The 374,493-nt window shown below is 65.3% G+C and carries 335 protein-coding genes, 6 tRNA genes and 8 pseudogenes; 158 read left to right on the top strand and 191 right to left on the bottom strand.

The features are described 5' to 3' along the window. The 7 genes from ACZLZY_RS10835 to ACZLZY_RS10805 form a co-directional block, all read right to left on the bottom strand. The coding region (locus ACZLZY_RS10835; RefSeq protein ID WP_472933554.1) for a phage tail tape measure protein at positions 1-1,803 on the bottom strand (1,803 nt) is incomplete at its 3' end. A gap of 3 nt (positions 1,804-1,806) precedes the next feature. Continuing rightward, on the bottom strand, positions 1,807-2,340 hold the full coding sequence (locus ACZLZY_RS10830; protein ID WP_472933553.1) for a phage tail assembly protein: 534 nt from the start codon (positions 2,338-2,340) through the stop codon (positions 1,807-1,809). 26 nt (positions 2,341-2,366) lie between these two features. Beyond that, a complete protein-coding gene (locus ACZLZY_RS10825) occupies positions 2,367-2,897 on the bottom strand; it encodes a hypothetical protein (protein ID WP_472933552.1) in 531 nt (176 codons plus the stop codon). Between the two features lie 124 nt (positions 2,898-3,021). Further along, positions 3,022-3,354, bottom strand: coding sequence for a hypothetical protein (locus ACZLZY_RS10820; protein ID WP_472933551.1), 333 nt, complete (start codon positions 3,352-3,354; stop codon positions 3,022-3,024). A 208-nt stretch (positions 3,355-3,562) separates the two neighbouring features. Then, positions 3,563-4,702, bottom strand: coding sequence for a hypothetical protein (locus ACZLZY_RS10815; protein WP_472933550.1), 1,140 nt, complete (start codon positions 4,700-4,702; stop codon positions 3,563-3,565). Further along, positions 4,699-5,145, bottom strand: a complete 447-nt coding sequence (locus ACZLZY_RS10810; protein ID WP_472933549.1) for a hypothetical protein — start codon at positions 5,143-5,145, stop codon at positions 4,699-4,701. The genes ACZLZY_RS10815 and ACZLZY_RS10810 overlap by 4 nt, the downstream gene beginning before the upstream one ends. A gap of 355 nt (positions 5,146-5,500) precedes the next feature. Continuing rightward, entirely contained in the window at positions 5,501-6,379 is an 879-nt protein-coding gene (locus tag ACZLZY_RS10805) for a hypothetical protein (protein WP_472933548.1), read from the bottom strand. A gap of 452 nt (positions 6,380-6,831) precedes the next feature. On the opposite strand from ACZLZY_RS10805, the gene ACZLZY_RS10800 reads away from it, so the two are divergent. After that, complete coding sequence (locus ACZLZY_RS10800) at positions 6,832-7,329, top strand: Ros/MucR family transcriptional regulator (protein ID WP_472933547.1); 498 nt, start codon at positions 6,832-6,834, stop codon at positions 7,327-7,329. Positions 7,330-7,381: 52 nt separating this feature from the next. On the opposite strand, the gene ACZLZY_RS10795 is transcribed toward ACZLZY_RS10800, so the two are convergent. Together ACZLZY_RS10795 and ACZLZY_RS10790 are read right to left on the bottom strand one after the other, a co-directional pair. Next, complete coding sequence (locus ACZLZY_RS10795; RefSeq protein ID WP_472933546.1) at positions 7,382-7,552, bottom strand: hypothetical protein; 171 nt, start codon at positions 7,550-7,552, stop codon at positions 7,382-7,384. A gap of 281 nt (positions 7,553-7,833) precedes the next feature. Beyond that, positions 7,834-10,101: an AAA family ATPase gene (locus ACZLZY_RS10790; RefSeq protein WP_472933545.1), complete on the bottom strand. Its 2,268-nt coding sequence runs from the start codon at positions 10,099-10,101 to the stop codon at positions 7,834-7,836. A gap of 1,020 nt (positions 10,102-11,121) precedes the next feature. Here ACZLZY_RS10790 and ACZLZY_RS10785 point away from each other — a divergent pair. Both ACZLZY_RS10785 and ACZLZY_RS10780 read left to right on the top strand, forming a co-directional pair. Next, positions 11,122-11,655: a MarR family winged helix-turn-helix transcriptional regulator gene (locus ACZLZY_RS10785; RefSeq protein ID WP_472933544.1), complete on the top strand. Its 534-nt coding sequence runs from the start codon at positions 11,122-11,124 to the stop codon at positions 11,653-11,655. A 552-nt stretch (positions 11,656-12,207) separates the two neighbouring features. Further along, a complete protein-coding gene (locus tag ACZLZY_RS10780) occupies positions 12,208-13,761 on the top strand; it encodes a sensor domain-containing diguanylate cyclase (RefSeq protein WP_472933543.1) in 1,554 nt (517 codons plus the stop codon). A gap of 82 nt (positions 13,762-13,843) precedes the next feature. Here the strand turns inward: ACZLZY_RS10780 and ACZLZY_RS10775 are convergent, their stop codons facing one another. After that, entirely contained in the window at positions 13,844-14,179 is a 336-nt protein-coding gene (locus ACZLZY_RS10775; RefSeq protein WP_472933542.1) for a hypothetical protein, read from the bottom strand. Positions 14,180-14,673: 494 nt separating this feature from the next. On the opposite strand from ACZLZY_RS10775, the gene ACZLZY_RS10770 reads away from it, so the two are divergent. The 25 genes from ACZLZY_RS10770 (at position 14,674) to dnaE (ending at position 41,845) form a co-directional block, all read left to right on the top strand. Then, positions 14,674-15,039: an NADH-quinone oxidoreductase subunit A gene (locus ACZLZY_RS10770; protein WP_472933541.1), complete on the top strand. Its 366-nt coding sequence runs from the start codon at positions 14,674-14,676 to the stop codon at positions 15,037-15,039. Beyond that, a complete protein-coding gene (locus ACZLZY_RS10765) occupies positions 15,030-15,611 on the top strand; it encodes a NuoB/complex I 20 kDa subunit family protein (RefSeq protein ID WP_472933540.1) in 582 nt (193 codons plus the stop codon). The genes ACZLZY_RS10770 and ACZLZY_RS10765 overlap by 10 nt, the downstream gene beginning before the upstream one ends. A 48-nt stretch (positions 15,612-15,659) precedes the next feature. Then, positions 15,660-16,253 (top strand): NADH-quinone oxidoreductase subunit C, encoded by a 594-nt coding sequence (locus tag ACZLZY_RS10760; RefSeq protein WP_472933539.1) that lies wholly within the window; start codon positions 15,660-15,662, stop codon positions 16,251-16,253. 50 nt (positions 16,254-16,303) lie between these two features. After that, positions 16,304-17,494 carry an NADH-quinone oxidoreductase subunit D gene (locus ACZLZY_RS10755; protein ID WP_472933538.1) on the top strand — a complete coding sequence of 397 codons (1,191 nt, stop codon included), beginning with the start codon at positions 16,304-16,306 and terminating at the stop codon, positions 17,492-17,494. Between the two features lie 43 nt (positions 17,495-17,537). Beyond that, positions 17,538-18,104, top strand: a complete 567-nt coding sequence (locus tag ACZLZY_RS10750; RefSeq protein WP_472933537.1) for a Uma2 family endonuclease — start codon at positions 17,538-17,540, stop codon at positions 18,102-18,104. 127 nt (positions 18,105-18,231) lie between these two features. After that, complete coding sequence (gene nuoE, locus ACZLZY_RS10745) at positions 18,232-19,272, top strand: NADH-quinone oxidoreductase subunit NuoE (protein WP_472933536.1); 1,041 nt, start codon at positions 18,232-18,234, stop codon at positions 19,270-19,272. A gap of 27 nt (positions 19,273-19,299) precedes the next feature. Further along, complete coding sequence (gene nuoF / locus ACZLZY_RS10740; protein ID WP_472933535.1) at positions 19,300-20,613, top strand: NADH-quinone oxidoreductase subunit NuoF; 1,314 nt, start codon at positions 19,300-19,302, stop codon at positions 20,611-20,613. A gap of 2 nt (positions 20,614-20,615) precedes the next feature. Beyond that, positions 20,616-20,930 carry a pentapeptide repeat-containing protein gene (locus ACZLZY_RS10735; RefSeq protein ID WP_472933534.1) on the top strand — a complete coding sequence of 105 codons (315 nt, stop codon included), beginning with the start codon at positions 20,616-20,618 and terminating at the stop codon, positions 20,928-20,930. 1 nt (position 20,931) lies between these two features. Beyond that, a complete protein-coding gene (nuoG, locus tag ACZLZY_RS10730; RefSeq protein WP_472933533.1) occupies positions 20,932-23,007 on the top strand; it encodes an NADH-quinone oxidoreductase subunit NuoG in 2,076 nt (691 codons plus the stop codon). A gap of 11 nt (positions 23,008-23,018) precedes the next feature. Then, positions 23,019-24,068, top strand: a complete 1,050-nt coding sequence (gene nuoH / locus ACZLZY_RS10725; protein WP_472933532.1) for an NADH-quinone oxidoreductase subunit NuoH — start codon at positions 23,019-23,021, stop codon at positions 24,066-24,068. Next, positions 24,068-24,283 carry a hypothetical protein gene (locus ACZLZY_RS10720; protein ID WP_472933531.1) on the top strand — a complete coding sequence of 72 codons (216 nt, stop codon included), beginning with the start codon at positions 24,068-24,070 and terminating at the stop codon, positions 24,281-24,283. The genes nuoH and ACZLZY_RS10720 overlap by 1 nt, the downstream gene beginning before the upstream one ends. A 3-nt stretch (positions 24,284-24,286) precedes the next feature. Next, positions 24,287-24,778: an NADH-quinone oxidoreductase subunit NuoI gene (gene nuoI / locus ACZLZY_RS10715; protein ID WP_472933530.1), complete on the top strand. Its 492-nt coding sequence runs from the start codon at positions 24,287-24,289 to the stop codon at positions 24,776-24,778. A gap of 118 nt (positions 24,779-24,896) precedes the next feature. Then, complete coding sequence (locus ACZLZY_RS10710) at positions 24,897-25,511, top strand: NADH-quinone oxidoreductase subunit J (RefSeq protein WP_472933569.1); 615 nt, start codon at positions 24,897-24,899, stop codon at positions 25,509-25,511. 25 nt (positions 25,512-25,536) lie between these two features. Beyond that, positions 25,537-25,845: an NADH-quinone oxidoreductase subunit NuoK gene (nuoK, locus tag ACZLZY_RS10705; RefSeq protein ID WP_472933529.1), complete on the top strand. Its 309-nt coding sequence runs from the start codon at positions 25,537-25,539 to the stop codon at positions 25,843-25,845. 6 nt (positions 25,846-25,851) lie between these two features. Beyond that, on the top strand, positions 25,852-27,873 hold the full coding sequence (gene nuoL / locus ACZLZY_RS10700; RefSeq protein WP_472933528.1) for an NADH-quinone oxidoreductase subunit L: 2,022 nt from the start codon (positions 25,852-25,854) through the stop codon (positions 27,871-27,873). After that, positions 27,873-29,384 (top strand): NADH-quinone oxidoreductase subunit M, encoded by a 1,512-nt coding sequence (locus ACZLZY_RS10695; protein ID WP_472933527.1) that lies wholly within the window; start codon positions 27,873-27,875, stop codon positions 29,382-29,384. Before nuoL ends, ACZLZY_RS10695 begins: the two co-directional genes overlap by 1 nt. Positions 29,385-29,396: 12 nt before the next feature. Then, a complete protein-coding gene (nuoN, locus tag ACZLZY_RS10690) occupies positions 29,397-30,839 on the top strand; it encodes an NADH-quinone oxidoreductase subunit NuoN (RefSeq protein WP_472933526.1) in 1,443 nt (480 codons plus the stop codon). Further along, positions 30,836-31,588 (top strand): biotin--[acetyl-CoA-carboxylase] ligase, encoded by a 753-nt coding sequence (locus tag ACZLZY_RS10685; protein WP_472933568.1) that lies wholly within the window; start codon positions 30,836-30,838, stop codon positions 31,586-31,588. The genes nuoN and ACZLZY_RS10685 overlap by 4 nt, the downstream gene beginning before the upstream one ends. Before the next feature lie 116 nt (positions 31,589-31,704). After that, a complete protein-coding gene (locus ACZLZY_RS10680; RefSeq protein WP_472933525.1) occupies positions 31,705-33,363 on the top strand; it encodes a ribonuclease J in 1,659 nt (552 codons plus the stop codon). Positions 33,364-33,485: 122 nt separating this feature from the next. Further along, on the top strand, positions 33,486-33,884 hold the full coding sequence (gene mce / locus ACZLZY_RS10675; protein ID WP_472933524.1) for a methylmalonyl-CoA epimerase: 399 nt from the start codon (positions 33,486-33,488) through the stop codon (positions 33,882-33,884). A gap of 2 nt (positions 33,885-33,886) precedes the next feature. Further along, a complete protein-coding gene (locus tag ACZLZY_RS10670; protein ID WP_472933523.1) occupies positions 33,887-34,156 on the top strand; it encodes a DUF1467 family protein in 270 nt (89 codons plus the stop codon). Positions 34,157-34,672: 516 nt separating this feature from the next. Continuing rightward, complete coding sequence (gene proS / locus ACZLZY_RS10665) at positions 34,673-35,995, top strand: proline--tRNA ligase (protein ID WP_472933522.1); 1,323 nt, start codon at positions 34,673-34,675, stop codon at positions 35,993-35,995. Next, positions 35,992-37,299: a lipoprotein-releasing ABC transporter permease subunit gene (locus ACZLZY_RS10660; RefSeq protein ID WP_472933521.1), complete on the top strand. Its 1,308-nt coding sequence runs from the start codon at positions 35,992-35,994 to the stop codon at positions 37,297-37,299. Before proS ends, ACZLZY_RS10660 begins: the two co-directional genes overlap by 4 nt. Then, positions 37,296-38,006 carry an ABC transporter ATP-binding protein gene (locus ACZLZY_RS10655; RefSeq protein WP_472933520.1) on the top strand — a complete coding sequence of 237 codons (711 nt, stop codon included), beginning with the start codon at positions 37,296-37,298 and terminating at the stop codon, positions 38,004-38,006. The genes ACZLZY_RS10660 and ACZLZY_RS10655 overlap by 4 nt, the downstream gene beginning before the upstream one ends. A 353-nt stretch (positions 38,007-38,359) precedes the next feature. Then, positions 38,360-41,845, top strand: coding sequence for a DNA polymerase III subunit alpha (gene dnaE / locus ACZLZY_RS10650; RefSeq protein WP_472933519.1), 3,486 nt, complete (start codon positions 38,360-38,362; stop codon positions 41,843-41,845). 30 nt (positions 41,846-41,875) lie between these two features. Here the strand turns inward: dnaE and ACZLZY_RS10645 are convergent, their stop codons facing one another. The 4 genes from ACZLZY_RS10645 to ACZLZY_RS10630 all read right to left on the bottom strand — a co-directional run bounded on the left by ACZLZY_RS10645 (position 41,876) and on the right by ACZLZY_RS10630 (position 44,687). Further along, a complete protein-coding gene (locus tag ACZLZY_RS10645; protein ID WP_472933518.1) occupies positions 41,876-43,249 on the bottom strand; it encodes a DNA polymerase IV in 1,374 nt (457 codons plus the stop codon). Between the two features lie 75 nt (positions 43,250-43,324). Beyond that, positions 43,325-43,624, bottom strand: coding sequence for a DUF1330 domain-containing protein (locus ACZLZY_RS10640; RefSeq protein WP_472933517.1), 300 nt, complete (start codon positions 43,622-43,624; stop codon positions 43,325-43,327). An 89-nt stretch (positions 43,625-43,713) separates the two neighbouring features. Beyond that, entirely contained in the window at positions 43,714-44,379 is a 666-nt protein-coding gene (locus ACZLZY_RS10635) for a hypothetical protein (protein WP_472933516.1), read from the bottom strand. Then, positions 44,376-44,687: a DUF3572 family protein gene (locus tag ACZLZY_RS10630; protein ID WP_472933515.1), complete on the bottom strand. Its 312-nt coding sequence runs from the start codon at positions 44,685-44,687 to the stop codon at positions 44,376-44,378. The genes ACZLZY_RS10635 and ACZLZY_RS10630 overlap by 4 nt, the downstream gene beginning before the upstream one ends. A gap of 128 nt (positions 44,688-44,815) precedes the next feature. Here ACZLZY_RS10630 and ACZLZY_RS10625 point away from each other — a divergent pair, with 128 nt between their 5' ends. Next, positions 44,816-45,187, top strand: a complete 372-nt coding sequence (locus ACZLZY_RS10625; protein ID WP_472933514.1) for a response regulator — start codon at positions 44,816-44,818, stop codon at positions 45,185-45,187. 8 nt (positions 45,188-45,195) lie between these two features. After that, complete coding sequence (locus ACZLZY_RS10620; protein WP_472933513.1) at positions 45,196-46,593, top strand: PleD family two-component system response regulator; 1,398 nt, start codon at positions 45,196-45,198, stop codon at positions 46,591-46,593. Between the two features lie 461 nt (positions 46,594-47,054). On the opposite strand, the gene rpmG is transcribed toward ACZLZY_RS10620, so the two are convergent. The 6 genes from rpmG to topA all read right to left on the bottom strand — a co-directional run bounded on the left by rpmG (position 47,055) and on the right by topA (position 54,844). Then, positions 47,055-47,222, bottom strand: a complete 168-nt coding sequence (rpmG, locus tag ACZLZY_RS10615; RefSeq protein ID WP_472933512.1) for a 50S ribosomal protein L33 — start codon at positions 47,220-47,222, stop codon at positions 47,055-47,057. 214 nt (positions 47,223-47,436) lie between these two features. Then, complete coding sequence (locus tag ACZLZY_RS10610) at positions 47,437-48,636, bottom strand: MFS transporter (protein ID WP_472933511.1); 1,200 nt, start codon at positions 48,634-48,636, stop codon at positions 47,437-47,439. A gap of 5 nt (positions 48,637-48,641) precedes the next feature. Further along, a complete protein-coding gene (locus ACZLZY_RS10605) occupies positions 48,642-49,313 on the bottom strand; it encodes an NUDIX domain-containing protein (RefSeq protein WP_472933510.1) in 672 nt (223 codons plus the stop codon). Between the two features lie 31 nt (positions 49,314-49,344). After that, positions 49,345-49,767 carry a DUF983 domain-containing protein gene (locus ACZLZY_RS10600; RefSeq protein ID WP_472933509.1) on the bottom strand — a complete coding sequence of 141 codons (423 nt, stop codon included), beginning with the start codon at positions 49,765-49,767 and terminating at the stop codon, positions 49,345-49,347. After that, positions 49,764-52,034: a ribonuclease R gene (gene rnr, locus ACZLZY_RS10595; protein ID WP_472933508.1), complete on the bottom strand. Its 2,271-nt coding sequence runs from the start codon at positions 52,032-52,034 to the stop codon at positions 49,764-49,766. The genes ACZLZY_RS10600 and rnr overlap by 4 nt, the downstream gene beginning before the upstream one ends. Positions 52,035-52,039: 5 nt before the next feature. Continuing rightward, the gene (topA, locus tag ACZLZY_RS10590; RefSeq protein WP_472933507.1) at positions 52,040-54,844 is read right to left on the bottom strand and encodes a type I DNA topoisomerase; all 2,805 of its coding nucleotides are present in this window, start codon (positions 54,842-54,844) and stop codon (positions 52,040-52,042) included. Between the two features lie 238 nt (positions 54,845-55,082). Here topA and ACZLZY_RS10585 point away from each other — a divergent pair, with 238 nt between their 5' ends. Beyond that, positions 55,083-55,283, top strand: a complete 201-nt coding sequence (locus ACZLZY_RS10585; RefSeq protein ID WP_472933506.1) for a hypothetical protein — start codon at positions 55,083-55,085, stop codon at positions 55,281-55,283. Here ACZLZY_RS10585 and dprA read toward each other — a convergent pair. The 4 genes from dprA to ACZLZY_RS10565 are packed head-to-tail and all read right to left on the bottom strand — an operon-like array spanning position 55,250 to position 59,247. Further along, the gene (dprA, locus tag ACZLZY_RS10580) at positions 55,250-56,386 is read right to left on the bottom strand and encodes a DNA-processing protein DprA (RefSeq protein ID WP_472933505.1); all 1,137 of its coding nucleotides are present in this window, start codon (positions 56,384-56,386) and stop codon (positions 55,250-55,252) included. The two genes, ACZLZY_RS10585 and dprA, sit on opposite strands and share 34 nt — an antisense overlap. Beyond that, a complete protein-coding gene (gene plsY, locus ACZLZY_RS10575; RefSeq protein WP_472933504.1) occupies positions 56,383-56,988 on the bottom strand; it encodes a glycerol-3-phosphate 1-O-acyltransferase PlsY in 606 nt (201 codons plus the stop codon). Before plsY ends, dprA begins: the two co-directional genes overlap by 4 nt. Position 56,989: 1 nt before the next feature. Then, complete coding sequence (locus ACZLZY_RS10570) at positions 56,990-58,297, bottom strand: dihydroorotase (RefSeq protein ID WP_472933503.1); 1,308 nt, start codon at positions 58,295-58,297, stop codon at positions 56,990-56,992. Continuing rightward, entirely contained in the window at positions 58,294-59,247 is a 954-nt protein-coding gene (locus ACZLZY_RS10565) for an aspartate carbamoyltransferase catalytic subunit (RefSeq protein ID WP_472933502.1), read from the bottom strand. The genes ACZLZY_RS10570 and ACZLZY_RS10565 overlap by 4 nt, the downstream gene beginning before the upstream one ends. Before the next feature lie 195 nt (positions 59,248-59,442). Here ACZLZY_RS10565 and ACZLZY_RS10560 point away from each other — a divergent pair, with 195 nt between their 5' ends. Together ACZLZY_RS10560 and ACZLZY_RS10555 are read left to right on the top strand one after the other, a co-directional pair. Then, positions 59,443-59,955, top strand: a complete 513-nt coding sequence (locus tag ACZLZY_RS10560) for a hypothetical protein (RefSeq protein ID WP_472933501.1) — start codon at positions 59,443-59,445, stop codon at positions 59,953-59,955. Then, on the top strand, positions 59,952-60,278 hold the full coding sequence (locus tag ACZLZY_RS10555) for a DUF6105 family protein (protein WP_472933500.1): 327 nt from the start codon (positions 59,952-59,954) through the stop codon (positions 60,276-60,278). Before ACZLZY_RS10560 ends, ACZLZY_RS10555 begins: the two co-directional genes overlap by 4 nt. Here ACZLZY_RS10555 and ruvX read toward each other — a convergent pair. Continuing rightward, a complete protein-coding gene (gene ruvX / locus ACZLZY_RS10550) occupies positions 60,233-60,712 on the bottom strand; it encodes a Holliday junction resolvase RuvX (protein ID WP_472933499.1) in 480 nt (159 codons plus the stop codon). The genes ACZLZY_RS10555 and ruvX overlap by 46 nt on opposite strands. A gap of 142 nt (positions 60,713-60,854) precedes the next feature. Between ruvX and ACZLZY_RS10545 the strand changes: the two genes are divergently transcribed. The 6 genes from ACZLZY_RS10545 to ACZLZY_RS10520 all read left to right on the top strand — a co-directional run bounded on the left by ACZLZY_RS10545 (position 60,855) and on the right by ACZLZY_RS10520 (position 64,919). Beyond that, positions 60,855-61,556 (top strand): metal-dependent hydrolase, encoded by a 702-nt coding sequence (locus ACZLZY_RS10545; RefSeq protein WP_472933498.1) that lies wholly within the window; start codon positions 60,855-60,857, stop codon positions 61,554-61,556. Positions 61,557-61,672: 116 nt separating this feature from the next. Continuing rightward, entirely contained in the window at positions 61,673-61,960 is a 288-nt protein-coding gene (gene gatC, locus ACZLZY_RS10540; protein ID WP_472933497.1) for an Asp-tRNA(Asn)/Glu-tRNA(Gln) amidotransferase subunit GatC, read from the top strand. A gap of 9 nt (positions 61,961-61,969) precedes the next feature. Beyond that, complete coding sequence (locus tag ACZLZY_RS10535; RefSeq protein ID WP_472933496.1) at positions 61,970-62,452, top strand: GNAT family N-acetyltransferase; 483 nt, start codon at positions 61,970-61,972, stop codon at positions 62,450-62,452. Between the two features lie 75 nt (positions 62,453-62,527). Further along, positions 62,528-64,009, top strand: a complete 1,482-nt coding sequence (gene gatA, locus ACZLZY_RS10530; RefSeq protein WP_472933495.1) for an Asp-tRNA(Asn)/Glu-tRNA(Gln) amidotransferase subunit GatA — start codon at positions 62,528-62,530, stop codon at positions 64,007-64,009. A 71-nt stretch (positions 64,010-64,080) separates the two neighbouring features. Continuing rightward, positions 64,081-64,605, top strand: a complete 525-nt coding sequence (locus tag ACZLZY_RS10525) for a TIGR00645 family protein (RefSeq protein WP_472933567.1) — start codon at positions 64,081-64,083, stop codon at positions 64,603-64,605. 8 nt (positions 64,606-64,613) lie between these two features. After that, on the top strand, positions 64,614-64,919 hold the full coding sequence (locus ACZLZY_RS10520) for a chorismate mutase (protein ID WP_472933494.1): 306 nt from the start codon (positions 64,614-64,616) through the stop codon (positions 64,917-64,919). Positions 64,920-64,935: 16 nt separating this feature from the next. Here the strand turns inward: ACZLZY_RS10520 and ACZLZY_RS10515 are convergent, their stop codons facing one another. After that, positions 64,936-65,523, bottom strand: coding sequence for a Uma2 family endonuclease (locus ACZLZY_RS10515; protein ID WP_472933493.1), 588 nt, complete (start codon positions 65,521-65,523; stop codon positions 64,936-64,938). A gap of 153 nt (positions 65,524-65,676) precedes the next feature. On the opposite strand from ACZLZY_RS10515, the gene gatB reads away from it, so the two are divergent. The 3 genes from gatB (at position 65,677) to ACZLZY_RS10500 (ending at position 68,283) form a co-directional block, all read left to right on the top strand. Further along, the gene (gene gatB, locus ACZLZY_RS10510; protein WP_472933492.1) at positions 65,677-67,173 is read left to right on the top strand and encodes an Asp-tRNA(Asn)/Glu-tRNA(Gln) amidotransferase subunit GatB; all 1,497 of its coding nucleotides are present in this window, start codon (positions 65,677-65,679) and stop codon (positions 67,171-67,173) included. Between the two features lie 97 nt (positions 67,174-67,270). After that, positions 67,271-67,651, top strand: coding sequence for an NADH:ubiquinone oxidoreductase subunit NDUFA12 (locus ACZLZY_RS10505; protein ID WP_472933491.1), 381 nt, complete (start codon positions 67,271-67,273; stop codon positions 67,649-67,651). A gap of 104 nt (positions 67,652-67,755) precedes the next feature. Then, positions 67,756-68,283, top strand: a complete 528-nt coding sequence (locus ACZLZY_RS10500; RefSeq protein WP_472933490.1) for a DUF2155 domain-containing protein — start codon at positions 67,756-67,758, stop codon at positions 68,281-68,283. Here ACZLZY_RS10500 and aat read toward each other — a convergent pair. The 5 genes from aat to ACZLZY_RS10475 form a co-directional block, all read right to left on the bottom strand. Further along, positions 68,223-68,891 carry a leucyl/phenylalanyl-tRNA--protein transferase gene (gene aat / locus ACZLZY_RS10495; protein WP_472933489.1) on the bottom strand — a complete coding sequence of 223 codons (669 nt, stop codon included), beginning with the start codon at positions 68,889-68,891 and terminating at the stop codon, positions 68,223-68,225. The genes ACZLZY_RS10500 and aat overlap by 61 nt on opposite strands. Positions 68,892-68,899: 8 nt before the next feature. Beyond that, positions 68,900-70,249 (bottom strand): acetyl-CoA carboxylase biotin carboxylase subunit, encoded by a 1,350-nt coding sequence (gene accC / locus ACZLZY_RS10490; RefSeq protein ID WP_472933488.1) that lies wholly within the window; start codon positions 70,247-70,249, stop codon positions 68,900-68,902. Between the two features lie 16 nt (positions 70,250-70,265). Then, entirely contained in the window at positions 70,266-70,745 is a 480-nt protein-coding gene (accB, locus tag ACZLZY_RS10485; RefSeq protein ID WP_472933487.1) for an acetyl-CoA carboxylase biotin carboxyl carrier protein, read from the bottom strand. Positions 70,746-70,990: 245 nt separating this feature from the next. After that, positions 70,991-71,746: a DsbA family protein gene (locus ACZLZY_RS10480; protein ID WP_472933486.1), complete on the bottom strand. Its 756-nt coding sequence runs from the start codon at positions 71,744-71,746 to the stop codon at positions 70,991-70,993. Positions 71,747-71,786: 40 nt separating this feature from the next. Continuing rightward, the gene (locus ACZLZY_RS10475; RefSeq protein WP_472933485.1) at positions 71,787-73,154 is read right to left on the bottom strand and encodes a M48 family metalloprotease; all 1,368 of its coding nucleotides are present in this window, start codon (positions 73,152-73,154) and stop codon (positions 71,787-71,789) included. A 224-nt stretch (positions 73,155-73,378) separates the two neighbouring features. Here ACZLZY_RS10475 and ACZLZY_RS10470 point away from each other — a divergent pair, with 224 nt between their 5' ends. Then, positions 73,379-74,551, top strand: a complete 1,173-nt coding sequence (locus ACZLZY_RS10470) for a pyridoxal phosphate-dependent aminotransferase (RefSeq protein ID WP_472933484.1) — start codon at positions 73,379-73,381, stop codon at positions 74,549-74,551. A gap of 82 nt (positions 74,552-74,633) precedes the next feature. Here the strand turns inward: ACZLZY_RS10470 and ACZLZY_RS10465 are convergent, their stop codons facing one another. After that, positions 74,634-77,444 (bottom strand): Rne/Rng family ribonuclease, encoded by a 2,811-nt coding sequence (locus tag ACZLZY_RS10465; protein WP_472933483.1) that lies wholly within the window; start codon positions 77,442-77,444, stop codon positions 74,634-74,636. A gap of 627 nt (positions 77,445-78,071) precedes the next feature. Between ACZLZY_RS10465 and ACZLZY_RS10460 the strand changes: the two genes are divergently transcribed. From ACZLZY_RS10460 to prfB, 3 genes are all read left to right on the top strand, one after another. Then, on the top strand, positions 78,072-79,316 hold the full coding sequence (locus tag ACZLZY_RS10460) for an N-acetylmuramoyl-L-alanine amidase (protein ID WP_472933482.1): 1,245 nt from the start codon (positions 78,072-78,074) through the stop codon (positions 79,314-79,316). A 219-nt stretch (positions 79,317-79,535) separates the two neighbouring features. Beyond that, positions 79,536-81,977 carry a penicillin-binding protein 1A gene (locus ACZLZY_RS10455; protein ID WP_472933481.1) on the top strand — a complete coding sequence of 814 codons (2,442 nt, stop codon included), beginning with the start codon at positions 79,536-79,538 and terminating at the stop codon, positions 81,975-81,977. A gap of 114 nt (positions 81,978-82,091) precedes the next feature. Further along, positions 82,092-83,220, top strand: a protein-coding gene (gene prfB, locus ACZLZY_RS10450; protein WP_472933480.1) for a peptide chain release factor 2 whose coding sequence is annotated in 2 segments (ribosomal slippage) — positions 82,092-82,160 and positions 82,162-83,220 — 1,128 coding nt in all. Because the reading frame shifts where the segments join, the coding sequence is not laid out codon by codon here. A 63-nt stretch (positions 83,221-83,283) separates the two neighbouring features. Here prfB and ACZLZY_RS10445 read toward each other — a convergent pair. After that, the gene (locus ACZLZY_RS10445; RefSeq protein ID WP_472933479.1) at positions 83,284-84,603 is read right to left on the bottom strand and encodes a M23 family metallopeptidase; all 1,320 of its coding nucleotides are present in this window, start codon (positions 84,601-84,603) and stop codon (positions 83,284-83,286) included. A gap of 174 nt (positions 84,604-84,777) precedes the next feature. Then, a complete protein-coding gene (locus ACZLZY_RS10440) occupies positions 84,778-85,251 on the bottom strand; it encodes a peroxiredoxin (RefSeq protein ID WP_472933478.1) in 474 nt (157 codons plus the stop codon). A gap of 295 nt (positions 85,252-85,546) precedes the next feature. Here ACZLZY_RS10440 and ACZLZY_RS10435 point away from each other — a divergent pair, with 295 nt between their 5' ends. After that, entirely contained in the window at positions 85,547-88,894 is a 3,348-nt protein-coding gene (locus ACZLZY_RS10435; protein ID WP_472933477.1) for an AsmA family protein, read from the top strand. 46 nt (positions 88,895-88,940) lie between these two features. On the opposite strand, the gene tyrS is transcribed toward ACZLZY_RS10435, so the two are convergent. Beyond that, on the bottom strand, positions 88,941-90,197 hold the full coding sequence (tyrS, locus tag ACZLZY_RS10430; protein WP_472933476.1) for a tyrosine--tRNA ligase: 1,257 nt from the start codon (positions 90,195-90,197) through the stop codon (positions 88,941-88,943). Positions 90,198-90,289: 92 nt separating this feature from the next. Here tyrS and ACZLZY_RS10425 point away from each other — a divergent pair, with 92 nt between their 5' ends. Beyond that, entirely contained in the window at positions 90,290-91,429 is a 1,140-nt protein-coding gene (locus tag ACZLZY_RS10425) for an anhydro-N-acetylmuramic acid kinase (RefSeq protein WP_472933475.1), read from the top strand. 65 nt (positions 91,430-91,494) lie between these two features. Here ACZLZY_RS10425 and ACZLZY_RS10420 read toward each other — a convergent pair whose 3' ends face one another. Next, complete coding sequence (locus tag ACZLZY_RS10420) at positions 91,495-92,169, bottom strand: alpha/beta hydrolase (RefSeq protein WP_472933474.1); 675 nt, start codon at positions 92,167-92,169, stop codon at positions 91,495-91,497. A gap of 210 nt (positions 92,170-92,379) precedes the next feature. On the opposite strand from ACZLZY_RS10420, the gene ACZLZY_RS10415 reads away from it, so the two are divergent. From ACZLZY_RS10415 to ACZLZY_RS10375, 9 genes are all read left to right on the top strand, one after another. Next, entirely contained in the window at positions 92,380-93,567 is a 1,188-nt protein-coding gene (locus ACZLZY_RS10415; RefSeq protein ID WP_472933473.1) for a cysteine desulfurase family protein, read from the top strand. Positions 93,568-93,711: 144 nt separating this feature from the next. Then, positions 93,712-95,235, top strand: a complete 1,524-nt coding sequence (gene sufB / locus ACZLZY_RS10410; protein ID WP_472933472.1) for a Fe-S cluster assembly protein SufB — start codon at positions 93,712-93,714, stop codon at positions 95,233-95,235. Then, positions 95,235-95,456 (top strand): hypothetical protein, encoded by a 222-nt coding sequence (locus ACZLZY_RS10405; RefSeq protein WP_472933471.1) that lies wholly within the window; start codon positions 95,235-95,237, stop codon positions 95,454-95,456. Before sufB ends, ACZLZY_RS10405 begins: the two co-directional genes overlap by 1 nt. Before the next feature lie 115 nt (positions 95,457-95,571). Continuing rightward, positions 95,572-96,327 (top strand): Fe-S cluster assembly ATPase SufC, encoded by a 756-nt coding sequence (sufC, locus tag ACZLZY_RS10400; protein ID WP_472933470.1) that lies wholly within the window; start codon positions 95,572-95,574, stop codon positions 96,325-96,327. 1 nt (position 96,328) lies between these two features. After that, positions 96,329-97,600: a Fe-S cluster assembly protein SufD gene (gene sufD / locus ACZLZY_RS10395; protein WP_472933469.1), complete on the top strand. Its 1,272-nt coding sequence runs from the start codon at positions 96,329-96,331 to the stop codon at positions 97,598-97,600. A 33-nt stretch (positions 97,601-97,633) separates the two neighbouring features. Continuing rightward, positions 97,634-98,878: a cysteine desulfurase gene (locus ACZLZY_RS10390; protein WP_472933468.1), complete on the top strand. Its 1,245-nt coding sequence runs from the start codon at positions 97,634-97,636 to the stop codon at positions 98,876-98,878. A gap of 74 nt (positions 98,879-98,952) precedes the next feature. After that, positions 98,953-99,303: an SUF system Fe-S cluster assembly protein gene (locus tag ACZLZY_RS10385; RefSeq protein WP_472933566.1), complete on the top strand. Its 351-nt coding sequence runs from the start codon at positions 98,953-98,955 to the stop codon at positions 99,301-99,303. A gap of 117 nt (positions 99,304-99,420) precedes the next feature. Further along, the gene (sufA, locus tag ACZLZY_RS10380; RefSeq protein WP_472933467.1) at positions 99,421-99,792 is read left to right on the top strand and encodes a Fe-S cluster assembly scaffold SufA; all 372 of its coding nucleotides are present in this window, start codon (positions 99,421-99,423) and stop codon (positions 99,790-99,792) included. Between the two features lie 18 nt (positions 99,793-99,810). After that, positions 99,811-100,182 carry a TfoX/Sxy family protein gene (locus ACZLZY_RS10375; RefSeq protein WP_472933466.1) on the top strand — a complete coding sequence of 124 codons (372 nt, stop codon included), beginning with the start codon at positions 99,811-99,813 and terminating at the stop codon, positions 100,180-100,182. A gap of 44 nt (positions 100,183-100,226) precedes the next feature. On the opposite strand, the gene ACZLZY_RS10370 is transcribed toward ACZLZY_RS10375, so the two are convergent. The 3 genes from ACZLZY_RS10370 to parE all read right to left on the bottom strand — a co-directional run bounded on the left by ACZLZY_RS10370 (position 100,227) and on the right by parE (position 104,850). After that, positions 100,227-101,816 carry a DEAD/DEAH box helicase gene (locus tag ACZLZY_RS10370; RefSeq protein ID WP_472933465.1) on the bottom strand — a complete coding sequence of 530 codons (1,590 nt, stop codon included), beginning with the start codon at positions 101,814-101,816 and terminating at the stop codon, positions 100,227-100,229. A gap of 239 nt (positions 101,817-102,055) precedes the next feature. Continuing rightward, positions 102,056-102,667, bottom strand: a complete 612-nt coding sequence (locus tag ACZLZY_RS10365) for a hypothetical protein (protein ID WP_472933464.1) — start codon at positions 102,665-102,667, stop codon at positions 102,056-102,058. Between the two features lie 131 nt (positions 102,668-102,798). Then, positions 102,799-104,850 (bottom strand): DNA topoisomerase IV subunit B, encoded by a 2,052-nt coding sequence (parE, locus tag ACZLZY_RS10360; protein ID WP_472933463.1) that lies wholly within the window; start codon positions 104,848-104,850, stop codon positions 102,799-102,801. Positions 104,851-105,037: 187 nt separating this feature from the next. Between parE and ACZLZY_RS10355 the strand changes: the two genes are divergently transcribed. Beyond that, positions 105,038-105,934, top strand: a complete 897-nt coding sequence (locus ACZLZY_RS10355) for an alpha/beta hydrolase family protein (protein ID WP_472933462.1) — start codon at positions 105,038-105,040, stop codon at positions 105,932-105,934. A 361-nt stretch (positions 105,935-106,295) separates the two neighbouring features. On the opposite strand, the gene glnA is transcribed toward ACZLZY_RS10355, so the two are convergent. Then, positions 106,296-107,705: a type I glutamate--ammonia ligase gene (gene glnA, locus ACZLZY_RS10350; protein ID WP_472933461.1), complete on the bottom strand. Its 1,410-nt coding sequence runs from the start codon at positions 107,703-107,705 to the stop codon at positions 106,296-106,298. 39 nt (positions 107,706-107,744) lie between these two features. Next, positions 107,745-108,083 (bottom strand): P-II family nitrogen regulator, encoded by a 339-nt coding sequence (locus ACZLZY_RS10345; RefSeq protein ID WP_472933460.1) that lies wholly within the window; start codon positions 108,081-108,083, stop codon positions 107,745-107,747. A gap of 268 nt (positions 108,084-108,351) precedes the next feature. On the opposite strand from ACZLZY_RS10345, the gene ACZLZY_RS10340 reads away from it, so the two are divergent. Beyond that, on the top strand, positions 108,352-109,863 hold the full coding sequence (locus tag ACZLZY_RS10340; RefSeq protein ID WP_472933459.1) for an NAD(P)H-hydrate dehydratase: 1,512 nt from the start codon (positions 108,352-108,354) through the stop codon (positions 109,861-109,863). Between the two features lie 13 nt (positions 109,864-109,876). Here the strand turns inward: ACZLZY_RS10340 and ACZLZY_RS10335 are convergent, their stop codons facing one another. After that, the gene (locus ACZLZY_RS10335; protein ID WP_472933458.1) at positions 109,877-110,707 is read right to left on the bottom strand and encodes a DUF72 domain-containing protein; all 831 of its coding nucleotides are present in this window, start codon (positions 110,705-110,707) and stop codon (positions 109,877-109,879) included. Positions 110,708-110,749: 42 nt separating this feature from the next. Then, the gene (gene uvrA / locus ACZLZY_RS10330; protein ID WP_472933457.1) at positions 110,750-113,635 is read right to left on the bottom strand and encodes an excinuclease ABC subunit UvrA; all 2,886 of its coding nucleotides are present in this window, start codon (positions 113,633-113,635) and stop codon (positions 110,750-110,752) included. A 291-nt stretch (positions 113,636-113,926) separates the two neighbouring features. Between uvrA and ssb the strand changes: the two genes are divergently transcribed. Together ssb and ACZLZY_RS10320 are read left to right on the top strand one after the other, a co-directional pair. Beyond that, positions 113,927-114,484 (top strand): single-stranded DNA-binding protein, encoded by a 558-nt coding sequence (gene ssb / locus ACZLZY_RS10325; protein WP_472933456.1) that lies wholly within the window; start codon positions 113,927-113,929, stop codon positions 114,482-114,484. Between the two features lie 410 nt (positions 114,485-114,894). Next, complete coding sequence (locus tag ACZLZY_RS10320) at positions 114,895-116,001, top strand: alpha/beta hydrolase (protein ID WP_472933565.1); 1,107 nt, start codon at positions 114,895-114,897, stop codon at positions 115,999-116,001. A gap of 11 nt (positions 116,002-116,012) precedes the next feature. On the opposite strand, the gene ACZLZY_RS10315 is transcribed toward ACZLZY_RS10320, so the two are convergent. Next, positions 116,013-116,609, bottom strand: a complete 597-nt coding sequence (locus tag ACZLZY_RS10315) for a TetR/AcrR family transcriptional regulator (protein ID WP_472933455.1) — start codon at positions 116,607-116,609, stop codon at positions 116,013-116,015. Positions 116,610-116,824: 215 nt separating this feature from the next. On the opposite strand from ACZLZY_RS10315, the gene ACZLZY_RS10310 reads away from it, so the two are divergent. Together ACZLZY_RS10310 and ACZLZY_RS10305 are read left to right on the top strand one after the other, a co-directional pair. Then, positions 116,825-120,187, top strand: coding sequence for an acyl-[ACP]--phospholipid O-acyltransferase (locus ACZLZY_RS10310; RefSeq protein ID WP_472933564.1), 3,363 nt, complete (start codon positions 116,825-116,827; stop codon positions 120,185-120,187). Positions 120,188-120,513: 326 nt separating this feature from the next. Next, complete coding sequence (locus tag ACZLZY_RS10305; RefSeq protein WP_472933454.1) at positions 120,514-122,538, top strand: PhoX family protein; 2,025 nt, start codon at positions 120,514-120,516, stop codon at positions 122,536-122,538. A 123-nt stretch (positions 122,539-122,661) separates the two neighbouring features. Here ACZLZY_RS10305 and ACZLZY_RS10300 read toward each other — a convergent pair whose 3' ends face one another. Next, on the bottom strand, positions 122,662-123,528 hold the full coding sequence (locus ACZLZY_RS10300) for an SMP-30/gluconolactonase/LRE family protein (RefSeq protein WP_472933453.1): 867 nt from the start codon (positions 123,526-123,528) through the stop codon (positions 122,662-122,664). Between the two features lie 679 nt (positions 123,529-124,207). Here ACZLZY_RS10300 and gyrA point away from each other — a divergent pair. Next, the gene (gene gyrA / locus ACZLZY_RS10295; RefSeq protein WP_472933563.1) at positions 124,208-126,952 is read left to right on the top strand and encodes a DNA gyrase subunit A; all 2,745 of its coding nucleotides are present in this window, start codon (positions 124,208-124,210) and stop codon (positions 126,950-126,952) included. A 170-nt stretch (positions 126,953-127,122) separates the two neighbouring features. Here gyrA and ACZLZY_RS10290 read toward each other — a convergent pair whose 3' ends face one another. After that, complete coding sequence (locus ACZLZY_RS10290) at positions 127,123-127,251, bottom strand: hypothetical protein (protein ID WP_472933452.1); 129 nt, start codon at positions 127,249-127,251, stop codon at positions 127,123-127,125. 185 nt (positions 127,252-127,436) lie between these two features. Here ACZLZY_RS10290 and coaD point away from each other — a divergent pair, with 185 nt between their 5' ends. From coaD to tgt, 5 genes are all read left to right on the top strand, one after another. Further along, complete coding sequence (coaD, locus tag ACZLZY_RS10285; RefSeq protein WP_472933451.1) at positions 127,437-127,931, top strand: pantetheine-phosphate adenylyltransferase; 495 nt, start codon at positions 127,437-127,439, stop codon at positions 127,929-127,931. Positions 127,932-127,977: 46 nt separating this feature from the next. Further along, positions 127,978-128,523: a peptidylprolyl isomerase gene (locus tag ACZLZY_RS10280; protein WP_472933450.1), complete on the top strand. Its 546-nt coding sequence runs from the start codon at positions 127,978-127,980 to the stop codon at positions 128,521-128,523. A gap of 144 nt (positions 128,524-128,667) precedes the next feature. Further along, positions 128,668-129,138 carry a peptidylprolyl isomerase gene (locus ACZLZY_RS10275; RefSeq protein ID WP_472933449.1) on the top strand — a complete coding sequence of 157 codons (471 nt, stop codon included), beginning with the start codon at positions 128,668-128,670 and terminating at the stop codon, positions 129,136-129,138. A gap of 96 nt (positions 129,139-129,234) precedes the next feature. Continuing rightward, positions 129,235-130,299, top strand: a complete 1,065-nt coding sequence (queA, locus tag ACZLZY_RS10270; protein ID WP_472933448.1) for a tRNA preQ1(34) S-adenosylmethionine ribosyltransferase-isomerase QueA — start codon at positions 129,235-129,237, stop codon at positions 130,297-130,299. Then, positions 130,296-131,426, top strand: coding sequence for a tRNA guanosine(34) transglycosylase Tgt (gene tgt, locus ACZLZY_RS10265; RefSeq protein ID WP_472933447.1), 1,131 nt, complete (start codon positions 130,296-130,298; stop codon positions 131,424-131,426). The genes queA and tgt overlap by 4 nt, the downstream gene beginning before the upstream one ends. Before the next feature lie 8 nt (positions 131,427-131,434). Here the strand turns inward: tgt and ACZLZY_RS10260 are convergent, their stop codons facing one another. Further along, a complete protein-coding gene (locus ACZLZY_RS10260; protein WP_472933446.1) occupies positions 131,435-131,854 on the bottom strand; it encodes a DUF4864 domain-containing protein in 420 nt (139 codons plus the stop codon). A 219-nt stretch (positions 131,855-132,073) separates the two neighbouring features. Here ACZLZY_RS10260 and ACZLZY_RS10255 point away from each other — a divergent pair, with 219 nt between their 5' ends. Both ACZLZY_RS10255 and ACZLZY_RS10250 read left to right on the top strand, forming a co-directional pair. Then, positions 132,074-132,367, top strand: coding sequence for a hypothetical protein (locus tag ACZLZY_RS10255; RefSeq protein ID WP_472933445.1), 294 nt, complete (start codon positions 132,074-132,076; stop codon positions 132,365-132,367). A gap of 100 nt (positions 132,368-132,467) precedes the next feature. Beyond that, positions 132,468-133,112, top strand: coding sequence for a hypothetical protein (locus ACZLZY_RS10250; protein ID WP_472933444.1), 645 nt, complete (start codon positions 132,468-132,470; stop codon positions 133,110-133,112). A gap of 87 nt (positions 133,113-133,199) precedes the next feature. Here the strand turns inward: ACZLZY_RS10250 and ACZLZY_RS10245 are convergent, their stop codons facing one another. Continuing rightward, entirely contained in the window at positions 133,200-133,508 is a 309-nt protein-coding gene (locus ACZLZY_RS10245; RefSeq protein WP_472933443.1) for a hypothetical protein, read from the bottom strand. Positions 133,509-134,036: 528 nt separating this feature from the next. Here ACZLZY_RS10245 and ACZLZY_RS10240 point away from each other — a divergent pair. Then, positions 134,037-135,221, top strand: a complete 1,185-nt coding sequence (locus ACZLZY_RS10240; protein WP_472933442.1) for an OpgC family protein — start codon at positions 134,037-134,039, stop codon at positions 135,219-135,221. A gap of 37 nt (positions 135,222-135,258) precedes the next feature. Beyond that, positions 135,259-135,801, top strand: coding sequence for a DUF2062 domain-containing protein (locus ACZLZY_RS10235; protein ID WP_472933441.1), 543 nt, complete (start codon positions 135,259-135,261; stop codon positions 135,799-135,801). A gap of 136 nt (positions 135,802-135,937) precedes the next feature. On the opposite strand, the gene ACZLZY_RS10230 is transcribed toward ACZLZY_RS10235, so the two are convergent. Both ACZLZY_RS10230 and ACZLZY_RS10225 read right to left on the bottom strand, forming a co-directional pair. Continuing rightward, the gene (locus ACZLZY_RS10230; protein ID WP_472933440.1) at positions 135,938-136,447 is read right to left on the bottom strand and encodes a YciE/YciF ferroxidase family protein; all 510 of its coding nucleotides are present in this window, start codon (positions 136,445-136,447) and stop codon (positions 135,938-135,940) included. Between the two features lie 186 nt (positions 136,448-136,633). Beyond that, positions 136,634-136,709: transfer RNA gene (locus ACZLZY_RS10225), tRNA-Lys, on the bottom strand. A gap of 196 nt (positions 136,710-136,905) precedes the next feature. Here ACZLZY_RS10225 and ACZLZY_RS10220 point away from each other — a divergent pair. The 4 genes from ACZLZY_RS10220 (at position 136,906) to ACZLZY_RS10205 (ending at position 141,902) form a co-directional block, all read left to right on the top strand. Then, complete coding sequence (locus ACZLZY_RS10220) at positions 136,906-137,664, top strand: cytochrome c biogenesis CcdA family protein (protein WP_472933439.1); 759 nt, start codon at positions 136,906-136,908, stop codon at positions 137,662-137,664. Between the two features lie 101 nt (positions 137,665-137,765). Next, entirely contained in the window at positions 137,766-139,151 is a 1,386-nt protein-coding gene (glmU, locus tag ACZLZY_RS10215; RefSeq protein ID WP_472933438.1) for a bifunctional UDP-N-acetylglucosamine diphosphorylase/glucosamine-1-phosphate N-acetyltransferase GlmU, read from the top strand. A gap of 112 nt (positions 139,152-139,263) precedes the next feature. After that, positions 139,264-141,090 carry a glutamine--fructose-6-phosphate transaminase (isomerizing) gene (gene glmS, locus ACZLZY_RS10210; RefSeq protein ID WP_472933437.1) on the top strand — a complete coding sequence of 609 codons (1,827 nt, stop codon included), beginning with the start codon at positions 139,264-139,266 and terminating at the stop codon, positions 141,088-141,090. Positions 141,091-141,239: 149 nt separating this feature from the next. Then, the gene (locus ACZLZY_RS10205) at positions 141,240-141,902 is read left to right on the top strand and encodes a DUF502 domain-containing protein (protein WP_472933436.1); all 663 of its coding nucleotides are present in this window, start codon (positions 141,240-141,242) and stop codon (positions 141,900-141,902) included. Positions 141,903-142,136: 234 nt separating this feature from the next. On the opposite strand, the gene recG is transcribed toward ACZLZY_RS10205, so the two are convergent. Next, complete coding sequence (recG, locus tag ACZLZY_RS10200; protein ID WP_472933435.1) at positions 142,137-144,245, bottom strand: ATP-dependent DNA helicase RecG; 2,109 nt, start codon at positions 144,243-144,245, stop codon at positions 142,137-142,139. 87 nt (positions 144,246-144,332) lie between these two features. On the opposite strand from recG, the gene ACZLZY_RS10195 reads away from it, so the two are divergent. From ACZLZY_RS10195 to ACZLZY_RS10185, 3 genes are all read left to right on the top strand, one after another. Further along, the gene (locus tag ACZLZY_RS10195; RefSeq protein WP_472933434.1) at positions 144,333-144,659 is read left to right on the top strand and encodes an FAD assembly factor SdhE; all 327 of its coding nucleotides are present in this window, start codon (positions 144,333-144,335) and stop codon (positions 144,657-144,659) included. Between the two features lie 137 nt (positions 144,660-144,796). Beyond that, entirely contained in the window at positions 144,797-148,165 is a 3,369-nt protein-coding gene (gene mfd / locus ACZLZY_RS10190; RefSeq protein ID WP_472933562.1) for a transcription-repair coupling factor, read from the top strand. A gap of 81 nt (positions 148,166-148,246) precedes the next feature. Further along, positions 148,247-148,870, top strand: coding sequence for a hypothetical protein (locus ACZLZY_RS10185; RefSeq protein WP_472933433.1), 624 nt, complete (start codon positions 148,247-148,249; stop codon positions 148,868-148,870). A 15-nt stretch (positions 148,871-148,885) separates the two neighbouring features. On the opposite strand, the gene ACZLZY_RS10180 is transcribed toward ACZLZY_RS10185, so the two are convergent. After that, positions 148,886-150,727 (bottom strand): extracellular solute-binding protein, encoded by a 1,842-nt coding sequence (locus ACZLZY_RS10180; RefSeq protein WP_472933432.1) that lies wholly within the window; start codon positions 150,725-150,727, stop codon positions 148,886-148,888. Positions 150,728-150,990: 263 nt separating this feature from the next. Here ACZLZY_RS10180 and ACZLZY_RS10175 point away from each other — a divergent pair, with 263 nt between their 5' ends. Then, on the top strand, positions 150,991-151,587 hold the full coding sequence (locus ACZLZY_RS10175; RefSeq protein ID WP_472933561.1) for an invasion associated locus B family protein: 597 nt from the start codon (positions 150,991-150,993) through the stop codon (positions 151,585-151,587). 72 nt (positions 151,588-151,659) lie between these two features. Here ACZLZY_RS10175 and hspQ read toward each other — a convergent pair whose 3' ends face one another. Beyond that, positions 151,660-151,983 (bottom strand): heat shock protein HspQ, encoded by a 324-nt coding sequence (hspQ, locus tag ACZLZY_RS10170; RefSeq protein WP_472933431.1) that lies wholly within the window; start codon positions 151,981-151,983, stop codon positions 151,660-151,662. A gap of 169 nt (positions 151,984-152,152) precedes the next feature. Between hspQ and ACZLZY_RS10165 the strand changes: the two genes are divergently transcribed. Beyond that, entirely contained in the window at positions 152,153-153,118 is a 966-nt protein-coding gene (locus ACZLZY_RS10165) for an AEC family transporter (protein ID WP_472933430.1), read from the top strand. Here ACZLZY_RS10165 and ACZLZY_RS10160 read toward each other — a convergent pair. Next, complete coding sequence (locus ACZLZY_RS10160; protein ID WP_472933429.1) at positions 153,080-154,303, bottom strand: UbiH/UbiF family hydroxylase; 1,224 nt, start codon at positions 154,301-154,303, stop codon at positions 153,080-153,082. The genes ACZLZY_RS10165 and ACZLZY_RS10160 overlap by 39 nt on opposite strands. A 146-nt stretch (positions 154,304-154,449) precedes the next feature. Here ACZLZY_RS10160 and pcsA point away from each other — a divergent pair, with 146 nt between their 5' ends. After that, positions 154,450-155,172 (top strand): phosphatidylcholine synthase, encoded by a 723-nt coding sequence (gene pcsA / locus ACZLZY_RS10155; protein WP_472933428.1) that lies wholly within the window; start codon positions 154,450-154,452, stop codon positions 155,170-155,172. Between the two features lie 27 nt (positions 155,173-155,199). After that, complete coding sequence (locus tag ACZLZY_RS10150) at positions 155,200-156,174, top strand: quinone oxidoreductase family protein (protein WP_472933427.1); 975 nt, start codon at positions 155,200-155,202, stop codon at positions 156,172-156,174. A gap of 89 nt (positions 156,175-156,263) precedes the next feature. Here ACZLZY_RS10150 and ACZLZY_RS10145 read toward each other — a convergent pair whose 3' ends face one another. The 6 genes from ACZLZY_RS10145 to ACZLZY_RS10120 form a co-directional block, all read right to left on the bottom strand. After that, positions 156,264-156,419, bottom strand: coding sequence for a DUF1127 domain-containing protein (locus ACZLZY_RS10145; protein WP_472933426.1), 156 nt, complete (start codon positions 156,417-156,419; stop codon positions 156,264-156,266). Between the two features lie 141 nt (positions 156,420-156,560). Further along, entirely contained in the window at positions 156,561-158,231 is a 1,671-nt protein-coding gene (locus ACZLZY_RS10140; RefSeq protein ID WP_472933424.1) for a pilus assembly protein TadG-related protein, read from the bottom strand. Further along, complete coding sequence (locus ACZLZY_RS10135) at positions 158,228-158,701, bottom strand: TadE/TadG family type IV pilus assembly protein (protein ID WP_472933423.1); 474 nt, start codon at positions 158,699-158,701, stop codon at positions 158,228-158,230. Before ACZLZY_RS10135 ends, ACZLZY_RS10140 begins: the two co-directional genes overlap by 4 nt. 375 nt (positions 158,702-159,076) lie before the next feature. Continuing rightward, on the bottom strand, positions 159,077-159,313 hold the full coding sequence (locus tag ACZLZY_RS10130) for a hypothetical protein (protein WP_472933422.1): 237 nt from the start codon (positions 159,311-159,313) through the stop codon (positions 159,077-159,079). 109 nt (positions 159,314-159,422) lie between these two features. Beyond that, on the bottom strand, positions 159,423-159,722 hold the full coding sequence (locus tag ACZLZY_RS10125) for a YkgJ family cysteine cluster protein (RefSeq protein ID WP_472933421.1): 300 nt from the start codon (positions 159,720-159,722) through the stop codon (positions 159,423-159,425). Between the two features lie 89 nt (positions 159,723-159,811). Beyond that, entirely contained in the window at positions 159,812-160,003 is a 192-nt protein-coding gene (locus ACZLZY_RS10120; protein ID WP_472933420.1) for a hypothetical protein, read from the bottom strand. A gap of 368 nt (positions 160,004-160,371) precedes the next feature. On the opposite strand from ACZLZY_RS10120, the gene ACZLZY_RS10115 reads away from it, so the two are divergent. Together ACZLZY_RS10115 and ACZLZY_RS10110 are read left to right on the top strand one after the other, a co-directional pair. Next, entirely contained in the window at positions 160,372-161,874 is a 1,503-nt protein-coding gene (locus ACZLZY_RS10115; RefSeq protein ID WP_472933418.1) for an ATPase domain-containing protein, read from the top strand. Positions 161,875-161,944: 70 nt separating this feature from the next. Beyond that, a complete protein-coding gene (locus ACZLZY_RS10110; protein WP_472933417.1) occupies positions 161,945-163,954 on the top strand; it encodes an ATP-binding protein in 2,010 nt (669 codons plus the stop codon). Positions 163,955-164,097: 143 nt separating this feature from the next. Here the strand turns inward: ACZLZY_RS10110 and ACZLZY_RS10105 are convergent, their stop codons facing one another. Then, positions 164,098-166,272, bottom strand: coding sequence for a histidine kinase dimerization/phosphoacceptor domain -containing protein (locus ACZLZY_RS10105; protein WP_472933416.1), 2,175 nt, complete (start codon positions 166,270-166,272; stop codon positions 164,098-164,100). Between the two features lie 435 nt (positions 166,273-166,707). Here ACZLZY_RS10105 and ACZLZY_RS10100 point away from each other — a divergent pair. Beyond that, positions 166,708-166,783: transfer RNA gene (locus ACZLZY_RS10100), tRNA-Thr, on the top strand. Positions 166,784-167,730: 947 nt separating this feature from the next. Beyond that, positions 167,731-168,387, top strand: coding sequence for a response regulator (locus ACZLZY_RS10095; RefSeq protein WP_472933414.1), 657 nt, complete (start codon positions 167,731-167,733; stop codon positions 168,385-168,387). A gap of 60 nt (positions 168,388-168,447) precedes the next feature. On the opposite strand, the gene ACZLZY_RS10090 is transcribed toward ACZLZY_RS10095, so the two are convergent. Next, entirely contained in the window at positions 168,448-169,821 is a 1,374-nt protein-coding gene (locus ACZLZY_RS10090) for a sensor histidine kinase (protein ID WP_472933413.1), read from the bottom strand. 270 nt (positions 169,822-170,091) lie between these two features. On the opposite strand from ACZLZY_RS10090, the gene ACZLZY_RS10085 reads away from it, so the two are divergent. The 8 genes and pseudogenes from ACZLZY_RS10085 to ACZLZY_RS10050 all read left to right on the top strand — a co-directional run bounded on the left by ACZLZY_RS10085 (position 170,092) and on the right by ACZLZY_RS10050 (position 190,453). Next, positions 170,092-179,442 (top strand): peroxidase family protein, encoded by a 9,351-nt coding sequence (locus tag ACZLZY_RS10085; RefSeq protein ID WP_472933412.1) that lies wholly within the window; start codon positions 170,092-170,094, stop codon positions 179,440-179,442. Positions 179,443-179,548: 106 nt separating this feature from the next. Further along, the gene (locus tag ACZLZY_RS10080) at positions 179,549-181,324 is read left to right on the top strand and encodes a type I secretion system permease/ATPase (protein ID WP_472933411.1); all 1,776 of its coding nucleotides are present in this window, start codon (positions 179,549-179,551) and stop codon (positions 181,322-181,324) included. Positions 181,325-181,934: 610 nt separating this feature from the next. Next, positions 181,935-184,418 (top strand): calcium-binding protein, encoded by a 2,484-nt coding sequence (locus ACZLZY_RS10075; protein WP_472933410.1) that lies wholly within the window; start codon positions 181,935-181,937, stop codon positions 184,416-184,418. A 39-nt stretch (positions 184,419-184,457) separates the two neighbouring features. Continuing rightward, positions 184,458-185,783 (top strand): HlyD family type I secretion periplasmic adaptor subunit, encoded by a 1,326-nt coding sequence (locus tag ACZLZY_RS10070; RefSeq protein ID WP_472933409.1) that lies wholly within the window; start codon positions 184,458-184,460, stop codon positions 185,781-185,783. An 899-nt stretch (positions 185,784-186,682) separates the two neighbouring features. Continuing rightward, a complete protein-coding gene (locus ACZLZY_RS10065) occupies positions 186,683-186,889 on the top strand; it encodes a hypothetical protein (RefSeq protein ID WP_472933408.1) in 207 nt (68 codons plus the stop codon). A 372-nt stretch (positions 186,890-187,261) separates the two neighbouring features. Continuing rightward, positions 187,262-187,672: a thermonuclease family protein gene (locus tag ACZLZY_RS10060; RefSeq protein ID WP_472933407.1), complete on the top strand. Its 411-nt coding sequence runs from the start codon at positions 187,262-187,264 to the stop codon at positions 187,670-187,672. Positions 187,673-188,108: 436 nt separating this feature from the next. Next, positions 188,109-189,901 (top strand): annotated as a pseudogene (locus tag ACZLZY_RS10055) (methyl-accepting chemotaxis protein). 240 nt (positions 189,902-190,141) lie between these two features. Continuing rightward, the gene (locus ACZLZY_RS10050; protein WP_472933406.1) at positions 190,142-190,453 is read left to right on the top strand and encodes a hypothetical protein; all 312 of its coding nucleotides are present in this window, start codon (positions 190,142-190,144) and stop codon (positions 190,451-190,453) included. 448 nt (positions 190,454-190,901) lie between these two features. Here ACZLZY_RS10050 and ACZLZY_RS10045 read toward each other — a convergent pair whose 3' ends face one another. The 5 genes from ACZLZY_RS10045 to ACZLZY_RS10025 all read right to left on the bottom strand — a co-directional run bounded on the left by ACZLZY_RS10045 (position 190,902) and on the right by ACZLZY_RS10025 (position 194,625). Continuing rightward, complete coding sequence (locus ACZLZY_RS10045; protein ID WP_472933405.1) at positions 190,902-191,327, bottom strand: SRPBCC family protein; 426 nt, start codon at positions 191,325-191,327, stop codon at positions 190,902-190,904. Between the two features lie 204 nt (positions 191,328-191,531). Then, positions 191,532-192,203, bottom strand: a complete 672-nt coding sequence (locus ACZLZY_RS10040) for a class I SAM-dependent methyltransferase (RefSeq protein WP_472933403.1) — start codon at positions 192,201-192,203, stop codon at positions 191,532-191,534. Positions 192,204-192,408: 205 nt separating this feature from the next. Next, complete coding sequence (locus tag ACZLZY_RS10035) at positions 192,409-193,305, bottom strand: NAD(P)/FAD-dependent oxidoreductase (RefSeq protein ID WP_472933402.1); 897 nt, start codon at positions 193,303-193,305, stop codon at positions 192,409-192,411. Beyond that, positions 193,295-193,762, bottom strand: a complete 468-nt coding sequence (locus ACZLZY_RS10030; RefSeq protein WP_472933401.1) for an Rrf2 family transcriptional regulator — start codon at positions 193,760-193,762, stop codon at positions 193,295-193,297. Before ACZLZY_RS10030 ends, ACZLZY_RS10035 begins: the two co-directional genes overlap by 11 nt. Before the next feature lie 89 nt (positions 193,763-193,851). Next, the gene (locus ACZLZY_RS10025) at positions 193,852-194,625 is read right to left on the bottom strand and encodes a methyltransferase family protein (RefSeq protein ID WP_472933400.1); all 774 of its coding nucleotides are present in this window, start codon (positions 194,623-194,625) and stop codon (positions 193,852-193,854) included. 223 nt (positions 194,626-194,848) lie between these two features. On the opposite strand from ACZLZY_RS10025, the gene ACZLZY_RS10020 reads away from it, so the two are divergent. Next, positions 194,849-195,547 (top strand): pentapeptide repeat-containing protein, encoded by a 699-nt coding sequence (locus tag ACZLZY_RS10020; RefSeq protein ID WP_496253578.1) that lies wholly within the window; start codon positions 194,849-194,851, stop codon positions 195,545-195,547. A 237-nt stretch (positions 195,548-195,784) separates the two neighbouring features. On the opposite strand, the gene ACZLZY_RS10015 is transcribed toward ACZLZY_RS10020, so the two are convergent. Continuing rightward, positions 195,785-196,168 carry a rhodanese-like domain-containing protein gene (locus tag ACZLZY_RS10015; RefSeq protein ID WP_472933397.1) on the bottom strand — a complete coding sequence of 128 codons (384 nt, stop codon included), beginning with the start codon at positions 196,166-196,168 and terminating at the stop codon, positions 195,785-195,787. A gap of 25 nt (positions 196,169-196,193) precedes the next feature. After that, positions 196,194-196,727, bottom strand: a pseudogene (locus tag ACZLZY_RS10010) (MBL fold metallo-hydrolase); the annotation flags it as partial. Between the two features lie 62 nt (positions 196,728-196,789). Between ACZLZY_RS10010 and ACZLZY_RS10005 the strand changes: the two are divergent. Together ACZLZY_RS10005 and ACZLZY_RS10000 are read left to right on the top strand one after the other, a co-directional pair. After that, a pseudogene (locus tag ACZLZY_RS10005) lies at positions 196,790-197,361 on the top strand (efflux RND transporter permease subunit); the annotation flags it as partial. A gap of 22 nt (positions 197,362-197,383) precedes the next feature. Beyond that, on the top strand, positions 197,384-197,749 hold the full coding sequence (locus ACZLZY_RS10000; RefSeq protein ID WP_472933396.1) for a hypothetical protein: 366 nt from the start codon (positions 197,384-197,386) through the stop codon (positions 197,747-197,749). Positions 197,750-197,904: 155 nt separating this feature from the next. Here the strand turns inward: ACZLZY_RS10000 and cysG are convergent, their stop codons facing one another. The 11 genes and pseudogenes from cysG to ACZLZY_RS09945 all read right to left on the bottom strand — a co-directional run bounded on the left by cysG (position 197,905) and on the right by ACZLZY_RS09945 (position 211,561). Then, positions 197,905-199,413, bottom strand: coding sequence for a siroheme synthase CysG (cysG, locus tag ACZLZY_RS09995; protein WP_472933560.1), 1,509 nt, complete (start codon positions 199,411-199,413; stop codon positions 197,905-197,907). Then, positions 199,385-202,057: a molybdopterin-dependent oxidoreductase gene (locus tag ACZLZY_RS09990; RefSeq protein ID WP_472933395.1), complete on the bottom strand. Its 2,673-nt coding sequence runs from the start codon at positions 202,055-202,057 to the stop codon at positions 199,385-199,387. Before ACZLZY_RS09990 ends, cysG begins: the two co-directional genes overlap by 29 nt. Positions 202,058-202,061: 4 nt before the next feature. Beyond that, positions 202,062-202,412 (bottom strand): nitrite reductase small subunit NirD, encoded by a 351-nt coding sequence (gene nirD, locus ACZLZY_RS09985; protein WP_472933394.1) that lies wholly within the window; start codon positions 202,410-202,412, stop codon positions 202,062-202,064. Next, on the bottom strand, positions 202,409-204,865 hold the full coding sequence (gene nirB, locus ACZLZY_RS09980; RefSeq protein ID WP_472933393.1) for a nitrite reductase large subunit NirB: 2,457 nt from the start codon (positions 204,863-204,865) through the stop codon (positions 202,409-202,411). The genes nirD and nirB overlap by 4 nt, the downstream gene beginning before the upstream one ends. Positions 204,866-204,897: 32 nt before the next feature. Then, positions 204,898-205,698, bottom strand: a complete 801-nt coding sequence (locus tag ACZLZY_RS09975) for an ABC transporter ATP-binding protein (RefSeq protein WP_472933392.1) — start codon at positions 205,696-205,698, stop codon at positions 204,898-204,900. A gap of 32 nt (positions 205,699-205,730) precedes the next feature. Beyond that, complete coding sequence (gene ntrB, locus ACZLZY_RS09970) at positions 205,731-206,633, bottom strand: nitrate ABC transporter permease (protein WP_472933391.1); 903 nt, start codon at positions 206,631-206,633, stop codon at positions 205,731-205,733. 41 nt (positions 206,634-206,674) lie between these two features. Further along, positions 206,675-207,979: a CmpA/NrtA family ABC transporter substrate-binding protein gene (locus ACZLZY_RS09965; RefSeq protein ID WP_472933390.1), complete on the bottom strand. Its 1,305-nt coding sequence runs from the start codon at positions 207,977-207,979 to the stop codon at positions 206,675-206,677. A gap of 358 nt (positions 207,980-208,337) precedes the next feature. Then, positions 208,338-209,567 carry a CmpA/NrtA family ABC transporter substrate-binding protein gene (locus ACZLZY_RS09960; protein WP_472933389.1) on the bottom strand — a complete coding sequence of 410 codons (1,230 nt, stop codon included), beginning with the start codon at positions 209,565-209,567 and terminating at the stop codon, positions 208,338-208,340. A gap of 10 nt (positions 209,568-209,577) precedes the next feature. After that, complete coding sequence (locus ACZLZY_RS09955; protein ID WP_472933388.1) at positions 209,578-210,168, bottom strand: ANTAR domain-containing response regulator; 591 nt, start codon at positions 210,166-210,168, stop codon at positions 209,578-209,580. A gap of 121 nt (positions 210,169-210,289) precedes the next feature. Further along, positions 210,290-210,859: pseudogene (locus ACZLZY_RS09950) on the bottom strand (recombinase family protein). 612 nt (positions 210,860-211,471) lie between these two features. Next, positions 211,472-211,561 (bottom strand) — tRNA-Ser (locus tag ACZLZY_RS09945). A 236-nt stretch (positions 211,562-211,797) separates the two neighbouring features. Between ACZLZY_RS09945 and msrB the strand changes: the two genes are divergently transcribed. The 5 genes from msrB to ACZLZY_RS09920 all read left to right on the top strand — a co-directional run bounded on the left by msrB (position 211,798) and on the right by ACZLZY_RS09920 (position 216,237). Next, a complete protein-coding gene (msrB, locus tag ACZLZY_RS09940; protein WP_472933386.1) occupies positions 211,798-212,205 on the top strand; it encodes a peptide-methionine (R)-S-oxide reductase MsrB in 408 nt (135 codons plus the stop codon). Positions 212,206-212,596: 391 nt separating this feature from the next. Continuing rightward, positions 212,597-213,064, top strand: a complete 468-nt coding sequence (rirA, locus tag ACZLZY_RS09935; protein WP_472933385.1) for an iron-responsive transcriptional regulator RirA — start codon at positions 212,597-212,599, stop codon at positions 213,062-213,064. A 285-nt stretch (positions 213,065-213,349) separates the two neighbouring features. Beyond that, positions 213,350-214,594: an aromatic ring-hydroxylating oxygenase subunit alpha gene (locus ACZLZY_RS09930; protein ID WP_472933384.1), complete on the top strand. Its 1,245-nt coding sequence runs from the start codon at positions 213,350-213,352 to the stop codon at positions 214,592-214,594. A gap of 46 nt (positions 214,595-214,640) precedes the next feature. Beyond that, positions 214,641-215,690, top strand: coding sequence for a 2Fe-2S iron-sulfur cluster-binding protein (locus ACZLZY_RS09925; protein ID WP_496253577.1), 1,050 nt, complete (start codon positions 214,641-214,643; stop codon positions 215,688-215,690). 142 nt (positions 215,691-215,832) lie between these two features. Next, positions 215,833-216,237 carry a Fur family transcriptional regulator gene (locus ACZLZY_RS09920; RefSeq protein WP_472933382.1) on the top strand — a complete coding sequence of 135 codons (405 nt, stop codon included), beginning with the start codon at positions 215,833-215,835 and terminating at the stop codon, positions 216,235-216,237. A gap of 43 nt (positions 216,238-216,280) precedes the next feature. Here the strand turns inward: ACZLZY_RS09920 and ACZLZY_RS09915 are convergent, their stop codons facing one another. Next, positions 216,281-217,030 (bottom strand): DUF1007 family protein, encoded by a 750-nt coding sequence (locus tag ACZLZY_RS09915; RefSeq protein ID WP_472933381.1) that lies wholly within the window; start codon positions 217,028-217,030, stop codon positions 216,281-216,283. A gap of 126 nt (positions 217,031-217,156) precedes the next feature. Further along, positions 217,157-218,020: a 23S rRNA (guanosine(2251)-2'-O)-methyltransferase RlmB gene (rlmB, locus tag ACZLZY_RS09910; protein ID WP_472933380.1), complete on the bottom strand. Its 864-nt coding sequence runs from the start codon at positions 218,018-218,020 to the stop codon at positions 217,157-217,159. Between the two features lie 204 nt (positions 218,021-218,224). Between rlmB and ACZLZY_RS09905 the strand changes: the two genes are divergently transcribed. Next, positions 218,225-218,308, top strand: a tRNA-Tyr gene (locus ACZLZY_RS09905). A gap of 71 nt (positions 218,309-218,379) precedes the next feature. Beyond that, a tRNA-Gly gene (locus tag ACZLZY_RS09900) sits at positions 218,380-218,453 on the top strand. Here ACZLZY_RS09900 and ACZLZY_RS09895 read toward each other — a convergent pair. After that, positions 218,442-218,828, bottom strand: coding sequence for a hypothetical protein (locus ACZLZY_RS09895; protein ID WP_472933379.1), 387 nt, complete (start codon positions 218,826-218,828; stop codon positions 218,442-218,444). The genes ACZLZY_RS09900 and ACZLZY_RS09895 overlap by 12 nt on opposite strands. A 307-nt stretch (positions 218,829-219,135) precedes the next feature. Here ACZLZY_RS09895 and ACZLZY_RS09890 point away from each other — a divergent pair, with 307 nt between their 5' ends. The 9 genes from ACZLZY_RS09890 to ACZLZY_RS09850 all read left to right on the top strand — a co-directional run bounded on the left by ACZLZY_RS09890 (position 219,136) and on the right by ACZLZY_RS09850 (position 229,519). Continuing rightward, on the top strand, positions 219,136-220,335 hold the full coding sequence (locus ACZLZY_RS09890) for a septal ring lytic transglycosylase RlpA family protein (RefSeq protein ID WP_472933378.1): 1,200 nt from the start codon (positions 219,136-219,138) through the stop codon (positions 220,333-220,335). Between the two features lie 154 nt (positions 220,336-220,489). After that, a complete protein-coding gene (locus tag ACZLZY_RS09885) occupies positions 220,490-221,668 on the top strand; it encodes a D-alanyl-D-alanine carboxypeptidase family protein (protein WP_472933377.1) in 1,179 nt (392 codons plus the stop codon). Between the two features lie 22 nt (positions 221,669-221,690). Further along, complete coding sequence (tmk, locus tag ACZLZY_RS09880) at positions 221,691-222,395, top strand: dTMP kinase (RefSeq protein ID WP_472933376.1); 705 nt, start codon at positions 221,691-221,693, stop codon at positions 222,393-222,395. Further along, complete coding sequence (locus ACZLZY_RS09875) at positions 222,392-223,441, top strand: DNA polymerase III subunit delta' (protein WP_472933375.1); 1,050 nt, start codon at positions 222,392-222,394, stop codon at positions 223,439-223,441. The genes tmk and ACZLZY_RS09875 overlap by 4 nt, the downstream gene beginning before the upstream one ends. A gap of 89 nt (positions 223,442-223,530) precedes the next feature. Then, positions 223,531-225,069 carry a methionine--tRNA ligase gene (metG, locus tag ACZLZY_RS09870; protein WP_472933374.1) on the top strand — a complete coding sequence of 513 codons (1,539 nt, stop codon included), beginning with the start codon at positions 223,531-223,533 and terminating at the stop codon, positions 225,067-225,069. Beyond that, entirely contained in the window at positions 225,069-225,875 is an 807-nt protein-coding gene (locus ACZLZY_RS09865; RefSeq protein ID WP_472933373.1) for a TatD family hydrolase, read from the top strand. The genes metG and ACZLZY_RS09865 overlap by 1 nt, the downstream gene beginning before the upstream one ends. After that, the gene (locus tag ACZLZY_RS09860) at positions 225,872-226,684 is read left to right on the top strand and encodes an MBL fold metallo-hydrolase (protein ID WP_472933372.1); all 813 of its coding nucleotides are present in this window, start codon (positions 225,872-225,874) and stop codon (positions 226,682-226,684) included. The genes ACZLZY_RS09865 and ACZLZY_RS09860 overlap by 4 nt, the downstream gene beginning before the upstream one ends. 128 nt (positions 226,685-226,812) lie before the next feature. Further along, positions 226,813-228,417: a GMC family oxidoreductase gene (locus tag ACZLZY_RS09855; RefSeq protein WP_472933371.1), complete on the top strand. Its 1,605-nt coding sequence runs from the start codon at positions 226,813-226,815 to the stop codon at positions 228,415-228,417. Between the two features lie 13 nt (positions 228,418-228,430). Continuing rightward, positions 228,431-229,519, top strand: coding sequence for an enoyl-CoA hydratase/isomerase family protein (locus ACZLZY_RS09850; RefSeq protein WP_472933370.1), 1,089 nt, complete (start codon positions 228,431-228,433; stop codon positions 229,517-229,519). Positions 229,520-229,599: 80 nt separating this feature from the next. On the opposite strand, the gene ACZLZY_RS09845 is transcribed toward ACZLZY_RS09850, so the two are convergent. Both ACZLZY_RS09845 and ACZLZY_RS09840 read right to left on the bottom strand, forming a co-directional pair. Continuing rightward, positions 229,600-230,997 carry a PepSY-associated TM helix domain-containing protein gene (locus ACZLZY_RS09845; protein WP_472933369.1) on the bottom strand — a complete coding sequence of 466 codons (1,398 nt, stop codon included), beginning with the start codon at positions 230,995-230,997 and terminating at the stop codon, positions 229,600-229,602. Between the two features lie 108 nt (positions 230,998-231,105). After that, positions 231,106-231,432, bottom strand: a complete 327-nt coding sequence (locus tag ACZLZY_RS09840; protein ID WP_496253576.1) for a hypothetical protein — start codon at positions 231,430-231,432, stop codon at positions 231,106-231,108. Between the two features lie 315 nt (positions 231,433-231,747). Between ACZLZY_RS09840 and gnd the strand changes: the two genes are divergently transcribed. After that, positions 231,748-232,725, top strand: a complete 978-nt coding sequence (gene gnd / locus ACZLZY_RS09835) for a phosphogluconate dehydrogenase (NAD(+)-dependent, decarboxylating) (protein ID WP_472933367.1) — start codon at positions 231,748-231,750, stop codon at positions 232,723-232,725. 77 nt (positions 232,726-232,802) lie between these two features. Here gnd and cydX read toward each other — a convergent pair whose 3' ends face one another. Genes cydX through ACZLZY_RS09820 form a run of 3 tightly spaced genes read right to left on the bottom strand, consistent with a single transcriptional unit; the run spans position 232,803 to position 235,761 of the window. Then, entirely contained in the window at positions 232,803-232,946 is a 144-nt protein-coding gene (gene cydX / locus ACZLZY_RS09830; RefSeq protein ID WP_472933366.1) for a cytochrome bd-I oxidase subunit CydX, read from the bottom strand. Positions 232,947-232,982: 36 nt separating this feature from the next. Beyond that, positions 232,983-234,131, bottom strand: a complete 1,149-nt coding sequence (gene cydB / locus ACZLZY_RS09825; RefSeq protein WP_472933364.1) for a cytochrome d ubiquinol oxidase subunit II — start codon at positions 234,129-234,131, stop codon at positions 232,983-232,985. Positions 234,132-234,159: 28 nt separating this feature from the next. Then, the gene (locus ACZLZY_RS09820; protein ID WP_472933363.1) at positions 234,160-235,761 is read right to left on the bottom strand and encodes a cytochrome ubiquinol oxidase subunit I; all 1,602 of its coding nucleotides are present in this window, start codon (positions 235,759-235,761) and stop codon (positions 234,160-234,162) included. 120 nt (positions 235,762-235,881) lie between these two features. Here ACZLZY_RS09820 and cydD point away from each other — a divergent pair, with 120 nt between their 5' ends. Next, positions 235,882-237,660, top strand: a complete 1,779-nt coding sequence (gene cydD, locus ACZLZY_RS09815) for a thiol reductant ABC exporter subunit CydD (protein WP_472933362.1) — start codon at positions 235,882-235,884, stop codon at positions 237,658-237,660. Next, on the top strand, positions 237,657-239,312 hold the full coding sequence (gene cydC / locus ACZLZY_RS09810; protein ID WP_472933361.1) for a thiol reductant ABC exporter subunit CydC: 1,656 nt from the start codon (positions 237,657-237,659) through the stop codon (positions 239,310-239,312). Before cydD ends, cydC begins: the two co-directional genes overlap by 4 nt. Before the next feature lie 70 nt (positions 239,313-239,382). On the opposite strand, the gene ACZLZY_RS09805 is transcribed toward cydC, so the two are convergent. From ACZLZY_RS09805 to ACZLZY_RS09765, 9 genes are all read right to left on the bottom strand, one after another. Then, entirely contained in the window at positions 239,383-240,624 is a 1,242-nt protein-coding gene (locus ACZLZY_RS09805; protein WP_472933360.1) for a c-type cytochrome, read from the bottom strand. After that, a complete protein-coding gene (locus ACZLZY_RS09800; RefSeq protein WP_472933359.1) occupies positions 240,621-241,367 on the bottom strand; it encodes a cytochrome c oxidase assembly protein in 747 nt (248 codons plus the stop codon). The genes ACZLZY_RS09805 and ACZLZY_RS09800 overlap by 4 nt, the downstream gene beginning before the upstream one ends. Continuing rightward, positions 241,364-241,741, bottom strand: a complete 378-nt coding sequence (locus ACZLZY_RS09795) for a hypothetical protein (RefSeq protein ID WP_472933358.1) — start codon at positions 241,739-241,741, stop codon at positions 241,364-241,366. Before ACZLZY_RS09795 ends, ACZLZY_RS09800 begins: the two co-directional genes overlap by 4 nt. After that, complete coding sequence (gene ctaD / locus ACZLZY_RS09790) at positions 241,741-244,314, bottom strand: cytochrome c oxidase subunit I (protein ID WP_472933357.1); 2,574 nt, start codon at positions 244,312-244,314, stop codon at positions 241,741-241,743. Before ctaD ends, ACZLZY_RS09795 begins: the two co-directional genes overlap by 1 nt. Continuing rightward, on the bottom strand, positions 244,311-245,195 hold the full coding sequence (locus ACZLZY_RS09785) for a cytochrome c oxidase subunit II (RefSeq protein ID WP_472933356.1): 885 nt from the start codon (positions 245,193-245,195) through the stop codon (positions 244,311-244,313). The genes ctaD and ACZLZY_RS09785 overlap by 4 nt, the downstream gene beginning before the upstream one ends. 298 nt (positions 245,196-245,493) lie before the next feature. After that, positions 245,494-246,498, bottom strand: coding sequence for an alpha/beta fold hydrolase (locus tag ACZLZY_RS09780; protein ID WP_472933355.1), 1,005 nt, complete (start codon positions 246,496-246,498; stop codon positions 245,494-245,496). A 72-nt stretch (positions 246,499-246,570) separates the two neighbouring features. Then, positions 246,571-247,668, bottom strand: a complete 1,098-nt coding sequence (locus tag ACZLZY_RS09775; protein ID WP_472933354.1) for a serine hydrolase domain-containing protein — start codon at positions 247,666-247,668, stop codon at positions 246,571-246,573. A gap of 447 nt (positions 247,669-248,115) precedes the next feature. Beyond that, a complete protein-coding gene (locus tag ACZLZY_RS09770) occupies positions 248,116-249,009 on the bottom strand; it encodes an NAD-dependent epimerase/dehydratase family protein (protein ID WP_472933353.1) in 894 nt (297 codons plus the stop codon). A gap of 1 nt (position 249,010) precedes the next feature. After that, positions 249,011-249,157, bottom strand: coding sequence for a hypothetical protein (locus ACZLZY_RS09765; RefSeq protein WP_472933352.1), 147 nt, complete (start codon positions 249,155-249,157; stop codon positions 249,011-249,013). Between the two features lie 259 nt (positions 249,158-249,416). Between ACZLZY_RS09765 and mazG the strand changes: the two genes are divergently transcribed. After that, positions 249,417-250,283 carry a nucleoside triphosphate pyrophosphohydrolase gene (gene mazG / locus ACZLZY_RS09760; protein ID WP_472933351.1) on the top strand — a complete coding sequence of 289 codons (867 nt, stop codon included), beginning with the start codon at positions 249,417-249,419 and terminating at the stop codon, positions 250,281-250,283. Positions 250,284-250,626: 343 nt separating this feature from the next. Here the strand turns inward: mazG and hflX are convergent, their stop codons facing one another. The 7 genes from hflX to dusB form a co-directional block, all read right to left on the bottom strand. Next, the gene (gene hflX, locus ACZLZY_RS09755) at positions 250,627-252,015 is read right to left on the bottom strand and encodes a GTPase HflX (RefSeq protein WP_472933350.1); all 1,389 of its coding nucleotides are present in this window, start codon (positions 252,013-252,015) and stop codon (positions 250,627-250,629) included. Then, the gene (gene hfq / locus ACZLZY_RS09750; RefSeq protein WP_472933349.1) at positions 252,016-252,267 is read right to left on the bottom strand and encodes an RNA chaperone Hfq; all 252 of its coding nucleotides are present in this window, start codon (positions 252,265-252,267) and stop codon (positions 252,016-252,018) included. Positions 252,268-252,470: 203 nt separating this feature from the next. Continuing rightward, a complete protein-coding gene (ntrX, locus tag ACZLZY_RS09745) occupies positions 252,471-253,835 on the bottom strand; it encodes a nitrogen assimilation response regulator NtrX (protein ID WP_472933348.1) in 1,365 nt (454 codons plus the stop codon). Next, positions 253,835-256,078: a sensor histidine kinase NtrY-like gene (locus tag ACZLZY_RS09740; protein ID WP_472933347.1), complete on the bottom strand. Its 2,244-nt coding sequence runs from the start codon at positions 256,076-256,078 to the stop codon at positions 253,835-253,837. The genes ntrX and ACZLZY_RS09740 overlap by 1 nt, the downstream gene beginning before the upstream one ends. Positions 256,079-256,168: 90 nt before the next feature. Further along, positions 256,169-257,614, bottom strand: a complete 1,446-nt coding sequence (ntrC, locus tag ACZLZY_RS09735) for a nitrogen regulation protein NR(I) (RefSeq protein WP_472933346.1) — start codon at positions 257,612-257,614, stop codon at positions 256,169-256,171. A gap of 13 nt (positions 257,615-257,627) precedes the next feature. Further along, positions 257,628-258,755 carry a two-component system sensor histidine kinase NtrB gene (locus ACZLZY_RS09730; RefSeq protein ID WP_472933345.1) on the bottom strand — a complete coding sequence of 376 codons (1,128 nt, stop codon included), beginning with the start codon at positions 258,753-258,755 and terminating at the stop codon, positions 257,628-257,630. Between the two features lies 1 nt (position 258,756). Next, positions 258,757-259,758: a tRNA dihydrouridine synthase DusB gene (gene dusB, locus ACZLZY_RS09725; protein WP_472933344.1), complete on the bottom strand. Its 1,002-nt coding sequence runs from the start codon at positions 259,756-259,758 to the stop codon at positions 258,757-258,759. Positions 259,759-259,967: 209 nt separating this feature from the next. On the opposite strand from dusB, the gene ACZLZY_RS09720 reads away from it, so the two are divergent. Both ACZLZY_RS09720 and ACZLZY_RS09715 read left to right on the top strand, forming a co-directional pair. Next, a complete protein-coding gene (locus ACZLZY_RS09720; protein WP_472933343.1) occupies positions 259,968-261,155 on the top strand; it encodes a bifunctional 2-C-methyl-D-erythritol 4-phosphate cytidylyltransferase/2-C-methyl-D-erythritol 2,4-cyclodiphosphate synthase in 1,188 nt (395 codons plus the stop codon). Then, a complete protein-coding gene (locus ACZLZY_RS09715; protein WP_472933342.1) occupies positions 261,152-261,667 on the top strand; it encodes a CinA family protein in 516 nt (171 codons plus the stop codon). The genes ACZLZY_RS09720 and ACZLZY_RS09715 overlap by 4 nt, the downstream gene beginning before the upstream one ends. Here ACZLZY_RS09715 and ACZLZY_RS09710 read toward each other — a convergent pair. From ACZLZY_RS09710 to ACZLZY_RS09670, 9 genes are all read right to left on the bottom strand, one after another. Beyond that, a complete protein-coding gene (locus ACZLZY_RS09710) occupies positions 261,640-262,104 on the bottom strand; it encodes a type II toxin-antitoxin system RatA family toxin (protein WP_472933341.1) in 465 nt (154 codons plus the stop codon). The two genes, ACZLZY_RS09715 and ACZLZY_RS09710, sit on opposite strands and share 28 nt — an antisense overlap. Position 262,105: 1 nt before the next feature. Next, the gene (gene lipA, locus ACZLZY_RS09705) at positions 262,106-263,083 is read right to left on the bottom strand and encodes a lipoyl synthase (RefSeq protein ID WP_472933340.1); all 978 of its coding nucleotides are present in this window, start codon (positions 263,081-263,083) and stop codon (positions 262,106-262,108) included. A 40-nt stretch (positions 263,084-263,123) separates the two neighbouring features. After that, positions 263,124-263,387, bottom strand: coding sequence for a GlsB/YeaQ/YmgE family stress response membrane protein (locus ACZLZY_RS09700; RefSeq protein ID WP_472933339.1), 264 nt, complete (start codon positions 263,385-263,387; stop codon positions 263,124-263,126). Between the two features lie 441 nt (positions 263,388-263,828). Continuing rightward, a complete protein-coding gene (gene lpdA / locus ACZLZY_RS09695; RefSeq protein WP_472933338.1) occupies positions 263,829-265,283 on the bottom strand; it encodes a dihydrolipoyl dehydrogenase in 1,455 nt (484 codons plus the stop codon). An 83-nt stretch (positions 265,284-265,366) separates the two neighbouring features. Further along, positions 265,367-266,011: an SGNH/GDSL hydrolase family protein gene (locus ACZLZY_RS09690; protein ID WP_472933337.1), complete on the bottom strand. Its 645-nt coding sequence runs from the start codon at positions 266,009-266,011 to the stop codon at positions 265,367-265,369. Positions 266,012-266,021: 10 nt separating this feature from the next. Further along, positions 266,022-267,422: a pyruvate dehydrogenase complex dihydrolipoamide acetyltransferase gene (locus ACZLZY_RS09685; protein ID WP_472933336.1), complete on the bottom strand. Its 1,401-nt coding sequence runs from the start codon at positions 267,420-267,422 to the stop codon at positions 266,022-266,024. A 12-nt stretch (positions 267,423-267,434) separates the two neighbouring features. After that, complete coding sequence (locus ACZLZY_RS09680; RefSeq protein ID WP_472933335.1) at positions 267,435-268,871, bottom strand: pyruvate dehydrogenase complex E1 component subunit beta; 1,437 nt, start codon at positions 268,869-268,871, stop codon at positions 267,435-267,437. Positions 268,872-268,882: 11 nt separating this feature from the next. After that, complete coding sequence (gene pdhA / locus ACZLZY_RS09675; RefSeq protein ID WP_472933334.1) at positions 268,883-269,977, bottom strand: pyruvate dehydrogenase (acetyl-transferring) E1 component subunit alpha; 1,095 nt, start codon at positions 269,975-269,977, stop codon at positions 268,883-268,885. Positions 269,978-270,129: 152 nt separating this feature from the next. Further along, positions 270,130-270,438, bottom strand: coding sequence for an FtsB family cell division protein (locus ACZLZY_RS09670; RefSeq protein ID WP_472933333.1), 309 nt, complete (start codon positions 270,436-270,438; stop codon positions 270,130-270,132). A 155-nt stretch (positions 270,439-270,593) separates the two neighbouring features. Here ACZLZY_RS09670 and ACZLZY_RS09665 point away from each other — a divergent pair, with 155 nt between their 5' ends. The 3 genes from ACZLZY_RS09665 to ACZLZY_RS09655 all read left to right on the top strand — a co-directional run bounded on the left by ACZLZY_RS09665 (position 270,594) and on the right by ACZLZY_RS09655 (position 273,347). Then, positions 270,594-271,544, top strand: coding sequence for a formate/nitrite transporter family protein (locus ACZLZY_RS09665; protein WP_472933332.1), 951 nt, complete (start codon positions 270,594-270,596; stop codon positions 271,542-271,544). Positions 271,545-271,644: 100 nt separating this feature from the next. Next, on the top strand, positions 271,645-272,826 hold the full coding sequence (locus tag ACZLZY_RS09660) for a zinc-dependent alcohol dehydrogenase (protein ID WP_472933331.1): 1,182 nt from the start codon (positions 271,645-271,647) through the stop codon (positions 272,824-272,826). Between the two features lie 203 nt (positions 272,827-273,029). After that, entirely contained in the window at positions 273,030-273,347 is a 318-nt protein-coding gene (locus ACZLZY_RS09655; protein ID WP_472933330.1) for a hypothetical protein, read from the top strand. Positions 273,348-273,474: 127 nt separating this feature from the next. Here ACZLZY_RS09655 and eno read toward each other — a convergent pair whose 3' ends face one another. The 5 genes from eno to tpiA form a co-directional block, all read right to left on the bottom strand. After that, positions 273,475-274,752, bottom strand: a complete 1,278-nt coding sequence (eno, locus tag ACZLZY_RS09650; protein WP_472933329.1) for a phosphopyruvate hydratase — start codon at positions 274,750-274,752, stop codon at positions 273,475-273,477. A 119-nt stretch (positions 274,753-274,871) separates the two neighbouring features. After that, the gene (locus ACZLZY_RS09645) at positions 274,872-275,759 is read right to left on the bottom strand and encodes a VOC family protein (RefSeq protein ID WP_472933328.1); all 888 of its coding nucleotides are present in this window, start codon (positions 275,757-275,759) and stop codon (positions 274,872-274,874) included. Then, positions 275,759-277,387 carry a CTP synthase gene (gene pyrG, locus ACZLZY_RS09640; RefSeq protein WP_472933327.1) on the bottom strand — a complete coding sequence of 543 codons (1,629 nt, stop codon included), beginning with the start codon at positions 277,385-277,387 and terminating at the stop codon, positions 275,759-275,761. The genes ACZLZY_RS09645 and pyrG overlap by 1 nt, the downstream gene beginning before the upstream one ends. Positions 277,388-277,496: 109 nt before the next feature. Then, on the bottom strand, positions 277,497-278,183 hold the full coding sequence (gene secG / locus ACZLZY_RS09635; protein WP_472933326.1) for a preprotein translocase subunit SecG: 687 nt from the start codon (positions 278,181-278,183) through the stop codon (positions 277,497-277,499). Positions 278,184-278,274: 91 nt separating this feature from the next. Beyond that, positions 278,275-279,015 (bottom strand): triose-phosphate isomerase, encoded by a 741-nt coding sequence (tpiA, locus tag ACZLZY_RS09630; protein WP_472933324.1) that lies wholly within the window; start codon positions 279,013-279,015, stop codon positions 278,275-278,277. Positions 279,016-279,238: 223 nt separating this feature from the next. On the opposite strand from tpiA, the gene ACZLZY_RS09625 reads away from it, so the two are divergent. The 6 genes from ACZLZY_RS09625 to lexA all read left to right on the top strand — a co-directional run bounded on the left by ACZLZY_RS09625 (position 279,239) and on the right by lexA (position 285,431). Next, positions 279,239-281,131: a peptidylprolyl isomerase gene (locus ACZLZY_RS09625; RefSeq protein WP_472933323.1), complete on the top strand. Its 1,893-nt coding sequence runs from the start codon at positions 279,239-279,241 to the stop codon at positions 281,129-281,131. Further along, on the top strand, positions 281,128-282,156 hold the full coding sequence (gene trpD / locus ACZLZY_RS09620; protein WP_472933322.1) for an anthranilate phosphoribosyltransferase: 1,029 nt from the start codon (positions 281,128-281,130) through the stop codon (positions 282,154-282,156). The genes ACZLZY_RS09625 and trpD overlap by 4 nt, the downstream gene beginning before the upstream one ends. Continuing rightward, the gene (trpC, locus tag ACZLZY_RS09615) at positions 282,153-282,965 is read left to right on the top strand and encodes an indole-3-glycerol phosphate synthase TrpC (RefSeq protein ID WP_472933321.1); all 813 of its coding nucleotides are present in this window, start codon (positions 282,153-282,155) and stop codon (positions 282,963-282,965) included. Before trpD ends, trpC begins: the two co-directional genes overlap by 4 nt. Continuing rightward, the gene (moaC, locus tag ACZLZY_RS09610; RefSeq protein ID WP_472933320.1) at positions 282,962-283,435 is read left to right on the top strand and encodes a cyclic pyranopterin monophosphate synthase MoaC; all 474 of its coding nucleotides are present in this window, start codon (positions 282,962-282,964) and stop codon (positions 283,433-283,435) included. The genes trpC and moaC overlap by 4 nt, the downstream gene beginning before the upstream one ends. Beyond that, on the top strand, positions 283,423-284,637 hold the full coding sequence (locus ACZLZY_RS09605; RefSeq protein ID WP_472933559.1) for a molybdopterin molybdotransferase MoeA: 1,215 nt from the start codon (positions 283,423-283,425) through the stop codon (positions 284,635-284,637). The genes moaC and ACZLZY_RS09605 overlap by 13 nt, the downstream gene beginning before the upstream one ends. Before the next feature lie 74 nt (positions 284,638-284,711). Further along, positions 284,712-285,431 (top strand): transcriptional repressor LexA, encoded by a 720-nt coding sequence (lexA, locus tag ACZLZY_RS09600; protein ID WP_472933319.1) that lies wholly within the window; start codon positions 284,712-284,714, stop codon positions 285,429-285,431. A gap of 457 nt (positions 285,432-285,888) precedes the next feature. On the opposite strand, the gene ACZLZY_RS09595 is transcribed toward lexA, so the two are convergent. Then, positions 285,889-288,270 (bottom strand): ComEC/Rec2 family competence protein, encoded by a 2,382-nt coding sequence (locus ACZLZY_RS09595; protein ID WP_472933318.1) that lies wholly within the window; start codon positions 288,268-288,270, stop codon positions 285,889-285,891. A gap of 253 nt (positions 288,271-288,523) precedes the next feature. On the opposite strand from ACZLZY_RS09595, the gene gltX reads away from it, so the two are divergent. Then, positions 288,524-289,939 carry a glutamate--tRNA ligase gene (gene gltX / locus ACZLZY_RS09590; protein ID WP_472933317.1) on the top strand — a complete coding sequence of 472 codons (1,416 nt, stop codon included), beginning with the start codon at positions 288,524-288,526 and terminating at the stop codon, positions 289,937-289,939. A 157-nt stretch (positions 289,940-290,096) separates the two neighbouring features. Continuing rightward, complete coding sequence (gene gltA, locus ACZLZY_RS09585; protein ID WP_472933315.1) at positions 290,097-291,386, top strand: citrate synthase; 1,290 nt, start codon at positions 290,097-290,099, stop codon at positions 291,384-291,386. 229 nt (positions 291,387-291,615) lie between these two features. On the opposite strand, the gene lpxB is transcribed toward gltA, so the two are convergent. The 14 genes from lpxB to ACZLZY_RS09515 form a co-directional block, all read right to left on the bottom strand. Further along, on the bottom strand, positions 291,616-292,788 hold the full coding sequence (gene lpxB / locus ACZLZY_RS09580; RefSeq protein ID WP_472933314.1) for a lipid-A-disaccharide synthase: 1,173 nt from the start codon (positions 292,786-292,788) through the stop codon (positions 291,616-291,618). After that, the gene (locus ACZLZY_RS09575) at positions 292,785-293,681 is read right to left on the bottom strand and encodes an LpxI family protein (RefSeq protein ID WP_472933313.1); all 897 of its coding nucleotides are present in this window, start codon (positions 293,679-293,681) and stop codon (positions 292,785-292,787) included. The genes lpxB and ACZLZY_RS09575 overlap by 4 nt, the downstream gene beginning before the upstream one ends. Continuing rightward, positions 293,678-294,475 (bottom strand): acyl-ACP--UDP-N-acetylglucosamine O-acyltransferase, encoded by a 798-nt coding sequence (lpxA, locus tag ACZLZY_RS09570; protein ID WP_472933310.1) that lies wholly within the window; start codon positions 294,473-294,475, stop codon positions 293,678-293,680. The genes ACZLZY_RS09575 and lpxA overlap by 4 nt, the downstream gene beginning before the upstream one ends. 103 nt (positions 294,476-294,578) lie before the next feature. Then, positions 294,579-295,046, bottom strand: a complete 468-nt coding sequence (gene fabZ, locus ACZLZY_RS09565) for a 3-hydroxyacyl-ACP dehydratase FabZ (protein ID WP_472933309.1) — start codon at positions 295,044-295,046, stop codon at positions 294,579-294,581. Further along, positions 295,021-296,091: a UDP-3-O-(3-hydroxymyristoyl)glucosamine N-acyltransferase gene (gene lpxD, locus ACZLZY_RS09560; protein ID WP_472933308.1), complete on the bottom strand. Its 1,071-nt coding sequence runs from the start codon at positions 296,089-296,091 to the stop codon at positions 295,021-295,023. Before lpxD ends, fabZ begins: the two co-directional genes overlap by 26 nt. A 40-nt stretch (positions 296,092-296,131) precedes the next feature. Next, positions 296,132-298,681 (bottom strand): outer membrane protein assembly factor BamA, encoded by a 2,550-nt coding sequence (bamA, locus tag ACZLZY_RS09555; RefSeq protein WP_472933306.1) that lies wholly within the window; start codon positions 298,679-298,681, stop codon positions 296,132-296,134. 214 nt (positions 298,682-298,895) lie between these two features. After that, a complete protein-coding gene (gene rseP, locus ACZLZY_RS09550) occupies positions 298,896-300,035 on the bottom strand; it encodes an RIP metalloprotease RseP (protein ID WP_472933304.1) in 1,140 nt (379 codons plus the stop codon). Positions 300,036-300,144: 109 nt separating this feature from the next. Continuing rightward, positions 300,145-300,996, bottom strand: coding sequence for a phosphatidate cytidylyltransferase (locus tag ACZLZY_RS09545; RefSeq protein WP_472933303.1), 852 nt, complete (start codon positions 300,994-300,996; stop codon positions 300,145-300,147). A gap of 18 nt (positions 300,997-301,014) precedes the next feature. Further along, a complete protein-coding gene (locus ACZLZY_RS09540) occupies positions 301,015-301,701 on the bottom strand; it encodes an isoprenyl transferase (RefSeq protein WP_472933558.1) in 687 nt (228 codons plus the stop codon). 73 nt (positions 301,702-301,774) lie between these two features. Then, positions 301,775-302,332, bottom strand: coding sequence for a ribosome recycling factor (gene frr, locus ACZLZY_RS09535; RefSeq protein WP_472933301.1), 558 nt, complete (start codon positions 302,330-302,332; stop codon positions 301,775-301,777). 37 nt (positions 302,333-302,369) lie between these two features. Continuing rightward, positions 302,370-303,089, bottom strand: a complete 720-nt coding sequence (pyrH, locus tag ACZLZY_RS09530; RefSeq protein ID WP_472933300.1) for a UMP kinase — start codon at positions 303,087-303,089, stop codon at positions 302,370-302,372. A 112-nt stretch (positions 303,090-303,201) separates the two neighbouring features. Beyond that, positions 303,202-304,128: a translation elongation factor Ts gene (gene tsf, locus ACZLZY_RS09525; RefSeq protein ID WP_472933299.1), complete on the bottom strand. Its 927-nt coding sequence runs from the start codon at positions 304,126-304,128 to the stop codon at positions 303,202-303,204. Between the two features lie 123 nt (positions 304,129-304,251). Continuing rightward, positions 304,252-305,109, bottom strand: coding sequence for a 30S ribosomal protein S2 (gene rpsB, locus ACZLZY_RS09520; RefSeq protein ID WP_472933297.1), 858 nt, complete (start codon positions 305,107-305,109; stop codon positions 304,252-304,254). A 553-nt stretch (positions 305,110-305,662) separates the two neighbouring features. After that, positions 305,663-306,502, bottom strand: coding sequence for an EipB family protein (locus tag ACZLZY_RS09515; RefSeq protein WP_472933295.1), 840 nt, complete (start codon positions 306,500-306,502; stop codon positions 305,663-305,665). A 121-nt stretch (positions 306,503-306,623) separates the two neighbouring features. On the opposite strand from ACZLZY_RS09515, the gene ACZLZY_RS09510 reads away from it, so the two are divergent. The 4 genes from ACZLZY_RS09510 to ACZLZY_RS09495 are packed head-to-tail and all read left to right on the top strand — an operon-like array spanning position 306,624 to position 309,636. Then, positions 306,624-307,091: a RidA family protein gene (locus ACZLZY_RS09510; protein ID WP_472933294.1), complete on the top strand. Its 468-nt coding sequence runs from the start codon at positions 306,624-306,626 to the stop codon at positions 307,089-307,091. A gap of 9 nt (positions 307,092-307,100) precedes the next feature. Next, positions 307,101-307,826, top strand: a complete 726-nt coding sequence (locus ACZLZY_RS09505) for a glycerophosphodiester phosphodiesterase family protein (protein WP_472933293.1) — start codon at positions 307,101-307,103, stop codon at positions 307,824-307,826. 38 nt (positions 307,827-307,864) lie between these two features. After that, on the top strand, positions 307,865-309,154 hold the full coding sequence (locus ACZLZY_RS09500) for a GNAT family N-acetyltransferase (protein ID WP_472933292.1): 1,290 nt from the start codon (positions 307,865-307,867) through the stop codon (positions 309,152-309,154). Between the two features lie 56 nt (positions 309,155-309,210). Further along, positions 309,211-309,636, top strand: a complete 426-nt coding sequence (locus ACZLZY_RS09495; protein WP_472933290.1) for an HIT family protein — start codon at positions 309,211-309,213, stop codon at positions 309,634-309,636. Between the two features lie 198 nt (positions 309,637-309,834). Here the strand turns inward: ACZLZY_RS09495 and ACZLZY_RS09490 are convergent, their stop codons facing one another. The 4 genes from ACZLZY_RS09490 to clpS all read right to left on the bottom strand — a co-directional run bounded on the left by ACZLZY_RS09490 (position 309,835) and on the right by clpS (position 313,866). After that, the gene (locus ACZLZY_RS09490) at positions 309,835-310,194 is read right to left on the bottom strand and encodes an AzlD domain-containing protein (RefSeq protein WP_472933288.1); all 360 of its coding nucleotides are present in this window, start codon (positions 310,192-310,194) and stop codon (positions 309,835-309,837) included. Then, the gene (locus ACZLZY_RS09485) at positions 310,191-310,928 is read right to left on the bottom strand and encodes an AzlC family ABC transporter permease (RefSeq protein ID WP_472933287.1); all 738 of its coding nucleotides are present in this window, start codon (positions 310,926-310,928) and stop codon (positions 310,191-310,193) included. The genes ACZLZY_RS09490 and ACZLZY_RS09485 overlap by 4 nt, the downstream gene beginning before the upstream one ends. A gap of 80 nt (positions 310,929-311,008) precedes the next feature. Beyond that, a complete protein-coding gene (gene clpA / locus ACZLZY_RS09480) occupies positions 311,009-313,462 on the bottom strand; it encodes an ATP-dependent Clp protease ATP-binding subunit ClpA (protein ID WP_472933286.1) in 2,454 nt (817 codons plus the stop codon). An 8-nt stretch (positions 313,463-313,470) separates the two neighbouring features. Beyond that, on the bottom strand, positions 313,471-313,866 hold the full coding sequence (gene clpS, locus ACZLZY_RS09475) for an ATP-dependent Clp protease adapter ClpS (RefSeq protein ID WP_472933557.1): 396 nt from the start codon (positions 313,864-313,866) through the stop codon (positions 313,471-313,473). A 629-nt stretch (positions 313,867-314,495) separates the two neighbouring features. Between clpS and ACZLZY_RS09470 the strand changes: the two genes are divergently transcribed. Together ACZLZY_RS09470 and ACZLZY_RS09465 are read left to right on the top strand one after the other, a co-directional pair. Beyond that, positions 314,496-315,956: a serine hydrolase gene (locus tag ACZLZY_RS09470; RefSeq protein WP_472933284.1), complete on the top strand. Its 1,461-nt coding sequence runs from the start codon at positions 314,496-314,498 to the stop codon at positions 315,954-315,956. A 142-nt stretch (positions 315,957-316,098) separates the two neighbouring features. After that, positions 316,099-316,362: a hypothetical protein gene (locus tag ACZLZY_RS09465; protein WP_472933283.1), complete on the top strand. Its 264-nt coding sequence runs from the start codon at positions 316,099-316,101 to the stop codon at positions 316,360-316,362. Between the two features lie 130 nt (positions 316,363-316,492). On the opposite strand, the gene ACZLZY_RS09460 is transcribed toward ACZLZY_RS09465, so the two are convergent. Further along, complete coding sequence (locus ACZLZY_RS09460; RefSeq protein WP_472933282.1) at positions 316,493-316,927, bottom strand: DUF1489 family protein; 435 nt, start codon at positions 316,925-316,927, stop codon at positions 316,493-316,495. 807 nt (positions 316,928-317,734) lie between these two features. On the opposite strand from ACZLZY_RS09460, the gene ACZLZY_RS09455 reads away from it, so the two are divergent. Together ACZLZY_RS09455 and ACZLZY_RS09450 are read left to right on the top strand one after the other, a co-directional pair. Beyond that, complete coding sequence (locus tag ACZLZY_RS09455; RefSeq protein ID WP_472933281.1) at positions 317,735-318,436, top strand: DUF599 domain-containing protein; 702 nt, start codon at positions 317,735-317,737, stop codon at positions 318,434-318,436. 2 nt (positions 318,437-318,438) lie between these two features. After that, the gene (locus ACZLZY_RS09450; RefSeq protein WP_472933280.1) at positions 318,439-318,750 is read left to right on the top strand and encodes a DUF3253 domain-containing protein; all 312 of its coding nucleotides are present in this window, start codon (positions 318,439-318,441) and stop codon (positions 318,748-318,750) included. An 11-nt stretch (positions 318,751-318,761) separates the two neighbouring features. Here the strand turns inward: ACZLZY_RS09450 and ACZLZY_RS09445 are convergent, their stop codons facing one another. Together ACZLZY_RS09445 and ACZLZY_RS09440 are read right to left on the bottom strand one after the other, a co-directional pair. Then, a complete protein-coding gene (locus ACZLZY_RS09445; RefSeq protein WP_472933278.1) occupies positions 318,762-319,598 on the bottom strand; it encodes a YdcF family protein in 837 nt (278 codons plus the stop codon). Between the two features lie 116 nt (positions 319,599-319,714). Then, positions 319,715-320,545, bottom strand: a complete 831-nt coding sequence (locus tag ACZLZY_RS09440) for an aldo/keto reductase (protein WP_472933556.1) — start codon at positions 320,543-320,545, stop codon at positions 319,715-319,717. Positions 320,546-320,641: 96 nt separating this feature from the next. On the opposite strand from ACZLZY_RS09440, the gene ACZLZY_RS09435 reads away from it, so the two are divergent. Further along, positions 320,642-321,616, top strand: a complete 975-nt coding sequence (locus ACZLZY_RS09435; protein WP_472933277.1) for a heparan-alpha-glucosaminide N-acetyltransferase — start codon at positions 320,642-320,644, stop codon at positions 321,614-321,616. 46 nt (positions 321,617-321,662) lie between these two features. Here the strand turns inward: ACZLZY_RS09435 and ACZLZY_RS09430 are convergent, their stop codons facing one another. Next, entirely contained in the window at positions 321,663-322,055 is a 393-nt protein-coding gene (locus ACZLZY_RS09430) for a MerR family transcriptional regulator (protein ID WP_472933276.1), read from the bottom strand. 97 nt (positions 322,056-322,152) lie between these two features. After that, positions 322,153-324,288, bottom strand: a complete 2,136-nt coding sequence (locus ACZLZY_RS09425) for a putative bifunctional diguanylate cyclase/phosphodiesterase (RefSeq protein WP_472933275.1) — start codon at positions 324,286-324,288, stop codon at positions 322,153-322,155. Between the two features lie 399 nt (positions 324,289-324,687). Here ACZLZY_RS09425 and ACZLZY_RS09420 point away from each other — a divergent pair, with 399 nt between their 5' ends. The 9 genes and pseudogenes from ACZLZY_RS09420 to ACZLZY_RS09380 all read left to right on the top strand — a co-directional run bounded on the left by ACZLZY_RS09420 (position 324,688) and on the right by ACZLZY_RS09380 (position 332,789). Next, positions 324,688-325,284, top strand: coding sequence for an amino acid synthesis family protein (locus ACZLZY_RS09420; RefSeq protein ID WP_472933274.1), 597 nt, complete (start codon positions 324,688-324,690; stop codon positions 325,282-325,284). Further along, on the top strand, positions 325,259-326,044 hold the full coding sequence (locus ACZLZY_RS09415; RefSeq protein ID WP_472933272.1) for an alpha/beta fold hydrolase: 786 nt from the start codon (positions 325,259-325,261) through the stop codon (positions 326,042-326,044). The genes ACZLZY_RS09420 and ACZLZY_RS09415 overlap by 26 nt, the downstream gene beginning before the upstream one ends. A gap of 23 nt (positions 326,045-326,067) precedes the next feature. Further along, entirely contained in the window at positions 326,068-326,994 is a 927-nt protein-coding gene (locus ACZLZY_RS09410) for a flavin reductase (RefSeq protein ID WP_472933271.1), read from the top strand. Positions 326,995-326,997: 3 nt separating this feature from the next. After that, on the top strand, positions 326,998-328,038 hold the full coding sequence (locus ACZLZY_RS09405; protein WP_472933270.1) for an LLM class flavin-dependent oxidoreductase: 1,041 nt from the start codon (positions 326,998-327,000) through the stop codon (positions 328,036-328,038). Between the two features lie 5 nt (positions 328,039-328,043). Then, positions 328,044-329,507: an aldehyde dehydrogenase gene (locus ACZLZY_RS09400; RefSeq protein ID WP_472933269.1), complete on the top strand. Its 1,464-nt coding sequence runs from the start codon at positions 328,044-328,046 to the stop codon at positions 329,505-329,507. Between the two features lie 117 nt (positions 329,508-329,624). Next, positions 329,625-329,772 (top strand): annotated as a pseudogene (locus ACZLZY_RS09395) (ABC transporter substrate-binding protein); the annotation flags it as partial. A 144-nt stretch (positions 329,773-329,916) separates the two neighbouring features. Beyond that, positions 329,917-330,624, top strand: a complete 708-nt coding sequence (locus ACZLZY_RS09390) for a GntR family transcriptional regulator (protein WP_472933268.1) — start codon at positions 329,917-329,919, stop codon at positions 330,622-330,624. 281 nt (positions 330,625-330,905) lie between these two features. After that, positions 330,906-332,099 (top strand): MFS transporter, encoded by a 1,194-nt coding sequence (locus tag ACZLZY_RS09385; RefSeq protein ID WP_472933266.1) that lies wholly within the window; start codon positions 330,906-330,908, stop codon positions 332,097-332,099. 183 nt (positions 332,100-332,282) lie between these two features. Further along, on the top strand, positions 332,283-332,789 hold the full coding sequence (locus ACZLZY_RS09380) for a cupin domain-containing protein (RefSeq protein ID WP_472933265.1): 507 nt from the start codon (positions 332,283-332,285) through the stop codon (positions 332,787-332,789). Positions 332,790-332,799: 10 nt separating this feature from the next. Here the strand turns inward: ACZLZY_RS09380 and glnT are convergent, their stop codons facing one another. From glnT to ACZLZY_RS09360, 4 genes are all read right to left on the bottom strand, one after another. Further along, the gene (gene glnT / locus ACZLZY_RS09375; protein ID WP_472933264.1) at positions 332,800-334,107 is read right to left on the bottom strand and encodes a type III glutamate--ammonia ligase; all 1,308 of its coding nucleotides are present in this window, start codon (positions 334,105-334,107) and stop codon (positions 332,800-332,802) included. 85 nt (positions 334,108-334,192) lie between these two features. Next, positions 334,193-335,521, bottom strand: coding sequence for an FMN-binding glutamate synthase family protein (locus tag ACZLZY_RS09370; protein ID WP_472933262.1), 1,329 nt, complete (start codon positions 335,519-335,521; stop codon positions 334,193-334,195). 10 nt (positions 335,522-335,531) lie between these two features. After that, complete coding sequence (locus tag ACZLZY_RS09365; protein WP_472933260.1) at positions 335,532-336,218, bottom strand: GltB/FmdC/FwdC-like GXGXG domain-containing protein; 687 nt, start codon at positions 336,216-336,218, stop codon at positions 335,532-335,534. 35 nt (positions 336,219-336,253) lie between these two features. Further along, entirely contained in the window at positions 336,254-337,162 is a 909-nt protein-coding gene (locus ACZLZY_RS09360) for a class II glutamine amidotransferase (protein WP_472933258.1), read from the bottom strand. 311 nt (positions 337,163-337,473) lie between these two features. Here ACZLZY_RS09360 and ACZLZY_RS09355 point away from each other — a divergent pair, with 311 nt between their 5' ends. Next, the gene (locus ACZLZY_RS09355) at positions 337,474-338,157 is read left to right on the top strand and encodes a glutathione S-transferase family protein (protein WP_472933257.1); all 684 of its coding nucleotides are present in this window, start codon (positions 337,474-337,476) and stop codon (positions 338,155-338,157) included. A 16-nt stretch (positions 338,158-338,173) separates the two neighbouring features. On the opposite strand, the gene mgtE is transcribed toward ACZLZY_RS09355, so the two are convergent. From mgtE to ACZLZY_RS09340, 3 genes are all read right to left on the bottom strand, one after another. Further along, entirely contained in the window at positions 338,174-339,625 is a 1,452-nt protein-coding gene (gene mgtE / locus ACZLZY_RS09350; protein ID WP_472933256.1) for a magnesium transporter, read from the bottom strand. A gap of 156 nt (positions 339,626-339,781) precedes the next feature. Beyond that, entirely contained in the window at positions 339,782-340,462 is a 681-nt protein-coding gene (locus tag ACZLZY_RS09345; RefSeq protein ID WP_472933255.1) for an HAD-IA family hydrolase, read from the bottom strand. Positions 340,463-340,643: 181 nt separating this feature from the next. Beyond that, a tRNA-Leu gene (locus ACZLZY_RS09340) sits at positions 340,644-340,728 on the bottom strand. A 143-nt stretch (positions 340,729-340,871) separates the two neighbouring features. On the opposite strand from ACZLZY_RS09340, the gene lipB reads away from it, so the two are divergent. Then, positions 340,872-341,630, top strand: coding sequence for a lipoyl(octanoyl) transferase LipB (lipB, locus tag ACZLZY_RS09335; protein WP_472933254.1), 759 nt, complete (start codon positions 340,872-340,874; stop codon positions 341,628-341,630). A gap of 3 nt (positions 341,631-341,633) precedes the next feature. Here the strand turns inward: lipB and ACZLZY_RS09330 are convergent. The 4 genes and pseudogenes from ACZLZY_RS09330 to ACZLZY_RS09315 form a co-directional block, all read right to left on the bottom strand. After that, a pseudogene (locus ACZLZY_RS09330) lies at positions 341,634-341,903 on the bottom strand (acyl-CoA carboxylase biotin carboxyl carrier protein subunit); the annotation flags it as partial. An 18-nt stretch (positions 341,904-341,921) separates the two neighbouring features. Further along, a pseudogene (locus tag ACZLZY_RS09325) lies at positions 341,922-342,227 on the bottom strand (hypothetical protein); the annotation flags it as partial. A gap of 44 nt (positions 342,228-342,271) precedes the next feature. Then, positions 342,272-343,634, bottom strand: a pseudogene (locus ACZLZY_RS09320) (acetyl-CoA carboxylase biotin carboxylase subunit); the annotation flags it as partial. A 195-nt stretch (positions 343,635-343,829) separates the two neighbouring features. Next, positions 343,830-344,810, bottom strand: a complete 981-nt coding sequence (locus tag ACZLZY_RS09315) for a DMT family transporter (RefSeq protein ID WP_472933253.1) — start codon at positions 344,808-344,810, stop codon at positions 343,830-343,832. Positions 344,811-344,843: 33 nt separating this feature from the next. Between ACZLZY_RS09315 and ACZLZY_RS09310 the strand changes: the two genes are divergently transcribed. From ACZLZY_RS09310 to ACZLZY_RS09290, 5 genes are all read left to right on the top strand, one after another. Further along, the gene (locus tag ACZLZY_RS09310) at positions 344,844-345,329 is read left to right on the top strand and encodes a YaiI/YqxD family protein (protein ID WP_472933252.1); all 486 of its coding nucleotides are present in this window, start codon (positions 344,844-344,846) and stop codon (positions 345,327-345,329) included. A 172-nt stretch (positions 345,330-345,501) separates the two neighbouring features. Continuing rightward, positions 345,502-346,314, top strand: coding sequence for a cytochrome b/b6 domain-containing protein (locus ACZLZY_RS09305; protein ID WP_472933251.1), 813 nt, complete (start codon positions 345,502-345,504; stop codon positions 346,312-346,314). Next, complete coding sequence (locus ACZLZY_RS09300) at positions 346,314-347,093, top strand: molybdopterin-dependent oxidoreductase (RefSeq protein ID WP_472933250.1); 780 nt, start codon at positions 346,314-346,316, stop codon at positions 347,091-347,093. The genes ACZLZY_RS09305 and ACZLZY_RS09300 overlap by 1 nt, the downstream gene beginning before the upstream one ends. 79 nt (positions 347,094-347,172) lie before the next feature. Next, positions 347,173-347,406 (top strand): DUF433 domain-containing protein, encoded by a 234-nt coding sequence (locus ACZLZY_RS09295; protein WP_472933249.1) that lies wholly within the window; start codon positions 347,173-347,175, stop codon positions 347,404-347,406. Between the two features lie 5 nt (positions 347,407-347,411). Next, the gene (locus ACZLZY_RS09290) at positions 347,412-347,813 is read left to right on the top strand and encodes a hypothetical protein (protein WP_472933248.1); all 402 of its coding nucleotides are present in this window, start codon (positions 347,412-347,414) and stop codon (positions 347,811-347,813) included. A gap of 15 nt (positions 347,814-347,828) precedes the next feature. Here ACZLZY_RS09290 and ACZLZY_RS09285 read toward each other — a convergent pair whose 3' ends face one another. Beyond that, positions 347,829-349,361, bottom strand: a complete 1,533-nt coding sequence (locus ACZLZY_RS09285) for an acyl-CoA carboxylase subunit beta (protein ID WP_472933247.1) — start codon at positions 349,359-349,361, stop codon at positions 347,829-347,831. Between the two features lie 428 nt (positions 349,362-349,789). Here ACZLZY_RS09285 and ACZLZY_RS09280 point away from each other — a divergent pair, with 428 nt between their 5' ends. Continuing rightward, complete coding sequence (locus ACZLZY_RS09280; RefSeq protein WP_472933246.1) at positions 349,790-350,932, top strand: acyltransferase family protein; 1,143 nt, start codon at positions 349,790-349,792, stop codon at positions 350,930-350,932. A 3-nt stretch (positions 350,933-350,935) separates the two neighbouring features. Here the strand turns inward: ACZLZY_RS09280 and ACZLZY_RS09275 are convergent, their stop codons facing one another. The 37 genes from ACZLZY_RS09275 to rpsJ all read right to left on the bottom strand — a co-directional run bounded on the left by ACZLZY_RS09275 (position 350,936) and on the right by rpsJ (position 374,327). Next, positions 350,936-351,736, bottom strand: coding sequence for an ATP12 family chaperone protein (locus tag ACZLZY_RS09275; protein WP_472933245.1), 801 nt, complete (start codon positions 351,734-351,736; stop codon positions 350,936-350,938). A gap of 31 nt (positions 351,737-351,767) precedes the next feature. After that, positions 351,768-352,463, bottom strand: coding sequence for an HAD-IA family hydrolase (locus ACZLZY_RS09270; protein ID WP_472933243.1), 696 nt, complete (start codon positions 352,461-352,463; stop codon positions 351,768-351,770). A 1-nt stretch (position 352,464) separates the two neighbouring features. Continuing rightward, complete coding sequence (locus ACZLZY_RS09265; RefSeq protein WP_472933242.1) at positions 352,465-353,451, bottom strand: RluA family pseudouridine synthase; 987 nt, start codon at positions 353,449-353,451, stop codon at positions 352,465-352,467. 37 nt (positions 353,452-353,488) lie between these two features. Beyond that, a complete protein-coding gene (crcB, locus tag ACZLZY_RS09260) occupies positions 353,489-353,869 on the bottom strand; it encodes a fluoride efflux transporter CrcB (RefSeq protein WP_472933241.1) in 381 nt (126 codons plus the stop codon). Between the two features lie 563 nt (positions 353,870-354,432). Next, entirely contained in the window at positions 354,433-355,779 is a 1,347-nt protein-coding gene (locus ACZLZY_RS09255) for a replication-associated recombination protein A (RefSeq protein WP_472933240.1), read from the bottom strand. 21 nt (positions 355,780-355,800) lie between these two features. Then, positions 355,801-357,309 (bottom strand): DegQ family serine endoprotease, encoded by a 1,509-nt coding sequence (locus ACZLZY_RS09250; protein ID WP_472933238.1) that lies wholly within the window; start codon positions 357,307-357,309, stop codon positions 355,801-355,803. Positions 357,310-357,427: 118 nt separating this feature from the next. After that, positions 357,428-357,559, bottom strand: coding sequence for a hypothetical protein (locus ACZLZY_RS09245; RefSeq protein WP_472933237.1), 132 nt, complete (start codon positions 357,557-357,559; stop codon positions 357,428-357,430). Positions 357,560-357,840: 281 nt separating this feature from the next. Beyond that, positions 357,841-358,242: a Rossmann-fold NAD(P)-binding domain-containing protein gene (locus ACZLZY_RS09240; protein WP_472933236.1), complete on the bottom strand. Its 402-nt coding sequence runs from the start codon at positions 358,240-358,242 to the stop codon at positions 357,841-357,843. Between the two features lie 8 nt (positions 358,243-358,250). Further along, positions 358,251-358,859: an NAD-dependent epimerase/dehydratase family protein gene (locus ACZLZY_RS09235; protein ID WP_472933235.1), complete on the bottom strand. Its 609-nt coding sequence runs from the start codon at positions 358,857-358,859 to the stop codon at positions 358,251-358,253. Positions 358,860-358,881: 22 nt separating this feature from the next. Continuing rightward, positions 358,882-359,463, bottom strand: a complete 582-nt coding sequence (locus ACZLZY_RS09230; RefSeq protein WP_472933233.1) for a YqaA family protein — start codon at positions 359,461-359,463, stop codon at positions 358,882-358,884. Positions 359,464-359,605: 142 nt separating this feature from the next. Further along, positions 359,606-360,025, bottom strand: coding sequence for a 50S ribosomal protein L17 (gene rplQ / locus ACZLZY_RS09225; RefSeq protein WP_472933231.1), 420 nt, complete (start codon positions 360,023-360,025; stop codon positions 359,606-359,608). Between the two features lie 169 nt (positions 360,026-360,194). Continuing rightward, on the bottom strand, positions 360,195-361,214 hold the full coding sequence (locus ACZLZY_RS09220) for a DNA-directed RNA polymerase subunit alpha (protein ID WP_472933229.1): 1,020 nt from the start codon (positions 361,212-361,214) through the stop codon (positions 360,195-360,197). A gap of 244 nt (positions 361,215-361,458) precedes the next feature. Then, complete coding sequence (rpsK, locus tag ACZLZY_RS09215; RefSeq protein WP_472933228.1) at positions 361,459-361,845, bottom strand: 30S ribosomal protein S11; 387 nt, start codon at positions 361,843-361,845, stop codon at positions 361,459-361,461. A 91-nt stretch (positions 361,846-361,936) separates the two neighbouring features. After that, positions 361,937-362,305, bottom strand: coding sequence for a 30S ribosomal protein S13 (gene rpsM / locus ACZLZY_RS09210; protein ID WP_472933227.1), 369 nt, complete (start codon positions 362,303-362,305; stop codon positions 361,937-361,939). Positions 362,306-362,483: 178 nt separating this feature from the next. Then, on the bottom strand, positions 362,484-363,128 hold the full coding sequence (locus ACZLZY_RS09205) for an adenylate kinase (RefSeq protein ID WP_472933226.1): 645 nt from the start codon (positions 363,126-363,128) through the stop codon (positions 362,484-362,486). After that, a complete protein-coding gene (gene secY / locus ACZLZY_RS09200) occupies positions 363,125-364,468 on the bottom strand; it encodes a preprotein translocase subunit SecY (protein ID WP_472933225.1) in 1,344 nt (447 codons plus the stop codon). The genes ACZLZY_RS09205 and secY overlap by 4 nt, the downstream gene beginning before the upstream one ends. Before the next feature lie 160 nt (positions 364,469-364,628). After that, a complete protein-coding gene (gene rplO / locus ACZLZY_RS09195; protein ID WP_472933224.1) occupies positions 364,629-365,111 on the bottom strand; it encodes a 50S ribosomal protein L15 in 483 nt (160 codons plus the stop codon). 19 nt (positions 365,112-365,130) lie between these two features. Beyond that, entirely contained in the window at positions 365,131-365,334 is a 204-nt protein-coding gene (gene rpmD, locus ACZLZY_RS09190) for a 50S ribosomal protein L30 (RefSeq protein ID WP_472933222.1), read from the bottom strand. A gap of 51 nt (positions 365,335-365,385) precedes the next feature. Beyond that, complete coding sequence (gene rpsE / locus ACZLZY_RS09185) at positions 365,386-365,946, bottom strand: 30S ribosomal protein S5 (protein ID WP_472933221.1); 561 nt, start codon at positions 365,944-365,946, stop codon at positions 365,386-365,388. Positions 365,947-366,115: 169 nt separating this feature from the next. Continuing rightward, positions 366,116-366,478 (bottom strand): 50S ribosomal protein L18, encoded by a 363-nt coding sequence (gene rplR, locus ACZLZY_RS09180; protein WP_472933218.1) that lies wholly within the window; start codon positions 366,476-366,478, stop codon positions 366,116-366,118. 1 nt (position 366,479) lies between these two features. Next, positions 366,480-367,013, bottom strand: coding sequence for a 50S ribosomal protein L6 (rplF, locus tag ACZLZY_RS09175; protein WP_472933217.1), 534 nt, complete (start codon positions 367,011-367,013; stop codon positions 366,480-366,482). Between the two features lie 41 nt (positions 367,014-367,054). Continuing rightward, positions 367,055-367,453, bottom strand: a complete 399-nt coding sequence (rpsH, locus tag ACZLZY_RS09170) for a 30S ribosomal protein S8 (RefSeq protein ID WP_472933215.1) — start codon at positions 367,451-367,453, stop codon at positions 367,055-367,057. A 12-nt stretch (positions 367,454-367,465) separates the two neighbouring features. Continuing rightward, positions 367,466-367,771, bottom strand: coding sequence for a 30S ribosomal protein S14 (gene rpsN / locus ACZLZY_RS09165; protein ID WP_472933214.1), 306 nt, complete (start codon positions 367,769-367,771; stop codon positions 367,466-367,468). Between the two features lie 25 nt (positions 367,772-367,796). Beyond that, positions 367,797-368,354: a 50S ribosomal protein L5 gene (gene rplE, locus ACZLZY_RS09160; protein ID WP_472933212.1), complete on the bottom strand. Its 558-nt coding sequence runs from the start codon at positions 368,352-368,354 to the stop codon at positions 367,797-367,799. Then, complete coding sequence (gene rplX / locus ACZLZY_RS09155; protein ID WP_472933211.1) at positions 368,347-368,670, bottom strand: 50S ribosomal protein L24; 324 nt, start codon at positions 368,668-368,670, stop codon at positions 368,347-368,349. Before rplX ends, rplE begins: the two co-directional genes overlap by 8 nt. A 12-nt stretch (positions 368,671-368,682) precedes the next feature. Further along, a complete protein-coding gene (gene rplN, locus ACZLZY_RS09150; RefSeq protein WP_472933210.1) occupies positions 368,683-369,051 on the bottom strand; it encodes a 50S ribosomal protein L14 in 369 nt (122 codons plus the stop codon). 149 nt (positions 369,052-369,200) lie between these two features. After that, positions 369,201-369,446, bottom strand: coding sequence for a 30S ribosomal protein S17 (rpsQ, locus tag ACZLZY_RS09145; protein ID WP_472933208.1), 246 nt, complete (start codon positions 369,444-369,446; stop codon positions 369,201-369,203). An 11-nt stretch (positions 369,447-369,457) separates the two neighbouring features. Then, complete coding sequence (gene rpmC / locus ACZLZY_RS09140) at positions 369,458-369,658, bottom strand: 50S ribosomal protein L29 (protein WP_472933206.1); 201 nt, start codon at positions 369,656-369,658, stop codon at positions 369,458-369,460. 11 nt (positions 369,659-369,669) lie between these two features. Beyond that, on the bottom strand, positions 369,670-370,083 hold the full coding sequence (rplP, locus tag ACZLZY_RS09135; protein WP_472933204.1) for a 50S ribosomal protein L16: 414 nt from the start codon (positions 370,081-370,083) through the stop codon (positions 369,670-369,672). A gap of 25 nt (positions 370,084-370,108) precedes the next feature. Beyond that, positions 370,109-370,816, bottom strand: coding sequence for a 30S ribosomal protein S3 (gene rpsC, locus ACZLZY_RS09130; protein WP_472933203.1), 708 nt, complete (start codon positions 370,814-370,816; stop codon positions 370,109-370,111). Further along, positions 370,816-371,205 (bottom strand): 50S ribosomal protein L22, encoded by a 390-nt coding sequence (gene rplV, locus ACZLZY_RS09125; protein WP_472933202.1) that lies wholly within the window; start codon positions 371,203-371,205, stop codon positions 370,816-370,818. Before rplV ends, rpsC begins: the two co-directional genes overlap by 1 nt. A 2-nt stretch (positions 371,206-371,207) precedes the next feature. Continuing rightward, the gene (gene rpsS, locus ACZLZY_RS09120) at positions 371,208-371,486 is read right to left on the bottom strand and encodes a 30S ribosomal protein S19 (protein ID WP_472933201.1); all 279 of its coding nucleotides are present in this window, start codon (positions 371,484-371,486) and stop codon (positions 371,208-371,210) included. 15 nt (positions 371,487-371,501) lie between these two features. After that, positions 371,502-372,338 (bottom strand): 50S ribosomal protein L2, encoded by an 837-nt coding sequence (rplB, locus tag ACZLZY_RS09115; protein ID WP_472933199.1) that lies wholly within the window; start codon positions 372,336-372,338, stop codon positions 371,502-371,504. Between the two features lie 22 nt (positions 372,339-372,360). Next, a complete protein-coding gene (locus ACZLZY_RS09110; RefSeq protein WP_472933198.1) occupies positions 372,361-372,654 on the bottom strand; it encodes a 50S ribosomal protein L23 in 294 nt (97 codons plus the stop codon). After that, positions 372,651-373,271, bottom strand: a complete 621-nt coding sequence (gene rplD / locus ACZLZY_RS09105) for a 50S ribosomal protein L4 (RefSeq protein WP_472933197.1) — start codon at positions 373,269-373,271, stop codon at positions 372,651-372,653. The genes ACZLZY_RS09110 and rplD overlap by 4 nt, the downstream gene beginning before the upstream one ends. Then, the gene (rplC, locus tag ACZLZY_RS09100) at positions 373,271-373,993 is read right to left on the bottom strand and encodes a 50S ribosomal protein L3 (protein WP_472933195.1); all 723 of its coding nucleotides are present in this window, start codon (positions 373,991-373,993) and stop codon (positions 373,271-373,273) included. The genes rplD and rplC overlap by 1 nt, the downstream gene beginning before the upstream one ends. A gap of 25 nt (positions 373,994-374,018) precedes the next feature. Then, a complete protein-coding gene (gene rpsJ, locus ACZLZY_RS09095; protein WP_007066362.1) occupies positions 374,019-374,327 on the bottom strand; it encodes a 30S ribosomal protein S10 in 309 nt (102 codons plus the stop codon). Positions 374,328-374,493 lie beyond the last annotated feature (166 nt).

Below are 374,493 nucleotides of genomic sequence, written 5' to 3'. Positions count from 1 at the left end.
AACAGGCGTAGCTGCCGCCGGGTCGGGACGAGTGGACGGGAGCGGGACTGGACGAGGCGTCGGTAGCGCCATAACCCCAGTCTTGTGGCCGAGGTCGCCAAAGGGTTCGGAAGGCTTCTTGAACGGGGTGACCGGTGGGGACACGCGGCTGCCGTAGGTCTTGTTGAACTCTTCCCGTTTCGCTCTCAGGGCGGCAATCTCAGCGTCGAGGTTGGCTGCTGCGTTCGGCTCGCCGTTGGCTGCCCGGACAGCCGCAGCGGCAGCTCGGTTGCGCGCGAGAATATCGCCGGTTTCTTTTTTATCGGCGTACGTCTCGCCAGTGGCGCGACGTACGAAATTGCGGCCCTTCATCAAAAGAGCGGCGGAGTCGACGCCTTCAGTGTCGCGAGCTGCCATAAGCCCAACCGCCCCCGACTTGGGGCTCTTTTTGATGAGCTCCTTTTCACGCTGTTTAGCGAGAAGATCTGCTTCTTGAGCAGAGCGGCTGAACCGGCGCGGGAGGTATTTATCGACAAAATTAGGCTCATAAAAATCGCCCTCAGTCGCCCTTCCCGTTATCGCGCTCTGAAGGGTGTTGTACGTCGTCTTCGCGTCTCGAATGGCATCCGTGAACGAGCGGATGGACTCGGTAGCGTCGCCAAGGAAGCCCGCAGCTGGCGCCAGGATGAGCGTCCCGAGATCGATCGACAACGCCTCAAGATTGTTACGAAACAGCTGCCACTGGGACTGCATGTCGTCGAGCTTGAGTGCGTAGCTCTTGTCCAGAGAGCCGAACCACTTGGATTGGTCACCAGCATAAGCAAAATTGCGCTTTACCTCCTCAATGCCCTCCACCATTTGCAGAACGGTATCGAGATGTTCCTGGCCAAAAAGGTCCGCGGCAATGCCAGCACGCGCCTCTGCCTTTAATGCCTTCAACGATTCAAGCACACCTACGAACGCCTCAGCCGACTTGCCGGTGGCGAGTTGCTTCCCGAACTTCTTGTCGTCTTTGATCAGCGTATGGAAGGCTTCCTTCGCGTTCTTCGACAGTGAGTTTGGCGCGAGCAGCTTGGTGAAGATGGAGTTGGTAGCTGTCGCCGCCTTGCTTGCTGGGACTTTCAAGTTGGCAAGAGACGCGCCAATCGCTGCGATCTCATTCGGGACCAGACCAAAGGTCTTCGCCATTGAGCCAGCTTGGTCGATGTAGCCCACGATCCCGCTTTCATCAGCGATACCCGAGTCCGCAAGACCGTTGATGAGGTCGAAGTACCGCTGCATCTCGTTCATTGGGATTTTAAGAACGGTGCTGAAGCCTGCAGATGCGTTGCCGACGTCGGTTGCCGACATTTCGAACGCATCCGCAGCCTTCGCCGAGAGAAGCGCGAACTGTTTGAGGTCGTCCAAGGGGATACCGGCCGCCGCGCCACGCTCGTAGGCAGCGGCGATGTCCTCAATTGGTGATGCAAGAATGCCAGACGTAGCCAGTTCCTTGATGTCCTCGCCTAGCTGGCGGGTCTGATCGGCGGTCGTGCCCGCTTTCTTCTGGATGTTGGTCAGCGAGGACTCGAACTGAGCTGCTGACGTGACGATCTCGTTGGCACCCAACGCCGCAGCAAGGGGGGCGGCCGCCGTGGCTGCGCTTCTGGCGTACATGCCGAAAGCCGCGCCGGCTTTGGCAGTGGCTCCGGTAGATGTCATCATACCGCTTCCGAGCGCATTCTGGCGACGGCTTAGATTATCAAGCGATAGGTCTATTTGCTTGGCGGCACCAGACACTTTGTCATGTAGGGTAAGGACGAGGTCTGAGGTAAGCCAGGCCATTGGTTATTCTCCGGAAAGGTTCGGGGTCATGTCGCCGGCAAAGGCCAAGACGCGCTCGGCATCTGGCCACCGCATAGCGTTGATGACGGAGACCGGAACGCCCGCCATCTCTGCAATCATCTCGGCCCTCGGAATGCGGCCCGCTGCTTCAGCCTGGAAGAAGTCCAGTCGAGGTGGACGTAGCTCAATGGAGGCTGTCCGCGGCTGGCCTTCCACGGTAAAGGGAAAGGCAAGCGGGATGACCACGTTGGGCACAACGTCATAGCTGACGGGCGTCAGCTTGAATGGTTCACTCAACTCAATGTCGCGTTCAGCATTAGCCTCGTCCGGCTCTGCGGGAGCTTCCCCACAATTGGGGACACCCTCTCCAGGGGGCTGCTCAGAATTGGGCACACCCCCAGCAGCGTCAAATTCGCGAAGACGTTCGAATAGCGCACCACGTTCGTCCGCCGGGGAAGAGCGCTCGGCGCTCTCACGCGCCAGGCGTTCGAAGATAGACTCGTCGCGGTCTTCGCCGTTGGTGGCGGAATTGGACATCGGATTTCCTTTGAATGGGGGGGGTGTTAGGCAGGATCCAGCGTCGTCAGCACGGTCAGTCGCCGGTGGATCTCGTCGTCGATCAGGCTGTGAATTTGTTCTGGGTCGCGGCTAACTACGATCTGCCCGGCCACAGCTGCACCCAAGCCAACGAACGCGTCGCGCACGATCTTATACTCGGCGCGAACGTGTTCGATTACATCGTCAATTTCCACGACTTGAGCGCTCTGCTGGTCGAATTGAAGTTTTTTCAAACGCGCCGCGTAATTCTCTTTGACGCGCTCGGCTTCCACGATGGTCCAGAGTTTCCGTCCCTCGAAAAAATCGAGTGGTAGTGACGGCTGGCTGTCCGCATCGTGCGACGAACTGTCCGCAGCGCGGACACCTGGACGCTCGCCACGGCGCCAGTCGACTCGGAGATAGTTCGGATCCAGCTTTCCATTGGGGAGCCTTGTGATGTGGGCAGTCTGGACCTTTCGCCGCACGACTTTCTCATCGCATCCGGCACGCTTGGCGAACTCGCGTATAGAGATGCCCTGTCTGTCCGCGGACACCATTTTTTCGACTCCAATCAGTGAGGAATGAGGGCTGCGTCCCCGATGTAGTGGCGCTCAATCAGACGGTCCCTGACCCACGGGGGCACCCCTCCGCGTCCCGCCGTCTGCGACGCCGACCGCATCGCTACATCCCGTTCTGCCTGTTCATCTTTGCGATTGCCGACTGCCAGCCGGCGTTCGACCCAGTAGGCTGGTCGAAGCTCTTCGCTTCCGGCACTGTCTCGATGAAGGAGGCCTTAGCCGCGGCCCGCCAGGACGCCTTGATCGCCGCGGCCTCAGCCTTGGGATCCGGCTTCGGTGCCGGCGGAACCACAACGATTGGCTGTGGTGTAGGCTGAGGCGCGGCCTGCGCAACCGGTGGACCTCCAACCTCCGAGAACGTGCAGTCAAGGTTCACGACATACGTCTTATTTGGGTCGAGACGTCGGCGGGGCACGGGGCTGGGAGCTGCTGTCATCGGGTGATGTCCTTGGGGATTGAGGCGCATGGCTGGACCGCCATGCTGCCTGCGTTGGGAGTGAGGGGGATGATGTCGTTGCGCGGTCGATGAGGGATCGGCTGAGCGGGCCCCCTTGCCGTTGGCGGATCGCGGGGGAAGCGCCTTGCTCCCTCCGCACTTAAAGCGGCGTAGACTTTCCGACGTTGCCGGTTGCGGCCTTTAGCCATCACTCGCCTTCGTCGTCGGCGATGCGCCCGACACAGAATTCCTGGCAGTCATCGGGATGGAGATTGCCGCTTGAGCCGAGGATGCGTCCGGAAGCGCGGCCGGCACGCTGTATCTCAAAAGCCCTAGCGCCTTCGGGTGTGTCGGTGCGAAGGGCGAAGCCAGCTTTGACGGCCATGTTTGCTGCGTCCTGAGGCAACAAGTGGACCCAGGCATTACCGCACAGCGTGCGCCGCCCGCCCTCCGTCAGCCGATAGCTGAAGTTGCGCAATGCATAGACTTCGACCTCGGGAATCGCCTGCGTCTCAGGGACGCGTGCGACCGGAACCCAAGGCGTTCGGTCAGCGAGATCGGGCTGGGTCTCGCCGGCAGCGATGGCTGCTGCTCGGGCACGCAATCGGTCGGTGACGAGCAGCGCTGCCGCTTCGCGTGCCGACTGATACTGCAACTGACTGAGATCACCATGCTTGCGAAGGGGACGCACTCCCATGTCGGCAGCGCGGTCAAGCGACACTCTGTAGCCCTGGTTTTCAAATGTGTAGGGAAACGCAGATGGTACGGCCTTGGCTAGGCCTTCTGCCAGGACGAGGCGGGCGAGGTCGTGTGGTCGAGCTGGGGCGGAATAGCCGTCCTGCAACGCGTACATTTCCGGTACGCCGCGCCGTAACATCTGTTCCGTCGGGATTGCTACGCCATCGATATCCACGACGGAGAGCGTCTCGGGGATGGCCGCCACGAGCGCCGTGTGGGCTTTCGCAACAGCCTTCAGGGCGGTGTCTAGTGCAACAGCGGCATTGTCGAACTGGTCCGCGTAGGAGGTCAGATCCTTCGTGGCCTTCTCACGGGCCTCGGCTTCATTCGCAACAGCCAGGCGGGCTTCCGCGGCAGTGGTTTCCTCCGCGATGTCGGCTAGCACGGAGTTAATGGTTTCGAGGTTATCGGCAGCATCCCGCACAGCGGCGGTAACCTTCGAAAGGTCTGCATCGGCATCACCAGCGAGGGCGGCTTTCCGTGCTTCGCGAGCTGCCTCAAGGGCGGCAACCGATTTAAGCTTCCGAGCTTCCAGCGTTTCGCGTCTGGTTGCGAGGTTGGCGAGATCGCTGGCAGGTGAGGAGCCGATTAGGCGCTTGAGAGCATTCATGCGGAAATCCTTTTGGGTTTTTGTTGGTCGGGCGCGCGTTCGAAGAGCGCCGCACAGGCATCCTCGACCTCGGCAGCAAGCGCGCCGATTGGGATGGCGGCAGCACCGCGTTCAATGGAGAAGCGTGCCGCCGTATTGGCGTCGCTGACGAATGCTTTGCCCTGGTCGACAACTAAGAAGACGCCAGGGGGAGGTAGGTGGAGAAGATGCTGAATCGCCGTCGGAATAGCCTGCCGAAGAGGCGTATTGGCCTTTAGCGAGTTGGCCGCCCTAAGCACCGTGACGTCACAGGGAGAGAGCCACCGGCGGCCATTACGACGCTCCGATAGAATGTCTGGGCCAAACCGATATTGCCAGACATCTAGCGTCGCTCGGCTCATCAAGGCGACCTCGGCGGCCTCGGCAATCGTCAGGGCGCGTTCGCGCCAGCAGGGACCGGCCATCGGCGCGCATCCTTTCAATTGTCAGATTTTCGGACGGGCAAAAATAAAGGCCGCCGCCCAGCAAAGAGCGACGGCCTGTCTATTGGAGACAAAAGGGTGCGTGGCAGGCACTCGACCCCGAGCGCCGGCAAGCGCAGCAACGCAGGCCAGCAATGGTTGGGCGGCGACCTCCGCAGGAATGTCGCTCGCGCGGCCTCGGCAATGGCTAGCCGAAGACGCGATCTGGGATAGGCGCCGACACGTTCGGGAGACGCCTATCGTGCCCGCTATGCCATCGCCGAGGGCAGCGGCGACGGAATGGGTGTGAGCAACTGCTCTTACTATAAGACGTTCCCGCGAACGTCGAAGGGCACTACTACGCGGCTATTTTCATAAATTCACTGAGCGCCTCGTCAGTTTTGCGGACGCCAATCCTTTCGGCGGACTTGCCCCGTGCGCCGAAAGCCTCGCCAATCTCTTCCGCTGTGCTGTCCGACACGGCCAGATCAAGCGCCATCAGATCGGCCTTGCTCAATGCATTCCGCACCAGAGTGCGCGCCGACGTCCGCTCTTGTTCAAGTGAGGCAAGGTGCTCGCCTCGGCCTGACGCCGTGACGTTGCCACGCGAGCGAGTCATGCCGCCAACGAACAACGCGCCTTTCGCGATGGGCACGTTGTCGTTGGCTACCAGCCGCCGCACGTCGGCGGGATCGCGCGGCGTCTTCTTCTTGCCCTTCGGCGCCCGAAGCAGCTCAACCGGTTTCATCCATCGTGAAGTTGACGTCCGCCATTGCCGCAGGGCACCGACGCCATTGAAATGGAGGTCGCCGAGCCGCATGGTGGTGACGTGATTGAGTGTGTTGATGGAACGCCGGCCTTGCGCGTCATGACTGCGGATGGTGGTGCCGTCCGACATCACCGTGAAGCTGACGCGAGCCGCTGCTATCAGCATCTGCCGCTCGGAGGGTTTGATCTCTTGGAGGCAGTCGATGCCCATGTCGTCGGTGTCGGCTGGCTCGTCTTCGTCCTCGTCGCCGATATCAGATAGCTCAATTGACCTATGAGGCTCCATGAGCTTCGCAAAGTCGACCAGGGCGCGGGCCAGTTCGGGCTTGCCTCTTAGGCGGGACAGCGTTGGCCACGCCAGCACGGGCCGGGCGTCCTTGCCGCATGTCGCAACAATAGCGGCATGTTCGGCCGGGGTGCGAACTGTTACGCCCATCATCTGGTTATCATTGTCTGCAATGTATTTCATAGTTGTCTCCAGATCGCCCTGCCAGGCGCGTTACCTAATGAGATATAGTAGATTGGCGGGTGCCAATCGAATCCTTTGAGATCAATGTTTTCGGTGTGACCGGAATTTCGCTGCAAAGGAGGACATGTGTACTATTTCGCTAATGCCCGGTGCTGTTCAAAATCAAGTTGCGAAGTTGGCGACTTGATCGTAATTCGCCAACTTGGCGACTTTCGCTTCACCCGCACCGTCCCGCCAAAGCTTAACACCCCCACACGCCCACACAGCGGGCCGCTGACGCGATTGTCGAGGTAATTGGCTGTCAGTGTAGCCGGAAGGGGCTGGCGTCGTCTGGAGGGGTCTGAGCGGAGCTCATAATAAAATCTAAATAACTAAAAAATCATAATTGATCTATTGAAGCGTACAAAAGCACGGGTAAATATCGAAGGTGTTTCACTGGATTTGAGAGCAAAATGGAAAAATCGCATCAATCAAACAGCGAGGAATCGCTCCACCTTGTTGAGTTAACGGCCAGAATTGTCGCTGCCTATCTCGCAAACAATTTCGCTTTGGTCGCTGATGTGCCGGCGATTATTTCGAACGTACACGCGGCGTTGAGCTCGGTTGGCGTTGCGCCCGCGCCGATCCCATTGAAAGATAGCCCGCCAGAACCAGCGGTTCCGATCAAAAAGTCAGTCACGTCTGAATACATAATCTGCCTGGAAGACGGTAAGCACTTCAAATCAATGAAACGCCATCTTTCCGTCAAATTCGGCATGACGCCGGACCAGTACCGTCGCAGATGGGGCCTGCCGAGCGATTACCCTATGGTCGCAGCAGGCTACTCCGAGAGGCGTTCCGCAATGGCCCTGAGCTATGGGTTTGGGCGTAAACCCATGGCGGCTTCGGAGGAGTTAGAGGAAGTCCCCTTCAAGAAGGTAAGCGCGAAGAAGACGGCCAAGGCAGCATAGCACCTACGCCGAGATCATACTGCGCTTAAAGCGCAGTATGAAGGCCGAACCTTCACCCACCCCGCCACGACACAACGGCAGACTTCACCGCGACATTATCGTTCGCCGCCGTGAGCTTCCTGATGGCATGCACCAGCTCGGATTTCTCTTCATGGAACCGATGAGGGTTTCGGTGGCAGGGCGATAGCCGCTGAAGGCGGTCGGCGATCTCGTCGAGGGTCATTTTTGCTGTCCAATTGGATGGGGCCGTTTCCATTTCCGCCACCCCCGTAACGGGGAGAGGCATTTCCAGTGCCTCCCCTACGTAGTAGGGGTAATCTCTGGAAATCCGGAAACGTCAATGATATCAATAAGTTATAGCGTTTCCGGAAATGTTGGAAACGCCGGAAATGGAAACGGCTTATTGAACGATTTCAATAGCTTACCGTTTCCATTTCCATGGAAAGCACCCGTTTCCGGAAATGTTGGAAATGGGATTTCCGGCACTTGGTATCGGCAACGGTACTAGGTTCGTCCGACTTTGAACTCGCCGAGGCCATAGGCAAACATGCCCGTTGGGACGTCTAGCCACTTTCCCGCCTTCTCACCCTTAGCCGTCGCAGTGACGATCTGGCCGGCTTCCAACGCCTGCTGCGTTAGACCTTCCAGCCGATGGCGCGACAAAGTTCGAAGCTCTTCCGGCAGACGTTCCCTCATCGCGAACACACCTGACAGCCCCGTCTTGGTGAAGGGTGCCCGGTCGGCGGCCGCAGCCTCAATGGCGATGACGAGCGCAGTCATTAGGTCCGCCTGCGGCGGTGCTGACGAAGCGAGCCTGGCGGTGACGTCGACCAGCAGGCCGAACTCGTTACGGGCATAAGTGGACATGACGCGCGACGCTGCGCCATTGGCCTTCACCACACCGCCGTAGACGATACGATTCGATTGGTGAGGGACACCAATCTCCTTGCAGATCTTGATGGCCTTCTCCTGCGAGGGGTACCACATGCCGTAAGCGACGCGCACGCCGTCGACCAGGGCGGTGGTGCCGCGGATGGCGTCGCGCGCATCACCAAGAGTCTCAATCTTGTCCTTGCCGCCCGCTTTCTTCATGTGATGCGCAAACCAGAAGTTGGCCTTCGTCTGCGCCGCCAACGTGGCAATCGAGCCGCACACGAACTGCCCAGCGGCAGGATCGTCATTGACGGGGACGGCGGCGAACAGCTGCAGCGGGTCAATGGCAACCGAGCGCAAGTCTTTGATAGTTGCCAGCTGGTCGCGAAGTCGCTGGAACTCGTCAGTCTCGATGAAGTCGCCACGCTTGTCCTGGCGCCAGAACGGCTTGATGCCACCCTGTACCGACGGCATCGGGATGACGATCATCTTCTCACCTTTAGAGGTGAACCGCTCACCGTTCGGGTCGATGGCGTCCAGACGGCGGCGCATTGAGCGGTCGTCATCCTCCCCTGAAATGAAGACTGCCGTTCCCTCTTGTACAACCTTGCCGCCAAGGATTGGCGAGGCGAACTTCGATGAGCCGAACGCGATACGGCGATGGAGCTCTAAGATGGAGAAAGACTTTCCGACTTCGCCCATAGCGGCAAGCATGCCCGGAATTCCAGACTCGATGACACCGTCCACCAGATACTCCACCGGTTCCGGATCGCTTGCAAAGCGGTTGGATGTCCAGTCGAAGATGTTGAGCGGCTGGGGGGTGTTGTCGTTTGCCGCGGCTGGGCGGGATCCGGATGCGGGCGCCAAGTTGGCGCTTGCACAAGTTTTCGCCACCGACTTGGCAAGCAGCCGAAAGGCCTTCGATGCGTCGTAGGTCTTGGCATCCCCAATCCCGAGCTTGCCCCGCAGCCATTCGGCCGCCTCGACGTGCGTCAGCCCATGGCAGACCATCACCAAGTCAATCGGGCTGTACCCGCGGTTGTCGTCTGAATGGTCGCAGATGCCGGCGGGCGAGATTTCGAGGGCTCGGTTGCGCTTGGCATCGGGCAGGCCAGCACGATTGGACGGTCGAAAGCTGGCGACTGCGTGCCAACCGGACGTGCCGCGCTTCAGGCGCACGAGCTCTAGTGCCGGCACCCACGCGTCGAGGTTGGCGAAGGCGGCTTCCTTAATGTCAGCCCAGATGCCGTCGCCCGATGAGGTGGAGGGGGTGCCGGGCATTAGGGCCGGTGCCGACCCTAATGTTTTCTCCGGCACACCCCGCGATGCCAGCGCCGACGTGCAGTCGGCAACGAACGTGGCAAGCGTCTCGGCAGTGATAAGCGGCAGGTCAGCCAGCGGCACCTCAAGGGGGGAGCCGTTGGACCAGACGTACGGCTTGCCGGTCTCAGGGTGGATACCGTCGGCAATAAACTGCTGCCCGTCGCCGAGGACTTCGACTTCGCAACGCTCCCCATTGATCAGGTATCTGCCCGTGGATGCCTTGGGCAAGGGCTCGTCAGTCCGGAAGACGAAGAGGCACTTAGGAGCGCGACCAACGCGGCAAGGAGCATAGGCGCCGTTGGGAAGGTCGAGCACCATTCCCACTAACAGGTCGGCGGTCGCATCGTCCGGTGCGTCAATATCGATCGCCACCAGATGGCCCGTCAGGAGGCCGGTGTTGGTCTGGGTCGGGTAGTCGGTGATGTAGCGGTCGACCGTCTCGGTCGTCATTACGAGCTTCGACCAGCCAGAGACGACGGGGCGCTTCCCAATGGCAGGGATCGGAAGGTAGCCGTTCGCGATGAGGGCGGTGCGGATCTCGGCGACCGAGGTGTTGAATTCAGGCAGCGCGGTCATGATTTTCGCAATCGATTTGAGCCGAGGCAAGGGCGATGATTCGCGTGCGCAAGGCAGGCGATATGGCGGCTACGTGAACGCCGCCATGCTGGGGCGGGTAGACCTTCAGGGAGCCGTCCGGAGCTCGGACGACGAAAAGGTCGAATAAGATCAGGTCGTCGGAGATCGCGAGGTTGAACTCAGCGATATGCCGAAAACCGTTGGCGGTCGGCGCCCGGTTGGCGGAGCGCCATTTCCTTATTTCCATGATGTTTTCCTTGAGGTTGGAGTCGATTCGTAAGCGCGAACAAGTTTCAACTCGGGGGCCGTTAGGCCCCGTTCCGTGCTGAAAGGAGTTGAAACTATTGCTGATAAGCCGAGCTGACCTGCCGGCCTGTCACGCCGGAGGTCGCGGGTTCGAGCCCCGTCACTCGCGCCAGTTTTAACTCCTTGCTGAAAAGCATGGAATTAAAACTGAAACTCCAGATACTGAAACAGTAGTTCGACTCTACTGGTCAGTCCGAGGCAGAGCCTCTTTCGATCATCTCACATTCTTGCAGAGAGCCGCTCCTTACGGAACAGGTTCTTGTCGTGTGGACTGCGCGAAGCGGACCTTTCGGGTCATCCTCGATGCCCGAAACGAGTCGCGGTGAGCGGTTGGCGGCGCTTGTCGGGTGACCTCTATTTCCTTTTCAAGCACCGCCCGCTGCCGCCGGCCCCAACAAAACTGGTAGCCACCTAATATAGTAGCTGGCTATAAAACATGAGCTTGGTATTCGAGTTTCGTCACGGCATGATCTTCATGGTTCGGTCGGAGTCGTGATCATGACCCGGCTCCTTCTGCGTTTCCTGTCGATTGCCCGGGGTGCCACACCCTCCAAGAGCGGAAATGGCGATGTCTGACAAACTCCCCAGAGCCGGCACTTGGCCAGGGTTGGCTTCAAATCGTCCGCCAATCGGGGGAGGTTTGCAGGAGTTGGCCAACTGTGCCGAAGGCGGCCAGATACAGTCTCGCGGGTCCGTGCCTTCTACGTATTGCGAATGCTTGTTAGCAAGTGCACCAACCCTTCCAGTATTCGCACCGTAGAGGTAGGATTAGAGATGAGCTTGTTTTTACCAATCAACGCTGTCGACTATTCCGCGAACGATAACCGTGACGTCAATGTCGTCTCTGCGCTGATCGCCTTGTCGAAATCCACCAGCGCCTTGCTGGCGCTTCGGCTGTCGGCGATCGGGCTGAAAACCGGCCAGGATGAGGTGCTGATGGTGCTGAGCCCGGTCGAGCCGGTGGAGATCAGCACGGTCGCTGACCGGTTGTGCATCCGCGTGGCGACGGCGACGGCGGTCCTGCGCCACCTCGCGGAGAAGGGGCTTGTCCGTTACGGCGGCGGCTTGAAAGCGGGAGAACTGGTTTTTGTCACAGCCGCCGGCGCTGCGCTTCAGCACAAGATCCGGCAGGTTCACGCGCAGCTCGAGCAAGATCTGATGGCGCCGGAGGGAGTCCCCGGGCCGTTGCTGGCGGATCTCGCCAACCTGCAGAAGCGCCTCTCGAGCCTGCTCTATTCCGTCGGCTAGCCCGCTCGGCTCCCGCCTTTGACAGGCGCGGGCGCGGTCTCTGTCCATCTTCAGATGGTAGGGGCGTTAACATCCGGCTTGGGCGGTCCCATCACGGCATTCCTTTGGGCCTGGCAAAAGCCCGGCATCCATTTTGGAAAGGGATGGGTATCGATTGGGTCCTAACCTCGGCGGGGCACTGGATGGTCAGGATGCGACAGAAGCGAAGGGCGCACCCTGCTCTGTCGGCGGAAGAACATTCCTTTGTTTCCCAGTGCTCCCTCATCCGCGAACCCCAGGGTGGGTACACGTTCCAACCCCGCCGAACGAAGCTTGACCGTGGGTGACCACTCGCACGAAGTCGACAGCCGGCAGTTGCAGGCCACCGAATAGCATCTCTCAGTAGCTAGCTATATTTTTCGAGCCGATACGTAGCCGCGTAAGTGAATTTCTCGTGAGGCGAGAGATTTTCCCCGTCCATCTGTTGGCGCACGACAGTCTTCCTCATCCGACGCACGAGATGTTAAGATGAGTTCACTAGCCTCCCCGGCGGGTGAATGGATTGTTTCGACCATGGCGCATACTCTTTCCAGCCTGACGTCGCTGAAGCTTTCGCGCTGGATCAGAGTCTGCACCGGCGGACTGCTCATTCTATTAGCCGCCGGCGCGTTTCTGATGGAACGGAAAGGGGCTGAAGAAACGCTCCAGCATGCAGAAGATCAGTCCGAGACGATGGCGCGTTCGCTCGCGCAGCACGCCGGCGATACGTTCCAGATGGCGGACCTTGCGCTCGTCTCCTTGTCCCGCATCCTCGGGACCGAGCCGCCGACGCGGTCGAAGCTGCTGTCGGTGCAAGCGGATATGCGCGAACTGCTCTCGCGGGTGCCGCGTCTGCATGGTCTTGCCTATTATGAAGAATCGGGTTGGCGGCTTGCGGGCTCCGAGAAGAATGCGAATGAGGTCGTCAACGAGTCCCGCAGCGCCTTCTTCCAGTTCCACCGCCGCCAGACGCAGGCCGGATTGTTCGTCGGCCCGGCGATCCGGGAGGCCGACGGGACCTGGGTGATCACGATCAGCCGGCGCATCGCCAAGGAAGACGGCAGCTTTAACGGCGTGCTCGTTGCCACCATCGAGGCGCGTTACTTTGCCGAGTTCTACCAGAGCTTCGACACCGGGATCGATGTCCGCGTCGTCATGCTGGGGTCCGATGGCGCGGTGATGGCCCGCAACCCCTACGATACCCAGCTCATCGGGAAGTCACTCGCAAACACACCTGTCGTCTTGGCGGTTCAGGCGGGCGATCGTTCCGGCGTGTTCCGCATGCCGTCGCCGCTCGACGGCGTCGAGCGCCTTTCGGCGTTCCATGTCGTCGAGGGGCTCGGGGTGACCATCGTCTACAGCCTGTCTCGCAAGACCGCGCTCGCGCCTTGGCATCAGGGAATCTACGGTCGCGCGGCGGTGTTTATTCTCCTGGCGACGGCCCTCGTGCTTGGCGGCCTGCGTCTGGCGCAGCAAGCCGAGCGACGCCATGCTTCCGAAAAGAGCCTGCTGCAGCTCTCGCTCACCGATTCCCTGACAGGTCTTCTCAATCGCCGGGGATTCGATCAGGCGATGTCGATGGCGTGGCGGCAGAGTGGCGAGGCCGGCATGCCGTTGTCGCTGCTGATGATCGACGTCGACTGCTTCAAGTCGTTCAACGACACCTATGGCCATCCCGCCGGCGATACCTGCCTGCAGCTCGTTGCCCTGTCGATCTGCAGCAACGTGCCGTTTTCGGAGGAGCGCGTTGCCCGCTATGGCGGCGAGGAGATCGTGGTCATCCTTCCCGACACCTCCGCGGCGGCGGCGGTCGCGGTGGCGGAGGCGATCCGGTCCTCGATCTCGGCGCTGAACGTCCAGCACGCCAAGTCGGCGGCGGCGAGCCACATCACCGTCAGCATCGGCTGCGCGACCGAGCGTCCGGCCGCCGATTTCAGGACGGCGCCCGCCGAACTCCTCGCCGATGCCGACAGGGCTCTCTATGAGGCCAAGCTGTCCGGCCGCGACCGGGTCGTCGCCTTTGATAAGATTGAATTTGAACGGCAGCGGACAGGACCGCCGCTGCGCCTTGTCACGGCCAGCGGCTGAACGCGCTCGTCCGGGGAGTGGGCTGGCGAATAGCGTCCGCTCTCATGTGACAGACGCGCTCAACCTCTTGCGGATACCCGCGTCAGGCTGAAACGGCGTAGTAGGCCACTTCCTCCTGCCATTCTTCCTCGTACCATTCGTCGAAGCCCGTCACGAAGACGATCTCAACGCCCTGCGCGCGCAGGATATCGAGGGAGGTGACGTCGGCCGTATCGAGGAGGGGGGCGGCCATCATCGCGCAGTCGACACGAAGGCCGGTCGCGAGAAAAGCCACAGCAGCCGCGATGCCGGGAACCGCCCCGACCAGCGTACCGCCGCTGTTCTCGATGTCCCGCGCCATGTCGGCCGCAAGGTCGAAATCGGTCTCGATGGTGAGAACGCGGCGTCCGATCAGGGACGTGGTGGCCAGACGGAACATTCATTACCTCTATAGCGGGGACCGTCCGGACTTCCGGCGACGGAAAGTGGTGAGGAGAGCGAATAAGCCGACGGTTAACGCCGACGCCCTTAGCCCCCTATGCTCAACAATCTCGTTCCGCTAGCTTTCGTGACGCTTACTTGTGTAGCAGGCTGTCGTTATTTAAGTCTAAATAGCTAGCTAACTCAAATCGGACGATTTGCTGTGTCGGGTTGGAATGGAATAGTTACAAAAGGGACCAGCGCTTGCGCCGACCGGTGGGCGATGCCCGCGGTCGACAACCCGCTGTGGCAGGCCCCTACGCCTTGCTTCCGGGCGTGGAAGGGTTTAGGTCTCGCCGCATTGCGAAGAGGGCGATTTTACGAACCTGCGACGCATTGACCCTGACGACGGCACTGTTCGCCAACCGCCTGGTTCATATATGAGATACATGTGCAGTTTGAGTGGCTTAATCGGAAACCCTCAAACTCCTTTTGCACCAAGGGTCAGCCGCGATGCCTGAGCTTCTCGCTTCCTATCTTCCGATCATCATCTTCGTCGGCGTCGCGCTGTTCATCGGACTTGCGCTGCTGGTGTCGCCGTTCCTGGTCGCCTTCAAGGCGCCGGACGACGAGAAGCTGTCGGCGTACGAGTGCGGTTTTGACGCGTTCGATGATTCGCGCATGAAATTCGATGTGCGGTTCTACCTCGTCTCGATTCTGTTCATCATCTTCGACCTCGAAGTGGCCTTCCTGTTTCCGTGGGCAGCGTCCTTCGGTGCCGTGGGTTGGTTCGGGCTCTGGTCGATGATGGTTTTCCTCGGCGTCCTGACCGTCGGCTTCATCTATGAGTGGAAGAAAGGCGCCCTCGAATGGGATTGACCGATAGAGAGACCTTCATGCGGGCTGCTGCGGTGGAAGCGGGCAGCCGGTCGTCGGCGCTCCAGGTGCCGCCAGCGCAGGACCGCTTTCTGACAGACATCAATGACGAACTGGCCGACAAGGGCTTCCTCGTGACCTCGACGGACGATCTCATCCAGTGGGCACGCACGGGCTCGCTGATGTGGATGACGTTCGGCCTTGCCTGCTGCGCCGTCGAGATGATGCAGATGTCGATGCCGCGCTACGATGCCGAGCGCTTTGGTTTCGCGCCGCGCGCCTCACCCCGGCAGTCGGACGTGATGATCGTTGCGGGCACGCTGACCAACAAGATGGCCCCGGCGCTGCGCAAGGTCTACGACCAGATGCCGGAGCCACGCTACGTCATCTCGATGGGCTCTTGCGCCAATGGCGGCGGCTACTACCATTATTCCTATTCGGTTGTGCGCGGCTGCGACCGCGTCGTACCCGTCGATATCTACGTGCCGGGCTGCCCGCCGACGGCGGAAGCGCTGCTGTATGGCGTGCTGCTGCTGCAGAAGAAGATCCGCCGAACGGGGACGATCGAGCGCTAGGCGCTCTTTCCCGTCATGGCGTCCTGAAAGAAGAGGCCCGCGCGTCCGATGAACGAACTCGCCGAACACATCAACACTTCACTCGGCGCCAAGGTCGGCGGGTCGAGCATCCGCTTCGGCGAACTGACGCTGATGGTTGATCGCGCCGATATCGTTGCGGTCCTGACCTTCCTGCGCGACGACCGCAAGGCGCAGTTCCTGAACCTTACCGACATCTGCGGCGTCGATTATCCGGAGCGCGAGCAGCGCTTCGACGTGGTCTATCATCTTCTGTCGCCGCATCTGAACCAGCGCATCCGGGTCAAGGTTCGCACCAACGAAGACGACCCGGTTCCGTCGGTGACTGGCGTCTATTCTGGCGCCGACTGGTTCGAGCGCGAAGCATACGATCTGTACGGTATCCTGTTCACGGGCCACCCTGACCTGCGCCGGATCCTGACCGACTACGGTTTCGAGGGACATCCGCTGCGCAAGGACTTCCCGCTGACCGGCTTTGTCGAAGTTCACTATGATGAAGTGCTGAAGCAGGTGGTCTACGAGCCGGTCGCGCTGCGACAGGAGTTCCGGAATTTCGACTTCCTCTCGCCATGGGAAGGCACCGAATACGTGCTGCCGGGCGATGAGAAGTCCAAGGCGAACTAAAGCGTCCGACAGGGCAGGGCAGCGACAACTGCCGAACAGGATACACAGCCATGGCTGAAATCGACGTCCGCAACTTCAATATCAACTTCGGCCCGCAGCATCCGGCGGCGCATGGCGTTCTTCGGCTCGTGCTCGAGCTCGATGGCGAGATCGTCGAGCGCGTCGATCCGCATATCGGCCTCTTGCACCGCGGCACGGAAAAGCTGATCGAGGCGAAGACCTACCTGCAGGCGATCCCCTATTTCGACCGGCTCGACTACGTCGCGCCGATGAATCAGGAACATGCCTTCTGCCTCGCGGTCGAGAAGCTGACAGAGGTAACAGTTCCGATCCGCGCGCAGCTGATCCGGGTGCTCTACTCCGAGATCGGCCGCATCCTGTCGCATCTCCTCAACGTCACCACGCAGGCGATGGACGTCGGCGCGCTTACCCCGCCACTCTGGGGTTTCGAGCAGCGCGAGAAGCTGATGGTGTTCTACGAGCGTGCGTCCGGCTCGCGCATGCACGCCGCCTACTTCCGGCCGGGTGGCGTCCATCTCGATCTGCCGCCCGAACTGGTCGATGACATCGGCGCCTGGTGCGACCCGTTCCTCGCGACCCTCGACGACATCGACGAGCTTCTGACCGGCAACCGCATCTTCAAGCAGCGAAATGTCGACATTGGCGTCATCGGTATCGAGGATTGCTGGGCGCTCGGCTTCTCGGGCGTGATGGTGCGCGGCTCTGGCGCTGCGTGGGATCTGCGGAAGTCGCAGCCCTACGAGTGCTACGCCGACATGGATTTCGACATCCCGATCGGCAAGAACGGTGACTGCTACGATCGCTATCTCATCCGCATGGTCGAGATGCGTGAATCCGTGAAGATCATGAAGCAGTGCGTCGAGCGCCTGTCGGGCAAGGAGCGGCTCGGGCCGGTGTCCTCAACTGAGGGCAAGGTCGTACCGCCGAGCCGCGGACAGATGAAGCGTTCGATGGAAGCCCTGATCCATCACTTCAAGCTGTACACCGAGGGCTTCCACGTACCGGCGGGTGAGGTTTACTGTGCCGTCGAGGCGCCGAAAGGCGAGTTCGGCGTCTACCTTGTTGCGGACGGCACGAACAAGCCGCACCGCTGCAAGATCAAGGCGCCGGGTTTTGCCCATCTCCAGGCGATGGACTTCATGTGCCGCAAGCACATGTTGGCCGACGTCTCCGCCATTCTCGGCTCGCTCGACATCGTTTTTGGAGAAGTGGACCGTTAATTCGCCAGTCCTTGGCTGGCTCTGGATGTGATAAGGTGAAGGCATGAGCGCCGAAGCCGCCAGAACAGCCGCGATGAGCGCGGACGAATTCTTCACCTGGGCCGAAAGCTGGGGTGAGGGCGAACGCTATGAGCTGATCGAAGGGGACGCCGTCCGTCTGCAGTCGGAGCGGGTGAGCCACGCCGAACGCACGGCGACCATTTGGCTCGCCTTGCGGCAGGCGATCCAGGCAAACGGGCTTGACTGCCGCGCTTTCCCCGATGGGGTTGGCATTAAAGTCAGCGACCGGACGGTGCGCGAGCCCGATGCATTGGTGCAGTGCGGTCCCTACGACCGTGAGAAGACATACGCCCCAAACCCGGTCGTTGTGGTCGAGGTGATCTCGCCCTCCAGCGTTCGGACGGATGTCGACCGAAAACTGATTGATTACTTCTCGGTGCCGTCGATCCTGCACTACCTCATCGTCTACGACGACCGGCGGGTGATCCATCACCGGCGGGACTGTGCAGACGGCGAAATCACCACCCGATTGCTCGGGGCCGGTAGCACGATTGTGCTGACGCCACCGGGCATGGAACTGACCGTCGAGAGCCTGTTCGCAGACCCGTGACGATAAGTCCGACAATTGATTTCCGATAGCCCGATGCTGCGGCTTTCGGACACTGGCCTTTTGCGGCGCGTATGTTAGAACGCGCCGCAACATCACGTTTAGAAACAAACCAAAAAGCCGAGGTCCGATGTCAGTCAGACGTCTCGCGGAAGACAGTGTCCAGCCCGCCAGCTTCGCCTTTTCGGCCGATAATTCGACCTGGGCGGAAGACACGATCCGTAAGTATCCGGAAGGGCGCCAGCAGTCCGCCGTGATTCCGCTGTTGATGCGGGCTCAGGACCAGGATGGTTGGGTCTCCAAGCCCGCGATCGAGCACATCGCCGGCATGCTGCAGATGCCGCTGATTCGGGTGCTCGAGGTCGCGACCTTCTACACCCAGTTCCAGCTGAAGCCGGTGGGGACGAAGGCGCACATTCAGGTCTGCGGAACGACGCCGTGCATGCTGCGCGGCTCGGACGCGCTGAAGCGCGTCTGCCAGTCCAAGATCCACCACGACCAGTTCCATCTCAACGCTTCCGGCACGCTGTCCTGGGAAGAGGTCGAGTGCCTCGGCGCCTGCGTCAACGCGCCGATGGTCATGGTGTTCAAGGACACCTACGAAGACCTGACGCCGGAGCGGCTGGAGCAGATGATCGATGCTTTCGAGCGCGACGAGGCCGTCAAGGTCGGTCCGCAGATCGATCGGCATCTGTCGGCGCCCGAGGGCGGCCTGACGTCGTTGACGTCCGAGGAGAAGCCTAAGGGCGAAGCGGCGGCGCAGGATGGCGGATCCAGAGAGGGCGCGTCTAGCGAGACGGTGCCTTCAAACGCAGGTCGTCCGACGACGCATGCGCCTGAGACCGATCCGAGCATCGCAGCGCCAGGCAAGGCAAACCAGAACAACGTCCCGCAGTCGGTCGAGACGGCCGAGAGCATCGACCCGTCCAAGGGCGCGCACGTGCCGGGCGCCGGCCATACCGGAGGCTCCGAGGGCGGGCCGACGGGCGCGGGCGACAAGGAAGACGACGCCACCAAGGCGGCGACGACCGAGGCTTCGGATAAGGGTGGCCTGGAGCCGGGCCAGTCGGCAGCGGCGCCGTTTGCGAAGAAGCGCAACGACGCCGATGCGCCGACGGAAGGCGCACGCGTCAGCGATGATGCTTCGCCGGCGCCGGAAAAGGCCAAGTGATGCGGTCGACAGGACGGGGAGTCTGAGATGCTTCAGGACAAGGATCGCATCTTCACCAACATCTACGGCCTGAAGGACAAGAGCCTGCAGGGCGCAATGTCGCGCGGCCATTTCACCGATACCGCCGAGCTGATCGGCAAGGGCCGCGACTGGATCATCAACGAGATGAAGGCCTCCGGCCTTCGCGGCCGTGGCGGTGCCGGCTTCCCGACCGGACTCAAATGGTCGTTCATGCCGAAGGAGTCGGACGGCCGTCCGCACTACCTCGTCGTCAATGCGGACGAGTCCGAGCCGGGCACCTGCAAGGACCGCGACATCATGCGCAACGACCCTTTCACGCTGCTGGAAGGCTGCGTGATCGCCGGTTTCGCGATGGGCGCGCATGTCTGCTACATCTATGTCCGCGGCGAGTACGTGCGCGAGCGCGAGGCGCTGCAGCTGGCGATCGATGAGCTGTACCAGGCCGGCAAGCTCGGCAAGGACAACGGTTCCGGCTGGGACTACGATATCTACGTCCACCATGGCGCGGGTGCCTACATCTGCGGCGAGGAGACGGCGCTGCTCGAGAGCCTCGAGGGCAAGAAGGGCCAGCCGCGCCTGAAGCCGCCGTTCCCGGCGAACATGGGCCTCTACGGCTGCCCGACGACCGTCAACAACGTCGAGTCGATTGCCGTTGCGCCGACCATTCTGCGCCGCGGCGGCGCCTGGTTCGGCGCGCTCGGCCGCGCCAACAACACCGGCACCAAGCTCTTCTGCATCTCCGGTCACGTCAACAAGCCGTGCACCGTCGAGGAAGAGATGGGCATCACCTTCCGCGAGCTGATCGACACGCATTGTGGCGGCATTCGCGGCGGCTGGGACAATCTGCTCGCCGTCATCCCCGGCGGCTCCTCGGTGCCGCTCGTGCCGGCGGCCGACATCATCGACTGCAAGATGGACTTCGACGGCTTGAAGGACATCAAGACCTCGCTCGGCACCGCCGCGGTGATCGTCATGGACAAGTCGACCGACATCGTGCGTGCCATCGCGCGTCTCAGCTATTTCTACAAGCACGAGAGCTGCGGCCAGTGCACGCCGTGCCGCGAGGGCACCGGCTGGATGTGGCGGTTGATGGAGCGCATGGTCGTCGGCAATGCCGAGAAGCGCGAGATCGACATGCTGCTCGACATCACCAAGCAGGTCGAGGGTCACACCATCTGCGCGCTCGGCGATGCGGCGGCTTGGCCGATCCAGGGCCTGATGCGTCATTTCCGTGCCGAGGTGGAGCGCCGCATCGACGAGTTCTCCGCCAACAAGGCGCCGGGCGTAAACCGTCCGCTGATCCTCGAAGCGGCGGAGTAGAGATGACGGAGATCATCGGCCGCGCCGACGTTTTGACGGTCCAGAAGGCGGACATCTCGCATTCGGCGTTTTCCGACACGGACCTGTCGGAAGCCCGTTTCGAGAACGTCGACCTGTCGGGCGCCGAGATCACCAGTGCGGACCTGGCGGGCACCTTGTTCACCGACGTCGACATGACCGAGGCCCGGTTCAAGAACGCCAACTTCACGGACGCCGCCTTCGACAACGTCAATACGGATGGCATGACGATCAACGGTATCGCCGTCGCCGAACTGTTCGCTGCGTACACCGCGGCGAAAGACCCACGAGGCAACTGACATGGCCAAACTCAGAGTCGACGGCACCGAGATCGACGTTCCCGACCACTATACGCTGTTGCAGGCGGCCGAAGAGGCCGGTGTCGAAATCCCGCGCTTCTGCTTCCACGAGCGGCTGTCGATCGCCGGCAATTGCCGCATGTGCCTGATAGAGGTGAAGGGCGGACCGCCGAAGCCAGCGGCCTCCTGCGCCATGAACGTGCGCGACCTCAGACCCGGTCCGAACGGCGAGAGCCCGGAAATCTTCACCAACACCCCGATGGTGAAGAAGGCCCGCGAGGGCGTGATGGAATTCTTGCTGATCAACCATCCGCTGGATTGCCCGATCTGCGATCAGGCCGGCGAGTGCGACCTGCAGGATCAGGCCATGGCCTTCGGCGCTGACAACTCGCGCTACCGCGAGAACAAGCGCGCCGTTGAGGACAAGTATATCGGTCCGCTGGTCAAGACGATCATGACCCGCTGCATCCACTGCACGCGCTGCGTCCGCTTCACGACCGAGGTCGCCGGCATTTCCGAGCTGGGCCTGATCGGCCGCGGCGAGGACGCCGAAATCACGACCTATCTCGAGAACGCGATGACGTCGGAGTTGCAGGGCAACGTCATCGACCTCTGCCCGGTCGGCGCGCTGACCTCGCGCCCCTACGCCTTCCAGGCGCGCCCGTGGGAGCTGACCAAGACCGAGAGCATCGACGTGATGGATGCCGTCGGCTCGGCGATCCGCGTCGACACGCGCGGCCGCGAAGTCATGCGCATCCTGCCGCGCATCAACGAGTCCATCAACGAAGAGTGGATCTCCGACAAGACCCGCTTCGTCTGGGACGGCCTTCGCACCCAGCGCCTCGACAAGCCTTATGTCCGCAAGGACGGCCGCCTCGTCGCCGCCTCCTGGTCGGACGCGTTCGCGGCGATCAAGGCCAAGGTTTCCGCCACCACCAGCGCCAAGGTTGGTGCGATCGCCGGTGATCTCGCCTCGATCGAGGACATGTGGGCGATGAAGCGGCTGATGGGCGAACTCGGCTCGTCCAGCATCGACTGCCGCCAGGATGGCGCCGCACTCGATCCGTCAGACGGCCGGGCGTCCTACATTTTCAACACGTCGATCGCCGGCATCGAGGATGCCGACGCGCTGCTGATCATCGGCGCGAACCCGCGCTACGAGGCATCCGTGCTCAATGCGCGCATCCGCAAGCGCTGGCGGATGGGCGGCTTCCCGATCGGCATGATCGGCGAAAAGATCGACCTCCGCTACGACGCTGTTTATCTCGGCGCCGGGCCGGATACGTTGTCGAACATCGAGGGCGCCAACCGCGGCTTCTACGAGGCGCTGATGGCCGCGAAGAAGCCGATGATCATCGTTGGCCAAGGCGCGCTCACCGGCAGCAACGGCGCAGCCGTTTTGGCGGCGGTAGCTGCGCTCGCCCGCGAGATCGGGGCTGTCGGCGAGGGCTGGAACGGCTTCAACGTCCTCCACAATGCGGCGTCGCGCGTCGGCGGCCTCGACATCGGCTTCGTGCCGGGCGAGGGCGGCCAGACCGCGGCCGAGATGGCCCGCGGCGGTGTCGATGTGCTCTTCAACCTTGGCGCCGACGAGATCGACATCGCGGCTGGTCCCTTCGTCGTCTACATCGGCACGCATGGCGACAAGGGTGCCCACCGCGCCGATGTCATCCTGCCGGCTGCGGCCTACACCGAGAAGTCGGGGACCTGGGTCAATGTCGAGGGCAGGGCGCAGACCGGCAGCCGGGCGGCTTTCCCCCCAGGTGACGCGCGTGAAGATTGGGCGATCCTGCGGGCGCTGTCGGCGGTCCTCGGCAAGACCTTGCCGTTCGATTCGCTCTCGGCACTCCGCGCCGATCTCTACGGGAGCCACGCGCATCTCCGCTCGAACGCGGTGGTCGCTGCCGACGCATCGGTCATCACGACGCTCGCCGATCGCGCGGAGACCCTTTCCGGTCCGTCCTTCGTGTCGGGCACCGGCGATTTCTATCTGACCAACCCGATCGCCCGCGCCTCCAAGGTGATGGCGGAGTGCTCGCAGCTCGCGCATGCCGAACACCTGCAAGCCGCGGAATAGGGAGAGGGACCATGACTGACTTCTTCTCCGTCTACGCCTGGCCCGCGATCGTCATCATCGCCCAGTGCCTGCTCTTCCTCGTCGTCCTGCTGGTGCTCATCGCCTACATCCTGCTTGCCGATCGCAAGATCTGGGCGGCGGTGCAGATGCGCCGCGGACCGAACGTCGTTGGCCCCTGGGGACTGTTCCAGTCCTTCGCCGATCTCCTGAAGTTCGTCCTGAAGGAGCCGGTGATCCCGGCCTCTGCCGATAAGGCAGTGTTCCTTTTGGCACCGCTCGTGGCAGTGACGCTCGCACTCGCGACCTTCGCCGTGGTGCCAGTCGCCGACGGCTGGGTGATCGCCGACATCAATATCGGCATCCTCTACATTTTCGCCATCTCCTCGCTCGAGGTGTACGGCGTGATCATGGGCGGCTGGGCGTCGAACTCGAAGTACGCCTTTCTCGGCGCGCTTCGCTCGGCCGCGCAGATGGTGTCCTACGAGGTCTCGATCGGCTTCGTCATCGTCACGGTTCTGCTCTGCGTCGGCTCGCTGAACCTCACCGACATCGTCCTCGCCCAGCGCGACGGCGTCGGCACGATGATCGGCTTGCCGAACACGTTCCTCGACTGGCACTGGCTGTCGCTGTTCCCGATGTTCATCATCTTCTTCATCTCGGCGCTCGCCGAGACGAACCGGCCGCCTTTCGATCTGCCGGAAGCGGAGTCCGAGCTCGTCGCGGGCTTCATGGTGGAGTACGGCTCGACCCCGTACATGATGTTCATGCTCGGCGAGTATGCCGCTATCACCCTGATGTGCTGCCTGACGACGATCCTCTTCCTCGGAGGCTGGCTCCCGCCTTTCGCTTTCGCGCCGTTCACCTGGGTCCCGGGCATCATCTGGTTCCTTGCTAAGGTGGCGCTGGTGTTCTTCATGTTCGCGATGGTCAAGGCCTTCGTGCCGCGCTACCGCTACGACCAGCTGATGCGGCTGGGTTGGAAGGTCTTCCTGCCGATCTCGCTCGGGATGGTCGTCATCGTCGCCTTCGTGCTGAAGCTGACGGGCTGGGGTCCGGCGTGATGACCGCCGCCATCATCGGTGCGATCATCGGCCTTCTCGTCGGTATCGCAGACTTCGTGGTCCTCGGGGCAGCCGGCCGCGCCAATGCGCGCGCTGCCGCCTCGGGACCGCTGAAGCTGATCCGCATCATGTCGCTCTTCGTCTTCCCGATTGTCGGCTGGTTCGTCGGCCCGATCGTGGCGGAGAGCCTGTCCGCTTCAAGCCTTGGGGGCTGATCCATGACCGCCGTCACCCAGACCATCAAGTCGCTGTTCCTCGTCGAGTTCGCCAAGGCGTTCGTGATGTCGATGCGCTACTTCTTCGCGCCGAAGGCGACCATCAACTATCCCTTCGAGAAGAACCCTCAGAGCCCTCGCTTTCGTGGAGAGCACGCTCTGCGCCGTTATCCCAACGGCGAAGAGCGCTGCATTGCCTGCAAGCTCTGCGAGGCGATCTGCCCCGCGCAGGCGATCACCATCGAGGCCGGCCCGCGCCGGAATGACGGCACCCGCCGCACGGTGCGTTATGACATCGACATGGTGAAGTGCATCTACTGCGGCTTCTGCCAGGAAGCCTGCCCGGTCGACGCCATCGTCGAGGGCCCGAACTTCGAGTTCTCGACCGAGACGCGCGAAGAGCTCTACTACGACAAGGACAAGCTCCTCGCGAACGGCGATCGCTGGGAGCGGGAACTCGCGCGCAATATTGCACTCGACGCGCCGTACCGCTAATCCGGGGCGGTGACGGGAAGGGCGCTTCGAGCTCTCCCCGAATCCCCGACATCGACAGACACGCAAGACGGCCAGCGGCAAAAGCCTTTGGCGAACGACGACAAGGAGCCCGACGATGCTGGGCCTGCAGGCACTTTTCTTCTACGTCTTTGCCGCCGTGACCATCGGCGCCGCCATCATGGTGGTGCTGTCGCGCAATCCGGTGCACTCGGTCCTGTTTCTGATTCTGACCTTCGTCGCTGCAGCGGGGCTGTTCCTGCTGACCGGTGCAGAGTTTCTCGCGCTGATCCTGATCGTCGTCTATGTCGGCGCGGTGGCGGTGCTCTTCCTGTTCGTCGTCATGATGCTCGATGTCGACTTCGTCGCGCTGAAGCGCGGTGCCCTCGACTACGCGCCGATCGGCGCGATCATTGGCATCGTGTTGCTCGCGGAACTCGTCATCGCGGTGACCGGCAATGTCTACTCGCCGAACCTTGCCACCGCGACCGCCTACCCGACGCCGGCGCTTGCGACGACCTCGAACATCGAGGCGCTCGGCTTCATCCTCTACACACGCTACGTCTACTTCTTCCAGATCGCCGGCTTGATCCTGTTCGTTGCGATGATCGGGGCGATCGTCCTGACGCTGCGCCACAAGGTCGGCATCCGCCGCCAGTCGATCCCGGAGCAGGTGGCACGCACACCGGAAACCGCGATCGAGATCCGCAAGGTCAAGAGCGGGCAGGGCATCTGATGTCGTCGGGGCAAGGATAAAGAACATGGAAGTCAGTCTCGGCCATTACCTCACCGTCGGCGCCATCCTCTTCGTGACGGGCGTCTTCGGCATCTTTCTCAACCGGAAGAACGTCATCACCATCCTGATGTCGATCGAGCTCATCCTGCTCTCGGTAAACCTCAACCTTGTGGCGTTCTCGGCCTTCCTGAACGATCTCGTGGGTCAGGTCTTCGCGCTGTTCATTCTCACGGTCGCGGCTGCGGAAGCGGCCATCGGCCTTGCAATTCTCGTCGTCTTCTTCCGGAACCGCGGCTCGATCGCGGTCGAAGACGTCAACACGATGAAAGGCTGATCGTCGATGTATCAAGCGATCGTCCTCCTGCCGCTGGTCGGCTTCCTGATCGTCGGCCTGTTCGGCAATCAGATGGGCGCCAAGGCGTCCGAGTACACGACCTCCGGCCTTCTCATCGTTTCGGCCATCCTGTCCTGGATCGCCTTCATCTCCTTCGGCTTCGGCGAGGGCGAGACGCTGCGCGTGCCGCTGCTGCAGTTCATCCAGTCCGGCACGCTCGACGTGTCCTGGTCGCTGCGGATCGACCGGCTGACGCTGGTCATGCTGGTGGTCGTGAACACGGTCTCGTCGCTCGTGCATGTCTATTCCATCGGCTACATGCACCACGACCCGCACCGGCCGCGTTTCTTTGCGTATCTCTCACTCTTCACCTTCGCCATGCTGATGTTGGTGACGTCGAACAATCTCGTCCAGATGTTCTTCGGCTGGGAGGGCGTCGGTCTCGCCTCCTATCTGCTGATCGGTTTCTGGTACAAGAAGCCGTCCGCCTCGGCGGCGGCGATGAAGGCTTTCATCGTCAACCGCGTCGGTGATTTCGGCTTCGCGCTCGGCATCTTCGCGATCTTCGTGATGTTCGGCTCGGTCAACCTCGACACCATCTTCGCCGGCGCGGCCGATATGGCCGCACAGCTGGGTGCTGGCGCGGCGCATGGTGCGGAGGCTGCCGCCGCCACCGCCGAGCCTGCCGCCAACGCGATGTCGCATGCGATCTTCACCTTCGCCGGATACTCGCTGACCACCGGTGGTGCGATGACCGTCATCTGCCTCCTGCTGTTCATGGGCGCCATGGGCAAGTCGGCGCAGCTCGGCCTGCACACCTGGCTGCCGGACGCGATGGAAGGCCCGACCCCGGTCTCCGCGCTGATCCATGCGGCAACGATGGTCACCGCGGGCGTCTTCATGCTGGCGCGCATGTCGCCGCTGTTCGAGCTGTCGCATTCGGCGCTGACCTTCGTCACCTTCATCGGCGCGACGACGGCGTTCTTTGCGGCGACGATCGGCCTCGTGCAGAACGACATCAAGCGCGTCATCGCCTACTCCACCTGCTCGCAGCTCGGCTACATGTTCGTCGCGCTCGGCGTCGGTGCCTATGGCGCGGCGGTTTTCCACCTCTTCACGCACGCCTTCTTTAAGGCACTGCTGTTCCTCGGCGCCGGCTCGGTGATCCACGCGGTGGATGGCGAGCAGGACATGCGCCACATGGGCGGCCTTCGGAAATACATTCCGAAGACCTATTGGATGATGGTGATCGGCACGCTCGCGCTGACCGGCTTCCCGTTCACTGCCGGCTACTTCTCCAAGGACGCGATCATCGAGAGCGCCTTTGCCGGCCACAACGCCTTCGCGGGCTACGCCTTCGGCATGACGGTGATCGCCGCGCTGATGACCAGCTTCTACTCCTGGCGCCTGATTTTCCTTACCTTCCACGGCAAGCCGCGCGCCTCGCACGAGGTCATGCATCACGTGCACGAGTCGCCGATGGTCATGCTGGTGCCGCTGTTCATCCTGGCCGCCGGCGCGCTCCTGGCCGGTATCGTGTTCGAGCCGTATTTCCTTGGCGAGGGCTACAACGAGTTCTGGCGCACCGCGCTGTTTTCGGGACCGGAGAACCACATCCTGCACGACCGCCACGAGGTGCCGGGCTGGGTCATCGCGTCGCCGTTCGTCGCGATGGTCATCGGATTCGCTTTGGCCTGGCAGTTCTACATCCGCTCGCCGGGCACGCCGAAGAAGATCGCCGAGACGCACCGCGGCCTCTACGCCTTCCTCCTCAACAAGTGGTACTTCGACGAGTTCTACGACTTCCTGTTCGTCCGGACCGCCAAGCGCGTTGGCCGCTTCCTCTGGAAGACCGGTGACGTGAAGATCATCGACGGCTTCGGTCCCGATGCCATCTCTGCCCGCGTGCTCGATGTCACCGGTCGCGCGGTCAAGCTGCAGAGCGGCTACCTCTATCACTACGCCTTCGCCATGATGATCGGCGTCGCGGTCCTCGTCACCTGGATGATGGTCGGAGGAGCAAGCTGATGACCGGTTGGCCGATCCTCTCTGCCGTTACCTTCCTGCCGCTGGTCGGCGTCCTCCTGATCATGCTGGTCAAGGACGACAACGAACTCGCGCGCCGCAATGTGCGCAACATCGCGCTGATCACCAGCGTCTTCGTCTTCCTCCTGTCGCTCCTCATCTGGATCGACTTCGACAACAGCGTGACCGGCTTCCAGATGGTGGAGCAGGCGCAGTGGCTGGGCGAGGGCGGCATCAGCTATCACATGGGCATTGACGGCATCTCGATGCTGTTCGTGATCCTCACGACCTTCTTGATGCCGATCTGCATCCTTGCGAGCTGGGAGACCATCCAGACCCGCGTGAAGGAGTACATGATCGCGTTCCTCCTCCTGGAGACGCTGGTCGTCGGCGTGTTCTGCGCGATCGACATCGTCCTCTTCTACGTCTTCTTCGAAGGCTCGCTGATCCCGATGTTCCTGATCATCGGCGTCTGGGGCGGCAAGCGGCGCGTCTACGCCAGCTACAAGTTCTTTCTCTATACCTTCCTCGGTTCGGTCCTGATGCTCGTCGCCATCATGGCGATGTCCTTTACCGCCGGTACGACGCAGATCCCCGATCTTCTGGCCTACAACTTCCCTGCCTCGATGCAGACCTGGCTGTGGCTCGCCTTCTTCGCGTCCTTCGCGGTGAAGATGCCGATGTGGCCGGTTCACACATGGCTGCCGGATGCGCACGTCGAGGCGCCGACGGCAGGCTCTGTGATCCTCGCCGGCATTCTGCTGAAGCTCGGCGGCTACGGCTTCCTGCGCTTCTCGCTGCCAATGTTCCCGCTGGCCTCGGCCGACTTTGCGCCGCTGGTGTTCACGCTGTCGGTAGTGGCGATCATCTACACCTCGCTGGTCGCCCTGATGCAGGACGATATCAAGAAGGTCATCGCCTATTCCTCGGTGGCGCATATGGGCTTCGTGACCATGGGCATCTTCTCCGGCAATGATCAGGGCGTGCAGGGGGCAATCTTCCAAATGCTCTCGCACGGTCTCGTCTCCGGCGCGCTCTTCCTCTGCGTCGGCGTCGTCTACGACCGCATGCACACCCGCGAAATCTCCGCCTATGGCGGTCTCGTCAGCCGCATGCCGAAATACGCGACGGTGTTCCTGATCTTCACCATGGCAAATGTCGGCCTTCCCGGCACGTCGGGCTTCGTCGGTGAGTTCCTGACCATGATGGGCGCCTACCGCGCCAACACATGGGTCGCGATCTTCGCAACGACGGGCGTCATCTGGTCGGCCTGCTACGCGCTGTGGCTCTATCGCCGGGTGATCTTCGGCGAACTGGTCAAGGATAACCTCAAGGACATTCTTGATCTCTCGCGCCGCGAGAAGATCCTGCTCTATCCGCTGGTGGTGCTGACGATCTTCTACGGCGTCTACCCGATGCCGGTGTTCCATGCGACCGCAGCCTCGGTCGACGCGCTGGTGTCGAACTACACCGCTGCGATCGAGGCGGCCCATTCCCTCGCGCTGGCGCAGTAGCCGGAGACGATGATGACACCCGATTTCCTCTCCGCCAGCCTGCCGATGATCGGCCCCGAGATGATCCTCGCGGTGGGTGCGATGGCTCTCCTGATGCTCGGCGTCTTCATTGGCGAGAAGAGTGCCCGGCTGATCACCAAGCTGGCCGTGGTGCTTCTCCTCGTGTCTGCGCTCTGGCTGATGTTCGTGGCGCCCAATGGCGTCGCTTTCGGCGGATCCTTCGTGCTTGATCCGTTCGCGCGGTTCATGAAGGTTCTGGTGCTCATCGGCTCGGCTGCCGCCGTGGTGATGTCGGTGGGCTTTGCCGGCAGCGACCGTCTGGACCGCTTCGAGTTCCCCGTTCTCATCGTGCTGGCCACCGTCGGCATGATGCTGATGGTCTCGGCCGGTGACCTCATCGCGCTCTACATGGGCCTCGAGCTGCAGTCGCTCGCCCTCTACGTCATCGCCGCCTTCAACCGCGACAATGTCCGCTCCACCGAGGCGGGACTGAAGTACTTCATCCTCGGCGCGCTTTCCTCGGGCATGCTGCTCTACGGCGCGTCGATGGTCTACGGCTTCACCGGCCAGATCGGCTTCCAGCAGATTGCCGCGGCCCTGTCTGCCGAAGGCCGTTCTTTCGGTCTGGTCGTTGGCCTTGTCTTCGTGATCTCGGGCCTTGCCTTCAAGATTTCGGCTGTGCCGTTCCACATGTGGACGCCCGACGTCTACGAGGGCGCCCCGACACCGGTGACGGCGTTCTTCGCCGCGGCGCCGAAGGTTGCGGCGATGGCGCTGCTGACGCGCTTCACTGTCCAGGGCTTTGGTCCCTATACCGGCGACTGGCGCCAGGTCATCGTCTTCATCTCGATCGCCTCGATGGTGTTCGGCGCGTTCGCCGCGATCGGTCAGCGCAACATCAAGCGTCTGATGGCCTATTCCTCGATCGGCCACATGGGCTATGCGCTGGTCGGCCTTGCCGCCGGCGATGCGCTCGGCGTGCGCGGTGTCGTCATCTACATGGCGACTTACATGGCGATGACTCTCGGCACGTTTGCCGTCATCCTGGCGATGCGCCGGAAGAATGGCATGGTCGAGGAGATCCAGGAACTGGCTGGCCTGTCGCGGACCAATCCGATGATGGCGCTGGGTCTCACGGCGCTCATGCTGTCGCTGGCAGGCCTTCCGCCGCTCGTCGGTTTCGTTGGCAAGTACTACGTCTTCATGGCGGCTGTCGGCGCTGGTCTGGTTCCGCTCGCGGTCATCGGCGTCGTCGCGTCGACAGTGAGCCTGTTCTATTACCTGCGCATCGTGAAGGTGATGTGGTTCGACGAGCCGGCTGAAGGCTTCGTGCCGATGACGATCGAGCTGCGCGCCGTCCTCCTGATTTCGGCACTCTTCGTCTTCCCGCTCTACATCGTCATCGGACCCTCACTTCTGTCGGCGGCGACGGCGGCTGCGGGGACGTTCTTCTGACCTTGGCCCATCGGCCGCTTCGCCGGCGCCTCGCGCTCGACGAGGTTGGATCGACGAACGTCATCGCCCTCGAGGCGGCGCGGTCCGGGGATCCAGGTCTGCTGTGGGTTACTGCCGAACGCCAGTCTGCCGGAAAGGGCAGGCGGGCGCGCCCTTGGGTTTCCGAGCGGGGTAATCTATATACCAGCCTACTGCTGATCGACCCCGCTCCGATCGAGCATGTTTCGAACCTTCCGCTGGTCGCGGCGCTGGGTGTCCGGAACGGACTGGCATCGCTGGACAGCGGGGATCGCCGGAACATCCGGATCAAATGGCCGAATGATATTTTGATCGAAGGAAAGAAGACTGCCGGCATTCTTGTCGAGAGCGAACGCCTTTCGGATGGGCGCCTTGCGACGGTGATTGGCTGCGGTGTGAACGTCGCGAATGTTCCGGAAGGAACACCTTATCCCGTCACAGGACTGCGGCGCGAGGGGATGAGCGCCGAGGTGGCCGATGTGTTTGCCGCTGTGGCAACGGGCGTTGAGGACGCGATCGCCCTCTGGCGACGCGGATCGAATTTTGCGGCCGTCCGGCAAGCATGGATCTCCCATGCAGCCGGTATCGGCAGACCCTGCACCGTCAACCTGCCGGACCAGTCGGTTGCCGGGATCTTCGCCGATCTCGATCCGACCGGTCGGCTGGTGTTGGACGAGGCTGACGGCAACCGCCGTCTGGTATCGGCAGGCGATGTGTTTTTGCTGGGCTGAACGCGTGCGGGCACTGCGCACCTTCGGACCAAACGACGATTGGCGCATGGCGCCCTTGAGATGAACGACCCCACTGAAACGGCGGAATCGCCTTACGAAGATGAAGTGACAAGATATTGACAGAACTGGTATTTGTGCCGCTCGGCGGTATTGGCGAAATCGGTATGAATTTCGCCTGCTACGGCTACGGTCCCGAGCATGACCGCGAATGGATCATCGTCGATTGCGGCGTCTCCTTTGCCGGACCGGATCTTCCGGGCGTGGACCTGGTGTTCCCCGACATCCGCTTTATCCAGGAGCAGCGCGGCGCCCTGAAGGGCATCGTCATCACCCACGCGCACGAAGATCATTATGGCGCGCTGATGGACCTCTGGCCGATGCTGAAGGTGCCGGTCTATGCGACGCCGTTCACCGCGGCGCTGCTGTCGGCCAAGCGCGAAGGCGAGGCGGGTGCTGCCAAGATCCCCGTCACAATTTTTAATGCCGGCGATCGCTTCAAGGTAGGCCCGTTCGACATCGAGGCAGTGAACGTCACGCACTCGATCCCGGAGCCGGTGGCGCTCGCCATCCGCACGCCGCTCGGCACCGTCGTCCACACCGGCGACTGGAAGATCGACGCGACCCCGTCGCTCGGCAAGCCGACCGACGAGAAGCGGCTGCGCGAGATCGGCGAAGAGGGCGTTCTCGCCCTCATCTGCGACTCCACCAACGCCATGCGCGAAGGTGTCTCGCCGAGCGAGAAGGACGTGGTGAAATCGCTGCGCGAGGTGATTCAGGAAGCCAGCGGCCGTGTCGCCGTGACAACCTTCTCGTCAAACGTAGGCCGAATCCGGTCGATCTCGACCGCGGCTGAAGAGGCGGGCCGACAGGTCCTGCTGCTCGGCCGTTCGATGAAGCGGGTCGCCGATGTCGCGGGGGAGCTTGGCTACCTCGAGGGTCTGCCGGAGTTCCTGGGCGAGCAGGATTTTGGCTATATCCCGCGGGAAAAGGCAGTGATCATTCTGACGGGCAGCCAGGGCGAAGCCCGCGCGGCTTTGGCCCGCCTGTCGCGCGACGAGCATCCGTCGGTCGCCTTGTCTAAGGGGGATACGGTCGTGTTCTCGTCGCGGGCCATCCCCGGCAACGAGCGGGGCATCCTTGAGATCAAGAACGCACTGATCGACCGCGGCATCCTCATCGTCGAGGACAGCGACAAGCTGGTGCATGTTTCCGGCCACCCACGCCGCAACGAACTGCGCCAGATGTATGAATGGGTGAAGCCGAAGATCGCCGTTCCGGCGCATGGTGAAGCCGCCCATCTTTCAGCGCATGCCGAGCTCGCGCGCAGCCTTGGCGTTCCCGAGGTCGTGTCGATCCGCAACGGCAAGATGGTTCGGCTCGCGCCGGGCCGGGCCGAGGTGATCGACGAGGTGCCGGTCGGTCGCATCTACAAGGACGGCAACCTGATCGGTTCGATCGAGGAGATGGGCATCGGCGAGCGCCGCCGCGTCGCCCAGGTTGGCCACGTCACGGTGCTGATCGAGCTGACCAGCAAGCTGGAACTGCGCAACGATCCCGACGTCGTCTGCCTGGGCCTGCCGAAGTTCGACGTCGCCGGCGAGGAACTCGAGGAATTGCTGATCGATGCGGTCGCCGAGGCGATCGGCAGCATTCCGCGCGGTCGTCGCAAGGACCTGGAGTTGGTGCGCGAATCGGCGCGCCGGGCAACGCGTTCGGCGGCCTATTCGCACTGGGGCAAGAAGCCGATCGTCACGGTTTTCGTGACGCAGTCGTAAAAGCCGCTAATCTTTGAAATGATGGATGCCCGGGCGCAATGTCCGGGCATCTTGCTGTCGGCGGGGTGGTTCGATTGCCCTTGCGCTGCGGCGGGCGTGACTTGGGCGAGGGGAGAGACGCAATGCTGGGCAGGCTGAACCACGTGGCCTTGGCCGTGCCGGATCTTTCGGCCGCCATTGCGCGCTACCGCGATGCGCTTGGCGCCAGCGTCTCGGTGCCGCAGTCTCTGCCTGAGCATGGGGTGACCGTCGCCTTCGTTGACCTCGTCAACAGCCGGATCGAGCTGATGGAGCCGCTGGGCGACGCATCGCCGATCGCGGCTTTCCTCGCAAAGAATCCCCGCGGCGGGATGCACCATGTCTGCTATGAGGTGGACGATCTGGCGCGGGCGCGCGAAATGCTGCTGGCCGAGGGTGCCAGGGTGCTGGGTGAACCGAAGATCGGTGCCCATGGCCGACCGGTGATCTTCGTCCATCCCGCCGACATGCTGGGAACGCTGATCGAACTCGAGGAGATCTGAGAATGGGCTGGCCGACCGGATTGGCGATCTACTTCATCATCTGGTGGACGGTTCTGTTCGCCATACTGCCTATCGGTCTGCGCTCGCAGGGGGACGACAACCAGATCGTCGACGGCACGCCGGCGAGTGCGCCGACTCATTTCAGCTTTGCCCGGACGGCGCTGTGGACATCGGCGGTATCGCTGCTGGTGTTTGCGTTGTTCTACTGGGTGACCGAGGTTCTCGGCGTCGGACCCGCGAGCTTTCCAAACTTCCTGCCCGGGGCTGGTTGAAATCGCGCCCAGCTGGCGGCAGACGACCGCTATCTCAGCTTCGCTAAAATGCGCACAAAAAAAATGCAGAGCGCGAGCCCTGCATTTCCTGAAATGACGGTCCGGGTTTTCTACCAGCTACTCCGGCTGGGGCGCGAACCAAGGTTGCGCCGAAAACCACGTCCTCCCGAGACTAGACCGTGTTTAGAGCGTCTTTCCGACGTCCTTTTATGACCTGACGTTAGCGGCCTAAAAAGCGCTTGTCACGATAAATTTCAGTTTTATGACGGATGATATACACAGCTGGCGTCTGATTAAGCTTCTTCCGCCTCTTCCTCGTGCAAGGTTGCCGTGGCTTTTCAAGCGGGCAGTGGCGGGTTAAGAACCGTTTAAGAAACGGGTGGCCGGGGCGAAATGGGGACGCTGATTCCGGTTGGCACCGTCTGACATCCAGAAGTTTTCCCCTGTCGCCTTGTTCCAGCCCCATCACGGCAGCACGAGGCAGTCCTCGTTACATTCGGAAAGTGCGGTCCCAGCATGCGCATGTCGCGTTTCTTCCTGCCGATCCTCAAGGAAACCCCGAAAGAGGCTGAGATCGTCTCGCACCGGCTGATGTTGCGGGCCGGCATGATCCGCCAGCAGACCGCCGGGATCTACTCCTGGCTGCCGCTTGGCAAGCGCGTGCTCGACAAGATCTGCCAGATCGTGCGCGAGGAGCAGGATCGTTCGGGCGCCGTCGAGATGCTGATGCCGACGATCCAGTCGGCCGATCTCTGGCGCGAGAGCGGTCGCTATGACGACTACGGCAAGGAGATGCTGCGGATCGAGGATCGGCAGAAGAAGGATCTGCTCTACGGTCCGACGAACGAGGAGATGATCACCGACATCTTCCGCTCGTATGTGCGGTCCTACAGGGACTTGCCGCTCAACCTCTACCACATCCAGTGGAAGTTCCGCGACGAGGTGCGGCCGCGCTTCGGCGTGATGCGCGGGCGCGAGTTCCTGATGAAGGACGCCTATTCCTTCGACGTCGACTACGACAAGGCGAAGACCGCCTATGACCGGATGTTCGTCGCTTATCTCCGCACCTTCGAGCGGCTCGGCGTGAAGGCGATCCCGATGCGTGCCGATACCGGTCCGATTGGCGGCGAGCTGAGCCACGAGTTCCTCATCCTCGCCGCGACCGGCGAGAGCGGCGTATTCCTGCACCGCGACTATCTCGACCTTGCACCGCCGGGCGACGGGGTGGATTTTGACGATGCCGCCGGGCTTGCCGCGGTCGTCGAGGCCTGGACGACGCCCTATGCCGCGACCGAAGACATGCACGACGCGGCGGCCTTCGAGGTTGTGCCGGAGGCGGACCGGGTCGAGGCGCGCGGGATCGAAGTCGGCCACATCTTCCACTTCGGCACCAAGTATTCCGAGCCGATGAAGGCGCTGGTGACCGGCCCGGACGGCAAGGACACCCCGGTGTTCATGGGCTCCTACGGTATCGGCCCGAGCCGTCTGGTCGCGGCAATCATCGAGGCCAGCCATGACGACGCCGGCATCATCTGGCCGAAGGGCGTCGCGCCGTTCGATGTCGGCGTGATCAACATGAAGCCGGGCGACGCCGACTGCGACAAGGCCTGCGAGGATCTCTACCGCGACCTCGGCGCCGCCGGTTACGACGTCCTCCTCGACGACGAGGACACGCGGGCCGGCGCGAAGTTCGCGACGATGGACCTTATCGGTCTGCCGATCCAGGTGATCGTCGGCCCGCGCGGCGCCAAGGCCGGAGAGGCGGAGATCAAAATCCGCGCCACCGGGGAGCGCTTCGCCTTGCCGCTCGCCGACGTCCTCGCCCGTATCGCCGCGTGAGCGCCTTGGCGGAGACCGAGGTGAAGGGCCCGGCGCCGATAATCGGGGCGACGAAACCTTTCGCCCGGTTCGAATGGATGATCGCCGGGCGCTATCTCCGCTCGCGGCGCAAGGATGCCGGCGTCTCGGTCATCGCCGGCTTCTCCTTCATCGGCATCCTGCTCGGTGTCGCGGCGCTGATCATCGTGATGTCGGTGATGAACGGCTTTCGCACGGAGTTGCTGACACGCATTCTTGGCGTCAACGGCCACGTCATTATGCGGCCGATCGATACGCCACTCAACGACTTCGCGGAGGTCACCGACCGCATCGCGAAGGTGGCGGGCGTCACGAACGCCATGCCGCTGGTGCAAGGCCAGGCGCTGGTTAGCGGCAGCGGGGCCGCGCGGTCCTTTGCGCTGGTCAAGGGCGTGCGCGGCGATGACCTGATGAAGCTCGGGCCGGTGGCGAACAACGTCATTCTCGGCACCATCGGCAATTTCGACGCCAGCGGCGGCGTCGCCATCGGCAGCCGCCTGGCGCAGACGCTCGGCCTCAACCTTGGTGACAGCATCACCCTGATCTCGCCCGACGGCGACACGACACCGCTCGGCACCGTGCCGCGCGTCAAGGCCTATCCGGTGGTGGCAATCTTCGAGATCGGCCTCTCGGACTTCGATGCAGCCTATGTCTATATGCCGTTTCCGGAATCCCAGCTGTTCTTCAACGCCGAGGGGCAAGCGCAGTCGATCGAGATCTTCGCATCCGACCCGGATGACGTGCGCAATCTCCAAGGCCCTGTCGAGCAGGCGGCCGGGCGGCCGAACTACACGACCACCTGGCAGCAAGACAACCAGTCCTTCTTCTCGGCCCTGCAGGTCGAGCGCAACGTCATGTTCATCATCTTGACGCTGATCGTGCTGGTGGCAGCGCTCAACATCATCTCCGGCCTCTTCATGCTGGTGAAGGACAAGGGCCGCGACATCGCTATTCTCCGTACGATGGGGGCGACGCGGGGCTCGGTGATGCGGGTGTTCTTCATCACCGGTGCGTCGATCGGCGTGTCCGGAACGCTCGCCGGCCTGTTTCTCGGGGTCGTCTTCTGCCTCAACATCGAGAACATCCGGCAGTTCTTCTCCTGGGTTTCCGGCAAGAGCCTGTTCGACCCCGAGTTTTATTTCCTCAGCCGGCTTCCGGCGGAGATCGACGTCAGCGAGGTGGCGCTAGTAACCGCCATGGCGCTCGGCCTCTCCTTCCTCGCGACGATCTTCCCATCCTGGAAGGCGTCGACACTCGATCCCGTCGAGGCACTGCGCTACGAATGACCGACAAGCCCCAGTCCCTCCGCCTCGAGAACGTCAGCCGCCACTATGCCCAGGGCGAGGAGAAGCTCGTCATCCTGGATGCTGCTGATTTCGCGATTGAGCCTGGCGAGATGGTGGCGCTGGTCGCGCCGTCCGGTGCGGGCAAGTCGACGCTGCTGCACATTGCCGGCCTGCTCGAGCGTCCGACCGAGGGCGAGGTCTTCATCAACGGGGAGGCCTGCGGCAGCCTCGGCGACCAGCGCCGTACCCAGATGCGGCGCCAGTCGATCGGCTTCGTCTACCAGTTCCACCACCTTCTGCCGGAGTTCTCGGCGTTGGAGAACGTCATGCTGCCGCAGCTGATCTGCGGCCTCGGGCATAAGGAAGCGGCCGAGCGGGCGCAGCAGCTGCTCGACTACATGCGCGTCGGCGCACGGGCCAGCCACCGTCCGGCCGAGATGTCCGGCGGTGAGCAGCAACGCGTCGCCATCGCCCGTGCGGTCGCCAACAGCCCCTACGTGCTCCTGGCCGACGAGCCGACCGGCAATCTCGACCCGACCACCGCCGGCTACGTTTTCGACGCGCTGACGGCGCTCGTGCGCCAGTCGGGCGTCGCTGCCCTCATCGCCACGCACAACCATATGCTGGCCGCCCGAATGGACCGGGCGATCACTCTGGAGGGCGGCAAGATCGTGCCCTTCGTGCTCGACGACGCGCACCGCTTCTAGTCCGCCCCCATTTCAGCCGCGAGGAAGCGCCCACCGGACAGATCCGGCGGACGCGTCGTCGCGTCCTTAACCATGTCTCGCATGCCCAGGTCCGTCACCTGCCGGACGGACCGACACCGCTTGACTCAGCGGCCACAAAGGAACAAAAAGAGAACACAGAACAAGTAGGGAACACTCCGATGCTGCTTTTCGCCAAAGACCTCGCCTCGCTTGCCGCCATCGCCCTGTTCATCGCCAGCTTCTCCCTGATCCTCAATTCGATCTGATCCTTCGCCTGTTGATAGCCCCCGCACCGCCCTCGACAGGCCGGTGTGGGGAGACGAAGGTGCCGACCGACGGACCGGGAGAAGAACATGGGCGAGAACACCAGCGGACCATCGACCCTCAAATTCGTCCACCTGCGCAGCCATAGCGCCTTCTCCTTGCTCGAGGGCGCGCTGCGGATCGAGCAGATCGTCAAATACGCCAAGGCCGACGGCATGCCCGCCGTGGGCATCGCCGACACCAACAACCTCTTCGGGGCGCTCGAATTCTCCGAGAAGGCCGCGAAGGCGGGGATCCAGCCGATCGTCGGCTGTCAGCTTGAGGTCGACTTCGACGACGCGGACCCGGAAGCCGGAAACTCGCACCGCGAGCGGGCGACCCTTGCGGCCCACGCGGCGATGGTCTTCATCGCCGCCACCGAGCGCGGCTACGAGAACCTCGTCGAACTGGTTTCGCTCGCCTACCTCGAACACGATGGAAACGTCCGTCCGCACATTCGCCTCGACTGGCTGCAGGCGCGGTCGGAGGGGCTGATCGTCCTCACCGGCGGATCGCTCGGTCCGGTGGGGGCCGCGATCCAAGCCGGTCGGGGGCAAGTGGCGCGCGAGCGGCTGGAAAGCCTCTCCGCGATTTATCCAGGCAACCTCTACGTCGAACTTCAGCGTCATGCCGGCCGTGGCCGCCGCATCGAGAGCGAGATGGTGGCGCTCGCCTACGATCTCGAATTGCCGCTGGTGGCGACCAACGAACCGTATTTTGCCTCGCCCGAGGATTTTGACGCGCATGACGCGTTGATGGCGGTGGCAAGCAACCGGCTGGTCAGCCATGAGGATCGCCGCCGGATGACGCGCGACCACTGCCTGAAGAGCCAGGCGGAGATGGCGGTCCTGTTCGCCGACCTGCCGGAAGCGCTCGAGAACACCCTCGAGATCGCCCGCCGCTGCTCGTTCCGGCCACGAACCCGCAAGCCGATATTGCCGCGCTTCGCCGGTGCCGACGTCGACGCGGCGGAGGCCGAAGAGGCCGAAATTTTGGAACTCCGCCGTCAGGCGGAGGAGGGGCTTGAGGCCCGACTCGCGGCGCACGGTCCTTGTCCCGGGCAGACCGCCGAAGTCTACCGCGACCGGCTCGCCTTCGAGCTCGGCGTCATCGAGCGGATGAAGTTTCCCGGCTACTTCCTGATCGTTGCCGACTTCATCAAGTGGGCGAAGGCGCAAGGTATTCCGGTCGGCCCGGGCCGCGGCTCGGGCGCCGGCTCGCTCGTCGCCTACTCGCTGACCATCACCGATCTCGATCCGCTGCGGTTCTCGCTGCTCTTCGAGCGCTTCCTGAACCCCGACCGCGTCTCGATGCCCGACTTCGACATCGACTTCTGCCAAGACCGTCGCGGCGAGGTGATCCGCTACGTCCAGGACAAATACGGCCGCGAGCAGGTCGGGCAGATCATCACTTTCGGAACGCTGCAGGCCCGCGCTTGCCTGCGCGACGTCGGCCGCGTGCTCGAAATGTCGTACGGCCACGTCGACAAGCTCTGCAAGATGGTGCCGGCCAACCCGGCCAATCCGGTCACGCTGGCCCAGGCGCTGATCGAGGAGCCCCGGCTGCAGGAAGAGCGCGAGAAGGAGGAGATCGTTGACCGGCTGATCACCATCGCGCTGAAGCTTGAAGGCCTCTACCGCCATGCCTCGACGCATGCCGCCGGCATCGTGATCGGCGACCGTCCGCTGTCGAAGCTCGTCCCGATGTACCGCGATCCGCGATCCGACATGCCGGTGACGCAGTACAACATGAAATGGGTCGAGCAGGCCGGCTTGGTGAAGTTCGACTTCCTCGGCCTAAAGACGCTGACCACGCTGAAAACGGCAGTCGACCTCATCGCGCGGCGCGACGTCGCCATCGATCTCGGCAGCCTGCCGCTCGACGACAAGCTGACCTTCGACATGCTGACGCGGGGCGAGACCGTCGGCGTGTTCCAGGTGGAATCGGTCGGCATGCGCAAGGCGCTGATCGGCATGCGGCCCGACCAGTTCGAGGACATCATCGCGCTGGTCGCGCTGTATCGGCCGGGCCCGATGGAGAACATCCCGACCTACAACGCCCGTAAGCACGGCGAGGAGGAGGCCGACTATATCCACCCCATGATTGAGGTGGTGCTGAAGGAGACGCAGGGCGTCATCATCTACCAGGAACAGGTGATGCAGATCGCGCAGATCCTGTCCGGCTACTCGCTCGGCGAGGCCGATCTTCTGCGCCGCGCGATGGGCAAGAAGATTCGTGCCGAGATGGACCAGCAGCGGGTGCGCTTCGTGGAGGGCGCGGTCAAGAACGGGCTGACCAAGCCACAGTCGAACATGATCTTCGACCTTCTGGCGAAGTTCGCGGACTACGGCTTCAACAAGAGCCATGCTGCCGCCTATGCGCTGGTCGCCTACCAGACGGCCTACCTGAAGGCCAACTACGCGACCGAGTTCCTCGCGGCGTCGATGACGCTCGACATCGGCAATACCGAGAAGCTGAACGATTTCCGGCTGGACGCCATGCGCCTTGGCATCGAGGTCGTGCCGCCGTCGGTCCAGACCTCGCACAAGGCCTTCGAGGTCGAGGACGGCCGCATCTTCTACTCGCTCGCCGCCATCAAGGGCGTCGGCGAGCAGGCGGTCGAGCATATCGTCGAACGCCGCAAGCAAGGCGGGCCTTACAAGAGCCTCGAGGATTTCTGCGCGCGGATCGACCCGAAGGTCGTGAACAAGCGGACGCTGGAAAGTCTTGTTGCTGCCGGTGCGCTTGACCTCTTCGGGCACGACCGGGCGCGGCTGACTGCCAATCTCGAACTGCTCTCAGGTTATGCCCTTCGCCTGCACGAGGCGCGCATTTCGGGACAGAACGACATGTTCGGCGCGGCGGCGGGCGGTGATCCCGAGCGGCTGCGGCTGAACGATGCGGCGCTGTGGACGTCCACCGAGAAACTCATGCGCGAGTTCCAGGCGATCGGCTTCTATCTCTCCGCCCATCCGCTCGATGAGTACAAGGAAACGCTGAAGCGGCTGAGGGTGCAGACCCATGCGGAGGTCGTGGCGAGCGTGCGCCGCGGTGCCGCCGCCGGCAAGCTCGCGGGCACAGTCACCTCGCGACAGGAGCGCAAGACCAAGAGCGGCGGAAAGATCGGCATCGTCGCCTTGTCGGATCCGAGCGGCCAGTACGAGGTGGTGCTGTTTACCGAGGCGCTCGTGCAGTTTCGCGACTTCCTCGAGCCCGGTGCGTCGGTAATCCTGATGGTCGGTGCGGAAGAGAGGCCGGAAGGCATTTCGCTGCGGGCGCAAAGCGTCCAATCGCTGGAGGACGAGGCGGTCCGCATGCAGAAGTCGCTGCGGGTCTTCATGCGCGATGCCGGTCCAATGAAGGCGTTCCGAAGCCAGTTGCAGGCGGGGGGCGATTCGGAAGTCTCGGTGGTGCTGATTCGGGCAGGCGGCGAGCGGGAGATCGAGATCGCTCTGCCCGGCCGCTACCGGGTCTCGCCGCAGATGGCGAGCGCGATCAAAGCGGCGCCTGGGGTGCTCGACGTCGAACTCGCCTGATTCAGAATCTGAGGCGGTGGACTCAGTTTCTTAGCGCTTGGCCGGCGGCTTCTGTTCGGACTGGCCTTTTTCGTCCTCGAGAACCCGGAGCGACGTCTCCGGCGCGTCGACAGGCTTCGCCCTGAACGTATAGCCGGTCTCGATCGCCGCGAGGCCGAACTTCGCACGGAGGCGATCGAAAGCGCCTTCGGCCTTGGCGCGCTTTTCCGCCAGCGGATCGACGAGGTCGGCGGGATCGGCGAGGGCCGCCTCGGCAAAGTCGTTGCATCCGATGCCGATCAGACGGAAGCGCGTGCCGTCGAGTTCCCTTTCGATCAGCTGTCGTCCGGCCTCGAAAATCCGGTCTGCCAGACGCGTCGGGTCGGCGAGCTTGCGGCTGCGCGTGCGCGTCTTGAAGTCGGCCGTCTTCAGCTTCAGCACGATCGTCTGCGCCGCCATGTCGGTCGCCTTCAGACGCCGCGCGACCTTCTCGCTGAGGCTGCGCAGGATCGGGATCAGGTCCTCGCGGTGTGAGAGGTCCTCGTTGAACGTGGTTTCGGCGGAGATGCTCTTCATCTCGCCGACCGGATTGACGGCACGTGGGTCGATCCCTCGGGACAGGCGGGCGAGACGCTGGCCCATCACCCCATAGCGGCGCATCAGGACGCTTTCCTCCATCGCCTGCACCTGGCCGATGGTGCGCAGATTGTCGCGCGCCAGCGTCGCGTCGGTAGAGGCGCCGACGCCCCAGATCATCGAAATCGGCTTGTCATGCAGGAAGGAGAGCGTCTCAGCCTTCCCGATCACCGAAAAGCCCCGGGGCTTGTCGAGATCGGAGGCGATCTTGGCGAGGAACTTGTTGTGCGACAGGCCGATGGAGACGGTGATCCGCAGATCCCGCTGGATCTCCGCGGCGAGCCGCGCGAGCGTCAAGGCCGGTGGGCAGCCGTGCAGGCGGGCTGTTCCGTTGAGGTCCATGAAGGCTTCATCGATCGACAGGGGCTCGACCAGCGGGGTGATCGACCGCATGCGCTCGCGCACCTCGCGGCCGACCTCGGCATACTTCACCATGTCCGGCCTGATGATCACGGCTTCCGGGCAGAGCTTCAGCGCCTGGAACATCGGCATGGCGGAGCGCACGCCGGTGATGCGGGCGATGTAGCAGGCGGTCGTCACCACACCGCGTCGGCCGCCGCCGATGATCACCGGCTTATCGGCAAGATCCGGACGGTCTCGCTTCTCGACCGCGGCGTAGAAGGCGTCGCAGTCGAGATGGGCGATGGCGAGATTGAAGAGCTCGGCATGGCGGGCCACCCTTGGGCTGCCGCAAGCCTCACAGCGCCGTCCGCTTCCCCGCTGGATGGCCAGACAGTCGCGGCAAAAGGCCGGGATCGCGTCGGGGCTGGGGGACTCGCTGGTGGCCATGGCGGAGTTTATTCCCCGCGCATGGGCGTCCGCAAGCACCGACTTGACGGGCACCCGCGCCCGAACGGTGAAAGATTAGTCTTCGACATCAACGCCTTCGATGATGAAGACGCGGTAGTCAGCAGCTTTCAGCCGGTGCTGCATGGCCGCCTGATAGGCGGGGCTGCGGTACCACGCCTCTGCCGCCGCTCGATCGTGGAAGCTGAGGATGACGCTGCCCTCGATCGGATCACCCTCAAGGACCTCGAAAGATCCGTAGAAGGCGAGCGGCGTGATCGCGTGCCCCTCCATCGCGGCGCCCGCCATTTCCCCGTAGCGCTCGAACTCGGCGGTATCGTGCATGCGCTCGCGGGTCAGGACGATGTAGGCGGTCATGTGCTTACTCCTTCGGATCAAAGGCCGGTTTCCAGCCCGCGCCTTGATCTAGCGGCGGCAGGCAGCAAAGCGAGCACAGGCGCTCGTCTTCAGGGAGCCTTGCCCGCGAGCAAGCTCTCGATGAGGGCCTCGGCCTCGTTCCAGTCGGCGGCGCTCAGCGCGCCCTCGGGCAGCGGCGGGAGATGCGGGCGAAAGACCTCGTTGGCCATCAGGTGGATCAGCCGGGCGCGCGGCAAGCTGCGCCCGGCGGAGACGAGATTGGGCGGCAGATCGTCGGCGAAGACGATCGTCCCGGGCCAGCGCGCGGAGAGCTCCGCCAGGACGCCGCCCTTGGCACGCTCCGTGGCGATCATCGGAAAGCCGAGGCCAGCAGCATCCAGCAGCCGCCGGCGCTGCGGATAATAGGCCGGCGTCATCGCGGTCAGGAACACGATGTCGGCCTTCTCGGACAGGCGTGCGAGCGCTGCCTGGACGCCTTGCACAGGCAGCTGTCGAACTTCCTGTTCCTCGTAGAGCCGAACGGTGACCTTATCCAGTTCACTGCCGCTGATGGCCGCGCCGGTCGAGACGGAGCGCACATTGCCGGTCAGCCGGAAGCTGTCGACGTGAAGCCGGGCGCCGAACTCCTCCAAGAGGTCGCAGAAAGGAGAGATGAAGTGCAGCACCACCTCATCGATATCGAGCACGATCAGATCGGACCAGCTGACGCTGAGATCCGCGATGGCGGGTCCCGCCGTGACAAGCGCCCGGCTCATGGCGCGGCCGTACCGAAGGACTGGCTGAGCGTTTGCCGCGCGGCCATCACCGTAGCGGGAGACAGATCGGCGTCCGCTGCGAAGGCGAGAAGCGTCGGCTCGTGCGCCAGCAGGAAATCGAGGAGGCCGGCGAAGAACGCCGGCTGGGCCGCCGCCGCCCGCAGCTGGCCGACGTCGAGGCCGGAGAGATCGAGGAAGCGATGCAGGTGCACCGGATCGCCCGCGAGGAACTCAAGCGCCTGGACGCCGATCGCCAGTGCGGCTTCCGGGCCAGGCTGTGCTGCTTGCCCTCGATCAGTTTTCAACATTCACCCGGTCCTTCAGCCTGCCCATGATCCGATTCCCAATTCTTAAATCAAATTGCGATAGGTCTCGATGAACCTGGCGCCGAAACATCGGCGAACGGGCCGCATTTTTGCAAAGTGGAGTGTCGCGGATGCCAAAGACCGTGATGATCGTTGAAGACAACGAACTGAACATGAAGCTTTTCCGCGACCTGATCGAAGCCCATGGCTACCGGACCGTTCAGACCCGCAGTGGCCTGACGGCCGTCGATCTGGCACGCCAGCACCATCCGGATCTCATCCTGATGGACATCCAGCTACCGGAAATTTCCGGCCTCGACGTGACGAAGCTGTTGAAAGCCGATCCCGAGCTGCACAAAATCCCGGTGATCGCCGTGACGGCCTTTGCCATGAAAGGCGACGAAGAGCGGATCCGGCAAGGCGGCTGCGAGGCCTATATCTCCAAGCCGATTTCCGTCACCAAGTTCATCGAGACCATCAAATCCTTCCTTGGCGACGCCTGAGAGAAACCATGACCGCGCGAATCCTGGTCGTCGATGACATCGAGGTGAACCTTCGGCTGCTGGAGGCGCGGCTTCACGCCGAGTATTTCGAGGTGATCACCGCGTCCAGTGGTGCCGAGGCCCTGGCGATCTGCGCCCGCGAGACCATCGACCTGGTCCTCCTCGATGTTATGATGCCGGACATGGATGGCTATGCCGTCTGCCGCGCTCTGCGGCTGAATTTCCGCACGCAGCACCTGCCGATCGTGATGATCACCGCGCTCGACGAGGCGAGCGACCGTTTGAAGGGGCTCGAGGCCGGCGCGGACGACTTCCTGACCAAGCCAGTCCGCGATCTCCAGCTGTTCAGCCGCGTGCGCAGTCTCACCCGGCTGAAGCTCTTGACCGACGAGCTGCGGGCGCGAGCGGAGACCACGGTCGACCTGATGGCCGGAACGGACATCCTGGCGCGGATCGCCAATGGCGGATCCGGGGGGCGGGTGCTGGTGTTCGGCGAAAGCGACGGCACAGCGGGCCGCGTCCGGAAATACCTACGCAGCGACCACGAGGTGGTCGGGGTTGCCGATCCGTCGACGGTCCTCAAGGAAGAGGCGACCGGCAGCTACGACATCTTCATCATCAGCCTCTCGGCGGTCGGCTACGATCCCCTGCGGCTTTGTTCGCAGATCCGGTCGAGCGATCACCTTCGCCAGATCCCGATCCTGCTTCTCACCGATCCGGCCGACGAGGCAAGGACCGCCAAGGCGCTTGAGCTCGGCGCGAACGACTATCTGGTCCGGCCGATCGACCGGAACGAGCTTTCCGCCCGCGTCCGCACGCAGATCAAGCGGCGGCGCTACGACGAAGGTCTGCGGCAGACGCTGAAGGCGACGATCGAGATGGCGGCCATCGACCCGCTGACCGGCCTCAACAACCGTCGCTTCTTCGAGACCTATGTTCCGAGCGCCATTGCGCGGGCCCGCGCCGATGGCAAGCCGCTCGCGGTGCTGATCGCCGACATCGACCATTTCAAGCGCATCAATGATGGCTGGGGGCATGACGCCGGCGATGCCGTCCTGCGGCAGTTCGCTGCGCGCCTGAAGGAGAGCCTGCGCGCCAGCGATCTCGCCTGCCGTTTCGGCGGCGAGGAATTTGTCGTGGTGATGCCGGAAGCCGACGTGCGGGTGGCCTTCACCATCGCCGAGAGGCTGCGGGAACTGGTCGCCGGGCATTCTTTCGAGATCTCGCAGGAGAAGATCACGGTCACCGTCAGCATCGGGATCTCGGTTCTCGACCAGGCGAGCGACGATCGGCAGAGCCTCCTGCAACGGGCCGATCTCGGCCTCTACGCGGCCAAGCGCGACGGCCGCAACCGGGTGATCAGCCTTGGCACCGAAGAAGAGCGACGATTGTCAACCGGCTGTTGATCCGACCCTCGCCGACTGGTTGCTTTCCGCTCCGAATCGCGTGACCTTCCTAATCGGAAGAAACGTCGCCGGCCCTTGCCGGCACGGCTGATTCTCCCTTGGCCGGCTCAGCTTCGTCACAACCTCTGGGCTCCATCGGGGGGTCGGTCGGCTTGCACGGCCCATGGCGGTGTCCTCGCACCGCCGCCGGAAGCCGACCGATCCGCTTCCGTCTTCGGGCAACCCAGATCCGCCTTCCAGCATGCCCGCGCCGACATCCCAGGGAATAGCCGCGTCTTCCTTCGCCACTGCGGCGCAGTGACTTCAACCCTGACGTAAGCGCTAAAATCGGACTACCTTGCATCTGGCTCTGCGAACGGCCGATCCGGCGGCAGTTGCCAGCAACCGTTTCAGCCCCCCAACGCAAAACGCCGCCCCGAAAGGAGCGGCGTTTTCAGTGACCGATCAATAAAGCCAATGGCTTACTTGATCTTGGTCTCCTTGAACTCGACGTGCTTGCGCACGATCGGGTCGTACTTCGTCTTCGTCATCTTGTCAGTCATCGTGCGGCTGTTCTTCGTGGTCACGTAGAACGAGCCGGTGTCAGCGGTGCTGAGCAGCTTGATCTTGATGGTGGTCGCCTTCGCCATATCCGTATTCCATTGTCTTCAGAAGGAGGTCTAGCAGGTCCCGGCCGGTCGGGGACCGTGCATGAGGCTTGCGGCAATGTCGGGTTTGACCGGGAACCCGATCCGGAAGCAGACGTGCCTCCAAGAGCGCGGCAGCCTGTCTCCAAGGCCGATCAGACGAATGTCCGCACCGACCCACTATTTCGCGCGAACACTAGCCGAGCCGCGCGCGAAGTCAAGACTGCTTCCGGTGCAGCACCAGTCGTGCCAAGGTCAGGATGACATAGGCGGCGAAGAAGAACGCCAGCGCCCAGGCAAATCCGGACGGGCCGAAGAGATCGAGCGAGCTGCCGATCGTCTGCGGTCCGATCAGCATGCCGGCGGAATAGCAGAAGATGAAGGCGGCATTCGCCGAAGCGAGCTCCGAGCCTTTGAGCTCCGAGCCGAGATGCGCGAGGCCGACCGTGTATAGCCCCGCTACCACGCCGCCCCACAGGAACAGGACGCTCGCCATCATCCACCAGCTGTTGATCAGAAGGGGAAGGCAGAGCGAGCCGACAAGGCCCACGGTCGCGAAGAACAGGAGCAGCGAACGGCGGTCCTTCACCCGGTCGCTGAACAGGCCGATCGGGATCTGCAGGAGCACGTTGCCGAGACCGATCGCGGTCAGCAGCTGGGCAGCGCTCGCCTCGGTGAAGTTCATCATCTGCCCGTAGATCGGAAACAGCGCGAAGCCGCCGGCCTCGACGGCGCCGAAGATCAGCACCGCGCCCGTCGCCGTCGGCACGGCGTAGAGATAACGCCAGAAGGCGCCGGGACGGTGTCCGCCGATCTGCGGTTGGCGGTTCCAGGCGAGCGCCAGCGGCAGAAGCGCGGCGAGAATCACGCCGGCGGCGATCGCGAAGGGCAATATTCCGGTCGAGCCGATCTGCGAGAACAGCCAAGGACCGAAGGCAAAGCCAAGCGACAGGAAGGTCGCGTAGATGCCAAGCATCAGGCCGCGTTTCTCAGAGGGCGCGGCCGCGCTGATCCAGAACTCGGAGAGGATGAACAGAGCGGTGATGGCAAAGTGGAACACCAGCCGCAGCGGGAACCACATCCAGAAATCGGTCAGGAGGTAGAAGGCGAAAGCCGAGGCGGAGGCCGCGACGATCGACAGCGCCATGGTCATCCGAACGCCGAGGCGCCGGGCGATGGGCGTGATCAGCGGGGCGGCGGCGAGCGAGGCGATGCCCGCGACGGCGGTGTTGGCGCCGATCATCGTCGCCGAGATGCCGCGCTGCTGCAGGATTACGCTGAGCAGCGGCAGACCAAGTCCCAGCGCGATGCCGACCGCGCTGATCGAGGCGATGGCCGCACCGGCAGCCACCCAGTCGACGGCCTCGAGCTCGGTCTCGATGTCCTCCGAGAGGCTCGTTTTGTGTCCGTTGTCCATGGGAGTCAGATCATCTCTCGAACGGGACGGCCATGGCGCGTCCGATAGAAGGGCATCGCCCGGCTGGTATCACGCCAGCTGCCGTCGCGCAGCCTGATATCGATATCGGCGAGGACGTGCCGGGTTATGCCGGGAAGATCAAGCGTGTCGAGCCTGTCGAGGGGAAACCAGTCGACATGATCGAACTCGTCATCGGCGCGCATAACAAAGGATTGCGGCGCAACGACGCTGTCGGCCGACACGCAGAAGAAGCGCGTGTCGAAACGGCGGATGTGACCGGGCGGCGTTATAGCTCGGGCCACCGGCGCCAGACCGGAAACATCAGGCGCCACGTCGCCATCGACAGAGCTGCCGACGCGGACCCCGACTTCCTCGAACGTCTCGCGGACGGCGGCGCGCGCGATGGCGATAGCTCGCCGCTCGGTGAAGCCGGATGCGGTCGCGGCCATCAGACGTTCGCGTGTCGTTTCAGGGAGCGGCATGCGTCCGGACGAGCGGAAATCGCCGATCTCCACCCGGCCGCCTGGAAACACGTACTGGCCGGGCAGGAAGGCGAGCCGCGCGGCGCGACGGCCCATCAGGAGACGCGGCATGCCAAAGCTCTCGTCGATGATGAGAAGCGTGCCGGCATCGCGTGGCCGCAGCGGCAACCGCGAGCCGGGGTTCGCAGGCGTCAAACGATCCGTATACGAGGACACCGCAGCAGACCTAGTGGTCGGCGCCATCGGGCGATTCGCCGAAACCATGCATGCGCATCGCCCATTGCAGCCCGATCGTCGCCCCCTTGAACGGGCGAAGAAGGGCAAGGCAGAGGACCAGCGTGATCGGGATCCAGATCGCGAGGTGGGCAATGAGCGACAGATCAGCCATCTGCTCGGCCGCCATGAACAGCGCGATCACCAGATGTCCGACGACGAAAACCGTCAAGTAGGGCGGCAGGTCATCGGCGCGGTGATGGGTAAATTCCTCATGGCAAACAGCGCAATGGTCGACGCTTTTGAGGTAACCGTCGAACAGTTTTCCCGTCCCGCATTTCGGGCAGCGGCAGAGAAAACCGCGTCCGATCGAACGCCACAGCATGCGGTCGCTGATATCCGGCATGCCGGTGGCCGGTGAGGCGCCGTCGGTCATCGCTTGTTCCTTCGGCCCGCGACGTTTCTGTCCGACCGACCCGGGCGGCCAGAGGCCCGAGGCCGTCCCTTATGGAACGAGGCCGTAGAGCCCGGCAAGGGCCGCGGCTCGCTCAGCATCTCGAACCGCATCGAGCCCGCCAGCGGCACCGCTTCGGCCAGCCGGACCTCGACGGTGTCGCCGAGCCGATAGCCGGCGCCGGAGCGGCTGCCGACCAGCGAATGGCTGACCTCGTCATAGTTGAAATACTCGTTGCCGAGCGTCGAGATCGGCACGAAGCCATCGGCGCCGAAGGCAGGCAGCTGGACGAACAGGCCGGCCTTGGTCACCCCGGTGATGCGGCCGTCGAAACCTTCGCCGATCCGGTCCGCCAGATGATGGGCAATCAACCGGTCCACAGTATCGCGCTCGGCCGACATGGCGCGCCGCTCCGCGCGAGAGATTTCCTCCGCGACCTTGTCGAGCTCCAGCGATTCCTCGCGGCCGAGGCCGCCTTCGCCAAGGCCAAGCGCCGTGACCAGCGCACGGTGGACGATGAGGTCCGCATAGCGCCGGATCGGCGAGGTGAAATGCGCGTAGCGCATGAGGTTCAGCCCGAAATGGCCGATATTCTCAGGCGAATAAGCGGCTTGGCTCTGGGAGCGCAGCACCACCTCGTTGACGAGACTTTCGTGCTCGGTGCCCTTCACCTCGTGGAGGATGCCGTTGAAGTGGAAGGGCCGCAGCGTGCCGGACTTGGCGAGGCTGATGTCGAGCGTGCGCAGGAAGTCACGCAGCGATTCGAGCTTGGCGAGCGAGGGTGTGTCGTGCGCGCGGTAGATCAGCACCTGGCGCTTTGATTCCAGCGTCTCGGCCGCAGCGACATTGGCGAGGATCATGAACTCCTCGATCAGCCGGTGCGCGTCGAGGCGCTCGGGGATCATCACCGTCGCCACCCGGCCATCGGCGCCGAGGATGATCTTCTTTTCCGGCAGGTCGAGATCGAGCGGCTGGCGCTTCTCGCGCGCCGTCTTCAGCAGTGCATAGGCTTCCCAGAGCGGCCGGAGCACGGTGTCGAGGATGACGGGCTCGACCGTCGTCGTCTCGCCGTCCACCGCCTTCTGCGCGACGGCATAGGCGAGCTTGGCGTGGCTGCGCATCAGGATGCGGTGGAAGGAGTGGCGGATCTTTTCGCCCGAGGCGTCGATCGTCATCCGCACGGCGATGGCCGGGCGATCGACGTCCGGCTTCAGCGAGCAGAGATCGTTGGAGATGCGCTCCGGCAGCATCGGCACGACGCGGTCGGGGAAGTAGACAGAGTTGCCACGCAGCCGCGCCTCGGCGTCGAGCTTAGAGCCGGGCTGGACGTACCAGGAGACGTCGGCGATGGCGACGGTCAGCACCATGCCGCCGGGATTGGCCGGATCGTCATCAGGCCGCGCATGGACGGCATCGTCGTGGTCCTTGGCGTCGGCGGGGTCGATGGTCACCAGCGCCAGCTGCCGCCAATCCTCGCGGTCGGTCAGCGGCACCGTCGAGGGCGCTTCTTCAGCCTCGGCGATCACCGGCTTCGGAAAGACATGCGGGATGCCGTGGACGTGGAGCGCGATGGTCGAAATCGCCTTTTCGCTGGTCAGCGAGCCGATGATCTCGGTGACCCGGCCGACCGGCAGGCCGGCGCGCGACCGCTCGGACGGCTCGACCTCGACGAGGTCGCCGTCCTTGGCACCGTTCGTCTGGTCGGGGCCGATGATGTATTCGAGCTGCCGGCGCTCGACCGGCTCGATCCGGCCACCGCCGCCGGGGACCTCGCGGAAGACGCCGAGCGCGATGGTCTTTTTGCGCTCAAGCACGCGGATGACCGAGGCGGTCTGTTCTTCCGGGTCGCTGCGGTCGAGTTTCGACAGGATCTGGTCGCCGATGCCGGCGACGGGTCCCTCGCGCTTCTGCCGAACGACAAAGACGGGGCGAGGGCCGTTGGCCGTCACGTCCCAGCCGAGCGGCTCGGCGAGCAGTCCGCCCTCATCGTCGCGTCGGCGAATTTCGAGGACTGTGATGTCGGGGAGGGCGCCGGGCCTCGAGAACTGCTTGCGACCGCCCGCGAGCAGGCCATCGGCCTGCAGGTCGGCGATGATGTCCTTCAGGAGGATGCGGTCGTCGCCCTTCACCCCGAAGGCCTTGGCGAGCTCGCGCTTGCCGGCTTGATCCGGGTTCTCGGCGACGAAGCGCAGCACCGCCTCGCGCGTCAGCACCGTCCGGATGTCGAAGGGTTTGTCGCGCTTGGCCATTTCGTCTATTCCGCTGCCGGCTTAGCGGCCTTGGGCGCCTTGATCAGCGTCATCGTCGGCGCCGCCTTCACCGGCGGCGCGGCTGCGACCTCCGCCTTGGGCTTGGGCTTGGCACGCGCGCTGGTCTTGGCTGCGCCCTCGGCCGCAGGCTTCTTGGCGGCGGGCTTCTTTGCCGCCGCGGTTTTCGTCCCGGCCGCCTTGGTCGTGGCAGCCTTCGCCTTGGTGCCGTCAGCCTTCGCGCCGGCGGCCTTCTTGGCAGGGGCCTTCTTCTTCGGCGCCTTGCCGGTCTTTTCGGCCCGCTCGTTCAGAAGGACAATTGCCTCCTCCAGCGTCACGCTGGTGGGGTCCTTGCCTTTCGGCAGGGTCGCATTGACCTTGCCGGCATTGACGTAGGGGCCGAAGCGGCCTTCGCGCACGGTGATCTCACCGCCGAGGTCGGGATGCTCGCCGAGCGTCGCCAGGGCCGCAGGCTTCGCCCTTGCACTGAAGCGATCCTTCTTCTCCGCGATCACCGTCACCGCGCGGTTGATGCCGACGGTGAAGACGTCCTCGATGGTCTCGAGATTGGCGTAGGCACCATCATGCTGGAGGAACGGACCGTAGCGGCCGAGGCCGGCGAGGATCGGCTTGCCGCTTTCCGGGTGCAGGCCCACCTCACGCGGCAGGCTGAGCAGCTGCAGCGCCTTGTCGAAGTCCATCTCGGCGGGCATCCACCCCTTCGGCAAGGAGGAGCGCTTGGCTTCCTTGCCTTCGCCGCGCTGAACATAGGGGCCGAAACGGCCCGAGCGCAGGGTCACCGGCTCGCTGGTATCGGGGTCTACGCCGAGTTCGCGCGGCTCGTCCGAACCGCCATCCGCGGCTTCCGCCGACAGGTTGCTGCCGAGCTGCCGGGTGAAGCCGCAATCGGGATAGTTGGAGCAGCCGACGAAGGCGCCGAACTTGCCGAGCTTCAGGCTGAGCTGGCCGTTGCCGCAGCGCGGACAGGCGCGCGGATCGGTGCCGTCTTCCTTCGGCGGGAAAGCGAGCGGTGCGAGTTCAATGTTCAGCGCATCGAGGACGTCGGTGACCCGCAGTTCCTTGGTGCCGTCGACCTGCGCGGAAAAGTCCTTCCAGAATTCGCGCAGCACGTCCTTCCAGGCGAGCTCGCCGGAAGAGATCCGATCCAGCTGCTGCTCGAGGTCGGCGGTGAAGTCGTACTCGACGTACTTCTCGAAGAAGTTGTGCAGGAAGGCCGTGACCAGCCGCCCCTTGGAGTCCGGGATCAGCTTGCGGTTCTCGTTGATGATGTATTCGCGGTCCTGCAAGGTCTGCAGGGTCGCGGCATAGGTCGAAGGACGGCCGATGCCGAGCTCTTCCATCTTCTTGATCAGCGAGGCCTCGGAGTAGCGCGGCGGCGGCTCGGTGAAGTGCTGCGAGGACAGGATCTCGCGCTTGTCGGCCTTCTCGTTCGCCACGATGCGCGGCAGGCGCGCCGATTCATCCTCATCGTCGCTGCCGGCAGGCGCGCTGTCGTCGCTGTGCTCGACATAGGCGCCGAGGAAGCCGTCGAACCGCACAACGGAACCCGTCGCGCGAAGGGTCGCCGCTTCGGCGCCGCGGGTGGCGGCGATTTCGACGGTGGTGCGCTCGATCTCGGCGGAGGCCATCTGGCTGGCGATGGTGCGCTTCCAGATGAGGTCGTAGAGCCGCGCCTGGTCACGGTCGAGATACTGCTCGACATCCTTGGGCAGGCGGAAGAAGGAGGTCGGTCGGATCGCCTCGTGCGCCTCCTGGGCGTTCTTCGCCTTCGACGTGTAGATGCGCGGCTTCTCCGGCACGTATTTGGGGCCGAAGGTTTCCCCGACGGCCTTGCGGGCCTCGTCGATCGCCTCGGGGGCGATCTGCACGCCGTCGGTTCGCATATAGGTGATGAGACCGACCGTCTCGCCGCCGATCTCCATGCCCTCGTAGAGCTTCTGGGCGATCTGCATGGTGCGCGAGGCGGAGAAGCCGAGCTTGGCCGAGGCCGCCTGCTGCAAGGTCGAGGTGGTGAAGGGGGGACCCGGATTGCGCTTGGTAGGCTTGGCCTCGACCGAGCCGACCTTGAAGCTTGCGCCGTCCAGCATGTCGCGGATGCGACCGGCGCGCTCGCCATTGTTGACCGACAGGCGCTGCAGTCTGTCGCCCTCGAAGCCGGTCAGGCGGGCGGTGAACTCGTCGCCGCGCGGTGTCGCGAGCCGAGCACCGATGTTCCAGTATTCCTCCGGCTTGAAGCGTTCGATCTCGCTCTCGCGGTCGCTGACGAGGCGTAGCGCCACCGACTGCACGCGGCCAGCCGAACGGGCGCCGGGCAGCTTGCGCCACAGGACCGGCGAGAGCGTGAAGCCGACGAGATAGTCGAGGGCGCGGCGGGCGAGATAGGCGTCGACCAGCGGCACGTCGATCTCGCGCGGATTGGCCATCGCGTCGAGAACGGATTTCTTGGTGATGGCGTTGAAGACGACGCGGCTGACCGGCTTCGTGCCGATGACCTTCTTGGCCTTCAGGACTTCCAGCACATGCCAGGAGATCGCCTCGCCCTCGCGATCCGGATCGGTCGCGAGAATCAGGCGGTCGGCGGTCTTCATCGCCTGGGTGATCTCGGTGAGGCGCGGTCCCGACGACTTGCCGATCTCCCAGCTCATCGAGAAGTCGTCATCGGGGAGCACGGAGCCGTCCTTGGCGGGCAAGTCCCGGACATGGCCGTAGGAGGCCAGAACCTTGAAGTTCGAGCCGAGATACTTGTTGATCGTCTTCGCTTTTGCCGGCGACTCGACGATGACCAAATCCATGTGCTGCCGGTCCTAGATTCTCGATGTCAGTGGGGGGTGCTCGGAAGGGTTGTGCGTCGCTTCAGAGCCGAACCATCTCCGCACACATGGACAGCGAAGAACGAGCGGTCAAGCCCCGGTGAGGGGGTGGACGGGAACGCTATTGCAACCTAAGATGGTTTTATAGAAATCATGGCAACCGATAAGTGCTATATTGCTGCCATCTCGCCCTTAATGGCCTGTGAGTTTCGACAAGCCGATGGATGAACCACCGCAACAACGTCTACCCGGCGGAAACCTTCGCTACGTCAGCGATATGCTGTCTCAATTAAAAGTTGTGTCCGGGCGGGAAGGCGGCCCGTTTCTCGCCTACCTTCTCGAACTGGCCCGGGCCGAGGCGATCGATCGTCTGACGAAGGCCGGCACTCATCCCGCCAGCGACACCCTTCCGTCGGAGTGACGCTCCAGTCGGCCCGCAAGGTCGAGTTCCAGCAGGGTCAGTTGCACCACGCCCGGCGACGCGCCGGTATGGGCGATGATGTCGTCGATCGCGATCGGCGTCATTCCCAGGGACTCGACGATACGGGCCCGGTCGGTTTCGCTCGGCACGTCCGCTGCCATCTCGCTTATCTCCTCCTCGATGAGGTCCGCACCGCCCTTTCGTATCCGCTCGTCGAAGGGCCGCAAAGCGTCGATGATGTCGGATGCGGTCGTCACGAGCAGGCTGCCATCCTTCAGCAGCTGGTTGGTGCCGGCAGCCCGCGGGTCGAGCGGCGAGCCCGGAACGGCGAACACGATACGGCCCATCTCGGCGGCGAGCCTTGCGCTGATCAGCGAGCCGGAGCGCGTCGCGGCCTCCACGACGAGAAGGCCATGCGCGAGGCCCGCGACGATGCGGTTGCGACGGGGAAAGTCGGCCACGCGCGGCTCCCAGCCGAAAGGCATCTCCGACACGAGGCAGCCGCCGGAATCGACGATGCGCCGCATCAAGGGGCGGTTCTCCTTGGGATAGGGTCGGTCCAGCCCACCGGCGAAGACGCCGACCGTGCCGCTGTCGAGGCTCGCCTCGTGCGCTGCCGTATCGATGCCGCGGGCGACCCCGGAGACGACGACAAAGCCCGCACGGCCAAGTTCCGCGGCGATGTGCTGGGCAAACTTGATGCCGGCAAGGGACGCGTTGCGGGCCCCGACAATGGCGACGCTCGGGCGGTTCAGCGGCTCGGCCTTGCCCATGACGGCGATGACCGGCGGTGCGCCGTCCGCGGCGCGCAGCAGTGCGGGATAGTCGGGCTCGCCGAGGCAGACGAAGCGCGCACCGAGCCGGTCGGCCTGCGCCATTTCCGCCTCGACCTCGGCGATCCCTGCGATTCTGAGGGAACGCTCCGAGCCGCCGCGTCTGGCGAGATCCGGCAGCGCCTCAAGCGCAGCGTCGGCGCCGCCGAAGCGGTTGATCAGCGTCCTAAAGGTCACCGGACCGACGTTTTCGCTGCGGATCAGCCGCAGCCAGGCCAGCCGCTGGGCGGGAGTCAACCGGATGCCGGACGGGGCATCCGCGCCGCTCACCCCTTGCCGCCAATCCGGCCTTCCGTGCCAGCGATCAGCCGCTCGATATTCGGCCGGTGCTTGAGGTAGACGATCACGGTGAGGACAGCGGAGAGGATGGCGGCCGTCTTATTGCCAAGAAGGGCATAGCCGATCGGCACGACGAGCGTCGCGGCCAGAGCTGCGAGCGAGGAGAAGCGAAAGGCCGCAGCCGTCGCGATCCACACGGCGGCAAAGATCAGGACGCCCACCGGCGCGAAACCGAGGAGGACGCCGATATAGGTCGCGACGCCCTTGCCGCCCTTGAAGCGGAGCCAGACCGGAAAGAGGTGCCCGAGAAACGCCCCGACGCCTGCCGCGGCCGCCGCCAGTTCGCCGAAGTGCCAGCCGATGAGGACCGGGACCGTGCCTTTCAGGAGATCGCCGGCGAGGGTCAGAGCCGCCAGCAGCTTGTTGCCGGTGCGCAGGGCATTGGTCGCGCCGATATTGCCGGAGCCGATGGCCCTGAGGTCGCCGAGCCCGAAAAGACGCGTCAGGATCAGGCCGAACGGAATGGTGCCGCAGAAATAGCCGAGGATGAACAGCCCGGCGATCACGGTGGCGCTGGCGGAATCCTGCAGCATGCTAGCCCCTGTCGTCGCCGCGTTCGTACACCGTGCGGCCTGCGACGATGGTGCGCAAGACCTTGCCCTGGAAGCGGGCGTTCTCGAAGGCCGTGTTCTTCGATTTCGAGCGGATATCGGCCTTGGAATAGATGAAGGGCGCGTCGAGATCGACGATCGCGACATCGGCGACGCTGCCCGGTCGCAGCGAGCCGCGCTCAAGCTTCAGGAGCTGCGCGGGCGCCAGCGTCAGCGCCTCGACGATCCGCATCAGCGACACTTCGCCGGAGTGGACGAGGCGCATCGCCGCCGGCAGCAAGGTCTCCAGCCCGATCGCGCCGACGTCGGCCTCGGCGAAGGGATGGCGCTTGCCGTCTTCGTCATGCGGATCGTGTGAGGAGACGATGATATCGATCGTGCCGTCGGCGAGGGCCGCCACCATCGAGAGTCGGTCGTCCTCGGTCCGCAGCGGCGGCGAGAGGCGGAAATAGGTGCGGTATTCGCCGACATCGTTCTCGTTCAGCGAGAGATGGTTGATGGAGACGCCGGCGGTGGCGTGCGCGCCGCGCCGTCTTGCGGCGCGCATCACCTCGGCCGAGGTCGAGACCGAGAGCTTCGAGGCGTGGTAGCGGCATCCCGTCAGCTCGGCCAGACGAAGGTCGCGCTCCAGCGGGATGATTTCCGCCTCGCGCGGCGCGCCGGAGAGGCCGAGCCAGGAGGCGACGAGGCCCTCGGTCATCACGCCGGCGCCCGTCAGGTCGGCATCCTGCGTCTCGTGCATCACCAGCGCGTCGAAGTCGCGGGCATAGGTCATGATCCGACGCAGCAGAGCGGGATTGCGGATCGTCTTGCGGCCCTCGGTGAAGGCCCGCACGCCGGATTCGCCGAGCAGCCCGATCTCGGTCATCTCGGCGCCGGCCAGTCCACGGGTGAGGGCGGCGGCAGGAAAGACGTTGATGTCGGCAGTCTCGCGGGCGGTGCGCATGACGAATTCCGCCAGCGCCACATGATCCACCACCGGATCGGTGTCGGGCATGGTGAGGATCGAGGTGACGCCGCCGGCGGCGGCGGCCCGGCTCACGGAGCGGATCGTCTCCCGGTGCTCGCCGCCGGGCTCGCCGATGAAGACCTGCGCGTCGATCAGTCCGGGCAGCGCGACGAGGCGCGAGCCGTCGACCACCTCGGCGCCATCCGGCACGCCCTGGCCGAGCGAATCCGGTCCGGCGGCGCTGATGCGGCCGTTTTCGATGATCAACGTCCCGACGCTATCCAGCTGACGTGCGGGATCAACGATGCGGATGTTCTGATAGACGAGAGGCGAGGGGCTCATGTGTTGCTCCCGGCCATCGGCAGCAGCGCCTGGATGACTGCCATCCTCACCGCGACCCCCATCTCCACCTGCTCCTCGATCACGCTCTGGGGCCCGTCGGCAACCTCGGAGGCGATCTCGACGCCGCGGTTCATCGGGCCGGGATGCATGACCAGCGCGTCGGGCTTGGCGTAAGCGAGCTTCTCCGCGTCGAGGCCGAAATAGTGGAAGTATTCGCGGACCGACGGCACGAAGGATCCCGCCATCCGCTCGCGCTGCAGCCGCAGCATCATCACCACGTCGGCGTCCCGCAGACCCTCGCGCATGTCGTGGAAGATCTCGACGCCCATGTTGGCGATGCCCGCCGGCAGCAGCGTCGAGGGGGCGACCACACGCACGCGAGCGCCGAGCGCGTTGAGAAGGAGGATGTTGGAGCGGGCGACCCGGCTGTGCAACACATCGCCGCAGATCGCCACCGTCAGCCGGGCGATCTTGCCCTTGTGGCGGCGGATCGTCAGCGCGTCGAGGAGTGCCTGCGTCGGGTGCTCGTGGGCGCCGTCTCCGGCATTGACCACCGAGCAGCCGACCTTCTGTGCCAGAAGCGCCACGGCACCGGCGGCGTGGTGGCGCACCACCAGGATGTCGGGATGCATGGCGTTCAGCGTCATCGCGGTATCGACGAGCGTCTCGCCCTTCTTTACCGAAGAGTTCGACACCGACATGTTCATGACGTCGGCGCCGAGCCGCTTGCCGGCCAGCTCGAACGAGGCCTGGGTTCGGGTCGACGCCTCGAAGAACAGGTTGATCTGGGTGCGGCCCTTCAGCACCCCTTTCTTCTTGTCTTGTCGTCGCCCCACCTCGACTTCGGCTTCGGCGAGATCGAGCAATTGCTCGATCTCGTGCGGCAACAGATTCGCCATGCCGAGGAGATGGCGATGGGGAAAGACGGGAGGAGTGAAGGGCGCGCTCATGTCAGGTGCGGGCTATAGGGAAAAGCGGGGAAGGCGGCAAGCGATGCCGCCACCGGAACGCCGGAGTTCACCGATCTTGCCGGGCTTCGGCCCGGGCCAAGCCGGCCGGTTAAGCCTCTTCGGCGAATGCCGTTGCCCTCGACTGCGCGAAAGCGGAAGATCGCTTAACGATCCGCTAACCATAATGATGGCCTCATGCGACGTCTTCCCACAACCCTCGCCTTCGGCGCCTGGATCGGCTTCCTGGCGGTCGAGCTTTTCCAGCGCGCGTCCGGACTGGGCGACATCCTGCGGCCGTCCCGTCCCGTCGTCGAGGCGACGGCCGTCCTCACGCGCATTGAGCTGCCGACCTTTCTCATGCTGCTGGCCGGAGCGCTGCTCGCGTCGGGCCTCCATTTCCTCATCGAGGAAAGGATCGACCGACGGCTGACCGGGGAACGTCTCGGAATGGCCGGACTTGGCGTTCTGGCGCTGCTGGCGTCGGCCCCCGGCCTGGATGCCACGGCGCCACTCGGCGCATCTCTCGGCTTCTGGGTCGCGCTGGCGGCGACGGTCGCATTTCTGACATTTGACCATTTCATCACCGACGAGGCCCCGGACGACGAGGCGGAGTTTCGCGCCGGGATTGCCGTCATCGCCGCCGCCATGGCGCAGCAGACTCGTCTTTATGCTAAGCCGGCTGGGGAACACGAGGACCGCCGCCGTTGATCCGGAAGCTGGCCCTCGGCTGGGTCTGTCCGGTCGCCGGCTTCTGGATCTGGCACTACCTAGCCATGCTCGACATAGGGCCGGGCATCTTCTCCCGCGCCTTCCACCATTGGCTGCTGTCGGCCCTGTCTGATGTCGTCGGCGTCGAGCCCGAGCTGTTCTTGCCGATGCTGGCCAAGGGCATTCTCGTCGACGCGCTGATCGTTGGCGCGGTCCTCGCCGTGGCCCGGCGCCGTATGCTGGTGAGACGATATCGGCGCTGGCGGCAAGGCCGGGTTCAGCCGGTCATGTCGGGCCGGGAAAGCCTGTCCAACGCGCCCTGAAGAATGAAGGCGGCCGCCGCTGAGTCGATCCGCTCCGCCCGTTGTTTGCGCGAGACGTCGGCGTCGATCAGGCTCCGCTCGGCCGCGACCGTCGACAAGCGTTCGTCCCAGAAGGCGATCGGCCGCGTGTCCACGCGCAGGAGGTTGCGCACGAACGCCCGGGTCGACTGGGCACGCGGCCCTTCGGAACCATCCATGTTCAGCGGCAGCCCGATGACGATTCCGCCGCAGCGCTCCAGCTGCAGCATCTGCAGCAAAGCCTCCGCGTCGGCGGCGAACTTCTTGTTGCGGCGAATGACCTTTCGCGGGGTCGCAAACCGCAGCCCGAGATCGGAGATCGCCACGCCGATCGTCTTGGTGCCGAGATCCAGGCCGGCGACGACCGTGCCAGCCGGCAGCATCGCTTTCAGGGCGGTGATATCGACGATGCTCATACGACTTCTCCGATGACGGGCATGGCTTTGCGCCGAGCCTCCGACCGGTCTTGACGCCGCTCCAGAACCGGTCACTTACCGGCGAGATGGACCGGGTGATAGTCCCCGCCGCACCATAGCCGTCTGAGAAGCAAGGATTTCCATGAAGATCACCTATTTCGGCCATTCGGCCTTCCGGATCGAAACCGGGGCGTCGGTCATCCTCATCGACCCGTTCCTGACCGGAAACACGCACTTCAAGGGCGACATCGGCGAAGCGGCAAAAGGCGTGACGCACATCGTCCTCAGCCATGGTCATGCCGACCATGTCGGCGACACCGTCGGCCTCGCCCAGCAGAACAATGCCAAGGTCGCCGCGACCTATGAGCTGTGCCTGTGGCTGAACAAGAAGGGCGTCGCCAACATCGAGCCGTCCAACACCGGCGGAACGCTGAAGTTCGACGACTTTTCTGTCACCTTCACTCAGGCTTTCCACTCGTCCGGCCTTCTCGAGGACGACGGCACCGTGACCTACCTCGGCATGCCGAACGGCCTCGTCTTCCACTTCAACGACGGCCCGACGGTCTACCACATGGGCGACACCGACATCTTCGGCGACATGGCGCTGATCGAAGAGCTGCACCATCCGAAGATCGGCCTCGTTCCCATCGGCGATCGCTTCACCATGGGCGGCGCCGTCGCGGCACTCGCCTGTCGCCGCTACTTCGATTTCGATACCATCGTCCCCATCCACTACGGCACCTTCCCGCCGCTGGATCCCGATGCGAACAAGTTCGTCGAGGCGATGGAAGGCGACGGTCGCAGAATCCGCATGCCGAACGTCGGCGAAGCCTTCGAGGTCTAACCACGAACGGTCGGGCAGGCGGGTTTCTTGCCTCGCCCGACCAGCCTCGCTATAGCCAGTCACCACGCGGTCGCCTCGGGCGGCCGCTGTCGTTTCCAGCATTTTCGGGGAATCCCATGTCCGTCGACACCGCCACAGTCCGCCGAGTCGCGCGTCTCGCGCGCATCGCCGTCAGCGAGGAGGACGTCGTCGCGATGCAAGGCGAGCTCAACGCGATCCTGGGCTTCGTCGAGCAGCTCGGCGAAGTCGACGTGTCCGGGGTCGAGCCGATGACTTCCGTCATTCCGATGGAGATGCGCAAGCGCCAGGATGTGATCGACGATGGCGGCAAGGTCGCCGACATTATGCTGAATGCCCCGGCGCACGACGAGAACTTCTTCATGGTGCCGAAGGTCGTCGAGTAGGAGCAGAGCGTGGCCATCGAGATCGCCGTGGAATCACCGCTCCAGGATGATGTCCGCCGCCTCATCGCGGCGTTGAACGCGGCGCTGCTCGAGCTGTCGCCGCCCGAGCATTGCTACCACATGACGGTCGAGGAGATGGCGGATGCCGCGACCACCGTCTGGATCGCGCGGCGCGACGGTGAAGCCGTGGGCTGTGGCGCTCTCCGGCGGATCGCCGGCGTCGACGGCCCCCGGGCCGGGGATGGCGAAGTGAAGCGGATGTACGTGCGCCCCGACCTCCAGGGTCAAGGCATTGCCGGACGGATCATCGCGAAAATCGAGGCCATGGCCCGCGCCGAAGGGCTGTCGCGGCTGGTCCTCGAGACCGGCGACAGACATCCCGCGGCCTGGCGCGTCTACGAGCGGGCCGGCTTCAGCCGCCGCGGCCCGTTTGGCGATTATCCCGACAGCGGTTTTTCGGTATTCTACGAGAAGCCGCTCGCCGCCAACTGAAACAGACCAGAATTCGCTCTCGGAAATCGATCATCCGATCCCGACAGACCTCAGATCCGACGAAACGGACCCCTTATGACCGACCTTACAGCCCTCAGCATCGCCGAAGCCCGCGACGCGCTGCACCGCAAGGCCGCGAGCGCTGTCGAACTGACGGAGGCCTATCTCGGCGCGATCGAAGCTGCCAACGGTGCGATCAACGCCTATGTCGCGGTCACGGAGGAGCCGGCTCGCGCGATGGCCAAGGCGTCCGACGAGCGGATTGCGCGCGGCGAGGCCGGCGCGCTGGAGGGCATCCCGCTCGGCATCAAGGACCTTTTCGCCACGCAAGGCGTCCATACCCAGGCAGCAAGCCATATCCTCGACGGCTTCAAGCCGCCCTACGAATCGACGGTGACGGCCAATCTCTGGGCCGACGGGGCGGTGATGCTTGGCAAGCTGAACATGGACGAGTTCGCGATGGGCTCGTCGAACGAGACCAGCCATTACGGCGCTGTCGTCAACCCATGGCGCCGCAAGGGCTCGAACCTCGACCTCGTGCCCGGCGGCTCGTCCGGCGGTTCGGCGGCAGCGGTGGCAGCGCACCTTTGCGCGGGCGCGACGGCGACCGACACCGGCGGCTCCATCCGCCAGCCCGCCGCCTTCACCGGCACGGTCGGCATCAAGCCGACCTATGGCCGCTGCTCGCGCTGGGGCACCGTCGCCTTCGCCTCCTCGCTCGACCAGGCCGGTCCGATCGCCCGCGACGTCCGTGACGCGGCGATCCTGCTGCGGTCCATGGCCTCCGTCGACCCCAAGGACACGACCTCCGTCGACCGGCCGGTGCCGAACTACGAGGCCGCCGTCGGTCGCTCGGTCAAGGGGCTGAAGATCGGCATTCCCCGCGAATACCGCGTTGAAGGCATGCCGGAAGAGATCGAGGCGGTCTGGCAGAAGGGCATCGCCTTCCTGCGCAACGCCGGCGCCGAGATCGTCGACGTCTCGCTGCCGCACACCAAGTACGCGCTGCCGGCCTACTACATCGTCGCCCCGGCGGAAGCCTCGTCCAACCTCGCGCGCTATGACGGCGTGCGCTTCGGCCTGCGCGTTCCCGGCCGAGACATCACCGAGATGTACGAAAATACCCGCGCCGAAGGGTTTGGCCGCGAGGTCAAACGCCGCATCATGATCGGCACTTACGTGCTCTCAGCCGGCTATTACGACGCCTATTACCTGCAGGCGCAGAAGGTGAGGACGCTGATCAAGCGCGACTTCGAGACCGTCTATGCCGACGGCATCGATGCCATCCTCGCGCCCGCGACGCCCTCGGCCGCCTTTGGCATCGCCGACGAGGACATGGCTTCCGACCCGGTTAAGATGTACCTCAACGACGTGTTCACCGTCACCGTCAACATGGCGGGCCTGCCGGCCATCGCGGTTCCCGCCGGCCTCTCAAGCGAGGGCACGCCGCTCGGGCTGCAGCTGATCGGCCGGCCTTTCGACGAGGAGACGCTGTTTGCGACGGCCTCGGTCATCGAGCAGGCGGCGGGTCGTTTCACGCCGGCAAAGTGGTGGTGAAGGTGATCGGCGACAACGCGCTGGCGGAGGGCGCTGTCGCGCCCGACAGCGCGCCGGCGGCGGCGGCAGGCTTGCCCGAGGATCGCGGTCGCCGGCGCACCATCGAGAAGAAGATCGAGCACGGAATCTTCCTTAGTCGTTGGATTCTCGCGCCCTTCTACGTCGGCCTACTGATCGCCGCTTTCGTGCTGCTGCTGCATTTCGTCATAGAGCTCGTGCACTTCGTCACCCACAGCTTCTCGGCCACGGAGACCGAGATGATCATCGGGATCTTGACGCTGGTCGATCTGACGCTGATCTGCAGCCTGGTCCTTATCGTCGTCTTCTCCGGCTACGAGAACTTCGTTTCACGCATTGATCCGGCCGAGCATCCGGGCTGGCCGGAATGGATGTCGAAGATCGACTTCGTCGGTCTGAAGCAGAAGATGATCGGGTCGATTGTCGCGATCTCCGCGGTGCAGCTGCTGAAGGCCTTCATGACCCTCGGGGAAGCCACCAATTCGACCCAGATGTCCTGGCTCGTCGGAATCCATGTCGTCTTCGTCGTGTCGGCCGTGATGCTGGCCCTCAGCGATCGCATCTCCGGCGACCACTAGGAGGCCCTATGAGCCAGACGCCCCGAACCGCCCCTGCCCAGTGCCAGTCGATGGCCGAGCTTCGTGCAGAGATCGACTCCCTCGACGCCGAACTGTTCGAGCGCTTCGCCGAGCGGATGACCTACATCCACCGTGCCGCCGAGCTGAAGCGCAGCGCCGGCATTCCCGCCAACGTGCCGGAGCGGGTCGACGAGGTCGTCGCCAATGCCCGCCAGCGAGCAGTTTCGCACGGCCTCGATCCCGAACTCTACGGTGCCTTCTGGCAGCAACTCGTCGCCGCCGCTATTGCGGAAGAGGAGCGGCTGGGGGTGTGAACGTCAGATCCGGCGCTCATCGGACGTTTCGGTAAATGTCCTCGAAGCGCAGTTCGGCGCCGATTCCGGGGATCGCGACTGCCGCGTCCGGCTCATCGAACAGGTCCGGCGACCCTGGCCAATCGCCCTCGGCATCGCGGCTCCAGCGCCACGCATAGCGCCTCTCCCGATCGATGATCAGATAAGTCGTCAACAGAGGCAGGGCCATGTACTCCCGCGCTTTCGGACCGAAGTCGATATGCGCGGTGCTGGGCGAAAGGATCTCGATGAGGACGACTGCAGCATCGGCCAGTCGCCCATCCAGAGCGTCCGCCAGCGGCTCGACCAGCACATCGGCATACCGAATGATCTCCGGTCCCGTTGCGACTGCGAAATCACCCTGGTGAACAGCGTAAACGGCCCTATCCAGCTGCGTCTGCAACGCGAACGACACATTGCCAGCAATCAGCGAATGGCTCCTCTTGACCCATGGCTGCGAGCTCGGAACTCCGTTGACGAGCTCAAATTTTCTGTCACGCGTTTCCGCCCAGCGAAAAAATGCCTCGACCGACATCTTGGGTGGGGCGTCGCCTGTCGGATCGATCAACCTGGATTGGAAAGTCATCTCGTCTCCAATCGGCGATATGGGTGCAAAGGAGGCCTGTCTAAGCCAGAAGGATAGCCCTTTTCCCCGCCTGATGCAGCCCCTCCTTGAACCCCCGACGCCTTTGCTCTAGCGCTTTGCCAAGCCTTGCCGACCTCTTGAAAGCTCGCCCCCATGCTCGTCGACACCCGCATTCCTGATCCGAAGAAGTTCATCGCCGGCGCCACCGGCGATTGGGAGATCATCGTCGGCCTCGAAGTCCATGCGCAGGTGCTGTCCAACGCCAAGCTGTTCTCCGGCGCCTCGACGACCTTCGGCTCGGCCCCGAACGACAATGTCAGCCTCGTCGATGCGGCGATGCCCGGCATGCTGCCGGTGATCAATGAGGAATGCGTGCGCCAGGCGATCCGCACCGGTCTCGGCCTGAAGGCGAAGATCAACCATCGCTCGGTCTTCGACCGGAAGAACTACTTCTACCCCGACCTGCCGCAAGGCTATCAGATCTCGCAGTTCAAGGATCCGATCGTCGGCGAGGGCGTCGTCCAGGTCGCTGTCGGCCCGAACAACAAGGGCGAGTTCGACGACGTCGAGATCGGCGTTGAACGCCTGCACCTCGAGCAGGATGCCGGCAAGTCGATGCACGACCAGCATCCGTCGATGTCCTATGTCGACCTCAACCGCTCGGGCGTCGCGCTGATGGAGATCGTGTCGAAGCCCGACATGCGCTCGGCCGACGAGGCCAAGGCCTATCTCACCAAGCTGCGGACCATCGTGCGCTATCTCGGCACCTGCGACGGCAACATGGACGAAGGCTCGATGCGCGCCGACGTCAACGTTTCCGTTCGCCGTCCCGGTGGCGAGTTCGGAACGCGCTGCGAGATCAAGAACGTCAACTCCATCCGCTTCGTTGGCCAGGCCATCGAGGCCGAGGCGCGGCGCCAGATCGAGATCATCGAGGACGGCGGCACGATTGACCAGGAGACGCGTCTGTTCGACCCGGTGAAGGGCGAGACGCGGGCGATGCGCTCGAAGGAAGACGCGCACGACTACCGCTACTTCCCCGACCCGGACCTGCTGCCGCTGGAGTTCGACCAAGCCTATGTCGACGCGCTGGCGAAGGATCTGCCGGAACTGCCGGACGACAAGAAGGCGCGGCTCGTCGCCGATGCCGGGCTCTCCGTTTACGACGCCTCGATCCTCGTCTCGGAGAAGGCGATCGCCGACTATTTCGAGGCCGCCGCCAAGGGGCGTGACGCCAAGCAAGCGGCGAACTGGGTCATCAACGACCTCCTGGGTGCGTTGAACAAGTCCGGCAAGGACATTGAATCGACTCCCATTTCGGCCGACCAGCTCGGCGGCATCCTCGACCTGATCCGGGCCGAGACGATCTCCGGCAAGATCGCCAAGGACCTGTTCGAGATCGTCTGGAACGAGGGCGGCGACCCCGCCGAGATCGTCGAATCGCGCGGCATGCGGCAAGTGACCGACACCTCCGCCATCGAGAAGGCGGTCGACGAGATCGTCGCCGCAAACCCGGACAAGGTCGCGCAGGCGCAGGCCAAGCCGACGCTGGCGGGCTGGTTCGTCGGCCAGGTCATGCGCGCCATGGGCGGCAAGGCCAATCCGACGGCGGTCAACCAGATCGTCAAGGACAAGCTCGGACTGGAATAAGACGCTTTGCCGCGGTGTCCGAACCGAGGCCAGCCATATAGACTTTTCCCCTCCGCGGCAGCATAACGGCCGCACTGTCGGCAATGGACGCGATCCCATGAAGAGCACGCTGCTTCAAATCTTTACCTGGTGGCAGAGCCAGACGATCGGCACGCGCTTTCACACCTGGCGCTTCGGCAAAAAGGTGGGCGAGGACGAGGCCGGCAACGTCTACTACCAGTCTGCCGACGGCGTTCGCCGCTGGGTGATCTACAACGGTCCGGCGGAGGCGACAGCGATCGGGCCTGGCTGGCACGGCTGGATGCACCATCGCGTCGACGTTGCGCCCTCGCAGGAGAGCTACACGCCGCGCGCCTGGCAGAAGCCGCACCAGCCGAACCATACCGGCACCTCTGCTGCTTATCGGCCGAAGGGCTCGCTGCTGAACACCGCTGAGCGCCCGCGGGTCACCGGCGACTACGATGCCTGGCAGCCCTGAGCCGATCCGCCACAGCAAAGTCTCATCCTCGGCTTAGAGCCGTCCGCACGGCCAATCCGGGCAGGGGCCTTCGGGCATCGGCGAACGCCGCAGGAAAACATTCGATGAAGCGACTCCTCGTTCCCATGCTGGCGGCCATGCTGACCGCCGGCACCGTCATGGCGCAGGAGGATGTGCAGCAGTACGATTTGCCGCCGCTCGATGCCCCCGCCGAGGACCTGCCGCCCGCGGGCGAGCCGCTCACCGCGCCGCAGCCCGATGCGCCCGTCGAGGGTGTCCCGGCGCCGGCGCCCAAGGTCGACCGCATCAAGAACAAGGTCGCGGAGTTCTCCGGCATCGACAAGATCACCGGCCGCATCACCAGCTTCGACGTCTATATAGACGAGACCGTTCAGTTCGGCGCGCTGCAGGTGACCCCGCGGGTCTGCTACACCAGCCCGATCAGCGAGACGCAGAAAACGGACTCCTTCGTCGAAGTCGACGAGATCACCCTCGACCGCGAAATCCGCCGCATCTTCACCGGGTGGATGTTCTCCGACTCGCCCGGCCTCAACGCCGTCGAGCACCCGGTCTATGACGTCTGGCTGAAAGGCTGCAAGACCGACTCGACGGTGCCGGCGCCCGCCGGCTGAAACGTCGCGGTCCGCTGGATCGCCTGTTCGAGCAGCAGGTGATAGTCGTCCCGCGAAATCTCGATGGCGCCAAACTGCGCGAGGTGCCCTGTGATGAACTGCGTGTCGAGCAGGCGATAGCCACCGCGCCGCAGCCGGTCGACGAGGTAGGCGAGCGATACCTTCGAGGCATCGGTCTTGCGCGAGAACATGCTTTCCCCGAAGAACGCTGCCCCGAGGCTGACCCCGTAGAGACCGCCGACGAGATGGCCCTCGTACCAGGCCTCTACCGAATGGGCATGGCCCTCTCGGAACAGCGACAGATAGAGTTCGCGGATCTCGGCATTGATCCAGGTCTGCTTGCGGTCCGGCGCGGGTTCGGCGCACCCGTCGAGCACGGCCGCGAAAGCCGTGTTGACGCGCATTTCGAAAAGACCCTGGCGGATCGTCTTCCGGAGGCTTCGCGGGATGTGGAAGCCATCGAGCGGCAAGATGCCGCGCTCGGTCGGATCGACCCAGAACATCGCCGGGTCGTCCGCCGTCTCGGCCATCGGGAAGATCCCGCAGGCATAGGCCTTCAAAAGGATCGCCGGGGTGATCTCGAAGCGTTGGTTGCCCCGTCTGGCCATGTCCGCCGTCAGGCCGGCTTGTCGCCGGCCAGATACTTCTCCAGCCAATGGATGTCGTAGTCGCCGGCGGCGATGTCGGCATTGTCGACGAGGTCGCGGAACAGCGGCAGCGTCGTCTTGACGCCATCGACGACGATCTCGTCGAGCGCCCGGCGCAGCCGCATCATGCACTCCTGCCGGGTGCGGCCGGAGACGATCAGCTTGCCGATCAGGCTGTCGTAGAAGGGCGGGATCGAATAGCCCTGGTAGATGCCGCTGTCGACGCGCACGCCGAGGCCGCCGGGCGTGTGGTAATGGGTGATCGTGCCCGGCGAAGGCGCGAAGGTCTTCGGATCTTCGGCATTGATCCGGCACTCGATTGCGTGTCCGGAGAAGACGATCTCCGACTGCTTCAGCGACAGGCCGAGTCCGGCGGCGACGCGGATTTGCTCGTGCACGAGATCGAGGCCGGTGATCGCCTCGGTCACGGGGTGCTCGACCTGCAGGCGGGTGTTCATCTCGATGAAGTAGAACTCGCCGTTCTCGTACAGGAACTCGATCGTGCCGGCGCCGCGATAGGAGAGCTTGGCCATCGCCTCGGCGCAGATCATGCCGATGCGGTTGCGCTGCTCGTCGGTGAGGGCGGGCGAACGTGCCTCCTCCCAGACCTTCTGGTGGCGCCGCTGCAGCGAGCAGTCGCGCTCGCCGAGATGGATGGCATTGCCGGCGCCGTCGCCGAACACCTGCACTTCGATATGGCGCGGCTTCTCGAGATATTTTTCGATGTAGACGGCATCGTCGCCGAAAGCTGAACCCGCTTCGGTCCGCGCGGTGGCGAGCGCCAGCGAGAGATCCTCTGCAGTGCGGGCGACCTTCATGCCGCGGCCGCCGCCGCCGGCAGACGCCTTGACGATGACCGGGAAACCGATTTCCTTGGCGATCCGGGCCGCCTCGCCATCGTCGGTGACGGCACCGGGCGAGCCGGGGACGACCGGAATGCCGAGACGCTTGGCGGTGCGCTTGGCTTCGATCTTGTCGCCCATGATCCGGATGTGATCGGCGGTCGGTCCGATAAAGGTGATCTTGTGAGCGTCGAGAATGTCGGCGAAACGCGAGTTCTCGGACAGGAAGCCGTAGCCGGGATGAACGGCATCGGCGCCGGTGATCTCGCAAGCGGCGAGGATCTGGGGAATGTTCAAGTAGCTGTCGCGCGAGGGCGGCGGGCCGATGCAGACGCTTTCGTCGGCAAGGCGCACGTGCATGGCGGCATTGTCGGCGGTGGAATGAACGGCGACGGTCGGGATGCCGAGTTCCTTACAGGCGCGCAGCACCCGCAGGGCGATCTCGCCGCGATTGGCGATCAGGATTTTCTTGAACATGAAAAGTCTCTCCGTCTCAGCCGATGACGACGAGAGCTTCGCCGTATTCCACCGGCTGGGCGTTGTCGACGAGGATCTTCTTGATCTTGCCGGCGCGCGGGGCGGGGATCTGGTTCATCGTCTTCATTGCTTCGATGATGAGAAGCGTCTCGCCCTCGACCACCGTCTGCCCGACCTCGATGAAGGGTTTGGCGTCCGGGCCGGAGGCGAGATAGATGGTGCCGACCATCGGCGAGGGAACGCTGCCGGCCTCGGGTCCGCTCGACGCCATGCTGACCGGTGCCGACGGAACGCCGACCTCCTGCATCGGCATCTGCCCGGCATAGGGCTGCATCTGCATCTGCGGCATGTAGTTGCCGGAGAATTCCTTCTGACGCGAGACGCGGATGCGCAGCGTGCCCTGTTCGACCTCGATCTCGGTGAGATCGGTGTCCTTCAGGATGTCGGCGAGTTCGCGCACGAGGCCGCGGTCGACGATGTTGTCTTCATTCGACATGGTTTTCTTTCCGAACTTCATGCCGCAGTTTCATCAGCGGCTGCAGGTGGCCCATCGGCCGCATGGGGAATGATCTGGCCGGGGCCATGGTTGGGTGTCGTGCCGACCATTCCGGTCGAGAAGGTCTTGCGGCATTCTTCAGACGAGGTAGAGCACGGCGAGCCATACGTCACCTCTGGAGTCGGCAGGGTATAGACTGCGCGAGAGACTTCGAAAAGCCGAAACCGTGCAGGAGCAATGGCGGTTCAGCAGCTTGTCTTGCCGCACTCCCGGACGCTGGCGATCTTGGCGGCCAGCCCGTCCGCACCGATGGCACCCGGCACGACCTCGTTGCCGATGACATAGGAAGGCGTGCCGCTGATCTTCAGAAGACCAGCAAGCCGCTCGTTGTCGGCCAGCACCTCGGTCACCTCCGGTGACTTCATCGCCTCGCGCAGCGCCGGCTCCGCGACGCCGAAGTCGGCCGCGACGGCGATCGCGCGGTCGGCATCGGCAATGCCCTTGGAGGCCAGGAGCTTCTTGTGGAAGTCTCCGTACTTGGCGGGGGCTAGGTGACGGAAGGCGGTGCTGACATGGCTCGCCGCGACAGACTGCTCGCCGAGCACCGGGATTTCCTTCAGCACGAAGCGCAGCTTCGGATCGTTCTCGACCAGCGTCTCCATGTCGCCAAGCGCATGCTTGCAGTAGCCGCAATTGTAATCGAAGAACTCGACGACGGTGACGTCGCCGCTCGGATTGCCAAGGACAGTTCCTTCCGGCGAGGCGTAGAGGCTGGATCCGGCCCCGGCGATGGCGCCCTTCTGGGCCACCTGGTCCTCCGCGGCGCGCTTGGCCTGCAGCGCGTCCATCGCCTCCAGCAGCACCTCGGGATTGCGGATGAGGTAATCGCGGACAATCCCCTCGATGTCGGTCTTCTCGGCGTCGTTGAAGGCCAGCGCCGGCGGCGTGGCAGCCGCCGTCACGGCCAGAAGCGCGGCGCCGAAGAGGTATGTGCGGATCACGTGTCTTCCTTCCGGATGTCCCGCGCGAGGCGGGCAAGACTCACTTGCTGTCGATGATGTCCTGCGCCTGCAGCCAGGCGGGGGATTTCGGCTTCAGCTTCATCTGGGCACGCGCGGCGAAGATCCGCGCCTGCAATGTCGAACCGGCATGCCAGTAGCCTTCGGCCGTGGCAAGCTCGGCCAGCGGCTCTTCGCCGGTGCGGCCATAGGCCATGGCAAGAAAACGATAGGCATCCGAATTCGACGGATCGGCCTCGAGCCCGCGTTTGATGAGGCCGATCGCCTTCTTCATCTCGGCGGGGTCGCCGGTCGTCACCATGGCCTTGCCGACGGAGGCCTGCAGCATGCCGGAATTGGTGCCGTCGAGCTTGACCGCCTTGGAGAAGGCGGCGGCGGCTTCCTTGCCGCGCCCGGCCTCCAGAAGAATCTCGCCGCGCATCTCGTGAAACCAAGGGCTGTTCGGCTGCTTGGCGATCAGTTGATCGATCTTCTGCAAGGCCACCGCCGGCGCGTCGTCGAGGTGGGCGGCGATGGCGTCGCCGTAGGTTGCGGGCAGGCCGCGCGGGTCCTTGCGGAAGAGACGGCGCACCGAATTGGCGCCATCGGCATAGGCGGCAATCTTGGCCCGGGCGAGGTCGTGCCGCAGCTGCAGCGCGGGACTGTCGGCCTTCTCGTAGAAGGGGCTTTGCTTCGCCTCAGCCTCCAGCCGCGAGATGCGGTCGCGGGGGGCGGGGTGCGAGGTGATGTAGCGGTTCGGCGAGACGCCGGACAGAAGGTTGCTGCGCTCGAGGCCCTCGAAGCTCTCGATCAGCCCGCGGCCGGACTGGCCGGTCTTCTCGAGATAGACCAGCGCAGAACCGTCCGCGGTGATTTCCTCCGACCGCTGATAGGCCCGCAAACCGTTGACCGCCGCCGCGCCGCCGCCGGAGAGAATGCCGGTGCCGGCCCGCGCGACGTTGGAGTCGCCGGCGACCGCACCGGCCGCGGCAACGCCCATGCCGACGAGACTTGCGATCATCGCGATACGCTGCGCCTGTTCCATCTGCTGGCGCAGACGCTGCTGGTGACCGCCTGCGAGATGGCCGATCTCATGCGCGATTACGCCGATCAACTCGTTCGGGCGGTCCGAGCCAAGGATCGTGCCCGTGTTGACGAAGATCCGCCGCCCCGACACGAAGGCGTTGAACTGCATGTTGTTGACCAGGACGACCTCGATCCCCGCCCTCGACAGGCCGGCAGCCTTCAGCAAGGGTCTTGTGTAGTCCTCGATGAGGCCCTCGATCTCGGCGTCCCGGATGACCGGCACGTTGGGGCCGGGCGAGCGGGCGGCCATGGCCGGAAGCGGCAGGACGGCTACGGCGGCTGCCAGAAGCAGCGACATCAGGCGGCGGGGGAGGCGATCGGTCATCGGCGGTCCAGCTAACCCTATGTTCCCCAGCGGCATCAGGCCTCTGGACACATCCATTTCGGCGAATATGAGGCTCGCGCAGAGCCAGTTCGAAAAATCCGGTCGCGCCGCCCTAACATCGCTCGCTTGGCGTGGCGGCGCTGCCGTCGACGCGGCGCGCCAAACCGTCTAGGCCGCATCATCGCCGGGTGACCGGCCAAGGGACAAGTCCGAGGGACATCACAATGCAGGAAGATCGCCGCCTCCGCGGCTCCGCGCGTTCGGCGGTGGAGCCGTTCCATGCCATGGACATCCTCGCCGAGGCAAACCGGATGATCGCCCGCGGCCAGAGCGTCATCTCGCTCGCCGTCGGGCAACCGGCGGCGCCCGCGCCTCAGGCAGCGCTCGCCGCCGCCCGGGCGATGCTCGACCACGGCCGCATCGCCTATACCGACGCGCTCGGCCGTCAGGACCTTCGCCGCCGGATCGCGCGCTACTACACCGAGGCGCACGGCGTCGACGTTCCCATCGAGCGGATCATGATCACCACCGGCTCGTCGGCCGGTTTCAATCTCGCTTTCCTCGCCGCCTTCGACCTGGGCGAGCGCGTCGCGGTCGCCGCCCCCGGCTATCCCGCCTACCGCAATATCTTGAAGGCGCTCGGCCTGGTGCCTGTGGAGATCGAGGTCGATGCCGACGACGGCTATATCCTGACCGCCGATCGCCTGGCGGCCGAGCATGCCCGCGCGCCGCTGCATGGCGTCCTGATCGCCAGCCCGGCCAACCCCACCGGCACGGTAACCCCGAGAGACGAGCTGCGGCGCCTCGTCGAGTTCGCCGACCAGGCGCGGCTGCGCTTCATTTCGGACGAGATCTACCATGGACTGGTCTACGGTGCGGGCGAGGCGACGGCGCTGGAGTTTTCGACGAGCCCGATCGTCGTCAATTCCTTCTCGAAATTCTACTGCATGACCGGTTGGCGGATCGGCTGGCTGGTGCTGCCGGAGCCGCTGGTTCGTCCGAGTGAGCGGATCGGGCAGAGCCTCTACATCTCCGCGCCGGAGCTCTCGCAGGTGGCGGCGATGGCGGCGATGGACGCGACCGCCGAGCTCGTCGCCGTGCGCCACACCTACGAGCAGAACCGCGATCTCCTGATGACGGCACTGCCGGCCCTCGGCTTTCGCGACATCGCGCCGATCGACGGCGCCTTCTACGCCTATGCGGCGATCCCCGAGGGCTTTTCATCGTCGACCGCTTTTGCCCGCGAGATCCTCGAGCGCTGCCATGTGGCGATCACGCCAGGCATCGACTTCGATCCGCGCCGCGGTGAGCGTTTCGTCCGGCTGTCCTATGCCTGCGACACGCCTTCGCTGGTCACGGCGCTGGATCGACTGCGCCAGCACTTGCCGTCCGCCTGATCCCATACGCCGACAAGACGCAGTTCAAAGAAAAAGGGCGGGGAAATCCCCGCCCTTTTCGCATTCTGGATCGTGGTGGCTTCTAGAAGAAGCCGCGCGACCACCAGCCGGTGCGCTTCGGCTTCGCCTCGCCGGTCTCGTCTGCCGCAGGCTCGGACGGCTGGCTTGCCCCAACAGGTGCTTCGGCAGGCCGGCTCTCTTCAGCGACGACGGCCGTCGGCGCCGGGGGCGGCGTCTCGGTCGCGACCGGTGCGGCATCGGCCGCGGCGTGCGCGACTTCTGCTGCCGGCTCGAATGCCGCCGGCTCCGGCTGGACGTAGACCTCCGCCGGGCTCTCGGCGTGCGTTTCCGCGGCGAGCGCCTCGACGATGTAGGAACCCGCCGGGGCGGCATCCTCGTGCACAGCGGCTGCCGGCTCTTCGAAGGCCGAGACCGGGACGGCCGCGTCTGATGGCGCGTCCTCGGTGGCGTCGACGTCCTGGGACTCGCCCTCGGCCGTCACCGTCTCCTCGCCATCGCGATTCTTGCGGCCCCCCCGACGGCCGCGACGCCGACGCTTGCGCGCCCGTGCCGCCTCGTCGTCACCCTCGTCGGTGCCGATCTCGCCAGCGACGGCCTCATCGCCTTCGCTCTCTGGCTCGGCCGATGTCTCGCTTTCGGCGACGTCCGCGTCGGAGCCCGACACTTCGAAGCCGTCCCCGGCCTCTTGGCCGTCCTCGGACGTCTGGTCGTCCGAGCCGCCACGCCGGCGCCGGCGCCGGCGCTTGCGGCGCCGCTGATCGTCACCTTTGTCGCCGCCGGCGTCATCGCCCTTTTCGTCGAACGCCTCGACCTCCGATTCATCCGCGACAGCAAGCGCCTCGGCCTCGTCGGCGATCTCCGGCTCGACGTCGTCTTCGTCGTCATATTCCGGGAAGGCGACGGGGCTGAGAATCGGCGGCTGCGGCTCGCGGCGGACCGCTTCGGCGCCGTGCTCGATCGCGACGTGCTGGTGCCCGTGCGAATCGTCGGCCTCGATGGTGATACGGAGGCCGTGCATCGCCTCCAGTTCCTCGATCGTGCGGCGCTTCTCGTTGAGAACGTAGAGCGCCGTCGCGGTCGGCACCTTGACGATGATGTCGTGCGTCGACTGCTTCTGCACATGCTCCTCGATCGCGCGCACGACGTGCAGCGCCAGCGACGAGTTGGAGCGGATGTGGCCGACGCCGTCGCAGGTCGGGCAGACCCGCGTGGTCGACTCTAGAACGCTGGCGCGGATGCGCTGGCGGCTCATCTCCATCAGGCCGAAATGCGAGATGCGGCCGACCTGGATGCGGGCGCGGTCGTCCTTCAGGCAGTCCTTCATCTTCTTCTCGACGGCGCGGTTGTTGCGCTTCTCGTCCATGTCGATGAAGTCGATGACGATGAGGCCGGCGAGATCGCGCAGGCGCAGCTGGCGCGCCACTTCCTCGGCTGCCTCGAGATTGGTCTGGTAGGCGGTGTCCTCGACCGAATGCTCGCGCGTCGAGCGGCCGGAGTTGACGTCGATGGCGACCAGCGCCTCGGTCTGGTTGATGATGATGTAGCCGCCGGACTTCAGCGTGACATGCGGCTGCAGCATGCGGTCGAGCTGTGCCTCGATGCCGCCGCGGGCAAAGATCGGCATGGTGTCGCGGTAGGGCTGCACGACCTTGGACTGGCCGGGCATCAGCATGCGCATGAAGTCCTTGGCCTCGCGGTAGCCGGCTTCACCGGCGACGAGAACCTGGTCGATATCCTTGTTGTAGAGATCGCGGATCGACCGCTTGATCAGGCTGCCTTCCTCGTAGACGAGAGTCGGCGCTGCGGAGGCGAGGGTGAGGCTCCGCACGGTCTCCCACAGCCGCATCAGGTACTCGTAGTCGCGCTTGACCTCGGCCTTGGTGCGCATGGCGCCGGCGGTGCGCAGGATGATGCCCATGCCCTTCGGCACGTCCAGCTCGCGCGCCACTTCCTTCAGCCGCTTGCGGTCGGCCATGTTGGTGATCTTGCGCGAGATGCCGCCGCCCCGGGCGGTGTTCGGCATCAGCACGGAATAACGTCCGGCGAGCGACAGGTAGGTGGTGAGCGCCGCGCCCTTGTTGCCGCGCTCTTCCTTGACGACCTGCACGAGCAGGATCTGCCGGCGCTTGATGACTTCCTGGATCTTGTACTGCTTGCGCGGCACGCGCGGCTGACGGACGGGGACTTCCTCCATCGCATCTTCGGCGCCGATCTCGTCGACGATTTCCTCATCATCGTCGGAGGAGGGCGCCTCTTCGGCGTTCGACGAACCGCGGCGCGAGCGCGAACGGCGCTGGCGCTTCTGGCCGCTGGCGGAGACTTCCGTTTCACCCTCGGTGCCCTCATCCGAGGTGTCCTCGAAACCGTCCTGATCGTCACCAATCAGCTCGGGCGCCTCATGCTCGTCGTGGGAAAGCTCCTGCGCGTCATCGCCCTCGCTGGCCTCGTCGGACGACAGCGATTCGGAGACGGTGTCACGGTCGGAGGCTTCGGCAGACCGGATCGACTTGCCGCCGCCCGGGCGGCGCGGGTTGCGGCGGGGGGCGGCGAGTTTGCGTTCCTCGTCCTCTTCTTCCTCGCGAACGCGGGCGATCTCGTCTTCCATCAACGCCTGACGGTCGGCGACGGGGATTTGGTAGTAGTCGGGGTGGATCTCGCTGAAGGCGAGGAAGCCGTGGCGGTTGCCGCCGTATTCCACAAAAGCCGCCTGCAGGGACGGTTCGACGCGCGTTACCTTGGCGAGGTAGATGTTGCCCTTGATCTGCTTCTTGTGTTCGGATTCAAAATCGAATTCTTCGATCCGGCTACCCCGGACGACGACGACCCGCGTCTCTTCTGGATGAGACGCGTCGATCAGCATCTTGTTTGGCATGGCGAAGGTGCTCCCGGACATCCGCCCTGGCGCGCATGCCGGCGTCATGCGCCGAGTACGATGCGGGGGAAGGCGCGTCCGCTGAGGGCGCTCGATAGCGGCGGTGCTCTGCACGGGACAGCCGGAGCCGAGCCTGAGGGGGCTCAGTCGATGGCGTCAATATTCCGATGGAGGCTGGCGACACTACGAGGCGACCTGCAACAAATGACTGGCCACCAACGTGGCGACCGATGGATATGGCGTTCAGGCGAACCTAATTTCGGCCCGGATGAACGGTGAAAGACAGATGTCCGGGGAAAATCCGACGGACGAAAAACATCTTCGAGGTTGGGAAACCTTGGAATTCACCGTCTCACGATCGCCACGCTCTGATCTCGACCCATGGGGGCGACCTCGACCGGCTCGCGGGCCAGAACATTGTTCCGCGGCCCTTGCGTGTCGTGGACGGGAGCTTTCAAAGGTGTGTGAGTCTTCCCGGCCTCACTTCTGCTTTTATGATGCGCGAGGCGGAGAAACAAGTGTAAAGCCCTGCACCGGCTTGCTCCAGACCGTTTAACCCACCGCTTCTCCGGTTTCGCGCAAGGAGAATACGGGGTGTTGCGGCGAAATCGCCTTTCTCGGGATGCCATGCACCAGGCAAGTCTTCTCCACCATCGGCGCCTCCTTCTGATCTGCGGGGCGATGCTCCTCCTTGTCGCAGCCGTCTTCAGCGGCCGGGCGCACGCGCAATCGGCGGCGTCGGTGGGAGGGGAGGCGGGCGACAGCGTCCTTGTCGGCCTCCGCCAGGCCGTCTCGCCCAAAGGCTTCACCGCGACGCTCGATCTTCGCGGGACACCGCGCTCCAAGCTGATCCTGCTGCGCAACCCCAACCGGGTTGCGATCGACCTGTTCGACACGGTCTCGGCGCTCGAACCGGTCGAGGTCGAGAAGAATGCGCTGGTCTCGGAGATGCGACAGGGCCTCGTCGCGTCCGACCGTTTCCGTATTATCCTGACGCTGAAGCAGCCGGCCCTGCCAAAGGCGTCGTTCGAGATGAAGGACGGTCACACCATCCTCAGCCTCGCCTTGACGCAGAGCGATGCGAAGAGTTTTGCAAAGGCCGTGGCGACCCAGCCGGTCGGCCACGGCCCGGACCCCGTTCCCGTCGCGTCGAGTGCTCCAGACGACGATGTGACGGTGGTGATCGATCCCGGCCATGGCGGCATCGACACCGGCGCACGCGGCCGGAACGGAACCCTCGAAAAGGACATCAACCTCCTCTTCGCCCTCGCTTTGCGCGACCGCCTGAAGTCTGAAGGTCACCTCAAGGTCATCATGACCCGTGAGGACGACCGCTTCATCTCGCTCGGCGAGCGCTCGGCGATTGCCCGCCGCGCCAAGGCGAACCTCTTCATCTCGATGCACGCTGATTCGATCCGCTATGCCGACATTCGCGGCGCCACCGTCTACACGCTGTCGGGCCGCGCCTCGGACGCTTTGTCGAGCGAAGTCGCAGAGAGCGAGAACTCCTCCGACCGCTTCGTCAATCCGGAATGGCAGAAGAACGAGCCGGAGGTCTTCGACATCCTGATCGAGCTCATGCGGCGCGAGACCGACAGCTTTTCCGAGCATTTTGCCGCGGGGCTGGTGCAGGAACTCGGCCGCCACAAGATTCGGCTGATCCGCAATCCCAAGCGCTCGGCTGGCTTCAAGGTGCTGATGGCGCCGGACGTGCCTTCGGTGCTCGTCGAGATCGGCTACCTCTCCAACATCGACGACGAGAAGCTCCTGGTCGACGAGTCCTGGCGCAAGGATACCGCCGACGCCGTCGGCAGCGCCGTGGCGGACTTCTTCCGGCTGAAGCAGCCAAGCGACAAGGCGGCGCGCGACTGACGCGGAGCTGTGGGATCGCTGCCACACTGCCGCGTCAAGTCGGCGTCGGAACCCCTTATGGGTCATGCGCTTGCCGTATTTCGAGAGCATCCGCAGGACGACGGTCGCCATACCAGCTATAGCGGGTGAAACGGGGCCCGAGGGCTCGACGGGCCTTTGCCCGAAACGTAGGAGCCCAGCGGCAAGGCGGATCGGTCCGTGCGCGGGGACGGAGCTCAGATGATCAGACTGCTCGGCTATTTCTTCGGGATCGGCACGGTGATGTTCCTGATCGTGGCCGCGGGTGTCGCGCTCTACGTCCAGAACATGAGCGAGGACCTGCCAGACTATCAGGTGCTGGCCGCCTACGAGCCGAAGGTCACCACGCGCTTCCAGGCGTCCGATGGCTCGCTGATGGCCGAATACGCCAAGGAGCGCCGGCTGTTCCTGCCGATCCAGGCGATCCCCGACCGTCTGAAGAACGCCTATCTCGCCGCCGAGGACAAGAACTTCTACGAGCATCCCGGCATCGACATCCAGGGTCTCGGGCGCGCCGTGCTGATGTTCGCCAAGGGCGGCCCCCGCCAAGGCGGCTCGACCATCACCCAGCAGGTGGCGAAGAACTTCCTCCTCACCAACGAGCAGTCGATCGAGCGCAAGGTGAAGGAAGCCATCCTGTCGCTGCGCATCGAGCAGGCCTATTCCAAGGACCGCATTCTCGAGCTCTACCTCAACGAGATCTATCTCGGCCTCGGATCCTACGGCGTTGCCGCAGCTTCGCTCGCCTACTTCGACAAGTCGGTGAACGAACTGGAGATCCAGGAGGCGGCCTATCTCGCCGCTTTGCCAAAAGCTCCTAGCAATTACGACCCGTTCCGCCACCCCGACCGCGCGCTCGAGCGCCGCAACTGGGTAATCGACCAGATGGAAGCAAACGGCGTCATCACGCACGCCGAGGGCGCGGAAGCCCGCGGCAAGCCGCTCGGCATCAACCCCAAGCGTACCGGCACCTATCTCTTCGCCGGCGAATATTTCACCGAGGAAGTCCGCCGCGAGGTCATCCAGCGCTACGGCGTAAAGGCGCTCTACGAGGGCGGCCTTTCCGTCCGGTCGACGCTCGATCCCGTGCTCCAGGTCGAGGCCCGCGGCGCCCTGCAGCGCGCGCTGCTGCGCTATGACGAAGCCCGCGGCTACCGTGGTCCCGTCACCAGCATCGATATCGAAGGCGACTGGGTGAAGCCGCTCGGCGCCGTGCCGGCCTTCTCCGACGTGCCGGAATGGCGCCTGGCGGTCGTGCTGTCGGCCGAGCCCGACAGCGTCAGCCTCGGCCTGCAGTCGACCCGCGCTCTGTCCGGTGCACCCGGTCAGGACCGCGACCTCGGCACGCTGGCGCTCGCCGACATGAAGTGGGCGCTGCGAATGAACACTGCCGGCAAGACTTTGTCGGTCCGCTCGGCCGACCAGGTGCTGAAGCGCGGCGACGTGGTGTTCGTCGAGAAGAAGGCCGAAGGCGAGGGCTACCGGCTGCGCCAGCCGCCGAAGATCCAGGGCGGCCTCATCTCGATGGATCCGCACACGGGCCGCGTGCTCGCCATGGTCGGCGGCTTCTCCTACGCGCAGTCCGAGTTCAACCGCGCCACCCAGGCCTACCGCCAGCCCGGCTCGTCGTTCAAGCCGATCGTCTACTCGGCGGCGCTGGACAATTTCTACACGCCGGCCTCGGTGATCATGGACGGCCCGATCTCGATCCCCGACGGCAACGGCAACATCTGGACGCCCAAGAACTACGGCGGCGAATCAGCGGGTCCCTCGACATTGCGCTCGGGCATCGAGCACAGCCGAAACCTGATGACGGTGCGTCTCGCCAAGGACATGGGCATGAAGCTCGTGGCCGAGTATGCCGAGCGCTTCGGCGTCTACGACAAGATGGGCCAGTACCTGCCGATGGCGCTCGGCTCGGGCGAGACCACCGTGATGCGGATGGTCTCGGCCTATTCGGTCATGGCCAATGGCGGCCGCTCGATCGAGCCCTCGCTGATCGACCGCGTGCAGGACCGTTACGGCCGCACCATCTACAAGCATGACAACCGGGGCTGCGAGACCTGCAACGCGCAGACCTGGCAGGATCAGGCGGAGCCGGAGCTCGTCGACAACCGCGAGCAGGTGCTCGATCCGATGACCGCCTACCAGATCACCTCGATGATGGAAGGCGTCGTCCAGCGCGGCACCGCGACCAGCGTCAAGGCACTTGGCGTGCCGGTCGCCGGCAAGACCGGAACGACCAATGACGAGAAGGATGCCTGGTTTGTCGGATACACGCCGGACCTCGTGACGGGCGTCTACCTCGGCTACGACAACCCGCAGCCGCTCGGCAAGGGCCAGACCGGCAGCGGACTGGCCGCTCCCGTGTTCACCGATTTCATGAAGCAGGCGCTGGCGGGCAAGCCGGTCGCCAACTTCCGCGTGCCGGAAGGCATGACGCTGATCTCGATCAACCGGAAGACCGGCATGGCCGCCAAGGGCGAGGGGACGATCGTCGAGGCCTTCAAGCCGGGCACCGGCCCGTCCGACAGCTACCAGGTGATCGGCGACGACGAGATGGCCTATGGCTCGGCGCCGGCCCCGGTCTCGCAGCAGACGCAGGACGCCATCGTCCAGGGTGGGGCCGGCGGTCTTTTCTGACCGTCGGAACCACCGCGTTACGGCGGCAAGGCGAAGGGTCCGCTGCTTTACAGCTGCCGACCCGGGTCCTATACCCGCCGCCATCCTTTCCATCCCAAGCAGCGGGGTAGCGGCATGCGTGCCGAGTTCGAAACCATGACCTCCGACATCAAGCAGGCCATAAGCCTGCTGAGGAGGCATCTTTGACTGGGACGCTTCCCTTAAGCGCCTAGAAGTCCTCAACGCGCAGTCCGAGAACCCTAACTTCTGGAACGATGCCGCCGAGGCGCAGAAGCTAATGCGCGAGCGTCAGTACATCGAGTCCTCGATCGACGGCATCAACAAGATCGAGCAGGGCCTGCAGGACAACATCGACCTCATCGCCATGGGCGAGGAGGAGGACGACTCCGCGATCATCGACGAAGCCGAATCCTCCATTCGGGCCATCAAGGCCGATACCGACAAGCGGCAGATCGAGATGCTGCTGTCGGGCGAAGCCGACAAGTTCGACACCTATGTCGAAGTCCACTCCGGCGCCGGCGGCACCGAGAGCCAGGACTGGGCGTCGATGCTCCTGCGCATGTACATGCGCTGGGCCGAGCGCGCGGGCATGAAGGTCGAGCTGCTGGAGCAGCATTCCGGCGAAGAGGCGGGCATCAAGTCGGCGACGGTGATGTTCAAGGGGCACAACGCCTATGGCTGGATGAAGACAGAATCGGGCGTCCACCGTCTGGTCCGCATCTCGCCTTTTGACAGTCAGGCCAAGCGCCATACCTCGTTCGCGTCGGTCTGGGTCTATCCGGTCGTCGACGACACCATCGACGTCGAGATCAACGAGTCGGATTGCCGGATCGACACCTACCGCGCCTCAGGCTCGGGCGGGCAGCACGTGAACACGACCGATTCGGCCGTGCGTATCACCCATATGCCGAGCGGCATCGTGGTGCAGTGCCAGAACGAGCGCTCGCAGCACAAGAACCGCGCGACGGCCTGGGACATGCTGAGGGCGCGCCTCTACGAGGCCGAACTTCAGCGCCGTGAAGAGGTCGCGAACAAGGAGGCCGCGTCGAAGACCGACATCGGCTGGGGCCACCAGATCCGGTCCTACGTCCTGCAGCCCTATCAGATGGTCAAGGACCTCCGGACCGGCGTGCAGAGCACGGCCCCGCAGGACGTGCTCGACGGCGAAATCGACGAGTTCATGGAAGCGGCGCTCGCGCACCGCGTCCATGGTGGCAGCGTGGATGTCGCCGACGTCGACTGAGGTCGCGACGAAAACCTTTCGGCCATAGGCCGGCTGCAGATCACTGCAGCCGGCCTTTTTCGTTCAGGTGACCGCGTCGAGCTTGCGTCCGGCGCGCAGAAAGCGCGAGGGATCGATCGGGCTGCCGTCGCGCCGGACCTCGTAGTGGAGATGCGGCCCGGTGCTGCGGCCGGTCGAACCGACACGGCCGACGATGGTGCCGGCCAAGACCTTGTCGCCAACACCGACAGCAATGCTCGACAGGTGGCCGTAGCGCGTCACCATGCCGCCGCCATGGTCGATCTCGACCATGTTCCCGTAGCCGCCGTTGGAGCCGGCTTCCGTGACGGTTCCCGCCGCGGCCGCATCCACCGCCGAGCCGCTCTCGGCCACGAAGTCGATGCCGGTGTGCATGGCCGCTTCGCCGAGGAACGGGTCGCTGCGCACGCCGAAGGCCGAGCTGATCAGCTTCGACGCGACGGGCGAAGCGAGCGGCAATCTTGTCGTGCGCTGCTTCAGGAGCTGCAATTCGGTGAGCGCGCGGTCGAGTTCCTGGAAGCTTGCATCGAACAGCTGGTCGGTCGGGGCGGCAACGAAGGGACCGCCTTCGCCGCCAGCAAAGGTCGTCAGGTCCGGGACGGCGATGCCTTCCGAGCGCAGCACCGAGGCGATGTCGCCCGCCTTGCCGCGTGCCTTCTCGGCCAGCGTGGTGAGATCGGCGATCTGGGTATCCTGAACGCTGTCGATCGACTTGCCGATCTTGCGGATCAGGTCGTGCGCAATGCCGGGGGCAGGCTTGGGCGCCTGAACGGCTGCATCGCGCCGGAGCCACGGCCCTGCGCCGGCGGAGCCATCGACGAGATCGAAGCGGGCGAGGGCGGCGTTCGGCGTGGACCCGAGAAAGGCCAGCGGCTTCGTTTCGGCTGCCGGCGGAGGGGAGGCAGCCTCGGCAGTCGAAGGCTTCGGCTGGGGCACCGGCACTGGCGCGGGCAGTAACCCGCTGTCGCGGGCGCGGTCGAGCAATGGCTGCAGCTTGTCGTAGCGTGCGGAAAGCTCGACCTGCTGTCCGATCAGCGCATCGACCTTGCTCTCGACGATCTGCTGGTCGAGCATCTGGCGGCTGACAACGCGATCGAGCTGGGAGCGGAGGGATGCAATCCGCTCCTCGTAGGATTGCTGGAGCTTCAGTTGGGTATCGCTGGCCGACGAACGGAGGTCGTTTTCCAGCAGCAGGTAGCAAGCGGTCGAGGCACAGCCGATGAAGAGGGCCATGGCGAGGGCGCCGGACATGCCGACCAACCGTGCGGACACCGTGAAATGCCGGACCTTCTCGCCCCGCGCGATGATGACGGTGTGCGGTTGCTTCTGCTGGCCAAAGGTATTCTGCAGCTGAGCCGAAGTCATGATGGGTCCCGATCAGGAGCGGCTCACCAAGCCGCGTCCTGTCGGAGTAGACCTTGTTAGGGTTAACAAAGCCTGACCGGTCGCGCGCAGCCACTTCATCTCAGGCTGGAGAATTGAGACGTAACACGTTGAGAGCGAAGAGATGATCTCTCCGAAAGCCCGGCCGAAAATTGATCAGGCCGACAGGGCGCGGGCGGCCGACAGAACCTCCTGAGCGTGACCGGGCACTTTTACCTTCGGCCAGAGTCCGACGATGGTGCCGGACGCGTCGACCAGCGCCGTAGTGCGCTCGACGCCCAGGTAGGACTTTCCGTACATGCTCTTTGTCACCCAGACGCCGAAGGCCTCGAGCAGCACCTTTCCCTCGTCCGACAACAGTCGGACGCCGAGATCGTGCTTGTCACGGAACTTGGCATGCTTCTTCACCGGATCGGGGGACACGCCGATCACCTCGACACCCGCTGCCGCGAAATCATTCTGCAGGCTGGTGAAGTCGATGGCCTCCTGGGTGCAGCCGGAGGTGTCGTCCTTCGGATAGAAGAAGAGGACGAAGGGTTTGCCTTTCAGATCGGCCAGCGCGACCGGTGCACCGGCGTGATCGGGCAGCTGGAAGTCGGGGCAGGGCGTTCCGATGCTGAGCTTGGACAAGATGCCATCCTTTCGGCCAATTGGATTGTGATGGGTCGCGCGGCAATACCGCAGTCGCCGACCTCAGCCTAGAGCCGTGGCCGCCATTTGGCGACCGGCGGCGCGGGCGTCGATGCCGGTGTATTGTTTGCCGAGGTCATGTCGGAGTGAGCTTCGCGTGGCAAGGATGTGTGTGCTGCTGTGGGGTGGCGATTCGCGATGGCGGTAGCCTTGGGTGGTTCGAACGCATGACGAAGACACTGACACCGCTTGGCGCGATCAACGGCGATCGCCCTGATGTCAGCGGAACTCGCGTTTGAGACGCCTCGGTCGCATCTCCTGCGCGGTTCTCAGCACCGGCATGACGTTCGGTGTCCTGGTCGGCAGCTTCGTCTTCCTGGCGCTCGGGACCGATCGGGGACAGGACCTGATTCGGCGACAGACCGAGGCTGTGGTCGCCGATGTGCTGGGTGCCGACCTCTCCGCCCAGTTCGGCGACCAGCGTATCGGCTTTGCCGACGACGGCAATCTTGCCTTGGAATGGTCTGACATCCGTCTGATGCGCACCGGCCTGCCACGGGCGCGCGTCGATTCGGTCAAGGTCGGCCTGCGGATCCTGCCGCTCCTGACCGGTCGCGTCCTGTTCAAGACGATCGAGGTTCGCGGCAGCCGGATCGACCTGACCGGCTTCCGCTCGATGCTCGGGGCAACCCGCCCGGGCGTCGGCGCTCAGTTCGCCGCGACGGCGCCGGTGCCGACGCTGCCGAAACGCTCCGCGCGTGCTATGCAGGTGATCGAAAAGCAGCTCGGCACCCTGCAGCGGGTCGGCATCGAGCGCATCGTCCTCGGCGACATCGAGGTCATCGTGCCGCTGGGGACCGAGGGCGACACGATCACCGGGCGGCTCGAGCGCGGCAATTTCCAGCTTTCGAACAACCGGGCCCTGACCGCCACCGCCGATCTCCGGGTGCGCGGCATGTCGGTGCCGGTGACGGGGCGCGCCGACTACGACGCCAAGAGCGCCCGCTTGCAGTCGCTGCAGCTGTCGGCCGGCCCCGTGGCGCTCGGCGATCTGCTGCCGGCCGCACCGGAGAGCGACACGCTCGACATGCGCCCGATCGGCATCGAGGCACCTCTTACCGTCGCGCTGGATGTCAACACCCGCAACGAGGACGATGCGCGGGTCGCGACCCTCTCGCTCGATCTCGGTGCCGGCGATCTTCAGGCCGGTCGTGGCCACACCAAGATCGAGAAGGTGAAGGCCAAGCTCCGCTATGTCGAAGGCGAGGAATCGATCGAGGTCGCCGACACCCATGTCGCCTTCGACGGCATGTCGATGGGCCTCGAGGGGCGCGCGGTGGCGCTGTACGACCGTCCGATCACCAACGAGTTCAACGGTTTCGGCTTCTCCCTGCAGACGCGGGACATGACCTCGTCGGTCGGTGCGACCGCCGGCAAGACGCTGGACGGCAGCCTGCTAATCGAGGGGCGCAACAACATCGCGGCGAACGAGGCCGTGCTGTCGAAATTCGCGCTGGAGACCGGCGGCGGCACCCTCAGCGGAAACGCGGCGCTGCGCTTGGGCACGCCGGACGCGCGCACGGAACTGAAACTGGCGGCCACCGACCTCCCGGCCGCGAACATCAAGGCGTTCTGGCCCTTCAACCTCGCCGTCAACACCCGCCGCTGGGTGCTCAGCCATCTCGGCGACGAGGGCACCGTGCCGAGCGGCACCATCGCCCTCGACCTCCGCCGCGATCGTCTCGGTCCGGCCTTCAAGCCCGGCAGTCACCCGACGCCCGCGGAGATGGACCTCGCCTTTGCCGTGGAGGGGGCGAGTGCACTCACCGTCGGCGACTTGCCGCGCCTGACGGACGCCAAGGGCACGATCCACACCTCCGGCGGCGATACGCAGATTTCCGTCGCCGATGCCAAGGTCGACGGTCTGCCGAACGTCGTCATCGCGCCCAGCAGCATCGCGTTCCTGCGCGCCGCGGAGCCGGCGCTGCAGGACATCGACGGCCAGGTCGACCTCGCTGTCAGCGGCGACGTCCCGGATCTCCTCGAGATCGCCTCCCGCAAGCCGCTCGACGCGCTGCGCAGCCTGCCATTCAAGGCGACGGAAGCGACGGGCAAGGCGACCGCTACCGTCAGCCTGCCGTTCATCCTCGGCGACGACGTGCCGAAGGACCGGCAGTTCGGCGCCTGGAACGTTGCCGTTTCCCTCACCGATACCGGCCTTTCAGTCCCCTTCGAAGGTCGCAAGATTGGTGGCATGACGGGTTCGGTCGATATTCGGCCGGGTGCTGCCACCGGCGAGCTGGAAGGCAAGGTCGACGACATTCCGTCCCGGATCGCCTTCACCCAGCCTTTCGGTCCGACGTCGGAAGCGAAAAGGCTTCTCGAGGTCAGCGTTTCGCTGGGCGATGACGAGACGCGGAAACTGTCGCCGCAGCTGGCCGAGATCGTCGACGGCCCGATCGAGGGAAAGCTGCTGCGAGATGGCGATTCGCCGATGAGAGGCAGTTTTAACCTCAAGGCGACGACGCTGAAGCTGCCCTGGGTCGGCTGGCGCAAGGGCAAGGGGGTCGCGGCCGCGCTCGCCTTCGATATCGTGCCCGGCGACAACGGTGTCGATCTGCAGAACGTGTCCCTGACCGGCGACGGTTTCTCAGCCGCCGGCGACGTCGCCCTGGACAAGAATGGCATCCGCAAGGCGCAACTGAGCGAAGTCGCGCTCAACGAGGGCGATGACGTGGACGTCGGCTTCGAGCGGGTCGCCAACGGGTTCAGCATCCGCGTCGACGGCAAGCGCTTCGACGCGCGGCCTTTCCTCAACGACCTCAAGGCCAATCTCGGCGCCAAGGCCGCCAACCCCACGACCGCCAGCAAGCAGCAGGTCGACATCGGCATCTCGCTCGACAAGGTCCTGGGCTTCGGCAACCAGACCATCGGCGGCTTTTCGCTGAACTATGCCGGCAGCGGCGGCAAGGTTGCGGCCCTGTCGATTTCCGGTTCGACCCGAAGCGGCGGCTTTTCCGCCGATATGTCGCCGCGCGGCGACGACCGGTCGATCGCCTTGCGCGCGCCGGATGCCGGCCTGCTCGCCGCCTTCACCGGCATCTACGGCCGCATGCAAGGCGGACAGGTCGCGCTCGATCTTCTCGGCTCGACCGAAAGCGGCTACCGCGGCACGCTCAATGCCGAAAACTTCACGCTGGTGGACGAGCCGCGGCTCTCGAGCCTCGTCGGCACTTCGCCCGCGCCGAACGCCGCCAGCCTCTCGCAGGCCGTCGGCAAGAACCTCGGCACCGAGAGGGCCTATTTTGACCACGCCTCGGTCGGCATCGACTATGGCAAGAACGGGCTGCGCGTCTCGAACGGCATCATCCGCGGCCCGGTCTTCGGCTCGAGCTTCTCCGGCACGGTCTATGATTCCGCCAACCGCGTCGACGTCGTCGGCTCGTTCATGCCGGCCTACGGCGTCAACCGCATTTTTGGCGCGATCCCGCTGGTCGGCCAGATCCTCGGCAACGGCAATGAGGGCGGCCTGATCGGCATCACCTATCGCCTTGACGGGGCGTTCGCCTCGCCGAAGTTGACCGTGAACCCGATCTCGGCCATCGCCCCCGGCATCTTCCGCAGCATCTTCGCCTATCAGTAGGCGTCGTCCCCGATCATCCCTGGCCATCCGCCTGGATGCCGAGGGCTCAGCCGACGGGACGGATGAGCACGTGCTTCTTGCGGCCGAGCGAGATCTTCACGACGTCGCCGGCGACGAGGTCGGCAGGCCCGACGATCCGCTTCTCGTCGGCGACGGCGGTGTCGTTGATGCGCACGGCGCCGCCCTGGACATGGCGGCGAACCTCGCTGTTGCTGGCGGCAAGACCCGCGCGGACGTAAAGCGTCAGAAGTCCGATGCCGGCCTCGAACTCGGCCGCCGGAATCTCGACGGTCGGCAGGTTCTGGGCGAGCGCGCCTTCCTCGAAGGTCTTGCGGGCCGTCTCGGCGGCCTCGAGCGCGACAGCTTCGCCGTGCAGCAGCGACGTCACGGCATTCGCCAGGAGCTTCTTCGCCTCGTTGATCTCCGAGCCACCGAGGGCTTCCAGCCGGGCGATCTCGTCCATCGGCAGCGTCGTGTAAAGTTTCAGGAAGCGACCGACATCGGCATCCTCGGTGTTGCGCCAGTACTGCCAGAACTCATAGGGGTTCAGCATGTCGGCGTTGAGCCAGACCGCGCCATTGGCCGACTTGCCCATCTTGGCGCCGGACGACGTCGTCAGCAGCGGCGAGGTCAGCGCGAACAGCTGCGGCGTGCCCATGCGATGGCCGAGGTCGAGGCCGTTGATGATGTTGCCCCACTGATCGGAGCCGCCCATCTGCAGCCGCACGCCGTAGCGCTTGTTCAGCTCGACGAAGTCGTAGGCCTGCAGGATCATGTAGTTGAATTCGAGGAAGGAAAGCGACTGCTCGCGGTCGAGGCGCAGCTTCACCGAATCGAAGGCGAGCATGCGGTTGACCGAAAAGTGGCGGCCGACGTCGCGCAGGAACTCGACATAGTTCAGCCCGAGCAGCCAGTCGGCATTGTTGACCATGACCGCGTCGGTCGGGCCGTCGCCGAAAGCGAGGTAAGGTGCGAAGGCCTGGCGGATGCCGGCAAGATTGCTCTCGATGCCTTCCGGCGTCAGCAGCTTGCGAGCCTCGTCCTTGAACGAGGGATCGCCGATCATGCCGGTACCGCCGCCCATCAGCGCGATCGGCTTGTGGCCGGTCTTCTGCAGCCAGTGCAGCATCATGATCTGAATCAGCGAGCCAACATGCAGGCTGGTGGCGGTCGGGTCGAAGCCGATATAGGCGCTGACGGTCTCGGTCGAAAACAGCGCATCGAGCGCCTCGTCATGCGAGGTCTGCTGGATGAAGCCGCGCTCGGACAGCGTGCGCATAAACTCGGACTTAAAGCCGGACATGGAGAATGATCCTTGACGGGGCCGGACGCATCCGGCCGATGAAGGCTGCGGTTTACCAGCATTCCCGTGGATTTAAAGAGCGAGCGACCGGATTGACCGACAGAGCCTCCCTGCGCGCCATCGGCCTGATGAGCGGAACCTCGATGGACGGAATCGACGTCGCCTTGCTGGAGACCGACGGCGTCTCGGCGCCGAAGCGCGGCCCGGCGCGGACCTATGGTTTCGATGAAGGCTTTCGCCGTCGTCTCGCGGCAGGGCTGGAGACGGCGAAGACGATGACCCACCGCGACGAGCGGCCGGGCGCGCTGGCCGCACTTGAGCGAGAGATCACCGAGCGCCACGCGGAGGCCCTCCGTGCCTTCTCGGCGGAGACCGGCATCGACCTCGGCAGCGTCGACGTCTTCGGCTTCCACGGACAGACGGTGCTGCACCGGCCCGCCGAGGCCCTGACCGTGCAACTCGGTGACGGGCAGCTTCTGGCCGATGCCGTCGGCTGCCGCGTCGTCTGCGACATGCGCGCGGCCGACATGCGGGCGGGCGGGCAAGGGGCACCGCTGGTGCCGGCCTACCACGCCGCGCTCGCCGGCGCGCTGCCGGCAGCCATGCAGGCGATGCCGGTGGCCTTCGTCAACATCGGCGGCATTTCCAACATCACCTGGCTCGGCGATGCCGAGGCGCCCATTGCCTTTGATAGCGGTCCCGGCAATGCGCTGCTCGACCAATGGGTGGCGCGCGAGGCCGGCATCGCCTTCGATGCGGATGGCGCCATCGCCGCCCGTGGGGCGATCCTTCAGCCGCTGGCCGAGCGCTATCTCGGCGCTGCCTTCTTCGAGCGACTCGCCCCCAAATCGCTCGACCGTTTCGACTTCGAGGCGCCGACTTCCGAAGACGGCACCCTCGAAGACGTCGCGCGCACGCTCTGTTTCGTCGCGGCAGAGGCGATCCTGAAGGCTGCCGACCATCTCCCGGCAGCGCCAAAACTATGGATCATCTGCGGCGGCGGGCGGCGCCATCCCGTTATCATGCAGGATCTGACGGACGGCGCGGCGCGGACCGGCGCGCGGGTCGTCTCGGCGGAAGAGGCGGGCTTCGACGGCGACGCCATGGAAGCGGAGGCCTGGGCCTTCCTCGCCGTTCGGGCATTGCGCGGCCTGCCGCTGACCTGGCCGACGACGACCGGTTGCAGGGCTCCGACGACCGGTGGCGTCGTCTCGAAGCCGCAACAGAAGTAGCCTCAATAGAAAACGGCGCCCCTGGGGACGCCGTTTGTCATATCTGCAGATCCAGATGCGTTGATCTAACGCAGGCGCTTGGGGCGCACGTCGACCAGCTCGCCGGCGAGGCGGCGGTCGAGGTAGTCGGCGCATTCCGCCATCAGCTCTTCCGAATGCTCGCCGTAGAAGTGGTTGGCGCCAGCGAGGATTTTCTGAGTGATCAGGATGCCCTTCTGCGTCTTCAGCTTCTCGACCAGCACCTGGACGTCCTTCGGCGGTGCGACGCGGTCCTTGTCGCCGTGGATGATCAGGCCGGACGAGGGGCAAGGCGCGAGGAAGGAGAAGTCGTAGGAGTTCGGCTGCGGCGAGATCGAGATGAAGCCCTCGATCTCCGGACGGCGCATCAGGAGCTGCATGCCGATCCACGAGCCGAAGGAGTAGCCGGCGACCCAGCAGTGCTTTGAATCGGGGTGCAGCGACTGGACCCAGTCGAGCGCTGCCGCCGCATCCGACAGCTCGCCGGACCCATGATCGAACTCGCCCTGGCTGCGGCCGATGCCGCGAAAGTTGAAGCGCAGCGTCGTGAAGCCGCGCTCCACGAACATGTAGAACAGCTGGTAGACGATCTGGTTGTTCATGGTCCCGCCAAAACGGGGATGCGGGTGCAGGATGATCGCGATCGGCGCGCTCTTTTCCTTGCCGGCCTGGTACCGGCCTTCGAGACGACCTGCCGGACCGTTGAAGATCACTTCGGGCATATGCTTATCCTATCCAGCCTGACGCGCGATCGGAGCGCGCGCCTTGACGAAGAACACGCGGCCTTTTAGGTTCTACTTTAGAACAATTCAAAACTACACGCTTCCACTGAAGGCGCTACATAGGCCATTCAGGGGTCGGAATTCAAGATTTTTGCGCTTTGCGGCGGGCAGACATAGGTTGGCTCTGTCGGAGCCGCCAACACGGATGAGATGACCGTTCGAAACCCGCGCATCTATCTCGACTACAACGCCACGGCGCCGCTGCTGCCCGAGGCGCGCGACGCCCTGGTGTCGGCTCTTTCCATCACCGGAAATCCCTCTTCGGTCCACACAGAAGGACGGGCGTCTCGCGCCGTCGTCGAGGAAGCCCGCCGCAACGTCGCACGGATGCTGCACGCCCTGCCCGAAAACCTCGTCTTCACCAGTGGCGCGACGGAAGCGGCGAACACTTGTCTGACCGACCGCTGGCTGGTCGGCGGTGCGCCGCTGGAGCTGGCAGGCCTTGCCGTCGCCGACAGCGATCACCCTGCGACCCGCGAGGGCGGGCGGTTCGATGCGGGCAAGGTGCGGCGGCTGCCGGTCGATGCGGCTGGCGTGCTGAAACCTGCCGAGTTCGACGCCTGGGTCGGCGAGAGCGACGCCCCCCGAATGCTCAGCCTGACGCTTGCCAACAGCGAAAGCGGCGTCATCCAGCCCTTGCAGGACATTGCGCGCCGCCTCGATGGCACAGGCGTTCTTCTCGTCCTCGACGTCGTGCAGGCGGCGGGCCGCATCGATCTCTCGGAAGCGGCGGCCTTGGCGGATGCCTTGTTGGTGTCCGGCCACAAGCTTGGTGCCGCCAAGGGCATCGGCGCCTATGCGCTGCGCGACGGCAGCACGCGTCCGTTTGCGCTTTTGACGGGCGGCGGGCAGGAGCGCCGACACCGCGGTGGCACGGAGGCCGTTCCGCTCATCGCGAGTTTCGGCGCGGCGGCGGCGGTTGTCGAGGGACGTTGGCCTATGGGGTCCGCCAGAATGGCAGGGTTGCGCGACCGGCTTCTCGGCGCGCTTAACCGCAGCGGTCTGCGATTCGTCACTTTGGGCGCCGCTGCGACGTGTCTGCCGAACACCGTCGCCATCGCCGCTCCGGGGCTTCGCGCCGAGACGGCGCAGATCGCGCTCGATCTCGCCGGTTTCGCCGTTTCGTCCGGCTCGGCGTGCTCGTCCGGCAAGGTTGGCCCGAGCCATGTCCTCAGCGCAATGCAGGCCGGCGGGCTCGCCATCGATGCCGCCGCCGGTGCAATCCGCGTCAGTTTCGGCTACGAGACCAGTGAATTGGAGATTGATGCCGTTGCCGTCGCGCTCGTCGGCCTGCTGGAGAGGGCCGATGCTGCGTCATCGAGCCGCCACGCCGCCTGAATGAGACGAATTCACGGTCTTATTGCTTCGAAGGCTTCTAATTTGGGCCAGGAAAGACCATCTAACACCCAACGCCAGCGTTGATAATGACGCTGGCAGAACCAAACCACCGGACCTTGAATCCGGCGAGGGCGGAGACATCCCATGGCTGCAGTCCAGGAAACCATCGACCAGGTCCGATTGATCGACGTCGACCAGTATAAATACGGCTTCGAGACCATCATCGAGTCCGACACGGCGCCGAAGGGTCTCGACGAGAGCACCATCGCTTTCATCTCGGCGAAGAAGGACGAGCCGCAGTGGATGCTCGACTGGCGACTCGAGGCTTTCGAGCGGTGGAAGACGCTGGAGAGCCCGAGCTGGGCGAAGCTCGACTACCCGCCAATCGATTTTCAGGACCTGCACTACTATTCGGCGCCAAAGTCGATGTCCGGGCCTGCCTCGCTCGACGAAGTCGATCCCGAACTGCTGCGCACCTATGAGAAGCTTGGCATCCCGCTGCGCGAGCAAGAGATGCTGGCCGGCGTCGTCAAGCCGGTTGCGCCGATCGAGTATGACGAGAACGGCGACGCGATCGAAAGCGTCGAACGGCGCGTCGCGGTCGATGCCGTGTTCGATTCGGTCTCGGTCGCCACGACCTTCCAGAAGGAGCTGAAGAAGGCCGGCGTGATCTTCATGCCGATCTCCGAAGCCATCCGCGAGCATCCCGATCTCGTGAAGAAGTATCTGGGCTCCGTCGTCCCGGTGTCGGACAACTTCTTCGCCACGATGAACTCGGCCGTGTTTACCGACGGGTCCTTCGTCTACGTGCCGCCGGGCGTGCGCTGCCCGATGGAGCTGTCCACCTATTTCCGGATCAACGAGCGCAATACAGGCCAGTTCGAGCGCACGCTGATCATCGCCGACAAGGGCTCCTACGTCTCCTATCTCGAAGGCTGCACCGCGCCGCAGCGCGACGAGAACCAGCTGCATGCAGCGGTTGTCGAGCTGGTCGCGCTCGAGGATGCCGAGATCAAGTACTCGACCGTCCAGAACTGGTACCCTGGCGACAAGGACGGCAAGGGCGGCATCTACAACTTCGTCACCAAACGTGGCGACTGCCGCGGCGACAACGCCAAGATCTCCTGGACGCAGGTCGAGACCGGTTCGGCGATCACCTGGAAGTATCCGAGCTGCATCTTGCGCGGCGACAATTCTCGCGGCGAGTTCTACTCGATCGCCGTGTCGAACGGCCGCCAGCAGATCGACTCGGGCACCAAGATGATCCACCTCGGCAAGAACACGTCGAGCCGCATCATCTCAAAGGGGATCGCCGCCGGTCAGTCGAACAACACCTATCGCGGCCAGGTGACGACGAACCGCAAGGCGTCGAACGCCCGCAACTTCACCCAGTGCGACTCGCTGCTGATCGGCGAAGAGTGCGGCGCGCACACCGTGCCTTACATCGAGGCGAAGAACGCGACGGCGCAGTTCGAGCACGAGGCGACGACGTCGAAGATCTCCGAGGACCAGCTGTTCTACTGCATGCAGCGCGGCATCCCGCAGGAGGAGGCAGTCGCGCTGATCGTCAACGGCTTCGTCCGGGACGTTATCCAGCAGCTGCCGATGGAGTTCGCCGTCGAGGCGCAGAAGCTCATTGGCATCAGCCTAGAGGGTAGCGTGGGGTAATGTCGGACGACGCCGCCGACCAGATCCTGAAGCTTGTGCAGCTGATGCGCGCCGATGTGTCGGCGCTCAAGGATCAGGTTTCGACGGTGCTGTCCGATGTACTGCAGATCGGTCCGCAGTTGGCCATGGTTGCCGAGACTTCCGCTCGACATGCCATCGAAATAGCCTCGATAGCGGTTCGCCTCGATCGCATCGAAAAACGTTTGGAACTGTGGGACTGAGGCTGGCGGACCATGTGTCCAAGCAGCCTGTACCGTCTCTGCATGCCGACCAGACCGTAAACATTGACGATGACCCGCACTACAGACGTGCGCCGTTCAAAGAGCAGAATTGACCATGCTGGAAATCAAGAACCTTCATGCCCGCGTGGCGGGCACAGATACCGAGATCCTCAAAGGGCTCGACCTCACCGTTCGGGACGGCGAAGTCGCCGCGATCATGGGGCCGAACGGCTCGGGCAAGTCGACGCTGTCCTACATCCTCGCCGGTCGCTCGGACTACGAGGTGACCGAGGGCGACATCCTTTACAACGGCGAGTCGATCCTCGAACTGGACCCGGCGGAGCGCGCGGCCGCCGGCGTGTTCCTTGCTTTCCAGTATCCGCTGGAGATCCCAGGCGTCGCAACCATGACCTTCCTCAAGACCGCCGTGAACGCCCAGCGCAAGGCGCGCGGCGAGGGCGAGTTGACGACACCCGACTTCATGCGCCGGGTGAAGGGCGCGGCGGAAGATCTGAAGATCGACTGGGCGATGCTGAAGCGGCCGCTGAACGTCGGCTTTTCCGGCGGCGAGAAGAAGCGCGCCGAAATCCTGCAGATGGCGCTGCTGGAGCCGAAGCTCTGCGTCATGGACGAGACCGATTCCGGCCTCGACATCGACGCGCTGAAGATCGTCTCCGACGGCGTCAACGCGCTGCGCTCGGCCGATCGCTCGTTCCTTGTCATCACGCACTACCAGCGCTTGCTCGAACACATTGTGCCGGACACGGTGCACGTCCTCTACAAGGGCCGCATCATCAAGTCGGGCGGCAAGGAACTGGCGCTGCGCCTGGAAGACCAGGGCTATGCCGAGATCATCGGCGAGGCGGCCTGAGATGACTGTTCATCAGTTGCGTCGCCTGACGCCGCCAGAGGAAACCCTGATCGCCAATGCCGAGGCCGGTCTCGTTGACGGCGACGAGACCCGGCGCAATGCCATCGCAACGCTGCGCCGTGACGGCCTTCCGCACCGCCGCATCGAGGCCTGGCACTATACCGACCTGCGTTCGCTCGTTGGTGGCACCCAGCGCGGGCTGATCGGCAAGATCATCGACGCGGTCCTGCCTTCCTCCGAGCCGACGCTCGTCGCGCCGCTTTTGTCCGGCAGTGTTGTCGTCGACCTCGGCGCCGAGGCAGCCTTGCCGACGCACCTGCCGGAAGGCGTCACCGCGTCCCTCTCTGCGGAGACACCGGACTGGCACCAGGTGGTCAACCACCTCGACCGCGACGTCGACACGATCCGCCTCGTCAGCGCCGCTTTCGGCGCGACGGCGACGCACCTCTCGATCGCCGCCGGTTCGAATGTCGAGCAGGCGATCGAACTCCGCGCCGAGCCGCTCGACGGCGGCGACCGCGGCTACGTCCGCTGCGACGTGGGGGCCGGCGCCAAGGCGCTGATCGTCGAGCGCCTCTCTTCAGGGGCCGCCGGTGCCCTTTCGACGGGCGTCGCGCATCTGACGATCGGCGAGGGCGCCGAGGTGCTGTGGATCATCGATCAGGCGAAGGGCAAGGGCGAGACACATCTCGGCCAGCTCAATGTCAGTGTCGGCAAGGATGCGCTGTTCCGGCTGTTCGTGCTCAACGCTGGCGGCGCTTTGGTGCGGATGGAAGTGCATACCGAGACAGCCGGCGAGGGCGCCGACATTCAGATGCGCGGCGTCAACCTGCTGCATGCGAACCAGCATATCGACGTCACCACGACGCTGAACCACACCGTGCCCAACACGACTTCGACGGAGACCTTCCGTAATGTCGTCACCGGTGGCCATGGCGTCTTCCAGGGCATGATCAAGGTATCGCGTGGCGCACAGAAGACCGATGCGCGGATGGCCTGCAACAGCCTGCTGCTCTCCGACGACGGTGACTTCTCGGCCAAGCCCGAACTCGAGATCTTCGCCGACGACGTGCAGTGCGGCCATGGGGCGACGGCGGGCGAGATCGATGCCAACCATCTGTTCTACCTGATGTCACGCGGCATTCCGGAGCGCGAGGCGCGGTCCTTGCTGGTCAAGGCCTTCGTCAAGGAAGTCGTCGAGGAGCTCGAGCACGAGGGCGCTATCGAGGCGCTCGAGGCGCGGATCGACGCCTGGCTGGCGACGGATCACTAGGGGCCGGCACACCTGGCTCGGAAGGGAAGCAGCATGAACGCGGAAAGCCCGATCAAGGCTGGCTACGACGTCGAGGCAATCCGGCGCGACTTCCCGATCCTGTCGAAACAGGTCTACGGCAAGCCGCTGGTCTATCTCGACAACGGCGCTTCTGCACAGAAGCCGAAAGCCATGCTGGACGCCATCCAGAAAGCCTATTCGGAAGACTATGCGAACGTCCATCGCGGCTTGCACTACCTGTCGAACAAAGCGACGGAAGAGTTTGAGAACGCGCGGGAAACCGTCCGCGCCTTTCTGAACGCCGGCAGCGTCGACGAGATCGTCTTCACCTCGTCGGCCACGGAGGCGATCAATCTCGTCGCCTATGGCTACGGCATGCAGGAGATCGGTGAGGGCGACGAGATCGTCCTGACGATCATGGAGCACCACTCCAACATCGTGCCCTGGCACTTCCTGCGCGAGCGCCGCGGCGCCAAGCTCGTCTTTGTGCCGGTCGAGGACGACGGCTCGATCTCGGTTGAGGCGTTCGGGCGCGCGATAACGCCGCGCACCAAGCTCGTTGCGATGACGCACATGTCGAACGTGCTGGGCACCGTAACGCCGGTGAAGGAAGTCGTCGCCCTCGCGCAGGCCCGCGGCATCCCGGTGCTGGTCGACGGCAGCCAGGCGGCCGTGCACCTGCCGGTCGACGTTCAGGATCTCGGTTGCGACTTCTACGTCGTCACCGGCCACAAGCTCTACGGCCCGACCGGCATCGGCGTGCTTTATGGCAAGGCGGCGATGCTGGAGCGGATGCGTCCCTTCAATGGTGGCGGCGAGATGATCGTTGAAGTCACGGAAGAGGGCGTGACCTACAACGCCCCGCCACATCGCTTCGAGGCGGGGACGCCGCAGATAGCGCAGGCCATCGGCCTTGCGGCATCGCTTCGCTACATGGAAGGGCTTGGGCGAGAGGCGATTCTGTCGCATGAGACCATGCTGCGGGATTACGCCACCGAGCGACTGTCGGCCATCAATTCGCTGCGGATCTACGGCAGCGCGCCTGGCAAGGGCGCGATCCTGTCGTTCGATCTCGAGGGCATCCATGCCCATGACGTCTCGATGCTGATCGACCGCGAGGGCGTCGCCGTTCGTGCCGGGACGCACTGTGCCCAGCCGCTGCTAAAGCGCTTCGGGGCGACTTCGACCTGCCGCGCTTCGTTTGGCCTGTATAATACGACGGCAGAAATCGATATCCTGGCTGCGGCCCTGGAAAAGGCGAGACGATTTTTCGCTTGAAGGACAATATCATGATCGAAGATCTCAAGCTCGACACGGCAATTGCGGACGATACCGCCGAAGCCAATATCGGCATGGCATCCGGCGGGACGAAGGTCTCCGCGATTCCCGCCGACGAGTTGACCCGGATGACCGACGACATCATCGCGGCCCTGAAGACCGTGTATGATCCGGAAATTCCGGCCGACATCTACGAACTCGGCCTGATCTACAAGATCGACATCGAGGACGACCGCAGCGTCGGTGTCGAGATGACGCTGACGGCGCCGGGCTGCCCGGTGGCCGGCGAGATGCCGATCTGGGTGGAGAATGCCGTGTCCTCGGTCGGCGGCGTCTCGCACGTGACGGTGAACCTCGTCTTCGACCCGCCGTGGACACCGGACCGCATGAGCGAAGAGGCCCAGGTCGCCGTCGGCTGGTTCTGACGCAAGGCTTGCCGACGCGCGGCTGGTGCCCTCGGCACCGCTTGCGCCGGGGCCGAATAAGGCCCATTTTCGGAGTGGCCATCGCTCGGCCACTTCGACTCTTGAAAGGATGCCATCATGAGCCGCTTTGCCGTGATGAACCTCACCGATGCCGCAGCGCTTCGCGTTCGCTCCATCCTCGCTGGCCGGGAAGCGCTCGGCCTGCGGATCGGCGTGAAAAAGGGCGGCTGCGCCGGGATGGAGTACACCGTCGACCTCGCGACCTCGACCAAGCCGTTCGAGGACGTCGTCGAGAAGGATGGTGCGCGCGTCTACATCGCTCCGGAGGCCGTGCTCTTCCTGTTGGGAACGGAAATGGATTACGAAGAGACGACACTGCGGTCCGGCTTCACTTTCAAGAACCCCAACCAGACCTCGGCTTGCGGTTGCGGTGAGTCGGTAGAATTGACCCCGGCAGATGCCTCCGTGCTGGAAGCCCGCGCCAACTAAAGCGCAAGGACGTCTCCTTTGGACCCGGAGCTGCTGCACGAGCTTTTCGCAGCAATCGGTCCAATCCGGATCAGCCGACTGTTTGGCGGACAGGGGATATACGCCGACGGCTTGATCGTCGCCATCGTGGTCGGCGGTGAGCTCATGCTGAAAGTCGACAGTGTTACCGCAGGCGAGTTTGCCGACGCCGGCAGCCGGCGCTGGCACTATGCCCGCTCCGGCAAGACGCCGGTCGCAATGCCCTATTCCACCTTGCCGGACGAAGCCTTCGAGGACAGCGACAGCGCCGCCTACTGGTCGCGCCTCGCTCTCGCAGCAGCCCACCGCGCCAGCGCCGCGAAGCCGGCGCGCGAACCTTTTCATCGCCGAACAGCCCATAAAAAAGGGTGATGCCCGCTGGAAGCATCACCCTTTTTCGTTCGACGTGAGGTGAACTAGGCTTCGCTGTTGGCCAGCATGCCGGTTTCGATCAGCATGAAAGCCGGCGTGTCGTCGCCGAAGCCGATCGGCGAGGGGCCGCCGTCATCCGACCGGCCGCGGCCGCCACGTTCGCGGTTCGGCGCGTCGCCATAGGCGTTGCCGCCCCGAGGCTGCTGCTGACGGGGAGACGCTGCGGGCGGAGTAACGACCGGTGCTGCCGCAGCGGCCGGCTCGACCACACGGGGTTCCATGATCGGCGGCTGCAGGAAAACAGGCGCTTCCACCTCGACATGCGGCGCGTCTACCGTCGGCGCCGACAAGACTGCCTCGAGCGGAACGTCATCCTCGGCAACCGCCTCGATGACGCGCGGCGCCCGCGGACGGCGCGTCGTCCCGCTGGCGCTTTTGCGACCGCCGGCCCGCTTCTCCGGACGCTCCTCGCTTGCCGTCTCGGCCGCGATCACGGCGGGAAGGTCGGATACGTTCCCGTCGAGCCATGGCAGTTCGAGACCCAGCATCTTCTCGATGGCATCGAGGTGCTTCTTGTCCTTCGACGTCACGAGGGTAAACGCCTTGCCGGAGCGACCCGCGCGACCGGTGCGGCCGATGCGGTGGACGTAGTCCTCGGCATGGATCGGGACGTCGTAGTTGAAAACGTGGCTGACGGCCGGAATGTCGAGGCCGCGCGCGGCGACGTCGGACGCCACCAGCAGCTGCAGCTTGTTCTCACGGAAATTGTGCAGCATCGTCATGCGCGCCCGCTGCTCCATGTCGCCATGCAACGCGCCGGCGGAGAAGCCGTGCTTCTCGAGCGACCGGAAGAGCGAGGCCACGTCGATCTTCCGGTTGCAGAAGATGATCGCGTTGGTGATGTCGTCCTGGCTGCGCAGCAGCTTGCGGAGGGTCTCGCGCTTGGCGAAGTCCTCCTTTTGCGACGCCACGACCTTCTGCTCGACCGTCAGAGCCGCCGAAGAAGCCTTGGCAACTTCAATGCGGACCGGGTTCTGCAGGAACTGCTCGGTCAGGCGGGTAATCTCCGGCGGCATGGTTGCCGAGAAGAACAGCGTCTGCCGGGTGAACGGGATCATCTTGCAGATCCGCTCGATGTCGGGGATGAACCCCATGTCGAGCATGCGGTCGGCCTCGTCGATGACGAGGATCTCGACCCCGGTCATCAGGAGCTTGCCGCGCTCGACATGATCGAGCAGACGACCCGGCGTCGCGATTAGCACATCGGCGCCACGGTCAATCACCTTGTCCTGCTCGCCGAAGGACATGCCGCCGATGAGGAGGGCGATGCTGACCTTCTGGTCCTTGCCGTACTTGGTAAAGGTTTCCGCGACCTGCGCCGCAAGTTCGCGCGTCGGCTCGACGATGAGGGTGCGGGGCATTCGGGCCCGGGCACGGCCCTTTTCGAGCCGCGTCAGCATCGGAAGGACGAAGGAGGCTGTCTTTCCTGTTCCGGTCTGGGCAATGCCCAGCACGTCTCGGCCTTCCAGCGCATGCGGAATAGCCTGGGCCTGGATCGGGGTCGGCTCGGTATAGCCGGCGGCTTCCACGGCAGCGAGAACCTTGGCGCTGAGGCCCAGTTCGGAAAATAGCATTGAGCTGTGTAATCTCGCGATTGACGAAGGGTGAGGTCGGACGCCTCGATCCGCCCGTGTCTAGCATGGGCGATACGGCGTAGGCTTTTTCAAGTCAACCTCCCAGCCTATATAGGAGGCCTTCCGAGGTTTCACATGCTTAAGCGGTACAACTGTTCAGATTGTCGTCCGCCGGAGACAGCATCCGACCGTTAGTCGGCGAAGGCAGCACTTGCCGAGCCTTCGCCAATTGCCGGAGTTCAGTTCGTCGAAGGACCGAAAGTGTAGGTCCGATCCTCCTGGAAGTGCAATTCGTAGGTCTCGGCAATTTCGCCGTCGCTTGGAACGATGTCGAAGAAGAGGGTCAGTCCGGTCGTGTCACCCTCGGTCGGTTCGTCCGCGCGGTAGCCGACGATGGAGCCATTGACCCCTGTGACTTCCTTGATCTCGGTCGAGGTCAGAACCGTCGCCACTCCCGCGGCCTTCTCGACTTGCTGGATGAAGAAGCGATAGCTTTCCTTGTCGCCAGTGCCGACCTGAATCATCGCGGTACGCCAGACGCCGCTCTTGTCACCGTCGATCCAAGGCCCGACCACCTGCACGTCCTCGATGCCGGTCGGCAGGCTGGCGATGGCAGCGGCCACCGCATCGTCGGCGGCAGGCAAGGGCGCAGTTGCCGTGTCAGCGGGCGCGGGTGCTGCCGGAGCGGCGGGCTCGACAGGAGCCGCCGCCGCTGGCGGGGTGTAAGGGGCGGGCGCGGTCGGCGCCGCCGGTGCCGGCGCGGTGGCGTCCGGTGTTTCCTGCGCCGAGGCGGCGCCAAGGCCGAGCGCGAACATTGCGATGCCAGCGAAAAGGCGGGTGCGGTGGGTCATGGTTTCATTCCCTGCTCTGGCGGCTCGTGTCCTGACGGTCGGCTCGGCGGAAAGCCTGTCGTCAATTATATAACGGACGAGCATGTCGTTTGATGGCGTGTCCGGCACTGATTTCCAGCGCCGACGAAAGATTATACGTCGAGATCGACCGCGAAGGCGGCCCGGTCCTGGATGAACCGGAAGCGAAGGTCGGGACGGTTGCCCATCAGCGCATCCACTGCATCGGCCGTGCCGATCTCCGGCGTCTCATCAATCGCCACCTGCAGCAGCGTCCGCTTCTTCGGGTCCATCGTGGTCTCCTTCAGCTGCGACGGCAACATTTCGCCAAGGCCCTTGAAGCGGCTGACCTCGACCTTGCCCTTGCCTTTGAAGTCGCGCGCCATCAGCCGTTCGCGGTCCTTGTCATCCCGCGCATAGGCCACCTTGCCACCTTGGGCGAGACGGTAGAGCGGCGGCACGGCGAGGAAGAGGTGGCCTTGCCGGATGAGGTCGGTCATCTCCTGATAGAAGAAGGTGATGAGCAGCGAGGCGATGTGGGCGCCGTCGACGTCGGCGTCCGTCATGATGATCACGCGCTCATAGCGCAGGTCCTCTTCGCGGTAGCGCCCCTTGGTACCACAGCCAAGCGCCTGGATGAGGTCCGAAATCTGCTGGTTGGCCCCGAGCTTTTCGCGCCCGGCACTCGCGACATTCAGGATTTTGCCGCGCAGCGGCAGGATCGCCTGCCGCGCGCGGTCTCGCGCCTGCTTGGCCGAGCCGCCGGCGGAGTCACCCTCGACGATGAAGAGCTCGGCTCCAGCGGCGCCGCTCTGCGAGCAGTCCGCGAGCTTGCCCGGCAGACGCAGCTTGCGCGTCGCGCTCTTGCGGTTGACTTCCTTCTCCTGGCGCCGCCGCAGCCGCTCGTCGGCGCGGTCGACCACCCAGTCGATCAGCTTGGCGGCGTCCTGCGGGGAGGAGGCAAGCCAGATGTCAAAACTGTCGCGCAGGGCGTTCTCGACGATGCGCTGGGCCTCCGTTGTCGCCAACCGGTCCTTGGTCTGGCCGACAAATTCCGGCTCGCGAATAAACACCGACAGCATCGCGGACGCCGTGATCATCACGTCGTCGGCGGTAATCACCGAGGCCCGCTTGTTGCCGGAGACCTCGGCAAACGCCTTCAGGCCGCGCAGCAGCACCGCGCGCAGGCCCGCCTCGTGGGCGCCGCCCTCGGGCGTCGGAATGGTGTTGCAGTAGGAGCGAACAAACCCGTCGCCGCCGGTCCAACTCACCGCCCATTCGACAGCGCCATGACCGGAGAGCTTCGCGGTCCGTCCGGCAAAGCTCTGCGAGGTGATACGCTGTTCGTCGCCAAGCGAGCCCTCGAGATAGTCCTTCAGGCCGCCGGGGAAATGGAAGGTGGCGCGGGCAGGGGTCTTGCCGTCGGCGGGCAGCAGCGAGGCGTCACAGGACCAGCGGATCTCGACGCCGCCGAAAAGGTAGGCCTTCGAGCGCGCCATCGCGAACAGCCGCGCCGGGTCGAAGGCCGCCTTGGCGCCGAAGATCTGCGTGTCCGGCAGGAAGCGCACCTTGGTGCCTCGGCGGTTCTGGATTTCGCCGACCTCTTCCAGCTCGGTCACGGCGACGCCGCGCTCGTAGACCTGGCGGTAGAGCTTGCGGTTGCGGGCGACCTCCACCTCGAGGCGCGACGACAGCGCGTTGACCACCGAGACGCCGACGCCGTGCAGGCCGCCGGAGGTCTCGTAGACCTTGGAGTCGAACTTTCCGCCGGCATGGAGCGTGGTCATGATGACTTCGAGCGCCGAGCGGTTCTTGTATTTCGGGTGCGGATCGACAGGAATGCCGCGGCCATTGTCGGACACGGCGAGCATGCCGTCGGCCTCCAGCGCCACCTCGATGAAGTTCGCATGGCCGGCGACGGCCTCGTCCATCGAGTTGTCGATCACCTCGGCGAAGAGGTGATGCATCGCCTTCTCGTCGGTACCGCCGATGTACATGCCGGGACGGCGCCGGACCGGCTCCAGCCCTTCGAGCACCTCGATGTCGGCGGCGGTATAGTTCGATCCCGACGTATCGACGGCATCCGCAAAGGCCGCCCGCAAAGGGTCGACCGGCTTCGGCCGCGGCGCTGCCTTCGGCGCGCGGACCTTGGCGGCAGCGGCGCCGGAGAAGAGATCGTCGCTCATGGGGACCTGAAAGCCGCCTTGCGACGGACGTCGGGGGCGAAGGAGAATGCCATGCCTTGGAGCTACACTTTCACGAAATGTTCTTCAAGGCGATGCGGCCCACAAACGCCGAAAGAGCGGGGTTAACCAACAGGTTTTCGCCCTGGCGTGACTTGCAAAACACGCTGAACACGGCAAGGACGTTCACATGTCCGGACACGCCATCAGACGCTCCCTTCTCGCCGGCATGCTCGGTGGGCTCCTCGCCACCGCCGCGGCGGCAAGCCCTCCGCCGCTGGCGCCGTTCAAGGATGCGCTGTTCGCCTATCCGCCACTCACCGCCATCCTCGACGGCGGCGCCGAGATCGACGTCGACTATTCCGAGAAGCGCGATATCGACGAGCGCGACGAGATCCCGGAGCGGCGGGTGAAGCCGGCCTATGTCGATCTCGCGCCATTGCGAAGCCAGGCGGAGAGCGTGGTTCAGACGCCCGCCGGTCCGCTGAAGATCATGACGGTCGGCGACACCAAGGCGCCGACGACGATCGTTCTCTTCGTCCACGGCCGCAATGGCGACCGCCGCCTCGGCATGAACGACCGCAGCTTCGGCGGCAATTTCAACCGGCTGAAAAACCTGATGCAGCGCGCCGGCGGCCTCTACGTCACCGCCGATGCCGGCAGCTTCTTGGGCCATGACATGGCCCGGATCGGCGCGCTGGTCGAGGGGTTCGGCCGAGATCATCCGACCGCCACGATCGTCCTCGCCTGCGCCTCGATGGGCGCCGAGTTCTGCTGGGACCTTGCCAGCGACCCCGCCGTCATCGGCGTCGTCGACGGCCTCGTAATGCTCAGCGCCAACACCCCGCCGGCAAAGCTTGCCGCCATGCGCAAGGCCGCCGGTGCCCGCCGCGTGCCGCTGGTGCTGGCACACGGCACCCGCGACAAGGTGTTCGCCTGGGACAGCGCCAAAGGCGTCTACACGGCGCTGCGAGCGGAAAACTACCTCGTCCGGTTCGTGTCCTTCGACAGCGGCAACCACGGGACGCCGTTGCGGATGCTGGACTGGCGCGACACGCTGAACTGGCTCTTCCAGCGAATGGACTGACTCAGACGTTTGGCGTCGATCCCCAAGGGGACGGGAGTTCTGGACACGAGTATCTGCCTGCTGAGAGGCGCACAAACACCCAAAGTTCGTCATCCCGGACTTGATCCGGGATCCATGCCAAACCGTCGAACAAGGCCGGGACGGTCGACATTCCCTTCTGCAGCGGCCATCCGCCTCAGCGCGGAGGAATGGATCCCGGCTCAAGGCCGGGATGACGACCTGAGAGGTGGGCTCCAACGGCAGGCGTGGTCACGGCCATACAGAACCACGCCTTCTCGACACGACCGTCAGTCAAGTTTGGACCATAAAAAAGGCCTCCGCCGAAGCGGAGGCCCTCATCTTCGTCATTGCGAGCCGAAGCCTACAGCGAATAGTACATGTCGAACTCGACCGGGTGCGGGGTCATTTCGAAGCGCAGGACCTCGGCCATCTTCAGGTCGATGAAGGCGTCGATCTGGTCGTCGTCGAACACACCGCCGGCCTTCAGGAACTCGCGGTCGGAGTCGAGGTTTTCCATCGCTTCGCGGAGCGAGCGGCAGACCGTCGGGATCTGCTTCAGCTCTTCCGGCGGCAGGTCGTAGAGATCCTTGTCCATGGCTTCGCCCGGATGGATCTTGTTCTTGATGCCGTCGAGGCCAGCCATCAACATGGCGGAGAAGGCGAGGTACGGGTTCGCCATCGGGTCGGGGAAGCGGACCTCGACGCGCTTGGCCTTCGGCGACTGGCCGAAGGGGATGCGGCAGGAGGCCGAGCGGTTGCGCGCGGAATAGGCGAGCAGCACCGGCGCCTCGTAGCCCGGGACCAGCCGCTTGAACGAGTTGGTCGACGGGTTGGTGAAGGCGTTCAGCGCCTTCGCGTGCTTGATGATGCCGCCGATGTAGAACAGCGCCGATTCCGAGAGGCCGGCATATTCATTGCCGGCGAAGGCCGGCTTGCCGCCCTTCCAGATCGACTGGTGCACGTGCATGCCCGAGCCGTTGTCGCCGAAGATCGGCTTCGGCATGAAGGTCGCAGTCTTGCCGTAGGCATTGGCGACCTGGTGCGTCACGTATTTGAAGATCTGCATGTTGTCGGCGTTCTTCACGAGCGTGTCGAACTTGATGCCGAGCTCGTGCTGGGCAGCCGCCACCTCGTGGTGGTGCTTCTCGACCTTGACGCCCATCTCGGCCATCACGGTCAGCATTTCCGAGCGAATGTCCTGGCAGCTGTCGATCGGCGGAACCGGGAAGTAGCCACCCTTGACGCGCGGCCGGTGGCCGAGATTGCCGGTCTCGTATTCGGCGTCGTCGTTCGACGGCAGCTCGGTCGAGTCGAGCTTGAAGCCGGTGTTGTAGGGGTCGGCCTTGTAGCGCACGTCGTCGAAGATGAAGAACTCGGCCTCGGGGCCGAAATAGGCGGTGTCGCCGACGCCGGACTGCTTGAGATAGGCCTCGGCCTTCTTGGCGGTGCCGCGCGGATCGCGGTTGTAGGACTCGCCCGAGATCGGGTCGAGGATGTCGCAGAGGAGAACCATCGTCGACTGCGCGAAGAACGGGTCCATGTGCGCCGTCTCGGGATCGGGCATCAGCACCATGTCGGACTCGTTGATCGCCTTCCAGCCACCGATCGAGGAGCCGTCGAACATCGAGCCTTCCGAGAACATGTCCTCGTCGACGATGGTCTGGTCCATGGTGACGTGCTGGAGCTTGCCCTTCGGGTCGGTGAAGCGCAGGTCGACAAACTTTACGTCGTTGTCCTTGATCTGCTTCAGAATGTCATTGGCGGTCGTCATGGCGTTCCTTCCCTAGTGAACCACGATGTTTGGATGAGGTCAGATCGCGTCGTTGCCGGACTCGCCGGTGCGGATGCGGATCGCTTCCTCGATGTTGGAGACAAAGATCTTGCCATCGCCGATCCGGCCGGTCTGGGCGGCCTTGCGGATCGCCTCGACGGCAGCGGCCACGCCTTCGTCGGCCAGCACGATCTCGACCTTCACCTTCGGCAGGAAGTCGACGACGTATTCGGCGCCGCGGTAGAGCTCGGTATGGCCCTTCTGGCGGCCGAAACCCTTGGCCTCGGTCACGGTGATCCCCTGCAGGCCGACTTCCTGCAGCGCTTCCTTGACCTCATCGAGCTTGAACGGCTTGATGATCGCCTCGACTTTTTTCATCGACATTCCTTCTCGACGTTGCCCTGCAAGGCGGCCGAAGCCCGTCTTGCAGGGTGCAGGGGCCATGCCAGGCGGAATGGCGAGCGGACGGCGCGCTTGCGGCGCTTCCTCCGCATGGATAGGCGTTTAAGACACGGCGGGCAACCGAACCCTGGCGACATCGCACGCGTTCTCACCGATATGACGCCGATCCGCGCCCGCCGTGAAACCGCCGGACGCCAGGCCGTCGCGAACCCGCCTTCCGCTTCGGCAAACGAGAGTTCGCTTCATGACCATGCCCGTCCCCGTCGCAGCGCTCGCCCTCCTCGAACCGGCGGAGATGGCGGAAGCCGATCGCCTGACGCTCGCCGCCGAGGGCGACCATCCGCTGATGGAACGGGCAGGGGCGTTCGTCGCCGCAACGATTCGCGCCCATTTTCCAGCGGCCGCCCGGATCGCGGTACTGGCCGGGCCCGGTGCGAATGGCGGCGACGGGTTCGTCGCGGCCCGGTTGCTGGCGGAGGCAGGGCTGGAGGTCGCGCTGTTCCACCTTGCCGGCACAGCCGCGCCGGATGCCATGACGGCGGCGGCTGTCTCGGCCTTTTGCGGTCCGGTCCTGCCGCTCGACGCCTTCGCACCCGACGGGTTCGATCTCGTCGTCGATGGCCTGTTCGGCGCGGGCCTGTCGCGGCCGGTGTCGAACGCGGTCGGCGACGTGATCGACCGGGTGCGGGTAAGCGGCGTGCCGGTGGTCGCCATAGACCTTCCCTCGGGCGTCTCCGGCCTGTCCGGCGCGATCCTCGGGAAGGCGTTCGGCGCCGCGCTGACGGTCACCTTCTTCCGCCGCAAGCCCGGCCATCTGCTGTATCCGGGCCGGGGTCTCTGCGGCGCAGTCGTGGTCGGGGACATCGGCATTGAGACCGGCGTGCTCGACAGCATCCGTCCGGTGACCTTTGCCAACGGCCCGGCGCTTTGGCCGCGTCTGGCGCAGGGTCCGGCTGCGGAGGGCCACAAATACGACCGCGGCCATGCCGTCGTCTTCTCCGGCGGCGCCAGCAAGACGGGGGCCGCACGCCTGTCGGCGCTCTCGGCGCTGCGGGCAGGGGCGGGGCTGGTGACGGTGTTCTCGCCAGGCTCGGCGCTGCAGGTCAACGCCGCGCACCTCACCGCCATCATGCTGCGGCGCTGCAACGACAAGGCAGAGCTCGAGACGCATCTCGAGGATCGACGCCTTAGCGTCTTCGTGCTCGGTCCGGGCTTCGGTGTGGGTGAACTTGCCCGGAACTATGCAGACGCGGTCCTGTCGGCCGGGCGCAGCCTCGTCCTCGACGCCGACGGACTGACGTCCTTCGCCGATGATCCGTCGGAGTTGTTCGATGCGATCCACGCTGCGGGCAGCGCCGTAGTGCTGACCCCGCACAGCGGCGAGTTCGCAAAACTGTTTCCCGACATCGCCGCCGACGAGACGATGGCCAAGCCCGCCAAGGCGCGCGCTGCTTCCGCCCGGTCGGGGGCGACGGTCGTCCTGAAAGGGGCGGACACGGTCATCGCCGAGCCGGACGGACAAGCCGCGATTAGCGCGACGGGCACGCCCTGGCTGGCGACGGCGGGAAGCGGCGACGTGCTGGCCGGCATCACCGCCGGCCTTCTGGCACAGCATTTTCCGCCGTTCGAGGCCGCTGCGGCAGCGGTCTGGCTGCATGGCAAGGCGGCAGAAACCTTCGGCCCCGGCCTCATCGCCGAGGATCTGCCGGGCCTTCTGCCGCAGGTCTACGGGAACCTTGCCAACGCGAAGGGCTGAGGGAAGCGGACGGCTAGTCCGCGACCTTCGGCTGTGCCTCGGCCGGAACGCGCTCCTGGAACGCCATGGCCGCCTGCGGCGCCCGCACCTTGCCCTCGTGGATGAAGTAGACGAATACGTCGCGCTTCACCTTCTTCGGCGGATCATCCGGCGCGACCAGCGGCAGGTCGTCCGGCACGCCGCCGGCGGACCAGACCGCCGCACGCTTCGCCCAGGCGTCGAGGGCGTCTGCCGGGTACGCCGTCGGCTCGGTATCTACGCCCTTCTGGAGGCGGGAATAGACGAGGCTGCCGGTCACGTCGGCAATCTCCGGATAGGTCGCGTGCTCGGCATGGACGATCGCCACGCCATGCTTCCGCGCGAGGCTGACGAATTCCGGCACCGCGAAGGTCGGATGGCGCACTTCCAGCACATGATGAAGCTTCATTCCGCCTGCCTTCTCCGGGAGAAGCTTCAGGAAGGCGCCAAAATCCTCGGCGTCGAACTGCTTGGTATTGGCGAACTGCCAAAGCAACGGACCCAGCTTGTCGCCGAGCTCGGCAATGCCGGTATCGACGAATCGCTGGATCGACTCGCCGGCCTCGCCGAGGATCTTGCGGTTGGTCGCAAACCGCGGCGCCTTCAGCGCGAAGACAAAGCCATCCGGCACTTCACTCGCCCATTTGGCAAAGGTCGCCGGCGTCTGAGAACGGTAATAGGTGCCGTTCACCTCGATCGTCGCCAGCTGCCGCGAGGCGAAGCTGAGTTCCTTGGCGTGGGCGAGCTTCTCCGGAAAGAACGTCCCGCGCCAAGGCTCGAAGGTCCAGCCGCCGATCCCCGCCCTGATGATGCCGCTCGCCACCATGCCGCCCATTCCCTTACGCTGAAGACCCTGCGGCGGCCGCGGTTATTCCGCTGCCTGCTGCTTCTCGATGGAAGGGCGACGCTCCAGCAATTCCTTGAGGAACTGGCCGGTCCAGGAGCGCTCGACCTTGGCGATTTGCTCGGGCGTGCCGGTGGCCACGATCTCGCCGCCGCCATCGCCGCCCTCGGGGCCGATGTCGACGACCCAGTCGGCGGTCTTGATGACCTCAAGATTGTGCTCGATCACCACGACGCTGTTGCCTTGGTCGACCAGCTCGTGCAGCACCTCGAGCAGCTTGGCGACGTCGTGGAAGTGGAGGCCCGTCGTCGGTTCGTCGAGAATGTAGAGCGTCTTGCCCGTCGCCTTGCGCGACAGTTCCTTGGCGAGCTTCACCCGCTGCGCCTCGCCGCCGGAGAGCGTCGTCGCCTGCTGTCCGACCTTGATGTAGCCGAGGCCGACGTCGAGCAGCGAGCGCAGCTTGTCGCGCACGCCCGGCACGGCGGCGAAGAAGTCGACGCCTTCCTCGACGGTCATGTCGAGCACGTCGGCGATCGACTTCTCCTTGAAGGTGACGTCGAGCGTCTCGCGGTTGTAGCGCTTGCCGTGGCAGACGTCGCAGGTGACGTAGACGTCGGGCAGGAAGTGCATCTCGATCTTGATGACGCCGTCGCCCTGGCAGGCCTCGCAGCGGCCGCCCTTGACGTTGAAGGAGAAGCGTCCGGGCATGTAGCCGCGCGCCTTGGATTCCGGCAGGCCGGCGAACCAGTCGCGGATCGGGGTGAAGGCGCCGGTATAGGTGGCGGGGTTCGACCGCGGGGTGCGGCCAATCGGCGACTGGTCGATGTCGATGACCTTGTCGAGCAGCTCCAGCCCGTCGATACGCTCGTGCGGGGCCGGCACGTCGCGGGCATTGCCGATGCGCCGCGCCGCCGCCTTGAACAGTGTCTCGATGAGGAAGGTCGACTTACCGCCGCCGGACACGCCGGTGACCGCGGTGAACAGCCCGAGCGGCACCTCCGCCGTGACGTTCTTCAGATTGTTGCCGGTGGCGCCGACGACCTTCAGCCGCTTGCCCTTGACCGGCTTGCGCCGCTTGGCCGGCACGGCGACGCCGAGTTCGCCCGACAGGTACTTGCCGGTGGTCGAGCGCGGGTGCGCCTTGATGTCTTCGGGCGTGCCATAGGCAATGATCTCGCCGCCGTGGATGCCGGCAGCCGGGCCGATGTCGACAACGAAATCTGCCTGCAGGATCGCGTCCTCGTCGTGCTCGACGACGATGACGGTGTTGCCGATGTCCCGCAGGTGCTTCAGCGTGATCAGGAGCCGCGCATTGTCGCGCTGGTGGAGACCGATCGAGGGCTCGTCCAGCACGTAGAGCACGCCGGTAAGGCCGGACCCGATCTGCGAGGCCAAACGAATACGCTGGCTCTCGCCACCGGACAGCGTGCCGGACGAGCGCGACAGGGTGAGGTAGTCGAGGCCGACATCGTTCAGGAAGCGCAGCCGGTCGCGGATCTCCTTCAGGATGCGGACGGCGATCTCGTTCTGCTTTTCGTTGAGCTCGGCGGGCAGCGCCTCGAACCAGGTCAGCGCGTTGCGGATCGACAGTTCGGTGACCTCGCCAACATGCTTGCCGGCGATCTTTACCGCCAGCGCCTCGGGCTTCAGCCGGTAGCCCTTGCAGGCCGGGCAAGGCGTCGCCGACATGAAACGCTCGATCTCCTCGCGCATCCAGGCGGAGTCGGTTTCCTTCCACCGGCGCTCGAGGTTCGGGATCACGCCCTCGAAGGTCTTGGTGGTCTTGTAGGCGCGCAGGCCGTCGCTGTATTTGAACTCGATCTTGGTGTTGCCGGTGCCTTGCAGGATCGCATACTGCCCCTCGAAGGGAATGTCGGACCAGACGTCGGTGAGCTTGAACTTGAACTGCCGGCCGAGGCCTTCCAGCGTCTGCGCGTAGTAGGGCGAGGTGGACTTCGCCCACGGCGCAACGGCACCTTGCTTCAGCGTCAGGCCCTCGTGCGGCACGATGAGCTTGGGGTCGATCGAGTTCTGCGAGCCGAGGCCGTCGCATTTTGGGCAGGCGCCGAACGGGTTGTTGAACGAGAACAGCCGCGGCTCGATCTCGGAAATGGTGAAGCCCGAGACGGGACAAGCGAATTTCTCCGAGAAGAGCAGCTGCTTCGGCTTGCCGTTCTCGTCGAGGCCTTCGGCGAACTCGGCAACCGCGATGCCATCGGCAAGGCGCAGCGCCGTCTCTAGCGAATCCGCAAGGCGCGCGCCGATGTCGTTGCGGACCACAATGCGGTCGACCACGACGTCGATGTCGTGCTTGAACTTCTTGTCGAGCTCGGGCGCATCGGCGATGTCGTAGAACTCGCCATTGATGCGGACGCGCTGGAAACCCTTTTTCTGAAGCTCGATCAGCTCCTTCTTGAACTCGCCCTTCCGGCCGCGCACCATCGGCGCCAGCAGATAGAGGCGCGTGCCTTCCTCCTGGGCGAGGACCCGGTCGACCATCTGGCTGACCGTCTGGCTCTCGATCGGCAGACCGGTCGCAGGGGAGTAGGGCACGCCGACGCGGGCGAACAGGAGGCGGAGATAGTCGTAGATCTCGGTGACCGTGCCGACCGTCGAGCGCGGGTTCTTCGACGTCGTCTTCTGCTCGATCGAGATCGCCGGCGACAGGCCGTCGATCTGGTCGACGTCCGGCTTCTGCATCATCTCGAGGAACTGCCGGGCATAGGCCGACAGGCTCTCGACATAGCGACGCTGTCCCTCGGCATAGATCGTGTCGAAGGCGAGCGACGACTTTCCGGAGCCGGACAGGCCGGTCATCACGATCAGCTTGTCGCGGGGAATGTCGATGTCGACGTTCTTGAGATTGTGTTCGCGGGCACCGCGAATGGAGATCATTTTCAGTTCGGGCATCGTCCGCCGCTCGGTCTTTTGGAAAGGGCGGGCGTCTCTGCCGCACTGCGGCACGCCCAGAGCTTAGATAAAATTTATCTTCCCGATGTCGAGAAGCGGGTGAAAGGAATCGACGTGATCCTGGAAAAGCACCTTGTCACGAGAACATAGTACGAACATAAATCATAGGGGAAACCCGGACACGACGCCGGGCCTGTGGAAAGATGCCGCCGAGGCGGACGCAGCGCGGGCGAATGTTCTATCGTGCGCCCAAGCCGCGCACTGGCGGCAGACATTTAGACGGAGACGGTCATGGTGGGTAGCGTCAACAAGGTAATCCTGGTCGGCAATCTCGGGGCCGATCCGGAAATTCGGCGGCTGAACTCGGGCGATTCCGTCGTCAACATGCGCATTGCGACCTCGGAAACTTGGCGCGACAAGTCCTCGGGCGAGCGCAAGGAGAAGACGGAGTGGCACAACGTCGTGATCTTCAACGAGAATCTCGTGAAGGTCGCCGAGCAGTACCTGAAGAAGGGCTCGACCGTCTACATCGAGGGCCAGCTTCAGACCCGGTCGTGGGAAGACCAGGCTGGCGTGAAGAAGTTCACCACGGAAGTCGTCCTCCAGCGTTTTCGGGGCGAGCTGCAGATGCTCGGTGGCCGCGGCGACAATAGCGGCGGTGGTGGCGGCGGCGGCGGCGATGACTACGATCGCGGCGGCGGCGGTGGTGGCGGCGGTGGCCGAGGTTCATCGGGCCGTGGCGGCGGCGGCGGTTACGACCGCGGTGGGCAGGACGACCGTGGCGGTTCCGATCGCGGCGGCGGCGGCGGCGGCTCCTCGCGTGACCTCGACGACGAAATTCCGTTCTGACGCCTGTCGGCACAGCCATGCAGGGGAGGGAGCCGGCAGGCTCCCAACCCCTGTTTTGGCTCCTGCTCCGAAGGCACTATCCGGCTTCTACCACGCGACCGGGCGCGCCTGCGCTCCTCTGCCACAGGATGATCGCATTCGATCGCCACAGGCTTTAACCAACGGGTAACGGTGCCTTTGAGGGAGGGTCCGATCGTTCTCGCCTTCGTCGTCTGTCCTGGCAGGTGGTCGTGTCGCCCTGAAAGATCTTGCCCATGCAGCGTGCCGCTGAAACTCCGCCGATCCGTCGTCCCAGATTTCTGCTGATCGTCGGGCTTGCTCTTGTCGCGAGCTTCTCGAGTTGTGCGTCCCGCCCTTATGCGACCTTGCAGCCGGTGGCTGGGACGGTTCCGGGGGCCCATGTCGTCGACATGCTGGTGGCCACGACGCGCGCCCGCTCCGACGTGCCGGGCGTGGTGTTCTCCGGCGAGCGGGGCGCTGGCCTCACCATGGAGAACATCGTCGTCTCCATTCCGCCGGACAGCGTTCGCAAACCCGGCGCAGTGATTTATCCCAAACGCAATCCCGGCAACCCCGCCAACGAATTCGTGGCGTTGAAGGTCGAGCCGCTCGACAAGGCCGGGTCTGTCGACTGGTTTCGCCGCGTTGCCGGGCCGAAAGGCCGACTGCTGATCTTCGTGCACGGCTTCAACTCGACCTACGAGGAAGCGGTGATGCGCTTCGCCCAGATCAGTTACGACACCCGCGTGAACGCCGCGCCCTTGCTGTTCACCTGGCCGTCGAAGGGCAGCATTTTTGGCTACCTGTACGACCGCGAAAGCGCGAACTTCTCTCGCCGCGCCTTGGAATCACTAATCGAGCAAGCGGGCAAGGATCCGCGCGTCGGGGAAATTACCATCATGGCCCACTCGATGGGCAGCTGGCTGGCGATGGAAGCCTTGCAGCAAGTAGCGATCCGCCAAGGCAAGCTGCCGGAGAAACTGCGCAACATCGTTCTTGCCTCGCCCGATCTCGACGTCGACGTCTTCCGCGAGCAGCTCGACGAGATCGGCCCCGAGCAGGCGCGCATCACCATCTTCACCTCGCAGGACGACAGGGCGCTCCTCGTCTCGCGGCGGTTGGCGGGCGGCGTCCAGCGCCTGGGATCGGTGGACCTCACGCAGCCCGACGTTCAAGCGGCTTTCGACAAGCGCGGCATCGACGTGGTGGACCTCACGCAAGTGCGGGCCGGCGATAGCCTCAACCACACCAAATTTGCCGAGAGCGCCGATGTCGTGCAGGCCATCGGGGCGCGGCTGATCGCCGGCGACAAGGTGTCGGATACGCGCCTAAGCCTCGCTGACACGATCGGAGCCACCGCCATCGGTACGGCGCAGGGCGTCGGTTCCGCCATCGGCGCGGCCGTCAGCGTGCCCGGCGCGATCGTCAGCCGGGACGAGCGGGAGCGACTGGGGACACGTCTGGAGGATGTCGGACGCAATCTCGGCGGTTCGCTGCAGACCGCGACCGGCAACTGAGGGCTGGCCTATTAGCCAAGTCCCCGGCAGAGGGCGTCGACGACCGTTTCCAGCTGACGACCCAGCTGGGCGAGCGGGACCGAGACAACGGTTTCAAGCAGCCCGATCGAGACAATGCCGTGCACCATCGAGAACATCGACAGCGCGAGTTCGGCAATGGCGTCCTCGGACCAGGACGGCAGCAGGGCGCGGAGCGGAACGATGATGCGCGCGACGAGGGCAAGATGCTCGGCGCGGTGCCATTCGGGCGCCGCCTTGCCGGAAACCGCGGCCCGCTCGAACAGCGCGGCCCAGGCATGGCGGCGGGTGTGGGCGAAGTCGAGATAGCCGTGCGCCAGCGAGACGAGCACGGCCGTCGGGGCCGCCGCATCCAGCGACAGCGCGTTCTCGGCGAGATGGGCATCGAGTTCGGCGATGGTCAGCGAATTGACGGCGACCATCACGGCATCGATGTCCTCGAAGAACGTATAGACCTGCCCGAGCGAACAGCCGGCGACGCGCGCGACATCCTTCACGCGCAGCGAGGACATCCCGCCGTTTTCGACAGCCTGCACCGCCGCATCGATGAGCCTAACCCGCAGTGCTTCGCGCTTTTCCGCGACCGTCATGCCATACCCTAGTTTTTTGAACCACGTTCAATTTTGCACTTGCAGGCATCCCTGCTTCGTATAAATATGAGTGCTGTTCAATATTGAACCGTGCTCAAAGATGGATAGCACCCATGATCAGCGCCATCAAGTCTGCGCTTTCAGCCCAACCCTATGACGACCTCGCTTCGATCGAGGTGGCGGCGTCAGTGAATCAACCTGCCGTTCCCCAGCCGATACCGGGCTCGCTGCTCGGCTCGCGGCGTTTCCTGCCGCTTTTCGTCACGCAGTTGCTTTCGGCCTTCACCGACAACTTCCTGAAGAACGCCGTCGTCCTCTTGATCCTGTTCGGACTGGCGGGAGAGGGGGGTGCTGCGCTGGTGCCGTTGGCGGGCGCGGTGTTCATCCTGCCCTTCGTGCTGCTGTCGGCGCTGGGCGGGCAGATCGCTGACCGAAACGACAAGGCGCTGGTCGCACGCTACCTGAAGCTCGCCGAGATCGGGGCGGCGACCGTGGCTGTCGCGGGGCTCTATCTTGTCTCGCTGCCACTGATGTTCGGCGCGCTGTTCGCCTTCGGCGTCGTCTCGGCGATGTTCGGTCCCGTGAAATACGGCATCCTTCCCGATCACCTCAGTCCCGAGGACCTGCCCCGCGCCAATGCCTGGATCGAGGGCGCGACCTTCTTCGCGATTTTGACGGGCACAGTCGGCGCCGGTCTTCTCTCGGGAACCGAAGCGGCGCGCAGCCTCGTCGGGCCTGCCATCGGCGTCCTCGCCATCGCCTGCTGGGCCTGCAGCTTCGCCATCCCCCGGACCGGCACCGGCGACCTGACCGCGCGGCTAGACCCCAACATCTTCCGTTCGACCTGGCATGAGGTCGCGGCGCTCCGGCTCGACAACCGGCTCTTCACCGTCGCCGCGATGCAGGCCTGGTTCTGGACTATCGGCGCGGTCTGCCTCTCCATCCTTCCCGTGCTCGTCCGCGACTCTTTCGGCGGCGAGCAGAGCGCCGTCACGCTGTGCCTCGCGACCTTCGCCATCGCGGTCGCGGTCGGATCGGCGGTCGCTGCCGCCCTCGTCAAGGGGCGGGTGGTCCTCCTTCCCGTGCCGCTCGGCGCACTCCTGATGGCCGGTTTCTCGGCCGATCTCGCCTGTTCCACCTGGTTCATGGACGGCACGGCCGCCACGGCATTGCTGGCGGGCGCCGGCGGGATGCGTTCGCTCATCGATCTCGCTGGCATCGCCTTTTCCGGCTCGCTTGTGGCCGTGCCGTCGGCGGCCGCTCTCCAGGCCTGGTCGGACAGCCGTCGCCGCGCGCGTACGGTGGCGGGCTCCAACATCCTTTCCGCCATCGGCATGGCACTGGCCGGCATCGCCGTTGCGGCCGGACAAGCCGCGGGTCTGTCGGCCCCCGCCATCCTTGGCGTGCTCGCCGTTCTCAATCTGGTCGCGGCTGTGTTGATGTTCATTAAGCTGCCGACAAAGCCGCTCTATGATGTCGCCTCGATGTACTTCCGCGTCTTCCACCGCATGGAAGTGCGCGGCCTCGACAACGTCGCCAAGGCGGGCAGCCGCATGATCCTTGCGCCCAACCACACCTCGTTCCTCGACGGACCGCTGGCGCTCGCGCTGACCGATCTGAACCCGGTCTTCGCCGTCAACACCGAGATCGCCCAGCGCTGGTGGGCAAAGCCGTTCCTCAACGCCACCCGCGCCTTACCCATGGACCCGACGAAGCCAATGGGGACGCGCACCCTGGTGCGGACCATCCAGGGCGATGATCCGGTCGTGATCTTTCCCGAGGGACGGATCTCTGTGACCGGTAGCCTGATGAAGGTCTATGACGGCGCGGCGATGGTGGCCGACAAGACCGGCGCAAGCGTCGTCCCCGTGCGGATCGACGGGCTTGAGCGTTCGCCTTTCTCGCGGATGAAGGACACGCAGGTGCGGCGCCAGCTCTTCCCCAAGGTGGTCGTCACGGTCGGCGAGCCGCAGTCCATCAGCGTGGATCCGGCGCTGCGCGGTGCCCGCCGCCGCGCCAGTGCCGGCGCGGCACTCTACGAGCTGATGTCGAGGACGGTCGTCGACTCCTCCGACACCGACCGCACCGTGGCACGCGCCGTGGTAAACGCGGCGCAGAAGTTCGGCATGTCAACGAACGCCGCCGAGGATCCGCGGGCAGGGCGCATGTCCTACGGCAAGCTGTTGGTCTCTTCGGCCGTCCTCGCCCGCAAGCTCGATGCCCTGCTCAAGAAACAGTCCACCGTCGGGCTGATGCTGCCGAGTTCGATCGGCGCACTCGTGACCTTCCTGGCGCTGACCCGCTCGGGCAAGGTGCCGGCGATGGTGAACTTCACTGCGGGCGCCGCGAACGTCGCGTCCGGCATGCGGGCGTGCAAGGCCGAGACCATCCTCACCTCGAAGGCCTTTGTCGAGCAAGGCAAGCTGCAGCCGCTGGTCGAGGCCCTGTCAGCGGAGTTCAAAATTGTCTGGCTCGAGGAAGTCCGGGAAAGCATCGGCTTCCTCGACAAGCTCTCCGGCTTCCTCGGCAGAAAACGGATCGCCAGCCGGGCGAAGGCCGACGACGGCGCCGTTGTCCTGTTCACGTCGGGATCGGAAGGCAAGCCAAAGGGCGTCGTCCTCAGTCACCGCAACATGCTGGCGAATGCCGCGCAGGCGGCGGCTCGGATCTCGTTCGACCGGTCCGACAAGGTGCTGAACATCCTGCCGATGTTCCACTCTTTCGGCCTCACCGCAGCGACCATCCTGCCGCTGACGCATGGCGTGCCTGTCTACTTCTACCCGTCGCCGCTGCACTACCGGATCGTGCCGGAAATCGCCTACAATTCGAACTCGACCATCATGTTCGGCACCGACACCTTCCTCGCCGGCTATGCCCGCACAGCCAACGCCTACGACTTCCGCTCGATGCGCTACGTCTTCTCGGGCGCCGAGCCGGTGAAGGACTCGACGCGCAAGGTCTGGTCCGAGAAGTTCGACGTCCGGCTGCTCGAGGGCTACGGCGTGACCGAGTGCTCGCCGGTGGTGGCGCTCAACACGCCGCTGTTCAACCGGCCCGGCACGGTCGGCCAGCTGATGCCGGGCATGGAGCATCGTCTCGAGGCCGTCGATGGCGTGGAGACGGGCGGCCGGCTGCACGTCCGCGGACCCAACGTCATGCTGGGCTATCTCCGCGAGGAAAATCCAGGGGTGCTGGAGGCCCTCGTCGACGGCTGGCACGATACCGGCGACGTCGTCGACATCGATGCCGAGGGTTTTGTGAAGATCCTCGGCCGCGCCAAGCGCTTCGCCAAGATCGGCGGCGAGATGGTTTCGCTGGCGGCCCTCGAGGCCCTCGCAGCGGAGTTCTGGCCCGGGGCCGCGTCTGCGGCCGCCGTGGTGAAGGACGCCAAGAAGGGCGAGGCGATCGTGCTTCTCACCGAGGCCGAGAATGCCGACCGTCTGGAGTTCGCCCGCTTCCTGAAGTCACGCAACGCCTCCGACCTGATGGCCCCTTCGAAGGTCGTCGTCGGCAAGATCCCGCTCCTCGGCACTGGCAAGATCGACTTCACCGAAGTGGGACGGCAGGTTCAGGCCTGATGCAGCTGAAGCGGTGAAGCCTTTAGGGGAAGGTGGGACGCGGGCGACGGTGACTGACGTTCCACCGACCCCGGCGGTGTCCGTGAGACAATGAAGTGCCTCCGGGCCGGAAATCGCGCCGGTACGCGAACGGCCTTTGCATCGTGGGCCATCGTGACGGACGATAGGGAGGCTGGATCGAAGAGGCCATGAGGGGTGGGGAGGGCCGCGATCGATGTCATGGACCTGTTATCTTTCGCTCGTATTGCTCCTTGGAATGGTTCGAAACCGATGCCGACAGCATTTCGGATCGAGCCTGCGACATCCCGTCGAACAGGAAACGCACCATGAGCAAGCCGACCGTGCAAGGCGCCGTCTTCCGGACCAGCCAGCTGGAAGCGGAAGAGGGCGAAGGCCACAATCCGACGTCGAACCGGACCATGGGTGAGATCATCGCGGTGCGCTTCTCGCGCCGCGACTTTCTGCGCGGTTCGCTGGCCGCCACCGCGATCGCCGCGACGGTGAGTCCGCTGGCGCTGGTCGCCGCCGACGACGCACGGGCCGAGGGGGCCGGGTCCCGCTTCACTTTCAAGGAAGTCGAGGCCGGGATCGACGCCCACCACCACGTCGCCGAGGGCTACGACGCGGATATCCTCCTGCGCTGGGGCGATGGCCTCTTCGCCGATTCGCCGGCCTTCGACCCGACGAAGCAGACGGCGGAATCCCAGGCCCGTCAGTTCGGCTACAACAACGACTATGTCGGCTACATCCCGATCGACGGCTCGTCCGAGCACGGCTACCTCGTGGTGAACCACGAATACACCAACGAGCATCTGATGTTCCCCGGGATCGTCAAGATCGTCCAGTCGCCGGACGAGAAGAACCCAGGCAAGACGCTTGCCAAGATCGAGATGTCCGATCCCGACCAGAACCGCGTCGACGTCGAGATGGCGGCGCATGGCGGCACGGTGGTCGAGATCCGCAAAGCCGACGGCAAATGGCAGGTCGTTCGGGATGGCGCCAACAACCGGCGCATCATGTCGACGACCGAGATGGCCCTCAGCGGCCCGGCCGCCGGCCATGACCGCCTGAAGACATCCGCCGATGCGACCGGCCGCAAGGTCTTCGGCACGATCAACAACTGCGCCGGCGGCGTGACGCCCTGGGGCACCTACATCATGGCCGAGGAGAACATCCACGGCTACTTCATGGGTGAGCTGCCGGCGGGACATCCCGAAGCCGCCAACTACAAGCGCCTTGGCATTCCCGAGGGCACCTATGCCTGGGGCAAGTTCCACGACCGTTTCGACGTCTCGAAGGAGCCGAACGAGCCGAACCGTTTCGGCTGGGTGGTAGAGGTCGACGTTAACGATCCCAACTCCATCCCGAAGAAGCGCACGGCGCTTGGCCGCTTCAAGCATGAAGGCGCCGACAACGTGGTCAGCCGCGACGGCCGCGTCGTCTTCTATCTCGGCGACGACGAGCGCTTCGACTACGTCTACAAGTTCGTCACCGCCGGAAAGTACAATCCGGATGATCGCGCGGCGAATATGGATCTCCTCGACGAGGGGACGCTGTACGTCGCGAAGTTTGAGGATGACGGCAAGATCGCCTGGCTATCCCTCGTCCACGGCGACGGTCCGCTGACGCCGGCGAACGGCTTCGCCAGCCAAGCCGACGTCCTGATCGAGACGCGCCGCGCCGCCGACCTTCTCGGCGCGACGCCGATGGACCGCCCGGAAGACATCGGCCCGGACGAGAAGACCGGCCGCGTCTACGTGATGCTGACGAACAATACCAAGCGCAAGGACGACCAGGTCGACGCCGCCAACCCCCGCGCCAAGAACGCGTTCGGCCACATCATCGAGATCGCCGAGGAGGGGGGCGACTTCGCCGCCACCACGGGCACGTGGGAAGTTCTGTTGAAGTGCGGCGATCCGTCGGTCGCGGCGGTCGGCGCCACCTTCTCCACCGAGACCACCAAGAACGGCTGGTTCGGCATGCCCGACAACTGCGCGATCGACACCGACGGGCGGCTGTGGGTCTCGACCGATGGCAACTCGCCGAAGGACACCGGTCGTGCGGACGGCCTCTGGGCCGTGGATACCGAGGGCGCTGCGCGTGGAACCTCGAAGCTGTTCTTCCGCGTGCCGGTGGGCGCGGAAATGTGCGGCCCGCTGCTCCTGCCCGACATGCAGACGGCTTTTGTCGCCGTCCAGCATCCCGGCGACGGCGGCGAGGACTGGGACGGCTTCGGCCGGCTCTCCTACTACGAAGACCTGTCCACCCGCTGGCCGGACTTCAAGGACGACATGCCGGTTCGGCCGTCGGTGCTCGCCATCACCCGGCAGGGCGGCGGCAAGATCGCCTGATCGTAACGCCCCAGGGCTTTTCAAGGCTTTCCGCAGAATTGAAAGGCGGCGCCTTCGGGCGCCGCCTTTCTGTGTCGGATCCTCTTAGGGGAAGCAGTCAGCGAAGCTTTCAGCGGCCGCAGATCATTCGAGCTGGATGGCGACGAGCTTGCCTTCGGTCGACAGCGGGACGTAGGCCACCTTGCTGGCGAAGTCGTAGGCGAGATCGGCAGCGCCCGGCGCAAAATCCATCAGCCTGTCGACCGCGCCGTTCTCGTAGATCCGGTAGAGCGGCCCCTTGACGATGTCGGTCGACAGGTAGGTTCCGTCGCCGACGATGGCGAGGCCATCGAGGAAGCCGACCGCCGTGCCGTCGCCGAGCGCATGCGGCTCCTTGTCGCTGAACGAAATCTCGACGAGATGGGTGGGCGCACCGGGCTTCCCATCCTTCGGCACCTGGCCAAGCCCCGCGACGAGAAGGCGGTCCACGTCGACGGCGATGCCCTCGGGTGCGTTCAGGACGTCGCTCTGCAGCCACGGCTTGAAGCTGCCCTTCTCCAGCAGCCAGATCGTGTTGGTGGCGGTATCGGAAACGAAAACACGTCCGTCGCGTGCCGTCGACACGTCGTGCAGGGCGACAGCGCCGGGCGCCGGGTAGCGCTGGGTGATCTTGCCGGTCTCGATCTCGACAGCCACCAGCTCGTCGATGTCGGCGACGTAGAGCGTTCCCTCGACCCGTCCGATACCCTTCGGCGCATTGAGACCGGACACCCATCCTTCCTCCAGCACCTTGCCGTCTGGCGAAACCTTGGAGATCGAGCCGAGGCCGTCCTTCGCCTGCCGGTCGCCGGCCATCTCGGTGACGTAGAGAATGCCCGCAGGAAGGTCCGGTTCTACCGCAGCGGGGTTCTTCAGCCCGTCGAGCGTCCAGATCGGCTCGGCCGTCGCCGTGCCCGACAGCGCGGTGCCGACCAGCGCGGCAAGAAGGACGGTCTTGAATAGGCTAGGCATCGACGAGCTCCAGTCGTTGGGGGTGAGACGTCCGGCACGTCCGGCTTGTCCTTCAGGCGATCTTCCGTCCAGTCCTCGGGTATCGGCCGATCCTTGCGCAAGGGGCAACCTGCACCGAAGCTCGGCGGAATTACGATAGGGTTCAAGATCCCGCCAAGACCTGCCGCAATGGTTTCACAGCGAAGATGGGCATCGCGTCTTTACTTGGACTGGAGAAGGACAGGGCGCTTTCTCGCGTGCGGAGGGATAGCCGTAGGCCATCGGCCGCGGGCTCTGAACGAGCGGCGGCAAATCCAGCCGGAAGAGGTAACCTTCAAGGGCGACCGAGCCTTCCTCTTGTGTGGTATTCTGGCAATTCAGGCCGGATGCCGCCTCAATATGGGCGCCACGGGGCTGCGGGGCGGGCAATACCGCCGATTCGACCGGCAAAATCACCGGATTCACAGGCGTTTACCGCGCTTGTCCGCAGGTTTCTTTGCCGGCTCAAGCAAGAGGTTGTAATCGCACGAGTATTAGCACCTTGCTGCGCCGCGGCAGATTTGCCCAATGGCCAGGGGAAGCGCTATAAACGGCAACAGATTCGAGCACACATCAGGATAAAATCTTGGCAGAAGACGAGATCGCAGCAGTCCCACCGGAACGCCCTCGCGGCATCGATACCATCTCCATCGTCGAGGAAATGCAGCGATCCTATCTCGATTACGCGATGAGCGTGATCGTCAGCCGCGCACTGCCGGACGTGCGCGACGGGTTGAAGCCGGTGCACCGCCGCGTGCTCTACGCCATGCACGAGATGGGCCTCGTCTGGAACCGGCCTTTCCGAAAGTCGGCCGGTGTTGTCGGTGAAGTGATGGGTAAGTTCCACCCGCACGGCGACGCCTCGATCTACGACGCCCTCGTGCGCATGGCGCAGGAGTGGTCGCTGCGGGCGCCGCTGATCAACGGGCAGGGCAATTTCGGCTCGATCGACGGCGATCCGCCGGCGGCGATGCGCTACACCGAGGCGCGGCTGCAGAAGGTGTCGGACGCGCTGCTCGCTGACATCGACAAAGAGACGGTCAACTTCCAGGAGAACTACGACGGCCGCGAGATGGAGCCGGTCGTTCTCCCCGCACGCTTCCCGAACCTCCTTGTCAACGGCTCCGGTGGCATCGCCGTCGGCATGGCGACGAACATCCCGCCGCACAATCTCGGCGAGATCATCGACGGCTGCATGGCGATGATCGACAATCCGGCGATCACCCTGGACGAGCTGATGGAGTTCATTCCGGGGCCGGACTTCCCGACGGGCGCGCTGGTGCTCGGCCGTGCCGGCATTATGTCGGCCTACTCCACCGGTCGCGGCTCGATCCTGATGCGCGGCAAGGTGCACATCGAGCAGATCCGTGGCGAGCGCGAGGCGATCATCGTCACCGAGGTGCCGTACCAGGTGAACAAGGCCTCGATGATCGAGAAGATGGCCGAACTGGTGCGCGAGAAGCGCATCGAGGGCATTTCCGACATCCGCGACGAGAGCGACCGCGACGGCTACCGCGTCGTCGTCGAGCTGAAGCGCGACGCTACCACCGACGTCGTCCTGAACCAGCTCTACCGTTTCACGCCGCTGCAGACCTCGTTCGGCGCCAACATGGTCGCCCTCAACGGCGGCAAGCCCGAGCAGATGACGCTGCCGGACATGCTGGCGGCCTTCATCGCCTTCCGCGAGGAAGTGGTGAACCGGCGCACCAAGTTCCTGCTGCGCAAGGCGCGCGAGCGGGCGCATGTCCTCGTCGGCCTCGCCATCGCCGTCGCCAACATCGACGAGATCATCAAGCTGATCCGCCAGGCGCCCGATCCGCAGACGGCACGCGAGCAGTTGATGGAGCGGCACTGGGAGGCGAAGGACGTCGCCCCGCTGATCCGGCTGATCGACGATCCGCGCCACCGCATCACGGAAGAGGGCACCTACCGCCTGTCAGAGACGCAGGCGCGCGCCATTCTCGACCTCCGCCTGCAGCGCCTCACCGCGCTCGGACGCGATGAAATCGCCGACGAACTGAACAAGATCGGCGAGGAGATCAAGGAGTACCTCCTGATCCTCTCGTCGCGCTCCCGCGTGCGCGAGATCATCAAGGAAGAGATGACCGAAGTGCGCAACGAGTTCGCGACGCCGCGGCGGACCGAGCTCACCGAGGGCGCCGCCGACATGGACGACGAGGACCTCATCCCGCGCGAGGAGATGGTCGTCACCGTCAGCCATGGCGGCTACATCAAGCGCGTGCCGCTCGCGACCTACCGGGCCCAGCGCCGCGGCGGCAAGGGCCGCTCAGGCATGTCGCTGAAGGGCGACGAGGATTCGGTGACGCGGCTGTTCGTCGCCAACACCCACACGCCGATCCTGTTCTTCTCCTCGCGCGGCATCGTCTACAAGGAGAAGGTCTGGCGCCTGCCGCTGACGACGCCGCAGTCGCGCGGCAAGGCGCTCGTCAACATGCTGCCGCTGGAGAAGGACGAGCGGATCACCTCGATCATGCCGCTGCCGAACGACGAGGCGCAGGCCGGCGAGCTGAACGTGATGTTCGCGACCACCAAGGGCACCGTCCGCCGCAACAAGCTGGCCGACTTTATCCAGGTCAACCGCAACGGCAAGATTGCCATGAAGCTCGAGGATGCCGGGGACGAGATCCTCGCCGTCGCGACCTGCTCGGAAGACGATGACGTGCTGCTGATGGCCTCGTCCGGCCTCTGCATCCGCTTCCCCGCCACGGACGTCCGCGTCTTCGCCGGGCGCAATTCGATCGGCGTGCGCGGCATGGCGCTCGCCGAAGGCGATACGCTGATCTCGATGGCGATCCTGCGCCATGTCGACGCGACCCCGGCCGAGCGGTCGATCTACCAGCGCATGCGGCGCGCGGTCGATCCGGACGAGGTGGCGGCCGACGAGGTGCCCGCGGACGAGGAAGCCAGTGCCGAAGACCAGACCGCCCAGGTCGGGCCGGAGCGCTACGCTTTCCTCAACGTGCAGGAGCAGTTCATCCTGACGCTCAGCGAGTTCGGCTTCGGCAAGCGTTCCTCGTCCTACGACTTCCGCACTAGCGGGCGTGGCGGTAAGGGCATCAGGGCGACCGATATTTCCCGCACGGGCGAAATTGGCAAGCTGGTGGCCGGCTTCCCGGTCGAGGCCGGCGATCAGGTGATGATGATCTCCGACCGGGGCCAGGCCATCCGCGTGCCGGTCGAGGGCATCCGCATGGCCAGCCGCGCCACCAAGGGCGTCACCATCTTCAAGACGGCGGACGGGGAGCGGATCGTTTCCGTCGAGCGCATCCCGGACCAGGGATCGGAGGTTGTCGACGAAGCTGATGCCGAGGCAGTTATCGCCGACGAGCCGCCGGCCCCGCCAACCCCGGACGTCCCGCCAGGTGACGAGCCGACAACTGAGTAACGCTAAAATCGAGGGATGATCATGGCCCGCGCTGTGCCGCGGGCCATTCCACAGCGCGAATAAAATCTGAAGGCGGTTAAGATGGTCACGAAAAAAGCCGCCCTTTCGAGCGGCTTCGACTGTCTTGGTCTACTTGTGCGGATACTGAGCCACCGTGCCCAGGGCCGCGGTCAATTCATCGGACGATGGCGCCGCGCGACCACCTTAACCCGCGAATTCTCTGCCTCGTTGTGCAGAGCGACGGCGGTGGCGGTGCAGAGGCCGGCGGCCATGGCGAGGGCAAGCGCAAAAACCAGCATGTTACTTCTCCGATTGTCCTGGAATTAACGAAGTCTTACGCTGATCGTTCCACGACCTAGAATTTAGTGCAGAACCGAGTGTTGGGCGCTGACCTTCCGCGCTTTCCTTGTAGCGGAAAAGGCATTGAGCCTTGGTTTCGCAACATGCTGAAGAAATTACAAAAATGAAGGATGTGGCCGTCCCGATGCCGTCCCGTACCGCGCTTTACCCCGGTTCTTTCGATCCGTTGACCTTGGGGCATCTCGACCTCATCCGGCAGTCGATACGGTTGTTCGACCGCCTCGTGGTGGCCATCGGCGTCCACCCCGGCAAGCAGCCTCTCTTCAGCTTCGAGGAGCGGGCAGACCTGATCCGGTCAGTGCTTGATGCCGATCCGAAGTCAGCCTGCACGGTGGACATCGTCTCCTTCGATGGCCTCGTCGTCGACCTTGCCAGCCGCGAGGCTGCGACGGCGCTGGTGCGCGGCGTGCGCGATGGGTCGGATCTCGACTACGAGATGCAGATGGCCGGCATGAACGACACGCTCGCGCCGGCGCTGGTGACGCTGTTCCTGCCGGCGCGCCCGGCATTCAGGCCCATAACCGCCACATTGGTCCGCCAGATCGCCGCCATGTCGGGCGACGTGTCGCCTTTCGTCCCGCCGGCGGTCGCCGCCGCGCTGAGGTTGAAGTTCGCCTGACGACGCTAGTTTCCACCCACCAGATCAATCATCCCGGGAAGACACCATGAAGCGCCTCGCCCAGTTCGGCCTCGCCGCCGCGATCACCCTCTCGAGCCTTGCCGGCGCGGTTTCCGCCGCCAGCGCCAAGGACACCTTGGTCATCACCACCAAGGATGGCGATATCGACATCGCACTGCGTCCGGACATCGCGCCGAACCACGTGAAGCAGATCGAGGCGCTCGCCAAGAAGGGCTTCTACGACGGCATCGTCTTCCACCGCGTCATCGACGGCTTCATGGCCCAGACCGGCGACCCGACCGGCACCGGCGCCGGCGGCTCGGACCTGCCGGACCTGAAGGCCGAGTTCAGCAAGGAAGAGTTCAAGCGCGGCGCAGTCGGCATGGCCCGCTCGTCCAGCCCGGACTCGGCGAACTCGCAGTTCTTCATCATGCTCGACGACGGCGACTTCCTGAACGGGCAGTACACCGTGGTCGGCAACGTCACCAAGGGCATGGACGTCGTCGACAAGATCAAGAAGGGCGATGCGGCCGACAATGGTTCGGTCAGCAATCCCGATAAGATGCTGAAGGTTACCGTCAGCGACAAGTAAGGCACGGATCGTGCCGCCGGGCTTGTTTCCGGGCGGCCGATCGTCCATTTGCTGACCATCGTAATGCCGGGCGGCGCCGAGAGGTGGGTCCGGCATGCCTTTTATCCCGGGCGGCAAAACGCCGCCGCACAGAAGGAGACAAACGTGGCCTACGAAAATCCGGAAGACACGCTCGTCCTCGAGACCACCAAGGGCAAGGTCGTCATCAAGCTTCGTCCCGACCTCGCACCGGGCCACGTTGCCCGGTACAAGGAGCTGGCGCGCGAGAAGTTCTACGACGGCGTGGTGTTCCACCGCGTCATCGATGGCTTCATGGCGCAGACCGGTGATCCGACCGGCACCGGCGCCGGCGGTTCCGACAAGCCAGACCTCAAAGCCGAGTTCTCGGCCGAGCCGCACAAGCGCGGCACCGTCTCGGCGGCGCGCACTGGCAACCCGAATTCGGCTAACTCGCAGTTCTTCGTCTGCTTCGAACGCGCCCCTTGGCTCGACAAGCAGTATTCGGTCTGGGGTGAGGTGATCGAAGGCATGGATGTCATCGACCAGATCAAGAAGGGCGAGCCCGTGCGCGATCCCGACTCGATCACCACCATGCGCGTCGCCGCCGACCTCTAAGGTCTGGGCAACTTGCACGCCGTACGGCGTGACGGGTATCTCCATCCGCTCGGCCGACAAGGCCGGGCGGTTTTTTCCTTTTCAGAAGAGGGCGCCATGCGCGTCGACGCGTTCGATTTCGATCTGCCGGAGACGAGCATCGCGCTCCGTCCAGCCGTGCCCCGCGCCGCTGCACGGCTTCTGTCGGTAGAGCCTGCCGGAACGCTGGCCGACCGGACCATCGCCGACCTGCCGCAGCTTTTGCGGCGCGGCGACGTCCTCGTCTTCAATGATACCCGCGTCATCCCCGCCCGACTGACGGGCCTGCGTCATCGCGGCGACACCGCCGCCAAGGTCGAGGCGACGCTGCACATGCGCATGGCGCCGGACCGCTGGCAGGCTTTCCTGAAGCCCGGCAAGCGCATAAACGCCGGTGAAACCCTGGTGTTCGACCCCGCACCCGGCGGCCTCTCCGCGCTTCTCGCGGAGAAAGGCGAGGGCGGCGAGGCTCTTCTCGTCTTCGACCGCGGCGGCCCGGCTCTCGATGCGGCGCTGGCCGAGACCGGCATCCTGCCGCTGCCACCCTACATCGCCTCCAAGCGACCGGTCGATGCGCAGGATACCGCCGATTACCAGACGATCTACGCCCGCGAGAACGGCGCGGTCGCCGCGCCGACGGCTGGCCTCCATTTCACGCCGGATCTCGTCGGCGCCCTGGACGCTGTCGGCGTCAGCCGCGAATACCTGACGCTGCATGTCGGGGCAGGGACGTTCCTGCCGGTGAAGGCCGACGACACCGAGGCGCACCGCATGCATGCCGAGATCGGCCGCATCGATGCCGAGACCGCCGCCCGCCTCAACGCCGCGCGGGCAAGCGGCGCACGCATCGTCGCAGTGGGCACGACGTCGCTGCGCCTTCTTGAAAGCGCGGCGACGGAGGACGGCGAGATCAGGCCCTTCGACGGCCCGACCTCGATCTTCATCACGCCGGGCTACCGGTTCCGCGCGGTCGACGTGCTCCTCACCAATTTCCATCTGCCGCGCTCGACGCTGTTCATGCTGGTATCGGCCTTCTCCGGCCTCGACACCATGCGGGCGGCCTATGCGCATGCGATTTCCAGCGGCTATCGCTTCTATTCCTATGGCGATGCCTGCCTGCTCGAACGAAGGACCGACCGGTGAGCGACAGCTTCCAGTTCCGCCTGCTGGCCACCGACGGTCTCGCCCGCCGCGGCGAGATCACCATGCCCCGTGGCACCGTCCGCACTCCGGCCTTCATGCCGGTCGGCACCGGCGGCACGGTCAAGGCGATGTATCTCGACCAGGTGCGCGATCTGGGCTCCGACATCATTCTCGGCAACGTCTACCACCTGATGCTGCGTCCCGGCGCCGAGCGCGTGGCGCGGCAAGGCGGCCTGCACGAGTTCGCGCGCTGGCCGCACCCGATCCTCACAGACTCCGGCGGCTTCCAGGTGATGTCGCTCGCGAACCTTCGAAAGCTCGACGAGACCGGCGTCACCTTCCGCTCGCACATCGACGGCTCGGCGCATGCGCTGACGCCGGAGCGTTCGATCGAGATCCAGAACCTCCTCGATTCCGACATCCAGATGCAGCTTGACGAATGCGTTCGGCTGCCCGCCGAGCGCGCCGAGATCGAGCGGGCGATGGAGATGTCGCTGCGCTGGGCCGAGCGGTCCGCCAAGGCCTTCGGCACGCAGCCGGGCAAGGCAATGTTCGGCATCGTCCAGGGCGGAGACATCCCGGACCTCCGCCTGCGCTCCGCCCAGCGCCTCGCCGCCATGGACCTCAAGGGCTATGCGATGGGCGGACTGGCGGTCGGAGAGCCGCAGCATGTGATGCTGAAGACGCTCGACGAGACGCTGCCAGCCTTGCCGCACGAGAAGCCGCGCTACCTCATGGGCGTCGGGACACCCGACGACATCGTCCAGTCCGTCGCCCGCGGCATCGACATGTTCGACTGCGTGATGCCGACCCGGGCCGGGCGCCACGGCCTCGCCTTTACCCGCTTCGGCAAGGTGAACCTCAAGAACGCTCGCCATGCCGACGACCACCGGCCGCTCGACGCGGCGTCGAACTGCCCCGCGAGCCGAGACTACAGCCGCGCTTACCTCCACCACCTCGTCAAATCCGACGAGGCGCTGGGGGCGATGCTGCTCACCTGGAACAACCTCGCGTATTACCAAAGCTTGATGGACGGCCTTCGCACGGCGATCTCAGCCGGAGGCTTCTCGGATCATGTCGCTGCGGTCAGAGAGGGCTGGGTCCGCGGCGATCTCGAGAAGCTTTAGCCTTTCCGTCAGGCCGATACGTCGTTGCCCTTGCGAATGGCGCAGCCGGTGATCTTCAGCGAGCCATCCGGCTGACGCTCGAGCGTGTAGCTCGCGACATAGCTCTGGCCGGAACTGTCGGTGAGATAGACTTCCTGCCGAAAACCCTTGCCCTCGGCGGTCATCGTGCCGAAGACGGCATTGCTGGAGCGGAACACCGGGGCGTAGCCGCCCTCGACCATCGCCATGAAGGCCGACTCGCTCGGGAACATCTGCTTGATGTTGGGCGCCGCGTAGGAGTAAGCCGCGCCGCCATCGCCAGCTTTGAAAGCCTGCAATTGACCTGAAATGACGGACTTGATGTCGCCGGCATCGTCCGCCCGCGCGGCCAGCGATTGGGCCGGCAGAAGCAGCGCGGCTAGGGCGAGGGCATAAAGGGTCCGGCGCATATGGCCTCCTTCCGGTCGATGGGACAGCGTCCGACGAAAGTGCTTGGCTGGCCATCCCCGGCCCATCAACTTGACGTGACGCCGCGGCCGAACAACCGCCAGCCGACCGATGGTCGGTGCGCGGTCCCGTCTCAAGAGGAGTTCAACGCCGCGCATAGGAAAATGCTCAGCATGCACTAGCTAGGTTCAAGACCGAATTCCCGGTGCAGGTGCTTTCCCATGAAGTCGACGATCCTCCTTCTCAGCCTCGGGCTCTGCTCGCTGGCGCTCTCCGGTTGCGAAACCAACAACCGTGGTGGCGCCTACGACCGCGCCATCAACGAGGGCCCGGTCGGGCGCGGCCCCGTCATCGTCGACAACCGCCAGCCCGACTACCGCGACGATCGCGGTCCGCGCGGACGCTATGACGGCCGCGACGACCGCCGCGATGGCCGGAGCGACCGCTACGATCGCCGGGACGACTGCCGCAACGGACCGAACGACGATCCGCGCTACAGCCGCTGCAACCGCTAGGCCAGCCAGCACAAACCGGTGTCATCACCGGCTTGTGCGTCGCATCGCCGAGGCGATCGTGCTCAGTCGAAGTCCTCCCCAACAAAGCGAGTGGAAGACCATGTTCACTACACAGATGCGGCCGCTACGCCGCCTGCTGGCGGCTTCGGCCGTCGCCACCCTCGTCGTCGCCACCGTCGCCCCGGCCTTCGCCCAGGCGCCGCCGGCGAACGCCGTCCGTGTCCGCGGCACGATCGTTTCCCTCGACGGATCGGTCCTCAACGTAAAGTCGCGCGACGGCACGGACGTCAAGGTCATGCTAAAGGATGGCTGGAGGGTCGGGACCGTGACGAAGGCTTCGCTCGCCGAGATCAAGGCCGGCGACTTCGTCGGCGTCGCAGCGGCACCCAAGGCTGACGGCTCGTCCGGCGCGCTGGAAGTCCTGGTATTCCCCGCGGGAATGGCGGGGACGGGCGAGGGGCACTATCCTTGGGATCTCCAGCCCAACAGCACGATGACCAATGCAACGGTCACCAATGCCGTCAGCGCGGTCGACGGCCGCAACCTGACGCTGACCTATAGTGGCGGCAATGAGAAGGCCGTGTCGGTCCCGGAGAACACACCGGTGGTGACATTCGCACCGGCCGAAAAGGCGGATCTCGTCGCGGGCGCTACCGTCTTCATTCCGACCCAGAAGCAGGCCGACGATTCGCTTCAGGCTGCGTTCGTTGTCGTCGGCAAGAACGGTGTCGTTCCGCCGATGTAAGACTGCGACGGGAAGGCGGGCGGCAGCGATGTATTCCCGCGATCCTGAGGGAAGCACTGGCGGCACCCAAACCCCGCCGGCCTTCCCTCAGCTTTCCTCGTCGTTGAGGAACCAGTCGTCCCAGGTGGTGATGACGACCAGACGGACGCACCGGTCCTGCAGCCATTCCGGTACGAAGATGGGCGCCTGTGCCAAGGTATGAGCGTCCAGCATCACGCAGTCGATGTGTCGCGGGTATTCAAAGGCCGCGAGCATGGCCGCAATATCCTTTACTGTGGCGATCACGTCCCCACCTGAAATTGTGACATCTCTAGCCATGCGGCTGGCCGTGTCGGCGTTACCTTCGACGATGAGAACGCGTTTGTTGCTGAGTTCCACCGAAGCAAGCCTGAACATAGCTTTATCGCTCCCGCCCCATGACGGGACGTCGGCAACCGGCGGGTCTGACGCAAGGACACCTCGACCGTCCCAGCTTTGTCCGTATCCAATCGACATGACGCAAGAAGCCACCTTTACCGCCTCACCGTCATCACCGACGACACGAAGGACCGTTTGAAGACTATATTTGCCATCACATCTATAAATTACGATTTGTCCAGTGCGGATTCATCAGATTTTATAATGAGACAAACTTTTTAAAGCTTAACAAAACTGAGAGTGATCACCGGAGATGTGGTTGGAAACGAATGCTATGGTAGCAATTAATGATGATCAATAAAGCGAAGGGTTCGGCCCGGCGCGGGACCTACGTTTTCTTGCTCAGGCACCTCTTGAATCTAGAGGCCTGCCGAAACCGCAAGGCAAGCCTTTGTCACCGCTCAGGTGAGCAGGCCGGGTTGCCGGCACGCGGGGGGTGGGGTACTCGACCGGCCTGCCTTACGGCCGATCACCCCTGCGCCGGTCCGCGCGAAGCAGGATGGCATGATGAAGCGACTGGATCTCATCGATGGGCTGCGGGGCTATTTCCTCGTCTTCATGCTCATCAACCACTTGGCCTTCGACGGGGGCTACTGGCTGGTCGAAATTAACCATCGCCAGCTGGCCTTTGTCGAGGACGCGCAGGGCTTCGTCTTCCTCTCGGGCCTCCTCGTCGGCATGGTCTATGCCGGCCGGATGGAGCGCAAGGGCTTCCTGACGGCGGCGCGCGGCGTCTGGTCGAGGGCAGGGGACCTCTACCGCCAGACCCTTTTTCTCCTGGCCTTTGCGATGACGATGGCGCTGCTGATCCCGGCGGCCAAGCTCGGCTGGGTTGACTGGATGGCCGACCTCGACTGGCGCAACCCTTTCCGCGCGGTGAGCGCCGCCTTGCTGCTGTTCCAGCCGACCTACATGGACATCCTGCCGCAATACATCGTCTACATGCTGATCTCGCCCTTCCTGATCCTCGCCTGCCTGAGGGGGCAGTGGCACCAGGTCCTGATCGGCTCCTTCCTGCTGTGGCTGGCGGCGCAGTTCGGGGTCCAGCGGCCGCTGACGGCCCCGCTCAACACCTGGCTGGCCGGGGACACCGGACATGGCCTGCGGGTCAACTTCAACCTGATGGCCTGGCAGATCGTGTTCGTCTTCGGCCTCGTCTTCGGTGTGCTGACCGCCATGAACCGCGTCGACTGGCAAAAGGTTTTTAGGCCTGGCGACACCCTGCTGCCGATGACCGCTTTGTCGATCTGCCTGTTTTTCCTGCCGTTCCGCTTCGCGACGGCCCACGACTATATGCCGATCGACATTCTCGGCACCTTCCAAAGCTACGAGAACCGCTCCGAGTTCGGCCTCGTCTATCTCCTGAACTTCACGGCGGTAGCGTCGGGCCTGGCTTGGCTGCTGGTGGCGGGCCCGGAACATGCTTCCACGCGCATTCGCCGGTTCGCGGGCTTCCTGTCCTGGCTGTTCCGGCTGCCGTTCCTGCGTCTCCTCGGCCGGCACTCGCTCCAGGTCTACGTCTGGCACGTCGTCATCGTCTATCTCGTCCGCTTCGTGGACTTCGAGACCCCGCGGTTCAGCCAGTTGCTGAAAACGACGATCGCCTTCGGCTGCATCGCCCTTCTCTCGCTGCCGGCCGTCTACCGGGAACGCGCCCGCCTCTTCGGACGGGTGGAAGGAACAGCCGCATGATCCGGGCTCGATCCCGCAAAGCCCGGCAGCGTTGCGCATGAAATGGCTGCAGCGCTTCGTCGTCTCCCGCGAGACGATCCTCGCAAGCCGCTGGATGAGCCCGTTCGCCCATCGGCTGGCGCATCCCTCCTTGTGGCACTTCAACCGGCGGTCCGTCTCCCGCGGCGTGGCGCTCGGGCTTGTCGCCGGCTTCATGATCCCGGTGGGTCAGATCATCGTCGCGGCGGTCCTGGCGCTGAGCGTTCGGGCCAACATCATCGTCGCGGCGAGCTTTACCTTCGTCACGAACCCGCTGACCTTTCCGGCGATTTATTACGCCGCCTACCGCGTCGGCAACTTTCTCCTCGGTTCGGGCGCCGGCGGCGAACTGACCGAGGATCAGGTGATGGCCATGGCGGATGATGTGGCCTTGGACGAGACAAGCTGGAGCTTTGGCGGCTTCCTGTTGCCACTGGCGATCGGGCTGTCGGTCTTTGCCGCGGTCTCCAGCATCGCGGGCTTCTTCCTTGCCCGCTTCTACTGGACCGTCCGCGTCCGCCGCCGATGGCGGCACCGGGCCCTGGTCCGCGCAGCCCGGTAAACTCGAAGGTCGGTCCAGTAAAACGGGGTGAGGGCACTCGCCTCGCCCTCGGACCGAATCGATCGGGCGCGACGCCATAAAAAAGGGCCGCGGCGAACCGCGACCCCCTTTGCAATCTCATGAAGAAGCGTAGCGCTCAGGCTGCCTTCTTGGACGCCTTCGGCTTCGCCGGGGCCGAACCGCTGGCGATCTTCGTCAGCAACTCGTCCGCCTTCTTTTCCTCCTGCAGCGTTTCGTCGAAGAGCGCGGCTGCCTCGTCATAGCCGAGCTTGGTGGCCCAGGCCTTCAGCAGGCCGTAGCGCGCGATCTCGTAGTGCTCGATGGCCTGCGCGCACCCGATCAGCACGTCATCCGACGCCTCGGTCCCACCGAAATCCTCGAGGTCCGATTCCATCTCGCTGGTGATACCGACCATCGCTTCGCAGGTCTTGGCACGCGCCGGCTTGCCGATGATCTCGAAAGCCTGCGTCAGCCGCTCGACCTGGGCTGCCGACTCCTCGGCATGGTCGAGAAACGCCTGCTTCAACTCCGGCGACTGCGCCGCCTTCGCCGACTTCTTCAGCGCCTTCACCGACTGCTTCTCGGCGAAGTACACATCCTTCAGCGTCTCGTAGAAGGCGTCTTCGAGCGTCTTTTCCTGGGTCATAGTCTTCTCCGATAATTGCCGCGTTCTGGCGGTCGCGGAGTTGAACCTGCGGCCTGTGCAACCGTTCCGGCGTTTGGCTGACCGCGCTAAAGCGTACGCAGACGCAAGCTCATCACCGACCACATGCCGGGGCACCGAGCCCATGAGACGCAGATATGAAACTGGTTTCGGGAAATCAGAGCTGATTGGTGAGCGCGCCGGGGCTCGAACCCGGGACCTACAGATTAAAAGTCCGTTGCTCTACCAACTGAGCTACGCGCTCGTCCGTCGATGGCCGAGGCCGATCGCTGAATCGCGCGGAACATAGAAAGCAGAGATCGAGCGGTCAACCGCTAAAGGCGTCGGCCCCCAGCCTTTTGACGAGATCACGCAGGGATGTCCCAGTTCGGTTTGCCGCTCGCGCTTTCGCCCGCTAGGAGACGGGGACGGGGGCCGACGTCCTCCCGAAAGGAACCTGCGTGATCGACGATCTGTCCTATCCGACCGCTGTCCTCGCCGGCGCCCTGTCCTTTCTGTCGCCCTGCGTGCTGCCGCTGGTGCCGCCCTATCTCTGCTACATGGCCGGCGTCTCCCTCGAGGACCTGAAGGCCGGGCCGCAGATGAAGGCGACCGGCCGCGGCTATGTCCGGGTGCTGGCAACGGCCTTGGTGTTCGTGCTCGGCTTCTCCACCGTCTTCATCCTGCTCGGCGCCGGCGCGAGTTCGGTCGGGCGTCTGCTCCGGCAGAACCTCGACTGGCTCGGCATCGTCGCGGGCATCGCAATCATCGTCATGGGCCTCAACTTCCTCGGCGTGTTCCGCATCGCCTTTCTCTCGGGCGAGAAGCGCTTCCGCTCGCCGGACAAGCCGCGCAGCGTTCTCGGCGCCTATCTGATGGGGCTTGCCTTCGCCTTCGGCTGGACGCCCTGCATCGGACCGGTGCTCGGCGCCATCCTCGGGCTTGCCGGTGCGCGCAGCACGGTGGCCGAGGGCGCGACCATGCTCGCGTTCTATTCCGCCGGCCTTGGCATTCCCTTCCTTCTGGCCGCGGCCTTTTCCGGCGTCTTTCTGCGGTGGATGGGGCGCTTCCGGCAGCATTTCAGCAAGGTCGAGAAGGTGATGGGCGGGCTCCTGGTGATCACCGGCATCCTCTTCCTGACCGGCGGCATGCAGGCGGTCTCGTTCTGGCTGCTCGACACGTTTCCGGCCCTGATGGACGTCGAACGCCTGGCGACGTGAGGCAAGCCGACCTCGCGCAGCCGCCGCGGCGCGGCATTCACCGCTTGCTCAGGAACGCCTGCTAAGGCAGGTGATCCAGGCCTCAACACCGGAAGCCCGCCATGTCCCGTTCCTGCCTCTCGATCATCCTCGCCGCCGGCGAGGGCACGCGGATGAAATCGGCGATGTCGAAGGTCCTGCACCCCGTCGCCGGTCTGCCGATGGTCTGCCATGCCGCGCTCACCGCCGCGGCGGCCGGCTCCGACCGCACGGCGCTGGTGGTCGGACGCGGCGCCGAGGTGGTGCAGGCGACCGTCGCCGCAGCGCTGGCCGGGACGATCGGCCATGTCAGCGCCCACCTCCAGACCGAGCGCCTCGGCACCGGCCATGCGGTGCTCGCCGCCCGCGCCGCCATCGAGGAGGGGTATGACGACATCCTCATCCTCTTCGGCGACACGCCGCTGGTGCGGCCGGAGACCTTGTCGCTGGCCCGCGAGGCGCTGGCCGCCGGCGCCAGCGTCTGCGTCGTCGGCTTCCGGACGCCGAACCCGACCGGCTACGGCCGTCTGATCGAGGCGGGCGGCGAGCTGCTGGCGATCCGCGAGGAACGCGATGCGAGCGAGGCCGAGCGGCGGATCGACTTCTGCAATGGCGGCGTGATGGCGATCGCCGGCGAGCACGCCTTGGCGCTGCTCGGCCAGATCGGCAACGCCAATGCCAAGGGCGAATACTACCTCACTGACGTCGTCGAGATCGCCCGCGCGGAAGGGCGGAGCGTGCGGGCGATCGAGGCGGAGGCGTCGGAGGTGCTGGGCGTCAACACTCGCGTCGAGCTCGCCGCGGTCGAGACGCTCTGGCAGCAGCGCCGGCGCCACGAGATGATGCTCTCCGGTGTCAGCCTGATCGCGCCGGAAACCGTCTTCCTCGCTTTCGACACAAAGCTTGCCGCCGACGTCCTGATCGAGCCGAACGTCGTCTTCGGCCCCGGCGTCTCCGTCGGCGCCGGCAGCGTTATCCACGCCTTCTCGCATATCGAGGGCGCCGAGATCGCCGAGAATGTCGCGATCGGCCCGTTCGCGCGGCTCCGGCCAGGGACGGAACTCGACGACGGCGCCAAGGTCGGCAATTTCTGCGAGACCAAGAACGCCAAGCTCGGCCAGGGCGCGAAGCTCAACCATCTCAGCTACATCGGCGATGCCGCGATCGGCGCGAATGCCAATATCGGCGCCGGGACGATCACCTGCAATTACGACGGCGCGCTGAAGCATCATACCGAGATCGGCGCGGACGCCTTTGTCGGCTCGAACTCGGCGCTGGTGGCTCCGGTGCGGATCGGCGAGGGTGCCTATATCGGCAGCGGCAGTGTCGTAACCGATGACGTTCCGGACGGGGCGCTCGCCATCGCCCGCGGGCGCCAGGTCACGATGCCCGACCGCGGCCGGCAGATCGCCGCCCGCAATGCCGCGGCGAAGGCCGCAAAGCTCGCCAAGGCGAAGACGCCGCACTGAGCCTGTTGCCGGCGGCAATCAAACTTGTGTCGACGGCGGCGGGGCGGAAACGCTACCTCCGGTGCCAGCGGCTTTCGGCCGCAACCATTTTGCTCTTCAGGAGATGCGCTGCATGTGTGGCATCATCGGTATCGTCAGCCGTCAGCCCGTGGCCGGGCGTCTCGTCGACTCGCTGAAGCGGCTGGAATACCGCGGCTATGATTCCGCGGGCATCGCGACGCTGTCCGCCGACGGGCTCGACCGGCGGCGCGCCGAGGGCAAGCTCGCCAACCTCGAAGCGCACCTCAAGCAGAACCCGCTCGCCGGCACGATCGGCATCGGCCACACCCGCTGGGCGACGCACGGCGCTCCGACCGTGCGCAACGCCCACCCGCATGCGACGAAGACACTCGCCGTCGTCCACAACGGCATCATCGAGAATTTCCGCGAGCTGCGCGCCGATCTGGAAGCCGACGGCTACATCTTCGAGAGCGAGACCGACACCGAGACGGTCGCCATTCTCGTCACCCGCGCCATGGACCGCGGCGCCGCCCCGCGCGAGGCCGTGAAGGCCTCGCTGCTGCAGCTGGAAGGCGCCTTCGCGCTGGCCTTCATCTTCACCGGCGAGGAGAGCCTCCTCATTGGCGCCCGCCGCGGCTCGCCGCTGGCCGTGGGCGTCGGGGAGGGCGAGATGTTCCTCGGCTCCGACGCGATCGCGCTGTCGCCTTTCACCGACAGCGTGCGCTATCTCGAGGATGGCGACTTCGTCGTGCTCGACCATGCCGGCGCCGAAATCTTCGACGTCGACGGCACGGCGGTGACGCGTCCGATCCGCCGCTCGGTTGGCAAGGCCTTCTACGTCGACAAGGGCAATCACCGCCATTTCATGCAGAAGGAGATCTACGAGCAGCCGGAGGTCATCGGCCACACGCTCGGCGCCTTCGTCGACATGACCACCGGCCGCACCCGGATCCCCGGCAGCCAGGCGCTCGATTTCGCGAATGTCCAACGCATGGCGATCTCGGCCTGCGGCACCGGCTATCTCGCCGGCCTCACCGGCCGCTATTATTTCGAGCGGCACGCACGCATCGCCTGCGACATCGACGTCGCCTCGGAGTTCCGCTACCGCGAGAGCCCGCTCGGCGACGTCGACCTCGCGCTCTTCGTCTCGCAGTCCGGCGAGACCGCCGACACGCTGGCCTCGCTGCGCTACGCCAAGCAGATGGGGCTGAAGACGGCAGCGGTCGTCAACGTTCAGGAATCCACCATCGCCCGCGAATCCGACATCGTCCTGCCGACGCTCGCCGGCCCCGAGATCGGCGTCGCCTCGACGAAGGCCTTCACCTGCCAGCTGATGGCGATGGCCGCTCTGTCGATCCGCGCCGGCGTCGACCGTGGCGTCATCTCGCCGGACGAGGAACTGGCGATGACCCGGGCGCTCGCCGAGGCGCCGCGCCTTGTGAACGAGGCGTTCAAGCTGGAGAGCCAGATCGAGGCGATCGCCCGCGAACTGTCGACGCACAAGCACGCGCTCTATCTCGGTCGCGGCTTCAGCTATCCGCTGGCGCTGGAGGGAGCGCTGAAACTTAAGGAAATCAGCTACATCCACGCGGAAGGTTATGCAGCGGGCGAACTGAAGCATGGGCCCATCGCGCTGGTCGACGAGACAATGCCGGTGATCGTCATCGCGCCGCACGACCGCGCCTTCGAGAAGACCGTTTCGAACATGCAGGAGGTCGCCGCGCGCGGCGGTCGCATCATCCTCATCACCGACGAGAAGGGCGCTGCGGCTGGCGCCATGCCGTCGGCCGAGGTCATCGTCCTGCCCGACATGCCGGAAATCCTGACGCCGATCGTCTACGCCGTTCCCCTTCAGATGCTCGCCTACCACACGGCAGTGCACATGGGCACGGACGTCGACCAGCCCCGGAACCTCGCCAAATCCGTCACAGTTGAGTAGAGGACGCGGCACCTTCGCTGCGTTGCAAAAAACTCTCGGCCGTCGCGCCGTCAGCGTCGAAGCCGAGGTTTTGCCATGCTAGGCTTGGCGACGGCCGGCGATCGGCGCGACCGGTTCGCGGCGATCGCCCGCGAACGATGGAACCGATGATGACCCGCATCCGCAATTATTTCCTCACCGGGTTCATCATCTGCGCCCCGCTGGCGATCACCGCCTGGCTGACCTGGTCCTTCGTGCGCTGGGTGGACGGCTGGGTGAAACCCTACATTCCCGGCCGTTACAATCCCGACAACTACCTCGTCTTCAGCGTTCCGGGCTTCGGCCTCGTCGTCGCACTGGTCTTGATCACCCTCGTCGGCTTCCTCACCGCCAGCTTCGTCGGCAAGACGATCGTCGGCTGGGGCGAGCGCCTGCTGGGCCGCACGCCGCTGGTGCGCACGCTCTACACCGCGCTGAAGCAGATTTTCGAGACGGTGTTCGCCAACCATTCCTCCTCGTTCAAGACGGCGGCGTTGATCGAATATCCGCGCCGCGGCATCTGGTCGATCGTGCTCATCGCCACCGAAGCGCGCGGCGAGATCGCCTCGACCCTTGCCCCCGACGGCAAGGAGATGCTCGCCGTTTTCCTGCCGCCGACGCCCAATCCCACCTCCGGCTTCCTCCTTTACGTGCCGCGCGAGGACGTGCGGATCCTCGACATGAAGGTCGAGGACGCCATGAAGCTCGTCATCTCCGCGGGCATCGTCGGGCCGGACAGCGAGCGGCCGTTGACGCAAGGCGAGGCGGCGAAACTGGCAGCGGCGAAGGCGTAGGGAGCGGCGTTGTAAGCACCCGCGTGGTTCAGAGGGCGCGACGCCGCAGCCGCCTTCTTCTCCCCTCCGGGGAGAAGGTCGCGGCAGCGGGATGAGGGGAGCGCCGACGGGAAAGGCCGATGATGACTCGCGTGGTCGATCATTCGTCGCCGGCGCTCCCCCCTCATCGGCCTGCCGGCCACTTCTCCCCAGAGGGGCGAAGAACGCAGCGGCGCCGTCGCATCTCCTCCGAAGCTACCCCGCCCGCAGCAGCCTGATCGCGTCTTCCCGGCCGAACAGGTAGAGCAGCGTGCGCAGCGCTTCGCCGCGCGGCGTCTCGAGGCCGGGATCGCGCGTCAGGACCAACCGCGCATCGTCGCGGGCGGTCTCCAAGAGGTCGGCATGCACCTCCATGCGGGCGACACGGAAGCCCGGCAGGCCGGATTGCTTGGTACCGAGCAGGTCGCCTTCGCCGCGCAGCTTCAGATCTTCCTCGGCAATGCGAAAACCGTCCTCGGTCTCGCGCATCACCGCGAGCCGCGCCTTGGCCACTTCGCCGAGCGGCGCGCGGTAGAGGAGGACGCAGGCTGACGCCTTCGAGCCGCGGCCGACCCGGCCGCGCAACTGGTGCAGCTGGGAGAGGCCGAAGCGCTCGGCATGCTCAATGACGATGATCGAGGCGTCCGGCACGTCGACGCCGACCTCGATCACGGTGGTGGCGACGATCAGCCGGGTTTCGCCGGACTTGAAGGCCGCCATCGCCGCATCCTTCTCCTCGCCGTTCATCCGGCCGTGGACGAGGCCGACCTTGTCGCCGAACACCTGCTGAAGCTGGGCATGCCGCTCCTCGGCCGCCATCAGGTCGCTTTTCTCGGACTCTTCCACCAGCGGGCAGACCCAGTAGATCTTGTCGCCCTCAGCGATCGCCTTACCGGCGCGCTCGACGATCTCGTTCAGCCTGTCCATCGGCACGGCGACGGTGGCGATCGGCTTGCGCCCCGCGGGCTTTCCCTCCAGCCGCGAGACGTCCATGTCGCCGAAGGCGGCGAGCACCAGCGTGCGCGGGATCGGGGTCGCCGTCATCACCAGGAGATCGGGCGCTTCGCCCTTGCTGGTGAGGCTGAGACGCTGGTGCACGCCGAAGCGGTGCTGCTCGTCGACCACCACAAGGCCGAGATCGTGGTAGGCGACTTTATCCTGGAACAGCGCATGCGTGCCGACGACGATGTCGCACCGACCCTCGGCGATATCTGCGAGCTTCTCTGTCCGGGTGCGGCCAGTGTCGCGCCCGGTGAGCAGCACCATCTTCAGCCCCGCCGCCTTGCAATAGGGCTGCAGGCCCATGGCGTGCTGGCGGGCGAGGATTTCGGTCGGCGCAAGGAAGGCCGACTGCGCGCCGGCCTCGGTCGCCGCCGCCATCGCCATCAGCGCCACCACGGTTTTGCCGGAGCCGACATCGCCTTGCAGCAGCCGCAGCATGCGGTCGTGCTCGCCCATGTCGGACCAGATCTCGTCGATCGCCTTGCGCTGGCCGGATGTCAGCGTGAACGGCAGGGCGGCGAGCACCTTGTCGCTGCGGCTGCCGTCGCCGCGCAAGGGACGCCCTTCCGCCTTCTTTATCTTCTGCCGCGACAGCGCCAGCGCCAGCTGGCCGGCGAGGAACTCGTCATAGGCAAGCCGTCGCCAGGCCGCACCCAGCGGATCGAGATCGAGCGCGTCGGCGGGATGATGCACCCGCTTCAGCGAGTCCGCGAAGGGCTTGAACGAGTGCTTTGACACGACTGTCGGCTCGATCCACTCGGCCAGCACCGGCAGTTCCTCGAGCCCCGCGGCAATCGACTTCTGCAACACCTTGGCCGACAGTCCGGCGGTCAGCGGATAGACCGGCTCGACCAGCGGCAGGTTCTCGGCATCGGCGATCCGGCAGACGAAGTCGGGATGCACCATCGACGGGCGGCCGTTGAACCAGTCGACCTTGCCCGAGACCAGCATGGTCTCGCCGACCGGCAGGAGGTTCTCCATCCAGTTGGACTGGCCGCGGAAATAGGTGAGGGCGATCTCGCCGGTCTCGTCGGTGGCGAACACCCGGTACGGCATCGAGCGGGCATCGCGCGGTGGCGCCAAGTGCCGGTCGATCCGCACCGTCAAGGTGACGATCACGCCTTCTGGCGCAGTCGCAATCTCGCCGCGCTGGCGCCGGTCGACGAGGCCGCTCGGCAGGTGGAACAGGAGGTCGCGTACCCTCAGCGCCACGTCCGATCCGGAGGCGAGCAGCAGCGTCTTCAGCATGCCGGCGACTTTCGGCCCGACGCCGTCGAGGGTGGTAACCGGAGCGAAGAGGGGATCGAGCAAGGACGGGCGCATGGCAGCGAGGTTTATAGGGTCCGGCGGCGCTGACAAGCCGCCTGCTGCGCTATATACGGAGCACATTCTGTGAACACCGAGAACACCATGACAGGCACCAGCCGCTCCTCGATCGATCTCGACATCCGCCGCCGCAAGGCGCTGTTCCGCTCGTGGCACCGTGGCACGCGGGAGATGGACCTGGTGCTGGGCCGTTTCGCGGACGCTGAGATCGACCTCCTCGACGAGACCGAGATGGACGATTTCGAGGTGCTGATGGAGGCGATCGACCGCGACCTGTTCCAATGGCTCACCGGCGAGCAGCCGGTCCCGGCGAACTACGACACCGCCATCTTCCGGCGTATCAAGGCCTTCTACGAGATCCCGGTCGAGGATCGGCCCGGCGTCGACGGTCCCCGGACCCGCCCGTCGTGAAGGCCGAGGACCGCCTCAAGAAGGCGCTGAAGGGCCGCGACGGCCTGTCGATCGGCAACGTTATCGACGGCTACGAGCCGTTCCTCCTTGCCGAGATCGCGCGCGAGCGGGCAGGCAAGGCGCCGCTCGTTTTCGTCATGCGCAACGGCAACCGGATGGGTGAGCTGGAGGACGCGCTGCGCTTCGTCGCGCCCGACCTGCCGATTCTGTCGCTGCCGGCCTGGGACTGCCTGCCCTATGACCGCGTCGGCCCGTCCAGCGAGGCCGCGGCCATGCGCCTCTCGGCGATGACCGCGCTCGGCAACCTGCGCAAGGAGCCGCACCGCGCTCTTGTCCTGACTACTGCCAACGCGCTGCTGCAGAAGATGCCGCCGGCGCAGATCCTGGCGGACGAGACGATCTCGGCCCGCGCCAGCGGCCGCATCTCGATGGACCACATCGTCCGGGTCCTGCAGCGCGGCGGCTTCGAGCGCGTGGCGACGGTCCGCGAGCGCGGCGAGTTCGCGGTGCGCGGCGGCATTCTCGACCTCTTCGCGCCCGGCGACGACGAGCCGATCCGCCTCGACTTCTTCGGCGACACGCTGGAATCCATCCGCGCCTTCGATCCCGCCACCCAGCGCACCACCGCCCAGCGCAAGAGCTTCGAGCTCGCGCCGGTCAGCGAGGTGACGCTGAAGGACGAGACGATCAGCCGCTTCCGCACGAGCTATCTCAAGCGCTTCGGCGCGCCGTCGCGCAATGACGGACTCTATGCCGCGATCAGCGAGGGCCGCCGCTTTTCCGGCATGGAGCATTGGCTGCCGCTGTTCTACGAGAAGCTCGACACGCTGTTCGACTACACCGCCGGCTTCCCGATGGTGCTCGATCACCTCGTGTTGGAGGCGATCGGCGAGCGTCGCACGACGATCCAGGATCATTACGAGAGCCGCCGCCGCGGGGCGGGCGAGGGGACGGCGGACGCCGTGCCGTACCATCCGGTCGAGCCGGACGATCTCTACCTCTCCGAAGACGAGCTGATGGGCGGCATTGCCAGCGCCGATCCCATCCGCCTGTCCTCCTATGCGCTGAGCGACGCGACCGGCCGGACCATCGTCAACCTCGACATCACGCGCGGCCGCAACTTTGCCGCCGAGCGGGCGGCCGGCGACGTCAACGTCTTCGAGCGGGCCGTCGAGCACATCTCAAACCTTAGGGCCTCTGGCAAGAAGGTGATCCTTGCCGCCTGGAGCGAGGGCTCGCGCGAGCGCCTGGTGCAGGTCGTCGAGGAGCAAGGCCTCGGCGGGCTGAAATTCGTCGAGACCTACGTCAAGGCGCTGGAGATCCCGAAGAACCTCGTCGCCTCGGCCGTGCTCGGCATTGAGGCCGGCTTCGAGACGGACCGCATCGCCGTCATCGGCGAGCAGGACATCCTCGGCGACCGGCTGGTCCGCCGCGCCCGGCGCAAGAAGCGCGGCGCCGACTTCATCGCCGAGGTCTCCGGCCTCGACGAGGGCGACATCGTCGTCCACGTCGATCACGGCATCGGCCGCTTCGTCGGCCTGCGCTCGATCGAGGCGGCCGGCGCGCCGCACGATTGCCTGGAGATCATGTATGCCGGCGCCGACCGGCTGTTTCTGCCGGTGGAGAACATCGAGCTCCTGTCGCGCTATGGCGGCGAGGGGTCGGAAGGCGTGCTGGACAAGCTCGGCGGCGGCGCCTGGCAGGCGCGCAAGGCCAAGCTGAAGAAACGGCTGCTCGACATGGCGGGCGGCCTGATCCGCATCGCCGCCGAACGCCAGACCCGCGGCGCGCCGAAGCTTTTGCCACCGGACGGGCTCTGGGGCGAGTTCGCCGCGCGCTTCCCCTACGAGGAGACCGAGGACCAGCAGAGCGCCATCGACGCGGTCGCCGACGATCTGGCCGCCGGACGCCCGATGGACCGGCTGATCTGCGGTGACGTCGGTTTCGGCAAGACCGAGGTAGCGTTGCGCGCCGCCTTCATCGCCGCGATGAACGGGCTTCAGGTCGCCGTCGTGGTGCCGACGACGCTGCTCGCCCGCCAGCATTTCAAGACCTTCTCCGAGCGCTTCCACGGCCTGCCGCTGAATATCGGCCAGGCCTCGCGCCTCGTCACCGCCAAGGATCTCGCGACCACCAAGAAGGGGCTGATCGAGGGCACGCTCGACATCGTCGTCGGCACGCACGCGCTGCTCGGCAAGGCCGTTACCTTCAAGAACCTCGGGCTCCTCATCATCGACGAGGAGCAGCACTTCGGCGTCAAGCACAAGGAGCGGCTGAAGGAGCTGAAGAGCGACGTCCACGTGCTGACGCTGTCCGCCACCCCGATCCCGCGCACGCTCCAGCTGGCGCTCACCGGCGTGCGCGAGCTCTCGCTGATCACCACCGCCCCGGTCGACCGCATGGCGGTGCGCACCTTCATCACCCCGTTCGACCCGCTTGTGGTGCGCGAGACGCTCTTGCGCGAGCGCTACCGCGGCGGCCAGAGTTTCTACGTCGCGCCGCGCCTGTCGGATCTGCGGGGCATCCACGATTTCCTCTCCGAGCAGGTGCCGGAGCTGAAGGTCGCGATCGCCCACGGCCAGATGGGCGCCGGCGAGCTCGAGGACATCATGAACGCCTTCTACGAGGGCCAGTACGACGTGCTGCTCTCGACGACCATCGTGGAATCCGGGCTCGACATCCCGTCGGCGAATACAATGATTGTACACAGGGCCGACATGTTCGGCCTCGCCCAGCTCTACCAGCTGCGCGGCCGCGTCGGGCGCTCCAAGGTCCGGGCCTACGCGCTGATGACCATCCCCGCCAACAAGACGCCGACGGCGCAGGCCGACCGGCGCCTGAAGGTTCTACAATCATTGGATACACTGGGCGCCGGCTTCCAGCTCGCCAGACACGACCTCGACCAGCGCGGCGCCGGCAACCTCCTCGGCGACGAGCAGAGCGGCCACGTCAAGGAGGTCGGTTTCGAGCTCTACCAGCAGATGCTGGAAGAGGCGGTCGCCGAGATGAAGGGCGAGCCGGACGCGGGCGACGGCCAGTGGTCGCCGCAGATCACGCTCGGCACCGCGGTGATGATCCCAGAAGGCTACGTGCCCGATCTGCAGCTCCGCATGAGCCTCTATCGCCGCCTTGCCGACCTCGCCGACGCCCGCGAGATCGACGCTTTCGGAGCCGAGATGATCGACCGTTTTGGCCCCTTGCCGGACGAGGTGGAGCATCTCCTGAAGGTGGTGTTCATCAAGTCGCTCTGCCGCCGCGCCAACATCGCCAAGCTCGATGCCGGACCAAAAGGCCTTGTCATCCAGTTCCGCGACAAGAGCTTCTCCAATCCGGGGGCCTTGGTGCGCTACATCGGCGAGCAGGGATCGGCCGCGAAGATCCGGCCGGACCAGTCGATCGTCCTCATCCGCGACTGGCCGACGCCCGACAAGCGCCTCAACGGCGCCGCCACCATCGCCACCCAGCTGGCGCGGTTTGCAGACGAAGCGCAGAAGAAGGCGGCGTAGCGAGGTCAGAAGGTATGAAGATGTTTTGCATCAGGGACTTGAGATAGGCTGTTGAACTGATTGCGTAGCAGAGGGGAGCGCATGAAGACGCCAAAATCGGTCCAGTCGCTGACGGATTTTGGTCGCACGCGGCTGTCCCAGTCGTTTTTCATGCGCGACTTTCTCTACTCCGAGATCGCCGCCCTGCACGGGATCTGCAACGTGCCGGACGACCCGGAACTCGCGATCGCGGCCGGCACACGTCTCTGCGAGGATTTGCTGGAGCCGCTGCAGGATCAGTTTGGCCGGCTGGCCATCCGGTCCTCGTTCCTGTCAGCGGACATCAACGACGTCGGCTGCCGCCTCCAGGCTGCCGGGAGGCCGGGATACAACTGCTCGGCCAATCCTAAGAATTTCGCTGGCCACATCTGGGACCGGCGCGATGCCGAGGGCTGCATGGGCGCTACCGCCTGTATCGTCGTTCCCCGCTTCTGGGACCGGTTCCAGGCGGAAGGCGACTGGCAAAAGCTCGCCTGGTGGATCCACGACCATCTGCCGTATTCGACGATGGAGTTCTTCCCGAGATATTGGGCGTTCAACCTCGGCTGGCACGAGCGGCCGGTCCGCCGGATCGACAGCTACGTCGCCCCGAGAGGCTGCCTGACCAAGCCCGGCATGCCGAACTTCGCCGGCAGCCATGCCGACGCATGGCAGGCGATCGTCTAGCGACCGGGACGCTTCCTACTTGCCCGGTTCGCGCCAGAAGCTCGGGAGGTAGTATCCGGTCAGCGGCGTCACGGCGGGGTGCTGGATGAAGGCCCAGCGGCCAAGCCACTGCTCGGCGACGTAGAACAGCGGCACCACATATTGTCCGGAGATCAGCACCCGGTCGTAGGCTCGGACGGCGGCGACGAACTCTTCCCGGGTGCGCGCCTTGGTCATCGCCTCGATCAGCGCGTCGATGGCGGGATCGGCGGTGCCGGCGAAATTGAACGAGCCACTGGCATCGCGCGACGCCGATCCCCAGCGCTGACGTTGCTCGGCGCCCGGCGACAGCGACGAGGTGAACGAGGAGATCAGGACGTCGTAGTCGAAGCGCTGCTTGCGGAGCTGGTACTGGGCGTCGTCGACGAGGCGCATGTCGGCCTCGACGCCGATCCGCGACAGCGTGCGGGCATAGCCCTGCGCGATCCGCCCCTGATCGGCGTTCTGGACCAGGATCTCGAAGGTGAGCGGCTTGCCAGCCTTGTCCACCATCCGCCCGCCGGCGAAGGTGAAGCCAGCCACTTTCAGCGCATCGACGGCCTGCTTCAGCAGCTTGCGGTCGCTGCCGGAGGCATCGCTGACCGCGGGCCGCCAGGTGCCGGCCATGACCTCGGGCGTCACGGCCTGCGGGAACGGCGCCAGCAGCGCTTTCTCGAGGTCGCTGGCGGGATGCCCGACGCTCGACAGTTCCGAGTTCTCGAAGAAGCTCGTCGTCCGGCGATAGGCGCCGTAATAGAGGTTGGCGTTCGCCCATTCGAAGTCGAACAACAGTCCGAGGGCTGACCGCACCGCACGGTCCTCGAACAGCGGACGGCGGGTGTTGAAGAAGAAGCCGTAGGTGCCCGCCGGCTTGCCGTTGACGAATTCGTCGCGCTTCACCCGCCCATCACGCACGGCCGGGAAGTCGTAGGCCGTGCGCCAGTGCAGCGGGCTGCCTTCCGGGAAGACGTAGAAAAGACCCTTCTGGAAGGCCTCGAACTGCGCGTTCGCGTCGCGGAAATACTCGATGACCACCTGGTCGTAATTGTCGATCCCGCGCTTGATCGGCAGGTCCTTGGCCCAATAGTCGGGATTGCGCCGGTAGGTGATGCGCTGGCCGGGCTCGACCCTCTCGATCACATAGGGGCCCGAACCGATCACCGGCTTCAGCGTCGTCTGCTCGAAGGTGGCGCGGTCAAAACCGTGGGCCGGCAGCACCGGCAGGCCCGCCAGCAGCAGCGGCAGTTCGCGGTCGGCCTTCTCGTTGAAGGTGAAGCGCACGCCGCGCTCGCCGACCTTTTCGATCTTCGCCACGCGCTGGAGCCAGGCCGTGTACTGCGGGCGGACGACGCCGATCTGCTGCATCATCTCCGTGGTGAAGAGCACGTCCTCGACCGTGACCGGGGTGCCGTCGGAGAACTTCGCCTTCGGGTTCAAGGTGAACTCGACGAAGGTGCGGGCATCGTCCGTCTCGACGCTCTCCGCCAGCAGCCCGTAGAGCGTGAACGGCTCGTCGGGCGAACGCTGCATCAGCGGCTCGAAGACGAAGTTGCCGTATTCCTGGTCGGCCCAGATGCCGCGGGCCGTCGTGGTCGAGCCGCGCACGATGATCGGGTTGAGGTTGTCGAAGGTGCCGAAGACGCCGTAGCGCATCACGCCGCCTTTCGGCGCGTCGGCGTTGACGAAGGGCAGATGGGTGAAACCGGCGGCCAGCGCCGGCTCGCCTTGCATCGCGATCCCGTGGCGGGGCTCGGCGAGGGCGGGCAAGGCGGCCACCGTCGAGAGCAAAAGGATCAGCAGTGCTTTCGCGGCAGCCGGCGCAAGCGTCCGAAAGGGCATGATGGGCAATCTCTCCGGCAGGGTTGGCGGATTCTTATCCGCTCCGGTCTGATTTGCCTATCGGCGGAATGGGATTCCTCGCCGAAGCCCTTTCGGCAAGGGTCTTTAAACGGCCTCATTTGCGCACGAGCAGCAACCCGGTTAAGGGAAGCCTTACGCCGAATGATCGACGCCGAGAGGATGCAAGGCCCGTGAAGAACCGTTTGCTGAATGTCACTGTCAACGCGCTGGCCGCAGGTGTGATCGGCATCACCACGCTGGGCATGATGGCCGGCTCCGCCGCGGCGCAGGCCGCTCCGGCTGCCCCCGCCGCCGGCAAGCCGGTCGAGACGCAGTGGTTCAAGGTCTGCTCCAAGCAAGGCGAAAACGACATCTGCAACACGCAGTTCACGCTCGTTGCCGATACCCGCCAGCTGGTCACCGCCATCAACCTGATCGACGTCAAGGGCAAGGTCACCCAGCGCGTGCTGCAGGCGGTCGTGCCGACCGGCCGCGTCATTCCGGCGGGCGTCCAGCTGCAGATCGACAAGGCCGCGCCGCAGGCGATGGGCTATTCCGTCTGCTTCCCCGACCGCTGCATCGCCGAGGCCCAGCTGACCGACGCGGTCATCGCCTCGCTGAAGAAGGGCACGACGCTGACCGTCACCTCGGTCAATTTCCAGCGTCAGCCGAACCCGATCAAGATCACGCTGTCAGGCTTCTCCAAGGCCTATGACGGCGCACCGGTCGCCCAGCCCGAGCTCGCCCAGCGCCAGCAGGAGCTGAACGACGCGCTGAAGAAGCAGGCCGATGCCCGCCGCAAGAAGTTCGAGGACGCCCAGTCCGCCGCTAAGACCGGCGGTGCCGCTCCGGCGCAGTAAGCCGCAGGCCAGAATGCAAAACGGCGGCCTCGGGCCGCCGTTTTCGTCTGCTGGATCTGGTTCGGCGTCGGCTCAGTTGCGGTGGTTGCCGCGGATCCTGTAGGCGCCGTCCACTTGCCCGTCGAACACCTCGGCCACCTGCGGATGGCGCACCGGATCGCCGGTCTCGTCCGGGACGAGGTTCTGCTCCGAAACATAGGCGACGTATTCGGTTTCGGCGTTCTCGGCGAACAGGTGGTAGAAGGGCTGGTTCTTGCGCGGGCGAACCTCTTCCGGGATCGCTTGGTACCATTCCTCGGTGTTGTCGAACTCCGGGTCGACGTCAAAGATCACGCCGCGGAACGGAAACAAGCGGTGGCGCACGACCTGGCCGATGAAAAAGCGGGCTGTCTGCATGGCGGCTTTCCCGGAAGTCTCTCAGAACCACTGAAGCGGTGCGACCAGGGGCTGGTCCGCGCCGCGTTGGCGACAGGATGCCGGATAATCATAAACGGGACCATCATGCAAATCCGGAGGACCGCCCGGGGCGGTCCCTCAACCGGCCTCCGGCCGAGCTGATCCGTCCATGCTCGCCATTATCGGGCTGATCTTTCCGTTCTTCGCGCTGATCGGGCTCGGCTTCGGTACCGGGCGCATCGTCAAGCGACCGCTCGAGGGACTGGCCTGGCTCAACGTCTTTATCGTGTACCTCGCGCTGCCCGCGCTTTTCTTCCAGCTTCTGTCGAAAACGCCGGTCGAACAGCTCGCCAATCCCGGCTTCGTCGGCGCGACGACGCTCGCGACCTTCGTGTCGTTTCTGGCCGTGTTCACCGCCGGCTATCTCAGAACCCGCGGCGACATTCCGGCCTCGACGATCCAGGGACTTGCCGGCGCCTACGGCAATATCGGCTACATGGCACCGGGGCTCGCGCTCGTCGCTTTCGGCCCCGCCGCAACCGTCCCGGTGGCGCTGGTGTTCTGCTTCGACAACACCTTGCACTTCGTGATGGCGCCGCTCTGCATGGCGCTCGGCGGCGACTCCGACCGTCCAGCGCGCACGGTGGTCCTCGATGTCCTGACGAAGATCTTTACCCACCCCTTCATCATCGCGACGCTGGTTGGCGTTGGCGGCGCCATCCTCGGCGTCTCGCTGCCAGGGCCTCTCGACCGCCTGCTGTCGCTTCTTGCGGGGGCAGCGGCGCCCTGCGCGCTATTCGCGATGGGCATTACGCTGGCGCTGCGGCCACTGAAGCGCGTGCCGCCCGAGCTCGGCTACATCCTGCCGGCCAAGCTGATCCTGCACCCGCTGCTGGTCTACGCACTGCTCGCACTGGCCGGCGAGCGCGATCCGGTCTGGGTGCACACGGCGATGCTACTCGCCTGCCTGCCGACGGCGACAAACGTCTTCGTCATCGCGCAGCAATACGGCATTTGGACCGAGCGCGCCTCGGCGGCCATTCTGGCAACGACGGTTGCCTCCGTCCTCACCGTGACCGTCGCGCTCTATGCGATCTCAACCGGTTGGTTTCCCGCCAATCCCTTCGGTTACTGATCTCGGCATCCCGAACAGGCCGGCGCCGGGTGAGACGCCCTCGCGCATCAGGAAGCGTCGCAGCAACGGGACCGCCGCCATGGCGGACAGGCCGAGCGTCCGGGCCGCCTGCGCCGGAAGATATCCGGCCAGCAAAGACCGGTTCAGAAGATCCACGCCGAAGGTGCGCGACGCGACGTCCCCCCGGCGCGCTGCGCTATAGCGCGCCAACGCGCCGGCGGCGCCGGGATCATCGCGGCTGCCGGAGGCCGCGGCGACGATGGCGGCGGCATCGCGGAGGCCAAGGTTCAGCCCTTGCGCGCCAATCGGCGGGAACACGTGCGCAGCCTCGCCCACCAGCGCGACCCGCTTGGCGGTCATCTGAAGCGCCGTCGCGCCGCTCAGTGGGAAACGCTGGGCCGAGCCGTCCACGGTAACCGCGCCGAGGATCGAATGCAGACGCGTCTCGATCATCTGCTGCAGCCGCTCTGGCTTCAGGTCGACGATGAGATCGGCGGCGTCAGGCGTCTCCACCCAGACGAGGGAGGACTTCCGGCCGGGCAGGGGCACCTGCGTGAACGGGCCGGTCGCGGTGTGGAACTCCGTGGAGATCCCCCCATGCGGGCGCTCATGCGCAAAGTTCAGGACGATGGCGCTCTGCGGATAGGACCAGTCGCGCAAGGCGATGCCGGCCTGCTCGCGGACCATGGATTTCCGGCCATCGGCGCCGATGACGAGGCAAGCGACGACCGTCGTTCCATCGTCGAGCGTCAGGGTCGCGCGGTCGTCGCCCGCCTCAAGCCGGCGCGCGCCGCCATCCACCAGCGTCAGCCGGTCCGCCAGTTCCTCGGCGCGGGCATGCAGGATCGCCAGCAGATCGGCGTTGAGGATGTTGTAGCCGAAGGCGTCGAGACCGATCTCCGCGGACTCGAAGGTCAACGTCGGCGCGCGCAGCAGGCGACCGGTATCGTCGACGATGCGCATCGTCGACATCGGCTCGCCCTTGGCGCGGACCGCTTCGAGCGCACCAAGCCGCTCGAGGAAGGCGATCGACGGACCGATCAGCGCGGTCGAGCGACCATCGGGGCGCGACGGCGTCGGGGCGACGAGCACCGTGTCGATGCCCTCGGCGGCAAGGCCAATGGCCGTCGCATAGCCCGCCAGTCCGCCACCCACCACGGCAATATCGCGTTTCAGCTGCGTCAACTGTCCGTCTTTCCTGTTGCCGGGGCAGAAAACCGAGTGCCTGTCCGCCGCGTGAGCCTTGGATTCTAGAGATACGGACGATAGAGCTTATAGCAATGGGGGGAGGCGTACGCACTGGACCCTGCGACGATGGGTTTCAGGTCAGCATGGCGGCACCGGTATCAAAGTTCGAGGAGTGGCGCGGCTTTGCCGTCCACCTGCTGACGGCGAGCGGCGCCTTCTGGGCCTTTCTCTCGATCATCGCCGCGGCGGATCACCGCTGGGTCGCGATGTTCGGGTGGCTGGGGCTCGCGCTGTTCGTCGATGCGATCGACGGCCCGATGGCCCGTAAGGTCGAGATCCAGCGCGTGCTGCCGAACTGGTCCGGCGAGGTGCTCGACCAGATCATCGACTATGCGACCTACGTCATCATTCCCGCCTTCGCCCTCTATGAATCAGGCATGATCGGCGGCCTCCTGTCCTTCCTGGCAGCAGCGATGATCGTGATCTCGAGCGCGATCTACTACGCCGACACGCGGATGAAGACGACGGACTACTTCTTCCGCGGCTTTCCCGTCGCCTGGAACATGGTGGTCTTCACCTTCTTCGCGATCCAGCCGAACGAGATCACCGCCTTCGCCTTCGTCGCCTTCTGCTCGGTCGCGACCTTCCTGCCGATCAAGTTCCTGCACCCCGTCCGGGTCAAGCGCTTGCGGCCGCTGAATCTTGCCGTCTGCGCCGCCTGGGCCGGCTTCGGCTTGGCCGCGCTGTATCAGAACTTCGACCTGTCGCCCTTCGTCAAGTTCGGCGTGGTGGCGACCGGGATCTACCTCTTCTCGATCGGTGCCGTGCTGCAGGTCGTCGACATGGTCCGTCGCAGCAACCCCTGACGTTACCCGCAGACAAGGGAATATCGCATGAGCAAGGCAATGGTCGTTCGCGCCGTCGGCGGTCCCGAGGTCATGTCCTGGGAGGACCGAGACCTCGGTGCGCCCGGTCCCGGCCAGATCCTGGTGAAACAGGCGGCGGCGGGCGTGAATTTCATCGACGTCTATTTCCGGACCGGCCTCTACAAGGCTCCAACCATGCCCTTCGTGCCGGGCAAGGAAGGCGCTGGCATGGTCGTGGCGGTCGGCGAAGGGGTGACCCGTTTCGCCCCGGGCGATCGCGTGGCGTATAATGATGCCGCCGGCAGCTATGCCGAGGAAGTGCTGGTGAAGGCCGACTCCGCGGTGACCTTGCCGGACGCGATCGACTTCGAGACGGCCGCGGCAGTGATGCTGAAAGGCATGACGGCCGAGTACCTTCTGCGCCGGACCTTCGAGGTCGGCCCCGGCACGGTGATGCTCTTCCACGCGGCAGCCGGCGGTGTCGGCTTGATCGCCGGGCAATGGGCGAGACATCTCGGCGCAACGGTGATCGGCACCGCAGGCTCAGCCGAGAAATGCGCGCTGGCGCTGGAGCACGGCTACCACCACGTGATCAACTACCGCGAGGAGGATTTCGTCGCGCGCGTGCTCGAGTTGACGGACGGCGCCAAATGCGACGTCGTCTACGACTCGGTCGGCAAGGACACGTTTCCCGCGAGCCTCGATTGCATCAAGCGGCAAGGGCTGTGGGTGACGTTCGGCCAGTCCTCCGGCAAGCTGCCGGATGTCGACATGGCGCTTCTGAACCAGAAGGGATCGCTGTTTGTGACCCGGCCGAGCCTCTTCGGCTACACCGCGACCCGCGCAGAACTGGAACAGTCGTCCGCGGCGCTTTTCGAGGTCATCGCTTCCGGTGCCGTGAAGGTGCGGATCGACCAGACATATGCGCTTAAAGATGCCGCAGCGGCCCACCGTGCGCTCGAGGCGCGCACCACGACCGGCGCCACTGTGCTGACGATCTGAACGCTGCCGCATCGGCTCTGCACCAGAAACCAAAAAACCCGCCGGTTCGAAACGAACGGCGGGTTTGCGGCGTTTAAGGGACTGAAGTTCTAGAGCTGAAGGCGACCGCGACGCACCACGAGATCGATGTCCTGGCTGGCGATGCCGATGTCGGACAGTTCGTGGCGGTCCATGCGGGCGAGGTGGCTGACGGCGATCCGGCGTTCGCGGTAGCTGCGAATGCGGTTGGCGAGAGAGGCGAACATGAGAATTCCAATGGGCAATTGCTTCTAGCCCTAGGTATGCGCTGGGACTGCCTACCGTTAGTGCACTTCGTGCACACTTGTTATGCACGCAGTGCATCTCATGTTCACACGTTTTTAACCAAACGCGGACAGCGTTGCGGCTTACCCGACGATCCTCGGTGTGTCGCAGACCACGGCGTCCACCCGCACATCGAGTTCGCCGAGGCTGATGCCGGCGGTCGCCAGCGCCGACTTGATGAGGTTGTCCAGCGGCATCGTCAGGCCCGCCAACAGGTCGCTGACCGAGGAGAGAAGCGGCGAAACCGGCAGGCCAATTAGGCCGACATTGACGGTGATGTTGGCCTCCTTCATCAGGGTCGACACCAGGCTGCTGGCGATCGTGTCGGTCTTGGCCGTCTTGACCGTGCCGTTTCCAATTTCAGATCCCTTGAAGACCAGAACTCTCGGTACGGTCTGTTGGATCGAGGCATAGCTGTCCCCCTTTACAGAGACGAGGGTCACCTGAACCAGCTCCGCCGGAGACAACCGGTCATGGGTGTTGGCCGCGCTCAGCGGGCCCGAGAACTGCCCGAGCGCGAGCTTGGCGACTCCCGGCATGGCCTGGACAGTCACTTGGCGCTGCGCCGGGTCGCTGGAGCATTTGACGTCGGTTACCTTCGCCGTCCCGCCGGCGATCACGAGTTCGATCGGAACGTTCAGACTGATATTGACGAGATCGAGATAGCCTGGCGTCTTCACCTCGGCCCGCATCCGAAACTGGTCGGTCTGGATTTCCGCCGAGGTCTCGCCGATCGAGGCAGACTGAGCATTCTGACTGGCCTCGCCAACCATCATCTTGACGGTGGCGCTGGGAAGGCCAGGAAATGTCAGGCCGGTCGAGATGGTATTGCCGATCGTGTCCGAACCGATCGCCGCATTCAGCATGCCAAGAACGCCGATGTTGGCATCCAGCGCTTTGTTCGGATAGTCCAGCGCCAACTTCTGGAAGTCTTGGTCGAGCTTCAGGAATTCATCGAGCGCGACGTCGATGTTCGAGGCGCCGATCTGCTGCGAGGCCTTTCGCAGAACCGATCCGCCAACGAGGTCTCCCGTGCCGTCGAGACACGTCGACAGGATCTGCAGGAGGCGCGTCAGCTTGATCGGCCTGGAGACGACATCCCTGACCAGCGTCCCGGAAATCTGACGCCCTAGCCCATCGACCGCCAGCGCCTTCAGGAGCGTCCCGAGGTTGAGCTTAGACTGGACGAGACCCTTGTAGTCCGTCGTCGACAGCTTGAGATCGAGGCCGGTCATCGGCTTGAGAAAGGCGTTCAGCATCAGCGGGTCGGTGGCGGCGAGACGGCTGCCGGCGGCGATCGTGACGATCGGGATCACCGCGGCTTCCGAACGCGCGGAGAGATCGAGGTCCTTGATGTTGAAGATGCGGCCGAAATAGACGGGCGCCTTGATCTTGACATCAACCCGAACGGCATTTCCGGCGGGGTTCGCGACAAAACGGTTGTCGCGATCGAGCGTCGTGCCGACGTAATTGCCGATGGTGAGCACAAAGGTCGCATCCTTGTTGCCTGAGGCATCAAGCATGGCGCGGGCAACCTGGCTCGCGCTTTCGGGTCGGCTGGCGGCGGCTAGCGCTGCCGAATCGGCTGCCGTCTGCAGCGAACGGCGCTGGAGGTAAGCTAGGCCCATGTCGGTGGCGAAAGCGCCGGCCCCAAGCAGCACGGGGATCGTCACCGCGAAAAGCAGCGCGACGGAGGCCGAGCGATCTTTTTGGAAAGCGCTAAGGAGTTTGGCACGCGGGGCTGGCTGGGTCATGGAATGAACACCGTCGCGGAGCGGAGGATGGTCGTTGGGGGGGCCACGATATTGGTGAGGATCGTCGGCGGCTGGGGCAGGTAGGTGATGTCGTAGGAGACACTCACCATCAGCGTCGTACCGTCCTCGACCGTCTGATAGGTCAGACGCGCTGGGACGATCAGCGGATAGTTGCCGGCGGTATTGGTGATCCAGCGACCGACTAGTTCGTTGCGTTCGGCCGCGTTCTTGCCGACCATGGCATAGCGCCCGGTATCGGCGGATATCTGCTGCAGGGAATTGGCGATGCCAAGGTAGACGCCGTAAAACAGGATGACCAGCATCATCAGGCAGATGACCGGGGCGATAATGGCGAACTCGACGGCGTTGCTGCCACGCCGATCTAACCAGAACGAATCCCGGGCTGCACGGCGATCCGCTGCTTTGCCCTCCATCTTTTCCGGACCCGCGACGACCATTTTCCCCGCCATGATTAGCTTACTAACTACTCGACTATTACACGTTTAGGGCGAGGAGTCGTTACGGCATGCTCGGGCGGTTCGAGTACCAAAATATATGGTTTAGAGATGGTTTAGCCCACAAACAGACGTTCATGCCCCGTTGTGATCTCGTCAGGATTCCAAACGTTTACGGCGAGGAAACTTCAGTTCATGACGGTTTGACGCGATGAAGCAGAGTCGAGTTCCCCAGCAAATGCCTTGCTGCCGGCAGAGCCATTTCTAAATCGGGAAAATCTGGGAGAGAATTCGCTGACTGGCGCGCTTGCATGTGGAAATACAGGGCTTTCGGCGCCAGGCGTGCCCCTTGATCCTGCAACCAGCAGCCGCAAGCCGGCTGCGAAACTGCTAGTCCCAGTCGATGTGGTGCAGGTCTTCCGCACCTTCGTAGTCCTGATCCTGCTCGTATTCCCAGCCGTCAGCCGTCCGCCGGCGCCAGTTCTGGCCTCGACCGACGCGGCTCCAGCTTCCATCGCGCAACAGGACGGCATTACCGGGATTCCATTTGTGCCAGCCACCCAGACGAGCGGCGTTGGGCTTCCCGCTGATCCAACCGACCAGCGATTGCTTGACCTTGTCTAGCATGGCCGTCCGCGCACACTGCGTATGTTGCACTGCAAAAAGGCAGAATGTTTCATGCCTTTTTGTCGAGCAGGCTCTCGATTATGTCAAGCGAAGGCGGAATCTATGGCGGTCAGGCGAAGCCGAAGGCGCGGCGCGCCATCAGACAATCGTCGTCGCCGGGCATGCAGGCGCGGCAGACGTCCGGTCGGATCGGGTAGATCGTGCAGGCGGTCGCGGTTCCCACAATACCGCCCAGCGCCGAGCAGCGGACACCGTCGCAGCGCATGCCGCTGAGGTCGGCAGCGACCAGCGCTTCGGGGATCTGATCCAGCTGCCAGTCCTCTTCGAGCGAAAAGCGCGGCCAGTCCGCCGAAAACGAACAGCAGGCACCGCAGCTTTGGCAGTCGAGAAGGGTATCGGAAGAGGTCATGTCCTTGCTTAGCGCTCCGCGGACAAGCCTTCCAGCAGAAAGGCAAGGGACTGAAGACCGACGGCGAGCCCTGCAGCCCGCAGCGGTCCTCAAGCTTCCGGCGGCGCGAGGGGGTTGGTGAGGCCGAGATGGTGGCGCAGCTGATCTGCTGTTCCGGAGAAGGTCGCGCCGCGCTGCTCGGCCCGAAAGCACTTCCAGAGTCCCGTCTTCTTGTCGCGTTTCCAGCCCTTCGTCGCCACGGCCGCCTCAGCGGCGGCCTCGGCTTTGGTCTTGAATGCCATTCCCTGTCCTCCAAACGTCGCGCGCACGGCCCGCCTGTGCCGCGAGTCTCGAACGGCGGGTGCCCGGCCTCTTCAAAGACCGAACACCGATCCCGCTGCTTCGCACGTCACTATCATGAGAGCCAGCGTTTGGATGAGCACGTCATCCAGCCTTTCGTGTCGCGCGGAACAGGCGCAAACCCCTCACGCGGAGCAGCGGGGAACGAACCGAGACGACGCCCCGCGGTCGAAGGCGATGGCTTTCAGCCGGCGATGATGGGCCTTGTTCCCGTACGGGATATGCTACATCACCACGCGGTGTCTTCGCACCATAGGGTCCGCTCCCCAAACGACAGGCGGTCCGGAGTTCAAGGCGGGTACAGTTTTCGATGACGAATGCCACCGATCGCATTTCCTCGGGCAATGACGGGCTCGACACCATCCTCAACGGCGGCCTGCCCGCGAACAGGCTCTACCTTCTCGAGGGCGCGCCAGGGGCTGGCAAGACGACGATGGCGCTGAACTTCCTGTTCGAGGGCGTGCGACGCGGGGAAACGGGGCTCTATGTCACCTTGTCGGAAACTGCCGAAGAGCTCGGCGCGGTCGCCAAATCGCACGGCTGGGACCTCGATCAGCTCGACCTCTTCGAGCTCTCCTCTGCCAATTCGGTGCTGGGCGAAGGCCATACGCAGTCCATCCTGCACCCTTGGGAAATGGAGCTCGGCGGTACGATCCGCCTGATCCAGGATGAGGTAGAGAAGGTTCGGCCGAGCCGCATCGTCTTCGACAGTCTCTCCGAGATGCGCCTCCTTGCGCAGGACCCACTCCGCTACCGGCGGCAGGTCCTGGCGCTCAAGCAGTTCTTCGCCGGCCGTAAGGTGACGGTGATGCTGGTCGATGATCTCACCGGCTCGAACGGCGAGCGTGACACCCAGCTGCACAGCCTCTGCCACGGCGTCGTGACGCTGGAGCGACAGACGCTCGAATTCGGTGCGGCCCGTCGCCGCCTGCAGGTCCAGAAGCTGCGCGGCGTCGATTTTGCCGCCGGCTATCATGACTTCGTCATCCGGCCCGGCGGCATCACGGTGTTTCCGCGGCTGATCGCACCGCACCACCAGAACGCCGAGATCGGAGGCCCCGCGTCAAGTGGCGTTGCCGAACTCGACGCCTTGCTGGGCGGCGGGCCGCGTTATGGCACGAGCGTTCTGATCTCGGGACCGGCAGGGGCGGGCAAGACCAACATCGCCCTGCAATATGTCGCTGCCGCTTGTGAACGTGGCGAGCCCGCGACCATCTACCAGTTCGACGAACGGGTCGGCACGCTCCTTGCCCGCAGCGCGCAGCTCGGCCTGAAGCTGCAGACCTATATCGACGACGGCCTGCTGGTGATCAAACAGGTCAACCCGGCGGAACTGTCGCCCGGAGAGTTCGCCTGGCTGGTGCGCAGCGAGGTGGAGGAGCGCGGCAGCCGCATGCTGGTGATCGACAGCCTCAACGGCTATCTCGCCTCGATGCCGCAGGAGAAGCAGCTACTGCTGCAGATGCACGAGATGCTGTCCTACCTGAACCAGCAGGGCGTGGTGACCTTCCTGATCAATCCGCAGCACGGCTTGCTCGGAACCATGTCGACCGGAACCCTCAACGTCTCCTACATCGCCGATACGATCGTCCTCGTCCGATTCTTCGAGGCTGGCGGGCGCATTCGCAAGGCGATCTCGGTGCTTAAAAACCGCAGCGGTGCACACGAGGATACCATCCGGGAGTTGCGGATCGACGTCCGCGGTGTGCGCGTCGGCGAGCCGTTGGTGGAGTTCTCCGGCGTCCTGACAGGCACGCCCCAGTATATCGGTGCCGTGAACCCGCTGCTGGAAGACCGCGACATTGGGCTTTAGGACTGCCGCCGAAGGCCATCGGGTACTGATCACGGCGCCGTACGGACGCGATGCGGAAAGCGTCGCGGCGTTGCTGCGCGACGAAGGCTACGAGGCGCAGGTCAAGGGGACCTTGCAGGACGTTGCGGCCGCGCTCGACGAGCACACCGGCGTCGTGCTCCTGACCGAGGAGGCCTTGCAGGCCGACCTTGCGCCTCTGAAGGCCATCCTCGAAGCGCAGCCTGAATGGTCAGACGTTCCTTTTGTCCTGCTTGCGGCCCGGCAGGGCGGACGGGTCCGCACAGCCGAGACACTGCGCCTGCGCCTGCCCGAGGTCGCGACCAACGTCATGGTCCTCGAACGGCCGCTCGGTTCGATCTCGCTCCTCAGCGCGGTCGCCTCCGCTATGCGCTCGCGGCAGAAGCAGTTCGAGATGCGGGACCGGATCCATGATCTGGCGGAAGAGCGGGCCCGGCTCTCGGCCTTGCTCGACAACCTGCCGGTCGGCGTGAACTTCGCCGATCCGAGCGGCCGGACCGTCCTGTCGAACCCGTCCTACCGGCGCTTCCTTCCCAACGGCTCGCCGAAGCCCGGCGATATCGGCGACACCCCGGAATGGCAGAGCTTCGACGTCGACGGGCGGCGCCGGACGCCGGCGGATTTCGCCGGTACCCGTGCGCTGCGCGGCGAGCGGGTGGAGGGCGTCGAGGCCCTCTACCGGCTGGAAAACGACCAGGAAGTCTGGACGCGGGTCAGCGGCGTGCCGCTGCGCGACGCCAACGGCAAGATTTTCGCCGCGCTGACCGTGATCGTCGACGTCGACACGCAGAAGCGGGCACAGGAGGCGCTGCAGCGCTCGAGCGAGCAGCTGGAGGCGCAGATCCTCGAACGGACCGCCGATCTCGAGGAAGCCCTCGATCATCTCCGGGCCGAAAGCGAGGACCGCGAACGGGCTGAGACGGCCTTGCGGCAGAGCCAGAAGATGGAAGCCGTCGGCCAGCTCACCGGCGGCATCGCCCACGACTTCAACAATATGCTGGCCGGCATCGTCGGTTCGCTAGACCTGATGAAGCGGCGGCTCAGCACCGGAGAACTCGAGCGAATCCCGAAATATATTGATGCGGCGATGACATCGGCCCAGCGCGCCGCGGCGTTGACGGCACGGCTGCTCGCTTTCGGGCGACGCCAGTCGCTGGATCTGGGGCCCGTCGATGTCAACGCGGTCGTCGGCAGTCTTGACGACCTCCTGCGGCGGACACTCGGGGAGGGGATCCAGATCTCGCTCGCCTTGTCCCCCGATCTCTGGATCAGCCGGACTGACACGAACCAGCTGGAAAACGCCCTGCTGAACCTTGCGATCAATGCCCGCGACGCCATGCCGGAAGGCGGCACGCTGACCATCGAGACCGCGAATGTCGTGCTCGACGCCAAGGCAGCGCGCCAGCACGAGGGACTGTCGCCCGGACGGTACATCGTCATCCGGGTCCGCGACACCGGCACCGGCATGTCGGAGGGGACGCTGAAGAAGGTGTTTGAGCCCTTCTTCACCACCAAGCCGATCGGGCAAGGCACCGGCCTTGGCCTCTCGATGATCTACGGCTTCGTGAAGCAGTCGGAGGGACATGTCGACATCGCCAGCGTCGAGGGTCAGGGCACGACGATCCGGCTCTTCCTGCCGACCCAATCGACGAACGAGGTCGAGGAAGCCGACCAGACGCCGATCGCCCCGGACGGCAGGGGCGAGACCGTGCTTGTCGTCGAAGACGAGCCGCTCGTCCGCATGCTGATCGTCGACGTCCTGGAAGAGCTGAACTATACGGCGCTCGAAGCGCCGAGCGGCGATGAGGCCTTGCCGATCCTGCAATCTGACCAGCGGATCGACCTGCTCGTCACCGATGTCGGCTTGCCCGGCATGAACGGACGGCAACTGGCTGAACTCGGACGCGGCCTGCGGCCGAAACTGAAGATCCTGTTCGTCACCGGCTATGCCGAGAAGGCGGCGGTGCGCAGCGAGTTCCTCGGCGAGAACATGGAGATCGTGACGAAACCCTTCGCCATGGAGGCCCTTGCCACGAAGATCCGCGAGATGATCGAACGCTGAAGCGTCACGCGCGGGGCCAAAGAACGGAGGCACGGTCTCTATCCTCCGCTTAGCGGCACACCCGAAACCAAGCGAGCTTACCGTTGCTGGACCAATAGCGGCGAGTCCGGCCCCTTACGGGGGCCATCAGCGCTTGTTCTCTTCTAAGAAACGCTCTCCTCGATCGGCGCCGACACGATCACCCTGAGACCCGGCTCATTGTCGGCATAGTCGATCGTGCCTTGCAGCCGGTCGACCATCGCCTGCATCATCCGCGTGCCAAAACCCTTCTCGGTCCGCGTTAGGCCGCTTCCCTGGTCCGCGACGATCAGGAGAAAGCGGTTTCGATACTGTTCGAGCGTGATGGCAATCTGGCCTGCACCGCCGCCATAGGCATATTTGTTGGCGTTGATCACGAGTTCCGTCAGGATCAGGCCCACGCTCACTGCGCGGTCCGAGGCGATGAGGATCGGCGCGAGATCGAAGGCCAGCTGGTCGCCGCCATCCCCGCCCATCGATAGCCGCGTGTCGACGCAAAGTTCCTCGAGATAGCGCGACAGATCGACCGTCTCGACATTGTCGTCGCGGTACAGCCGCTTGTGAACCAGCGAGACCGCGGAAAGACGCCGCTGCGCCTCGTCGAGATGGCCGGTGAGAACCGGGTCCTTGATCGAGCGCGACTGCAGGCTGAGGAAGGCGGAGACCAGCTGCAGGCTGTTCTGGACGCGGTGATTGACCTCCTTGACCAGAAAATCCTTCTGCTGAAGCAGCCGCTCCTTCTCCGCCAGCGTCGCCGTCAGCTGGGTGTTCAGCTCCTGCAGGCGCCTGTTCTGGCGCGACTCGGCGACCGTCCCCTTAATGCGCTGCGCCGCCTCGACCTCGCCGAGGGTCCACGGACGGGCCAGTCCGCGCACCGTCTCGCTCCAGGCGTCGAAGGAGGCCCGCGGGTTGAGCGCTTGCCCCGGCACCTGGTCGACGGCCTTGTGCGGATTGCCGGCCCAGTTGATCACCTCGACCTGCTCGGCCCGAAACCACATGAAGACGATCGGCGTATCGCTCGACAAGGTGACCGTCAGCAACCCGCTCGCCGCTTCCCGGTAGGCAGCGGCCCGGGGAAAGATGCGCGACAGCTGGTGGGTGGCGAAAGGCTCGACGCGGGTTTCCGCCCCCAGCCATTGCGCGAGCTCGCGCACGTCCTCGGCCGGCGGACATGACCCGTAAAGATCGACTTTCGCGCCTTGCACGAGCGCGAAACCATCCGCCCCCAACATGCGCTGGATATCGCCCTGCGCGCCGGTGATGGCGTGATCGATGGCCGTCATGCGGGCGAGTCGCAGGGTAATCACGTCCTCGGCCGACCGCAGCCGGAGCCGCTCGCGATACGCCTCGGCCTCTTCCTTGGCGCGAACCTGCCGGGCCAGGCTGCCGGCGAGCATCCGGCAAGCGGTGCGGACATCGCAGGTGAGGTTCTTCGGCGTCTCGTTGTGGCAAGCGACGAGCCCCCACAGGAAGCCATCCTTGACGATCGACACCGAGGCGGAAGCCCCGACGCCCATGTTCTTCAAATACTGGACATGGATCGGCGAGACACTGCGGACCGAGACGTCGCTCATGTCGAGAGGGCCGCCGATCATCGTCGGGCGCAGCGGCGCCGGCTGGTAGCCGACGTCCGGGATCACCCGCACATGGTTTCGTACGTAGAGCGCGCGCGCCTGCTTGGGGATGTCGGAGGCAGGAAAGTGGTGGTTGAGGAAGGAATGCCGATGGGGATCGCGCGACTCGGCGACGACAACGCCGGCATCGTCGTCGAGAAAGCGGTAGATCATTACCCGGTCAAAACCGGTGAGCTGGCGGAACAGGATGGCCGCCTGGTCGCAGAGCGCGATGAGGTCAGGCGCCCGACCGAGACGGGCGCCGGCATTGTCGAGGAGCATCAGCACTGACGTCGCCGAGGGTGGCCTGGCGGGCGCCGGTTCCAGCTCGATCAGAATGCGCGCCCCGACGCGGTGGATCGTGCCGTCGAAGGTTTCGCGGCGACCTTCGACCAGGCCGTCGACGACTTGGCCGCCGGGTGCGGAAGAGACGGATGGCAAGTGGGCCGAGATATCACGGCCCATCAGAGCCTCCAGCCGTTTGCCGCGCCAGTCGGGCACGAGCCGGCCCTCGATGTCGCCGGCGCCATGGGTCACCACAAGGCTTGTGGCATCGACGACGAGGAGCAGGCCATGGGGCTGGATGGAGCCGGGGATATGGATGGGCTCGCGGTCGCAGATGCTGAGATCGGGTCCGAGATCGGAGGGATCGCTCGAGCTCTGGAGGCTCGCCGTCAGGTCAGTCAATCGATACCTCGTATCCCGGAATCACCGCATGTCAGGGTTGATACGCGCCCGACCCAGCCGACATCGCCGCTCTGTTTGCCAACTAAGGCGATTTTTGGATCGTAAGTCGCTATAACGCCTCGATTGACCTCACGCCATCAGATTCCATTGCGGATCAATGCCTTCTAGGCTGCATGACGCGGTATTCGGACGCCGCGGGGCGACACGGGCACCGTCAGCGAGGGTGGGCTGCCGGACGGGTAGAGGAATGACTGCGGCGGCCGCTGCCTTCAATAAACCGCCTGTCCCGACGCCAAGGCACTCGACAGCGGCACCCCACCCGCAGTATTCAAAACCCGACCACCGACCGGCGCGAACTGTCCGCCGCTCGAACGAGGTCCGTTTGCCGCCCCAACTCGGCGAACGCGGTCGTAGGCTCTGCCCGCCGATCGAGATGCCGGCTTAGCTCAGTTGGTAGAGCACCTGATTTGTAATCAGGGGGTCGCGGGTTCGAGCCCTGCAGCCGGCACCACTTAAACTCCTGCGCAGTAAGGCTTTTGGAGTATATCGGGAGGTGTCATGCCAGCCGCCATTTTGCACCCGTTCCCCCTCGTGACCCTTTGCATGCGACACGGCTCGAAGCTCCTTGGTAATGTAGCGAGGCCAAGAACCCCGAATCGATAGACGTTTATGTCTAACTCGGATTCTTAAGAAGTATAACTCTATGCCGGCAAACGCCTTGCCTTGAGCAGGGGGGCGAGGCGGGTGTTTGAAGCCGCTCGATCTTCCGTTGCGGCCTCAGAACGCTTCCAGAAAATCCCGTGTTGGGTGGGAAGTTGTCTCCGTCCTACTCCAGCTTTTGGCAAAGCCGATGCGTAGGAGGCAAAATCATTAATTGAATTGCGGTCTTCCGCCTGTTCGGCACGGAAGGTCTCCGCAATCGTCCCGAAGTTTGTTTCCGGGACCGCGCAGCGTACGAACCGCGGTAGTTCCAGGCGGTCCCCCTCGACGCTGAAGCTGCATGTCGTGTCCAAGAGTTGGGTTAGGCGATAAGACCAGCCGACCTCGATGTCAGTTTTTGTCTCGCGAGCGGCGTCGACAACGCGGCGTCTCCGCACAGCGGATGCGATATCGTCGAGGTGTGCGTTCATTCACTTTGTCTTGGCGCGGAAGAGTTGGTCGATCTGGCCCATATGGTGATCACGGCGGTTGATCTCATGGGCAGGTTGGCCAGCAGCAGGCGCCAGAAAAGCCCGGGGTCTCCCAGAGAAGTCACAAGCATTGTGAGGAGCAATGGAACAGGCAGTCAATCAAAAATGATAGCAGGATTTAGTTAGCGTGCTACTGATCTTGGTATCGCTCTTGGTTAATTCTCTACCTCGTCATCTAAGAGTTGCATAGGCCGGACTGAACCTTCACTTGACACTTCCGCACACCAAGCAAATGATAAAGAGGTAATCCTCATTTGCCGGTGCCAATATGCCCGTCTCTATATTGATTGTTGACGATCATCCGGCCTTACGAACTGGCCTGGTAATATTACTGTCTGGCGTGCATGATTATTCTGTTGTCGCCAGTGGTGGAAGCGTGCGGGAGTTGATCGAGCTTTATTCAACCCACGCTCCGCAATTGGTAATTGTCGATATCTATATGCCCGGCGATGTTTTTGGCGCTATTTCACAGTTGAGAATGCAAAATCAGTCGCTAAAAATATTGGTTTTTACCGCATCTGATCGCGTGGACCATGCCATCAATGCGTTAGAGTCGGGCGCGAACGGATATCTCCTCAAGGGAAGTACATTGGAGGAGTTGATCGGCGCGGTATCGACTGTGCTCAAGGGGGAGACATTCGTGACCCCCAGCCTATCAGGCAAAATCATTTCGTCCCTCAGCAGCAAAAAACCGGAGGCAGAACAGGTTAAACTCAGCTCGCGCGAGGAGCAGATCATCAGGCTTTTGATGCGCGGTCTAACGAATAAGGAGATCGCCTTGATCTTGGCGATCGGCGAGAAGACCGTGAAGCATTATATGACGATATTAATGCAGAAAATGAATGCGAGAAATCGAGTAGAGGTTGTCATCGCTGCTCAGCAAATAGGTGAATACAGAAATAGCAAATCCCTGCAGGTAAACTGAATGGTGGTAGCGCTTATTTCAATGTAAAAAATTAAGTTGGCAACATAGCAGTAATTGATATTAAGCAAGGCTACTGGTCGGGAATGCGACGATCAGGCTGGATTTCCCCCCTTTTCGGCTGTCGAATTCAACGGTTCCGCCAAAAGTTTGTGCTCGTTGGCGGGCGGACAGCAGTCCAAGCCGCGGTCGGTTTAAGTCCGTCGGCGGTCCGGTGTCATCTGGCGCCGCATTTTCGACGATAAAGCGGAGTCGCTGGTCCGTCATCCGCGCGGTGACAGCTTGCTCCCTTCCTTTGGCGTGCGTCGCGGAATTGTTCAGGGCTTCCTGCAAGATCCGGTAGATGCAAGCCCTGAGCTCGAGGGATGTCTCGGGCATTGGGTCAAGTTCCAGTTGCACTGCCGTCCCTGTCCTGCGTTCGTGCCGGCTAACGACGAGGTAGATGGTTTCCTCGAGGTTGAGCTCTGCAAGTTCTGGCAGAATGAGCCCCGCCGACATGGAGCGGAGTTCCGTGATCGCCTCCGCAATGAGATTGGCCGGCATCGACGCGCCGGACGTCATGTCGGACTGTTGCCCGGATGCCCCCACCTGCAGCATCGCGAGCGCTAGGACCTGAATTGGGCCGTCATGAATATCGCCGCCGATCCGGCTCAGCAGCAACTCCGTCGCCTGTGCGGCGTGGCGCCGCGACTGGTCTGCGAGAGACTGTAGCATCCTGACCTCGTGGCGATAGCGAAGGGTGGTGCGCGCATGCTGGCGAATGGCCAGCCGCTGCCGTTTGATGGTTTTTGAAGCTTGGTTCACCAGGCCGAACAGAACGAGGATGGCGAGCAGGCTGAACAGAATGCCGATGGTCCAGCTGCCGACCAGGGTCTTGGCCAGACGGTCGCGGAAAACCGACAGAGATTGGTAGAACTCCCCGACCATCACGACACGGCCGTCGAGATTGCGAAGGGGAATATAGATTTCTACGATTTCCTCATTGTCGATCCCGAGAGACCTGTTGTGCGTATCGGGTTTGATAAAGTCTTGGGCCAGCATCCCGGAGGCTGCCTTGGTGACCTCTTCCGAAGCAAAACGGCGTCCGATCAGACCCTGATAGGTGCTGAACACGACCGTGCCGTCCGGTCGCCATAGCGTGACCGCGCGGATGCCTGACTTCGACATCAAGGCCGTCACGTCCAGCTTTAGCGCCTCCTCCTCCACCTCGGTCAGGCCGGCGTCCGAGCTGGCCCGGACATGCGGTTGGATCACCGCCTCCATGTACAGCGAGGCCATCTCGGCGTTCGCTTCGAAGAGCGTCTTCGTGACCCACCAAGACTGGGTCACGCCCGCCAGGGACAGGATCGCGATCATCAAGGCGACCGATGCGACCATGAATTGTGCGGAGAGGCTGAGCCGCGCCCAGAGGCGCCGTGGCGCATAAAGCAATCTCATTTATTGGACCTTGGTCGGATCATCTTTTCGACCTTTGTATTGAGCGCGTCGGGACCAAGGCCCCGAAAATTCGTCCGACCTTAAGTCCTTCCGCAGCTCTGACAAAGCGTAAAGAATGTAATTCTGATTTTTCAGTATCGTTTCGCATTCTTGCGCGGGGCTGTGACGTCGATGGAACGGCGCATCTACTTCGCGCATGGCCTTTATATTTGGTAAGGCTGCCTGCGATCGTGCTGCACTGCAATTATTCATTCTGAGGGAGTTAAAGCGATGGCCGTCAAGCTGAACACAGCAGACCTTCAATTTATCCTGAGGCAGATCAAGATCGCAGAGGCGAATTCGAGCGGCATTCCGTTGATCGAGCTTCGAACGGGTCCGGACGGAAGCCTTCTGACGGACCGCAACCTCTACGATGCCACGAGCGGCGTCTGGCTGGGCGATCCCGCGGCACCGAAAGCGATCTCCGATCCGCACCTGCCCTACGGCCTTCGCACTGTCGATGGTTCCGACAACAACCTCGTCCCGGGAAGGGGCACTTGGGGTTCCGCCGGCCAGCCGATGCCGCAATTGTTGGAGCCTCGCTTTCTGGACGATGACGACGGCGACGAGATTTCATTCGGCCCCGACCAGCCGCCGATAAGCGGCGGCAACTACGGCGATCCGGGCAATATCGTCGACAGCGATCCGCGCACCATTTCCAACCTTATCGTCGACGTCACCCTCAACAATCCGGCCGCCATTGCCGCGGCCTTGCAGCTCAGCGGATCGACGAATGTGATCGCCGATCAGCAGGCGATCACCGCGGCCTTCGAAGCGCTGAAGGCGGCCCGTGCGTCCGACCCTGACGGTACTCATGCGGCGCTGGAGAACGCACTGGATGCGTTGGTCGAGGCAAAGGGCCTCGTCGTCACCAACGGTTCGATCAATATCCTCAACGTTGCGCCGGACGACGGGCTGTCAAAACCCTTCAACGCTTGGATGACCTTCTTCGGTCAGTTCTTCGACCACGGTCTCGATTTGATCTCGAAGGGCGGCAACGGCACTGTCTATGTGCCGCTCAATGCCGACGATCCGCTTATTGCCGGCAAGGACGGCGCTCTCGGCACCGCCGACGACCTGCCCGAACACCTGCGCTTCATGACCTTGACGCGGGCGACGCCTGTCGACGGCTCGCAGCGCAACGTGACGACCCCCTTCATCGACCAGAACCAGACCTACACCTCCAACCCCTCGCATCAGGTGTTCCTGCGCGAATACGTTCTCGTCAACGGACAGCCGCAGGCCACGGGCCGGCTGCTCGGCGGCGCGGATGACGGCCTTGCCACCTGGGCCGATGTAAAGAACCAGGCGAAGACGATGCTCGGCATCGACCTGCAGGACTCCGACGTCGGTTCCGTGCCGATGCTGCTGACGGACGCCTATGGCGCTTTCGTTCGTGGCGCGAACGGGCTGCCGCAGGTGATGGTCGGCATCTCGCCAACAGGTGAGGCGGTCTATGCCACCGGGAGCCTGGAGGCCGGGCAGGCGTTGAAACTCTCCGCCATCCAGCTGGCGGTCGGCACGCTGCTCGCCGGCCCCGGCAACACCGTCAACACGATCGAGGCGGGCGAGACCGTTGGTGCGGCCCGGACGCTGAACGCCTTCCTCGACGATATCGCGCATACCGCCGTCCCTGTTCTCGCCGGCGGCGTGCTGCAAAAAGACCTAGACGATAGTGCCGGCAATGAGGTGGCGGTTAATTCGACCGGGCGCAATACCGAGTACGACGACGAGCTTCTCGACCGGCACTACGCGACCGGCGACGGACGCGGCAATGAGAACATCGGTCTCACCGCTGTTCACCACCTGTTCCATTCCGAGCACAACCGTCAGGTTGCCGCACACAAGATGACCATCCTGCAGTCGGGGGACCTTGCCTTCGTCAAAGAGTGGGTCACGAGCCCGATGAGCCAGGCGACGCTCGACGCGATCAACAGCGGACTATCCGCGGCCACGAACAAGGCCGCATTCTTCGCGCTTCTCGAGGACGACGACATCGCATCCGGCGTCGCCGGCGTGAAGCTTGCCTGGGATGGCGAGCGACTGTTCCAGGCCGGCCGCTTCGCAACGGAAATGCAGTACCAGCATCTGGTTTTCGAGGAGTTCGCCCGCAAGGTTCAACCGCTGATCGATCCCTTCGTCTTCAACCCGGTGACCGACATCAATCCGGCGATCTTTGCCGAGTTCGCCAACACGGTCTACCGTTTCGGCCACTCCATGCTGACGGAGAGCATGCCGCGGATCGGGCCGGACGGCGAAACCGTTATTCACGTCGATGCCGAGGGGAACGAGCTGACCGGCGAGCTCGGTCTGATCGAAGCCTTCCTCAACCCCATCGCCTTCGACAATAACGGTCAGCTTTCGCCCGACGAGAGCGCCGCCGCCATCATTCGCGGCATGACGATCGAACGGGGCTCGGAGATCGACGAGTTCGTCGTCGACGCGCTGCGCAACAACCTTCTAGGCTTGCCCCTCGACCTCCCGGCGCTGAACATCGCCCGCGGCCGCGACACCGGCACGCCATCGCTGAACGACGCGCGGGCGCAGCTCTATGCCGCGACGCAGTCCTCCTTCCTCACGCCCTACAAGAGCTGGGTCGAGATGGCGGGCAACCTCAAGAACCCGATGTCCATCGTCAACTTCATCGCCGCCTACGGCACCCATTCCACGATTGAAGCCGCCACGACGCTTGAGGCCAAGCGTGACGCCGCCATGGCTCTCGTCTTCGGCGACGACGATTCCCTGGACCCGAACGAACGGCTCGACTTTTTGAACGCACGCGGCGACTGGGCCAGTAAGGAGACCGGCCTCAATCTGGTCGACCTCTGGGTCGGCGGCCTCGCCGAGAAGCAAATGCCGTTCGGCGGCATGCTGGGCTCGACGTTCAACGCCATCTTCGAGGCACAGCTCGAGAACCTCCAGGATGCCGACCGCTTCTACTATCTCAGCCGCACCCAAGGTCAGAACTTCCTGAACGAACTCGAGCAGAACTCCTTCTCGAAGCTGATGCTGGCCAATACAACCCTGGCCGATCCCGGCGCCGACGGCATTCGTGGCACGGAGGACGACATCGTCACGCGCCACATCGGCATTGATGCCTTTGCCGACTACGACTACGAGTTCGAGGTGAACGTCGCCAACCAGCTCGACCAGAACGGTGCGGAGGACGGCAAGGACCCGACGGACATCGACCCGCTTCTCAAGGCGATGGGCCTCAGCAAGGTCCAGCGTGACGATCCGCGGACCATCAGCATCGACGAAAGCGATCCCGATACGAGCGCCGGCCAGTCCGGCGCGACCGGCCACTACCTGAAGTTCACCGGCGGCGAGCACGTCCTCGTCGGCGGCACGGCCGGCGATGACACGATCATCACCGACTTTGGCGACGACGCGGTCTGGGGGGATGCAGGCGACGACCGGATCGAGTCCGGGGCGGGCGTCGATCTGGTGAACGGCGGTGGCGGCGACGACATCATCACCGACAGCGGCGACAGTGGCGACTTCCTCAAGGGTGAGGAGGGCAACGACGTGATCGCCAACTCCAACGGCATCGACATCCTGATGGGCGGTCGCGGCAAGGACGTGATCTTCGTCGGTGTCGACGATACAGAGGTGTTCGGCGGCGAGGGCGACGACTTCATCCTGGGCGGCGACGGCGTGAACCTGCTCATGGGCAACGAGGGCAACGACTGGATGGAGGCTGGCGGCGCCTTCGACACCACGGCCGGCGACAATTCCGAACTCTTCTTCAACTCCAAAGTCGTCGGCCACGACGTCATGTTTGCCGGTAACGACGAGCACGACTTCGACGCGGAGTCCGGTGACGACATCATGGTGCAAGGCGAGAGCGTCATGCGCAGCGAGGGCATGTTCGGCTTCGACTGGGCGATCTTCAAGGGCAATGCTCGCGACGCCTACGCCGACATGCGCATCCCAATCTTCACGACCGAGGAAGCCGACATCCTGCGCAACCGCTTCGACAAGGTCGAGGCCCTGTCGGGCTGGGAGAACGATGACACGCTGATCGGCGACGACCGCACTTCTGAAGCTCTTGCGGGGGCTGAGGAGCCAGGCGCGCCGACCGTCGGCGCCAACGAGAATGTCTTCTTCGGGGACGGTCTGGACCAGGCCGGCATCGACCGGATCGACGGGTTGGACGAGATCGTCTCGGTCTCGGGCAGCGGCTTCTTCGACGCCGGCAATATTATTCTCGGGGGCGCTGGCAGTGATCTCCTGACTGGCAATGGCGGCGACGACATCCTCGATGGCGACCGCTGGCTCAACGTGCGCATCCGCATCACCAAGGCCGACAATCCTGCGACCGGGGGCGTCAATGAAGCGACCGTCGACAGCGCCGAAAACGAACTGACCAGCGTCGACAGCCTCAAGCACATCTTCACGGCGACGCAGGTCTCGAGCGAAGAACTGCCCTCCGACTGGGCTGGAAAGTCGCTGTTCGAGCTCATGATCTCGCGCGAGATCCGGCCAGAGCAGATGCACATCGTTCGTGAGATCAAGATGAGCGGCCCGTCGAACACGGACGTCGACACCGCCGTCTTCTCTGACGTGCAGGCCAACTACACGCTGTCTCGCCGCGCCGACGGCTCGGTCGTCGTCACCCACAGCACTCTCACAAACGGCCTTCCCGACGACGGGACGGACACCTTGCGCAACATCGAAAAGCTGCAGTTCGCGGATGGCAGCGTCGACGTCGCCATGGTGCTCGACCAGCCGTTCGAACGGCTTAACATCACGGCACCGAACGGGGACGTCGGCACGCTTGAAGCCGTCTTCACTGATCTTGATGCGACCCGGCCCGTCACGCTGCAATGGCAGGTCCTCGGCGCCAACGGCAGCTGGCGCGATGTCGGAGCCGGCGACGGCGCCGTGGCGGGCGCCCGCTTCACCCCGACCGCCGCCCTTGCCGGCAGCGAGATCAGGGTCGTCGCGAACTGGACGGGCACGCTTGCCGGCTCCGGTGCACAGCGGACGGTCTCGGTCGAGACCGGCATCGTCGGTACCGCGGCCGACGAGGATCTGGCGGGCTCTACGGCGCCCCACGTCATTCTCGGGCTCGCCGGCGATGACGATATCGAGGGCGACGCCGCAAACGACGTGATCGATGGCGGTGACGGTGATGACCGGCTCGACGGCGGCGACGGCGACGACACGCTTCGCGGCAATGACGGCGCGGATGTTCTGGTCGGGCGCACCGGCAACAACCGGCTCGACGGTGGCGCCGATGACGACGCGCTGTCCGGCGGGCACGGCAACGACACCATCGATGGCGGCACCGGCACCGACACGGTGGCCGTCAGCGGCCCCGTGGAGGCCTACTCCTTCGAGCGCAGCGGCGCGGCGATCATCGTGCGCGACAATCTCGGGCTCGAGGGCGACGGCGTGGACTCGCTGGTGAATGTCGAACTCCTTCAGGTCGGCGACATCGACGTCTACACGCTCGGCGCGGACGGGTCCGCGGCTGCCGACATCGTGGTCGGCACGGGTGGCGGCAACACGCTTTCCGGCAACGCCGGCAACGACCGGATCTTCGCCGGGGCTGGCGACGACACCATCGTCCATCGTTCCGGCGACGGTCGGGACTTCATCGACGGCGGCGCCGGCGTCGACACCTTCCAGTTCGACGGCACCGCTGCAGCGGAGACGTTCCGCGTCTACACCCGCCTCGCTTGGCAGCAGGCCGGCAACAGCCTTCTCGGGCTCAGCGAGGAGACGGAGATCGTCGTCACCCGCAATGGCACGAATGATGCAAGCGTCGTTGCCGAACTTGCCGGTATCGAGGAGATCCACATCAATGCCGCGCCTGTCGGCGCGGCCGGCGGCGCCGTCGGCGGAGATGCCGTTCTCGTCATCGGCGACTTTACGCCGACGAGTTTGCTCCTCAACACGATCACCATCGACGGCGCAGCCGGCGACGACACCATCGACATCTCCGCGCTCGGCTCCGCGCATCGGATCGTCTTTCGGTCGCATGGCGGCAACGACACGATCGTCGGCAATCTCAGGCCGCAGGACGTAGTCCAGCTCCCGGCGGGACAGTCGCTGGCGTCCTTCAGCCTCCAGTCCAATCCCAACGGTACGAACACCTTCTCGAACGGCTCTCACTCGATCACCTTCACCGGGGCAGTGCTTCCCCAGTTCCAGGAGACCGCGCCCGGGCAGAACGGTGGCGCCGACGGGGGAGAAGACGAAGGCGAGGGCATCACCGGCGCTTTCAGCTACACGGCGCTGGATATCGATGGCCTCGAGGCCTTGGTGAAAGGCCAGCGGCCGGCAGCCGCCGGCGATGACGACGTGCCGGTCGGCCCGCGCAATCTCAGCGGTTTCGGCAACAATGTCGACCATCCGACCTGGGGCAGCGCCGAGCAGCCCTTCCTTCGTCTGACCGAGGCCCATTATGGCGAAGCGGACGCCTTGGGAAATCGGGCGATCAACCCGCTCTTCGAGGGGCTCGACGCCCGCGAAATCTCCGACATCCTCGGCGTTCAGGAAGCCGGACTGCCGCTGGCGGGCAACGATGCAAACATCTTTTTCATGGCCATGGGGCAATACATCGACCATGGGCTCGACTTCCTGCCGAAAGGCGGCAACGGCACGATTGCCATTGGCGCCCCCGGCGGTGGTGGTGCTCCAGGCACTGCCAACCCCGCCGACCTGACCCGCGGCACGGTGCTGGCCACCGACGCGGACGGCATTCCGCAGCACGAGAACCAGACCTCTCCCTTCATCGACCAGAACCAGGCCTACGGGTCGAACGCGCTGGTGGGCCAGTTCCTGCGCGAAAGCGACGGCGCCCAAGGCCACGGCATGCGGCTCCTGGCCGGCGTTGCGGATCCCTCGAACCCCGATTTCAAGCTGCTGCCAACCTTGCGGGAACTGATCCAGCACCACTGGAACGCCAACACCGTCTTTACCGCACCGGGTCTTCCCGGCGGCTCGATCAGCTTCCGCGACTACTATACGAACTTCACTGTGGCGCAGGGCGTGACGGGCACGCTTTTTGACAGCGCCACCGGCACTTACAATAAAGGTGTCCTGGACAGCGTGGTCTCGAACTTCATGGGGTCCGGGTATCCCCTGCTGATCGATACCAATCCCTTCGTCAACGTGCTCGACCACTTCGTGGCGGGTGACGGACGTGTCAACGAGAACTTCGCGCTGACCTCGATCCATACGATCTGGGCACGAAACCACAATTTCCACGTCGAAACACTTTTGGCCTCCGGCTTCCAGGGCACCGCCGAGGAGGTGTTCCAGGCCGCCAAGATGGTCAACGAGGCCGAATATCAGCGGGTCGTCTTCGACGAATATCTCGACACGCTGATCGGTGGGATAAGATCGCCGGGGACCCATGGCTTCGAGGAATACAATCCTAACGTCGACTCCGGTATCAGTCACGAGTTCGCCGCCGCCGTGTTCCGTTTTGGCCACTCGCTGATCGGCCAGACGATGGAGGTCCGCGGCGCCGACGGCAGTACGACGAGTGTCAATCTCTTCGACGCCTTCCTGAACCCGACCAACGCCCCCGGCGTCTTCAACGGTCCGCTCCCTCCAGGCTACGTTCCCCAGCCGGGCTATGCCCAGCATGGCGTCGGCAACATCATTGCCGGAACCGTCGGACAGCCGGCGGAGGACGTCGACTTCAACATCGTCGATGCCGTGCGCAACGATCTCGTCCGCATTCGGGCCGATCTCTTCGCCTTCAACGTCGCCCGCGGCTGGGATGTGGGTCTCGGAACGCTTAACCAAGTCCGCATGGACCTCGCCAAATCCACCAATCCCTATATCCGGGACGCGGTGGGCTTCGCCGGCGGCGATCTGTCAGCCTACGTCTCTTGGGAGGATTTTCAGGCCCGCAACGGTCTCAGCGACACGGTCATCGCGCAGTTCAAGGAGGCCTATCCGGACCTCGTGCTGAGCGCAGCCGACATCGCGGACTTTCGCGCCATCAATCCGGACATCACCATCGCGATGCAGGCGGACGGCACCGGCATCGTCAAGGGGATCGACCGCGTCGATCTGTGGGTCGGCGGCCTGGCCGAGGCGCACATTAACGAGGGCATCGTCGGGCAGACCTTCTGGGTCGTCCTGCACGAGCAGTTCGATCGCCTGCAGGACGGCGATCGTTTCTACTATCTCTCTCGCTTCGAGAACTTCGACTTCTACGAGAACTTCATCGACGGCCAGCAATTTGCCGACATCATCGCCCGCAATACCGGTCTCGAGAACCTCCCCGAGCGTGTCTTCGAGACCAATGAAGGGGTTGGTGCGCCCGCTGGCGGACAGGACGAGGATGAAGACGATGACGACGACGACGATGACGCCGGAGGTGGACAGGGCGACGGTGACGAGCCCGTCGGCTCGGGTGACGACGATGACGATGACGATGACAACGATGGCGAAGGTGACGGCGACGAGCCCGTTGGCTCCGGCGACGACGACGACGACGACGAAGACGGGGAAGGCGATGGCGACGAGCCCGTCGGCTCAGGCGACGATGACGATGACGATGACGACGATGGCGACGATGAGGGAGACCCCGATGGCGACGATGAGGGCTCCGGCGACGAGGATGATGATGGCGAAGTCGACCCGGGCAATGGGGACGGCGACGACGACGGATCGGACGACGAGGGCGACGATGATGGCGGAACCGTCGTGGTTCCTCCCCCGGTGGTCGTACCGGCCGGACAACCGCTCATGGGGACGGCAAGCGGCGACACGCTGAGCACGGGAGACGGCGACGACGCCATCATGGCGCTGGACGGCGACGACATCGTGATCAGCGCCGGCGGTGCTGATGTCGTAACGGCAGGTGCCGGGGGCGACCTCGTCAAGCTCGGAAGCGGCGCCGATGTCGGCTTCGGCGGTACCGGCAACGACCAGATCTTCGGCGGCGAGGGGGCGGACCTTCTCTTCGGCGAGGCGGGGGACGATACGCTGTTCGGCGAAGCCGGCGACGATGCCATCGAAGGCGGCAGCGGCAGCGACGACGTCTTCGCCGGTGCAGGCGACGATCTAGTGCTGGCGACACGAACGGATGGCGACGACACCTACTGGGGCGAGGCGGGCACGGATACGCTCGATTACTCTGCGATCTCGGCGAATATTACCGTCGAGCTCGGGTCGGGAGCGCTCAACCGGGGCTCGGTCACGAGTGCCCAGAGTGGCGAAGACGTCGTCTACAGCTTCGAGAACTTCCTCGGCGGCTCCGGTGCCGACCGGATCGTTGCCAACACGCACGTCAATGTCATGGACGGTGGTGCCGGTAACGACACCTTCGTCTTCCAGACGGCGGACGCGGCGGACGGGGACGTGATCACCGGCTTCCAGCCCGGCGACAAGATCGATCTGTCACCGCTGAACGGCGGCCAGCCTCTATCGCTCATCACAGGCTCCGCCTTCACCGCAACAGGCCAGGTCATGGTGACCCACGAGACGCGTGCGGACGGAGACCACACCCTTGTCCTCGGCAATCTCACGTCGGACGCGGGCTCCGAGTTCACCATCGACATTCAGGGGCGTCACAACCTCGGGGTGAACGACTTCCAGGGCGTCGCCTGAGGACCAGGCTTGGCCGGCAGGCCGATGTTCAGCCTGCCGGCCAAAGACAGACGGGGATGGCAGACGCAGGGGTGCAAGGCGCGGGACGCTTTAGAGGGGCAATCGGATGACACATCAGCGCAAGAGTGGCGCCGCGAACGGGCAGAGGTTCAAACGCGTCGAAGGATACAAAGGGGTCGTCCTGTTTCTGTTCGGGCTGTCGGGCATCATCAACCTGCTGGCGCTGACCGGATCTTTCTACATGCTGCAAATCTACGATCGGGCGCTGACAAGCGGCAGTGTCCCGACGCTGCTCGCCCTTTCAGCGCTGGCGATTGGCCTCTATTTGTTTCAAGGCTGCTTCGACGTCCTGCGGTCGCAGATTCTGGTCCGCGTCGGGTCGCGCATCGACACCCGCCTCGCGCCTCTCGCACACCAGGTGGCGATCGAAATGCCGCGCTATGGGTATTCGACCGCCGACGCGCTGGAGCGCGGCCGCGACGTCGACGTCGTCCGCGGCTTCGTCGCCAGCCAGGCACCGATCGCCTTCTTCGACTTGCCTTGGATGCCGCTCTTCCTCACCTTCATCTACCTACTGCATCCAATGCTCGGCCATCTGACGGTCGCGGGGGCGATCGTGCTGATTGCCTTGACGGTCCTGACCGAACTGATGACCCGCCGCTCCAGCGTCGAGATGTACCGGGCCGCCTCGATCCGGGCCAATCTCGCCGACTCCCATGCCCGCAATGCCGACATTCTACGCGCCATGGGGTTCGGCGGTCGGGCCGTCGAGCGCTTCACCAAGGCGAACAAACGGCATGCGGCGCTGCAGACCCGGACGAGCGATATCGGCGGATCGCTGAGCGGCGTCTCCAAGGTGGTGCGCATGCTGCTTCAGTCCGCGCTGCTCGGCCTCGGTGCGTATCTCACGATCGGCGGCGAAATTTCAGCCGGTTCGATCATCGCCTGTTCCGTCGCCTCGGCACGGGCGCTGGCCCCGATCGATCTTGCCATCGGCAACTGGAAGAACTTCACCGCCGCGCGCCGTTCCTTCCGCCGGCTGAAGGAGACCTTGGCGGCGATGGACGACGACACGGCCCTGCTGGATCTCCCGGCGCCCACGCAATCGCTGAAGGTCGAGGGCATGACCGTCGTGGCGCCCAATAGCGGCACCGTTTTGGTCTCCGACGTGTCGTTCGAACTCCGGAGCGGGCAGGCGCTCGGGCTGATCGGCCCGAGCGGCGGCGGCAAGACGAGCCTTGCCAAAGGCATTGTCGGGGTCTGGCCATTGTTGCGCGGCAGCGTGCGGCTCGACGACGCCGAGCTCAGCCAGTGGCGAACCGCCGAGCTCGGGGCGAGCCTTGGCTATCTTCCGCAGGATGTCTCCCTTCTCGACGGGTCGATCGCTGATAACATCGCGCGGTTCGATCCGGACAGGAAGGTGCGCGGGATCGTCGGTGCCGCCAAGGCCGCTGGTATCCACGAGATGATCGTGCGGCTGGAGACCGGCTACCAGACCGAACTTGGTTTTGGTGGAACGGCTCTGTCCGCTGGCCAGCGCCAACGGATAGGTCTTGCACGCGCCCTCTATGGAAATCCGTTCCTGGTGGTTCTCGACGAGCCCAACTCGAACCTCGATGTCGAGGGCGAAGCAGCGCTGACGGAGGCGCTCTGCAAGATCCGTCAGCGCGGTGGCATCGCTATCGTCATCGCGCATCGCCCGAGCGCGCTGGCGGCCTGCGACATGGTCGGCGTCGTGCAGAACGGCAAGCTCGTCGCCTTTGGGCCGAAAGAGGAGATCATTCGCCAGCCCGGGCGCGCCGCCAATACCGCCGCCGCCTCCGTCGCCTTTGGCGGGGCGTCACCGCCCCGGTCCACGGCCACCGCGTCGCCGGTCCTGTGAGGAGACGAAGATGGAAGAGCGTCTCGCCCTCGGACTGCCCAACGCCAAGGAAGCCGACGCCCCCCGACGGAAATTCGCGGTCGAGGAGAAGGGCACGCAGCTGAATGGTTTTGCGGTCTTTCCGCTCTTTGTTGCGTCGCTTTTGGCTGCATTGCGGCAGTTCTTCTCGGAGGACGAGCCTCGCGATAGGCCGCCTGGCTCGCCGTTCCCCGACCATGGCATGCCGCCGCCCGTTCCGGAGGCGGGCGCAACGGACCCATCCATCGCCCGGACATTCGCCTCCGACGATCAAATCATGGCGTTTCCGTCGGGTCTCGATGCCTCGCCGCTGCAGCGGCTTGAGTTTGATCGACTGTCTTTCCAGCGGTCGAGAAGCGATGACGGCACCCCGCAGTCCCATCGGCAGAGTGCCGGGACGGCGAACGACAATCATGGTCAGCCAGACATTGGAAGCCTCGATGGGGGGCCGCCGGCCGCCGGTGAAGCAGGGGCACTGCACCCGGTCGAGCGGTCTCGGGGTTCGAACCCGGCTCCTTCGTCATCTCCGCCGGAACCTTCCATTCCCTGGCCCTCCGCCGATGGACTGGGCCCGGCCAACGCGATTCCCCACGTGAACGGGCCGGGCGCACCCTCCGGGCAGGCCGGGACTGATGGGCCCGCCGGACCCGGAGGCGACGACGACGGCAACGATGGCTCGGGTGGTGGCCAGCCCGGCGACGACGACGGGGACACCGGCGGGAATGGCGGTGTCGCGCCGCCCTCGGCTGGCGGCAAGCAGAACCGTCGGCCGGTTCTATCCGGTCCCGTTCAACTCAATGACGGCACGATGGGCATTGCGGTCATCATCAGCATGTCCGAGCTGCTCGCCGGGGCCAGCGATCCGGACGGTGACCGTCTGATCGTCCGTCTGTTGCAGGTGAGTTCGGGCGAATTGCAGCGCATCGGACTTGAGCAGTGGCTCTATACGCCGGCCGTCGGGGATACCGGCGAGGTCACGTTCACCTACCAGGTCTCCGACACCCAGGAGGTGGTGGCCCAGACCGCTTCGATGCTGCTGAAGACGGCGCATGGCGCATCGATAGAAGGAACCCAAGGCGACGATCTCCTCATCGGCACGCCGCTGGACGACGCGATTGATGCCGCCGACGGAAACGACATCGTCTACGGCCGCGAGAGCGATGACGGGATCAAGGGGGGCAAAGGCGACGACCGTCTCATCGGCGGGGAGGGCGATGACGTGCTTTGGGGGAGCGAGGGCAATGATGTGCTCTTCGGTGGCGACGGTAACGATACGCTCTTCGGCGAAGAAGGCCGCGACATTCTCTATGGGGATGACGGCGACGACATTCTCCTCGGTGGGAGCGAGGATGATTTCCTCTACGGCGGTGTCGGTGCCGACAACTTGGACGGTGGTTCCGGCCGGGACGCCTTATTTGGTGAGACAGGCGTCGACATTCTCGATGGCGGTTCCGACGCAGACACGATCGACGGCGGGCTCGGCGCCGACACGATCTTCGGTGGGGACGGGCAGGACTCCATCCTGGGCGGCGAGGGTGCCGACGTCATCAGGGGCGGCAGCGGCGACGACGTCGTCGACGGCGGGCCTGGCTCGGACCTGCTCTATGGAGACGAAGGCGGCGACGTTCTCAGGGGCGGCGCCGGGGCTGACACGATCTCCGGCGGGGATGGCCGGGACACGCTGAACGGCGGCGAAGGCGTCGATCTCTTCTCCGGCGGCAACGGAGACGACGACCTCGCGGGAGGTGCGGACGCGGACACGCTGCAGGGCGGCGACGGCGCGGACACGCTCGATGGCGCCGCCGACAACGATACCCTTTACGGCAATACCGGCGACGATCTCCTGGCGGGCGGGTCGGGGGACGACCTCGTCTATGGCGGGGACGGTGCCGACTTTGCCGACGGCGGCGAGGGAAACGATGCCGTCCAAGGCGGCGATGGCGCGGATACGCTGCAGGGCGGTGCTGGCGCCGACCAACTCTCCGGAGAAGCGGGCGACGACACGCTGGCCGGCGGTGCCGGCGACGACACCCTCTACGGCAATGCCGGCGACGATCTCATGGCGGGCGGGGCCGGCGACGACCTGGTCTATGGCGGAGACGGTGCTGACCTTGTCGACGGCGGCGAGGGCGACGATGTCCTGCACGGCGGCGAAGGCGCAGACGGCCTGCAAGGTGGGAGCGGCGCCGACGAGATTTCCGGCGGCGCGGGCAGCGATACGCTGACCGGCGGCGATGGCGCCGACACCCTCTACGGCAATGCCGGCGAGGATCTCCTGGCGGGCGGGTCGGGGGACGACCTGGTCTATGGCGGAGACGGTGCTGACCTCGCCGACGGCGGCGAGGGCGACGATGTCCTGGACGGCGGCGAAGGCGCAGACGGACTGCAAGGTGGGAGCGGCGCCGACGAGATTTCCGGGGGCGCGGGCAGTGATACGCTGACCGGCGGCGATGGCGCCGACACGCTCGATGGCGGTTCGGGGGGCGACGTCCTCGTTGTCGACGCTGACGGGAGCGTCGACACGATTTATGGGAGGGACGGAGACGACACCGTCGATCTCTCCGACATTGTCTTCGACGCCGATGTCGATCTGCCCGATGGCTGGGTGTTCATCGGCAACCAACGCGAGGCCCGGCTCTTCGAAATCGAGAACGTTCACGGCGGAAGGGGCAATGACCGGCTGGTTGCCAATGATGAGGTGAACATCCTCTATGGCGAGGGCGGCAACGACACCTTCCTCTTCCGCTCCCTCGATGCCCTTCAGAACAAGGGCGGTCCACGCGACCACATCATGGACTTTCAGCCCGGCGATCGGATCGATCTCTCCCAGATCGCCGGGGAAGGCGAGTTTAGCGCCCAGAAACTGTTCTTTGCCGGTGCGGCCACGGCAAACATCGCGCAACTCGGCGCGATGACCTTCGAGCACCGCATGGTGCAGGATGCCGAGATCACGGTTCTACAAGGCCAGCTCGACAACGATGACGTCAGCGATTTCGAGATTGTCATCGATGGCCATCACGAATTGACCCGTCAGGACTTCATTCTGGCGGGCCGCGATCTCGACCAGACGACGTGAACAGGCCGGTTCCTTCGATACGAAGGGGAAGCAGATGGGATGGGGAAGACGATGAATGATGCTGGCGAACGACCCAAAGCTTCCTCTGAGCCTTCTTCGGGCATCGGCTCGCGGGTGGCCGTGGCCAGCCTTCTTGGCGCGGCCCTCATTCTGGGCTGCGGGGGCTGGGCGGCACAGGCCGAGCTTTCCGGTGCGGTCATCGCTCAGGGAAAGGTCGCCATCCGCTCGCAGGTCAAACTGATCCAGCACCGAGACGGCGGCATCGTCGGCGATATCCGCGTGTCCAATGGCGATCGCGTGGCGGCGGGAGCGGTTCTCATCCGCCTCGACGAGACGCAGACCAAAGCCGAGCTCGGCGTGGTCCGCACGCAGCTGGCGGAGCTGGAGGGGCGCCGTGCCCGGCTCCAGGCCGAGCGCGACGGGCTGGACAGCGTCACCTTCTCCCGGCGTTTTACGGAAGCCACGGAGACCTCGGCCATTGCGGCCGGTGAGACCCGCCTGTTCGAAAACAACAGGGCGACGCGAAACGCGCAGCGGGCCCAGCTTGCCCAGCAGATCGATCAGTATGGCGAGCAGGTCCGCGGGCTCGAGGCGCAGAAAACCGCCAATAGCGCGGAGCGCAAGATGGTCGCGCACGATCTCGAAAAGCTGCGCCCGCTCGTCAAGGTCCGGCTTGTGGAGGAAACCAAGACGCGTCTGATGGAGCGTGATCTCATCACGATCGACGGCCTCAGCGGCGAAATTCTCGCCAACATCGCGCGGGTGAACAGCCAGATCAGCGAGGCGCGGCTGAAGATCATAGAGCTCGACCAGCAGGTGCGCACCGATGCCCAGCGCGAACTCCGCGACCTCGATGGCCGCTTCGCAGAGCTCGAGCAGCGGCTCCTCGCCGTGGAAGATCGTTCCAAGCGGATGGAACTGCGCGCGCCGATGGCCGGGATCGTCAACGATCTGTCCGTTCACACCGTCAACGGGGTGATCGAACCCGGACAGACGATGATGTCGATCGTGCCCGACGGCGAAGACCTGGTCGTCGAGGCCCGCTTCATGCCAGGCGATGTGGATCAACTGATGAGCGGACAGCCTGTCCGTCTTCGTTTCTCGGCCTTCAATCAGCGAACGACCCCGGAAGTGCCCGGACGCGTTGATGTTCTGGCGGCAGCGCCGACCATGGATCCGGCCACCGGGCAACCCTATTTCCTGTCGACCGTCACCATCGAAGGCGGGGCGCACGCGGTCGCCGGCAAGTCACTTGTTCCCGGCATGCCGGTCGAGGTCTTCGCATCGACCGGTGATCGGACTGCCTTGTCCTATCTGTTGAAGCCATTTTCCGATCAGATGATGCGATCCCTCCGGGAGGAATAATCCATCCAGCTTCGATGCGCGGCAGCAGACAGTATCTTCGCCGTTCGTGGCCATGGCACGTGCGTCCGGGTGGTCAGCGAGATTTGACGGTCGGGTGCGGTCTCTTTCTGACGCGCCATTGTTCGCATGTCGCGCATTGGGTGGCAGAGCGCCTCGATCCGCTCGTTCAAACGCCTCTTGCGGATCTCGGCAACGTCCGTCTCCTGCCGATCGACGGAGTCCAGCTTGTCGAGGTAGCACTCGATGCTCGACTTGCGCCCAGAGGAGGCGGATCGAACCCGGCGTGTAGTTCTTGTCTGGCGTGTTTACGGCCCTGAACCAACTGCCCTAAACCGCCACAGTGCCGCCCGCGATCAGCCCGATCCGACGGCACAGAATGACGAACTGTTTGCACGTGGCACGAACCTCTCCGCCGTTGTCACGTCAAAAGTTTACGATCGTCTCAAAGTCGAGGCGCAAGCTTGACCGTCAGCCAAATGCTGCCGGATGACAGATTGGTCCTTAAAGCTCTGACCCTTTATCCTAAGAATGACTTTATTCCTTAAATGATATAGAAGTTAATCTATATCACCGGATTATATAATTCGGCAGCAAAGGCGGTAAAGTAAAAGCAAAAAGCATGAGGCCCAAGCGAACCTGGTCAGCATCGTAGCTCCAACTTATTTTGGAACTTACGCTGGTGGGCGCATCGGCCTCATTGCCGGCCATGATTTTACTGATCGTCTAGGGTGGCAGGATGGCTGACACCTCGGACGCACGCCGATCCACCGGATAAGTCTCTCAGCCGACATGCGATGGCGTCGATAGTTGCAAGATCGCTAGGCATGGCGGACGACACGCAGCAACGGAACCGGAGTGCTGGCCAAAACTTTCTCCATCACCAACAGGAGAAAGTTCCAATGTCCGAGATCAGCAAGACGACCAAGGATGCTGAGTACCGCGAGGACGGCTCGAAGGTCGCCACCGAGGACAGCCCGCACGGCGAGACTGAAACCGAACATGTCCAGCGCCAGCAGAGCAAGCTGCCCAACGGCGGACGATCGCCCGATTACGACGAATCCGATGCGGACGACATCGTAGCGCCGTCCCCTCCAACCGGAGCGTAATCTCTCCAGTTCAAACTAAAACCCAACAGGGCCCCGGCGAGAGATCGTCCGGGGCTCTCCTGAAAGAGACACCACTTCACAAGGTCATTGGTGCGCCTGTAGGCGCCACACTCGAATGCGATGCTGCTTTGACCGACGAAGCCTATCGCGTCGTTCTCGGAGGGCACGAAACGCCACGGGCATTCCGCTGCCGTATACGGCCGGAACGATTGGTAGAACGCGCCACTGTCGCTCCCGCTTGATTCACTAGCCGGCAAATGCAGAGTGCAGGGTGCGATCCCAGCCGAGGGCGACTTGCGCCGGACGGAGCTGCGGACATTGGCGGGACGGGAAGGGCAGATGCGTGCTTTACCAGGATGGCCACTGGCCGGGATGGCTGTCGCAGCGCTTGTCTTGTCAGTCGCGACGTCCGCCGCCGCCGTTCTGCCGGCGTGTGAGGGCGCGAACCGGCCCGGACGCAGCGGTACCTGCATCTATGACGGCGACACCGGCTGGCAGGATGGCCGCAAGTGGCGGTTGAAGAACGTTGACGCGCCAGAACTCAGCGGGCGCGTCGCCGCCTGCCGGGCCGAGCAGATCATGGCGATCCGTGCCCGCGACCGGCTGCGGCTGTGGCTGGCACGCGGCTTCACCATCCTGCCGACCGGGCAGAGCGACAGCGACGGTACCGCCCTCGTCGCCATCGAGCTCGCCGATGGCCGCGACGCCGGGATGCAGCTTCTCAGCGAAAATCTCGTCCAGGCCTTGCCGAACACAGGCAATCCCTGGTGCGCCCCGCGCTGAAGCCTGCTGCGAAGAGTTGATATCTGCTCACCCAAGCCGCAATTCTTCCGAAGTGTGAGGCCTGTGAATTCGTGCGCGCCGGCGGTCCCACCCGGCGTCAGAGCAAGCGTTCCGAATGCCGGCCGACGACTCGGCGGCACATAGGACTTGCGATTCCTCTGCCGGCCTCGAAGCGATTCCTTGGTTGGAAAACGTAGGGACCCGTCGGTAATGTCGGAGGCCCGCCCGAGCGGCACTTCAACTATTCGCGCCATATAATACGTATCAATTATCATAATCTAACTATATTGCATACATAAAGAATCTATAGTATTTCTAGATATTTTTAATAGCAGGTTTACGAATTTCTTATAATGATAGTTTAGCTGAAGTCGAGAACCTATCTTCTTGTATTCTGCTAGAATTTGCCCTCAGATATATGGTTCGAGGCCGCGCTATGTTTCATTCGCCGTTCCACAGCAAGCTGACGTCGCATAAGATCGCGGCGATCGAAGCCTTGCGCACCAACATCATGCTGGCAGACAAGGATCTGCGGATCACCTACATCAACCCGTCGCTGCATGAGATGCTGAAGTCGTCTGAAAGCGAGATCAGGACGGACCTGCCTAAATTCAGCGTCGCCACCCTGATCGGCAGCAATATCGACGTCTTCCACAAAAATCCCGGCCATCAACGCAATATGTTGGCTACGCTCGAAAAGCCGCACAATGCCACCATCAGGGTCGGCGGCCATGTGTTCGACCTCCTCGTCGCGCCCTTGCGTGAGGGTGGCAAGACCGCCGGCTTCGTTGTCGAATGGGCGGATGCGAAGGAGCGCCTCCTCAACCTCGACTTTTCCGGACAGATCCAGGCGATGTCGCGGTCGCAGGCGGTGATCGAGTTCAAGGTCGATGGAACCATCACGCACGCCAACGCCAACTTTCTGAAGGTCATGGGCTAAGAGCTCGGTGAGATCGTCGGCAAGAACCACTCGATCTTCGTCGACAGCGCCTACCGCGAGAGCTCGGAATACCGCAACTTCTGGAACCAGCTGCGGGAGGGAAAATACCAGGCCGACGAGTTTCACCGCGTTTCCAAGAGCGGCAAGGTCGTCTGGATCCAAGGCGCCTACAATCCGATCATCGACGCGCATGGCAAGGTCACCAAGGTCGTCAAGTTCGCTATTGACGTCACGCAGCGCGTCGATGCCGTCACCGAGATCGCCAGCGCCCTCAGCGCCTTGGCCGAGGGCGAGCTTGGCCGTCGCATCCACACGCCGCTGACCCCCGAACTCGACAAGCTGCGCATCGACTTCAATAAGGCGTTGGAAGGGCTCGAAACGGCAATGAGCCTGGTCAAGCATGCATCGGGCACGATCGGCGAGGGCATGAAGGAGATTGGGGTCGCCGCCTCCGACCTCTCCCAGAGGACCGAGCAGCAGGCCGCGACGCTGGAGGAGACGGTCGCCTCGCTGTCGGAAGTGACGAGGGGCATCAACAGCACGGCCGCCGACGCCAACAGAGCCAATACCGCGGCGACCAGCGCGCTCGCCAATGCCGAGAATGGCGGTGCGATCGTCTCTAAGGCGGTCGTCGCGATGAACCAGATCGAGGAATCGTCGCAGAAGATCGGCAACATCATCGGCGTGATCGACGAGATCGCCTTCCAGACCAATCTCCTCGCGTTGAACGCTGGCGTCGAGGCGGCGCGGGCGGGCGAGGCGGGCAGGGGATTTGCCGTCGTCGCCCAGGAGGTGCGTGGCCTTGCCCAGCGGTCGGCCGAGGCTGCCAGGAGATCAAGAACCTGATCTCGGTTTCCTCGCGCGAGGTCGACAACGGCGTCCAGCTCGTCACCGCTTCGGGCAAGAGCCTCGAGGAAATCGTCACCACCGTGCGGCTGATGGGCGATCTCATCGGCGACATCGCCCGCAATGCCGGACAGCAAGCGACGACGCTGCGCGAGGTTTCGGGTGCCGCCGACCAGATGGACAAGGTCACCCAGCAAAACGCGGCCATGGTCGAGCAGACGACCGCGGCCGCCCAGAGCTTGCGAACCGAAACCGAGCAGCTCAGCCAGTTGATGATGCGCTTCCAGACCAGCGGCTCCGCCCACACGGCCGCGCGGCCCGCGGCCAGCGGCCCCGCCCGCAAACCCGCCCCCCCGGCAAGGTCGGTGCCGATGTTGAAAGTCGCCGGCAGCGGAGGGGTAAGCGCAGCACCCGCCGCCGAGAGCAGTTGGGAGGAGTTTTAAACCTGAGGCGGCCAGCGAGTTGCGGTCGACGAAGCCAACAAGTGTGATCGCTGGCAGATGATGGAGCGATTGGGGGATGGAGTGGGACCACTTGCCGATCTCCGCCACAAGCCACTGAAATCGCACTTCGGGAGTGCGACCGCCTTCCGCGGCATCTAAGAAGGGGGCGGGATTGGTACTGCTGCCGAGGCGGTCGAGGCTTGCTACGGCTCCCTGAAAAGGAAGGCGTCCGTCGAGAAGTTGGCGGAGTGCGCGGCCCTCGACATCACGGCCGCGAACATCGACGGGCAAGCCGTGGCGAGCCTTGGCGTGCCCGCATACGCCTTCTTCTCCGGACCGAAGCTCAAACGGCGCGTTGCGGCCGGGATGAAGGCGGCGGGCCTGACCAAGGGGGAGCGCGCTGCGTTCAACCTCGCGATCATGGCAGCGCTGGGCGGCGGGTCACTGAACCTAAGCGCCAAGCCGCGCCATCCGCGATGTGCTGAGGGTTCAGTATACGTTCAGAGCGCGGTAACTGACGCTATTCCATTCCGCTTAGAGGTTCTTGATTGACCAGCCCCGCAGCCGCGGTGGATCAGTTCGGGATCAGCATTTGAAAGACGGCGAGGGCACCATCTGTGTTGTCTGGATCGAGAGGGTATCTCGTCCTTGGATCACGGATGTTGCGATAGGCAGTTGGAATGGCTGGGAACGTACCCGTCGCCGGGTCGCATCTGTAAGCATTGCCGTGACGGATGAAGCGGTCGGCGTAGGTCCGTTGATCCGATCCTGCCGCGTTCTACCAGTATGCCATACGCTCTCCCATGCCTTCGGCCGGGCTACAACCGCACACGGAGACTAACGTTGCCGCACTTCCGAAGCCGTGCTCCACCAGGACATGTGTCTTTTCGGCATTCGGTAGCAAAGGCTACCAATTCAGCAGGCGGCCTCGAGCTGAGCGGGAAGCGAATGGCTGGCCCGGGGGAAAGCGGTCGTTGCGGCACCAACCACCTCGCGTCAGCTATGTACGAGCTGGAGTGGCACTCACGTGCTTAGCGAAGTTGTCGAGAATGGCCTGCCAGCCGCTGCGCTGCTGGTCGACGGAATGCTCGGTTTCTGCGTCGAACGCCACCTGTACATGCGTGTAGTCGCCATGAGGCTTGAAGCTAACGGTTACCTGACGACCGCCAAACTCATACTCAATCCGCTTGTTCGGGATGAGCTTCGTATACGTGCCTGCAAAGTCGAAGCCGGTGCCGCCGTCCTTTGCTTCCATACGAGAGCTGAATCGCCCCCCTTCGCGAAGGTCAACGCTGGCAGCTGGGCAATGCCAGTCGTCAGACGCAAAGTTCCACTGTGTGATCCGGTCGGGCGAAGTGTAGGCATCCCATGCTTCCGTGACCGATGCGGACACCTCGGCCTCCACAATAATCTGCTCGCCAGCCATTCTGCATCCCCTGTTCGATGTATTTGGGCCTCGCTTCCATCCTTCCGCTTGCCTAATCCTAATACCATAAAATGGATCTAAGAGATCAACAGCGTGGTGTCAGCAACGGGTCGATGGCGGCCAAATCGTTCGATGCTTCTGCTGCCTATCCCGCTTCGAAGGGCGAGGCGAGGCCTCGGGCAAGGCATCTACGTGTCCTATCGGTCAGGCGTATCCCACCCAGCCCCTGAACGTAAATGCGGCATAGAACAAGGCGACCCCGCCGAACCCTGCCTCCTGGAGCAGAGCCTCGTCCTCTTCGGGAGACATTGTTGGCAGGCGCTCGCCGATCGCAAGGGCCGCGACGCGCATCTGTGAAGCGGACATGCCCGGCGCCGTGGCGAACGCTGCGAAGCGATCCAGCCATAGCGACTTCTCCGTAGGTTCCTGCGGGAAGCTGTGGTGCGCGACGACCAAGGGCGCGCCGGGCGCCAGTCGCCGCCGGACCTCGACCAATGTGCGCAGGCGCTCGTCCCGCGGCAGGAAGTGAAGCGTCAGCAAGCACGTTGCGCCGTCGATAGGTCCTTCGGGTGCGATGTCGATCGTGCCCTTGTGGAAGCCGACGCGCGAGGCGAGCGGCCCGAGCGTGCGTGCCGCAAGCTCCAGCATCTCTGCCGACGGGTCCACTCCGTCGAACCGCCAACCTGAACGGTGTTCGGCGAACACTGTCAGTTCCAAGCCGCCGCCCGCTCCCAGAACCAGCACGCGACCGTCGTTTGGAACGCGCTCCGCCAGCAGCAGCGCGGCCATACGCTGCATATGGTGAAAGCCAGGCACCATTCGAACCGGACCATCAGCGTATCGGGCCACCGCTTCAGGATCGGAGAAAGACGACAAGCAGCAACTCCAACATGTTCGGGATGATCGTAGGTGGATCGGTCGGCGGTGGTGGGGTGGACAAACGGCATTCCTCACGAAGGCCTTCGCGCCCACGCTCCAAACAGGGTGTCGTCGACGTCGGTCGCTTCCGAGGCCACACGGTTATGGTCGAGGCGCCGTTCCAAAACTTTCGGTGTCGACCTCGTCCGCGGCGGTGACGTCCTCAGCCAAACACGAGGGACCGGTGGACCGAAAGTCCGGCGGTGACGCCGTCGCTGGCCGCCCAGGTCACTGTATGAGGCGCGCGGGCGATGTCACCCGCGGCGTAAAAACCAGGCACGGTCGTCATCCTCTCGGCATCAGTCCTGATGATCGGCCCGAGCGGTCCATCGTCGACGGTACATCCCAGCCGCTCGGCGAGGTTGCTGTTCAACCGGGTCGGGGCGGCGATGAAGAGCGCGCCGACGAGGGCCTTCCGACCGTCGTCGAGCAGCACGTCGAGAGGCCGCCCGTCGCCGCCGTCCAGAGATTTCACGGGACTTTCCTCAATCGCGACGCCGCGCCCGGCGAGCGCCTCGCAGGTCGCCGCGTCCGGCATGTCCGCGCCGTCGAGGAACAGGGTCGTCGGGCCCCATTCCGCGATCAGCATCGCCTGATGGGCGGAATGTGGTGCCGTGTGAAGAACGCCAAGGCTCCGGCCCGCGAACTCGTAGCCATGGCAGTAGGGGCAGTGGAGCACGTCGCGGCCCCACCGCGAGCGCAGCCCCGGGACGTCCGGCAGCGTGTCGCTGACGCCGAAGGCGAGGACCAGCTTTGTGGCCTCGATAGTGTCGCCGTTGTCGAGGGAGACCGCGAAGCCGCCGTCGGTCGCCCAAGCGTCCATGGCGGTTGCCTCGACGAACGAGGCTTCCGCGTAGCCGGTCAGTTGCCGCCGCCCGGTCGACAGGATGGCCCGAGGATCCGCGCCGTCCTGCGCGAGGAAGCCGTGGGAGTGTGCCGCAAAGCGGTTGCGCGGGGACCCGGCGTCGATCACCGCAACCCGCCGGCGGCCGCGGGCGATGTAGGTGGCCGCCGACAGGCCGGCAAAGCTGCCGCCGATGACGATCGCGTCATGCCGCATGGGGTTCTCCCTCGAAGTCGCATTGGCTGGCCCGCCGTTTCAGCCGGGCATGGAAATCGGCATGGAGCGCGGCCAGCGTCACCGCGCCGAAACGTTCGAGCAGCAAGGACTCGGCTGCGGCGAACGTGTCGTCCAACGCCGCGTTGACAGCTTCCTCGACGAGGCAGCCGGGCGCGTCCGTACGGTTGCTCATAGCGAACAGGCTGGGTGACCCGAGAGCCGCGTAGACGTCGCGTAGCGTTACGGTCGAGAGGTTGCGCGCGATGGTCCAGCCGCCGCCGTGCCCCTTTTCGGACCGCACGAGACCGTCGTCGCGCAGTCCCGCCATGATCCGACGGATCACGACCGGGTTTGTCTGCATCGCCTTCGACAGGTGTTCTGATGTTACCGGACCGTCGGTCTCGGCCATGTGGAGGAGGACGTGCAGGACGCCCGATAGTCGGCTGTCTCGTTTCATGTATCATACCATGTTACATGAAATGGTTTTGGTCAACCCAGTCGAATTAGAGTTGCCACATCCCTTTGATGCGATCGGTCACGGGTCGATTAGAGTTTTCGGCCGAACCATCGCCGTGTCGAACTCTCATAATCGCGGTAGGCCGTTCCGAACTTGGCAGCGAGATGAACCTCTTCCCGCCGCACAGCGAGACGGTCCGTAAGTGCTATCGCAACAGCCGCGGCTGGAAGGAACCAGGCGATGTCCGCGGCCAACCCAATGCCCGTCAGCAACAGGGCGTTGCCAAGGTAGATCGGGTTGCGCGACCAGGCGAAGACGCCGTCGGTCAGGAGCGTGCCCGCCGGGCGGTGCGGCAGGATGTTCGTCCCGGAACGGTGCATGGACGCCATCGCGAGCACATCAAGGAGCAGCCCGCACGCGACAAGGACAATGCCCGCCACGCGGACCGGGAGCTGGCCTCCAAGGCCAGCGGGGAACCAGGCATTGAGGCCTAAACTGACCATGGCGCTCGCGCCGAGGATCAGCGGCGGCCAAGGGATGGAGTTGGGCGACGCTTGACGGGAGTTCATGTACTGAATCTCCTTCGAGAGCTGCGGGCACAGGACGGACGGATGTAGGCGCCGAGACAAACGCACAAAAAGCGGAGCACGCCGCGAGATCGTTGCGTCCTCAATGACGGGAGCGCAAGCCTGCTGGGAGACCGCACCGAAGGATGCCGTGACGACCCTGAAGTTCAGACTTGCCTTCGTCGGGCCTGGCCTCGCCGCGATGAGTGGCGCAGCCTTCGCGGCGGAAATGAAGTCCTTCGACCGCGCTGGCTTCGACGTGGCCGAGGCTGCGGGCCGGGCGATCGCCGTCGACATCTCCGCGCCGTGGTGCCCCACCTGCGGGGCACAGAAACCGACCATCGACAGGCTCGGCGTCCGACGAGTTCAAGGAAAAGCAGTCCGCGGATGAGCCGACGGCTTGCACAATGGAAGCAACGACTTCCCGGGAGAGAACATGCAAGACCGATCCAGGCTGACCGTTGTCGCAACGCTCGCCGTCACCATTCTTTGTCATGGACCGAGCGCGGGAATGGCCCAGATGGCCGGACTGGACATGAAGTCCGCAAAGATGACGCAGGCCACCATTACCCGGGCAGACGTTGAAGACGTGCTAGCACGGGCAACCCCTTCCGCTCCCGCCAACTTCACCTTGAAGTCCCTCAACGGGCTCGACCTGTCCGGTCTCGACTTCAGCGGCGCGACGCTGAGGTCCGCGTACCTGAACGGCACGAAGTTCGTCGGCGCGAAGCTCGATGGGGCCATCCTGGACCAAGCCTGGGCGCTCAAGGCGGACTTCACCAACGCGAGCTTGAAGAAGGCGAGCCTCTTCCAGGCACAGATGATGGATGCCGACTTCGACGATGCCGACCTGTCGGGCGGACGTTTGACTGCGGACTTCTCACGGGCATCGATGGTGAAGGCGAACATGGAAGGGGCAAACCTCTCGGCCGACATGAAGAACCAGTCGATGGGCATGATGCGGGGAATCCTGAACTCTGCGAAGCTGCGGGGCGCGAACCTGAAGGCGGCGAACCTGTCCCGCGCGCAGGCGAAGTTCGCAGACTTTACCGATGTCTCCTTCGAGGGAGCGGACATGAGCAGCGTGGAGGCGCAGGGAGCGAAGTTCACAGGAGCCAACGTGGCAGGGGCCGACTTCTCCGGCATGCGGATCCAGTCGGCCGACATGACCGGGACGAAGGGTACGCCCGTCCACGCCGACAAGGTCCTGCTCAGGTGACGGCCCAAGCTCTGGGTTTACGATTGCTGCCTCTGGCAAAAATGCCTGTTTGGCTCTCGTTTCCTGCGAACTGCCTGCTTTAAGAGTCGTTGGGCAGCCGCCCGTCCAGGATGCCGGCGGCAAACCATCGCCCCGCGAGGATGATATGGGCGGCGGTTCGCTCGATCGATGTCTCCAAGAAACGAAACGGTTCTGGATCCAAATCATGTCCCTCGTGGACGCGTCTGTGCACTCCGTTCAGCGAATTGTCGGCGCGCCAGCCTCCTTAAGCGCGGGAAATCCACCCTCCACCGAGACGACGTCTGTGAAGCCCATGGATTGGAGCGTGGCGGCGGCTAAGGCCGACCGTCCGCCCGAGGCGCAGAAGAGGACGAGGCGCTTGGCCGGCTCGAGTTCGGCCTTGTGACTTGGACTGGAGGGATCGGCCTGGAACTCGAGAAGGCCGCGCGGCACATGGACGGCGCCCTCCAGGGTTCCGGTCTTTTCCAGTTCGTTCGCCTCGCGCACGTCGACGAAAATCGCGCCGGGCGACCCGACGAGCTTGGCGGCGTCGCCGGGTGCGATCGTCTTCACCCCGGCGGAGGCCTGCAAGACGACGTCCTTGGCGCTTCGAATGGTCATGCCAATCTCCTTCGGTTGTTGGTGTTCACCACGCGACGCCTTCAAGGGCGTCGGGCGGGATCTTAAAATAGCATCGGCCGTCATCTCCGGCTTCAGGCAGTCGGCCGCCGCGAATGTTCACCTGGAGAGAATGCAGGATGAGGTTCGGCATGGCTAGGTCGCGATCGCGCGCCTCTCCAAGCGCCACGAAGGCTTCCCTCGTCGGCGCCTTAACGATGTGGACATTGGCACGTCGCTAGTCTTCAACCGTAGATCCCCAACGCGGCTTGCGTCCGCCTGGCCGGTAGTCGTGCCCGGTGAAGACGCGTGTTTCTCCGGGCAGGGCAAGGATGACGCTGATGCTGTCCCACAGCGCTTCGGCGCTACCGCCCGGGAAGTCCGCGCGTGCCGTTCCGCCGTCCGGCATGAACAGCGTGTCGTGGACGAAGGCAGCGTCGCCGATGCAGTAGGCGATCGAAGCCAGCGTGTGGCCAGGCGTCAACATGACCTCGACCTCGAGGTTGCCGATCGTGAAGCGATCCCCGTCGGCGAAGAAACGACTCCATTGCGAGCCGTCGGACGGGCAGCATCCCTTGATGTGGGCTAAGTCCAGTCGATGACATCAAATCTTCTGGCATTACCGGGCTTGCCGTCGGTACCGGGACCGACGTCGCCATCGAGAGTGCGGACGTCGTCCTGATGTTGAGCAACCTGATCGACGTCGTCGAGGCGATCGCGATCTCCAAGGCGACCATCGCCAACATCCGGCAGAACCTCTTCTGGGCGTTCGGCTATAACGTCGTCCTGATCCCGGTCGCCGCGGCGGCGCTCTATCCGTTCACCGGCATCCTCCTGTCGCCGGTTCTGGCCGCGGGGCCATGGCGCTGTCGAGCGTCTTCGTGCTCGGCAACGCGCTGCGTCTGAGGCTGTTCGAGCGGCTGACCCCCGTCCTCATGACGGCGCTGTCGGCGGGTGTCGCCCTGGTGCCGCTGATGATCGATGCCTCTGCGCCGGGCAAGGAAATTCTCCACCCGGTCGCGGTGACGATTTTCGGCGGCCTCGTCTCCTCGACGCTGCTCGACACCTTCCTGACCCCCGTCCTCTTCCTGCGTTACGGCGAGAAGCCGCTGAAGCGCCTCGTGGATGCCGCTCGTCAGGCCATGTCGGGGACCGCCGAAGCGGCACCCGGCGCGGCAGCCGCCCATTCCTTCTGACCTCAACCGGAGACCCGAACCCATGACCATCCGCACATTGATCATCGCCGCCGCACTCCTCGCGTCCGGCATCGCTCAGGCCCATGAACCCCGCAAGGGACCCAACGGCGGGACGCTGGTCGATGCCGGCGCCCACCATGTCGAGCTCGTCACCGCGGGAAGCGAGGTGAAGGTGTTCGTCAGCGACGCCGCCGACGCTCCGGTTGCGGTCGACGGCTTCAAGGGGACCGCGGTCCTCCTGGTCGGCGGCAAGCCGGCCCGCGTCACGCTCGTCCCGGCCGGCCCGTTCCTGTCGGGGACGCTGGCGGGTCCGTCCGAGGGTCCGGTCAAGGGAGCGGTTCAGCTCACGGGTCCCGACGGCAAGATCTCGCAGGCGAAATTCAACTGATCACGCGGCCGGCGGTTTGTCGCCGCCCACAGTCATCACCCAATGGCCCAAGGGCCATCCAAGGAGAACCACCATGCGCAAGATACTCGATCGAGCCGTTGATAGGGTGGCGTTGCGGCTGTTTCTTAACGCAGTTTGCGAGCGTGATGGATCGGCTAACTCGCCTTCGAAAGGACGAGGTCCGTCGCGTCCATAGTGCGTCCGCAGTCCTCTCCTTCCAGGCATCCGAAGAATACGCGACCGATGCCAATCAGGATCGGACGGTCGACGCCGATGCGGCTGACGATGGCGGCAAGGTTCTCCAGCGTGCCAGCGGCCCGTGTTTCGTCGATGCGGGAGATGTTCGCGGCGACCGCCACAGGAGTGTTGCCTGGCAGCCCGTGTGCCATCAAACGTAATGCAATGAGGGGGGCCATACGGCCGCCCATGTAAAAGATCGTGGTGGCGTGGACGTCGGCAAGCGCCGGCCAGTCCAGCGTGTCGGGCAAGCCGCCCTTCTTCGAATGGCCGGTGACGAAGCGAACCTGGCTCGCGTGGTCGCGGTGGGTGAGCGAGACGCCGAAGCCGGCGGCGAGTGCTGATGCGGCGGTGATGCCGGGCACGATGCGGACCGGGATGTTCTCCGCCTTCAGCGCCTCGATCTCCTCGCCGGAGCGGCCGAACACCGAGACGTCACCGGACTTCAACCGCACCACATGCTTGCCGGCCTTGGCGAACTGGATCATCAGCGCGTTGATGTCCTCCTGGCGGCAGCTCTCGCGCGCGGCGCGCTTGCCGACCAGCAAGCGTTTGGCCTCTCGGCGGGCAAGTTCCAGAATCTCGTCGGAGACGAGGTCGTCGAATAGGATGACGTCCGCCGCCTGGAGAGCGCGCACAGCTTTCAGCGTCAGCAGTTCGGCCTCGCCGGGGCCGGCGCCGACCAAAGTCACACGACCTCGAACGTCCTCAGCGTTTGCGATTTCGTCGACGAGACTTTTGATGTCGCCCTGATCTTCACATGTCGGCGTCGCCACCGTGAATGCCTTGCTCGCGAAACGCTCCCAGAACGCGCGTCGTAGAGGCCCCGGGGCGAGCCGAGCCATCACCTCTTCGCGGATGGTGGCGGCGAGTTGGGCCCAATCGGCAAGAGCGGGCGGCAGCAGGGTCTCGATGCGGCGTCGGATCGCCTGTCCGAGGATCGGAGCGGCCCCGTCCGTCGAGATCCCGATCACCGCAGGCGAGCGATTGACGATCGTCCCGAATTGAAAGGTACAGAAAATCGGCTTGTCGATGACGTTGCACGGCACACCGGCATCGCGCGCGGCACATGCGAAGGCTTGAGCCTCGGCATGGTCGGCGCAATCACCCACGGCAAGCGCCGCATTGGCAAAAGAATCGAGGCCCCAAGGACGATCGAGATGCGTGAGCGAGCCAACGGAGGGACCGTTGGCGAGCAGCGCCGCCATTTCCTCGCCGAGCTCCGCGGCAGGGGCATGCAGAACGACGACAGCCCCAGCCGCCGCAAGCAATTCAGCCTTCCAAGCCGACGCGGCCCCGCCACCCGTCATGACGACCCGTTTCCCCGTCAAGGCGAAGAAGACGGGCAACGTCGCCAGCGGTTGGATGCGTTGGCTTCGGGCGCGGCGATCGTTCGTGTCAGGCTTCGTCGCGGACAAGGCAGCCATCGATAATTCCCTGGATTTCTGTACGGCATGATCCGCAGTTCGTGCCCGCCTGAAGTAGACTGCCGATGTCCGGAACCGTCCGACATCGGCCATTCCTTACGGCGCCGCTGATCTCGGCGGAGCCCACTGCGAAGCAGGCGCAGACGATGGCACCGATATCGGGTCGGTCGGCCCCGCCGCGTCCCGCCAGAACGCGCTGTCGCGAGAGCGCATGAGCCGCAGTCAGTTGCTCGACAGCCCAGGCACGTGCCACAGCCACGGGCGCCGCGGCGATCCAGAGAGCGCCAGCCAGCGCTTCGCCATCGAAGGCGGCAAGGCGCGTGCATGTCGCGTCACGGTAGGAAACGAGCTCCTCCTTCTCCGTGCCGAAGAGGTCCGCCGCAAACGTCGACCATTGCGCGGGAACGGTTAGCCCGGCTAGTTCCAGTCGCCAGCCTCCTTCGGTGCGGGCGATTGCCCAGTACTCGGCCGGAATGACCCGGGGCCGATGCCGAACAACCGCGAACCCGTGCCATGACACGGGAAATCGCTGTACCGAGACCGCAGTCGCCTTCAATGCGGGCTGGCCTGAATGCGGATCCGTTCGTTTCTGAGCCAGCGCACCCGCCCGAGATGCTGACGCGAACTGATCCGTCCAGTGCATCGGCACGAAGATGGAACCCCGTCGTTGGCGGGTTGTAAGGCAGGCCCGGAAAAGGCCGCTTCCCTGCCGCGTCTCCAGTCGCACGATCTCCGCGCCCAAAATGCCGAGACCTAGAGCATCATCGGGATGGATCTCTGCGAAGGGCTCCGCGATGTGCGCGGACAGGCGCGGAGAGCGGCCCGTGCGGGTCATGGTGTGCCAGTGGTCGCGGATGCGTCCAGAATTGAGGATGAATGGGCGTTGCGGATCAGCGGGAACCTCCGCCGTCGTGCGTACGGGGACAAAGCGCGCCCGGCGATCCGGGTTGAAAAAGCCCCCTGCGGCGAAGAAGCGACGATCGGAAGGCTGATCGCCGAGCGCGTGGGCATCGTTGGCAGGCACGGGCCACTGCACCGGGGACATCAGGTCGTATCCGTCGGGGGTCAAAGAGGTGAGGCCGGCAAGGTTGAAGTCACGGGCTCCGTCGTTTTCCATCGCAGACAAACGGGCATGCTCGTCGAACACCTCGCCGACGCTCAGCCAGTCGAAGGCCCCGTCGAAGCCCATGCGGCGCCCGACCTCGGCAAGGATTTGCCAATCGGGCCGCGCTTCCCCCGGCGAGTTGAGGAAGCTGCGCTGGCGCGAGATGCGGCGTTCGGAGTTCGTCACCGTGCCGTCCTTCTCGCCCCAGCCGGCCGCTGGCAGCACGATATGGGCAAGCGGCAGGGTGTCTGTATCGGACACGATGTCCGACACGACGACGAAGGGGCAAGCGGCGAGGGCAGCCCGCACGCTGTCGGCGTCCGGTAGGGAGTCGACCGGGTTGGTGCCGATGATCCAGAGCGCCTTGATCCTTCCGTCGCGAACGGCGTCGAAGAGGTCCACCGCCTTGAACCCCGGTGTCGCGGCGATCCGGGGGGACTGCCAGAAGTCCTGGACGAGATTGCGATGCCCGGCGTCTTCGAGGTCCATATGGGCGGCGAGCTGGTTGGCGAGGCCACCCACTTCGCGTCCGCCCATGGCGTTCGGCTGTCCGGTGACGGAGAAGGGCCCCATCCCCGGCCGACCGATCCGCCCCGTGGCGAGGTGACAGTTGAGGATCGCATTGACCTTGTCGGTGCCCGAGGCCGACTGATTGACGCCCTGGCTGTAGACGGTAACGACCTTTTCCGTCCGGGCGAACAGATCGAACAGCGTCGCGATGTCGGTGGCGGCAAGCCCGGTCGCCTTGGCGATGTCCGAAGATGACCTCGCTGCCGCCAATGCTGCGTCAAAGCCGTTGGTGTGATCGGACACGAACCCGGCATCGACCATGCCGGTATCGGCGAGATGGGCGAGAAGGGCGCAGAAGAGCGCGGTGTCGCCGTCTGGCCGGATCTGGAGGTGGAGGTCCGCCGCATCGGCGGTCGCGGTGCGGCGGGGATCTACGACGACGATCCGCATGGCGGGCCGGGCGGCCTTGGCTGCCATGACGCGCTGAAACAGCACCGGATGACACCAGGCAAGGTTCGATCCGACCAGCACCAGCAGGTCCGCTTCCTCGAGGTCGGCATAGCATCCCGGCACCGTATCGGCACCGAAAGCCCGTCGGTGGCCGGCGACCGACGAGGACATGCAGAGGCGCGAATTGGTGTCGATGTTGGCCGAGCCGATGAACCCCTTCATCAGCTTGTTGGCGACGTAGTAGTCCTCCGTCAGCAGCTGGCCGGAGACGTAGAAGGCGACGCTGTCGGGGCCGTGCGCCGCGATGGCCTGGGAGAAGACCGTCGCCACAACGTCCAGGGCGCGATCCCAGGTGACCGGCTTGCCGCCGATGCTTGGCCGGAGCAGCCGCTGTTCCGGCCCGATCGTCTGGCCGAGGGCGGAGCCCTTGGAGCAGAGCCTGCCGAAATTGGCGGGATGGTCGGGATCGCCCGCGATGGTCACCGTGCCGTCGGCGCGGGGCGTCGCGAGCACGCCGCAGCCGACGCCGCAATAAGGGCATGTCGTGCGGACCGTCAGATCGGCAGGCGCGGCTTCCACCGGCCTATTCCGCAGCTTCGGCGAGCGCGGGGGCGAGGTCGATCAGCATTTCCAGCTCGCCCGCAGCGCCGAGGCGAACCGGGAAGGTCCGCACGGCGCCGACGTCCGGTCCCTGCACCAGGCCGCTGTCGAGCGCGATGACCTGATTGTGCAGCGGACAGGAGACCGAGCTGCCGTGGACAATGCCCTGGCTCAAGGGGCCGCCCCGGTGGGGGCACCGATCCTCGGTGGCGAAGACCTGGTCGTCGGCGGTGCGGAAGACGGCGATGCGGCCGAGCGGCGAGACGACGCAGCGGGCGCCGCGGCGGGGGATGTCGTCGAGATGGCCAATCGCCAACCACTGCGCACCGGTCATTCCGCGGCCTCCCCGAAGCCCGTGAGATCGGCCATCGGCCGGAACTCGTGCGCCGCCACCCGCCCGCTGGCGCGCTCGGCCCAGGGGTCCTTCTGGACGAACTGCTGGCTGTGGACGAAGCGATCGAACAGCGTGGCGCGTTTCGCCAGATCGTCGATCACCGCTGCGCGGATGCTGTCGATGCCGACGCGCTTGTTCCATTTGTAGATCCGCTCGAGGTAATGACCCTGCTCGCGGTAGAGCTGGGTCAGCGCGACGATCACCTCCAGGGCCTCGTCCTCGCTGCGGACATGGCCCAGCACCTCCGTCGGCTTGATGTCGAGCCCGGCGGCCCCGGCGAAGTGGATCTCGTAGCCACTGTCGACGCAGATCACGCCGATGTCCTTGCAGGTCGCCTCGGCGCAGTTGCGCGGGCAGCCGGAGACGGCGAGCTTCAGCTTGGCGGGCGTCCAGGAGCCCCACATGAAGCGCTCCAGGCGGATGCCGAGCCCGGTCGAATCCTGCGTGCCGAAGCGGCACCAGTCCGTCCCGACGCAGGTCTTCACCGTGCGCAGCGCCTTGCCGTAGGCGGCGCCCGAGACCATGCCGGCGGCGTTGAGATCGGCCCAGACGGCCGGAAGGTCCTCCTTCTTGACGCCCAGCATGTCGATGCGCTGGCCGCCGGTGCATTTCACCGCCGGGATCTGGAACTTGTCGACGACGTCGGCGATGGCGCGCAGCTCGTGCGACGTCGTCATGCCGCCCCACATCCGCGGCACGACGGAATAGGTGCCGTCCTTCTGGATGTTGGCGTGGACGCGCTCGTTGATGAAGCGCGACTGCTTGTCGTCCTGGTAGGTGCCTGGCCATTCCGCGAGGAGATAGTAGTTCAGCGCCGGCCGGCATTTCGAGCAGCCGCAAGACGTTTTCCACTCCAGCTCCTGCATCACTTCGGGGATCGAGGCGAGATGCTTGGCGACGATCAGCCGGCGCACGTCGGCATGGCTGAGATCGGTGCAGGCGCACATCGGCTTCACCGCCGCGGGATTGAAAGCCGCGCCGAGCGTTAGTCCCATCAGCTGCTCGACGAGGCCCGTGCAGGAGCCGCAGGAGGAGGAGGCTTTCGTATGGGCACGCACGTCGTCGATCGTCGTCAGGCCCCTGGCGGTGATCGCCGTCGTAATCTTTCCCTTGCACACGCCGTTGCAGCCGCAGATTTCCGCATCATCCGGCAAGGCTGCAACGGCCGCCATAGGGTCCAGCGGAGACCCTCCCTGGTAGGACTGGCCGAAGATCAGGGTGTCGCGCATCGCCGACACGTCGCTCTTCTTCTTCACGAGGTCGAAGAACCAAGCGCCGTCCGACGTCTCGCCATAGAGGACGGCGCCGAGAATGCGTCCTCCCTGGAGCACTAGTCGCTTGTAGACGCCGGCGGCGGCGTCGCGCAGCACGATCTCCTCGCGCCCCTCGCCCTCGGCGAAATCGCCGGCGGAAAACAGATCGATGCCGGTGACCTTCAGCTTGGTCGCGGTGACCGAGCCGAGATACTGTCCCTCGGCCTTCTCCGCGAGCTGCGAGGCCACCACCTCGGCCATCTCGTAGAGCGGCGCGACGAGGCCGTAGACCATGCCGCGGTGCTCGGCGCATTCGCCGAGCGCGAAGATGTCGGGGTCGGAGGTGCGCATGTCGTCGCCGACGACGATGCCGCGGGCGACCTCGAGGCCGGCGGCCTTCGCGAGCGCAGTCGATGGCCGGATGCCGACCGCCATGATCACCGTCGTGCAGGCGATCGTCGTTCCGTCTTCGAGCAGCACGGCCTCGACCTTGCCGTCGCCGAGGATCGCCTTGGTGTTGGCCTTGCACAGGATGTCGATGCCGCGCTCTTTGAGCGAGCGCTCGAGCAGCCAGCCGGCCGCCGGGTCGAGCTGGCGCTCCATCAGCGTCGGCATGATGTGGAGGACGGTGACGTCCATCCCCTTCGCCTTCAGACCGGCGGCGGCTTCCAGTCCGAGCAGCCCGCCGCCGATGACGACGGCCCGCCCTCCGCGGCGCGCGGCGTCCCACATCTTCTCGACATCGTCGAGATCGCGATAGGCGAGGACGCCGGGCAAGTCGTGCCCGGGCACCGGCACGATGAAGGGCGTCGACCCGGTCGCTATGATCAACCGGTCGTAGTCCGCCACCGTGCCGTCTGCGGCGGTGACCGTGCGGGCAGCGCGGTCGATCGCTTCAATGCGCTTGCCCTTGTGCAGCGTCACGCCGTTCGCAGCATACCAGGCATCGTCATGGGTGATGATGTCCTCGTAGCGCTTCTCGCCCGACAGGACCGGCGACAGCATCAGCCGGTTATAGTTCACGCGCGGCTCGGCGTTGAAGACCGTCACGGCGTAGCGGCCGGGGCTCTTCTCGAAGAGGTGCTCAAGCGCCCGGCCGGGCGCCATGCCGTTGCCGATGATCACCAGTCGCTGGGGCATGGAGGGGACCTCTCCGGGGATGCAGGCCGCGGTCATGCCGCCTCCACGAAGCGGTTGCGCTCGTAGAGGAATTTCAGCACCGCGGTGCGGCAGCGGATGTAGGCGGGGTCGGCGGCGAGCTCGAGCCGCCGCCGCGGACGGGCGAGCGGCACGTCGAGGATCTCGCCGATCCGCGCCGAAGGGCCGTTGGTCAGCATGACGATGCGGTCCGACAGCAGCACCGCCTCGTCGACGTCGTGTGTGATCATCATCACCGTGGTGCCGAGATTGGCCTGGATCGCCATGACCTGATCCTGGAGATGGGCCCGCGTCAGGGCGTCGAGGGCACCGAAAGGCTCGTCGAGGAGCAGGATCTTCGGCTCCATCGCGAGCGCGCGGGCAATGCCGACGCGCTGCTTCATGCCGCCGGAGATCTCGGACGGGCGCTTGTCGCGGGCATGGCCCATGTGAACGAGCTCGAGATTGCGCATCACCCATTCGCGCCGTTCCGCGCGGCTCTTCGTGCGGCCGAACACCTTGTCGACCGCCAGCGCGACGTTCTCGTAGACGGTGAGCCAGGGCAGCAGCGAATGGTTCTGGAAGACGACGCCCCGGTCGGGGCCGGGCGCGTCGACGACCTTGTCCTCAAGCAGCACGACGCCGCGCGTCGCGTCCGTCAGCCCCGCCACGATGTTAAGGAGCGTGGACTTGCCGCAGCCGGAATGGCCGATGATCGAGATGTACTCGCCCTTGGCGACTGTCAGGTCGATGTCGAGGAGGACTTCGGTGACCGCGCCGCCGCGGGCGAACTGTTTGGTGACGCCCTCGATGGACAGGAAGGGTTTGGTGCTCATCGTCTTGATCTCCGATCCAGTCAGGTGGCCGCTCATGTGGCCGAGGTGCCGCGGGTGACAGCCTTACCGATCGAGGCGACGATCCGGTCGAGCACGAAGCCGACGATGCCGACGTAGACGAGGGCCAGGATGATGTCGCTGATCAGCGAGGAGTTCCACGCGTCCCAGATGAAGAAGCCGATGCCGACGCCGCCGATCAGCATCTCGGCCGCCACGATGGCGAGCCAGGACAGGCCGACGCCGATCCTGAGGCCGGTGAAGATGTAGGGGGCGGCGGCCGGGATCATGATCTTCCAGAAGAACTCGAAGCCGTTCAGCCGCAGCACCTTGGCGACGTTGCGATAGTCGTCCGGGATGTTGCGCACGCCCACCGCGGTGTTGATGATGATCGGCCAGACGGCGGTGACGAAGATGACGAAGATCGCCGAGGGCTGGCCGTCCTGGAAGGCGGCGAGCGAGAGCGGCAACCAGGCCAGCGGCGGCACGGTGCGCAGCACCTGGAAGATCGGGTCGAGACCGCGCATCGCAAGGTTCGACTGGCCGACGAGGACGCCGAGCGAGATGCCGGCGACGACGGCGAAGGCATAGCCGAGCGCGACCCGCTGGAGGCTCGCCCAGATCTGCCAGCCGAGGCCGACGTCGTTGCCGCCGTTGACGTAGAAGGGGTTCGCGATCAGTTCCCAGGTATCCTTGACCACTTGGCTCGGCGGCGGCAGCCGAGCCCCGGCGCCCGAGCAGAGCGCTTCCCAGAGCGCCAGGAGGAGGACGAGCGTCACCAGCGGCGGCAGCGTGTTGCTGGCGATGCTTCTGCCGATGCGGCCGAGGCGCGCTGCCGGCGTCTCGCCGCGCGGCCGCAGCGGCACCACCGGCGCGATCCCCGCCGGTTTTGCAATGACGTGGAGGGTGGCGGGGGTTTTCAGGACGGTCTGTGACATCGTCAGTCTCCGGTGCGGCGAGTCTGTCGGCGCGGGCCGGCTCAGACCATGCGGGTGATGGCGAGGCTGGCGAGATAGGCGGCGGGATTTTCGGGGTCGAAGACTTTGCCGTCGAAGAAGGTCTCCTTGCCGCGCGAGGCCGAGGCGGGGATCGCCGAAACGCCGAGCGCCTTGGCCGCCTCGCGCCAGAGATCCTCCCGGTTCACCCGGTCGACCATAGCCTTGACGTCGGTCGCGGCCTCGAGCTTGCCCCAGCGCATGTCCTCGGTGACGAACCAGGCGTCGTGGCTCTTGAAGGGATAGGACGCGTCGTCGCGCCAGAACTTCATGAAGTGCGGGGAATCCGCCACCACGCGGCCATTGCCGTAATCGAAGTTGCCCTTCATCCGCGGGCCGATATCGGCCGGCTTGACGTTGAACCAGGCGCGCTTGCCGAGGATTTCGGCGAGTTCGTCCTTGTTGGCCATGTCGTCGGCCCATTGCGCGGCCTCTTGCACCGCCATCAGCAACGCGACCGTCGCTTTCGGGTTCTTCTCCACCCAGTCGGCGCGCATCGCGAAGCTCTTCTCCGGGTGCTTCGACCAGAGCTCGCCCGAGGTCAGGGCGGTGAAGCCGATGCCCTGGTCAACCAATTGCGCATTCCACGGCTCGCCAACGCAGAAGGCGTCCATGGTGCCGACCTTCATGTTCGCGACCATCTGCGGCGGCGGGACGACGATGGTCTCGACATCGCTGTCGGGATCGATGCCCCCGGCCGCCAGCCAATAGCGCATCCAGAGATCGTGGTTGCCGCCCGGAAAGGTCACCGCGACCTTGGCCGGGGCGCCGGCCGCCTTCTTCTGCGCGAAGCTTTCGCGCAGCACCGAGGCATCGAGCCCGACCTTCAGGCCCGCATATTCCTTGCCGATCGAGATCGCCTGGCCGTCGAGATTGAGACGGGCGAGGATGGCCATCGGCAGCGGCTGGCCGTTCTGCGTGACCTTGCCCGCCGACATCAGGTAGGGGATCGGCGTCAGGATATGGGCGCCGTCAATGCCCGAGCCGGCCGAGCCAAGCACGAGATTGTCGCGCGTTGTGCCCCAAGACGACTGCTTGACCACCTCGACGTCCGGCATGCCATGCTTCTCGAAATAGCCCTTCTCCTTGGCGACGATCAGCGGTGCGGCATCGGTGAGGGCGATGAAGCCGAGGATCGCCTTGGTCGTCTCGGGGCCCGCACCTTGAGCAAAGGCGCCGGCCGGAAAGGCGGCGCCGATCGCCGAGAACAGCGCCGCCGTGCTTGCGGTCGCGGCGGCATTTTGCAGGAAGCGACGACGGTTGAGGCCGGCGGAAATGGGGTCGGACATGTCGATCCTCGGACGGAAGGGGGGCTCGGCTCGGAAACAAAAAAAAACGCCGCGGTGCCGGCAAGGCGACCTCCGGTTACGGAAGACGATTGCAGGTCCAGCGACGTCGATGTCTGGTGAATGCTTCGCGTTCGAAGCTGTTCGATGCCCTGTCTTCTTTGACGGGCACGCTCTTATTTGATCCGAAGACGCACCATTTGGAAAGTCCAAATAGACGGCAGGCGTGTGTGTTCTTTTTGTAGGCAGAATCGAACAAACCGCTGATTTACAAAGGTTCCAATCCGGCTCAGGCGCTGCGCATTTCCGTGTCGTGGTGACTAAAGATGCAGCAGGACTCGCGCGGCTGTCGGCGTGTCGATCAATCGCCTGCGGCGGAGGGTGGCGCGCCGTCTCCCGCGTGACGAATGGGGAACTGCGCGACGTAGCCCACGATCTGCGAGGGGTCGAAGCGGGCGCCGGGGACGGGCCCGTCGCCCGGTGGGCCGGTCTCGATCCGCTGGTCCGCCAACGGCAGGCGATCGATGCGGTCGGCGAAGACTGCGCGGTAGAGATCTGGGCGGAAGGCGCTGGCGGCCAGCTTGGCCTGCCGCTCGCTCCAGCCGACCTGGCCCCAGCGCACCATCTGGCTGTAGGTCCACAGCGCCTGGCTCTGCCAGGGAAAGTTTGCCGTTTCGGCGTGAAAGGTGAGGTAGTCCGGGATATGGCGGCGGGTGCCGTCGGGCCCGATCGGGATGTCGCCGGCGAGAATGGCGGCGATCATCGCCGCCGATCCGCCGATGTAGTCGGGCCGGGCGAGGATGTCGGCCAGCGCCGGGCGGTTTGCCGGCACGTCGCACCACCTGGCGGCGGCATCGAGGGCGATGAGCAGCCGCTCGCCGGTCTCGCGGTTGGCGTCCCACCAGTCCGGCCGCATGCCGAGCACCTTTTCCGGCGAGGCCGGCCAGATGTCGGCCTTGACCGCGACGACCCGGCCGATGCCGGCCTCGACCGCGAGGACGTTCCACGGGGCGTTGACGCAGAAGCCGTCGATGACGCCCGCCTTCAACGCGTCGGCGGTCATCGGCGGCGGCACGATCGTCATGGTCACGTCGCGGTCCGGGTCGATCCCGGCTTGCGCCATCCAGTAGCGGAACTCGTAATTGTGCGAGGAAAACGGATAGGTGCAGCCGAGCACGAGCGGCGGCTTGCCGCTCCGTCGCCGCACGTCGATGACGCGCTTCAGGGCCCGCCCGTGCGCCGCGGACGTCTCGCCGCCTTGACTTGCCGCCTGCATCTCGGCGAACAGCGCAGTCGACAGCGTGATTGCGTTGCCGCCCATGCCGAGCGCGAAGGGCGCGATGACGGGATAGGGGTTGGAGCCGAGGCCGAGCTGCGAGGCCACCGCCATGGGACCCAGCATGTGCGCCACGTCGAACTGGCGAAAGGCCAGACGGTCGCGGATGTTCGACCAGGACACCTCGCGCACGAGCTCGAGGCGGACGCCGTGCTCCCGGTCGAGCCCGAGCGCGCTGGCGGCGATCAGCACCGCCGCGTCGAGTAGTGGAATAAAGCCGGCACGCACCACCGGATCATGTCGAAGGACGGTCATCGGCTCGCTCTCATTTCGACAACAGGGAAGCCGCGGTGACGACGCTGCGCGCAATGTCGACCAGTCGCCTCTTCTCGTTCATCGCCGTCTCGCGCAGCATCCGGTACGCCTGCTCCTCGGAAATGCCGCGCATCGCCATCACGAGCCCCTTCGCCCGCTCGATCACCTTGCGGTCGGCCAACTCGGATCGGGCTTCGTCGAGCTCGCGGGTAAGTCGCGAATAGGCGTGGAAACGCAGGATCGCCATGTCGAGAATCGGCTTGACCCGCTCCTTCTTCAAGCCGTCGACGATATAGGCGGAGACACCCGCAGCGATGGCCGATTCCATGGAGGCGGCATCGGAGCGATCGACGAACATGGCGATCGGCCGTTGCACGGTGCGCGTCACTTGAAAGAATTGTTCGAGCCGGTCGCGGTTGGGATTTTCGAGATCGACGACGATGACATCCGGCTTGAACGCCTCTATCTCGCGCACCAGCCCCGTCATCTCCTTGACGACATGAACACGGTGATGCCCGGCCTCGAGCAGGCCCTCCTCGATGATCGATGCACGAGCCCGATTTTCGTCGACGATCAAGATGGCAAGGCCGATGGACTCCATCCGATGATGTTGCGCACGCCCTGACGCAGCGCAACATGAAAGATTCAAGCGGCTCAATCGCTATGTATCGAAAGCAGCCGACCAGATGCTCGGCACCGTGATGGAGAAGTCCCTGCCGGCTTCAGTCGGGTCTTGATCGGGCATCCGCCAAAATCCGGCTCATCGTCGGCTGGCACACACTGTAGAGGCAGGACATGTCCGCTGCAGTTCTCCGTCCGGACAAGACGCTCTCGACGATCTCTTGGCGCTGGCGGGCGGTCAGCTTCGGGCGACGCCCGCCGATGCGGCCTTCGGCCCGAGCCTGTCGGAGACCGGCACTGGTGCGCTCGCGGATCATCGTCCGCTCGAACTCCGCGAACGCCGCGACCATATGCAGGAGCATCCGCCGTGGTGCCGTTGCCGGGTCGATGGGCTTGGTCAGGGATCGGAACCCCGCGCCGGTCTTCTCGACTCATTCAATGATCGCAAGAGCGTTCTTCAACGGACGCGACAAGCGGTCGAGTTTCCAGGTCATGAGGGTATCACCAGGCCGAAGGTGGTCGAGCAGCCGTTGAAGCTCCGGGCGATCCGAGCGCCCGCCGGACGCGGTCTCCTCGAACACGCGATCGCATCCGGCATCCCGCAGCGCGCGGGCCTGCGCGGCGATGCTCTGGTCGTCGGACTTGGAGACACGGGCGTAGCCGAGCAACATCGGGAGGAGCCTTTCGCAAACGGCCGTTTGAGGAAGGCTTTTGCGTCGACGGCGGCACCTGCGTTCTAACTTTTCACAATCCTCTTGCGCTGGGTTCTCAACCCGCAAGTGGTTTGCGAAAGGCCATCGCGGTCGGGGAGGGGGGCGGACCAGCCGGTGCGAAGCGGTCGAATTAGGATGTCGCTCGCTGGGTGAAGCCGGAGCCAAAAACGTAGCATTTCCGCTGTCGCAACCGCCGCGAAGACGACCCATGGCGACGGCAATGGCGGTGCGGGAGGATGTCTCGTTGCGGCAGGCGATGAGGGTGGTTCTGAGTTTACCAACAGCGGAACAAACACTGCCATCGTTGGCGCTTCAGGCGCTTGCCTCCAGGGCGGAACCATCGACTTTGCCGTCGATCAGCGTCGGCCGCGACCCTAGCCAGCCATGGGGACTACCGTATCGATCAACCGCACAAATACCCCCGCCCCATCTTGAAATACCCCATTTTCTACCCCGCATACCCTTGGCTTGAAGCAGGATTTGACGAAGGGTTGCGAGCAATCTTTGAAATTGCAAGGGCTCGTTCTGCGGGCTTTTGCAAGGCTGGGCGTGAAACTGCGAAAAGAGAAATGGCGGATGGGGTGGGATTCGAACCCACGAGACGGTCTCCCGCCCGCCGGTTTTCAAGACCGGTGCCTTCAACCGCTCGGCCACCCATCCGTGGTCTCTTCGCTAGACAATCGCGGCCGGGGGGATCGAGGATGATCCGCCGCGGCCGTTTCTGCTACCGAACGGTTTCGTCCTTCAGGCTTTAGCGTTCACCGGCGCGCGGCGTCAACCGGGGCTCGGCGTTCCGGGTGTTGCGACAGACCGATGCACGCGGGTTTAAGACCGGCAGCGATTGCCAGGCAAGGGCGGCGTGCCCATATCCAGCCGATCCAGCGAAAGGACGAGATATGGACGCCCACAACTTTGCCGTCACCCGAACCGATGCCGAATGGCGCGCAAGATTGACGCCGGAACAGTATCAGGTGATGCGCGGCCATGGCACCGAGCGGCCAGGCAGCTGCGCGCTGAACTACGAGAAGCGCCACGGCATCTTCTCTTGCGCCGGCTGCGATCAGGAACTCTTCGATTCGACCCGCAAGTTCGAGAGCGGCACGGGCTGGCCGAGCTTCAACGACCCGGTGGAAGGCTCGACGGAAAGCACCGTCGACCGCAGCCATGGCATGGTCCGCACCGAAGTGCACTGCAGCCGCTGCGGCAGCCATCTCGGTCATGTCTTCGACGACGGCCCGCCGCCGACTCACCTGCGCTATTGCATCAACGGCGTCGCGATGAATTTTCATCCTGCCGCCGACTGAGGCCTCTCTGGAGGGGGGCACGCCCCCCTTCGAAAGAGGGGTTGGTTCCAGCAGACTGCCCTGCGCTTATTTTCGAAGAGCAGGTCGTTCAAGACATGTTGGGGTCGGGTGACACGCCCCATCGCTACTCTCGGTCGGACAGGCCTGTCCCCGTGCGGTGTCCAGCATGGTCTCGGGACCGATCGTCATCCGGAAATCCTGGTCTATGAGCCTCACGTCGGCGGATTTCCGCGGGAAAATCGTCATTATACCCGCGGTCTCGCCAGCTGAGCATCTTCCCGGTAGAAGCAGACCAAACTGATTTGCGATCAGCCCTTCTCTTAGTTTTGGAATCCTTCTAATGTTGGGGGATCGACGCCGGCTTGCGTCGTCTCGTGCATGGGAAGCTAAGATGCGCCTGACCCGCCAGACCAACCACGCTATCCGCATGCTGATGTATTGCGCGGTGAACAACCATCGTCTCAGCCGCGTGGGCGAGATCGCCACCGCCTATTCGGTCTCGGAACTGTTCCTGTTCAAGATCCTGCAGCCGCTTGTCGAAGCCGGCTTCATCGAAACCGTTCGCGGCCGCAATGGCGGCATCCGGCTCGGCCAGGACGCCAGCCGCATCACCTTGCGGGCGGTGGTCGAGGTGACCGAGGACAATTTCAACCTCTCCGAATGCTTCGAGACCGGCAAGAGCGACTGCCCGCTAATCGACAGCTGCAGCCTCAACGCCGCGCTGCGCGCGGCGTTGGCTGCCTTCATGGGCGTGCTCGGCGGTTACACCATCGCCGACCTTGCCGGAGAGAAGGCCTCGATTCGGCGCCGGCTTGGTCTCGGAGACATGCTGCCGCAACAGGCACTTGCCGCCGTCTGAGGCAGTACAGGCTCCGCCTTTTCAAGCGCTTCAACCGTGATCCATACCCGGCGGCCCGGATGTCGTAGACAGTGGGGAATGCTGTCGCTTTTATCGGCTCGTCCACGCCGTCCGGGTGGTGTGATCACTGGGTCCTGGCTTGCTTCGGCGCAAGGGTCGAGGACGCGGCGAGGCCCCGACGGACCGGGACATTGTCCCTTCGGAAGAGCTGCAGAACGGCGGTTCACCGGGGATCGGGTTTTCTCCGATAGGCGGAACGGGAATTAGACGGTGCGGGAGATGGGCATGAACGTTCGCGACGATATGCTGGCCAAGTTGCAGCGGCGTAAGCCCGGCTATAGCCTCGAGCAGGCCTTCTACAGCGATCCCGACTACTATCAGGTCGATCTCGAGACCATCTGGTACCGCGACTGGCTGTTCATGGGCCATGACTGCGAGCTGCCGAAGCCCGGCAGCTACATGACGGTGCAGATAGGCGTCTATCCCGTGCTGATCGTCCGCGACGGGCAGAAGAACATCCGCGCCTTCCACAATTCCTGCCGTCACCGTGGCTCGCGCATCTGCTCGGCAGCGAAGGGCGTCACCGCCAAGCTCGTCTGCCCCTATCACCAGTGGACCTACGAGCTCGATGGCCGCCTGCTGTTCGCCCGCGACATGGGCGCGGACTTCAAGCCGGCCGAATTCGGCCTGCAGCCGGTCCACTGCGAGACCGTCGGCGGCTACATCTTCGTGAGCCTTTCGGACGTCGCGCCGGACTTCGAGCCCGTCCGCACGATGGTCGGCCCTTATCTTGCGCCGCATCGGCTCGGCGAGACGAAGGTAGCCTTCGAGATGAGCATCGTCGAGGAGGGCAACTGGAAGCTCACCTGGGAGAACAACCGCGAGTGCTACCACTGCGCCGGTAGCCATCCCGAGCTGTGCCGCACCTTCCCCGAGGCGCCGGGCGTCACCGGCGTCGACGCGATGGACGAGCCGGAGATCGCCGAGCACTGGCAGCGCTGCGAGGCCGCCGGCTTGCCGAGCCAGTTCAGGATTTCCGAGGACGGCCAGTTCCGCACGGCCCGCATGCCGCTGCTGCGCGATGCCGTGAGCTTCACCATGTCCGGCAAGGCGGCGGTCAAGCGCCCGCTGAGCGAGACCGTGCTGACGCCGCAGATCGGCTCGATGCTGCTGTTCCATTATCCGACCACCTGGAATCACGTCCTCGGCGACCACGCGACGTCGTTCCGTGTGCTGCCGATCGGCCCGAACAAGACCGAGGTCACCACCAAATGGCTGGTGCACAAGGATGCGGTCGAGGGCGTCGACTACTCCATCGACGAGATGACCAAGGTCTGGATCGCCACCAACGACCAGGACCGCCGGATCATCGAGGAGAACCAGTTCGGCATCAACTCGCCGGCCTATCTGCCGGGCCCGTACTCGCCGGTGCACGAAGGCGGCGTGCTGCAGTTCGTAGACTGGTATTGCGGCTTCATGGAGAAGCGCCTGACCAGCGATCGTGCCCCGCGGCTGGCCTCGGTCGCCTGAGACGGAGCAGATGATCCCCGCATCGCGTCCCAAGCATCTCGATGAGATGCGCCCCTGGAATGACGTCCAGGTCCTCGAATGCGTTGCGGTGCTGCCGGAAACGTCCGACGTCATGACGTTCTCGTTCCAGACGCCGGATGAATCCTGGTTCCGCTACCATCCCGGACAGTTCGTAACGCTGGAGCTGCCGATGCCCGGCGGGCCGGTGCTGCGCACCTATACGTTGTCGTCGAGCCCCTCACGGCCGCTGTCGGTCTCGGTAACGGTAAAGGCGCAGGCCGGCAGCGTCGCCAGCCGCTGGATGTTCGACAATGTGCATGAGGGCGTGCGGCTGAAGGCCTATGGCCCCGCGGGCATCTTCACCTTCCACAACCATCCGGCCGAGCGCTATCTCTTCATCTCGGCCGGCTCCGGCATCACGCCGATGATGTCGATGACGCGCTGGCTTTACGACAATGCCCGCCACACCGACATCAAGTTCATCCACTGCGCGCGCAGCCCGTCCGACATCATCTTCCGGGCCGAGCTCGAGCGGATGGCGGCGCGGGTCAACGACATCGACCTTGCCTGGATCGTCGAGCGGGCCGATCCCTTCGACGCCTGGACCGGCTACAAGGGCCGCATCAACAGCCTGATGCTGGAGCTCATCGCCGCCGACTACCACGGCCGCGAAATCTTCTGCTGCGGCCCGGCCGTGTTCATGCAGGCGGTGCGCGACATCCTGAATGCCGCCGGCTTCGACATGGCGCATTATCACGAGGAGAGTTTCAGCGCGCCCGAGGTGATCGAGGGGCCGCCGCCCGGCGCCGACGACGTCATTCCGGAAGACGGGAAGGGCGCCCGCATCGTCTTCACGGCGTCGGGCCTCGAAGCAGCCTGCACCGAGACCGATACCGTGCTGCAGGTCGCCAAAAGCCTCGGCCTGAACATTCCGAGCGCGTGCCAGTTCGGTGTCTGCGGCACCTGCAAGACGCTGAAAATCTCCGGCGAGGTCCACATGGTGCACAATGGCGGCATCCGGGACGACGAGATCGAGGAAGGCTACATCCTCGCCTGCTGCTCCAAGCCGATCGGCCGCGTCGAGGTGGAGGTCTGACGCGGATCGCGGCGACCTGAAGAAGCAAGCGGGCCTTGGCCGGGGCCGGCGGTAATCTTATAACAGTTGCTTGTCCGGCCCTCCCTCGTTTGCGATAGGGAGGGGGATGGGGAACGACCGCCTTCCCGCAGGGAGCCATGTCATGAGCGACGCGCCCGCACTGACGAAGAATCAGGGTCTGGTGATGGGGGCGCTGGAGCGGGCCGAGGGGCCGCTCAGCGCCTATTCCATCCTCGACGCGCTGCGCGAGGACGGTCTTCGCGCGCCGCTGCAGGTCTACCGTGCGCTCGACAAGCTCGTCGACGCCGGCCTCGTCCACCGCCTGGAAAGCGTCAACGCCTTCGTCGCCTGCGCCCATCCGCACAGCCATGCCACATCGATGATGGCCTTTGCGATCTGCGAAACATGCGGCAACGTCACGGAATTCTCCGAACCGGACGTGCAGGAGCGACTCACCCGCTGGGCCGCCGACAACCAATTCAGGCCGTCCAAGACGGCGATCGAAATCAAGGGCATCTGCGCGGCTTGCACCGAGGGCAACGTCTGATCGCTTCCGGGGCCGCTCGACGCTGCACTCGCGACGACGCCTATTAGGCCTTGCTGCAATCCAGGCTGAACTTCGTCGACAGGACCTCGGAGAACTTGATCCCGTCCTCGGGCACCGTGTCGCTGGTTCCCAGCGCCGAGATCGAATCCATCCAGGACTTTGCCGCCTGGTCCGGTGTCGGTGCCGCCGTGGTGGTTTTGCATTTCTTCGGCAGGCCCTTCACCGAAAAAGCCTTGTCCCCGCCGGTGAAGTCGAACGCGACGAAGTAGGTGTCGTCGAAATTGGAGACCGTCGTGGTCTTTCCCTTCAGCTCCAGCGGCTCGGCCGGCGCCATGCTGAACGAGAATCGCAGCTGGCCCCTCTTGGCATCAAAGATGACATCGAGCGTCGGCGGGGCCGTCAGCGGCACCTTCGCGCCGTTCTGGGTGACAAAGGTGTAGTAGGACCATTCGGCGATCGAGGAGCCGACCTGCTTGCCGATGGCCTTCAGTTCGTCCGGATCGAGCGTGCCATTGCCGTTCTTGTCGAAGTCGACAACGACGCTCGACGAGAACAGCTCGTCCATCCACCAGCTGTTGTGCAGCGACACCATCCGCCCGTCGGCACCGACGACGATCTGCACGGTGGAGTTGGCGAAGACATGTGGGTGCGCCGCAGCGGGCGTGGCGCCCGCGACAGCCGACGCCATCGCAATGCTCGCACAGGCGGCGAATCGCATGGTTGGGTTCATGGCAAGGCTCCTCGGCGTCAGGGCGATGGAGCCGACGAGAATGGCGAATTTGCGAAGCGCCATGGCCGGCTCGCGATGCGTTTGCGGGCGGTCATGACTGACGCTTCTTGGAAAAGCAGGATGCAGGCGGCCATCGGTCGATTCGGAATGCGATTGCCGGCCGAGACAGCCTGTCCAAGCCGCCTGAGATTACCGTGGTGCGAGGAAGCGCCGGGCTGCGTAGAGGGCGACAGCGGCCGCGTTGGAGACGTTGAGCGAGCGAATCTCGCCGGGCACCTCCAGCCGCGCCAGAACGTCGACCGTCTCGCGGGTCTTCTGCCGAAGCCCCTTGCCCTCGGCACCCAGCACCAGAGCGAGACGCGTTCCGGCGAAAGCCGATTCGAGCTGGCCTTCGCCCTCCGAATCGAGACCGACGGTCTGGAAGCCGCGCTCGCCGAGCTTCTGCAGGGCATCGGCCAAATTGGTCACCTGGACGTAGGGCACGAGTTCCAGCGCGCCGGAAGCTGCCTTGGCGAGAACGCCGCTCTCCTGGGGCGAATGGCGCGAGGTCGTGATGATCGCGCCCGCCCCGAAAGCCGCTGCCGAGCGAAGGATGGCGCCGACATTGTGCGGGTCGGTCACCTGGTCGAGCACCAGCACGATCTCGGAATCGCCGACATCCTGCAGCGACTTCGTCTTCAAGGGCGCGGCTTCCAGCATCACACCTTGGTGGACGGCATCCGAGCCGAGCTCGACGTCCAGCTGCCGCGGCTCCACGATCTCCAGCGGGCAGGGCAGGGCCGCCTCGTCGACCTCCAGCCGCACCAGCGCGTTGCGCGTGGCGAGAAGGCGGAAGGCCTTGCGCTTCGGGTTCTTCAGCGCCGCCGCCACCGTGTGCAGGCCGTAGAGCCGCACCCGGTCGTCCGGTCCCGGCTTGCCGGGATGCGACGGCCGTTCGCCGCGCGGCTTCTCGCCGCTCTCGGCCTTCGCGCCGGGCTTGGCATCTCGATAGGCACGCCGCAGCGTTGCGTAGTGGCTATCCTTGGGGGTGTGGGTCGGTCGGTCTGCGCTCATGCCGTCTCTCTATCGAAGCGGGCTCGCCCGCACAACGTTCGCTGGGGATTTCCGATGCTTCATGGCATTACGCGTGTTGACAGCATCGGCGCCGCTCTGCATAACGCCGCCCGGAGCCCAAGGCGACGCGGTCAGCCGCACTGCCAAATGGTTCTGGCGTACCACCGATAGCGAGCTGCATGCTTGCCTTTCGACGCCGGTTATGGAGGGATGCCCGAGTGGTTAAAGGGGACGGACTGTAAATCCGTTGGTTCGCCTACGTTGGTTCAAATCCAACTCCCTCCACCATAACCTTGCCGGCCCATCAGGTCGGATCTGAACAGCCCAATGCCGGCGCGGTGCCGGAGACTGCAAGCGACGCGGGTATAGCTCAGTGGTAGAGCAGCAGCCTTCCAAGCTGAATATACGGGTTCGATTCCCGTTACCCGCTCCACTTCCCAGATGACGACCACACAAGACGACGGCCAAATAAGCTTTCGCGACATGATTCCACTTCACCGCAACTCCTGGCTTCGTCGTCAGGGGCATTCTGGATCGCCGTTGCGTGGAATTCTCGTGCGCTCGCCCAGAACCGCGTTTTCAGCGCCAGCAAAAGGGCGAAGGCGATAGGACGCTCCTTGAGGTCCTTCAGGCGTCTCCCACGCAGGTTGGCGACCCAATCCACCCACCAGAGATGGTCGCCGCCCAGCTCCAATGTAACAAATTGTGATGGAAATTTATCGCGGTCGACGAACCAGGCGACTTTGTGACAAAAAAGCGGCGGCCGCCTTGGTTGCTCGGCTTGATAAAAGGCAAGCCAACAGTCCATCACCTCCTCCAGTAGCTTATCGAAAACCCAGAGGATTCAAACTTCTAACGGCATTTAGCGGAAGCAGGGTGAGGGCCGCTATATCGGCCGAAGCGTCAACACGTATGGCGCGATCATGACTGTCATCGCAAAAGCACAGTCAATCGAGGATCGTTTGCGGCGGTCCGTTTCGACGCGGTTCCCCCAAGTTGCTTCACGGATTAATCCGCTGATAACTCTTTCAGCCGAGGGATGCGGTCAAGGCGAGGGGGCCTCGCATCCCACTGTTCGAATGCGCCTGTCGACTGTGCCCGGGGATCAAAGCCGAATGACCACTGTCCATGCCACGCTGCGACGCTCGCTGACTGTTTCCGCGGTCATTCTGTCGACCATCGCCATGACGGCATGCCAGTCCGGTTCTTCCACCCACGGCGGCGACAAGCACGAGCGCATCAAGAGCGACCCGAACGAATCCTTCTCCTCCGCCGAATACGGCGTGAAGGCGAGCCCGCGCGTCACCGACCGCAAGATCGTTCCGAAGGGCGGCGGCCGCGAGCAGGTCGGCAAGCCCTACAAGGTACGGGGCATTTGGTACTATCCGAAGGAACAGCCGGGCTACAAGAAGTCCGGCAAGGCCTCCTGGTACGGCTCGAGCTTCCACGGCCGGTTGACCGCGAACGGCGAAGTCTACGACATGTTCGGCCTCTCGGCCGCCCACCCGACCTTCCCGCTGCCCTCCTATGCCCGCGTCACCAACAAGAAGACCGGCGCGAGCGTCATGGTGCGCGTCAACGACCGCGGTCCCTATGTCGCCGACCGCGTGATGGACGTCTCCTCGCGCGCCGCCGAAATGCTCGGCTACAAGCAGGACGGCGTCGGCGACGTCACGGTTGAATATGTCGGCAAGGCGCCGCTCGAGGGCGACGACACGCCGATGCTGGTGGCGAGCTACCGCGCCGGCACGGCCAGCCCGCTGAATGACGGCCTGCCGACCGGCGTGATGGTCGCCTCCAACGATGTGCCGACGCGTGGCTATGCGACGGCCCTCGTGGCACCCCGCGCCGCCGCACTTCCCGGCGTCCGGCCGCTTGGCCTGACGCAGCCCGCCGCCAGCCGCTCCAGCGGTTCGCTGGTCGACACCGGCAGCCCTAGTGTCGATTCGATCATCAGCGGCGCTGGCAGCGAAGGTGTCTCGGCGCCGCGTCCGACCCCACGGGCCATTGCTTACGGTTCGCTCGTCGCCTCCTATGCCCCAGCGGCGGCATCGTCGGGCGCCTCCGGTGCCCTGTCGGCGATCAGCCAGGGTTATGCCGGCGAGCGCATCGAAATCGGCACCGTTGGCGACAAGAAGCTGGTCGAGACCATCCGCCAGCTGGCGAACGGACACGGCCGACTGGTCGTCGACACCGGCGATCAGCCGGGCTCGGTCTCGCTGGCGCTCGACGCCAATCCGGGCGAGGACACCGACGCGCTGTTGCAGGCGCTCTGGCAGGCGGGTGCCGACAGCGCCTTCGTCCTGCACGACTGATCCCGCGTACGGCACGTCCTGATTCCCGCAGCGCTGAGACAACGCGATGAGTGGGGATAGACGTTTTGATGTGCTCTCGGCAGCATGTTTTCTGGTAGGCTTGAAAGACCGGTGCGATCCGCCGATCGATGCACCCTCTGAGCCCCGAGAGCCCATGCGCGTGACCCTCGCCGCCCGCCAGTTCCTTGCCGTCGCGACCCTTCTCTGCGCCACCCTGCCGCTGTCCGGTGCCCTTGCCGCCGAGGCGATGACGACGAAGGCGCGGAACGCCATCATCATCGACGGTGAGACCGGCGCGGTGCTGTTCGAGAAGGATGCGGACAAGCCGTTTCCACCGGCCTCCCTCGCCAAGCTGATGACCATGGAAGTGGTGTTCACCGCGATCGAGGAAAACCGCTTCGCGCTGACGCAGGAGTTCAAGGTCAGCGAGCATGCCTGGCGCACCGGCGGCGCGCCCTCCGGCAGTTCCACCATGTTCGCCAAGCTGAACTCCGTCGTCCCGCTGCAGGACCTGATCCGCGGCACCATCATCCAGGCTGCCAACGATGCGGCGATCGTCATCGCCGAGGGCTTTGCCGGCTCCGAGGCGAATTTTGCCGGCCTGATGAACGAGACCGCCCGCAAGCTCGGTCTGAAGAACTCGACCTTCGTCAATCCGACCGGACTGCCGGCGGACGGTCAATCCGTCACCGTGCGCGACCTCACCGTTCTGGCCCGCCATATCCAGGAGGCGCATGGCAGCTTCTACGGCCTCTACGCGCAGCCGGACTTCGAGTGGAACAAGATCAAGCAGCGCAACCGCAACCCGCTGCTCGGCATGAACATCGGCGCCACCGGCATGGGAACGGGCTACACCGAGGCTTCCGGCTATTCCTTGGTCGGCGTCACCCAGCTCGATGGACGCACCACCTTCATGGCGCTGGGCGGCCTTTCTAGCATTCCCGAGCGCACCGAGGAGGCAAAGCGTCTGCTCACCTGGACGAACACCGCCTTCCGGCGCGAGCAGCTGTTCGCCGAGGGCAGCAACGTCGGCACTGCGACCGTCTATGGCGGCGACCAACCGGGCGTCACGCTGTTGACCCGGGAGCCGGTGATCGCCTACGTCCCGAGCGACCGCCCCGAGACGGTCACCGCGATGATCCGCTATGACGGCCCGCTGCAGGCGCCGATCGATGCCGGCGCGCGGATCGGCCGGCTTGAGGTCAACATCGACGGCCAGCTGAGCGTCGCGCACGACCTCTACGCCGGCCAGAGCGTCGCTCGGGGCACCTTCGCCATGCGCGCCCTCGATGCGGCGCAGGAGCTTGCCTTCGGATGGATCAAGTCGCTTTGACGCTACACCGCCGGAAGCCCGAGTGACGGGCTATTTCGTGACGTTCGAAGGCGGGGAGGGCAGCGGCAAGACCACGCAGATCGGCCTCCTGGCAGAGAGCTTGCGCCAGCGCGACACGGACGTCGTGCTGACCCGCGAGCCCGGCGGCTCGCCCGGGGCCGACGCTGTTCGCCACGTGATCCTCTCCGGCGCTGCCGAGGCGTTCGGCCCGGAAGTCGAGACCATGCTATTCGCCGCCGCGCGCATCGACCACATCGCCGCGGTCATCCGGCCGGCGCTCGACGCCGGCAAGACCGTGCTCTGCGACCGGTTCCACGATTCGACGCGGGTCTATCAGGGCCTTGCCGGCGTCGACCCGGCGCTGCTGACGGCGCTGGAAAAGGCCGCGCTGGGGAGCGTCTATCCCGATCTCACGATCATCCTCGACATTCCCGCCGCCGAGGGCCTCAGCCGAGCCACCGCGCGCCGGGGGCCCGACACGGCCGACCGCTTCGAGCGCGAAGGCGTCGCGCTTCACGAGGCGCGGCGCGCAGCTTTCCTTGCGATCGCCGCCGCTGAGCCGGACCGGTGCATCGTGGTGGACGCGTCCCGCGAGCCAGAACTGATCGCCCGAGAGATTGCGTTCCTCGTGCAGGATGGCATCGAACGTCACCGGCTCGCCCGCGTCGGCCGCGCGGGCGCGGAGAAGGCGCCGGCCGCAGCGAAGAGCGGCGAGGCATCGGCATGAGCGACGTCGAGGCGACGGAAGAACACGACAGCATTCCCGGCATCGCGGCACCGGTGGCGAGCTACGACCTGCACGGTCATGTCGCGGCCTGGCGGCAACTGGTCGAGGCGCACCGCAGCGGCCGTCTGCACCATGCCTGGCTGCTGCAGGGTCCGCGTGGCATCGGCAAGGCGACGGCTGCCTTCGCCTTCGCCCGGCGGCTTTTGACTGTCACTGACGATGCCGATGACGAGGGGCCGGCGAGCGATCCCGACAATCCGGTCGTCCGCCAGATCGCCGGCGGCAGCCACCCGAACCTTGTCCACATCACCCGGCCCGCCAATGACAAGGGCACCGGCTTCAAGACGCAGATCACCGTCGAGGAAATCCGCAAGCTCAACCGGTTCTTCCGCACCACCACCTCCGAGCGGCAGTGGCGGATCGCGATCATCGACCCCGCCGACGACATGAACCGCAACGCGGCCAACGCCTTGCTGAAGATCCTTGAGGAACCACCCGAGCGCTCGATCTTCCTCATCACCAACCATCTGCCGGGACGCCTGCTGCCGACCATCCGCTCGCGCTGCCGGGTGCTGCGCTTCGATCCGCTGGGCGAGGACGATATGGCGGCGACGCTCTCGACCATGCCGCTCGGGCTCGGCGACGACGAACTGACCGCGGCGATCGGCCTTTCCGACGGCAGCGTCCGCACCGCCGTCTCGCTGATCGCGAGCGGCGGGCTGGAGCTCGAGGTGCACCTTCGCCGCGTTCTCGGCGCGCCCGCGCCGGTCTGGTCGGACATCCATGCGCTCGCCGACGCACTGACCCAGAAGGGCCGCGAGACTGCCTTCGAGCTGACGATGGCGGCCGCCTTCAAGCACCTCGCCGAGGAGGCCGAGGGCCGGCTGGCGAAAGGCGAGGTCGCATTGGCCAGCCGGCAGGCGGCGCTCTGGGCCAGCGAGCACGACCGGCTGCGCGAGGGCCTTGCCTACAATCTCGACCGCAAGCAGCTGCTCTTGACGTTCTTCGACAAGCTCTTCGCGCTGCGGGCCGGGCGTCCGGGCTGACGGGCGCCGGCCGCTTTGCCGATTGAGGCGGGCGGCGCGATGGCCTATGACGCTGGCAATCATCCCGCAGCCGACCGCAAGAAGACACGATGGCCGAACGCTATTATCTCACCACCGCCATCTCCTATCCCAATGGCAAGCCGCACATCGGCCATGCCTATGAGCTGGTGGCGACCGACGTCGTCGCGCGCTTCAAGCGGCTCGACGGCTATGACGTGATGTTCCTTACCGGCACCGACGAGCACGGCATGAAGATGCTGCAGACGGCGCGCAACGAGGGCATCGAGGTCAAGGCGCTGGCCGACCGTAACGCCGCGGAATTCCAGCGCATGGGGCAGGCCGTCGGCGCCTCGAACGATGACTTCATCCGCACCACCGAGCCGCGCCACCACGCCGCCAGCCAGGCGATCTGGAAGCGCATGCAGGACGCCGGCGACATCTACAAGGACAGCTACGCCGGCTGGTACTCCGTCCGCGACGAAGCCTATTACGCCGAGGACGAAACCACCGTGCGCGAGGACGGCGGCCGCTTCAGCCCGCAAGGCACGCCGGTCACCTGGGTGGAAGAGGAGAGCTACTTCTTCCGCCTTTCCGCTTTCCAGGACCGGCTGCTGAAGCACTACGAAGAGAACTCCGCCTTCATCGGCCCGTCCGAGCGCCGCAACGAGGTGATGTCCTTCGTCAAGTCGGGCCTGCGCGATCTTTCGGTCTCGCGCACCACCTTCGACTGGGGCATTCCGGTGCCGGGCGACGAGAAGCACGTGATGTACGTCTGGGTCGACGCCCTGACCAACTACCTCACCGCCACCGGCTACCCCGAAGAGGGCGAGCGCAGCGCCTTCTGGCCGGCCGATCTCCACATCATCGGCAAGGATATCGTGCGCTTCCATGCCGTCTACTGGCCGGCCTTCCTGATGTCCGCGGGGCTGCCGCTGCCGAAGCGCGTCTTCGCGCACGGCTTCGTCTTCAACCGCGGGGAGAAGATGTCGAAGTCGGTCGGCAACGTCGTCGACCCGCTGGCGCTGATCGAGGCCTACGGGCTCGACCCGTTCCGCTACTTCTTCCTTCGCGAGGTGCCTTTCGGCCAGGACGGCAACTATTCGCACGAGGCGATCGTCAACCGCACGAACTCGGAACTTGCCAACGATCTCGGCAATCTCGCGCAGCGTTCGCTGTCGATGATCAACAAGCACTGCGAGGCCAAGGTGCCGGTGCCCGGCGCCTTCACCGCCGAGGACGAGGCCATGCTGACGGCAAGCGCCTCGCTGCTCGAAAAGGCACGGGAAGCCATCGACCGGCAGGAAATGCACGCGATGCTGGCGCCGATCGTCGCCGTCGTGTCCGAGGCCAACCGCTACTTCGCCGGACAGGAGCCCTGGGCGCTGCGCAAGAGCGATCCCGCGCGGATGGCGACGGTGCTGTTCGTCACCGCCGAGACGCTTCGCCGCGTCGCGATCCTGCTGCAGCCGGTGATGCCGGGCTCGATGGAAAAGCTCCTCGACATCCTGGGCGTCGGGGCGGATGAGCGAACCTTCAACGAACTGGTGCCGGACGCCGCCCTCGTCTCCGGCCGCGACATGCCGGCCCCGGCGGCGATCTTCCCGCGCTATGTCGAGCCGGAGGCCTGATGCAGGAGCTCTTTCTCGTCGACAGCCACTGCCATCTCGACTTCCCGGACTTCGAGGCGGAGCGCAGCCAGCTGGTCGCGAATGCCGCCGAGAACGGCGTCGGGCTGATGGTGACGATCTCGACCTATGTCAGCCGCCTCGACCGGCTGACGGCGCTGACCGACGCCTATGCCAACGTCTACGCCTCGGTCGGCACTCACCCGGTCAATGCCGGCGAGGAGCCGGACGTATCTACCGAGGAACTGGTGCGCCTCAGCCGTCATCCGAAGATCGTCGCGATCGGCGAGGCGGGGCTCGACTACTTCCACGACAGCGCCCCGCACGATCTGCAGGCCGCAGTGTTCCGCCGGCACATCGCGGCGGCGCGCGAGACCGGGCTGCCGCTGGTGATTCATTCCCGCCAGTCCGACGACGACATGGCCGCCATCTTGAAGGACGAGAGCGCCAACGGCGCGTTTCCGTTCATCCTGCACTGCTTCTCGGCCGGAAGGGCGCTCGCCGAGACGGCGCTGACGCTCGGCGGTCACATCTCGTTCTCCGGCATCCTCGCCTTCCCGAAATCGACCGAGATCCGCGCCATCGCCGCCGATATCCCGATGGAGCGGCTGCTGGTTGAGACCGACGCGCCCTATCTCGCGCCGCCGCCGTTTCGCGGCAAGCGCAACCAGCCGGCCTATGTTCGCCACACCGCCGAAGTGCTGGCCGAGGTGAAGGGCGTCGATCTCGCGGGAATCGCGGAGGTCACCTCCGACAACTTCTTCAAGCTGTTCGCCAAGGTGCCGGACCCGCGGAGCGCGGCTGCGTGAGCGCGACGCTGCGCCTGACCGTGCTCGGCTGCGGCTCTTCGCCCGGCACGCCGCGGATCAACGGCGATTGGGGCGCCTGCGACCCGCAGGAGCCGCGCAACCGCCGCCGCCGCTGCGCCGCGATGGTCCAGCGCATCACAAGCGGTGGCACCACTACGGTGGTGATCGACTGCGGTCCGGATTTTCGCGAGCAGATGCTGTCGGCCGAGGTTTCGCGCATCGACGCCGCGGTCATCACCCACCCCCATGCCGACCATATCCACGGGCTCGATGATCTGCGCGGCTACGCCCTCGACACCGAGCGTCGGCGCATCGCTGTCTTCTCCGATGACGAGACGCATGCGCGGCTGCTCGAGGCTTTCGGCTATTGCTACGAGACGCCACCTGGCAGTTCCTACGAGCCGATCGCCGAGCACCGCCGGATCGTCGCCGGAGAAGCGTTCGCGATCGACGGGCCGGGCGGCGCCGTGGTGCTTCGCCCTTTCCGCCAGGTCCACGGCCGGATCCATTCGCTCGGCTTCCGCATCGGCCCGGTCGCCTATTGCAGCGACGTCAGCGACTTTCCGGACGACGCCATCGCGGCGATCACCGGCGCCGAGCACCTCGTCATCGGCGCGCTGCAGCACCGTCACCATCCCAGCCACCTGACGCTCGCGCAGTCGCTTGCCTGGATCGAACGCTTCGGCGTGCCGCGGGCGACCTTGACCCACATGCACACGCCGCTCGACTACCGGACGCTCTGCGCCGAACTCCCGGCCCATGTCCGGCCGGGACATGACGGCCTGGTGCTGGATTTCCCTGTCGCCTGACGGCTGAAACCGGCCGCCACCGAGAGGAGAAACCTCCGGCCCGCGACTTTCGGATGCTTTGCGCCCGCGCGGTCAGGCGGCTACAACGGTCCCCGCGACACGCGGCCAACGCGGCGCCGGGAGGATGCATGCAAGGCGAATACGACTACATCGTCGTCGGGGGCGGCAGCGCGGGCTGCACGCTCGCCAACCGTCTCTCGGCCGAGGGGCGCCACACCGTCCTGCTGCTGGAGGCCGGCGGCCGCGACAACCATCCCTGGATCCACATCCCGGTCGGCTACCTCTTCTGCATCGGCAATCCCCGCACCGACTGGTGCTTCACCACCGCACCGGAAAAAGGGCTCGGGGGCAGGGCGCTCGGCTATCCCCGCGGCAAGGTGCTCGGCGGCTGTTCGTCGATCAACGGCATGATCTACATGCGCGGCCAAGCCCGCGACTACGACCTCTGGCGGCAATCCGGCTGCACCGGCTGGGCCTGGGACGACGTGCTGCCCTTCTTCAAACGGTCGGAGGACTATTTTGCCGGGGCCGACGAGATGCACGGCGCCGGCGGCGAGTGGCGCGTCGAGGCGCAGCGGCTGCGCTGGGACGTGCTGGAGGCTTTTCGCAGCGCCGCCGAGGAATACGGCATTCCCCCGGTCGAGGATTTCAACCGTGGCGACAACGAGGGCTCCTCCTACTTCAAGGTCAACCAGCGGAACGGCTTTCGCTGGAACACCGTGAAGGCCTTCCTGCGCCCGGCCAAGGGCCGCCCCAATCTCACCGTCGCGACCTCCGCGCATGTGCGCCATTTGGTGATTAGCGGGGAGGGGGAGGAGCGCCGCGTCGAGGCCGTCACCTTCGACCAGAACGGCACCGTCCACACCGTGCGGTGCCGCCGCGAGGTGGTGCTGTCGGCCGGCGCCATCGGCTCGCCGCAGCTGCTGGAGCTCTCCGGTATCGGCAACCCCGCGGTGCTGGCGGAAGCGGGCGTCGACACGCTCCTCGCCCGCCCTGCCGTCGGCGAGAACCTGCAGGACCATCTGCAGCTGCGCTGCGCCTACAAGGTCACGGGCATCCCGACCTTGAACGAGAAGGCGACGAAGCTCCTCGGCAAGGCGATGATCGGGCTCGAATATCTCGCCCGCCGCTCCGGCCCGATGTCGATGGCGCCAAGCCAGCTCGGCCTCTTCACCCGCTCCGACAGCTCCTTCGAGACCGCGAACCTCCAATACCACGTGCAGCCGCTCAGCCTCGAAAAGTTCGGCGAGCCGGTGCACGCCTTTCCGGCCTTCACCGCGAGCGTCTGCAATCTGCGCCCGGAGAGCCGCGGCACCGTCCACATCGAGAGCGCCGACCACCGGCGACAGCCCTCGATTCGGCCGAACTACCTGTCCAGCGAAACCGACCGCCGCGTCGCCGCCGACTCCATCCGCATCACCCGGCAGATCGTCGGTCAGCCGGCCTTGCGGCCCTACCGGCCGGAGGAGTTCAAACCGGGCCCGCGCTACGAGACCGAGGCCGAGCTGGCGGAAGCGGCCGGCCTCATCGGAACGACGATCTTCCACCCCGTCGGCACCTGCCGCATGGGCGCCGATCCCGCGAGCGTTGTCGATCCCGAGCTGCGCGTGCGTGGCATAAGGGGCCTCAGGGTCGCCGACGCCTCGGTGATGCCGACCATCGTCTCCGGCAACACCAACTCGCCGACCATCATGATCGCCGAAAAGGCGGCCGCGATGATCCTCGCAGCCTGACCGGAAGCCCCGCATGTCCCTCGATCAACCGCTTGTCCTCACCGAGCGCGTCGGCGCCGCCGGCATTATCCGCCTCAACCGGCCGAAGGCGATGAACGCGCTGACGCTGCCGATGGTCCGGCTGATGCGACAGGCGCTCGACGCCTTCCTCGCCGATCCCGCGGTCGGGCTTGTCATCCTCGAGGCGGTGGAGGGTCGCGCCTTCTGCGCCGGCGGCGACATCCGCGCGTGCGCCGAGAGCGGCAAGGCCGGCGATGGCGTCGCGGAAGCCTTCTGGCGGGAGGAGTACGAGCTCATCTCCCGTCTGGCCGCTGCGGACAAACCGGTCGTCGCGCTGATGGACGGCATCGTCATGGGCGGCGGCGCCGGCCTTGCGATGCACCTGAAGCACCGCGTCGTCACCGAGAAGGTCCGCTTCGCGATGCCGGAGGTCGGCATCGGCTTTCTGCCCGACGTTGGCGCAAGCTTCTTGCTGCCGCGGCTGCCGAATTCCATCGGACATTATCTCGCGCTGACCGGCCGGTCGATCGGGCCCGGCGACATGCTGGCGGCGGGTCTGGCGGACCATTTCGTGCCGTCGGCAGCGCTCTCTGCGCTTCGCCAGGCGCTGACCGAGATGCCAGCTGCGGGCCTCACCCATGCGGACGTGTCGGCGTTGATCGCCGGCATGGCCTCGACGTCCGAGCCCGACCTCTTCGCCCGCCACGGCGATCTCATCCGGCAGGTCTTCGCGGAACCTGATGTCGGGACAATCCACACGGCGCTCTCCGCCGTCCCATCCGGCGATCCCGACACAGCTTTCGCCGAGGCGACTACCGCCACCATCGCCGCCGCCTCGCCGTTCTCGCTTGCCCTGACGGCGGCGCTACTCAGCCTCGGTGCGGCGTCGTCGACGCTGGAGGAGTGCCTCGTCCGCGAATACCGCGCCGCTTGCTTCTGCCTCGGCGCGCCTGACTTCCATGAAGGCGTTCGCGCTGCGGTGATCGACAAGGACCGTACGCCGCTCTGGCCGTCGAAGGCGCCGGGTGTCCCGCTGCCGGCGATCGAGACGATCCTCGCCCCGCGCGACGGCCAGCCGGACCCGGCCTTTTCGGGCAGCTGAAACCGAACCGCCTGTCGCCGCCAAGCATCGACCGCTGGCGGAACTCGGCGGCGCGAGCGATTTCCCGCGCCGACGAGGGTTCAGGACATCACGCGCCGCAAGGCTGGGACATTGCGGACGACGACGAGGTCGAAGGCCAACATGGCGAGGATCAGCAGGCCGCTCAGCGGAAACAGCACGCCGAATGCCACCGCCATCGCCCACAGCGCGCCGTAGACCTTTCGGCTGGTCGGATAGGGCGGAACACCCATGCGCCCGGATGGCCGCCGCTTCAGCCACATCACGACCGCCGCCACCGACATCAGGATGATCGACAGGCACGTCGCCAGCATCAGCAACTGGTTGGCGAGGCCGAACTCCTGCCCCATGTGGATGTTGATCCCGAGCTCGGTCAGCTTGGCCACCGCGCCGTAATCCTTGTAGCCGATGTCGACGAGCGGGACGCCGCTGTACTGGTCGAGGTGGATGGTCCGCACCTTGCCGAGATCGTCCGGGAAGATCGCGGCGGTGTAGACGCCAGACGCGTCGGCCGGCACCGTCATCTCGAAGCCCGGCGAGATGCCGAGTCCCCGCGCTGCCTGCATCGCCCGGTCGAGGCCGATCGGCGCCAACGCCATGTCCATGCCGGCCATGTCCACGCCGGACTTCTCCATGCCGGACATCGGCATCGGCGAGGCCTCCATCGTCCAGCCGACCTTGGCGAGCGCATGGTCGGCGTGTTCGCCCGACACCGGCACGTTGTCCCAAAGCGCGGCGGGATAGCCGGTGCCGGTGGCCACCGTGATCCGGGTCAGCGTGCCGCCCCAGAACGACGACCACGGCAGGCCCGACAGCGCGAGGAAGGCGATGAAGAGACCGGCGAACGCACCGGTGACCGCATGCGTGTCGCGCCAGAACACCCGCTTCGACGGCGTTCCGCGCACCGTCACGACGCCCCCGCTCTGCCGGCGCGGCCACCAGAGATAGAGGCCGGAGACGACGAGGATGATGGCAAAACCCGCCATCGCCTCGATCACCCGGTTGGCGTACTCCCCGACATATTCGAGGCTGTGCAGCTTGCGCACGACCTCGTTGAACTCCTGCTTCTTCACGACGACGTCGAGGACGGCTCCGCTATGGGGGTCGACGAAGGCGTAGGTCGGCCCCGCCGCGGTCGACAGCGTCACCCGGGCGGAAGCCGTCGCGCTGCCGGGATCGCGGAACGCCGTCAGCGTCCCGCCGGGCACGGCCGCGAGCGCGCGGGCGGCGATCTCGCTCTCCGGCAGCGACAGGCCCTCCGCCGCCACGACGTTGCGGTAGGCGAAGAGGCTCCCGTCGATCTCGTCGCGGAAGAGATAGAGCGAGCCGGTCACGGCCAGGAGGATCATGAAGGGCACCGCCATCAGCCCAGCATAGAAGTGCCAGCGCCAGATCGCGCGATAGGTATCGACGGCAAGGATCGGCACGGCACGCGGCGCCGCGGTGGAGAGGTTGGTCATTGCGAAAGATCTCTGTCCCGTGCGGTTCCCGGCACCGGTCCCGCAGGACGGGGTGCACGCGGAAGACGCCGTCAACCAAAGCAGCGGGGGATATGCCCCCGCGGTGGATCAGCTTTGGAGAAAGGCCACGGGCGGTGCGCGCGCCTGTCGTCGGCTGTCGGTGCGCGGCTCGCGTGCCGGGACCGGCGCCTCAGCAACCCGTTCGACGCGGTCGGCAAAGCGGATCGGCAGCGAGGGGGCATCCGACGCCGCAAGGGCGGACGGCACGGCCATGCCGGCCTGGCAGAGGAGGCCGCAGGCGCATTCCGGAATATGGTCGGGGGTAGTGGAGCGGTGCGTCCCGTCGGGCGCCGCGGTACAGATGATCGCGCCGGGGCCCGCCATCGCGGCCATCGCCGCGGTCGACAGGAGGACCTGGAACACAAACGTCAGCACCAGGAGCGCGCACAGCGCACCCCCCGATGATCTGTCACCCGCTATCGCCCGCCAGAACTGCATGATCGTCCATCGCATGGAGCACGGGGATTGTCGACTGGCGCAAGCGCCGGGAGAGGTGCCGCCGCTGCGACCGATCCGCCGGGTGCCCGGCAGCGCGCCGCGTATCGTCAGCGCGGCCCCGGCTGCGGCATGCTGGCCTTCGCACTTGCGAGCATCCCGGCCGAGCCTAGTTCTGCGCAGACGGCACTGCGGTCACGCCCTGATCCGGGCAGGCCCCGGCAATGCCCTGGCACCAGGATACCGGAGACTTCAATGCAGCTTGCAATGATCGGCCTCGGCCGGATGGGCGGCAACATCGTTCGCCGCCTCATGCGCGGCCATCACAGCGTGGTCGTCTTCGACCGCAACCCGGACGCGGTCGCCGCGCTCGCCTCGGAAGGCGCCATCGGCGCCACCAGCCTCTCCGACGCTGCGGGTCAGCTGCAAGGCCCACGGATCTTCTGGGTCATGCTGCCGGCCGGCGTGCCGACCGAGAGCACGGTCCAGGACATCCTGGCGAAGGCGGAAGCCGGCGACATCATCATCGACGGCGGCAACAGCTTCTACAAGGACGACATTCGCCGGGCCAAGGAGTGCGCCGCGAAGGGCGTCCGGTATGTCGACGTCGGCACCTCGGGCGGCGTCTGGGGGCTCGAGCGCGGCTACTGCATGATGATCGGCGGAGACGCCGAGACGGTGCGGTTCCTCGATCCGATCTTCGACACCCTTGCGCCAGGCTATGGCGACGTCGTCAGGACCGCCGGCCGGGATCCCGCGGACGACCGGGCTGAGCGCGGCTACATCCATGCCGGTCCCGCGGGGGCCGGCCATTTCGTCAAGATGGTCCACAACGGCATCGAATATGGCCTGATGCAGGCCTATGCCGAGGGCTTCGACATCCTCAACTCGAAGGCTTCCGCCAACCTTCCCGAGGAAGAGCGCTTCCAGCTCGACTTGCCGGATATTGCCGAGGTCTGGCGCCGCGGCAGCGTGATCTCGTCCTGGCTGCTGGACCTCACCGCCACCGCACTCGTCGGCGACCGCAAGCTGGAAGGCTATAGCGGCAGCGTCGCCGATTCCGGCGAGGGGCGCTGGACGATCGAGGCGGCGATGGAGGAGTCTGTACCCGCCAATGTTCTGACCGCAGCCCTCTTCGAGCGATACCGCAGCCGGGTCGATTCGACCTATGGCGACCGGCTCCTGTCGGCGATGCGTTTCGGTTTCGGTGGTCACGTCGAAATCCCGCAATAGCCGACGGTCGGAAGTCCACGAATAAAAAGGCGGCATCCCCCGATGCCGCCTTCTCTTTTGCGCCGGTCGCGCGTGCCTTAGCGGCGCGCCGCTGCCCGATGCCCCGATGTCTCGGGCAGCGCGGACAGTCGCAGATCTTCGCGCATCTCGAACCACATGGCGTTGATGATCGCGAAGGCGCAAGCGAGACCAACGCCGAGGACCCAGGAGAAATACCACATCTTTTCATTCCTTTACGCGTCTTGCCTCGACCGGGATCAGTAGGCGTTGGGGTTCTTGCCGATGCTGTCCGCCGTCACCGGGCCACGCATGACCCAGTAGACCCAGCTGGTGTAGGCGAGGACGATCGGCAGGAAGAAGACCGTGGCGATCAGCATGATGAAGAGCGTGAGATGGCTGGACGACGCGTCCCAGACCGTCAGGCTCATCACCGGATCGACCGTCGAAGGCATCAGGAACGGGAAGAGCGACACGCCGGCGGTGGCGATGATGCCGAAGATCGCCAGCGACGATCCCGCCAGCGAGGTCCGCCAGTCGCCCTTGCCGAAGCCGGCATAGGCGACGACGGGGCCGACCAAGCCGAACATCGGGGCGACGATCATCCAGGGATGCGCCGCGAAGTTGTCGAGCCAGGCGCCGGAGGCGAGCACCACGGTCTTCGTCAGCGGATTGGACGGTCCACCGTCGACATGCGCGCTGGCGATGCGGAAGCCGTCCATGCCGAAAGCTACCCAGAGGCCGGCGAGGGCGAACAGCGACACCGCCGCCAGCGCCGCATACCGTCCGTAGGTCGCCGCGCGGACCGCCACGGGACCCGGGCACCGCGCCGCAAGCATCACCGCCCCATGCGTCACCAGCATGGCGACGCTGAGGAGCCCGGCAATCAGCGGGAACGGCGTCAGAAGGCCGAAGAAGCTGCCTTGATAGGATGTCCGCATCGTCGCATCGATGGCGAAGGGCACGCCGACGAGGAGGTTGCCGACTGCGACGCCGAAGATCAGCGCCGGCACGAAGCCGCCGATGAACAGGGCCCAGTCCCAGACGCTGCGCCAGGCAGCATTGTGGATCTTGCCGCGGAACTTGAAGCCGACGGGGCGCAGGATCAGCGCCAGGAGGATGGCGATCATCGCGAGGTAGAAGCCCGAGAACGAGGCCGCATAAAGCGCCGGCCAGGCGGCGAAGATCGCGCCGCCGCCGAGGATGAGCCAGACCTGGTTGCCCTCCCAGGTCGGGCCGATCAGGTTGATCGCCTGCCGCCGCTCGGCCTCGGTGCGGGCCGCGAAGGGCAGCAGCGCGCCGACGCCGAGGTCGTAGCCGTCCATCATGGCAAAGCCGATGAGCAGGACGCCAAGCAGCGTCCACCAGATCAGCCGTAGCGTGTCGTAGTCGAGGGGAAGATGGGTCATATCGGGAACTCCTGATGCCTGAAGCCGGTCAGCGGTCGGGATGGGACGCGGCGCCCGCGGGAAGGCCGGCCATGCCGCCGCTGCCGCCGAGCCCGCCAAGGCCCTCGATCAGTCCGGGACGGTCGACCGGGCCGACCTTCACCACCCGCACCATCAGCCAGACCGCGATGATCGCCAGCGTCGTGTAGATCGTCAGGAAGAAGCCGAGGCTGATGGCAAGGTCGGTGATCGTCAGGCCCGAGGCGGCGTAGAAGGTCGGCAGCACGCCCTCCACCACCCAGGGCTGGCGGCCGTATTCGGCAACGAGCCAGCCGAGTTCGATGGCGACCCACGGCACCGGCAGACTGTAGAGCGCGATCTTCAGGAAGGTGCGGCTGCTCTCGATGCGGTGGCGCGAGACGATGACGAAGGCGGCGATGAAGAAGGCGATGAGGTAGAAGCCGACCGCCACCATGATGCGGAAGCTCCAGAACAGCACCGGCACGTTCGGCACCGTGTCGAAGGCCGCGGTGCGGATCTGCTCATCGGTTGCGAGCGTCACGTCGTCGACATAGCGCTTCAGCAGTAGCGCATAGCCGAGGTCGTGCCACGTATCGGCGAACTCGGCCCGGGCAGCCGTGTTATTGCCGTCGGCGCGGATCAGTTGCAGCGCGGCATAGGCCTTGATGCCGTTGCGGATGCGGTCGGCGGCATGTTCCACCAGCGGCAGGATGCCCGGCAGTTCGGTCGAGAGCGAGCGCGTGGTCATCAGGCCGAGGACGTAGGGAATTTTCAGCTCGTAGCCGTTCGCCTTGTCGCCGGGGATGGCGAAGAGGCTGATGCCGGCCGGGGCGGGCTCGGTTTCCCACATCGCCTCCATGGCGGCGATCTTCATCTTCTGGTGCTCGGTCGCGACATAGCCGCTCTCGTCGCCGAGGACGACGACCGACAGCGAGGCAGCAAGGCCAAAGCTTGCGGCCACCGCCATCGAGCGGCGGGCAAATTCCGAATGGCGATCGCGCAGGAGGAAGAAGGCGCTGATCGAGATGACGAAGATCGCCCCGGTAACGTAGCCGGCGCTGACGGTGTGGACGAATTTCGCCTGCGCCACCGGGTTGAAGATCACCGCCATGAAGTCGGTCACCTCCATGCGCATGGTGTCCGGGTTGAACACCGAGCCGACCGGGTTCTGCATCCAGCCGTTGGCGATCAGGATCCACATCGCCGAGAAGTTGGCGCCGAGCGCCGTCAGCCAGGTCACCACGAGGTGCCCGACACGGCTGAGGCGGTCCCAGCCGAAGAAGAACAGGCCGATGAACGTCGCCTCGAGGAAGAAGGCCATCAGCCCCTCGATCGCCAGCGGCGCGCCGAAAACGTCGCCGACGTAATGGCTGTAATAGCTCCAGTTCATGCCGAACTGGAATTCCATGACGATGCCGGTGGCGACGCCCATGGCGAAGTTGATGCCGAACAGGGTGCCCCAGAACATCGTCATCCGCCGCCAGACGTCGCGGCCCGTCATGACGTAGACGCTCTCCATGATGGCGATCATGAAGCTGAGGCCGATGGTCAGCGGCGGGAAGATGAAATGGTACATCGCCGTCGCCGCGAACTGCAGCCGCGATAGGTCAACGACCGTGAAGTCGATCATGGGAAGGTCCGCCTTGTTTGCCGGCACGCGCCGGTTCCCAGCTTGCCTACGTGGCGCCGGCACCCTCTGCCTTGATCTGGATCAAGGCCGGTCACCGGGCATCGCGCTAACCCTCCCGGCATGGATGATCCGACAGAAGAAGACCGTCGCGCCGCGGCAAAGGCCGAGACCGCCTGGATGATGGGCTTGCGGCGCCAGGGCGGCTACGCGCTCACGCTGGCCATGGCCGCCCCGCTCGCCGGCGGCGTCGCGCTGGTAGGGCAAGCGATGCTGCTGGCCTCGGTACTCGATCGCGCGATCGTGGGCAGCGCCCCCTTGGCGACGCTGCTGCCTTCGATCGCCGGCATTGGCGGACTTCTCGGGCTGCGCGCGCTGCTCGCCTTTGCCGCCGAGCGGGCGGGTATCGCGGCCAGCGAACGCATCAAGCTGGCGGTGCGCCAAAGCCTCTTTGCCCAGCTCCTCGCGCGTCGTCCGGACTGGACGGCGGCGCGCTCCTCCGGCGCCCTGTCGGCGGCGATCATCGATCAGGTCGAGGCGCTCGACGGCTTCTTCGCGCGCTACCTTCCGGCCATGGTGCAAGCCTCTGTGCTGCCGCTCGCCTTCGCCGCCGTTGTCCTGCCGGTCGATGCCTTCGTCGGCCTGCTCTTCCTCCTTACCGCACCGCTCATTCCGCTGTTCATGGCCCTCGTCGGATGGGGGGCCCAGGCGGCGACCGACGCGCAGGCCGGCGCCCTGACGCGGCTATCGGGCTATTTCGCCGACCGGCTCCGCGGCCTCGTCACGCTGAAGCTTTTTGGCCGAACCACAATCGAAGCAGCCGCGATGCGCGAGGCAAACGACGCGTTGCGACAGCGCACGCTCGGCGTCCTCAGGATCGCCTTCCTGTCCTCGGCGGTGCTCGAGTTCTTCGCCGCCCTCGGCGTCGCCGGCGTCGCGCTCTATGTCGGGCTCAGCTATCTCGGCTTCGTCGACCTCAGGATCGCCCCGCTCGGCCTCAAGGCCGGCCTGTTCTGCCTTCTGATGGCGCCGGAGGTCTACCAGCCGCTTCGCCTCCTGGCCTCGCACTATCACGACCGGGCCCGCGCTAAGGCCGCCGTCGCCGAGATCGCCACCCATCTCGGCGCTTTGCCCGTCATCGGAACCGCAGCCGGACCGGTTGCGGCAATCGCCGTTCCGGAGGCGCCTTCCCGCCGGCGCGGCGCGGCGCCGCTGGAGATCAATGGCCTCACCTTGCGCACCCCTGGCAGCGGGCGAATCGTGCTGCAATCGGCTGATCTCACCGTCCCCGCCGGCCTGCACCTTGCCGTCCTCGGCCCGAGCGGCAGCGGCAAGTCGACTTTGCTGGAGGCGATCGCCCGCCTGCGCGAGGCCGAAGGCAGGATCCTGATCGACGGCGTGGCGCTGGCCGACCTCGCCGAGACGGCGCTCCGGGCACGCGTCGCCTTCCTCGGGCAGCGGCCGCGGCTGTTCCACGGCACCATCGCCGACAACATCCGCCTCGGCGGAAGGGAAGCCGGCATGGTGGAGGTCCGCGCTGCCGCGCGGCGGGCCGGCGTCCTCGGCTTTGCCGAGAATTTGCCGCTCGGCCTTTATACGCCAGTGGGCGAGGGTGGTCTGGGGCTGTCCGGCGGGGAGGCGCACCGGGTCGCGCTCGCCCGCCTCTACCTCCGGCAGCCTGGGCTGATCCTGCTGGACGAACCGACCGCCCATCTCGATGCAGAAACCGAGGCGGATGTTCTGGACGGGCTAGCGACGTTCGCGGCCGGCCGCACCATGATCGTCGCCACCCATTCCGCAGCGGTCGCCCGAAGGATGCACCGCGCCGTGCGTCTTGCCGATGGCCGCCTGTTTCCCGAGCCGATACCGCAGACCATCGGCCTGCTGGAGGGCGCGGCATGAGCGCGCTCTGGTTCTTCCGCCCGCTGTTTCATCGCCATGCCCCGCGCTTTCTCGCAGCCCTTCTGCTCTCGCTCGCGACCCTTGCCGCCGGCGCGGCACTCCTCGGCATTTCCGGCTGGTTCCTCACCGGCGCGGCCCTGACGACGGCCGCGGCTTCCTTCAACCTGTTCGGCCCGTCCTCGGCGATCCGCGGCCTCTCGCTCCTGCGGATTTCGGCCCGCTACGGCGAGAAGCTGATCGGTCACGACGCGACGCTCCGGGTGCTGGCCGACATCCGCGCTTGGCTGTTCGCAGGGCTCCTGCCGGAGGGACTGTCGGTCGGCCGCGGCCTGCGCCACGGCGACCGGGTCTCGCGCCTGACCGCCGACGTCGACGCGCTCGACAGCGCCTTCCTCGTCGCCGTCGGACCGATGGTGACGGGGCTGGTGCTCGGCGCCGGGCTCGCCTGCGTGCTCTTCGCCTTTCTCCCCGTCGCCGGCATCGTTTATGCCGCCAGCATGACGGCAGCCGCCGTGCTGGTGCCCGTCCTCCTCATCGCCGCCGGCCGAAAGGTCGGGGCGGACGCCGTTGCCGCATCGGCCGAGGCACGCTGCTGTGTCCTCGACGGGATCGAGGGCCACGCCGATCTCCTCGCTTTCGGGCGCCTCGCCGAGACCGAAGCCGGGTTCGGCACGGCGGCACGGCGCATGGGGATGGCGCGGCGCCGGCTCGCCAGTGCTTCGGCCGCCGCCGCCGTCGCGGTGCAGCTCCTTGCGGCTATCGCCCTGCTCGGCGTCCTCCTCGCCGGCATCGACGCGCTCAGCACTGGCGCGATCGGCGGTCCGCTGATGGTCGGCCTCTTGCTGGCGGTGCTCGGCAGCTTCGAGGCGGCGGCATCGATCGTGCGCAGCATCGGCCAGCTTGCCACCGCGGCGGCCGCGGCCGAAAGGCTCCGGGCGCTCGGCACCGCCGTGCCCGCGGTACAGGACGCGGCCGAGCCGCGGCAGCTCCCGCCGGGCGCCGGCTTCGCCTTCGTCGGCGTCGTCTATGGCCACGACCCGGAAAGGCCTGTGCTCGATGGGCTTTGCCTCAGCGTGGAGTCCGGCAGCCGCGTGGCGATCCTCGGCGAGAGCGGCAGCGGCAAGTCGACGCTCCTTGCGCTGCTGCTTCGGCTGGCCGATCCGCAAAAGGGATCGGTGCTCGTCGCCGGCCGCGACATCCGCCGCACGGCGCAGGCAGCGCTGCACGCCCGCGTCGCACTCCTCGAGCAGAACGCCCCGGTGTTCATCGGCAGCATCCGCGACAACCTCCTGATCGGCCGAGCCGATGCCGGGGAGGGCGCATTGTGGGAATCACTCGAGCGTGCGCGGCTGGACACGTTCGTGCGCAGCCTTCCCGAAGGGCTCGACACGCTGCTCGGTGAAGCCGGCAAGACGCTGTCGGCAGGGCAGGCACGGCGCCTCTGCCTCGCGCGGACGCTGCTGTCGCCCGCCGCGATCATCGCCCTCGACGAGCCGACCAGCGGCCTCGACCGCGAGACCGAACTCGCCTTCTTCAGGGACCTCGGCCCGGCGACCGCCGGCCGCACCGTGATCCTCGCCACCCATTCGGCGCTGCCCTCCGGAACCGTCGACCGAACGCTTCGGCTGCGCGGCGGCCGTCTGGTGCGTTGAGCGCTGCGGCTGCTACCGACCGCGCCGTCCAAGACAACGACAGCGCAGCCAAGCCTTAACTCACCTGCGCTTACCGTCCGGCGGGCAGCGAGGCATACCAGGCGGCAACCGCAGCAATCTGCTCGTCGGTGAGGTGGATGGCGATCTTGTCCATCAGATGCGCATCCGCCGTCCCGCCGCGCTTGTCGTCGCGCCAGAGCTCGAGATGCGTCGCGGTGTACCAGGCGGGCTGACCCGCCAGATAGGGATAGCGCACCGCTTCCGCACCGCGGCCGTGGCAGCTGTCACAGGAGGGCAGCTTGCGCTCGGGCAGTCCCTCCATGGCGATGCGCCGTCCGAGGTCGACGAGCCCGGCCTGATCGTACGGCGCGCCGTAGGCCGCGGAGTCCGGCACGGTCTTGGCCAGTGCCGTCCGCGTGCGGGCCAGCGCCGAGCCAGGCTCTGCGGGCGCCGGCAGCGCCGCCGAAGTTTCCGCTCCGGCCTCTGCAATCCCCCCGTCCGAGCCGCCCGCGGGCTGCGCGGCGTAGTGCCGGGCGAGTTCGGCGAGAACGGCATCGTCGTAACGCTTGGCCGGTCCTTGCATGTAGCCGCTGTGCCGGGTGCCGCTGGCGAAGGCACGCAAGGTGGCGAAGAGGTAGGCCTCCGGCTGTCCGGCGATGATCGGCACCGCGCCGGCCGCGGCACCTGCGGCATTGGCTGCGCCACGGCCGCTTTCGCCATGGCAGCGCGCGCAGTCGGCCAGTGCCGACACGGCGTCGCCGGGACGCGGCATCGGGCGGGATGCCGAACCGCCGAGGGCCATATCGGCAAACTGTTCGGGCGACAGTGCGGGGAGGGCGCGCAGGAAGGCGACCATCGCCCAGACCTCGTCCGGGCGTTCCTGCGTGACCCAGGCCGGCATGCCGGAATACTTGATCCCGTGCTGGCCGATCCAGAACAACTCGCGGTCGCGCCAACGGCCCACCTGCCGCTCCAGCCGCGGCGGCGGCGGCATCATCGCCTGCGTCACCGGCGACTGCTCGACACCCGGCGCCCCGTGGCAGAAAGCGCAGTCGGTAGCGAAGTGCCCGGCGGCGCGCTGGACGAGAGCGGGGTCGTCGAGGTTGACGTCGGACGGTACCTCGATCCCTGAAGCTTGCGTCACCACCGCATTGCGCATCGTCCAGTGCAGAAACCAGCTGACCGGCGCGAAGTGGCCCGACGAGGCGGCGATCGAGACGAAGCCGGACCAGCCGACGATAAGGGCTGCGAAAACGCCCGCGGCGGCCAGCGCGACGAGCTTTTTCCAGGTGAGGGTAAAGGCGATCTTCATGCACCGGCTCCCGGTCGGCTGGGCGATGCAACGCCGGCAAAGGCTGCGGACGGTTCTCTGCCGGCGGGGCCGCGCAGCACGGTGGACAAAAGCGCGAGGCCGCCGGCGAGGTAGCTCGCGCCGCCCACCAGCAGCATGATGACCCCGCCGAGCGCCTGATCCTGCAGCGGCGTCATCGACGCCGCTGGCGCGCAGAGATCGGCACAGGCGTAGAGCGGCCGGGGCGAAAACAGCAGCAAGGCGCCGAGCAGCGTCATGTGCATGGATGTCACCAGGAGGGCCGCGACCCCCGCGGCCCGGGCCGCCAGGCGATGCGGTCCCGAGGCCGCACCGAGCGCCGTCATCCAGACGAAGAGCCCGGCGCCGAGAAACGACGCCTGCTCGGCGAGGAACAGCGGCGCCGAGACCCGCGCGGCATTGTGCAGCGCGGGCGCGTGCCAGCCCCAGACCAGCGCGAATTCGGCAAAAGAGGCGGCGAGCGCCAGTTTCGGCGGCACGCCCTTCAGCGCCGCCGGCCAGAGGCGGGACAGGCCGAGCACCAGCAGCGGCGCCGCCACCGCGACGATCCCCATGTGCACCACCATGTGCGCCGCGAACGAGCCGCGCGAGCGCTCCGGCAAGGGCCCGAGCCAGAGCGCCGCCAGCAGCGCAAAGCCCAGGAACAACGGCCAGAGGCGAAAGGCGCTGGGCACGCCGTCGGAAGCGTTGGCTTTCACCGGGGCGGGTGCGCGGAGCGTGGTCACCGGCAATCCACGAAGACGAGCGCCGGCAGCGCGACGAAGATCACTGCGATGAAGGACAGGGCGGCCAAGAGCAGGCTGGAGAACTCCAGGAAGCGCTCGCGGTCCTCAGCCGTGTCCTCGCTGTGCGGGAAGCTTCCCGCGTTGTTCCGCCATTCATGATAGGCGCGAACACCGATCACAGCGATGATGCCGAGTGAGACAAGGGTCACAACGGCAATGGCGAGGCGGCTCTCCCCGATCGTCTCGAAGACCTGGCTGTTCGGCGCACATTGAGACGCCGCGACGACGTAGCAGAACAGGAAATGCAGCGCCCAGATCGTCGGCGTGGCGATCAGCGTCCACAGCGTGTCCCGGGTCTGGTTCTTGAGGTCCATCAGCTGCCTCCCGCAGCCAGCGGGAAGAGCGCGATCGTCGCCAGCGTAACCAAAGCGGTGACGCCCATGAAGTGCCAGTACAGCGCGACGTTGTGAATATCGATGTCGTAGACCGGGGTCAGCAGCCCGCGCAGCGAGCGGGCGAGGCAGTAGAACAGCATCAAGGCGCCGACCGCGGCATGCACCCCCGTCCAGATGCAGAGCGTCCAGACGATCGCGGGATAGACGTGGACGCTCGGCTCGAGGCCCGTCGTATAGGGCGCCCAGAGCAGCGCGCCGCCCGCCGCGAGCGCCAGCACGCCGCCTGCCGCCATGGCGAGCCGCGCCTCGGAGACTCGGCCCGAGCGGTTGAGGGGAAGGGCGATCCGCGCCGAGCCCCAGGCGAGCGCGAACAGCACCAAGGAGACGGCGGGCCACAAGAGCCCCGGTCCCTCGACGCCGGTCGGCGGGAAGTCAGTGTGGATGGTGAAGAAGAAGAAGTAGCCGAACACCAGGCTGAAGAAGGCGGTGGCGTCACCGGTCATGGTGATGAACATCGCCCACCAGGAGGCCGAAGCCGGACCGGAAGCATAGAGCGGCAGCGTCAGGCCGAGCCCGACATCCTTCTCCGGTTTTTCCGGGATGAAGGAGGTGCCGCGCCAGAGCCAGACGAGGATCGAGGCGATGCTGAGGGCGAGGGTGATGAGCGTCGCCGTCCAGTAGTGGAAGGTGGCTAGAATGAACATTGCGCCGGTGACGAAGGCGGCGATCATCGGCATGAAGCTCGGGCCGGGCACGCGCAGCACCTGGATAGGCTCGGCATCGAGAACGCCCGTCACCATCGTCTCGCGCTTCATCTCCTCGGCGTCGGGCATGTAGAAGCGGCCGGCATCATAGTCGGCGACGAAGTTCTCCTGCTCCCAGATCGGATAGCGCGTGGTGATGATCGGCACCGTCCGCACGCCCCAGGGCTTGCCCGGCATCTCCGCCAGCCATTCCAGCGTCCCGGCATTCCAGGGATTACGCTTGGCGTAGGGCTCCTTGCCCCGGGGCCGGAGCACGTCGAACACGACGACCAGGAAGCCGGCGGCGAAGATGAAGGCGCCGATCGAGGAGATCATGTTGGCGGTGCCGAGCCCGAGCGCTTCCGGATAGGTCCAGACCCTGCGCGGCATTCCCACCAGTCCCGACCAATGCATCGGCAGGAAGGCGGTGTTGAAGCCGACGAACATCAGCCAGAACGCCCAGCGTCCGAGCTTTGCCGACAGCTGGCGGCCGAAAGCCAGCGGGAAGTAGTAGTAGGCGCCGGCGACCAGCGGAAACAGCATGCCGCCGATGAGCACGTAATGCAGGTGCCCGACGATGAAATAGGTGTCGTGCGCCTGCCAGTCGAACGGGGCGAGCGCCACCATCACGCCGGTCAGCCCGCCAAGGACGAAGATCGCGAGCGCGCCGGAGACGAAGAGCATCGGGATCGAGTAGATCACCCGCCCGGTCATCAGCGTGGCGAGGAAGACGAAGATCTGGACGCCGGTCGGGATCGCCACCGCCTCGGAGGCGGCGGAGAAGAAGCCGAGCGAAATCCCCGGCAGGCCCGTCGTGAACATGTGGTGGACCCACAGGCCGAAAGACAGGAAGCCGGTGCCGACGGCGGCCAGCACGATCCAGGAATAGCCGAGCAGCGAGCGCTGCGCGAAGGTCGGCACGATCATCGCGAGGAGCGCGATTGCCGGCAGGAAGACGATGTAGACCTCCGGATGGCCGAAGATCCAGAACAGGTGCTGCCAGAGCATCGGATCGCCGCCGCGCGACGGATCGAAGAACGGCCAGTCGAACAGGCGCTCCAGCTCGAACAGGATGTCGCCGGCGATCAGCGGCGGGAAGGCGAAGAGGATCATCGTGGCGACGACCAGCACGTACCAGCCGTAGAGCGGCATCAGGTTCAGCCGCATGCCCGGCGGCCGGCACTTCAGCGTGCCGACGATCAGCTCGACGGCGGCCGCGATCGAGGCGATCTCGATGAAGGAGAGGCCGAGCAGCCAGATATCGGCGCCGTAGCCCGGCGTGAACCGCTCCTCGGTGGTCAGCGGGGGGTACATGAACCAGCCGGAATTCGGCGCCGAGTTGAAGAACAGCGAGCCGCAGACGAAGATGCCGCCGATCAGGAAGCACCAGTAGCCGAAGGCCGAGAGCCGGGGGAAGGGGAGGTCGCGCGCGCCCAGCATCTGCGGCAGGATGATGATCGCCACCGCCTCGAAGATCGGGACGGCGAACAGGAACATCATTGCCGTGCCGTGCAGCGTGTAGACCTGGTTGTAGAAGGCGGCCGTGAGGAAGTCGTTGTCGGGGACCGCGAGCTGGACGCGGATCATCAGCCCGAGCACGCCGGCGAACAGCATGAAGGCGAAGGCCGTCGCGGTGTACCAGATGCCGATCTCGGTATTGTTGACGTCGGACCAGTAGCGCCAGCCCTTTGGCGAGTCCCAGGTCTTCTCCAGGCGCTCCTCCTGCGCCTTCCGGCGAAGGAGGTCGGCCTCGGTCTCCGGCAGTCCGGAGCCGACGGCGGCGAGGGCGGCCTTCTTGGCGTCGCTCATGTCAGGTCTCCGAGCCAGGCGGCGATCGCCGCGGCGTCGGCCTCGGACAGGGTGCTGAAGGCCGGCATTTCGACGCCGGGCTTGGTATGGTTGGTCTCGCGCACGAAGCGCGAAATGTTCTCCGCCGTCACCGGCAGCAGCCCGGCACCCAGCGTCTTGCGGCTGCCGAGATGGGTGAGGTCGGGTCCGACCGCACCCTTCGCCTCCGTCCCGCGCACGGCATGGCAGGCGTCGCAGCCGTTCTGCATGAACAGCGACCGACCGGGATGATCGAGGACCACCGCCGGCTGAGCTTCCGCGGCCACCCGCGCGGCGTAGTCGGCCTCGGAGACGACGACGACCCGGAACCCCATCTGCGCGTGCGCCTCGCCGCAGAACTCCGCGCAGACACCGTTGTAGACGCCGAGCCGGGTCGGCTCGAGCACCAGCCGGTTGACGCGGCCAGGGATCGCATCGGTCTTGCCGGCGATCGAGGGAACCCAGAAGGAGTGGATCACATCGGGGCTGCCGATCAGAATCTCCGAGCGCTTGCCGATTGGCAGATAGAGCTCGTTGGCGCTCTCGACGCCACCCTTCGGCAGCGACTTGGCGACACCCGGCGTCCCCTCGACTTCGTAAGTGACCCGCCACCAGAACCGCTCGCCGGAGACGGCGATGATCGGACCGTCGGCCTTGCCGCGCAGGCCCGGCATCATCGCCAAGCCGAAATAGAGGAGAGCGCCGAGCGTCACCACGGGAAAGATGCAGCCGCCCCAGACGATCAGGCGCACGCCGGCCTTGTCGCTGTGCCGGCCGGGCATGACCTTGGTGACGTAGACCGAGATTCCGACGACGATCAGCCAGATCAGCGTCGCGCCGGCCAGCATGACCCAGAACAGCATCAGAACGCTGCTGGCTTCCGTGCCCGCCGTATTGAAAGTCGACTGCTCGCCCGTGCATCCACCCAGCACCGTGAGGCCAGCGATGGCGGGAAGGGTGGTCGCCCTCCTCCAGGCAGAGGGACAGAGCCGCCCACGGGGTATCGTCGAAGAGGGGGCACAGGCGTATTTCAGCGTCTCGTCCTATCCGTCGGCCGCGCCGCCCTCCAGGATTCGACTCGAAGGGTGCGCAACATTGTCGCGGATGGAGGTAGCTGAGAACGCGTGAAGGCGTCTGATCACATTTGCGTCAAACGCGCCTTCACCGCGCCTTATTCCAACCTTTCAGGACTTCCATCAACGCTGCATTGAAACGCTCGGGGGCCTGTACCTGCGGCGAGTGTCCAAGGTCCGAAAACGTCACCAGCGTCGCGCCGGGAATGGCAGTCGCGGCGGCCGCCCCGAGAGCCTTGTAGTCGCCGAGATTTGCTTTCAGCGCATCGCTCGCCCGGTTCTTGCCGATGGCCGTGTTGTCTTTCTCGCCGATCAACAGCGCGGTTGGAACGTCGATATTGCCGAACTCGTGCACGACCGGCTGGTTAAGTACCATGTCCGACGTCAGCGCCTGGGCCCAGGCGACGATCTCGCCGCCGTCGCCGGCATACATCGAGGCCAGCATGTCGACCCAGCGATCATAGTCCGGCTTCCAGGTGCCGGCATAATAGGTCGCCTGCTGATAGGCCTTCATCGAAGCCGCATCGCTGCGCTTCTCCTCGGCAAACAGCGCGTCCACGGTGATCTCGGGAACGCCCTTGGCCCGCCAGTCCTCGAGCCCGATCGGGTTGACCAGCACCAGACCGCCGACGTCCTCGCCGTACATCAGCGCATAGCGCGCGGCGAGCATGCCGCCCATGGAATGGCCGAGGATGACGGGCTTCTCGACATCGAGCCGGGCCAGCAGCGCATGCGTGTTGGCCGCCAACTGGTGGAAACCGTACTGGTAGCCCATCGGCTTGGAGGACTTGCAGAAACCGATCTGGTCCGGCGCGATCACGCGGTAGCCGGCAGCGTTCAGCGCCACGATTTGGCCCTCGAACGTCGCGCCGCAGAAATTCTTGCCGTGCAGGAGGACGACCGTCTGGCCGTTCGGCGATGCAGGCGCGACGTCCATATAGGCCATCGTCATCGCTTGGCCTTGAGAGACGAAATCGAACCGCTCGACGGCATGGGGATAGGCAAAATCCGACAGCAGCGCATCGGCAGACGCGGGACCAGGCATCGCCGTGAGGATCGCGACCAGCGGGAGAGCAAGAAGGTGACGCTTCATCGTGGAGTGGCTCCGGAAAGGGTTGGGCAGGACGCGGCACGGCAAAGCGGCGGCGAGAACGGGTCGCGGGGTCTAGCCCTCCGGCTTCGGCGCAACCTCGGCATCCCGGGAGGCCTCGACGGCTGGTACGATCTGCTCCGAGACCAGACGGTGCAGATCTTCCTTGTAGCCGGTCCGGGCGGATGGAGCGTTCTCGTCCGAGGTGATGGCGACGGTCAAAGCAAGGTCCGGAACGACATAGATCATCTGGCCGCCATAGCCCCAGCCGTAGTGACCGACATGGCCGCCGAAATCGGCGGTGAACCAGCCATAGCCATAGTCTTCACCGGAAAAACGCGACCGCGTGCGCGGCTGCCACGACTGCGCGATCCAGGCCGCCGGGATGACCTGCTCGCCATCGCGGCTTCGGCCGCAATTGCGGTAGAGCTCGCCGAAAGCCAGCAGCGATGTCGGCGTCATCGCCATCTGGTTGCCGCCGAGATAGATGCCTTGCGGGTCCCGGTCCCACGCTGTGATCACGACGCCCGCCGGCTTTCCCAGCCAGTCGCGGGCCAGAGCGAGCGTGCTACGGCCGCTGACGCGGGTGAGGATGGCCGACAGGAGATGCGTCGATCCCGTCGAGTAGAGCATTGCGCCGCCGGGCTCGTCGACGAACGGCGCGGCGAGCGCGGAACGGACCCAGTCCCTGCTGGAAATCCAGGCGCCATAGTTCGGCCCCGACGTCCGCTCGAGGCCGGCCTGCATCGACAGGAGGTGGCCGATCGTCACCGTGCCAAGACGCGGATCGGCATCCCGTGGCAGCTTGTCCTTCAGGAGCGGCGCGATCTTCTGGTCCGTGCCGGTCAGCAATCCCTTGTCGATGGCGATGCCGACCAGCGCCGAGACCACCGACTTCGACGCGGACTTGATGTTGGTCGGCGCGCCCGTCCGGTGACCGCGAAAACCTTCGTCGACGAGAAGCTTGCCGCCGAACGATACCTGCAGTGTATTGAGCGGCTTCAGCCGACGCGCCGCTTCGACCGCACCGGCAAGCTGCGGTGTCGCGTTAGGCTCGACCAGTACCGGCGTGGCGCGCACAGGCGTTGGCACGACCGTCGCCGCTGTCGCTGCGAGGCAAGCAGCGAGGAACAGCGACAGTGCTGAATGGGACGGGGATGCGGGTTTTCTCATGGGTCCTAGCTGGTGCGGGACCGGATGAATGAAAACCGCCGTCACCGGTTGGTGATCACCGGGTCGGTCTCAGCTCATCAAAGGATTCGGTGCGGTATCTTCATTAGTGGCATCGCAGTGTGTCGGCCGCCGGGGCACTCATCAGCCAGCCCAACCAGCAGCGAAGATGGGAGAGCGGAGAAGGGTGACGCGCTATTCGGCTCTGGCCAACAGTGCATTTCACCCAGACCCCACCCCAATAAGATCAAATTAGTTCCATAATCTATCTTATGCAACTTTTGGATTGGTGGAATTGGGCAGGTACTGGAGAGATGCCGCCATGCTGTCCCCTGCAGGAAGTCTCAAGACCGTTCAGGCACACGGCGGAACAGAGAGGTCGTATTCTCTGTCCCGCCATCCTGGCAACAACGATGCGCCCGGCTTGCCGGATGTGCCGAAACGCTCGTCTCACATCCCCAGCGCAGCGTAGAGATCGTCGGAGGGTCGATAGCCCAAAAGCTGCCGGGCGGTCGTCAGGTCCCAGCCCATGCCGCGGTTGTCCGAGGTGCCGTTGACGGTGATCGAGCGTGCCGGCCAGCCCTCAGCCGGCGCTCGGATCGCGGCCTCGAACAGCGCGGCGAAGTCGCGGTTCGACAGCCACATGTTTCTGTACCATTTGAGGTCGCGCCGACCCTCGGCATCCTCCGGCTCGCTCGCGGCGGTGAAGGCGACGTCGCCGGACAGGCTGATGCCCTCGGGCCGGTTCTCTCCGGGCAGCACCCAGCCGATCCGCACCGCAACGCCCGTCAGCGCCGGCGTGCGTGCGGCGACGGCGACGAGCGCCCGCTCGCCTGCGAGCTTGGCGGTGGCATAGGGCGTCGAATCCATCCAGCCGCCGCCGGTCTCCCAGCGCGTGCCGACGCCCGGTGGCAGATCGGTCGTCAGGAACCCCGCATCGGGCTGCGCCAGCGGTTCGTCCTTGTAGCCGCCCATGACATGGTTCGAGGAGGCAAAGACGACGCGCTGGACACCGGCGGCCGCCGCGGCGTCGAACACCGACAGCGTCATGTCCATCGAGGCCGCGGCATCCGCCCAGCTCGCATCGGTGTGCGGATTCTGCGCCGCGAAATGCACGACCGCGTCGCATTCCGCCATGGCGGCGACCCACGGGCCGCTGCGGTCGAGGAGATCGGCGGCGACCGGCTGCACCCGGGAATCGCCGATATCGGTCGGCGGGACGAGATCGACGGCTGAGACGCCTGCGCACCAGTCGGTCTCCAGCAAATGGGCGATCAGCTTGCGGCCAAGGCCGCCGCCGGCGCCGGTGACGAGAACCCGTATGCCCTTCTCACCAAACGCCATCTCAGACGACCTTCGCCGGCACCGGAAACACCGCCAAAAGCAGCCGCTCCGACAGCACCCAGTCGCAGACGCCCCTTGCGCCGCCGGTGACCGCGGTCACCATGCCTTCCCATTTTCCCATGTCCATCTGCTCTCCCAAGGCTGTCACGTGATCCTCCGCCGAAGCTAAGTCGTCACGCCTTCAAATCGGCTTTCCGCCGGCACGAGGACGCCGGAATGATCCGGGTATAGGGCGGCAGCACGCCCGTGGCATCCATCCCGATGGAAAAGGAAAACGGCTGCATTGTCTGGTGCACAGGGCAAGCCGTGCCCTGAGGAAGACGGCACGCGCATTTCCGGCCGATCCGGGCTTCGATCCCGCGCGTATCTGTGACAGAGCTTCGGTGGCAAGAGCTATCGGAGATCCCATGCAACCAGCGCGCGACGTCACGAGACTGATCGAGATCATGCGGGCGCTGCGCGATCCCGTGGACGGCTGTCCCTGGGACATCGAGCAGTCCCTCGAAACCATCGCGCCCTACACGATCGAGGAAGCCTACGAGGTCTCCGACGCAATCGAGCGGCGCGATGCCGAGGACCTCAAGGAGGAGCTCGGCGATCTCCTGCTGCAGGTGGTCTATCATGCTCAGCTTGCCGAAGAGGCTGGGCTTTTCAGCTTCGAGGATATCGTCGAGGGCATCACCACCAAGATGATCCGGCGCCATCCGCACGTCTTCGGCGATGAAGTTGCCCGCAGCGCTCGCTCCGCCAAAGGCCAGTGGGAGCGGATCAAGGGCGAGGAACGGGCTGAGAAAGCCGCGCGCAAGGCGGCGCTGGCGGAAGCTGGCGGCACCGTCCGCGACTGGGCGGGCACGGCGACGACGGTCCATGCGCCGCTGCTCCTCGACAGCGTGCCCTCGGCCTTTCCCGCGCTGACCTTGGCCCTGAAGGTGCAGCAAAAGGCCGCCCGCGTCGGCTTCGACTGGGACGCCGCCGCGCCGATTCACGCCAAGATCGAGGAGGAACTCACCGAATTTGACGCCGCCTTGGCGGCGGACGACACCGACGCGATGGAAGACGAGTTCGGCGACCTCCTCTTCACCCTCGTCAACCTCGCCCGCTTCCACGGCGTCAACCCGGAAAAAGCCCTCCGCCGCTGCGTGCGAAAATTCCGGACGCGCTTCGACCATATCGAGCGCCGGGTAACGGCCGCCGGCAGCAGCCTCGAGGCGGCGACGCTGGACGAGATGGAGGCGCTGTGGGTGGAGGCCAAGACGACGGCGGTAGCGGGCTGAGGGATGGCTGGTCTGGCGTTCAAGGGGGAAGCGAAAGAGCCGAGAGCAGCAGAGTTACAGAGCCTAGAGGCGCAGAGGCGCAGAGCCGCAGAGCCCAGAGCCCAGAGCCCAGAGGCAATGGCGTTCAGGGCTTCAATGCGACGGGCGCCAACCCGTCAGCTTCGTCATCCCGGACTTGATCCGGGCTCCATTCCAAACCGTTGAACATACGTGGGACATTCCCTTTCGGCAGCGGAGCGGCGGCCGAAAGGGAGAGGAATGGATCCCGGATTAAGTCCGGGATGACGATGATCTGCCGGTGGAGCCAAGACTACGCCGTCCTCTCCGAAGCCGGCGCGAACCCTCAGCTGATCTTCAGCCCCGGATACCGCTCCGAACGCCGCAGCAGTTCCTTGCGGGCCTGCGTCGTCATCTGCACCGTCAGCTCGACGCCGCCATCCTCGAGGTCCTCGCGGTCCTGGACGGCCGTGTTCTCGTAGATCCACGGGATCAGCGTCATTGCATCCGCGGGGATCGCCAGCGTCAGGTCCGACGGCAGGCCGGCAATGCGGGCCTCGAGGTCGGTGAGGAGGGCTGGGACGCCCTCGCCCGTCAGCGCCGAGAGCATGTGGATGCCCTGCCCGGTCGCCTGGCGGTCGGACGCGGTCTTCAGCTGCAGCAGCGCGCTCTCGTCGAGGAGGTCGACCTTGTTCCAGATCTCGATCACATGGTCGACGTCCGAGGTGTCGATGCCGAGGTCGGACAGGATCTTGTTGACGTCACCGGCCTGCGCCGACGCATCGGGATCCGACATGTCGCGGACATGCAGCACCAGCTCGGCCTCGATCACCTCCTCCAGCGTCGCGCGGAAGGCGGCGACGAGATGCGTCGGCAGGTCCGATATGAAGCCCACCGTGTCCGACATGATGACCTCGGTGCCATGCGGCAGCGTGATGCGGCGCAATGTCGGGTCGAGGGTCGCGAACAGGAGATCCTGCGCCAGCACGCCGGCACCGGTGATGGTGTTGAACAGCGTCGACTTGCCGGCATTGGTATAGCCGACGAGCGCGATCACCGGGTGCGGTGCTTTCTTGCGCTTGGAGCGGTGCAGCGTGCGGGTGCGCACGACGCCCTCCAGCTCCTTCTCCAGGCGCTTGATCTTCTCCTGCAGCTGACGGCGATCAGATTCGATCTGCGTCTCGCCAGGGCCGCCAAGGAAGCCGGCACCGCCGCGCTGGCGCTCCAGATGCGTCCAGGACCGCACGAGCCGGCCCTTCTGGTAGTTGAGATGGGCGAGGTCGACCTGCAGCCGGCCTTCCTTGGTCCGAGCGCGGCGGCCGAAGATTTCGAGGATCAGGCCGGTCCGGTCGATGACCTTGGTGCCCAGCTCCTTCTCGAGATTGCGCTGCTGCACCGGGGTCAGCGGATGGTCGACGATGACGAGGCCGATCTCCTCGGCCGCGACTATCGCCTTCATCTCCTCGACCTTGCCAGAGCCGACCAGCGTCGCAGGCCGCGTGCGCGAGACCTGGATGATGCCGCGCGCAACGATGTCGAGATCGATCGCGGCGGCAAGGCCAGAAGCCTCCTCCAGCCGCTGCTCCGGCGAGCGGCGCACGACATCGGACGCAGCATTCGCGGCGTCCTCAGCTGCCTGCACCCGCTTCAGCACCGGCACGAAGACCGCGGCTTTGGTGGCGATGACCTTATGGTCGATCGGGCCCTTCGGACGGGCTTCCTCGTGCTCGGTCAATCAGGCTTGCCCTGCCGGCTCATCGCCGCCTTCGAACATGTGCACCGGCTGCGACGGCATGATCGTCGAGATCGCATGCTTGTAGACGAGCTGCGAGTGCCCGTCGCGGCGCAGGAGGACGCAGAAATTGTCGAAGGAGGTCACGACGCCGGTCAGCTTGACACCGTTGACGAGAAAGATCGTCAGCGAAATCTTCTGCTTGCGGACGGTGTTGAGAAAGACGTCCTGCAGGTTCTGCAAGCGGTCGGCCATGGTGCGTTCCTATTTTCTTCTTGGCGGAACCCGGGACGTTGCCCGGGCTATCGCGGTTCGTATCCACCGACCGTCCGGGAAAACCGGCACCGGCGGCCCATCAAATAGCACTTCCGTCAACAGCGAAGCAACTGGCCGGATTGCCGCAAAACAGGGCAAGGCGAGCACCCTTTCGGCACGCCACCAGGTGTCCGCTGCAAGGCTCAGATTCCCAGCGATTTCAGCTTGCGGTGCAAGGCCGAGCGCTCCATGCCGACGAATTCGGCGGTGCGCGAGATGTTGCCGCCGAACCGGTTGATCTGCGCCATCAGGTATTCCTTCTCAAACACCTCGCGGGCGTCGCGCAGCGGCAGCGCGAGAATGCGGCCATCGGACTGGCTCGGCGTGCGCGGCAGCATGTCGCCGACCTCGTTCGGCAGCATGTCGGCCGAGATCGTCGCGCCCTCGTCGCCCTCGCGCGACAGGATCATCAGGCGTTCGACATTGTTGCGGAGCTGCCGGATGTTACCCGGCCAGTCGCTCGACTGCAGCACGGCCATCGCCTCCGGGCTGATCTCGCGCGGCTTGATGCCGGTCTGCTCGCCGACCTGCTTCATGAAGGCCTCGATCAACATCGGAATGTCGGCGCGGCGCTCCGACAGCGGCGGCACGAGGATCGGGACGACCGACAGGCGGTGGTAGAGATCCTCGCGAAAACTACCCTCGGCAATCATCGATTCGAGATTCTGCGCCGTCGAGGAGACGATGCGCACGTCGACCTTCACCCGCTTGGTACCGCCGACCCGCTCGAAGGTCTGCTCGGTCAGGACGCGCAGGATCTTGTTCTGCGTCTCGCGCGGCATGTCGCCGACCTCGTCGAGGTAGAGGATGCCGCCATGGGCTTCCTCGAAGGCCCCGACCTTGCGCTCGACGCCGGGCGGCGTCTCGGTGCCGAAGAGTTCGACCTCCATCCGGTCCGGGGTGATCGCCGCCGCGTTCATCGCGACGAACGGTCCCTTGGCCCGGCTCGACCCCGCATGAATCGCACGCGCCACCATCTCCTTGCCGGAGCCGGAGGCGCCGAGGATCATCACCCGGCTGTTGGTCGGTGCCACGCGCTCGATCGTCGTGCGCAGCTGGTTCATCGGATGCGACTTGCCGATCAGCTCGGCAAAGTCCGCCGAGCGGCGGCGGAGGTCGGAAACCTCGCGCTTCAGCTTGGATGTCTCCAGTGCCCGCTCGGCGACGAGGATCAGACGGTCCGCCTTGAACGGCTTCTCGATGTAGTCGTAGGCGCCGCGGCGGATCGCCGAGACCGCCGTCTCGATGTTGCCGTGGCCGGAGATCATCACCACGGGCACTTCCGGGTGCTGGGTCTTGATCGCCTCCAGGAGGTCGAGCCCGTCCAGCCGGCTGCCTTGCAGCCAGATGTCGAGGAAGACCAGTCGCGGCACGCGGTCGGCGATCGACTGGAGCGCCGCGTCCGAATTGCCCGCGACCCGCGTCTCGTGGCCCTCATCCTCGAGGATGCCAGCGACGAGTTCGCGAATGTCGGCTTCGTCGTCGACGATCAGGATATCCGATGCCATCAGCTACCTGTCCTTTCTGCGTGGTGTGCTGGTGCCGCGGTAAGTTCCTCCGCCGGCGGCGACGCCGGCAGAAGAATTCGCACCATGGCGCCGTGTTCCTGGTTCGGGGCGTCGTCGAGCTCGATCGTCCCGCCATGTTCTTCGATGATCTTGCGCACGATCGCGAGGCCGAGCCCGGTGCCCTTCTCGCGAGTCGTCATATAGGGCTCCAGCAGCCGATCTCGATCCTCGTGCGGGAAGCCCGGGCCGTTGTCGATGATGTCGACGCGGTGGAAACCGTTCTGGGTAGAGGCGAGCAGGCGGATCTGGCCATCGGCGACCTCTGCTCCCTCGAGCGCCTCGACGGCGTTCTTGACGAGGTTGCCGAAGGCCTGGCTGAGCATGCGGATGTCGAAGACGCCGTTCAGCGGGACCTCGCCGAAATCGGCGGTGAAGGTGATGCCGTGATCGCCCATCTCGCGCATGAAGACCGCTTCCTTCAAAGCCTCGCGGAGATCCCTGCCCTCCATCTTCGGCTTCGGCATCCGCGCAAAGCTCGAGAACTCGTCGACCATGCGGCCGATGTCTGAGACCTGGCGGATGATCGTATCGACGCAGCGGTCGAACACTTCGCGGTCGCCCTCGACCATCTTGCCGTAGCGGCGGCGGATGCGTTCGGCCGACAGCTGGATCGGCGTCAGCGGGTTCTTGATCTCGTGGGCAATCCGGCGGGCGACATCCGCCCAGGCCGAGGAGCGCTGGGCGTCGACGAGGTCGGTGATGTCGTCGATCGTCACCACGCTCGAATGCCGGTCGACAGTCTCCTCCGAGGTGACTCGGATCGCCAGCACACGCTCACGCTCGCGGGTCCGCATCTTGATCTCTTCCTGGTACTCCGCCTTGCGCGACGAGCTCGCCGCCCGGTGGATCTGGGCGATCAGTGGGAAGAGCTCGCGCAGCGTCTTGCCGACGGCGTTCTGCGAGGAGATGGCGAGGATCCTCTCGCCCGAGGGGTTCAGCATCGAGATCGTGCCGTCCTCCTCGACGCCCATGACGCCGACGGTGACGCCCGACAGCACCGCCTCGGTGAAGCGGCGGCGCTCGTCGATCACGTCCTTGGCGTTGATCAGCTCGCCGCGCTGGGTGCGCAGCTGCTGGATCATGTTGTTGAAGGTGTTCGACAGCGAGCCGACGTCGCCATCGGAATTGCGCACGGGCACCGAGACGTCGAGATTGCCCTCGGTCACCTCGTCGGCCGCCGAGATCAGCAAGCGGATCGGCCGCACCAGCCGGTCGGCGACGCCGATGCCGGTCCAGATCGCCGATAGCAGCACGATCAGCGTGATGCCGAGATAGAGCAGCGCGAAGGCGATCTGCGTGCCGATCCGGTTGCCCTGGAGGCTCGAATACTCGGCCGAGCGGTCTTCCATCAGCCGAAGCGCCGACAGGACGTCCGGGTCCACGGCGCGGATGGTGTAGAGGTAGATGTCGTCGCCGAGCGTGCGCATCTTGACGATGGCGCCGACAAGGTTCGTCACCCCCGGCGGAATGAAGACGAGATTGCCTTGCTTGGCCTGCTCGCGCGCATCGGTCGGCGGCGCCGGCAGCGGCCGCTCGACCGGAATGTCGGCGCGCAGCAGCGGCGTCCCCTCGCCGCTCAACAGCTGGGCCCCGACCAGCGAGCGGCCCCGTGCCTGCTCTGTCAGGAGGCCCTGGAAGCCCGTGCGGTCGAGATCGTAGAGCCGGCGCTGCGAATCGAGGTCATAGGCCATCGACAGCGTCGTGCCCTGCAGATTGCGCGCGTTCTCGTTGACGTAGGCCCGCGCGACGCTGACCGAGGACTCGACGATCGCCCGGGTGCGAATCTCGAACCAGCGGTCGAGGCCGAGGTCGAGCGTGATGCCGGCGACGATCGCGACCAGCAGCGCCGGCAGCGCCGCGACGATGGCGAAGAGGACGACGATGCGTACATGCAGGCGGGAGGCCGCCTTGCCTTGCCGTCGCGCCCGCGCCATCCGCGCGACCTCGCGCCAGATCAGCCCACACAGGACGAGCACGAAGGCGCCGTTGACGACCGAGGCCGTGCGAACGACGAAGGCCGTCGGCTCGATCGGCGTCAGGCCCATCAGGATGACGAAGGAGATGGCGCCCGTCACCAGCGCCCCGATGACGGCGATCACCCCGGGCACGAGCATGAAGCGCCGTCGCTCGCGCGAAAACGTTTCAGCGTGCGGGGTCGCGTGGGTCGCCATCTGGTCAGTCATCGAGTCGCTTTAAAAGTCGCATTACGTTGCCAGATTGCAACGTAATGTGTTCAAAATGCAACGTGATGACGATAAAGTGCCGTGGTTTTCTCAGCGGATCGAGCGGATTACCGAGATGTCGAGGTCACGGATTTTCTTCCGCAGCGTGTTGCGGTTGACGCCGAGAAGATCGGCCGCCTTCACCTGGTTTCCGCGAGTTGCCGCCAACGCTGCGGCGATCAGCGGATATTCCACCTCCCGCAGAATGCGACCGTGCAGCCCCGGCGGCGGCAACTGGTCGCCGAAACCCGAGAAATAGTCAGAGAGGTAGCGCTCGACGGAGGCGCTGAGGTCCACCGGCCGGTTGGCATCGCCCTCACTGTCGAGCGAGCGGGTGTATTCGTTGGAGAGCTCATGCTCGACCAGCTCGCCGGAAATTTCGTCCTGCGGGTAGAGCGCAGAGAGACGGCGGATCAGATTTTCCAGCTCGCGCACATTGCCCGGCCACGGATAGCGCCGCATCACGTCGAGCGCGCCCTGGCTCAGCGTCTTGCGCGGCAGGCCCTCCTTCTGCACCTCGGTGAAGAAGTGGCGGGCAAGGTCCGGCAGGTCCTCGATGCGCTCGCGCAACGGAGGCAGCCGCAGCGGCACGACGTTGATGCGGTAGAACAGGTCTTCGCGGAACAGCCCGCGGCTGATCAACTGGCGCAGGTCCTTGTTGGTCGCGGCCACGATGCGCACGTCGGTGGCGATCGGCGTGCGGCCGCCGACGACCGTGTACTCGCCTTGCTGCAGCACCCGCAGGAGCCGCGTCTGCGCCTCCATCGGCATGTCGCCGATCTCGTCGAGGAAGAGCGTGCCGCCCTCGGCCTGCTCGAACCGTCCGCTCGAGCGCGCTTGCGCGCCGGTGAAGGCGCCCTTCTCGTGGCCGAACAGCTCGGACTCGATGAGGTCGCGCGGGATCGCTGCCATGTTGATCGCGACGAACGGGCCCTTCCGGCGGCGGCCGTAATCGTGCAGCGCCCGGGCCACCAGCTCCTTGCCGGTGCCGGATTCGCCGGTGATCGTGACCGTCAGGTCGGTCTGCATCATCCGCGCCAGGGCACGGTAGATGTCCTGCATCGCTGGCGAGCGGCCGACGAGCGGCATGTTGTCGCCGGCATCCTCGGGAGCGGCGCCATTCGGCTGCGCCTTGGGTTCGGCGAGCGCGCGGCGGACGATCGAGACGAGCTCGGTAAGGTCGAAGGGCTTCGGGATGTAGTCGTAGGCGCCCTTCTCCGACGCCTTGATCGCGGTCATGAAGGTGTTCTGCGCCGACATCACGACCACCGGCAGGTCGGGCCGGCTGTTCTTGATCTTCGGCAGGACGTCGAAGGCATTGCCGTCGGGCATCAGCACGTCGGTGATGACGAGGTCGCCCTCGCCCGCCGAGATCCAGCGCCACAGCGTCGCGATGTTCGCCGTTACCCGGACTTCGTAGCCCGCGCGCATCAGCGCCTGCGAGATCACGGTGCGGATTGCGGCGTCGTCATCTGCGACGAGGATTTGGGCGGCCATCAGATCTGGTCCTTTACTGGTCGCGGAACGTCGGTTCGGCGCCGGTCGGCACGTCGGTCTCGCGCCACATCGGCATGAGCACGCGGAAAATGGTGTGGCCCGGCTGCGACTCGCATTCGATCACGCCGCCATGGTCGCCGATGATCTTGGCGACGAGGGCAAGGCCAAGACCTGAGCCGCTCGGCTTGGTCGTCACGAACGGGTCGAAGATGTTCTGGCGGATGTCGTCGGGCACGCCCGGCCCATTGTCCTCGACGATGAACTCGAGCGGCAGCGTCACCCGCTGCTTGGTGCCGGGCACCGACAGGCGCACGCCCGGCCGGAAGGCGGTGTAAAGCTTGATCTCGCCATCCGGCTGCCCGGCAATCGCCTCGCTGGCGTTCTTCACGAGGTTCAGGAATACCTGCACCAGCTGGTCGCGGTTGGCGAAGACGAAGGGCAGCGACGGGTCGTAGACCTCGCTGAACTTTAGGCCGCGGGCAAAACCGCTCCGCGCCAGCGTCTTCACGTGCTCGAGGACGGAATGGATGTTGACGGCCGAGCGCTCGATCGGCCGCTGGTCGGAGAACACCTCCATGCGGTCGACCAGCTTGACGATCCGGTCGCTCTCTTCCTGAATCAGCTGCGTCAGCACCCGGTCCTCGTCGCTTGCCGCCGTCTCCAGCAACTGCGCGGCGCCCTTGATGCCGGACAGAGGATTGCGGATCTCGTGCGCCAGCATGGCGGCAAGGCCGGTCACCGAGCGCGCGGCCGAGCGGTGCGTCAGCTGCCGGTCCATCTTGTCGGCGATCGAGCGCAGCTGGATCATGATCACCACGTGGTCGGGGTCGTCGACCAGCATGGAGACGTAGAGATCGACCAGCCGCTCGCCGCCCAGCCGGGGCGAGGAGACGTCGACACGGTACTCGCTGATCCGCGCCCTCTCCTGCCGCACCTGCTCGATCAGGGCGAACAACGGGCTGTCGGCCGGAATGAACTCGGACAGCTGGCGCTTCATGAGATGCGCGGCACCGGCCGAGAAGAACTGCTCGGCATCGGAATTGGCGAAGACGAAATAGCCGTTTGCGTCGATCACGATGACCGGATGCGGCAAGGCGTTGAGAATGCGAAGCTCGCGCTCGGAAGGCGGTGTCTTGGTCACGTCAGGCGGCCTCCCGCCGGCAGGTCGCAGGGGAATCGAACTCGACGGCCGCGATGCTGGCGGTGCCGAAGATCTGGCGGATCAGGCCGATCGCCACCGGCGGCTCGGCGGTCGCCATGATCGCGGCGCGGTCCGCGGCCAGCGTCTCGCCGGTCGCCAGCGCGAACCGGTCGAGGTACCAGCCGAGGTGCTTGCGGGCATGACGAACGCCGGTATAGGCACCGTAGTGCTCGAGCATGGCCTCGTAGTGCTCGACCACCAGATCGGCAAAGCCGAGACCGGCGAGCCGGTCGCGACTGATTGCGCCAGCCATGAGGCCCGGCAGCCATGGGCGCCCGCAGGCGCCGCGGCCGATCATCACCGCATCGGCCCCGCTGGCCGAGAGCATCGCCGCCTGCTGGTCGAGCTCGACGAGATCGCCATTGGCCACCACCGGCACCGAGACCGCCGCCTTTACCGCCGAGATCGCCGACCAGTCGGCCGAGCCCTCGTAGAACTGCATGCGGGTGCGGCCGTGCACGGTGATCATCTTCACGCCGGCGGACTCCGCACGGGCGGCGAGTTCCGGCGAGTTGATGGTCTCGTGGTCCCAGCCGAGGCGCATCTTCAGCGTTACCGGAATGGCGCCGGCGCCCTCGACGGTCGCCTCGACCAGCGACAGCGCAAGGTCGGGCTCGCGCATCAGCGCAGAGCCGGACTGGCCGCCCACCACCTTGCGGGCCGGGCAGCCCATGTTGATGTCGATGATATCGGCGCCGAGGTCGACCAGCCTTTCGGCCGCAGCCTTCATCCAGACCGGGTTGCGCCCGGCCAGCTGCACGACGTGTAGCCCCTCGCCGTCGTGCATCGCCCGCAGCGCACTCTCTCGCAGGCCTTTGACGAATTCACCGCTCGCGACCATCTCTGAAACCACGAGACCGGCGCCAAGCCGCCGGGCGATGCGCCGGAACGGCACGTCGGTGATCCCCGACAGAGGCGCCAGAAACACTGCATTCAAAGGCATGGCGGCACCGATTGCCAGCGTCGGCCGCGCCGCGTCCGGGACGGAAGCGTCGCCTCCGCCTAATGGTTGGGCAGCCGTGTGCGTTGTCGATTCTTTTGTCATGTCTCCGGCAATCTATCGAGCGATGCACAAAAGACAAGCACATCTCTTGCAGCGCACACACTGTTATGGTCCTTCCACACCAGATTGATGAAGGGGAGCTGAAAAGGATGCCGGATCGCAGGACAGCCGCCGTCATCCTGGCGGCCGGACGCGGCGAGCGCGCCGGCCAGTCCGCCGAGGGGCCTAAGCAGTACCGGGGGCTCGCCGGTGAGGCCGTGCTGACCCACACCCTGCGCGCCTTCGCCGCCTCTGGCCTCGTCGACACCATCGTCGTCGTCATCCATCCCGACGACGCCGCGCTGTTCGAAAAGGCCCGCCGGTCCATCGCCGCAGAACTGATCGTCGTGCCCGGCGCCGGTACCCGCCAGGGCTCCGTGCGCTGCGGCATCGAGGCGCTCGCCGACCTCGCGCCGGATATCGTCCTGCTGCACGATGCGGCCCGCCCCTTCATCGACGCCGCCACCATCGCCCGCGTCGTCGATGCCGTCGCCGACGGTGTCGGCGCCTTGCCGGCGCTGGCGGTCGCCGATACGCTGAAACGCGGTGACGCCGAGAGCCACATCGCCGAGACGGTCGACCGTGCCGGCCTCTTCGCGGCGCAGACGCCGCAAGGATTTCCCTATTCCGAGATCCGCGCGGCCCATGCTGCTGCGGCCAAGGCCGGCCTTTCGGACTTTACCGACGACGCCGCAGTGGCGGAGTGGGCGGGGATGGCCGTCCGCCTCGTCGAGGGCACGCCGGCCAATGTCAAACTCACCCGGCAGGACGACATTGTCCGGGCCGACCGACTGATGCGGGGAAGCATGATCGACGTTCGCACCGGCAATGGCTACGACGTGCACCAGCTGGTGCCTGGCGACCACGTGACCCTCTGCGGCGTCAGGATCGCGCACGACCAGACGCTGCTCGGCCATTCCGACGCCGATGTCGGCCTGCACGCCCTCACCGACGCGCTGCTCGCCACCTGCGGCGAAGGCGACATCGGCACGCATTTTCCGCCAAGCGATCCGCAATGGCGGGGTGCGGCCTCGCATATCTTCGTCCGCCATGCCGTCGAACTGCTGCGCCGTCACGGCGGACGGATCTGCAATGTCGACATCACGCTGATCAGTGAGGCGCCAAAGGTCGCACCGCACCGCGAAGCGATGTGCGCGGCGATTGCCGAGATGACCGGCCTCGAGCCCTTCCGCGTCTCGGTGAAGGCGACAACGAACGAGACCATCGGCTTCATCGGCCGCCGCGAGGGGATCGCCGCGATCGCGACGGCCAGCGTCGTCTACGGCGACGGCGCATGAGCGTCTCGGCGGAACAACTCGGCGAGCACGCAGCCCGGCTGGTCGCGGCCTTCACCGAGAGAGGCGTGATGATCGCCACCGCCGAATCCTGCACCGGCGGCCTCATCGCCGGCTTCATCACCGACATCGCCGGCTCCTCGGCCGTGCTCGACCGCGGCTTCGTCACCTATTCCAATGCGGCAAAAACGGAAATGATCGGCGTTCCCGCCGCGCTGATCGACGTGCATGGCGCCGTGTCGGAGCCGGTCGCGCGGGCCATGGTGGAAGGCGCCCTCGCCCGCTCGAAGGCTAAGGTCGCCATCGCGGTGACCGGCATTGCCGGTCCCGGCGGCGGCTCGCCGGAGAAGCCAGTCGGCATAGTGCATTTCGGTCTCGCCAGTCGCGCTAGTACGGTTCACCGCGCCATGCGCTTCGGCGATCTCGGCCGCAGACAGGTGCGCCTGGAAACCGTTGCCACGGCCTTCGCAATGCTCGACGCCTGGCTTCAGGAGACGGCGGGCACCACGCCATAGATCTCGTCGGCGCGCTTCTCGAAGGCCGCGCTGAAGCGGCGGAAGGCGTAGTCGAACATCGAGCCCATCACGAGCCCGAGCGTCCGGCTCTTGAACTCGTAGTCGATGAAGAACTTCACCTCGCACCCGCCATTCGGCAGCGGCTCGAAATTCCAGCGGTTGTTGAGGTAGCGGAACGGACCGTCGATGTATTTCACGTCGATCTGCCGCTCGGACTGCTTCAACAGCACCTGCGAGGCGAAGCTTTCGCGCAGCAGCTTGTAGGCGACGGTCATGTCGGCCACCAGCAAGGTCTTGCCCTCGCCTTCACGCCGGTCGCGGATTTTCAGGCTCTGGCAGAGCGGCACGAACTCCGGGTAGCGCTCGACATCGGCCACCAAGGCAAACATCTTGTCGGCGTCGTGCCGCACAGGGCGGCTGGTCTCGAATGTCGGCATGTTAGGCTGCGACCTGACGCGCGCTACGGGCTGCCTTCAGCCGCAGAAAATCCTCGCCGGCATGGTGGGACGAGCGGGTCAACGGGCTCGACGCCACGACGAGAAAACCCTTGCTGAGGGCGACCGTCGCATAGGAGTCGAACTCGGCAGGCGGAATGTATCGCATGACGGCGTGATGCTTCTTGGTAGGCTGCAGATACTGGCCGATCGTCAGGAAGTCGACGTCGGCGCTTCGCAGATCGTCCATCAATTGAAGGACCTCGTTCCGCTCCTCGCCGAGCCCGACCATGATGCCGGACTTGGTGAAGATTTCTGGATCGAGTTCCTTCACTTGCTGCAGCAATCGAATGGAATGGAAATAGCGGGCCCCCGGACGAACCGTCAGGTAGTTCGACGGGACGGTCTCGAGATTGTGGTTGAAAACGTCGGGCTTGGCCGCGACCACCGTCTCCAGCGCGCCGGGCTTGCGCAGGAAATCGGGCGTCAGGATTTCGATCGTGGTCATCGGGGCCGCAGCGCGAATGGCGCGGATCGTCTCGGCAAAATGCTCGGCGCCGCCGTCGGCAAGATCGTCCCGGTCGACCGAGGTGATTACCACATGGGTGAGGCCCATCTTGGCGACGGCCCTGCCGACGCTCGCCGGTTCGCTGGCGTCCAGCGCATTCGGCTTGCCGGTCGCGACATTGCAGAAGGCGCAAGCCCGCGTGCAGATACCGCCCATGATCATGAAGGTCGCGTGTTTCTTCTCCCAGCACCCGCCGATGTTGGGGCAGCCGGCTTCCTCGCACACGGTGACGAGGTTGTTCGATTTAACGATTTCCTTCGTCTCAAAATACCCAATGGACACCGGCGCCTTTACGCGGATCCAGTCCGGCTTCGGCAGCGTATCCACGGAGTCAGGACGATGGGCTTTTTCGGGATGACGAAGCCGGGGAACAACGTCCCCGGCTCCACGAAGAGTATCAATGACCGTGACCATGGCACCAATCTAAGGTTCCGCCGCGGTCCTTGCAACGCTGCTAGGCGCGGCTGCCGCGGAACATCCGTGCCACTGCGATCAGCAAGCAGGCACCGATGAAGCCGGTGATGAGATAGGCGATGAGACCGGTGCCGAAGCTGAAGCCGATCGCCGCGAGAATGGCATTGAGGACGATGGCGCCCACGATGCCGAGAATGATGTTCATGAAGAGACCCATGTTGCTCTTCATAAACTGCTCGGCCAGCCAACCCGCGACTGCACCGACGATGATGGCACCAATCCAGCCCACGCCATTCGTATTCATGTTCATTCTCCGCTGTCGACATTGTTGTCGTGAACGAAGTCGTGCGGGTCACGAATTTGGCAAGATGGTGGCAGGATTAAATATTATTTCGCGAGAATGGAACCGAATCGAAGTTTGTCGGAGTACTGTTCGTCTGTGCCGCAGCATGCGCGAAAATGCGATGTTAGCGCCGTCGGTGAACAGAGGCGATAGTGATCAAACCAGGACCTCCTCGCCCGCCGACCTTCAGTTTCGTCATCCCGGGCTTGATCTGAGATCCATTCCTCAACCTCAGATGAAGCCTGGTCCAGTAAAAACAGGAATGTCGAGCGGACATGCCTTTATCAGCGGCTTGGAACGGATCCCGGATCAAGCCCGGGATGACGACCTGGACAGCTTGGTTCCTCACGAACGTTACGCCGCAAATACCCCGTCACCCGAAGCCTCCCTGACCCTCGCCCCCTACTGGTGGATCACCCGCCCATACGCGTCGAGCACGCTCTCGTGCATCATCTCCGAGAGAGTCGGATGCGGGAACACGGTGTGCATGAGCTCCTCCTCAGTCGTTTCCAATCCCATCGCGACGACGTAGCCCTGGATCAGCTCGGTCACCTCCGCGCCGATCATGTGGGCACCGAGGAGCTCTCCGGTCTTGGCATCGAAGATCGTCTTGACCATGCCTTCCGGCTCGCCGAGCGCAATCGCCTTGCCGTTGCCAGCGAACTTGAACCGGCCGACCTTGATCTCGCGGCCGCCCTCCTTGGCCTTCGCCTCGGTGAGGCCGACGGAGGCGACCTGCGGGTGGCAGTAGGTGCAGCCGGGAATGCGCTCCTTCTTCATCGGATGCGGCTTCAGGCCCTTGATCGCCTCGACGCAGATGACGCCCTCGTGCTCGGCCTTGTGAGCCAGCATTGGCGGGCCGGAAACATCGCCGATGGCGTAGATGCCCTCGACATTGGTCTTGCCGAAGCCGTCGGTGGTGATGATGCCGCGGTCGATCGCGACGCCGATCGCCTCGAGGTTCAGCCCTTCCGAATTGCCCTGCACGCCGATCGCCGAGATCAGCCGCTCGGCGGTGAGGCTTTCTTTCTTGCCGTCCTTGCCCTCGGTCTCGACGGTGACGCCGGTCGAGGACTTCGTGACCTTCGTGACCTTGGTGTCGGTGACGATCTTGATGCCTTGCTTCTCGAACGACTTGCGCGCGAGCGCAGAGATCTCGGCGTCCTCGACCGGCATGATCGTCGGCAGCAGCTCGACCACGGTCACCTCAGCGCCCATGGTCCGGTAGAAGGAGGCGAATTCGATGCCGATGGCGCCCGAGCCCATGACGATCAGCGATTTCGGCATTTCCGCCGGCTTCATCGCCTCGAAATAGGTCCAGATCCGGTCGCCGTCGGGCTCGATGCCGGGCAGAACGCGCGGCCGGGCGCCAGTGGCCACGATGACGTGCTTGGCTTGATACGTGCCCTCCCCGAGAACGCCCTTCGGCACCGGGTTCTGCGGCGTCACGACCGGCTTCTGCATCTTACCGACGACGATCTCCGAGGGCCCGCCCTTGCCGGCCTTGGTGATCTTCGCCTCGCCCCAGATGACGTCGATCTTGTTCTTCTTCATCAGGAAGCCGACGCCGGCGTTCAGCTGCGCCGAGACGCCGCGCGAGCGCTTGACGACATCGCCCATGTCGAACTCGGGCTTGGCAATTTTCAAGCCGTAGTTCGAGGCGTGTTCGGCATAGTGGTAGATCTCGGCCGAGCGCAGCAGTGCCTTGGTCGGGATGCAGCCCCAGTTCAGGCAGATGCCGCCGAGATGCTCACGCTCGACAATGCCGACCTTGAAGCCGAGCTGGGCGGCACGGATCGCGGTGACGTAGCCGCCGGGACCCGAGCCGATGATAAGGATGTCATAGATGTCGGCCATCGCGTTCGTCCTTGCAGCAGTCGAAGTATGGTTGATGTAGGCGATGCCCCCGGCGAACGCATCCGCCCTCGCCGCATGGCAGCCTAGCGCCGGGAGAGGATCGCCTGCACCTGCGGCACCAGTGCGTCGCCGATCGCCCGCGTGTTGGCGGCATCGAGATGGAAGCCGTCGAGCGGCGAGCACTGCGCCACCTCGCCGGCATCAAAGACATCAATACCGTATTCGTCGGCCACCAGCGCATAGGCTGTGCCGAACTCTTGGGACTCGGCAAGGCTATGGCCGAGCAGCGCCTTCATGTCCGGATCCTCGGTTTCGACGAAGTGCGGCGGGGCGATGATCAGGATCTCGGGCGCCGCGAAGCCCCGGTGGTAGGGAAACTTCTGGACGATTTCGACCAACCGCTCCATGCCGATCCGCGCCTCGAACACCCGCCCGCCGCCGGTATGGCGCTTGAGGTCGTTGGTGCCGAGGAAAAGGATCACGAGGTCCAGCGGATCGTGCGTCGCGAGCAGCGTCGGCAGCGTCTTCACGCCGTTCCGCTCGGCGGCCGCAGTGTGGTCGTCGAAGCAAGTGGTGCGCCCGTTGAGGCCCTCGGGGATGATGGTGACCGCCTCCCCGAGCCCCTGTCCGAGCACCGTCGGCCAACGGTCGGCAAGAGCGTGCCGCACGGCGGTCGCCGGATCATAGCCCCAGGTCAGCGAGTCACCGAAGCACAGCACGCTCTTCATCTGACGGTTCCTAGACCAGCATGCCCATAGGGTTCTCGATGTACTTCTTGAACGCCGAGATCAGTTCGGCGCCGAGGGCCCCGTCGACGGCCCGGTGGTCAGTCGACAGCGTCACCGACATGACGGTCGCCACGGCCACCGCCCCGTCCTTCACCACCGCGCGCGGCTCGCCGGCGCCGACGGCAAGGATCGTCGCATGCGGCGGGTTGATCACCGCGGCGAAGTCCTTGACCCCGAACATGCCGAGGTTGGACACCGCCGACGTGCCGCCCTGGAACTCTTCCGGCTTCAGCTTGCGGTCGCGGGCGCGCTTGGCGAGGTCCTTCATCTCGTTCGAGATGGTCGACAGCGTCTTCTCCTCGGCGCGGCGGATGATCGGCGTGATCAGCCCCCCCTCGATCGAGACGGCAACGCCGACATCGGCGTGCTTGTGTTTCAGCATCACGCTCTCGGTCCAGGAGACGTTGGCGTCCGGCACCGCCTTCAGCGCCATCGCCAGGGCCTTGATCACCATGTCGTTGACCGAGAGCTTGTAGGCAGGCTTGTCGCCGGCATCGGACTTCACCGATGGCGCGGCGGCGTTCAGCTGGGCGCGCAGCGCCAGCAGCGCGTCGAGCTCGCAATCGACCGTCAGGTAAAAATGCGGGATCGTCGACTTCGCCTCGACGAGGCGCTTGGCGATGATCTTGCGCATGCCGTCATGCGGAACAGTCTCGTAGGAGCCCTCGGGGAAGAGCTTCATGATCTGCTCGTCGCTCTGGCCCTTGGCGGGAGCCGGAGCCGCGGCAGCGCTCGGGGCAGCAGCAGCGGCAGCGGGCGTCTCGGCCTTGGCTGCAGCAGCGCTCGGACCAGCCTTGGCGGCGGCCTCGACGTCAGCCTTGACGATCCGGCCATGCGGCCCGGAGCCGGAGACGACGGAAAGGTCAACGCCAGCCTCCTTGGCGATGCGCTTGGCCAGCGGCGAGGCGACGACCCGATCGCCGGACGCGCCGGACGCCTTGGCGGGAGCCGGCGCGGCTTTGCCGGTGTCGCGCGTCTCCTTGGGCGGGACCGCCTCCGCCGTCACCGCGACATCGTCGGCCTTGGCGGCAGCGCTCTGGCCGCCCGCAGCCGGCGCTTCCGCCTTGGCAGGCGCAGGCTGCGGCGCAGAGGCATCGCTGGCACTCTCGCCTTCAGCCGACAGGATCGCGATCACCGCGTTGACCTTCACGCCCTCGGTCCCCGCGGGCACGACGATCTTAGCCACCTTGCCCTCGTCGACGGCCTCGACCTCCATCGTCGCCTTGTCGGTCTCGATCTCGGCCAGCACGTCGCCGGAGGAGACCTTGTCGCCCTCCTTCACCAGCCATTTCGAGAGCGTGCCTTCTTCCATGGTCGGAGAGAGGGCCGGCATCGTCACATTGATCGGCATCGGGCTCTTCCCTTAAGCGCGGTAGCAGACGGCTTTCACCGCATCGATGACGTCTTGCACGGTCGGCAGCGCCAGCTTTTCGAGGTTTGCGGCATAGGGCATCGGAACGTCCTTGCCCGTCACCTTCAGCACCGGCGCGTCGAGGTGGTCGAAGGCGCGCTCCATCAGCTCGGAGGCGATGTGCGAGCCGATCGAGGACTGCGGCCAGCCCTGCTCGACCGTGACGCAGCGGTTGGTCTTCTGCACCGAACGGATCACCGTCTCCATGTCCATTGGCCGGATCGTCCGGAGATCGATGATCTCGCAGTCGATGCCTTCCTTCGCCAGTTCCTCGGCGGCAGCGATGGCATAGGTCATGCCGATCGAGAACGACACGATGGTGACGTCCTTGCCCTTGCGATGGATGCGCGCCTTGCCGATCGGCACGGTCCAGTCATCGCCCTTCGGAACGTCGAAGGTCTGCCCGTACATGATCTCGTTCTCGAGGAAGACCACCGGGTTCGGATCGCGGATGGCCGACTTCAGCAGGCCCTTGGCGTCGGCCGCCGAGAACGGCGTCACGACCTTGAGGCCCGGGATCTGGCCGTACCAGGCGGTGAAGTCCTGGCTGTGCTGCGCGCCGACGCGGGCGGCCGCGCCGTTCGGGCCGCGGAACACGATCGGGCAGCCCATCTGGCCGCCGGCCATGTAGAGCGTCTTGGCGGCAGAGTTGATGATCTGGTCGATTGCCTGCATGGCGAAGTTGAAGGTCATGAACTCGACGATCGGGCGCAGGCCCGCAAAGGCCGCACCGACACCCAGGCCGGCGAAGCCGTGCTCGGTGATCGGCGTGTCGACGACGCGGCGGGCACCGAACTCTTCCAGCAGGCCCTGGCTGATCTTGTAGGCACCCTGATACTCGGCGACTTCCTCGCCCATCAGGAAGACCTTCTCCTCGCGGCGCATTTCCTCAGCCATCGCGTCGCGCAGCGCGTCGCGGACCGTGGTCTGCACCATCTCGGTGCCCTCGGGATATTCTGCCTCGTCGGCATTGCCGTCCATATGGGCCTTGGCCGCCGCCGGAACCTTGGTGGCTTCCGACTCGGACTGCGCCTTCTCCCCGGACGCGCCTGCGGGCTCGGTCTTCGACACCGCCGCCTCGGCCGAGGGCGCCGACGGCGCGGCGGCCGGCGCGGCCTTCGCACCGTCCATCGCGCCGGCATCCTCGCCCTCGGCGAGCAGCACGGCGATGACGGCGTTCACCTTCACGTTCTCGGTGCCGGCGGGGACGACGATCTTGCCGATCGTGCCTTCGTCGACGGCTTCGACTTCCATCGTCGCCTTGTCGGTCTCGATCTCGGCGATCACATCACCGGGGGCGACCTTGTCGCCTTCCTGCTTGATCCACTTGGAGACGGTACCCTCTTCCATCGTCGGCGAGAGGGCGGGCATCAAAATATCGGTGGGCATGTCTGCCTCTCCTACTCGGCGGCCTGGGGCGTTTCGTCGGCGTAGATGTCCGTCCACAGCTCCGAGGGATCCGGCTCGCGATCGTTCTGGGCGAAATCGGCAGCGTCGGCGACGATGTCGCGCACGTCCTTGTCGATGCCCTTCAGCTCTTCCTCGGACACGCCGTGCGACTCCAAGAGGCGCTGCTTGGCCTGCTCGATCGGGTCATGGTCGGAGCGCATCTTCTGCACCTCGTCACGCGACCGGTATTTCGCCGGGTCGGACATCGAGTGGCCGCGGTAGCGATAGGTCATCATCTCGAGGATGATCGGCCCGGCGCCCGAGCGGCAATGCTCGGCGGCGAGATCGCCCGCCGCCTTCACCGCGCGCACGTCCATGCCGTCGACCTGGATGCCCGGAATCTTGAAGGACAGGCCGCGGTGGGCAAAATTCGTCTCTGCCGAGGCACGGCTGACCGAAGTGCCCATGGCGTAGCGGTTGTTCTCGATGATGTAGACGACCGGCAGCTTCCACAGCGAGGCCATGTTGAAGCTCTCGTAGACCTGGCCCTGGTTGGACGCGCCGTCGCCGAAGTAAGTCAGCGAGATCGAATCATTGCCGTTGTAGCGGTTGGCGAAGGCGAGGCCGGTGCCGATCGACACCTGCGCGCCGACGATGCCGTGGCCGCCGTAGAACTTCTTCTCCTTGGAGAACATGTGCATCGACCCGCCCTTGCCGCGGGAGTAGCCGCCCTGCCGGCCGGTCAGCTCGGCCATCACGCCGCGCGATTCCATGCCGGTGGCCAGCATGTGGCCGTGGTCGCGGTAGCCGGTGATGACCTGGTCGCCATCCTTCAGCGACATCTGCATGCCGACGACGACGGCTTCCTGGCCGATATAGAGGTGGCAGAAACCGCCGATGAAGCCCATGCCGTAGAGCTGGCCGGCCTTTTCCTCGAAGCGGCGGATCAGGAGCATCTCGCGATACGCCTTCAGATCCTCGTCCTTGGTAAACTCCAGCGGCGCCGGGGCGTCGATCTGGCCGACCTGCGGCGCGACGACGGCCGCCTCGGGCACGGAGTCGCCCAAGAGGTCGAGGTCCGGCTTCTTCTGCTTCGTGGTCGCCATCGCGCCCTCCCGATCCAGTGATCGCATCCCGAGAGGGCTGCGGATTGGCGCGGATTATAGTCTTCCGGACCAAGGGAGCAAGCGAGCGGATTTCTTATACCAAATTTCGGTTAAACTACCGCAATGCAGCATGTTTAACTGAATTCAGGTTACTAGCGCATGATGGTGATTTCGTCCGGAGCAGTGTAGCCCAGGAGCCGACGGGCGCGCTCGTCGATCATGTCACGCTCCAGCGTGCCGTCGTGCAGCAGCTGGACACGCCGTTCGAGGCCCTCGCGCTGAACCACGAGCTTGGCATAGCGCTCCTGGCTCGCCGCCAGTTCCTGGGCCAGCAGCACCTTTGATTCCATGCCGAACTTGCCGCTCTGCGCGTGAAAGGCGAAGTAGGCGAGAAAGCTCAGCGCAATCGTCGGCACGATCAGGCGGCCCATCTTGCTCTGGCGGTATTGTTTCGTGCGCATCGGCTTCTCCATTGCGCAGACCTTGCCACGCCGAGCTTTAAAGCCCGGTTAAGCCTGTTGCCCTTGCAGAAATGCCCTGCCACACGACTTCTTCTGAACCTTCCGACGCCGGGACGGTTTGCCGCACCCCGCAGGCACCACCAACAGGACGAGACATGAGCAAGGACGACTTGGCAGGCGCAGCGCCGGAACCGACCCCGTCGCCGCGCGAACAGATGGACAATCCCCCGTCCGCCGGCGACACCCTCAGCGACTATTTCGCCTTCGAGGAAATTTTCGCCCGCGTTCTCGCCACCGCCGACCACGAGCTCGACGCCAGCTCCAAGTTCCTGTTTTTCAGCGGGCTCACCGCCGGCTTCGCGCTCGGCCTCAGCTTCCTCGCCAAGGTGATCTTCACCGAGGCCGCCGGCGAGGAGATGCCAGGCCTCCTCGGCACGCTGATGTACCCCGTCGGCTTCTTCATCATCGTCATCGGCCGCTACCAGCTGTTCACCGAAAACACGCTGACACCGGTGGTGCTCGTCCTCACCAAGCTCGCGAGCCTTGCCAACCTCCTCCGCCTCTGGGGCGTCGTGCTCCTCGCCAACATGATCGGCGCGGTCGCGGTGGCGGCCCTCCTTTCCTACGCCCACGTCCTTGACCCCAAGGCGATCGAGATCGCGCTGAAGATCGGCGAGCACGCGGTCGAGACGCCGTGGCTGACGCTGTTCTCGAAAGCTCTCATCGCCGGCTGGATCGTCGCCTCCATGGTCTGGCTGGTCCACGCCGCCATGGATACGATCTCGAAAATCCTGATCGTCTGGTTCCTGATGTACTTCGTCGGCGTCGCCAGCTTCTTCCATGTCGTAACGTCCTCGGTCGAGGTGTTCTTCCTCGCCTTCGAGGGCGACGGCCCGTTCTGGTCGCTCTGGCCGAACTTCATCTTGCCGATCATCGTCGGCAACACGGTGGGCGGCATCCTGTTCGTCGCGATCGTCAACTACGTGCAGTTCGGCGCCCAGAAAGAGTCCGCGATGTTCGAGCGCTACGGCGATCGCCTGACCTGGCGCCAATGGGCCTTCGGCCGGACGAAGGCACTGGGCAGCGAGACCTCGCCGGTCGATTGACGGCGTTGCGCTGGATCGACGTCCGGCGCGAATGATCGAAACCGTACCGCAACCTCGCGCATCCCGAGGGTTTGTCCCTTCTTACAGAAGGAGACATTCCATGAAGGCACTTACCTGGCACGGCAAGGGCGACATCCGCTGCGAATCCGTCCCCGATCCGATCATCGAGGACGATCGTGACGTCGTCATCAAGGTGACGGCGTGCGCGATCTGCGGCTCCGACCTTCACCTGATGGGCGGCTTCATGCCGACGATGGAGCACGGCGACATTCTCGGCCACGAGACCATGGGCGAGGTCATGGAAGTCGGCCGCGGTGCCGCGGGCAAGCTGAAGGTCGGTGACCGCATTGTCGTGCCGTTCACCATCTCCTGCGGCGAGTGCCGGCAGTGCAAGTGGGGCAACTGGTCCTGCTGCGAGCGCACCAACCCGAACGGCAAGCTGCAGGCGGAGACTTTTGGCTATCCGCTCGCCGGCCTCTACGGCTTCTCGCATATCACCGGCGGCTTCTCCGGCGGTCAGGCCGAGTACATGCGCGTCCCCTATGCCGACGTGAACCCGATCGTCATCCCGGACGGTCTCGACGACGAGCAGGTGCTCTTCCTCTCCGACATTTTCCCGACCGCCTACATGGCCGCTGAGAACTGCAACATCCAGCCGGGCGATACCGTCGCGGTATGGGGCTGCGGCCCGGTCGGCGTGCTCGCCATCAAGAGCTGCTTCCTCTTGGGCGCCGAGCGCGTCATCGCGATCGACACCGTGCCGGAGCGCTTGGCCCTCGCGCGGTCGGCGGGTGCCGAGACCATCGACTTCGGCGAACAGGTCGTCCAGGAAACGCTGATGGAGATGACCAACGGCCAGGGGCCGGACTCTGTCATCGAAGCCGTCGGCATGGAGGCGCACGGCGCCGATACGCTCGCGCAGAAGGTCTCGTCGGCCGTGATGTCGGCAACGGTCTCGATGGAGCGTCCCTTCGCCTTCAACCAGGCGGTTCTCGCTTGCCGTCCGGGTGGCACGGTCTCGATGCCCGGCGTCTACGCCGGCCCGTCCGGTCCGGTGGCGCTGGGTCTCGTCATGAACAAGGGGCTGACCATCAAGACCGGCCAGACCCACATGAAGCGCTACATGGAGCCCCTCCTCCAGCGTATTCAGAACGGCGAGATCGACCCGTCCTTCATCATCAGCCACCGCGCGACCTCGCTGGAGGACGGCCCTGCCCTCTACGAAACCTTCCGCGACAAGAAGGACGCCTGCACCAAGGTGATCTTCAAGCCGCACGGCTAAGGCTCGAACGCACTGCGAAGCAAGGAGGCGCGACCGCAAGGCCGCGCCTTTTTCATGTGCCGCAATCGGGGGTTTTGCCGCGGGATTTTGCGACCGCTCGTTCGAAAACGTGCCGCAAGCGGAATTCACGCGATGCCCCCGCCCAGCTCTCGACGCGCAGTATCGTCCATCTATAAGCTCGCTGAACTTTTGGGAGATGACCTATGGCCAGAACGACGCTTTTCGCTTGCCTTCTGGCCGCCACGCTGGTCACCGCCGGACCTGCCTCTGCTGACGATGCCGGCCTGCCTTTCATCGGGACCTGGGACTGTGAGGTCGCGACCTTCACCTTCACGGCGGACACCTACGACAACGGGTCGGAGACCTTGCCGATCGAGGAGGTCCAGGAGGGCAGCGACGGCTCGTGGACGCTGATGTTCGCCGACGACTACGTCATCACGCTCTCGGGCTTCACCGGCGACGAGATGGGCTGGTTCTCGCCCGCCAGCGGCGACAGTTTCCAGTGCAAGGCCGTCCGCTGACGCACTTCACGTGCTGCTGCCGATCTCCGCCGGATACGACCGGACGGCAGCCATGGCTGAACGAAAAAAGGCGGAGCCGAAGCCCCGCCTTTTCCATTCGTTGCTTAGCCGATCAGACGTTGACGGCTTAGCGCCGGCGCAGGATCGAACGACCGGCATAGACGGCCTGGTCGCCGAGTTCTTCCTCGATGCGCAGCAGCTGGTTGTACTTGGCGGTGCGGTCCGAGCGCGCGAGCGAGCCGGTCTTGATCTGTCCGCAGTTCACGGCGACCGAGAGGTCGGCGATGGTCGAATCCTCGGTCTCGCCCGAACGGTGCGACATCACGGCGGTGTAGCCGGCGCGGTGCGCGACGCTGACGGCGTCGAGCGTCTCGGTCAGCGTGCCGATCTGGTTGACCTTGACGAGGATCGAGTTGGCCACGCCCTGCTCGATGCCCTGGCGCAGGCGCGCCGAATTGGTCACGAACAGGTCGTCGCCCACCAGCTGGCAGGACGAGCCGATCTTGTCGCTGAGCGTCTTCCAGCCGGCCCAGTCGTCCTCGCCCATGCCGTCCTCGATCGAGATGATGGGATAGGCGCCGGCGAGCTCGGCAAGGTAGGCGGCCATGTCGTTCGGCGAGAGCTTGCGGCCTTCGCCGGCGAGGTCGTAGACGCCGTCCTTGAAGAACTCGGTCGAGGCGCAGTCGAGCGCGAGGTAGATGTCCTCGCCCGGCTTGTAGCCGGCCTTCTCGATCGCGTGCAGCACGAAGTCGAGTGCCAGCTTCGGCGAGGCAAGGTTCGGCGCGAAGCCGCCCTCGTCGCCGACATTGGTATTGTGGCCGGCGTCCTTCAGCATCTTCTTCAGAGTGTGGAACACCTCGGCGCCCATGCGCAGGCCTTCGGCGAAGGTCGGCGCGCCGACCGGCATGATCATGAATTCCTGGAAGTCGATCGGGTTGTCGGCATGCGCGCCGCCATTGATGATGTTCATCATCGGCACCGGCAGGACATGCGCGGAGGCGCCGCCGACATAGCGGTAGAGCGGCAGCGCGGAGGAATCGGCCGAGGCCTTGGCGACGGCGAGCGACACGCCGAGGATGGCGTTGGCGCCGAGGCGGCTCTTGTTGTCGGTGCCGTCGAGCTCGATCAGCAGCTGGTCGACCCGGATCTGCCCTTCCGCGTCGATGCCGGCCAGAGTCTCAAAAATCTCGCCGTTGACGGCTTCCACGGCGCGCTGGACGCCCTTGCCCATGTAGCGGGCATCGCCATCGCGGAGCTCGACCGCCTCGTGCGCACCCGTCGACGCGCCCGACGGCACCGCCGCGCGGCCCATCGCGCCGTCGTCGAGGATGACGTCGACCTCGACGGTCGGGTTGCCGCGGCTATCGAGAATTTCGCGTCCGATGATGTCGATGATCGCAGTCATGGCCCACTCCTTTGCGGCTGTTTCGCGAGCCTCTTAGAGCAAGCCGGCGACAGTTTGAACTCGTTTCGGGAAAATCGTGAACCGGCCCTGCGGCGAGCGGCCAGTGCTGCGGCGCGTGCTCAGCCTTCCTCGAAGGCGATGAACCCGTTGTCCGAACCGAGGAGATCGACCACCAGCCGCTCGCCCAGCCGGCGACCGCGGAGACCGGCGACGTCCATAAGCGCCTGAACCGCCGCCAGCGACGGCACCCTCAGCACCACGCCCTCGAACCGCAGCCCGCGCTCGCCGTCCCGGCGCCGGCCATAGCGTTCCGCCATGCCCTCGGCACCCAGCACCTCGAACCCGCTTTGCCCGAGCACCACCGAAAGCCCGTCTGCGATGGCGATCACCTCGGCCCCGGCGGTGACGTCCCCGATGAAAGCGGCATAGTCGTCCGGCCGTGGCTCCGACAGCACCAGCCGTGCCAGCCCGCTGACGCCGTTCGCATGGCGGCTGAGCGCCGACCGGTCGCCTTTCGGCGCCATCGCCTGGCAAGTGAAAAAGAAGAGGTCCGGCACCCGTCGGTCCTGGGCGAAGGCAAGCCGAAATGTCAGGCGCCGCTCCGTCCCCGCCGCCTGGAACACCCGCGAAAATTCGAAGATTTCGCCATCGGCGAGCCCCGACGCCGAGAAGGCCGTATGGTCGGCCTCGGCATCCTCAGAGGCAAAGGCAATGCCCGAAAAACCGGGAGCCCCCCGCCGCGCCCGAAACGCCCGGTCGCGCGCGACGAACACATTGCCCGCCAGCGCCTCGGTGGCACAGCGGTTTGCATCCGCCACCGCCAGCGGCTCCAGATAAGTGCCGTCGGCAAAGAACACGCAGGCGTTCGCCGTGCCGAAGGGATGGACGGCGTCCGGCGCGACGGTGAAGCCCAGCGCCCCGAAGAAGGCACGCGACCCGGCGAGCGAGTCCACCGGCAGTACCAGATGATCGAGACGGCGCGGCGCCACCGAAGCGACGCCTGCCATCAGACCAGCCGCGAGCGTTCGAGCGCGGCGGCGATGAAGGACGAGAACAGCGGGTGCGGCTCGAACGGCCGTGACTTCAGCTCGGGGTGGTACTGTACGCCGATGAACCAGGGATGGTCGGGGAATTCGACCGTCTCCGGCAGGAGGCCGTCCGGCGACATGCCGGCAAAGACCATGCCGGCCGCCTCGAGACGCTCGCGGTAGTCGCGGTTCACCTCGTAGCGGTGGCGGTGGCGCTCGACGATCTCGGTTGCCCCGTAGATCCCGGCGATGCGCGAGCCCGCGGCAAGCGAGGCCTGGTAGGAACCGAGCCGCATCGTGCCGCCAAGATCGCCCTCGCGCGCCCGCTGCTCCAGCTCGTTGCCGCGCATCCATTCGGTCATCAGGCCGACCAGCGGCTCCGACGTCGGGCCGAACTCGGTGGAGTCGGCATTGTGGATCCCGGCGAGCGAACGCGCGGCCTCGATCACCGCCATCTGCATGCCGAAGCAGATGCCGAAATACGGCACCTCGTGCTCCCGCGCGAACTTCGCCGCAAGAATCTTGCCCTCGGCGCCGCGCTCCCCGAAGCCGCCGGGCACCAGGATGCCGTTGACCCGGTCGAGATAGGGCGTCGGGTCCTCGGCCTCGAACACTTCCGAGGAGATCCAGTCGAGCTTGACGCGCACCTTGTTGGCGATGCCGCCGTGCTGCAGCGCCTCGATCAGCGACTTATACGCGTCCTTCAGGCCGGTATACTTGCCGACGATGGCGATGGTGACTTCACCCTCGGGATTGTGGATGCCGTGCGAGATCTGGTTCCAGCGCTCGAGCTTCGGCTTCGGCGCGGGGTCGATGCCGAAAGCGGCGAGCACCTCAGTGTCGAGGCCTTCCTGGTGATAGGCGTTCGGCACGTCGTAGATCGAGGCGACATCGAGCGCCTGGATCACCGCGGTCTCGCGGACGTTGCAGAAGAGGCTCATCTTGCGCCGTTCCTCGACCGGGATCGGCCGGTCGGCGCGCACGAGGAGGATGTCGGGCTGGATGCCGATCGAACGCAGTTCCTTGACGGAGTGCTGCGTCGGCTTGGTCTTCAGCTCGCCGGCGGTGGCGATGTAGGGCATCAAGGTCAGGTGGACGTAGATCGCGCCGTTGCGCGGCAGGTCGTTGCCGAGCTGCCGGATCGCCTCGACGAAGGGCATGGCCTCGATGTCGCCGACCGTGCCGCCGATCTCGACGAGCACGAAGTCGAACTCCTCATTGCCGTCGAGCACGAAATTCTTGATCGCGTCGGTGACGTGCGGAATGACCTGGACGGTCGCGCCGAGATAGTCGCCGCGGCGCTCCCGGGCGATGATGTCCTTGTAGATCCGGCCCGTCGTGATGTTATCCATCTTGTTGGCCGGGCGGCCGGTGAAGCGCTCGTAGTGCCCAAGGTCGAGATCGGTCTCGGCGCCGTCGTCGGTGACGAAGACCTCGCCGTGCTGCGTCGGGCTCATCGTGCCCGGATCGACGTTGAGGTAGGGATCAAGCTTGCGCAGCCGGACACGGTAGCCACGGGCCTGCAGGAGAGCCCCAAGGGCTGCCGAGGCGATGCCTTTTCCCAAAGAGGAAACCACGCCGCCGGTAATGAAGATGTATCGCGCCATGGGCCTTCCCGATAACCGCTAGAAGTCGATTCGGCCAGTCAGAAACTCGGCCTCAAAACGAAACAGGGCGCTCGGAGCGCCCTGTCGGTGGCTGTCTTGTCTGTCCGCCTTACTGGGCGGGCGTCGTAGTAGTTGCCGGGCTGGACGGTGTCTCCGTCGCCGGTGCCGAGGTTCCCGTTGCCGGTGCCGGTGCCGGTGCCGAGGCTCCGGTCGCCGGGCTGCCCGTCGACGATGCCGGGGCGTCGCTGGACGGCGTTTCCGCAGCCGGCGACGTGGTCGACGGCGCCTCGCTGGCGGGAGCGGTGGTCTCGAACGGTGTCGAAGTCGAGTCGGCCGGGGCCGTTGTCGCTGGTGCCGTCGGCGTGGTGGCCGAAGGAGCCGGCTGCGGCGGCGTCACCGGCGGGGTCACGGCGGCGTCGGGCGCTGCCGGTGTCGCGGCATCGGTCGTCGTCGGCGCGACGTCGGGGGCCGTGGCCGGCAGGCCGCCCAGCTGGTCAAGCAGGTTGCCGCTGCCGGAACCGGTGCTGCCGCCCTGGTTCGCCGGAAGGCGATCGAGGATGTCGGTCGGCTGCGAGCCGTAACGGGCGGTGAGGCCCAGCGCCAGCGAGGTGATAAAGAAGGCCGCAGCGAGGATCGCGGTCGTCCGGGTCAGCGCGTTGGCCGCGCCGCGGGCGGTCATCAGACCACCACCGCCGCCGCCGATACCGAGCGCCCCGCCTTCCGAGCGCTGCAGCAGGACGACGACGATCAGTGCGAGCACGATCATCAGATGGACGATAATAAGAACTGTAGTCATTGATCCGCTTCGCACACGACTTCTTCAGGGGACGCGCGCCTCATATAGGAGGGGCGAGCTTATTCCAAACGCTTTCGCGCGTCCGCTGCCGTCAGGCCGGCCGCGCCGCCTTGCAGATCGCCACGAGATCCGTGGCCTTCAGGCTCGCTCCCCCGACCAGCGCGCCGTCGACATTGTCGATAGCCAGGAGTTCGGAAGCGTTCGCCGGCTTGACCGACCCGCCGTAGAGAAGGCGGATCGCCGCACCGGTCTCGGCCCCGAACCGGTCGCTCAGCGCCTTGCGCATGAAGGCATGCGCCGCCCGCACATCCTCGACCGTCGGCGTCTTGCCGGTGCCGATCGCCCAGATCGGCTCATAGGCGATGACGAGCCGGGCGACGTCCAGGTCGTCCGGCAGCGAGCCGGCGAGCTGGGTGCCGAGCACGTCGAGTGTCGTGCCGGCAAGGCGCTCGGCATCGGTCTCGCCGATGCAGACGATGGCGATCAGCCCGCAGCGCCAGGCCGCCTCGGCCTTTTCCCGCACCAGCTGGTCGCTCTCGTCGTAGCCTTCGCGCCTTTCGGAGTGCCCGAGAATGACGCAACGGGCGCCGGCATCCGCCATCTGCTCGGCCGAGATGTCGCCGGTATGGGCGCCCTGGGAGGCGACGTGGATGTCCTGGCCGCCCAGCATCAGCCGGTCGCCGACGCGGTCGGCGGCGGCCATCAGCAGCGTCGACGGCAAGCAGACCGCGATGTCGCAGGCGAGATCGCCGGCCTCCGTCACGGCCTGCAGTTCCGCCAGATCCCGGCGAAGGCCATGCATCTTCCAGTTGCCCGCTATCAGTTGCCGCATGCCGTTTTCCTCCCGCTCCCCGTCTTTGTGGTTCTTGCCTAGCGGCAGAGAAACCCGAAATCAATCAACGCGGCGGCTTGCGTCCCGGCGCGGCATTTTCCTAATAGAGCGTGAAGTCCCGCCGCGGCGTCCACCGGCGGGAAGAGAACGGCGGTGCGTCCGCCGCCCAAACAGGACAACAGCCTTCGCTGGATCCGGCGAAGGCTTGCGGAGATGCCGAGACATGATGAACTCCATGCGCAAGAGCGTCGGCGGCGGCTGGGTCGCCAAACTGCTGATGGGGCTCATCGTCGTCGCCTTCGTCGTCACCGGCTTCTCCAGCTTCTTCTCGGGCGCGGCGCCCAGCACCGTAATCTCCGCCGGCGGTACCGACGTCGAGGTCCAGGACTACCGTCTGGCCTACCGGCAGGCCGAGGCGCAGCTCGCCCGCCAGCTGCAGCGCCGCCCGAGCCGCGAGGAAGCGGCCGCGCAAGGCATCGACCGCCGCGTCCTCAACCAGCTGATCTCAGAAGCCGTGCTCGACGAACAGGGCCGCAACATCGGCCTCGGCCTGTCCGAGGAGCGCCTTGCCCGCCTGATCGCCGACGATCCGTCCTTCCACGACGCGTCCGGCCGCTTCTCGCGCGACAGTTTCCGCCAGCTGCTGTCGAGCGTCGGCATGCGCGAGAACGACTTCATCCGTAACCGCGAGCAGGCGGCCGTGCGCAGCCAGATCGTCGATTCGATCTCAGAGGGTGTCTCGACGCCGAGCCTCGTGAAGCAGGCTTTCGGCCTCTACAACGGCGAGCGCCGCACGGTCGAATACGTCACCTTGCCGCTGACGCTGGTGCAGCCGGTGGCCGATCCCTCTGCCGAAGTGCTGCAGGCCTATTTCGACGGCCGCAAGCAGCGCTACGCCGCGCCGGAGTACCGGGCCATTTCCTATGCCGCGCTGACGCCGGACGCTGTCGCCGACCCCGCCAAGGTGACCGAGGCAGAGATCCAGGCTGCCTACGCCAAGGACACCGAGAAATTCACGACGCCCGAGCGTCGCCGGATCCAGCAGATCGTCTACTCCGACAAGGCCAAAGCCGACGCCGCGCGCGCCGAACTCGCTTCCGGCAAGACCTTCGACCAGCTCGTCACCGACAGCGGCCGCACCATCGCCGACACCGAGCTCGGCCTGCAGCCGCGCAACGGCATCCCCGACCCGGTCATCGCCAATGCTGCCTTCTCGCTGGCTGCCAACGCCGTTTCCGAAACCGTCGAAGGCGCTTTCGGCCCTGTGCTGCTGCGCGTCACCGAGATCCAGCCCGAGGTGAAGAAGCCGCTGGCCGAAGTGCAGGATGCCATCCGCAAGGAGATCGCCCTCTCCTCCGCCACCGAGGCGGTCCGCTCGGCCTACGACACCTATGAGGAAGCCCGCGGTGGTGGCGCTTCACTCGAGGAAGCGTCAGAGCGCGCCGGCCTGACGATCAAGACCATCCCCGCGATCAGCCAGACCGGCCAAGCGCCGGACGGCAGTCTGATCGCCGACATCCCCGCCCAGCCGGCGCTGCTGACCGCTGCCTTCGAAAGCGACATCGGCGTCGAGAACCAGCCGGTCGACGTTCGCCCGAACGGCTTCGTCTTCTTCGAAGTCACCAAGGTCGATCCGGCACACCAGCGTCCGCTCGACGAGGTGCGTGCGCGCGTGATCGAGGACTGGAAGGCGACCGAGGCCGACCGCCTGCTCGCTGAGCGCGCCGTCGCGCTGAAGAAGCGCCTCGACGCCGGCGAGGCCATCGACGCCATCGCCGCGTCCGAGAAGCTCACCAAGCAGGTTGCCGCCTCGATCACCCGCCAGAGCGGCGCGCAGGAACTCGGCGATGACGCGACGCGCGCGGTCTTCGCCGGCACTACCGGGCTTGCAGCCGTCGCCGATGCCACCTCCGATTCGTCGAAGCTGGTTCTGAAGGTGACCGAAGTCGCGCCGCCGCTCGATCCGTTGGCTAGCTTCCCCGCCGACCAGGACGGCCAGCTGGCGTCGCTGATGAAGTCCGACATCGTCCAAAGCTACGTCAACGTCTTGCAGGACGCCTACAAGGTCGTTTCCTACCCCGCCGCGATCCAGGCGGCGCAGGCCATGCCGCAATGAGCCAGACGCTGAAGCCCTACATCGCCAAGGTCGCGGGCGGCGAGGCGCTGAGCCGCGCCGACGCCGAGGCGGCCTTCGGCGTGATGATGTCGGGCGAGGCGACGCCATCGCAGATCGGCGGCTTCCTGATGGCGCTGCGGGTCCGCGGCGAGACCGTCGACGAAATCGCCGGCGCCGTCTCGGTGATGCGCGCCAACATGGCGACGGTGACGGCACCCGACGACGCGATCGACATCGTCGGTACCGGCGGCGATCATGCCGGCACGCTGAACGTCTCGACCTGCGCGGCCTTCGTGCTCGCCGGCTGCGGCCTGACGGTCGCCAAGCACGGCAACCGGGCGCTCTCCTCGCGCTCCGGCTCCGCCGACGTCCTGATGGCGCTCGGCGTCAAAGTGGACCTCTCCCCGGCGCAGATTTCCGCCGTTATCGCCGAGGCCGGTCTCGGCTTCATGTTCGCGCCGACGCACCATGCCGCCATGCGCTTCGTCGGCCCGAGCCGGGTCGAACTCGGCACGCGCACGATCTTCAATCTGCTCGGCCCCCTCGCCAACCCTGCCGGCGTCCAGAACCTCCTCGTCGGCGTCTTCGCCGAGCAGTGGCTGCAGCCGATCGCCGAGACGCTGAAGGCGCTCGGCACCAGGAACGCCTGGATCGTCTATGGCGACGGTCTCGACGAGATGACCGTCTGCGGCCGGACCGATGTCGTCACCCTCCGCAACGGCGTCATCTCCCGCTTCGCCATCGAGCCGGAAGAGTTCGGCCTTGCCCGTGCCGACCTGTCGGAGATCCGCGGTGGCGACGCCGTCCACAACGCGGAAAAGCTTCGCGGCGTTCTCGACGGCGCCCCCGGCGGTTACCGCGACATCTGCCTCCTCAACGCCGCCGGCGCGCTGGTGATGTCCGGCCATGCCGCAGACCTTGCCGAAGGCCTTGTCGCCGCCCGCCTTTCGGTCGATACCGGAAAGGCCCGCGCGGCGCTCGACCGGCTGATCGGCGTCACCCAGCGCATCGGAGAACCGGCATGACCGACATCCTGAAGGCGATCGAGACCTACAAGCTCCAAGAAATCGCCGCCGCCAAGGCGCGCCTGCCACTGACCGAGCTGGAGGCTCATGCCCGCGCAGCCGACCCGGTTCGCGGCTTCACGCAGGCGATCCGGCGCAAGCACGCGGCGGGCGACGTCGCCCTCATCGCCGAGATCAAGAAGGCGAGCCCGTCGAAGGGCCTCATCCGCGCCGATTTCGATCCGCCAGCTCTCGCAAGTGCCTATGAGCGCGGCGGCGCCGCTTGCCTCAGCATCCTCACCGACGCGCCGTCCTTCCAGGGCCAGCCGAGCTTCCTCACCGAGGGCCGCGCCGCCTGCTCCTTGCCGGCGCTGCGCAAGGATTTCATGTTCGACGCCTACCAGGTGTTCGAAGCCCGCGCCTGGGGTGGCGACGCGATCCTCCTGATCATGGCAGCGATCGATGACGGCTGTGCGGCCGAGCTCGAGGCGGTGGCGATGGACCTCGGTATGGACGTGCTGGTTGAGGTGCACGACGAGGCCGAAACCGAGCGCGCGCTGAAACTCCGCTCGCCGCTGCTCGGCGTCAACAACCGCAACCTCCGGACCTTCGAGACCGACATCTCCACCGCCGAGCGGCTGTCGGCCCTCGTGCCGGACGACCGCATTCTCGTCGGCGAGAGCGGCATCTTCACCCCGGCGGACTGCGCCCGGCTCGGCCGCGTCGGCATCGCCACCTTCCTCGTTGGCGAAAGCCTGATGCGCCAGGCCGACGTCGAGGCCGCCACCCGCGCCCTGCTGGCCGTGCCGCCGACGGAGCATGCCGCATGACCGGCCTCACCCATCTCGACGCCACCGGCGCCGCCACCATGGTGGATGTCGGCGACAAGGCCGAGACCGTGCGCGAGGCCCGCGCCGAGGGCCTGGTGCTGATGCTGCCGGAGACGCTGGCGCTGATCGAGGCCGGCGGCGCCAAGAAGGGCGATGTCATCGCCGTCGCGCGGCTTGCCGGCATCATGGCGGCCAAGAAGACCGCGGACCTCATCCCGCTCTGCCATCCCTTGATGCTGGAGAAGATCGCCGTCGACATCGCCGCCGAGCCCGCCCTGCCGGGCCTGCGCGTCACCGCGACGGTCCGCCTCAGCGGCAAGACCGGCGTCGAGATGGAAGCGCTGACCGCCGTCAGCGTCGCTTGCCTCACCATCTACGACATGGCCAAGGCGGTCGATCGCGGCATGCAGATCTCCGCGATCCGGGTGCTTGCCAAATCCGGCGGCCGCTCCGGTGACTGGTCCGCATGATTTCCGTCGCCGACGCCTTCGCCGCGCTGATGCAGGACGCCGTCGCGGTGACAGAGACCGAGACCGTGCCGCTGCGCGCGGCGCGCGGCCGCATCCTTGCCGCCGACTTGCCCGCTCTGCGCACCCAGCCCGACTTTGACGCCTCCGCCATGGACGGCTACGCCGTGCGCGCCGACGATACGGCCGGTCCTTTCCAGCCGCTGACGGTCATCGGCGAATCCGCCGCCGGGCGCGCCTTCGACGGCAGCGTCGCTCCGGGCGAGACCGTCCGGATCTTCACCGGCGCGCCGGTGCCGGACGGGGCGGATGCGATCCTGATCCAGGAGAACGCCGAGCGGCCGACGGCGGCAACCATGCTCCCGCTGGAACCTGCCCTCCGTGGGCGTCACATCCGCAAGGCAGGCGCCGACTTCTCGAAGGGTGACACGCTCATCCCGGCGAACACCCGCCTTGGCGCCGGCACGATCGCGCTGGCGGCGAGCGGCGGCCATCCGCGGCTCACCGTGCTGCGCCGTCCGCGCATCGCGATCCTTGCCACCGGCGACGAACTGGTCATGCCCGGCGAGCCGGTCGGCCCTTCGCAGATCGTTGCCTCCAATACTTTCGGGGTCGCCGCCATGGTCGAGGCCGCCGGCGGCGAAGCGCTCGACTACGGCATCGCCCGCGACGACGAGGCCGAGATCGGCGCCCTCCTCGACTGCGCCGTCACCGACGCCGTCGACATCTTCGTCACCATCGGCGGCGCCTCGGTCGGCGACCACGACCTCGTCGGCAAGGTCTTCGCCGCCCGCGGCGTCGCCCTCGATTTCTGGAAGGTCGCCATGCGGCCGGGCAAGCCGCTGATGGCCGGTCGCATCGGCCGCACCCGGCTCATCGGCCTTCCCGGCAACCCCGCCTCCTCGATGGTCGCCGCGACCTTGTTCCTGAAGCCCCTCGTTCATGCCCTTACCGGCGCCCCGGCCAGCCCGCTCTACCGCGAGGCCATCCTCGGTGCCGACATGCCGGCGAACGACCAGCGCGCCGACTTCATCCGGGCGACGCTTGGCGAATCGCAGGCGGTCGTGCCGATCGTCACGCCTTTCGGGCGCCAGGATTCGTCGCTCCTCTCGGTCTATGCCCGGGCCAATGTTCTCCTCTTGCGAGAACCCCATGCGCCAGCGGCCAAATCCGGCGATTCTTGCCGCTACATCGCGCTCGACTAAGCTTCCGGCTCTTGCAGAACACAACTAGAACAGATAGCTTTGTTCAGGTTTTGTTTTAACAAGGATCGCCGGAAATGCTGACGCGCAAGCAGCACGATCTCCTGATGTTCATCCATGGGAGATTGCAGGAACTGGGCGTGCCGCCGTCCTTCGACGAGATGAAGGATGCGCTGGATCTCCGCTCCAAGTCCGGCATCCACCGACTGATTACCGCGCTGGAAGAGCGCGGCTTCATCCGCCGTCTGCCGAACCGCGCCCGGGCACTGGAAGTCCTGAAGCTGCCGGACTCGGTCGCGCCGGCCAAGGCAAAGAGCGCCGACGCCGAGCCCGTCGCGCCCCGCCGCGAGCCCATCGCGGAGACATCCGTCGAGCCTTTGCCCAAGCGCATTCGCCCGGCCGCCAACGACAGCGAACCGGTCGGCATTCCGCTGATGGGCCGCATCGCCGCCGGTGTGCCGATCTCGGCCATCCAGCAGAGCGGCAGCCAGATCTTCGTGCCGCCGGACATGCTGGGCGGCGGCGAGCATTACGCGCTGGAGGTAAAGGGCGATTCGATGATCGAGGCCGGCATCCTCGACGGCGATACCGTCGTCATCCGCCGGGGCGACACCGCGCAAGGCGGCGAGATCGTGGTGGCCCTCGTCGACGACGAGGAGGCGACCCTCAAGCGCTTCCGCCGCCGCGGCGACACCATCTCGCTCGAGGCCGCCAACCCCGCCTACGAGACCCGCAGCTTCGGCTCCGAGCGCATCAAGGTCCAGGGCAAGCTCGTCGGCCTGATCCGCAAGTACTGAGGCGGGCTGGGGGGCGGTTAGCGGCTTTGCGGAGTGCCCGTCCGCCAGCCCCGCCCCCCTTCATCCCGCTGCCGCGACCTTCTCCCCGCAGGGGAGAAGAAGCTAATCGCCCCCTTGAGTATCCAACGCCGGCAGCTCCCATGCCGCCACGCCTTCAGCTGCTTTCTTCGCCCCTCCGGGGAGAAGCGGCCGGCAGGCCGATGAGGGGGCCACCCGCGAACGCAAGCCTTCGGCCACGTCCACCGCTCCTCTCGCCGGTGCCCCCCCTCATCCCGCTGCCGCGACCTTCTCCCCACATGGGAGAAGAAGCTAATCTCCCCCCGACAGTATCCGCCGCCGGCAGTTCCCATGCCGCCACGCCCTCAGCTGCTTTCTTCGCCCCTCCGGGGAGAAGTGGCCGGCAGGCCGATGAGGGGGCCGCCCGCGAACGCCTAACCTTGCATCCCAACGCCCCGCATCACGGCCGCGGCTTCTCCGGCGTACTCTCAACCGCCCGCCGCCAGGTCTCCGGCCAAGGTGCCAGCCGCTGCACTTGCCACGGCTCCGGCACCGGCGCGATCGAGGCGGTGATCTCGGCGTGGCCCGTTGCAGCAGAGCGGGAGATGGCGAGCGAACCGGTCCGCCGCAGCGTGCGCAGCGTCACCAGCACGGCGCCCGAGCGGCACGCCTCGCGCCGCGCCGCCCGTGCGACGATGGCGACGTCCGCGCTGTCGCAAGCCGTACCGATCTGGCGATAATCGTCGGTCCAGACCACCCTGAGCCCGCTCCGCGTCGTCGCCCGGCAGATCTGCATCGGCCGGGACGCCCGCTTCGCCGGGACGGCCGGTACTGCCGGCGTCAACGACTTTCCGTCGATGACAGGCGCTGCGGGCTCGCCAGTGAGCGGCGGCGTCGACCGTAAGAGTTGAGGGACGGCAGCCGAGGGCGAGGATCTCTTGGTCGCGACACCACCCTCTGGCTCTAAAGCTTCGCAGCGAAATCCCGCCGCACTCGGGTCTGGTGGCACACCGGCGTCCGGTCGCACGCCGGCGCGCGATGGCACGCCTGTGTCCAGCGGCTGAGCGCCGTCCGGAAAAGCCCTCTGCCACTGCGTCAGCACGAACGCGTTCGGCTTCGGCCGCAACGGCATCAGCACGTTCCCCGCCTCGATCAGCGCGAGTTCCCGCCCATCCTCGAACACCAGGAGTTCCGGCCGCGGGCCTGTCGCCGGCGCCAGCGCAAGCCCGAGTGCGGCCATTGGCAAGGCCAGCCCGCGCAGGCCGCTGGCGAGAAAACAGGCCAGCAGCAGCGCCAGCGACAGCAGCACCAGTCCTTCCGGGGTCAGCAGCCCGGTCGGCGTGTCCGGCAGATGGTCGTGCAGGAAGTGGGCAATGCCGAACACGAGTTTCAGCCCCTGCCCCATCAGGATCAGGAACACGGCATCGAGGCCTAAGGGCATCGCGACGACCGCGCACAGCGCCAGCGGCATGATCCACACCGAGAACAGCGGCAGCGCCAGAAGATTGGCGAACAGGCCGAAAGGCGCCATCCGCTGGAAATGATAGGACGCGAACGGGCCCGTCGCGGTGCCGGCGATCAGCGACGAGGCGCCAAGCCCGATCAGGAACACCACGAGCCGCCTCGCCTGTCCCGCCGGCGGCGCGTCCACCTGTCGCCGCGCCCGTGCCCGCGCGACATGGCCGTAGACGCCGACGAGCGAGGCCGTCGCGCCGAACGACATCTGGAAGCTTGCCGTCACCAGCGCGTGCGGCGTCATCGAAAGGACGACGATCGCCGCGAGAGCCACGCTGCGCAGCGTGATCGCCGCCCGGTCAACGAGGATCGCCACCAGCATGATCGCCAGCATGAGATAGGAGCGGTCCGCCGCGACGTTCCGCCCGGACAGAAGGATGTAGAAAGTGACGGCACCAAGCGCCGCCACCGCCGCAAACTTCTTGATCGGCCAGCGCAGCGCGACGCCCGGGATCGCCGCAAGCCCGGCGCGGACGAGGAACATCGCAAACCCCGCGACCAGCGCCATGTGCAGGCCGGATATCGACAGCACGTGCGACAGGCCGGTGGTGCGCAGCCAGAGCTCGATCTCGTCGGGAATGCCGGCCCGGTCGCCGGTGATGAGCGCCGCCGCCACCGTCCCCGCCGGTCCGCCGATGACGCTGCGGATGCGCTCGCTCATCGACACCCGCAGCGCCAGGATACGTTCGCCGGCGGTTTTCCCCGTCGGGCTTGCGCCGGCTCCCGGCGGATCCGGCGGCCCCAAGGCAAATCCGTTGGCGCCGACACCGTCGAAGTAGTTGCCGAAACTGAAGTCGTAGCCGCCGGGAAAGGCGGGGCCGGACGGCGCCCGCAGCCGCACCAGCCCGGCATAGCGGCCGCCGACGGGGATCGGCGTGTGCCGGCTGGAAACGAGAATCTCGGCGATCCCCGGCGGGCGCGACAGCACCGGCCGCTCGGTGGTCTCGATGGCCACGCGGTAGCGCAGCCGCCCCCGCTCGTCCTGCTCGCGTCCCTCGACCCGGCCGGCGATCCGCACCGTCGCCTCGCCTGAGAAGAGAACGGTCTTCGTGCGCGCCAGTTCATAGCCGGACAGTGCGAAGCCCGCGGCGACGAAACCCGCCAGCAGGCAAGCCGCGCCCGCCGCCTTGCGCGGGCCGAGCATCGCCGCGCCGAGGAGCAGCGGCAGGCAAGCAGCAACCGCGAATGGGATCGGCGGTCGCCACCCCGCGGCGTAGAACAGAGCGATGCCGAGCATCATCCCGCCCGGCACCAGGAAGAAGCCGCTGCGCGCTTCCGCCTCGATCTCGCGCTGCCGCGCCAGCCAGCCGACGATGCTGGCGCGCATGTCCCTCGGCAGGCCGCCCCAAGGAAAGCTTTTCCGTAACCAGCCCCCCTGTGACAGGTCTAGGATACGTTGCCAAAGGCCCTGCCGGCGTCGCTCCTCAGGACCTCTGGCTGCTGCGCCGGCGATGGCCATGCTTGCCTCCGAAGCGACCGGGCCCTGCCTTGTCTCTCTCCCGGCCTATGCTACACAGCCCCACGGAAAAGCCGACCGCAAAGATCGTGCGTCCGCACCCATTTGCCGCACTGGAACCGCCATGACCGTCGTCACCCGTTTCGCGCCCTCGCCGACTGGCTATCTCCACATCGGCGGCGCCCGCACCGCGCTGTTCAACTGGCTCTATGCCCGGCGCATGGGTGGCAAGATGCTGCTGCGCATCGAGGATACCGATCGCGAGCGCTCGACCGAAGCCGCCGTCGTAGCAATCATCAAGGGCCTCTCCTGGCTCGGCCTCGATGCCGACGAGCCGCCGGTGTCGCAGTTCGAGCGCGCCGCCCGTCACCGCGAGGTCGCCGAACAACTCCTCGCCGCCGGCAAAGCCTATCGTTGCTATGCCAGCCAAGCCGAGCTCGAGGAGATGCGCGAGACCGCCCGCGCCAACAAGCAGCCGCCCCGCTATGACGGCCGCTGGCGCGACCGCGACCCGTCCGAGGCCCCCGAGGGCGTCAAGCCGGTGATCCGGCTGAAGGCCCCGCAGGAGGGCGAGACCGTCGTGCACGACCAGGTGCAAGGCGAGGTCCGCTTCCCCAACCGCGATCTCGACGATTTCGTGCTGCTGCGCTCTGACGGCTCGCCGACCTACATGCATGCCGTCGTCGTCGACGACCACGACATGGGCGTCACCCACATCATCCGCGGCGACGACCACCTGACCAATGCCGGGCGCCAGACGCTGATCTATCAGGCGATGGGCTGGGACGTGCCTGTCATGGCGCATATCCCGCTTATCCACGGCGAGGACGGCGCGAAACTGTCGAAGCGCCACGGCGCGCTCGGCGTCGATGCCTACCGCGCGCTCGGCTACATGCCGCAAGCGCTGAAGAACTATCTCGTCCGCCTCGGCTGGAGCCATGGCGACACCGAGATCATGACGGAGGCCGAGATGGTCTCCTGGTTCGACATTCCCGACATCAACAAAGGTGCCGCGCGCTTCGACTTCGCCAAGCTCAACGCCATCAGCGGCACCTATGTCCGGGCCGCGGGTGACGCCGAGCTGGCCGACCTTCTGATGGTCGAGCGCGACTACCTGCCGAACGGCGACATTTTGAAGCGCCGCCCGGACGCCGAGACCCATGCGCTCCTCCTCGCCGCCATGCCGGGCCTCAAGGAACGCGCGAAAAACCTCGTCGAACTCACCGATTCGACGGCCTATCTCTTCGCCGATCGGCCGTTGCCGATGGAGGAGAAGGCCGAGGCGATCCTGCGCGATGGCGGCCGTGACGTCGTGGCCGCGCTCCTGCCGCGACTTTCCGCCGTCACCGACTGGTCCGTCGCGCCGCTGGAGGAGGCGGTACGCCTTTATGCCGAGGAGACCGGGTTGAAGCTCGGCAAGGCGGCGCAGCCCTTGCGTGCCGCCCTCACCGGCCGCACGACCTCCCCGGGCGTGTTCGACGTGCTCGCAGTTCTCGGACGCGACGAGTCGCTCTCGCGGCTCGGCGACCAGGCGGAGTGATGAACTCCGCGCCACTTGGCGTTAGAGTGCGGCGCAACATGTCAGTTTGATACGCAACTTGTTCGCGTCTCCGCTTTGGAGTACGCAAGTTTTCGCCAGGGACCTGTGCGCTGCAAAAGCGATCTCGTCCCGTCGGCTCACGAAGAAGGGGATACGCATGACGAACCACGCGGCGACCATGGCAGTGGGTGAGAAAAACGCGAGCCTCGAGGTCCGGAGCGGCACGATCGGTCCGGATGTCGTCGACATCACCTCTCTCTACAAGCAGACCGGAATCTTCACCTACGATCCCGGTTTCTCCTCGACGGCGTCCTGCGAGTCGAAGATCACCTATATCGATGGCGACGAGGGCGTGCTCCTGCACCGCGGCTATCCGATCGACCAGCTCGCCGAGAAGGGCGACTTCCTGGAGACCTGCTATCTCCTGCTCTACGGCGAACTGCCGACCGAGCGCGAAATGTCCGATTTTTCGTACCGCGTCACCCGGCACACCATGGTGCACGAGCAGATGTCGCGCTTCTATTCCGGCTTCCGCCGCGACGCCCACCCGATGGCCGTCATGGTCGGCTCGGTCGGCGCTCTCTCGGCCTTCTACCACGACTCGACCGATATCGCCGATCCGCACCAGCGCATGGTCGCCTCGATCCGCATGATCGCCAAGACCCCGACGCTCGCCGCCATGGCGTACAAGTACCATATCGGCCAGCCCTTCGTTTACCCCCGGAACGACCTGTCCTACGCCGAGAACTTCCTCCACATGTGCTTCGCGGTTCCGTGCGAGCCCTACAAGATCAACCCGGTTCTGGCCAAGGCGATGGACCGGATCTTCATCCTCCACGCCGATCACGAGCAGAACGCCTCGACCTCGACCGTCCGCCTCGCGGGTTCCTCGGGCGCCAACCCGTTCGCGTGCGTCGCCGCCGGCATCGCCTGCCTCTGGGGCCCCGCCCATGGCGGCGCCAATGAGGCCGCGCTGAACATGCTGACCGAGATCGGTACCAAGGACCGCATCCCGGAATACATCGCCCGTGCCAAGGACAAGAACGACCCGTTCCGCCTGATGGGCTTCGGTCACCGCGTCTACAAGAACTACGATCCGCGCGCGACGATCATGCAGAAGACCTGCCACGAGGTGCTCGACGAGCTCGGCATCAAGGACGACCCGACGCTGGAAGTCGCGATGGAACTCGAGCGCATCGCGCTCACCGACGAGTACTTCATCGAGAAGAAGCTCTACCCGAACGTCGACTTCTACTCCGGCATCACGCTGAAGGCGCTCGGCTTCCCCACCACCATGTTCACCGTGCTGTTCGCCGTCGCGCGCACCGTCGGCTGGATCGCCCAGTGGAAGGAAATGATCGAGGACCCGCACCAGCGCATCGGCCGCCCACGCCAGCTCTACACCGGCGCCGCCCAGCGCGACTACGTCGACGTGGCGGGCCGCTGAGGGTTCAGCGGTTCAGGTAAGGAATGACGGGCGCCTCGGCGCCCGTTTTCATTTGCGGCTGAATACTTTGGAGCGCATCGCGGCAGCTTCATCCCCACTGTCCTGCCGGATATCTCGCCCTCAAGGGTGGAGATCGAAGACCCTAGCGTCCGCAACTAGCTGATCTCCCCACCTGAGGGGGAGATGTCCGGCAGGACAGAGGGGGGGCGGCGCTGCCGCAAGCATCAACTCAGCGAATGCGGCTTCCCGCCCGCCCCCGAACCACCTCCAGCACGATCGACGCCGCCGCCTGCCCGGGATCCTCGCTCACCGCCATCTTCCGGCGGATATCCCGGAACCCCTCGACCTGGGCGCGCCGCTCCAGCGTGTCCGTCAGCAGCCATTCGAGCCGCCGTGACAGGGCTTCCGGGCGGATGAACTCGTGGAAATGCTCGGGCACCAGCGGGTGGTCGGCGATGTAGTTCGGCAGCGCCGCGGTCCAGCCGGTGATCCAGTGGCGGACGCGGTAGGCGATCGGGTCGATGCGGTAGCAGAGCGCCATGGGAACGCCGGCGAGCGCGAGTTCCAGCGCCACGGTGCCGGATGCCGCAAGCGCCGCGTCGGCATCAGCGAACGCCGCCCATTTCTCCGCCTCGCCGGTCACGATCTCGGGCTTCACCGCCCAGCCCGCGACCTTTTCCTCGATCGCCGCCTTCAGCCGCGGCACCGCCGGCAGCACGGCGCGCACGCCCGGCATGCGTTCTGAGAGCAGCGCCAACGTCCTGCCGAAATCGTCGCTCAGCCGGTTGATCTCGCCCCGGCGCGACCCCGGCAGAACCAGCAGCACGGGCGCTGCCTTCGGCGCCGGCAGGTCGGGTCCCGCATCGAGCCGCTGCATGATGGCGGCAAGGTCGGGCTGGCGCATCAGGGGATGGCCGACATAGGTCGCGGGCGGGCCGCCATGGCGCTGATGGAAATCCGGCTCGAACGGGAAGACGCAGATTGCCCGGTCGATATAGCCGCGCATCGCCGTCGAGCGCTCGGGGTGGTAGGCCCAGACTGCCGGCGGAACGTAATTGATGATCGGAAGGTCCGGCCGGGCCTTGTGCACCTTGCGCGCCACCCGGTGCGAGAAGGCATAGCTGTCGATGACGACCAGCGCATCCGGCGCTTCGTTGAGGATATGGCGCACGGTCTGGCCGATGCGCCCGATCAACTGGGGCAGCCGCGCGACGATGGCGCCGACGCCGATGATCGACAGTTCGTCGATGTCGAAGAGCGTCTTCAGCCCCTCCGCCGCCATCTCGTCGCCGCCGAGACCGGTCACCTCGACCGCTTCGCCCGCTTGCTGCCGCAAGCCACGGATGAGCGCTGCGCCCAGACGATCGCTGGAATTCTCGCCGACGACGAAGGCGATCTTCATAGCAGCGGTTCTCCGGAAGGATCGGGCCAGCCGACGAGGAACATGCCCTCTGCCTTGGCAGCCGCGATGACGTCATCGATGCCGATCACCAGCGCATGGCCGGCGCTGAGGCCGATGCCCGACAACCCCGCTTCGGCGGCTTGCTCGATGGTCGCAACGCCGATGCTCGGCAGATCGAAGCGCAGATCCTGGCCCGGCTTGACGACCTTGACCAGCACGCAATGTTCCTTCCGGCTGACGCGGCCCCGCCGGCGAAGGTCGGCGACGCGTGCCAGCATTTCCTGCGTCCCCTCGATGCCCTCCAGCGCGATCACCCGGTCGCGCGAGGCGACGACCGCCTGCCCGACGTCGAGCGCGCCCAGCACCTTCGCCGCCTCGAACCCGCGGGCAAGCGCCACGCAGTCGATCTCGGAAGGGCTCAGTCCCGTCACCGGTCCCGCCGGCATCAGCATCTCCGGCAGGATTTCCTGGACCGCTACGAGCTCGAAGCCACGGCCCTCGAAGGCCCGGGCCGCCGCCCGCAGCAGGTTGTCGTCGCCGCCGCGGATCACCTGGAAGATCTGCGGCAGCATGGCGAGCGTCTTGAGGCTCGGCAGGATGGAGCGGAAGTCGGGGCGCACGGAGACGGTGCCGCACATCACGATGCGGCGCACGCCCCTGCCCTTCAGATGGCCAAACGCGTTGCCGAGCTTGCCCCAGGCCATCGGCCAGGCATCCTCAGGCAGCCAGGACGAGCCGATCCCGTCGCCGACGGCGAGGACGACGGGTGTCCAGCCGTGCAGCACGGCTTGTTCCGCCACCAGCCGCGGCAGGTCGCCGCCGCCGGCGACGATGCCGAGCGGCTCGCCCGGCCTGCCCGGCGCGACGATGGCGGGCTGGGCGGGAAGCGTCACGCCGGGCGGCTGTGGCGCGGAAAGCAGATCGCCCGGTCGCCGCCGGAGCGGATGAAGCCGAGCAGGTCCTGCACCAGCGGATCCTCGGGATACTCGCTCTGCACCTCGTCCATGTTCTCGCGGAACGTCAAATCGTCGGAGAACAGCATGCGGTAGGCCTTGCGCACGTTGCGCACGGCGTCGCGGTTGAAACCCGCGCGCTTCATGCCGATGACGTTGAGGCCGGAGAGATAGGCGCGGTTGCCGAGCACCATGCCGAAGGGAATGACGTCACCCTCGACCGCGGCAAGGCCACCGATATAGGCATGGTGGCCGATCCGGGTGAACTGGTGGATGCCCGAGCCGCCGGCGATGGTGGCGAAGTCGCCGATGACGCAATGCCCGGCCAGCATGACGTTGTTGATCACCGTCACGTTGGAGCCGACATGGCAGTCATGCGCGACGTGCGAGCCCGTGAAGAACGAGCAGTTGTCGCCGATCGTCGTCTCGGAGCGCCCCTGGATGGTGCCGGGGTTCATGGTCACGCTCTCGCGCACCAGGCAATTCTCGCCGATGACGAGGCGGGTGTCCTCGCCCTTGTACTTCAGATGCTGCGGCGCATGCCCGAGGGAGGCGAAGGGGTAGATGTTGGCATTGGCGCCGATGGTGGTGTTGCCGGAGATCACCACGTGCGAGCGCAGCTTCGCGCCCGGACCGAGCCGGACCTGCGGACCGATATGGCAGAACGGACCGATCTCGACGTCCTCGCCGATGACGGCACCGTCCTCGATGATCGAGGAGGAATGGATGGACATGGGCACCCCTACTATTGGCCAGGGAAACGCCGACGGCGCCCCGCAAAGGGCGCCGTGACGGAAGCGGCAGCGTCAGTTCGGAGCCGCTGGCATGCGATGGCGCTCAGGCCGGGTCGCGGGCCACCAGCATGGCGCTGACGGTCGCCTCGGCGACCTTGACGCCGTCGACCTTGGCGACGCAGTCGAACTTCCAGATGTTGCCGCGCTTCTTGTTCTGCACGACGTGGTATTCCAGCCGGTCACCCGGCACCACCGGACGGCGGAACTTCGCATTGTCGATGGTCATGAAATAGACCAGCTGCGGCGTGCCCTTGCCCATCGCCATGGTGCAGATCGCGCCGGCGGTCTGGGCCATGCCCTCGATGATCAGGACGCCCGGCATCACCGGCGTGCCGGGGAAATGCCCCATGAAATGCGGCTCGTTGACCGTCACGTTCTTGATGCCGATCGCCGCCTTGTCCGAGTCGATGCCGACGATGCGGTCGACCATCAGGAACGGGTAGCGGTGCGGCAGGAGCTCCATGATCTGGAGTATGTCGGCGCTCTCAAGCGTCGTTGTCGTCTCGTCCATCCCTGCCCCCTGGTACGCGTCGCGCCTTTGCCATTTCACTAACCCAGGTCACTTCCCGGAACCAGTCCCGCACCGGCTTGGCCGGCGTCCCGCCCCAGCGGGCGCCGGGCGGCACGTCGCTGGCGACGCTGCTGATGGCGGCGATCTGCGCGCCATCGCCGATGGTGACGTGGTTGTTGATCGCCGTCTGGCCGCCGATGGCAACGCCGTCGCCGAGCGTCACGCTGCCGGCGAGCGCCACCTGCCCGACGATCATGCAGTTCTGACCGATCCGCACATTGTGCGCGACCTGAACCTGGTTATCGATCTTGGTGTTCTCGCCGATCACCGTGTCGCGGATGGCGCCGCGGTCGACCGTCGTATTCGCGCCGATCTCGACACCGTCCTGCACGATCACCCGGCCGATCTGCACCATCTTCAAAATGCCGTCGCGGCCCGCGGAATAGCCGAAGCCGTCCTGCCCGAGGCGAACGCCCGGATGCAGGATCACGCCATTGCCGATCAGGCTGTGCTGGATGCTGACATGCGCGCCAATCCGGCAGTCGCGGCCGATCTTGCAGTCCGAAGCGATAACGGCTCCCGCTGAGATCACCGTGCCACGGCCGATGCCGACGCGCGGACCGATCACCGCCATCGGCTCCACCGTGACGCCATCCTCCAGAACCGCCGTCGGATCGATAGCGGCGAAGGGCGAAATCCCGGGGCTCATCGCCTGCGGCAGAAGCGCTTCGGGAAACAGGGCCCGGCCGGCCAGTGCAAAGGCCCGCCCGGCATCGCGGGCGACGAGCGCTGCGATGCCCTCCGGCACCAGCGGAAGACTGCGGCGGGCAACGACGACGCAGCCGGCGCGCGTTGCCGCGAGGGCCTCGCGGTAGCGCACATTGTCGAAGAAGGTGAGATCGTCCGGGCCGGCATCGTCGAGGGCCGCAAGCCCACGGACGCGCCGCGTGCCGTCGCCGCCCGCAACGAGCTCGGCGTCGCAGAGCGTCGCGAGCGCGGAGAGGGTCAGCCCCTCACCGGCTGGAAAGAATCGGATGTCTGTCATCAAAACTGAAGCGGGAGACCCTGAGGTCTCCCGCTATCCCTTAGAACCGGGTCGAGAAGCCGAAGGACAGTTCCTGGGTCTCGTCGTAGTCTTCCTTCATGACCGGGTGCGCGTAGTTGACGCGCAGCGGACCGAAAGGCGAGGCCCAGAGCAGGCCGACACCGACCGAGGCGCGCACTTCGAGGTCGTCGCCGACGACACCTTGCTGGCCTGCGAATTCCGTGCCCCAGAGCGTGCCGGCATCGGCGAACACCGCGCCCCGGAAACCGAAGTCGCGCGACACCAGCGGCAGCGGGAAGGTCGTCTCCGCCGTGGCGTTCAGGTAGTTCTCGCCGCCGATCGCGACACCGCTGCCGACGCGGTTGCCGCTGGCATCGAGCTCGAACTGGCGCGGGCCGATGCCCTTGGTCTCGAAGCCGCGGACGATGTCCTGGCCCTTAAAGAAGTTGTCGAAGACGCGAAGGTCGCCGTCGAGACCGGCAACATTGCCGCCACCGACCGAGAGCTGTCCGACGACGTCGTATTCTTCCTGCAGCTGCTGGAAATACGATGCCTTGCCGGTGGTCTTGACGAAGCTCGCGTCACCGCCGAGGCCGGCGACTTCCTGGCCGAACGAGGCGATGATGCCGTTGCGCGGGTCCTTGGTCGAGTCGAGCGTGTTGTAGGTCAGCGCGTAGGAGACCGACGATGTGGTGTACGGGCTGTCGCAGATCGCCTGGTTGATGATCGTCGAGCGCGTGTACTTCGGGGCGCCCGAGAAGTCCGTGGCACCGGCAACCTGGCGGCCTGAGACGAGACCGTAAGGGTCCGGATCGCCGCAGGTGGCGTAGATCGCCTTGGTGTCGCCGTCGAAATCGCTACCGGCAACGACCGGCTTGCCGTCCGCACCGATGATCAGGGCACCGGCGGAGTCGACGAGATAGTCATCGATCTTGGCACCGCCGTCGTCGTCGCCGAACTTCTCCTGCTTGAAGTTGTAAGCGACCTGCGCGGTGAAGTCGTCGGTGATCGGCGCGGCGACACGCAGCGAACCGCCGGTGCGCTCGACGTCGTAGGATTCCGACGTGTTGGTCGAGGTGTAGATGTCGAAGCCGGCGGCCAGGCGGCGGCCGAGGAAGTAGGGCTCGGTGAACGACAGCTGGTAGTTGCGGGTATCAGCGCCGAAGCCGGCGGAGACCTTCACATACTGGCCACGGCCAAGGAAGTTGCGCTCGGTCACGCCGATTTCGGCAACCGGGCCATCGCTCTCGCCGCCGGTGGTGTAGCCACCACCGATGGAGAACTCGCCGGTCGACTTCTCGACCACGTCGACGATCACGACGACGCGGTCCGGCTCGGAGCCCGGCGCGGTCGAGATGTTGACCGAGGTAAAGAAGCCGAGCGACTCGAGGCGCTGCTTAGCGCGCTGCACCAGAACCTGGTTGAAGGCGTCGCCTTCGGAGACGTCGAACTCGCGGCGGATGACGTAGTCGCGGGTCTTGGTGTTGCCGCGCACGTCCAGCCGCTCGATGTAGGCGCGCTGGCCCTGGTCGACCACGTAGGTGACCGAGATCGTACGGTTGTTGAAGTCGCGGTCGCCGCGCGGGGTGACCTGAGCGAAGGCATAACCGTTCTCGGCGACGCGGTTGGTCACGGCGACCAGCGAGTCCTCAACCTTCTGCGCGCTGTAGACGTCGCCCGAGCGGGTCTTCAGCTCGCGCTCCAGCGCGGCGCCGTCGACGCCCGGAATGGCGCTCTCAACGGCGACGTTGCCGTAGGTGTAGCGCTCGCCTTCGTCGATGGTGAAGGTGACGGTGTACTTGTTGTTGGTCTCGTCGAGATCGGCAACCGAGGAAACGATGCGGAAGTCGGCGTAGCCGTGGTTGTAGTAGAAGCGGCGCAGCGTCTCTTCATCGGCGCGCAGGCGGTCGGCATCATAGATGTCGTTGCGCTGGATGAAGCTGAGCAGGCCGGACTCGCGCAGCGCGATCACTTCCTTCAGACGGCCATCGCCATAGGCATTGTTGCCGACGAAGTTGATCGTGCCGATCTTGGTGCGGTCGCCCTCGTTCATCTCAAAGACGACGTTGACGCGGTTGTTGTCGACGGGAAGCGTGCGGACGGTGACGGTCGCATCGCTGCGGCCGATCTTGCCGTAGGCTTCCTTGATGGAGGCGACGTCGGCCTCGGCGGTGGCAGCCGAATAGGCGCCGCGCGACTGAGTCTGGACGGCGGCCTTGAGCTGCTCGTCCTTCAGCTTGGAATTGCCCTGGAAGACGACCTGGTTGACGATCTGGTTCTCATCGACCCGCACGTTCACCGTGCCGCCGCTCTGGCTGATCTTCACGTCGGAGAACAGGCCGGTCGAGTAGAGCTTCTGCACGCCCTCGTCGATGTCGGCTTCCGTGGCATTCTTGCCCGGGCGGATCGACAGGAGGCCGCGGATCGTATCGGCCTCGACGCGCTGGTTGCCCGTCACGACCACGTTGCTGACCATCGCGGCCTGGACCTGCGAGACCATCAAGAGCTGGACACCGACAGTGGTGGCCAGGATCGTCGATGATAGCGCAAATGCCGACGTGGCCCTCAGGAGCTTTGATCCAGCCGTCATAGGCTTCACCCACCTTTTATACATAACACCGCAGCGACGCCGTTTCGGCATCATGCGCTCATTGCCTTTTAACGGCTTTAGGACCGCGTTCAAGCAAACTGGACGGATTCAGTTTAGGAATCGGAAAACCGTTGCTCCCCGGCCACGGCTCCCTGATACATGGTTAACACAGCGTTAAACCGGCGACAGGAGAAAAGCCCCGCGCAAGCCACGCTCAGGTCAGCCAGGAAATGTCGTTCCACATCGCGAAGATCATCAGCGACAGGACGAGGACGATGCCGATCCGGAAGCCGACGTCCTGCACGCGCTCGCTCAGCGGCTTCCCGCGCAGCGCCTCGAAACCGTAGAACATCAAGTGCCCGCCATCGAGCATCGGGATCGGCAGGAGATTGAGAAGGCCGATCGAGATCGACAGCTGCGCGGCCAGAATCAGCACCGCGGCAAAGCCGAGCGTCGCCACCTGGCTGGAGATACCGGCGATTCGGATTGGCCCACCGATCTGCTCGGCGCCGGAATGCCCGGTGACGATACCGCTGATGAAGCTGACGGTATGGTGGGTGAAGAACCAGGTCTGGTCGACGCCGAACTTCAGCGCTTCGACCGCCGACAGGCTCTCGACGCGGAAGTCGGCGCTCTCCTTGCTGGCGACAAGGCCCATCAAGGGCGTCTGCACCTCGTTGCCGAAAGGATCGGTCTGCGTCACCAGCGCCGGCGTCACGGTGAACTCCAGCGGCGCGCCGGCCCGCTCGACGCCAACGCGGATCGGCACCTCGGCCCGCGTCGACACGTATTCCAGGATGTCGTTGAAATAGGTGACCTTCGTGTCGTCGAGGGAGACGATCCGGTCGCCGGCGAGAATGCCGGAGGTCGCCGCCGGGGTCCCTGCCCGCACTTCCGACACCACGGGATCGCCGACCGGCCGCCCGCTGATGAAGGCGACGCCGGCGAAGATAACGATGGCGAGGATGAAGTTGGCGACCGGGCCGGCGACGACGGTCGCCGCCCTGCGGCCGACACTCTTGGCCGGAAAGGACTGTGCGCGCTCCGCCGGGTCCATGGCCTCGACGGCGGCATTGTCTGGCATGCTCGCGGCGTTCTCGTCGCCGAGGAACTTCACATAGCCGCCGAGCGGAATGGCGCAAAGCTTCCAGCGGGTGCCGCGGCGGTCGTTGAAGCCGACGAGTTCCGGTCCGAAACCCACGGAGAACGCCAGCACCTTGATCCCGCAAAGGCGGCCGATCAGGAAATGCCCGAGCTCGTGGAAGAAGACAATGACCGTCAGGACGAACAGGAAGGGCACGAACTTGATCAGGGCGGTGTCCCAGATCATGCCGAGGCCGGACGAGAGATCCATCTTGTTTCCTTGCTCGAAGGGCGCGATCGGCCGGTATGCCTGCAAACCGGTCCGTCTATCTTATGGAGTCCGCTTGCCGCGCGGCAAGCAAACCTTCTGTGTGGGATGACTAGATCGCGAAGATCGCCCGCGCCGGATGCTCGATTCCCTCCAGCATCACGCCGACGATCCACGCGGCGCCCAGCGCGATGATCAGCGCATCGATCCGGTCCATCAGGCCGCCATGGCCCGGAATGATCCGGCCCGAATCCTTCACGCCGAAGCGCCGCTTGACCCAGGACTCGAAGAGATCGCCGGCTTGGCCGAGCACGGAGAGAACGGCGGTGAGAAGGAGGATCCAGAGCGGAAACTCGCCGGTGACCTCGACATAGAAGGCGGAGCCGAAAGCCATGCCGGCAATCAGGCCGCCAAGCGAGCCGGAGATCGTCTTCTTCGGCGAGACCGAGGGCAGGATCTTCGGTCCGCCAAAAGTCTTGCCGGTGAAGTAGGCGAAGATGTCCGTCGGCCAGACGACGGCGATGACGAGGCCGAGCACCGCGAGCCCCGCCGCGTCGTCGGCCCGCAGCATGCCGGGGGCCAGCGCCGCGAAGCCTGAATAGACGAGGCCGCCGAGCGCCCAGTCGGCCTTGCGCTCGCGCCGGTCGACGAAAGCGACGAAGAGGCCGGCGCCGCCGATGATGATGAGGGAGAGAAGGTTCTCGCCGAGCAGGAAGGCAAACAGGCTGAAGAAAAGCGCCCGGCGGGCGAACTTGAAGATCGGCCCTGCCCGCTTGGCGCGGGTCATCCGCGCCCATTCCTCGAACACGATGACGCCGGTGAGGCAGCACAGCATGCGGAACGGCACGCCGCCGACGAAGGCGATCGCCAGCACGGCAGCGCCGAGGATCACGGCGGAGATCAGGCGCGATTTGAGGTCGGCCCAGGATTGCGTCGAAACGAGCCTGCCGATTCCTAGGCCCATCGGATCATCCGCATCGGGTCAGGACGCGATCTCGCAGGAGACGCCGCCATAGCGCCGATCGCGCGAGGCGAAATCCTGCAGCGCGCCCTCGAACGCCTTGCGATCGAAGTCCGGCCACAGACAGGGCAGGAAGACGAACTCGGAATAGGCCGCCTGCCAGAGCAGGAAGTTCGACAGCCGAAGCTCCCCGGAAGTGCGGATGATGAGATCGGGGTCGGGAATCCCGGCGGTGTCCATGTGACCGTCGAGCAGTTCCTCGCTCACCGACTCGGCCTTGATCTCGCCCGATGCCACCTTGTCGGCAATCCGCCGGACAGCACGGGCCACTTCCTCGCGGCCGCCGTAGTTGAAGGCGATGACCAGCGTCGTATGGGTGTTGTCGCGCGTCAGGTTCTCGGCTTCCTCGAGCAGCGAGCGGATGTCGTTGCTGAGGTTTTCGCGCGCGCCGATCACCTTGACCCGCACGCCTTCCTTATGAAGGTCGGCGAGGTCACGGCGGATGAAGAGCTTCAGGAGGCCCATCAGCTCGTTCACCTCCTCGGCGGGGCGTCGCCAGTTCTCCGAGGAGAAGGCGAACAGCGTGAGGTAGCGGATGCCGAAGTCACCGGCAGCGCGGACGGCCCCACGGACCGCCTCCACGCCGCGGCGATGACCCATGGTACGGGGCAGGCCGCGGGCTTTCGCCCAGCGTCCGTTGCCGTCCATGATGATGGCGACGTGTTGGGGTTGCCGCACCGCTTGTCCTCTTGATTCCACCGCCGCAGAAGGCACGTTCAGGCTAGACCTGCATGATTTCGGCTTCCTTGGCCGACAGGGTCCTGTCGATCTCGGAAATCGTCTCGTCGGTGATCTTCTGCACGCGATCGGACATCTGACGGGCGTCGTCCTGCCCCATATCGCCGTCTTTCTCGAGTTTTTTCAAGGTCTCCATGCCATCGCGTCGCACATGGCGTGCGGCCACGCGGCCATTCTCGGCATAAGTGTGGGCAACCTTGACCAGTTCCTTGCGGCGCTGCTCGTTCAGCTCCGGCAGCGGAATGCGCAGCGTGGTGCCGTCGGTGATCGGGTTGAGGCCGAGATGGCTGTCGCGGATCGCCCGTTCGACCTTGCCGACCATCGTCTTGTCCCACACCGAGACCGACAGCATGCGCGGCTCGGGGATCGACACGTTGGCCAGCTGGTTCAGCGGCGTCTGCGTGCCGTAGGCCTCGACCGTGATCGGGTCGAGCAGGCTCGCGGAGGCGCGGCCGGTGCGCAGCCCCTGGAGGTCGTGCTGGAGGGCGTTGATCGCGCCGTCCATGCGCCGCTTCAGGTCGTTGATATCGAATTCAGCCATGGTCTGTCCTTTTGCTTTTGCGCCGTGTCGATCCAGCCTAGTCGGTCACGATGGTGGCGCGACCGCCGCCCGACAGGATGCGGGCGAACTCACCCTTCTCATGGATGGAGAATACGACGATGGGAATGTGATTCTCGCGTGCCAAGGCGACGGCTGCGATGTCCATCACCGCGAGACCCCTTTGCAGCACCTCGTCGTGCGTCAGCTGGTCGAAGCGGGTGGCGTTCGGGTTCTTCTTCGGATCCTCGGAATAGATGCCGTCGACCTGCGTGCCCTTGAACAGCGCCGCAGCGCCCATCTCGGCCGCACGGAGCGCAGCGGCGGAATCGGTGGTGAAGAACGGGTTGCCGGTGCCGCCGGCGAAGATCACCACGCGGCCCGCCGCGGCATGGGCGAGCGCCACGCGCTGAGAGAAGCTTTCACAGATCTCCGGCATGGCGATGGCCGAGAGCACGATCGCCTCGATGCCGAGCTTGGCGAGCGAAGTGCGCAGCGCCAGCGCGTTGATGACGGTCGCCAGCATGCCCATGTGGTCGCCGGTGACGCGGTCGCCACCCTTCGACGCCACGGCGACGCCGCGGAAAATATTGCCGCCGCCGATGACGACCGAGATGTCGGCGCCGAGCGCCCTCGCCTCGGCGATATCGCCGGCGATGCGGTCGACGACCGTGACGTCGATGCCGAAACCCTGGCTACCCATAAGGGCTTCGCCGGAAACCTTGAGAAGCACGCGCTTGAAGCGGATGTCTGCCGTCATTTCCATCATCCTCATGCAATGCGGGCCCGCAGCGCGAGCCGGCCTGCGATACAATAAGGGCGCCCGCTTGTCACGCAGGCGCCCCCGGCAGTCTCGAAGGGAGAGTAAACGCTTACTTCTGGCCGGCGGCCGCAGCGACTTCGGCAGCGAAGTCGCTCTTGTCGCGCTCGATGCCCTCGCCGAGCGCGAAGCGCACGAAGCCGGTGATCTTGGCCGGGGCACCAAAATCCTTCTCGGCCTCCGCGAGCGCCTTCTCGACCGTCAGGTCGGGATTGATCACGAAGGCCTGGCTGAGCAGGACGACTTCCTCGTAGAACTTGCGCATGCGGCCTTCGACCATCTTCTCGATGATCGCGTCCGGCTTGCCGGACTCGCGTGCCTGCTCGACGAAGATCGCCTTCTCGCGATCGGCGGTCGCCTGGTCGACCTCGGCCGAGGTCAGCGCCAGCGGGTTGGTGGCGGCGACGTGCATGGCGACCTGACGGCCGAAAGCAGCGAGAGCCGCCTTGTCGCCGGTGGACTCCATGGCGACGAGAACGCCCATCTTGCCGAGGCCGTCGGCGACCTGGTTGTGGATGTAGGTGGCCACGACGCCATCGGTGACGGTCAGCATAGCGCTGCGGCGCAGCGACATGTTCTCGCCGATCGTGCCGACGGCCTCGACGATGGTCTCGGTGACCGACTTCGACGAATCGGGATAGGCGGCAGCGCCGACAGCCTCGACGGAACCGTCCGTCTCGAGGCCGACCTTCGCGACATTGCGCACGATCGTCTGGAAGGCGTCGTTGCGGGCGACGAAGTCGGTCTCGGAATTGACCTCGACGACGATCGCCTTGGTGCCGCTCGAGGCGGCGCCGATCAGGCCTTCCGCAGCGGTGCGGCCGGACTTCTTGTCGGCCTTCGAAATGCCCTTGGCGCGCAGCCAGTCGATGGCGGCTTCCATGTCGCCATTGTTCTCGGCGAGCGCGGTCTTGCAGTCCATCATGCCTGCGCCGGACTTCTCACGCAGCTCTTTTACCATCGCGGCGGTAACGGTCATCGATCAGCCTCTTGGAAAATGAAACAGGCGCACCCCCGTCGCCAGACGAGAGGTGCGCTGTCAATGTGACGGCGTGATTACGCCGTCCGGTCAGGATGCGCCGGCTTTCGCCGGCACAGGGTCTCAGGCGGCCGGCTGGGCTTCCGGCTCCGGCTGCGGCTCGGCAGCAGCCTGGGCGTCGGAAGCGACGTCGGTCTCGGTCTCGGCAGCCGACTGCGACGGCATGGCCTCTTCTTCCAGCGTCTCCATCGGAGCCTCTTCCATCGCGCCGATGTCGACGCCCATGGCGCCGGCCTGGCGGCCGATGCCGTCGAGGCAGGCCTTGGCGATCAGGTCGCAGTAGAGCGTGATCGCGCGGGCCGCGTCGTCATTGCCCGGGATCGGGAAATCGATCGGGCGCGGATCGCAGTTGGAATCGATCACGGCGACGACCGGGATGTGGAGGCGCTTGGCTTCCTCGATCGCGATCGCTTCTTTGTTGGTGTCGACGATGAAGATCATGTCCGGCACGCCGCCCATGTCCTTGATGCCGCCGAGCGCCCGGTCGAGCTTGTCGCGCTCGCGCTGCAGCGTCAGGCGCTCCTTCTTGGTGAAGCCGTGCGCTTCACCGGAGAGCATCTCGTCGAGCTTGCGCAGGCGCTGGATCGAGTTCGAGATGGTCTTCCAGTTGGTCAGCATGCCGCCGAGCCAGCGGGCGTTGACGTAGTACTGGGCGGACCGGGCAGCGGCATCGGCGATGATGTCGGACGCCTGGCGCTTGGTGCCGACGAACAGCACGCGGCCGCCGCGAGCGACGGTGTCGGACACGGCCTTCAGCGCGGTGTGCAGGAGCGGCACGGTCTGCGCGAGGTCGAGGATGTGGATGTTGTTGCGCGAGCCGAAGATGTAGGGGGCCATCTTCGGGTTCCAGCGGTGGGTCTGGTGGCCGAAGTGGACGCCTGCTTCGAGCAGCTGGCGCATGGAGTAATCGGGCAATGCCATCGTGTCGGTTCCTTTACCGGTTCAGCCTCCACGGAAAAGAAGCAGCCAGGGTTGGCCGCCACCGGAGGGACCGCAGCGGACGACCGAGGTCGCCATGAAGTCCCGAATTCCGTGTGTGGAATGACCGCGCCCATACACCGATTCAGGCGGCCGGGCAAGGGTTAGGTGTGGGGCGCGGGTTGGATGCAGGCGGTGGATGCGGGGGGTGGAGGGGTGATTTGCGGCTTGGGGGTGGGTGCTATGTCGGTCGGGCTGCGCCCCTTTCCGCAGTGAAGTGCGTGGCCATTTGAGCGTAAAGCGCAATGGCGCCGACTCTTCAATCTCGTCATCCCGGACTTGATCTCTGCGAAACCAAAGGTTTTGCTGGGATCCATTCCTCTGCGGTGGAGTCCGCAGTCCGCGTCAGAACACCGGCAAGGTCGACCGTAGATCACTCGTTCAACGATTTGGAATGGATCGCAGCGAAACCTTTGGTTTCGCAGAGATCAAGTCCGGGATGACGAAGTTTTGGCCTTAGAACCCTCTCCCCACCCGTCTTCGACCCCGTCCCGTCTCACTTGCACCCCTTCGCATCCAGCAGATCGAGCTGGCTCAGCGCGCCGTTGAAGGCGTACTCGCCAAAATTCAGCGTCAGCGCGTCCGACACGCCGTTCTCGTAGAGGGTGTAGCTGGTCTCGAACACCGGCATGCCATCGGGGTCGCTGTCGCTGTTGTAGTAGGATTCGCTGACCTTCCAGGATTTCAGCCCCGCCAGTTCCTGGTCGATCTTCGGCGAACGCGGCGGCGGCGGCGTGCCGTCGGCCTTGTTCGGCTCAGGCGTGGGCGCCGCTGCCGGCGGATCGTTCGGGCTGATGATGGCGGTGCTGGAGAGCAGCTTCTCCGCGTCGTCGTCGCCGTCGAAGAGCTTCGCCTCGACGATCCGGTCGCCGGCCTTTGCGTGCTCGATCAGCGTCGCGGTGTGCTGCATCGGGAAGTAGGAGAGCGGCAGGCTGAACTCCGCCGCCTTCGGCGACTGCATTGCGACCTTGGTGGCATCGCCCTCGCGCCGGGCCTTGCCGCGGATTTCCTTTTCCGGCGCGCCGTCGACGAAGGTCTTGGTGGTGAAGCTGAAGTCGCTGCCGTCGGCGTTCTCGGTCGAGATCGTCTGCTGGTCGGTGACCGTCACCTCCTCCTCCTGCTGGAATTTCGCGACGAAGCGGTAGTCCAGCGCATAGACGCCGCAGGTCTCGGTCTGCAGCTTCAGCGCGATTCGCCCCTCCGCCCCGACGAAGTCGGTGGAGCCCGACGCGAGCGACAATTCGTAGACAGCCTGATGCGGGGCGAGCGGGACGGCGACGGCGAGACCCGTCGTCGCGGGAAGCATTGCCAGAACGACCAAACTGCGGAACACCATGCAAAACTTTCCTCAACGAGGCCGGCGATCCGGGCTATGTCGGGCCTCGTCACACTCTATCCCCGACGGGGAGCCGGCAATATGCCCGCGGCCCTCCAATCATGTGAACAAAGGAAATTTGATGACCGACACGATCGCCTCCCGCCTCGCCGCCGCCGGCGTCACCTTGCCTGTCGCCGCCGCACCCGCCGCCAACTACGTGCCCTACGTCACCTACAACAACGTGCTGCAGACCTCCGGCCAGCTGCCGTTCGAGGACGGCAAGATCGCCGCCATCGGCAAGCTCGGCGGTGGCGTCTCGCTCGAGGACGGACAGCGCGCGGCGAAGGCCTGTGCGGTCAACATCCTCGCCCAGGCAAGCGCGGCTCTCGGCGGCGACCTCACCCGCATCGTCCGCCTGCTGAAGCTCACCGTCTTCGTCGCCAGCGACGCCGGCTTCACCGAGCAGCACAAGGTCGCCAACGGCGCGTCGGACTTCATGGTCGAGATCCTTGGCGATGCCGGCCGCCACGCCCGCTCCGCCGTCGGCGTGCCCAGCCTGCCGTTCGACGCCGCCGTGGAAATCGAAGCGTTCTTCGAGATCAAGTAAGGCAGGACAATGCGTTACAGCGGTTCTCTCGACTGGCTGGTGAGCCGGCCGATCGCCCATCGCGGCCTCCATGACGGCAATGTCGCCGTCATGGAGAACTCGGTTCCCGCCGCCCTTGCCGCGATCGCCGGCAGCTACGCCATCGAATGCGACGTGCACCTGTCGCGCGACCGTGTGCCGGTGATCTTCCACGATGCGACGCTCGACCGACTGACCGGCACCCCGGGGCGCACGGACGCGGCAACGCTCGATGAGCTCCGCCGCCTGCGGCTCGGCAACACCGGGGCCGGCATTCCGACCGTCGCCGAGTTCCTCGCCGCCATCGACGGCGCGGTGCCCTTGGTCATGGAGCTAAAAGGCAGCAGCCCGGACGAGGACGCCGACTTCCTCGACCGGCTGATGCCGGTCCTCTCCGGCTACCGCGGCCAGCTCGCGCTGATGTCCTTCGATCCCTGGCTGATCGACCAGGCGATCGCCGCGGGCGGCTTTCCGGTGGGCCTGACGGCCGAGGGCCTGAAGCCGGAACAGCTCGACGAACACCGCGCCGTCTACAGCCGCGGCTGCAGCTTCGTCTCCTACAGCGTCCACCATCTGCCGAACGGCTTCGTCGACTGGGTCCGTGGCGACCAGAAGGCGCCGGTGATCACCTGGACAGTGCGCAACCCGGACGGCGTCGCGCAGACGGAGCGCCATGCCGACCAGATGACCTTCGAGGGTTTTTCGCCGCAGGTCTGAGCGCTTGCAATGCGGCAGGCGGGCGATAGCTTGGGGCGATGACACAGGGCACCGACACCACCGAGGCCGAGGGGGACGTCTTTTCCCTGCGCGTCCTCGAATCCATTGACCAGATCGCGCCGACAACCTGGGACAGCCTCGCTAGCGTCTCGCCACCGGAACCACCGGGCGATGAAAGCGATGCTTCATCGCCCGGTGGCAACCCCTTCCTCCTGCACGCCTTTCTGAAGTCGCTGGAGGACAGCGGCAGCGTTTCGGCGCGCGCCGGCTGGATGCCGCAGCACCTCGTGCTCGAAACCGCGTCCGGCCAAATTCTCGCGGCCATGCCGGCCTATCTCAAGAGCCACAGCCAAGGCGAATACGTGTTCGACCACGGCTGGGCCGACGCGCTGGAGCGGGCCGGCGGCAGCTATTATCCGAAGCTGCAGATCTCCGTGCCCTTCACCCCCGCGACCGGACCGCGGCTGCTGGTCGGGCACTCCACTGGCGCCGACGTGCGGCGACTGGCGCTGTGCCAGGGCATCAAGGCCTATGTCGGCCAGACCGGCATCTCCTCGGCGCATGCGACCTTCCTGACACCAGCGGATATCGAAGCGATGGAGGACGGCGAGTTCCTCCACCGCATCGACCAGCAGTTCCACTTCAAGAACCGCGGCTACGGCACCTACGAGGACTTTCTGGAGACGCTCGCCTCGCGCAAGCGCAAGGGGCTCCGGAAGGAGCGGCGGGAGGCGCTGTCGGCCGGCATTACCGTCGAGTGGCTGACCGGCAAGGACCTGACCGAGGCCGCCTGGGACGCCTTCTACGGCTTCTACATGGACACCGGCAGCCGCAAATGGGGTCGTCCCTACCTCAACCGGAAGTTCTTCTCGCTGATCTCCGAGCGGATGCCGGAGCGCATCGTGCTGATGATGGCGAAACGCGAGGGCCGCTACATCGCCGGGGCGCTGAACTTCGTCGGCGGCGGCGTGCTCTACGGCCGCTACTGGGGCTGCACCGAGGACCATCCTTTCCTGCATTTCGAGCTCTGCTACCACCAGGCGATCGACTATGCGATCGAACACAAGCTGGCCGTCGTCGAGGCCGGCGCGCAAGGCGAGCACAAGCTGGCGCGCGGCTACGAGCCGGTGACGACGCATTCGGCCCACTACATCCGCCATCCCGGGTTGCGGCAGGCAATCGAGAACCACCTCGAGGTCGAGCGCCGGCAGGTGGCGGCGATGCAGGCCATGCTGGGCGAACACACCCCGTTCAAGAAGCACGAGGACGGATCGCCCGCCTCCGCTCCGGCCGAGCTCCAGCGCCCCGATCAAACGGAACAGGATTGACCGGCCGGGCGGATCGTGGTCCCCCCGAGGAGCGCAACCCGCTGGAGGAGACGACCATGAGCTACGATCCGCAGAACATCTTCGGCAAGATCCTGCGCGGCGAGATCCCGAGCCAGAAGGTGTTCGAGGACGAGACCGCCATCGCGATCATGGACGTCATGCCGCAATCGAAGGGGCATGTACTGGTGATCCCCAAGGCCCCCTCGCGCAACCTTCTCGACGCCGAGGACGCCACGCTCTCGGCGCTGATGCCGATCGCGGCGCGGCTGGCGCGGGCGGTGAAAGAGGCCTTCGCCGCCGACGGCGTGGTGGTCACCCAGTTCAACGAGGCACCAGCTGGCCAGACCGTCTTCCACCTGCATGTCCACGTCATCCCCCGCTATGCTGGCGTCGCCCTGGTCCCGCATTCTGGCAGCATGGCGGACAATGCGGTGCTGGCCGAGCAGGCTGACCTGATCAAAGCGGCACTCGCCGCGACCTGACGCGTGCCGTAAGCCGATCTCCCCACCCGAGGGGGAGATGGCCGGCAGGCCAGAGGGGGGTGCGCTGCCGTAACGGCGAACTTTTTGATCAGACCCGGTCGGGGAGCCGATTGGTCCGGCGTGGCGCTTGACGTTCACCCCCCTCTGTCCTGCCGGACATCTCCCCCTCAAGGGGGGAGATCGGGCGGCCTGAGACCCTCAGCCCGCCATCGCCATTGGCAAGCCGATCAGCACCACTTCCGCCGCGAGGATCCCGACGAGAATGCGCTTGCCGGCGGCGAGGTAGACGAGGAAGCCGGCGACCATGGCGCCGATCCGAACGGCGTCCGGCACGTCGGCGAGCGCGCCGGAGGGATAGAGCACCATCCGGGCGATGACGGCGGCGACCATGCCGGTCGCGATGGCGCGCACGAGCGCGATGTTGGGCGAGTTCTCGTCGATGCGGCCGGCGGAGAGCACGCCGAGATAGCGCCAGATGTCGGTCGGCAGCCAGCCAGCGAGCAGGATGAAGGCGTAGGGCCACCAGGCGGCAGCGATGTCGTGGAAGCCGAGGTTCATGCCGACGCCCCCTTCTCCAGCCGCCGCCCGAGGGCGAAGGCGATCGCGCCGCCGGCGATGCCGGCGATCAAGAGGTCGAATTCCGGCGACAGCCAGTGCGCCGGGGGCACGCAGAGCATGCCGAACAGCAGCGCCAGCCGCCCCGTGCGGTCGCGGGCCGAATGGAACAGCGAGATGAGGAAGTAGACAGGGGTGAGGAAGGCCAGCGCGCCGGTGATCAGCGCCGGCAGGTCCTCCATCAGGTTGAACACCAGCGCCACGACCAGCGTGTTCGTCAGCGTCAGCGTCGCGCCGAAGCTGCCGAAAAAGAGGAGGCGCTTTTCCCGCGGGACCTCGTCCAGCCGCTGCATGGCGAACACCCAGGCGGTAATGGCGATGAAGTGCGAGAAGGCGAGGAGCTTCAGGGTCCGCGTCTGCGGCGTCTTGACCTCGGCGATCAGCGCGACCGTCATCGGCATCAGTCGGATCGCCGACAGGCCGACCGCCAGCGCTGCCGCCGGCAGCGCGATGCCCGCGCTTACCGCCCCGATCAAGATGATCTGCGAGGGAAGCGCCCAGACTGTCAGCGTCATGAACGAGGTCTGCAGCCAGTCAAAACCTGCCTCTCGCGCCACGGCGGCAAAGCCGACATAGGCGGTGACGAGGATGAGGGCAGGCGGACTGAGCATGCCGAGCATGCCCTTGCCGATCCAGTGGAACGAGGAGCGCTCCCTGGTGAGGTCAGTTCCCGGCATGGGCATGCCCGATCATGCTGAAGCAAAACGCAACAAAAAGGGGCCGCCCTTCCGGACGGCCCCTTCGATGGAATGTTGAATCAGGACGGCTTGCGCTTGGACGCAGGACGCCGCGCGACCTTCACGGCGACATCGCCCTCGTCCTCGTCGTCACCGTAGTCCTCGCCGTCGTCATCTTCCAAGTCCTCGCCGTCGGCATCGACCTTGGCGCGCGACTTGCGCTTGGCCTTCGGCTGCTCGTCGGCGATCGCCTCGAGCGCCAGCTTGCGGGCACCCGCCTTGTCGGGGTCGTCGACGACGGTGATCTTGACGGTCCCGCCCTTCTTAAGCTTGCCGAAGAGCACCTCGTCCGCCAGCGGCTTCTTGATGTACTCCTGGATGACGCGCGCCAGCGGCCGCGCCCCCATGTGCTCGTCATAGCCCTTGTCGGCCAGCCAGACGATCGACTCCGGCGTCAGCTCGAAGGTCACGCCGCGCTCCGACAGCTGGGCTTCCAGTTGCATGACGAACTTTTCGACCACCCGGTTGATCTCGCCTGCCCCAAGGCCGGCGAACGGGATGATGGCATCGAGACGGTTGCGGAATTCCGGCGTGAACAGCTTGTTGATCGCCTCCACATCGTCGCCCGTGCGCTTGGACGATCCGAAGCCGATGGCGGCCCTCGCCCCCTCCGAGGCGCCGGCATTCGTCGTCATGATCAGGATGACGTTCCGGAAGTCGATCTTCTTGCCGTTGTGGTCGGTCAGCCGGCCGTGGTCCATGACCTGCAGCAAAATGTTGAACAGATCCGGATGCGCCTTCTCGATCTCGTCCAGCAGCAGCACACAATGCGGATGCTGGTCGATGCCATCGGTGAGAAGCCCGCCCTGGTCGAAGCCGACATAGCCGGGAGGCGCACCGATCAGACGCGAGACAGTGTGCCGCTCCATGTACTCCGACATGTCGAAGCGCAAGAGTTCGACGCCGAGCGCCGATGCCAGCTGCTTGGCCACCTCGGTCTTACCGACACCGGTCGGGCCGGAGAACAGGTAGCTGCCGATCGGCTTCTCCGGCTCGCGCAGGCCGGCGCGTGCGAGCTTAATCGTCGCCGACAGCGCGTCGATGGCCGTGTCCTGCCCGTAGACGACCCGCTTCAGCTGCGTGTCGAGGTGCTGGAGCACTTCCTCGTCGTCCTTCGACACCGACTTCGGCGGAATCCGCGCCATCGTGGCAATGGTCGCCTCGATCTCCTTGATGCCGATCTTGCGCTTGCGCTGGCCTTCCGGGAGCAGCATCTGCGATGCGCCGGTCTCGTCGATCACGTCGATCGCCTTGTCCGGCAGCTTGCGGTCGTTGATGTAGCGCGCCGAGAGCTCGACGGCGGCCTTGATCGCCTCGCTCGAGAACTTCACGTTATGGAAGTCCTCGAAATAGGGCTTCAGGCCCTTCATGATGGCGATGGCGTCGTCGATCGACGGCTCCTTGACGTCGATCTTCTGGAAGCGACGGACGAGCGCCCGGTCCTTCTCGAAGAACTGACGGTACTCCTTGTAGGTGGTCGAGCCGATGCAGCGGATCGCGCCGCTCGACAGGGCCGGCTTCAGGAGGTTCGACGCATCCATCGCACCGCCCGAGGTCGCACCCGCGCCGATCACCGTGTGGATCTCGTCGATGAAGAGGACGGCGCCCGGATATTCCTCGAGCTCCTTGACGACCTGCTTCAGACGCTCTTCGAAGTCGCCGCGATAGCGGGTGCCGGCGAGCAGCGTGCCCATGTCGAGCGAGAAGATGGTCGCGTCCAGCAGCACCTCGGGCACATCGCCTTCGACGATGCGCTTGGCGAGGCCCTCGGCGATCGCGGTCTTGCCGACGCCGGGATCACCGACATAAAGCGGGTTGTTCTTGGAACGGCGGCACAGCACCTGAATGGTGCGGTTGATCTCCTCCGAGCGACCGATCAGCGGATCGATGCGTCCGGACTTGGCCTTCTCGTTGAGGTTCACGCAGTAAGCCGTAAGGGCGTCCTGGGTCGTTTTGCGCCTGCCTTCCTCGTCGGGTCCCATGGTCGACTGATCGTCCTCGGCGCTTCTAAGGGGCCGACTTTCGGAGGAGCCGGGGCGTTTGGCAATCCCATGCGCGATGAAGTTGACGGCATCGTAGCGCGTCATCTCCTGTTCCTGCAGGAAATAGGCGGCATGGCTCTCGCGCTCGGCGAAAATCGCCACGAGCACGTTCGCGCCGGTCACCTCTTCCCGGCCGGACGACTGGACGTGAATCACGGCGCGCTGGATGACGCGGTGGAAGCCGGCAGTGGGCTTCGAGTCCTCGTCATGGCCGGTCACGAGATTGGCGAGCTCGGTGTCGATGTACTCGACAAGGCTCGCGCGGAGCACGTCGAGATCGACGCTGCAGCCCTTCATGACCGCCGCCGCATCCTTGTCCTCGAGCAACGCCAGCAGAAGGTGCTCGAGGGTAGCGAATTCCTGCTGGCGCTCATTAGCGAGCGTCAGGGCCTGGTGCAGCGACTTTTCCAGACTTTGCGAAAATGTAGGCACGATTCACCTCAATTCTTTTCCATCACGCATTGCAGCGGATGTTGATGCTGGCGGGCGAAATCCATGACTTGCGTGACCTTGGTCTCCGCCACCTCGTATGTATAGACCCCGCATTCGCCGACGCCGTGGTTGTGCACATGCAGCATGATACGGTGCGCTGCCTCGCGATCCTTCTGGAAAAAACGCTCCAGGACGTGGATCACGAACTCCATCGGGGTGTAATCGTCGTTCAGAAGCAGCACCCTGTAAAGACTTGGCTTCTTCGTCTGCGGCTTTGTACGGGTGATGACCGAGGTATTGCGGTCGGGGTCAGAGCCACGTGGCTTGTCGGCCTGGCTTCTGGCCGGCTGCGACGTCTGATTCCTCGAAAGTTCCGCGTCGCCCACTGCCGTCACCCCTGTCATCAAAATGTATGTAATGTGCTCTCTCGCAATTTTAAGGGACCGTCGTGAAGGCGCGTCCTTTCGCCCCTCTGGCCGCTCTATGAAGCGCCCCACAGCGCCGGCCAAGGCGCTATCGACCGGACGCTTTTCCAATGTCGGGGACGCCTCTAACATGGCCATTCATTCTCTCCGCGACGAGGCCCCGAACCAATGCGAACCTCACGGTGCTGTTTCGCGCGGCCGTCACACCCTTGCCATTCTTCTCCCGCTTTTCACCGCCTTCCGGCGAGGCCGGGGACTGCCTGACCCATCGGCGGGCATGCCGACTCGCCGGGGCGTGAAGGCGACATGCGGTGCTCAGCATTTCACTGTCGCCGTCCCGGTTCAATCTGTCGTGTGGGGAGATGCCGCACTTCCGCCGGGGGCCGCGATGCCCGCAACCGGCACGAAGTGGACGCTTTGCACTTGCGATGACAACGTTCCGGCAACCATAAACGGATTGGTAAGGCGGTGCCGTTAATCTCGGTTTCATCGAAGAGGCGTCCGGACAATGTTCCCGGTTCGGGCTCCCTCACCTTCTGCGGCGGCATTCCCCTGCTGCCTCCAGACCGAACCGAGAGAGTAGCCTCGTGCGTAAAACGATGACGAAGATGAAGCTCGACGCCCCGCTCGTCAAACGTGTCGGTATCGTCGCGGTGACCGCCACCCTTCTCCTTCAGTCTTCCGCCTTTGCCAGCGCCGAAGAGCGCTATGCCGGCTTCGTCATCGACGCCAACAACGGCAAGGTGCTCTTCTCGAAGAATGCCGACGACCAGCGCTTCCCGGCCTCGCTGACCAAGATGATGACGCTCTACATGCTGTTCGACGCCATGCGGGCGAAGCGCGTCTCGCTGCAGACGCCGATGAAGGTCTCGGCCTACGCCGCCGCCCGGCCGCCGACCAAGCTGCGGCTGAAGGTCGGCTCGACCCTTACCGTGCAGGAGGCGATTCTCGGCCTGGTGACGCTGTCGGCCAACGACGCCTCGGTGGTGATCGCCGAACAGCTGGCCGGCTCGGAAGCCGCCTTCGCCCAGCAGATGACCGCCAAGGCCCGCCAGCTCGGCATGAGCCGCACCACCTTCCGCAATGCCAACGGCCTGCCCAATCCCGGCCAGACGACCACCGCCCGCGACATGGCGACGCTCGGCATCGCGCTCCGCGAGCATTTTCCGCGCGAGTTCGCGTTCTTCAAGACCAAGTCGTTCAACTTCCGCGGCCGCCAGATCAACGGCCACAACCGGCTGGTCGGCAAGATCCAGGGCGTCGACGGCATCAAGACCGGCTACATCAACGCCTCCGGCTTCAACCTTGTCTCCTCGCTGATGCGCGACGACAAGAAGATCGTCGGCGTGGTGATGGGCGGCGCGAGTGCCGCCGCGCGCGACAAGCACATGGCGGACCTCCTCACCAAGTACCTCGCCGCAGCCAGCACCCGGGACGGCGGCCAGTTGATCGCGCAGCCGCGCCCGACCGAGCCGCGCGTCACCGTCGCCGCACTGGCGCCGGAGCCGGAGGCCTCCTACGCCGCGCCGAGCCGCGTGCCGCTGCCGCGGATGCGCGAGACCATCAACGAGCGGATCGCCGAAGCCTATGGCGCGGACGCCGATGCCGGCCACGCCATCGCCCGCATCGCCGGCACCCCGGCGCGCCCGATCGTCGGGCGCGCGGCGCTGCGCGAGGCGCTGACCACGCCGAAGACGCGGCCAAGCCGGATCCCGACCGCCAACGCGCTCGCGCCGGTTCCACCCGGCTCGATTCCCGGCGGGGAAGATTTCGACCCGACGACGACCGGTTCTATAAAGGGTGCCCTGGGTGGCATCGCTTCCTCGCCCTGGGTCGTCCAGATCGCCGCCATGCCGGACAAGGACCGGGCCATGGACATGCTCTCGGAAGCCAAGCGCAAGGGCGGTTCGGCGCTCATCCAAGCCGAGAGCTATACCGAGCAGGTCGGCAGCGGCTCCGGCGCCCTCTACCGCGCCCGCTTCGCCGGCTTCCAGTCGAAGAGCGAGGCCGGACAAGCCTGCGCCGCGCTGAAGAAGCAGTCCTACAACTGCTACGCCGTTGCCAACTGACCCGGCGGCCCCGCGGCCGCCTTACCTGATCGACCACCCGCACGACGCTCCAGCGGACCCTCTCGGGACCGACAGGCTTCGTGCGCCCAGAATTTCGACCGCCGGACCGGCAACCAGACCCTTCGTATCGAGGACTTCAGTGATGAGCGTCGACCAGGAAATCCTCGACTTCAACAGCGGCCGCCGCAGCGGCGCGCCGGTCGCCGGCCTGCACCCGATGCAGCAGGCATCGCGCCGGATCGGCGAATTCCGCGAGGGCCGTTCGGCGCTGAAGGCGAAGGATCTCGTCGGTCTGCTGCTCTGCCACGGCGCCCGCGCCTGGCGCGCCTCGCAGCCGGTCGCGCATTCGCGTCTTCGCGTGCGCACGCCGCAGGGCGTGCCGGCGATCCGGCTGCGCTTCCGCTAAAGCCTGCCGCGATCGGGCCGGCGCGTCCGATTTAGGCGGATCGGCTTGATACGGAAGGATCACGTTGCGGACGTTACGGCAGGCCGGAGCGCCTCACTCGGCGGGATCGGCGAGCATAAGCGCCAAGCCGTCAGAGCAGGCCGAGATCGGCGAGCTCGCGGCGCAGTTCCGGCGGCATGGAGGCCATGTCGCCGCCGGCACCGATATCGCCCGGCGCCTCTTCCGGCGTCAGGTAGCGCCAGCCTTGGAAAGCGCGGCGCGGCTGCCAGTCGGTGAGGATGAAACTTGGCTCCAGCACGATCCGGCAGCGCTTGATGCCCTCGGCGTCGACCACCGGCCGGAAGGCGAGGATCGGCTGGCGCACCTGCACCTTGCCTTTGATCACCCAGTAGAGCGAGCCGCCATCGAGGATCTCCTCCATGCGCTTCGGCACCATGCGGGTCTGGTGGAACTGCTCGGCCGGCTGGCCGGTGCGCGTGGCCGTCGCCAGACGCTCGGCAACCCAGGACTGGAGATCCTCGACGGAATCGGCGCCGACGCAGAGTTTGACCATGTGGAGAGGCATGCGCGTCTTCTGCCGCGCCGCGCCCGGCCGCGTCAAGCGAACGTGGGTGCGGAGCCGGCCGGCGGTTGCGATGTGCACACACGGGTGCGTGTTCCCGCGCCGTTGCCGGCCGGGTGTTCTAGGAAACGGCGGACGCCGGACTGCGGTAGCGAAAAGAAGCTCCGGCGTCCTCGCGTTCCTGCACGGCGGCTCGCAACCCCGCCGTCTGCCCTTCCCGCCGGCCGCGAAAAACCCGTTGAGGATCCGCGGCCGAGCCTCCTGCCGGGGAGCCGCCCCCGGGTCGTCCATCGCGGCACGGGCCCCGCCAAGGCCCTTGCCGCCGCCGGCAGGTCTTTGCCTCGGCCCGATCTGTCCCTCCGGCGCCGGATGGACTTGGGCTGTCTCAGGCATCGGCCCGCATGCGTCCGTTTTCCCGTGACGGAGAACGGATCCGAACTGTCGCAGGATGGTTCGGCGGGGCCCCACCGCGCCGTCCCGGCGACATCCAGACCATGTCACGGACCGTCGGTTGTAGGAATAACTTCTGGTAGGAAATAATTCTAGCTGACTATCGAGCCGCACCCTGACGGAAGATAGAACCAGTAAATACCAATTATAGGTAAATCTTCTGATGGCCTTGCGCGGTCTTGGCGGCTGTCGTCTCCTCGCGAAGTGCGGGTGCACGCTCTGTCGAAGCAGACGCGCAGGCTGCTGAAAACGGACGGAATGATGGGTACGGGGCGAGCGCGGCTTTGCGGCTCCGGCGCGGCAATGCTAGTCGGATCGGGCGAAAGGCTGCCGGTTCGGCAGCGGCAAGCGGAAAGAGCGATGGCGACCTTCGATTCCAGCGACGCCGTGGCGATCGGCATCTTTCTCGTCGGCTGGTTCGCCTACAACTGGCTGACCGAGCACAGCCCCTGGGCCAAGTACGGGCTGAGCCAGGCGATGAACGCCCAGCGCCGGCGCTGGATGCAGGTGACGCTCGGCCGCGATCTGCGGATGATCGACACCGCCATCATGGCCGGCCTGCAGCAAGGCACCGCCTTCTTCGCCTCGTCCTGCATCTTCGCCATCGGCGGCTGCTTTGCGCTGCTGGGATCGGCCGAGCAGATCGCGACCATCGCCGCCGACCTCCCCTTCCACGGGCAACTCGACCGCGGCCTCGTCGAGGCCAAGCTGCTCGGGCTGGTGGCGGTCTTCGCCTATGCCTTCTTCAAGTTCGGCTGGGCCTACCGACTGTTCAACTACTGCACCATCCTGATCGGCGCGATCCCGATGCGGGCAGATGCGGAGCTTAACCCGGCCAAGGCCCAGCAGGCCGTGCGCAGCGCCGGCCTGATGAACGCGCTCGCGGCCAAGAACTTCAATGCCGGCCTGCGCGGCATCTTCTTCGGCCTCGCCTATCTCGGCTGGTTCCTCGGTGCCTACGCCTTCATCGCAACGACGCTGTTCGTGATCGCGATCCTCGCGCACCGGCAATTCTTCTCGCGGGCGCGCTATGCCGCCGGCGATCCGTTCGAAGGCGAGTGAGCATGACCGAAATGTCCGAGACGATCCTCAGCATGCTCTCGGAGCGCGCGGGGGAAAAGACCCTCTGCCCGTCCGAGGTGGCGCGCGCCATCGCAGGGTCCGACGAGAAGGCCTGGCGCCTCCTGATGAAGCCGATCCGCGCCGAGGCCGTTCGCCTTGCCGCCGAGGGCCAGCTGACCATCCGCCGCAAAGGGAAAATCGTCGATCCCGGAGATTTTAAAGGCATCTACCGGATCGGCCACCCGCGTGCTGCGGACGCCGTCGCCGAGGACGGCGAAGAGGCCAAGCACGGGGCGACGCCGGCCGAGAAATAGGCGGGCGGCGATCAAGCCCCAGGGACGGACGGCGCGGCGCCGGCCGCCGGCACGGGGAGCGGCGCTGGGAACAGTGCGTCGGTGCGGTCGGTCATCCAGTAGGCGAGCAGGCCGACATATTCCCGGAAGGCGAAATGGACCTTTTCGAGGTTGCGCGTCGCGGTGGTCGAGGGCGACCAGATGTCCGGCCCAAGCGGCGTGCGAAAATCGACGGGATAGGGAATGACGTCGAAACCGGCCTTGCGGAAGCAGCCGACGCTGCGCGGCATGTGCCAGGCCGAGGTAATGAGCAGCCAGGTTTCGCCTGGCTTCGGTTCGGCCATCGCCTTGGTGTAGACGGCGTTCTCGGCGGTGTTGCGGGCCTTGCCCTCGAGCAGCAGCCGGTCTTCAGAGAGGCCGAGCGCGGTGAAGATCTGCTTGGCCGAGACGACTTCTGCGATATCGTCGTCGAAGAGCGCCGCGACCCCGCCGGTGAAGACCACCTTCGCCTCAGGATAACGCCGCGCCAGCCCCATGGCGACGGTGATGCGGTCGCCGGCCTCGTTCAGTTCCGGCTCGCCGCGCGTCTTGGCAACGCGCGTATCAAAGCTACCGCCGAGGACGACGATGCCGTCAACCTTCTCGGGAAGCACCGGCGGCGGGAAGCGGTTCTCGAGTTCGGCGGTCATCACGAGGCCGAGCGGCGACAACGAGACGATGACCAGCACGACGGCGGCCAGCGACATGATCGCCGTTCCCATCCGGCGAAACCGCAGCAGCGGCAGCAAGAGACCGATGCCGCCCAGCACCATGACGGCGACCAGCGGCTGGATCAGAAACCAGGCGACTTTAGAGACGGCGAAGAACAAAGGGCACCCCTTCCAACTGGACAGGTGCCCCGCTTACGCGCCGCTTTCGCCCTGCGCTACCCCGGGCAGCGCAATGGCGCCCGGGGGAAATTCGCTCGGCCGTGGCCGAGGCTTGCTCAGATCCGGTCCCAGTTCGGCGCGAAACCCGGGTTGACGAGACGCTTGCGCGCGGTCGTCAGCGCCGTGACCGAGGCATGGTCCTCGGCCGACAGTTCGAAGTCGAAGACGGCGAGGTTTTCGGCAAGGCGCGCGACGGTCTTGGTGCGCGGGATGGCGGCGATGCCGTCCTGCTGGACCTCCCAGCGCAGCACGATCTGCGCCGGCGTCTTCCCGTACTGGGCCGCAAGGCCCGCGATCAGCGGGTGAGACAGGATCTCGCCGCCTTGCCCGACCGGCGAATACGCGACCATCGCCATGCCGTGGCGCAGGCAAGCGGCGTGGATCGCGTCCTGCGACAGCAGCGGGTGATATTCGACCTGGTTGCAGGCGATCGGCGCCGCCGACAGCGCCACCGCCTCGTCGAGCATGGTGCTGGTGAAGTTGCCGAGGCCGATGTGCCTGGTCTGGCCGGCGGTGATCGTCTCGTTCAGCGCGCCGATCGATTCCTCGAGCGGCACTGCCGGGTTCGGCCAGTGGATCAGGAACAGATCGACGGCGCCGATGCCGAGCTTGTCGATCGATTCGGCGGCCGAATGCTGCAGCGCGCCGGCGGCGATGTTCTCCCACCAGACCTTGGTGGTCACGAAGAGATCGTCGCGGGCGATGCCGGAGCGGCGGATACCCTCGCCGACGGCCTTCTCGTTGTCGTACATGGCCGCCGTGTCGATGTGGCGGTAGCCGGCCTCGATGGCGCGAGCCACCATGTCGGCGCAGTCGTCGCCCTTCAGCGTCCAGGTGCCGTAGCCGATCGCGGGAATGCGCGCGCCGTTTGCCTCGATGATCTTCATGCCTTGGTCTTTCTGTGTCATCACGGCGCCCCCGGGGCGCCTCTCAGGCTGAGATAGGCTGAACGCCCCGGCTGTCCAATCGCAGGAGGGACCGTCATGTCCGAGAGCCAGAGGGATGCCGTGGTCCCGGCCGGCAAGGCCACGCATCGGATCGACGGGCTCGACGTGCTTCGCGGCATCGCGCTGCTGGCCATGGCGGTCTACCACTTCACCTGGGATCTCGAGTTCTTCGGCTATGTCGAGCGCGGCCTGACCGGCCACGGCGGCTGGAAGCTGTTCGCGCGCTGCATCGCCTCGAGCTTCCTGTTCCTCGCCGGCGTCAGCCTGGTGCTGGCGCATGCGCGGGGGATCCGCTGGCGGCCCTTCGGCAAGCGGCTGGCACAGGTCGCGGCGGGCGCGGTGGCGATTACCATCGTGACCTCTATCGCGACGCCGAGCGGCTTCGTGTTCTTCGGCATCCTGCACCAGATCGCGCTGGCGAGCCTTCTCGGCCTCGCCTTCCTCCGCCTGCCCTTCTTCGTGACGGCAGCCGTCGGCATCGCCGTGATCGCCTTGCCGCAGGTCTACGAGACGGTGCTCACCAATCCGCGCTGGCTCGCGTGGATCGGCATGGCCGAGACCGCGCCGACGTCGAACGACTTCGTGCCGCTGTTTCCCTGGTTCGGCGCGGTGCTGATCGGCATGGCGGTGTCGCAGCTGGCGACGGATCGCGGCTGGTGGGGCGCCCTCGCCCGACTGAACCCCCGCCTCGTCCGGTTCCGCCGGCTCGCCTTCATCGGTCGGCATTCGCTGATGTTCTACCTCCTGCACCAGCCGCTGCTGATCGGGCTCGTCTGGGTCTTCGCGCAGGTGTCGCCGCCCGATCCGGCAGCAATGCTCCTCGGCGACTGCCGGCGCGGCTGCATCGCCGAGCGGGCCGACGAGGCCTTCTGCACGCGCTATTGCAGCTGCGTCGGCGAGAAGCTGACGGCCGAGGACCTCCTGCAGAAACTGATCGACGGCACCACGAGCCCGGCGGAGAACGACCGGGTCAGCGACATGGTCTATGCCTGCTCGGCGCCGGCGCCCTGAGAGGAACCGGCAACAGCGCCTCAGTGCGTGGAAAAAGACCGGGCCGTCAGCTGGCCTGCGTGACGCCGAGCTCGGCCATGCGGGTGAGGCAGGCTTCCTCGGCATTGTCGAGCTCGGCCAGGAGCTCGTCGATGTCGTGCCGCTTCTGCTCGAGCTCGCGGCGCTTCTCGCTGACGCGGCGGACGATAGCCCGCAGCTGCCCCGCCTCGCCAGGTGGGGTCTTGTACATCTGCATGATCTCGCGGATCTCCGCGATCGAGAAGCCGAGCCGCTTGCCGCGCAGGATCATCTTCAGGAGCTGCCGGTCGGAATGGCGGAAAAGCCGGGTGCGCCCGCGCCGGATCGGCGCGATCAGCCCTTCGTCCTCATAGAAGCGGATGGTCCGCGTCGAGATGTCGAACTCGCGGGTCAGTTCGGTGATGGTGTAGTAATCGCGCATCGGCATTCCCCGGGTCGAACCACCTTGTCTGCCGGAAGACTTACGTAAAAGTCAATTTGGTGCCGGGGGCTGAGGTCATGGCTGCTGCTCCAGTTCCTCAGGCGGACAAAAGTAGTGCCTCTTCAGGCCGATAGCTCTGGATCCCGGCGGGACGGCCGAAGGCATACCCCTGGAGGAGGTGACATCCGGCAAGGCCCAGCAACACGGCTTGCTCCTCCGTCTCCACCCCTTCGGCTGTAACCTTCATGCCCAGACCGTTGGCGATCGTGACGGTCCCGGCGACCATCACCGCAGCTTCCGCGTCGACGTCCACCCGGCTGGCCAGCGACTTGTCGATCTTGATACGGTCGAAGCGATATTCCCGGAGGTAGCCGATGCTGGTGTAGCCGGTGCCGAAATCGTCAAGGGCGATGCCGATCCCGAGAGCCCTGAGGTTCCCCATCGCCTCCTTCGCCCGGGTCGGCTGGTCGATGAGGTATCCCTCGGTCAGTTCAAGGTCGAGGCGATCCCCGGGAAACCCCGTCGCCTTCAATACGTCGGCGACGTTCTCCTCGAAGCGCGGATCATGGAACTGGACGGGCGACACGTTGACGCTCAACCGTACGCCGGGACTGTCGCGCCAGTCGGTGCAAGCTCGTTTCAGGACGTTCAGCCCGATGCGGTGAATGAGCCCGCTCGTCTCCGTTACCGGGATGAAGACGTCAGGGCCAACCGGTCCAGCAGGTCGGCGGGGCCAGCGCAGCAGCGCTTCGACCGCCCGCATGTGACGGCCGCTGGCGTCGACGATGGGCTGGTAGACGACGTCGAACTCGTCTCGATCGATGGCGAGACGCAACTCCGCCTCCATCTCGCTTCTCCGGATGCGGCCCTCGTCGAGGTCTGGATGGAAGGCGACCGCGTGGTTCGCCCCCCCGTCCTTTGCCGCAGACAGCGCGACGTCCGCACGTCGCAGCATTTCCTCGACGTCGCACGTGCCGACCGCCGTCGACGAAATGCCGACGCCCAAGGTGACCATGATCGGTCTCCCGCCGACATCGATCGGGTTGCGGAAGCAGTCGAGGATAAGACCGACGATCCGAGTGCCCTGGTCATCTGTCTCGGAAGTCCGGTCGAGGAAAGCGAACTCGTCGCCACCGATGCGGGCTAGTTTGACGCCTGCGGGAACGGCATCGAGAAGTCTGTCGGCTATCGCGACGAGGAGCCGGTCCCCCACTTCGTGCCCATAAGTGTCGTTGACCTCCTGAAACCCGTCGATGTCGATGAAGGCCAGTGTTGCTGAAGCCCGTCTTGGTCCGGCAAATGTCTTCTCCAAGCTCGAGATCAACGCCTTTCGGTTCGGCAATCCCGTCAAGCTGTCGGTCAGCAGAGCCCCACGCAGCCGCATCGCCGCCGATGACAGTCGGCGCAACCCGTAGACCAGGAGGACGACGAACGCGGCGACGAGCAAACAGACGGCAGCAAGGATCGAGGTGACCTTCGGCCGGACGACCGCTGCCGCTTCCTCTCCCGGTAGACGTGGCTGCCAGGTCAACACGCCAATGCGGGTTCCGGCAGGTGACATGAGGTCGATTCCGGCGACGCCCGTGGCCGGGACCGGATTGAGAGCGAGACCATCGATGTCGAACATGGATGCCAGGCTCGCGAGAAGATTACCGTCGATCCGCTTGTACATCAGGAGATAACGGTTCGATGGCGCGGCGAGAACGTCATCGCTCTCCGTCGGACGGATGCGCTCTGTCGCCACGAGAGCGAAAAATCCTCCCAGATTGACAATTCCCTTGGCGACCGCGTTGTCGGTGCCAGGCAGAACGATACCGTCAAGCGCGAGGCGGCGGCTGAAAGTGAGCCCGTCCATCGCGGCGAAATCAACACCCTTCGCGTGGCCCCACCAAACGCTCATGTCGGGATTGAGGATCGCGACGCCGTCGTAGTTCGTGCCGACGTCCGCCGTGCTTCCCCATGTCTCATAGAACCAGTCCACATCAGGCTTGGTGCTGTTCACCTGCTCGTAGGCGATGGACCAGTAGGCGTTGTCGGTCACCATGCCGACCAGGCTGTCCATCGCGGAATCGACGGCGGCATGGACCGACTGTTCCGTCCGCGCGGCATCCAGCTCGTTGGTCTTATCGACGACCGCTCCAAGGCTTGCCTGCAGCGTCAGCACGATGCCGCCGACGATGGTGAGACCGCCCACGACGGACAGTGTTACGAGTAGCCATGCACGTGGGATCATCATCTGTCCGCAAGCTCTTAGGTGCCTACCGACTAGCCTGCCATTCTTAAGATATGGCCTCGGCTGTACTGCCGATTGTCTTCATACCAGGCGTTTGGTTTCGATGGTTTGCGAAATGCTGCATCGATCCCTCGCTGCGTCTCGAGGAGGCCGAGGTCGGGCAGGATGGCAAGGATTGCGCCGTCGAACCGGTCTCGGACCGCGAAACTTTGTCCCGTGCCATCCGCTGACAGCCAGTCGCCTTCGTCAAAAGCTCGGTGCGTTAGGAAGGTATTGTCGGCGACAGCTCACAGGCTTTTTCTGCGTTGGCCGCAAGGTCGGACGAGTGCTGGCAATTGACAGTCACAATTATGGTATACCATGATACGGGATATTAACGCTGTCGGGAGCGATCCGCCCATGGAAATCCGCAAGACGCTTCTCCAGGTCGAGACCACCCTGATTGAAGGTGGCAAGGCGGCGCCGATGCCGCTGAAGCTCTTCGCGGCGATCGCCGTCGTCCGCAATCCGTGGGCCGGCCGGGGTTTTGTCGAGGATCTGAAGCCGGAGATCCATGCGGGCGCCCCGATCCTCGGCGAGCTCCTCACCCGCATGATCCTCGATGCCGTCGGCTCTGGCGAGGCGGTCGAAGCCTACGGCAAGGCGGCCGTGGTCGGGCTGGACGGCGAGATCGAGCATGCATCAGCGCTGATTCACACCCTGCGCTTTGGCAACCACTACCGACAGGCTGTCGGTGCCAGGTCCTACCTCGCCTTCTGCAACACGCGAGGGCCGGCGAATGCGCCGGTGATGATCCCGCTGATGGACAAGGACGATGAGGGGCGGCGATCCCACTACCTGACGATCCAGACCGCCGTGCCGGACGCGCCGGCGGCGGGAGAAATCCTTGTTGCGCTCGGCGCCTCGGTCGGCGGGCGGCCACATCATCGCATCGGCGACCGCTATCAGGACCTCAAGGATCTCGGCCACGATGTCTCCAACCCAGCCTCGGTCTAAGACGCCCGGCGGGGCAGCCTTCCGTGAAGCAGGCTGCGGGGAACCGCTCCTGCTGATCCACGGGGTCGGTATGCGCCTTGAAGCATGGGAACCGCAAATGGCCGCGTTGTCGTCCACGCACCGTGTCATCGCCTTGGACCTGCCGGGGCATGGCGCCAGCGTTGCCTTGCCGGCGGGGTCGCCGCTCGAGGCCTTCGTCGCATGGCTCGGCAGGACGATCGACGAACTGGGTCTCGGGGCGGTGAACCTTGTCGGGCATTCCATGGGCGCCCTGGTCTCGGGCGGGGCTGCGGCGACCTTCGGGCCGCGCATCCGGCGCGTCGCCCTTCTCAACGGCGTGCACCGTCGCTCGCCGGAGGCCCGGGCGGCGGTCGAGCAGCGGGCGAGAGAGATCGCGGCGGGAGGGGTCGACCTTGAAGGGCCGCTCCGGCGCTGGTTCGGGGATGGCGCCGAGACCGAGATGGCCTACCAGTTGACGCGCGATTGGCTCGCCGGCGTCGACCCCGCCGGCTACGCCACCGCCTATGCCGCCTTTGCTGGCGGCGATGAAACCTATGCCGACGCCTGGCCGCAGATCGACGCCGAGGCACTGTTCATGACCGGCGACGGCGATCCGAACTCGACACCTGAAATGGCGCAGGCGATGGCCGAGGCCGCCCTGCACGGACAAGCGGTGATCATCCGTGGACACCGCCACATGGTGAACCTCACCGCCCCGGACGAAGTGAACCAACACCTCGCCGACTGGCTCCGCCGCTGAGGCCTGAACTGGGAGAAACGAGCATGACCGACTTCGATCCCCGCGCCCTCAGAGATGCCTTCGGCGCCTTTGCCACGGGCGTCACCGTCGTCACCAGCCGCACGGGCGACGGAACGCCGATCGGCTTCACCGCCAATTCCTTCGCGTCCGTGTCGCTGGATCCGCCGCTGCTGCTCATCTGCCTCGCCAAGACCTCCCGTAACTTCGCCAACATGACGGCCGCACGGGCGTTTGCGGTGAACGTTCTGGCGGAGGATCAGAAGGACGTCTCCAACACCTTCGCCAAGCCTGTGGAGGACCGTTTTGCGGCGGTCGAGTGGCAGGACGGGCCAACCGGCTCGCCGGTCTTCTCGGGGGCCGCAGCCTGGTTCGACTGCACAGCCGAGCAGATCGTCGACGCAGGCGATCATGCGATCCTGATCGGCCGGGTCTCGGGGTTCGAGAACTCCGGTCGCAACGGCCTCGGCTACGTGCGCGGCGGCTATTTCACGCCGGCGCTCGAGGCCAAGGCGCTGCGTGCGGCCGGGGATGGCGAGACGCGGGTCTCCGCGGTGGTCGAGCGTGCCGGTGAAATCCTCCTGGTCCCGTCCGGATCGGACCGCTTCGCGCTGCCGGGAACCGTGATCGGCGAGCGTGATCCGGCACAGGCGCTCGAGGACGACCTTCGGTCCCGGACGAACGTCTCGGCGACGGCAGGCTACCTCTTCTCGGTGTTCGAGGATCGAGCCGGCGGCCAGCAGAACATCGTCTACCGGGCCAGCGCCGCGCGCGGGGAGCCGAGCGACGGGACGTTCTTTCCCATCGACGCCCTGCCGATGGACCGCCTTGCCAATTCCCAGACGGCAGACATCCTACGCCGCTACGTCGCCGAGAGCACGCTCGGCAATTTCGGCGTCTATGTCGGCAATGAAACGACGGGAAGGGTCCATCCCCTTCCGGGAAAGGCTTGAGCCATGAAGTTCTCCCTCTTCGTCCACATGGAGCGGCTCGGGGCGGACCAGCGCCAAGAGGATCTCTACCGCGAGTTTCTGGCTCTCTGCGAGATCGCGGACCAAGGTGGGATGCATGCCATCTGGACGGGCGAGCACCATGGCATGGACTTCACGATCGCGCCGAACCCCTTCGTCACGATCGCCGATCTCGCCAACCGGACGAAGAACGTGCGCCTCGGCACCGGAACCGTGATCGCGCCCTTCTGGCACCCGATCAAGCTTGCCGGCGAAGCGGCGATGACGGATCTCATCACCGGGGGGCGTCTCGATATCGGCATTGCCCGCGGTGCCTATTCCTACGAGTACGAGCGGCTGCATCCCGGCCTCGACGCCTGGGGCGCCGGGCAGCGCATGCGCGAGCTCATTCCGGCGACCAAGGCGCTCTGGGCGGGCGACTACGCCCATGAGGGCGAGTTCTACCAGTTTCCCGCGACGACCTCGGCGCCGAAGCCCGTGCAGCAGCCGGGACCGCCGATCTGGGTCGCCGCCCGCGATCCGAACAGCCACGTGTTCGCCGTCGCCAACGACTGCAACGTCCAGGTGACCCCGCTCTGGCAGGATGACGGCGAGGTCCGCACGCTGATGGACCGCTTCGAGGCGGCCTGCGCGGCGCATCCGGAGAAGGCGCGGCCGAAGATCATGCTGCTTCGCCACACCTATGTCGGTTCCGACGACGCCGATGTTGCGGAGGCCGCGCGCGAGCTGTCGGTCTACTACAACTACTTCTTCGCCTGGTTCAAGAACGAGCGCCCTGTCAGCCAAGGCCTGATGCAGCGCCTTTCGGCCGACGACCTGGCGGCCAACACCATGGTCTCGGCCGAGGTCATGCGCGCCAACAACGTCGTCGGCGACGCGGAGGCAGTCATCGGTCGCATCAAGGCCTACGAGGCCATGGGCTACGACGAATATTCGTTCTGGATCGACACCGGCATGCCCTTCGAGCGCAAGCGGGCCTCGCTGGAGCGCTTTATCGCCGACGTGATGCCGGCCTTCGCGGAGTGAAGCAGATGCGGCGGTTCCAGAGCTACATCGACGGCGACTTCACCGACGGCGAGGCGAGCTTCGCCAGCCTCGACCCTTCGACCGGCGAGACCTGGGCCGACATGCCCGAAGCGCGCGAGGCCGACGTCGACCGCGCGGTGCGGGCGGCAGACCGCGCCCTTCGCGACGGCGACTGGCCGAAACTGACGGTCAGCGCCCGCGGCCGCCTCCTCTACCGCCTGGCCGATCTCGTTGCGGCGCACGCCGGGGAACTCGCGGAACTCGAAACGCGGGACACCGGCAAGATCATCCGCGAGACCTCGGCGCAGATCGCCTACGTCGCCGACTATTATCGCTATTATGCCGGCCTTGCCGACAAGATCGAAGGCGCAGTGCTGCCGATCGACAAGCCGGACATGGAGGTCTGGACACGACGCGAACCAATCGGCGTCGTCGCCGCGATCGTGCCGTGGAACAGCCAGCTCTTCCTCGCCGCCGTCAAGATCGGACCGGCTCTCGCCGCCGGGTGCACGCTGGTCGTCAAGGCGTCCGAGGATGGCCCCGCGCCGCTGCTGCATTTCGCGCGCCTGGTTCACGAGGCGGGCTTTCCCGCGGGCGTCGTCAACGTCATCACCGGTTTCGGTCCGTCCTGCGGCTCGGCGCTGACGCGCCATCCCCTCGTCGCCCACGTGGCCTTCACCGGGGGTCCGGAGACGGCACGCCATGTCGTGCGCGGCACCGCCGAGAACCTTGCATCGACCTCGCTGGAGCTGGGCGGCAAGTCGCCGTTCGTGGTCTTCGCCGATGCCGATCTCGACAGCGCCGCCAATGCGCAGGTTGCCGCGATTTTCGCGGCGACCGGCCAGAGCTGCGTCGCCGGCTCGCGCCTCGTGGTGGAGCGCAGCGTCAAGGACCGCTTCCTCGCGATGCTCCGCGAGAAGGCGGAGCGCATCGCCATCGGCGCGCCGCTGGAGATGTCGACGGAGGTCGGTCCGCTCTGCACGCTCCGCCAGCGCGAGCACATCCAGGCGCTGGTCGACCGCGCGGTCGCGGCCGGCGCGCGTATCCTGACCGGGGGACACGTGCCGGACGGCGCCGGCCACTTCTATCCGCCGACCATTCTCGACTGCGACGGCGGCGGCTCGCCGGCGTTGGCGGAGGAGTTCTTCGGACCCGTCCTCTCCGCCGTGTCCTTTACGACCGAAACCGAAGCGATCGAGATCGCCAACGACACGCGCTTCGGCCTCGCGTCCGGCGTCTTCACGACCAACCTCGCCAAAGCCCACCGGATGGTGCGGGCTCTCCGGGCTGGCGTCGTCTGGGTCAACACCTACCGCGCCGTTTCGCCCATCGCGCCGTTCGGGGGCACGAAAATGTCCGGCCATGGACGCGAGGGGGGACTTGCCGCCGCCCTCGACTACACACGCACCAAGACGGTCTGGCTGCGGACATCAGACGATCCGATTCCGGATCCGTTCGTCATGCGCTGACGGCCGACCGGCGCAAAGCGGGGCCGGGACAGCTCAACACGCATCAACTGGGAGGATGACATGAAGAAGACCCTTATCGCCGCGCTGGCGGCATCCCAGTCGCAGCAGCTCCTCGCCTCTCTCGACTCGCTGGCCCTTATGGATCCAGCGATCAAAGACCTTGCCCGATCGGCAAACCGCCAGCCAAGTCAACGCGGACATGGCCTACTGGGCTGAACATCGCGATGAGATCGGCACGCGCTGGTACGCCTGGCACGTGCAGTAACGGACCGAAGCACTCGTGCGTCGTCTCCCAAGACCACGCCCGAGCCCGCGCCGTCTGGCTCGGCTTCGATCCGCAAGCCACGCATGTCTTCTGCTGATACAGTCGGCTTGCGACACGAATTTCGACCGAGGGAACGACAGCAGCATGACGGAAGCAGCGTCCGCAACACCCAGTTCACGCATGGCGAGCATGCGCGTCGAGCGTCCCCAGCGGACGCTGCGGGAACTGACGCTGGAGAAGATGCGCGAGTCGATCCTGGAGCAATACTTCAAGCCGGGGGAGCGCCTGGTCGAGCGCGACCTCTGCGAGCAGCTCGGTGTCAGCCGGACGATCGTCCGCGAGGTGCTCCGGCACCTCGAATCGGAAGGCCTCGTGTCGAACGTCGCGCAGCGCGGCCCGATCGTCGCGGAAACCTCGCTCGAGGAGGCACGCCAGATCTACGACATCCGCGGTGCCCTGGAAGGGCTGGCGGCCGGCATCTGCGCCGAACGCCGCGGCGCTGCGGCAGCCGACAAGCTGGAGGTCATCCTCGGGCAGATCCGCGCGGCCTACGCCGCCGGCGACATGCGACAGGTCCTTGCCGAAACCAGCGAGTTCTACCGTGTCCTGTTCGAGGAGGCCGAGTGCGACATCGCCTGGAACATCGTGAGTTCCCTCACCGCCCGGATCAACCATCTCCGCTCGATGACGATCAAGACCGAGCACCGCGACGTCGAGGGGCCCGCCCAGATGGACCAGGTCATCGCCGCCATCCGCGCCCGGAACCGCAACGACGCGACCGCGGCGGCCGCGCAGCACGTCTCGAACGCATCCCGCATCGCCGTGGCGCTGCTCAGCCGCCGCACTCCGTAAAGAAGGAAAGCGGCCGATCACCGAGGGTGGCGCCGTGCCCGCTGTGGAGCCCCGCCGATAGCCCCGACCTCCCCCGCCGCTTTGCCTAAAGTCTCGGCGAGTCCAACGCCGGCCAATGGCAGCGCTGCGACACTCAGCCAGTTGCACCGGCGCATCCGTTCGCCTAAGCCGCGGTAAAGCGGTAAACGGATTATCCTGCAAGCGCGGGTTGCTACCGCAAGGCCATCAGACCGCACCGCTCCGCCATCGCGTGGCGCAGCGGGGGCGAAGGGAAGCAGGGCATGTCGACGATCGCAATTGCTCCAGCGCGGGCTGGCACGGCCACGCTTTCCATTCTCCTCGCGGTCAGCGGCTGCCACCTGCTGAACGACGTGATGCAGTCGCTGCTGGCCTCGCTCTACCCGCTGCTGAAGGCAAACTACGGCCTGGACTTCGTGCAGATTGGCCTGTTGACCATGGCATTCCAGGTGACGGCCTCGCTGCTGCAGCCGGCCGTCGGCGTCGTCGCAGATCGCTGGCCGATGCCCTACGCCCTGCCCGTCGGCATGGCCAGCACGCTGGTTGGGCTGGTGCTGCTCGCGCATGCCGGCAGTTTCGCCATGCTGGTCTGCGCCGCGTGTCTGGTGGGTCTCGGATCGTCGATTTTCCATCCCGAGGCGTCGCGCGTCGCCCGGCTGGCCTCCGGGGGCCGGCACGGCTTTGCGCAATCGCTGTTCCAGCTGGGCGGCAATGCGGGAACGGCGGTGGGTCCCTTGCTCGCCGCCTTCATCGTGCTGCCCTACGGCCAGGAAAGCATCGCCTGGTTCGCTGGCATCGCGCTCACCGGGATGATCATCCTGACCTGGACGGGCCGCTGGTACGCCGCGCACCGGCGCACCCATGCCGGCCGGCCCGCCGCAAGCCGCGCTCTGCCGCTGCCGAGAGGCGACGTCCTTCTGGCGCTGGGCATCCTGATCCTCCTGACCGCCACCAAGAACGTCTACATGGCGAGCTTCTCGAGCTACTTCACCTTCTACACGATCGATCGCTTCGGGCTCAGCGTCCGCGACGCGCAGCTGATGCTGTTCCTGTTTCTCGGCGCGGCGGCGGTCGGCACCTTTGCCGGCGGGCCGATCGGCGACCGGTATGGCGCGCGCTTCGTGATCTGGTTCTCGATCCTCGGCGTCATCCCGTTCGCGCTGATGCTGCCCTATGCGAACCTCTTCTTCACCGGCGTCCTGAGCATCACCATCGGCCTGATCCTCGCCTCGGCCTTCCCGGCCATCGTCGTCTTCGCACAGGAACTGCTGCCGGGCCGGGTCGGCCTCGTCGCCGGCATCTTCTTCGGCTTCGCGTTCGGCGCCGGCGGGCTCGGCGCCGCGCTGCTCGGCACGATCGCCGATACCAACGGCATTGGTTTCGTCTACCAGGTGATCTCTTATCTGCCGATCCTCGGCGTCGCGACGGTCTTCCTGCCGAAGCTCAGACGCTCTTGAGCCGATCGTCCGGGGACCCACCTCGCCGTACACTGTGGAGCGCCGGTCCGGGTAAACATGCCGCGGCAAGCCGTCCTGCGCAGGGCACGATGCGCAATCCGGTTCGCCGCGGCCGGGAAAACGTGAGAGCATCCACGCTACCGCGGCGCCCGTTCTAATCGCAGCATGCCGAAGGAGATTTCGATGAGCGACGATCAAAGTCACCCGCACCCGCAGCTGAACGACGAGCCGCGCTGGAAGCACGATGGCATTCGCGTGATCAAGGGCGATGCGCTGGACGCCAACACCCCGCAGACGCCCGGCATGTTCCGCCAGGCGGCGATCAACGCCGCCCGCGTCGGTGCGCAGAAGATCTGGGCGGGCACGGTGAGCATTGCGCCGGATGCCAAGACCGGCGTCCACCATCACGGTGCGCTGGAAAGCGTGATCTACGTCGTCAGCGGCAGAGCGCGGCTGCGATGGGGCGACCGGCTGGAGTTCGTCGCCGAGGCCGAGCCCGGCGACTTCATCTTCGTGCCGCCTTTCGTGCCGCATCAGGAGATCAACGCCGACCCCGCGCAGCCGCTGCAATGCGTCCTTGTGCGCTCCGACAACGAGGCCGTGGTCGTCAACATCAGTGATGTCGACCCGGTGGAAAAGCCGGAGGAAGTCTACTGGGTCGACCCGATCCACAAGCACCCGGCAAGCTGAAGCGGCGGCATTAGACGTCGAGCGCGGACTCGCGCTCCCAGGCGGTAAAGTGGCTGCAGAAGCTGGTCCACTCGCCGTGCTTCAGTTTCAGATAGGCGGTGGAGAAGGCGGATCCCATCGCCTGCTGCAGGCCCTCGTCGGCCTCGAAGGCCCGTAAGGCGTCGAGAAGGTTCAGCGGCAGTTTCGGCGCACCGGTGACGGTATGGCCGTCGCGGTACATGTCGATGTCGTGGTGCGGGCCGGGATCGGCCGCCATGCGGATTCCGTCGAGGCCGGCGGCGAGGATGATGGCCTGGAGGAGATAGGGGTTCACCGCCCCGTCCGGCAGGCGCAGCTCGAAGCGGCCGGGTCCAGGGACACGGACCATGTGGGTGCGGTTGTTGCCGGTCCAGGTGACCGAGTTCGGCGCCCAGGTGGCGCCGGAGATGGTGCGCGGGGCGTTGATGCGCTTGTAGGAATTAACGGTCGGATTGGTGACCGCGGCGAGCGCCGAGGCGTGCTGCATGATGCCGCCCAGAAACTCCCGCCCCTTGGCCGACAGGCCGAAAGGCATCGCCTTGTCGGCGAAGGCGTTGACCGTGCCGTCGCTATTCCAGACCGAGACATGGCAGTGGCAACCATTGCCGGTCAGCCCCTCGAAGGGTTTCGGCATGAAGGTGGCGCGCAGGCCATGCTTCTCGGCGACCGACTTCACCATGAACTTGAAGAAGGAGTGCTTGTCGGCGGTGGCGAGCGCGTCGTCATAGGCCCAGTTCATCTCGAACTGGCCGTTCGCGTCCTCATGGTCGTTCTGGTAGGGCTCCCAGCCGAGTTCCAGCATGGCGTCGCAGATCTCGGCGATGACGTCGTAGCGACGCATGACCGCCTGCTGGTCGTAGCAAGGCTTGCCGGCCGTATCGTATTCGTCGGAGATCCGGTCGCCCTTCGGCGTGATCAGGAAGAACTCCGCCTCGACGCCGGTCTTCACCCGCAAGCCCATCGCCCCCGCCTCGCCCACCAGCCGTTTGAGGACGACGCGCGGCGCCTGCTCGACCGGGGCGTCCTCCATGACGCAGTCGGCGGCGACCCAGGCGACGTCCCTCTTCCAGGGGAGCTGGATCACCGAGGACGCGTCGGGCACGGCGAAGAGATCGGGATGGGCGGGGGTGAGGTCGAGCCAGGTGGCAAAGCCCGCGAACCCCGCCCCGTTCGCCTGCATCTCGGCGATCGCCTGCGCCGGCACCAGCTTGGCGCGCTGGCCGCCGAACAGGTCGGTATAGCTGATCATGAAGTACTTGATGCCGCGCTCGGCGGCGTAGGCGGAGAGATCGGTGGTCATGGCGGTCCCCTGGATCGGCTGCGGTGGGCGGAGGGACGGTGGTCCGGTCGCTCCCCCCGAAGCGGCCGGCCGCCGGTTCGAAGCTCTAGAAATTCCCCTTGCCGGGGATCCAGCTGGTGCCGGCGAGCGGCACCTGCGCCATCGCCGAGGCCTCCAGCGTCAAGGCGCAGAGGTCTTCGGGCTCGAGATTGTGCAGGTGGTTCTTGCCGCAGGCCCGGGCGATGGTCTGCGCCTCCAGCGTGATCACCTTCAAATAGTTGGCGAGGCGCCGGCCGGCCGCGACCGGATCGAGCCGCTGCGCGAGCGCCGGATCCTGCGTGGTGATGCCGGCGGGATCCTTGCCCTCGTGCCAGTCGTCATAGGCGCCGGCGGTGGTGCCGAGCGCGTTGTACTCCGCCTCCCATTTCGGATCATTGTCGCCGATGGCGACAAGTGCCGCGGTGCCGATGGCGACGGCGTCGGCCCCCAGCGCCAGCGCCTTGGCGACATCGGCCCCGTTGCGGATGCCGCCGGAGACGATCAGCTGCACCTTGCGGTGCATGCCGAGGTCCTGCAGCGCCTGCACCGCCGGCCGGATGCAGGCGAGAATCGGCTGGCCGACATTCTCGATGAACACGTCCTGCGTCGCCGCCGTGCCGCCTTGCATGCCATCGAGCACGACGACGTCCGCCCCCGCCTTCACCGCCAGCGCGGTGTCATAGTAAGGCCGGGCACCGCCGACCTTGATATAGATCGGCTTCTGCCAGTCGGTGATCTCGCGCAGCTCGAGGATCTTGATCTCGAGGTCGTCCGGCCCGGTCCAGTCGGGATGGCGGCAGGCCGAGCGCTGGTCGATCCCCTCCGGCAGGTTGCGCATGCGGGCGACGCGCGGCGAGATCTTCTGCCCGAGCAGCATGCCGCCGCCACCGGGCTTGGCGCCTTGCCCGACGACGATCTCGATCGCATCGGCGCGGCGCAGATCCCGCGGGTTCATGCCGTAGCGAGACGGCAGGTACTGGTAGACCAGCACCTCGGAATGGCCGCGCTCCTCGTCGGTCATCCCGCCGTCGCCGGTGGTGGTCGAGGTGCCGGCGAGCGTCGCACCGCGGCCGAGCGCCTCCTTGGCATTGCCGGACAGAGCGCCAAAGCTCATGCCGGCGATGGTGATCGGCGTCTTCAGGTGGATCGGCTTCTTGGCGAAGCGCGTGCCGAGCACGACCGAGGTATCGCAGCGCTCGCGATAGCCCTCAAGCGGATAGCGCGACATCGACGCGCCGAGGAACAGGAGGTCGTCGAAATGCGGCAGCTTGCGCTTCGAGCCGCCGCCGCGGATGTCGTAGATGCCGGTCGCCGCTGCCCGGCGGATCTCGGCCAGCGTGTGGTCGTCGAAGGTGGCGGACTTGCGCGGCGGCGTCGGCGGGTTCTGGTAGCTCATGAAGGTTCCCTCAGTACGCGTCGGCATTGTCGATGTTGAAGGTGTAGAGCGTGCGGGCCGAGCCGTAGCGCCTGAACTCGCCGGCGCTGGCGCCCTCGACGCCAGCCTTGGCGAGGAGATCCTCGAGGACGGCGAGGTGCTCAGGCCGCATCTCCTTCTCGATGCAGTCGGCGCCGAGGCTCTTGACGCTGCCGCGGACGAACAGCCTGGCCTCGTAGAGGCTGTCGCCGAGCGCCTCGCCGGCATCGCCAAGGACGACGAGGTTGCCCGACTGCGCCATGAAGGCCGACATGTGGCCGATCGAGCCCTCGACGACGATGTCGATGCCCTTCATCGAGATGCCGCAGCGCGAGGCGGCGTTGCCGCGGATGACGAGAAGGCCGCCGCGGCCGGTGGCGCCAGCATATTGCGAGGCATCGCCCTCGATGACAACGGTGCCCGACATCATGTTCTCGGCGACTCCCGGCCCGGCCGAGCCGCGCACCGTGACGGCGCCGCCATCGTTCATGCCGGCGCAGTAGTAGCCGACGGAGCCTTCGACGGTGACCGTCACCGGCGCATCGATGCCGACTGCCACCGAATGGCTGCCGCGCGGGTTGATCACCTCGAACGCAGTATCGTTGGCGCCAGGCGCGAGGTCATGGAGCGCCTGGTTCAGGTCGCGCAGCGGCGTGACCGCTAGGTCGAAGACGGGCATGGCAGATCCTTGAAACGCGCGGGGCAGAAAGAGGCTCAGGCGGCCGTGCGGTGATCCCAGAAATAGACCGTGGCCGGCTCGGGCTCCCAGACGCGGGCGGTCTCGATGCCCGGCAGGTCGACCAGTGCCCGGTATTCGGAGCCGAAGGCGACGTAGCGGTCGGTCTCGGCCATCACCGCCGGCTTGCAGGCAATAGGGTCGCGCAGAACGCCGAAGCCGGATTTCGTGCCGACGACGAAAGTGAAAAAGCCGTCGAGATCGTCGAGCGCCGAGGTCAGCGCCTCGCCGAGGTCCTTGCCCCTTCCCATCTCGGCGGTGAGGTAGGCGGCGGCGACCTCGCTGTCGTTCTGGGTCTCGAAGGTCATGCCCTCCTGCACCAGCGTGCGGCGGAGATTGTTGTGGTTCGACAGCGAGCCGTTGTGGACGAGGCACTGGTCGGCACCGGTCGAGAACGGATGCGCGCCCATGGTGGTGACGGCGGATTCGGTGGCCATGCGGGTGTGGCCGATGCCGTGGGTTCCCGCCATCCCGGCTACGCCGAAACGGGAGACGACGTCCCGCGGCAGCCCGACTTCCTTGTAGATCTCGACGCTGTCGCCGGTCCCCATGACGCGAAGCGTCGGCGAAAACTGCCTTAGCGCCTCTCGGACCGGACCGAAATGCAGGTGATCGAGCGTCACGACGGCGTGCGAGCTCTTGCGGATCAGGCTTGCCGTCCCACCGGTCAACTCGGCGAGGCGTGCCTGCAACGCCGGAAAGTCGGCGTCCGGCCGCGCCGACTGCACGGTGATCTTCGCCATCCCGTCCGCGGGCGCGCCGTAGATGGCGATACCGGCGGAATCCGGGCCGCGGTCGGTCATCGTGACCAGCATGGCCGAGAGAAGGCCGCCCAGCTGCGGCTCCAGCGCCTTGTCCTTCAGGAACAGTCCGACGATGCCGCACATGACCAAGCCTTTCCGCCGGTTCGATCCCCAAGGTATGGCAAATCAGGGCAGAGAGTTCAACTGGTAAGAAAGACTGTTTCCTCTGAAGAGATACGCTGATCGCTTCCATGGCGGTGAGGCTGAGCTCACGCTTTCACAGACATCGCCGAACTACGCCGCCCCCCCCTCGCGCAGAAGGTCGCCGCCCCCCCGGTTTGCGCCCGAAAGGCAGTAGCCCAAACAACGTGTTCTAGACTCCGGATCATCTCCCGTTGCAGGGATGGAGCCACCCGACCGAAGGATGCCCACGGGACCCCACGGAGAAGACGCCAATGCTCGCGCTTTACATCGCCAACAAGAACTACTCGTCCTGGTCGCTGCGGCCCTGGGTGCTGATGAAGACGCTGGGCATTTCCTTCGAGGAGCGGATGCGGCCCTTCGCCTATGGCCCGGACGCCCCGCCCCGCGACTTCTCTCCGACCGGCAAGGTTCCGTGTCTCGACGATGGCGGCCTGCTGGTCTGGGATTCGCTGGCGATCTGCGAGTACCTTGCCGAGAGCCATCCCGCCGTCTGGCCGGCGGACCGGGAGGCCCGCGCGTTCGCCCGCTCGGCAGCGGCCGAGATGCATTCGGGTTTTTCGGCGCTGCGGAATGCCTGTCCGATGAATGTCGGGCTGACGGTCAGCCTGCCCTCACCCTCCGCCGCGGTCACCGCCGATCTCGCCCGGCTGTCGGCGCTCTGGAACGAGGGACTGTCGCGTTTCGGTGGACCGTATCTCGCGGGCGAGCGCTTCACCGCCGCCGACGCCTTCTTCGCGCCGGTCGCCTTCCGCATCAAGACCTTCGGCCTCGTCATCACCGGCGCCGCCGCCGGTTACGCGCCGACGCTCCTCGACCTGCCGGCCATGCGCGACTGGACGGCGGCGGCCGAAGCGGAAACCTTTCGCGAGGAAGGGCACGAGGATGAGATCCGCGCCGTCGGACCCTGGACCAAGGACCGCCGCGCCACAGCGTAAGCCGGCGGCGGCAGCGTCAGCTGCCGCCGATGCCAAACCACCAGGCGGCAAGGCCCAGGAAGGCGAAGAAGCCGACGACGTCGGTGACCGTCGTCACGAAGGTCCCTGAGGCGATGGCCGGGTCGGCGCCGACCCGGTCCAGCACCAGCGGAATGAGGATGCCGGCGAGCGCGGCGGCGATCATGTTGATGATCAGGGCAAGGCCGATGACCTGCCCGAGCCCGGCATTCTCGAACCAGAGACCGGCGACGACACCGATAATCACCGCAAAGACGACGCCGTTGATGAGACCGACCAGGAGCTCCCTGCGCACCACCCGTCCGGCGTTGTAGATGTCGATGTCGCGCGTCGCGAGCGCGCGCACCGCCACCGTCATGGTCTGCGTTCCCGCATTGCCGCCCATCGAGGCGACGATCGGCATCAGCACGGCCAGCGCCACCATCTGCTCGATGGTCGCGTCGAAGAGGCCGATAACCAGCGAGGCAAGAATCGCGGTGCCGAGGTTGATGAACAGCCAGAGAAAGCGCGAGCGCACCGTCGTCAGCACGGTGTCCGACAGCTCCTCGTCGCCGACGCCGCCGAGCCGCAGGAGATCCTCCTCGGCCTCGGCCTGGATGACATCGACGACGTCGTCGATGGTCAGGATGCCGACGAGACGCTCGTTCTCGTCGACCACCGCGGCGGACAGGAGATCGTACTGCTCGAAGATCTGCGCGGCTTCTTCCTGGTCCATGCCCGCCGGGATCGCATGGCGCGTCTCGTGCATGATTTCGTCGATCGTCTCCGGCCGGCGGGCGCGCAGGATCCGGTCGAGATCGACGGCGCCTTGCAGCTTGAAGGAGGGGTCGACGACGAAGATCTGCGAGAAATTGTCGGGCAGGCCGTCCTCTTCGCGGAGGTAGTCGATGGTCTGGCCGACCGTCCAGAACGGCGGCACCGCGACGAACTCGGTCTGCATGCGCCGGCCGGCCGATTCGTCCGGATATTCCAGCGCCCGGCGCAACCGGACGCGCTCGCGGAACGGCAGCTGGTCGAGGATCTCCTTGCGGTCGTCCTCGTCCATGTCCTCGAGGATGTAGACCGCGTCGTCCGAATCGAGCTCACGCACCGCCTCGGCGATCTGCGCGTTCGGCATCGCGCCGACGATCTGCAGGCGAATCGCCTCGTCGACCTCGGTGAGCGCGGTGTAGTCGAACTCGTCGCCCATCAGGCGGACGAGGGACTGGCGATCGTCCTGGCTCAGATGCTCCAGGAGGTCGCCGAGCTCGGACTCGTGCAGCGAGCCGACGTCCTGCTTCAGGTGCTCCGCATCATCCCTCGACAGCGCTTCGGTGACGCTGTGCAGGAAGCCCGAATCGAAGTCGCCGTCGGCGTCGTAGATCTCGCGACGCGCCTCGCCAGTCTCGGGGACCGCGACGCCTGGGATGCGGGCGTCCAGCGCGTCGCTCTCGGGCTTCAGCTCAGCCATGGCCGCCCTCCTGACGCCGCTTGCAAATCAGCTTGGGCTTAGAACATGGCAACCGAAATAGGAAACCGCTTTTCCGCTTCCCGGCGAGAAGCGTTCAGAACACTCGCGGCAGGCTGGAAGCAAGGCCGTGCACAGTGCTTCCAGCGCTCTCCGGCGCTAGGCGGCTGGCGCGGTGCCGGCCTCGATGGTGAGATCGCCATCCGCGCCGACGGAGACGGAGAGGCCGGTATAGTCGAGGCTCCAGTTTTCCCCGCCGAGGGCCTCCGGCTTCAGCATGGAGGCGATGACGAGAACCGGGGAACCGGCGGCCTTGCCGGCGGCGATGCCGGCCGGGGCGTCTTCGAAGACGATCGCGTCGGCCGGCGCGACGCCGAGCCGGCGGGCAGCCTCGAGATAGCCTTGCGGGTCCGGCTTGCCCTTCGTGACGTCCTCGGCGGTGATGAGAACATCCGGCGGCGTGATGCCAGCGGCCGCGAGGCGGATGCGGCAAAGATCGAGGTCGGCAGAGGTGACGATGGCCCAGCGGTCGGCGGGAATCGAGGCGAGGAAGGCTGCGACGCCCGCAATGGCGACGATTCCCTCGACGTCCTCGCGCTCCTGCCGGCTGAGTTCGGCGGCGACAGCGTCGGGATCGAGCCCGGGCGGGCAGACCTCGCGCACGGTGTCGATCATCCGGCGGCCGTGCGCGACGGCGATGATCGCCTCGCCGTCCATGCCGTTCTCCTCGCCCCACTGCCGCCAGATCCGCTCGAACACGGCGGCCGACAGGAGGAGCGTGCCGTCCATGTCGAAGATCAGGGCTTTCGCCCGCAGGGGATGCTGGAAATGCGAGGCCAAACTCTCGTCCTTTCGCCGGCAGCCGCCTGGCCGCTCCGAACAGGGCGACGCACCCTCATGCACGCCGGCCCGAAATGCAGAAAGCCGGGGTCGTGAGACACCCGGCTTTTCTGTTGCACTGGCATTCCGGTTGGTAGACCGGAATGTACCGAACACTTCGAGTTTTCCCGTCAGAGAAAACTGGTGCGGCCGAGAAGACTCGAACTTCCACGGGTTGCCCCACAGCGACCTCAACGCTGCGCGTCTACCAATTCCGCCACGGCCGCACACCGTGTTCACCGCTCGTTTCCGACCGGCTGCGGGCATGTAACAAACCCCCGGCACGGGCACAAGCCGAATTACGCAGCTTCTTGGATATTCGTCGCGACGGCCTGCTTTTCCCCAGCCGCCACGATCGCTAGATAGAGGCATGGACGCTCTTCCCCTGCCCGCCTCGCCGCGCCTCAATGTCGAAGCCCGGCAGTTTCATGCGATTGCCGGCGCGCCGCCGGTGGAATGGCTGATCTTCGACGGCCTGACCGGCTATGAAGACGCCGTGGCCTTCATGGAGGCCCGTGTGGCGGGAATAGCTTCAGGCGCGGCGCCGGAGACGGTGCTGCTGGTCGAGCACCCGCCGCTCTACACCGCTGGCACCAGCGCAGACGCCGGCGACCTCGTCGATCCCCAGCGCTTCCCCGTGCATGCGAGCGGCCGAGGCGGCGAATACACCTATCACGGGCCCGGACAGCGGGTGGCCTATGTCATGCTCGACCTGAAGCGCCGGCGGCAGGACGTGCGCGCCTTCGTCTCGGCGCTGGAGAACTGGATCATCGGAACGCTCGACGGCTTCCAGGTGCGCGGCGAGCGGCGCGAGGACCGGGTCGGCGTCTGGGTGCGGCGGCCGGACCGGCCGCTGATGCCGGATGGCGGGATGGCCGAGGACAAGATCGCCGCGATCGGCATCCGCCTGCGCAAATGGGTGACGTTCCACGGCATCAGCCTCAACGTCGATCCCGACCTCGACCATTTCGGCGGCATCGTGCCTTGCGGTGTCCGCGTCCACGGCGTCACCAGCCTCGTCGATCTCGGCCTGCCGGTGTCGATGCCGGATGTGGACCGCGTCCTGCGTGAGAGTTTCGAGGACGTGTTCGGGGCGACGGTCGACGTGCCTCTTGCTGGCGACGTTTGAGAATCAGGCGAATTCCATGATCACCGCGTCGACCGCCAGCGTATCGCCGGCGGCGGCGCGGACCGGACCGACGACGAGATCGCGCTCGGCGCGCAGCACGTTCTCCATCTTCATCGCCTCGACGACGGCGAGCGTCTCGCCTGCCTTCACCGCCTGCCCTTCCGCCACGAGAATCGAGACGACGAGCCCGGGCATCGGGCAGAGCAGGAGTTTCGACGTATCCGGCGGCAGCTTGACCAGCATCAACCGGTCGAGCGCGGCAACGGCGGGCGACAGGGTGCGGGTGAGGATCCAGAAGCCGTCGATGAGGATGGAAACACCCTTCGGCGAGGTTCGGACCTGCGCGTAGACCGGAACGCCGTCGAGTTCGAGCGCGACATGGCCCTCGCCGTGGACCGGCCGGCCGGCAAGGAGCATGGCGACGCCATCGACCGTCAGCGCCAGCGCCGCGCCATCCGAAGGGCCCGCCAGCTGCACGGCGACATAGGTGCCGTCGATATTCACCTCGAAGGCCGAAGCCCCCGCCCCGGCCGGCCGCAACCGGTCAGCGTGGCGGGCCAGACGCTGCTGCTCGGTGATCTCGATGGCGACGGCCAAAGCAGCCGCGCGGCGGCGGGCGGCATCACCGAGCGGCGGACGGGAGAAACCTTCTGGGTACTCCTCGGCGATGAAGGCGGTCGACAGCCGCCCTTCCTGCCAGCGGGGATGGCGCATCAGCGCCGAGAGAAACGGAATGTTGTGCGCGATGCCGCCGATCTCGAATCGCTCGAGGGCAGCGATCATCGCCCCGATCGCGCCTTCCCGAGTTTCGGCATGGGTGCAAAGCTTGGCGATCATCGGATCGTAGAACATGGAGATCTCGGCGCCCTCGGTGACGCCGGTATCGTTGCGCACCGTCGCCTCGCCGAGCGCCCCCTCGGCTGGAGGGCGGTAGCGGGTCAGCCGGCCGATCGAGGGCAGGAAGCTGCGGAACGGGTCCTCGGCATAGATCCGGCTCTCGACCGCCCAGCCATCGAGGCGGACGTCGTCCTGGGTCAGGCGCAGCGTCTCGCCGGCGGCAACCCGCAGCATCTCCTCGACGAGGTCGATGCCGGTGACGAGCTCGGTGACAGGATGCTCGACCTGCAGCCGCGTGTTCATCTCGAGGAAATAGAAGTTCCGATTGGCATCGACGATGAACTCGACGGTGCCAGCGCTCTGGTAGTCGACCGCCTTGGCGAGCGCGACGGCCTGCGCCCCCATGGCGGCGCGCGTCGCGGCGTCGAGGAATACCGAGGGCGCCTCCTCCACGACCTTCTGGTTCCGGCGCTGGATCGAGCATTCGCGCTCGCCGAGGTGGATGACGTTGCCATGGGCGTCGCCGAGCACCTGGATCTCGATGTGACGGGGGTCGACGACGAACTTCTCGACGAAGAGCCGGTCGTCGCCGAAGGAGGACGCGGCTTCCGACCGGGCCCGCTCGAATCCGTCGCGGCACTCGGCCTCGTTCCAGGCAATGCGCATGCCCTTGCCGCCACCGCCGGCGGAGGCCTTCAGCATCACGGGGTAGCCGATACCGTCGGCGATCCCCACCGCTTCGTCGGCATCGGCGATGACGCCGAGATGGCCGGGCACGACGCTGACGCCGGCGGCCTTGGCGAAAAGCTTCGACTGGATCTTATCGCCCATGGCCCGGATCGCCTTGGGCTTCGGGCCGATGAAGACGATGCCTTCCGCTTCCAGGCGTTCGCAGAACTCGGCGTTTTCGGAGAGGAAGCCGTAGCCGGGATGGACCGCCTCGGCGCCGGTCTGCCTGCAAGCCTCCAGGATTCGTGCGCCGAGAAGGTAGCTCTCGGTGGCCGGCGACGCGCCGATGTGGACCGCCTCGTCCGCCATCTCGACATGCAGCGCGTCCGCGTCGGCGTCCGAATAGACGGCGACGGTGGCAATCCCCATCCGCCGCGCGGTCTTGATCACGCGGCAGGCGATTTCGCCGCGGTTGGCGATCAGGATCTTCTGGAACATGGACTTTCTCCGGCGCGGCACGACCGGACAAGTTCTGGCCGGTCGCTCGGCGCTCGGCAAGTCGGACCAAAGTTGCGAGACGCTGCTCGGGGCTGAGACTGTACCAAAAAGCGTTGCTTGCCGAAGCCGAAAGTCGTCAGGGCGCCTCTTATCTAACATCAGTAGACTTCTCGAGGCCGCTAATAGAAAACAGCTTTATGGCAGCGTCGATGGGAACAGCGGCGTTGCATCACCGGCTTCATCGAGGTCCCGCCGACGGACAATGCTTTCGCGCCAGACGATGTAGATGCCGGAGGCGATGATGATCGCGATGCCCAGCCACTTCATCGCATCCGGGAAATCGCCGAACAGGACGAGGCCGAAAAGCGTGGCGGTGACGATCTCGAAATAGCCGAAAGGCGCCAGCACCGAGCCCGGCGCCATGCGGTAGGCGTAGCCGAACATCAGATGGCCGACCATGCCGACGAGTCCGATCAGGAAGAGAAGACTCCAGCTGAGCCAACCGACCGGCATCACCATCGTCAGTTCCGGCACCGCGAGCCAGGCGCCGGTGGCGAGAACGGCGCCGAGGAAGAGCGTGCCGCCGATGCCGGCGTAGAAGTGCATGGAGAGCGGCGAGCTGCCGCGCGACAGCTTTCGCCCGAGCACCAGGTAGACGGCGACGCAGACGGCGCTGAGCGCCGGCAAGGTGGCGATGGGTCCGAGCACGGCAAAATTCGGGCGGATGACAATGACGGCGCCGATGAAGCCGGTGAGGACGGCAAGCGAGCGGCGCCAGCCGATCGTCTCCTTCAGCATCAGCGCCGAAAGGAGCGTGATGACCATCGGCTCGACGAAGAAGATCGCGATGGCATCGGCGATCGGCATCGCGGTCAGCGCCTTGAAGAACAGGTAGCTGCCGAAGGCCAGCAGCACGCCGCGAAAGAGGTTCAAGGCGAGATCGCTCGGCCGCAGCCCGCCGATGCCCTCCTGCCAGAGCAGCAGCGGCAGCGAGAGCAGCGCCTGCAGGGCGAACCGCACGAAGGCGATCTCGACGGCGGGCAGCCCGTGGTTCTCGCCGAGATATTTCGCCGACGCGTCGAGCACCGGCAGCAGCAAGGCGGCCAGCGTCACCAGAAGGATGCCGAGCTTGATCTCGGACGGCGTGCTGTCGGGAATCGCGGGGGAAACGGCCATGCCCGACCATGGCAGAACGCTTAAGGGGCGGCTATGTCAGAACCAGCCCACAAGGAACCCGCCGACGTGACCATTCTCTACATCGACGCCGATGCCTGCCCGGTGAAGGACGAAGCGCTGGAGATCGCCGAGCGGCATGGCGCGGAATGCGTGCTGGTGTCGAACGGCGGCATGCGACCGTCGCGCTATCCCTCTGCCCGCATCGTCACAGTCACCGCTGGGGCGGATGTCGCCGACGACTGGATTGTCGAGCAGGCGGTACGCGGCGACGTCGTCGTCACCGCCGACATTCCGCTGGCCGCCCGCGCTTTGGAGAAAGGCGCGCTGGTGCTGAACTCTAATGGCCGCGACTTTACGCCAGAGAGCATCGGCACGGCGCTGTCGATGCGGGCCTTCAGCCAGCATTTGCGCGAGACCGGCGAGAGCAAGGGCTACAATGCCGTGTTCACCCCCGCCGACCGCTCGCGCTTTCGCCAGAGCCTCGACCGGTCTCTGAGGAATGCCGCTCGAAGCACCTGATTAAAATGGCTGAAACGCGATTGGGGACAGGCGCCTAGGCCCGCGTCGGCGCTGGCCGCACACGAAATCGTAAACGGGCTCCTTGGCTTGTGACGGCGCCCTGCTTGACGCTGATCGCCGGTTGCGATCATGACAAGAAGGGCAGCAAAAGGTCTGCCGGAGACCTTCGAGCATGGCCACAAGACCCAAGGGACCCCTGGTCTACAAGCAATTCCTCAGCACGCGGGTGACGCACTGGCTGTGGGCGATCTGCCTGTTCTTCCTGCTGCTCTCCGGCCTGCAGATCTTCATGGCGCGGCCGGACCTCTATCTCGGCATCCAGTCAGGCTTCGGCTTCGACAATTCCTTTCTGACCATCGGCGCCGGCTTCGACGGGCCGAACATGCGGGGCGTCACCGAAATCTTCGGCTACCGCTTCGACACCACCGGCTGGCTCGGCGCTATCTGGGTCGACGGCAATCTCGAGGGCAAGACCTTTCCGGGCTGGATGACCATCCCCTCCTACCGCGACCTTGGCACCGGGCGCGTGGTGCATTTCTTCTTCGCCTGGATTCTGGTCGCGACGCTGCTGGTCTGGCTGGTGGCGAGTCTCGTCAACGGACACTTCCGCCGCGACGTGGTGCCGACGCCGACCGATCTGCGGCAGCTGCCGCAGGACGTCGCCGACCACGCACGGCTGCGCTTCCACCACGGCCGGAGATACAACGTCCTGCAGAAACTGTCCTATGCCGGCGTGCTGCTGGTGGCACTGCCGTTGATGATCCTGACCGGGCTCACGATGTCGCCGGGCATGAACGCCTTCGCGCCTTGGCTGGTCGACGTCTTCGGCGGCCGCCAGACGGCCCGCACGATCCACTTCCTGGTGATGCTGGCGCTCGTCCTGTTCTTCGTCGTTCACATTCTCATGGTGATCGCCGCTGGCCCCCTGAACGAGCTGCGCTCGATCGTCACCGGCTGGTACCGCACCGATCCGGAGGCAAAGTAATGGCCGCCCTGCAGCTTTCCCGCCGCCGCTTCCTCACCGGCTCTGCCGTGGTCGCCGCCGCTGCGCCGCTCAGCGGCTGCTTCGATATTGCCGGCCGCAGCGATGTGCGCAGCGTGCTCGAATACGCCAATTCGCTGACCTACCGGGCGCAGCGCCTGCTCCTCGGCAGCGACAACCTCGCCACCGAGTTCTCCGAGAGCGAGATCCGCCAGCCGCAGCGCCCGAACGGCTCGACCGATCCGCAGGACGAGGCCTACCTCACGCACGTTTCCAACAATTACAAGGACTATCGCCTGTCCGTTACCGGGCTGGTGGAGAAGCCGCTGAGCCTGTCGCTGGACGAAATCCGGGCGATGCCGGCGCGAACCCAGATCACCCGGCACGACTGCGTCGAGGGCTGGAGCTGCATCGCCAAATGGACGGGCACGCCGCTCGGCCCCATCCTCGACGCCGCCGGCGTGAAGCCCGAGGCGCGCTTCGTCGTCTTCCACTGCTTCGACAGCTATGGCGTCAGCTTCACCGGGCCGGTGCAGTTCTACGGCTCGATTGATCTCGTCGACGCCCATCATGCCCAGACGATCCTCGCCTACGGCCTCAACGGTCAAACGCTGCCGGTCGCCAACGGCGCGCCGCTGCGCGTGCGGGTCGAGCGCCAGCTCGGCTACAAGATGTCGAAATACATCGCCGGCATCGAACTCGTCGACAGCTTCGCCGGCTTCGGCTCCGGCCGCGGCGGCTACTGGGAGGACAACGGCTACGACTGGTTCGCGGGAATCTAAGCATCGCGCAGCTTGATTTGAAACGGCTGCCCTCAGGGCGTAGGTTCAAGGGAAGGTTCAACATTCCCGGAGAACTGCCATGGATCAGCAGCCGAGCCTGAACGATCTCCTTACCGCTGATCCCGAGATCATGGGCGGTGCGCTTGTCTTTCGCGGCACGAGGGTGCCGGTCGAAGTGCTTTTCGAAAACCTCGCGGACGGGATGACCGTCGATGAGATCCTGGAAGACTACGAGTCGCTCTGCCGCAGCGATGTGATCCGGGTGCTGGAGCTGACGTCGTCCGCCCTCATCCGGCCCGCTGCCGCGGCATGAAGGTAATGCTCGACGAAGGCGTGCCGCGCCGTCTCGTCCCGGCGCTCACAGACCTCGGCATCGATGCGAGCCGCTTCCCGCGTGAGTGGTTCGGCATTCGGAACGGGCAGTTGATTGCCCTGCTTGAGAGGCTCGGCTTTTCAGTTCTTCTGACCAACGACAAGAACATCGCGAGCCAGCAGAACCTTTCCGGCAGAGGCCTGGCAATCGTCGCGCTTCCCCATAACAGGCAGCCCGACATCCTCGGACGGGCCGACGACATAGCCGACACAATTCTGCGGGCCCGGCCAGGTCAGCATGTCCTGATGGCATGGGACGGCAGCCGAACGGTGATCGAGGTCGTGGACGGCCGGGCCGTCCAAACGCCGATGCCGCCAGTCGGGCCGTTCAGGCGCGATCGCAGGTAACGCCCCACTATCCCCTCACAGCGGGATGTTGTCGTGCTTCTTCCAGGGGTTCTTCAAATCCTTGTTGCGCAGCATGGCGAGCGCGCGCGAGACCCTTCTGCGGGTGGAGTGCGGCAGGATGACCTCGTCGACATAGCCGCGCTCGGCGGCGACGAACGGCGAGAGGAAGCGGTCCTCGTAGGCCTTGGTGAGGGCGGCGATCTTGTCGGTGTCGGCGAGGTCGCGGCGGTAGATGATCTCGACCGCGCCGCGCGCGCCCATCACCGCGATCTGCGCCGTCGGCCAGGCATAGTTGACGTCGCCGCGCAGGTGCTTCGATGCCATCACGTCATAGGCCCCGCCGAAGGCCTTGCGGGTGATGACGGTGACCTTCGGCACCGTCGCCTCGGCATAGGCGAACAGCAGCTTCGCGCCGTGCTTGATGAGCCCGCCTTGCTCCTGCGCCGTGCCGGGCAGGAAGCCGGGCACGTCGACAAAGGTGACGAGCGGGATCGAGAAGCAGTCGCAGAAGCGCACGAAGCGGGCAGCCTTGCGCGAGGCGTCGGAGTCGAGGACGCCAGCCAGCACCATCGGCTGGTTGGCGACGACGCCGACGGTGCGCCCCTCGATCCGGCCGAAGCCGGTGACGATGTTGGCGGCGAAGGCCTCCTGGATCTCAAAGAAGTCGCCCTCGTCGAGCGTTTTGCGGACCAGCTCCTTCATGTCGTAGGGCTTGTTGGCACTGTCCGGGATCAGCGTGTCCAGCGACAGGTCGATCTCGGTCGCCGACTGGGTGAACGGCAGTTCGGGTACCGCCGCGGTGTTGGAGGCCGGCAGGAAGTCGACGAGGCGGCGCATCTCGAGCAGCGCCTCGACATCGTTGTCATAGGCGCCGTCGGCGATCGAGGATTTGCGCGTGTGCACCGAGGCGCCGCCGAGTTCCTCGGCAGTCACGGTCTCGTTGGTGACGGTCTTCACGACGTCGGGGCCGGTGACGAACATGTAGCTGGTGTCGCGGACCATGAAGATGAAGTCGGTCATCGCCGGCGAGTACACGTCGCCGCCGGCGCAAGGGCCCATGATCACCGAGATCTGCGGGATGACGCCGGAGGCCAGCACGTTGCGCTGAAAAATCTCGGCATAGCCGCCGAGCGCGGCGACGCCCTCCTGGATGCGCGCGCCGCCGGCATCGTAGAAGCCGATGATCGGCGCCCGGTTGCGCAGCGCCATGTCCTGGATCTTCTGCACCTTCTCGGCGTGCGCTTCCGACAGCGAGCCGCCGAAGACGGTGAAATCCTTGGCGAAGACGAAGACGGTGCGCCCGTTGACCGTGCCCCAGCCGGTGACGACGCCGTCGCCGGCGATGCGGCTCTCCTCCATTCCGAAATCGGTAGAGCGGTGCTCGACGAACATGTCGAACTCCTCGAAGGAGTTCTCGTCGAGGAAGACCGCTAGGCGCTCGCGCGCCGTCAGCTTGCCCTTGGCATGCTGGGCCTCGATCCGTTGCGCGCCACCGCCCTGGCGAGCGCGCTCGCGGCGGCGTTCGAGTTCGACGATGACGTCCTTCATGGCAGAGCCCCAGCAGTTAGACTCCGTCGGTCTAGCATGGGCCTCAAGGGCCCGGAACGGGGCAGCAGCCTCGCTGGATCTCTACTTTCGGCCTACTGATCGATTCAAATGGGCACGCCTTTGCGCCAGATCCACGCTGATGCGGGCACAAGAAGATCGGCGCATTCTCTCGCGATCTCAAAGACTTGCACCGGAGAGCATCAATGGCGCGGAGATCTTTGGGGTAACGAAACGAGCCAATTCGCAACTTTGGGCTGGCCATGTCGCACTGCAGCAATTAGTAATTAGACCTTGTCATTATCTTGGTCTTCGTCCGTAGAGCGGACGAGGCGAGGTGTTCGGGGGCACGCCTGTCCCCCACTCCGGAACAAACCCTGCAGGAGCCGCGACCGGGTCTTGCATGGGCGTCAGATGTGAAAGGCGCACCCATGAGCGCGATTGCCGCTTCCGGCCTGCCGAAATCCACGCCGAAAATTCGGTCGTCGTTCTCCGACCGGATCCGCATCGCCCGTGCGATGTGCATCGTCTGCATGACCTTCGTGCACGTGCCGCAAGGCGTCGCCGACAACGTCTATCTCCGCAGTGCGGGCGCCTTCGACATCTTCTACTTCTTGATGACCAGGATCATCGGCCTCAGCTCGGTGTCGCTGCTGAGCCTAGTGTCCGGCTATCTCATCGTGTCGACCTACAGCAAGCTCGGGGCCCGGCAGCTGTATGCGTCGAAGTTCAAGACGCTGGTCGTGCCGCTGGTCGCATGGAACCTCGTGATGTTGGCGCTGCTGGTCGTCTACGGCATCCTCACCGGCAAATGGGACAACCTGCCGGATCTAACGCCGCTGGGCCTTGGCAATGCGCTTCTGGCGCTGACCGAGTGGCCGGCGGTGGTGCCGCTTTGGTTTCTGCGGGATCTCTTCGTCTGCGTTCTGCTGGCGCCGGTGGTGCTGTTCGGCCTTCAGCGCAAGCCTCTGGCGACGATGATCGCACTCCTGGCCTTCACCATGCTCGGCGATCCGCTGATGATCCTGCAGCGGCCCTCGCTGTTGCTGTTTTTCGCGGTCGGCATGTGGGTGCGGGTGGCAGGAAATGACGAGGCGGCCATCGACCGCATGGCCCGTCCGCTCTCCTGGGGCCTCCTCGTAATGGCCGCCATCTACCTCACTCTGCGCATCGACCGCGTCCCGATCGGCGAGATGAACGATAGCCTGCGCACAAGCCTCGATATCCTGTTGAGAATCACGATGGCCGCGGCGTTCTGGCGTCTGACGGAATGGGTGCGCAGGTCATCCTTCGCCGGCTTCTGCACCTGGCTCGAACCCTATACGTTCTTCATCTTCTGCAGCCATGCCATCCTGTTCGAGTTCAGCGGCATCGCCTTTCGCCGGGTGTTCGGCAATTACGGTGACGACCTGTTCCTGGCGACCTTCCTCACTCTGCCGATGCTGGCGGTGGTCAGCGCGGTCGTGGGACTTCAGGTTATCGCCTGGTCGAGGCCCCTGCTCGCGGCCTTCAACGCCGGGCACGGCGCGCCGCCGCTGTCGGGCTCCGACGGGCTCGAACCGCGGCGGACTTAAGGCTTAGGCCGCTCGGCCGACCTTCAGCGCTGCGAGTACCTCGGCGGCGGTGCGCATGTCGGCGAAGCGGTTGGCGCGGCGGGCCTCGGCTTCGGCGTCGGTGCCCCAGAGGCCGATGTTCCAGTCCTCATCGACATGCGCGGCGGCCCAGGTCTCGTCGAGGTCCAGATGGCCCTCGGCAAAAGCGTAGGGCAGCAGCGCCGAGCCGGTCAGCGTCGTCATCTGGTGCAGCGCGGCGACCACAAACGGATGCTCGACCGCATCGATCCACGCACGGAAAGCCGCTATGGAGGATGGCGGCTGGGCGACATGCATCACCCCCTCGGCCAGCAGGAAGCGCGCGCCGAGCCGGCTTTCGGCGTAGGCGACCACCGGATCCCACAGCGCGCGCTGGCGCTCGACCAGCCGGTCGGGATAGCCGGCGCGGTAGTAGAGCATGTCGGTCTCGACATAGCCGGCGAGATCGGCGCGCACGCCCGCTGTGTCGTCGGCGACACCATCGATGACCGTGCTGGCGAGGCGGGTCATCGGCATCGTGGCGGGGTCGATCCGTTCGCCCTGCGCCGCCCATTCGGCTGCCAGGATTTCGGCAAGACGCTGCGCCGGAACGATCAGCGGCCGCCGCAACGGCGTGCGCAGCGTCCGGCCGTCGAGCAGGACAGTGAACCCGCCCTCGCCCGGTGAGCTCGGCTCGCCCGGTGAGCTTGGCTCGCCCGGAGCGCTCGCCTCGACCGCGGAGACGGTGACGTCCGTGTAAAAGCGCTTCGGCAGCTCGGGGCGGCTGATCTTCGGGGTATCGGACATCGGGTCTTCTCAGGCGGTCAGGGGAACGGGATCAGGCGAAGGCCGCCTGATCGGGCGACCAGCGTCCGTCGATCCAGGCGTCGAGGAGCGCGGCGAGATCGGGAACGTCGGCGGCAATGCGGGCGGCACCAGCATCCAGCAGCATTTCCGGCGAGGCGGCGCCCCAGGGCACGCCGATCGCCTCGGCGCCGGCGGCGAGCGCCATGCCGATGTCGTGGATGGCATCGCCGACGACGATCGTCGCGGCCGGATCGATGCGGAGCTCGGCGCAGCACTCCAGCACCATCGCGGGATGCGGCTTGGATGGGCAGTCATCAGCCGTGCGGATGGCCTTGAACATGCCCTCCAGCGCATGCGCCGACACCACCGCATCGACGCCGCGCCGGGTCTTGCCGGTGACGAGACCGAGCCGGACATCCTTGCGGCGAACCAGATCGTCCAGCATTGGCTTGATGCCGGCAAACAGCGCCTCGCGAAACGCCGGATCCTCCCGGGTGGCGCGGAAGTTCGTGCGGTAGCTCGCGACCATCGCCTCGATCAGCGCTGGCGGCGCCGTTGGTGCGAGATCCTGGATCGCCGTGTGCAGCGACAGGCCGATGATCGCGCGCGTCGCGGCATCCTCAGGCGCAGCAAGGCCGTGCTCGAGGAAGGTCAGCCGCATCGCCTCGCAGATCAGGCCGAAACTGTCCGCCAGCGTACCGTCGCAGTCGAAGAGGACGAGCTTCATCTCAGTCACCGGTCTGCGACTCGTCGAAGCCGAAGAGGTTGAAGGTCTGCACCATGTGCGGCGGCAGCGGCGCCATCTGCTCGATCACGCCGCCATCGGGATGCGGGATGGCGATGCGCCGGGCGTGGAGGTGCAGGCGCTTCTGCACGCCGCCGGGATAGTCCCAGTTGGTGTCGTGCTCGAAGTATTTGGGATCGCCGAGAATCGGGATGCCGATATGGGCGGCATGGACGCGCAGCTGGTGGGTGCGGCCGGTATAGGGCTCGAACTCGACCCAGGCGAAGTTCTGTGCGGCCTGGTCGATGACGCGGTAGTTCGACAGCGCGTGGTCGGCGCCGCGGTCGCCGTGCTTGGCGACGCGCATGCGGTCGCCGTCCGGCGTCTCCTCCTTGACGAGGTAGGTCGAGATCCGCCCCTCCTTCGGGACCGGCACGCCCTTAACGATCGCCCAATAGGTCTTCTTGGTGTCGCGCTCGCGGAACATCTTGGTGAGGAACACCGCAGCGCTCCGCGTGCGGGCGACGACGAGGACGCCGGAGGTGTCGCGGTCGAGCCGGTGGACGAGCCTCGGCTTCTCGCCGCGCTTGTTGCGCCAGGCCTCCAGCATGTCGTCGACATGGCGGGCGATGCCCGAGCCGCCCTGCACGGCAAGGCCGGCGGGCTTGTTGAAGACGAGCACCTTCTCGTCCTCGTAGATCAGCATCTGGCGCAGGACGTCGTCGTCCTCGCGGCCCTTCATCAGGTTGGTCGTCAGCGGCGCGGTCTTGCCGCGCGCGGCGTCCGCGCCGATCGGCGGGATGCGCACCATCTGGCCCGGCGCGATGCGCGTGTCCGACTTCACCCGGCCGCCATCGACCCGGACCTGGCCGGAGCGCAAGAGCTTCTGCAGGTGGCCGAAACCGAGCCCGGGATAGTGCAGCTTGAACCAGCGGTCGAGGCGAAGCCCCGCTTCGTCCTCTTCGACCTTTATCTGTTCGACCACCGCCATGCGCTTAACACCTTCTTCGTTAGCCCTGCAGATAGCATCAGGCGAAGTTTCGCGCGAGACCGAGACCGAGAAAGAGCGCGGCAAGGCCGAGAATGAGCGTCACGGCGACATAGACGAAGCTCGAAACCAGCTCGCCGCGCTCCCAGAGCACCGCCGTGTCGAGGGCAAAGGACGAGAAAGTGGTGAAGCCGCCGAGCACGCCGGTGGCGATCAGCAGACGCAGATCGGTCGATCCGCCGAAGCGCCGCGCGAGGATCTCGATGAAGACGCCCATGACGAAGGCGCCGACGAGGTTGACGATCAGCGTGCCGTAGGGAAAGCCCGGACCGAAGAGGCGCAGGCTGGCCACGCCGACGAGGTGACGGGCGACGGAGCCGACGGCACCACCAACGGCGACGAGGATGATTTGGCGCAGCATGGAGTGGTTCTCGGGGTTTTGGGCGGGCGAGGTTTAGCGGCTGATCGCGGGGCTGTCGAACGAAGGGAGGGGGTTGGGGAGTGGGAATTGCGGCTGCCCCCCTAGCTTTGCCATCCCGGACTTGATCCGCTGGGAACGGTATCGCGGTGGACCTCTCCGCTTTGTCACTCTAACCTATGGTTTAGGTATCCGGGGTGTGGCCAACCCTTCAGCTTCGTCACCCCGAGCTTGACCCGGGATCCATTCCTCTACGCTCGAATCAGATGGTCCGCTTCAGAAGGGGAATGTCCACCGGAAAGAGCGCGTTCAACGGCTTGGAATGGATCCCGGATCAAGTCCGGGATGACGAAGCTGAGAGGTTTGGGCCCTGTCTAGCTCGGCGTTGGTCGTTTCAGCAGCTATTCCGAACCGGCACCTGCCCCACCCGGACTTACTCCACACCACTTATTCCGATCCGCACCTTCTCTATATCCGCACCTCACCCGCATCCGCACACACTCTCAACCGCGGCACCTACTCCGGCCCCGCCCGGACATACCCCTGCCCAGCGCCCTGCCCCAACCCTACGCCTCGCCCCGCTCCACCCGGAGCCGTGCCCAATGGTCCATGCGCTTCTTCAGCGTCGCTTCTAGGCCGCGCTCGACCGGGCGGTAGAAGCTCTGTCGGCCGAGTTCGGTGGGGAAGTAGTCCTGGCCGGAGAAGGCGTCGGGCTGGTCGTGGTCGTAGCGGTAGCCGGTGCCGTAGCCCTCGCCCTTCATCAGCTTGGTCGGGGCGTTGAGGATGTGCTTGGGCGGCAGCAGCGAGCCGTTCTCCTTGGCGGCGCGCATCGCGGCCTTATAGGCGGTGTAGACGGCGTTGGATTTTGGGGCGGTGGCTAGGTAGACGGTCGCCTGCGCCAGCGCCAGCTCGCCCTCCGGCGAGCCGAGATAGTCGTAGGCGTCCTTGGCGGCGCTGGCGATGACCAGCGCCTGCGGGTCGGCAAGGCCGATGTCCTCCGACGCCATCCGCACCAGGCGGCGGCCGAGATAGAGCGGGTCCTCGCCGGCGTCGAGCATGCGGCAGAGGTAGTAGAGTGCGGCGTCCGGATCCGAGCCGCGGACGGATTTGTGCAGCGCCGAGATCAGGTTGTAGTGGCCGTCCTGGCCCTTGTCGTAGACCGGCGCGCGGCGCTGGACGATGGTCTGGAGCTCGGTGGCATCGAACACCTCGCCGGGCCGGGCCGCACGCCAGACCTCCTCGGCGAGCGTCAGGATGGCACGGCCGTCGCCGTCGGCAAGGCGGAGCAGGACTTCCCGCGCCGCCGCGTCGAGCGGCAGCGCGCGGTCCTCGATCGCCTCGGCGCGGGCGACGAGCTGGGCAAGGCTGGTCGCATCGTGCGGATGGAAGGTCAAAACCCGGGCGCGCGACAAAAGAGCGGCGTTGAGCTCGAAGGACGGGTTCTCCGTCGTCGCGCCGACGAGGACGACGGTGCCGTCCTCCATCACCGGCAGGAAACTGTCCTGCTGGGCGCGGTTGAAGCGGTGGATCTCGTCGACGAAGAGCAGGGTCTGGCGCCCGTTGGAGCGGCGCAGGCGCGCGGCCTCGAACACCTTTTTGAGGTCGGCGACCCCTGAGAAGATAGCCGAAATCTGCTCGAAGGCGAAGTCCACCTGCCCGGCCAGCAGCCGCGCGACGGTTGTTTTGCCGGTGCCCGGCGGCCCCCAAAAGATCATCGAGCCGAGCGTGCCGGTCGACAGCATCCGGGTCATGACGCCGGTCGGACCGGTCAGATGTTCCTGGCCGACGACCTCGTCCAGCGTCTTCGGGCGGAGCCGGTCGGCGAGCGGTCGGGCGGGCTCCGGCATGCCCGGTCGATCGGGGCGTGCCGCCTGCCCGTCCGGCTGCTTCACCGCCCCAAAGAGATCGCTCATGCCGCCTGCCCCAACCCCGTGTTAGCGGACGACCTGCCGCAATGTCTTGCCGTCACGCTCGATCTCGTACTTCCAGCCGCGGCGCGTGTTCTGCGCCATCCCTTCGAGCATCTCGGTCGAGGTGACGTCCTTGCCGTTCAGCGTCAGTATCACATCCTTCGGCTGCAAGCCGAAACGGGCGGCAAAGGAGCGTTCGGCCACCTCGGTCACGACCACGCCCTTCAACGTGGGTGCCAAGTCCAGCTCGTCGGCGACGCGCGGCGACAGGTTGGCAACGGTCGCGCCCGAGAACGGCGTCTCGCCTTCGAGGATCTTCACATCGCGGGCCGGCACCTCCGGCGCGACCTCGAGCGCCATCGCCAGTTCCTCCCGCTTGCCGGCGGAGAGAACGTCGAGCTTCACGCTCCTGCCGATGCCCGACGTCGCCAGGCGGTAGCCGAGCGCATCGGGATCGCCGATCGGGAAGCCGTCCATCGCCAGGACGACGTCGCCGGCCTTCAGTCCCGCCGCACCGGCAGGGCCGCTGTCGACGACGTCCTGCACCAGGGCGCCCGACGGCAGTTCCAGACCCAGCGCCTCGGCGACATCCGGGGTGACCGGCGTAAAGCTCGCGCCGATGAACGGACGCTCGAACCGCCCGCCCTTCTTGGCGGCCTCGACGAAGACGCGCACCATGTTCGAGGGAATGGCGAAGCCGATGCCGTTGGAGCCGCCCGAACGCGAGAAGATCGCGGTGTTGACGCCCACCAGCTGGCCGCGCATGTCCATCAGCGCGCCGCCGGAATTGCCGGGATTGATCGCCGCATCCGTCTGGATGAAGTAGCCGAAATCCTTGACGCCGATATGCGTGCGCGCCAGCGCCGAGACGATACCATTGGTCACGGTCTGGCCGATGCCGAAGGGATTGCCGATCGCGAGCACGAGGTCGCCGATGTCGAGCGCATCCGAATCGGCGATTGGCATCGCCGGGAATGGCTTGTCGTCGTCGATCTTCAGGACGGCAAGATCGGCCCGCTCGTCCCGCATCAGGATCTTCGACTGGTATTCGCGGCCATCGCTCAGCGCGACCTTCACCTCGTCCGCATCGGCCACCACGTGGTTGTTGGTGACGATGATGCCGGAGGCGTCGACGATGACGCCGGAGCCGAGCGAAGATTGGACGCGCGGGCGCTGCTGCGGCAACTGGCGGCCGAAGAACTGCTCAAAGAAGGGATCATTGGCGAAGGGCGAGCGCTGCGGCGTGACTTCCCGCGCGGCGTAGACGTTGACCACTGCGGGCGCGCCGGCCTTCACCAAGGGCGCAAAGGACAGCTTGATTTCGGACGGGCTGGACGGGACGGCGGTCGCCGAGGTCAGCGGCTTGACCGGCACCGGCGTCGCCGGAGGCGCGGTATTCTGGGCAACCTCCGTGCGGCCGGATAACAGCCCTCCAAGCCAGCCATCGCTCGAGGCGGCGGTCGCGACGGGAACGGCAATCACCAAGGAAGCTGCACTGATCAGAAGAAGCTTTTTCACGGGTTCAGCTCTCATTATCCGACGTCGGACACCGACATCGCCTTCAGGCCCCGATACGCCATGCCATTGCAACGAAAAAGGGGCCGCAAAGCGACCCCTTTCACAGGCATGCCAACAGATGGCAGCAACTAGACTAGCGCGCCGATGCGGTCTGCGAGATCGTCGCCGCCGAAGCAGGGTTCGGAAGGTCGGCGGTCGCATAGCTTGCGGTCAGCACGCCGAACGCGCCGATGGCGCCGAGAAGGGTCAGAAGAGTGCGGCGCATGGACAGTTCGCTCGTTTTGAGTTCAGTGGCAGCATCTTGCATTTGAATCATTTAATCCGCGTAAACCGGCCACATTTCGTGGCCTTCTGTCCGATTGTCGACATGAAAATGCCATGCCCTATCTTTGGTTGCAGACTTTTCAAAATTTAGATGCGTCCGGGTCGAGCGGGGATATCGCACAACGGCGCAGCGACGGCTGTACCGGCGCTGCAACAGTCTGCAAACGACGGGCTGCGTGGCACCGAAGGCACAGTTTCGCCTGTCCGCTTACCCCGATCCGATCAGGCTAGCTTCTGCTCGACGAGTGACCGAGCCGTTGCCGCGATCGCCTGCTCCGGGTTGCGGAAGGACAGGCCGAGAATGCGCTCCGCAGCCTCTGTCACCAGCACTTTGGCGGCCCCGAGTTCCGGTACGATCTGCCGCGCCGGGGGCATGACGACAGCTGCCGCACGCACGAGGCCATCCAGCAGGACGCCGCGTGGCAGCCTCCAGCGATAGCTGGGGAAAACCCGAGCCAGGGCCTCGCCGATCTCCCACAAAGACCGTGAACCGCCGGAGACGATGAACCGCCTCCCCGCTGCTTCTTCGACCGTCATCGCCCGGACGTGCGCCTCGGCGACATCGCGGGCATCGACGAGGCCAAGGGACACGTTCGGCACCAGCGGCAGGCGTCCGCGCAGCATCATCCGGATCAGCGAGGTCGAAGTCGTGACCTCCGGCGCCAGCAAGGGACCGAGGACGACGGACGGGTGATGACCGCGAGTTCCAGTGCCGTCCCGCCAATGCGCGACCAGGCCGCTTGCTCCGCCAGCGTCTTCGACAGCGCATAGGCCGAGGTGAGCGGCGATTCGGTGTCGGTAACGTCCGCCTCGGTGAAGCGCCGCCCTGCCTGGTCCGGATGACCATAGTAGATGGCGGCGACCGACGAGGTGAGGACCAGCCGCTCGACGCTCGCCCGGATGGCTGCGTCGACCACCCGCAGCGTTCCGTCGCGTGCCGCTGGCACCAGTGCGAAACGGTCGCGCGGAAGGCGCGCCGGAAGCGGCGAGGCGGTGTGCAGGACGAAACGACAGCCGGCCATCGCCGCGCCCCAGCCGGCCTCGGCGAGCAGGTCAAGTTCGGCAAATTCCAGGCGCGATGCGTCTGCCCCCTGCTCCGCCAGCATCTGCCGAAGCCGCTCGGCCTTCGCGGCGGTCCGCACGGTGGCGCGAACGGCATACCCTTCCGCCAGCAGCCTGAGGAGGATGTGCTGGGCAACGAAACCAGATGCCCCCGTCAGGAGGACTCGGTCTGCGGTCATGCGAATGTCCGTCATTTTTGGATCAGGCGAAATAGACGAAGGCGGCAAAGCCAAGGACGATGATGGCGAGAAACGCCAGCGTGATTCGTTCGAGGTGCTTCTCGATGAACAGGCGCGCCGTTTCGCCCTTCCAGCGCAAAAGGCCGGCAATTAGGAAGAATCGCGCACCGCGGGTGATCGTGCTGAGGATGACGAAGGGCAGCAGCGGATAGGCCGCCAGACCCGACGCGATGGTCACCAGCTTGAACGGGATCGGCGTCAGTCCCTTCAGGAGAATGATCTCCGCCCCGTAATCGGCATAGAGCGTCCGGAAATGGTCAGCCTGTGCCTGCAGATGGTAGAACTCGATGATGCGGTGACCAATCGTCTCGTAGAACACCGAGCCGAGCGCGTAGCCGAGAAGCCCGCCGAGGACACTGCCAAGCGTGCAGATGAACGCGAAGAGCCAAGCACGGCGTGGATTGGCCATGACCATCGGCACCAGCATGGCGTCGGGCGGGATCGGGAAGAACGAGCTCTCGGCAAAGCTGACCCCGAACAGCACCGACAGCGCGTGGCGGTGATTGGCCATGCGCATGGCCCAGTCGTACATCTTGCGAATCATGCTGTGTCTCTGCGTCGGCGCGTCATGTCGGGGAATGGAGGCCCTTAAGGGTTACTAAGATCCGCGTTGCCACGGAGACCGGCGCTGAAACGAAAAAGGGCCCCGCAAAGGGCCCTTCGTCATGGTCTAGAAAGTAAGGCGATTACGCCTCGGCAGCCGCTTCGGCCTCGACGCGGTCGCGGTCGATCTGGCCGCGGGCTTCCGGGTTGCGGTCGACGAACTCGATGACGGCCATCGGGGCGTTGTCGCCGCGACGGAAGCCGGCCTTCAGGACGCGGCAGTAGCCGCCCTGGCGCTCGGCGTAACGCGGCGCGAGGGTGTCGAAGAGCTTCTTGATGCAGGTCTCGTCGCGAACCTTTGAGATGGCCTGGCGACGGGCATGGAGATCGCCGCGCTTGCCGAGGGTGATCATCTTTTCCATGATCGGGCGAAGATCCTTCGCCTTCGGCAGAGTGGTGACGATCTGCTCGTGCAGGATCAGCGAGGCCACCATGTTGGCGAACATCGCCTTGCGGTGTTCGGCGGTACGATTGAGTTTACGGCCGCGGCTTCCGTGACGCATGGGTGTATTCCTTCGAAAGGGCCGGCATATTCACCGGGGGACGGCATCCTCGCATCCACGCCCTAGGGCGATGTGCATGTGCCTTTGAATGATTGGGCAGTCTGTCAGAACCCGCCTCCCAAGGCGGGGCATACAATCCCGCCGTCCTTAGACGGCGGGATATGAGGTCCTAGTACTGGTCTTCGTAGCGCTTGGCCAGATCGTCGATGTTCTCCGGCGGCCAGGCGCTGACTTCCATGCCGAGGTGCAGGCCCATCGAGGCCAGCACTTCCTTGATCTCGTTCAGCGACTTGCGGCCGAAGTTCGGGGTGCGGAGCATTTCCGCCTCGGTCTTCTGGATGAGGTCGCCGATGTAGACGATGTTGTCGTTCTTCAGGCAGTTGGCCGAACGGACCGACAGCTCGAGCTCGTCCACCTTCTTAAGGAGGGCCGGGTTGAAGGCGAGCTCTGCGATGTGCTCCTCGGCACCGCGGGTCTCGCGCTGCGGCTCCTCGAAGTTCACGAAGATCGACAGCTGGTCCTGCAGGATGCGCGCGGCATAGGCGACCGAGTCCTCACCGGTGATCGAGCCATCGGTCTCGATCTGCATGGTGAGCTTGTCCTTGTTGAGGTCCTGGCCCTCGCGGGTCGCCTCGACCTTGTAGGACACCTTCTTCACCGGCGAGAAGAGCGAGTCGACCGGGATAAGGCCGATCGGCGCGTCTTCGGCGCGGTTCTGGTCGGCCGGGACGTAGCCCTTGCCGGTGTTGACGGTGAACTCGATCCGGATCTCGGCGCCCTCGTCGAGGGTGCAGAGCTCGTGGTCGGGGTTCAGAATCTCGATGTCGCCAACGGTCTGGATGTCGCCGGCGCGCACGATGCCAGGACCGGACTTACGCAGGACCATCCGCTTCGGGCCTTCGCCCTGCATGCCGATGGCGATTTCCTTCACGTTCAGGACGATGTCGGTGACGTCTTCGCGCACGCCCGGAATCGACGAGAACTCGTGCAGGACGCCATCGATCTGGATCGCGGTGACGGCCGCACCCTGGAGCGAGGAGAGAAGCACGCGGCGCAGGGCATTGCCGAGCGTCAGGCCGAAGCCGCGCTCCAGGGGCTCCGCGGTCAGGGACGCCTTCGTGCGGCTGCCGCCGCTTTTGAAGACGACCTGGTTGGGCTTGGTGAGATTCTGCCAGTTGCTGGAAATCATGGCATTCGCCTTTCAGTTACCTCGCCACCATCCAATCGTGGCGATAGATCTGATCGAAGAGAGCGGCGCCCTCTTCGGAGGGCCGAGAAGATCCGGAAATCGGTTGACCCCAACCGAACACCGGATCCTCTGGATATGAAACGGTCTGCCGCGCGGCATCCTTCTGGAAGGAAGCGGCGCGCCCCGTCGCGACAAAGCCGCCCCTCCTGAGAGGGACGGCAGAGCACGACGAACCGTAGAGGCCTTAGACGCGCCGACGCTTGCGTGGGCGAACGCCGTTGTGCGGGATCGGGGTGACATCACGGATCGAGGTGATCGTGAAGCCGGCGGCCTGCAGGGCGCGAAGCGCCGACTCGCGGCCCGAACCGGGGCCCGCGACTTCGACTTCCAACGTCCGCATGCCATGCTCCTGCGCCTTCTTGGCGGCATCCTCGGCAGCGATCTGGGCAGCGAACGGGGTCGACTTACGCGAACCCTTGAAGCCCTGCGCGCCAGCGGACGACCAGGCAATCGTGTTGCCCTGCGCGTCGGTGATGGTGATCAGCGTGTTGTTGAAAGTCGACTGCACGTGGGCGACGCCCGACGAGATGTTCTTGCGTTCGCGGCGGCGAATGCGCTGTTCCTTGGCCATATCGGTACTTTCCTGAGATCTCTACACCGCCGTAATGCCAGCGGCTCCACCAACGACGCGCCCTGTGGCGCGCCGTGTCTGGTCGGGTTGATTACTTCTTCTTGCCGGCGATGGCCTTGGCAGGCCCCTTGCGGGTGCGGGCATTGGTGTGGGTGCGCTGACCGCGGACCGGAAGGCCGCGACGGTGACGCAGGCCGCGGTAGCAGCCGAGGTCCATCAGACGCTTGATGTTCATCGAGGTCTCGCGGCGAAGATCGCCCTCGACCTGGTAGTCACGGTCGATCATCTCGCGGATCTGCAGGACTTCGCCGTCGGTCAGGTCGTTGACCCGACGCTCGAGACCAAGACCGACCTTCTCGACGATTTCCTTCGCGAAGGTCGGGCCGATGCCGTGGATGTACTGAAGCGCGATGATCACGCGCTTGTTGGTCGGAATGTTAACGCCAGCGATACGGGCCAAGTCCGTATTCTCCTTGTATGGGGGGCTCCAACGCCCTTGTCAGTCAAGGAACAGAAGCCGGTAAGCGAATGCGACCGGCACCGTGCTCCCAAGGGAAGCCCGCACCGATCGCAAAATCTATCGCGAATAGGCGCGGGATATAACGGAGAAAGCTATCTCAAGTCAACCGAGTCGGCTTTCAGGTAATGATGGCAGCAATGTCTTCCGAGACCTCGTCGATCGGCTTCATACCGTCGACGAAACTGAGAATGCCCTTGCAGTGGTAGTAGCCGACCAGGGGTGAAGTCTCCCGGTAGTAGGCTCGCAGCCGAACCCGCATGGTATCGGCATTGTCGTCGGCACGACGTTTGAAGTTCGAATGACCGCAGGTGTCGCAGACGCCCTCGACTTTCGGCTTCTTGTCGGTGTCGTGGTAGACGGCACCGCAATTGCCGCAGGTGAAGCGGCCGGAAACCCGGTGGACGAGGATCTCGTCATCCACGCGCATCTCGATCACGTGGTCGAGCTCCATGCCCTTCTGCTTCAGCATGTCCTGGGTCGAATCAGCCTGCTGCAATGTGCGCGGGTAACCGTCCAGAATGAAGCCGTTCGCGCAGTCGGGCTGTTCGACCCGCTCGGCGATGATGGCGTTGACGATTTCGTCGGAGACGAGACCACCCGAGGCCATCGCGGCTTTCGCCTTCAGCCCGACTTCCGTCTCCGCTGCCACCGCCGCCCGCAGCATGTCCCCGGTGGACAGCTGCGGAATGCCGTATTTCTCGATCAGCCGATGGGCTTGCGTGCCCTTCCCTGCCCCTGGGGGCCCAAGCAGTATCAGCCTCATCTTGCTCCTCGTTTCCCCCCACGAAGCTTCGCCTTCTTGACGAGACCTTCGTACTGATGCGCCAGCAGGTGACCTTGCACCTGTGCGACCGTATCCATCGTCACGCTGACCACGATCAGCAGAGACGTACCACCGAGATAGAACGGCACGCCCGCGGCCGATATGAGGAATTCGGGCAATAGACAGATGACGATGAGGTAGATAGCGCCGATCACCGTGATGCGGGTGAGGACGTAGTCGATGTAATCGGCGGTCCGGTCGCCCGGACGGATGCCCGGCATGAAGCCGCCGTGCTTCTTCAGATTGTCGGCGGTCTCCTTCGGATTGAAGACGACGGCCGTATAGAAGAAGGCAAAGAAGCCGATCATCGCCGCATAGAGCAGCATGTAGAGCGGCTGGCCGTGGCCGAGCGAAGCGATGATCCCGGTGGCCCAGCCCGGCAGCTCGCTGGTGTTGGCGAAGTTCGCCACGGTCACCGGCAGCAGCAGAAGCGAGGACGCGAAGATCGGCGGGATGACGCCGGCGGTGTTGAGCTTCAGCGGCAGGTGCGAGGTATCTCCCTGGAACATCCGGTTGCCGACCTGGCGCTTCGGATACTGGATCAGAAGACGTCGCTGAGCGCGCTCGAAGAACACGATGCCGGCGATGCAGGCGATGGCGACGATGATGACGAGCAAGATGATGCCCGTCGACAGCGCGCCGGTGCGGCCGAGCTCGAGGAGGTTGGCGATGGCGCTCGGGAGATTCGCAACGATGCCGGCGAAGATGATCAGCGAAATGCCGTTGCCGATGCCGCGGGCCGTGATCTGCTCGCCCAGCCACATCAGGAACATCGTGCCGCCGGTCAGCGTCAGAACGGTCGAGATCCGGAAGAAGGTGCCGGGTTCGGTGACGATGTTAGAAGATGATTCGAGGCCGGCGGCGATGCCGTACGCCTGTACCAGCGCCAGCAGCACCGTTCCGTAGCGGGTGTACTGGTTGATGACCTTGCGGCCCTGCTCGCCTTCCTTCTTCAACGTCTCCAGCGCCGGGACGACCGAGGTCATCAGCTGGATGATGATGGAGGCGGAGATGTAGGGCATGATGCCGAGGGCGAAGATCGCCATGCGGCCGACGGCACCGCCGGCGAACATGTTGAACAGCCCGAGAATGCCGGTCGACTGCTGCTTGAAGGCCTGGGCCAGCGCTTCGGGATTGATCCCGGGCAACGGGATATAGGTCCCGAGTCGGTACACGAGCAAAGCACCCAGCGTGAACCAGATGCGTTTCTTGAGGTCACCGGCCTTAGAAAAGGCCGAGAAGTTTAGATTGGCGGCAAGTTGTTCCGCAGCCGATGCCATCTTGTGGATATCTCCGGATCGCCTCTGGGGGTACGGAAGGACTGCCCCCTCCCCCGAGGGACCACGAGATAAGCGGCAGGGGCATCGCAATCAAGCGAAAGGCAGAGCCCTCCGCAAAAAGCTGAAAGGCGGAAGGATAACCTTCCGCCTTAGAACTGGATCAGGCTTCGGCTTCCGCCGCTGCCACGACCGGCAGGTCGATGGAACCGCCAGCCTTTTCGATCTTCTCGACGGCTCCCTTGGAAGCGCCGGCGACCGAGATCGCGACCTTGGAGGTCAGCTCGCCGCCACCGAGGATCCGCACGCCGTCCTGGGTGCGGTTGACGATGCCGGCAATCTTCAGCGCCGCCATGTCGATCGTCTTCGAAGCGTCGAGCTTGCCCGCGTCGATGGCGGCCTGGATGCGGCCAACCGAGACGACCGTGAACTTCTTCGAGAAGATGTTCACAAAGCCGCGCTTGGGCAGGCGGCGATAGAGCGGCATCTGGCCGCCCTCAAAGCCGTTGATGGCAACGCCCGACCGGGACTTCTGTCCCTTGACGCCGCGACCACCGGTCTTGCCCGAGCCGGAGCCGATACCACGACCAACGCGCTTGCGCTGATGGGTGGCGCCGGCCACATCGGAAATCTCGTTCAGTTTCATCGAAATGTGCTCCTCGGGATCAGGCCTCGTCCACAACGCGGACGAGATGGCTGACCTTGGCAATCATGCCACGAACCGAGGCGGTGTCCTCGAGCGTGCGGCGACGGTGCATCTTGTTGAGGCCAAGACCGACCAGCGTCTGGCGCTGTTCGACCGGGCGGCGGGTCGGGCTGCCGATCTGTTCGACCGTGACAGTCTTGCCCGTGGAATTCGTATCGGCCATCGATAGGCTCCTTCGTTCAAGGCGCAGGCCGCTCAGCGACCTGCCCTGTCATCAATCTTCAGCGCCAACGAGATCGCGGCGACGGGCCTGCAGCGTGGAGTACTTGATACCCCGACGCGACGCGACATCCTTCGGATGCATCGAACCCTTGAGCGCATCGAACGTCGCGCGCACCATGTTGTAGGGGTTCGACGAGCCGAGCGATTTGGCGACGACGTCATGCATGCCGACGGCCTCGAACACGGCGCGCATAGGACCACCGGCGATGATGCCGGTACCCGCTTCTGCCGAACGGAGGTAGACCTTGCCTGCACCGTGGCGGCCAGCGATGTCGTGGTGCAGCGTGCGGCCATCGCGCAGCGGCACGAAGATCAGGTCACGCTTAGCAGCCTCAGTCGCCTTGCGAATCGCCTCAGGCACTTCGCGAGCCTTGCCGTGGCCGAAGCCGACGCGGCCCTTGAGGTCGCCGACGACGACAAGCGCGGCGAAGCCGAAGCGACGTCCGCCCTTCACCACCTTGGCGACGCGGTTGATGTGGACGAGCTTGTCGACGAAACCGTCATCCCGCTCGTTGCGATCGTTGCGATTGTTACGATCGTCTCTTGGCGCCATGATCCTATCCTTATTCTTTTCCGGAGGCGTCCAGGGTATCGGCCGGTTCTTTGAACCTGGCCTGCTCGAAATAGCATGCGGTCATGCTGCGGGCACGAGGTGCCCGACAAGCGAAGAGCGACTGTCGTCCTCCACGCAGGAGGACGACAGTCGCCCTCGCCGACCGATGCTAGAAGTTCAGCCCGCCTTCGCGAGCCGACTCCGCCAGGGCCTTGATGCGGCCGTGGTAGATGAAGGAGCCACGGTCGAAGACGACGTCGGTGACGCCGGCTTCCTTGGCGCGCTCGGCGACGAGCTTGCCAACAGCCGCGGCTGCATCGGTATCGGCGCCGGTCTTCAGCGCCTTGCGCAGGTCGGCGTCGAGCGTCGAGGCGGAGGCAAGCGTGCGACCGGCGACATCGTCGATGACCTGAGCGTAAATGTTCTTGGAAGAACGGTGCACCGACAGACGCGGACGTCCGTTGGCGACCTTCTTCAGCGAGCGGCGGACGCGCGCTGCGCGAAGCCGGAGGGATTCTTTCTGAGTAGCCATCCTACTTCTTCTTGCCTTCCTTGCGGACGATCTTTTCGCCAGCGTACTTCACGCCCTTGCCCTTGTAGGGCTCGGGACCGCGGTATTCGCGGATTTCCGCGGCAACCTGACCGACGCGCTGCTTGTCGATACCGTTGATCACGATCTCGGTCGGCTTCGGCACGGTGATCTGGATGCCTTCCGGCACCGGATAGAGCACATCGTGGCTAAAGCCAAGTGCCAGCTGCAGGTTCTTGCCCTGCAGCGAGGCGCGATAACCAACGCCGTTGATCTCGAGCTTCTTTTCGAAGCCGCCCTTCACGCCGACCAGGATGTTCCCGATCATCGTGCGGGACATGCCCCACTTCGAGCGCGCAGTCTTGGTCTGGTCACGGGGCTCGACGGCAATCGCGCCGTTCTCCATCTTGACCAGGACCTCGTCGTTCACGACAAAAACGAGTTCGCCCTTCGTGCCCTTAGCAGTCACCGTCTGGCCGTCGACCGACGCGGTGACGCCCTCAGGGATGGAAATGGGCTTCTTACCAATACGAGACATCTTAGAACCTGTCCGTTTCTACGCGTTGAGTTCCTGCAGCGTCAGACGACGCGGCAGAGGATCTCGCCGCCGACGTTCTGCTCGCGAGCATTGTGATCGGCCATGACACCCTTCGGCGTCGACAGCACGGAGATGCCGAGGCCGTTGGCGATGTGCGGGATCGTCTTCGCCGAAACGTAGACGCGGCGGCCAGGCTTCGACACGCGGGCGATCTCGCGGATGACCGGAGCGCCCTCGTAGTACTTCAGCTCGATCTCGAACTCGGACTTGCCGTTCTCGAAAGCGGTCTCGGTGTAGCCGCGGATGTAACCCTCGTCCTTCAGGACGTCGAGCACGCGGCCACGAAGCTTGGAAGCCGGGGTGGAGCAGGAGGACTTGTTCCGCATGATAGCATTGCGGATGCGGGTCAGCATATCGCCGAGGGGATCTGACAAAGACATGATGACTACTCCTTACCAGCTCGACTTCACGATACCGGGGATCTGGCCGTTGTTGCCGAGGTCCCGGAGCGCGATACGCGACATTTTCAGCTTGCGGTAATAGGCGCGCGGGCGGCCCGTCACTTCGCAACGGTTGCGGATGCGTACCTTCGAGCCGTTGCGCGGCAGTTCGGCGAGTTCCAGCTGGGCGCGGAAACGCGCTTCCATCGTGGCGCTCTGATCCTTGGTGACGACCTTGAGGGCGGCACGCTTGGCGGCGAACTTCTTCACCAGTTCCTGGCGATGCTTGTTCTTCTCGATCGAGCTTTTCTTGGCCATATCTTTGTCCTTTGCTCGTATGCCGTTACTGGCGGAACGGGAAGTTGAACGCCTTGAGCAGCGCGCGGGCTTCGTCGTCGGTCTTCGCCGTCGTGCAAACGATGATGTCCATGCCCCACATCTGATCGACCTTGTCGTAGTTGATCTCGGGGAAGACGATGTGTTCCTTGACGCCCATGGCGAAATTGCCGCGGCCGTCGAAGCTCTTCGGGTTCAGGCCGCGGAAGTCGCGGACCCGGGGAAGCGCGATCTGGATCAGACGGTCGAGAAACTCGTACATCTTGTCCTGGCGCAAGGTCACCTTGGCGCCAATCGGCATGCCTTCCCGGACCTTGAAGCCGGCGATCGAGGTGCGGGCCTTGGTGATGACCGGCTTCTGACCAGCGATCATCGCCAGGTCCTCAGCCGCAACAGCAGGCTTCTTCGAATCGGCTGTCGCCTCACCGACGCCCATGTTGATCACGATCTTGTCCAGACGCGGGATCATCATCTCGTTGGCGTAGGAAAACTGCTCCTGGAGCGCCTTGCGGATCTCCGAGCGGTAGACCTGCTTCATGCGGGGAATGTACTGGGTCTCAGACATCGATCTGTTCTCCCGACCGCTTAGCGATGCGGACCTTCTTGGCGTTCTCACCCTCGCCGACGACCTTGAAGCCGACGCGGGTCGGCTTGCCGTCCTTGGGATCGGCGACCGACAGGTTCGACAGATGGATCGAGGCTTCCTTGGAAATAATGCCGGCTTCCTGGCTCGCGGACTGGCGGGTATGGCGCTTGACCATGTTGATCCCGCGCACGACGGCGCGATCGTCCTTCGGCATGACTTTCAGCACTTCACCGGCACGGCCCTTGTCCTTGCCGGCCAGCACGACGACCTTGTCGCCCTTTTTGATCTTTTGCATGGGTCCGGTTCCTTACAGCACTTCAGGCGCCAGCGAGATGATCTTCATGTGGTTCTTGCCACGAAGCTCGCGGGGGACCGGTCCGAAGATACGCGTGCCGACCGGCTCTTTCTTGTTATCGATCAGAACGGCGGCGTTCCGGTCGAACCGGATCACCGAGCCGTCGGCACGACGGATATCCTTGGCGGTACGCACCACCACGGCTTTCATCACGTCGCCCTTCTTGACACGGCCGCGCGGGATGGCTTCCTTGATCGAGACGACGATGATGTCGCCGACCGAGGCATACTTCCGCTTCGAGCCGCCAAGCACTTTGATGCACATGACACGACGAGCGCCCGAGTTGTCGGCCACGTCGAGGTTTGTTTGCATCTGAATCATGTCAGGCCGCCTTCAAACTCTGAGAACGCGGCCGCCCGGCACTGCCGGAAGATCGAACCGTGTTCAATTCTAAAACAGGAGCATCTCGCGAGAGCGGGACGCCCGGTGTCCGGGTCGGCGGAAACTACCGCTTAACCCGGATCTGTTCATCAGCTGGCCGCAGCTGCGTCGTGCAGCACGATCCAGGTCTTGTCCTTCGAGATCGGCCGGGTCTCCTCGATGGAGACGACGTCGCCGACCTTGCACTGGTTGTTCTCGTCGTGGGCCTTGTACTTCTTCGAGCGCCGCACCGTCTTCTTGAACAGCGGGTGCGTGAAGCGACGCTCGACGAGGACGACCACGGTCTTCTCATTCTTGTCGGAGACCACTGTCCCCTGCAAAACGCGTTTGGGCATAGTGTTCTACCTCAGGCCTTTGCCTCGACCGCCTTCTGGCGGGCGATGGTCTTGATGCGCGCGATATCGCGACGCACCTGGCGTACGCGGGCGGTGTTCTCGACCTGCCCGGTGGCCGCCTGGAAGCGCAGGTTGAACTGCTCTTTCTTCAGCTTGCCGAGAGCATCCGTCAGCTCATCGGGGGTCTTGGTGGTGATGTCGGAGGCTTTCACTTAACCTCTCCTTATTCGGCGATGCGCTGGACGAAGCGCGTTCTGATCGGCAGCTTGGCAGCACCGAGACGCATGGCCTCGCGAGCAAGCTCCTCCGATACTCCATCGATCTCGAAAATGATACGGCCAGGATGCACCCGGGCGGCCCAATATTCGACGGAGCCCTTGCCCTTGCCCATGCGGACTTCGGTAGGCTTGGCGGTGACCGGCACATCCGGGAAAATCCGGATCCAGACGCGGCCCTGGCGCTTCATCTGACGGGTGATCGCGCGGCGGGCCGCTTCGATCTGGCGGGCGGTAACCCGCTCGGGCTCGACAGCCTTCAGGCCGAACGTGCCGTAATCAAGGTTCGTCCCACCCTTGGCGGTGCCGTGAATGCGTCCCTTGAACGCCTTCCGGTACTTCGTGCGCTTTGGCTGCAGCATCTATTCTACTCCGAAACCCTTCCGATCAGGCGTGTTCGCGGCGACGATTGCCACCACCCGACTGATCACCCTCGACGGCCCGGCGTTCGGAAGCCATCGGATCATGCTCGAGGATCTCGCCCTTGAAGATCCAGACCTTCACGCCACAGACGCCATAGGCGGTGTGGGCTTCGGCCGTGCCGTAATCGATATCGGCACGCAGCGTGTGCAACGGAACCCGGCCCTCGCGGTACCATTCCATGCGCGCGATTTCCGCGCCGCCCAGACGGCCGCCGCAGTTGATGCGGATGCCTTCAGCACCGAGACGCATGGCCGACTGAACCGCCCGCTTCATCGCCCGGCGGAACGCCACGCGGCGCTCGAGCTGCTGCGTGATCGACTGCGCGACCAGTGTCGCGTCGGTCTCGGGCTTGCGCACTTCAACGATGTTGATGTGCGTCTCGGCCTTTGTCATCGTGCCAAGCTTCTTGCGAAGCTTCTCGATGTCCGCACCCTTCTTGCCGATGACGATGCCCGGACGCGCCGAGTGGATCGTGATGCGGCACTTCTTGTGCGGGCGCTCGATGACGATCTTGGAGACCGCCGCCTGCTTCAGCTCCTCGAGGAGGTACTTGCGGATCGCAAGGTCCTCGTGGAGCAGGATGCCGTACTCGCCGGTGTTGGCGTACCAACGGCTGTCCCAGGTCTGATTGATGCCGAGCCGGAAACCGGTCGGATTGATTTTCTGACCCATCAGGCGGCCTCCTCGGTTTCCGCGACTTCGCGCACGACGATCGTCAGATGCGAAAACGGCTTCTCGACACGGCTGGCGCGACCACGGCCACGAGCGTGGAAACGCTTCATGGTGATCGACTTGCCGACATAGGCCTCGGAGACGACGAGTGCGTCGACATCGAGGTCGTGGTTGTTCTCGGCGTTGGCGATCGCGCTCTGCAGCGTCTTCAGCACCGTCTCCGAGATCCGCTTGCGCGAGAAGGTCAGGTCGGCGAGCGCCGACGACACCTTCTTGCCGCGGATCATCGCAGCGACGAGGTTAAGCTTCTGCGGGCTGACGCGGATCGTGCGGGCGACAGCGCGCGCCTCGTTATCCTTCAGCTGGCGTTCCAGCTTCGGCTTGCCCATCGTTACTTCCTCTTCGACTTCTTGTCGGCGCCGTGCCCGTAATAGGTGCGGGTCGGAGAAAACTCACCAAACTTATGGCCGATCATGTCCTCGTTGACATTGACCGGGATATGCTTGTTGCCGTTGTAGACGCCGAAGGTCAGACCGACGAACTGCGGCAGGATCGTGGAACGACGGCTCCAGATCTTGATCACTTCGTTGCGGCCACCCTCGCGGACCTTCTCGGCTTTCTTGAGAAGGTAGCCATCGACGAACGGACCCTTCCAGACGGAACGTGTCATGAAGAAATCCCCTTCTTACTTCTTGCGCTGGTGGCGCGAGCGCATGATGAACTTGTCGGTCGACTTGTTCTGCCGCGTCCGCTTGCCCTTCGTCGGCTGACCCCACGGCGAAACCGGGTGACGGCCACCGGAGGTGCGGCCTTCGCCGCCGCCGTGCGGATGGTCGACCGGGTTCATCGCGACACCGCGAACGTGCGGGCGCTTGCCGAGCCAGCGGTTACGACCGGCCTTGCCAAGATTGATGTTGCCGTGATCGGCATTCGAGACCGCACCGACCGTGGCGAAGCAGGAACCCGACACCAGGCGCTGTTCGCCCGAGTTGAGCCGCAGGATCGCCATGCCGGCATCGCGGCCGACCAGCTGGGCGTAGGTGCCGGCGGAGCGGGCGATCTGGCCACCCTTCTCCGGCTTCATCTCCACATTGTGGATGATGGTGCCGACCGGCATGGCCGACAGCGGCATCGCATTGCCAGGCTTGACGTCGATGCCCGAGAGACCGGAGACGACCTTGTCGCCAGCTGCCAGACGCTGCGGCGCCAGGATGTAGGCGAGTTCGCCGTCCTCGTAGCGGATCAGCGCGATGAAGGCGGTGCGGTTCGGATCGTATTCCAGCCGCTCGACCGTACCGACGGCGTCGAACTTGCGACGCTTGAAGTCGATCAGGCGGTAGGTCCGCTTGTGACCGCCGCCCTGAAAGCGGACGGTAATACGGCCGGTGTTGTTACGGCCGCCCTTCTTGGAAAGACCCTCGGTCAACTGCTTGACCGGCTTGCCCTTCCAGAGGCCCGAACGGTCGACGAGCACGAGCTGGCGTGTGCTCGGCGTCACCGGATTGTAATTTTTCAATGCCATGACTTAAATCCCAAGCTCGGCTTCAGAGTCCGGTCGACACGTCGATCGACTGGCCTTCGGCGAGCGTCACGATGGCCTTCTTCTGATCGCTCTGGCGACCGGCGCGACCACGGAAGCGCTTCGTCTTGCCCTTGCGGTTCAGCGTGTTCACCGCGGTGACCGTGACGCCGAAGAGATACTCAACGGCGGCCTTGATCTGCGGCTTCGTCGCCGTGTTCGGTACGTTGAAGACGACTTGGTTGTACTCGGACACCATGGTCGACTTCTCGGTGATCACCGGGCTGGTGATCACGTCGTAGTGGCGAAGGTCGCTCATTTGAACCGCTCCTCCAGGGCTTCGACAGCCGCCTTGGACAGGACCAGGGTGTGCCGGCGAAGGATGTCGTAGACGTTGATGCCCTGGATCGGCAGCACGTCGATGTTCGGGATGTTGCGGGCCGAGCGAGAGAAGTTCTCGTTCAGCTCGGCGCCGCCGATGAACAGCGCGTTGGTGAGGCCGAGACCGGCGATGGTCGAGACCATCTGCTTGGTCTTGGCGTCCGTCGCGGTCAAGTCGTCGATGACGATGATCGAGTCGGTCTTGAACTTGGCCGAGAGGGCGTGGCGCAGCGCGAGCTGGCGAACCTTCTTCGGCAGGTCATGGGCGTGGCTGCGCTGCTGCGGGCCGTGGGCCTTGCCACCGCCGCGGAACTGCGGCGCACGCGCCGAGCCGTGACGGGCACGACCGGTGCCCTTCTGCTTGTAGAGCTTGGCGCCGGTGCGGGCGATCTCGGCGCGGCCGAGGGTCGCGTGGCTGCCCTGCTGGCGCTTGGCCAGCTGCCAGCGAACCATGCGCTGCAGGATGTCCTCGCGCGGCTCCAGGCCGTAGATGGCCTCGGCGAGCGACAGCGTTCCCGCGTCCTTGCCGTCGAGGGATTTGACCGTGATGTCCATTATTCAGCTCCCTCGGACGCTGCCGCGACTTCAGAGCCGCTGTTTGCAACTGCGCGAAGACCAGCCGGCTTCGGAGCATTCTCCGGCAGCGCGATCTTCATCGCGTCGCGGATGTAGATCCAGCCACCCTTGGAACCCGGAACCGCGCCGCGGATCAGGATCAGGCCCTTGTCGGCGTCCGTGCGGACGACTTCGAGGTTCTGCGTGGTCACGCGGGTATCACCCATGTGGCCGGCCATCTTCTTGCCCTTGAACACCTTGCCGGGGTCCTGGCGCTGGCCGGTCGAACCGTGCGAACGGTGCGAAACGGAGTTACCATGGGTCGCGCGGCCACCACCGAAGTTGTGGCGCTTCATGACACCCTGGAAGCCCTTACCAACCGAAGTACCCGTAACGTCGACCTTCTGGCCGGGGACGAAGTGCTCGGCCGTGATCTCGGCACCGAGTTCAATCATGTTGTCGGCCGAGACACGAAACTCAGCGAGCTTCTTCTTCGGCTCGACCGAGACCTGCGCGAACACGCCGCGCATGGACTTCGAAGTCCTAGAGGCCTTGGCAACCCCGGCGCCGAGCTGCACGGCGGTGTAGCCGTGCTTGTCATCGGTCCGCTGGGCGATAACCTGGAGGTTCTCCACGCGGAGAACGGTAACCGGTACATGCTCTCCGGCGTCGTTGTAGACGCGGGTCATGCCGAGCTTCTGTGCAATCACACCTGAACGCATGGGCGTTATCCTTCCCGTGCTCTTATCAGAGCTTGATCTCGACATCGACGCCGGCGGCGAGGTCGAGCTTCATGAGCGCATCGACCGTCTGAGGCGTCGGGTCGACGATGTCGAGGAGCCGCTTGTGGGTGCGCATTTCGAACTGCTCACGCGACTTCTTGTCGATGTGGGGCGAGCGGTTCACCGTAAACTTTTCAATTCGCGTCGGCAGCGGAATGGGTCCGCGCACGTTCGCACCGGTACGCTTCGCGGTCGACACGATCTCGCGCGTCGAAGCGTCGAGAACCCGATGATCGAACGCCTTGAGGCGAATGCGGATATTCTGGCCGTTCATGGAATTGGTCCTCTCGTCGGAGATCTGCCGGGTCGCCGGCAATCATCCGAGCGCTTGTCAGTCTTCAGCCGCTTCAAACGGAACGCCGACTTCCGGCGCGCCAACCGCCCTTGCGGGCCAGGACCTGCCCGCTCCCACCGGGAACGGGCAGACCCCACTCAGATTT

This window comes from Mesocryomonas lacus, assembly GCF_055730135.2.
This window is presented reverse-complemented; position numbering and strand designations above follow the sequence as displayed.

Bases quoted from the DNA above. Each gene is read 5' to 3' on its own strand.
- rirA (WP_472933385.1), top strand. From the start codon at position 212,597: ATGCGCCTGACCCGCCAGACCAACCACGCTATCCGCATGCTGATGTAT.
- ACZLZY_RS09625 (WP_472933323.1), top strand. From the start codon at position 279,239: ATGATGAACTCCATGCGCAAGAGCGTCGGCGGCGGCTGGGTCGCCAAA.
- ACZLZY_RS10305 (WP_472933454.1), top strand. From the start codon at position 120,514: ATGAGCAAGCCGACCGTGCAAGGCGCCGTCTTCCGGACCAGCCAGCTG.
- rpsB (WP_472933297.1), bottom strand. From the start codon at position 305,109: ATGGCATTGCCCGATTACTCCATGCGCCAGCTGCTCGAAGCAGGCGTC.
- ACZLZY_RS10625 (WP_472933514.1), top strand. From the start codon at position 44,816: ATGCCAAAGACCGTGATGATCGTTGAAGACAACGAACTGAACATGAAG.
- ACZLZY_RS10505 (WP_472933491.1), top strand. From the start codon at position 67,271: ATGAAGAGCACGCTGCTTCAAATCTTTACCTGGTGGCAGAGCCAGACG.
- ACZLZY_RS10090 (WP_472933413.1), bottom strand. From the start codon at position 169,821: ATGAGATTGCTTTATGCGCCACGGCGCCTCTGGGCGCGGCTCAGCCTC.
- queA (WP_472933448.1), top strand. From the start codon at position 129,235: ATGCGCGTCGACGCGTTCGATTTCGATCTGCCGGAGACGAGCATCGCG.
- cydD (WP_472933362.1), top strand. From the start codon at position 235,882: ATGGATGATCCGACAGAAGAAGACCGTCGCGCCGCGGCAAAGGCCGAG.
- recG (WP_472933435.1), bottom strand. From the start codon at position 144,245: ATGCGCCCGTCCTTGCTCGATCCCCTCTTCGCTCCGGTTACCACCCTC.
- trpC (WP_472933321.1), top strand. From the start codon at position 282,153: ATGACCGACATCCTGAAGGCGATCGAGACCTACAAGCTCCAAGAAATC.
- ACZLZY_RS10290 (WP_472933452.1), bottom strand. From the start codon at position 127,251: ATGCTGGTTTTTGCGCTTGCCCTCGCCATGGCCGCCGGCCTCTGCACC.
- rplO (WP_472933224.1), bottom strand. From the start codon at position 365,111: ATGAAACTGAACGAGATTTCCGATGTGGCCGGCGCCACCCATCAGCGC.
- ACZLZY_RS10315 (WP_472933455.1), bottom strand. From the start codon at position 116,609: ATGACGGTCGCGGAAAAGCGCGAAGCACTGCGGGTTAGGCTCATCGAT.
- cydB (WP_472933364.1), bottom strand. From the start codon at position 234,131: ATGACCCATCTTCCCCTCGACTACGACACGCTACGGCTGATCTGGTGG.
- ACZLZY_RS09435 (WP_472933277.1), top strand. From the start codon at position 320,642: ATGTCCGAGAGCCAGAGGGATGCCGTGGTCCCGGCCGGCAAGGCCACG.
- ACZLZY_RS10115 (WP_472933418.1), top strand. From the start codon at position 160,372: ATGACGAATGCCACCGATCGCATTTCCTCGGGCAATGACGGGCTCGAC.
- gltX (WP_472933317.1), top strand. From the start codon at position 288,524: ATGACCGTCGTCACCCGTTTCGCGCCCTCGCCGACTGGCTATCTCCAC.
- glnT (WP_472933264.1), bottom strand. From the start codon at position 334,107: ATGACCACCGATCTCTCCGCCTACGCCGCCGAGCGCGGCATCAAGTAC.
- nuoI (WP_472933530.1), top strand. From the start codon at position 24,287: ATGACCGCCGTCACCCAGACCATCAAGTCGCTGTTCCTCGTCGAGTTC.
- nuoK (WP_472933529.1), top strand. From the start codon at position 25,537: ATGGAAGTCAGTCTCGGCCATTACCTCACCGTCGGCGCCATCCTCTTC.
- ACZLZY_RS10655 (WP_472933520.1), top strand. From the start codon at position 37,296: ATGACCGACAAGCCCCAGTCCCTCCGCCTCGAGAACGTCAGCCGCCAC.
- ACZLZY_RS10250 (WP_472933444.1), top strand. From the start codon at position 132,468: ATGTTCACTACACAGATGCGGCCGCTACGCCGCCTGCTGGCGGCTTCG.
- ACZLZY_RS10300 (WP_472933453.1), bottom strand. From the start codon at position 123,528: ATGCCTAGCCTATTCAAGACCGTCCTTCTTGCCGCGCTGGTCGGCACC.
- pcsA (WP_472933428.1), top strand. From the start codon at position 154,450: ATGGCGGCACCGGTATCAAAGTTCGAGGAGTGGCGCGGCTTTGCCGTC.
- ACZLZY_RS09510 (WP_472933294.1), top strand. From the start codon at position 306,624: ATGACCGACACGATCGCCTCCCGCCTCGCCGCCGCCGGCGTCACCTTG.
- pyrG (WP_472933327.1), bottom strand. From the start codon at position 277,387: ATGGCGCGATACATCTTCATTACCGGCGGCGTGGTTTCCTCTTTGGGA.
- ACZLZY_RS10030 (WP_472933401.1), bottom strand. From the start codon at position 193,762: ATGAAACGAGACAGCCGACTATCGGGCGTCCTGCACGTCCTCCTCCAC.
- lipB (WP_472933254.1), top strand. From the start codon at position 340,872: ATGGACGCTCTTCCCCTGCCCGCCTCGCCGCGCCTCAATGTCGAAGCC.
- ACZLZY_RS10785 (WP_472933544.1), top strand. From the start codon at position 11,122: ATGCTTGTTAGCAAGTGCACCAACCCTTCCAGTATTCGCACCGTAGAG.
- sufB (WP_472933472.1), top strand. From the start codon at position 93,712: ATGGCTGCAGTCCAGGAAACCATCGACCAGGTCCGATTGATCGACGTC.
- ACZLZY_RS09365 (WP_472933260.1), bottom strand. From the start codon at position 336,218: ATGCCCGTCTTCGACCTAGCGGTCACGCCGCTGCGCGACCTGAACCAG.
- ACZLZY_RS10080 (WP_472933411.1), top strand. From the start codon at position 179,549: ATGACACATCAGCGCAAGAGTGGCGCCGCGAACGGGCAGAGGTTCAAA.
- glnA (WP_472933461.1), bottom strand. From the start codon at position 107,705: ATGACGACCGCCAATGACATTCTGAAGCAGATCAAGGACAACGACGTA.
- rnr (WP_472933508.1), bottom strand. From the start codon at position 52,034: ATGGCCAAGCGCGACAAACCCTTCGACATCCGGACGGTGCTGACGCGC.
- ACZLZY_RS09710 (WP_472933341.1), bottom strand. From the start codon at position 262,104: ATGCCGACATTCGAGACCAGCCGCCCTGTGCGGCACGACGCCGACAAG.
- ACZLZY_RS09700 (WP_472933339.1), bottom strand. From the start codon at position 263,387: ATGAATACGAATGGCGTGGGCTGGATTGGTGCCATCATCGTCGGTGCA.
- ACZLZY_RS09265 (WP_472933242.1), bottom strand. From the start codon at position 353,451: ATGGCGGTGGTCGAACAGATAAAGGTCGAAGAGGACGAAGCGGGGCTT.
- ACZLZY_RS10245 (WP_472933443.1), bottom strand. From the start codon at position 133,508: ATGTTCAGGCTTGCTTCGGTGGAACTCAGCAACAAACGCGTTCTCATC.
- ACZLZY_RS10060 (WP_472933407.1), top strand. From the start codon at position 187,262: ATGGCTGTCGCAGCGCTTGTCTTGTCAGTCGCGACGTCCGCCGCCGCC.
- glmU (WP_472933438.1), top strand. From the start codon at position 137,766: ATGTCCCGTTCCTGCCTCTCGATCATCCTCGCCGCCGGCGAGGGCACG.
- ACZLZY_RS10125 (WP_472933421.1), bottom strand. From the start codon at position 159,722: ATGACCTCTTCCGATACCCTTCTCGACTGCCAAAGCTGCGGTGCCTGC.
- ACZLZY_RS09595 (WP_472933318.1), bottom strand. From the start codon at position 288,270: ATGCGCGCCAGCATCGTCGGCTGGCTGGCGCGGCAGCGCGAGATCGAG.
- ruvX (WP_472933499.1), bottom strand. From the start codon at position 60,712: ATGAGCATCGTCGATATCACCGCCCTGAAAGCGATGCTGCCGGCTGGC.
- ACZLZY_RS09460 (WP_472933282.1), bottom strand. From the start codon at position 316,927: ATGCCTCTCCACATGGTCAAACTCTGCGTCGGCGCCGATTCCGTCGAG.
- ACZLZY_RS09690 (WP_472933337.1), bottom strand. From the start codon at position 266,011: ATGAAGAGCGTGCTGTGCTTCGGTGACTCGCTGACCTGGGGCTATGAT.
- ACZLZY_RS10065 (WP_472933408.1), top strand. From the start codon at position 186,683: ATGTCCGAGATCAGCAAGACGACCAAGGATGCTGAGTACCGCGAGGAC.
- ACZLZY_RS09250 (WP_472933238.1), bottom strand. From the start codon at position 357,309: ATGAGAGCTGAACCCGTGAAAAAGCTTCTTCTGATCAGTGCAGCTTCC.
- ACZLZY_RS09205 (WP_472933226.1), bottom strand. From the start codon at position 363,128: ATGAGGCTGATACTGCTTGGGCCCCCAGGGGCAGGGAAGGGCACGCAA.
- sufD (WP_472933469.1), top strand. From the start codon at position 96,329: ATGACTGTTCATCAGTTGCGTCGCCTGACGCCGCCAGAGGAAACCCTG.
- ACZLZY_RS09430 (WP_472933276.1), bottom strand. From the start codon at position 322,055: ATGCGCGATTACTACACCATCACCGAACTGACCCGCGAGTTCGACATC.
- ACZLZY_RS09740 (WP_472933347.1), bottom strand. From the start codon at position 256,078: ATGACTGACCAGATGGCGACCCACGCGACCCCGCACGCTGAAACGTTT.
- ACZLZY_RS09220 (WP_472933229.1), bottom strand. From the start codon at position 361,214: ATGATTTCCAGCAACTGGCAGAATCTCACCAAGCCCAACCAGGTCGTC.
- trpD (WP_472933322.1), top strand. From the start codon at position 281,128: ATGAGCCAGACGCTGAAGCCCTACATCGCCAAGGTCGCGGGCGGCGAG.
- rplP (WP_472933204.1), bottom strand. From the start codon at position 370,083: ATGCTGCAGCCAAAGCGCACGAAGTACCGGAAGGCGTTCAAGGGACGC.
- ACZLZY_RS10195 (WP_472933434.1), top strand. From the start codon at position 144,333: ATGACAGGCACCAGCCGCTCCTCGATCGATCTCGACATCCGCCGCCGC.
- hfq (WP_472933349.1), bottom strand. From the start codon at position 252,267: ATGGCCGACCGCTTGCAGAACCTGCAGGACGTCTTTCTCAACACCGTC.
- rpsJ (WP_007066362.1), bottom strand. From the start codon at position 374,327: ATGAACGGCCAGAATATCCGCATTCGCCTCAAGGCGTTCGATCATCGG.
- ACZLZY_RS09370 (WP_472933262.1), bottom strand. From the start codon at position 335,521: ATGAGCTACCAGAACCCGCCGACGCCGCCGCGCAAGTCCGCCACCTTC.
- lexA (WP_472933319.1), top strand. From the start codon at position 284,712: ATGCTGACGCGCAAGCAGCACGATCTCCTGATGTTCATCCATGGGAGA.
- ACZLZY_RS10335 (WP_472933458.1), bottom strand. From the start codon at position 110,707: ATGGTGGCGAGCGGCATCATCAGGGCGGGGATCGGCGGCTGGACCTTC.
- ACZLZY_RS09770 (WP_472933353.1), bottom strand. From the start codon at position 249,009: ATGGCGTTTGGTGAGAAGGGCATACGGGTTCTCGTCACCGGCGCCGGC.
- ACZLZY_RS09275 (WP_472933245.1), bottom strand. From the start codon at position 351,736: ATGTCCGATACCCCGAAGATCAGCCGCCCCGAGCTGCCGAAGCGCTTT.
- ACZLZY_RS10500 (WP_472933490.1), top strand. From the start codon at position 67,756: ATGAAGCGACTCCTCGTTCCCATGCTGGCGGCCATGCTGACCGCCGGC.
- ACZLZY_RS09655 (WP_472933330.1), top strand. From the start codon at position 273,030: ATGGCCAGAACGACGCTTTTCGCTTGCCTTCTGGCCGCCACGCTGGTC.
- ACZLZY_RS10035 (WP_472933402.1), bottom strand. From the start codon at position 193,305: ATGCGGCATGACGCGATCGTCATCGGCGGCAGCTTTGCCGGCCTGTCG.
- ACZLZY_RS09255 (WP_472933240.1), bottom strand. From the start codon at position 355,779: ATGAGCGATCTCTTTGGGGCGGTGAAGCAGCCGGACGGGCAGGCGGCA.
- nuoL (WP_472933528.1), top strand. From the start codon at position 25,852: ATGTATCAAGCGATCGTCCTCCTGCCGCTGGTCGGCTTCCTGATCGTC.
- ACZLZY_RS09850 (WP_472933370.1), top strand. From the start codon at position 228,431: ATGTCCCTCGATCAACCGCTTGTCCTCACCGAGCGCGTCGGCGCCGCC.
- ACZLZY_RS10140 (WP_472933424.1), bottom strand. From the start codon at position 158,231: ATGACCCAGCCAGCCCCGCGTGCCAAACTCCTTAGCGCTTTCCAAAAA.
- pyrH (WP_472933300.1), bottom strand. From the start codon at position 303,089: ATGACGGCAGACATCCGCTTCAAGCGCGTGCTTCTCAAGGTTTCCGGC.
- ACZLZY_RS10185 (WP_472933433.1), top strand. From the start codon at position 148,247: ATGAAGACGCCAAAATCGGTCCAGTCGCTGACGGATTTTGGTCGCACG.
- nuoE (WP_472933536.1), top strand. From the start codon at position 18,232: ATGTCAGTCAGACGTCTCGCGGAAGACAGTGTCCAGCCCGCCAGCTTC.
- rpsQ (WP_472933208.1), bottom strand. From the start codon at position 369,446: ATGCCCAAACGCGTTTTGCAGGGGACAGTGGTCTCCGACAAGAATGAG.
- ACZLZY_RS10640 (WP_472933517.1), bottom strand. From the start codon at position 43,624: ATGACCGCCTACATCGTCCTGACCCGCGAGCGCATGCACGATACCGCC.
- ACZLZY_RS10455 (WP_472933481.1), top strand. From the start codon at position 79,536: ATGATCAGACTGCTCGGCTATTTCTTCGGGATCGGCACGGTGATGTTC.
- ACZLZY_RS10045 (WP_472933405.1), bottom strand. From the start codon at position 191,327: ATGGCTGGCGAGCAGATTATTGTGGAGGCCGAGGTGTCCGCATCGGTC.
- ACZLZY_RS09930 (WP_472933384.1), top strand. From the start codon at position 213,350: ATGAACGTTCGCGACGATATGCTGGCCAAGTTGCAGCGGCGTAAGCCC.
- ACZLZY_RS10815 (WP_472933550.1), bottom strand. From the start codon at position 4,702: ATGAATGCTCTCAAGCGCCTAATCGGCTCCTCACCTGCCAGCGATCTC.
- rplC (WP_472933195.1), bottom strand. From the start codon at position 373,993: ATGCGTTCAGGTGTGATTGCACAGAAGCTCGGCATGACCCGCGTCTAC.
- ACZLZY_RS09665 (WP_472933332.1), top strand. From the start codon at position 270,594: ATGAGCAAGGACGACTTGGCAGGCGCAGCGCCGGAACCGACCCCGTCG.
- lipA (WP_472933340.1), bottom strand. From the start codon at position 263,083: ATGGTCACGGTCATTGATACTCTTCGTGGAGCCGGGGACGTTGTTCCC.
- ACZLZY_RS09240 (WP_472933236.1), bottom strand. From the start codon at position 358,242: ATGCTGCGCGGACGCCTGCCGCTGGTGCCGAACGTGTCCCTTGGCCTC.
- ACZLZY_RS09310 (WP_472933252.1), top strand. From the start codon at position 344,844: ATGTCAGAACCAGCCCACAAGGAACCCGCCGACGTGACCATTCTCTAC.
- secY (WP_472933225.1), bottom strand. From the start codon at position 364,468: ATGGCATCGGCTGCGGAACAACTTGCCGCCAATCTAAACTTCTCGGCC.
- frr (WP_472933301.1), bottom strand. From the start codon at position 302,332: ATGGCTGAATTCGATATCAACGACCTGAAGCGGCGCATGGACGGCGCG.
- ACZLZY_RS10000 (WP_472933396.1), top strand. From the start codon at position 197,384: ATGACCATCCGCACATTGATCATCGCCGCCGCACTCCTCGCGTCCGGC.
- ACZLZY_RS09715 (WP_472933342.1), top strand. From the start codon at position 261,152: ATGAGCGTCTCGGCGGAACAACTCGGCGAGCACGCAGCCCGGCTGGTC.
- ACZLZY_RS10385 (WP_472933566.1), top strand. From the start codon at position 98,953: ATGGCATCCGGCGGGACGAAGGTCTCCGCGATTCCCGCCGACGAGTTG.
- ACZLZY_RS10630 (WP_472933515.1), bottom strand. From the start codon at position 44,687: ATGTTGAAAACTGATCGAGGGCAAGCAGCACAGCCTGGCCCGGAAGCC.
- ACZLZY_RS10420 (WP_472933474.1), bottom strand. From the start codon at position 92,169: ATGCCCGAAGTGATCTTCAACGGTCCGGCAGGTCGTCTCGAAGGCCGG.
- rplE (WP_472933212.1), bottom strand. From the start codon at position 368,354: ATGTCTGAGACCCAGTACATTCCCCGCATGAAGCAGGTCTACCGCTCG.
- ACZLZY_RS09380 (WP_472933265.1), top strand. From the start codon at position 332,283: ATGAGCGACGATCAAAGTCACCCGCACCCGCAGCTGAACGACGAGCCG.
- ACZLZY_RS09500 (WP_472933292.1), top strand. From the start codon at position 307,865: ATGACACAGGGCACCGACACCACCGAGGCCGAGGGGGACGTCTTTTCC.
- rplX (WP_472933211.1), bottom strand. From the start codon at position 368,670: ATGCAAAAGATCAAAAAGGGCGACAAGGTCGTCGTGCTGGCCGGCAAG.
- ACZLZY_RS10460 (WP_472933482.1), top strand. From the start codon at position 78,072: ATGCACCAGGCAAGTCTTCTCCACCATCGGCGCCTCCTTCTGATCTGC.
- lpdA (WP_472933338.1), bottom strand. From the start codon at position 265,283: ATGGCCGACATCTATGACATCCTTATCATCGGCTCGGGTCCCGGCGGC.
- aat (WP_472933489.1), bottom strand. From the start codon at position 68,891: ATGGCCAGACGGGGCAACCAACGCTTCGAGATCACCCCGGCGATCCTT.
- nuoH (WP_472933532.1), top strand. From the start codon at position 23,019: ATGACTGACTTCTTCTCCGTCTACGCCTGGCCCGCGATCGTCATCATC.
- ACZLZY_RS09235 (WP_472933235.1), bottom strand. From the start codon at position 358,859: ATGACCGCAGACCGAGTCCTCCTGACGGGGGCATCTGGTTTCGTTGCC.
- accC (WP_472933488.1), bottom strand. From the start codon at position 70,249: ATGTTCAAGAAAATCCTGATCGCCAATCGCGGCGAGATCGCCCTGCGG.
- ACZLZY_RS10345 (WP_472933460.1), bottom strand. From the start codon at position 108,083: ATGAAAAAAGTCGAGGCGATCATCAAGCCGTTCAAGCTCGATGAGGTC.
- uvrA (WP_472933457.1), bottom strand. From the start codon at position 113,635: ATGCCCGAACTGAAAATGATCTCCATTCGCGGTGCCCGCGAACACAAT.
- ACZLZY_RS09315 (WP_472933253.1), bottom strand. From the start codon at position 344,810: ATGGCCGTTTCCCCCGCGATTCCCGACAGCACGCCGTCCGAGATCAAG.
- ACZLZY_RS10520 (WP_472933494.1), top strand. From the start codon at position 64,614: ATGAGCCAGACGCCCCGAACCGCCCCTGCCCAGTGCCAGTCGATGGCC.
- ACZLZY_RS10750 (WP_472933537.1), top strand. From the start codon at position 17,538: ATGAGCGCCGAAGCCGCCAGAACAGCCGCGATGAGCGCGGACGAATTC.
- clpS (WP_472933557.1), bottom strand. From the start codon at position 313,866: ATGACAGGGGTGACGGCAGTGGGCGACGCGGAACTTTCGAGGAATCAG.
- rpsK (WP_472933228.1), bottom strand. From the start codon at position 361,845: ATGGCCAAGGAACAGCGCATTCGCCGCCGCGAACGCAAGAACATCTCG.
- ACZLZY_RS10230 (WP_472933440.1), bottom strand. From the start codon at position 136,447: ATGACCCAGGAAAAGACGCTCGAAGACGCCTTCTACGAGACGCTGAAG.
- rpsS (WP_472933201.1), bottom strand. From the start codon at position 371,486: ATGACACGTTCCGTCTGGAAGGGTCCGTTCGTCGATGGCTACCTTCTC.
- rpmD (WP_472933222.1), bottom strand. From the start codon at position 365,334: ATGGCCGATACGAATTCCACGGGCAAGACTGTCACGGTCGAACAGATC.
- ACZLZY_RS09875 (WP_472933375.1), top strand. From the start codon at position 222,392: ATGAGCGACGTCGAGGCGACGGAAGAACACGACAGCATTCCCGGCATC.
- ACZLZY_RS10790 (WP_472933545.1), bottom strand. From the start codon at position 10,101: ATGACCGCGCTGCCTGAATTCAACACCTCGGTCGCCGAGATCCGCACC.
- nirD (WP_472933394.1), bottom strand. From the start codon at position 202,412: ATGACCGGTGCGCAGTGGTTGGCGATTGGCCATCTCGACGACATCCCC.
- gyrA (WP_472933563.1), top strand. From the start codon at position 124,208: ATGCAGCGATCCTATCTCGATTACGCGATGAGCGTGATCGTCAGCCGC.
- ctaD (WP_472933357.1), bottom strand. From the start codon at position 244,314: ATGAGCGACGCCAAGAAGGCCGCCCTCGCCGCCGTCGGCTCCGGACTG.
- ACZLZY_RS09415 (WP_472933272.1), top strand. From the start codon at position 325,259: ATGTCTCCAACCCAGCCTCGGTCTAAGACGCCCGGCGGGGCAGCCTTC.
- coaD (WP_472933451.1), top strand. From the start codon at position 127,437: ATGCCGTCCCGTACCGCGCTTTACCCCGGTTCTTTCGATCCGTTGACC.
- nuoN (WP_472933526.1), top strand. From the start codon at position 29,397: ATGACACCCGATTTCCTCTCCGCCAGCCTGCCGATGATCGGCCCCGAG.
- ACZLZY_RS09915 (WP_472933381.1), bottom strand. From the start codon at position 217,030: ATGGCGCTTCGCAAATTCGCCATTCTCGTCGGCTCCATCGCCCTGACG.
- ACZLZY_RS10765 (WP_472933540.1), top strand. From the start codon at position 15,030: ATGGGATTGACCGATAGAGAGACCTTCATGCGGGCTGCTGCGGTGGAA.
- ACZLZY_RS10735 (WP_472933534.1), top strand. From the start codon at position 20,616: ATGACGGAGATCATCGGCCGCGCCGACGTTTTGACGGTCCAGAAGGCG.
- ACZLZY_RS10820 (WP_472933551.1), bottom strand. From the start codon at position 3,354: ATGACAGCAGCTCCCAGCCCCGTGCCCCGCCGACGTCTCGACCCAAAT.
- ACZLZY_RS10095 (WP_472933414.1), top strand. From the start codon at position 167,731: ATGCCCGTCTCTATATTGATTGTTGACGATCATCCGGCCTTACGAACT.
- gltA (WP_472933315.1), top strand. From the start codon at position 290,097: ATGACGAACCACGCGGCGACCATGGCAGTGGGTGAGAAAAACGCGAGC.
- ACZLZY_RS09495 (WP_472933290.1), top strand. From the start codon at position 309,211: ATGAGCTACGATCCGCAGAACATCTTCGGCAAGATCCTGCGCGGCGAG.
- ACZLZY_RS10610 (WP_472933511.1), bottom strand. From the start codon at position 48,636: ATGGACAACGGACACAAAACGAGCCTCTCGGAGGACATCGAGACCGAG.
- rplR (WP_472933218.1), bottom strand. From the start codon at position 366,478: ATGGCTACTCAGAAAGAATCCCTCCGGCTTCGCGCAGCGCGCGTCCGC.
- accB (WP_472933487.1), bottom strand. From the start codon at position 70,745: ATGTCGAATGAAGACAACATCGTCGACCGCGGCCTCGTGCGCGAACTC.
- nuoG (WP_472933533.1), top strand. From the start codon at position 20,932: ATGGCCAAACTCAGAGTCGACGGCACCGAGATCGACGTTCCCGACCAC.
- gatA (WP_472933495.1), top strand. From the start codon at position 62,528: ATGACCGACCTTACAGCCCTCAGCATCGCCGAAGCCCGCGACGCGCTG.
- ntrC (WP_472933346.1), bottom strand. From the start codon at position 257,614: ATGGCCGCCCAAATCCTCGTCGCAGATGACGACGCCGCAATCCGCACC.
- ACZLZY_RS09385 (WP_472933266.1), top strand. From the start codon at position 330,906: ATGTCGACGATCGCAATTGCTCCAGCGCGGGCTGGCACGGCCACGCTT.
- ACZLZY_RS09955 (WP_472933388.1), bottom strand. From the start codon at position 210,168: ATGGAGTCCATCGGCCTTGCCATCTTGATCGTCGACGAAAATCGGGCT.
- ACZLZY_RS09515 (WP_472933295.1), bottom strand. From the start codon at position 306,502: ATGGTGTTCCGCAGTTTGGTCGTTCTGGCAATGCTTCCCGCGACGACG.
- secG (WP_472933326.1), bottom strand. From the start codon at position 278,183: ATGACTACAGTTCTTATTATCGTCCATCTGATGATCGTGCTCGCACTG.
- ACZLZY_RS09450 (WP_472933280.1), top strand. From the start codon at position 318,439: ATGACCGAAATGTCCGAGACGATCCTCAGCATGCTCTCGGAGCGCGCG.
- ACZLZY_RS09855 (WP_472933371.1), top strand. From the start codon at position 226,813: ATGCAAGGCGAATACGACTACATCGTCGTCGGGGGCGGCAGCGCGGGC.
- rplB (WP_472933199.1), bottom strand. From the start codon at position 372,338: ATGGCATTGAAAAATTACAATCCGGTGACGCCGAGCACACGCCAGCTC.
- gnd (WP_472933367.1), top strand. From the start codon at position 231,748: ATGCAGCTTGCAATGATCGGCCTCGGCCGGATGGGCGGCAACATCGTT.
- ACZLZY_RS09440 (WP_472933556.1), bottom strand. From the start codon at position 320,545: ATGAAGATCATCGAGGCAAACGGCGCGCGCATTCCCGCGATCGGCTAC.
- ACZLZY_RS09540 (WP_472933558.1), bottom strand. From the start codon at position 301,701: ATGGACGGCAACGGACGCTGGGCGAAAGCCCGCGGCCTGCCCCGTACC.
- rplD (WP_472933197.1), bottom strand. From the start codon at position 373,271: ATGGACATCACGGTCAAATCCCTCGACGGCAAGGACGCGGGAACGCTG.
- ACZLZY_RS09965 (WP_472933390.1), bottom strand. From the start codon at position 207,979: ATGTCCGACCCCATTTCCGCCGGCCTCAACCGTCGTCGCTTCCTGCAA.
- ACZLZY_RS10025 (WP_472933400.1), bottom strand. From the start codon at position 194,625: ATGTCGACGGCGATCGCCCGGCCCGCAGCCTCGGCCACGTCGAAGCCA.
- ACZLZY_RS10570 (WP_472933503.1), bottom strand. From the start codon at position 58,297: ATGAGCCCCTCGCCTCTCGTCTATCAGAACATCCGCATCGTTGATCCC.
- ACZLZY_RS10695 (WP_472933527.1), top strand. From the start codon at position 27,873: ATGACCGGTTGGCCGATCCTCTCTGCCGTTACCTTCCTGCCGCTGGTC.
- ACZLZY_RS10645 (WP_472933518.1), bottom strand. From the start codon at position 43,249: ATGGCCACCAGCGAGTCCCCCAGCCCCGACGCGATCCCGGCCTTTTGC.
- sufC (WP_472933470.1), top strand. From the start codon at position 95,572: ATGCTGGAAATCAAGAACCTTCATGCCCGCGTGGCGGGCACAGATACC.
- rseP (WP_472933304.1), bottom strand. From the start codon at position 300,035: ATGGATCTCTCGTCCGGCCTCGGCATGATCTGGGACACCGCCCTGATC.
- ACZLZY_RS10475 (WP_472933485.1), bottom strand. From the start codon at position 73,154: ATGACCGATCGCCTCCCCCGCCGCCTGATGTCGCTGCTTCTGGCAGCC.
- nuoF (WP_472933535.1), top strand. From the start codon at position 19,300: ATGCTTCAGGACAAGGATCGCATCTTCACCAACATCTACGGCCTGAAG.
- ACZLZY_RS10145 (WP_472933426.1), bottom strand. From the start codon at position 156,419: ATGTTCGCCTCTCTCGCCAACCGCATTCGCAGCTACCGCGAACGCCGG.
- ACZLZY_RS10175 (WP_472933561.1), top strand. From the start codon at position 150,991: ATGATGGCCGGCTCCGCCGCGGCGCAGGCCGCTCCGGCTGCCCCCGCC.
- ACZLZY_RS09405 (WP_472933270.1), top strand. From the start codon at position 326,998: ATGAAGTTCTCCCTCTTCGTCCACATGGAGCGGCTCGGGGCGGACCAG.
- pdhA (WP_472933334.1), bottom strand. From the start codon at position 269,977: ATGGCGACCACGAAGCAGAAGAAGCCGGACCTCGACCTCTTGGGCGAC.
- ACZLZY_RS09820 (WP_472933363.1), bottom strand. From the start codon at position 235,761: ATGATCGACTTCACGGTCGTTGACCTATCGCGGCTGCAGTTCGCGGCG.
- ACZLZY_RS09785 (WP_472933356.1), bottom strand. From the start codon at position 245,195: ATGCTGTTCTGGGTCATGCTGGCCGGCGCGACGCTGATCTGGCTGATC.
- ACZLZY_RS09960 (WP_472933389.1), bottom strand. From the start codon at position 209,567: ATGACCGTCCTTCGACATGATCCGGTGGTGCGTGCCGGCTTTATTCCA.
- rpsE (WP_472933221.1), bottom strand. From the start codon at position 365,946: ATGGCGCCAAGAGACGATCGTAACAATCGCAACGATCGCAACGAGCGG.
- rlmB (WP_472933380.1), bottom strand. From the start codon at position 218,020: ATGAGCGCAGACCGACCGACCCACACCCCCAAGGATAGCCACTACGCA.
- ACZLZY_RS09545 (WP_472933303.1), bottom strand. From the start codon at position 300,996: ATGGGCCTAGGAATCGGCAGGCTCGTTTCGACGCAATCCTGGGCCGAC.
- ACZLZY_RS10165 (WP_472933430.1), top strand. From the start codon at position 152,153: ATGCTCGCCATTATCGGGCTGATCTTTCCGTTCTTCGCGCTGATCGGG.
- rpsN (WP_472933214.1), bottom strand. From the start codon at position 367,771: ATGGCCAAGAAAAGCTCGATCGAGAAGAACAAGCATCGCCAGGAACTG.
- ACZLZY_RS10470 (WP_472933484.1), top strand. From the start codon at position 73,379: ATGCAGGAAGATCGCCGCCTCCGCGGCTCCGCGCGTTCGGCGGTGGAG.
- ACZLZY_RS10830 (WP_472933553.1), bottom strand. From the start codon at position 2,340: ATGTCCAATTCCGCCACCAACGGCGAAGACCGCGACGAGTCTATCTTC.
- ACZLZY_RS10180 (WP_472933432.1), bottom strand. From the start codon at position 150,727: ATGCCCTTTCGGACGCTTGCGCCGGCTGCCGCGAAAGCACTGCTGATC.
- ACZLZY_RS10365 (WP_472933464.1), bottom strand. From the start codon at position 102,667: ATGACCCACCGCACCCGCCTTTTCGCTGGCATCGCAATGTTCGCGCTC.
- ACZLZY_RS09805 (WP_472933360.1), bottom strand. From the start codon at position 240,624: ATGAAGATCGCCTTTACCCTCACCTGGAAAAAGCTCGTCGCGCTGGCC.
- ACZLZY_RS10120 (WP_472933420.1), bottom strand. From the start codon at position 160,003: ATGGCATTCAAGACCAAAGCCGAGGCCGCCGCTGAGGCGGCCGTGGCG.
- ACZLZY_RS10445 (WP_472933479.1), bottom strand. From the start codon at position 84,603: ATGACTTCGGCTCAGCTGCAGAATACCTTTGGCCAGCAGAAGCAACCG.
- ACZLZY_RS10720 (WP_472933531.1), top strand. From the start codon at position 24,068: ATGACCGCCGCCATCATCGGTGCGATCATCGGCCTTCTCGTCGGTATC.
- ACZLZY_RS09795 (WP_472933358.1), bottom strand. From the start codon at position 241,741: ATGGACCTCAAGAACCAGACCCGGGACACGCTGTGGACGCTGATCGCC.
- ACZLZY_RS09920 (WP_472933382.1), top strand. From the start codon at position 215,833: ATGAGCGACGCGCCCGCACTGACGAAGAATCAGGGTCTGGTGATGGGG.
- gatB (WP_472933492.1), top strand. From the start codon at position 65,677: ATGCTCGTCGACACCCGCATTCCTGATCCGAAGAAGTTCATCGCCGGC.
- ACZLZY_RS09865 (WP_472933373.1), top strand. From the start codon at position 225,069: ATGCAGGAGCTCTTTCTCGTCGACAGCCACTGCCATCTCGACTTCCCG.
- ACZLZY_RS09390 (WP_472933268.1), top strand. From the start codon at position 329,917: ATGACGGAAGCAGCGTCCGCAACACCCAGTTCACGCATGGCGAGCATG.
- ACZLZY_RS09470 (WP_472933284.1), top strand. From the start codon at position 314,496: ATGAAGCTCGACGCCCCGCTCGTCAAACGTGTCGGTATCGTCGCGGTG.
- ACZLZY_RS09245 (WP_472933237.1), bottom strand. From the start codon at position 357,559: ATGCGCCGCACTCTTCTGACCCTTCTCGGCGCCATCGGCGCGTTCGGC.
- ssb (WP_472933456.1), top strand. From the start codon at position 113,927: ATGGTGGGTAGCGTCAACAAGGTAATCCTGGTCGGCAATCTCGGGGCC.
- ACZLZY_RS10235 (WP_472933441.1), top strand. From the start codon at position 135,259: ATGAAATGGCTGCAGCGCTTCGTCGTCTCCCGCGAGACGATCCTCGCA.
- ACZLZY_RS09895 (WP_472933379.1), bottom strand. From the start codon at position 218,828: ATGGACTGTTGGCTTGCCTTTTATCAAGCCGAGCAACCAAGGCGGCCG.
- ACZLZY_RS09645 (WP_472933328.1), bottom strand. From the start codon at position 275,759: ATGGCAGGCGTCGCTTCGGTGGCGCCGCGCCGTCTCGATCATCTGGTA.
- ACZLZY_RS09360 (WP_472933258.1), bottom strand. From the start codon at position 337,162: ATGTGCGGCATCGTCGGACTGTTCCTGAAGGACAAGGCGCTGGAGCCG.
- ACZLZY_RS09280 (WP_472933246.1), top strand. From the start codon at position 349,790: ATGAGCGCGATTGCCGCTTCCGGCCTGCCGAAATCCACGCCGAAAATT.
- ACZLZY_RS09680 (WP_472933335.1), bottom strand. From the start codon at position 268,871: ATGCCCACCGATATTTTGATGCCCGCCCTCTCGCCGACGATGGAAGAG.
- cydX (WP_472933366.1), bottom strand. From the start codon at position 232,946: ATGTGGTATTTCTCCTGGGTCCTCGGCGTTGGTCTCGCTTGCGCCTTC.
- ACZLZY_RS10620 (WP_472933513.1), top strand. From the start codon at position 45,196: ATGACCGCGCGAATCCTGGTCGTCGATGACATCGAGGTGAACCTTCGG.
- eno (WP_472933329.1), bottom strand. From the start codon at position 274,752: ATGACTGCGATCATCGACATCATCGGACGCGAAATTCTCGATAGCCGC.
- ACZLZY_RS10825 (WP_472933552.1), bottom strand. From the start codon at position 2,897: ATGGTGTCCGCGGACAGACAGGGCATCTCTATACGCGAGTTCGCCAAG.
- ACZLZY_RS09295 (WP_472933249.1), top strand. From the start codon at position 347,173: ATGGATCAGCAGCCGAGCCTGAACGATCTCCTTACCGCTGATCCCGAG.
- ACZLZY_RS10770 (WP_472933541.1), top strand. From the start codon at position 14,674: ATGCCTGAGCTTCTCGCTTCCTATCTTCCGATCATCATCTTCGTCGGC.
- lpxB (WP_472933314.1), bottom strand. From the start codon at position 292,788: ATGAAGATCGCCTTCGTCGTCGGCGAGAATTCCAGCGATCGTCTGGGC.
- parE (WP_472933463.1), bottom strand. From the start codon at position 104,850: ATGAGCGACGATCTCTTCTCCGGCGCCGCTGCCGCCAAGGTCCGCGCG.
- ACZLZY_RS10015 (WP_472933397.1), bottom strand. From the start codon at position 196,168: ATGACCATTCGAAGCGCCAAGGACGTCGTCTTGCAGGCCTCCGCCGGG.
- cydC (WP_472933361.1), top strand. From the start codon at position 237,657: ATGAGCGCGCTCTGGTTCTTCCGCCCGCTGTTTCATCGCCATGCCCCG.
- ACZLZY_RS10800 (WP_472933547.1), top strand. From the start codon at position 6,832: ATGGAAAAATCGCATCAATCAAACAGCGAGGAATCGCTCCACCTTGTT.
- rpsH (WP_472933215.1), bottom strand. From the start codon at position 367,453: ATGTCTTTGTCAGATCCCCTCGGCGATATGCTGACCCGCATCCGCAAT.
- ACZLZY_RS09845 (WP_472933369.1), bottom strand. From the start codon at position 230,997: ATGACCAACCTCTCCACCGCGGCGCCGCGTGCCGTGCCGATCCTTGCC.
- rplV (WP_472933202.1), bottom strand. From the start codon at position 371,205: ATGGGCAAGCCGAAGCTGGAACGCCAGCTGAAGGATAACGAGGCGCGC.
- ACZLZY_RS10565 (WP_472933502.1), bottom strand. From the start codon at position 59,247: ATGAGCGCGCCCTTCACTCCTCCCGTCTTTCCCCATCGCCATCTCCTC.
- ACZLZY_RS09465 (WP_472933283.1), top strand. From the start codon at position 316,099: ATGAGCGTCGACCAGGAAATCCTCGACTTCAACAGCGGCCGCCGCAGC.
- ACZLZY_RS10760 (WP_472933539.1), top strand. From the start codon at position 15,660: ATGAACGAACTCGCCGAACACATCAACACTTCACTCGGCGCCAAGGTC.
- tsf (WP_472933299.1), bottom strand. From the start codon at position 304,128: ATGACCGTTACCGCCGCGATGGTAAAAGAGCTGCGTGAGAAGTCCGGC.
- ACZLZY_RS09290 (WP_472933248.1), top strand. From the start codon at position 347,412: ATGCTCGACGAAGGCGTGCCGCGCCGTCTCGTCCCGGCGCTCACAGAC.
- cysG (WP_472933560.1), bottom strand. From the start codon at position 199,413: ATGGCTGCCTTGTCCGCGACGAAGCCTGACACGAACGATCGCCGCGCC.
- fabZ (WP_472933309.1), bottom strand. From the start codon at position 295,046: ATGGACGAGACGACAACGACGCTTGAGAGCGCCGACATACTCCAGATC.
- ACZLZY_RS09485 (WP_472933287.1), bottom strand. From the start codon at position 310,928: ATGCCGGGAACTGACCTCACCAGGGAGCGCTCCTCGTTCCACTGGATC.
- hspQ (WP_472933431.1), bottom strand. From the start codon at position 151,983: ATGCAGACAGCCCGCTTTTTCATCGGCCAGGTCGTGCGCCACCGCTTG.
- ntrX (WP_472933348.1), bottom strand. From the start codon at position 253,835: ATGGCATCGGATATCCTGATCGTCGACGACGAAGCCGACATTCGCGAA.
- ACZLZY_RS09885 (WP_472933377.1), top strand. From the start codon at position 220,490: ATGCGCGTGACCCTCGCCGCCCGCCAGTTCCTTGCCGTCGCGACCCTT.
- ACZLZY_RS10070 (WP_472933409.1), top strand. From the start codon at position 184,458: ATGGGGAAGACGATGAATGATGCTGGCGAACGACCCAAAGCTTCCTCT.
- ACZLZY_RS10240 (WP_472933442.1), top strand. From the start codon at position 134,037: ATGAAGCGACTGGATCTCATCGATGGGCTGCGGGGCTATTTCCTCGTC.
- ACZLZY_RS10150 (WP_472933427.1), top strand. From the start codon at position 155,200: ATGAGCAAGGCAATGGTCGTTCGCGCCGTCGGCGGTCCCGAGGTCATG.
- mgtE (WP_472933256.1), bottom strand. From the start codon at position 339,625: ATGGCTGAGCTGAAGCCCGAGAGCGACGCGCTGGACGCCCGCATCCCA.
- nirB (WP_472933393.1), bottom strand. From the start codon at position 204,865: ATGCCCCAGCGACTGGTGATCATCGGCAACGGCATGGCGCCCGGCCGG.
- ACZLZY_RS09455 (WP_472933281.1), top strand. From the start codon at position 317,735: ATGGCGACCTTCGATTCCAGCGACGCCGTGGCGATCGGCATCTTTCTC.
- ACZLZY_RS10085 (WP_472933412.1), top strand. From the start codon at position 170,092: ATGGCCGTCAAGCTGAACACAGCAGACCTTCAATTTATCCTGAGGCAG.
- ACZLZY_RS09925 (WP_496253577.1), top strand. From the start codon at position 214,641: ATGCGCCCCTGGAATGACGTCCAGGTCCTCGAATGCGTTGCGGTGCTG.
- ACZLZY_RS10670 (WP_472933523.1), top strand. From the start codon at position 33,887: ATGGGCTGGCCGACCGGATTGGCGATCTACTTCATCATCTGGTGGACG.
- ACZLZY_RS10255 (WP_472933445.1), top strand. From the start codon at position 132,074: ATGAAGTCGACGATCCTCCTTCTCAGCCTCGGGCTCTGCTCGCTGGCG.
- ACZLZY_RS10260 (WP_472933446.1), bottom strand. From the start codon at position 131,854: ATGCGCCGGACCCTTTATGCCCTCGCCCTAGCCGCGCTGCTTCTGCCG.
- mce (WP_472933524.1), top strand. From the start codon at position 33,486: ATGCTGGGCAGGCTGAACCACGTGGCCTTGGCCGTGCCGGATCTTTCG.
- rplQ (WP_472933231.1), bottom strand. From the start codon at position 360,025: ATGCGTCACGGAAGCCGCGGCCGTAAACTCAATCGTACCGCCGAACAC.
- dnaE (WP_472933519.1), top strand. From the start codon at position 38,360: ATGGGCGAGAACACCAGCGGACCATCGACCCTCAAATTCGTCCACCTG.
- ACZLZY_RS10635 (WP_472933516.1), bottom strand. From the start codon at position 44,379: ATGAGCCGGGCGCTTGTCACGGCGGGACCCGCCATCGCGGATCTCAGC.
- mfd (WP_472933562.1), top strand. From the start codon at position 144,797: ATGCGCAACGGCAACCGGATGGGTGAGCTGGAGGACGCGCTGCGCTTC.
- ACZLZY_RS10135 (WP_472933423.1), bottom strand. From the start codon at position 158,701: ATGGCGGGGAAAATGGTCGTCGCGGGTCCGGAAAAGATGGAGGGCAAA.
- ACZLZY_RS10280 (WP_472933450.1), top strand. From the start codon at position 127,978: ATGAAGCGCCTCGCCCAGTTCGGCCTCGCCGCCGCGATCACCCTCTCG.
- ACZLZY_RS10390 (WP_472933468.1), top strand. From the start codon at position 97,634: ATGAACGCGGAAAGCCCGATCAAGGCTGGCTACGACGTCGAGGCAATC.
- ACZLZY_RS10545 (WP_472933498.1), top strand. From the start codon at position 60,855: ATGAAGATCACCTATTTCGGCCATTCGGCCTTCCGGATCGAAACCGGG.
- ACZLZY_RS09410 (WP_472933271.1), top strand. From the start codon at position 326,068: ATGACCGACTTCGATCCCCGCGCCCTCAGAGATGCCTTCGGCGCCTTT.
- ACZLZY_RS09400 (WP_472933269.1), top strand. From the start codon at position 328,044: ATGCGGCGGTTCCAGAGCTACATCGACGGCGACTTCACCGACGGCGAG.
- glmS (WP_472933437.1), top strand. From the start codon at position 139,264: ATGTGTGGCATCATCGGTATCGTCAGCCGTCAGCCCGTGGCCGGGCGT.
- ACZLZY_RS09890 (WP_472933378.1), top strand. From the start codon at position 219,136: ATGACCACTGTCCATGCCACGCTGCGACGCTCGCTGACTGTTTCCGCG.
- ACZLZY_RS09490 (WP_472933288.1), bottom strand. From the start codon at position 310,194: ATGAACCTCGGCTTCCACGACATCGCTGCCGCCTGGTGGCCCTACGCC.
- ACZLZY_RS09685 (WP_472933336.1), bottom strand. From the start codon at position 267,422: ATGCCGATCAATGTGACGATGCCGGCCCTCTCTCCGACCATGGAAGAA.
- lpxD (WP_472933308.1), bottom strand. From the start codon at position 296,091: ATGACAGACATCCGATTCTTTCCAGCCGGTGAGGGGCTGACCCTCTCC.
- ACZLZY_RS09670 (WP_472933333.1), bottom strand. From the start codon at position 270,438: ATGCGCACGAAACAATACCGCCAGAGCAAGATGGGCCGCCTGATCGTG.
- ACZLZY_RS09505 (WP_472933293.1), top strand. From the start codon at position 307,101: ATGCGTTACAGCGGTTCTCTCGACTGGCTGGTGAGCCGGCCGATCGCC.
- ACZLZY_RS10515 (WP_472933493.1), bottom strand. From the start codon at position 65,523: ATGACTTTCCAATCCAGGTTGATCGATCCGACAGGCGACGCCCCACCC.
- sufA (WP_472933467.1), top strand. From the start codon at position 99,421: ATGAGCCGCTTTGCCGTGATGAACCTCACCGATGCCGCAGCGCTTCGC.
- ACZLZY_RS10130 (WP_472933422.1), bottom strand. From the start codon at position 159,313: ATGCTAGACAAGGTCAAGCAATCGCTGGTCGGTTGGATCAGCGGGAAG.
- ACZLZY_RS10600 (WP_472933509.1), bottom strand. From the start codon at position 49,767: ATGACCGACGGCGCCTCACCGGCCACCGGCATGCCGGATATCAGCGAC.
- ACZLZY_RS09775 (WP_472933354.1), bottom strand. From the start codon at position 247,668: ATGAGAAAACCCGCATCCCCGTCCCATTCAGCACTGTCGCTGTTCCTC.
- ACZLZY_RS10775 (WP_472933542.1), bottom strand. From the start codon at position 14,179: ATGTTCCGTCTGGCCACCACGTCCCTGATCGGACGCCGCGTTCTCACC.
- ACZLZY_RS10205 (WP_472933436.1), top strand. From the start codon at position 141,240: ATGACCCGCATCCGCAATTATTTCCTCACCGGGTTCATCATCTGCGCC.
- ACZLZY_RS09300 (WP_472933250.1), top strand. From the start codon at position 346,314: ATGGCCGCCCTGCAGCTTTCCCGCCGCCGCTTCCTCACCGGCTCTGCC.
- ACZLZY_RS09420 (WP_472933274.1), top strand. From the start codon at position 324,688: ATGGAAATCCGCAAGACGCTTCTCCAGGTCGAGACCACCCTGATTGAA.
- mazG (WP_472933351.1), top strand. From the start codon at position 249,417: ATGCAACCAGCGCGCGACGTCACGAGACTGATCGAGATCATGCGGGCG.
- ACZLZY_RS10805 (WP_472933548.1), bottom strand. From the start codon at position 6,379: ATGAAATACATTGCAGACAATGATAACCAGATGATGGGCGTAACAGTT.
- rpmG (WP_472933512.1), bottom strand. From the start codon at position 47,222: ATGGCGAAGGCGACCACCATCAAGATCAAGCTGCTCAGCACCGCTGAC.
- ACZLZY_RS10560 (WP_472933501.1), top strand. From the start codon at position 59,443: ATGCGACGTCTTCCCACAACCCTCGCCTTCGGCGCCTGGATCGGCTTC.
- ACZLZY_RS10320 (WP_472933565.1), top strand. From the start codon at position 114,895: ATGCTGGTGGCCACGACGCGCGCCCGCTCCGACGTGCCGGGCGTGGTG.
- ACZLZY_RS10780 (WP_472933543.1), top strand. From the start codon at position 12,208: ATGGCGCATACTCTTTCCAGCCTGACGTCGCTGAAGCTTTCGCGCTGG.
- lpxA (WP_472933310.1), bottom strand. From the start codon at position 294,475: ATGTCCATCCATTCCTCCTCGATCATCGAGGACGGTGCCGTCATCGGC.
- rplN (WP_472933210.1), bottom strand. From the start codon at position 369,051: ATGATTCAGATGCAAACAAACCTCGACGTGGCCGACAACTCGGGCGCT.
- gatC (WP_472933497.1), top strand. From the start codon at position 61,673: ATGTCCGTCGACACCGCCACAGTCCGCCGAGTCGCGCGTCTCGCGCGC.
- rpsC (WP_472933203.1), bottom strand. From the start codon at position 370,816: ATGGGTCAGAAAATCAATCCGACCGGTTTCCGGCTCGGCATCAATCAG.
- ACZLZY_RS09660 (WP_472933331.1), top strand. From the start codon at position 271,645: ATGAAGGCACTTACCTGGCACGGCAAGGGCGACATCCGCTGCGAATCC.
- dusB (WP_472933344.1), bottom strand. From the start codon at position 259,758: ATGCCTTTGAATGCAGTGTTTCTGGCGCCTCTGTCGGGGATCACCGAC.
- rplF (WP_472933217.1), bottom strand. From the start codon at position 367,013: ATGTCTCGTATTGGTAAGAAGCCCATTTCCATCCCTGAGGGCGTCACC.
- ACZLZY_RS09285 (WP_472933247.1), bottom strand. From the start codon at position 349,361: ATGAAGGACGTCATCGTCGAACTCGAACGCCGCCGCGAGCGCGCTCGC.
- ACZLZY_RS09780 (WP_472933355.1), bottom strand. From the start codon at position 246,498: ATGAAGCGTCACCTTCTTGCTCTCCCGCTGGTCGCGATCCTCACGGCG.
- ACZLZY_RS10340 (WP_472933459.1), top strand. From the start codon at position 108,352: ATGACCATGCCCGTCCCCGTCGCAGCGCTCGCCCTCCTCGAACCGGCG.
- ACZLZY_RS09230 (WP_472933233.1), bottom strand. From the start codon at position 359,463: ATGATTCGCAAGATGTACGACTGGGCCATGCGCATGGCCAATCACCGC.
- ACZLZY_RS10755 (WP_472933538.1), top strand. From the start codon at position 16,304: ATGGCTGAAATCGACGTCCGCAACTTCAATATCAACTTCGGCCCGCAG.
- ACZLZY_RS10810 (WP_472933549.1), bottom strand. From the start codon at position 5,145: ATGGCCGGTCCCTGCTGGCGCGAACGCGCCCTGACGATTGCCGAGGCC.
- ACZLZY_RS09110 (WP_472933198.1), bottom strand. From the start codon at position 372,654: ATGAGCGACCTTCGCCACTACGACGTGATCACCAGCCCGGTGATCACC.
- ACZLZY_RS09425 (WP_472933275.1), bottom strand. From the start codon at position 324,288: ATGATCCCACGTGCATGGCTACTCGTAACACTGTCCGTCGTGGGCGGT.
- ACZLZY_RS10405 (WP_472933471.1), top strand. From the start codon at position 95,235: ATGTCGGACGACGCCGCCGACCAGATCCTGAAGCTTGTGCAGCTGATG.
- msrB (WP_472933386.1), top strand. From the start codon at position 211,798: ATGGACGCCCACAACTTTGCCGTCACCCGAACCGATGCCGAATGGCGC.
- ACZLZY_RS09270 (WP_472933243.1), bottom strand. From the start codon at position 352,463: ATGAAGCTCGTCCTCTTCGACTGCGACGGTACGCTGGCGGACAGTTTC.
- ACZLZY_RS10020 (WP_496253578.1), top strand. From the start codon at position 194,849: ATGGCCGGACTGGACATGAAGTCCGCAAAGATGACGCAGGCCACCATT.
- metG (WP_472933374.1), top strand. From the start codon at position 223,531: ATGGCCGAACGCTATTATCTCACCACCGCCATCTCCTATCCCAATGGC.
- tpiA (WP_472933324.1), bottom strand. From the start codon at position 279,015: ATGCGGCAACTGATAGCGGGCAACTGGAAGATGCATGGCCTTCGCCGG.
- ACZLZY_RS09355 (WP_472933257.1), top strand. From the start codon at position 337,474: ATGCTCGCGCTTTACATCGCCAACAAGAACTACTCGTCCTGGTCGCTG.
- ACZLZY_RS10465 (WP_472933483.1), bottom strand. From the start codon at position 77,444: ATGCCAAACAAGATGCTGATCGACGCGTCTCATCCAGAAGAGACGCGG.
- moaC (WP_472933320.1), top strand. From the start codon at position 282,962: ATGACCGGCCTCACCCATCTCGACGCCACCGGCGCCGCCACCATGGTG.
- ACZLZY_RS10355 (WP_472933462.1), top strand. From the start codon at position 105,038: ATGTCCGGACACGCCATCAGACGCTCCCTTCTCGCCGGCATGCTCGGT.
- ACZLZY_RS09305 (WP_472933251.1), top strand. From the start codon at position 345,502: ATGGCCACAAGACCCAAGGGACCCCTGGTCTACAAGCAATTCCTCAGC.
- ACZLZY_RS09975 (WP_472933392.1), bottom strand. From the start codon at position 205,698: ATGAGCACCAAACCCTTCCTGTCCATCGAGGGCGTCACCAAACAGTTC.
- ntrB (WP_472933391.1), bottom strand. From the start codon at position 206,633: ATGTCACAGACCGTCCTGAAAACCCCCGCCACCCTCCACGTCATTGCA.
- ACZLZY_RS10795 (WP_472933546.1), bottom strand. From the start codon at position 7,552: ATGACCCTCGACGAGATCGCCGACCGCCTTCAGCGGCTATCGCCCTGC.
- bamA (WP_472933306.1), bottom strand. From the start codon at position 298,681: ATGACGGCTGGATCAAAGCTCCTGAGGGCCACGTCGGCATTTGCGCTA.
- ACZLZY_RS10370 (WP_472933465.1), bottom strand. From the start codon at position 101,816: ATGCTATTTTCCGAACTGGGCCTCAGCGCCAAGGTTCTCGCTGCCGTG.
- ACZLZY_RS10415 (WP_472933473.1), top strand. From the start codon at position 92,380: ATGACCGTTCGAAACCCGCGCATCTATCTCGACTACAACGCCACGGCG.
- plsY (WP_472933504.1), bottom strand. From the start codon at position 56,988: ATGCTGCAGGATTCCGCCAGCGCCACCGTGATCGCCGGGCTGTTCATC.
- tyrS (WP_472933476.1), bottom strand. From the start codon at position 90,197: ATGTCCGGCTTTAAGTCCGAGTTTATGCGCACGCTGTCCGAGCGCGGC.
- crcB (WP_472933241.1), bottom strand. From the start codon at position 353,869: ATGCTGCGCCAAATCATCCTCGTCGCCGTTGGTGGTGCCGTCGGCTCC.
- ACZLZY_RS09720 (WP_472933343.1), top strand. From the start codon at position 259,968: ATGCCGGATCGCAGGACAGCCGCCGTCATCCTGGCGGCCGGACGCGGC.
- ACZLZY_RS10585 (WP_472933506.1), top strand. From the start codon at position 55,083: ATGGATGAACCACCGCAACAACGTCTACCCGGCGGAAACCTTCGCTAC.
- topA (WP_472933507.1), bottom strand. From the start codon at position 54,844: ATGGATTTGGTCATCGTCGAGTCGCCGGCAAAAGCGAAGACGATCAAC.
- proS (WP_472933522.1), top strand. From the start codon at position 34,673: ATGCGCATGTCGCGTTTCTTCCTGCCGATCCTCAAGGAAACCCCGAAA.